This is a genomic window from Spirosoma terrae (assembly GCF_010435915.1).
Classification (GTDB): domain Bacteria; phylum Bacteroidota; class Bacteroidia; order Cytophagales; family Spirosomataceae; genus Spirosoma; species Spirosoma terrae.
This window is the reverse complement of sequence record NZ_JAAFZH010000004.1, coordinates 230,686-573,714: the sequence shown is the minus strand read 5'-3', so window position 1 is coordinate 573,714 and position 343,029 is coordinate 230,686. Positions and strand designations below refer to the sequence as shown.

The window sequence follows — 343,029 nt, the reverse complement described above, 5'->3', positions numbered from 1 at the left end:
GCCCTCTATCAACTCCCCAAACGTTACTCAAACCAGCAGAAAAAATAAAATTGCTTACTCGTAGCCCATATAAGAGACCAGCATCAGAAATTTTTAAGCCTGGTGTGGTTTGGCTTAAAAATTCACCGCTGACCGTATATCGTCCGGTAAGTACAAAATTTCTGTTACGTGGTTGAAAACTGAATCCATTATTTAAACTTAGGAATCTTGTTTTTCCTAAGCCAGATGTAAGCCAGAAACGATGCTCTCCACTTAACGCCTGGTTTGTAAACTGAGCGAATGATGGCCTGGGAATACCATTGAAAAATACAATCAATAACACTAATCGAACGCTACTACGTGAGGCTCTTGTACTCATAAATACTGATTTGAAAAGCACTGAATGAAAAGGAAAGAACAATATGAATGTGTTAATAAGGCTATGGATACGTATCTGGTTGATACCAAGTGTCATCAACATATTTAACTTAAGCTAGAGGATACGGGTCGGTATAGTGGTCCGTGAATAAATCTGTAAAAGCAAATCTTTAATAACGTTTAAACGACGTCAAAGATGATAGCTGACCTCGTCTTCACTTTTATAAACTTGTTCACGCACAAATTCTCCGTAGTGGGCTGTAAAGATGCATATATGTATACTAAATAAAAAATAAGATTTATATAATTAATAGCATCTAACTACTTAGTTGAAGTATTCGAGTTTCATTTAATTTTTTATACAATTGAGGTGCTATTTAAGGTGTGTAGTTGTGCCTTGCATAGCGCCACTGGGAAGTCAGGCCGGTTGGACATTTTCCTTAGTGTAGGAAATTATAAATTATTGTCGTATTAGAAGCGGTTCATATATTTGATGCTACAACTTTCGAACGGAATGAAATTGAAAACTTTATTTTGCTATGGCTTACTTTCACTCGTTGGTTTTAGCTGTGATTCGCTCGATGTTCTGGGGATAAACCAATACCAGAGCATTGGTACGTTTGATACGAAACTGGAAGCACAACGGGTAGCCTTAGAGCTTTTGCTCAAGCAATACGACAAACTGCCAGCCAATGACTTTCGTAAACTCGGTTATACCTTTCGGGATGTTGATCCAACAATGGGCAACCGGCATGCCATGTGGTATAGTCGTAAAGAGCAACGGTTAGGTATCGAAGTAGATCTGCATAGTGGTATGACGTGCACCTGGTATGAGGTGGATAAAACAACGCTGGAGCATATTGTCAAGGCAAATCTAAACCTTGCGGGCGTGGATTCGCTGACCAAATCAACATACAATAATTCACATTGTCTCTAAAATAAAATGCCACCAGAAATGAGCAGATTCTGGTGGCATTTTGTAGGTTAAGGCATTTATCTAAAGACTATTGCTTTATCAATTCAATCCGTTCGACTCCTCTGTTTAAACCTCGCCAGATCATCTTGGGTTGACCAATGGTCGTTTCCAGCGAATAATTATCACCTACCAACCCAATATTTTTCAGATACGTATCTTCCGGTTCTGGTATCCGCATACCATCCGGGAAACGAAAATCAAATAAGAAAAACGTTTGTGGCCCTTTTTTGCTGACAAGCCATTCTGCATTCGCCAGCATATCGAATTGGATTGGATAACTCTTTCCGGCGTACTGAATGGTTCCATCATATTCACCACGGCGCGTGTCAATAGGGGAGGTGCGGGGTTTGGCTGCCGGAACAATGGTCAAGGTGGCTAAATTTTGGATGGTCGTATCTTTTGAAATTTTAGCTTGCTCGTGGAAATAGGTATTCTTTTGATAGTTAATAGAAACCTGGCGCAAGGTCCATGTACCCACAATTTGCGGGGCCAACTCCTTCATCAACTGGCGGCTCGACTCATCATAATTAATCCTGGATGGAATCACAACACCATCGGGTGTTGCTGGAGCCGTTGAGGGGTCGGGTGAACATTGCCAGCTAACCAGACAGATCAAAGTCAAGGTGATAAGTAGGTTGTTTTTCATAACAGGGTCGAAAGTTGAAGGATTGACAATTAAATATGACTGAAGGGTTCTGAAAAAAAAACTATCGATTCAGATTTAATATTGGCTTAACAAACCCAACCATGGTCAATCAAGCGTGTCAGGTTAGTTCATTCTAATTCGACACACTTGATTGGACAGAGCCCGTAATAACGTACGGTTCTGGCTCATGGATATCGTGTATAATAAAGTTTGACCTAACCTACGAATCTTAAGCAATGTATAAGCTAAGATTCGTAGGTTAGGCAAACGGTAAACAACAACTATAAACGCAATCACATATCGGGCCCTCTTGTTAGACTAAAGAAGCCTTCAATACCTGGTCCGATTTCTTCCCCTTTCAACGTCGTTAGACCGGATGGTTTAACTGTAAAACGGCCCTTAACTAACTGACTCGGATTTCCTAACTGATCAATAATCAATTCACCACCGCTGTTCACTACATTTCCCTTTGTGTCATGGTAAGCACTGGAATACAGTAGATAGGGCGATGGATCAATGAGTGAAATGCCGTTGTTATTTTCCACATTCCAGGAATAATTGCCTTTGTCACCTTGCCACGTCAATACTATTCCTACTCCCGTGGTGGAGCTGGTGCCTTGAATTTTAAATAACCCATTAACCTTTCGTACCGTCACATTTTGAATGGCCTGCCAGCTTCCCTCCCCGATTCGATAAATAACCGCGTTACCTGGTACCAGGTTGACTGTAGCAACGAATAGTATTTTGCCCTTCGATGAGCTATTAAAAGCAACGGAAACCCCAACCTGATACGGATGTGAAATACGTAGAGGAGCTTTGTAGATGCCTTCTGATGAATTCGGCGCTGAGTCAATATGGCCTAGTTCGTTCCCCCGATCCGTACTGTTTAATTCCCAACTATCCGCTTTCACGTATTTGGGGTCAAGCGGCTGGCCTTCATAAATCACTTTCACCGTAGCTGGCACTAATGGAGTTAGTGCATCATCGTCCAGTTCATAGCCAAAATCGTCGTAGGAATTAATTCGGACGTATTGGACTAGCCGAAACCGCTGTTCTTCGTTTTCAGACAACGTCGTTTCGAAAGGCAACAATCGTACAGCTGTGGCAATACTCCAATCGCTGAAATGAGTCGTAGCAACCGTAACGGTTCGCGCTCGCTCATTGATTGCCCGGCTCTGGGCAAATCGCCAGATACCTTGTTCATCCTGATAGGCTGCACTTAAGGCATTGATGGAGGGAATCGAATCCAGTAACGAAGCGTAGGATAACTGGATCGTGATCGGCTTCTTGAATTCAATGGTGTGCGGAAGAAGGCGTACACTTTTTCCCAGTCCTGCCGGGTCGGTATTTTGGACTGGCTGCATCGTGATGGTGGTTGACTTACTAACCGCGCCAGCGGGGATTTTCACTTTAATCTGTTTATCAGGGGAGACAAACTCACCGCCTGCCGGAGTGATAGTAAAACTAGTTTGATTCCCTATTGGCTGTCCTTTTGGAAAGGGTATTGGTTCAACGGGCGGGGTAGTTGGACTTTCTGGTGCTATATTTCCATCCGTTGGTTTGCAAGCTGTAACTAGCCATAGGCTAACCCAGGCTATCCATACTAAATATCTCAATTTCATGTGTTCGTAGTATTATGTTCGAGGCAAAACTACAGCCATGATTTGGGCTTTACCTACGCAGAACGGATATGTCAGTACGCAGAACGGATTATTGTTTATAGCTGTGTAAATCGTACTTTACGGCACTTACGTAACATCCTGGAACTCGCCATAGACCCCGCCGACACCAGGATTATCGACCGGAGCGGGCTGGAGCAACTCGTTCCCAGGTTTACCAGCTCCAGGACTTTCGAGTGATTGGTAAAAATGCCAAGCTCTGAAAACCACCTCTTTCTGGAAACGGCACCAGTATTTATGTTGGCCATCCAGCGCTTTCATTAAACGCTATGGAAATGAACATAGAGTGTAGTTGACCTATCTATCCGTATTTTTTATGGAGCCCGTAATCATGCTCACGTTGGAGACCATCTATGGCTGCGAGATGCGGTTTAAGATTGGATTAATGATAATATTGATTTTATAAAAAAACAAACGCCAATTGATACGTGTCAATTGGCGTTTAAACTATAAATCAGGCTTTAAAGATGCCCGGCGTAAATGGATAGAGCTAATTCGCCAAAGGAGTGGTAGTGGTCATCATTTAGGTTTTATACCTATTCCAACCCATTTGAATGGAATTAAGAAACAAGCTTCTAACGGAGCACCAATCACTGAATAGTTATTTTTTCGTAGCGATCACCCTTCAACAAAGCGCCTGGTTCAGCTGGTCCAAGATATTGCCCTCTATCAACTCCCCAAACTTTATTCAAACCAGCAGAAAAATAAAATTGCTTACTCGTAACACTAATCGAAGGCCAATCCGTGAAGCTCTCTTATGTATGAATACCGATCTGCAAAGTACCGAACAACTTCTCAAGGGATCGCCTACAGAAGTTACACGTTTGCAGTAATTTGAGTGCTAGAGGGATAGGGGGGTAAAATGCAAAAAGCCCGCTTATTTGCGGGCTTTTAAGGCTTATTAGAATTATCCAGTGCACTCGTAGGGTCTGGCTTGTGACACTTCTTATGCGCTGATAATCAATATGTTTTCCTTACGTCTGGCTCTATGTGACTGCAAAATTAGTTATGAATTTCTCATGTCAAGTATAAAAAATGCTACTAGTGAGTAATTAAGCCGTTTTGCTGTGACTAAATAGTCAATAATGTGAGCGAGTTTGTTAGATGATTAGTCAACCTAGTCGTTCACATTAAAGTACTCCATGTATAGCTCCTCTAACTCATCATCTTCAAGTAAGCCTTCATGAATGACTGTTTCCATAACATCATGGAAAATTGAGCTTTTCATTAATTTAAAGAAAGTCTCTTTTAATTCTTCATCAGTTAGTCTAATAGAATATAAGTACGGACTCTCATAAGGCATTAAGGTTTTACCGCTATTGTACTCTTGGGCTGTTATAAGGGAGGTTTCCTTATTGCCTTTATACTTTATAACAGCTATGCCTACATTGTTTTGTAAGGCTGTGAGTTCAATCCTATCTCTAATACGTACAGCTATCGTCTTAGATACATCTTTAATTTCTTTCTCTAATACCTTGATAATCTTATTTTTATCTTTAATTCTCTCTTCGAGTTCATCTATTCTTGCATTAAGACTATCAGTGTCCTTAAAAGAAGTATCACCATTGATTGGTTTTTGGCTTTCACCCCAGGTAAGTAGCTCAATTACAGTGACTCCCAGTGCTTTTGATATGCTTTCGATATTGTCATAAGTTAACTTATTCCCTCTGTTTTCAAATCTGGGGTAGTTGGTTGCTTCAATACCTAGCTCTTTAGCCATCATTGTAGGAGTGATGCCCTTCGCTTTGCGTATTGCTTTTATCTTATCGGCAATGTTCATAATCAATATTTGATAGTACAATATTCACTATTGAATTAAATATAATCACTATCGTACTTGCATAATAAATTATTGATTATAGATATTTGCATAATCGCTTTTTGATTAACGTAATCAATATATGACTATGCAACATGGTTCTAATCCTCCCATTGCCCAAGCTGTAAAGCTCTATGAAGCCAAATTAGGCTTTAAAATTAAGACGGATAAGGAGTTCTACACTAAAATAGCAATCAACCCTAAGCGGTTTGGATTGCTAATAAAAGGCCGTTTAGTGCCTACCATTGATGAGCTAAAAAGGGTAGCTACAATCTTCAATATTCCAATTACTGAACTGCTATAAAGCAGAAAGCCCTACCACATCGAGGTTGTAGGGCTTTACTAATTCTAAATATTTCAAAACGTAAAAGTATGACTTTCAAGCAGCAGTATGCAAAAGCGGAGCGCCGTTTAAAAAGAGCTACATCCGTAAAGTTCGCCGTTTGTACCGTTAATTTCTTTGTCCGAAAGGAGAGTGGAACCATAGGGTTTAGAGTACGGTGTAATGGAAAAACAAGCTCATTCAAATCACTTGGTATTCGGGCCGATCCTTCGGAATTTGACCCGAAAACTCTCCACATAGTTAATGATTCCTATAACACTGCTCGTATCGTTGATCTAAAAGCAACGATTCTTAAAGTATTTAAGGAGAGAGAGTTAACGGGTAGGAGCATTGACCCTACAACGATTCGTGATATTGCTCTAGGGCTACGTGGGCATGACGATCATACGCCTACAATCATTGAAGCTTTGATCAGATGGACAGAGCAAAAAAGCAAGCTTTTGGGAAATGGCATTACGCTGAGCACACTCAAGCAATATCGGCGCTACACTCGTATTATCAGTGACTTTACTACCCTATACTATGGCAAAGATGCTACTCTTGAAGTGCTTAAGCCTGCGGTGCATTATGAGCTGTTAGGTTATGTGAAAGGGGAGCGTAAGAGCAGCCACAATTACGCTATAAAAGTCATTCAATTTCTGAAATCGGTATTGGATTATGCAGTAGCCTATGAATGGTGTGATCGTAACGTATTGCAAGCGGCTCGGCTAAACAAGCAACGCAAAGAGGTAAAGACATTGACGATTGAAGACCTGGAGACGATTCAGAAAACTCAATTCGTAGAATCGACTCTTAATGAAGTACGGGATGTATTTCTTTTTTGCTGCTATACAGGCTTGGCTTATGCAGACGTGGCCAGCTTGACCAAAGATTACTTAGTAACGGTCGATGATGTACAATGCATTTTAAAAGACCGTAGCAAGTCAGGCCAACAATCGTTTGTGCCGCTATTTCCTGAATCAAAAGCTATTCTTGACAAGTACCGCTACCATCCTATATGCCGTTTAAAAGGCGTTTTGCTGCCAGTGCTGAGCAATCAGAAGATGAACAAATGGCTTAAAGTGATTGGTAACGTAGCCGGTATAAGGGAGACACTACACACTCACCTGGCTAGGAAGACCTTTACCATGTTTGCCGAAGAACGTGGCTTTAAGTTGGATCAAACGGCCATAATGATGGGCCATAGTCGTACCTACATGACAGAACAGCATTATTACAAAGGGCGTAGGGAAACGGTAATCAGAGAGTTTAAGCGGATTCAGAAGCAGGACGAAAACAAACTAGCCAGTTAACTCATGCCCACTATTGACCCACTAACGGGCCTGGACGATTTGCCTAATGAGATTGAGCGACTTAAAGCACGTATTCAACGCCAAACCATCCTGCTTGGTCTACAACTGATCGAGATCGACGAGCTGCGGGATCAACTCCGGGCCGTCAAGCGACAAAACCACAAACTACGCGCTTTACTCACCCCGACCAATTAACACAAAGAAGCCCCGCCATAATTGGCGGGGCTTACTCTATATCATGTTTAATTCTCTCAAAAAGCTAACGCAAAGATAATGATTACCACCGATTTAGCTATCCATAAACGCCCTGATACGCCACCTAAAATACCGAGTGTACCGATAGCGCCATCGATCACCCCCGAACAGCCAAAACTATTAACATTTTCTGACCTTCGTAAGCACCGAATATCCCACCACACCAAGCACCCGGCACCTATGCCGGTTATTCGTATTTCTGGGGCAAACTATGGCTTACAAGGCATGATTTCAGCTCTTACCGGCCCACCTAAATCGGGCAAAACGACCGTGATTGGTTTCATGTTAGCCACGACCCTAACCAGCTTTTCAAGTCCCGAACAAACATTGAGTATCAAATCCGCTTTGGCGGATAATCGCGACGTAGTCTACCTGGATTTTGAGCAACATATCAGCAGTACCCAGGATTTGCATGACCGCGTATTGCGCTACGCTGGCCTAAGCGATTGTCCCGATAATCTACATATCCTGAGTCTACTGGAACTAACAATGGAGCAACGCTTACAAGCGGTACGAGCCACATTTGATGCCCTGGACTTGCATTTACTGATCATTGACGGCCTGGCAGACCTCTTGCCGGGTGTCAATGATGAAGAAAAGTCGAACGCCCTGATTGAAGAGCTATCGCTACTAGCCTCCCGGCATAAGACCTGTTTAATCGTGGTGATCCATGAAAATAAGGGAGGGGGTTCGGTGCGTGGTCATTTGGGGAGTCAGATCGAGCGAAAGTGCGCCGGACTAATTGCCGTTCGTAAAGATCGAGAAACCAAAACGCACAGCATTGAAAGCCGCCTGATTCGGATTGGTGACGACTTCGAGAATGTCTACTTCCGCTACTCCGAGGAGCAGAAGCAAATGATCCTGCTTGATGCCCTGGCCACGGATGAATACAATCAGCGAGTAGCCCAAAAGAAAGCCGGTAAGGACAATGATCCCGAATTCCTAAGTGGCTTACTGGCCCTCTGTTTTAAAGGGGTGGCCTCCTTGACGAAAGCGCAACTCATGGCGGCCATTTGCAAACACGATCAAAGTGCCGGTTCGGACAAAACGGCTTTACGTCGTATAAAAGGAGCCATTACCCTAAACCTGTTGGTCAATGACGGAGATATGTATGCCCGCCAGTCGCCCGCTTGATGATAGAATTTTTTTAAGACAGCTATCAGGCCGGACAAACGCCCCTGTATATAGACAGACAGACAATTATATATATAAGGCTTTTTGTCCTGTCTGTCCACTGATTGGACAACATGGACAACTTGTATTTGTCTAAGAAAATGAGCTAAAAAGCGCCAAAATGCTTGTATTAAATTTATAATATTTGGTTTTAAGGTTAAATGAGACACCTAGACAGAATAAAGTTTGGACAGACAGGACAAAACGCCCTATATAGGGAAATACGCCGATTTTGTCTGTCCACTACTTTGGCCAAATATTGTTCTGTTGGCTGTCTTCGTCCGTCTGGCAAGGCTAGCCGAATAATATTCTGAAAAGCCCACGAAGAAAAAAGTCATATGATTGCCCCCCAGACCATACAACTAGCCAAGCAGGTAGCCATTGCCGACTACCTGGCTTATCGAGGATTTCAGCCCATTACCCAACGAGGCCAGCGATTAATTTATCAATCACCTTTCCGTCAAGAAAACACGCCCTCCTTTTCGGTCAATACGACCATCAACCGCTATAAAGATTTTGGCTCTAGTGAAGCGGGTGATGATGTAATTCGGCTGGTCGAGCGATTAGAGGGCTGTAGCTTTGCTCAGGCCGTCGAACGGCTGAGCCAATTCGCCGGACTAGCCAACAAACCTCACTTTTCTTTTAGTGGGCCTTTAAAACAGGAAAGCACCAGCACCGAAATCCGGTCGGTCAAGCTCCTAGCCAACCCGCATTTAATCCGCTACGTGGAAAGCCGCCAAATCAGCTTTCCAATCGCTCGCCGGTACTGTCAGGAGGTCTACTTTCAACAGGGCGGCAAAAACCTGTTTGCGTTGGGTTTTGCCAACGACAAAGGCGGTTATGCGCTACGGAATGGCGTAGGGGCCAAACGTAATCTAGGACCAGCCGGATACACGACAATACCAGCCAGCCAAGCGGCTACCGCCGTCAATGTCTTTGAAGGATTATTTGATTTCTTGTCAGCCCTGGAATACTACCGGTGTGAAGCGCCTAGACTGCCTACCCTGGTGCTTAACTCCACGACCAATTTGGAAAGTGCGTTGCCCATTTTGCGGCAATACGATCAAATTAGCGCGTTTTTGGACAATGATCGGGCGGGAAAAGAAGCTTTAGAGCAACTCGGTAAATTGGGAAATAAGATCATCGACCGCTCACGGCTCTACGCTAACCATAAAGATTTCAACGCTTACTGGTTGGAAATTTCCACTTTCCACACAGCTCACTAAGCCCCACTTTCCCAAATTGATGCGTTTCCCCTCCATTCGAGCGCCGTAATGTAACGCGGTTGATTATCAAGCAATTACCTTTTCACAAAAAGTTGCACCCTCATTTATGGTCAATGTCTTGTTTTTGAGGTAGTTATCGCAAAACACCCCCCGTTTTAGGGGCTTTTTTTCTTTATCGACCCCGCCCTTTAGCGGTTTTGGAAATTTCCAGAAATCCATTTCCGAATATATGAATTTCCATTTTCAAGTGTTGGCTCGCCCACTTTCCAATCGGCTCGACAAACGGCGTGTGCAGTTTTGTCCTTTCGCTGAGCGGTTGATCGAGCCATCTTTGGCTTTCCAATTTTCACCTTTTAAACACAACAAAAACAAATGAAACTCTTAGTACTAAGTACGAGTACCCCGTCTAAACATTTGATCAAGGCCATTACCGACGCGGGCCATAGTTATGAGGTTCATGACCCCCGCAATCTGTATTTGTTCATCTCCGAGCAGGTCAACGGCTATGACCGCATCTTTAATGGCTCGCCCGATCTGGAAAGCCCTGTGCGCCTGTTTGCGGCCTCATTCGACGCGATCATAAGCCGGATCGGCGCTGACCTGCCGCTCTGCGTGTCGATTTTACGGCACCTCAACGAGAACCTAAAGGTGTACAGCCCCCAAACGGCCATCGGCCTACTAGTGGCTCATGATAAGCTATGGACGAGCCAGGTACTCAGTGCCAGTAGCATCCGCACACCCTTAACGGTGTTTGCGGTACGGTCTAACCACGTGGCTTTTGCCATTGACAAGGCCGGGGGTTTGCCTGTAGTAGCGAAGCAGCTCACGGGTTCACAAGGAACTGGCGTATCGATCCTGGAAACACCCTTAGCGGCTAATACGACGTTAGAGAGTTTTTACAAGGCCAATATTCCCGTTAAGCTCCAACGCTTTGTGAAAGCCCATAATAGTAGTAATGGAAATCCGACCGATATACGCGCTATCGTGGTAGGCGGTCAAGTGGTATCAGCGATGGAACGAACGGCCAGCCAAGGCGATTTTAGGGCCAATTTATCAAAGGGTGGGAATGGTCGCGCTATTGAACTAAGTGAAACCGAGATCGAGATGTGTGTGAATGCAGCCAAAGCCGTAGGTTTAGAATTTGCCGGGGTAGATTTGATTCGGGAGAAGATGGGCCAGACCTACGTGACCGAGGTAAACGGCAATCCAGGAACAGGCATTATCGAGATTACCAAGAAGAATCACTTTGTGGACTTACTGGCCTTTATCGAAAGAAAATCGAAGAAGAACGAAGCTATTCCCGTTCCGGTGCCTTTGCCCGACACAGATCAAGACGAGACAGAAGAAGGCAATGAAGAAGAAGCATCATTGGTTAATTACCGGAAACTCCTAGCGAAGCAAGAAAAGACGGATTTGACTTATAATGAAAGTGGAATGCTCGCCTTTTTTAGAAAGAAGTTTGGTAGTATAATTTAAACAATTTAAAGTAAAAGCTATAGCCACTTTGGAAAAGTGGCTATAGCTTTTACTTTAATGGGGAGAATGTCCACATATTTTTCGCCCAATTCTCAATTGAACTCTTTTCTGCAAAAGTTATATTATAATCTCTTATATCACAAACTTTCTTCCCTCCTTTACTAATAAAACCAGTTGTCGCTATAAGGCCATTTTTTGCACCTTCAAAAAGCACATCTGTGTAAAATGCCTTAACTGTCTCAATTGATATTTTATTCTCGTCTTTGTATCTTTTACATTGTATTAATAAACTAGGCTTTGTTTTGTCTTCTAAGTCAAAAACTCTTATATCTACCCCGCCATCATTAGTGCCTGGTCCAAGGACTACTTCATATCCTTCTTTTTTAAAATATTGTGCACAAAAACGTTCGAAGTTTCTCCAATGTATATTTTCAATGTCTTTCCCATTAACAGCCAGGTAATCTAAAAATTTTTGATCTAAGAAGTCATCGTCTCGGACTGGCTTAACTTCCATGTTGAATAAATTTGACAAAGAAGTTATACCATCCCAACTAATTGAGCTAGGAACAATTATGCTTTCGTCGATTCTTTCAAAAGTGATTTCAATGCAAGCATCAACTATCTCTTCTGGAGTATTCTTATCTATTATATCTTTATATAAGAATTGTTTTACTTCTTTTAAATCTAAATTGAGGTCTTTTTCAAGAGTACTGTAAAGGACTGATTGAAGGCCTGATATTTCAATTAATCGTTCTTGACTGTTGACATACTGTCCTAATAATTGATATGATTTAAATGTTCTTGGTTTATTTGGTAAGTTTCCTATTCTTATTCTTATATATTTTATTTTTCCTTCAAAATCTTCTGCTCTTATTCTAAGGCCAGTGTTAATATCGTCTATATCAAGAAAATCGTCTGTAAAATTTTCTTTTAATAGCTGATTTATTTGATATTGATTCAATAGTAGACCTGATTTAATGCCGACAAGTTCTGATGTTACATCATAAAAATATTTAATTGAAGTCCTTATTGCTCCCATAGTTTATTAAGACATTATAAAGGAATCTGCAACTGAGCTGAGTTTTTCTTAGAAGATGAATGATTATGGGTACTTATTTTTTGAATGTCGAAATTGCACACAAGAGCTTCTACAACAGTTTTTCTATTTTCTATACTAGCACCAGAATGATAAAAATGATCTTTAGTCACTATGTTGAACTCAGACCAAAACTTTTTAACCATATCATTCTCTCTCCAATCATTGTGATGCCAAGTCGATAGTATAAACTTTGCCTTAGTTTCTTTCAATAATGTAAACAATAATTCTTCGTCTTTTTCATCCCAACCATTGTAATAGTCTACATACCTTCCGTAGTAAGGAGGATCGCAATAAATTATGTCACCTTCTTTAGCTAGCGGTATTATTTCCTCAAAACCTTTATTCATAAATATCCAATCGTCACAAATTACTTTACTTATATTTGATACTTGATTGGTGATTTTTGTAACATAAGCTTGAGCAAAACGATTTGGCTTTTTACAAAAAGGAATATTCCACTTGCCTTTTTTGCTAAAACGCATCATACCATTAAATCCTGTTCGAGAAAGGAATAATAAATCTAATGGGTTAAAAGATTCATTAAAGCGATCACGGACAAATCTAAAATATTCATAGCCTTCGTCCCCTGATTTAGAAAGTTTAGTGCCCTCTTCTTCCAGGAATTTTTTTACTATCTGAGGTGTAATATCCCCTGACTGAACTAATCGATAAAATTGAATAATATGAGGGTTAATATCATTCAAAATAGCTTCCTTAAATCCTGAATTAAACCCAACTACACCTGTGCCGAAAAAGGGTTCGATCCATTTTCCTTTAGGATTTGCAATTTTGACAATATCCATTATCCAAGGGACTAGCTTAGTTTTGATACCTTGGCTTTTTATTGGAGGTACAATTATTTTATTAATCTTCATCTTCAATTATTTTATCGATTTCGCCCGAAGCTTCCTCTTCTTCATTTAGTTGCTTTATTTCTTCTTCGTGTTTAGATAAAACATCAATCCCACGTTTCTTATAAGCAAGGTAAGTTTTAAGATTTATATATGGCCTTGGAATGTCTAACGCTTTAGCCATATCATTGGTTAAATAATACATCCAATAGTCATTATATATGTCTTCACCTAATTCAGAAAACACACCTTGGCCATTAATAAGCGCCGATATATTATTGGTTGACCCAATATTTTTTGTATTGCCACTTCCAGGGCTAGCTGAAGCTATTTTATACTTAGGTTGAACGAAAAAGTAGAAATCCCTGATTACCGATTCTATCTTGTCTAGTTCGTTTATACTATAAACTGTTTTTTCATTAAGGTTAACTTTATTTTGAGAGTAAATTACACCTAAAACAAAGTGGCCAGAATAAGAACCATATGGATATAAAGTATTTTTTGTACTTTCTCTATTTCGAAAATATCCAGTGAAAGCCCCTAACGTCATACTTTTAATTCGATTATCTGAATCTTTGAAAGTACTTTTTATATCTATCGCAAATTTCTCTCCTGAATCTTTTGAGATTAAAGTTATATCTGGATAGAAATTTTGTTGTGGGGGTAATTCGAGTAATAAGTTATTTTTTTGTGCGAAGTTTTCAAACGCAGGAATTAACAAAAGCTCTAAAACTTTTGATACGACTTTAGTATCAACAGATATAGTGTATATTTTTTGGTGTATATCTATAAAGCCTTTAACGATCCAATCTCCCTTTTCAGTTGCTACGATATTATTGTATTCTTTGACTTCTTTTTGAAGGGCTACTAAAATCTGTTCTTTGTTCATGGTTATGGGTGGTTATTCTGAGTTGGTAGGTATGTGATCATAAGTCACATTTTAGTTTTTGCCGAAAAAAAAACCCTCAAAATGAGATATTTTGAGGGTTTTTTTTCTTTCTAGTGCACTCGTAGGGATTCGAACCCCAAACCTCCTGATCCGTAGTCAGGTGCTCTATCCAATTGAGCTACGAATGCTTTCGCGTTGGCCCTGTAAATCAATAGCTTATAGCCGGTTTATGTACCCTGGCGTTCGGTTTCTACCGATTACCGGGTAGCTGGTATAAACCATTTATAAACCAAAAGTAGTAAAAACCAGTCAAGCTACGCTATGGTAGGGTCAGTAAAAGTTGTTTTGTTCCGTTCCAAGACACTCAAGAACGGGGAACATCCGGTTATGCTCCGGGTCACCAAAGGCAAAAAACAGTCGTATGCCGGCCTGGGATTTTCGTGTGCCGACAGCCAGTGGGATGATAAAACCAGCCGTCCCAAGAAGTCCCATCCGTTGTATGGTCAGTTGCTCAAGATGTGCGACGAGAAGGAGACCAATGCCCGGAAGGAAATGCTCAATGCCGTCGAGGAGACCAAAACCTTCTCGATGGAAGAGGTCCTGCAGGCGGGGATTAACAAGCCGAAATCCGAGAAGGGGGTCATTGAGTTTTTCGACGAGACGATTGATCGGTTAAAACAAGCCGGTCGGGTAGGGTATGCCGCTACGTTTAAGGACACAAGGAATCACCTGGTGTCGATGATGGGTAAGAAGGAATTTGAGTTTGTCGAACTGGGTCCGAGCTTTCTCTTAAAGTGGGAGAGTGCCATGCAGGGTAAGGGTTTAAAGAAGACCAGTATTTCATTGTACTTTCGAACTCTGCGTGTTCTGGTGGGCTATGCCCGGACGGAGGGTGTCGTGAAAAAGTCCTATAATCCGTTCGAGGAATTCCCTCTGACAAAATATAGGAAAATTGAGACACCCAAGAAATCAATCACCCAGGAGGATGTTTTGAAAATTGCCCGGATCGAACTACCGGCTATGTCGGACCGGTTTCATGCCCAGCAGTTTTTCCTGTTCAGTTACTACTGCCGGGGAATCAACCTGGTGGACGTAGCCAACCTGACAACCGAGAATATGCATTACCTAGAGAGCGGGGAAGTGAGGCTCCGGTATACCCGGAAGAAAACCGGCCACTACTTCGACATCAAGATGCTGGAACCAGCCATTAAGATCTGGGAGTTTTATCAGGGTCGTCGACCTCCCCGAAATAAATACGTGTGGCCCATTCTCCATTCCCAGGTTCATGTACTACCGCAGCAGATTAATTGGAGGATTGAACGGATTTGCCGGCAGTGGAATCAAGGACTCAGACTGGTGGCCAAGGAAGCCGAAATAGGGGAGTATCTGACTCTGTACGTTGCCCGGCATAGTTTTGCCATGGCTATGAAAAACTCGGGGGCCTCTACTACGGTTATTTCAGAATTACTGGGCCATGAATCAGAAGAGACGACCCGGATATACCTACGGCAGTTCCCACAACAAACTCTCGACAACGCTTCCCAGGCCCTGATCATCCCAGGGACCAACCTGAGAAGGATCGAGCCCGAGGAGGAGGTTACATTACGTCAGACGGAAACACTCCGAAAAAGTAACGAGGTCCGGAAAGCCGGCTAAATAACAAATCCCCGGCTGGATTAACCAGTCGGGGATTTTTCATGTGAGTTATTCCAGTGTATCAACCAATTCGAGTTCCTTAACCTTAATCGGTTGACCGGCTAACGTAGCGAACCGGTTGATGTTCCAACTCGGCTCCATCATTGCCTCAATACCCATGACCCCTTGTGGGACCGGTGGATTCACGAGCTCCTCTAACCAGAGGCCTACCTGGCCATTGCTGTGCCGTTTGTGTTTCCGAATTGTGTAGAGCTTGTCCTGTTCAGGGGTAACTACTCCATGTTCACGGTACATTCGAACCTGTTCTGGTTCAAACTTCCCATTGATACAGATTACATCCATTGATATTAGTTATTGTGAGTTATATACCCTGTTTCCAATACCCGAATTAGTTCCAGAATTAATGATGGATCAATCTCTGACCAAACATAAAATTCTGGATCCGTTGTACTGGAACATACTCCCATTCCGTTTTCCGTAATTAGAAGATCAACAGGTTTCTCCCCACCGGGATTAGGTAACGTCACTTCCATTTGACGTTCTTCTGGTTTAATCCCTAATGTGTCCAAAACTTTGTTTGTAACCAGACGAGCAGATTCGTGTAATTCTTCTAAATCACCGGTGCCTGCTTCAAATTGAGGATATAATCGATCGTATATAGGGGAAGACTTGAGCATAAATGTTTACAAGTTAATCATTGGGCCAAACTTCCATATGTCGAAGTTAGTTCGCCTTTACAAAAACATTCAAACATTATATAGTTGGTTTAGGTGGGTATTCAGTTACCACACACCAGGAAACCTGTTTGGCCATCTGCCCCTTATTGGTTTCCTCATAGACTTTGATTCGAACCACATCTTCTCCAATATCTAAAATCCGGGTAAAAGGCTGCTCTGGATTTAAGGGATTAGGAGATTGTGGTGGTAATTGATCATCATCCAAGTGGGCCAGGTGGTATCCAGGGAAGTCAATTGATAGTCGGTGTTCAATACTCTGATAATTTGGCATGGTCTATCTATTTGATATAAACAGATTTAAGACACAGCATCCTTAATTTTACTGTAGAAGCGGCAGCTTAAGATTCAGTTCCGGATTGTTACTCCCCAGATAAATACCGTCTTTAGTCCAGCGGGTGCTTACCCAGGATCGATTGGGATCAAGTGGCTTTTTGAGTCTGTACATGCCTACATAGTCCCCATTTCTCCAGGTTTCTTGGCTTTTGATCTGAACTTCGTGCCCACTCCTGGTTTGCTGGTACATACTTATACTTATCATACTAAATATACCGGGGAAGTTTCGCTGGATAGGGGATGGAAACACAACCTTCGGAATCAGCTGTAAATACAACCGGATCGAACTGTCCCGTTTGGATCATATAAGCCAGCAAGTCCAGCTTATGAGTAATGACAACCCGGGTTTTGTTGAAGTAAAACCCATGAGCCAGCTTGATCCGATCATGTTTACCCCACCGGCCCAGGGCTTTCATGCACTCCACTGATCCGGTTTTGTCGATATTGGGATGGGCTGAGAATCCCAAACCTACCGACCCATTTTGAATCTGAACGATACCGTTTTCCTCGACAATCTTACACCAGTCCCCGTCAATCTTCAGAACATAGGGCCTGTCAGTTTTTTCGATTTTGAACTTTACTGGGTTAGAACTCATAATCCGGGGTGATCATATAGGTAAATGTGGGTGTGATGACACAGACCTTTTGTTGTTTGAATCGTTCCATTAACAGATGGGCCAGCGTTAGTGCCCGGTGGAGTATCATATTCTCGTCGGTTGGGAACCGAGGATACTGAATGAATTCCACAATGGCTCCTGGTTCCTGCCCATCCACATAAACATACTGGGTAGGTGTTACCGATACACAACTGGGGGTTTCTTTGACAAATTCCTGGCAGATTTGGTACACTTCTTCCAGATCATGGATCCTGTACTGATCGTATCCCTCCTGCAATCCTACATGGATGGTAGCCCGAAATGTTCTTTCGATTTTCATTTGTCATGTACAGATTTAGCAACCAGGTCTACGTAGGCCTCCGGGTTAGTCACCATGCCCTTTTGGGCTTCCTTCAGCAGGACTGAATCAGGGAATTTGTCCATGGATGCCAGATAACTCCTGGCAACAATAGGACCGAAGCCATCCCCCTGAGCACAAACGTGGAGGTTGTAGATAAACTTATTAGCCCAGGCTACCACTGTTTCGGGGAAGTCTGGATGTGACTGAATAACTTTCTGTCCGGGGAATATTTTCATTTTATTGTGAAGGAGTTGTCCGAATGGGGCCGAATCGATACGGGTTCACGCCCTTTTGTTTTGATAGCTTTTATGGATCCATCCTCCATGAGGGTGAACTGGAAATTTCCCAGCTCTATACCATCCACTGGAACCCGGGATGGATCAGATTCCACTGGAACTTCGCGTATTTTCTTACCCATTGTCCCCAATTTGGATTCTTCCTCCATTCCCTGGAAGTCGAGCATTATTTTGAGCAAGTCGGTCCATGTCCAGGATGCCATTACCAAACGGAGAATGAACTGGGTCATCAGTATCAGTTAGGTAGGAGCTGTCCACCCCAAACATACCCCCGGCCTGTTCTTTATAGATTGTTATTTCGACCGGTAGATTTGAATCAGGGTCCATTACTGTTACCTCTTGGATGAATTGTGCTTTCATTTCATTTGGATTCGTACAGCCGGATAAGATTGTATTGTATCTTGATCAGTAAGGCCTGTTGTTTGGTTTTGTTATACAGATCCTGGACCAATGTTTCCAGTGTATCCCGCTCAAGTACAGGTAATCGGTCCATTAACTGGTCCATTACCAGTCGAAATAGTAGTTCGGCCTCTTCGCTCGCCCGTTCAGCAGCTCTTCGGGTAATAATTGAGCCCTTTAAATTGATAGTAGCCTGCCTCTTTTTCTCATTTTGGAATAGTTTTGGATCCCAGCTAACATCCTTGTCGGAATAGATCAGTAGTGGCTCGTGCTCGTTGTAATCAACCCCGAGTTCCCTGGCTGTGTCAGGCGCCATACCCAGAGGGGTAGTTGGCCAGTTTAGGGGAGCTGGTGTGTGGTAATCACCTCGGCCAGGCAAAAACAACGTATCCGATTGTTTACCCCACTGAATTTTGGTTTGGGCAAATGTGGGCAGACTGAACAGAATCAGCAGGAGTGGTAATAGGAACAGTTTCATGGGATGGGGGTAATTTGGTTAGACAGTAACCGGACTCTTCCAGGGCCTGCAGAATCATGTAGGCACAGTAGGTCAGGTTTTCATTCCCGGATTTCATCCAGGTTGACATGGCCCATTCCATAGGGGCCAAGGCTTTGTTGACCTCTTCCACAAAGGTCATTTCCTGCTGGCTGGTGGGCATGGTATTCCAGCCCGGAATTGGATGAATGTTCATTGATTTTGTTTTACTCGTTCCATCCGATCAGTCAGTATTCCTACGCATGATGGACAGCAATCCTTCAGTGAGGACCGGTGTAGTGCGGTTGTCCAGGTAATAGCCCGGTGGAATCGAGCAACAAGATTAAAAAGGGGTGATTTATCCATCTTACATAAGAAGGCCCCATCCCGTTTAATATGGGTTACAATCACGACTTTATGAGGATTGATTGATCAAATCCAGGGATATATTTTTTGAAAAACTCCCGGGCAATGATGTCCAGGTTTCGATTCCTCCAATTTGACCCCATTAGATGGCTAAAGTAATCGGCAGTAGGAAACGGTAGGGCCTTATCCTGGATTAGTATCCAGTTCAGGGTTACCGTTATTACGTGCTCGTGAAGTAACTCGAAATCTGCCGGTGTTAGTTTATACATAATTAATAACCAGCAGACTGGAGATCTGAAATGAGTGTCCGAAGATCGGTCTTAAATTGCTCTGGATCCTCCCAATATTGGACCAATTCGCGGTCGAATTTTACCCCAATTTTTCGGGATAATCCCATTTTAGCGAACATTTCCTCTAGGTTTCCATCTCGGGCATCATCCAAAGTATCTTCATATACATGCAGCTCATTGTAAAACTGTTCCCTAAACCGAACATGTTCCTGAACAGTTAAACCAGTTTTTTCTAGGGCGGCCATTCCACCTAGACAGGCAAAGCAATGATTCGAATCATCTGGAGTGTAAAACCAGGTACCCATACGAGGGGTGACACAACTACCCGGTTGTTCGGCCTTAATTAAGGCATCAAGGGCAAATTGTATCCGTTCAGATGGTTTCTCGTTTGTTGTTTCCCACATAGTCATAAAGCCATTTGTTGTATTGTTCGGGCATAGTATTTACCTGATGTAAATACCGATCCTTTTCCGGGAAGGTGCACTGCCAGTTTGAAACGCGGGCTGAGTTCCACAGGATATAACCCAGCATGTGGCCACCCAGATAACGTTTCTGGTCTATCCGTTTCATGTTTTCTGGATCCTCTATACCCTGATTCAAACAGTATAGGGCATACCGAGGATTGATTTGATTCTCCTGACAATGAATCAGAAATTCCTCCAGTGTATCAAGCAGCTTTAACATCGCATAAAGTGGTTCGATCCCAGTACAAATTGGTCATCACTTCAAATACCCGGACTCCTGACGGTGCCTCATATACGTCGTAGGGCCGGCCACAGAATCGAGTGGATGTTAATGTATAGAGGTAGATAAATCCTTTCGACTCTAACCACCGTTTCCAGTACGTTCGCCCGAGGTCGACCCGGCAGATGTCGGCGTTGGGACTACGGAGATCGGATTTTGGATTGACTTGAGGAATCGTCTGTATCGCTCGATTTTGGACGACTTTTTCGACTTCAACCGGTTGATCCGGTCTAATGATTGTTGATAGGTCTTGTAGGGAGTGTATTCGCCTATCGATACGTGGCCTCTTATTCCGTTCCATGCCTGTTGAAATGAATGATTTCCTGGTAGATCCACGAGGTTAGTGGATACTAATTGAAGAGCCGTAACCCAGCGGGCATTGTTCTGCTTGACAGCAGGGCCAATCGTAAGGAGTTCAGCTTTCTGGCGGTCTAGTTCGTCTATCTCGACCAGTAACCTAGAAATCCGATTCCAGTAGAGCCAGCTCCGTACAGTTGGTGAATAATGGTTTATTGGAGATTTCATATTAGTTCGTCAAACCAGGCAACAAGGGCCTCTTTGAGAGGTTTGTAGGCCTTGATATGACCGTATGCCTCATCTATTTCCGATTCCTCCCCGGTGGATATGTCCTCCAGTACATCGTTTGTATTTAGGTCCGGGCATTCGTTGAAGAATTGAGTTAAACAGGCTTCAACCTGATCCACTTTAGGACCAGTCAAAATCTGTTTGCCTGATTCATCCCGAACAACTTCCCGGAAATGATCCTCAACAACCGAGTTCATCCCATTATCGGCCAGGATCCTATTCAGAAGGTCCTGAGTGAGAACTGGAAAGTTCAACTTTACTTGATTTTCCATTAAATCAACCGGTTTAGTATTCGACCTATTTTGTATACATGGTTGTGATTGAGACCCGAATAGGGGTCCACATGAATAAACCGATGGGACTGCCAGATCAGGAAATCTGAATCATCATCCAGGATAACGTAGTCCACTGGTTTGGTTCCGTATTCGGTGTTTTGCTTGAGCCAATCCAACACTTCAACACCTCGCACTCGGTGCCGGCTGAGGGGTGTACGGTCAATTACCCGTTCGGGGTAACTGAATCCTGAGGATGTCAGAATTTCTAAACATCTATCCGCCCCATGAGCCCGCCAAACCGAACTAATCACAATAGATAAGTGTGTGAACTGTTCACATAAGTCGTTGAGACTCTGAATAGCCCTGGGACAGAACTCTGGTTTTACCGGCTTTGGTTGATCAATTGGCCAATTTGCTAGTTTCTCGTACCACTCATTATGGAACAATTCGTGATTCAAGACGCCGTCGAAATCTAAAAATAAATAGGCCTTATTTGGTTCAGTTGTTTCCATGACTATAGCCGTTTCAATATGGATAGTTTACAAAAAACCCGTACCAGATCATGGCCAGTACGGGTTTCCTCCTTAAGTTCCTCTAAATAACCCTCTTGGGCGTAACATGCCCGTGAGATTTTAGGCGGCCAGTACGGCCTTCATTGGCAGGTTCGGCATTTCTACCACCATGGTTTTGACCAGCTGCCAATCCAGATTTTCTATCACAAACCGGTCCTTTAGGGCCGCTGGGAATGATTTAGTCTTCCCGTTATTAACATTTCGGAATAGTACTGTGTCCACTACTGACAAGCTGGAATTATCCGCCAGATAATCCTCCAGGTCGATATTGGGGACCTCAACGTATTCATTGGTCACCGAATTGCCCACCCAGGTCTTTGGCTCAACTTCTTCCATAACCACCTTGATCTTATCCAGTACGTTGATCAACGTATCCTCCTTGGCTTTAGCCTGAACCCGTTGGCGGGCTGACTCTTCCCGGAGTAGGGTGAGTGTGGCAATCTGGTTGTCGATCTCATTGATCCGGGAATCCAGTACGGTAACCTTTTCAGCCTGTTCTTCCCGCAGCCCAGCCACGAAGTTGAAGGCTTCACCGGCTGAATCCCGAGTTGTCCAGTTTGGACAGTAGGTTAACCGGGTTAAATCAATACGGCGGTTGTGAACCCAAACCGTGGTGGCCGAGATCCACCGAACTTTGATATACTTCTTAACTGTCTGAGAAGCCTTTGCGATAATGTTTGAAAAAGACATTGGATTTAATGGGTTGAACGTCTCGGTGGTGTTCATTTGACTTTAGATTATAGCGGTTTGGTTTTGAACACCCGAAACAAGTTAAAAATTTGATTAAAAACAATAAACAAACCGGAAAATCATAAAAATTACCTTAAAACTGGATAATCCAGTTTAAAAGTCGATAAAGACAGGTTATTTGATAGTTGTCCAATCGGTTTGGTATTCATCTTCTCCGGTGCTTAGGACCACGATAACTCCATTGATCGTACACATAAGGCAGAAATGGTTTTATGGGTTTGCTGTCCGTTTACAGGTAGGATAGCGGTGACCTCAATGATTACCCATCGTCTAAAAACCGGCTTACTACCACAAACACGGTAGGGATTTGGAAATAAGCCCGTTTAATCAGTTTAGGGGGATTTTTTGTATTACCAGTAGCCTATATCCACTAAAAAACCGTTACTTTACTGTCGAGACGGGAAAAGGGGGCCGGGTCTACAGGTTTTTTCAGGGTCTTATCAGGTATATAATTGTTACATACCCGGTCCTCCCCTTACTTAAAGGCTGGTTTTATTCGGATTCGCCGGTATAGAAAAACCAGCCAGTAGCCACCTACCAGGATGACTGAACAGGAAGAAATCAGGTGAAACTGGTTAAGTGGCCAAAAGACCTTAAAACAGCTCAAAATGGACAAGCCGTAATAGGTTATTCCCATACGAGCCCATGGAACGGTGACGAGTTTCATGCTAACAGTGCGTTATTGTGGTGAACTCCATTCCGGACCTTCCGAAATGGCAATAAAAAACCCCCACCTGGATGCTCCGGGCGGGGGTTTGTCTTTTTAAGTATGTTGAATCAAATGAGCGGTAGTAACTGCTCCATATACCTACTGGTCAGGGGCCTTCGAATCCAGATACAACTAATGTATCCCGCACGAAACCATCGGTATTCTTCCGAATCTCGTTCGTAAATACACCGGAAGGACTTGTTTCGCTTGGCAAGGCGGAATCCAATCTGGAACACGTTGCCCCAGAATTTATAACGTTGTGCGGTTGTCATAAGAGTGGTCCAATGGTCTTTGGTGAATGATTTTGTTTACTTCCAGAAAATGCTCCAGACGGAACCAGTGGTGTCGGGTTCGTACCTGGTTCCCAACTTGGATCACCACTCGTCGGTTGATTCCTGGTATAAATCGATTTTCAACCAGCAGAAACTCCATGGTATCCTTGATTTATGACTGTACGAACCATACACTTGCCCGAGTAATAACCACTGGCTGATGTCATCTCGATCTTCGAGATGTAGCCATTGTACATAATAGTTCCTGTAGAATGGAAATTTGATTCAAATGCAGTTTCTGGTCCGTATGTAATCTGTTGATTTTCTATTCGTTCTATCTGGTCGGGTCTGAAATTGTACCAGAAATGCAGCTCACTCAAATTGTGCAGGGTATCTATGACTCCATTCCGAAAGGTTTTTAACCGGTCAGAATAGTGGATAACAGCATTTACACCAAAGGGGTATTCCGGTTTGATGAATATCATTTCGAATTCTTTGGTGTTATCCAGTTTTATACCATCCAGGTATATGTCTGGTTGGTGTGGTATACTGAAAGTGCTCATCGTTTAAGGTAAGGTGTTAAATCCGGCATAGGTCCGGCTGGTTTGATTAATGTATCGAGTAGGCATCCCCAAAGACCGAACATCTCGTTAGGAAACAGACCACGTCCATTCTGTTCAATAGGGTAGGAGTCTCCACGAAATACAACGGAGTACCCTTTTAATCCATAGGACCGGATCTCAGCCCGGACAAAAGCAAACTGGAGGTTATTCTGAATGACTCCTACTTCGAACCCAGCTGGATCAATTAGCGTAACTGGCTCTTCTACCAGCTCGGGTATACCGTTAGCAAATGGGTTAGGTTGTAGTGATTGGTTCATCCTATATCGGGTAAGAAGTTAACTAGGTTACCATCTTCATCAAAGAACCATTCCAGCTCGATTTGAACCGGTTGGGTAAGTGTACTCCGGTTTCGGCCGAACAGTATGTCGATCTTCCAAGTAGAGTCCTTCACTAATTCTGGAGCGGTTGGTAAATTAGCTTTAAAGAGGGCATTGAATCCCCGGATGGACAGCCGGCCCAGACAGTTATTCTCCTGAACAAAGAAGAACATATTATTACTTGTGTCTGGCTTATCCCGTAACAGAATGATTTCATTTCCAGCGGGACCGTAGAACAAAACGGCCCAGCAGCTAAACGTTTTAAGGTCACCTTTGAGGGGTAGAAACATACTAAAAATCGGTTTGGGGCCAAAAATATATTTAAACTAAAACATATTTTTGGTTTGTTTGTATTGTAGTTGACATATATTTCGTATGTTAAGCCCAAAAAGAAACCGAGATGCGGCATTCAATACCAATAAAGGACTGTATACCAGTCACTTCATTCTACCGGGTGAATACGGACACCAGGATTGCCATTCCCTTATTCATGGGGCATGTGGCAGCTGGCTTCCCCAATCCGGCCGATTCTTACATCGAACAGGTAATTGACCTTAATGAGCTTGTTATTAGGGACAAGGACTTAACCTATTTTGTTTACGTAGAGTCCGACTCCATGATTGAGGAACACATCGTTCCGGGTGGATGGTTGATTGTGGATAAAGGGCTCATACCGGAAAATGGGGATATGATTGTTGCCTGGGTTAATGGTGGTTTTACTGTTAAACGGGTACAAATTGTAAGTGAATCCTTACTGATTCTCCATCCGGCTAATCCCAATTACGCACCCATCATTGTCCATGAGGGAGAGGATTACTGGCTGTTTGGCAAGGTTACATTTTTCTTCTTCGAACCTCCAAAATACCCGATATATGGTGATTGGAATCGCTGACTGTAACAATTTCTACGCAAGCTGTGAACGGGTATTTAACCCGGCTTTGGAAGGGAAACCCGTGGTTGTGCTCTCCAATAACGATGGCTGTATCGTGGCCCGCTCGAATGAAAGTAAGGCTCTGAAGATCAAAATGGGGGAGCCCATCCATCACTATAAAGAGCTGGTTAAGTCCAAAGGGGTGCACGTTTTGAGCAGTAATTATGAGTTGTATGGGGACATGTCGGCCCGGATTATGCGGTTATTGAATCGGTTTGTTCCGGTTATGGAGGTTTATTCCATCGATGAGGCTTTCCTGGATTTAACTGGTTTTGATGACGTTGTATCCCGGTGTCATTCCCTTCAACGAACACTGAAGGCCTGGACTGGTATTCCTATATCGATCGGTGTGGGTCCCAATAAAACATTGGCTAAAGTAGCCAATCGGATTGCCAAGCAGACACCCAGTATGGATGGTGTTTTGTACCTGTCCGAGCTGGCACAGATTCAGGCTGCCTTAGCTGATTTTCCTTGTGAGGATGTCTGGGGCATTGGTTACCAGTTTAACCAGCTTCTCAAACGGAACAACATCAAGACGGCACTAGAACTGACTCAGGTCCATGATGTATGGATCCAGAAACACATGACCATCGATGGGTTGAGGCTGGTCGATGAACTCCGGGGTAATTTCCGTCGGGATCTGGATCTCTCACCATCTCCCAAGAAGTCAATTGGCTCGGCGCCCAGTTTTGGGGAAGCTATTCCCGATCTACCAACGATCCAGGAGGCCCTGGCAACTCATGTAGCCCGCTGTGCCGAGAAACTACGTAGGCAGTACTCAGCCGCCAATTTGATTACCGTGTTTCTACATACCAACCGGTTCAATCCAAAAGTACCTCAGTATTTCCAGACCAGGACAGTCTCTTTACCCCATGCCAGTAGTGCTACCTCCGAGCTGATTCAGTATGCCGATTCGGTGTTACAGTCTATCTATCAGGACGGCTACCATTTTAAAAAGGTGGGTGTACTATTGTCCGGGTTTGTCCCGGATGATTTCCACCAGATGGCCCTGTATACCGAACAACCGGATCCGCGAATGAAACAGCTTAGTAATGTGATGGATCAACTCAATGGTAAATATGGGCGGGATAAGGTCAGACTTGCCATTCAGGGATTCAAACAGAACTGGAAACCTAAACGGCAGTTACTCACCAAGCGATATACCACCCGGATAGAGGATGTAATACGGGCTACTTAACCTTTTTGGAACAGGGCCACCAATGTACTGTCTGGTTCATAGTTGTAAAACCTCGCTGGGCTTTCACCTACCCGAATCACTACGTGGCCGTTTCCTTTTTCGATTACCTTACCGTCACCATCTCGATGTCGACGCAACAACCACTTTTTCAGGAGTTTATTATAATCAGCAATGTAAGCCTTTACTTTATCCTTTTCCTTTAAGTCATTGACTGTCAACAGCTGAAAATCCTCGATTTTGGATGCCAACGGGGCCGATAAATCACTGAGTCCTAGGGGATCGGATAGGCTGTGTACAGCAGCCAGCCGATTAACATCCGTTACGGATATATTCGGATTAGTACTGACTAGTTGCTGAAGATCCTGGACAAAGGCATGCGTTGCATCCATGGTATAGCTTATTTAATTAGGGGTTGAAGCTGGCAAATTTATTGAATCTGCTCAGTAATCGGCAGTATAATCAATCCAGATTTTCCCACCAAATACACCCTGACATCCTTCGGCTTCCCGGTAATGTAATAGCGTGGTTCTGTTACCGTCTGGGTAGGTTACCCGCCACAACCGATAGTTAAGATAATTGGCTCTCCACCAGGTTCTTAACCGAAATAGTCTGGCCCGTATGGTACCCGATTTTAAGAACGAATATATGTTCATTTGTGTTGTGTATATGTATACTTGTAAAACAACTTAAATATGTTAACCCAATACACTTATTATTGCCAACCATGTGATCCGAGTGGAAGTATCACAATGCCATCTAACAACCCGTTAGGCCACAAAAACCAACGGAGAAAGTATAAGAAACACACTCAGCTTCCAAACCAAGTCAACAGTCCCACTCCAGTATCTGTATTTACTGATCGATTAGCCTCCAGTTACGTGCATCAAGTTGAGGATGGTTACAAAAATGCAATTGTCGAGTATGATGATCAAAACCGAAGGAACTTGGTGTCTAAAGACCCAAACCACAACCCCATCGGTCAGACAATTATGAATGGAGTTGTAATATCAATGGATGATGGCCTAAAGATAGTCCAGCCTGATCTGGCTAATAAGTACCACGCGTTCACTACTGGCTCATTGTCCAATAAGACCTGTGCTGCTTGTGGGACAGTTCACTGGTAAGGATCCAATCTGACCATACAATTGCCCGAACTGGCCTGGGTCTTTACTACGAAGCTCCAGTGCTGGCTCTGGTATGGTTTTCTGTTTCATTTGGTAGATACATTAAAATGAGTATCCATAATTATTTACTGTCGTTTATAGTAAATGGGTTGACAACATCCGGTATCTTCTCGAATAAGAAGAAGTGAGAATCCATATCACAAATAGTATGTGGTATCCGTTTTATATCGGGTGAGATCCAGATAGACTTAGCTTCCTGTTTTACCACATAACCACTCCAGTCCGGTTTATCAACCAGCACATATTTACCGATAGCTTCTGCATAGAAACAGGCAAATGCTTTGACCGTATCCCCTCGTTTAATATGTGACATGGGACTGAGGTTGGCATCAACCCAGTGGTCCAATACCTGTGTTTTCTTGTCCCGTAAACCGAAGTTGAATACTCGAAGTATGTCGTGGGTATGGGCTAATTCCATCAATACCTTATGGTCGATGTTTACGCCCAGTTCGGACAGGTAGAATATGCCTTCTACAAAGGATTCATACTTGTTTTTAATCATACCAGGTATCTGCTATTGGTGTACACTCGATCATGTTAGTGGGGCTTAGCCAAATTTTACTGGCTTCAATCTCACGGTCTCGTCTATCAGGATCCGTATACCGATATTCTTCGGTTGGTACACCAAACGTTTGGTTGTTGGGTTCCTTTTTTATTTGGTACGAACGTCGGAGGTCCGATTTCCACACAATCCAGACAATATCTCCATCTTCCAGGTCATCAATGTATTCCTGGGTTGGATTCAGCATGATTGACTTTGTTTTGGATACACTCTTCACAGTCGGCACAGAAGGAGGAACTGAGCTGTGTCCGGTGACTGGTAAGTGTGAGGTCAGTGAGTGTCCAACAACCCATAGAACCATTTAAGGCTTCATGGTATCCACACCAGGTGGGTTGTTGGTAATTATCCATGATCTGTTGCCAGGTAGTTTTCCGGGCAATCAGATCATTTATGGTTTCTTGTGGCAGCTCGTGGAAATATGGCCGCTTATCCATTATAATTGGTATTTCCTATCCATAAACTGGGCATTGGGGTATCCACAACCCGACTACATAAATGGTTAAAAGCCTGAATGGCTTCTCCACCTATTTTATAGGGATGTGGTTGTCCAAGTTCATTCATTCCGTTATGCCATAAGGAATATATCATCCGTTTTATGCCGGAATATCTTAAATTTCCCTTCCATGTCTTTTTCGTGTAGATCGTATAGTTTGTCTGGTATTCACTGTAATCCAGTGCATTAATATGACGGAGTTCAACCAGAATTTCCCTTAATGTCATTTGTGGTTTGTTTAGGTACATGTTTCCAACCAGTTTGAATCAATAGCCCACTAACAGGATTCAACCACCATTTATAGATGGTTTGGCCATTCTCTCGTTTACCATCTACCAGCTCGTACACGTATAGGCAGGCTGGATCCCGATTTCGGTAAATCGAACTAATTTCAAATACCTGGTTGCCGCAGGTAAATTGATCACCCTCCTGAATAATGTTCCAGAAGGTTTCCATGGCTTTACTGGTTAGTACGGATCTTTCCGATTGTAACTGATCAATCTTGGTCTGTAAGATAGACCGTTCATTATAACAATCAGTTAATTGGTTGGACAGGTTATTAATCTGTTGCAATAGATCTTCCATCAGTAACCTTAATGATTTTCATACAACCGGATAATGTAGTTTCTCATATTCTTCTAGGGCAATGGACAAATCATCCAGTTCCGTTTCTTCCACCTCTGTCCGGTCTTCTTTATGAATTAGGGACTGAGTACGTACTAGCAGCTCTTCATACTGGGTTTCCGATTGAATGACGATAGGTGCTCGTTTAGGTTTACAGGCAATCGTTTCAATACCTTCCCCGGTCCAGCTGATAAAGTACTTGTCATTGAAATAGATCAGGATCACATTCAATTCGGTGGGACCGTGCCGGATAATGGCTTTCTTGGTCAATTTATCAAACTGGAGTACTTCCCAGGTTTGGCCTAGGTTATCTACAAGTTTCATTTAAGGGTAGTGTATACAGTTTCAAATTCAGGAGTATTCGGATATTAAAACCGGTAAATCCAGTTATTGGGATTTTATCCAGTTATAAAGATTTTACAAAGCTACAACATACTACCGGATATTCGGTAGGCATATAGGGAGATTTAACAGGGCCAAGGGCTTCAACTACCGAACGCGAAGCCTGACCGGACGGCCCCGAGCAAAACAAAAAGCCCGAGTAGGGCTTCCTGTTCTGGTTATTGCCTGAAGCTGACGTTAACCTTTTCAGAATCCTGAGACTCAACTGCTTTCAGGAATTTGACTGGTTGATCATAATCATCCAGCATGATCATTTCGCCATCCTCGTACAGGTGAGCATCACCCAGTCGTACAATGTCCACGGTCTTATCGGGGAATTCCACCTTGGCAAAGTTGGTAGGCTTCGGTGTAGCCAAGGCCCAGATGAATACACCAAGACATAGGCATATACCGGTGACCATAAGGGCTACTTTAACCCGGACTTGTGTTAACGGGTTTACTGAACCAACAATAGCTGGACGAGGTGTCTGAGCTGTACGGAATGTGTTTTGAGGTGCCATAGGGCTTGGTTGGTTAGAAGGTGAAAACTCTGGTTAATGGTACGTTTATCGGCTTAGCCGACCGGAAACTGTACACTCGGTATTCCCCATTGGATGGGTTCACGTACGATCTAGCTGGATATACCCGGAGATACGATCCTTTGTGGATTGTACCATCCGAGTAACCTGCCCAGTGACCCGTCGCTGTCTGGTAGGTAACCCGACGCGGTAAGGCCATAATCTGTTTGGCTGTGAGCTTATCCATATCAACTGAAGTAATAATGGGTGACAACGCTGAACATGACCAGGTCATAGGCAATCATGCCGATTATTAACCAGGTTGACTCGGGAATTTTCTGTAAACGTTTTAACATGGCTTGGCTATAAATCGGATTAGGTGTTGGTCCATTTTGGTCCATTGGTGCGATTCTAGGGATGACGGTGGGAAGCACAGGCCCCTTCTTCCATCCCTTTCTCCGAGCCATCCAACACTAAATCCCGAAAAGGTTTTCGATAGATAAAGTGTTGGATGGACCGAGTTGGGGTAGAAAGGGGTTTGGGGGTACCCCAACCTCCCTCCACCCTTATTGATTTAGCTCGGACTACCGACGGCCATATAGACCACCGAGCAGGGTTGCCACGGCCAGGGCTTTGGAATCTTCGGTAGCTTCCACCCGGCCAACCAGCCGGTCTTCGTCCTGGGCCAGAAGCATCCGTTCGAAGGCCGATTTGCTGAACCGTTTGATCGAGGCCAGGTTTGAACCGTCTGATTCGTGGGCCGTCAGGGGTGTGTTCTCGTCTCCGCCCTTGTGGTATCCGGTTACGTGGGCAATACGTTTTTCGTAGCTGACCTCTACCACGTCATCCTCCTTGAAGGCTTTACCCACACGGGTCCAGTAGCCCGGTGATGAGCTGATGGTGTGGACCTTGTTGTGTGCATCCTGCACGGTCAGCAGGACAATCTCCGTGTTGTTCTTGGCGTCAATGATCTCGGCATTCAACAGGTATCCCTGGATGGTCTTGGTTTCGGGCAGCTTGAGCTTGCCGGGGTTAACCGGTGGGTTGACATTGACCGAGCTTGCCGGTGGTGTCATGGTTTGGGTGGCTGCACCACCTCCAAGTAAATCGGCATCAGCATTGAACATTGGGGTTGCGATGTTGGTACGCATGGTTTCTTCGGCCCTTCACGGAGGCCAGGCGATTGTGGTTGATGTGTCCGGTCATCCGGTGGACACTGCCCGTATCGATTTCCCATTTACCCAAATAGCCAGCAACCGGTCCAAATCCAGATTGCCGACCCCGGGGGGTGGGGGTACAACGACGATGGTAAGGGGGGCAAGAGAACAGCCCAGGGTTGGTCTCATAAACCCATAGGACCAATTTTGACAACCACATTCATCCCAATCGCTCATACCCTAATCCGGCCTTTCATCCCACTGACGATCAGCCTTTTGACCCATTGAAAAATTTGGACAGATTCCGGTACATGGTATCTCTTCCAGAAATCCCATAGAAAGAAAGAAGAAGAGAGGAGGGGTTAATGATCAGTAAACCAGATAATTACGAGATTATCAATGCCCCAGAATAGGGCATATATATGCCCCAGTTCAGGGGTGATTCATGCCCCAGAATAGGGCATTGAGTTGGGTAAAATAAAATGAATCGGTATATTTGTTTCCAGCTGGTTAAAACGGGTATAATGGATAAACCATATTTAAAGACAGGATTAGTCGAAGAGTCTATGACCGTGGACCACGATGGAAAGGTAGTTAACCGGTCAGTAACCAAACACCAATACCTGGTCAATGCCAAAGAACCCTACAACATGGTATACGATGATTTCTGGGAGATGCTTAATAAATTAAATCCCTGTCCGGAGATAATGGTATATGGATACCTGGCCCGCCAGAATGGGGACGGCCGTACCTTTGCTATCAATAAGGGATTACGGGAGGAAATTGCCGATCATTTTGGAATCAGTCCCAAAACGGTATCCAATGTGATCTACGAGCTAAAGAGTCATAAGGCCTTGCTGTCCAGTGCCAAAGGGACCTATATTGTCAATCCTCGATTTACCTTTCGGGGGTCAACCAGCAGCCGAACCGCCCGATTAAAGGATGTACTGGAACGGGGATATGAAGGAAATAAACCGGTTAAAGAGGCTGAATGGATCTGATTAAATCATACAGCTTCTTCCTGGAATCTATAGCAAATAAATTAAACAGGTCCTCAATAAAGAGTTTGCTATAGAACTCAGAAGGGCTACGGGGAAGTAATTGTAAATCCTGTAAAACAACCCGTTGGGGGTGCTCCATTTCTTTTAACAATACTGATTTATTTAATCCTCCATTTTCAGAAAACTGTTTTAAATCTATTTCAATAGACTGCTCCCAGGATTTATTCCTGGAAAAAATATGGAAGTCTAATTTAATAGGTTCAGTAATGTCCATCACTAATTCACCCAAATATGTAGGTACAAATTTATTGGTCTCAGTAATAATGTAATTTGGTGTAATCTGAGTACTTGGCCAATTATCTTCTTTACGATAAATTGATACATTATACAAAGGATAAATCCCACATTGGAAAAAAAATAATTTTAACCGAATACGAGAGAGAGGTACCCAAATTATAGGATCGTTATCCCTAAAGCTGACCACAAACTCATTATCTGTTTCAGTTGGAGCAATAGAAAAAAGAATAACCCCGTAACTTTCACTTCCACTTAACCAGTTATTTGACTCGTTCTGACTAGCCTCCACAAAACGTAATTGATCTTGAACAGAAGTAATCTGTTGGTTTGCCTCAATTACTAGGGCCCGAGTAATGCCATTTGTTTTATTACTGAAAAAAGCGGCTCCGAATGCAGAGACAGCCCCAAGGATTATTCCAGTGTATTCCAGTAAGGCAGTATGGGTAAGTTTGCCGGACAGAGTGGATACAGCACACACGCAAACGCCTACCAAACAATACAGGTTGTAAGCCCGAAACCGGTCCAAGTTTTTGGTAATCTCATTTAACCGATCCGGGAGTACAGGTACTTGATTTATTTCCATTGAGTATCAGGTTGAAAACCAACCAAGTCTAACCAGAATTTACCAGATTTGCAATAGAGAAACCTGGTTTAATATAGGTAGATTTATACCCTTTTTTCAGAGTACTCAAAAAATATTCTACCGGAAAATGGGTATAATACCGAAAAACTGTTATACCTTTGGAGAATCATAGAAAGCTGGTATAAACTGGCTTTCAGCCCACAAGCCGGGAAAGTCTTTCTTTCACCTCAGCCGGACAGTCGTCCGCCCCCGGTTCAGCCTCCTCTGGTTCATGGTTCAAGCCGTCCGCTTCGACGCGGAAAAGCACATCTATACCAATGAGAATAACATTCGATATACCTCCGCTACTCAGCTCATTGGTCACTACAAACAGCCTTTTCTCGAACAGTACTGGTCCCTCTATAAAGCGGCCCAGCGGGTAGTCCAGGAATCCAAAAAGTCGGCTACGTGGAGCCAGGCCAGCCGGATCATCATGCAGGCCGATAAAACCGAAACCAGGCTCCGGCAGTTTCTACTGGCCGCTTACCCGGCATTCTTCAACAAGATCCTCCATACACAGGTTGTCATTCTCCAGGAATGGCAGGAAACCAAAGACCAGGCCTGTACCAAAGGTACCCTGTTTCATAATGCCCGGGAATATGAAGCCTACCAGCTGGGCTACAGTATTCTAGGTAATAATGAACTACAGGGCATTACCCAACCTAAGGACCGCTACACGTACGATCTGGCCAAACTACCGGACGGCTACTGGCCTGAGCTGCTGGTTTTTGATCACCTTGAGCAGACAGCTGGTCAGATTGACCGATGCTGGATTTCGACGGAACTCGTCAAACCCTCCACACTTAACCTGGTAAAACAGGATGGTATTTATGTGTGGGATACAACGGATGGACCCGCTATCCGGTACGTAGACCTCGACGATTGGAAGACTAATAAGGAAATAAAAAAGACCAATCGGTACGATAAGATGCAGGCTCCTGTGGCCCACCTGCACGATACCAACTACTGGCATTATGCCCTACAGATCTCCATTTACGGCCGAATGCTGGAACGGTGCGGCTATACAATCCGGTCCACCCGTTTCACTCACTGTCTCGACGACGGTACCCGAATTCCCTACCACACTCCGTACCTGCGGAAAGAAGTAACCAAGTTAATTAGCGACTACAGACAAAAACATGGCTACAATCATAGCCCCGAGTCAGCACCCAACCCGCATTGATGCCATCCGCCAGTTTCTGGAAATTTACTACCTACTCCGTCACTGGAAATATAACTACCGGGAACTAACCGTTCTAGCTTATTATGCCCTACATGGGGTGAGTGGAGAAACCGATACTCTACTGGTCAGTGATGTACTACCCAACCTGAGCGAAGAGATGGCCCGGCATACCCTGGCCAAGATCCGAGGTAACCTTCGCAAGCAGGGAGTGATTAGTCTGAAGAATACAAAGTTCCGAACCTATGTCGTAGACCCCGTCCTGGTACAGGCCGTACAGGAGGGCGATAAGATGGCCTACGTAATCAAATTCGGCTGGAATGAAGGACATTAACCAGATCAACCGGAAGGTGTCGATGGATCTGAAAATATCGGAATCGACTATTGCCCGGATCAATGATGAGTACTGGCGACACGTACGAGCTCAGCTGGCCAATCCCTATCACGTAGGTTACTATATCCGCTACCTGGGGACCTTCTATACCAACCCCTCCCTGCTGTTCAAACAACTAGGTGGGTATCTTATCCGGCACCGACGGTTGAAGCAACCCGGTCAGCCCGCCTATAATGTCCAGGCCGTCCAGCAGGAGTGCCGGGAAAATGTCACCAAACTGTGGCGATTAAAAAATATTTTGGGCTACCGCTATACGGGTAAAAATAAATAAACTATCTTTGAACTGCCAAATCCTGAAAGAGCCGGTAAAATGCCTGTAAACCGGATAATGTGCTTCCAACCGTAGTAAGGCCTTTCCTCCCGTCTGCCGTTCCTTCCTTCAAGCCACCTCCATTCCGGGTCCGACTGCGGCAGCAGGGGACCCGACCATTCTTCTCTCTTTCATAATGGACCCGACAAAACCCCGGTCTTATTTTGCCGAAATGGCTCACTACTATGCTCAGGGAGCCAAAAACATTGACAACGTACTAGAGGCCCGCTGGAACAAAGCTCTCCAGACGGCCGGTGAACTGGATCCCCAAAAAGCGGCCGAAGCCGACCGGCGAATGGCCTTATGTCAGGGATGCCCGTTTAACTCCCTAAATGCCAAGACATCACCTGAATTTGATGCTTTGTTTGGGGGGCATTATTTCACCAATCGATCCGATCAGGATCTGCATTGCAGCATCTGTTCCTGTGACATTGATTACAAAGTCCTCTCGTTCCGTACCGACAACATGTGCGGACTGAGCTACTACAACCAAAATAACCCCGGTAACAGTCAGCCCCTTAAATGGGAGGCTTTTGCCGGATGATACACCCTTCACCCCGACAGTTTTCAGATGGAAAACCTACACGATGTTCCCTTAACCACGGAGCTCCTCCAGGCCTTTGGATTTACCTATCTGGAGGATAAAGATGCCTGGATGGATGAATTCGGTCTAATGATTTACACCTCTCGACTGCCCCAGACAACAATGGGCCTTAAACGGGTCATGTGTGGGACCGCCTTTCGAAAAGGGCAGGATAAAACCCGCCGGCAAGCGGCTGATCATATTCTGGTCCAGCTATTCGGATTGCCAGGCGAATCACCACAAGTGCCCCGCCCTTCGATGGAAAAGACCTATTCCGATCTCTTCCCGGAGACGACTAACTACTAGGCTCCTCGGTTATGGCTAAGGCAAAACACACCTACACACTGCCCGAGCTGGAATACCTGGAAAAGAAAGTGGATGAATACATCCAATTTCTGGAAGCTAGACCTGTCCACGAACTGGAGGATCGAATGGCCTATAAAACCACAGCGAATGGGGGATCTATTCCAACGATCATTGCCACAATTGAGGCTCAATTTGCTGCCAACATCAAAGCTATGGAGCAATTGACCAAGCTGCTTCCCCAATTGGAAGAAATGCGGAAAGGTGCTGCTGATGTGGTTGAAATTCGTGGAGGGCAAGGACAACTCCCATCCCGTGTCGAACGGTTGCTGCTTAATTCAGATTCCTCTTCGGCCTAATGGAAAGTGACATATTTAATATTCATTCCCCCGAGCTTTATATAAACATGAAACCGGGGGATATTCCTCCGGATGGGCATCCTGACCGGCAGGCTTTCGAAGAGGCTGAAACCGAAAAATGCCTCATTGGGGTAAATATTAATGGGGTGCCACTGGTTGGTTCCCTCTATTACCATTTGTGTCACCACTTGCTCATGGTCGATACCGATGACGAGCGACGACCCCGACTAGCTATGCGTCCCAATTTGCGGGACAACGACTGGATCATACACACTGAATATGACCTGGCCCGATTAGCCAAAGAGATATTTTGTGTTGGAGGTGCCCGGCAAATCGGCAAAACAGACAACATGGTATCCATGTGCTGCCGGCAGCTCAAGCTGATTCGGAACTCGGAGATAGTAGGACTGTTTTCGATCAAAGCCGACAAAGAGACTTTTACCAAAAAGCTCAACGTAGGCATGAATTACAGCCTGACCCCGGATTCAGATGGTCGGGTATTCGAGGACATCTTTTACATGCCCTCCATTGATAAGACCTGGGCAAAGACCGAAGTGAAATTCGGCCTCAAGCAAAAGGACAATACCGAACAGATCTGGAGTCGTATATTCCTCTACCTGACCGAAGAGGGAAATAATGACCAAGTTGGGGCAGGTAAATCAACGACCTGGTATTTTTTTGATGAAATTGCCAAGGCCCCTTTTATTTCGGCACACGATGCCATCATACCGGCTCTGAAAGGAAAGTATGGGTTACGTAGTGCTCCGTTTATGGCCTTCACCGGTGGTAACGTTGAAAAGTCTCAGGATGCAAAATCCTTTTACCTTAATCCCGAAGCCAACAATATACGGACGTATACCAATGATGGTAAGAAGACTGGGCTTTTTGTGGGGGGCTGGTATCGACAGGATCTTAAACAAATTACCACACTAGGGGAATACCTGGTCAAAAAGGGGTTACTGGATTATAACCCGGGGGGTGAGCTGGGCAACTTCCCCATGGAGGAAACCGATTTTGAAAAAGCAAACCGGGTACTGGATGAAGAGTTTGCCAAAGCTGAGAAATCGGATGACAAAAAATCCAGTAACAATGCCCAGATGTTTGCACCCCGGACCATCGACCAGATGTTTCTCACCAGTTCGGCCAATCCCTTCGAAGAGTATAAAGAAGGAATGACTAAACACCGGGACTGGCTACGTGAAAACCCCCAGGGACGGGCCGTCGATCTGTTTTACATTGGAGACGAAAAGGCAGGTGATGTGGGATGGAAGTTATCCAACAAGGTACCTATTGCTAACTATCCTACCCAGAAATCGGATAAACTGGATGCGGCAATCATCATGTATGAGGAGCCTCGCCATAAGGATGCCTATTATCTGCATGCGGGAGGGCTTGACCCGTACAACACCGCTTCGACCAGTACGTCTCCCTCACTAGGTGCCTTTTATCTCTACCGCCGTCGGTATGAGGATATTAGTGATCCCTTCCAGGATACGATGGTACTTAGTTACGTTGCTCGTCCGGGAGGGTCCACTAATATTTTTTTCCACACCATCCGGAAGATTCTAATTCTGTATGGAGGGAAGATGCTCCACGAGGTCAGTAATGACATGGTCCTCAACTTTTTCGACGAGCGGCAGGAAGCTGAGAAATTCCTGGTGGAAACCTGGAGCCTCCAGCAAACTATTAATCCCAAATCGAAAGCGGCTTCTTCGTACGGATTAGCCCCTACGGAAAGAAACATTGCCTACTGGCTGGGGGCTTCAGTGGAATATGCCGGGGAGGTACTCCGGGTCGATAAGATCACGGATGCCTCGGGTAACGTTACCAGTGAGAATATCATTTACGGTTATACCCGCTGGCTGGACCCGGTACTGATCGATGAGTACCTGGCCATCGACCCCTCCAATATTAAGGGCAACTACGACCGGGCCGTTGGTAACGGTCACGCCCTGGCTTACATGAAATACCTCAACAAGTATTTCCCGATGGCCATCCTCAAACCGGAACCTAAACCGGTGACGGAACAAAAGCGAACGCCTTCCAATGCCTGGATGGGCCTCGATCCCCAGAAGAGCCTCGGACAAGCAGGATCCGGGAAAACCAGCTCCTCTCGGAAGTCTCCCTTCGGCTTCAGACGCCGGTAGGATCCTTACATACTTCTTACTCTTTTTCATCCCACCTATAGCATGGATGCCCGTACCAATTTTTCACAAGCCGATTTAGACACCCCCGAACTCAATGCTCTGGTTGACCAGATTACGGAAGAGAGCCTGAATGAAGCCCTCATCGACGAGAGTCACATTCCGGTTTACTTCAGCTCGGTTGAAGAGTTAATCAACTACGTCAACCAGATGGAGTACTTTGATTCCGAGCTACAGGCCATTCCAGCCCGGATCAACCAGATTTCACCGGAAAACCACAATAAAGGTATCCTCCGATTTAACCAGGAACTGTTTGTTGTCAACCGATTAACCACTCTTCAAAAGTGGAAGTCTTATTCCGACACGCTGACCATCAACTGGTTCCGTCGAAAACTAACCGAAAACTTTAACCCCGAGCGGGATGCCCTGCCTAATGAGGTCAAACCCCTGGGTATGAAAATGAGCCCCGAGGACTGGAATCAGTATTCGAAGGCGTTCGATGAGCTGTTCGACTTCTCTATCCTATCTAAATAAACACGTTGTAGTAACCTTAAAACCAATTTTTTACCGTGAACAACGAACAATTATTCCAGGGTGTAGCCATCTTTTACCCAACTGCCGATGAACGCAAAGCCGGCGTTAAACCAGAAGTGGTTGTACCCATCACAGAAATCCTGTCGATTAGTGAAGATGGAGCCAAAACTAAAATAGCCCGTGCCATCCCGGAGGTGTTTGAAGATCGACTCAGTCAGATAACGATTAAAATACGCCCTTTTTAGACGGGGGTTGGACCCCCAGTCCGGCTCCTACTAAACCGGACGAAACAGCAGTAGCCAGAGGATTACTCCAAAAACTGGAAAAATCCAGGGACTACCAGAAACAACCACCGGAATCATTTTGTGACTGGTTTTTAAAACAGCAATGTAATGCCTGGACCCACCCTGGTTTAAGAGATCCTACCCGAACCCTGTTACTTGAAAAGCCTAAACACAGTTACATGAGTATGCTTTACGCAGGCAGAAAGGATTCAGGCCGCTTCGATTCCCTATTTGATTATTCATACCTGTCATCGGCCGGTGTGTTTCCGATTGATCATTCTGTAATGTAGTAACCCTTATGCTCAGTTATCTTCAAAAACCCCGGTACGTAGATGCCTACCAGTACCAGGGAGAGGACACCTTACCTGAATTTCTTCAATGGGGTCACATCGACCGCAAAACCGGCAATGTATTTCGGATTGCCTACCGTCATGAATACGTACCGTTTTATGCCGAACTGGGACCCGTCGTTAAAACACCAGCCGGGTTAACGGCTTTACGGCTGGGTGACTTTGTCATCCTGGATCCCGATGGATTCTACCTGGTTAAGACGGCCGATGAATTTCACGATCAGTACGTGCCCGCCCCAACCGGCACTTTACCCGAGGCAGGTATACAGGAAACAGGCCATACAGCATCGACGTATATACCCATACCGGTAGAGACGGAGCGCCCCGCCATTGATACTGTGTTGGATCTATTCAAACAGGGGACCCCAGCCCCGGAGCCTGTTAGTACACTGGTCCCTCCAGCTGACCCGGCTGCAGTGTCTTTGCCCGACAGTCAACCCCAGACGGAATTACCAGCCGATACCAAACCGGATGATTTTTTGGTACCCGTCACAGTTGCCCCCAAGCCTTCTACTAAATCAGCCAGTAAGTCGGCTAAAAAGACAAACGCTTCGGCAGCTCCAGCTACCCCAGCCGATAGCCAGACTACCGCAGCTGAGGGCCAGCAACTGAGTCCACAAGCCGGTCCACCAGTCGATCCCACTGTCCAGTCAGCAGTAGGGGACGACGATCTCTTCGGATAACATGCCCATGTGTCACCGCCAACGGCTTTCCCCCTTACTCTACAGGTTCTGTAAATGGGGGTGGGGCCAGTTGAAGAAACTCATTCCAGCCCCTATCGTATGATCAGCCGGCTTCGTAGCTGGATATACCGCCACCCGGTGGCGCTCCAAGCCTACATCCACTTGTTGACCTTTTACATCGAAACCCTGTCATGGTTACTACTTTTCTGAAAAAGTACAAGGCTTATCTCAAGCTCCGTTTATTAATCCTGGCCAAACGGGCCATTACGCCCGGCACGACCGTCGCCTATAAACTCGACGCTCAAATCGATTCAATCCTAGAGGAGATCCTATGAATTTTGGAAAGGCCCTGGAGGCCGCAAAACAAGGTGCCCGCATTGCCCGGGCGGGTTGGAATGGGAAACGTATGTTTGTTTTCCTGGAAAAAGGATCCTCCGTCTGGGATGCCCAGAATGGCGAATTCCTCCACCAACTCGAAGACAAAATTGAAGGGGTATCTACAAGCCTCTACAACCGAGGGGCCGACGGCAGTGCCACGCGCTTACCTCACCTAAATATGTACTCGGCCACGGGTGCCACCGTCATCGGTTGGCTGGCTTCTCAAACCGACATGCTGGCTGAGGACTGGCAAATTCTGGAATAACCGGATAAATTTCTGAAAACAGTCAAGTACCCGTTAGATGGTAGATCTACTACCGTCCAACGGGTACTTTGTTTTTAAGCCGGGTCAATGGCGGTAAACTTGCCTGATCATTTTTCTATCCCGCCTAAAACCTTGCTTCAACACCCATTTATTCCGTCTGGCATTCCCACTTTGGTGGGGAATTTTCCGCCACAAATGCTACCGGCTTCGGAGAAAAATGAGGACTGGAAGCACCACAACCTGGATGCACTGGAAGCCGTCGGACGGGCTCAGTACTGGGACAACCTGCAGCTACGGGAAAACTACCGGATTGGGAACGGTGAATTTATCCGCTACCATTACGAAGACGTTGACCAGAACGAATACGTATCCCTGCTGGCAGCCGTTCAGAAAAAATTCGAGCTTCCCAGCCGGCTGCAACATTTCGATTTTACCGGCCAGATCATCAACACCCTGAGCGGTGAGTTGGAAAGCCACCCCGACACATTTCGGGCCATAGCCGAAGGAGACTGGATCAACTCCCAGCGAGAAGCCGAGAAGGCCCGTATGCTGAAGGATTATGTCCATGAGCAGGTCAATCGAAACATCGACCGGCAGCTGGCCCAGATGGGACTCGATCCCAACCGGTCTGACTTCAGCTCAGCCGAGGAAGCCCAGGCCTATGACCAGCAGCTTCAGGAGGCTCGTCAGGCCATGACACCTCCCGAGATTCAGCGGTACATGGATACCAAATGGCAGCATGTAGCCGCCAAGTGGGCCAACACCCGCATGAAGGCCAACCGGAAACGCTACCGTACGGACGAAAAATTCCAGACCGAATTCCGGGATAAAATGGCTGCCGACCGTTGCTTCCGGCATTTCTATCTGACCGGCACGGGCTACACCCAGGAGACCTGGAACCCAGTCCACACGTTTTTTCATAAGTCTCCCGAAGTCCGGGAAATTGAAAAGGGCAACTATGTTGGTCGCACCTTTATCCTCTCACTGTCCGACATCATCGACCGCTACGGCCACCTGATGAGTGGCAAGCAGCTGGAAGAGCTCCACGGCCAGCTTCCGGCTCAGTATCAGGGTGGGTGGAAACCGAAAGACTGGTTCGGTAATAACATTAGCTACCTGTCGCCCGACGGGTTGCCCTATGCCAGCCGGATCCCGACCAACAATCCCTGGATGATGACTATGTTTCCCCAGGTCAGTCAGACGACCGGACCTGGTTGGTACGATGAGCTTTTCCAGGTTAGCGATCAGATCTCCAACTACGGCGCCTACATCAATAACCTCTACCAGGTAACGGAAGGTTACTGGAAATCCCAGAAAAAGCTGGGTAAGCTCAGCTGGATCAATCCCCAGACGAGCCTCTTTGAAAAGGTCATTGTCGATGAATCGGTGGTGCTGCCTGCCGATATTCGGGAAGTATCGGGTAACCTCTACGGGGAAGAACCGGCTAGTGACTGGGACGGTCGTCCGACCATCGAGTACACCTGGATCAATGAGGTCTGGGGTGGTATCAAGATCACTCCACTCGGAACCGCTACAACCCAGAAACCCCTGTATCTGAATATCAAACCCCTGGAGTTTCAGGGTAAACCAGACGGCTTTCTCTACGAATGTGAACTGCCAGTAGTCGGTGAGGTCTTTAATAACCGCAATGCCAAGTCCCAGTCGGTAGTCGACCGCATCAAGCCCTTCCAGATTAGTCACAACCTGTTTATGAACCAGGCCGTGCTAATTGCCGAGGAAGAGGTGCTGCCCTTTATGATGCTGGATGTCAATGCCATTCCTAACATCAAGGACTGGGGTGGGGAAGATGGCTGGGAAAAATGGATGGAATCCATCCGGTCCATCCGGGTGGCTCCCGTCGATACCCGGCCTCACCAGCTCCAGGGAGCCAACGGGGGAGGCCAGCTGCCGGCTGTTATCAACCTGGAAGCCACCAGTCGCATGTTGGCCCGCTACGAGCTGGCCCGGAACATGAAACAGATGGGGCTCGAACAGCTGGGTATGGCTCCCCAGCGGATGGCCGACATCAAAGCTCACGAGACCGCTACCGGCGTTCAGACGGCTACCCAGAATTCCTACGTTCAGACATCCAGCATCTTCACCCGATTCTACCAGTACAAACAACGGGTGCTCAAGAAAGACCTCGACTTTGCCCAGTACGTCGAATGTCGTAATGAAGACATCGTTGCCGCTGCTACCAACAGTGACTTTTCCAATGCCTTTTTGCGGCTCAACCGGATGGATCTGTTGCTGGCCCAGCTATCGGTGTACGTTACCGATGCCCAGGAGGAACGCCGTATTCTGGAGACGATCCGCCAGCTGGGTATCGAAAATAATACCATGCTAACCCGGATTTCGGACCGGGTGGAGATGGTATCGACCAACTCCGTCGAACGAATCCTGGAACTACTCCGTCAGGGGGAAGACGAAGACCGACAAAACCAGCAGGCTGCCTTCGAGCAGAAGCAGGCCGAAATCGATCAGAAAGCTCAGCTCCAGAAAGACCAGCAGACCTGGGAGTCCAACGAAAACCAGCTCGACCGGGCTTCCGAAGAACGGCAGGCCTACATCCGTACGTTCGGGGGGCGCAACAATGCCACCATGGGCGATACCGACAACTCAGGGACACCCGATGCACTGGAGTACGACAAGTTCAACCAGAAGTCCCAGACCGACCAGGCCAAACTCGACCTGGAGTCCCGCAAACAGGACGACAATCGCTTAAAGCTATTGCTGGATAACCAGAATCGGGAGAAAGACCGGACCCTAAAACGGGAGACTCTCGCCCAGCAAGCCCGCCTTCAAGCCCAGAAAAATCAGAATGCCCGTGTTATGGGCGATAAATCCAAATAAGGATTTTTAGTCGGTTCGGCTATACCACCAATTCGGCTTTTGGTGATCAACTCCCCAAATGGCCTTTCACCCCCATATTTTTGCCCCAATCCTATGGACTTCCCCTTCACAGTGGCCCGCCAGGACCAGTTCATTGACGAACTGTTTGAACCTACTCCTACACCCACACCAGCTCCGCCGGCTGCTCCGCCGGTCCCTGCCGAGCCTCTTTCCACACCAGCGGCCACGCCGGATCCCATTACGGGGTCCGGTGGGGCAGCCCCTGATCTGAACAAACTCTTTAACCTAAACCCTCAACCTGTTTCAGCGGCCAATGCAGCCCTCGATGATGAGGATCTGTTTGCTCCCGTTCCACTACCAACACCGGCCCCGGCAACACCTGCTGCTACACCTCCCGCTGCTGACCCAAACACGCCACCAGCCACCCCACCGGCACCTGTCACGCCCCCTGTCGTTGAACCCCCTGCTGCCCCACCAGCTGCCGGGAATAACCTATCAGCCGATCAGCAGGCCGAAATCGATGCTTATACCCGCCAGGTGTTCAAGGCCTCAGCCAAAAAGCTGATCGATGCCGGCGTCTGGCAACCTGTACAGGGTTTCGATGAACTGGATCTGGATGAGGCCGGGTATCACGAGCTGGCCCAGCTCCAGGAGCAACACCGCCACCAGTCCAAGTGGGATAAAACCGTTAACGGCAATGAACGGGTAGGACGGGTGCTGGACTACATCCAGAATGGGGGAGACCCCGCCCAGATGGCCCATCTGCTACAGGCCGAAGAAGCGGTGGCTCAGCTTGATTTCAAATCGGACAGTGGTAAGATCGCTGCCATCCGAAAGTACTATGCCGAAGCCCAGCAGTGGCCGGCAGCCCGAATTGATCGGCACATTAAGGGCCTGGAGCTATCCAAGACCGAACTCGACGAGGAGGCTACGTTTGTCGAAGGCCAGTGGGGGGCCAAAATCCAGGCCGACCAAAAAGCCCTGGTGGATCGTCAGAAAGCCGCTCAGCAGGCCGAGCTGAATCGCAAAGCCGGTGAACGGTCGGCTGCTCAGAAAATCCTGCAAAATAAAAATGTGTCGGCCGACACCATGAACCAGCGGCTCAAGGACATCTACGATGACCGCTACAAAGCCCCTAACGGCCAGATCCTGACCGAACTTGACTACCGGATTTATCAACTTAAAAAAGATCCGGAAAAGTACCTACGGTTTGCCGAATTCGTCCTCGACGAGGACAACTTTATCAAGAACCTCACGCAACCCGTAATCAACCAGACGGTCGACAAAACCTTCCAGGGGCTTCAGTTTACCCCCAGTCGAACCGCTTCCCAAGCCATTGATCAACCCGGCCCTGGCCGGTCCGCTGGAGGGGCTAGTACCTACCAGCAGTCGATCAATACTGCCTACAAATCCCTTATCCAATAATCCTAATGATTCAACCTGGATCACCAGTGAACGGCCTGCAGCATGGCGTAGCCATGGGCCGAACCCAGCTGAATTTGGGCACTAAACACACGGAAGCCAATACGGTTACCCAGATGCTTGGTTCTCAACAGCAGTATTTGGGTCTGCTTAAACTCTGGAATCACTACCAGATTGTCAATACCCCTATCATCTCGATGACGGAGCTGAGCGGTAACGTTCAGTATACCAACACGATGGGGGAGCAGCTGACCTACACGGTTCCCTACAAAACCAGCCTGCCCAAAGTACTGGAAGACATTGCCGGCGACCAGGACCGCGTTGGTATTGGCCGGGAGAAGTTTTATACGGTACTCGACACCAACCGCTACCAGAAAGGGGACATTCTGACCTACAACCGCCGAATCGGTGTCCAGTGTTACGTGGTCTTCGACGAGGAAGTGGAGCCGTATAGTTCGGGCTGGAAGTACTGTCTGCGGGTGAAGTCCACCGATCCCAAGGCGTACGTACCTCGCAAGTTCCTGCAGCCGGACGTGGAATGGTTTAAAATCGGCCATATCAAAACCGAATGGTCAACCGAGAATTCGGCCATCAGCAATGACTCGGACGGTTACGAGACGCTCATGTTCCAGACGGGGGAGACCCTGCAGGGCCTGGAGCACGTAATGACGGGTAATGCCGATATGATCGAGCTCAAGAAAATTCCGGAAGGAATGGACAAGAGCCTGTTGAACCAGTACTGCAACCCACACCTGGCTTCTATTGTCTACATGTTTGAGACGATGGGGGATCCCTACGATCCAAACAACAAGGACCGCTACGACCGCTCCAAGCAGGTTAAAGGGTCTGGCCGCTGGATGCCAACCATCATCGAGATGCTCTACCGCGAACAGGCCCGTATGCAGGAAATGCACTGCATGTGGAATACCGGTGGGGTGATCTACGACGGCCGGGGTACGATGGCCCGCGTGGGTATGGGTCTCTATCCACAGCTGAAAACGGGGATGTACCGACAGTATTCGGATACCCGCCAGCTGCTCAACATCCTGAAAGACGTGGTGGGTACCATGTTCTACGGGCGTTCGGATCTGCCGATGCACATGCGCCGGGTGAAATTCGAGATGGGCATGGGGGCTCTCATCGAAATTCAGAAAGCCTTTGCCCAGGAGTACCGTAAGGACAACCCATTCACAGTACTAGCTGACCACCCAGCCCTGAAGGGTCTGTTGTCGGGTGATTCGATGAACCTGCGTTACGGTGGGTTCCGATTCGTGTCCTATAACTTCCCCGAAGCCGGTGAGGTAATGATCGAGCACAACCCAGCGCTTGACTTTGAGGGCACCAAATCGGAGACGACCTTCTACGGCCGTTATCCGAACAGCTCGTACTCTATTTTAGTGAAGGATCTAACCGATCCTACCTTCTCCAATGCCATTCCACAGGGTCAGGTAGATAGTTTCAACAACGGCAAGAACATCGTTATGCTCAAGCCGAAGAACTACGCAGACACCCATACGGTCTTCCAGATCGGTGACTACTGCCCGGATTTCCTCATGCAGTATGCCGGTGCCGGTAAGAACGCCCACATCAGCTCGGGTGACTTCTTTGGCTTCAAAATCAAATTGTTCTGGGCGGGTGAAGTATGGCTTAAAGACCCAAGTCGCGTAATCCTGATCGAACGCGAAGACCCACTCGACTACGATTAACCCCCTCTTCCTTTCGTCTCCGCAACCCGGGCTGGACCTTCCGGTCCGGGTTGTTTCCTTCACTGTTTTCACTTTTCCATGAAAGTTACCATCCGTCAGCGGCCCACTGAAGCCGCCAAGTACTTTGGCCTCGACCGCTTGGACCTGGCTGTCCACCCTTCCGCCCGTCAGTCTGTTTTTGCCCGCAAGGAACGCGACCAACGTACCTTCGTTACGGGTCTCAATGAAAATGCTCCATCGGTACAATCGATTGCCGATCCCAAAACCCGGGCCAAAAAAATCAAGGAGATTCAGGATCTTAAGAAGGACCTCGAAGCCAAACTCGGTGTTGACCTGGGACCTCATTCGGATTACTGGCTGGAGTTCGAGATTGATCTGGTTGAAGTGGGTGGCCACGACCTGACCTGGGATCTGGATTTGCCCCTGGATAAACTGAAGTATACGGTAGCCCTGGCGGGACGTTTTGTGGCCGATAGCTACGAACAGCTCTCCGAGCCGGAATACCTTAATACGTTCCTGTATGTCCACAATTCCGTACAGCATACCTCACGTAAGGTAGAGATTCAGGAGCTGATGGATGAGGTAGCCGGTAAGATCAGTCTGATCAAAAACAGCCGTGAGAAACTCTTCTACATCTGTTCGGGGCTGGCGCTGCCAGTTAACCAGCACATGGACCGGGAGTCGCTGTACATGCAGCTGATTAACTACCGTTCCAAGCTCAAATCCATCGAAGAGTGGAGCCATCTGAAGGACGAGATCGAAAAAGACAATACCACGTTGCAGATTCAGTACGTAGTGGACACGGCCATGCGTCGTCACAAGTTTGGCAAGGAAGCTGGTCAGTGGACCTATAAAGGGACCCCACTGGGAGGCACCAAGCTCGATGTAATTAGTGAGCTGAGTCTGACCCGTCAGCAGGAACTGCTGGCTCAGATCCTGGAGGAATTCTTGCCACACTGGTAGATGAAAACAGCCGAAGACCTCTACTATGACGCCCGGCTGCTGCTCAACGAGCTCAACCGGGGCGTCAACCTCGACTTCCCGGTAGCGGCCTTCGTTAGCCTCTGGAACCGGGAACAACGGCGGTGGATCCACCAGTCGTTGGCTAAAAAAGATGATTCCGATGAGCGGGATGATCTTTCCCGGCTGCTGGTGAGTACGATCCTGCCGGTAAAAACAATGGCCCAGGAGCTGGAAGTGGTGGCAGACACCAGCCCACTCCATTGGGCTAGACTCAAACAGGTGCGGCCCCGGGCGTTCTACCGGGAGCAGCCCCAGCTGTTAGTGTCACTCGATGCCCGGCCGACGGATATGGCTAACCTCTCTGAGCTGCTTCGGGATCCGTTAAACAATCCCAGCTGGGACTGGCGGGAAACGCTCTATACGCTGCAGGCCGATGGGCTGCATCTGTACCTGGCCCCCGACTTTATGATCGACCAGGTTAAGCTCACGTATTACCGCTACCCGGTCAATATCGATCTAAACGGCTATATCACCGATTCAGGTTCTGCCGCATCTACCATCAATCCAGAGCTGGAGGATGTAGCTTGCGATCAGATTCTCGACCGGCTGGCCAAAGAAGCGTTCCGCATCTGGCAATCGAGTGGTGGCTTCCAGCTGGCCGCTGACCGAATCGCTACCGAGGAACGCGAAACCTTCTAACCAACCCCCCTCCCTTTTCCCATAACCTGTACGGTCCAGCTGACCGATTCCTTATATGAACCAGGGAAAACTTAACCAAGGCCAGCGGATTACGCTGGTAACTAACAACCCAACCCTGTTTGCTGGGGTGGACAAAGCCAGTTTGGGCCTTCACCAAATCGGTATTTTCCAAAGCAACGGGAAGGGACAGCCCTTCAAAGGTACCACCACCCCCAAACATGCCAAAGGCGCTGAGTTCCGCATTGCCCTGGGTATGGATCAATCCTACGATCCACTGGTTGACCGGGCCTTGCTGCCCAACTGGGTTCACCAGACTATTGACTTCAAGGCCAGTGAGATCGTCGCCTGGCGGGGTATCAAAGCCAAGCCGTCCAGCAAAGAGCCGATTGTGGCCCTGGGCTACGACGGTTCGAACGATCTGAGTAAAACCATTACGGCCAATCGGGGTGAGAATCTGAAGGTGTATATCTATTTGAAAGGTACACCTGTTCAACGGTTGACCAACAAAAATATCCCGCACGTTGTCGAGTTGTATATCGATGCTAAAACCATTGGTCCCTGCGATGACCTAAGTGGCAAGGAATCTGGTGCCCGTTTGCAGCAGGCCATCTACGATGCCTATCACCGGGCTACGTTTGGATCGGTACCTATCAGCCGACTCGCCAGTTGTAAAAAAATCACCAAGTACACTACGCCACCTTCGGCTGGAGACATCACGACCCTGAACGTTTACCAGGTGACAGTAGTCGATGACGGTTCAGAAGATGCCCTGGGTTCAATTCAGGGGATGTATCCAGCCCTGGTTATCAAGCGGGTAAAGCGGGACGGCCTCAACACAACCTACCAAACAATTAAAACAGGGGCGGCTCCGGCTGATACAACGGCCAGTTCTCCCCAGATCCTGGATCAGTGTGCCTCTTGTCCAGCGGGCTGGACAGCTGTCGACGGCATCAAAGCCTTTGAATTTACGGTACCTGCCGGCACAGCTACTGGTTCATTACCAGCCCTGACAGGTCAGATCAGCCGTAAGAAAGTACGTACCTCGACCTCGGGGGATACGTATCTGGTTTATGTTGATAACGACACCAACACGGATACGGTACTTACCAGTGGCGCGTCGGCTACTACGATTGCTTACCTGGGTATCAGCCGGGACATCTGCCGGGGACCGGCCGGTGCTACCTACAGCTGGGCCGCTGCCGGCACCCGTAAGAAAATCAGCCGTGCATACCGAATCACTCTGCAGGATACAGCTTGCGGAACAGATCGACTACTCGAATTACAGGCCCGTTACCCAACGCTGACGGTTTCCTCGGTAACTACCGGTCAATGTGTCCACGTCTACGAGACGACCGTATTGTCGGACAACTCGATTGTCGATGGTTGTGCTCTGGAAGATTATACGTTTAGCCGCCCGGCCAGCTTCGACGGTATGGACTGGGAGCCAGTCCTGCCAGTACCGGGTGACGAGACGGGAGTCAATTACGGGTTGATCTTCGAGGGTGCCCGCTTCAAACAGACGGTGACCCAGGAGAACTTCCCCTATACGGGCCGTAGCATTGACGATGACTCACCGGTTTATATCGAAATCTCGACGCATAGTCACGACTACACGTCGTCTCCAGACGAGCCCCGGGACATTCCGTTTACGGTGCTGCAGACAGCGGACCGGGCTATCGGTAAAGGCTCCGATATTGTGGAGGCCGAGCTTGATAGTCTGAGTTACTTCCTCAAGGAGTATGCCTTCGATCCCCGGATCCGTGAAGTATTCGGCAACAAGTTCGTTACCGATCCGTCCCAGTTCTATGACGAGTACCAGCTGACGCTGCAGCCTAGTCTGGCAACCCCGAACATTTTCGGGGGCGGTCCCTTCCAGATCATGTATCGGTTCTTCTACCCCATGGGCAAAGGGCTGGCCTTTGCTGAAGCCATCAACGGGCTAATTGCCTCGGCTAATCCGGAACTACCGCTGGTGCATATCTAGGCATCCGTTTTCCTGAAACCCTATCTCAATAGGCCGGGCGGGGTTGACTCGTCCGGCCTTTCTTTGTTATGCAAGCCATCAAACGCCATAGCCTGGCTATCTCTGCCGTAGCGGAGGCTGACAGCCGGACACTGGTCATTCTCGACCGATCGGCCTACTTTACCGAACCCGAGCAGGCCCTACTGAATGTGATCCTGCCTGGACGGGTGACGGCTTCTACTATCGCCATGAACGTAGCGGGCCTGACAACCCTGACCGGCTGGGAGTTAGGATTGGGCGGCCGGGTTGAACTACCGGACGGTATCTACCAGATACGGTATGCAGTAGCTCCCCACGACCGGGTTTCCGTTTGTCTGAACTACCTTAAAACCTCCCAGCTCAATGCCCGAATTGACAAGTGGCTCCTGGCAGTAGGCTGTGATACGGATGATCGGCAACTCGATGAGCTGGGTCATCAACTGGCTCAACTCGATGTGTTGCTGCGGGCTGGCGCTGCTAATGCCGAAGCGGGTCACTTCACGCTGGCTACGGCCCAATACGACCGGGCCAGCCGTCTCCTGGATACATTCAGCCATGTGTAACTGCAAGAGTAATCCCCTGCCCACACTTTACCAGCCGTCCGCCCTTGTCAATGCCAACCCCCAGGCTCCTTTTGCTCAGGACTGCCTGGGATCAGCTGCTGGCCGGCTTCGTAGTCTGCATATCCTTCACTGTCTTAAACTGAGTGAGGAAAACCAGCCCGGTACCCTGGCCGCCCTCAACACCTCCCTCTCTCATATCAACCAGTACCTGGGGTTTGTCAAATCCGGCGTCGACTGTGTCTACGAAAACACGGTAGGAGCCAGCCGCCTGCGTCAGGTCGAAGACTTTCTGCTACTGCCCCTTGTTCAAGCCCATCCCTGTTACACCGCAGAACCTGCCCTGCAATAACACCCTGCGGGCGGGCAATGTCCTCTACGGCCAGCTGGCCTATGGCTACCAGGCCACACCCAACTGCCGGTTGGCACTCATCAACCGGTTAACCGACCGGCTTACCGATCCACGAGCCTTTGGGCTAACCCAAATCGAGCCGCTCCAGACGCTGTATAATCAACTCTAACATGCCACCAATCCGCCGGGCACCCTGTCCATCCCCGACAGCGGCCCACTGTGTTGCCTATGACGGCACCCCGCTCAAGCTCGTGCCGGTGCCCAGTTGTGGCTCCCTGCTGGTGGGGGACATCCTGCCAGTGCTGGATGCCGAAATCGACCACCACAAACAGCAACTGAGCTTCCCTAAAGAATTGTTGGATTCACTCGGCCTTGCTCCGGGGGCGTCACTGTCTCAGATACTCTCGGCCCTGGTCACCAAAAATCAGGCCCTCCAGCAAACCATCGACAATCAAAATAAGAAACTCACGGCTGAGGCCCTGATGAGTCTAGTTACCAGTGTCGATGCCGGGTGTCTGTCGGGAGCCTGCGGACCCGGAACCACGACACTGAAGGGGGTGCTGAGTAGTCTGGTAGGGGAGGTATGCCGGCTGCGGGACCTGGTGTCGGCTCCCTCATACAGTGCCTCGACGCTAACCTACCTACCGAATGAATAACCAATCTCCCTGCACCACTCCCCAGCCCCCTCCGGCGCCGGATTGCCGGGCCGTAGGACCCTTCGACAGTAGCCGGATTACCTACCACTGTAATACCAACATACCCTCTAAGCTCCGATGCCTGGGGATTAAGAATGGTACTAGTCTGGAGCGGATCCTGGAAAAGATCGATGATCGGCTCTGCAGTATGCAGATGGGTCAGCTGTGCTGCTTGACCAAATCCTATAAAATCAGCAGCTGGGCTGACTTTGCCCAGGCCGTCGATACCGAGCTCTGTCTGATCAAGCAGGCTCCCTTAAAGGTCAAGGATTGTCCCGACAAGCTCATCAAACTCACGATTGACAACGGGGAGATCATGGCCTGTCTGGACGTAGCGGCCCTGGTCGATCTGATTTCAAAAAACCCGGCCTACATCGACAAGATTACCAAACCTGTCGCGGAGCCGGATGTATCCACGCTTGAGGTCTACTGTTAATGACGGAAACCTACATCAAACTCACCAACCTGGTACCGAATCAGATTTCGGTCCGGATGGAAGGGGACCCCGACACCGAACGGTTTCGTCAGTACGCGGCTAATGACGACCAGCTGACGATCCAGTTCGATGCCCTCTCGGATGGTAAGCCCCATGCTTACGTAATTACCGTCACCGAGAGCAGCGGCCGTTCGGAATCCTACACGGCTCATATTACGGTCGGTACAGCCTGTCGGCCCGTCACCACGGCGCTGTTGACGGGAGAGAAAACGCCCCAGCCAGACCGGCTGCTGGCTTATACTGTTGCCAGCGATGGTACCCCCGAGTTTACTTATGAGTGGACCTGCTACGGGGGAAGTATTGAAGGCCGGGCCAATGCCCCTACCGTATCGGTACGCTGGTTTCAACCGGGTAATGCTTCGCTGACGGTAAAAATTAAAAACCCCTGTGGGGAAATTGAAACCCGGTTTCCCATCGTCGTTCTCAATGCCACACCCTGCCGGTTGCCCATCAAGCAGATCGATCGGATCGACACCCCACCCGGACAGGCCGGTAGCACCTACCGCATCACACTGGGAACAGGTGCCAACCCCGGTCCGTATCGGTGCTATATTCTTTCCAGTACGGGGGTAACCATTCAAAGTGGCAGCGCCCGGGCGGAAACCGACGGCACGGTGCTCTTCTCCCTGGGTATTCCTATTCCAGCCGGTAGCTATAGTGTCTACCTGGAGACCATCACGGATCCACCCTGTAAATCATCTGAGGTTGTCTTTACCCACGTGCTGGATGATTTTCCCTGTAATCAGGCTTGCCAGGGAGCCACCTATACGCCCACTCAGATTCAGAATTGGCCCCTGATGACGGCGGTGCTTCGGAAAAAAGGAAACCTGCCAGCGGAACCATTTCGCTCCGAGGCCAGCCTGATTAACTGGCTGCAACAGCCGTCCTTCCGAAGTGTAGTGATGAGCGGTTACCAGCTTGTCGAAGAACAGGTACCCGTCAGTACGCCAATTCCCGTACAAAATAGTAGTGTACTCTATATCAAAAACGGGGTATATCCGCCCATAGCCTGTGGTTACATTGCCACCAGCCTCCAGGAGGAAAATGGCGTCATTCGCCAGCTAGTGATCCTCACCCTGAATAACTGTGGGAAGGTGCTCCATGCTGAAACCCGGATTCTATCGACGACGGATCCAGTCAACCATCCACCCGTCGGAGCTCCTATCGACAATAAAACCCTGACGCGGGGTGTAGCCTTTAGTTATACGGCTCCCGAATCAACGGATAGTGACGGCCATAGCCTTTCCTACCAGTGGGATGGTTTGCCTCCCGGTATTTCCGGTGCGGGTCGCGTTGCATCGGGCACACCTACCCAAGTGGGTATTTACCCCGTTGCCCTGACGACAACCGACGAGTTAGGACTGACCGATACCAAGACGGCGACCTTTACCGTCGTTACCCCTCCGGTAGTACCCTGTATGATGGAAGAAGATCAACAGGTGGGTGTTCGGCTGGTCAATGGCCAGAGTATTGCCATCCGGACCAAAGAATTCAGCAGTGGCTGGGTGCTGGTATTACAGTCGGCAGCGGATCTGGCACTGGGTCGGTATTACCCCGTTGGCAATAACGTACGTACCCGATCGGATGTGACCATGTCCAAGACCATTGCCGATAACTGCCTGGCCGGTGGAACGACGGGGTTAGGAGGACTCGCTAAACCGACTGGACTAGAGCCCCCATTTGGTTTTGTTTCCGGTACCGACTCATTAGGTGCCGTGTATTTTGAGCCGGCTCCTGTGCAGCCTACGTTACCGGCCGCCCCATCACTGCTGTCGGCACTGGCCCTCTCCAGCAGTGTCATTAGTATCAGCTGGTTTGACAGTGCCACCAACGAAACGGGCTACGAGCTGGAACGGTCCCTCAGTGCAGTGAGTGGTTTTACTCTCCTGGCCCCTCTTCCGGCCAATACCACCAACTATACCGATACGGGACTAACGGCCGGTACGCAATACTGCTACCGTGTTCGGGCCAAAAACAATGTTGGGGTGTCGGCCTACGGTGGGGTGTTCTGCGTCACGACGCTGGGCGATACCCCAACCAACCCGGATCCGGGAGGCCACCAGCCCTACAATGAGATTTGGTCGGGTGGTGAAAACCGGAACGACTACGAAAGTACCCCTTTCACCCTCCAGCAAGCCCCTATCCTGGACGGTACCCAGAATACCGACATCTAACCTTTCGCTTTAGACTGGGGACCTTCGGGTCCCCACCTTTCTATGAACAAACGGATTCTCTTAGCCCTGCTGTTGCTGGTTAGCCAGCTCTCGCCGGCCCAGATAATGCGGAATTACCTGCGACCCAAGGGTAATGACTACCCATTGCCCCAGCAGGCCGCCAAAGCCGTCGTCAACTGGCGGATCTTTCCCCGCTTTGCCCTGCCTACGCATGATGTACTCTACTGGGGACCCCGCTTCCGCAAGTCTCCCGGAGCTCCGGGAGAGTGGGATGATGACGCTCTTCGCCACGGCTATAGCCAGATGGCTCCCCAGTTCTTCTACCAAACAACGGGCAATTCGGAAGATGCTCGTGATCTGGGTCTGGATGGGCAGAAGATGTTTGCTGTCTTCTATATGCCAGGAAGCCCGGCAAATATGCCGGATGCCTTTAAGAACGCCTATAACAGCCTACCCAGCTCCGATGCCCGTAAAACTGAAATCGGCAAATACATCAATAGCCTGATTCCAACGGCCAATACGGAAGCCGCCAAGCTGATGGGCCGCTGGATTGGGGGCGTTTTAAAAAACGATATATGTGGGGGTAAGATCCCAAAATATATATCCATCGATGAGGAGTCGGCTCACTACTGGGATGCGGGGGGCGAGACAGTCATGCGAACCTTTCTGGGTAATCTCTACCTGGGTGCTCTGGAAGTTTGTGAAGGCTCGAAGGTGTTTACCTACGGCCAGAAGGTTGCCCCGAACACCATGAGCTACAAGGGGCATGCCGACCAGGGACGGGTCATTGGTGGTAAACTCTGGTACGAAAACCGGGAGTTTCTCAACAACATGTACTGGAAGGGTTTTTCCGAGATTGCGGCCGTCGATGTGAACTCTCCGATTGCCCAGGCCCTACGAGCAAATGGGGGTGGTATCGCTTCGGGGGACCACTACTGGAAAAACACCATTGGCCAGGGAACCATCTACCAGAAAAATGGAGATGGGTCCTACAAGCTCGTCAATGGGCGCCGTATCCTTCGGGAGGATAATAGCCAGGTAACCCTTTACGGCAAAACCTTTACCGTATACGGCAAGGATCCCAACTTTTACAACGAGAATGAATACGATTGGTGGACCTCCTGGCTCTATGAGGACGTTCAGTTTGATGATGCCCACCGCTGGTGGTTAAACGGCGGACAGTACCCGCTCCGAAAGAATGATCGCCGGGCTGAATTTGCCAACATCAAGACAGGAGACTGGTACCGGGTTCATACCGAGGAAGCCAATGCACCCGGACAGGGAGATAGCCGGCCTCTGAATCCCGAAGGGCTGGAAGCCGGTATGCTGTTCCGGTATCTGCTCCACGATGCTGATTTGATGTGGCACTCGGAGTATTTACAACGGGGACCACTCAGTCACGAAAACAGGGTTGACTTTCCCGGCCAGCGGGGTGGCTCGATGGGTTATACCAGCAGTCTGGGCCAGTGGGAAGTGGTTACCAAAGCACTCCACCGGGCATCTGAATTTGATCACCTGCCCTGGGGTAATCACTACTGGATCCGGCCAATCCGGGCCATTAGTGCTACTCCTGATAAATGGAACGAGCCTATTATCCGGGGACGTATCTCGGAAACGGGTAACTATGTCCAGCTGGTGGCAGCCTGGCCAATATTGGATCCTGAAGATGAGGTCACTGTCAACGTCTGGTGGGATACGGGTACCTGGAAGAGTAAATCAACCTTCTTTACCCTCAAAGGGCGGGCACCTTTCATTGATACCTACAAACCCGATGATGTGCCAGCGGGGGTGCAACTACTGCCCCAGCACATGCGGGTGCGGTTCACCAATATTTACGGGGAAACGTTTACCTGGGCAGGCGATTACCGATATACGGCGTCCAACAGTGAAGCCATGCCCGAACGGGTAATTAAGGATGCTGTCACCCCCACACCTAGTTGTATGGGTACGCTGACGGCAACGGTTCTACCAGTTGGCGTTGGCTGTAATACAAACTTTTCCCTTTCGGTTGCCTGTGCAGGTTCTAACTGTGACGGGGTTAGCTATAGCTGGACGGGGGCCGGTCTTTTATCATCTACGGGCGAGACGGTTTCCGCCAAGCTCTCCACCAACGGTACCTATTTTTATACCGCCACAGCCACCAAAGCCAACTGTCCGGCAAAGACAATCACCATTGGGCAGTCAGTAACCGGATGTGGTAGTGAAACGGTACTGGCCTATGATCAGACCTTTCCGAGTTATTTAGCTGAAGGCCCTGGTTCAATTTGGGATAAACCAGATGCACCATCGGGGAAAATCAAAGATGGAGCTTTAACGTATACTATTCCCAACGTACCTGGTCCCGGGAGTTATACGCTGGTGCTCAACTACCAGAGTACGTCAACACCCGGTACGGCCAATGTATCGGTAAACGGGGGCACCCCTCAAGCCCTTTCCTTTGCCGGAACAGGGGGGCAGATAAAGTCCCTGACGGCAGTAGTGGCAGGCTTTGTTCAGAATAGTAATACCGTTACTATCACCCCCACGGCCTACTTAGCGTCCGAAAGTATCCGAATCAGCCGGCCTGGTTCAGCCACAGTCACCCCGCCCGATAATACGACCATTATTTCGGGATTGCCCAGTATCAACTACGTTTACGTTTTTGGTAACTCGTTTACCTATGCGGGTTCGTTTACGGGCTGGCCGCGTAGCAACGGGATGTCGGCCAGCAGCCTGGAGATGGACTATGTCCACCGGTTGCAGGCTATGCTTCGGACGGTTAACCCCTCGGCACAAGTCTACGGTAGTTCCCACGGGGCTCCTTTCGAGGGACAGACCTATTCCTATCTGGATGGTAATTACGACTACAATAGTCGAATCACCGGGGACCTCAATTACCAGTTTAGTAACAACCCTCCGGCATTCGGGGCTATTGTTATCAGTATTGGGGAAAATATCTATGAAGCCAGCTTCGACAAGGCAAAATACTTTGCTGGACTCGACCAGGTAATCAGCCGTATACCTAAAACCAGTGATTGTCGGATTCTGATTCGGGGGGCTTTCTGGTCGGGCCATTCCACGTCAACGGCCGCTGCTCAGGAGTATGCGACCTCGCGGGGTTATACCTTTATTAGTTTCTCGGACCGGGTTGATTACCCTGCCTACCGGGCCACGGAATTTGATCCACCAAATCCGAATGCCCATTCGGGTGTAGCTGCTCACTGGAATGATGCGGGACATTTGGAGATTGCCAAACGGATTGCTCAGGGATTGGCGAGTATTACAACCGGTACTCCCAATGTACCCACAACGGGCTATGGCGGGTTGTATGCCGATAACAGTACGTATGTTAATCTACCCGAGCTAAACCGGCCATCAGCCACGCTCCAATTCCCTCGGGCCTTTATCATCAATGGCAATACCCGGGTTGCGGTCAACACGAAGCTCGGTAGTGTCATCGATTACATGTCGTTCGATGGTGGTCTGTTTAGTGCCGTCAATTCCCCCATCTGGCCCGATAATCAAAAAGACGACGCGGGGCGCCAGCTCATGGATGCCATGTACGGCTACCCACGGGGCGATGTGGGGCCAAATAGTGAGGGGCACTATACCGAAGCAGGGCAATCAACGGGACAATTTCATCCCGCTGGTGCCGGCAGTATTGGTTACAATCCCGTGCAAGGAGGTAGTACGGGGATGAATCCTACGTACGGTAATACACTTGTCCTGCATAACAGTGGTTCGAGGTTGTTCTACGAAACAACGCCCGCCCAGTGGGACATGGCGGGTATTTTCGGGCGGATGAAAATGAAGGGCTGGATTGATTTCGATCCAAGTAACTCGAAAGTCGTTCGTCGTCATGCCCGCTGGGAGATGGACCGGAATGATTCCTATTCAACAAAATATCCTACTCCCCGCCAGCAAGAGGCCCCCTGCTGGTATACGACTACTGACTACAAGCGGGTTTTTTACATTGCCGGTCAGCCCTTTACCAACGCCCCACTCATCGAGTATTCCTACAACGAAGCCATGGGGGGCATCGCGGCCCCGCCTATACTTGGCTCCGAACCGGTAATCCTGATGAAACACCGGACGCTGGATCGCTACATTGCCATCATTAGTAATAATGCGCGGTTTGCGGTGGGTGGGTTTAACCTGGAGAATTTTACCAGCAATAAACCGACCAGCTTTAACTCGAACTATTTCGCAGCCGCTCCCTTGATGAGCATTGATAAGGATGGTGTCTACGACTTCGATGCGGCTTTCATGGAGGGTACCGAGGCCGAAATACGGGCCTATGTCAACAGTCTTACCCGGCTGAAGGCTCAGTGGAATGGTTTACCGGAATACATCTTTAACAGCAAATCCCGCCTGGGTTTCTTTCTTCATAAAGCGGAAGACCAGCTGGAAAAGAACATTACCTCGTACCTGTCCGTCAAACCTTTGGTTAACACGGAGAACGCGGGAAGGGACTACAATGTGTCGCTGCCTGAACGGTGGATCAATGGCCGCACAGTCAAAAAGATCTATGTACGGATGGCGCTGACTTCATCCGACGGGGCCATGTGGTTGCGGTGGGTAAAACCTGGACTGGTCAATTCGGGCGAATTTTTTAAAGAGTTCAATGTCGCCAATGATGGTCAGTTTCATACGGTAGAAATCGATATGACGGGTATGGCCAACTGGGACAATACCGACATCACGACGTTCGTGCTCCGTAAACGAAACAACAATACGGTGCTGACCAACGAGGAGTTGAAAATAAAATGGATCTCTTACCGGGATCTGACGGCCACGAATCCATAATAGCAAAAAATTCTTTTTATGTACACGCCCTTACCGGCGCTGACAGATCCCACTCTCCAAAGTGAGGTCCTCTACTGTAGCCTGGATACCCAGGCCGGTGGGGGCCTCCTGGAATTGGGATTGAAAGGCCAGCCCAATGTGCTCAACACCCTGACGGCCTCCCGTCGAACGGGTATCATTGTGCGGAGCGGCCCAGTACCCTACCAGGTGCTGGGCTTTCCGCTTCATACGTCCCATCAAACAGTTGGCTGGTCAGCTGCTCAGACTACGGATTTCTATGATACACCCAACCCCGTTATTTACCTGGGAGGCGATGAGACTACCCGGTATATCCGGACTAATCTGCTTATAGAAACAGCGAGTGGTATTCCGGCCGAAGCCGTACTCGACCAGTGGGTGTGGCTGGATGGACCAGCCCTACGTGTCCACGGGGAACTACAGCTCAACCGATTCGATAAAGCCGTATATGCCGCCCGGATCCATCAGCTCCCACTGGTCTATCTGACGGGGCAGTATTACCGGCCTGTCTACTACGGTGGAGATGATCCTTTTCTGGAATTACCCCTGAGTCAACCCCTACTTAGTACCGAAGAAGCAGTAGCCCTTAGTGCTACCGAAAACTGGGTAGCTCTTTCCGATTCCGGCGTGAACTGCGTAGGTTTGTGGAGCCGGGGACAGACTGATTTTAACGTTGGTTTTCTGGGTATTCCCGGCAAAGGAAGGCCCGGTGATTATCCGACGGGCTACCTGGCCATAACGCCTACCAAGGTTCTCTCCGCTACCGAGCGATTAAGTTTCGACTACGCCCTAATTCTGGGCTCTATTCCTACCATCCGCACCTGGGTTTATCAGCAACCCCGTTAATCTCACCTGTTCATGTGCCAACAAACACCATGCGGCTCTTCCGTGCCCTGCGGAAACTGCCCACCGGTTGTTGCCGACCCCTGCCGTTCGTCGGGCGTTTGTGATGCCGAAATAGACGCTGGATGCGTCAGATACCATGCCGGGCGTCCCAACAGCTTATCTCAACTTGACAATTTGGGTATGCCTTCCGACAGCCCCCTGGAGGCCATTCTGGAAGCCATCGATGAGAAAATCGGAGAGTTGGAAGAAACCTCGGGTACCTCTGAATCCGGGGGAACGGTTTCCATACCGCTGGTCAGTGACAATTCGGGCCTGTTGTCAGTGGATCTTCAGGGAACGGGCATCAATCAGAAACGGGTCATCACCCTCAACGTAGCCAACCTGTTGAGTGTCATCCGCAGCACACCCCAGCTCCGACAACTCTTCGAGCAACTGGTTGCCGGTACTAACCTACAATCCTACTAAGCATGAGCCGCGTCAAGTTTAAATACCCTGGGGCTCAAAATCCCAGTTTCCTGGTGACGCTGCCCCCTTCGACTGAAAACCGATACCTCCGCCATTCCCGGCAGGGAGATGCGTTCGATGTCGAATTTACACCCCAGGCGGATGGGTTGACCCATAACTACGCCATCCAGATTTTTGATGGCATCCGCACGGCTACCCGGCAGGTGTCGCTCACCTGTCAGCCAGCCTGTCAACCTCCCACTGGGGGATCCCTTCAGGGTTCGGACTCCATGCCCCAGGGTGGGGAAGTAGTCCTGACAGTAACGGGTATTAGTGGCCAGGCTCCTTTCTCCTATAGCTGGGAAGTTCCAGCCGGGCTCGTGGCTATCGAGGGGGGCTCGTCCACCCACAACTACATTCGGCTGCGGGGGTTCACCCAGGGCACTCACCCCGTCAAAGTTACCGTTGCCAACGGTTGCGGTAACCGACCCATTACCCTGGCCGTCAAGGTTAACCCACCGGCCGGTTGTTCTCTCTCCCTTCAAATCAGTAATTCCACCTGTGTGGACTAACCTATGGCAAGTGTAGATTTAAACATTACAGGTGGGGCGGGTCCGTTCACGATTCGTATTGCTGCCGATACCGACCCGCAGGGTACCAACCGGTATTTGAGTGGCACCACACCCGCCCAGTTTACCGCAATCCCGGATGGCCTGTCACATACCTATAACGTATCGGTTTCTAATGGCACCTGTAACGCGGCTACCAGTAGCTTTAACCAGCTCTGTCCCTGTGCCGCCATTCCAAGTTTGTTTGCCACGGCCGACTGCTCGAATGCCGCTGCCCCCAAGATCAATGTACAGGTCAATTTTTCCCAGTCCCGGCAGGTACGGGTACAGATCTTCGACGGAGCGACCGAAATCAGCAACGAGCTGCTCAATCCAGGTACCACCAAAGCCTATGCGGTCAGCTCAGGAAAAACCTACACGGTACGGGCTTCGGATTCCAGCTATGCCAGTTGCAAAGCCGCCGATCAGACGGTACCAGTTACCTGTACTACCAGCTGTACGCTGTCGGTGACGGCTGTAAACCCAACCTGTTAATATGGCCGAAGTTCAGTTAATCATTCAGGGGGGAACGCCCCCCTACAGCATTTCGATTAAGGCCGAGGGAGACAATACCGAACGTTGTACCGATTTTGACTATGCCTCCTACAAGGCGGCTTACAACCCGGTCCGCAACGGTCAGGTAGTCAACTACACGGTTGTCATCAGTAAGGCCGGCTGCGAACCTGCTTCAACAACCTTCCAGAAGAGCTGTCCCGTACCCCAGGCGCCCCAGCCTGGATTTTCCATTACGGCCGTTACTCAGCCGGCCTGCGTGGGTAATACACCCACCAATGCATCGGCCAGCATCAGTAACATCGTCAATGCCGACCGCTATAAATTACTGCGGGATGGCTCGTTTGTCTCCGGAGGTGACTGTACCAGCCCCGATGGTATTTGGTCAGGTAACTCCGGCACGGTGTTATTGCCACCTCCACCGGTAGGACAGACCTGGAATTACGTCATCCGGGCCTTTAATGGGGCCAACTGTGGAGACTGGTTTGATATGCCGGTAACCATCAGTACGCCTTCCTGTCAGACACCGGGACCTGCAACCCCTTCGTTCAATCTGGGCATTACCCAGCCCACCTGCACCAATGGAAATTTAAGCAATGCGGTACTGAACGTAACGGCCGTCAGTAACGGAGACCGTTATAATATTTCCGAGGGATCGACCTACCAAGGGTCCAATGACTGCGTTAACCCCAGAGGGACGTTTGATTCGACCTGGGTGGATATTCCGGTGCCGGCACCACCAGCCGGTGAATCCAAGACGTACACGGTCCGGATCTGGAAAGGAACCAATTGTGGCGACTGGCTCGATAAGAGCATCACCGTTACCAGTCCGGCCTGTACGGCTGAACCGGTTAACCCTTCCTTCAATTTGAGTGTTGATCAGCCCGTCTGCGTCAATAATGTCATGGGACCGGCAACCCTGAAGCTGTCCAATATTACCAACGGTAATCGCTACCGGACCTATCAGGGTAGCTCGTATCAGGGTAGCAACGACTGCTCGTCTCCGGAAGGAACATTTTCAACCAGTAACCATAGTATCTCGGTTGCGGCACCCCCGGCGGGGCAGGGACAGTACTGGACCGTACGTATCTGGAACGGGGTGGACTGCAGTAAATGGTATGATCGTACCGTCGAAGTGGTCAGCCCTCAGTGTGACACACCATCCCCTGATATTCTGGGAGTGGTAACGGTCAATTTCCACTACGATAACAAACCTTTACAAGCCTACGCCAGCCGCTGGAATCCGAATCCGCCCCAGGTCAATTACGCCTGCCGGTATATGATTGAGTCGGGTATGTATGCCGGCCAGTCGGCTATCACCAAACACGGGGATGAATCCCAACGCTTCATTGGTGGCTCGTCAGCCAACGATGCGGTGCTGGCCGCCAGCTTCGACAGTATTGGCTACCCAGAGAATCCGCCGGCCAAAGTATTTAACCGGATGATGGTGAGCTGTGCCCGACTGCGGGCCAGGGGATATACCGGAGTTGTTTCCATCGCCCTTTATGTTACGGAGCTTACCCCGCTGATCACTCAAAATCTGCCTTTTTGGGCTATGGGTTCCCAGGGAACGCAGGCCGGTGATCTTGTAGCAACCCCCCGGTCAAACGGTAGTGACTTCTATATCTCGGGGACCACTTCTACCTCAAAAGATACCGGGCAGGTTAACGTTCCCTACTATTTCGATCAGGGAGTCGAAAAGCTCACGGCCCGTTGCTTTGTCAACCTCGATACCAATAAAGTAACCCTTCAGCTTGTTTAGTATGCTTTCACTCTTATTAGATTCTGAGACCCTCGTTACCGAGGAGGTATTTATAGACCCTTCTAAACTGCTGGCCGAGGATCCCCAGTATGTGGAAACCGTCAAGCACCAGCTGGCTTCCCGCCTTCAGATCTGTTCCTGCCGTATTTCCCCCGCCGAGACCCTACACAATGACGGTCGGGGGATCTCGGTCCCAGATGGCAAACAAGCCGTAATCTACGCAGCCCTGTCCGTCACACCAGGATCTACGATTGATTTTCCTCAGACCAATCAGCTCCGGTACCTCCAGCCGGGGCTGCTGGTCGGCTGGCGATCCTGCCGAGGATCGGCCCAGCTACCCGTCACCGGCACCGGTCTGACGTATTACATCGACTAATTTCTTCCCGTGGAACCAATCCTTTTGCAGGCTACCACTGCCGCACCGACCGTCCTGGATCCGGGTATCACCCAGGTCCAGGCCCTGGCTCAGAATCTGTCAATCGCCGGAATCCTGTTGATGGTGCTTATTGTCCTCTACCGGGCTTACCAGCAAAAAGAGGCTCTGGTGGCCGAAAAGGATAAACAGATCCTGCAGCTTCTTCAGCAGATGGCCCAGATGCAGGCTGACAGCATCCGTACCACGGAACAGTTCCAGGCAACCGTTGCCCGGAATACCGAAGTGTTGAGCCAGAATACGGCCCTCATGCAAAAAATGTACGAAAAACAGCTCTAACCCATGCCCGTTCCGACCCCACCCAAACAAAGCTGGTTCTCGGCTGCAACCCATGAAATACTTTCCCGCCCCTGGCTGGTGATCTGTTTGTTTATTATGATCATCATTCTGGTCATTAGCCGGAGCTGTGAGACGGCCAAGCAGGAAAGTCAGACGGTCGAAGCCCTGGCTACCCAGACCCACAAAACCCAGCAGGTGCAGATCCAGTACCGCGACAAGGTTGTCGAGGTGGCCCAGGTGCAAGCCGGTACGGTTACCACCACTAAGGTGCTTGCCCAGTATATTGCCCTGACGGATAGTCTACAACGGGAAATAAATCGGCTCCGTAAGTTTACCCCACAGGCAACAATCATCGCCAGTCAGCAGGCCTCCATCAAGGATCTGAAGATTCCCTATCAGGGGCGGGGCATGGACTTCCAGCTCAATGCACTCCCTAAGTTTTATATTGAAGGATCAACCGATTCGTCCGGTGTAACCATCGACTCGCTGCTGCTGCCCAACCAGATCCATCTCCAGGTAGCTACCCGGAAAACCGGTTTTCTGGGACTGGGTGAACGGCAGACCGTCGTGTCAGCCTTCAATACCAACCCTTACGTGCATACCCCGACCCTGCAGTCCATTGTCGTTCAGACACCCAAGCCCCGGCTACAACTGGGTTTTCATGTGGGTTATGGCTACAGTATTCCCGAGTCGGGAACACCCAAACCAGCTCCCTACCTCGGGGTGGGACTGACGTATATCCCCTTTTAATGTAATCAATGACGCTTTTACAAGCTGCTCAATCGCAGGTTGGCGTGGAAGAAAGCCCCCGGGGTTCCAACTGGGGGTATTCCGTAGAACAGTACCTCAAATCGGTCGGGATTTATTTCCCGGCCGCCTGGTGCATGGCCTTCTGCTACTGGTGTGCTGAAAAAGCAGCCAGGGCACAAAATGACATCAACCCTCTCTTTAAAACGGGTGGTGTCCTCAAACAGTGGAATTCCTCGACGAGCCTTCGGGTGAAAGCCGATGATGTACGTCCCGGTGATATTTTTATCATGGATTATGGGAAAGGACAGGGCCACGCCGGCATTGTCGAACAGGTGATAGCTACCCGGGAAGGAACCCGTTTTCATACCATTGAAGGTAATACCAACGATGAAGGTAGCCGGGAGGGGTTCGTGGTATGCCGGAGAAGCCGGAAAGCCGCATCGATCAAAGGATTTCTCCGTACAAACTTATGAACGAAACTATTGGGGAGCAGCTCTACACCCTCCGAAATAATTTACGGTCGGTCGATAGGGATAGTCGAATTTCCAACCGATATTTGTACCGCCAGCTCCTTCGGCTGGCTTCGGTTTTTATCCGGCGTGACTCGGACTCCCGCCGGATTTTAAAGCTAACCAATCTCTACCAGGTCATTGACCACCTGGTGCTGGACCCGGCAGAAGTACCTGCCTGGATGCCAGGTCTACCCACCCACGTGCTGGTGGGGTCGGGCCGATCTCTCCGTAAAAGTCGACAACCGCTGCCCGCCCTGTTTTCGGGGCAATCCGGTGATCTGCTGCTGGTAACTTCCCTGGATGGTTCCCGCCGGTATCACCCCAAGAACCCCGCCTTATGGCCAGCTTTGCTCAACCGGCAGGAACATCCACCCGGCTGGGGCTACTACCACCGGGGGGCAGATGATCATCTCTATTTGATTGGAGACGATCTGGAAGCGGTAACTGTACGGGGCCTTTTCCAGTACCCGGTGGATCCCTACGATCCGGCAATCTCCCGGCTGGAGCAGACCAGCCCGCTGCCGGATTATCTGGTGCATGACCTGCTATCGACACTCACCCAATCGCTGAGACAATCACCCCTTGGAATTCCTCCCGACGAATTACAAAACGACAACCGACTCGAAAAAACAGCTGGCCAAGCCCAGTAAACTAGCCGGTCGGCATTCGCTTTCCAACAAAGAAACCTGGCAGGCCATTTATGCCGGTCATAAAAACCCTCCTCCCTTCAAAACCTGGCTGGCCGTTATCGAAGCCTCCAACAAATCCATTGCTGAGGCTGTCCTTTCCGATCGGGGTGGTTTCTGGCTGCCCCACCGACTAGGCTTGCTGATCATTAACAAACGTAAAGTGCGGGGCAATCAGCCCTTTATCGACCGGGTTGCTTTTTGTAAGACGGGCCAGAAGGTACCCCAGCTTAATTTACACACCTTCGGCTACACGTACTGTATCAAATGGGTCCGGCTCAAGAAAGCCCGCCTTCCGTTAAAGTACCTGTTTACCTTTCAGGCCGTTCGGGAGCTGAACCGCTCCATCAAAGACCGGCTCGATCAGGGGCACGACTATCTCGAAGGAACCTATAAATTTTCCAGCCTCCAGCCTTAACCATGCAATTTACTGACGCTGCCTCCCTGATAAGCGGGGTTGAAAGCCGACTGCGTAGCTACGTAGCGGCTAACCTGGTGGATACCGGAGAGTTTTACTCGCTGCTCAAAAAGGAGATGGGCCGAATGGGCCTGTCTCTGAAAGAAGAGACCGAGTGGGTGCTGGCCGTAAAAAATCACCGCGTACTCAAGCCCGCCGATATGGTCGATTTCTGGAGTATCCATGAGCTGGAAGATCCCGAGGCCAGTAGCGGATCCCTGCTGCGGTATATTCCCCCCAGCCGGGCCAGACAGGTCTCTCACCAGGCCGAACGAAACAGTCAGATCCACCGTCAATCGCCCTGTCGTTCCCATCACTACCACCGCCAGTTTACTGAAGACGGCCATTACTTTCGGTTCGATTTTACCGATAGTTATGTACTGGTCCAGGGGTGGGGGACTCCCCGCCATAACGGCTCAATCCTGGTGCCGGCTGAACCGATACTGACCGATTACCTGGAAAAGTTTCTTATCTACCAGACCCTCAAGGACCTCTACATCAATGCGGAGGTCAATGACCTGGAACGACGACTGGACCTGGCCAAACGGGACTATGAACTAGCCGAAGCGGTAGCCACCAACTACCTCAAAACGCCGAGTTTCAAGCAACTGCTGGCCTGGAAAGAAAGCTGGCACGGCCGCCTTTTATCCCGCTATCAACTATGACCACTCCGCAAGCCCATTCCATCCAGGCCGTTCCGGGCATGAACCGGGACGTGAGCCCGGGTGCACTTCCCGAAGGGGCTTCTCCCTACTTGCTCAATGCAGCCCTGTCGGGAACACCCACGGCCCCTTTGATTACCAATGAGCCATCGACCCTGCTGGCTCACCACCTGCCTGCCGGTTTTGGGGTAGCTGGCTACGTTGCCGTTCCAGCTCAGGAACGGCTTTTGCTGTTTTTAGCCCCCAAAGCAACCCCCCTGGTCAGTGGTAACCAACAACCGCTGTCCGGCTTTGACACGACCCCAGGCAAACTGGTGGAGCTCACGGGGGTACGCCTGGAGCGGGGGATCGACAATCTGGGCAGTGTAGCCCCCTGTGTGGAATGCCCACCATCTACCCAGGTGCATCCCCTGGAATCCGTATCGGTGGGGCCTGGTGCCCGACTGACGGTGCTGGTAGAGCATTTTCGGTTTAACTTCAATTTGCATCATCCGATTGATGCCCAGGTGCGGCTTGACGACTGCCGGCTGCGTCTCTACTGGGTGGATGGGTATAATCCCGATCGGTACCTTTACTTTACCTACAGCCAGCCGCTTAACCCTCTGTCCAACCTGGTGCTGGATCCTTACTTCCAGTTTCCGGGGCTGGCCGAGCTGGATCTGAACCGGATCCGGATGCAACCGCTACTGGGCCGTCTTCGACTGCAGCCGACAGCGGTTGTCTCGGGGGGGAACCTACCGGCCGGGACCTACCGGTTTCTGGCTGCCTATGCGGATGCACAAGGTAATGCCCTGTCTGATTACCAGGGAATGACCTACCCCGTCAGCCTGTCCACCCGGCAAACCACGGAAGAAACGGATTACGATACCGGGCAGGCAATCCGGTTGACGGTAACAGCGGACACGGCCAGCTTTCCGTTTTATAACCTGGTCATGCTCCAGAACGTCGATGGTGCCCTGCAAAGTCGGCTGGTAGGAACATTCCCTATCGACCAGGGACAGCTACTCATAACGGGTAATGAGACGATGACAACCCTACCGCTGGCCGAACTGCTGAGTCGAAGGGCCTACTACGAATCCAGCAAGGGACTGACCGAGTCGGGTAACAAACTCTTTACCTGGGGACTGACCGAGTACAGTAAGCCTAACCTCCAACGGGTCGTCAATAGCATCCGCCTGGGGTGGGCAACAACCAGTTTACCCGAAGGGTCCTACCGTAATGGGGTTACCGCCAGCCGGATGACGGGCTACCCCCGCGATGAGGTAATTGCTGTTGGATTGGTCTTTGAGTATGATACGGGGGAGGAATCCTGTGTGCTGCACCTGCCGGGCCGGATAGCGTCTACTGACGAGCTCAAGCCAGCACCCGATAATGCTGACCGGCTTAGCCAGCAGACGGACTGCAACCCAGCCGTGCCCGCCTACTGGCAGGTTTATAATACAGCCAGGACGCTAACCCAGCCCCATCAGCCTTATGACCCCTGTAAAGATACCATCTGGGAGACTGGGGAGATGGGCTATTGGGAGTCGGTGCTTCGCTACCCCAATGATCCCTTGATCTGGGGGGAGCTGGCTGGAAAGCCCATCCGGCACCACCGGCTGCCCGACTGTAGTATCAGCCCCTTTCACGATGGAACCGGGGATCTGCAGTTCGGTGCTCAGAACATGCTCTACGTACTGGGTTTACAGGTTGACCACGGCTCGGTAATCAATGCACTGGCCGACGGGGTACGTCGGGGATTTCTTTCGGAAGCCGACCGGCTGCGGATCAAAGGCTACCGGCTGGTACGGGCCGATATGACGGGTCAGGCCTCAGTCCTAGCCAAAGGATTGCTGTACGATGTCAACAAATACCAGAAGGACGATCAAACCGTTTATTATCCCAACTATCCCTATAACGACCTTCGAACGGATCCGTTCCTGTCCTCCAACACCAGTACCTACGACAATCCCGATTACGGGGGCGGTCGTACCAAACCCCGGGATTGTAATGGCCGGGCTGGGGTACAGTGTGAATACCGGTTGAAGTTTGATACCTCTGGTCGCTATACGTTTCATAGTCCCGAGCACCATTTTCTGGGCAAACAGCGGGGACTCTCGGGGGATAAACTCGTCCTAGAAACCCTGGAAACGGGGCAGAGTGAAGGCTACTTCGAAGAAGCCCGGGGTCAGGCACACTACCGATTTTTGTCGACCTTTGCCTCCATTATGGCAGCGGCAGCTGGTATTGCTCTGTTTTTTGCCAAAGACGACGATTCCCGAAAAGTGGACTCCGAATCGATACCCCCCGTGGCAGCTTCCAATACGGCATCCACCCGGATGACCTTTGGGGAACCCGTATCTACCGTAGGTTCGACGAGTCGGCCTTTAGCTCCTTCCGGCTTTAATCAACCCTCTACCGGGGTTTTAAATCCCGAAGGCCCGTCGTTTATTAGTCACACCCTGGCCGATATGAGTACGACCGTTAGCTCGACCCAGACGGGCTTTATCGATCTGATCACCGATGCTATTGCTAGTATCGTGAAGACGGCCGTCAAGATGGCTAATCCAGCCTCGATTGTCCAGTTAATGCAGTCGATTGCCCTGATGCGGGAAATCCTGACAGCCATCACACCCTACCACAATTTTGCCCTCCAGTACAACTCAGTAGGTCGGTATGTCAACAGTCTTCCCATTACCAATGGGTGGGGCCATAAGATCCGGGCACTAGGCAGTTTACAATCCCTGGAAGCTGACTGGCAGGATGTGGATGACAACCCCGTACCAACAACGGGTAAAGTGCCCTCGTTTCGACTGGGTGATTTGCTAACTGACCCCTTTGCTCCCCTGCGGGATCAACAGGAACAGCGGCCCCGCCGGATACGGTTCAATAACTGGCACCGGGAATCGGCTACCTACCTGCGGATTCGGGGTAAAGCCTTACCTATGCCCAGCGTTGAGGATAAAAGCCGGTTTGTGGCGGCCGAGGTAACCGACGAGGATAATTTATCCAAACGGATTTACGCTCCTATATCCAGTTACTACGGTTCCATCAAAGCCAACCGGCCCGATCAGTACGGCAATCTGGAAACCATCCGGTATGTGGAAACCGGTTATGGCAGCATCGCCCTAACCAGTAATCCGGGCTTAATCTTTGGTGGCGGTACCTTTATTGGTCGGATGAGCCTCAAACGTAAACACAGTTTCTTCCGGGAGACCCGGTTCAAGGCGGCTTCCGGAACCGACGTTCGGTATGAGAAGCTGGGAAACGTAGCCTACCCGAACTACTACCTCAATACGTTGGGAGGCCTGCTGGACGGCTTCGAGGCCAACAACGTGTTCTCCGCCCTGGGGGCGGTGGTAAGTGCCAATTTCGGGGCTGCCAAGAACCGACTCGATCTGGATTCAACCGATACGAAGGTGTATTTCCAGAAGGGGTATATGTACCTCTATAGCTACGGTATTCCCAGCTTTCTCTGTGAGTCCAGCATTAACCTGGATCTTCGGCACGGCCGGGAGGGTAAAGAAAATAGTTTTTACCCGGCCACCGCTAATCTCTCCCAGTGGCTGCAGGAGGAAGTCGTTTCACCCGCTATCGATAACCGGTATTTTTATAACCCTGTCTACAGCCGGGTACCCCAGGAGAATAGTCTGTGTGGGTATAGTGCCGCGTTCCGGCCCGGGCAGGCCTGTCGGCAGGTTCACCCCAACCGGATTCGTGTCTCGCTCAATGCCGCCGATCCCCTGGTAGAAACCAGCAGTTTCGACCGCTGGCTGACTTTCCGGCCCAACGACATCTACGATGCCGGTGCCAGTCGGGGCCTGCTGACGGGTGTCGACGGCATTGCCGGGGACCGACTCCTGGTTCGTCAGCAACTCAGCAGCCGATTGTTTGGCGGTATGTTGCGGCTGGATACGTCCCAGCAGCCCATTCAGTTGGGAGCCGGGGAGCTCTTTGCCCAGCAGCCCCAGGAATACATCCAGACCGATGGCGGCTATGCCGGCTCCTCTCATAAGGGCCTGCTGCGAACCGAATACGGTATTGTTACCCTGGATGTCCGGAACCGGAAGGTGTTTCTGCTATCGCCCAGCGGGGAGGGACTCCAGGATCTGACCCAGAAAGGAATGCAGGAATTTTTCGAGCGACACCTGCCATTCCGACTTCAGGAACAATTTCCTCAGATTCCAGTCGACAATACGGCGACGGGCTGTGGGATTAGTATGGGGTTTGACCGGCAGAACGGCCGGATCCTGCTTAGTAAGCGGGACTACGTCTGCCGGGATGCTTCCGTTCGCTATGATACCGTCTACAATCAGTTCTACCGCGATACCAGTCAGGGGCGCCAGGTGGTACCCCTCTCTGACAGTCGGGCGTTTACTGCTGCCCACTGGACAGTCGGGTATTACCTGAACCGGGAAAGCTGGGTGTTCTATTCCTTCCAGCCCCAGGCCTTTTTACCCATGGGACCCCTGTTAGGTGCCTGGGCCGACGATAGCTTGTGGATTCACGGGGCTACCCGTCGCAGCTTCCAGGTGTTTTACGGCCGGTTACATCCCTTCGTTATTGATGTGCCCATGCCTGCCGGGGCATCCTCCCGCTTGCAGGCCATCCAGATCCGCCAGCAAACAATTCGGTATCGGGGGGACGACAGTTATTACCTGGTCGAGAACGAACCGTTTCGACAAGCCGTTATCTGGGGTCCTGAAGGGTGTAGTGGGTATTTACAGCTGGAGCCCGACAATGGCGCCGATAAACGTAACCGGATTCAGTACCGACAGGACCGAACCGAGGTTCCTATTTGTCGCAGCCGATCGGGCTTCTGGCGGCTCAACAACTTCCGGGATATTAGCCGTGTGGGAGCTACCCAACAACCGGTATGGCTTTGGGAAACTGGAGGAAGTAGGCGAATTTTAAATCAAAACCGGCTCCAATACGGTATGCCTACCCGGGAGGCCTCGGGCCAGCACCTTATTCAGGCTGGGCAGACGCTCACCCTGATCAATACCGAAAGTCGTTACCAGTATCAGTTTATGGGCGTGATTGCTGACCAGCCTGCCCGCATCCCACAATAATTATGGATCTTTCCTGGTTGGATGAGTTGCTGGCCGTCCCCGAAGAGGGGGCGGACCCGCAGCCATCTCTTCTGCCCCCGGCTGCCGCCGAGGAGTCTTCTCCAGTACCGGATTATGCTGATGGTGCCCAAGAGGATGCCGATGATGAGCCCCTGGCGGCTGACGAATCGGAGTTCACGCTGCTGGATCAAATCCGGTCCTACTACAATCCCCAGGCCCGCCGTCGCTACGACCCCAGGCCCTCCCTGGCTACCCCCTTTAGTGGGTATGCCGGTCATGTGTCTTCTTCCACGCCCGCTCCATCCATGTCTACATCGGCACCTTCCACAACGGCCCAGCAGGCCTACCAGTATCTACAGAAAAAGCACGGACTGGCCCCACACGTAGCGGCCGGTATTGTGGGTAATCTCATGCAGGAATCCAGTCTCAACACCCGGGCTGTAGGAGACGGTGGCAAAGCCAGGGGCCTGGCTCAGTGGCATCCGGATCGGTGGGCCGGTGTCGTCAATGCCGCCCGCCAGGCCGGTGTCGACCCCTACGATACGAATTTCCAGCTGGACTATATTCTCTCCGAACCCGGCGAGTCGGCCCGGATGCTCAAGCGGGTGGGGGCTACGAAAACACCCGAAGAGGCCGCCTATGCCTTCGCCCATAGTTATGAGCGGCCCGCCCGGATCGAACAAGCCCGGATGAACAATGCCCGATCCCTGTTCCAACAAGGAGGACAGGTAGAGCTGATTCCCATTCTTTAACCTTAGCGTATGAAACTAGCCACTAAACCCATTATTGCGGAAAGGGGAGAGCATTACCAGCGGCTGGACGGTGGTCTTAGTCAAGTGGACCCCCAGGCCCCCTCGCACGATGATGGTATTCTGCTGATTGACGGAGCCGCCCAGCCCGCTCCCAAAGGCCGGGGTGGGGTCGTGGTGCCGGATGCTTTTCGGATTCTGTCCGCTTCCCAGGAACAGATCAACCGGGGTAAGCGGGCCGACAACCCGGACGATGCCGTTATCAAGATCAAGCCCGGTGAAGCCCGTCAGGTAGCACTGTCCCTAGGAATCCAGCTCGATACATCCGTGTCGATGTCCCCCAGCCGGCTATTCGAGAAAATGCGGGATGCCCGGGACGAGCGGGCCGAAAAACTCCTGAAGGCGACGGAAGGGGAGCAGGGTGGTCCCGGCCAACCCTACCGGACAGCCTCCCTGGAGGTGATTATGGCTCAGGCCGGTGCTCTGCCCACGGACGAATATTTGTTTGGGGCAGCCTTCCAGCTTCAGGAAGGAAAGAAGCAACTACAGTTTTTGGGTGATAAGATGCCAACGGCCCAACAAGGAGGGGAGTTTGTGGAATTGACTCCTGCGGACCTGCTGACCCTGCCTGTAGCCCGGACGGGTGGCCCAGCACCAACCACTCAGGGGCTCAATGGACGGCAACGGGTTAAGTATAACGACTACCTGAATCGCTGGAATCAAAATCCTGATCTACTGAACACGGAAGAGCTGAGTGACTTTGTGGCTCTTTCCCAACGTATCGCCCACGATCCGGAAACCAAACAGCTACAGGGCCGCCTGGCCGAGTTGATGGGGGATCTCAATCCCACCCGGCCACTGCCCAATAGCCTGCTCTATAATAAGACCCCACCCGCTCTACAGCAACATCTGCTGACAGGGGAACCCTTGCCCATTGATGAAATGGGCAATCCCCTGCTGGGAGGTGAAATTCCCGATCCCGTTCGAGCGGGTTCTGCCCAAAGAAAACCGGGCACTAAACCAGCCCTGAGCAACCTGATGGCTCCCTCCAGTCCGGTACAGCAACCGGATTGGACTCGCGTAGATAGTGATGGATTGGGCATTGTACCCATCAATCCGCTACCGGAACCCCTGGAACTAATCCGTCGGAATGCCTTAGATCCTAACCGGATTCCGGCTACGTTTCTGCGACAACTAGGGACCGATAATCCGCAGGCGCCGGCTTCGGTAGGAGGGGGTCAGACGGCTCAGACTTCGTCGAATCCCTACGAGTTGGATGGCATGAGTCTGCTGACGGATATGGTTATGCTGGCTGATGCTGCCCAGAAGACTCCGAATCAGCTTATGCAGGTAGATGCTCCGACAGTACGTTTACCGAGGGTGAATGAACGATTAGGAATGCAGGCCCTGGGAGAAGCAGCCTACCAGCTCAGTCGGAACAACGATGGCTCTACCCTGGGCAATGCCCGGCAGGTAGCGGCCCAGGCGGATTATTTCCGGGGAGTCAATGATTATCTGGCCCAGGTCCAACAACAAAATAATCAGTTGGAAGTCCAGGAACTGACGGCCAATGAACAAGCTCAGTATCAGGCTCAGCTACAGAACAATCAATACCTGCAGCTGTTCGATCAGCAGAACAAGCAAGCTGACGAGGCCCAGCGGCAACAGGTCTTTGGAGCCCTTAAGTCCATGGATGAAAAACGGCAGAAAGCGGCTCAGGAGGAGCGGAACTACAATGCGTTCCAGAGTGTCTTCGGCAAAAACTTCGAGGTTTTACCCGATGGCCGAATCGTGCATAAGAAAGGGGAGAAGGTTATTCTCAACGGTAGCATGCCCGGTTTGGGTGGTATGGCTTCGGCTAATGGTAAAACCAAGACCAAAACCGACGGACTGGGTAACGTAACTGGGGTAGAGTATACCCAGGACGTACTGAGCCAGCAGAAGCAGTTACTGCAAAATCTTCAACTACTACAACAGACAGGGAAATTGGCAAGACCTGGCACGTTTCAGCAGGGTGGTTCAGTGGATTTGATTCTTATCGATTAATAATTGAGGCCTGGTTTACTGGGCCTCAATTAGTTTATACACTTCGGCTAATTCCTGATTTGTCAAATCAGGCTTCCGATGATAATTACGGACCAACTCTCGTACTTGGGTTAGATAGTCCAGCCACGGCTTAATTACATCTGGATTACTATAATCTGGATCCTTTTCATTTATCCTGTCTATAAAGACCTGTAGGGTTAAATGAGATGCTTTTGCCCCATTAGGTTTGGTAATAGACAAGTCCTCAATTGCTTCTAAGATCGTGTTAATTTTCTGTTGAACCTTATTTCTACCTTCATCATATTGCGCCTGGCGAGCATAGAGACTTCCATATGTCACAACCGGACTTACTGGTGAGATGTAATGAGTTGAGGTTAGTGGTTTAGACAAATATGATGCCTGACCGTAGGTTAAAGGGACCGGCCCCAAGCATAAAAATAAAAAAGGGAGGAGGGGTAATCTCATTTTTTGTCAGATTTAAAGAAATCACTGACCCAGGAAAATAGTATAAATGCAACCGGTATTCCAACGAAAAACAAAACTATTTCGATGAGATCCGAAAGAACTCTGGGCTTTCTAATACATTCAATAATTAAAAATATGCCGGATACCAATAATAGAAAAAATCCATAGGAGGGTGCGGGTATATTTCTCATCCTCCAAACATAACAAATTACCCTACTCCGGCTGTATACCAGAGTAGGGTAATTTTATTTATCGGCGTGTCTGCCGGGCAATGCTGGTAACCAGTGCCCGACCTTTTTCTGTCCACATGATGGTATGCCGAGTCTTAGCTGATTTGGTTTGGACCGGCGGTATCTTATAGAAGGCATAACCCGCATCCTGGTAATCACCGGTTAACACCCAGCCGGCCCGAGTCATTCGGAGGACTCCAGCTTTATGTAGCATCAGATTCAGTGTTTTAGCCGCTATACCCAAATCAAGTCCAATTGTTGAGATCAGATACTCGGTGCAGTCCGCATTAAGCTTCATCCGGGCTTTCTCCATCCGGACTAGTTCTTCAAGTAGTTCAAGGTACCGACTGTTGGTTGAAGTGTTTGTATACGTAGTTGAACGATTTTGGTAAGCGTGTTGAAGTACCGTTTTCATGGATGTATTGTGAAGGAAATGAATGACATCCAGAGTATCTCTGGTAATCGGAGATCCAGTCGGTATCCAACTGGCATGGCAATAAAAAAGCCCCCTGGGGTTCAGGAGGCCTTTAAATGAAATTTAATCTATTAGTAATTGTCTTATTGAGATTATATTGAAACTTATTCGGAGTTCTATGTTAAAGTTAGGTAATCAGAATAGACTGGTATTAAGGTTTTAAGCGGTTGTGAAATAGTAATTTAAGTAGTTGAACAAGGCCTACAGATGTTTCCTCCATAAGACCTATTACTAGTTTGAGTCTTCCAAAGCTACGTTTGTTATCTGGACGGTCTTGATTTAACCATATGGCTGTATCTTTTCTAAAATCTTTTTCGTTTATTACTTGAATGTCACTTCTAACCTTGCTAAGGTTTGGTTCTATATTTCCTACCAGTATATGGTATTCTTCTTGTTTCTGGATAATGACTGGATGATCATCCGGTAACGGTTTGAGATTCGGATCAATTGAGAATACTGAATCATCCGGTGCATTATAGGTTGTATGCTTAGCCATCGTTCCGTATTTTATCGAATTGCCGTTTTGTTGGATATAAAGAATATTTCGTACTCGGGGATGTCAAAAGTTGAGGTCATAAAAGGGGTTAACTCAAAGTATTTGCCAGTTTGTTCACCCCCAATTCGAGCAATTATTTTAAGAAAATTAAATTCTTCAATGTGTCGGTAGAGGATTCTACTATAGAGGTGGTTCCTTTGATTAATATTAGTTTCCGGATCCGGGATGCCTTCGAAAACTACTATTCTATCTGGATAAGTCGTCAAGTAATACTGAATAATTCTGGTAACAGTTGCCATCACCATTATTATATCCCCATTATCCGATATACGATTTACTATATGTTTTTTATCAACGATATCCCCTAGGGTTAAGTAAAAATGATCGTTCCAAAGATCACCTTGTTTGTCCACATATTGTTTAAACTGAACATACTTGCGGATTGTCCCCCTTTTTCCAACACTATCAAATTCGAAATAGGTATGATCCGAGGACTCCTTTACATAATAAACGGGTAAATCCATAATTCAGTTTGATTGGGGAAAAATAATCAAACATTCCGGTTTCCCAAAAAACTAATTACCCATTCCAGTAACGTTCCGGAATGGGTAATTTTTTCATTGGTACTGTCACAGCCTTATAAAATTTTCCCTCGAAGCTGTTTGAGAATGGCGAGCACCTCTTCAATTTTTATCGAAATTTGAGGGGAAGGGGCCACAAATGGTGAAATAGTCTCAAACTTGTCTAAATCTGGTGCTTCTTCAAGAACAGTAGTAATAATCTTGCCGGTATGCACTGTCCGAATAATCATTGCTTTTGAATAGGCTACAAAGGCGGCTGATTTATAGTCATTTACGGCTGCCCAATTTTTAAAGAAACTTGCAGCCCATGTTGAATAGTCCCGGTTAGCCGGAACTGCGACGTAGTAAAACTCCTCAGTAAGATCGTGTGGATGGCTCTGTATACGGGCCTCTCGGCCAGGATATACTCTTCCATATGTCTTATTAGAAGGAAAGGGAAGGTGAGTTATTTGAGAGGGCATATTGGTTATAATCCGGGTAACCCTTTCCATTTTTGCAGCAATAACTGGATGATCAGCTGGAAATGGTTTTAAATCGTCCACCGTATTGATCTGCCCACCTACTACTGGTCTTTTCCCTTTTATATTATGTTTTGAGTTTGTGGCCATTTCTACTTGTTAAACGTTTTCTGAACAGTAAACATTTCACAAAAAGCGATATTGGGATCTTTTGGGTGAAGGAGAATTGGATGAAGAAGGGTGGAAGCGTCAATCAATCCGTGGAATGTATAACCTGGAAAAAAGTCCAGCATGTGTTCTCTGATAATGCGTCCATAAAGGAGTATACGCCGAGTGTCAGTCCCTTGTAAAATAACGACACGGTCTGGGTATTTTGATAAGAACTTGTCAATTATATAAGCCACTGTGGCCATTATAACTTTCATGTCCTCATTACCGCTCACTTCAAATTTCAATTGGCCTTTATCATCAACATCACCAAGTATTAAATTGTACCAGGTTTTCCAGGGATATTTTTCAAACTGTACCCGTTTTTCAATTATTCCCTTTGGCCCCTCACTATAAAATCGGAAGAGCATACGATCTTCCGACGCATCCACGGGGTAAACAGGAAAATTCATAAATCGGTTTAATTTGGGCAAAATAATTAAATATTCCGGATAAACAAAAAGCCCTCCGGTATCTCCAGAGGGCTTTTGATTATAAGGTGGTTACTCGTTAAGCTACCTCCACCAGGATGCGTCGTACATCCAGGGTTTTATCCGGGGACGTTGTCACCAGAAACGACCCGTGGTTGGTGTCCTGATAGACAAACCGGTGGTGCTCCAGCCGCCTGTTGACATAATAAAACCCTTCTATGGATTTTTGGATAAGTTCCTGCTGAGCAGCAATCTGTTTGTCCAGCTCCTGCCGTTGCTTATTGAGATCACGTAATGTTTCCTGTTGACCCAACAACCGGCGAATCTCCCCGCATAGTGGATGGCTTGGTAACGCATGTGATACCGGGGTTAACTTGGGAGTAGGGGCCACAACCGGCAGCGGGACCACAGGGACCTCGTTAGCTGCTTCCAGCATTGGATTGGAAAGCCGAATAATCGTTTCCGGTGGATTTAGTTTGATTTCGGGACGTTCTTGAGGAAGTTTTTCAAGGGCATCTTCCAGCGGTAAATTCAGATAGGCCTGTTTAAGGGCAGCTCCTGACAAACCGGTCTGCAAACTAAATCGCTGGAGAATTGCCATGTTTAACGAACCAGCCTGTCTGTGGGTGATCATCTGCTCGGGGGCCGTTGGGGTTCCTGCCGAGGTCATGTCTGTTGCCGTCGTCGTATGGTATGTCGTACCAACCTGGATTGCTTTGTCCTTAGCCCGCCGGGCCGCCATCAAGGAATGCAGCACAGTTACCTGCATCTGGGCGAGTCCCGAACGACGACGGTAGTAGAGTACATTACCTTCTTTTTTCTGTTCCAGGGCTTTTGAGTCCACCAGTACGGACAATACCCGGTGATCGGTTCCGTAGGTTTTGGCAAAATCGGCCCGGGGGATCTTATGCCACTGACCATCGCCCAGCAGGCTTCGGAGTCGGGTCAGTATATTGTCCAGCCGTTGCTGGGCATCTTTGTGTAAGCCTTTGGGGCTTTGCGAGGGAGGATTTGTATTGGTCGCTACCAAGGGTGTAAATAAATATAAAGGGTCTTTTGTCCAGCACAGGCAGTTGAGACGGGCTGTTACTGGCTATAGGTTCGAAATATTGGCTAAAAAATGAAAACAACCAAATAAACTGGAAAAAATAGTTATACCTAATATACGGTAGTAAAGATCGGTAATAGTGGGTAAACTGTTTGAGGTGCTAGAAAATGGCTGTAATTTTACCGTCATCTCCTACCTACCCGCCGGTACCTCTACTACCGGTTTCCCAGTATATGGCTGTTTCGTACGTTTCCAAGGCCCTGGAGCCTTCAGACTATATTACACCCTTAGACCCCTCAGTGGCCTTTAAGGGGCTGGCTTACTCCCAGCAACAATTCGATCGGGGTGTGATGCAGGCTGAGACCATGCTTCAGAACATGGGGAAGCGGGATATTCTCCACCCCGAACACCGGGCTTATTACCTGCAGCGAAAAGCTGATCTGGAATCACAGGTCGATAAGCTGGCTGGCGCTAACTTTGCCGACCATAATGTGCTGGCTCAGATTGGTCAGATTACCAATAGCCTCGACCAGGATGAACGGATTGTAGGGGCTATGGCCGATACAGCCGTAATCCGGGGTGTACAGAATCAATTCAAAGAGTGGCAGAAAGATCCCAAAAAATTCGGAGGGCAGTACGCCCCCCAGAACGAATGGGATTTCCAACGGCAGGTCAACTCCTATATCAATGACCGAACTCCCACGGCCTCCTACAGAGGGGATAAGTCGGCCAACCCCTATTTTAACTACGATGCCGAATTCAGTAAGGAGCTCGATGCGGTAACCAAACGTATCCTGGCCGCACCAAACGATACGACCGTCGTGAACGGCTACATCACCGAGAACCGGAAGCTGACCTACGATCAGGTTCAGCAGATCGCCCGCACCCGACTGGCTATGGATCCCCGATTCAGCCGGCAGGTTGGCGTCGATGCCCGTTATAAAGGGCAGGGTATTCTGGCCAATCCCGATGCATACCGAGCGGAATACAGCCGGCAGTTGACGGCCCAGCTATCCACCGACAACCAGGTACTGCAAGCCAACCAGGCTGAATGGGCCGCCCGGCTGGCCCGAGCTTCCTCGGCCGAAGAGAAAGCCCAGCTGACAGCCGAACGGGACAATGCCCTGACTTATCAGCGAAACCTGATCGAGGCCAAACAGCGAACCCTGACGGCCCTGCCCTCAATGGATCCTGAAACGATGGCGGTCAATTCCTTTACCGAAAACTACCTCAATCATCTGGCGGGTCGATACGTATTCGATGCCAGCAAAGTCCGATCGGATCCAACCTTCATTGCCGCTCAGGCCCATAACCTGGCTGTTCAGAAATTCGACTGGGAACGCCAGAGCTGGCAGGACGAATTCAACTCAGATGAGTTTTGGAAAAAGACTCAGTTCGGGGCCGACCGCTCGGACAAACAGCGGGAGTTTGAGTTGAAGGAACGAGAGCTGGCCACCCGGGCCGCCCAGGTTGGTCTCTCCAAAAAGAAAGACGGCTCGTATGGGGCCGGGGAAGGCAACGATTTATTTGTGGTGGATCTGCCCGTTCAACCCGGTGCTCTGACCAATCCTACCCTGGAATCAGTGCAGGCGGATCTGGATAACCAGGCCCGCACCCAGGATGCTGCCGTCCGGGATATGGCCGTGGGTATTGTCCGCTGGGCGGGTAATGCCGACCTAGCCGATAAGATGGCCCGGGAAATGAAGGTCAACTATTACGGCGATGGACAGATTCGTAATACCCAGGCTGAAGGCGTACCCCCAGCCATTGCCCGGTTGATTGTCGATTGGCAAAACGACTATAACCAGTACGTTCAGCACGGCAAAACCAACCCTGAATTCTTAAAAAGGCTCAATCCCGAATTACGTCGTCAGTACCAGGATCTAACCGAACGGGCCGCTCTATTGAAACTCCAGCGGGAGGAAATCAAACAGATCCGGGCTGACGTGGACCGCCGTAATCCGCTTTCGGCCGACGACCGGGCGTTTATGGCGATGATGGATAAACAGATAGCTGAGAACCCGGCTCTGTTCCGGGGTATGGATGAAAGTTTCAATGAACCCATGCAACGCTATAATGCCCTTAAAGCCCGCCACCTGGCCGCTCAGCAGGCGGTGGGCGAGGAGCTTTCCAAACGGGGCTATGTTCAGCACGGACTGGTTGCCGGAGGGGATTACCTCAAAACCGACAATGAAATCCACCAGGCCCTGCTCTACCGGGTTCGTAACGGCAGCATAGCCCCAGCGGGTAACACCCGCTCCGAGCAGAAAGAACTGTTGGATAAGTGGAGCTCAGGGCAGCCCGTGGAAATGGTGGGGGTTACGTTTTTGCCCGGCAGCCGGCAGGTCGATGTCCGGCTCAAGACAGGGTCGGGTAAAGAAGCCCTGGAAGAAACGGTTCGACTGGATTACGGCAACTCCTCGGAATTTGGCCGAATGGTTGATCAGCGGCTTCTGAAAGCTGCCCAGGCGGCCCCCGACCCTTTCAAAGAAAGATTGGATAGACAGGGAAATTTAATGATTGGTAATACCCGGCATCTTTATACTCCCAGTCAGGGATTAGCAATAGCTGTTTCTCCGACAAAAAATAGAGATGGCTCGTACGGCCTTACTTATCGATTTGGAGACCACGATTATCAGGTCCCAACCCAGTTTACAAGTATTGATAAGTTTCAATCTGATCCAACCGGATGGTGTCGAAACGGATTAGATGCTCTAGCTGTCCAACTCCAACAACAACTAAAGGCCCTCTATGGGGGCAAGGACCCTAACTATATTCCGACCGTAGCTGACCTACACCGCTACTTTGATCAGTTCCGACTACAAAATATTTCCCGATGAATCCCACACCGGCTAGTTCCGAGATTTTACCAACAGAGTTTACAGCCCCCCTAACGGGTATGCCTTCTCCCGGCATGGAACCACCGGGTGGACCCGACATCGCTGCCCAAGATTGGCAGGATCCCAAGCCACAACCCGCACCCAGCTGGCATGAGCCTACTCTATCAGATCCAGCGGCCCCTTCTGTACTGACCGATACCGACCGGAGTAATTTGATGACTCAGGGGTTGATGAATTGGGTTAAGGGTCAAAATGACGAATGGCAGAAAGACCCCGTTAATGCGCAGGCGATAGCCGTTCGGGCCGATCCAATGAGTGAGGCCGAGGTAGAGGAAACCAACCGGCTTCACCAGAATGGTTTTGATTTCCTACGAGGCCGGGACAATGAAGCCTATGCCAATGCACGGCAGGGTTTCTGGGGGCAGCTCTGGAACGACACTACCATGGTAGGAGTCAACACCCTGGGTACCGTCGGGGCCTGGAGTGTTAGTTTGCCTACGTTAATCAAAACTACCAAAGACCTGCTGGCTGGTAACATCCACGGGCTGGATGCCTTTACCGAATCCATGCGGGGCGATGAAGGATCCGCCCTTCGGAATATCAATGACTGGATGACCCGGATCGACGAGTCCCATCAGAACTTCCAGAGTGACTGGGCTCGTCAGCATCCCAACCTGAACCTGGTTCCCTTTATGGGAGAGGGTGGGAATGACTTTGGGTCGCTGGCCCGCAGCTTTGGTTTTCTGGCTGGTGGTCTGACAACGGGACTGATTGAGACGGCGTTGCTCTCAGCAGCGGCCCCCTTAACCGAAGGGGCCAGCCTGGGGATACTAGCTGCCAGCTGGACCAACCGGCTAGCCAAACTCACTAAAGGGCTCTCCACCGTGGAGCGGTCGTTGACCTATCTCGACGATGCCTATCAGGCAGCCAAGCAGGCCGGTCGGGGAGACAAGCTGCTACTGGGGGCATCGGCGGTATGGAATGGCATCGACACCCCCATCGGATTACGGGTAGGGGCCAAACCCCTGTTGCACAGTTTTCTGCAAGCGAATGGGGAGGCATCCCTGGAAGGCTACCAGGCCGAACGGGAACTTTACCAGCAGCTCCTGAGAGATTACCGGCAACGTACCGGCACTCAGCCGGATGCCGACCAGAAAGCCAAGTTTAGAGAAGCCGCCAAGCAGGCCGGTAATGCGACTTTTCTGCTAAACCATGCCTTATTGGGGGTAACCAATACCTTCCAGCTGGGGACGATTCTGAAAAACTTTCCCCAGGCTCAGCGTCTTTTCGGCCAGGCCGATGACCTCTACCGACTTCAACAGAAAGCGGGCAACCCGGCTCAGCTTGACGTGGTCCCCAACAAGCCTACCCTCATTACCTTCGGAGCCAATGAGAAGTGGTACGAGAAGGCCTTCGGTAAGGTGGCTACATTTGCTCGAAACGAGGGTAAAGAGCTGCTTATTGGCAACTCGTCGGAGATGCTGGAAGAACAGTTTCAAAAGGCCATCTCAGAGGGCAGCCAGCACTACTACCAGCTACAGCAGTCAGGTGTATCCAAAAAGGATACGGATCTGGCCCTGGAAGCGGCTCTGCATGGATTACAGCAGGCCTTCGGAACCCGGGAAGGGTGGACCGAAGGGTTGGGTGGTTTGATCGTAGGCCGTATTGGTGGGGGTGTTTCCAAGTACGTCGTCGACCGCCTGAACGGCCCTGAGCAGAAAGCCCGCTTCGAGGAGATTGCCCGGCAGTTCAACCTGTCGCCGGTGGCCGTACAGGAGGCTGCCCGGATGTTGCTGGAACGCCAGAGTCTGGGCAATAGCCTCGACCAGAAAGCTCAGCAGGCTCAGGCTTCTATGAACCTGACTACCTTACAAAAGGATGCCGCTCTTCTGTCGGATCAGTTCGTTTTTCAGAACCTGAAAAACTCGGCTCAGTTTCATTTCCTGCTACCATTTGTCAAACAAGGGTCTGGGGATCTGATCCGGGAACAGTTCAAAACCTGGAATGAGACGATCAACCAGCGGCCCGAAGAATTTACTCAGGCCTTTGGATTGGGAGACGCGGGCAGCTTCAGTAAGGAGCAACTCTCGGGGCTCGTACAGGGTATGGACCAGACGTTGAGGACACTGGAAAAAGCTCAGGACCGCTTAAGTGGTTTGTACAAAAATCCATACCGGCTCACGGCCGATGCCAGTGCCGAGCAGCAGACCCTCTATCGTCAGTGGGAGGATTACTACAATGAAATGCTCCACGCTGAATTTATCAGGAAAGCGTATACGGACCGCCGGCAGTCGCTGGGACAGGCTATCAGTGGTAGTGGCAGTGGGTTGACGATGGAAGACCTTACCCAGCTCATCACCCCCGAAGGCTGGCGTAGCCGCCGGGTGGAACTGGCCCGGGAAAAGAAAACCATCGAGCAAACCATCGACCAGGAACGAAAGGCCCTCGATCTCCAGCAACAGGCTTCCCGGCCGGTGGCCCCCGAAAATCCCGATGCCAGTCACGGAGTTAAAGTGAGACAACACGCCGAGGAGACCGATCGGCTAACCCGGGAACTGGAAGCCGACTTGCTGGACCGCTTTGAGGACCGGTTGAAGGAAATCGATCAGCAACAGACCTGGATCGAGGAACTGGAATCAGCAGATTTTCCCCTCGACAAAGCTGTCTCGACGGCCCGGCAGGTACTGGCCACCAGTGAGTTTAATGTCAATCTGGAGGATAACGAGCAGACCAAAGGTCTTTTACAGCAGGCCCACGATGCCCAGGCCCTGGAAGCAGCTCTGAAAACACTGGCCGACCGATCCGATAAACTCAAGAGTCAGCGGGGGTTTACCGACTTTGTGGCTCAGACCGAGGATTTCCAGCGTCAGAAGGAAGTGTTGGAAAAGGCTCAGCAAACGGCTCGTCGGGCCGCTCAGCGGCAATCCCTGCATGATCACATCAGTGGGGTATTCGCCAATGAAACCGAACGGAAGGCCGTTCTGGGGAATGACCTCTCGGATCTAATCGATACCTACCTGCCCCAATTCCAGGCAGATGAGGGAGCTACCCGGACTCAACTCACCACCGAGTTAACCCGGCAGCGGGATGAACACCGCCGGCAACAAACGGAGCGGAAGCAGTTTCTGGACGATTTACTAACGGATCTCAAAGCGGATAATGGCATCATTGCCCGTCAGAGCCTGGATCCCGGCTATGTCAAGCTGGAGCGGAAACTAAAAACCGTAGCGGCCCAGGAAAATTACCGGGATGCCTTTACCATCTTCGCTCTGGTCAAAGAGCAGTATGAGGCTGAATTACCATTACCCCAACCGGCGCCGGTTGCTGCTCCCAGTCCGGGACCGGTGACAACCATGCCCACTACGCCTACTCGTGATCCGTTGGCTGAAGAAGGGGGTATTGTCAATCAGGTTTGGGATCAGTTTGTCGATACGGGGAAATTACCCACCGCCAGTCAGGAACCGATTCTACGGGAGTTGACAGCGGCCCTTAAATCGGGCCGTCAGCTTAGCGACCGGCAGCAGGAGATCTATCAGGCCTACTCAGACCAGATCGAGGCCCAATTGCAGGCAGAGGCCATCCGGGATCAGGCCGGCTCATCCATAGATCCGTACGTTGAAGTACCCACTTCGGCACCTGTTGAGGAAAGACCGGCTACCAATAAAACCATTATGTCGGATCAGGTTGAATCGCTGGCCGATAAACTGGGACTCGATAAAGATTATCTGGCTGAACTGGCGACCGCTGCCCTGCAGGGACCGGTATCTGCCGACCGGGTAGAGGCGCTGCTGAACGATTTGGCTAACAATAAAATACGCCGTTCTGCCGAACTGGATGCAGCCCTGGCAGGAACTTCCGATACTTTTAAACGACTCCTACTGACTTTCTGGGATCAGGGTGTGCTTACCCCGTATCTGGCTGGCCTGGTCCAGGTGCAGCGGCAGGGCATCACCGCTAAACCACCCACACCTCCCAAAGCCCCAACCCCTCCCCTCGACCGTACCCTACGGGGCGATGAAGGATCGGTAGCATCCAAATACCTCGAATCGGTTCTCTGGGACGAGTGGGATGCCAATCTGGGTCGCCAGGGTGATCCCAAGTTTACTAATATTGCCGGGGCTATTCAAACTAAAAACTGGGATTTACTCGACCGTATGTCGGCCTGGCTGATGGCCAAGGCCAAGTTTGCCCGGCTCTGGCGGGTACCCGCTGATACGGTAGCCGACAAACGGGCAATCCTGTCGAATGTGTCCTGGGCAATCCAGGCACCGACGCCGGTTCGAACGGCTTCCGAGCTCAAAGGGGATCCGGGCCTGGCCCGTCGAACCCCCGGTCGGTTACTAACGGCCCGTCTGGATAATCAGCTGGTTCTCTCCATTCCACTCGATCATAGTCTGGAATTATCCGAACGGGCCAGGGGGTTTCTACAAACCCGATTACCAGCCAGCCATCCGCTACAACCACGGCTTGGGCAGTCCAACATATTAATTAATGAGCTGGTTGAGTCGGGGCTGCTCACCCAGGATGTCTATAATGCCCTCCTGGAAACGGATCCTCAGACGGGCCGGCCCTGGTTAGGATTTCGGCAAAGCCTGCAAGAGTGGCTGACTATTCACTGGCAGTACGAAAGCCTTCGATCTACCCTTGCCAATCTACTTCTCGAACAGGCCGTCAACCAACCCCTGACGGAAGGTATGCTGAACAGTCTGCTAAGTCGGCTTGAAGTCAGTGAAAATCCCCACGGGCTGATGCCCCTGGATCGTCCTGGCCCCGGCGGTCTGCAACCCATCAGCAGTCTGGTCCACACCGATCTGGTTCTTGACAGTCCCGGGGGAGCGATCCGGGGACCGGTGGTGGTGCATCTGCAGGGGGATGCCCGCAGTCCGATCGTCGATACGTACGGTTCGTTTTTATCCACACTGGTCGAAGCTCCCCTGGATCAGCAGCCCCGGACCCGGATTCGAAAAGCCGTCCAGGCCTATTTCCAGGACAACACCACCAGCAAGCCTCACCTGGGTTATCATGTACTGGTGACCACCCCTGGTGGTAAGCTGTTGTTTCTGCCCGTGGAGTCCCCCTATGCCGATGAACAGCTGACCCAGGCCCTGTCCCAAAATCCCCAGTTGATTAACCTCACCGATTACTTTGTGGCAGCCTCCGGGGCTCCCCAAACCGGTATCAGCGACTTACACCTGGTACTGGATACAGTGAAGGATAAACCGGTGCTGCGGTTGACGTATAAGCACAACGGTGAGCAGTACTATTCCGACAAATACGTATCGGCCAGCCAAGTGGGTAAACCGGGTGAACTGAACCGGTTACTGACAGCAACAGCTAATGGAACGTTTCATGCCGGGCAGGATTCCAGCCGCAAGCAGACCCTAGAGCTGGGTGAGATTAGTGTTCGGCAGGGGGGCTTAAAGCTCGACGAGACCATCTTGAGCCGGTCGGTTCGGATTGCCTCCCCGGTCGTGTTTATGTACAATAACCTGACCACTCGTCTACGGGTAAATTCCGAATTGGATACACACAATCCGTTAGGGGAAGATCGGGTCGTTGTTGCATTACCCCCTAAGCCGGAAACCAGCCAGCAAATAGCTGAAGAAGTGGCTATAGATATTCCAGTAGAAAAACTGGAAAATGAACTGGCTAATGAGCTGAAAGATCTCGGATTATCCGAAAAAATCCGTACGTTTGTCCTAGCAACGCACGGAGTCTCAGGGGGGATCAATCCCCAGACGGGCCAGCCTTATCCCAGCTTGATTTTTACAGGGGGACCAATGCTGAAAGCCGACCCGGCGGCTGTCGCGGAAATCAACGAGCTGGATCCCCAGCTGAACCCCGAACACAGAGCCCTGCTGACGGATCCGGCAAGTGGCTTGTTCTCCCGCACCGATTCTGTTCCCGTTACGCACGTAACCCTCTCTCCGGTAGAGCTGGCCCAACGGGTTGAGGCTCTTATCCGTCACTGTCATTAACCACCCACGAATGGATTGTTTAAATTTGAACCACCCGGATATTCAGTTATGGACTGCCCAGGTTGGTCTCCAGGAAACATATAACCAACTGATTCTGCACGATGGGTTACTGCCAGACTACCAAACCTGGCGGAACCATCTAACCCGTCCGGCTCTTCAGTTGGACGAGGCCAAGCAGATGATGGCCGAACTCATCGACCCGGATCAGTTCCGGGTGGGTGAGCTCTCGGAGATAGCGGCCATGGTTCCGCCCGAAACGTCGGCGGCCTTCTGGAAGAATGCCCTATACTTCGGCAAAGCTATCCGCCGGGACGAGGTCTGGGAAGAGAGCTTCCACGCGATATTCGGTAGTTTGATACCAGCCGATGAAAAATCGGAATATTTACGAGTCGGTAAAGCCCTGCTGGAAAGTCGGCTGTCAACCTGGGGAATGGGTAGTCTGGAAAACCATTACCAGACTACTCGGGCAGTCTACCCAAAAACCTACGAGGCTCTTTCCAAAGAAGCGGGATTGAACCGGCTATACGAGGAGGAACTGGCTCGTCTGTTCGTCTCTCGTATGGCCTACGGATCTTATATGGATCTAGCCGACAACAACCTACAACGGAAACTAACAGAACAACTCAAACCCTATTTAGGTGTGGGAACGGCCCGGGCTGTAGCCAGGCTGTTTACTAACCTTTACCGGTACCTGAATAAGATACTGGGTTATTACGACAAAAACCGGGAGAAGGCCGAGCTTCTTTTTGACAAGATCGCCCAGGGACAGTATGCTAAAGCGCGTATCCTGACCAGCTCCGACTACGATACCGTTCCTGCCACCCGGCTCATCGAATTGGGGGCAGACGGGCATACCATGTCCTCTACCGAATCCCAGCAATTGATCTGGAACATTGGCCTATTGGCCCTGGACACCTCGGCCTTCCCAAATCTTTCTGAAGCGGGTCGGATCGAAGCAGCCCTGTCCACCTGGGCTTCGTATTACCAGTCGAGTGATACACCCAAGGACAAGCTGATTGCCGAACAACTACGACCAACCATGAGCCGTGGGTTTGGTGCCAGTAAAACCACGGTTGCCAACGCCCAGTATCCGCTGATCGTTGCCGATGTGCAGGCCTACCTGGACCGAATGAAATCCTACCAGGAGCTGGCCGCTGAGACCGATGAAGATACCGATGGGGGAGCCTCTGAGTTCGACCGATTCGAGCAGGCAGCCAACGAGGTAGGTCCCCAGGGACTATCGAGCTGGCTCAAACAATACATTGCTACGGTGGGCCGTCCGGTACTGGACGGGCAGGGTAATCCCCGGATTCACCGTATTCAGTTGCCCACGGGCGGCTTTCAGGATATACCCGTTCGTCAGGCCGTCGATGCCGGAAAGATCTATTATGCCCTGGCCCGTAGCCTGGGCAATACCCGCTCGGACGAAAGCCGGCTGAGAGGGCTGATCCAATTTTCTCAGTTATCGGGTAATGAGGACACCCGGGCCTTTGTCGACCGATTGGTGGATGATATGGCCCAGGGGGCTACCCTTAGCCGTCAGCAACTGATTGATGCCATCCTGGCCGGACAGCTGTCGGTTCATAACCCGCAGGCCGATACGGACCTCAACCGTATTCTGGCCACCCCGGCCAAAATAAAGCTCAACCGGGTGCTGAAGGGTTTTGATCTCTGGGTTCGCCAGAACATGGTCATGCTCTTTGATCCTGAGACCCTACACGGTGAACTTTTTAATGCCAATACCAACCGGGTGGATTTAACCCAGGTGTCGGCCTGGGCATCCGCCTTCCATCAACAGGCAACCCCTGACCCAGCTCTGGTAGACCAGCTGGCTGATATGGACGTAGCCGTGTCCGCCAGTGGGCAGGTAGCCACCCGCAGCCGGCAACTGGTTCAGTTGCTCGACAAGCTGGGTATCCGGTTAAGTAGTGATTACGTTCGGTATTCGGTACTGGCTGCCTCCAAGCTCCCCGAAGCGGAACTCTCGTCGGCCGATGCCAGTCTGTTGGCCATGACGAATCTGGAGAAAAACCAACTCCTCAGCCGCCCTTTCCTCAAGGCGCTGGCCGACCAGCTGCGGCAGGGAGGTGATCCGTTTTCCCGGACCAGTGACGAAAAAGGAGGGATGGTGAGCCGGTTACGTAACCTGGCCAAAGGTAATGCCCGGTTTGATGAGTCGGCTATGGAGTCCAACTACAAGAATGCGGAAGGAAAAACCATTTACGCCCACCAGGCCAAAACGTTTCACCTTCAGTTCTTTCGCTACCTGGTGGATGCCGATGGCCTCGATTACTGGAACTCTCTATTGGAAGGCTACCGAACCGTACTCCGGCAGGACCCCGACGGGTTTACTCATTATTTGAGTGAGGACCTGGGGTTCTATCAGCAGAACTGGCTTCTGGACAAACTGGCCCGGGATCCTGCCTATCAGGCCATGCGGTCCAAGATGATCCATTTCTCTGCCGACGGTCTCCGCCAGCAATCTTACAAGGAGGATGGCAAAGAACGAATGGTCCGGGATTACAACCAGGCGGCCAGTGACGGCATCTCGTTTGGTAGTATGTCGGACCGGGAATTTGACCTCTACCGACTCAATAGCTTCTTTACCCAATCGGAAAACGGAGCGGGGCTGAGTCTGCGGCCCGTTTACCTGGGCAATCTGGAGACCAGCCGGACGGCTGACTTTGTCTTGCTGCCTTATCTAAAGAATCTCTATAGCCGAGGTCAGCTCTCGAAGCAGGCCCTGACACTATTCAAGCAAACGATCCGGCCCGAATACGAACGGATTGCCCGCGTCTACCGACAGCTGGAAGCCGTTGAGTTTGACCCCAGCCGACTTTCCGAGCAGTACGAAAGTTACAATACCGGTAAGGCAACAGACTTTAAAGCTGTCACCTTGCCAGCCCTGTCCGAAACCCAGCCTGAACAGACATTGTATTTGCCCAAGAAAGGTTTTCGGGCACTGGAGTTCTCAGATTCAGTACGGGCACTGGCGGGCAGCAGTCGAATGACGGCCCTTGGTTTCCGGGATCAGGCGCCTAGTGCTGAACAGGTTACCAACAACCTGGTACTGGCTGCCATGCGGGGTGTTCCCTTTGAGGAGCTGACCCAGCTGGAAAGCTGGCTGCAGGAAGGTGTTCAAACAGCCCTGGATGCCCAGTGGCAGATCCTGCTGGAAAATGGCGTGTTGGGCCAGGATGATCTGCTGCTTCACCGCTCCTTTCTGGAAGGAGATGCCGAGACGGGTATGGTAACGGCGGGTAGCGTCATTCGGGATCCCAAAACCAAGGAAATCACCGGCTGGAGCTGGGATGAAGCGGTCCTGAAAGAAAACCTCTACAGCAAGCTGCTGTCTGATTTTCTGAACACCCACGCCCTCAATGGCATGGTACATGGCGATCCGGCCCTGACCTATAAAAATGACGGGGGTGATATGTTCAAACGGTTCAAGGGCCGAAATGCGGCCATCGGGGCGTTTGCCTCCCAACTGACGGCTCCGGAACTAGGCATCACCCGGCCCCTTACCCATTTCCGCTATATCGTCACCGACGAGCCCGTGCTGAAATCGGACCTGACGGGTGACAACATCAAGTTTGCCGATGCCCAGAACTGGACCACTGTTGATGGCTACCGGTATGCCCTCTGGGGGCAGGCCCGGTTGTCGGTACCGCATGCCCGGATGCTGGACAAGATCCAGACGGGCCAGCCCCTGTCGACCGAGGAGATTCAGCAGATGTACGACAATGATGTCATTTTTAACTCGATCAAAACGGTAGGGGCCGATGGGCAGAAATACCTCAAAAAGTCGGATACACTGCTAAGCCGGCAGATGACTTCTTTACCGGTGGTGATTTCGGCCGATGAATTTGCCCGCCGGGGAGGACGGTTGCCGACGGGGTTCCAAACCCTGTACAGCATTCAGCCCGGTAGCCGCTCCCAGGATGGGGATGTGTCGGCCTGGCAGGATGAAGCAGGCAACTGGCAGTACCGACTCTGGGTGGAAAAGCCTAACAAAAAAGAACTGCACCAGATGCGGCTCCGTATGGAAGGCTGGACCCAAACCGACCAGGGTTGGACCTACGGTGGTCCCCAGGCTGGTATCGACCTGGTGATGCCCGTCTCTGCCTCCAAGATGCTGACGCCGAATGTAGTTCGGGCTAAAGACGGGCAGCTCGACTTCGGCCGGGCATCCAGCCACCACGTCAATTTGATCGATGCCAATTTTTACGGGCTGCAGACTGACAACCCTTCTGGTAAAACCAAGATTGTCGATCCGACCCAGATGCTGGAAATTACCCTCAACGAGCTGAAAGGGGAACTGGTGGTTCACTACCAGGGCAAACCCATTAAAGCGTTGGAAGTGGGCAAACTCTGGCAGCAGCTGCAGACGGCTCGGGATAAAAATGCCTACGAGCTGGCCTGGAAAACGCTGGTGACGGGGGAGGTGAACGGGGAGCTGGAAATCCGGCTCGACCGCTTCAAGGAAAAAGCGGTGCAGGGTCTGCTGGCTTCGGGAGGGGATAAACAACTCGTCGAATTTTTCGACCCCGCCCGGCAATTCAATCTGAATATGCCCCTGAGCCGCGATAAGTTCGTAGCCCAGTTCTTTTCTCATTTCACCAAAGAGGTACTGAGCCACAAGCGGGCAGGTGATGCCCCGGCTCACGTGAGCTCCTACGGGCACAAGCTGCTCAAGAAACTCCGCTACGTTACCGATGCCAGTGGTCAACCCGTTTTGGATAGTCAGGGCCGGCCCCATATCAGTTGGGATGTCATTCGGGAAGATGATCCGGATTACTACCGGCTGAGTATGTCGGGAATACAAACTACTGAGTTGTCCGATAAACGGTTTTTCCATACCTATACAGACGGCAAGCTGAATGCCAGCTGGGCAGGCACGGAATCTGAACAGAGCGGGGATTGGTATATTACTGCCCGGCAGGCTATCGAATCGGGTAATCCGTATATTATCGACCGGCTACGACATGTCAAGCCTCGCTGGGAGGCTGGCGCTGTTACAGGCTATTTCTCGGAAATGCTGTTGCCGCCTTGGGAAGCCCGGATGACGGGCCGGGAAGAGGCCCTTCGGGATATGGTCGGTATCCGGATTCCTTCCCAGGATAAGCACTCGGCCATGAACATGGAGTGGGTCGATGCCTTGCCTCACTACCTGGGCTCATCGATCATTCTGCCAGCTGAGGTTGTGGAACTGTCGGGGGGTGACTTTGACGTGGATAAAGAGTACACCTTAAAAACGGAAGGGTATTGGAAAGCCGGTCAATTCGTAGCCTACGGTACCCAGCCCACCGATGAGGGTAATTACGAAGACTACCGGAAGTATGTTTTTTCCCATACCAAGGTGTTGACCAGTCTACGGAAAAAAGCCCTGCTGGACACCCCCTTGTACCAGACCCTACAACAACGGGTGGCTGACTTCCGGTTTCAACTGGATCAGATCAAAGGAGCCAGTCAGGCCGGTTATCAGGAAATCCAACAGATAAAAGAGTCCATGACCCGGCTGCTGGATCTGGATGGTGAACTGGATCGGGACGATCGACAGTTTTTGTTTGCCCTCTCGGCCGACAAACGGGATGCCTACCAGACGCTGTCGATATTGAACGATGTCCGCCGGCAGCTGCTGGAGCCCACCCGGGAGTTGTCCTCCTTAATTCGCCAGCAGGAGAATATAATTATGGCCGAGTTTGGTTTGCCGACTAACGTTACCGACTGGCTGGAAAAAGGAGGGAACCTACTCAACAATGGTTGGGTCAACAACCAGTTACTGGCTCTTCAGCAGCAGGCGCTGGTTAATACCCAGACACTGGGTGGTCTGGATGGTGACGCCATCTACAATACACCAGCTAGTTTAGATGCCCTTAATGAATTGAAGGATAGTGCCTATACGGATACGGAAGGCCGTAAGCACAGTTTGTTTGGGCAGACCAGCCAGCCCATTGCCCTGCACTGGTTTGGTGCCCACAGCCGGGTTCACCGGGGTAATATGACGGGAAAAGGGTTAATCGGTATCGGGGTAAACGGGAACCTGACGCTGATCCGGGCTATGGATCTGGGTGTGGTGATCAACCCAAACTTTTTACCCCGGCTGAACGGGTTTAAAACCCAGGCGCTGGCCCGGGGTGGGGCTCTGTTTCAGCCCATGACCAAAGACGCTACGGATCCCAGCCGGATGACCCGGGTCTTCGATTTGATTTCGACGATCATCACGGCGGATACCGACGAGGCCAAGGAGCAGCTCAATGCCTTTTTCGGTCTGACTGACTCCTCTCAGGGGGTGGTTATCCAGCTCATTGCCACGGGGCAGTATTCGTTGAAAGAGGCCCTGCTGTTTGTCAACCAACCGGTGATACAACGGTATCTACAGGCTTCCCGACTTAAGGACTATGCCGTCCTGCGAGACTCTGAATCCAGTCTACGGATACAGAGCCGTCAGAAACTGTTATCCGAGCTACTGGGGGATACTCCCTTCCAGGACCATGAGCTGACCTATACGACTGATCAGCTAACCGGCCTACTGCTGGCCAACCGGGCTGGAACGTCGGTGCCCGCTACAGACTATCAACAGCTGGGCGTGAACCCACTGGGTAATCCGGGCCTGGAAGCTCAGATCCTGTTTGACTATGTCAACCTGGAAACGATGAATAATCATCTGTCGGATCTAACCCGGTTTGTCAAACTCAAGAAAGGCTTCGGCTCGGATATGGCTAGTTTTGATAACCTGGTTACCAGCCGGGCTAACCTCGGCTACAACCAGGACGGCAGCCTGCGGGAGGATTATGAGGAGTATAAAAACAGCCGTGCCGTCTGGGTAGCCGATGCCCTGGAAGCGCCGGTAAATAAGCAAAAAGCGGCCCAGCTGCACAACTACATCCGCCGGATTCTTCCCGGTCAGCAGGCCCTTCAGCAGCAGTTGTTCCTCCGCCGAACACCCGCCTTTGTCGGCTTCCAGCAACGGCTTGAGGGGCAGTTGGGCTATTTGTCAACGACCGACCGGGAACGAGTTGCCGATGACGTGGAGAGTTACCTACTGACTACCCTCTACAGTCACTGGCTGAGCCAGCAGGATTCACCGGCCCATCCATCGACGAGTTTTAAAGCCAGTCTGGTTTTCCAAACGGGAGACGAACCCACGATGGCCCGGGCCTGGTCGGATTTTTACCGAACAGAGCTGGAGCCGGGTCTGGTAGCGGAAGCCGATACCGGAATACCTTTTCAGCATCCGTTACGGGGAAACCTACTATTCCGTAAGGTCATCAGTCAGTTCGGCTCGGAGGCCGACGGGGTTGATACACTCAAGTTCGACTCGATTGCCAAACTCCGGCCCGAAGAGCAGGAGGGGTTGATGGATGCCTTCGTTGATCTATATCAGTATAAGAATACGGCCGAAGAGGGGTATGTAGGCCCCCGCCTGGCCCACCAGCTGTTCTACTATTTTATGATGAAGGATGGGGGGCAGTTTCGGATGGGTAGTATTTCCAAGATCTTTCATACGGCCATGTTCTCGGATCTGAGCCAGATGCTGAACCGGTTTATGGAAACAGGGAGCCTGGCTTCTATTACGGGCAAACCCAATGAGGTCTACGAAGATCAGTTGCTCAACCGGGTGAAACTCCACGCCGGCTACATACCCCTGCTACAGAAAACCCGGCTACCCCGTGCCGATTCGGAACTAGCCAAAAAGGTGGAAGCCTACAAGATGTTGACGGGTTACAGTATGGACGGGCAGCCCATGAATCTGCGGGGTAAAACCCGGCCCTCGATGCTGGCTTTTGACATGAACCCCCTGATAGCGGCCGAAAACGAAAACCAGAAAGTACCATTGATCAACAGCCTGGGTCTGCGGGGTGATGTGGAGGGTGTCGCTTTCCCCCGAACCATTACCTATAGAGATCGGGTATACGAGCTATTCCGCTACTACGATACGGCTGGCAGTCAGCAAAAAGCCGATGCAGCTGGTAGTGAACTAGCAAAAGGGTACCGGGCGGTTTATCTGCAGAGTGTTCCACTGGGAGTACGGGCCGTGAGTCCAGTCACTACGGATCCCCAGCCGATGGAAGAGTCCCGAAAGCTACTTCGACACTGGATTCAGTCACCAGGTGGGGAGCCCATCCGTAACTATTACCGGAGTGTGTTAGGAACAGATCTGGTGGAGGTCCCCACAACTCCGGTTCCTACTGTGGATGCGGTATTAACAGACTTTGTCAACCACAGTGGTGGGGCTCAGGGGGCTGATGAGGCCTGGGATCTGGAAGGAGAACGACTGGGTATAAAGTCGATTCACTACCGGGAGCCTGGACAGGGATCGGTCGATTCAATGACCCTACGTAACAAAGGTCGGAAGGCTACCCCACTGGATGAAGCTATCTATGCCCGGGGGAAAGAGGTAGCTGATACCATCGACAAGTTCTTTGGGGAAAATGTCGACCGGGGTTACGGTCACTACCGGTATCGAAATTATGGCCAGGTGTATTATTCGGACGCTGTCTTTGCCATCTCGAAAGGCTTTGGTACCCGGGCGGGTCGTACTAATGTCCCGCTGGACCGAGGTACGATCTATGCTATCTACGGGGCCATACTGGATAAAAAACCGGTATATGTGTTTGACCAGACGGCGGGGAACTGGAATACCTGGAACCCTGCCACCCGGACCTGGGAGCCGACAGTTACCCCCACACTGACCAAAAACTTTGCGGGTATAGGCTCACGGGATCTCAAGGAGTCGGGTCGTCAGGCCATTCGGGACGTACTGACCAAGACGGCTAACACGGTTGGGAAACCGGTTGAGCCGAAGGAAGTACCAGTAGTGGAAGCTCCTAAAATGGACGAACCTAAAACCACTACGGTCACCTACAACTACTATGGTCAGAAAGTGGACGTACTCCTCGACGAAAACAACCGGGCCTTTGATGCATTACTGAACCAGGGAGCGGGGGAGACCCATACCAAGTTTAAAGCCCGGGTTCAGAAAGTTGTAGATGCCTATAATGAAAATAATGGGCAGAATCCACAAACGGCCGGTCAGCCCGAAACCGAAACGGCTTCCGCTAAAACACCCTCGGGACCGGTGTTCACCTTTACCGATGGAACGGTAATCGAGACAGGCTTTGAACTGGGATCCCAGCAGGGAGCTGCCCTCCAGGCGGCTGTCGATGCGATCAAGGCGGGACAAACCCAGTTCGTTTTACGGGGGTATGCCGGTACAGGTAAGTCGACAATCTCCAAGTTTATTGTTCAGTACTTCCGGCAGAATAAGAAATCCGGCTTTAAACCGATCATGCTGGGAGCCCCTACCCACAAAGCCCGGTTGATTCTCAAGTTGTCCATGCTGCGGGGTGGTATTCGGGCCGAATCGTTTACGATGGCCAAGATTCTCAATAAACGCAAGGAAGACGGTCAGTGGGTATTGGGCATGAATAACAAGATGCCCCAGAATGGTATTCTGATTATGGATGAATCGTCCATGATTGCCCGTTCGGACTACGACGACCTGATGATGCTGGCCCGCCAGAAAGGCTCCAGCATTATCTTCATGGGGGATCCGGCTCAGCTCCCTCCCGTAGGGCAGACAACCCTCTCGGATGCCCTACAGTTTACGGGTCCCCAGGACGGGGTTGAGCTGACGGAGGTTAAACGGATTTCCTCAGAAAACCCTCAGCTTGGTATTTTGACGACTATCCGGCAGAACCTATTGAACCGGGCCGAGAAGTATCCGATGTACACCCAAAAGGCCAGCAATGGAGACGGGGTGTATTTTACCAAAAACCGGAATGCCTTCCAGCAGGCTCTGGAGCGGGCCTTTACCTCGACCAGCTACCAGACGGACCCTCTTTTTGCCAAAGTGCTCAGCTATACCAATTCCTCGGTAGCCGCTTATAACCGGTTGATTCGGACTGTGCAGGGTAAGACGGGTGAGTATGCAGTAGGGGACATTCTGATGGGCTACAACCAGTCTGGCGAAAACCCTGAAGTCCAGAATGGTATGGACTACCAGATTCTTGAATCGGAATACATCCAGAAAGAAATCCGGATTCCGTTTCTGATCGACGGCCAACCGGCTCCTAAAGTGTCTTTGTCAGGCTATAAGGTCAGCTTGCAGCCCCTGTTTACGCCCGAGGATCAGGCCCTGATGCGGGAGCTGGGGGAGGATGACTTGCTCAAACCCAGCCGGGTGACAATACTCAACCCGGAGGATCCCGACAACATACCTCTGTTTCGCCAGCTGGTGGCCTGGAAGTCCTTTGTCGACAACCGGTCCGTTCCCTGGAAGTTCCGGCAGGCGGCCAGTAAGGATTTCGATGATTTCTTCTCGACCTACCAGATGCCCCAGGATCTGGTTAGTTTCCGAGGGCAGATGACGACGATGGGTATGCTTCGTAAACAGCACCCTGAACTCTTCGAAAAGGATGCCACGGGCATGATGCCTTTCGAACGGGAACCCCAGAAGGCCGTTTTTGAGAAAAATATCGATTACGGTTACGCAGTTACGGTACACAAATCACAAGGGTCTACCTATAGTCATACCTTTGTGGACTACGACAACCTGGAGAATACCCAGGCCGACCGGGTTATCCAATCCAAAGGCCAGCCCTACCTCAACGAACAGAACGCTCTCAAATACGTCGCTCTGTCAAGAAACCGGCAAACCGTCACCGCCCTCAGCCAGAAAGCTGAGATGGCCCCCCAGCCACCCCTCTCGGATACTGACCAGCAGATCAATGACTGCTCAACCCCTGCCTGATGTCCTGTAAAATACCCTACTTAGACAACCACTATACGGGGCCGGAACTAAGCCGGCTCCGTCAACTCCACAACGACACAGCCCGGGAAATACGGGCTGCCGTCGATCCCCAGGATACGACCTCCCCGCTATTTCCGGTGCGAGAGGGATTCCTGCGGGTAGGCCATCCCACTTCGGGTTTGTTTACCCGCCAGCAGCCCCTCATCCAGACGATCAACCAGCGGCTGCAGGCTGAGCACGGCGTACTCGACGACATCCTGCGGATCATTCCCCGAACCGACGCTCAGGGGAATCCCATCTGGGCATTAGCCGTCGATGTCCGGCCGCTGGCTAGTCCAGCCGATCAAATTCAGGTCAACGAGCCCGCCCCTGTAGCGGACCTCTCGGACCGTGACCTGCAGACACTACTGACGGATCAGATCAATGCCGATCACCAACAGTCGATTCAGGACGAATGGACTGAATATGTCGGTGAACATGCTGACTGGTTCAAGGATAAATTCACCCGACTCAAATCTACCCTACAGACCTACGCCCAGAATATTGCCCAGCGGGCTATTGAGTCTCCTGACAAGCGGCTAACCAGCAACCGGCTCTTTGCCCAGGTGGCCCAGCTTACTGATAATACGACGGAGGCAATGGCTGAATCGCTGTCCAAGTACGTGGTGGAGACTACCAACTGGCTGGATAAGATCGACCAGAATTTCTTTGACCCTCAAAAAGGGGTACTGGCCCGATTTAAAGCCTTACAGGCTAACACGGATCTTGAGGCCTCCGAGAAAGTAGATGAGCTCAAACAACTAGCCCGTCAGATTGGCAAGTCCAAGCATTACCTGTACCTGTTTAACGGGATTGTGCAACTCCGCCAGGAGATGGCAGCAGCGGGCTACAAGCCGTCTGCCCGCTCGACACTGAATCTGGGACCAGAATTCCGGGATGCCCTAACGGATTTACTGGAAGGGAAACTCCTGTCTTCATCGGTCGCTTCCATCAATGAATTACTCTCGTCGCCGGCTGTCTCGGAAGAGGCCCTGTTCCGGTTAATTCAGGAACGATTTGGTACCGACTCTTCGGATCTAACGGTAGCTGACGGGCAGCAGTTTACCGAAGACCTCAAGAAACTCTTTGATACCTACCGGATTCGAACCATTGATACCATCCTGGATTCGGCTGTCGCTAAGTACGGAGTGCTGCGGGACCAATTGACTGACATTCACTACCAGCTGGTAGAAGACTGGTTATGGCCTACGCTGGAAAGCCGGCAAACCGACATTCGTAAGACAATCGAGGCCTGGAAGAAAGACCACCCGAATGAAACCCATCCCGACGAAGCCTTCCTGCTCGACAAGAAGAAACTGAAGGATTTGCTCAGGAATGCCGACCGGGATGAGGACTTCGTTAAAACCTGGGTCGATGCGGCCGTTAAGTCCCACGATCCGGTGCTGGCTGGTGTAGCCAGTATTGTATCCGATGCGGTCTATCAGGCTCACGGAGAAACAGTAGAAATTGCCCAAAAACTCTCGGCTGTCCGCGACGAGCTGGGCTGGGAGAGTCAGGGGCTGTCGGCCTCCGAAATCCGGGACAAGCACCAGGCCATGACTCACTCTATTCTGGTTCCTCACGTATCGGGCCAGGAGGCTGATGAGGCCTGGATCGAAGCGGGCAACCCAGTCATACCGGTTACGGTCTTTGGGGAAACCAGGCAGCTTAAAGCTCACCGCAAAAAGGCCTTTCTGACTGAGTTTGATACGGCCAAATGGGAAGCTCACCAGACGGCTTTCTATAACCAGCTGCCTGGCCGGGTATCCGCGCTATGGGACATCGTGATGCCACAGGAAGACGGGGTGCCGGATGATCGGGCCTTGTTTAACTTCCTGCTTAGTCGTCAGGGTAATCCGGCGTATGATGCCATTCGTACCCGGTTATTCGATAATTTCCGCAAGGGGCAGAAAACCACCGAACCCGTGCTGAAGGACTGGGCCTGGTCCAAAGACAAACCCTACCTGCTCCGCCGGAACATAAAAAATACACTGATTGGCCAGTTCTACGGGGAACACCAGGAGACCGTCACCGGTACCGAGCGGCTACAGAAACTCCACGAGAATGGGGTATTGGACCGGCAGGGCAGGCCTACCCAGCCCACAACCGAGCATCTGTCTAATTACCTGCGGAACAATACCAGCTACCAGCGGATTCGGGAAGACCAGGATGTGGCCAAGTTGTTTGCTTCCTGGAAGGATAAAAAGAATGCCGACTGGGTTGATAACCTCGCGGGCTATCACGATGGGGCTAACCGCTATCTGCTGGTCCAGAAACAGGTTGGGGAAAGCCGGCAATGGGAGTGGGTTAACCTTAGTAGTGCTACGGCTCATCAGAACGTAGTGGGCTATGCTTACTGGGGCGGGGACATGCAACGGCTCCGCAAAGACCAGTACCACGTGGAAGCGGGGGGCTTTGCCGGACTCAGTAAACAGGCCTGGCAAAACCTCCGCCAGGATGAGCCCATGTTGGGTTATTATCAGAAACTCTATGCGGCCTGGGACGGAGCGGGTTATAAGCTGGGGGGAGTCGGCCTCAAACACGGCATCCTACCCCAGGTGGCAGCTATCGAAACCTCCGCTACCCAACTGGCTAAATCCCGGTGGGACGGTTTTTGGGACTGGCTCCGGGGGGTATTGAAATTGGACTACTGGCAGAACCTACAGCTTAACCAACCGGATCAGGCAACCGGGCGTCCCGCCGTCGAACAGTATCTCAACAATGACCCAGTCCGGCGGATCCCGGTTCGTCACGTACAGTTCATTGACGAGGATAAACTGGAGATGGATCTGTTTCGATCGGTAATGGCCTACCGGATGGGGGCCAACCAATACCGGTCCATGCGGCAACTGGAGCCCCAGGTACAGTTACTACGAACGCTGGTTGCGGGGGATTCTCTACTGGGCATCAATGCCCGGACAGCTACCCAATACAACCCGGAAGGGCTACCAGCCCGGGGTCGGAAATTGCTGGAAGGTCTTGACAACCGACTCAAGACCCAGGGTCCCCGGCTGAATCAGAAGCTCCTGGAATTTATCGATGATGTCGTTTACGGAGAGGAAACCCACGAGGCCTTCTTGAATATGCCGGGCTTCGGCAATCTGGATCTTAACAAGGCGGCTCAGGGAATGATGGGTTATGCCTCCTTTACATCCCTGGCCTGGAACGTAACCTCCATGTTTGGCAACGTAGGGATGGGGCTGTTCTCCAACTGGAGTGAAGCGATCTCGGGTCGGTACTCGACGGCGGCCGATGCCAAGGCAGCAATGGGAGACTACTGGACGGCCATGCGGAACGGGGATTTCTTCAAGGACCTGCGGGAGCCCAGTCTGAATAAAAAGTCAAAGCTGGGTCAGCTGACGTTGTATTTTGATGCCATCCAGGGGGAGGCCATCGACGAGTTTGGGGAATTAAGCCGTATCGGTAATGCCCAGAAGATGCAGGACCGAGCCTTGTATTGGACTCAGTCGGGAGCCGAACACCTGATCCAGACCCAGTCGATGGTCCAGCTCATGCGGGGCTACAAACTCCCTTCCGGTAAATCATTGTGGGAAGCGGTCGAACACCAGCCAGGTGAGGTAGTAAGCTGGTCCAGTGAGGTCTCGGATGAGATACTGCGGGATTTCCAGAGACGGCTCCACTCGGTTAATAAGGAACTGCATGGCCACTACAACAAACTCGATAAGGGGATGCTCCAGCGAAGATGGCTGGGCAAGATGGCCATGATGTTCAAGAAGTATCTCTATTCCAGCTTCCGGAGCCGGTTTTCCCGTCGGCGGTTTGACTGGGAATCGGGGGACGTGACAGAGGGCTACTTCCGGCAGTACCTGGCTCAGCTCTACAAGGAGGTCTATGACCAGAAAGGAATTGCCCAGCTGGCTTGGTATGGGCTGAAGAACGTAGCCCTGAGACCCACAGCGGGTGCTCTGGATGCTCTGTCGGGGCGCCGGCTCAGTAAAAACCTGGAAGGCTTCGATCAGTTTGTCTACGGAGATGCTACCGGGGATCTCCGCTCGGCCATGTACCGGACAACTTTTGAGCTGGCTGTGTTTGGTATGATGGGATTGCTGGCCGCTGGTCTACATGCGCTCAACGAGGATGATGACGATGAAGACCGGTCGGTGGTCCTTTTGAACCTGGAGTTGTTTGCCCGTCGGATGGCCGATGATGTGGGTATGTACTTACCCTGGTATATCGTACCAGGCCATCTGGGACCGGTATTTACATGGGACAAGGCCCTGCAGATCGTCAAGTCCCCGCTAGCCCAGATCCGTTCGTATGATGCCACGGTAGGATTACTCGGCCAGTTGGTGGGTGTTGAATACGGGGAGGAGGGGATCAACTTTACGTTTAACGATCAGTATAACCGGTCAGGCCCTGGGTACCAACAGGGGGACTATAAACTGGAAAACAAGCTCTATAAATCCATCTTTGCTCCCTTCTGGCAGGTGATGAAACTGCTTAATCCCGAGCAGCAGCTGCAGTACCTTCAGATGGTTTTCAAGAACAGCCGGTAAGGTTGAAACGGCTATATTCCCAGTTTGGGTTTTTCTAAAATAGGGTGGATGAGAAGGTGTTTTTACCAAATTTGGTAATTGCTTTCTCTCCACCCAATCATTTTATGAATCTCCGTCGACCGTCGTTTTATGATATACCCGCCATGCACCGCGATCTGTGTCGATTAGCTGCCCGTGTAGCCGCCCTGGAATCCGGTACGGGATCAATACCATCGGGAGGTAGTCTGGAAAGTTTTGTCGATCAGAAACTCCAGGAGGCAGCCATCTACTTTAACGAGGAACACTTTGCTGGTGTCGGAACGGCAGCGAATCCCCTAAGTGTCATTGGGGGCGGAGGGGGTGGCTCGGGGCCAACCATTCCTACGTCAACTCCTTTGACGTTTGGTAATGCTTATACGGAAACAGCTACTACCATTACGTATCAGTCGGGGCCAACCTACCACACGGCGGCTCCCGCTCAACAGGTTATACCTGATGGCAAGAAAGGTCGGGTATGGATGAGAGCCGATAATACTGATTCTGATTTTATCCTGGGCTTGAGTACCACCGGCACTGGTAATCATACTGACTTTGTGGATTCCATTCAACTATCGTACTTCCAGGGTAATCAGCGGATACTTCGATGGGAAAACAACGTACAGACAACCGTCAAAAACACGGTAGTTACCTATGTGGGTATCATCCGGGAAGCTGATGGGGCAGTTAAACTCCAGGAGTCTAATGACAACATCACCTGGATCGATATACTTACCCTGACACCCATGATTGGTAACGTGTATTTGATGCTGTCGATGAACAACTCGGGGAAAGTGTATGCTCCTAAATTGACCCTTTACCCATGATAGCACTTGACTTTGAAGGTAAGATAGCCGTCTTTTTTGGAGATTCCATGACGGAGGGGTATCTGGCCGGTGGCTACGCCAATCGGTGGAGTAGCTTGTTATGTGCGGAACGAAACGGCATCGAAGATAACCAGGGTGTGGGTGGGGCATGTTTGCAGTCTACAGTTTCCACCCTGGGGTGTAATCGGGCCTGGTTTGACGTTGAACTGGTGCCTGAAAAAACTTCGGCTCATGGCCGACTCTTTTTAGCCTACGGAACCAATGACCTGTTAATCAATATTACGAACCTGCTTAACCCCACCAATTTTAAATTGACCTTAAACCGTGCTGTACTGGGCTGTATAGAAAAGGGGTGGCAGGCGGAAGACATTGTCATTCATACGGGCTACTGGTTTCCGAATTTGGGATTTTCAGTCGGGGAGTGTGGGGTTACCCAGGCACCCACCCGGGAAATAGCGGATGCCTACGTACAGGCTGCTATTGATGTTGCCAGGCAACAGCACTGTGTGCTGGCCGATGTTTACCACGCCATGCAGCTGGCCCCCAACCTCAATCAGATGTCAGCGGAAGGGCTCCATATCAATCAGGTGGGACACCGCTTTGTAGCCGATTTTCTTAAAGCTCTCGATTATACCCCCGCTAGTGATGTTATCACCCCTCCGGCGGGTTCTTTTGCCGTACGGGGCCGAATTGCCCGTTTGGGTTAACCCTTCCTTACATGACTACCACACAGCTTACCAACATGCTACGCTGTGCACAGGCCCGAATAAACCAGCTGGAACAAAACCAGTCAGGTGGATCCGGTCTGATCACGGTGACCACGCTCCAGGATGCCACTGACTTGACGGTCACCCGAGCTACCCTGGTTTATATCCTGGAAACGGATACTACCTACCAGAAAACACCAACCAGCCTTAAACCACTGGTACTCGATCTATCCAACATTTAACTATGAAAAAGTATCTTGTATTACTGGCCCTGTTGTTAACCGGTCTGCCTGGATTTAGCCAGGTAGGGTTTCGGGAAAATAACGGAAAGCTAGAATACCGTCCTAATGTAGCAACAGCCTGGAAGACACTGGTTGTAGCCGGATCGACAGGGCAGTTCAACAGCCTCACCGTTGTAGGTGGCTTGAATCTCGGAACGGCAACGACAGCCGCCATGGGGGGTAGTGCTACCCAGCTAGTCATCAATGATCAGACATCAGCTCAGGCTGGTATTACGATACAGGCTGGTGGTAACAGGAGTATTGTGTTTCGACACGGGGCCACCAATGGGATTTATCTAGCGGCTAATACGGGTAATTTCACGGTAGCTAACTCGTTGTTCCCAGGTGTTGACAATGGCTACGACTTCGGTAACTTAACTACTCGCTGGCGGGATGCTTTTTTCAGTCGGGACCTAACGGTTGATAACCAGATTTATTCCCAAATATTCCGAGGGAAAACAGGTCTAACAACAGCATTCAGAAATTTCGGCAACACGGGTTACATGGCTATCACCGATGCAGGTGTTGTTAACTTCATCAGTACGGGAGCTGTTACGTTTAATCAGCCTATTCAGGTCGGCAACGATGTTTATCCACCAACTGATGGAGGTGGGAATGTCGGTATATCAGGAAAGGCATTTGGTGGTGCAAGAATAGGCACTGTATTTACTGAGGTATTAAGTGCCAGAACTGGTAGTAGCGGCATTTTATTCAGAAACAACGCCGTTAATGCATTCTCAAAAATGCAGGAAAACGGCGGCTGGACATTCGGTTCTACTACTCAGGTATCTAGTACGAACATTGCAGAATTTACAGGCAATACGTACACCAATGGCATAATTGGCGGTCCCGGTTCACTAAGCCTAACAACTCGAAACCATTATTTCGGTAGTACGAATAATGCCGGACAAATAAATTTTGCACGTGGGAATGACGGCTCCTATCAAGGTACTATCGGCTATGCAAGTGCAGCATCAACAGGAGGTGACTTTGCAATTAATGCAAATGGAGGGAATGGATTAGTTACTATAAACGGTGCTGCATCTGGTGTTCGCTTACAACAAGCAGGAACCAATGTTTTAATTGCTACATCTTCTGGCATCGATGTAACAGGGAAATATACATTAGGAGGTGTTGATTTAGCTAAAACTCCGGGCACTAATAACTTATTTCTAGGTGGCAATGGAAATATAACATTAACCGGGGCTGGAAACACTATTGTAGGTAGTAGTGCCAGTACAGCACTAACAACAGGAGCATTTAATACAGTTATTGGAGAATCAGCACTTCAACAAGTAAGTACTGGTGCCAATAATACAGCAGTAGGTAGATCAGCAGGATTTAATTCTATCTATGCAACTTTAAGCAATAACACGTTCTTAGGGTATAATGCAGGTCGAAATGTTGCTGCTGGATTTACTGGAAGTAATAATATATTTCTTGGTGTAGATGCCGGTAATGGAGAAACGGGAACACAGAATAATACGCTGTTTTTGGGTAACAGTACTACTCCTATATTTCTGAAGAGTTACGGGGGTGGTTCATTTCTTGGTGGAGTACGTGGTTCAAACCTAACAACAACAAACACCTCTGTTGCTACTACGTACACGATCGACATGTCCCTCTCGGACAACGTGTACCACTACATTACAATCACCGGTAACACGACGATTACCCTGACGAACTACACAGCTGGTAAACACCTATACCTCCGCGTCAAGCAGGGAGGAGCCGGAGGCTATACACTCACCCTGCCGGCAGCCATCCGATTCCCTGGCGGTGCTACTGTTGATCTCAACACCGCTGTAGATGGTGTCACTGTGTTCGACATTGTGGCCAGCTCGACTACCGAACTCGACGGATTCTACTCGAAACAATAATGAAGCATTTCCTGAAAAAACTCGTCGTCTGGATGTTTATCCTGATGACGTATATAGGTACCTGTTCGGCCCAGCTGTCAGGTACAATCAGCCAGTTTACTCCGAGTCTGAATTTGTCGTTCACCAATACGGAGACATTAGATTCTCGATTGACATTTACTCGAAACAGTATCGGTACTCGAACTAATTCAACAGGGTTAATCGAAACTGTAGCGGCTAACCAGCCTCGATTTGATTACGATCCTGTTACGTTGCAGGCGAGGGGGATTTTGATTGAGGAGTCGAGGACGAATCTGTTTCTGCGCAGTGAAAACTTCGCGAATGGGACCTGGACAAAAGGGGGTGGTGTTGCAGTTGTTACGGATAATGTCGAAGTATCTCCTACAGGCACAACTAATGCCGCTTTGTTTACTACTAATACCAGTAAGCTACACTGTTTTGTTCGACAGTCTCTAACCCTAACAAATGGTGCAACCTATACCGTTTCTGCATTCGTAAAACGGTATAACTACGATTATGTCGGCCTTAGGGTTGCAAGTACAGGGACTCACGCCATGTTCAATTTGACTACCCTTACTTGGGGTGGCTCAAACCTATCTTCTTACCAGTCTTACGGTTATCAGTCTGTTGGTAACGGGTGGTATAGAATATGGGCAACCAGAACCATAACAGAAGCTACAGGCACAAATGTGACAGGAGTTTGCCTTGTGGGTACAAGTGGTGAAGAGGCACCGACAAATCTGTCAGGCGGTGAAGGGCTATATTTATTTGGTGCTCAACTCGAATCAGGCGCATTCGTAACCTCGTACATCCCCACAGCAGCGAGTTCGGTTACAAGATCAGGTGATTTATGCCTATTAAATAACCTCAATTGGTTTAATCCCTCGCAGGGTACCTGGATTGCTGAAACGGTGCTTGGCCAAAGAGTTACGGCCAGAATTATTGGCTATGATGGTGCGAACAACTTCTTAGGGATCCGATCAACAGGTCAACAGGATACTGAAAGTTACAATGGGACGGCTTCTTTTACTAAGCAAGGGGTTACGAGTACAGGCACCGTTCGGCACGGAATGAGTTATTCGTCTTCAAATCGTGTGCTTACGCGAGAAGGCTTAACACCCAATACTAGTGCAACAAGTATCGGTTCAGTTACCCAGATTTCCTTAGGGTCAAACCCGAACGGAACAAACAATCTCTGTGCCTGGATTCGAAAGGTCGTTTATTATCCCCGTCAAGTCAGTAACTCTCTTCTTCAATCACTCACTCAATAACTGCCGATCTGGTCGGTAACCTCTCCCTTTAACCAATTACCATAATGTCTCCAACCCTAGTACTGGACACGGTGGAAATGCTCCGTGCTAACTGGAAATTCCTGTCCCCTGAACAGATTCAACAATTGCTCGATGATGAAATCGTTGACATTGTCGTTGAAGCCGACACCAATCAGCGTGTTATAAGCCGAACGTATACGGGTCAGGCCGTTGTTCGATCCAACTACCGATTCCTGGCCACGGGAGAAATCATTACCCCGTTCGTGGACTGGCTCCCCAAACGAACATTGAAACCAGAAACGATGTACGCCGTAGCTGGTCTGATCATGCAGCTTGAACCGGATGTTCTAGCAGATGTCATTGTGGCTAACGGGGGCACCATGCCGGAGTTTAAGCCGCCTATTGTTGCGGTAGTCGAACCAGAATCTGAGCCTGAACCGACACCAGAGCCGCAACCCCAGCCCGAGGAGCCTGTAGAGGAACTGGCAGAAGAAACCGATCCATTGGATGAACCATTCGATGAAGATCCAGGGGACGGTGAGCCTTCGGAACCTTCTGTTCCTGAAGAAGAAACCATCCCGGAATCCGAACAAACCCCAACAACCGGTAATGAATAAGTCTTTCGGACAACTCTTCCTATAACTTATGTTGGATTGTTCGGCTTACCCACTGCGTCTATGAACACCCCTGCTTGCCTGTTGCTCCGACCCGGACAGGTCGATAAATCCCCGGATGGTTTATATCGGCTAATTATTGAACTCCTCAAAAAGGTGTTGGGCCTGGAAGAAACCAGGCCGACTGTATCCGTAACAACCACTCTGACCAGTGCCCGTACTATGGTGATTGAAGGCCAACCCGCCATTTTTATTCTGACCGAAGACGAAGACTTTGGTCAATCCCTAACCTTTTATGATGGGGAAAATTATTATGCTTCCCCTCTGGTCGCCCGGACATAATGACCCCAATCTTACCCCGTTATGTAGCCGTCCAATATCCAACGTATACTGAGGATCGTCAAGGGCAGAGTCGGCAATGTTTCTGGCTAGTAGAATCCCTAGTAATTACTTTATCAACAGGGTTAACTCTGACTATACCAGCTGGGTTTTGTACCGACTTTGCCTCAGTGCCAAAACTTCTCTGGTGGATCTTTCCTCCGGTTGGGGACCACATTTTAGCGGATGTAGTCCATGATTATCTGTACGCTTCCCATCTGCTAAGCCGGGCAGACGCGGACCGGGAATTTTTACTCCTGATGAAACACCTCCGACCCTTGCCCCGAAGCTGGGTCGATAACCACCTTCGCTACCTGGCTGTCCGCATTTTTGGCCGGGGGCCTTACGCCCGAATGGGCCAACTTAAACGATAATGGCAAACATCACTGAAGACTCACTAGCTGGACTTGTTACCCAGTTAAGTCAGCGGGTTGCCACACTGGAAGCCCGTCAACAAACTAATCAGGTAGGTTCCAGAGGCCCCCAGGGGCTTCCAGGAAAGACTGCTTATGAACAGTATGTCGAACACAACCCAGGGGCCAGCTTTTCTGATTACCTAAACAGTATACAGGGACCAGAAGGGCCTACTGGTCCACAAGGGCCGGCAGGGGAAAGCATTCCTGGTGAACCAGGTCCTGCTGGACCTCCGGCTAAATTAACTATTGGAACAGTTTCTACCCTGGCTCCGGGGGCTCAGGCAACGGCTGAAGTAACGGGTACCCCACCCAATCAGGTACTTAGCTTGGGTATTCCAAAGGGTGATGCCAGCCTGGTGCCGGGTCCAAAGGGAGATACAGGAGCTACGGGTATTGGGGCGTATTCAACCCTAGCAGCCGCCTTTACCCAGCCAGCCGTGATGGGTGCCTTGGCTACCGTTTCTTTGGCAACAAATGTTTGGGTTGCTCAGGGAATGAACCTCTACATCTTCAATGTGGCCACTGGATCCCCCGGCGGCTACTACAAGGTTGCCGGTAAACTGGGTACACAAACGGTTTATCTGCAACGAACCAGCTCTATTGGTATGGGGGCGGGTAATACCATAGCTCCAGGATCGACCGTAGTGGCTGTAGGCGAAAAAGGCGAGAGCAATTTACCAGTTGGGAACCCGGGGGACATGTTGTTTTATGTAAGCGGCAGCTGGGTGCCCGTTAGCCCCCTAGTTATAACCCAGGATCCCACGGCTACTGATATTGTCAATGGGACCTTTCGGTTAGTCAAAAACACAAGTGCCGGCTGGAGGCGATTGTATTGGAACGATGCCGGCACCTTATCGTACATTTCCTTCACATAATTATGAGCGAGTTAATCAGTATACCTGCCCCTACGCTTCCTGGATCTGCCCAGGACCGTATAGTCATCAACGACTATTTTATGATCAATCGGTATGGCGAGTTGATCCAGCGAACCGAATGCCACCCTTTACTGCAAACCGGGGAAACGTATCAGGCTGCCGCCCAAAACCTGAACTATGACTCGGCCACTCGTCAGGCCTACCTGGCCAGTTCTCAGCCCATTGTTGTATTAACCACAACTCAGGAATCGTTCGTCAATGAGGTGGGGGATCTTGTTGAAGAAGGGACTCCTGATGCCATCTCCCAGAAAGCCTGGTTCCAAAGCCTGACGCTGGGTAAACTTCGGGACATGGGAATGGTTATCTCCGATAATACGACACTGTGGGAAATCATCCGATCATTCCTGCTGCGGGAAATGAACCGGTCCGTAAGCCGAAATAAATATGGGGGTTACGTTGCCCCAACACCAGAGCCGGATGAGACTCCTGGCGAAACTGAAGCCTAATCCACACACCCATGCAGATCTACACCCAACGTAGCCAGTTAACAGCCCTGACCAAGGATCAGCTGGCTGATATTATCATCAAACAGGCTAATGTACTGGCCATTCCCGAAGTAGCCGTTTTCCTGGAAGACGGGGCTGTTCGAAACAAAATCCGTCGTCTAGCCAACTGTACTGTTTTTCCGGGATGTATTAAGGTGGAATAGGTACCGACTTTCGGGTACTGGGGTCAGCAGGTTTTTGGTGTATTTTTGGGTTCTACTTGTTACGACCGATTGTATACTAAAAACCTGCTTTATGGCCCAACAGCCCACCACCATTCATCGTACCTCTACCTGGAACAAAGAGGATCAGTTTACCATTTCGGGTAGTCAGCTCCAGACAATTATGGACCTGGCCGCCGTATTCCGTCCTGTTGTTTATCTGGCGGACTCCCTACTACTCTCTGGGCAGAAATCCGGCATTATTAAGGATACCCTGGTGGATGAAAACGGTAATACCATTGATCCATCCCAACTTGATGCTCAGCTACGAGACCTGGCTGGCTTATTTAATCCAAACGGTTAACAACCGGTAGCTCATGTTCAAATACCTTTCCCTTTGTCTGCTGCTGATCCTTCCCCTTTTGTCGAAGGGCCAGTCAAGCGGTTTTCCCACTACCTTACTGAATACCGTTCGAACCGTCAACTATACCGAAGCTGAACGGATACGTATCGAAGGACTGGACCTGGAGACGGCAGGTCTTACCTATCCCACAGGTTTTCCGGCTTCTACTACCACAACTGTCGCCAATTCATCCACCTTATCGTTCGGTACGTTTGGTAGTCCGGTTACCGTAGGTGGTTTCAATCCACCCATTACCAAAAAGTGGTATATCGACCACTACACGTTAGGAACAACCATCCCCGTATTCGCCCGGGTGAGTATGGGCCGTCCCAACTCGGGAGATCTTCAACTCTATACAGGCAGCAATAGCTACCCAGCCAATGCCGTCATTTATGGCGGAGATGGTGCCATTTCCCTTCGACTGCAGGGCAAGACGGATACAACCCGGCGAGGTGCTTTGGGTTTTGGTGTTCATGGTTATACGGCCAGTGCTGACAATGACTATGAAGCTCCCTACCATCTGTATATCTATGGCGATTCTAATACGGAGGGTACATCCGTAGCCGGCATTACCTCTCGATGGGAAGTTTGGACTTGGCGACTCAAGGCTTACTTTAAAGGTAAAAATCAACCAATCCACCTGGTCGACAAATCCGCTGCTGGACAAAGCTCTGTCTTATTTGACAAGATCAGGGGAGGAGGACGGTTACAAGGGATCAAAGATCCCTCCCTGGGCCTATGGGCATTAGGAACCAATGATTCGGATACGGCTGCCTACCGTGTAAATCTGAATAGATTTATCAATGACTGGCTAAAACAGTATGAGGCCCCCTTGATTATCCTGGGACCTGGTCCTCGTTCAGCCGGTTCATCGGGTGAAACCCTGGCAGGTTATATCCGGGCCATTGATGCCCAGGTTGTTGCTCAGTTTAATCAGCCTTCAAAAGTAATGTACCTCAATCTGGGATCAGCTTTTTCCAATGTAGGCGATACGTATTTCACCACAACAGACTCGTCGACTTCCGGTAACCGGGTTCACTGGAACGTTGCAGGCCAGCAGGCCATTGCAGAGCTACTTATCGGTTTTCTCGAAACCCGTTCGTTTCGGTTGACCGGTTCCTGAACCCAATTAAAATAAAAAAGGAAGTGGGGCTATAGCCACTTCCTGTTGTTGTCTCAAAAGGGTCCTTATACAGGACCCTTTTTCTGTTTATAGTGCACTACCTAGTCAGCCGCCAGTAACTGAATCTTGGCTTCATCTAACAATCGGCAAATTGCCTCGGGGTCCATTCTTCCCTCAACACGAACCTGGAGCTTAGTAATCTGGTTATTTCTACCCGTACTGCACTCAACCTGAATGGTATCCTCCTGTGACCTACTATCTGTTTTAGTATCGTTGCCCATTGTTTTAGTTGTCGCTTTGAACAAATTTAGCTAATTCTGCAGGAGAGTATTGCACAGATTTGAGTATTTTTTCGTCTTCTGTACGGAGTATAACTGTTTGGTTACCAGTTGTTACTGACTTGGTTTCTATGCCCTTTGAACGATATGATTCGATGGTATCGGTAACCTCCTGGTCAGTGATGCAGAATTTGCTCATATTTGACCGTTGAACTTCACGGAAAGCGGGAACAAAGACAGTCCCCATGCCGAACTCTAAAACGGTGCCTGTCAGGATATATTGCAAATCGGCCAGGGCGTCCAGGACCTTAGTTAAATTTCCTTCCCGGAGTGCTTCAATGTATTCGTCCAGCTCTTCCTGAAGCAGTCTTGCCCGTAACTCTTGCCGGGCCACCGATGGAAAAGCCGGACGGGATAGAAAGGGTGTCTGACTTGCCTGGTAAAATTCGGTAACCAGGGGTAAATAGGGGTCACTAGGTAACAGTAATGGGTAATCCATCTCGATAAATTAGGTATTAACAAGTTGATTTAACATCCGGTAAATTACTGCCAGCCGGCTCTGGGTGGTTTTGTTTCTCACTTCATATCGAAGTTTAGCCAGTAACCCGTTAATCTGATCCCGTTGCTGATTTGTGGGATAGGGTTCCAGATCGGGATGGCTTCGGTTCCGGTAGAAGGTATGAGTACGGTACGTGTCGGAACTGTTTCTTGCTTTTTCACCATCAACCAGGTATCGATTCAGTTTGACTATACCGTGGTTTATTCGAATACTCACGATATGTTTCCAGACATCGACAACCACATGTTCACTTACGCCACGCCGGGTCAACCGATATACCGTATCACCAGCATTTAGGGGTTTAACGACTGGCTTACGCATGGATTAATTGTTGGAGCTGGTCTCGAATCAAATCGGGGTTAAACCGTTCTAACAAACCATTAATGACCGTATACGATACCCGGGGCCGGTTCCAGTATTCATAAACTTCCAGTGCCTCCACCGTAGAGAAGGCCTTGTAGTTAGGATCTGTTAACCGTTTCTTGGGCTGTTCTTCTCCCGACCAGTCTTTGGTAAAACATTGCCGGGCTACCCATTTGTCCCGTTGCCAGTTATGCATGCACTGTAACCAGTATACGGGCTGTTCCGGATCCGTAATGGCTACTCCATCCTGAGTAGTTAATATCACGGTGGGTGTAGCTACATCAATTTCCTGCCAGAATTCGGGAAAGGTTATACATTCTCTAAATTCTCGCTGACTAGCCAAGTAGGGGGGTGCGTTCAGGCTTCCTGTCCAGGCATATTCCCGTATTGTATTTTCAGGAGGTGAACCCGGGTATGTTTTGGTTAGTTTAAATTGTCTTCTGTTCATAGAGTTGTATTACCCGGTCAGAAAGACCAACCGGGTATATAGTAGTTATGCCGCCTGGTTGGCTGCTTCGGAAAGCCTGCCGGCATTATCTACAATTCGTTTGTTGAATAATCCGTGTAATAAAAGGGTATAGACCTCCACGTCCCCACACTTTTCATCGATCATGGCCTGAGTCGGAGTAATCTGACGGTTTTCCAGATCCAGCACAATATCCCGAAGGGAAATGATCTGTTTGGAAACCAGTCCCCAAAGAGCCCGTTCGGGGGTCTCCATATTGAGCCCTCCAATGGATTCGAAGTTGTGCCAGCGATTGTTGTTGCGGACGTATTCCCGGGCTTTGACAATGAGGATATGCCGGATCTGATTGAGCTGTTTGTCCAGGAAGACATTGAAAGCATCATCCCCCGGTACTGAATCCACCACGGCTTCCATGGTTGCTACGGCAGAGTATAAATCAACCTGGGTGCCGGCTGAAACCGTATTGATGGATTGGGTAACGTCGGCAACTGGGGGTTGATCAATGGTGTTTAGCTGGAAGAGCGGTACTGGCCGGAAATACTCTTCCTCGAATGGCAGTTTGACGGCAATTCCGTACTGACCTCTAATATTAAATTCGAGGTCCTCTTTTCGCTGGGTTAACTTGTAGACCAGGTTATTTACTACAATAAATGTCTGAGCCCGGACCTCCGTCGAAAACAGGGTGACTTCCTGTCGTTGCCGGTTAAAATGTTTTTTATCAACGAGGCCAAAGTCGATTTCCTGGCTGACCAGGTAGGGTTGCCAGTTGGTCAGGAAATCTTCCTTGGTTGCAATCTGATTAGTCGTCATAGGAGATGCCGATTTGTTCGGCAAATTGAACAAATACGTCGGTGTCCAGGCTAATACCCTGACGTACGTATTGGAGGGGATGTGACAGTGTCCAGACGGCATGGTCCGGGTTGATTGCGCTATGCCAGCTCTGGGCATCGGATCCGAACAGAATCCATCCAAGACCTGGACGATTGTTTAAAATAGTTACGATTTGCTGGGTAAATGGTTTCCAAATACTCAGGTGGGCTAAAGGGGATTTGTTACCGGTAAGTCCCGCCTGTAACAAGAAAACACCTTGCTGGGTCAAATTTACTAAATCTCCCCGTAATTCCCAGTTAAACGAGAGATTTGCTGTTTTTCGTATACATTCCTGGATTAAACTAATTTCTACCGATTTATACAGTGAGGATTTTGTCCAAAGCCTGCCCCCGCCGTCTATAGCCCATAATCGTCCATTGGCTAAACCTGGCTGATTTAACGGACCTGGCCCCATCCAGACACCTTTGATTTTTTGCAAGGGCATCAGGAAAGCAGCAAACATCTGGTGGACATCCGGAAAAACTGTCTCCTTTTTCCGTAACTGGGAGATGTCCCGGAGAATCTGTTTGAATTCGTCGGTATGTAGGTAGTCATAGAGGGCCGTATACCAACTGCCATGAAACCGGCTGAGTAGTTCCCAGTCATAGTTAGAAATGGGAGGTAACTGGTTCATGTCCGAATCTGAATGAGCCAGGCTCATGTGCGGATATTGGCCGGCATCAGTACAGCCGCAGAGCTCTTCCAGCAAAAAAGCAGGGTAGAGGATGTTCTTGCGGACCGAGGCATCGACCAGCATTACATTCTGACCTTGCCGGGCAGCCTGCTGCAGATCTCCAACTGGCAATCCAGTCCAGCGGTCTCCAACCAGGTCGGCTCGAAGGTAGGTAACGTTTTCGGTCAGGGCTGTTTCCAGACTAAGCATGGACCAGGTCCGGACTGGAGATCCACCAGTAAAATCCGGCTACTTGTTGGCGGGTGGCCGGTAGCTTCTTGACGTACAGCAGATCTCCACTGACTAATTTGTGCTCATCGACGTTGAACCAGTCAGCGGGTTTAAATCCGTCCACTTTACGATCCTGATCCTCCCGATCCCCGTAAAACCGGCGAAGTAGGGGGTTGATCTGTCTACGTTCATTTTCCGTAAGGGGCCGGCGACGGGACACTTGTTGGGTACTTGACATAATTGGTATTATTGGTTGTTAGTTTTTTCAGGAAGATTAACCGGGTGGCATGTCCAGTCACCGTATCCGAAACCCTGGTACTGAAGAACACCTTCGGTAATATCGAGCATCCCTTCAGGTTCCAGTCCGTATAGTTTGGCTCGGTCCTCGTATCCAATGGCAAATTGGTATTTCAGATGCCCTCTATAGGTGTTTTGTGCATACGAAAGTGGTCCTATAATTGGTCCACAGGAGCCCCAGTCTTGTTTACGTTGACGGTCTAGTTCAGAAACAAAACCGTGAAATAAACCCAGATACATACCCATGGGAAGTCCTTTGACATCTTCTCCGTAAATCGGAATGCCTTCGGCAAAGACTGGGGTAGCGATTGGAATAAAGGCATTGGCCAACAGGAACAGTTCCTCTTCACAGAGATACTGGATTTCTATGTCATCCATGGCTCCAAAGAGATGGGGAGTGCTGTAACTGACTGACCATGTTTTATCCTCATTCCGAAATACACCGTGTACTGTCCACCCGTTTTCAAACACGATGGGAGAGAGGTCATAACTTCCCTGGTCTTCTTTTTCGAAATGGTTAACCAGTAGCTCAACAATCAATTCGGAAGTATGTGTCATTCTAGTTGTAAAACCACAATCCGGGATGGGGTATCATTTTCCCCAAGTAACCCCAGTTGTCGAATGGTCATGTCCAAAGCATGCTTTGGGGAAAGAGGGAGGGAGTAGCCAGCCAATTGATTGGTTTCTCCTTGGATCCATACAGATCGTAAATCTGGTTTATCCAGAGATCCGAATACGGCTTCAGCCACACCGGGCTTACCAACTTCACCAATAAGTTTGGTAACCCGTTTGGTAATCCAAACATACTGATTCTCACCAAATGGCCAGGTAAAGGAGAATATACTGATTGAAGGATCTTTTAACCCAACGTAGACATCATAGACCTCTGTATTATCAAATATGGGAATAAGAGCAAATAAGTGACTGGTTCCATCTGGATCTTTACAGTCAAGATAAAAGGCAGAGTTCATCCAGATAGAGTTTGGGTTGGTTTTTCCTGGGCATCCGAAAGGTGTGACCAATGGATCGTTCCAGCTTGGCGTATTCCAGCAATAAATCAGGTCGAAGTTTTCCAGCCCGTTTCAGATCCGAATCCTTGGCCATGATACAGAAGCTGCACGAACACCGCTCCATGCCGGCGGGATAAACCCAGTGAAAATTCCAGCCTTTGACGGCGGCTACGGGGTCATATTCCCAAATTTCCTGACGTTCAACTAGCTCCAGAACAGTATGCCCCCGGCTTGCCCAGACATCCTCAATTGTCCAGTCCAGAATTGGATGCCAGGTATAGGCTGTACGGAGTGTATTGGTCTGCCGGGTATTAAGTTTCCAGGTTGGTTGTTTGGAACGGGCTGCGGATTCCTGGGATCGAAGACCCAGACAATCCACAATGATCGGAATATTGCGTTCATTGGATAGTTTCCGGGCCAGCTTGGCAACGGGGTCACGTTTTAAATCGGACGTACACTGCCGGTTCTCAGGAGACGGCCACATGCCCCGGTTGTTAACCATATCAAACAGCGTTTTGTGGGAGCTGATGACGTGGAAATCATGTCCGGGCTGTAGATACGTTTGAATATGTTCGATGAGTCCAGGCCATTCGATGTGGCCAAGGGCGACATGGACAACGATTAATTGGGGGGCCGGGATAGTCCTGGCCAGATAATCGTACATGGCATCACTGTCCTTCCCGCCAGAATGATTTGCGATGAACAGGGCACCCGATCCGATAAGATCATCCAGATCGGTTATTTCTGCCGGTTTGAGCACAAAGGTAATTATTTATTGATTAGTTCTACCGGTTTTTCGGTATTTATCCGGTGTTAGCCAGTTCTTCCTGCTCTTTTAGGATTTGAGCAGCTTCCTGGCGGGCACTACTTTGCAGATCAACATGCCCACAGGGATTGGTCCAAATGTCAACTAGTAGGACCTGTTTTCCGTCATAGTGGTTCACTTGCCACCGGTTGAGACCCCTGGGACCCCCGCAAACCGGGCAAGTGTTCCCGATTTCAAACCGGGATACCTTGACCCCTTCCGTCACCGAGCGGTCCGGAATATTAACAATCATAAAGAGTGTTGGATTAAACGAGCACCAGGGCCAGTTGACCGTTCTGTTCAGGAGTAAGAACACTGCCGTATTGCTCGGCCAATTCCTCCTGAGGAACTGGTTTAATAGGTACCAGATTGGATGAAGGGGTTTGTTTTGAATCGGGTTTGTAACTTGGATCATACCCTAGCCAGTTTTTACCTTCTGCTGCCGTCCTGTTGAATCGTTCCCAGAGTTTATCATCTTTAAAACGGAGGTGGATCGTACCTTTCAGATAACAGCGTATCCAAAAGAATTCGGTTTCGGTCTCAGCTGTTTTGCCGAACGGAATGGTATTAATAATGTCCTCCATCCGGGTTATTTTATCCCAGTCACGGCCAGTCAGGTAACACATCACCTTTTCGATGTCTCTGAATTGATCCGAGTAATTCCAGTTGATACGAAACATTTGCGGTTGAGACCGGTATTCCCGGTTTTCTGAACTAATGTATCGTGGTAACACAATCCGTTTGTTGACTTTCCAGGCATCATTGGTTTTCCAGCCAGCTACCATCATACGATTCTCATGGTAGTACTTGGTACACTGATCAAACACTTCCACCACGGCCTTTTTCATAATTTCGTGCCGGTTGGTAATCAGCATCTGCACTAAGGCAATGATGTTTTCTCTGGTCAACGACATGCTTCCCTGGGTTTGCCGGAATTTTTCGAAATCCTGTTTTACCTTGTATGTCAAGTATTTTTCCACACTGAGTTTACGTAGGATGCTGGCCCAGGCGGCACCACCATACTCCTGAATGAATAGGTTGTATACATCATTCGTACTCCTACCATTTTTAAGGGCATTGTCGGCAATCTCAAAGATATTCTGGTCAATGAGATGATTACCGTAATAACTCAGCTGATTACGGGCTTTCAGCAGCCCAACAAACATCTCCTTGGTTTTCTCAAACAGATCCAACATGGCCCCGATTTTGTCTTCCTTAATCAAGGTCGTTTCTGCACTGTTTAGGTCGAATGATAAATCAACCGGCTTGTCCTTCGAGCGTAGATGGCTAAAGTCAAGCAGCGGATCAGATTCGGTTTTTTGGAGCCGTACCAGAGCAATATCGATGTCGGTTTTTCTCAGTACGTTTAACTCATCGAAGACGGGTCCGATATTCTCAACCGTGCCATGCTGCTCAATAAGTGCCACTAATTCCTGACGCCGTTTGGTATAGGGATTATTAATGGTTTCCCAGTTCAGAAGACAAACGATGTCACCGTTCCGCATGATCTCCCAGGCCTTGAGTAGATGGGCATCTCCGTTCGAAAAAGGTGGGTTCATTACAACCAGATCAAACCGGTAATCACCCTGATAATCCAGAAAATCCGGGCCTAAAAACCGGTAGCCCTTCCCTTGAAGGGTGAATTGCAGCTCGGGATCGGATTCCAGGCAGTACAGCTTGTTGCGAGGTACACGGTGTCTGGTACTGTTTAGATAATCCAGTATGGCCCCGCTCCCTGCTTCGGGGTCCAGAACGTGTTTGTCATCAAGTCCTTTGTAGGGTTCCAGCATGCGCCGTATAACGGCTTCTGGGGTGGGGTAAAACTCAGGGTTATTCAACATGGTCTGATCCAAATAGTTCTTTGAGTTGGTCCAGTGACAGTTTTTTAAAGGCTTCAACCTCACCTGGAAATTTTTGACTATTGTACTCGGTAATACCGGGAGTATCCAGTTTTACGTGTTCAGTAAAGTGCAGATCGGAAACGTTTCCTTTCCGGAAGCTCTCGTCTCCATTTAGGTCCTGTTGTTGGGTGACCTGTTCAACAGCCTCTTCCAACGTGTCTGCTTCCACAGCTACTTTGCCGTGAAATTCGAAATAGCAGGGAATAATGTATTGGGGCATCGTTAATAGTCAACTTCTTCCAGGTAAGCCTCCAGAAAATCTTCAAACTCTCCGGTTTTGAGTTCTTGAACTGCCTTGAAATTCATGTTCAAGCTCCACTCCGTATAAGCACTACCTAATAATTCAGCCAGTACTAGGTACATTTTACCAAATAGGTCAAACTGATATTCGGTCACTTTTAGATCCAGTTTGTTCAGATCTGTCTGGAGTTCCTGAAGGTATATCAGGTATTCTGTAAAGTCGTTACAGTCCCAGGCACTCATACATTCTCTCATCAGAATGCCGAAAGTGTCATCAAAGGTTGGCTTATTGTCACTTAACGTATACCAATAAGTCCATCCATTTTGAGAATGCCTGTCGGCAGACCGGGTTCTGAAATGTGGATTACTTTCAGGTAATTTATATTCCCGACCCCGAAAGAAAGCAGTTACCCAAACCTGTTTAATTTGATCTTCTGTGTATAGACTAGGTAGTCTTTCGGCAAGAAGAGATGTACTAAACGTATGTCTCGGATTTTCAGCCCGCCATTTCTCATACTCGTCTACCCTAAATATCCGGTACCGAAAGGGCATATACTGTAATATGAATTCAGTCGGTGTCATTTGGGCCAGTTGGTTTTGATTTCCTGAAGGGCTTCGATAAAAGCATCTATCTCCTCGATAGGAACACAGATTTCACAGGAGGCCGGTTTCCCCCGGCTGGTTAGTGGGACCATTTCTACCTGACGACTGTGGAGTACGGGTGTTAATTGAATACCCCTCGTGTTGCCGTTTCCACTTGTACCAGTATACCCGGCTGAGAGAACTCGGTTATAATTAACAGTTTGAACTTTCATAGTTAATCTGTTGTGTAGTGTTCCCGATCCTGATTGCCCGAGTACGATTTCCTGTCCTGCCCTATATTTACAGGATCTTCAGGGTGCATTATTTCAGGTTCTTGATATTTAGCATTGGACCATAGTAGGCTTGGTTCACCTCCTTGATTATCATCTGGTAAGGTTATTTCAATGCTTCCAAATGAACCGAGTTCTTGCGGTTCGGTAAGTTCTTCTGTATCCCATAGTGGAACACAGGGACCTGCCACTATACCTGGTTGACTAGCCCAATCATATCCAAGCGATCCGTCCCCTTTTAGTTTATTGACGGCTTCCTCCATATTGTCTGCTTCTACACTAACAGAATACCGGTGCCAGATCGTAACCCGTTCATCCCGGATTAATTCAAACACTTGTGCCATGCTTCCCCTTAAAAAGTTGGTTAATCTGGTCAAAGGCATCCTCTACTTCCTTGAAATACTGGGCAATAGCATCCGGTCTTTCGTAATAGGTAAGTGCCCGGCCAATGGTAGTATTGATGAAAAAATCCATTTGGGGTTGACCGTCTTGGCGATAATGCTCTGTATCAACTGTATACCAGGATACATCCCCTTTGTCTTTGGCATCCTTTTGCCATTCACGTGCCTCTTCTTCAGTTTCAGGGGACCACCAGATCGTAAAGGGGGTATCCAGTGTTAGCGGACCTTCAACAGGTTCAGTATGGGATTTTGGTTCATCCAGGTAGAGGTATCCTGAATCCAGAATTTGTAGTAAATGGTCCGTATCTATTGTATCAACGGACATCTTAAAACTTGCACCGTTTTGGCTACTTTCAGCCAGAAGAGACCCATCTGCCATTATACCCCATACCACGATGTCGTGGCTGTCTACATCTACTGGTTTTAAATTCAGTCCTGTGACGTGTGGTATATCTCGGTGGTTTAACTCAATCGGGTCATCATTGCCCATACCATCGATAAATAACACCCACTTTACACCAAATCGCCCCATCTGTATGAGCAGCTGGTGGAATAGATTGATTGCCCGAGGTTTTATATTGGCCCATTCAACTCGAAGGGCCTGTACATTTTGCCTGTTCATGGTAATAATGTTTGAGTAGCTCGTTTAATACGTTCCTCCGGTCCTGCTTTCCATCCTTCAATACTGGAACCCCAGTCTTTGTGCTCAACCACAAATCCCCGTTTATCTTGCTTAGCCTTTCCTTTAGCCAGCAGGCCCACAACAACTCCTTTTGGGTCCGTGAACCGCATATCGTTTTCCTCTCCGGAGATTACTGGATAGCCACCGTATTGGTAAGGAATGTAAGGGTGGAAGACAACCGCCACATTAAGACCGGAATCCAGTAATTTTTTACACTGATCCCAGTTGGTTTCCGATCTTGAAAAAGTCAGATGGTATTTGGTTCCGAAGTACTTATGGACCCAGTTTTCGATCTTCGTGTAGTCATAGTAGATCAGGTTTGAGAAGTCCAGAATGTTTTCCCCTGTCATGGTCTGAATCAATCGGACCCATTCCAGATCTGAGGTGCCGTTCAACCGAATAGCATATTGGGTGTTTTCCAGGATGGCCTGGATATTGAGAGCTCTGAGCTCATCCAACAATCTATTCAGGAAGAACTTCCGGTGGTGGATGAACACTTCGGTATTCAATAGCCTAGTCTGTACTACACTCGGCATCCGTCCGTGTCCCGCTGTAGACAAACAACCTGTCTGGCACCCTGGTGTTGATCCAGGGCACAGGTTAGTGCCTTTCGAATTCTGAGTAAAAGGGGATAGATTCAGGATGTAGCTTTCGACCGAGTTCTTGGCCAGCTTGGCATTATCATTCCCCGAGTGTAAGAGTTTCTTATCGCCCCGTAGCAGCTGGGCCAGCCGGTTGTCAATTGCTTCCTTGGTTATTGTCATCAACCACATTATCGAACGTATCACGTTCCAGACAACTCTCGACCCAATCCCGGTAACCGAGTTGGGTCTGGTTGTTGGCTACTTCGTATTTCCAGTCCTCCAGGGGGTATTGATCCTGGGGAGCTGGTGAGAGTGTTAGGCCTTCCATATCAGAAATAGTTTTCTATGAAATCGGCCATGTGGTCGAAGGTAGTTTGTTCCAGTGTACCATCCGGGTCGATCTTGTTTAGAAATTCTTCTGGTATACCCACTTGTTCCAGATGTCTTCTCCCGTACTGAGCCCAATCGTTTAGTTTAACAATCATATTTCGTTGTGTAGCTGTTAAGCCTAATCCTTCCAGAGTTAAACCCGGGACTTCCATGGTCATTCCGTTCTGCCTCTCATAGCGTTCAATCCACTTGTTTGGATACTTTAGATCCGCTAATACCCCCATGGTGCAGTGCCGGCAAATGGTAGCTTCTACGAATTTTAGATCCCCTTCCCACTTTATGTATTTACCTGACCGGAGGGCTGCCACCAGTTTGGTTTTTAACTCGGGATCCATTTTATCAAATTCCGCAGTCATAATTATTGTTGGATTTACCGGTTACCATAAATTAATCTGGCATTATTGAGATTTTGCCATCCAGTAGCGGCATCATATGGATACAGGTCTTTAGATGGCTTATTCATATATCCATATTTATTAACCACTAATCCAAAGGCTATTATTTGATCAGGAGTGGGTTTGATCCGCTTCATAGGGTAGACACTTTTTACAATAGGTTCCATTATCTGTCTGGACCAATTTGTCCGAATGGAATTCGTGACCGCATCCGTCACAATCATAGATGTCAGATTGTTCTTGCATGGTTGCCGTATATTTTACGAATCAGATTTCGTATCCATTTTGGCGTATTCCCCTGTAATTTCAAATGGGTCGTGTACTTTACCTGAACCGTATCGAGTGATTCCTGGAGGTCTCGATTGTGTAGCACTAATTGGCTGATTCTGGCTTCCTGTTCCGATTTTTGATTAAAGAATTCTCGTTTCTGTGTGTTTAAACTATTCCGTTCACGGTTCATATTATCCCGTTCCACCTTACACTGGTTGATAAGCCGTTCCATTTCCCGGATTAAGTCCCTAGTCTTATCTTGTAGGGCCTCTTCATTTTTGATTTCCTTAAATGAAAATCCGGAAAAAATAACCTCCACGGTTCGGGAGGCCTTAAAATCAACCAGGGCTTGGTATTCATCCAGGGGTAACGATATTGTTTTCATTCTTTGGGTGGGCTAAACAGTAATCGGATACAGCGGCCCAAACTATATCCTGTTTGGGTTTACCATCCACTATTAGGTACTCCTTGTCATCAATCCGGACAAACCGGGTATCGATAGTAACACGTGGTCGGGAACCTTCTGAATCCACATCGGCCTCAATCTTGTCAACAACAGCCATTAACTGCTGCCAGTCATACCGGAAGTTGAGTTTGTTTCGGATAATTATACCATAGCCCTGATCTGGTACCACCCAACCGGCTTGATGATGAAAAGAGGGTAGTTCATTTTCACGGACCAGTTTCCATCCAAGCCATTCGGCAATGGAAATGTCACGGGGATTTTCTTTACTTAATGACATGTGTGTTGTGTTTTAATAGTCACCTGATACCAGTCCTCCCTGAACTCGATACCGGGTGACTCATTTATTTTATTTTAACATAGCTGTCAATTCCTCAACCGATTTGCCCTTGAGGGTTTCATCCTCCTTCTCGGCAATCAGGGCAATGATCTTTTGGTTATGGGCCTTGATTTCAGCTGCTTCAGCTGCTTCCTGATTTTCAGCTACACGGGTAGTTAGTACCTCCAGGACTACATCAAATCGGAGCTTGGCCAGTTTATTTTTATCCGATGTTTTGGCCAGGAAGGATTTCTTTCCGGATTTCTCGTGCTCGGTCTCCAGTGCGACGGCCAATGCATCTAATTCTATAAGGGTAAGATCCCATAACTGTTCGGTGGTCAGGACTCCTCTTGAGGTTTGAAAACGTAACTTTAACTGACTGGCGGATTTGAAAATTTCCATGTGTTTTACTTGGTTTTGAATTGATTAAAATTGGATTTTGATAACTCGTTTGTGGCTACCCTGCAACCGGACAATCAGCTCGTCGCGGACCGTGGCATTGAACCCAAGACCGGATAGTTGGGAATCTGTGGATTCTATCAGGTTAGTTGCTCCCAAGACTTCCAGTACTTTCCGGTGCTGAGCTAATTCGGGAAGAAGGTTTTCGTTATGGAAACCTCGGATGGCTACCGGAGACTTACACCCATCCAGCATAAACAAATAGTGCTTGTTACCCACCTGGTTGGTTCCCCAGTGATTGGGAGATAAACAAACCAGGTTTACCTTATGGAACTGGTTTGTGGTAATACCATAAATCTCTTTGGAACCTGCTCCGGTTGCTGGTAGATGGTGCTTAATTGTGAATACACCCTTTGAAAGAGTAATTTCAGCCACAACTACATTACCAGATACCGGACGGTTATATTCATAGGTATATAGTTCCCCGTCAAACTCAATTTCGGCTTTGAAACCCTGGGAGTTTCGGGCTGAATATTGATGGACCCAGAATTTGTAAACACCGTCTTTCATCTTACTGAGATCTTTAAAGTAGATGTTCTCTACGGCTAGTTTACCCCCTGGGTACCTATTGTCCAGATCCAGTTGGCCTCCCAAAAGGGAATACCTATTTCCATCGTCCTTACGATACCCAGTACTGAATCCAATCCGGTCACTATCTGGTTGTTGACACCAGGCATCCAGATCGGATTCGTCTTTCCCAATTTCATTCCAGATCATGGAGAACCGAAGTACTCCATCGATCTTACCGCCGGCCGATTTTACAGCTTCCTTTATCTGGGATTTACCGGCCAGATTTCCGTTAAAGGTCCAGGAGTAATCATTATTCCACTTAAACAAGGGTTTTGTTCCTGCCTGAGCTGCGGTAGTTAGTGACACCAAGTTGCCGGACAGACGGGGGTTGAAAAATGCCTCGATACCCGAACAGTTTGGTAGAATATCCACCATAAACTTGTCGATGGGTACCGACTCGATACCATCAAACTCATTCTGTTTATGACGAGTAGCCGTGGGTTTGACACTATCAAAAATGGATACGGTTTTCAATGGGCTGGTACCCACATTACTATGCAGGATTTCGGACACCTTAATATCATCCATGGTAGCAAACCGACGGTTGAAAGAATCCGTGTATCCGTTTTCCTCCACAAAGAGACGGGCTTCCTCGATCTGTTTCCTGGTGATGGGAGCCGTAGCCTTCATGTAGTTGGCAGGATCGACCCTTTTATTCCAGGACTGGCAGGCTTTATTTAGCTCTTCCCCTTCAGCCAGGTCTGTACACAGCACTCCAATTAATTCATTGCGGAATTTAGCAAAGGGTAATTGGTATGATGTGGCCCAGCACCAATTATCCCGCTGAGCCGCCGGTAACTGGTCATATTCCCGTTTCAGAGGGATGATTTGTTCAATCTTGTACAGATGAGTTGTACCGTCCAGAAGAGAACCCTGTTGAATCAAATCCCGGACTAGTAGCAACGTATCCAGTGGAATTGTTTCCATGGCCCGCTGGAATACCTGTTTGGCATCCCGATAACCACTCATAATGGCCTCAATCGATTTACCAGTTTTGTCCACAAAAGCAGTATCGAGTTGAAGATGAAGGTGATTAAAGGTCCGGATTTCATTAGCCTTTACAACACCAAATTTGTCAGCCTCTTCCTGGGTATACCGTTTAACGTTACTAGCTACACCAAGCTGGAAGGTCGAGTTGTTTTTCGAACAGGGGGCATAAGACAGGTACTGAAGTTCTTGAAAGGTTTCAAAGAAAACATCTTCAATAACGGCACTCCGGATAGCTTCTGAAATAGCCTTGGCGGAATTGGCATATTCTGGATCAGCCTCCACATCAAACATGGTTTCCAGTTTGAAGTCGGAGGTTATGGCTACGATATTGCCATATCGCCGGATGAAGTTGTTACAGTAATTACAGTTATGAACACTACTCGCCGGATCCCGGAAAACAGGGTTGTCCTCTTTAGCGAAGGCATTAAGATACAAATCCCAAATCTGTTGACCCGTCAGGTTAGCCCGAAACAGTTTACCAGTTTGGGTCATTTGTGTAAACTTGTTCTGTATCTTTTGATTGAAATTCTTCATGGATTGGATTCTATCGTTTTCTAAACGGTATTGTTGTGCTGCATTAACCAGGCTACCCCCTTCGAGTGGTGCTCGTCAAAAAAGTGCCAAATATCTTCCCGATGAGTCCCTTTTGGCCAGTCCAAAAAGGGCTCATCGATCTCGTCATTCACATTAATGGGTGTATCACCCAACCAGGCCCACATCTCTTCCAGGAGTATATCACCCGGTTGTCCGACCGTGGATTGTTCTGAAGGGTTTAAAGCTGGAATGGACATGAGCAACAATGTCATTTAACTTACACTCATCACTTAAGGGAATTCCAAATTCCGGATCGTTTGATAAAATTTCAGCCAGCCCCCTTCCACATGGATCAACTCTTCTGACAATGAGTTCACAGTGTGGAGTTACCAAAATGTCTCCAACATTACATCCCCAAGGCAATACCATATCAAAATTTTTGATAAGGGCATCTGGAGAAATGGCTGGTAATGTTTCAGCTAATGGGGCTGCCAAATTTTCCAGAATTGGAGGCACGAATACCAGTGCCCCCAATCCTTTTAATAGGTCCCTACGATTCATTGACTGACTTTAACTGAATGGCATCGAAATCCACTCGTTTCACAATTTCCTCCCGGACAACTTCTTTGGCCAACTTGTCCACGTAGGTTGAGAATTTAATGGACTGTCTTCCGTCATATCCCCATTGGCTTGCTACGGATGGTATCTCCAGATAATCAAACACGGCCTTTTTGATCACTCTTTGCATCCAGGCCGATTCCAGTTCCCTTTCAACCAGTTGGGTCAGAATATGCCGGAGGTGTTGATAGAACAAATTCTCTACTGCAAGTCGACCAAATCCCAGTTCATTGACCAGGTAGTTTTTGAGATACTTATAAATACGACCAGACAACTGAGCAGGAGCAAGACGTTTTTGAAGTTCCTGTTCTACGGCATCCAGCTTTATCCGAAGAATCTGTGGAATGATCTCACCTTTTCGAACCAATAGATCTTTTTGGGCCAAATAAAGTGCTCCTGCTTTAACAAGTTCCCGGTTACGATCCCCAGGTTTCCACCATATCGGATCCCAAGGCCAGTCAATGGGAATTGTTGATTCTTGCATCAAAGCCCGGGAGGAAGGATGGGTAGCATAACAATCCGCTGCCTTTTCCAACTCGTGATTGACATACTGATTGTCATGATGGGGAGCGTAACCAAGTGCAGTGATTTGTCGGTTACGTTCGGCCAGGATTAACTCGTAGGCTAGATTCATTCTGATCGGCTAAGAGTATGTGAAACTTCCCGGAAAATTTGACTGCCTCTTTCAACCCCCACACGATCAATCAGCATTTGCTGATAATTACTGGAGTCCTGTTGATCCTTTTCCTGTTTCCGTTTACCCTCTTCATTGGAAGGATCCCGGTGTGTAGCCCTTTTGGCAAATAATAGGGACCAGGCTGCCAGTTCGTGGTTCGTGTATTGGTCAGCTGCCCCCGGCAGATACTTGTGCTCGTGTTCTGGAAACTCAGCCATTATTTAGTGTTGGATTGTGTTTGTCGGGAATGATCCCGTTATGGATTCCGTCGATTTCTTCGACAGCTTGAAGGTACCCTCGGTTCTCAGCAGCTCGTAACCGGTTACGTAGTTTGGTAATCCGACCCTTTTTTCGGGTTAGGGTTTCAGTTAGACCCTTTTTCTTTCCATCCGTGTAACCCTGGATATAGGCCCGGATAGTGGTCATATTGCCCACACAATGGGATTTAAGCACACCCCCAGCTGGTCCAGGGGTGTAAATTTCGTACCAGCATCTGCCTCTCCGATTTACTTCAAGGTTCAGTTTACTGGTCTCCAGTTGTTCCTGGAGTAAGGATAATTCATCCATGTATAAACAGTTTCTCGTATTCTGCCAGAATTACTGCACCATCAGGTAGAATCACCCCTGAATCAAGCAGCAACTGCCGAGTATACTGATTCCCTATTGGTAGTGGGTCCATATTTAAGGGGCACAGCGTCAAATCGGCAGCAGTCAGTTTTCGGCCGAGTTTGGTTTCCAGACAGTCCATACAAAGCATACCTTTTTTAGTGGGCATAATCTGAAACCAAACCTCATCCCGAACCATATAATAGTCCCGGTTATCGTCGAACGTGTCTTTGTTACAGCACTTGCAGAAAGGATCGACTCCATTTGAATAGGTTCGTTTGACCGGAGGAGGCTGCCGGAAAAACATATCTCCGATAGCCTCCTTGATTTGATCAATACTTGGGTTCATTATACCAGACTGGTTACCAACTGAACGGCTTTGGATTGTAGCTCCCGGCTGGTACCAAACAAATGGTTGTAGATGGTTGCATCCTGACTTTCCTTGTCCTTCACGTGGGAGGTGTAGTAAGTTACCCCGTTCATAAATCCATAAGCCGTTCCCAAGATGTCCTGTTGACTGGCTGGACCGAAGCAGGATTCCAGAATCCGGTTATAGGTGTTGAACTTCCGGGCCGATAGTACATTCTGGACATCAGCGCCGGTACCCAGGATGTTCAGTTCGGCCTGGTCACAAATCAATTGAAGGGCCAGCTGTTTGGTCTGATCATCCTTTAGTTTAATCTTCTGGAGTTGTTCAAACAGGCCCTGTTGTTCCTGGGTCACCTTTTCCGTCAGGGCCAGTACCTGCATTGCCTGGGCCATCTGGTTCTGGTAACCGGAAAGATGGCGAACCGTTAGGTAGTTGCTTTCCCCAGACTTCTTACGGCCCTTCATGTTGGCTATGGCAGCCGCAAACGTATTGGCACAGACAATCCGAACCGAGGTAATAAAGGCCCGGACTGAGCTGGACCCGTCATGGGAATTGGTGAATACCACGTACATATCGTGTGGATCCTTCCCATTGATCAACATAGGCTCCTTCATTTTGGCCGTAACGTAGATCACACGGCCATCTTTAAGTGCCCCGGCAGTTTCATACTGTACATTATCCTTGCCAATGACTGAATCAAAGAACCGGAAAGCCTCCGTATTAGGAATGACCTCGTATTTTTTACCCACAATCCCCAGGGGCTTGTGCGTATCGGTCCGTACTGTTGAGAAATGGCCCTCTATTTTCGTATAGGAGGTCTCAAACAGATCCGTGTCATCCTCCACAAAAATAGGTTTCTTGACTACCTCGAAATCCAAACCGGCTAGTTTGATAATGTCCTCGGAGGTATTGATTCCGGTGGTTACAGAACCCAGTCCATGCCAGGAGGTTAACTCATTTGACCAGGCGGCAGCTATACCGGTAGTCTCATCAATTGCATGTGCCATTAAAACAGTAATCTGAATGTTTCTGAATATCCAGGAGACCTGGTTAGAATTGCATGACATCACCCGGAATCCAGGTGTTTTCGGTATAGACCCCATTCTTATCTTGTTGGAGGTCTAATCCATTTATGTCCATAATGTCATAATCCTTTACCAGAACCTGGGTGTCTTCCGGAATACCGAGAACCTGGTGGACAATGCCACCCTGGACCTCGATGATAATCTGATTCATGCAAACTCTTTGGGTAAAATGATGTTGGGCAGGGGCCGTTCCCGGAAAACCTTGATAGATTCCCGTACTGCAGATGGCCGTAAACCAGCTAGTCCAGTACCAATCAAGGGTATATAAAAGTGAAATTGTGGGCAGAATTCGGCAAAGCACCATAAAGTGGCGGCCTGCTTTTTAATCAGGTACAACATCCGTGTCTGATAATCTGAGTCATATAGATCGGATTGTTTGAGGTCCTTGGTAATGATTCCATAAGACCGGCCCTGTAAACCCATCGGAACACCGTAAATGGCTCCAAAATGATTGTATGCCAATCGGGCCAACCCCATGCCGTGTTTCCCTTCGGTATTTGACGGAAATACCAGGATTTCCTGGTTTTCAAATAAAACGGACCTATTAATACGATCCGGGGTAAACTCAAATCGGGGTTTATTCATTTGGATACTTCATCTGTTTGTAAGACCAGTATGCCTGGTATTTTCTATCTATTCTAAGATTACCGGCATCTTGGTAAATGAATTTAGCAAACCGATAGGCTGCTGTACCGCTGAGTTGGGTTTCACAAAACTCGAAGGAATACCCTTTCTTGGGTCGGACTTTGGCCTTGGTTTGGATTCCAATACTCCTTGTACAATCTAAAAATGACTGACAAACAGCTCGGGTACCACACATGCTCAAGTAGAGGTAATTACCTGAAATGAATAAACTTCCATCTCCATCTATAACCCCTCTCCAAAAGTGACTACTACTCTGTAGCTGTGTCGGTATGGACGTAGATGTTGACTTATTAGGTGTAAAGCCTAATCCACAAAGATCAGAGTACAATTCACTATTTGTACAGTAAAGTGTTACACAGTTTGACTTAACAGGGAAATGTAATGTGTCATCTCCCCGGACCAAAAACCCAACTTGTTTCAGAACATGTATGTCCTCTTGATGGAGAGTGATACTGAATATGTTCTTATTTCGATGGAGGTTACCATCGGTAAGTATTAATCCGAGTGTGTACTGTGCCTCGGGTGCTGCTTCTCTAAAAAACTGGGTATTGTAGTTATATTTCGATGTACCAAGCAGTCGCTGGGCCTTTGCATAACAACCACAGGAGGTTGTGTTTCCTCGTTCCAGGCTATAACCGCATATGTCCTTCTGTTTTCCACATGTACAAGCACACCGGGCGAACTTTCTGACTTGGTTTCCGGAAAACTTCTGGAAAACATCAATAACCACAAGCTGGCCGAATCTTCGGCCTATTAATGAATCTTTGCTAGGAGCCTCCATATCACTTCAGATTAACCTGGTACACAGTCTTACGTTGTCTTTTTTCCCTAATTGTCTTCGGTATGCCGCTTTTGGGCCTCTATACATTCCTTCCCAAATTCGGTCAGGGCAAACAAAAACAGACCTTTCCGATACTCGGGTGAAATCCCAGGCATACGGTTTTCTAACCAGCCAGTCCATTGACTAGCCCGGTCAATTATGGTCCTAATGGTTTCATCTGGTTCGGGTACTTCGTATTTTTTGTCGTTGGCCATGGTTATTAGGCTGTTTCCGGTACCGAAATGGATTCCAGGTATTCCTGGTAGGTAAGTATCGGGGTTGGGTCCAGATGAAGAATCATGGCCCTTAACAAGTCATACCGAGCCTCCTCGACATTATCGTAACAGATAATCTGGGTTTCAAAATCATCGGATTGTAATGCTAATACCCACGAATCGTCATTCAGATTATATTCGATCTCCTTGTCCAGATCCATGATGGAATTATGGTACAAATGGCCATCATCCCCCTCAATATCCGAATTATAAATGGTGACCCCATGCCAACCACATTTCCTCATTAAAGCAAAGGCTTGGTCCCAGGTAGGAGCTGACACTTTTTCAACTTTAGCCCCTTGATACATCCGATGACTAGCATTACTCAAATGGGTATGTGGTCTTGCCTCGGGAGTAGGCCACATTAATCGGTAAGCGCCAGTTTCCTTTATCAATTCATACCAGAAGAAGGTAAGGTCCGCATACCCAGCCTGTTTCAAGGCCTTTGCCAGTGGATGGGGGACAACGATATTTTCGTACTCAAGTAGTGTGCTCATCTGCGGAGTTGGTGTCTAAAAATGGATAACCGGGCAGGTTTTCCTCTCCCCGTTCAAATTCGAAATGGTTGAGAGCGGTACGCCACATGTCTGCAAAATTCAGCTGGTTTTCTGCCATATAGTGCATTAAGTCAGATAGTAAATCCCGGCTGGCGTCTTCTGCTCCATTACCCTCTAACTGGTAATATTCCAGTAGGATGTCAAAGATTTTGGTGGTCCTGTTTGCAATGGAAGGAGTATTTCCAAAAAGGTTACCACTCATAGCGATCCAGGTCTGGATAAGGTTCTACATCCCGGTCATAGCGAATGATCCGACAACCGGCTTTATCGGCCATCAGCCAATGCTGTAATACTCGAATGGGAACATGCTCAAAGGTTCCAGAGTTAATTTCTGCTTGGTCGTTTAATTCGGCAGGAACTACTACAAAGTAACCTTCCGGATATTTAGCCACGGTCCAGTTACTAAATTCTCCCGCTATTGCCTGTAGGTCCAGCCACTGAGCATCCTGTTTTTTGAGGTGGGCCGTGGATACCTCCAGGAATACCCCAGTTTGTGTTTTAGAATATATAACGCTCATATATATACGTTATTAAAACCGGTGGCCGAAACCACCGGTTTACTGATTAGGCAATCAAGGCAACCCGGCTTTCAAGAATAGCCTGCTGGTCCTCTTCGGGTAAATGAGTTGACCAGGTTCGGATTGATTGGGTCCCTTTTAGTTCCCGAAGCTGTTTGATCAGCGGTGTTTTCTTGTCCACCCGTTTACCGGCAAACTCCTTTAGGGTTGGATCCTGACGAATGGATTTAATGAGTGTCTCCATTTCCAGCGTGGCATAATCCCCGTCGAAAACACGGAGTTGTTCCGCTTCCAGTTTGTCAATATCTTCCAGCTCGATTCGGGCAACTGGATAATACTGGCAACATCTGAATTTCCATTCACCGCTGGGAACGTTGACAATGTCCGCCGGATTAATCAGACACAGGAGCAATTCAGAACCATAACTGGAGGTCTTTACCCAGTGGCTATTGCCCATGTGTAACCCATAGGAGCAATCGGCACGGGATGCACTGGTTTTGGTTCGATCCATTTCGACAACTTCTCCCAGTTTGATTCGGAATTTACCCGTGTGGTTGTCGGTATACACGGGTTGTGCCTGTTTATCCAAACCTTTGTATAAATCCTGGACAATACCAACCACTTTACTTCCTTCCGGTTGTTTGTGGTTATAGTCCCAGGTATACGTTCCATCCTTCAGTTTAAACAGGGAGAACTCTTTGGTGGCTCTCCGTCTGGAACGAACATTGGCATACGCCCGGGTAATGGCTTCCAATAGATTTCGATCTCCTCCCTGTTCCTTTATATTCACGTACCGGTAGGCAACGACGTACCCATTGGGCGTCAGCATGAAGTGATGTTTCAGCAACCAGGGCAGGATGTCTTCCCGGACATCCGGGTTGGGGTTGGCTGCCAGCAGTAGGGTAAAATTGCGAAGTGGTGTGAGGTCTTCTCCTGCTTCGTGCCACTCTCTGAATTTCTGCAGGATAAACTTGGGAAGGGGGAAGCCAAACCCTTCTAACCGGGCGGTACCATCAGAGTGAACCTTGATTCCGGGCACATCCCGAATTAGTTCGACAACAGGCTCCACCGGGATGCTTTCCTGGGCCACGGTTTTGATCTTTTTTTCGATCTTCTTCCGTTGAATCCGGTTCGTCTGAACCTTTTTCTCCTGTTGCTGCTGTTCATCCGTTTTGATTGGCTGGGTGAACTTGTCCAGTAATTTACCGATGTCCATACGGTCTTTCGCCCGAAACCACATATTAAACTGATTGATGAGGGCTACCAGTTTGTCGAAGGCTTCAACCGGTTTGGGGAATTTGACTTTCTTTTTGTCCTCCAGGTAGACGATAACCGTGTCCCCAATCTGTTTTAAACCGATGGGCTGTTTTGCTGCTGACATTGGGCCAATTGTTGTTTTAGTGTTCTGTTTTCGGCAACCACCCGGAAGTAATCGATACCGCTGTAGTCCCGGTAAATGAGCTGTAAGTCTTCTTTAACCTCCTGAATGCTCTGTTCCAGTTCGTAAAGGGCCTCTCCCTGTTGCTGAGAAAACCGGGTAGCCATACCCAGGTAATGGATAAGTTCTGCTGGAAAAGTATTCCCAGATTGAAGGTTATAGTCACCCTGCCACTGCTTAAGAGTTTTGAACTGTTCATGCACCGACGGCGATACAATGCTCAGATGGTAACTGTTTATACCGCCGAGTTTGAGAAACTGCCGTTCCATCCAGTAAAACCGGAGTAGTCGTTCCAGCATCCGACTTTTCAGAAAGTCATCGGCCGTCATACTACCGGGGATTGCCAGCATGGCTTTTGTGTACTTGGCTGGAGACCAGATAACTGACAGTAGTCGTTTGTTTTCGACCTTAACATTTTTGCCCTTTACCTTCCGACTTTTACTGTACCGATTACCCCAATGTTGATGCACCAGTTGCCAGAGCATTTTGGCCTCCTCCTTATCAGTACAAATAATCCGGTGATGGGAAAGCTCGTGTAACCGGCGGCAGGTGGTCCAGGATTGACTATCTCCGTTGTAACTAACATTGACCTCTGTCGGATCCCGTAAAACCAAATACCGATCCTGACGGGGAATGGGCAGGCTGTCATAATCTGTCATGGTAGCCGTAATATCGGCCCGCACCAGCTCATAAAACTCCCGGATTTCTGCGGCATAATCAATACCCTTCGGATTATACAGCTCCCAGCTGGCAGGTAGTGCCAACCGGGCTTTCCGTTCGGATTCAGACATCCGTAAACTCCGAAAATCCAGTAGGTATTCATCCTCGGTTTCCTGATCCTCTTCCTCCTCCTCGTCAATTAATTCAGCCAGTTCTGCCTGCTTGGCCAGTTCTTTGGCAATGACGGTAGCTTCATGGGCGGCAGCGGATACGAAATCCTCCAGACTACCAAACCGGGTATCCACGTACCGGCATTGATTACTGGTATAAAACAGCCGTAAGGCCGCATTAACCGCATTTGGATTGTCCGTTTCCAGCACTTCCTCGGCTTCTGCCCGTTTGGCCAGTAACAGTACAGCCCATTGAATGGATTGGTTTCGACGCGGATTTGATTTGCCTATTTGACTAACAAACCCCTGGTACCAGGCCTCGTGAATGGGTTTATATTCCCCTTTCTTTCGGGTCGATCGATTTCGTTTAACCGTATAACAGTCCAAAATATCTTCCCAATGAGGAGGCATCGACAGATGAAGATGTTGGATGGGTGCCCACCCAATACTAACCGGTAAATTCCATCCCCTGAGAGATAACCGATCACTGGTACCCAGCCCTAGGTATTGAAGGTTGTCCAACTGATAGAAGTACTCCTGTAGGGTTTTAATGGCACTGTACTTTTTATGGTACATGGCCGAGAGTTCCTTCCGGGCGGCTTCTATTTTGGCCAATATTGCCTGTTTGGTGGCCTCGGTGTACCGGATCTGCTCCCGGTTGGGTGTTACCGTCAGCTCTCCGATATTGAAGTATAACCCACAGTCCGAGCTTATTTTATCTTTATCCTCTATACCCAGAGCTGCCCAGTCAATGGGATACACGTTTTTACCAAAGCAGATCTCCAGGAACCCGGAGGTGTTGGCATAATTGGGCCGAATAATGACGTGTTGTCCCTTATAAAGAGTGTATTTGTTGGTTATTTCGGGAAAGCCCACCAGGATAACCGAATCAAAATACTTCAGCTGTTTTTTGATGGCGTCCGAAAAAGAGGCCCGTTCCTGGTCATAGTAACTGTAGGTCTTGGGTTTAAGGTAAAACCAGACATCGGTTCCGTTGGGTTTGTCGGTTGGCGTACTATCGATTAATTCCATCTCTGGAATCAAGTTCACCTTAGAATACATGTACTCGTATTCAACCCCATCCACGACCGTGTTGATGTAAAAGGCCGAGGTGTAGGAGAGTGGGGATTTGGACCCGATCCCGAACGATCCGATAAAATCATCACTTTGCCGCTTGGTCGATTCTCCGAGTGACAAATAGATTTTGGTCATTACCTCGGGTGACATGCCGGTACCCTGATCAATGAAGTGAATCGACCGGTCATCCGAATCAAAGCGGATGGTCACCACCGGATTGATACCGGCGTCGACCATGGCATCGTGGCCATTGTTACAGAGTTCCCGGACGATACTCTCGATGGGGTTCTGGTAGAGGTTTTTGGTTAACGTATCAAAGACAATTCCCAGGTTCTCCTGGGCTATATAGGCCTGTTGGCCCTCTGAAGGTACCCCGATAGTCAGGGTTTCCGGTGCTTCATTGACTAGGAGCATACCGAATTATAACTTTACTTAAATGACATTACGGCCGTTAAGGCTGTGAATTCGCCGGTCTTCCTTTAGGGCCGACAGAATGGTAATCAGGGACCGGATCTGGTAGGAGCAGGCCGAACTAAGTTTATCAGCCAGTATAGCCATACACCAGATGGCATCATCCTTCTTGTTTTTTCGTTTGTGGAATTCAGCCGAAGCTACCAACCGGCTGGCGTACGTATACCAGCCATTTAATTCGGCCAGTCGTTCGGCTACCGCATTTCCATCCTCGTTGTCTACACTCAAACCCAGAAAGGCTTCCAGGTCTTTAAGACTGTCTTCAACCTTGTCGGGGCTAAGAAACATACATAGTCGTCTACTTAAGCGAATAAACCCAGTACATGGAACCTCATTTCGGGATAGTCCCGAACAGACGGTTTGGGCACTGGCTGAGGGGAAGGAGCCGGATAGATTGTATCCTTCTCCTGTTTTTGGGTCTGCACCCGGGCTGTAAAGCTGACCAGGATTTCCATGGCTCGTTCCAGGGAACGGGGTGCCCAGGCCCAGTCTCCGAAATCCGAACTACTGGGATACACTTCCCGATCGGGCCAGCTGACCATCTTTCCATGGATGGTGGTACTGCCGGCCAGCTCAGTCCGCTTTTGAAATACCTCATAGCCTAGCACATGGCTGTTATAGGAAATCTCGTAGACATAGCCATGGGCCGATTCGGCCACCTGACGAAGTGTCTGCTCATAGGCTTTCCGGGTTTTTGGTAATTTTTCCATAATCCAATACGTCAAAGAACCAAGTAACTACCCACTCTTGAGTAGTCAGGAAGCCCGAAAAAACCGGTATCTAACCGGCTATTTCAGACTGACGGCCAGGGAGTCCTTGCCGTAGGTTTTGGCGGGTGGGTAAAACGTAGTTACCTCCCCCGTTTCCGGATCCGTTTCCTGGGCGGGTCCGGTTAATTTCTTCAGGTATTTCTCCAGGTCTTTCTTGGCCTTGTCCAGTTGCACCCAGGTGGGATCTGTCGAAAAATCGTATTGGACTGCCCCATTTCGTTTTTCCAGGGTGATACCGTAAAAGGCGTCCCGTTTACCGGCCATTTCTGTCGAGGCTGCTTCCCGGACAATGGGCTCCATTACCGTGAGAATTTCCTTGAGCCGGGTCAGACTATCCAACACTTTAAAGGTGTTTTGCCAGGCTAGTAATTCGGTGACCCGCTCCATGGCCCAGCTCTGGATTTCTTCCTTTGATTTAGGTTCGATACCCTCCAGAATTGGCAACACCGGCAGGGCCGGCAGGAAATCAGACTCCGGCTTCGGCCTCGGCTCCATGTTTGTGTGGGACGAGGTCCCGCTGGAAGATACTTCCTTGAATATTGTCATTAAAATACCGAGGATCTTCCAGGGCATTGTGGGCAAAGATGTGTTTCATCTCCAGATACGTTAAGTGTTTGGGACCATGGGCCAATTCCAGAATGGTTCGCCGGAAATGAGCGGTTGGCTCCTGTTTAACGAGTTCTTTTAGGGTTTGATTAGAACCGAAATAGGTTCGCCAGTCTGATTCGGACGAAACCTTCATTTTGGTTTTTCGGCAACGCGGGCAGGTCAGCTTCTGAGCGGCCAGGTCCGCCTTGGTCATCTTTTTGGTTTTAACCGAGGTTTTGTTTTTGCGGCCGATATACCGCCGTTTACTTGGGAGGTGCTCGATCAGATACACAAAACCAAAGGCTTCCGAGGGAAGCTCCTCAATGGGTTGACGATTATAGAGCCAGGTCATGGGTGGATAGGATATAGCTAACTGAAACAAAATTAGCCAATTTATCCGGTATTTTACAATTTATCCATAAATGGACGACTCTAACCAATCCCTGGCAACCGATAACCCCTGTTCTTTGCAGAGGTCCGTATAATCCTTACCCCATTCCTTGGGTAGTTCGATGTAGGAGATCTTCTCCTGATTAGCCCATTGGGTGGCCCATTTACGGCCCGTCTCGTCGTTATCATAAAACAGAATTAGATTGCTTGAAAACCGGCGGAGGTCACTCCATTCGGCCTCGGTAAAGAGTTTGTTTTCCGACAGCACACAGCAGGCATTAAAACCGGCCAGCCGCAAATAAAAACAGTCCTTGAACGATTTGGTGATCAATAAATGATCGTCCTTCCGGAGCCAGTTAAGTCCCACAACCCGTTCGGTCGTCGAGGCCCGAAACCGGTATTGCCGGTCAGCAAAAGGCCGGTAGATCTGCCAGCCATCGGGATGAAAGAGCTTATGACCGATGACCCCGGTTTTGTTCTGGACCCAGTGTTCACCGTTCCACCAGACATCCGATAAAGCCCATAAATCGTGTTTGTTGAGTTCGTCCTGGGTAGCTTTCCAGTCGGGAAGACTGTAGAAGTCCAGCTCCCGTTTCTGGAAGAGCCGTCGTTTCACCGCAATAGTGACGTAATCGGTGAGCCGGCGGTGCTGTTTAACCTCTTCGGTATCCCGCAGGGGGGCAAACTGAACCGGAGAGGAACCCCGTAATTTAAAATCATTGGTAATCCGCCAGAGGGCATCATTGTAGTTAAGTCGAAACCGACTCTGGACGACCCCAACAGCATCGTGGGCTTTCCAGGCCCAGTCTTTAAATTCTAATTTTCCACTTGTCTCCCATTGAAAATAGCAACCCGGCCGGGTATCCTCCCGCAGGGGGGAGGTAAACCGGTGGTGGCCAAACCGTACCGGCAGGCCCAGGTAATATTGCATAACGGCTTCCTGAGAGACCCGGGCAAATACCCAGTCCCAGGTGGGTGAAAAACCCCCTTCAAACTGCTCAGCGGTCAGTTCGGTAAAGGAAAACTCGGACATAAGAGACAAAGAAACCGGCCCACCGGAATGATGGGCCGGTTTTTAAAAGAGAGTAACCGGAAATGGGACCTAGTTGAATAGGTCGTCGTCAGAAGGAGTACCCCCGGCAAACGGATTGCCCCCCTGGGCGGCCCCGGCAAAGTGCGACTCGTCATCGGGTTGAGAAGTACCCCCCGAATTAGACCGGCGATTATTGCGGTTTTCCTCAGATTCGGCAGTGTGGTCGTACGTCTTATTCCAGGGGAAGGTATGAGTCCCCAGCTTGACGCAATACTTGGTATCGATTGACATTGGACCCTTACCCTGGAAGAAAATCAGCTTCCAGGTCGACTCCTTGGTAGCAAAATCAGTCGGCAACAGGGCGAAGGCTTTCTTGGTAAACTCCTCCCAGGTAGGCACTTTACCAATCTGTTTTTTGAGGCTCTCCAGCGTTAAATCCTTGCGGTAGGCCAGAATAATCCGGCCGTACTGTTCCAGGCTGATGGCCTGCCGTTTATCTCCCCCCGATTGCAGCTGAGAAGGGTCGTTAAAGAGAATGATCGAGGTTTCCACAACTGTTTCAGTGGCCCCCTCGGGTTTGTATCGGCGCTCCAGGGTCAGCTCCAGACGGGCTAGTTTACCAGCAGGTGTGGTCCATTCCCATTTCTTGAGAAACACATTTGGGGTTCCCCCTTCGAGGGGTTTGATGGCCGTAAAGACGGGACTTTCAGTTATTTCAACGTCGTCAAAAGAAAACATGCGTGGTTCAAGTTTATACGTAAGACAATGAACCACCACTTCCGGGAAGATCCCGGAAGCGAGAGGGCATTAACACCCGGTTGATCCGGGCGTTTGGAACTATACGTCAGGGTCTTCGATGACCATAAAGGCATCATAATCCAATCCCTGTACGTCGGTTTTTTCTAACCGGAAGTACAACATATCTTCCGAACTGGTCCAGAACTCTGTTTTAGAAAAGGCTTTTTCTACCAGTAGTGTCAGGTAATCCGAAATGAAATAGTTGGCTTTGGGTTGCTTTAAAAATTTTGCCTGAATAGCCGGGTTTGGGCTTTCAGCGGGTGTTTTTAACAGGAGTAGTTTGGGTTCCCGGTCGGAGCCGTAGATAGCTGCTGTCCAACCTAATTCGTCCGGTTGGTTATAGACCGGTCTACCGTTTTCATCTTTGGCAGCCCCGATAAATTGACCACCAATCGTAAACCGTTTCTTGGTTTTTTCGTACCGAAGATCAAAGTCCCGCCTTTTTCGATTGGTGGCGTATACTAGTTTGTCCAGGGAAGGCTCCCCGGTCTTCACGTTGGACTGAGGAATAAATCTCAGCCCATCCAAATTGATCATAGACCCTGTCTGGTTTTAATTGAAATTACATCTTTCGAGTGGGTTATGCAAAGTTTATCTAAAATTTTGTATATCCAGCTGAGTATGGTAATTAATGACCACAATACAGACTGGAATTAGTAATTACGGCCTCTAGGTAGCATAATTGTAAGCCCATATCATATCCCGCACGAGTTGTAGGTCGTTTGGGATTTCTTCGGCTTCAAACATACCTTCAGGGGATTTACCGGTATTCTGTCCCGAATTTTGGGTGGTAAAACCGTACTCCATTTTCGACTCACCCCGGCGGGAAAAGGTATACAGAACGATGGCAAACAAGCCTTCCAGGGTAACGTACTTGTCGAACATTTTCCCGATGGTTTTGGCCTGGATCATCCGGTTGCCTGTTTCATCGGTGTCCACATCCGGGTGGAACATACATACAATCATCAGATCTCCCCGCAGCTCGTTCAACATCGAGATGGTATTAAACATATTCGAGGACATTTCCACAAACTTGTCAAACCCTTTCTCTTTAGACCGGCGCATGTACTCATTGGTCATTACGTACTGCATGTCGTCAATGACAATGTTTTTAATATCGGGACGAAATTCGTTGATGTGTTTGAGGGCTCCCTGGATGTTTTTGGGATTGTCCGTATTGAACAAGTTGCCGGTCGATGACTTTTTGTCTTCCCCTAGAATGAAGTCGGTGTAGAGAGTTTTAGACCCCTTAAACGGCAGCTGTTTCTTGGCGACATTGATAACAAAGGTTTCGTTGGGATTCAAAGCCCGGACCGAGGTGGATTTACCCGTTCCTGAGCGCCCAATGACTAAGAGCGATTCTGCCATAGTACAAAACAACCGGTTTTAACCGGATTTAACAAGTTTTAAGACGAATTTTGAGTTTTTAGTAAATTGTTGGATTGATTAAGCGGTAGCCGGTTAAAAGCCAAACCCGCCAGGGCGGCTTAAATAGTCAATACCAAGCAGACTGAGGGTACCGCATAGATTATCGATTTGATCGGGCCGGGGCAGTTCCACGGCCTCCAGATGGGCATTGTCAATATAAATACCCACCCCTTTGTTTTCATCGCCGTGTGAATTTTTCAATACGTTGAGATACCGGAAGTGATTACCAAGGGGACCGACTTTGTAGCCCTCACATTCACTGACACCGTACCGACTGGGGTTGTAGATGGAAATTACGGTGGTATGATCATCCGGGGTCGTTTTTACGGTCGACAAATTCTCAACTCTTGGTATAAACTTATCCTCGATCCGTTCCCCTTTACCCGTATACTGCACCGTGGTGGACTGTTTATCCGACTGCTGAATGTTGATGATCGAACATTTATAGAACATTTTCAACAGCTGTTTGCAGTAGTAATTGGACCACCTCTTGATACTGGTATACTCATCAGCATCCTCCGTGTCTTTTTGCAAGGCATTGATGGTGTCGGTGATGATGATTATCTTTTTCCTTGGGTTATGTTTGACGTACTTATTCGATGTCTCGTCAACTGTGCCCCACTCATTGTTTAATTTCCACCGGATGTACTGATACAGTTTAGAGGGCTGTTTGATGTGGTCGATGATCGTAACCTTCTTGTCCAGCTTTTTCAGCCAGGGCATGATCAACTTAAACTCCTCGTACCGATCATTCGTCAGGGGATCGTCCTGAATCTTATTTTTGAAAAACTTAATGGAATAGTTATTTCCTGTCTGCCGGTGAAGGGCATTACAAAAGATGTTGTAATAGATCTCGGTGGCCGATAGCTCCAGAGTGGCATAGATGACATGGAAGTCGTTATCCGGATTCTCCAGATATTGATTGAGCAAATCCAGCACAAATAACTTGATGGCCAGTTTGGTTTTGGATGTGCCCGTAGCCCCAAACAGCAGATACATTTCTTCGTCCGAAATGCCTCCCAGAAACTCATTGAACCGGGGTAAGGAAATAGGTAAACTGGTATCTTCAATGTCGATCCGGGCCTTGATCGACAGCATGGCATCCCTGAAATCCATTAAATAATCGAATTATTATAGGTGGACGATTCCTGAGTGGCCCGGTGAGCCCGCAGGGAAATCATCAGGGAATCGTACTGCCGGAGGAAATTGTAGATACTCATGTTGTTGTTGAACAGAGTGACGTAGTCCTCCACGTTCTCCAGCAGCAGCCCGATGTGGTATTTGGATCCATTACCACACAAGGTCCAGAATTTACTCTTGACATCCTCCATGGTGACTTCCTTGGGGGTGGTCAGCGTCGAGACGGGTTTGTTTTCCTTGGCCATCCAGAAGCTGGTTCCGTAAATGCCCAGAAAAAGATTCCACCATTTTTCCCGGTCGTCATCGATGATGGTTTCCTTGAACTTGTCGGTGGCTTCCAGCTTTCGCATGTCGAACTCCTGCCGACCATTCTTGCCCACTTTGGCGTAACCGGGGTAACCAATCAGGTATTCATCCCGGATCAGCTTTTCGATCATTTGCCCCCAGGAAATGTTGGTGGGCTGCTGGGAGCGGTCGTAGAAGTGAAACCGGTTGTAGTACCAGTTGGCCAGCTCCAGGAGTTCGGACTGGTCCGGGAACTGGTTCCGTACATACACAGTGTACAACAGGCAATGTTCTTCGAGGGTTAATTCGGTTACTTTCGCATATTTGAATAGTCTCAGTAAGTCTAACATAGTCCGGGATTTATAGGAGGCCTAAGCCGTCCATGTCCCGTAGGACAGGTCCGGCTTAGGCAGCATTCGGGTACAGGATAGGGGGTTTAAGTACCCGGTACTCATCGGGCACCACCAGGTAGGGATCGGTCATATATTGAACGAACATCTGTCCCTGCTGGGCCTTTTTTAACCAAACAGCTTCCTGGCTACGGTACTCGACGCCTTTGTAGGTGAAGTCGGGTACGTAGAGGTTTATCATGCGGGCCTGTTTATCGGGTTGATCCGGATTGTAGGCAAGTAGTCGGCCGATCTTTTGAATCAGCTCCCGGCTTTGGGACGAGATGGACAGGTTAATCCCCCATTGGACATCGTGCACGGTGAATCCCTCATTGAGAGCCTTGCAGGAGATTAAGTGTGGGAACTGGCCCCCATAAAACCGATCCAGGGCATCCTTTTTCTGCTTCTTGGTTAGCTTCGAGTGGTATCCCTGGGCTAACGGATCATGTTTAACAATTTCTTCCAGCTGGTGAATGCTGGAACAGAATACCAGTATCCGCTGGTGACCCAATCGGTTTAACAAGCCCCGGGCGAAACGTGACTTCCGCTGGGCATTGTAGAGAACCGAATTTCGGGACCGCATGGCTGCATTCCACTTGAAGGATACGCCAATGACCTGTCCGCCGGTTATTGGGTCGGGGACCAACTCGTTGAGGGAGAGGTAGTTGGCCACTTCATCGGCCCATTCATTCCCACTCATCGTCCGGTCATCAAACTTCGTAATCCGTTTACCAGCCATGCAGGTAGCGGCCAGATAGGCGGCTCCCCGCTCGGAGTACTGCTCAAAGAACTTGGTATGCTGGTTGTATTCTTCCTGGGCTTTGATGTAGTTAATCTCCTCGGAAGGGGTCAACGGAACAGCCAGGTTGATGGTCTCATACGGGGGAACAACGCCCAGCAGATAGCCCGTTTTCAGGGGCAGATCAAACCGGTGCTGAATTCCATGTTTTTCCAGGAATGTCAGCTGCTCCTCGTTGAGGGTGGCACTCAGCAGCAAACAAAAGTCATAAGTCGATTTGGAGAGGACCGTCGAATAGTACATCGAATATTCACCCGTCACCCAGTGGGCTTCATCGACAATCAATACACCCGACTGGTAGTGTTCTTCCGAGAGGATCTTACCCGAGGTACCCACATAAGTATGGATGACCCATACCTCCACGTTGGGAATACCCGCCAGCTCGGTTTCCCAATCGTCTTTGAGCTTACGGGTGGGAACGATGACGGTAATGAGCCGGTTAGGCTGGACAGCCCGGTAGCGTTCGACAAGCCGACGAGTCAGTACGGTTTTGCCACCCCGGGTGAACATGGTCACTGCCAGGTAACGAACACGGGCCGCAAAATCGACAACTAGTTTCTGGTACCCATCCTTTCGTTTATTGACATCACTGATTGCTGCCAGTTCCCGGATTTGCTCCGGGCTTAGGGATTTAACATTCATGTAAACTCACGAATGGGGTCAATCGACAGCCTAAACGGCTGGGGCGGAAGCACCGGCTTGGACGGGAGGAGTCCAGTCGGTTGGGGTAAACCGGGGCTCGACAAACTGGACCGTTGGGATGATGACCAGTTTGCGGGGGGTATTCACAGGACAGATTACGTAGCAGGGTATCGGCTTTTCGGTCGAAGCCTCACAGACCACATAAACCGTCTGTTTCTTTTCGGCATCCCAGAAGAAGGCATTCACTTTGTCGGTAGTGGTTTCAGTGGGTGCTGGGCTTGTGTTTTCTGACATATTTATAGGTATTGAAGGAGATCTTTATTCCTTCCGAGGGGAACATGAGCCGGATAGGCAACCAGAACGGAAGGGTAAGAATGGCCCATTTCACCATGAAAAAGGCCGTATAAAACGTAACCGGTACCAACAACGCCCAGTAGATCCAGGGTTGGGAGTAAACGGTTATATCGTATTCAAAACAGGCTTTCAGCAGGCCTAGGTACCAGTTGAGGAAATCCATTCCGTAAGGGTGTGTTTTTTACCACACAGAACACAGGTACCGGAATGGGTTTGACGCGTCCGGCCATTGGGTTTGAAGGCGGTAATACGATTAGTAAAACGGTAGTAATGGTGGCAGAGTAGCTGTTTCCACCAGGTAGCCAGTTCAACCTTGATCGGGGTCATAGATCCTGTAAAATATTGGTAATTCGGTCCAATACGTCGGTTGAGGTATGTCCATCAAAAATAGGAACCCGGTCCAACTCGACAAAGGGGCAGAAATCCCACAGTTTATCTGGCAGGTGGTAGGTGATCATGGTTGATGCCTGTGAGCCCCAACCCAGTACAAACCAATCCGGATAACTAGGGGTACCATCCGCATGAACCCGAGTCTTCCAAACCAGGTGTTCAGGCATATCGGTGCCCTTGTTTATCCGTTGTTTGTCTGTCCGAACAACCTGCCATTGTTGTTGAGCCAGGGTACAGGCTAGAACCCAGAGCAGGTTTCGATGTTCGTAGAGTTCATCGAACGTATGATAACCATCTGATACCTGACCGACATTCAATATACCGGCTTTTCCGGCATCCTTGATTAGGGTATTAACAAACTCTTCGCCACTAGTGGCTATGCCTAATTCGGCCAATCGTTCTGTGCTGGCCATATTACTTCGACGGGTACGTCTTCTCCGGCATAGATCAGGGCAATGCCGTCCTCGACAGGGAAAATGGTGGCTTTCCAGGCTTCTCCGATATAGGAATCGGGCGCCAGGTAAATACGTAACTGTTGGTCATTGGGTAGGGAAACCCGCATATCGTTTGACCATTCATCGCCCAGAGAGATCCGTTTTTTGGTATCGTCCTGCATCAGGATCGCTCGTTTCCGGGTTGTATCCAGCCGGATACAGGTTGAAATATCACCGACTACCATGTCAATCCTGGTGAATGGGTTCAACAAACAGGACCATTTCGGACACCAACTGATCAACTTTTGCCCAGTCTACGTAGGGACGGCCACCTGGTGTAAAGATGTCAGGTTTAGTCACGGGGCAACCCAGACTGGCATCGTCAATGTAGAGGTTGGCGTACACCTTCGGACTTGATGTCCATTTTTGCTGGGTTGGATTCTGGTTATATCCAACAAACTTAATCCCGTGGGTTTCCAGAAACCAGATGGCCTCTTCCAGGTATTTTCCACTCCGCATGGTATTGAGCACCAGTTGGATGTTTGGCTGCTGGTTCCACAGTGTCAGCGTCTCCAGGGCACCCGGAACAAATTGGGGTGTTTTACCCCAGTCGTGGTAGGCAATGGTACCATCAAAATCAACAGCAATTGTAAACATACACGTAACGGATTAATCGGTTATTTCTGGTTGAAATGGGATAATCATTAGCCGTTCACCTCGCCACTGGGTTTGGTTCAGGGACTTATACTGGTAGCGGACAGTCATGCTGGTCCAGTGAACCTTTATATTTCGAACCTCCTGGTTTTTAAGAAGGGCCTGTTTGTGGACATACCGGATGATTTCGGCTTCATTCGAAAGAAGAGGGGGTTGCATCTTACCCCAGTGCTGTAATCCGAATAAAGGGGCCAGCTGACGGGGGTGAATATCAACCAATGTACCCAGGGGTGGTTTGGCCCCTTTGAGAATATCGTTAATGGTACTAAGCAGGAACTGTTTCATGCTGTATACTCGATTATTCCTGAAGGAACGAGGCTACTTCGCCCCACCGGGCAGCTGCATCGTTCAGTAGGTCTTTATCCGAACGTTCTTTGATAACCGCATCTTTCCAGAGGTCCTCATCCCGAGCTTCCTCAATGTGCTTAACAATCAGATTGTTAATCACTGAAGGCTCCAGTGCATCCAGCTCCCAGCTTTCTTCCCCATATTCATCAATGTAGCCAGCGGCCCGGGAATCGGTAATCTTAGCTGGGTTTGGGGGTGGGTTATACAACCGGATCTGGTCCATGTTAAGGGCTATTCGCTTGACCTCCAGCCGGTCCGCATTATCGCCCATAAAGAGTCGTAATCGGTCCTCAATGTCTCGGGTCATATCCTTGCCCGATGGATCGTGATCCCCCAGATGGAGGATGATCACATCCTGGTCTTCATCGACATACTCACTCAGGCGTTGACCGGCATCCCAGAGGGCCGTTTGGGAGGCATACCCCCGGCAGGAGAAAAAGGCCACATCATTTTCCCGGCAGGGTTTGGCCACTACCCCTTCCAAGGCATCCTTTTCAACCCATACCTCGATTCGAACCGGTTGATCGGACCATTTATCGATCCCATAACTGTAAGCGGCCGATTCAATTATGGTACCTGGAGTGGTCCAGTGCGGATTATGTGTCAGCTCCCGGGTTCGGTCCTCAATAGCCGTCCAGTCAATGAGACCAGCTATTCGACCTGTATTAATCAGTTCTCCCAGGTTTTTGTAGCTACGTTGGTTATTGACCGAACCCGTCTTAGGATCGGCCCACCGCTCGGGTAACCAATCCCGGGCCACAAACTGGTAGTAAACCTGACGAAGGGTGAGCGAATACCCCTGGGCCTTATAACTGTTGACAACCTGATTGACCTTGTAATCAACTCCATCTTCCAGGGTTGAAAGGTCATATCCTGATAACAAATCCGTGGCATCTCTACTGGTGCATCCGATGAATCGGGTTTTTACAATTACCCTTATGGGTAAGGCTGTATACGCGGTCCTCAAAAGATCCGAACTGTACCTCGATGTATTCACACCTGTCAATTTCTTTTACTTTGTACACCGCACCATTCCGGTCTTTTTCGTAGGTAGAAGGAGCATCGATCTTTCCTGAATCACAGGCGGTAATCAAAAAACAGATCAGGATAAACAGGTACTTTTTCATAGGCAGGAATTATTGAACTCGTTTTAACCAGATCCCATTGCCGTGGGGGCAGGTCTGGAATTTCCGCTCAGCCATTGCCGGGAAATCCTTGATAATCCGTTGAACCCGGGTTTCACAGACGGCCCGTACTTTGTTTTGGTAATCGGGTCCCAAATCCTGTTTACGGACTAAAATGCCCTGGTTAAGCTGCAGGCCTTCGATACGGCCCCTTAGTACACGAGTATGTGGTGATAATAAAGACATTAGTGAAGCCAGTGGTCACCCACCATTAATTCTGATTCCATCCGTACCCCCTGCAGGAAACTGCTTCCTACCTCTTCCATGATAGTTTTAATCTTCTCACCCAGCTCGGGCTGAGACTTGGGAATCTGGACCAGGTATTCATCATGGACCGATAGTTTCAGTTTACAGTCCAGATTGTTGTCCTTAAAGAACCTGGCCAGTCGAATACCAGCCTCCTTCATCATGCTACTCCCCGAACTCTGGATGGGAAAGTTGCAGGCCTGACGTTCGATCTGATGATCCTCCATGGTTTTTTTGACAAACCGGTTGAAGAACTTGATCCGGTTGTACCGACTACCATCGCGCACCGTCTTGGTCTGAAGGCTCAGCTTTTTCATCCGCTCCTGAAACTTAGCTAGTTGGGGCAGGTTTCGAAGAATCTCCCGGTACACCAGTTTGGCTGTATCAAAGTCGATGTTCAACGTACCAGCAATCGAACCTGGACCCGCTCCGTAAAGCACCCCAAAGAGAACCGGCTTGTGGTTTCCCCGGTACTTCTTGTTGACATCCTTGCTTACTATAAGTGTTGGATCTCGTGTGATAATCCGGTAACTACCCTGAGCCAGGTAACTGTGCAAATCAAGCCCTTCGGTAAAACTGGCTAGTAACATTTTGTCCTGGGAGTAGGAGGCTGCCAGGCGGAGTTCCTGACCCGACATATCCACATCCACAAACAGATAGTCCTCAGAATCAGGAATAAAACAGGATCTAATTTCCTCGGTAGCGGGTAGATTCTGGAGATTGGGGGACCTGGAACTCAATCGCCCCGTGTCGGTAAAGGCCTGACTGAAATCGGTGTGAATTCGACCCGTGACGGGGTTGATCACCTCCAGAAATTTGTCGCCATATGTACCCACCAGTTTGATCAATCCGCGATATTCCAACAATAACTCAATGAACTTGGCCAGCGGTGAGGCCGGATTGTTGAGTACATATTGCTGAAGTACCTCTTCACCCGTCGAATCCAGATTAACACCACACCGTTCAAAGAGAGCCTGAATCTGAACGGTTGAGCCTACGTTGAACCGCTCGGCCACCTTCTTCTTGGAAACCACCTGGGCATCATCGAACAGGCCAAGCTGCGTCGAAACAGCCTTTGCCGCGGGCTGGGCTGAAATGGGAGCAAACGGGTGATCCTCAACCTGCTTTGGCTTTTTGGCTTTTTTGATTTCCGAGGTTAAGGCCCGGGGGAATAACTCACCCAGCTTACCCACTTCAACCAGAATCTTTTTGTGGACTGCTTCAGCCTTACGGGCATTGTTTCGCGTATTCTGTTTCCAGGCATCGACATCCAATCGGATACCTTCCAGTTCCATCTGAGCCAGAATGGGCAGAAACTCCATCTCCAGATCCAGACAGGCAGGCATTTGTAATTCGTGTCCTTTCCGGTACTGCAATTCATACAACGGAATCAAATACCCCAAGTCTCCACAGAGGTAGTTAATCTCTCCATCGGTGATTGGTTCGGATAGATCCCGGTTGATGAAGGTATTCCGGGCAGTCTTATCCAGTTTTACTCGGAAGTGGCGCTCCAGTACCGAATCCAGGCTATGCCGAAGTGCATCCATCCCGTTGTAAAGTACCTGGCTGGCCACCTGGGTACACCAGACCCGTTCCATGGTAACACCATACTGGACTTTAAAGAGCTTCCAGTCGTATTTCATGTTGTGGGCAATCCAGAGCACCTTTGAGGACAGCTTATTAATGGCTTGGCGAATGTGACTGGGCTCAAAGGTCAGCAGGTTAATGACGTATTTGGTGGTGCCATCCGTTATACCCAGCAAAATCGGATGGAGCGTGTAGGGGTCCAACCCATCCGCTTCAAAGTCCATCCCTAATTTGGTAGCCCCTGCCAGCTCGTCAAGAACCGATAAACTGTGACAAACCCGGTTTAATTCAGTTTGTCCACTAATGTATTTGATTGTCATACGACATACTCACGGTACTGTCTATACGACGGTCCCGTCGGTCCAGTAAATAGACCTTTTTGACGAACCGGAATTCGACCCCTTCATAGAAGGCCGTGGGCACTCCACCAATCATATAGATTTCAGTGGGATCAGTGTAGGACTTGGCAGTAACGGTTGTGGTTGTTTGGGGAGTCCCATCCGTGAACGTTACCGTAATCCGATACTGCTGCAGGTCTTCCTGGGCGGGCTGGCAGCTGATTAATGCACTAATCATAGCCAGTAACAGGGAGCCTGCCAATAGCACAAACAGAAAGACAGCTACCCACCTCAGATTGACTGTTAGCTTGAATTTAAGCATGTTCTGATTGATTACGAGTTTTACCTTAAACATGGGTAAATCGGATAAAAAGCCGAGAGGCCCGTTGGCGTAAGGTTCGAGAGTTGGTTGATTTGGGTACTAAGGGTCTCCATTCGTAGGGGATCTGGCGCTGGTCCATCCAGGCCTGTATAACCCCTTTATAGGTACCTCGAACGGGTTTTACCAGACATAATTTGCTGTGAAAGAAGGCGAAGCCCCCAAACTGATTCTTTACTTTCTGGTAGTCACCAGCATAGGGGATATGAAACATGGATTACCCGACTTGGGCCGAAGGAGTGGTACTCGAAAGGGTGGTAACAACCCGGCGATACTGAGTATGAGTCAGTGTGAACTCAGCCAAACCAACCTTTCGGGGTTGTATTTGCCAGAGACAACTTTGCCAGTGAGGTGTTCCTTCGGGACCTGCCAATCGGCAATTGATGGTTCCAGACTCGTTATCCGGGTTTTTGAAGAGGAGGGTTGTCCTAGGATCCAGGACAAGCATAAAGATGTGTTTCATGTAGGGGAGCCTACAGTAACACGGGGAATGGGTCAACAACTTGGTCATACCGGATGGTCTGAACCCCATAGAACCGGTTGTCCAGGATACTACCTACCCGAATAAAACAACGACCGTCTACGTGGCGGGTGAAAACCACCATATCCTTATGTAGGTACGAACGAAGGGAATGCCGGATGGACTGGTTTTCTTTACCGAAAATCTGAACGAGCTCGGAAGTCGGTTGTTGCTGCTGAGGAGCTCCCAGCCTATCCTGTATCCATCGCTTTAGTCGGTCCCAGTTGGAGGAGGGCATCACATCGAATTCTACGTACGAGAAGGGTTCTAGCTTGTCATTGGATTTGAAGAGGTAGCTTTTTCCCAGGAATCGCCCCAATTTTTCTTTTAAAGTGGTCATGGTATCCGTGGGTTCTACGACCAGGTCGATCATTTCGTGTACTGTTTTGTGGATATAAAGGTATACCGGTTTGTTGGTAGTTCAAACGGTTTTAAGAAAAAATTCTAGTTTTCCGAATATTTACCAGTTTATAGGTGGTAGGTCTGTCGGTAATTGGGTAAATGGGGTCTCCGAGAATTCCAGGGTCCAGTCGAGCAGCATCAGGGCATCACAAAACCGTTTGCTGGCATAGTCGGGCATCGTACTCGAATCAGGGTTCCACCGTTTTTCCATACCATCCAGGGCGGTATGATATAGTTTGTGCATGTCCTGAAAATTCCAGCCCTCCTGGATATGTTGACCTGACTTTTCGTTACGAATGGCATACCATATAGGTTTACCATCCCGGTTCAGTAGATAATCGGAGCGGTGCTCAATCATCTGGAGTACCTCTTTGGCCCGTGCTAATAATTTGGGGCTTTCCGATTTCCAAGTCTGGGTATTGGTTCGACACTTGATCTTGTAGACCAGGACGGAAAAGGTAACACCCAGACTGGCTAACACATTGTCAAGGGGAACTCCATGAGCTGCTCTGGGTAGACTGGAACACTGATTTCCGCAGGCACAGGTTATCCATTTCCCGGCTTTTTCGTGAAGTACGGTCCATTGATAGTTGTTATCTAAAGGGGTTTCATTGAGGGCTTTCCACCAGTTGAATGGTTCTTGGCCATTAGATTCACAGTAGGTCATCATTCGGCGTCCTTGAGGATTTTTTGTGAACGGATTTGAATATTTGTCAGGATCTGTTTGGCCTGGTTTACTTTATCAGCAAAATAGTCAGGCCGGTTTCGAACAATTTCCGTGTAGGCGTCAAAGCAGGCATTGGTAAAGTGTTGACCCAGCTCCCGTAGTTGTTTATCATCCGGTACTCCTCGGCCATAATATCCACGAGGAATTCGGTAGTCCATCGAACCGACGGCACAATAAAACCAGTTAGCAGCCAGGCATGTAATTTCTGACCAGTCATCCTGTTCCGAGAGGGGTGTTTCCAGTTTGGCAGGCCAATCTACAGGGTCAATACCCAAGGCTGATTCCGTGAAACTAATCATGTGTTGGATGGTCTAATTGGTTCAATAAAAATTCGGCCCGCTTTTCAATTTCATGTAAATAGGCTTGAGCTTGTTGGACAGCTATACCAAACTTTGTCTGATGGTGGTTAGTGGCAGCCTGGAACGCTTCACCAACAGCCCGTGAGAAATCAAATCCAAGAATTTCCAATTCAGGATCCTTTGGCCGCCCCTCAACATCTCTGGTTATAAGGTTAGATTGATAACCACAAGCATCCGTAACCCAATCAGATGATAAATCCCAAAGTGTTTTCCACATGGGTATTAGATCCATTGGGGTTTTTAAGGCTTTCCACCAATCGAATGGTTTCTGGCCTTGGGACTCAGCATAGGTTTTCATTGATAATCTTCAGGCAGGGAGGGGCCAATTACCTGAGTTCATTTGGATTCAACACGTTCTAGGTCATCCAGACTTACCCCAAATACCTGATGTTGGTCCAATATTCCCAAGCCAAGTTCTGCCATGGAGCCCCCTTCACCTGTTTTCTGCACAGTAACAGTTACAGGCCCGCCTTCCTCTTCTGGTTCTCCATAAGAAACAATGACACACTGCTTCCCACTGTTTTTGAATCTATACACATACAGAGGAGGTAGATAATCAATAGCCTCCTGAATTATGGATGGTCGGGTACGATACCATTCGGTTTGTTGTAATTCCTCCAGAGTAGTCGGAGGTAGGTATGTTTTTTGAGGGTTTTCCATAAACATAAAACCGTTTTGACGGCCGCTAAAGGGTAGAGTAAACATTTCTTCAACCAACCGACTAATCTTATCCTTCGTTAAATCTCTTACAGGTTTCGCCGGTATACTTGGTATGTGGGCTCCATCTTTAATCATAGTATTAGATGATTGTGACCGGCTCAGCTGGTTGCTTAGTCAAACGAAGTCGAAGGGCCTCTAAAGCCGTAGCAGCGTCGGTCAATTCTACCCAGGCATCGGCAAGGGTGAGAGCGATGTCCCTTGTCTGGTTATACTCGGTTGAATTGGACCGGTAAGTACTTTGTTCCTCTGTTTGATTGAGGTATAATGTACGTACCTCGGTAGCTGTTTCTTTGGTCTTGGCAATCAGGCCACTTAACTGCTCATATTGTTCAGGATTCAGCATCGGTTTTTTCGGTTTGCCTTTCTATTCTGTTTATTTATCCGACGTTTCCGTAATTGAATGTCCCGTCGCTTTGAGGAACTTCCAGAATAACCACCTCCTGTCCCAGGCCGTGAAGATTGGACTGATTCATTTAATGCTATACTGGTGGTGGCAGCTAACATGTGTGCTGCTAACATACTTTTTGTAGATGGGGAAAAATTCATCGGTTTCTTTTCCGGGCTAATTTTTGAGATTTCCGGGCTTTCTTCCGGTCTTTCTTTTGCTGGCTAGACTGGCTGAGGTACCAGGCTTTACCTTCCGGCCCAGGAACCATTTCCCGAGTCGATCCCGGGGGTTTGTAGGGTTTTTCCTGTTTTTTGTTATGGTATGATTCACCCAGATTATAACCAATTGGCCTGTACATGTAATCTTCAAGAGGCCATTCCTGCTGCCTGGGTATGTAATGGGGAGCCGGTATGAAAAGGGGTTTGGATTCAATCCTCGGTAACCGGTTGAACATGTACATCCAGTCATCCATACCCGGTTCTATTGAAGAGGGTACAAAAGGTTCTCCCAGTGTGCCCCCTATGTTCTTCATACCGAAGGTGTTCTTCGTATTAGCTGTTGGAGGGTCCATATTCCACATCAGATCTAATAGATCCAAGTCTGGCTGAAGATTGGGTAACTTGCCAACTGAATGGTCATTTCCAATAATAGCTGGACCCTGTTTTTCAAACTCTTTCTTAAATAATTCTTTGAGTTTTTTATACAGCTCAATACTACAAACCATTGGCGGTGTCCTAGGTCCTTTCTTATCACGGGGCAAATGTTCCCATTCTTCTGGATGATCCATTAGCCAGTACAATCCCTTACCCAGTGGGTTTTCTTCTGACTGTAAATCTCCCATGGTTTTAGGCTATGAAAAGTAGGATACCAAACATGACGACAACCAGACAACAGACTAACTGGTAGAAATGCCAGATTGGTCCTACAAAACAGCTGGTCGGAATCTTGAACCACTTGGTGGCCAGGATGATAAAATAGGGTCCGATAATAGGGAGCCACAATAACCAATTATGACTTTTCATAGTACAGCGGGTATAAAGATGGATTCAGTTTCCCCGGATAAATCCAATATCAGGATTCCGGCAAAGGATATGGTGGGTCCGGGTGGAGGTGGTGGACCAGGATCTGGTACAGGGATACTAGTGACGGTTATATCCCCATACTGTTCGGTAACTGGAGCCAGTAGTTCCTTACTCATCGTCTGGTTCAAAAATGAGGTCCGAATTGGGGTCGGTACCTATTTTGATGTTTCCCAACTGAATATAAAGCTCTCCCAGTAGATCACTGGCTTGTCTTACAGTTTCCAAGACTTCGAAAGGTAATGACTTGGTTTCCCTGTGATCTAGGATGAAACCATCAAATGTATGACTGACAATGGATGCTCGATCCATGAGTTCATGGACACCTAATTTGGTTAGCATGGTTTATAGGTTTCGGGGGTTAGCAATCAGGGCAATTGTGGTTAATTTGGCGTGCTCACTCATTTTACTGGTTAGAGCTGCCACTGTATTTTGGCTATGTGGTTGTCCACCGGTCATTAAGAACAATTCACCATTTTCCAATATTCTGGCAGCAAAAACAGCTTCTCGAATCTGGTATTTGTCCAGTAGAACCCAAAGTTCTTTCTGCAGATCCTCTTTTTGATCAACCGTCATAGTTTGTTATTTTCTGGATGTGGTGAACCATCGAAAGATAAATCGAACGCAATGTCGGGTCTTAACACGTTTAGGGAGTTCTTCAAGCTCGTGTAGTTCAGTGCATACCTCTTTCAGTAGTTCGTTAATGTGGCTTATCCGGTCCTGAAGGGCTGCTGGTAACTTAGAAACCAGGGGGGCATTAGCTACATCCCCCTCAAAATAAATATGATGAGAACTGACACGATCAATCAGGTTATCGAGTTCCCGTTGATTTTCTGGGCTCATAATTTATTCATTAGGGTTCATCATTAGTACCAATGTGTTTCCTATAGGTTCACCATCAATCACTTTAGGAGGGTTTTCCGTATCAGTACAAGGGCAACTAAAAACCCCATTTGGAATTTGATACTTATCCATAAGTTGACGCAATTCGATCTTGAATGCCGGTACTTGGGTATTGATCATAAATAGGGTTGGTTTATACTCTGGTTTATACCGGTAGGATTACCGAAGGAGGTAGCGGAACCCGGCAGCCAGATGCTGGAGGGATTGTTTCAGATTGACGTGGATGATCTTACCCCGGTTAGCGAGTGCTAGTTTTTCGAGAAACTCACGGCCAATCTTGTCGTCTTCGGGTCCGACGTAGAAGACACTAATGACCCCGGATAGGTTGCGGGCGGCCTTCAGACATGAACTGGCATTATCGGGCATTCCGTCCGAAATAACAAGGATCTGTTTTGGATTGGTTGGTTTAAGGGCTTCCAGGGGCCGGTGTAATTGGGTACCTCCGTTGGGATCGGGTAGGTTTTTGACTGTGGGCAGGACGTGGTAGTTGTCGGAGAAAACTAGGTAGGACCAGAGACGGGGATCAAATTCGATGATACCGAGCATTTCCCGGACGATGTCGATCTTCCGTTTACCATTGACCTGAGAGTCCATGGAGCCGGATATATCGATCAGTAGGACGTTTTCCTTGAGTTTGAGAACGGATTCTGGCTTAAAGTAGGTGTTGTGCCCTAGGTGAGCCGATAGGGAAGCAATACTGCCGGCATTACCAAGGAGAGCTACGCGTTTCTTGGTAGGGGTGGGCAGACGTAACCCAGGGACGGGTTTCGCTTCATGTGCCATAAAGAAGGAGAAGTCAGGTCCCGGGAATCCAGGACCGTAAAATAAATTCCAGGCAGAGTGCCCGGGGCAGTTGTGGTAGAAACTGGAAGGCCCCGTATCTTCAAGGCCATCAGACTACCAGGTAATCGGTACTTTATAAACTATGTAGAAACTAAAAAGGGTCCACGGTTTTTATAAACTCCGTAAACCCTTGATTTTCAGTCTGTTGACCAGTGCACTCGTAGGGATTCGAACCCCAAACCTCCTGATCCGTAGTCAGGTGCTCTATCCAATTGAGCTACGAATGCTTTCGCTATGTGCGTTTCCCGTTGTTGGGAGTGCAAAAGTAGTTAGAGGAAATAGCTTTGTCAAGTTATTTTCCAGAAAAATTTGCCTGTCGTTTCATCAGGAAGGCACTAATTCCTTCCATCGTGTCGGAAGAACGGCCTAATACGTTTTGATTATCAGCTTCTTGCTTTAATTGTTGGTCGAGGTCTGAATAGAACGATTTATTTAAAACTTTTTTCATCAGACCTATAGCAAGGGTAGGGGCTGTTACGTAGTAGGCTACCAGTTCGTCTACTACCTGATCCAATTCCGAAACTGGAACGGAACGGGATACTAAGCCCAACTGGGCTGCTTCAGGACCATATACACGTCGACCTGTACTACAGAGTTCGAACGCTCGTTGAGGTCCAATCAGGCGCGGGAGAAAAAAAGTAGAACCTGCATCGGGCATCAACCCAATGTTTACAAAGATTTGGCTGAAATAGGCGTCGTCAGCACACACGACAACGTCGCAGGCAAGAGCAAGCGAACAACCGGCACCAGCAGCCAACCCGTTAATACGTCCAATGATTGGTTTAGGCAACTGTCGCATAGCCTTGATCATAGGATTGTAGGTTTCGCGCAATGAGTCACCCAGGTTCAACTGGCCGCCCAGCGTAGAGACCTTGGTAAACCCTTCTTTCAAATCGGCTCCTGAACAAAAAGCCTTGTCACCTGCGCCGGTTATGACAACTACCCGGACCGTTGAGTCATTGCCCGCGTCGTCAATGGCACTGGTAATTTCCTGAATAAGTGCTGCGCTAAGCGCATGATAAACCTGTGGTCGATTTAGAGTGATACGACACACACCGTCCGTCACCGCATACAAAAGGTTCTCGTACATGATCAGATTAAGTTTCTGGAAAATAGTATGCAAGCATACGAATTATACAGAAACTACCCAAATAGACAACGATATAGCTCGCCATTCTATAGTAGAGAGCGTAAAATAGCCTGTGTTATACTAACCAGATAACCGAAGCTACACTAATAAGGAGGCCTACAGCAAATCCTGCACTTATCTGAGCCGGGTTGTGGGCATTGAGTTGGAGACGTGCGCTGGCAACCAATCCGGCTAATATGATCAGCAGAGCTAGTACCAGCATAAGATCGGTTTCACCGAATTTAACAATAATGGCAGCAATGGCACCAATAACACCACTAATACCGACACTATGGGCGCTGATTTGCCAATATAGACTGATTAGACCAACCGAAAGAATCGATAACGATATGCTGCCTAACAACACCCCAATTTCTGGCGCTAACGTAGAGATACCTTCCATACGAAAAGCAAATAGAAACGTTACGCCCGTGTAGACTAGAGCCGTTAGAAAATACGGAATCCGGCGGTCGGCCAGTTCTTCCATTTGCAGGCTTTTAACGTAACCGCTCCGATACAGATAATAGATGAGTAAGGAAGGAACTCCAAACGTGCCAATAAAAATAAGTGTGAGCAGACTTAAACGTAGCGTTGGGGTAAACGCTTCAACATTTAAAACAGCGGGAGCCAGAAATAACAAAATGCCGAATAGAAGTGTCGGCATTAGCAACGGATGGAATACGACTGAAAGAAAACGGGCAAACGACGTGTTCAACGAATAGTATTGTTAAGACCTGAACCAACTGTCTGTGGTTGTGGTACAATGATACAAAAGCGCTCCGCAAAAGTAGCAAATGCTATCGTACCATATACCAAAAACCCTAGAGCAGTTGACTATGGACTATAATTGTTTCCGGAGCCTGGCTACAGGAATATTGAGCTGTTCGCGGTATTTGGCTACCGTGCGACGGGCAATGTTGTAGCCACGATCGTTCAGGATTTTTTCCAGTTTATCATCGGAGAGGGGATTCAGTTTGGGTTCGTTGTCGATCAGATCTTTCAGGATGTTCTTGACTTCGCGACTACTGACGTCCTCGCCCGAATCGGTAGCGATACCTTCCGAGAAAAAGTATTTTAATGGATAAATACCAAACTCCGTCTGGACAGATTTGCTATTGGCTACCCTCGATACGGTCGATACGTCCATATCGATCAGACTGGCAATATCTTTCAGAATCATGGGTCGTAACTTCGACTCATCGCCAGTCAGAAAGAAATCGTACTGAAATCGAACAATGGCATTCATGGTCTTCAGTAGCGTTTGCTGCCGTTGCTTGATTGCATCGATAAACCATTTGGCGGCATCGAGCTTCTGTTTGACGAATGAAACCGTTTCTTTTAGTGATTTATTCTGCTTACTGCTCTTGTCATACGTATCAAGCATATCGGCAAAAGACCGACTGATCCGTAGCTCAGGAGCATTTTTTGAATTCAGCGTTAAATCGAGCTTGCTATTATTGTTGGTAAGGATAAAATCAGGAATCAGGTACTGAACCGTACCCGCTTCGCTCTCGACGGACCCTGGTTTGGGGTTCAGTTTGATAATGATATCAATTACTTTCTTGAGCGATTCGTCGCTGACATTCAGTCGCCTTTGGATTTTGTCAAAGTGCTTTTTAGAAAATTCTTCAAAGAATTCTTCCGTAATACGAATGGCTAGAATAACGTAAGGGTCGGAGAGATCTTTACGACGAAGTTGCAGGAGCAGGCATTCCTGCAGTGAACGGGCCGCGATGCCAGGAGGATCAAACGTTTGAATCTTATGAAGAACTTCTTCCAGTTCTTCAGTATCCGTAAATACGTTTTGAGAGAAAGCCAGATCGTTGGCTATCGCTTGTAAGGAGCGTCTGATATAGCCGTCGGCTTCAATACTTCCGATGAGCTGCAGGCCAATGATGCGTTGATGCTCAGTTAACTGCAGGTAGCCAAATTGTTGTAGTAACGAATCGAGAAGTGAAGAGCTGGTGGCCAGTGGCATTTCCCGATCTTCGTCGCCGTAATTACCATCACCCTGCATTTTGTAGCCATTGTAGTCTTCATTTTGAAGATACGTATCAATGTCAAGGTCGTCGTTATGGTCCTTATAGTCATCGTCGAACTCGTCGGCAAACGGGTCTTCTTCCTTCTGGTCAAACTCTTCATCCATCCCTTCTTCCAGGGCTGGATTAATTTCTAGCTCTTCCTCAATACGCGTATCTAGCTCGGCAGTTGGGATTTGCAGCAGTTTGATAAATTGAATCTGTTGAGGAGACAATTTCTGCTGAAGCGACTGAGAGAGGCTTAACTTCTGCATGGATGGTAAATGTAAGCGGTAGAATTAGTAATTCATACGGAGTAACAATTGATAAAAGTGCCCCGCACAAATATCAGACCAATTTACACTTAATTTGTTAAGCATGAATAAAAATTTTTAGGAAAGTTACAGAATGCTACTTTCGTGTTATGACAAATAAACTCTACGACACCTCACTAAGCTTACTAACAGACCTATACCAGGTTACAATGGCCTATGGGTACTGGAAATCTGGAACAGCCGAAAAAGAATCTGTTTTCAATCTTTATTTTCGAAAGCATCCTTTTGGCGGAGGATTTACGATTGCCTGCGGGCTGACGAACGTAATAGGCTACATCGAAAATTTTAAACTATCTAAAAAGGATATACGTTATCTGCGATCGCTCACCGGTAATGATGGGCAACCGTTATTTGAAGAAGCCTTTCTCGACTACTTGGCCAACCTTAAATTAACCTGTGATATAGAAGCCATTCCGGAGGGAACAGTCGTATTTCCGAATGAACCGTTGGTGCGGGTGCGCGGGCCAATTTTGCAGTGCCAGCTACTGGAAACTCCGCTGTTGAATCTGATCAATTTTGAATCGCTGATTGCAACGAAAGCGGCTCGGTTGAGGCTGGTTGTCGAAAAGGATACGTTGCTGGAATTCGGGTTGCGCCGGGCGCAGGGTGTTGATGGAGGCATGACAGCATCGCGGGCGGCTTATATTGGTGGATGCGACGCTACGTCGAACGTACTGGCAGGGAAATTATATGGCATACCGGTGCGGGGTACACACGCGCATAGCTGGGTCATGTCATTTGATAATGAGTTAGAGGCCTTTCAGACCTATGCAGACGTATTGCCCAATAATGTTACGTTGTTGGTCGATACGTATGATAGTCTCGAAGGGGTTCGAAACGCCATCAAAACTGGCTATCAATTAAAAGAAAGAGGCTATAAACTAGCGGCAATCAGGCTTGATTCGGGCGATCTGGCTTACTTAAGCATCGAAGCCCGAAAACTGTTGGATGAGGCCGGTTTTACCGATACGTCTATCGTTGCCAGTAATGATCTTGACGAAACGATCATCAATAGTTTAAAACAACAGGGGGCCAAAATCACGATCTGGGGAGTAGGAACCAAACTCGTAACGGCATTCGATCAACCTGCTTTAGGCGGTGTATACAAATTGGCTGCCCTGAAGCATGATTCGGCCGTAAGTGCTACGTTGGGTGAGTGGGATTACAAAATGAAGCTGTCAGAGCAGGCCATAAAAATCTCAACTCCAGGTATTCAGCAGGTGCGACGGTTTCGGAATGAGCAGGGCTTTCTGGCGGATATGATCTATAATGAGAATTCGTTCGCCAGTGAAAAGCAGCAGGCCACCATGATTGACCCGCTGGATTTTACCAAACGTCGCAAATTCGACGCCGATCAGCCTTACGAAGATCTGCTGGTACCCGTGTTTCGGTCCGGTAAACTGGTGTACGAAAGCCAGGATATTCACGCTATACGTGAGCGTGTACAGACTCAACTGGCTGGCTTACACCCAGGTGTGAAGCGATTTGTTAATCCACATCTTTATCCGGTGGGGCTGGAAAAGAACCTGCACGAGATGAAAACGGAGCTGATACTAAAATTACGCGAAGGTTGACGTTAGTGAGCCACTGGATAATTACCTAGCCGAATATGGGATAAACAGGGTTATCTGGCACGTGAATTCAACGAAAAAGGCTCCTGACAAAACCGATTTGCCAGGAGCCTTTTTCGTAAGAGGTAACTTTTATACGAATGGCTAACGCAGAAAACGCTTGTTAAACCATCTAATCGTTATAAAAGTTAGGATCATGAGCTGAAAATAGAAAATGGATAGTAGCAGAAAGCGGCATATGGGTTACTAATGATACAGGAACGTAGTAGCCTGTGCAGTTTCTACCCCAAACTTGCTTTATTAAAGTTTTACGGTCAATATGTTTCATACAAACACCGTATTTTTTCTTATAAACCAGGCTTTTTTTCTTCTAAGAAAATAGTTCTGCTTTTGTATTTTTGATGAATAACCGCTAGCTACAACCTTCTTCACAATGTTACCACACACTTGTTTCTTCAGATACCAGTTTGTGGTCCTGGCGCTGTTATTGAGCTTTACGGTCAATGGTCAACAGGGTATTCCTATGCGAATACAAGCCGACAGGCTGCAGAATGCCCGCACGGCGGAGCAGCTGGCTCTTCAACGAAACGACTCTCTTTTGCTGGCTGAGGCCTGGTATCTCTACGGTAAAACCTATGTGTTTGCGGGCGATTATCGCATGGCGCAGCGCTACTTTTTGAAATCGCTCAGTATTCATGAACCACGAGAAAGCTCGTTCGAATTGGGTAGATTATATGTTCGGCTGAGCGAAATAAAGCTGAAACAGGACGATGTTCGCGATGCCTTACGGTACATCAATTTATCGATCGATGTCTTCAAAAAGGCGCATTCTGATGAAGGCCTAATGCGATCATACGGTGCTTTAGGCCAATTGTATGAAGATGCGTGGCAGAACGAATGGCCTTCCAACCCAGCCAAAGCCGACAGTATTTTAGCGTGTTACCGAGAGGTTGAACGGCTGGGCTACCAGCTAAAGGATACAATGGGAATTGCAGAAGGAAAGCTGCAGGCGGGTAGTTTTCTCACAAAACTGAACGACCCGAAAGCTGTTCCTTATCTTGAAAAAGCATTGGAGTTGATGCGTATAAAACAGAAGATAGGCATCAGGGTCAATGCTATGACGCATTTGGCTGAGGCCTATCTGATGGTCAATAAGCCTGCTTTGGCCTATCAAATGCTTTGCGATGCCGAAGCTTTATACACGAGTAACGGATTAAATGAACACGACAATCGGTTAAACATTGAACAAATATTTGCGGCCTATTATGAGGCCACCGGCCAATGGGAAAAAGCCTATGCGCGATTGCGAAAATTCCACGAGCTGGAACGCCTGATTTTGCTGGAAGACCGTAAAGGAGCCATATCCCGGCTGAATGTGGAGTATGAAACCGGGAAAAAAGAAGCGCTCCTCAAAACACAGAAACGGGAGTTGTCTCTGCGAAAAGAAACCATTCAGACCCACCAGCGCTTTACCGTTGCTACGTTGGCTCTGCTGGTCATGGCAGTGTCGATGAGTGTCGTTTTTTTTCAGTTATATCGTAGGAACAAACGGATCAGTCGCCGGAACGAAGTACTACTTAAAGAACAAAATCACCGGGTTAAGAATAATCTGCAAATCGTATCAAGCTTGCTGAATCTACAATCCCGACGACTCACCGACGCGGCCGCTAAACGAGCCATTGAGGAAAGCCGCTTGCGGGTGCAGTCGATGGCCATAGTGCATCGTAGACTCTATGATGGCGATGAACTGGCTGAAGTAAAACTGGCCGATTTTCTGGAAGAAGTGGCCACAAACTCCCTGCGTGCATTTGGCTATGGTAACATAGTTACCCGATTCGCCATTGATGAGGTTAGCCTGGTTGCTGATAAAGCAATATCGCTGGGATTAATCGTGAATGAATTAGTAACGAATGCCTGTAAATACGCTTTTAGTTATGTCGACGAGCCTCTATTGATGATACGTTGTCAAAAACAGGATCATGCCGTTTTGCTTATCGTGGCCGACAATGGTCCTGGTTTAAGTGATTGGAGGGATGCTGACAATCATACTGGGCAGGTTGAGGTTGTTCCGAAAAAATCGTTCGGGATGACCTTGATTCAGTCTCAGGTAGCTCAATTAGAGGGAACATATTCTTTTCAAACTGGTCTGGATGATTCATTAACAGGAACCGTTTTCAGGCTGGAGTTTACAATGTAAATGGCATGCATGCATTAAACATTCTTATTGTTGAAGACGAGACCATCATGGCGCTGGATCTGGCCGAAACCTTGCAGGAGGCTGGGCATAACGTAACGGCAACGGCACGGAATTTTCAGGAAGCCATACACGCTTTCAAACGATTTCCGACCGATCTGGCCCTGATTGATATTCAACTGAAGAATTCGGCGGACGGTATTAGTATTGCAAAAGAACTACTCGCTCAACGACGTATTCCTATCATCTATCTGACCGCTAATTCGGAACCTAAAACGTTTCAGGAAGCCAAAGAGACCCTGCCGGCGGCTTATCTGCTGAAGCCGTTTCGTTCGGATGAATTAAAGTTGCAGATTGAGCTTGCCTATTACTACTTTCACAACAATCAGCAGGTTGATGGAAAAAGTCGACAACTCTATCTGCCGATCGATAAAGGGTATGAAAAAATAGATCCGAATGATGTCCTGTATCTGAAAGCGGATGGTGCCTACGTGAAAATTTTTCTACTCGGTAAAGAGCCGGCCTACCATATCAGTACCAATCTCAGCCACTTAGCCCAGTATTTTCCACAGCCTAATTTTTACCGGTTATCGCGGTCAATTCTGGTTAATCTGGATCATCTGGAACGCCTGGAGAATAATTACCTTTTTCTGGTTAGTCACAAAACGCCCATTCAGATTCCGGTGAGTAACCGGAAAGAGCTGATGAAGAAACTAACCGTAGTGAAAACAAAATAGTCTTAATATGTCTGGTTTGTTATCAGTAACAGGCCAAATAGTCTCTATTTCTTAACAGGGATCGGTGAATAAACAAAGGGGGATTGTGTTGATTTACAGTCTCTTTTCTCTGACCAACGATGCAACCTGTTGAACTGGTAGTTTTCGATATGGCCGGTACACCCGTATCCGACCATCATGAGGTTGAACGCTGCTTGGCGCTGGCTGCATTGGGTATTTGGGCTTATCTTGGCTTCATATTTTTTCTTTCTATAATTTATGGCTACATACGATCTTGTTGTGATCGGAGCGGGTGCTTTGGGAACGTTTCATGCTTATCATGCTGCCAAAGCCGGACAACGGGTTCTCTTGCTCGAAAAAGACCAGTATCCTATCGGGGCAACCGTCCGAAATTTTGGGCAGGTGGTACCTTCGGGCCTGGCTGGACGATGGTTTGAGTATGGCCGTCGGAGTCTGGAGATTTATCAGGACATTCAATCACAAACCGATCTGGCGGTACGTAACAACGGAACCGTTTATATTGCATCTGATGCCGACGAATGGACACTTGCTAATGAATTGTATGATCGATACCAGAAAATTGGCTATGACTGTGAGCTATTATCGAAAACGCAGTGTCTGGCTAAGTACCCTTCGTTACGTCCCGACTACGTAGTGGGCGGCCTTTTCTTTCCGCAGGAATTGAGCGTAGAACCCGAGCTGATGATTCATCGCCTGATTGCTTTCATCCAGAAAAAGTATGGCGTTGATTATAAATCGGGTTCAGCCGTGATCGATTGTCAGTCAAACTACAGCGGGGCCATCATCACACTGGCCAACCGGCAGCGTTTCCAGGCCGGGCGCGTACTGATATGCAGCGGACACGAAGTACGATTATTGTTTCCGGATGTTCTGGCCGATGCAGGCTTAGTAGTCAGTAAACTTCAGATGCTTCTGGTAGAGCCAGTTAAAGGCGTTACGTTACCCGGCAATATCCTAACGGGATTAACTATACGTCGATACGAATCCTTTCAGGAATGTCCGTCATACGCTACGTTGGCAACACCCGAGCATTTGGCTGAACTGAAAAAGTGGGGGATTCACATTTTGTTTAAGCAGGCCATCGATGGCTCATTTATCGTCGGTGATTCGCATGAATATGCCGATGCCACCAAAGCCGAAGATTTGGGCTACCACACCCAGGATTATATCAATACGTTGATGCTGAACGAGGCTCGCCGTATCGTAGACTTTCCGCTGGTCGTAAAAAAAGCCTGGGCCGGGTTTTATAGCCAGACTCAGGCCGAAATTTTCGAGTACGATGTTGATGAACACATCCGAATTGTCACCGGAATTGGCGGTAAGGGGATGAGTTCTGGCGCGGGTTACGCCGAAGACAGCATTCGGAAATGGGTGTAAGGGAGTTTGTAAGTTTATAGTTTGTGGTTTATGGTTTACGGTTTATAGTTGGCTGGCGCGCCAGCAGTTGTCTTGCGCCAGCCAACTATAAACTATAAACCATAAACCATAAACTATTTCCCCGCTACGTTCTTAGGCCATTGATACTGAAACGAGTTGTTGATCGGGGCACCGAAATAATTAACTTTCAGATAGTCGAGACGTTTGTTGTGCGTGTCCAGCCGTTTCTTAAAGTCGTCGAAGTTTTTACCATCACGGGGCGTCCAGGCTGTTTCGGCAACGGCAATCAGACGGGGGAAGGTCATATATTCGTAATATTCCGGGGTAGAAATATATTCGGTCCAGGTGTTGGCCTGTACGCCCAGAACGTGCTTGCTTTGCTCGGCGGTTAAACTGTCGGAGACAGACGGGTTGAAGCTATATACTTTGTCTAGCGTTAGAAGACCACCAATGGCCACTGGCTGCGTTTTTGGATCAGCCTGGTAATAATCGAGGTAGCAATACGTATTGGGAGTCATAATGACGTCATGATTCTCACGGGCCGCTGCAATACCTCCGTTAACGCCCCGCCAGCTCATGACCGTAGCATTGGGCGATAAACCACCCTCCAGAATTTCGTCCCAGCCGATAATTCTGCGTCCTTTCGACGTAACAAATTTATCGATTCGGCGGATGAAATAACTCTGAAGTTCATGCTCATCTTTCAAGCCCTCTTTTTTCATCAGATCCTGACAAAACTTACTTTGTTTCCATTCTATTTTTGGGCATTCATCACCGCCAATATGGATGTACTGACTCGGGAAAAGATCCATCACTTCGGTCAGTACATCCTCCAGGAACTTGAATGTTTCTTCCCGGGGAAATAAGACTTTGTCATGAACACCCCATTGGGTGGCTACGGGTAACATTCGATCTGGATTGGCACCAAATTCTGGGTAAGCGGCCAGCACAGCAACCGAATGGCCGGGCATCTCTATTTCTGGAATAACCGTAACGTATCGGGATTGGGCGTACTTAACGATGTCCCGAATGTCGTCCTGCGTATAAAAGCCACCATAAGGCTTATTATCATAGGTATTGTCCCGGTAATGACCAACCGTCGATTTAGCACGAATAGAGCCAATCTGGGTTAGTTTCGGGTACTTTTTGATTTCGATGCGCCAGCCCTGATCTTCTGTCAGATGCCAGTGAAACGTATTGAGTTTATGAAGCGCCAGCAAGTCAATGTATTTTTTGATAAACGGAACCGGCATAAAGTAGCGCCCGGCATCGAGCATCGATCCGCGGTAAGCATACCGGGGCTGATCCGCAATTTCACAGGCAGGAATGGACCAGGTTACACCATCAACTTTACTGGGACTAAACACGGCAGCCGGCATTAATTGCAGCAGCGACTGAACGCCGTAGAAGAAACCTTTTGGTTGCTCGGCCGTGATAATTACCTGTTTGGGCGATACGGTCAGTTTATAGCCTTCTTCGCCCAGCGCTGGACCTTTGGCCGTGACGAATGAAATTCCTTTTCCCGATTTACCCGTCGAAACGGTTGGGGTATAACCACTCGATTTGGCCAGCTGGTCGGCCAGCAGCTGGGCAATCTGGCGGACTTCCGGGTTGCCCGCCGTTACGCTGATCGTTACGTTGGACGGTATTTTATACATACCGCTACGTTCGTCCAGACGCGCAGGTTTCGGCAGAATGGCATAGGTTGCCTGCGCATACACCTGAACAGCGAGCAGCGTAGCGAATAAACAGGTAAGCAGATTTTTCATTGGTAAGTAGGGTTGGTTCTGTTGTCCTGAATTGACTTTCTGACTGCAAAATACAATCTGGTTCCTGGATAGGGTAGGGTCTAAGCGCTGAATAGGAGACAAAGGTTTTGCCGTGGCCGAAGATGAATCTGAGTAGCAAAGAGGCCTAATCGGCCCTGATGCTATAAAAACTGCCAAAATGGATGATTATACAGGAAAAAGAAGGAGCGCTGAGCATGGTGCGCAAACGTTTGCCCTTTTTTGAAAAAATCTGTACTGGTTCTGCGGTAAATGAACAAGCTGTTTTACCGACCAATGGGATCAATCGCCTAAAAAGTGGATACACTATGGGTTGAACCGCTGATTCAGGTACATCTGCCGATCCGTAATAATGATATTTATTAAGAAAATAGTAAAAAAAGTTAACGGAGAATTTTTTTGTTTAAAGGATTAAGCATAGATTTGATCGCCGTAAAAATCAGATGAGTACTAAAAAAACTTCGTTAAAGGATATTGCTCAAAAAGCCGGTGTTTCCACTGCTTTAGTTTCTTATGTTCTGAATGGAAAGGAGAAAGAAAGCCGGGTTGGTCAGGAAATTGCCATCAAGATCAGGCAGATTGCGGCCGAGCTAAATTACCAGCCCAACCATCTGGCCAAAAGCCTGAGAAGTGGGAAAACGCATACGATCGGCTTAATTATCGCGGATATATCCAACCCGTTCTTTGCGAACATTGCCCGGGTTGTTGAGGACGAAGCAAAACATAACGGCTACACCGTAATTATTGGTAGCTCCGACGAGAACGCCGACAAATCGCGGGATTTGCTGGATGTACTGATAAACAGGCAGGTAGACGGATTCATTATTGTCTCGTCCGAACATTCAGAGTTGCAGATTCATTACCTGAAAGATAAAAATATACCGTTTGTATTACTGGACCGCTATTTCCCGGAGATTCAGACCGACTTTGTATCGACAGACCATTATCAAGCTTCGTACGAAGCCGGTGTGCATTTGATTAAGAATGGCTATCGGCGTATTGGCATGATCGCCTACGATTCGCAGATGTTTCATATGCAGGAGCGGATCAGAGGGTATCTGGATTCATTTGAGAATAATAAGCTGGAATCGAAGAAGTCGTGGTTAAAACAGATTCGAATTACGAATATTGAGAACGGCGTAAAAGAAGCTATCGATGAGCTGATGAACGCCAACGAGCCCGTCGACTCGCTTCTGTTTGCAACCTATAGTCTGGCAATCAATGGATTGAAATATATCAATGAATTAAAGTTAAGAGTCCCCGCCGATTTGGGAATCGTCAGTTTTGGACAGGCCGAAGTGTTTGAATTATACCAGTGCCCTATTACATATCTCAAACAGCCGATTGTGCTTCTGGGGAAAACAGCCGTTGAATTATTAGTGAAGAAACTGAAAGATAACGTAAACGAACCCGCACAGATACTCATGAAAGCTGAATTGATTGAGCGTGCATCATCGGAAAGTAAACCCAATAGCTCTATATAAATTTGCTTGTCAGCTTAATCGTTTAAGCTTCCTTTTTTAATCGTTTAGTCAACTATGCAACGCAGAAATTTCCTTAAATCCGCCTTGGTTGGTTCCGCCGTAGCCTGGACTGGTCTCCCGATCCAGGTGGTAGAAGCAGCGCCTAAGCTGAAAATTACCAAAATTCGCTATTACAGTGCTCCAGGGTATAACAAACCTTTGTTTAATCAGGCGCGTGGTATTGTCGAAATTCAGACCGATGGTGGTATTGTCGGAATTGGCGAAGGCGGGTCTAAGGACATGATCGAGCAGTGCGCCCAGATGATGATCGGGGAAGACCCATTCCGTATTGAACACATCTGGCAGAATGTCTATCGCGGTATGTTTTATCCGCCAGGCCGGGAAAAACTGCATGCACTGGGTGCTCTGGAGATGGCGTTGTGGGATATAAAAGGCAAAGCGTTGGGCGTTCCGGTTTATGAATTGCTGGGAGGGGCCACGCGTGAATACGTAGAGTGTTACGCTACTGGTTTCCGGGCTTCCAAAGCGAAAACCGAAGAAGAGCGCGCCCGCGATTGTATAGAAGCTGGTTTACGGGCGTATCGAATTGGACCCACCGGCGGTAATGGCGACCAGCCCTTTGATTTTTATGAAAATGCCAAGAAAACCATTGAGTTCTGCAAACGTATCGATGCCGCTGTAGGCGGAGGAGGTAAATGGGCTATTGATCTGCATACGCGTTTTGATACAACGGAAGGGATTAAAATCTGCAGAGCCCTCGAAGAGCTGGAGCCTTATTTTGTGGAGGATATTGTCCGGTCAGAAAACCCCGATGTCTATAAAACAGTACGTCAGATGACTACCGTACCCATTGCGGTTGGCGAACAGTTTGGCGATCGTTGGGATAGCAATATGTTTATCGAGCAGCATCTGATCGATTATACCCGCTTTACGCTGCCCAATACCGGAGGGATTTCGGAGTTTAAAAAACTGGCGTCTATGTGCGAAACGCATTACGTTGGTATGATTCCGCATTTTACGGGTCCATTGGCCACCGCTACGCTGGTACACGTGCTTGGTTCAAGCAGCCCCATGCGCTGCCTGATGGAATTGGGCGGTGGTGAGCCCGAACGTCCGGCTTACTTCAATGAGGATTTCGTGAATTTTAAAAATGGTAAGCTGTATCTGAATCCAGAGCCAGGATTAGGCGTCAAGTTCGACCCTAAAAAAGCCACATTTGTGATGGAGGTAACGGCTAAAACCCAGTTCCCGCATCCAATCCTAAAGAGTCCCGACGGAGCTATACACAACTGGTAGTACGTATAGTAACGCTCATTATACAACCTGAAAAAGAAAAGTAAGTAGCTGTTAGTCTCCAAGCTGGCTTCGGAGGATAGCTATTTTTAGAGCTCTAGAAAAATTAGATTATATCAATAGTTGATGTTGATATAAATGGATGGTTTTTCCTTTTTTTTCCTTTTCCTAAATCTCTATTATGTATGAACAAAGCTCTAGTTCTTTTTTATTTGTTGCTGAGCAGTTGCCTTACGCTGGCCCAGACCAACAAAATAACGGGGAAGGTGACTGGTCCTGATAACCAGGGGCTTCCAGGTGTAAACGTCGTGATTGGTGGAACGTCGGTGGGGACGGCCACTGATGCTCAGGGTAGTTATTCTGTCAATGCGCCAGCCAATGGTTCGCTGGTTTTTTCCTACATCAGCTACGTAACGCAAACTGTACCTATCAATAACCGATCAGTTATTAACGTCCAGCTGGCGGAAGATGCAAAAGCTATTGATGAAGTGGTGGTTACAGCGTTGGGAATCAAGCGGGAAGCCAAAACATTAGGATACGCTACCGCTACCGTTAATGCCGACCAGATCAACGTAAACCGTACCAATAACTTCATGAATGGTCTTCAGGGTAAAATGGCCGGGGTTAACATTACCAGTATGGGGTCAGGACCAGCCGGTACGTCTAAAATCCGTATCCGTGGCCAGTCGTCGTTTAGCGGTCAGAATAACCCGCTGATTGTAGTCAATGGGGTTCCTATCGATAACTCGAACTACTCGCTGGGTGGCGATTTTGGCAGCCGCGCCATGAACAACTCCGATGGTGGCGATGGCTTGAGCAGTATCAACCCCGACGATATCGAAACCATGACGGTACTGAAAGGCGGAACGGCCGCTGCTTTGTATGGCTCTCGGGCCAAAGATGGCGTAGTGATGATTACGACCAAGAGCCGGGGCGTGGGAAAAGGTCTTGGCGTTACGTATAACACCAACTTCACGACCGAAACGGCGCTGGACTTTACCGATTTTCAGTACGAATATGGTCAGGGAGAAGGGGGCTTACGACCAACGTCGGCTAATCCTACCTCGGGTGTATGGAGCTTTGGTGAAAAGTTTCAGCCGGGCATGACCCAAACTTTATTTGACAACGAAACCTGGCCGTACGCTCCTGTGCGCGACCGGGTTAAACAATTCTATCGCGTTGGAACAAACTTTACGAATACAGTAACCGTAGCCAATAACGGTCAAAATGGTGGCTTTAGCCTGTCGTTGAGTAATACCGATAACAAGGGTATTATGGAGAACAACTCCTTCAACCGGAAGGTGATCAATCTAGGGTTTTCCCAGAATATTAGTAGCCGGCTCACAGCTAGCGGAAATATCAACTATTCGAAGGAAAACAACGTGAACCCGCCCCAACTGAATGCGCAGGATTTCTCAGTATCGACGGTCATTTTTACGCTGGCTAACTCGATGCCGTTCGACGCGCTACGTCAAAACCAGACCTTGCCCAATGGCGATGAATTTGTGTTTTCGCGTTTCCTGGTACGGAACAACCCGTACTATTCCATGAATTACCACTTCGAGAACATTCTGCGCGACCGTATTTTTGGGAACATAGCGCTACGGTATCAGTTCACGGATTGGCTCTATCTGCAGGGACGTATTGCGCAGGATTACTACGTTCGGAATCAGGATTATAATATCCCGAATGGCTATGCACCGATTGCCAAAGCGCCCGTCGGGTACGTTAATGGGTCGTATACGCAGGATGTTCGCCAGAATACCGAACGGAACATCGATTTCATTCTGGGCGGTAATAAAACCTTCGGCAAGATTGGCGTAGACGTAACGCTGGGTGGCAATGCACGTTACGCCCGTAATGATTACAACAGCGTAACGGTACAGGATTTTGTGCAGCCGGGCTTGTATACAGTAGCCAATGGTCGGGTCAAAAATCCCGTCTATCAGCTGGCGGAAAAGAAGATTAATTCGTTGTTCGGCTCCGCTACGGTATCGTACCGTGATTACCTGTTCCTGACCGCAACGGCCCGTAATGACTGGTTCTCCACGCTGGCTCCATCAAACCGGAGTATTTTGTATCCATCCGTTACGGGTAGCTTCGTATTCTCGCAGGCTTTTGAGCGGCTGCCTCAGTGGATTTCTTTCGGGAAAATTCGGGCGGCCTATGCGCAGGTTGGTTCTGACAACGTAAACCCCTATTCGAACGCGCTGTACTATCAGGTCGATAACAACTCGTTCCCCAATCCATCGGGTCAACTGGTGCCGGTGGGTGGTATCAACGTATCGACCGTTCCAAACAAAAATCTGCGTCCCCTTCGCATTCAGGAAGCTGAGGTTGGTGTAGAGCTGAAGTTGTTTGACAGCAAAATCGGTTTCGACTTTACGTACTATCACAAGACAACCAACGATCAGATTCTGGCGGCCCAGATTTCAGATGCGTCGTCGTACACTAACAAGCTGATTAACGTAGGACGTAGTATGAACCAGGGACTTGAAATGGCCCTGAACTTCTCGCCTGTAGTTACGCCCGCCTTCCGCTGGGATGTAAACGCCAACGTATCGTATAATACATCGAAAGTTCTCCAGCTCGGATTATCTCCGAACGATACGGTTATCACGGTCAGTGGTGGTAGCGGTCGGGTGTTGAATCAGGTAGTCGGAAAACCGATTGGCCAGTTGTACACCTTTATGTATCTGCGCGATGCTCAGGGGCGTAAAGTATTCGACGCCAATAGCGGTATGCCACTACGTAACAATACGCTCCGAAATGTTGGTAACGCACTGCCTACCTATTTTGGCGGTATTACAAACACGTTTACCTACAGAGGTATTACGTTGTCGGCCCTGATCGATTTCAAGCTTGGGCATAAAATGATTACCGGACGTAATATCAACTACCTGCGTCATGGTCTGTCGAAGCGGACGCTGCCCGGTCGGGATGTGGGTTATGTAATCGGCGATGGGGTCAATCCAAACGGAGAGATCAACAAAACCAGAGCAGCCGTTCAGCCTTTCTATGAGTCGTTGAACCCACTGGGCATCCACGAAGATTTCGTAAACAATGCCGGGTTCTGGAAACTCCGTCAGATTAGCCTGGGCTATGATTTCGGCAAACTGCTTCCGGAGAAATTCTTCATCAAAGGCATGAGACTGAGTGCGGTAGCGAACAACGTATTGATTATTAAGAAATGGACGGAGAATATGGACCCCGAAGAAGCGATGGTCTCGTCGGATAACTCGGTTGGCCTTGATTTCTGGCCTGGTTTACCACCAACCCGCACGATGGGCTTTAACCTTAATGTTCGATTCTAAGTGTAGTGTGGACCGCTGGTTCGCGTAGCCATAACATTTGACTCATGAAAAGATATATCAATCATATAATCGCTCTAACCCTTTCGCTGAGCCTGCTGACGAGCTGCGATCAGGGCTTTACTGAGGTGAATACTAACAAGGTCGATCCGACCTCGCTGGCGCCCTCGATGGTGCTGAATAAGGCCATTATCAATACCAATTACCTCGATGGCTTTGGTACATTAGGTATGCTTTGCTACAACTTTGGTATTGTACAGCAGATCATTACGCCCTATGGAAGTTCGTTATCGGGCGGCAATTATGACCAGGTCAATAACGGCAATACGCAGTTAGTCTGGCAGAATTTTTACCGTAACGTAGTGAAGCAGCTTGTGTCGGTGCTGGAGCAGACTAAATCCGATCCGCTGCAAATCAATACGTATCAGGCCGCTCGAATCTGGCGTGCCTATGTGTATATGATTCTGACCGATACCTACGGCGATATTCCTTATTTCGAGGCAGGGCAGGGGTACACAACCGAAATCATTACGCCCAAATACGACCCTCAACAGGACATCTATAAAGATATTCTGAAGGAACTCGAAGAGGCATCGGCAGCATTAACGACGGCCCAATCGCCGGTAGTGACTGATATTTTGTACGGTGGCGACGTAGCGAAATGGAAAAAATTGGGCTATACGTTTATGCTACGTGCCGCTATGCGCCTGACGAAAGTAGATCCAGCAATGGCCGAATCGTATGTGAAGAAAGCGGTAGCGGGGGGCGTATTTCAATCCAATGCCGATAACTCGATTCTCCGGCATACGTCGCTGTATAACAACTACATCGCCAATCACTTACAGGCTCGGGAGAAGACAAATTTCTATCTGGCTGCACCTTTTGTCGATTACCTCAAAGCGAACAACGACCCTCGGCTGCCCATTTTTGCGGTACGTTACGTTGGCGCTAAGGGCGGTCAGGAACAGACGTCGGCACGGGCGTCGTCAGATCCTGCTACGCAGGTTGGCATGCCAATGGGGTATAACGACGTAACGATTTCGTCTACCTTCCAGGCCAATGGCGTAGTAAGTCTCTGGGACTATTCGCAGGTCAATCTGAACACAGTGCTGAAACTGGACTCGCCTGAATTCCACATTACGTATGCGCAAACGCAATTGTTGCTGGCTGAAGCGGCAACGCGTGGGTGGGTGACTGGTTCGGCGGCTGATTATTATGCCAGAGGAATACGCGCCAATCTGGAGCAGATGGCCTCCTATGGGTCAACGATTCCAGAAGCAACCATCGCAGCGTATCTGACCGCGCATCCGTTCGATGCCGCCAAAGCGCTTGATTTGATCAATACGCAATACTGGGTAGCCACTTTCCTGGACGGGAACGAATCCTGGGCCAATTTCCGGCGGAGTGGATTTCCGGCGTTAAAGAAAAATCCATACCCAGGATCTGAGGTAAAAGGCGACTTTATTCGTCGGATGATCTATCCCGATAGCGAAATCATCGTGAATTCAGGCAAACTGAATGAAGCCATAACTCGTCAAGGTCCCAATACGCTCGACACCCGCGTGTGGTGGGACAAAAAATAACAATGTATAAACTCTTTTCTCGCAACGGAGAACAGCCGGCTACAGATTGGTCCATTGGGTGGACTCACCGTAACTAATGTGCACTAAACCAGTGGGCTGATTTGTAGCCAGTAATCCGTTGCGAGTAAACCAACTTGTCAATCCCTTACTTTTTACTCATGAATAAACCTGATCAAAATCGTCGTGACGCGTTAAAGATGTTAGGCTTAGGTTCCTCGGCCGGTATCCTGGGCTTGTTTGGCGGACCATCAACTGCCGAAGCCCGCGAGCGGCAGGGCATTCCGCGATACGCCGTCGGTGCTACACCGGTCAAAATCAAATCGGTCAAGGCTATCGCCACCGCCCCACAAGGTTCCAACCTCATCGTGGTCAAAGTCGAAACTACCGAACCCGGTCTTTACGGACTGGGTTGCGCTACGTTTACCCAACGGGCGGCTGCGGTCGTTGTGGCCATCAACACCTACCTCAATGAGTTCTGCGTAGGCAAGGATGTCGATAATATCGAGGATATGTGGCAGGCTGCTTATGTTAGCTCGTATTGGCGAAATGGACCCGTACTCAACAATGCCCTTTCGGGGCTGGATCAGGCGCTGTGGGACATCAAAGGCAAGCGGGCCGGTATGCCAGTTTATCAGTTGCTGGGCGGAAAAGTACGTTTTGCGATTCCCTGCTATACCCACGCTGGGGGAAATACGCCGGAAGCTGCTGCCGAAAGTGTGAAAAAATTCATGGAGCAGGGCTTCAAACATATTCGAATTCAGCAGGGTGGCTACGGAGCCGTGGGCGCTACGTCCGACAAGCCCGATTTTAAGGTGGCCGGATTTGGGGGTGAGACCGATAACTACATGAACGTACAACTCTACCTGAAGTCGGTGCCTAAGATGTTCGAGGTTGTGCGTAAACAGTGTGGCGATGAAGTGGAATTACTGCACGATATCCACGAGCGGGTGCAGCCGATCGAAGCCATCAACATGATCAAGCAACTGGAAGACTATCGGCCATTCTTTATCGAAGATCCCTTCTCACCCGAGAATATGAAATGGTTTGCGCAACTGCGCCAGGCTACCACCGTGCCCATTGCCATGGGTGAGTTATTCAACAACATCAATGAGTTTAAAGAACCGATGGTCAATCAGTGGTTTGATTTCATTCGGATTCACGTATCGCAGATTGGTGGGATCACTCCAGCCATGAAAGTAGCTCGTCTGGGCGAGTGGTTCAACGTTCGTACTGCCTGGCACGGTCCGGGCGACGTATCGCCGGTGGGGCATGCGGCTCATGCGCATATCGATCTGGCGGTCTGGAATTTTGGTATTCAGGAAGCGGTGCAGTTTTCGGACAAAATGAAAGAAGTGTTTAGTGGCTGCCCGACGATGAACAAAGGCTACATGTCGGTTAATGAGGTACCGGGTTTAGGGGTCGATATTAACGAGAAGGAAGCGGCCAAGTATCCCATCACTACCAAATCCAACTGGCAGGTACGTAAAATGGACGGTACGATCATCCGGCCATAATAACTATACAAGTTTGAGCGTGGTGTCAGGTTCATAAACCTGACACCAAAAAATCACTAATAACCCTTCATTTTTTTAGATTCTTGCTTAAACGATTAAGATAACCTTTAACCAAAAAACAAATGAAAAAGAAAGGCATATCCCGACGTAGTGCCATCCAGTCGGTGCTTGGCGTTGCTGGCATGAGCACGATGGTATTGCCTCAAACATCCTATGCATCCAGCCCTGGGCATTTCGCCGATTACAGTAAAGTAAAGATTACCAAGCTGGAAACGTTTCTGGTAAAGCCTCGGTGGATTTTCCTGAAAATTCATACCGATGTTGGTGTGGTTGGATTGGGTGAACCGCTTTTGGAAGGTAGAGCCCTGACCATACAGACCGCCATCAAAGAGGTGGAACCGTATCTGATTGGTAAAGACCCGCGCCAGGTTGTCCATCACTGGCAGGCGATTTATCGGCATGCATTCTATCGGGGTGGTCCTATTCTGACGAGTGCGCTGAGCGGTATCGACCACGCCTTGTGGGACATCAAAGGCAAACTACTGAACGTACCGGTTTATGAACTGTTGGGTGGCCCAACGCGTGATCGGGTTCGGGTATATGGTCGAGCCAGCAACGCTGAGGATATTAAGAAAAGAAAAGCGGAAGGTTATACCGTCATCAAAACGGGGGTTGCCAAACAGAATCCGGCTAACATTGTCGAGAATCCTAAATTCATTAAATACGCCGTCGACAATTTTGCTTCGCTACGAGAAGCGGGTGGCGATGATATGGATATTGCCATCGATTTCCACGGCAGCATACCACCGCAAACCTCAAAGCTACTGATCAAGGAGTTAGAGCCGTACAAACCTATGTTTGTGGAGGAACCCGTTCAGGCCCAAAACGTCGACGTACTGGCCGACATCGCCCGGGGGACGCATCTGCCCATTGCGGCTGGCGAACGGATTTTTACGAAATGGGGCTTCCGCGAATTACTGGAAAAACGAGCGGTCAGTATCGTACAGCCTGATCTGTGCCACGCCGGTGGGATCACCGAAGGACGTATCATTGCCGGGATGGCCGAAGCGTACTATGTTCCCATCGCTCCGCATAATCCAATGGGCCCGATCTCGCTGGCAGTGGGGCTTCATCTGGCGGCTAGCGTTCCAAATTTCCTGGTTCAGGAGCAGGTATCGCTGGGCGACGGATACATCAAAAATCCATTCAAGCTACAGAAAGACGGCACGGTCATGATTCCCAAAGGGCCTGGGCTGGGCATTGAACTGGATGATGCACTGATGAAAGATAAAATTGGCCACGACTGGAAAAATCCCGAAACCTACAATGCGCTGGATGGCTCCGTGGTCGATTGGTAACAAACGAATTTCATACTACCTAGTCAACTTTAAATACAGCTAACCTACTTTCTATTAATCAATGAATCGTTTATCATGAAAAAAAATGTAGTTTTTTTCGTTTTTCTACTGCTTCTGTGCCAGGGCTATGCCTTTGCTCAGAGTGCCAGGGTGACCGGGAAGGTGACCGGGCCAGACAACCAGGGGTTGCCAGGAGTGAACGTGCAGGTGAATGGCACAACAACGGGTACGTCGACGGATGTGGACGGAAACTTTGCCCTGAATGCCGCCAGCACGTCCTCGCTGGTATTCTCTAATATTGGCTACGTGAGCCAGACCGTTCCCGTTAATGGACGTAGCGTAATCAATGTGCAACTGGCAGAAGATCAGAAAACGCTTAATGAAGTCGTAGTGGTTGGGTATGGTACGCAGCGCAAAACCGACGTAACGGGGGCACTGACGGCCATCTCAACGAAAGAATTTGCGCAACAGCCTGTCACTCGTCTGGATCAGGTGTTGCAGGGACGAGCTGCGGGGGTGCAGGTGACCCAGACGAATGGGGCTCCAGGTGGCGATGCCCGTATTCGGATTCGCGGAGCCAACTCGGTATTAGGTAATAACAACCCACTCTACATTGTTGACGGATACGTTGGCGCTGATTTCAACTTTGTGAACCCCAGTGATATCGAAACAATTCAGGTGCTGAAAGATGCGGCCTCTACGTCCATCTACGGTAGCCGGGGCGCAAACGGGGTTGTTATCATCACCACTAAGAAAGGTGCACGGGGTCTGAAAGTAAATTACGAAGGCCAGTTCAGTATTTCGGAAAACATCAAACGGTACGACGTATTGCCAGCGGGCGAATTTGCCGAAATCGTCAATGCCCGCGCTACGGCTACCGGTTCTGGATTACCGTTTACGGCCGACCAGATTGCGCAGTATAAGCAGAATGGCGGAACCGATTGGCAGAGTTTAGTATTTCGGCAGGGTACTGGCCAGCAGCATCAGGTAACCGTATCGGGTGGTGGCGAAAAAACGACCTACCTGATCTCGGGTAACTACCTGGATCAGAATGGTATTGTTAATAACAGTGGTTTCCGCCGGTATATACTACGTACCAACATTAACACCCAGGTAAACGATAAGCTGTCGTTCCGCCTGAATCTGTGGGGAACGCAGTCGAAAAACCATAATACGCTGGATGGTGGCGCTATTGTTCAGGCGCTGGCCTGGGCACCAACCACGCCCGCCTATGGCAGTGATGGAATGCCCACCTTTACTGATCCAATCGGCTCCGTATATAGGAACCCGTTAGATTACCTGTACGATCAGTCGATCGACACAAAACGGGCTAGCCTGAACGTAAACGGTGGCCTGAATTATAAACTGCCGATCAAAGGTCTGACGCTCGATTTACAGTATGCGGTCAACTACTTGAATTCGCAGAACCTGAACTTCACCGGTAAGCGTCTATCGAATGGCGTGCCAAGTGCAACCCGTTATTCGACCGATCAGGTAACGCTGCAGAATACGAATAACCTGAATTATGATGTGAAGATCGGTAACCATTCGATCAATGCGGTTGCTGTTCTGGAAACGCAGCAGTACACCGAACAGAACTTTACGGCTACGGCTTCGGGCCTCCGTTTCCCGCAGTTAGGCTACGATAACATCGGCGGTAACGCAGCCGCTTCGGTAGCGTCGGCGTTTAATAAATGGACGCTGTTATCGCTGCTGGGCCGGGTCAATTACAGCTATAAAGACAAGTACCTGGTAACGGCGGCCGTACGGCGCGATGGGTCTTCTAAATTCAGTTCCGCGAATCGCTATAGTGTGTTCCCATCGGTTGCGCTGGGCTGGCGTTTGTCGGAAGAAGAATTTATCAAGAATCTGAACGTATTCAGCAACCTGAAACTACGGGGTAGCTGGGGGATGACGGGTAGCCAGGCGATCAATCCCTACGCTACGTTGTCGACCTACGGAACAACCTTTTCGGCCTTCAACAACTCAGCGGCCACGGCGGGCGTAATTCTGGGCAATCCGGGTAACGTAAACCTGAAGTGGGAAACGACTAAACAGACTGATGTTGGTCTGGAAATGGAATTCCTGAATGGCCGTATCCGCATCGAAGCTGACTATTTCAAGAAAAATACGACGGATCTGCTGCTGAACGTAGCGATACCTGCCTATGCGGGTGGCGGTACGCAGACACGTAACGTGGGCGAAGTGGAAAACAAAGGCATTGAACTCTCTATTGGTGGTACGCCCATCGATAAAGGAGGCTTCCGCTGGGAAACCAATCTGAACGTATCGACCCTACAGAATCAGGTAGTCAGTTTGGGTGGTTTACCTCGCCTGGGTACAGGCACGGGCGTTGGTGGCGGTATGTCGACCACGAACGAGTTTATGCTGATGCCTGGCCAGCCCTTGGGTTCATACTGGGGCCTGAAATACCTGGGCACCTGGAAACCAAACGAAGCGGATGAGGCCGCCCGATACGGTCGTGTGCCCGGTGATCCACATTATCAGGACCTCAACGGCGATAACTCCATCACCACGGACGATTTTCAGATTATTGGCCGGGCATTCCCGAAAGCAACTGGTGGCTGGAACAACACCTTTACCTACAAAGGGTTAACGCTAAACGTATTCTTCAACGGCGTATTTGGCGTTGATAAACTGAATTACACACGAGCCGCTGCTTTGTCGGGATCGGGGGATGCGCGTCAATTTATTCTGACAGAAATTCGCGATTACTACCGCCAGGGTAACGAAACGTCGGATATTCCAGCCTTCACCAGAACGTATCAGCCCTTTACGCAGTCGAGCCGGTTCCTCGAAAACGGAAGTTTCGTACGGTTGAAAAACATCAGCCTGTCCTATAACGTACCAACCGGTTTCATCAAGAATAAGGCCAATCTTCGGGTGTTTGCCAGCGCGACGAACCTGTTTACGATCACCCAGTACAAAGGACCAGATCCAGAATCGGCACGAGTCGGTTCGAACACGGATACGGCCATCGGTATCGATTACGGCTCTTATCCTAACTCGAAAACATACACACTGGGCGTTAATCTGGGCTTCTAAACGTTTATCAGTTTATGGTCCTATCGTTTATGGTTCAGGAAAACCGGCACAGGTAAACCAGAAACTATAAACCCAAAACCATAAACCAGACACTGACATAAACCATGAAAAAATTATTATTAATTGGACTTGTGGCTATGCTGGGAGCAAGCTGCAAAAGTTATCTGGAAGAAGATACAACCGGGTTATTATATGGTCCGAACGTATTGTCGACGCAGGAAGGACTCGAATCGGCACTCACGGGGGCTTATCGTGGTTTGGGTGCACAGTGGACCTACGGGTTCCTGCATCCATCGGCTAACGCGGCAACGTTGGGCAGCGACGACGTAACGACGCACCCAGCCAGTAATAAAGCCGACTGGCGTGAATTCGATCAGTTTAACGTATCGACAACCAACCAGCGTTCGGGAGCTGTTTACAACGGCTGCTACAAAGCCATCCAGGGTGCGAACAACGTCATAAACAATTACCAGAAAACGACGGGCACCAAGGCTACGATCGACATTATTGCGGGCGAAGCTTATTTCATTCGGGGGTTTTCGTACTACTGGCTGACCCGTTTTTACGGAAGCATTCCGCTGGTTATGGCTGGTGAGTATTCCGACTCGTTGCTAACGATCAAAAAGTCGACCCCAGCGCAGGTATACGATCTGATTGTGGCCGATTTGAAAAAAGCCGAAACGATGCTGCCCAACACACGCCGTGAGCCAGGTCGTCCGAATGCGGGTTCGGCAAAAGCGTTCCTGGCCGATGTGTACCTGACGATGGCAGGCTGGCCGCTCAAGCAAACCGACAAGTACGATCTGGCGGCTGCCAAAGCCAAAGAAGTAATCGATAACCGTGCTACGTATGGGTTCGCGTTGATGCCAACGTTTGCGGAGGTGTTTGCGAATGATCCGGCAGTGGCTAGTATTCCGGAGTCTGTTTTCCAGATTAGCGGTTTTACGGGGGGGAGCGGTACGGCCAACGCTACGTATGGCAATACAACCATGCCGGGTGAAGAAGGCGGCTGGGATGATATGTTTGCGGAGTTATTTTTCTTCCGCGATTTTCCGGAAGGTCCCCGCAAATCCGCTACGTTCCGCACCGAATTTGGACTGGGAACCACGAAAATACCCTGGCAGAACAGCCTGACCCGACACCCTTATTATCAGAAGTGGTACATCAAAGGCAATATCGTTACGTCGAGTATCTCGCTGCCATCGGTGATGATGCGCTATCCGCACGTATTGACCATCTATGCCGAAGCAAAAGCGCGTGGTACGGGTGGTCCTGATCAGGCAGCCTACGACGCCCTGAATGCTGTTCGGCTACGGGGCCGTGCTACGGGTACCAAGGCGCTCACGCCAGCCGATGGTCTTACGGCAACGCAATTTGCTGATGAAGTGGTGCAGGAGCGTGCCTGGGAGTTTGCCTGTGAGCGCACACGCTGGTTCGATCTGATTCGTCTGGAGCGCGTGGAGGCAGCCAACGCAGCCAAAAGCCCCGACGATTTGCAGCCAATCAAGGCAATTACCAAGGCAAATTACTGGTTCCCGTTGCCTTACTCTGATACATCAATTAACCCTGGTTTGAATTAATAATACCTGTAGCGTGGACCTCCGGTCCGCGTAGCCGTAGCCTAAAATAGCAAGCTAACCTTTAGCCTACGGCTACGCGGACCGGAGGTCCACGCTACACCAAACCCCCACGGTCTTGAAAAGTATACTTCTTTCTCTTTGTGTTGGTGCCTTTGGAGCTAGTGCGCTGCAGTCTGCCGAATGGCCGGAAGCGACGCTTTCGAACGGCGTAATTCAGACAGAACTGTATTTACCCGATCAGCAGAAAGGGTATTATCAGGGAACGCGGTTCGACTGGGCCGGGGCGTTCAAAAACCTGACCTACAAAGGACACAGCTACGTTGAACAGTGGTTTCCTCAGTATGACCCTAAACTTCACGATGCCATTAACGGACCCGCTGAAGAGTTTACGCCCCTGAACTATACGGAGGCAAAAGCGGGTGATACGTTCGTTAAGATTGGGGTAGGCGTGCTACGTAAACCCGACGATAAACCGTATGCTTTTTCCCGTTATTACGACGTAGTGGATTACGGTAAACGGAGCGTTCGCCAGTTCAAAGACCGTATTGAGTTTACCCACGAGCTTAGCGACCCGGCCGGTTATGGTTACGTATACCGGAAAACCGTAAAACTAACGAAAGGCAAGCCAGAACTAGTGCTGGAACATCGCCTGACGAACACCGGCAAATTACCCTTCGAAACAAGCACTTATAACCATAATTTCTTCATCATCGACAGCCAGCCAACCGGTCCAACCGTAAATGTCCAGTTTCCGTTTGACGTGAAAGCGGAAGGGAAAGGATTCGGAAGTATGATACTAACGCAGGGAAACCAACTGGTTTATGCCCGCAATCTGGAAACAAAAGAACAAGTGTATAGTGCCGGTTTACAGGGCTTTAGCCCCACGGCCGCCGATTACAACATCCGAATTGAGAATATGAAAACAGGCGCTGGTGTTCATATCACCAGCAACCAGCCAATGGAAAAATTAGTCTATTGGGCCTGTTCCACTACGTCGTGTCCTGAGCCATACGTGCATCTAAAAGCCGCTCCGGGGCAGGAAGTAAGCTGGAAAATAGCGTACGAATTTTACGAGAAAAAGAAATAAACATAACCTATTACTGATTTCTCCCCCTGACATGAGGGAAGCGAAATCATGCGTTTTAACCCGTACACTGAAAACGACTTCAGTCTATGAATTTTGTTCTTAAATCCTTTGTCGGCATACTGGCTCTGGGGAGTTTTATACCGCTCGATTTGCCCAAACAGCCTCAAAGCCCTAAAAAAACGGGCGATGACTGGCCAACTTATGGCGGTAACAATGCGGGAAACCGGTATTCACCGCTGACGCAGATCAATGCGCAAAACGTAAAGAAGCTGACATTGGCCTGGTCCTATGACACGGGTGATAATAAAGATCCGAATCAGCGGGGGATGGATATGCAGTGTCAGCCCATCGTCATAAAAGGGGTTATGTATGGTACGTCGCCCCGCCTGAAATTATTCGCCGTTGATGCTGCTACCGGAAAAGAAATCTGGCAGTTCAATCCGTTTGCTGATCCCGAAAAACGCCCTCGGTTCCATCCGGTTCGCGGGGTAATGTATTGGGAAGACGGTGACGACAAGCGGGTGTTGTATACTGTCGGATCTACTTTATACGCCATCAATGCCACGACCGGCAAACCAGTCGAAAGTTTTGGAAAGAACGGAGAAATCGACCTGCACGACGGCCTGGGTGACAAAGAAACGCTCGGTTACGACGTAATGAAGTACTCAATACGTGTTACGACGCCCGGCGTTATTTACAAAGACATTCTGGTTACTGGGTCGGCCGTGAACGAGGGGGGAGATGCGCTGCCGGGGTATATCCGTGGATTTAACGTTCGAACGGGTAAGCTGGCGTGGGTATTCAGAACCATTCCGCTGCCCGGCGAATATGGCTACGAAACCTGGTCGAAGGATTCTTACAAAAAACTGGGGGGTGCCAACTGCTGGGCGGGTATGGTGCTGGACGAAAAGCGTGGCGTTGTGTATGCTGGTACGGGATCGCCATCGGTCGATTTTTACGGTGGAGCGCGCGAAGGACAGAATCTATTCGCCAACTGCGTTATTGCGCTGAATGCCGAAACCGGGAAACGTATCTGGCATTTCCAGACGGTACACCACGACCTGTGGGACCGGGATTTACCTTGTCCGCCCAACCTGATTACCGTAAAACTTAATGGGAAAATGGTAGAGGCTGTTGCTCAGGCTACTAAAGACGGATACGTATTTATTTTTGATCGGGATACGGGCAAGCCGTTGTTTCCGGTAAAGGAAGTACCCGTTCCCACGTCGTCGGCATTACCCGGCGAAAAGCCCTGGCCTACGCAACCTGTGCCAACCAAACCGGCCCCGTTTAGCTATCAGGAGTTAACGGAAGCCACTATTACCAATCGTACGCCCGAAGCCCATGCTTACGTCCTGGAACGCTTCAAGAACAGCCGGAGAGGCAGCAAGTTCCTTCCCCCCAGCGAAGAAGGCCATCTGATGTATGGCATGGGCGGGGGAGCCGAATGGGGTGGTAATGCGGCTGATCCGGATGGTATTCTGTATCAGAATTCGAACAATATGCTTTGGTGGCTCAAAATGCGCGATAGCCGACAGCCAGCCAACGGGGTGGCTATGACGCGGGGTGCTACGTTGTTTAATACAAACTGTGCTGTCTGTCATGGCAACGACGGTAAAAGTGGCGCAGCTGCCAGTGCCGCGCAGGCTTATCCGGACCTGACGGATGTCGGTAAGCGACTGAATCGGGAGCAGATCAGCACTATCCTGACAACGGGCCGTGGCCGGATGCCATCGTTTGGGCACTTGTCTGCCGGGGATCGGGAAGCAATCATCAACTTTTTGCTGAAAGTAGAGACGAAACAGCCGGCTGTTGTTGATCAGCATAGCTCCGTGGTGACGAGTTCTGTACCAGAAGGAGCCGACTTTCCGTACATGCCGCCTTACCTGAACAATGGCAACACCCAGTTTCGGGATCAGGATAACTACCCCGCTATCAAACCACCCTGGGGAACGCTGAATGCCATCAACATGAATACGGGCGAGTATTTGTGGCAGGTTCCGTTGGGTGAATACCCGGAACTCAGCAAAAAAGGCATTCCGCCCACCGGTACAGAAAACCACGGTGGCCCTATCGTAACGGCGGGTGGTCTGATTTTTATTGCCGCTACGTATGACGAAAAACTGCGGGCGTTCGACAAAAAAACTGGCAAAATCGTGTGGGAATACAAGCTGCCCGCTGGTGGTTTTGCTACGCCCATTACCTACATGGTCAATGGAAAACAATACGTTGCGATTGCGGCTGGCGGCACACGCTACGGTCTGAAACCGGGTGGATCGTATGTCGCTTTTGCATTGCCATAAACCCTACCTAAACGAAGCATTTATGAGAAACTATTTATTGGGGTGTGATTGGGGTACATCCTCGTTTCGCCTGCGCTTAATAAATGTGCCGGATCTCAACCTGATCGGTGAAGTTACTTCGCAGGAGGGGGTGGCCAGTACGTTTACGGCCTGGAAAGAAACAGCGGAGAAGAAGGGCATGTCGCGGGAGGAGTTTTTTCGGCAGCAGCTAAATCGGCAGGTCGAGCTGCTGTCCCGGCAGGTATCTATTGATCTCAGCATGGTGTCAATTATTATTTCGGGTATGGCATCTTCGTCGATTGGTATGGCGGAAGTACCGTATGCTACGTTGCCCTTTCCGGTCGATGGTAGCCAGGCCAGTATCCGACGGCTAACTGTGCAGAATAACGATGCCCGCGAGATTATTTTGATTTCGGGCGTACAGACGACGCACGATGTTATGCGGGGCGAAGAAACGCAGTTGATCGGGTTGTTGGCGTTGCTCGATACGTTGCATCATACGGTCGAAAATGCGATTCTGATCTTTCCTGGAACGCATTCAAAGCATATTTATATTCGGAATCAGCAGGTTATCAACCTACAAACCTTCATGACGGGGGAGGTCTTTAACCTCATGTCGCAATACAGCATTCTGAAGGATTCAATCGAGCCAACGGGTCTGAATTCATTTCCTGACGAAGAACTGAACGGGTTCAGGCTGGGAGTCAGAGATTCGGATTCGTCCTCCATTCTCCATAGTCTGTTCAGGGTTCGAACCAATCAGTTGTTTGGGTTGCTGACCAAAAAACAGAATATGCTGTATATGAGTGGCTTATTGATTGGGGCCGAACTGAAATCGCTGATCGGACAAAACGATTGGCCGGTCATTCTGTGTAGTGGCACCAACCTGTATGAACTCTACAAACTAGCCATCGATGAACTCAGTCTATCAGACCGGACAACCACTATTTCGGCGGATTTGATTGATAAAGCCACCATTGCCGGACAAGTAAAAATTGTGCAGAATCAACTAGTATCCTTAAGTAAATGACTCAGTCAAGTTCGCATCCATTTTCCTGGGACCTATTCTCAAAAGCACCAGTCGTGGGCATTATCCGAGGGCTATCCGTCGAAGAAGTCAATCATATTCTGCCCTTATATCGGGATGCTGGTCTGACCACTATTGAAATAACCATGAACACAGTCGGTGCAGAATCGATGATTCAGCAGGCGATTGATCAGTATGGTCGTGAACTCAATATTGGAGCCGGAACGGTGTGTACAAAAGACGATCTCGACAAGGCGCTGGATGCAGGTGCTCAGTTTATTGTGACGCCAATTGTAAACAAGAAGGTAGTTAAATCGTGTGTGAAACGAGGTGTTCCCATTTTTCCGGGAGCCTATACGCCCTCTGAAATATATACGGCCTGGTCGCTGGGCGCATCGATGGTTAAGGTTTTTCCCGCTACGTCATTAGGGCCGGATTATATAAAAGAAGTAAAAGCCCCGCTAAATCAGCTTAAACTGATGCCAACGGGCGGTATCAGTCTGGATAACATGGAAGCTTATATCAGGGCTGGCGCCGATGGGTTAGGCGTTGGCAGTCAGCTGCTACATAAAGACTTTATTAAACAGAAAAATTGGGATGAGTTGAAAAGGCACTTCGAGGCCTTTATGAAGCAGGCAAACACCTATTTCCGGAAGTGAAACCTACCGTTTGTATCCGGTGGCAGTACGGTACGTTACCAGCTTTGGCCCACTGAAAACGGACTACTGCAAACTGAAAAATTTCTCTATGTATGACTGGCAAACTGAAAAATTACCGATGGCTGATTGTGGTTCTGTTGTTTACGGCCACAACTATCAACTACCTCGACCGACAGCTTATTGGGTTGTTGAAACCAATTTTAGAAAAGGAGTTTAACTGGTCTGAAACAGATTTTGCCCACATCGTAATGGCCTTTACGGCGGCCTATGCCGTTGGTTTGTTAGCGTTCGGCTGGATTATCGACAAGGTCGGTACCAAAGTAGGTTATTCAGTAACGATAATCATCTGGAGCGTAGCGGGGATGCTCCATGCTATTGCCCGAAGTGTGTTTGGTTTTAGTGTGGCCCGAATTGGTTTGGGTATTGGTGAGGCCGGGAATTATCCGGCTGCGGTCAAAACAGTGGCCGAATGGTTTCCGCAGAAAGAGCGGGCGCTGGCAACGGGTTTGTTCAATGCCGGAACCAGCATTGGTGTAGTGGTAGCAGTATTGGTCGTACCCTGGATATTAAATGCCTACGGATGGCACGAAGTGTTTTGGATAACGGGGGCTTTGGGATTTGTCTGGCTCGTTTTCTGGTGGCTGTTTTACGACGTACCGGCCAAACAATCGCGGTTAAGTACCGACGAATACCAGTACATTGTTGGCGGGCAGGAAGCGGCTGATAATGAAACCAGCGATTCGGCTCCGATCAAGTGGTTCAAACTCTTTTCGTATCCGCAGACGTGGGCTATGATTGTGGGCAAAGGTCTGATCGATCCTATCTACTGGTTTTTCCTGTTCTGGCTACCGTCCTACTTTTCGTCGACCTTTAATCTGGATCTGAAAAAACCGAGTCTGGAGTTGATGCTGATCTATACGGCTACAACGATTGGTAGTATCGGTGGTGGTTATTTATCGTCCAGCCTGATTAAAAAAGGGTGGTCGACGCTGAAAGCACGGAAAACGGTGCTGTTTGTGTTTGCTATACTTGAAATGTCGATCATGCTGGCACAGTACGTCACCGATGTATGGGTGGCTGTAGGGTTGCTGAGTCTGGCCGTGGCTGTCCACCAGGCCTGGGCTACGAATGTATTTACACTAGCCTCTGATCTGTTTCCGAAGAAAGCGGTTAGTTCGGTGGTTGGTATTGCCGGAACGGCCGGAGCGCTAGGTGGTATTGTGTTCCCGATGCTGGTCGGTAGCCTACTCGATGAGTATAAGGCGGCCGGAAATCTGTCGGGTGGATACAATGTCATCTTTACCATCTGTGCCTTCACCTATCTGGTTGCCTGGGGAATCATCCATTTACTCACCCGTAATACCAGAGCCGTTCAGGTCGATGAGCCGAACGTAAGTCAGCTCGTTTAAAAGCAATCAGTTGATTATAAAATAACAATAGGTAAGCATATGTGTTGAACTACTACGCCCGGCTGGTTTAGCCGGGTTTAGTGTGTATAAACAATCGCTTTCCAATGAGTAAGAAACTGGTTCGTCATCAGGACGTTGACTTGTGTACTGAATCCTTTGGGCAAACAGATAAACCGGCGATCCTATTACTGGCAGGAGCTACCGTATCCATGCTTTTCTGGCCGGAAGAATTTTGTCAGCGATTGGCTGATAAGGGATTTTTTGTCATTCGATACGACAACCGAGATGTTGGCCAATCAACAACCTATGAACCAGGAACAACACCTTATTCTATTGACGATTTGGTAGAGGATGCTGCGGCTATATTGAAGGCTTATTCGTTGCAAAAGGCGCATTTGGTCGGCTTGTCGCTGGGCGGCTTAATCGCGCAGATTCTGACGCTGAAATATCCTGAAAAAGTTAGTACACTAACACTTATGGCAACCGGGCCCTGGGGGGAGTCTGATCCTACTATTCCAGAAATGGACTCGCGAATTATCGATTTTCAGGCAAAAGCCAGCTCCGTTGACTGGGCAAATGAGAATGAAGTTGTTGCCTATATGCTTGAAGGAAATAAGTTGATGAGCGGTAGAAAACCATTCGACAAAGAGAGAAATGGAGAGTTGATTAGGGCTGAGTTTCTACGGGCCAATAACTACATTAGTATGTTTAACCATGCCGCGCTGCAGGGCGGAGAAGAGTTTTATGGTCGAATAAACGAAATCGAACAGCCTACATTAATTATTCATGGCACCGACGATTTGATTTGGCCTGTTAAACACGCCAACGTATTGCTTAAGACCATAAACAACTCAACGCTTATAACGCTCGACGGTACAGGCCACGAACTTCATCCGGCCGACTGGGAGACAATAATTGAGGCAATCGTAAATCATGCTTTGGCCAACTAGAAACGCTGCGTTGGAAGCAGCGAGATTATTCGTTGCTGGCTATTAGGCCTGATACGCCAAATAATACGGTTCCCAGAATTTTAGGGGCAAATTTCTTTCCAGCAAATCGACCGAATTCACCCATCCATTTTGTCTTTTCCAACACCTTGTCGCCGGTTTCTTTTATGGCTTCCGTAGCATCCTTGCCCGCTGCCCGCTTCGAGAGATACATGACAGGCGCACTCAGACCAAGTACTGAAATACCAACCAGGGTTCCGGCCACGGCCCCGATAGCGCCCGAAAGCTCTCTACTGGATTCTTCTATTCGCTTCCATTTCTCTTCGAATTCGTGCTCGTTGGCTTCCATAAACAAATTGGGTTGTGGTGAAGGAAAATCGTTCGTTAAATGTAACGAATAATGAAGATAAGCGATGAGGCAAAGTTATTTACAGGGGAATAAATTAGTCGGCGCACATAGGTCGTATTCTAATTTCGTAACTCAGTGTTTCACTGATACTTTCAGAAAGGTTAATACTTTATATTGCCCCAATTAGTGATTTTCTAACTTTTTATCCTAGTATGGAGTCCCCCACACCAAAAAAATGGTATAACAAGGTATGGCTAGTAAGTATTGGCAGTCTAGTTTCATTTCCTGTTAATCTCCTAATTCTCTGGAAAAATCAAAGTATTAAGAAAGGCTGGAAGGTTCTTCTTTTTATTCTATCACCTCTCTTTACGTTACTGGCAATTGGACTTATAACCCTGGCCTATCTGGGGACATCTAACTACATTAAGAAAAACTTCCATTCGAACATCGAAGAATCTGATTTACGAGACAAAACCAATGAACCTGTTGTCTTTTATGATGTAAATACAGCCCTTGCTGGGGTTAAAGACCCCGATGGAGTAACCATCATACCTGCTAAGTATGATTATATTGGCAAGTTCGTTAATGATAGGGCCTTGGTATGCCGGGATGGAAAATATGGCTACATTGACAAATCAGGAATACTACTCGTCCCATGTCAATTTGATGAAGCATTTGATTATCAAAAAGAAGGACTTATCGTTAAAAAGGATGGTAAATGGCTATTTATTAATGGTAATGGGGAAACCTTAAAAACGTTAGAGTATGATAGAATATACCAGCATGATACCCTTTACATGGTAAGAAAAAACGAACTATATGGATACTTAAATATAAAAGGTGATGAAATTATAAAGCCGGAGGCATCCGTCCCCTTCTTCTTTGAAAATGGTTTATCTTACTTTGGTCCATTTGGGAGCACTGTTGTATTTATGAATACAAGGCTAAAGCCTGAATTAATGGTTAAAGGAACAAAATCAGAAGATTTCAGTGAAGGTTTAGCTCCATTAGCTCTGGATGGAAAAGTAGGATTTATCAATCCGAAAGGGGAATTGGTAATACCTAATGAATATGATTTGTATGAAAAAAATGGCTATACTTTCTTGCCATCGTTTTATCAAAACTTTTCTTGTGTTCAAAAAAATGGAAAATATGGTTTTATAAATAAAAAGGGAGAAACAGTCATTCCATTTCAGTATGATTATGCCAGTAATTTTTCTGAACAAGGTTATACGGTAGTTGAAGTAAATAAAAAAAAAGGTATCATTGACAGAGAAGGTAATTACTTAATCGAACCGCTTTACGAACAGCTAGATAACTTTTATTCTGATGATGCAAGTAGAGCAATGCTTAATGGAAAATATGGGTATATCGATAAAACAGGTAAAGTATTAATTCCTTTTGAGTATGACGTTGTATATGGTTTTAATCAGGGAGCTCCTTTTGGTAAAAAAAATGGGAAATGGGCCTTATTAAATAGAGAAGGAAAACCAGTGACACCATTTCAGTTTGAAAAGGTTTACAGTGACTTTAAAGAAGGTCTAGCCTGTGTTCAATTAAACGGGAAATACGGCTATATCAATAAGGCTGGAAAAGTCATGATTGATTATCGATTTGATAGTGGTGAAAATTTTTCTGAGGGAATATTGACGAAGTATACTGATAATGAACGGGTTTTTTATGATAAAAAAGGGCGAGTAGTAAGAGTTCAGGCAGATTAGTTGTGCCTGATCAAACAACATATAGGTAAGAAAAAAGCCAGCAAAAAATTCATCTGCCTTGAACTAAAATCAAGTGTAATAACCGTTGTACCAAGCCATAATAGTTAGTGATTCTGGCAGGACTCAAACCTGCAACTTTCGGTTCCGTATACCGATGCTCTTTCAATTGAGCTACAGAGCCATTGGACCCGATAGAGTTGGTCTGGAGTCATTAGAGTGCGGTTGAAGCGTAGTTCAAAGTACCAAGTATGAAGACCTAACCGTGGCGGTTCTTGACCAAATCAACTGCCTGGAAAGCAATCCAAAGCTAGTACAGGCCTTCTTCAACAAAAAGGAAATTGCATTCATTACAGACTAATGCACGAGTCATTAACTAGGTTTACTCTTGATCTTGGTGCGTTGGTTGACTAGAGTGGGTTTCTGTAATTAAGCTAATTGCCAGAGTGTTACGTCTTTGCTCATGCCTTTGAGGTGCGTTGCGCCAACCCGGCGTGTAGTGGCTGGTACTGCCGATAACTCATCCATAACTTCCTGACTAACCAGAATCTGTGAATTATATTCTTTGTTGAGCTGCTCGATCCGCGATGCCTGAATAACCGCCGTACCGGTAATGTTGTATTGTTGCCGATTGGCCGTTCCTATATTACCAACAACAGCGTCGCCAGTCTGAATACCAATGCCCACCGACGTAGTAAAAATAGCTCCCATGTCATTCGCTTCTGCTACGGCATCCAGGATGGCTAAACCCGCTTCTACGGCGCTTTCGGAAGGGTTTTCCAGTTCGAGCGGAGCACCAAACGTAGCCATGCAGCCATCGCCCAGAAACTGGTTGACAATACCGCCGTGCTGGCGGATAACCGTGGCTACGATATCGAAAAAAGCACTCTGGTAAGCGATCACTTCGTCGGGAGAATGCGTATCCGCGAATTGAGTGAAATTCCGAATATCCAGAAAGAGTATGGCTACCTTTCGATGGCTCGCCTGAAGAATTCCTTTCTGATCGAGAATGGCTTCAACCACTTCGGGCGATACCTGCTGACCGAAAAGTGTCCGGATTTGTTCGCCGGTTTCCATGCGTTCGATGGATAATTGTACGGTTTGCCGAATTTGACGCGCTACGTAGGCGGCAGCTCCACCGGTCAGTAGCATGATAATGGCTTTCTGAACGTAAGGAAACGTTTGGGTCAGATAAAAACTGAATTCGGTAGTGGGGATGGATAGCGGTTCGAGCAGATAATAGCTCAAACCATAAAATTCAAGCCCCGCCAGAATGCCCGTCCACAATGATAACGTAGCACTTAATCGTAGGGTAGACAGGATAATAAAAATAAAGTAGAGGTAGGCTAATGGCGACAGCAGAATCATGATCGGGTGCGAAATGGATTGGCTGACCATGTATAATGCGGCTGTCAGGGCTGATAGTTCGACGGCGGCATTGCCAAACTTGGCAAAGTATGCCACTGCCGATCCGGCAAAGCGTTTGTTCAAAAAGCCGAGTACTCGCCAGATAAGAAGCTCATAGATCAGCATACCCCCCATGTACGTAGCAATCTGCTCGGATACGTATTGGATGCCCGACGTATCGGTTGTGGGCAGTCCTAAAAAAGGAACGGTAACGGCGTATAGGAAAAAGCCCGCTGTAAATAAAATAGCAAGTACAATCGCTCGCTGTCGTTCGCGCCGAGTGCTTTCCTTCTCAAACTCCTGCTGAAAATAGGTGAGGGACGGCTGGGAATGTCGGAGCGTAAACATGATAAACGTTTTTACATACGTCCTGGAGTTGGGCGTTCTGGATTAAATGAGGAATCAGATACGTATCACCTACAAAAGGTAGTAAATCAAGACCCTTTGTAGGTGTGTATCGTCTGTCTGGAATACTGTATGCTCGTGAGCCAGTTGATTATTAGGATTCAAATACCATCTCACTGGAGAGATAGTGTTTGAGCTGCCCGAAGGTCTGAAGTTTGGACCAGTCTTCATCCGGAATTCGTATACCAAACTGAGTTTCAACCTGAAGTAGTAAATCGGTAACGTCCAGAGAATCGAATCCCAGATCGCGAATAAAATGAGCCTCATCCGTAAGGGCTGTTGACCGAATCCCCAGGTTTGTCAGAATATCACTCAACTGATCAGTAATGCGGGTATGTGTCATCGGGTACGTAGTTGGTGGTTTTAGGTTTCTGGTTTATCGTTTCAGGTTTGTGGTTCATTGTTTGTGGTTCATGGTTTATCGGTATAGGACGAACCATAAACTATAAGCCACAAACAATGAACCCGAAACTAAACAGCTTCTTCGACGAGCAGTTCGGCTTCTTTTTTCTTACTGAAACGGTTACGGTATATCTCCTGAATACGGTCGACAACGTAGTACACGACAGGAACCAGGAAGATGGTCAGGACCATGGAACTGGTTAGCCCGCCAATCAGTACCCAGGCCAGCGAGTTTTTCCATTCAGCACCCGCACCGCTGGCCGTTGCAATCGGAATCATACCGATCACCATCGCAATGGTCGTCATCAGAATTGGGCGGAGACGTTCTTCACCAGCGTGGAGAATCGCTTTGCGGTAGGGAACGCCCTGCGCTTTCTGCTGATTGGCAAAGTCAACAATCAGAATGGCGTTTTTCACCACCAGGCCGATCAGCATCAGCATACCCAGCATGGCAAAAATACCGATGTTCGACGAGGTCAATGCCAGTGCCAGTAAGGCCCCAATCACCGCTACCGGTACGGAGAACAACACCACAAATGGATACACAAAGCTGTCGTAGAGCAATACCATGATGAAGTATACCAGCATCAGACCGGCCAGCATGGCAATACCCAGCGAGCCAAATCCTTCGCTCTGGTTTTTGGCATCGCCACCCCAACTGACCGTTACGCCCGCTGGTAATGGATTCTTCGCCAGATCGGCCTGAATAACCGCAATCAACGTACCGGAGCCAGTTCCTAACGTATTAGCTGTAACGGTAACCGATGAACGTCGGTTTTTACGTTCGAGCAACGATGGTCCATTGCTCAGCGATACGTTCGCAAATTCGGCCAGACGGACTGAACGGTTAGCCGTTGGACTGAAGAAGTTGATGTTTTTAACATCGTCCGGGTCTTTGCGGTCAAACGCATCCAGCATCACGCGAATGTCGTACTCTTCACCACCATCCCGGAATTTAGAGTCGTCGTTACCGGCAAACGCGTTTTGCAACGTACCGCCCACCGTTTGAATGTTCAGACCCAGTTTGGCCATTTTCTCGCGGTCGATTTCTACTTTCACTTCAGGATTTCCCGATTCGACCGATACGTTGACGTCGTTGGCACCGGGTGTTTTGCGGATACGGTTTGCCAGTTCGTGGGCGGCATCCATAATCTGGTTTACATCGTTACCACTCAGGAATATTTCGATGGGAGCCGCTCCCGTATTCACCATCCCGATAATAGACGATTTGAACTCAACAGCCGGGAAGTGTTCGGCCAGTTCTTGCCGAACATCAATCATGTATTCCTCCGTTGGTACGTGATTAGGCCGTTCTGACGCGTCGGCCAGCTGGACTGTTAGCTCTGTCCGGTTGGTTTCGCCCTGACCAGTACTTTGCATACCCGTACTTGCCCCGCCCACGTTAGCGAAAATGCTTTGTACTTCAGGCTTTTTGCGAAGGTAGTTCTCAATAGCTCTGGAAGTCAGGTTGTTTTGTTGCAGCGATGCGCTTTTGTCCAGCTTTAGCGTCAGTAAAAACTTGCCCTGATCGCCCTGCGCAACGAATTCCGATCCGATGATACCCAGGCTCATCACCCAACCGGTGAAGACAAATAACGCAATCAGCATGCCGGTAAAGGCCAGCTTATGGCTCAATACCCAGTCGAGGCTACGGTGATACCCGTTGGTCAGCGCTGTCAAACCTTTTTCAAACCAAAGCAGAAACGCCTGGAATGGGTTTTTTGGATTAAGGTGTTCGAGTCTGGCCAGCATCGACGTCATCCAGGGCGTCAGCGTGAAGCTGACCAGCAAACTCACCAACGTAGCGAAAGCCACGGTTAACGAGAATTGACGTAGCAGATCGGCGATAACCGAATTTACCAACGTAATGGGCACGAATACAACCACGATTACCAACGTAATGGCAACAGCCGCAAAGCCAATTTCACTAACGCCGTCGATAGTGGCACGCCAGCGGTTTTTACCCATTTCGAGGTGTCGCTGAATGTTTTCCAGTACCACAATAGAGTCATCGACCAGAATACCAATTACCAGCGATAACGCCAGCAAGGTCATCAGGTTGAGCGAATAGCCCATCACGAACATGAACAGGAAGGCCGAGACGAGCGAAGCAGGCACCGAAATCATGACAATGAACGCATTCCGGAAGCTGTGCAGGAACAGTAGCATAACGGCGGCAACCAGAATAACGGCCAGAACCAGATCATGCGTTACGGCTTCTACCGACGCCAGCGTAAATACGCTACTGTCGTAGGCAATGGCAAAGTTGACTTTGTCTTTCGCGTTTTCCTTTTCAATCTGAGCCAGTTTGGTCTGTACTTCTTCACTAATATCGACTGCATTGGCATCCGACTGTTTTTTGATGAACAGTCCGATACCGTCGCGTCCGTTGTACCGGCTAATGCTGCTTGGATCGCTCAGGCCGTCTGTTACCGCTGCTACGTCGCCTACCCGAATTGGGCTACCGTTGGGCGGAGTGGCAACCACCAGATTCCGGATATCGTCCAGGGAGTTGAACTTACCGGCTAAACGTAGCGTCATGTTCTCTTTCGTATTTTTAACTTTCCCCGTTGGGAAATCGAGGTTAGCCTGATTAATGGCCTGCGTGACCTGAAGCAGCGATAAACCGTAGTAATTCAGCTTGTCGTCGTTGACGTTAACCCGGATTTCGCGCTTATCGCCACCGACCATCGTAATGTCGGCCACACCTTTAATCTGCTGAAGCTGCGGTAAATACTTGTCTTCAATCTGTTCGTAGAAGACTTCGGTCGGCAAATCCGACGTAGCGAGCAACTGCATGATCGGCTGATCGCTTGGCGATATTTTGGATAGCGAGGGCTGTTCGGCATCGTCTGGCAAATCGCTGACCATCTTATCAATTTGGCGTTGGGCATCTTCCAACGCTACGTCGATGTCGGTACCGGGTTTAAACTGAACAATGATGACCGATGCGTTTTCCATCGACATCGCCTTGACGTCGTCGAGGTTATCCAGCCCCGAAATAGCATCTTCGATCCGTTTACTGACTTCGGTTTCTACCTCCGACGGTGCTGCGCCCGGATAAACCGTTGTGATTGTTACGACGGGTACCGAAAATTCCGGCATCAGCTCGTAACTGAGCATTTTGTAGGAAAACAGACCACCAATTGTCAGAATCGCGAAGAGCACGATAATGACCGAAGGGCGTTTTATGAGTGATTCAACAAATTTCATAGTCGTAGATTGTTATTGGGCCACTACTGCTGTACCATTCTGCAGGTTGATCTGTCCGCTCGTAACTACCCGGTCGCCCGCGTTCAAACCCTTCGTAATCTCATAATAATCGTTGGTGGTGGCACCAATCGCTACCGATTTCAAAACGGCCTTACCATTCTCCACTACGTATACCTGCGGTTGTTTTTGCGATCCAACAATAGCCTGGCGAGGAATAGCCAGCGTTTCGCCTTTCATATTGTTTGTATTGGCGATGGAGCCATACATACCGGCACGTAACAGATTCTTACCTGAGTTCTGTACCGTAATTTCGACGGGGTAATTATGGGCGGCATTACCTTCGGCACCGATCAACGTAACGCGACCTGGAAATTGGGTATTTGGATACACTTCGGTGGTCACGTTGATGTTCTGACCGATGTGGAAGTGGTTAATGGCCTTTTCAGGAACATCGACTACGAGTTTCAGCGACGAAATGTCTGTCACTTTCGCGAGGGGCGAACCGGCCGATACAACGGAGCCTTTTTCCACCATCTTCTGCGTTACAATACCCGAAAAAGGAGCTGATACGGTCGTTTGGGCGATTTGCTTTTGGAGCTGCTTAATCTGAGCCTGAGTTGACCGAATGCTGAGTTGTGTACGTTCCAGATTAACGGCAGGCGTAGCATCGCCCTTTACCAGGTTCTCGTACCGTTTCAGATCGTTTTGATAGCCTTCCAGGGTTACCTGCGCTGCTTCAACCTGATAGCGAAGTTGTTCGTCATCGATTTTAGCAATCAATTTGCCAGTACCCACATATTGGCCTTCTTCAATGGGGAGAGAAGTGATCTGCCCGCTGGCCATTGGACGAACTTCGATTTCGCGGTTGGGGGCAAATGAGCCCAGAAAAGAGGACTCCTGCGACATGTTACGTAGTTCCGCAACGGCGGTCCGAACCCCGACTTTCTGATCGGGATTTGGTTTGTAGACTTTAGCCTCAACTTCTTTTTTATTCGTGAGGAGGGTCCAGGCCGTAAGTCCCAGTGTGGCGACCAGAGCCAGTAATACGACGATTCGTTTCATAACTTTTGACAGAATGGAATTGAGGTTGGTTGTGTGAGTGCTACGTTGTTAGTAGCGAACAACGATTGGATTTATCGATTGATCAGGCTGCCGGTGGCTTTTTTCCAGTCCAGTTCGGCAGTCCGTAAGTTGACAAGGGTGGTGAGATAATTATTTTGGGCTTCGCGGAGGGAGTTTTCGGCCTGTACAACTTCAGTAATATCGACCGTACCTTCCTTGAACTGAAGCTGTGTTTGGGTGTATACTTTTTCGGCCAGTTCGACCTGGCTTTTTGTGGTGGCCAGATTTTGTTGTTCTACCAGGAATTTGTTCCGCGAATTCGCTACGTCCATCGAAATCGATTCCCGAACCTGACGCAGCTGAACGTCCAGTTTCTGATCGTCGATCCGGTTTTGGCTGAGTTTAGCTTTACGGGCCAATCCGTCGAAAATGCTCCAGTTTAGCTGAAGACCAACCCAATAGCCGGGAATGTTTTTAATGTAGGACTCATTGCCACCAATGGCATATACGGAACTGTTAGCAACTCCATAGGCTGAAACGCTCGGTACAAAACCAGCTTTTACGTTACGTAGCTGTAAGTCGTTGATAATCCGCTGTTGTTCAACCAGCTGAAGATCCGTCCGGTTAATGGTGTATTCGTCTCCTGGAGCGACTGGAACCGTTTCTGCAATGGCTGTACGCACCGACAACGAATCAGTTTGTGCCGTGCCCGTTAAGAATTTCAGGGCATTCAGCAGCTGATTATACGTCGATTGAAGTGACTCGATCTGTGTTTGGGACGATGTTTTGCTGAGCTGCAGCCGATCAACATCGATGCCCTGGGCGAGCTGATTCTGCCGACGTAAATCAGTAATACGGATCAGGCGTTCGGTAGCGGCCAGGTTGTTGCGGAGGAAGGCAATCTGCTGGGCTGTGGTCTGGAGATTGTAATACGTTGCCGATACGTTATATGCTACGTCCTCTTTGGTCTTCTGGGTTTGCAGCGCCGATAGGTCGCGGCTGGCTTTGGCCGCTTTGGTGGCAATCATCAGCGATTGGTTGAACAACTGCTGGTTAGCCTGAACGCTTGTCGATAGGTTGTAAGGTAACCCAAACGCCACGGCGGTATAAGTGCCCTCAGGTCCTCCGAATGCCGATGCCGGAATCACCTGTCCCGGAATTTTAATATACCGACGATAATCACCCGCCAGATTTACCTGAGGACGAGCGCTGGCTTTGACTTCGGCAATCTGAGCTTCCGTTTTTAGTTCGTCCAGCTTGGCTGATTGAACGCTGAAATTGTTGGTAAGTGCTTTATTTATCAACTGTTCGAGCGTTTGGTCCTGTGCCCTGACGAACGGACTCGCCAATAACAATGCGGCAGAAAGGTACCAGTGAACATTTTTCATTTTACAAAGAAATAGTTGTTTTAAATGGTTGTACTAAAGAGTAGTTTTAAATATTTGTTTAAAATAGGGGTAAAAAAATTTAGGTAACCTTCTCGTATTCGTACAAATACGTCAAAACCAGGTCTTTTACCAGTTCCTTATGCTTGTTGGCAAAGGCGTCGAAGCCTACTTCGTCTACCTGCCACATTTTCATATGCATGGCTTTGCCCATAAACAGGAACTGTATGTTGCAGAATATCAACGGCATCAGGTGCATCGCGGTAATTGGACGTACGGCACCACGTTCTATTTCCTGTTGAAGTTGGGCTTCAAATTGAGAGTGGTGGACTTTTTTCAGTACCTCAATGCTGGTAGCCATCCGATCTGGATTACGATGAATTTCATTCATCACAAAAATGGCCAGGCTTGGGTTTTTCTTAAGAAGTTCGAAATCGTGATCGATCAACTCCGCAATTTTCTCCCGAAAACCAATGGGTTTGTTCATGATCTCCGCAATTCCGTTAAAGAACAACTGAAACATTTCTTCGAAAATGCTCATGAACAGCTTCTCCTTGCTACGGAAGTAGTAATTCGTCAACGCAATATTGATACCTGCCGCGTCGGCTATATCGCGGGATGTAGCACCATCAAACCCCTTCTCCAGAAAAACGCGCTTAGCGGCTTCCCGGATTTTTTCTTCAGTCGATTTGAAAGGGGAACAAGTCATGCTATTTTTCATTGAACGCTCAAAAGTATGTTGTACTGTTTTAACACACAAACAACTTGAATAGTTTTTTTAAACAAATGTTTAAAATCTATAAAAAGTGATAGTTAATACTGATAACGTTTTGTAATGGATTGAGTTCAACCTAGGATCGGCTCTTTTCTTCGAGGGCCATTCGTATCAGATCGGCCGTACTTTTGACGCCTACTTTACGAAGGATGCTGGCTCATTGATTTGTCACTGTATTGGCGCTGATACTGAATTTTTTACGATCTTGATAAAGTGCAAAGAACCAGGTATTTGTCTGTAAATACTTGACGGATTTTCTGTTGTTACTGAACCTGAATAATTAACAATTAGGCTAGTGAGGCCGTTCTCCTTAAGAGGGACCCAGTATACGTCAACGTGTTGGTTAGGGGAAAGTCCCGCCTGTTTGTTTGAAGATGCCAAACAGAATAACCCGATCAGCACCGAAAATTTTTATACACATATGGATTACGCAATTGATAGTATTAAGGTTGATTTACAGACGGTTGGGTTCGATACTACGCCTGAACTGGTTGATTTGGTGGAGCGAGAGCTACGTCGGATCATGCGTTTTAGGAAGGACGTTGTCGCAGCCGATTTTTATTTCAACGAGGATGGTACTAATTCGGAGAATAACAAAGTAGCCCGCTGGCGGCTGGGCATACCGGGTAAAGATCTTTTTGCCGAAGCGCGGTCGTCGTCCTGGGGTGGGAGCCTGCGCGAAGCTGGCGAAAAGCTGCGCCGACAGTTTGTTGACTAACGACCGCCTACGTGATACTGTTGAATTGTATAGTAGTGTTTTATAAATCCTAACGTTATGACTCTTTTTGATGTTGATCAATTTAAAGAACTAGCCAATCGAGAGGCTGAACTGTGTATTTCTATTTTTACTCCTACTGAGCGAGTATCATCCAATGGGTATCAGGCTAGTAAAATTCATTTTAAGAATGCCCTAACCGAAGCCCGTAACCAGCTAATCGACCAATACGGCCTAACCCCCGAAAAGGCAGATGACTTTTTAGCGGAGGGATGGCAGTTGATCGATAACCTGGAATTCTGGAAATATTCGTCCGATATGCTGGCCTACTACCTATTCGATGGGGAAGGCGTAGCTATAAAACTACCATTGCCGATCAATGAACCCATATGTCGGGTTGGAAAGCGTCCTTACCTATTACCACTCATTCCCGAATTAACCGACGACGGCCATTTTTATTTGCTGGACCTGAATCTACAGGGCGTTACGCTCTACGAAGTATCGCGGTCGGTGGTTCAGCCGATCGATTTGCCGGATACGATCAATACCTCCTATACCGAAGAAATTGAGGATAATGAGTACCAGAAAGCGCTCCAGCATCGTAGTGGTTTTGGACAAGCGGGAGCTATGTTTCATGGGCAGGGTAGCGGCTCGGATGAAGATAAGAAGGTGGAAATCCTTAACTTTTTCCATCGCCTGAGTACAGACCTTGATGCCATACTTAACAAAAATCCGCTTCCGCTGCTGCTGGCGGGCGTTAACTACCTCATACCAATCTACAAACAAGCCAGCAACTATACGCATATTGTAGAGCCGAATCTGACGGGTAGCTATGGGCCTAATGATATGGTGTCTCTGTCGGCAGAAGCCTGGGACGTAATGGAATCCTACTTCCGTGAAGCACGTCAGGCCCGTAAAAACGAATACCAACTTTTCAGTGCCAGAGCCCAGGGCGACAGCGAAACTGATACTGTGTTGCTGACGGCAATCAGTGGCGGTGTCGATACGTTGTTTATTCAGTCGGGTGCCGAACTATGGGGAACCTTCGATCTGGAGAATTACACCGTGCAGATAGACGACAGCCCCAGCCCTGAGAATTATTCGCTGATTGATGAAGCCGCCAGAAGGACGATAGAGTCGGGTGGTAAGGTGTATATTATTGAAGCCGACAATATGCCTGCACCGGAGGCTCTGGTAGCGGGTATTTTCCGGTATCCGATTGCTGAAGTGGTTGACGATACATCGACTGCTTCAAACTAACCTAATAAACTGTCTTGGTTTTTTTTCTGTCATCCCGACCGGTCCGCCGGTGCGGCAGGAGGGATGACAGAAAAACAGATGCCCTTTATTTAACCTAGCATCGGTTACCCAACGATTTTAAGCACCCAAACGGGCTGGTTGGCCAACTGTTGACGTACTTTTTCGGGAACCGATACGGAAATGCCGTCCTGCGTTTTCGTGATTTTGAGCGTTTGCGTCGATCCCAAAATAGAGATTTTGGCTTTTGGCGATGTAGTTAAACTAGGTATTGTCAGGCTGGCAGGTAGCAGTTTTTCTGAATCGGTTGGGAGATAGGATACGTAACGAGCCTGGCTGTTAGTAGTAAACGCCCATTGACCCTGCCGATACGGAGCCAGTGGTTTCGTGTCGTAAATCGATTCACCATTGACGGCTATCCATTTGCCAATTTCCTGTAGACGCTGGTACGCTTCTTCGTGCCATTCACCATCTGGTCCCGGCGCGATATTGAGCAGCAGATTTCCATTTTTCGCTACGATGTCGACCAGTGTTTGAATAAGCTTCCGGGCCGGCTTGAAATTTTCCTTCGGTATATACGACCAGCTGTTACCCATAGTCATACAGGATTCCCAGGGGATGGGCATGTAGTGATCCGGAATCTGTTGTTCGGGTGTTACGTAGTTTTCGAACTCACCTGATACCGTACGGTCAACCACGAGCAAACCCGGCTGATGCTGACGACCCATAGCGGCAATGCGGGCCATATTGATATCCTGGCTGTACGGAATGGTACGTTGCCAGCTAATGGTCGAGTCGATCGTACTGGCAGGACGAACCCAGCCTCCGTCGAGCCAGAGAATGTCTACCTTACCGTATCCTGTCATCAATTCCTCGATCTGGTTGTAGGTAAAGTCGCTGTATTTCTTCCAGAGTTCCGGGTATTTCTTGGGGTCGTAGCTAACGTTCCGGTCTTTCGGTGGGAAATAGGGCCACCAGTAATGTTCGGTATGCCAGTCGGGTTTGGAAAAATACGTACCGACCATGAAGTCCTGCTGACGGAAAGCGTTCAGAATTTCTTTCGTTACATTACTACGTGGATTCGACGAAAACGGCGTTTTCTTATCCGTGATTTTGTAGTCGGTTTGTTTGGTATCGAACATGCAGAACCCATCGTGGTGCTTGGTCGTGAAGATCATGTACTTCATTCCGGCCTGCTTAGCCGCATTGGCCCACCGTTCGGGATTGAACTTGACTGGGTTGAAGGTGGTTTGAAGACCTTCGTAGGCTTTCTTATAGTCGTACCAGTTGGCGGAGTGTGGTCCTTTTCGTTCGCACCAGCCTTCGTCTTCGGGGCAAAGCGACCAGGATTCAACGATGCCCCATTCGCTGTAAGTACCCCAGTGCATGAGCAGGCCGAATTTGATAGTCTGCCAGCTGTTTAGTTTCTGTTTGACCGTCTCATCTTTGGGCCAGACGTACTTATCGTGATTCTGTTCGGAGTGCTGTTGAGCAACGGCAGATGTCCAGAGGAACACACCTGAAATAAAACTCAGAAAGGCGTATTTCATGAAGGATGGTGAAATGTGAGCGTACTGCTTTTGGACGTTTTAGGGATACTATGTATCGAAATAGCTGGCAATCTGCCGCTTTTTAAGCTATTATCCGAATATGAAGCCGTATTTTTTAAATTATTTTAAAAACTGATCTGTTAGCGTGTGTTTTTGAACCGAAGAGGTACCGAAATTAGCCATGAAGCTGTTAAATGGATTATCAATAAGGATGTTTTGTCATTCCGAGGAACGAGGGATCTTCGGATAATGGCAACTAATATCTATACCCGAAGATCCCTCGTTCCTCGGAATGACAAAATTTCGATTAAACTATAAAATAGCTTTATCAGTTTCTCTGTGCCTGTCTAGTCTACACTGACATTAGACTGGCTCGGTGCCGTTAGTGATGCATTTTAATCGTTCGCGGGCGAATGAGGGGAGTTATGTCTTCGCCGACACGTAGTGGTTTATATTCATTGGTAAATCCAAGTTCAGTTGGTGACTTTCCAACCCAACTACTTTGCTTGCCCCTGATCTGGACCGTCAGTGTGGCCGGATCAATCGTCATGATGGTGAACAATGGGTCTTTATATGGACAGGTTCGGGAGAGCGATGCGTGGGTCTGATGAATTTCCTTCGAGTAGCTATCATGAACGAACTTGTCGCCAATCCAGAAATAGGACGCTGAATTGATGGTTAAATACGGAATTTGCTTAACGTGGATCAGGCTGTCGACATGCGTATGGCCGTTGATTGCCAAGACGACTTTATCGGCCGCTCCGGCTAGTATGTCCTGTATGTCGGTTGCATTATCGACCGCCAGCGCTCCAACCAATGGTTGGTGAGATACAATAATGACTGGTCCGTTGATCTGCTGTAGCTGCTTTTTTAACCAGTCTACCTGCTCAGGATTGATGTAGGCCGGATAGCCGCCCTTATGAGTTGGCGACCCTGTATCATTGCAATCCAGCACAATAAACCAGAGTCCGTTGATGTTACGGGCATAGTACCGACCCGGCATTCCCCAGACATCGACGCACTGTTGACGGGTGTGTCCATTGTCCGTATCGTGGTTGCCTAATACGTGGAGATGGGTGTTGTGTGCTTTGTTAAATTGGTTGATGATGTCCCTATTTTTTTCGTCGGGGAAGGCAAAATCGCCCATCTGGATAATTCCGTGAACGTTGGCCGCTTTACTCTGATCCAGAAAAGCTTGTAATCGCTTCGGCGCATCATGTATAATATCGTGGTGCAGGTCAGAAATTAGACCGATCTGTACGGCTTTGGCAAGCTTGCTAACATTGTCTCGGGCTAGAGCCGGAATCGCAATCGGGAGACTGAGGGCTGTACCAATACGGATGAAGTCCCGGCGGTTCAGGGTGGTAGTTGTCGTTATCTGCTTTAATTTCATTCGGTTAATGCTCCGGCTTGTTTTACCTTTTTGTGAAAAGTGAGGCTTCCCGGCTTTTAGGCGGTTTCGATTTGACAAATTAGCGTTCTTTTACGTAAAAATTCATGCAGGCTACCGAACAGCGGTTGCTTGCCACGGGAACATGTTCAGTACGTACTGTTCATTTCCATAAACAAATAGAAAATATGATCAGAATGGTTGTTTTCGATATGGCTGGCACTACCGTCGATGAAAAGAACGTAGTGTATAAAACGGTACGTAGCGCCATCAACGAAAAAGGGTTTGATTTCTCGCTGGACGAAGTCTTGGCCGAAGCGGCTGGTAAGGAAAAACTTCAGGCCATCAAAAGCGTTTTGGCCAGTAAAGGTATTACTGACGAAAAGCTGGCAGGGGAGATGTTTACCAATTTTGTTGCTCAGCTCGATGAGGCTTACCGAATCCAGGAAATTACCGAGCAACCAAACGCAACCAAACTTTTCCGGGCGTTACGTAGCATGGGTATTTTTGTCGTATTGAATACGGGCTACAACAAGCAAACGGCGGAATCGCTGGTTGAGAAAATTGGCTGGCAACAGGGAGTCGACTATGATGTGCTGGTAACGGCGTCGGAAGTAGCGGAAAACAGGCCCCGGCCCGATATGATTTTGCTGGCAATGGGCGAGTTGGGTATTACTGATCCGGCACAGGTGATAAAAGTGGGCGATTCGACGATCGATGTTGAAGAAGGCCAAAATGCCGGTTGCCTGATCAACGTCGGTATTACAACAGGCGCTCATACCTATGAACAACTGCAAACGGCCAACCCTACGTTTATCATCAACAACCTGATTGAACTGTTGCCAATCGTTGATAAGGAAAACGCACCTATTTCAGCCGTTTAAAGTCTGCGTGAACAAATTGATAAGGTTGTCGCAGCCAGCATCTTGCTGTTTGAGTTGTTGGACTACTATTACAGCACAGACAGCAAGATGCTGGCTGCGAAACTTTATCACTCAATACATCTATGATCTGTATATGGATGGACCTTTGACAAAGTTTTAAACCTTTGTCAAAGGTCAAAAGGATTTTACTGCATCGTCAGCGTGTAGCTCTGCCCGGCTTTAGTCATGAAATCATATACCTGCGTTGCCGACTGGGCATTGCTGGTGGTTGGCCCCTGAAATAACGAATTTGGGTTTGCACCGCTGGCTGGTTTCAGTGCTACGTTATTCGATGCTTTCAGTGAGTTGGGAACGCGAATGCGGCAATTACCGCCAATGGTCGATCGAATGACCACTTTGTTGACTTTGCCATCGCGCCAGCCCATCTCGACAATCTCAAAACCACCTCGCGTCCGTAATCCTTTTACCTGGCCGCTTTGCCATTGACTGGGGAGAGCTGCCAGTAGATAGATGTCGTCGAGGTGACTCTGTACAAGCATTTCACTCATGCCCGCAATGCCGCCAAAATTACCATCGATCTGAAACGGTGGATGAGCGCAAAACAGGTTGGGATACGTACCGCCCGCATTGGCATAGTTTGTTCCTTCTACTCCCGATATACGTAGCAGTTCACGTAGCAGTTTATAGGCATGATCGCCATCATTTAGCCGTGCCCAGAAATTAATTTTCCAGGCTTTGCTCCAGCCCGTGCCGCCGTCGCCCCGCGTATCGAGGGTTTTGCGGGCTGCCGCTGCCAGGTCGGGCGTGGTGAGCGGGGCAATCTGACGGCCAGGATGCAGTGCAAACAGATGCGATACGTGTCGATGTTGCGGATCAACGTCGTCGAAATCCTGATACCATTCCTGCAAATTACCCTTTTTGCCAATCTTGAACGGGTAAAGCTTGCTGGTTTTATCACTAATTTGTTTCCGGAAGTCGGCATCTGTATTCAGTATCGTCGATGCTTCGATAACATTGGTGAACAGATCCCGAATGATCGACATATCCATTGTGGTAGCGACGGAGACTTCCCCTTTTTTACCATCAGGTAAAACAAATACGTTTTCTGGCGTGGTCGATGGGGCCGTTACCAGATAACCGTTTTTATCGGGAACGAGCCAGTCGGAGCAGAACTGAGCGGCTCCTTTCATGAGTGGGTAAGCGGTTTCCTGCAGAAAGTTACGGTCGCCGGTAAAACGATAGTGTTCATACAAATGCTGACTCAGCCAGGCTCCCCCCAAGGCCCAGTTTGCCCAGAGCGGACTTCCTTTTCCCAGATCGCCAACCGGGTTGGATTCAGCCCAGATGTCGGTGTTGTGGTGGGCTGTCCAGCCACCAGTGCCGTAAAAATCGCGCGACGTAGCGTAGCCTGTTTTCGATACGTTGCTGATCAGGCTGAACAGCGGCTGGTGAAATTCGGACAGGTTACTGACTTCGGCAGGCCAGTAATTCATCTGCGTATTAATGTTGATCGTGTAGTTACTACTCCAGGGTGGCCGAACGTGCGGGTTCCAGATTCCCTGCAAATTGGCGGCCGTACCGTTGGGCCGTGAGCTGGAGATGAGCAGATACCGGCCAAACTGATAATACATACTTTCCAACGCTGGATCGACAGTGCCGGAAGCATAGTTCATCAGGCGCTCGTCGGTCGGTAACGCTACGTCCTTATTATCATTCAGTGTCAGAGAAACCCGATTGAAGAAGGAATGGAAATCAGTTTCGTGGGCTTGTTTGAGTGCCGTATATGATTTTCGGGCTGCCGCGTTCAGGTAGTTATTAACCAGTTTAATTTCGTCTTTGCCATCTTTATCCGGGCATTTATCGAAACCATTAAAACTGGTTGCTGCGGAAATTAACAAAACAATGCTCGTTGCATTGGAAACCCGTAATCCCGACGTATCGGCCGTTACGGTGCCATCACTAGGGAGGGCACGCATACGCATGGCAAATCGCATACCCCGACATTGGCTGGCATCGTCATAACTAACAGGCTGCGGATTATAATCGACGTAGTTAGGGTCAGTGTGAGACGGGGCTTTGCCATTGAAACCGATTTCGCGACTGCTGATCGCGATATTTTGGTGCCGGAGTGGACTTTTCGTTGAAGCGGTAAAATTGAGCTTGCCGGGCTTATCGGCGGTGAGTCGGATAACGATAATCTGGTCGGGAGCCGACACGAAAATATCGCGCGAATACGTAACACCGTCGACCGAAAAACGCGTCGTGGCAACGGCATCGCTGATGTTCAGATCCCGATAGTAATTGGTAGGTTTACCGCTTAACGAATGGCGAATGACCAGATCGCCGAGTGGTTCGTAGGACTCGGTATAGCGCCCCTGCATTTTTTGCGTTAGCGACGTAGCCCGTTCGTAATTCTCGTCAGCCAGTGCTTTTCGTATCTGGGGCAGATAGGTTTTGGCTTCGGGGTTTGGGTTTGGCTTCACCGGCCCGCCTGACCAGAGTGTACTTTCATTAAGCTGAAGTAACTCTTCATCTTCCCGGCCAAATACCATTACGCCCAATCGGCCATTGCCAACCGGAAGGGCTTCGTTCCAGTTACGAGCGGGTTGTTTGTACCAAAGTTTAAGTGGCTGGGCGAAGAGTGAATTTGATAACAAAAAAATAAAAAGAGAAAGCAGGTATCGACTATGCATACGGTTTAGAACAATGAACTGAGGGCTGAAAGGTAATAGCAAACTTTTATTTTTTCGATACGATTTGGGTTAAGAATTAGCCTTATAGACCTATTCGTTCGTTCGTATCTGTTGCTAACCAGCGTGTCGCGGTAGAGATAAACTAAGCCGCCTGGCGCGACTAGTCACTTAAAACGAAATTACCATACAATTACTATTAAAAATGTGTTAAAAAATAGCTTATTTTGTTTATAAACCATTGATAATCAAGAGACAGTCTGGCGGTTTAGTCGGCGTATTTTTGCGGGAAATTTTGTGAACCAAAAACAACCTGCAAAACGAATGAAGTCTCTTTTACCCTCTTTTACGCCATTGTCCCGATCGTTACGATTGTGGCTGATAGCGTGTTTAATGGGCGTAGTGCCAGCCATATCGGCAGTGGCGCAAACAATTTCCGGTACCGTTATCGGGGCTGATGACCAAAAGCCATTGCCCGGCGTATCGATTCTGGTGAAAGGAACCAACACGGGTACAACCACCAATGCAAACGGTACGTATAGCCTCAACGTTAGCAATGCATCAACGGCTACACTGACGTTTTCATTCATTGGCTACGAAACGCAGGTCGTTGCGATTGGCAATCAGACCACCATCAATGTATCGTTATCGGCGGGTACGTCTACGCTGGGTGAAGTGGTGGTAACAGCGCTGGGTATTCAGCGGGAGAAAAAAGCCCTGGGTTATGCTACGCAGGAGATTCAGGGGAATGCGCTGACCATTGCCAGGGAAACCAACGTAACAAACCAGCTGGCTGGTAAAATTGCGGGTGTTACGGTGGTTGGTAGTCCTTCGGGTATTGGTGGCTCGGCGCGGGTAACCATTCGGGGCGAACGCTCGGTGGATCTGAATAAAAACCAGCCGCTCTACGTCATCGACGGCGTGCCGGTATCGAACGGGTTTACGGGCGGTTCGGGACGTAACAACACGGAAGTTGATTTCGGCAACGGAGCCAGCTTCATCAACCCCGACGATATTGAGTCGATGAACGTACTAAAAGGAGCTGCGGCATCGGCACTCTACGGAGCACGGGCGGCCAACGGCGTAATCGTGATCAAAACCAAATCGGGCCGTGGTTCGAAAGGCATTGGCGTAGAAATCAACACCAACCAGACGTTCGAAACACCGCTTGTATTGCCAAAGTATCAGAACGTTTATGGGCAGGGAAACGCCAACGGGGGCGATTTTGCCTTTGTGAACGGAGCCGGTGGTGGCCTTACCGACGGTACCGACGAAGCCTGGGGCCCCGCTTTTTCGCTCAACAAAAATTATCCGCAGTACAACTCGCCCAGAACGCTGAACGGCCAGCCCATCGATTACCGGGGTGGCGATCTGAACGCACCAGCGGGTAGCGTTATTACGGCTACGCCCTGGGTTCCTGAAACGGATAACCTCAAGAAATTCCTGCAAACGGGTAACACGCACACTACCAACGTAGCGGTTACGGGCAACAACGAATCCGGTAATTTCCGGCTGGCGCATACGTATGTGAATCAGACGGGTATCGTGCCCAATACGGACCTGAAACGCTATACCACTTCGTTTAGCGGTGGCTATCATTTTACCCCTAAGTTCTCGGCCAACTCGTTCGTGAGCTACATCAAAGGCAACAGCGGCAACCGTCCATCCATTAGCTACGGTACCGAAAGTATTATGTATCTGTTTAACTGCTGGTTACCACCGTCCGTGGCGCTCGACCCGATGAAAGATTACTGGATGCGTGGGCAGGAAGGCATTCGCCAGTTTAGCTGGAACTATAACTACCACGATAACCCGTACCTGACGGTTTACGAAAACACGAACGGCCAGCTCTACGACCGGCTTATCGGGAACGTATCGCTCAAGTATGACCTGACCCCGTGGCTTAGCGTGCAGGGACGTACCGCTATCGATTACACGAACGAAAAACGCGAATACCGCCGGGCGTTCAGTACGCAGCGGTTCCCATTCGGCCAGTATCGCGAGTCGCGTATCGTGACCGAAGAACGGAACACCGATTTCCTGTTTACGGCTAACAAAGAAGTCAATCAGAACTGGACCGTGTCGGGTACGTTGGGCGGTAATCAGCTTCAGCAAAAGTCTGATTTTCTGGAAAATAACGCCGGTCAGCTTAATATTCCCGGTATCTATAACCTGACCAACTCGCGTATTCCGCTACAAACGTCGCAGGCTATTACCACCAAACGGGTTAATTCGCTATATGGGTCGGCTCAGGTTGGTTTTCGCAACTATTTATTTCTGGAACTGACGGCCCGTAACGACTGGTCGAGTGCACTGACGCTGCCGGTTTATGCGCGCGCTCTGGGTGTTCAGGACAACTCGTACTTCTATCCGTCGGCGGCTCTGAGTGCTGTTCTGAGCGATATGTTTGTGTTGCCTCAGCAGATTTCGTTTCTGAAGGCTCGCGTCAACTACGCATCGGTTGGTAACGATACGGACCCATTTACGTTTACGCAGTCATACAACCCCAGCGACCCGTTTGGTAGCAGCCAGGTGTATGGCGAAACCGACCGGCTCGCTAATTTCAGCCTGAAACCCGAAATCAGTAATTCGTTCGAGGGTGGGGTAGAGCTGAAATTGTTCAAGCGCCGGGTTGGCCTCGACTTTTCGTATTATCTGACCAATACCCGTAACCAGATTCTGAACATTCCACTGTCGATCACGAGTGGTTATAATAGCCGTGCCATCAATGCCGGGCTGATTCGAAATCAGGGTGTTGAAGTGGCCCTGAATCTGGTGCCGGTTGAAAAGGCCAATAGCTTACGCTGGGCACTTGATCTGAACTTTTCCGCTAACCGGAGTAAGGTGATCGAACTGTCGGACAACATTCAGAATTTCGTGATGGCCAGCCGTGGTGTAAGTATCGAAGCGCGGGTTGGCGAGCGTATGGGCGATATGTATGGCATTGCCTTCGCTCGTGTGCAGAATACCGACCCAACGAAACCGTACTATGATGCATCGGGCCGCTACGTTGGTCAGATGGTGTTTGCCAATGGCCGTCCTGTACCCACGACCGAACGGGTGAAACTGGGTAACTATAATCCTGATTTTCTGCTGGGTATCAACAATAGCGTGAGCTATAAAAACGTGCGCCTGAGCTTCCTGTTCGACATTCGTGAGGGCGGCAAACTCTATTCTGAAACACAAACGGTTGGTCGCGAGGGCGGTATCATCATCGAAACGCTGGAAGGACGCGCTAATGGCTACGACCTGAGTCTTCCTGGTAACGGGGTAATCGGTCAGGGCGTTACCGTTACGTCGAATGCCGATGGTTCCAGTACGTTTGCGCCGAATGATGTGAAGCTGAATTCGCGCCAGTGGCACACCGCCTGGACGGGTGGACGTAACATTGCCGAAGGGGTGATGTTCGATGCGTCGTTCGTGAAGCTGCGTGAGGTGCAGTTAGGTTTCTCCATTCCAGATCGCATCTGGGGGAAAGTGCCGCTACGTGGCGTTACGTTGTCGCTCGTTGGTCGGAATCTGGCCGTCTGGTCGAAAGTGCCGCACGTCGATCCCGAAACGATGTCGTACTCTGGCGGAACGGCTTTACCCGGCATCGAATACATGGCAATCCCAACCACGCGGAGTTTCGGATTTAACCTGGGCCTGAAATTATAATGGATGTACACCTCACGGCAGCGGCCGACCGTCCTAACCCCTCTCCTTTTTTTAAGGGGGGGGACGGTCGGCCGCTGCCGTGGGGTCACTCAAAACGAACTTATACACGATGAAATCGATAAAAATACTGGTTACAAGCCTATCGCTGCTGGCGTTTACGTCCTGCGATAACAGCTTCGAAGAAATCAATAACAACCCGAACGTACCAACCCAGGTTTCGGCCGACTTACTGCTCTCGGGTGTACTGCGCAATACCATCAACGATCAGGTCAATATGGCCTGGGGAATTGGTAATATCGTGGTGCAACACACGGCAAAAATTCAGTTTGTAAACGAAGATCGTTACCTATGGGGTGAGCAGAATGGTGTCTGGAACAGCGTGTACGGAAATATGCGTAACGTTCAGAATATCATTGATCTGGCTACGGCGGGTAAGCAAAATAACTACCTGGGCATTGCGCTGGTGCTGAAGTCGTGGCTGTTTTCGCTGGCTACCGATGCCTACGGCGACGTTCCGTATACTGATGCTATCAAAGCCAAATCGACCGGTGTGTATGCACCAAAATACGACACGCAGGAAACCATCTATGCCGGTATTCTGGCTGATTTAACCAAAGCTAACGAACTGCTCGGAACCAGCAACGAAGTCGTAGCGGGCGACATTCTATTTGGGGGCGGAACGGGTAGTCTTGTGAAATGGAAAAAACTGGCGAATTCACTACGTCTGCGCGCGCTGATGCGGATTTCGAACAAACGTAACGTTGGGTCCGATTTACAGGCTATTCTGACCGACAATGCAAAATTTCCGATCATGGAGTCAAATGCCGACAACGCTACGTTAACCTATCTGGCGGCTGCTCCAAACCAGTGGCCGCTCTACGGGGCACGAGTAGGATCGTTTGATGAATTCCGGGCCAGTAAGTCGCTGGTCGACCGATTATCAGCAATTAACGACCCCCGATTGCCGGTGTTTGCCCGTCCGGTCGAAAAACCATCGGTAGCTGGTAAAATTGAGTATGTGGGTATTCCGAACGGTCTGGGCGATACGCCAGCCCTGAACTATAATGGTGGGCCGCAAGGTGTATCGCGGGTAGGACTGCCGTTTGCCTGTCTGGTGTGTAGCTCGCCAGCACCGGTGCCGAACGTAGCACGTGGTCCTGTGATGACGTATGCGGAGGTGCAGTTTATTCTGGCCGAAGCTCGGGAGAAAAATCTGATCACAACCGGCAGTGCCGAAACGTATTACCTGAACGGTATCAAAGCCAACATGGATTTTTATAAGGCGATTGTTCCGGCAGAATACAGCATCGACGTAACGCCAGCCGCGACGTATTACACGCAATCGGGCGTTGCTTACACCGGTACTACGCAGCAGAAACTCGAAAAAATTGGTACGCAGAAATGGGTTGCCCTGTTATTCAACGGCCTGGAAGCATGGTACGACTGGCGTCGGACCGGCATCCCGACCGTTACGCCTGGGCCTGATAATCTGAATAACAACAAAGTGCCGGTACGTTTCATTTATCCGCGCTCAGAGCAGTCGCTGAATGGTCAGAATCGGAATGAAGCCGTTGCCCGCCAGGGAGCCGACGATCTGAACACGGCCGTTTGGTGGGATAAGTAGTAAAGCTGTATTTTCACAGGTGGCATGAGGTTTGGGCCAAGCTCCAGCTTGGCCCAACTGTTTGTATTCGTCCGCTATTGTACCAGTAAAATCGACTTTTGTTTTAGTTTGGACTGTTGCTACTACGTTCAAAATCAGTCTGTATGTTACGTGTTTTCCTTTTCTTGTATCTTATTTTGAGTACGTCGGCCAATGCGCAACCGGCGCAGAATCTGATTCTGGTAACGCTCGATGGTGTGCGCTGGCAGGAAGTTTTCAACGGAGCCGATTCAACGCTTCTGTTCGACCCGGTTTATAGCCGCGATACGGCCAGTGCCCGAAAAAACTTTTGGGCTGCTACGTCCATCGAACGCCGAAAACGACTGATGCCTTTTCTGTGGAATACGATTGGTCAGCAGGGGCAGTTGTACGGCAATCGGCAGAAAGGCAGCCGTATGAACGTATCGAATCCGCACTGGTTCAGCTATCCGGGCTACAACGAAATTCTGAGCGGATACGCCGATGAACGGATCAAGTCGAACGATAAGATCGATAACCCGAACGTAACGGTGCTGGAATTTCTGAATCAACAACCGGGTTTTGCGGGGAAAGTAGCCGTTTTTTCGTCCTGGGATGTCATTGAAGCGGCTGTCAATGAGAAACGTAGCGGTATTGCGGCCAGCTCGGCCAACGAACCAACCAAGCCCGTTACGTCGGCCGACTCCCTGCTGAGTGATCTCACTACGTTGTATCCGCGTGAATTTGGCGACGGCGTTCGGGCCGATTTTCTGACTTATTTTTCGGCGCGGCAGTACGTAAAGCAAAAACAGCCGCGTGTCTTGTTTCTATCCTTCGACGAAACCGACGATCTGGCCCATGCCGGACGCTACGCCGATCACCTGACCATGGTACAATCCATTGATCGGTATTTAGCCGATTTGTGGCAGATGATGCAGAAAATGCCGCAATACGCCGGAAAAACCGCCATACTCATCACCACCGATCACGGACGTGGACATACGCCCAAGGCCCGCTGGAAAGATCATGGTACCAAAACAGCCGACTCGTACCAGATCTGGCTGGCGGCTATGGGACCGGGCGTAACGGCATCGGGTGAGCAGCAGAACGGCCCGGTTCTGTTTCAGAATCAGATTGCGGCTACGTTGTCGCGCTTGCTGGGTGTTGATTTTAAAGCCGATCATCCGATTGGACCAGCCATCGATACAGTAGTCGGAAGTAAGCCGTGATACGTATTGACTTTTATAGCTGATCTTTACAATAGAACGCGGATTGTTATGATGACTATGATTTGATCTGATTGTGTTTAAGTTTTTCTAGATCAGATAGTAGTTGGGAAAACAAATCTTATCAAAACAAACGAGTAAAAGGATCACTGTACATCATAAACAATCATAACAATCAGCGTGCTATAAACCCGTTCCCATGAACCGTAGAACTATACTCAAATCAGCAGCTTTGTTGCCGTTTGTTTCGCCGTCAACAGAGCTTGTTACGTCGGCACCGACGGCCCGGAAACGTAGCGTTCGGTTTGCTTATATGGGCGATACGCACATCACGCCCGAAACCAAGCCGATGGAAGGTGTTGCCAAATGTTTTCATCATGCCCAGAATCAGACCGATAAACCCGCCTTTTTTCTGCACGGTGGCGATGTGATTATGGATGCCCTGAAGCAGGATAGGACCGACGTGCAGAAGCAGTGGGATGCCTGGCACACCGTCGTAAAAGCCGACAACTCGCTGCCTATTGAGTACTGTATTGGCAACCACGACATCTGGGGCTACGAGCAGGCGCAAACCGACCCGATGTACGGAAAAAAATGGGCGGTCGATCTGATGAAAATCGGCAATCGCTACCGTAGTTTCGACCGGAACGGCTGGCATTTTATCATTCTCGATAGTGTGCAGATGACGCCCGAAAACAAATGGTATACAGGTTTTATCGATCCGGAGCAACTGGACTGGCTGAAAAGCGATCTCGCCAAAACTGATCCCAAAACGCCGATTCTGATTCTGTCGCATATCCCGATTTTTAGTCCTACCGGGTTCTACAGCCAGCAGAACGTGAAGAATGGAAACTGGACCATTTCAGGGGGGCTGGTTCTGTCGAATACGCCGGATCTGATCAAACTGTTTTACCAGTATCCGAACGTAAAAGCGGCTCTAAGTGGGCACATGCACCTGCTCGACCGGGTTGAGTATAACGGCGTTACGTATCTCTGCAACGGTGCCGTAAGCGGCAACTGGTGGAAAACCGAGATGCATGAACAAACCAAAGCCGGTTACGCCCTCTTCGATCTGTACGACGACGGAACCGTAGAACGTACTTATTTACAATACAGGTAGTTTTCAGTTTATGGTTTTGAGTTTATGGTTTATAGTGGCTGACGCCAGATACTTGCTGACGCGTCAGTCACTATAAACCATAAACTCAAAACCATAAACTGAAAACTATAAACTGAAATCTTTACACGATGGATACGATAGAAAAACTCTTTGCGCAGGGCGGAGAAGGCGCTTATTTTGGGGAGCCCGTTACGCAGGTCGAACATGCGCTGCAAAGTGCTTATCTGGCTGAACAGGCGGGTGCCGACGACGAAACAATCGTAGCTGCGTTACTGCACGATATTGGCCACTTATTGCCACCCGAATCGGCAGAAGGCTATATGGATGGGTATGGAACCGTCGATCACGAAAAACTAGGGGCTGATTTTTTGCGGGCACGAGGCTTTTCTGAAAAAGTGGCGCAGCTCATCGAACATCATGTTAATGCCAAGCGTTATCTGGTGTTTAAAAATCCGAAATACTTTGCCCGGCTCTCGGAAGCCAGTTTGAAAACACTTGAATTTCAGGGCGGGCCAATGTCCGAAGCCGAAGCGGCTACGTTCGAAGCGAATCCGTATTTTAAGGGAATACTGCAGATGAGAACCTGGGATGAGCAGGCAAAAATTCCCGATCTGGCTACACCATCTATGGAATATTATTTGGCAAAATGCCGTAGTGTGCAGAACATCCATTAGAGATTCTGGATTTTGAGTTGTAGTTTGTGGGTTGAAAAAACTCCTCTGAATCAAAAATCAGTCATCACAAACTAAAATTGAATGCGTTCCCCTGCTTTCCTTCGTAATCCTACCGTTTTTGTCATTTTTGGGGCCGTTGCGGCTTTTTGTACATATGCCTGTATGTACGCTTTTCGCAGAGGAATTACCGCCGTAACCTTCGAAGGGATGGCTTTTGCCGGGGTCAGTTATAAAATCTGGCTCGTTACGGCTCAGGTATTCGGTTACGCCCTATCGAAAGGAATCGGTATCAAAGTGGTGTCAGAAATGTCACCGGGCCGACGAGCTGTTAATATTCTGGGTTTCGTGGCTATCGCCCTGCTGGCCCTGCTCGGTTTTGCCCTCGTACCGGCTCCCTGGAATATTGTTTTTCTGTTCCTGAACGGATTGCCGTTAGGCTTGATTTACGGAACCATGCTGGGCTTTCTGGAAGGCAGACAGCAAACCGATACGTTGGTCGCTGGGCTGACAGCCTCGTTTATTTTTGCCTCTGGCTTTGTTAAGACGGTAGCCCTGACAATTAAAGCCGACTGGGGCGTATCGGAGTTCTGGCTGCCGTTCGTGACGGGCTTTCTGTTTGTTGTTCCCATGCTCATTTCCATTTATGCCATGACATTGTTGCCGCCCCCCACGGACGAAGACCGGGCCATGCGTACTGAACGCAAACCCATGGATGCTGATGAGCGTAAAGCGTTTGTGGGAAATTTTAGATTAGGATTGATTCTGCTGATTGCCTCCTACGTGCTGTTATCGGCCTTTCGTGACTTCCGGGATAATTTTGGCCCCGAAATTCTGAAAGATTCGGGAGTAGAGAACCCCAGTATTTTTGCCAAAACTGAAACTATTGTGGCGGTCGGTATTCTGATCGTGATGGCGTTTCTTCAACGTGTGACCAATAATTTCCGTGCGTTTGCCTTGCTCAATGGACTCATGCTGGCCGGAGGAGCGATGGTCGGGCTTAGTACGTATGCGTACACCGCGAACGTATTGTCGGCCGGAAACTGGTTTTTGTTAACGGGATTAGGACTCTATATGGCTTACGTGCCGTGTAACGGCCTCTATTTCGAACGATTGATTGCTTCTTTTCGCTACGTCAGCACGGTTGGGTTTATTGTTACGTTGGCCGATTGGTACGGGTATCTGGGTAGCGTAGGAGTGTTACTGTATAAGAACTTCGGCCACGGCAATATCAGTTACCGCGAGTTTTTCATCGACGGGGCTTATATATTATCGGTGCTCTACACAGTGTTGGTCATCGCTTCCTTCGTGTATTTCAAAATGCGTTATCAGAAAAAAGATGAACTGGTTGCCGTTGCCGACTATTAATCCCGAAACCATTTGTGTTGAAAAGCCCGACATTACTGATAAAATGTCGGGCTTTTTGTTGATACCGTATAGCTTTGGCCTGGCAAACAGAGCTGGTTGTTTGCTGGCGGCAATCGATACGTAATAAATACTTGTTGGGTACGTAGTATAATGAAAAAAGTTCTGATTCTGAGTGGGCTAAGCGGGAGTGGGAAATCGACATTTGCGAAGCGCTTTATGGCTGAGCAAGCAAACTGGTTACGTGTCAATCGGGACGATCTTCGGCGGACACTGTTGCCAGTGTCGTTGGAAGAATACTGGAAAACATGGCCCGATCAGGAAAAAAGCCGCGTTGAAACCGTTGTCAGTGAATTGCAGAAAACAGCCATTGTCGATACGCTAACCCGTGGCTGGAACGTACTGATTGATAATACCAACCTTAAAACGGCTTATTTCAGGGAGTTTCGTCAACTGCTTTCCCGGCATTTTGACGAGGTTGAAATTCGCTACGAGTTAGTAGAAGCCCCGCTCGACGAGTGCATCCGACGCGATAAGAATCGACCCGATTCAGTGGGCGAAACCGTCATTCGAAAGCAGGCTGAACAGCTGGCTGTTCTCCGGAAAAATTTCAAATTTCAGACCGAGATCGTAACGCGAAACCCGGTTTTCCAGCGTGAGCAGGATGAGTCCTTACCGCGTTGTATTCTGGTCGATATTGATGGTACAGTGGCTAAAATGGGTGATCGGTCGCCCTACGATTGGCATCGGGTAGGAATTGACCAACCCAACTGGCCCATTATTCGACTCGTAAAGTCGCTACATGCATCGGGCTACGCCGTTGTGTTTATGTCGGGCCGGGATGCCGTTTGCCGACCCGAAACGACGGCCTGGATAAACCGTTACTTTGACTGGCCGATTGATCATTATTCCCTGTTTATGCGTTCGAAGCAAGACCACCGAAAAGATTCGATTGTTAAACAGGAATTGTTTTCAGAGCATATCCTTGGTAAGTACTACGTCGAGTTAGTCGTTGATGATCGTCAGCAGGTGGTCGATATGTGGCGCCGGACGCTGGGCTTACCCTGCATTCAGGTCGATTACGGCGATTTTTAGTTTGCTCGTCACTAAATCTATTTTTGTGTCATCTTTGTTATCCCTATACACGTATCATTGGTGCTGAACAGGAGATTAAGGTGAGCCTGGTGTTCTCCAATCACTTGTTCGCTCATTCACTCAATAAGTACATGAAATTACTGAAAGTTGCTGCTGGCGTTCTGAACCAGATTCCGCTTGCCTGGGATCATAACCGAAAAAATATTATCGATGCCATTGAAGAGGCTAAACGTCAGGATGTTAGTCTGTTATGTCTGACTGAGCTTTGTATTTCGGGATATGGCTGCGAAGACGCGTTTTTTGCCCAGAATACCATCGATCAGTCTATTGCTTCGTTGCTGGAGATTGTTCCGTATACCAATGACATTGCCGTAGCCGTTGGCCTGCCGCTACGTCATAATAACCGTACGTTCGACGTAGCGTGTCTGATCGCCAACAAGCGTATTCTGGGGTTTGTGGCCAAGCAATACATGGCTAACAATGGCGTGCACTATGAGTCGCGCTGGTTCCAGCCCTGGCCACCATACATACGCGATGAAATTAAGATTGGTGATTTTACGTATCCCTTCGGCGATGTTGTTTTTGATCTGTCGGGTGTTCGGATCGGTTTTGAAATCTGTGAGGATGCCTGGGTCGCTAACCGGCCGGGCCGTATTTTGTATGAACGCGGTATCGACATTATTCTGAATCCAACGGCCAGCCACTTTGCCTTTCTGAAATCGCAGGTGCGGGAGCGTTTCGTGGTCGACGCGTCGCGGGCGTTTGGTGTAAGCTACATTTATAGCAATATGCTTGGTAATGAGGCTGGTCGGATGATTTACGACGGCGATGCCATGGTAGCCTCGAATGGTGAATTGCTGGTGTCGGGGCCCCGACTGAGCTACGAAGATTTTTTGATTGTTCCGGCCGTGGTTGACGTAGAAGCTACCCGGTTGAACCAAACCCAAAGTAAAGCTAATCTGGCGCTGGTCTACCCCAATCTGCGCGTCACGGAACGATTCGACTGGCCCGATATTGCCCCAGTTATTCAGAAAGCCGAACTGGAAGCCTGGGAGCGGGGAGGCTATCTGAAGGAAGAAGAATTTGCGCGGGCCGTAGCGCTCGGCCTGTTCGATTATCTGCGAAAAAGCCGTTCGCAGGGATACGTTTTATCGTTGAGTGGGGGAGCCGATTCGTCGGCTATTGCGGCACTGGTTTTTCTAATGGTTCGGATGGCCGTTCAGAACATCGGTATCGACGGCGTCAAAAAGAAACTCGGCTATATTAAAGCGCTTCAGAATTGTACTACGTCGGAAGAAATTGTCGGGAAACTGCTGACGGTAATGTATCAGGGCACCGAAAACTCGTCGGACGATACGTTCAATTCCGCTAAAACGCTGGCCGATGATATTGGCGCTACGTTCCTCAACATTAACATCAACGGTCTGGTCGATACGTATCGTGGGTTGATTGAAGAACAACTGGGTCGTAAACTCTCGTGGGATACCGACGATCTGGCCTTGCAGAATATTCAGGCGCGGGTTCGGGCTCCAGGTATCTGGATGATTGCGAATCTGAACAATGCGTTGCTGCTCAGTACGTCGAATCGCTCGGAAGCGGCCGTGGGTTATGCTACAATGGATGGCGATACGGCGGGTAGTATCAGCCCAATTACCGGCATCGATAAACATTTTCTACGTAGCTGGTTGCGTTGGCTGGAAACAGTTGGCCTGAACGTAAAAAATGAATGGACACCCGCCGACCGGACGGGCTCTGTCAATGACTCAACAAAATCCGATGAACTCATCAAGGTAAGCGGATTGAGCGCAGTCAATAACCTACAGCCCACTGCCGAGCTTCGTCCGCTCGACAAAAAGCAGACCGACGAAGATGATTTGATGCCATACGACGTATTGAACTCGATCGAAGAATCGGCCATTCGAGATAAACAGCCGCCGGTTGAGGTCTTGAAAATGGTGGAAGTCCGTTACGCGGGTGCCTACGATCGGGATAAGCTACTGATGTGGGTAGAACGGTTTTTCCGGCTATGGAGCCGCAACCAATGGAAGCGTGAGCGTTACGCACCGTCTTTCCACCTCGACGATCACAACCTCGACCCACGATCGTGGTGTCGTTTCCCGATTTTGTCGGGCGGTTTCGAAAAAGAACTGGCCGAGATGCGCGATTGGGCCGCTGATCAGAAGCCAAACAGTCGTAAGGGCAAGATTGGGTTTTAGATAAGTTTAGATTGTGCGACAACTTATTCCCGGTCTTCTTTTTGCCGCACTATGGGCGTCGGCATCGGCTGCAACCAAGTTTGGTGTGCAGTCGGTACATCCGCTTATTCTGGCAGAGGTACGTTTTTTTATTGCAGGTGGCGGTATGTTATTGTTTGCCTATGGCATACAGCGGGCGAAAAATGCCTGGCCAACGACTACAGAGTTTAAGCAGCTGGCCATTTTTGCCCTGCTGAACACGACCATTTATCTGGGAGCATTTGTACTGGCCCTAAAGCAGGTTTCGGCGGGTATTGGTAGCCTATCGACGGCAACCAACCCGCTGTTTATTGCTTTATTGTCGGCAGTATGGCTTCGACGCATGCCACGCTGGAATGAAATGCTCGGGTTGCTGCTGGGATTGGTTGGGGTTGGCGTGGCGACGTATCCACTCCTTCAAAACAGCTTTGCAACGGTAGAAGGGTTAATGATTCTGCTGGGTGGGATGGTAGCCGTTTCGGCGGCAACGGTGTATTACGCCAGCATTACGTGGCGCTTACCGAATCTGGTGATTAATGGCTGGCAGGTACTTTTGGGAGGTATACTGCTACTGCCCTTTACGTTCATTATGGCTTCCTTCGAGCCGACAGCCTTCAGTAATTCGCAGTTTGATGTGCGATTCTGGGCGTCGGTATTCTGGCTGATTGTACCCGTATCGGTGGCCGCGCTTCAGTTGTGGTTTTTTCTTGTCCGACAAGATCCTATTCGGGCCTCGTTGTGGCTTTTTCTGTGCCCTATTTTTGGCTTTGCCTACTCATACCTTCTCATGGGGGAGCCTATTACGCTCCTGACGGTTTTGGGTACAACTCTGGTGATTGGTGGGCTTTGGTTAGGCCGACAGGGAAAATCTGATTAATTGATTTACGTCTGTGGTATTATGCCTTGGGCGATACCGCAGACGTAAACATGCTCGAATCTCTAGAGGCAAGCTGTTTTGCCTGTTGAGGCCAGTTTGTTGGATCGTAGATTCGATAGTGGTTACCTGCTGATGCGAGAATCTCCCGTAGCCGTTCAATTGGGGTCTCTGCTAATTCCGAAAACTGCTGGATACCGGCTTCCTTGAGCAGGCTGGCGACTTTAGGGCCGATCCCTTTGATCTCCACAAAGCGATCAACGCTGTCAACACCTGGGGTTTCTGTTGGCTCTTCAATTATAGTCAGCTCTATATTTGTGCCGTCGGCTTCGTTGATGATATCGATCACTTCTGTTTTAGCACCATCCATCGAATCGACCGTATCAGTCAGTTCCGTAACGTAACCGAGTGGACTGACGATTAGATCAAGTGATGTATTGTCGTCCAGTATTTCATGGGAGGAGTCCTTATTGATTTTAGGCAATGAGGAATTCGAATCTATACGACTAGAGTCGTTTTGGGCCTGTTTTTTTGTCATAACGGAGTAAGAAACTTGATTCATTCTTAACTCCGTTTGTAATCATATTGTTGACGGGATAGAACGACTTGTTACTGTTTTAGCAAGATTAATTCAACTCGTCGATTAAGTCGTCGGGTAGCTTCCGAATTGTTGCTGGCTATTGGGCGGGTAGGGCCGTAGCCGCGCGTGGTGATCCGATTAGCGGCAATTCCATTCTGTACCAGATAGCTTTTTACAACATCGACCCGCTCTTTCGATAACTGCACGTTTTTGTCAAAATCACCCTGGTTGTCTGTGTGGCCCGACAGTTCAATCTCGGCTGTAGGATGCTGTTGCATAAACTGAAGCAGTTGCTCTAGTCCGCCCTGAGCTTCGGGTAAAAGCTCTGACTTACTCTGTACAAACTGAAGAGCCTGTAGCTGGGTTGCTTTGCCTTTCGGGGCAACAACGAGTGGGGGCGTGTAGGTAACCTTAGCGTCCAGCGTTTTAGGGGGAACTACCCGTTCCGACGATTGCGTATTGTTTCCGGCAGCCTGATTGCTGGCAACGGCAGCAGGTTGTTGAGCAGGGGGAGATGCCGTTGCAGACGTAGCAGACGTATTAGTCGAGGCAGAGCCTGGCTGCGATTTCGGAGAATCTGATGCTACGCTTGGTTGCGTAGCGGGTTTAGCTCCTATTCTATACAGCAAGGTAGGCCTTCTAGTTAAACGTTCTGCTTTAGATGACGTAAAAGCTAAAGGCTCTTCAAGGGTTTCGTAGCCTTGAGCTGAATTTACAATAATGTATGTCTGTGTTGTTGCAACGCGGAATTGATACGATCCGTTAGCCCCTAATTGTTGTTTGGCCTGTGACCGCCCATCTTGACTTTTGATAGAAACAATGGCGCCAACTATAGGCTGGCGGGTTTGGGCATCAATCACCGACCCTTCAATCATAGCTTCACCAGAGGGGAGGGCTTGTTGGGTCGCCTGACTGGTTCTATTTTGACCCCAACTTTGAATAGACAGCGATGAACTGATGAGCAGATAACTGGCAAAAAATAGTGAGTAAGTTCGCTTCATTGTTTAAAAACAACGCAAAAAGATTCGCCAAAAGTACGTCTAATGCCTCAAAAAGCAACTAACTGGTACACGTATTTTAGATAGTTTTTAAGTGGATTTTTGAGTGTGAAAAATTCTTTTTAATGCATTGAAAGTCAGTATGTTGTATAACATAAATAAGGCGGAAATAGTGAACGTAAAAAGCACTGTTTTCGTTAATAAAATATGACACAGATAACCAACGTGACGATGCATTCCCCGAACGCTCAGGCACCGCTTAACCCGAACGCATCGGGTAGTATGCCGACCGACGACAGCTGGCGGAAGCGGGTTGCCGCCCAGTCTATTCCGGCGCAGGTATTTCTGAACCATTTCTTTGCTATGGATTATCATATCCAGCATCAGCAGGACCTTTTTGACGTTGCTAAATTTCCCATCTTTCAGCAGTTTTATGGAACTGTGACTGATGCGAGTTATAAGTCGCTGGAGAAATTGCTGCTGAACAGCTGGAGTGCTGAGTATGCGCTACGTATCACGCCGGTTGTCAATGACGAACAGTATTTGCAGAGTTCATTGCACTGGACTTTTCCGCAGGCCTATTATAGTGCGTTGTTTAGTGCGCGCGCTTTTCTGGCCATTCAGGGCATCAATGTCAGCAACGAGGAGTTGATTCGCAAGCGTATCGGAAATATGGTCGTCAGAGGCTATTATCCGGCTTCTATTGGCTATTATGCGCTCGGTCCGATCAACAACTATCGCATTCAGCGATTGCCAATGGCCAAAAAATTTACGATTGCTGCCAAAACTGATCTGATTTTGCCCTCGCGAGAGGGAGCCGTACAAATTGAGCTGGCTCAATTCCTGAAAACTACGCGCGATCAGCGGGTGAAAATGTTACGTAACACGATTCAAAACAATCCGAATACGGCGTTACGGAGTCCTAAAACGGGCGAGATTCTACAGAAGTTTAGCGTTGAACAGTACAAACTATTGGCAAAGCAGATTGGCTATACAACGTATTTCGATATGCTAAGCCGTCTGCGAATTTCATCGACCAATCGGGAAATTGAACGATTTGTCGATTCCGAAATCGATGTTAAACTGTTCCATCAGAGTCTGGTAAATATAGTCGCTCATGTCAACTCGGTTCATGAGGTATACATTGCCAAGGCACTTGGAATCAATACGTATCGTCAGCTGGTAGCCAAACTGCCTTCCTATTTGCAGGAGAGTTTTGTGCGTGAACGGATGAACACAATTATTACCCCTATGTTGGAAACTGACGAGGGGAGTGGGCTGAAAATGGCTGCCTAACAAGAGTAGATTAGACAGCAGTACAGTACATATAGACGAAGTGAAAGTCCGCTGATGGGTATTCGGCGGGCTTTTTTGTATCTTGATAAATTTATACTTGGTTACTTTCTAATAAATAGTATTATTCTTTTGAGATGTGAACTAATGGGCTGGCTAAAGCATACATCTTAAGTAGTTGACAGCCTTGTTTTTATTAAAAAAAGCTTTTTTCTCTCTATAACTCATTGATAAAAACTATATCATTCGTAAACGATTAGATGCGTAATTTGCATTAGAATTAGATTTTACACGATATACAACCTGAATTCATTCTATGAAAAATCAAATTATTTCCGTTGGGTCTGAGTTCCCTGAGTTCAAGAAATTGGCAGTTGTTTCGCTCGATAAAGATCAGGAGTTCTATGAAATCTCGTCGGAAGATCACAAGAACGCTGGCAAGTGGTTGGTGATGTTCTGGTGGCCTAAAGATTTCACCTTTGTTTGCCCAACAGAAATTGCTGAATTCAACAAGAAGTTTGAGGATTTCCAGGACCGCGATACAGTGGTTATCGGTGCTTCGACCGATAGCGAGTTCGTTCACCTGGCCTGGCGTAAAAACCACGATGATCTGCGTGGTCTGAAATTCCCGATGCTGGCCGATACGTCGAAATCGCTGGCCGAAGAGCTGGGTATTCTGGAGGCTAACGAAAAAGTAGCTTATCGCGTTACGTACATCGTTGATCCACAGGGTATTGTTCGCTGGGTAAACGTAAATGATCTGTCGGTTGGCCGTAACGTAAACGAAGTCATTCGTGTGCTGGACGCCCTACAAACCGATGAGCTTTGCCCTTGTAACTGGGTTAAAGGCGAAGCTACGTTGACGGCTTAATTAATTTTGAATGCTTGACTGATAGAATGATTGATTGATTAGTAAACAACTCTTTAATCAGTCTATCAGTCTATCAGTCAAGCATTTAATCATTCAACATTAATCGCATGACAACGACACAAAACGATACGGTTGTATCACTGCTGGGCCTGGTAGGCCTCGATGCATCGGGCGAACATCCGGTGCTTGACGCCCTGGCTATTGCTGATCACCGATACTTGCGGGATCTGAAAATAAACGTTGGTAACGTACTGAACAGCAGCCAGACGCTGACCAGGAAAGAAACCACCCTTCTGGCTCTTTCGGTAGCTGTGAACGAAAAATATCAGCCACTGATTGATTCGTTGACCGCCCTGGCAAAACAGGAAGGTGCTTCAGAAGTTGAGGTGGCCGAAACAATTGCCTGCACATCGCTGCTAAGTACGAATAATGTGTTTTATCGGTTTCGGCACTTTGTTGGTAAAGACTACTACCAGCAAACTCAGCCCGGTATTCGGATGAGCATTATGATGAATCCCGTGCTTGGTAAAGAGTTTTTTGAACTAATGAGCCTGGCCGTATCGGCAGTAAATGGATGCGAACTCTGTGTTCGGTCGCACGAGGAGAGCGTACTGAAGCACGGCGCAACGGAAGCCCGTGTATTTGATGCTATTCGACTGGCTTCGGTGATTAAGGGTTTGATTACGCTTCTTTGATTCAACAAACTATAGATGAGAGCCGCTTCGATACGTTGAAGCGGCTTCTTTTGTTTTTGTGCTACCGCTTACACAGTTACGTAACGCCTTGTGGTTGTAATTCAGTAGTTTGGCTACTCTGAATTCCTCATAACCAAACGATGAAAAAAAGATTACTGAAGATCAGCTTAATTGCTGTTCTTGCCATTGTGGTACTGGCTGGTGTTGGCCTGACTTATGTTAAACTAGCACTCCCAAACGTAGGACCTGCTCCGGAAATAACTATTCAGTCAACACCTGAGCGGATTGAACACGGCCGTTATCTGGCCCTTCATGTTGCCTCCTGCATTGATTGCCACTCTGCCCGCGATTTTTCCAAATTGGCTGGCCCGATGGTACCCGGTACCGATGGAAAAGGTGGGGAGATGTTTACGCCCGAAATGGGTTTTCCCGGTACGTTTTACTCCCCCAACTTAACGCCTGACCATTTAGGGGACTGGTCGGATGGCGAACTATTCCGCGCGATTACAACTGGGGTTAGTCGCGATGGGCACGCCTTGTTTCCGGTAATGCCGTATCTCACCTTTGGCAAGATGGACCCCGAAGATATTAAGGACATAATTGCTTATTTGCGAACACTAAAGCCTATCAAAAATACGGTTGCTGTGTCGCAGCCCGAGTTCCCGATGAACTTTATTCTGAATACGATTCCAGCGAAAGGGGAAGGGAGTAAGCGGCCAGATACCACCGATCAGTTAGCGTACGGAAAATACGTTACTACGTTTGCTTCCTGTATTGAGTGCCATACGCAGGTTGATGCACAGGGTCAATTAGTGCCTGGGATGGAGTTTGCGGGTGGACGAGAGTTTCCTATGCCATCAGGAACAGTACGATCGATGAATATCACGCCGGATAAATCGGGTATTGGTTCGTGGACGAAAGAACAGTTTATTGCTCGCTTTAAGTCACATGTCGATCCGAAAACACCCGCTGTTTCAGTAGCTGAAGAAGGCTTCAACACCATCATGCCGTGGACCATGCTGGGTGGTATGAATGAAAACGATTTGGGGGCTATCTATGATTATCTGCGTACTATTAAACCAGTCGTCAATAAAGTAGAACGGTTTACCCCGAAGCCCAAACTGGTTGCCAGTCGATAGGGGTTAATGCTCGGTTTGATGATCGATACAACAAAAGATCCCGTTACTTCAGTAACGGGATCTTTTGTTGTATGATACGTATCAAATCAGGCAGTTTTAATCAGATCGACCAACGTTTCTATCCAGATCGGATTATCGTTCAGGCTCTCAACCAGTTGCCAGTGTTTGCCTCCCGCAGACTCAAATAGTTCTTTATATTCTACGCCGACCTCGATGGTTGTTTCCAGACAATCGGCTACGAACGAAGGAGAAAAGGCCAGTACGCTTTTAACACCTTTGGCACCGAGTTCACGAATCACGTCGTCGGTGTAAGGTTTAATCCAGGGCGTACGGCCCAGTCGAGACTGAAAACACGTCGTATACTTGCCTTCAGGAATGCCGAGCTGCTGAACCAGCAAACGGGTTGTGTCAAAACACTGGGCTCGGTAGCAGTGTTGATTCATCGCATGGTAGGAATCGCAGCATGTACCAAACTGACAGACTTTGTGCGTTACGTCACCCTTGGTGATCTGGCGCTCGGGAAGACCGTGGTAGCTAAAAATGAAGTGTTCGTAATCGTACGAGGCCATGTATTTCTGACCTAGCTGAACGAAGCCTTCAATAAATTTCGGATGATCATGGAAGCGATTGATGAACCGGATGGATGGAATAACCTGCCAGTCTTTGACAATATCCATTACCTTTTCGTAGACAGAGCCCGTTGAGGCCGATGCATATTGCGGGAAAAACGGAACAACAACAATTTCTGTCAGGCCAAGGCGCTGAAATTCCATCAACCCGGTTTCAATGCTTGGGCTTTGGTAACGCATGGCCAGTTTTACTACGTAGTCGTCGCCCAGCGCTTTCTGCAATTCTTTCTCAACAATGAAGCCATAGTATTTTAAGGGAGAGCCGTTTTCGGTCCAGAGTTCCTTATATACCTTGGCTGACTTAGGGGCCCGAAATGGAGCGATTATGCCGTTAATGAGAAGCGTACGCTGAACGAGTGGAATATCGATAACGCGTCCATCCATTAAAAATTCACGCAGATACTTGCGGACATCGGGAACAGAAGGGCTATCGGGAGTACCGAGGTTGACAATGAGAATGCCCGTTTTGCCCGGCGATTTTACCCGGACAACGGGAGGCTGTAAAACAGGTGATTCCATGTTTTGGAAAACCGTGATTGGATGTAGTTAGTTTGCGTCTAAAGCCAGATCACTTACTCTGGAGCGCTGAAGCCACAAAGGTAACTATTGATTAAGACAAAGTGTAGCCAGATGCCATTAGGGTGTATAACGAACTTGTGGATAACGGCTTAGATCCGTTCGGTTAAAGTCACTAAATACCTCGCCCGGTAGTCCGGAAAAGACCATAATGTCGGTGATTTTGTGAAGGTCTCGTCGGCTGGGTAGCAGCAACGTACCGTATTGCTGATAATCGGTCAGCGAGTAGGTAGCGCCTGGCTGTTTATCGGCTAACTTGCGGTAAGAAGCATACTGAGTAATCAGTCGGGTGCTTTTATCAACCCATATTTTGTATTTAGTGGCCGGGGTTTGAGCTGCCTGCGGGAACGTAACCAGCAGTGCATCAGCCAGCTTCCCTTCTTTTGTATAAGCATCGCCCAGATACCGTAAAGATACCCCCGTATCCTTCAGTTTAAAGGGCATGAAAAGCCAGTACGTATCAGCTGCCCAGTCGTGTATGCCTTTCCTGACATATTTAATAACCGTATCCGGCTGGAATACTTCGCTGCCGTTTTGTGAAACGATTCCCTGGTTATTGTTGAGGTTGAGCAGAACCGTTTGATCATTGTATAGGTTGTCGATACGAACATTGCCGACCTGTTTATCCCACACAACTTTTCGGATTTCCATAAAATTCCAGGTAACGTAACGCGTGTTTTCCCAGGCTTTGCGGCCGCCGGCGGCCTGCAGTATTTGGTCGGCAATAAGTACTGCCTTAGCATCAACAGGCAAAAATGTGTCTCCTGAACGAGCAAAAGATCCGATTTGTATTGGTTGGGTGAAACACATGCTTCCGCCAATCAATACCAGAAGTAAAAAATGGGGACGTAGCTTCATGGGTTAGCGAAAAGTTTTCTTTACTAAAAGTCATAAATGATACGTATTGTTTGACTTGATAGGAATTAGATTTGCATAAATTTTAATGATGCCCGCAACAGGTGAAGTAAATCGGACTAATTCGGTTTCGATACGCTCACTACGTTGTCTATCTACCTTACCTATCAATGACGCTTTCTCAGCTTGACTACATTGTTGCGGTCGATACGCACCGCCATTTTGCAACAGCCGCCGACCATTGTCACGTTACGCAACCGACCCTGAGTATGCAGATTCAGAAACTGGAAGATGAACTCGGTATTCTGATTTTTGACCGATCCAAGCAACCCGTAATTCCGACGGAAGCCGGGCAGGCGGTGCTGGCTCAGGCCCGCGAAGTGCTCCGGGCGGCTCGTCGTATACCTGAAATCGTTAACGAATCGAAAAACGATTTTCAGGGCGATCTTAAAATCGGGATCATTCCAACGTTGGCTCCCTATTTACTGCCGTATTTTATTGGCGAGTTTATCGGTAAATATCCGGCTATTTCAGTCCAGATACAGGAAATGGTAACTGAGCAGATCATCGAACGACTCCGAAATGGATTGATTGATGTTGGATTGGTTGTAACTCCGTTGCTGGAAAACGGAATTACCGAAATCCCGTTGTTTCAGGAGCCTTTTGTGGTGTACACGTCAGAGTCGCATCCACTTTCTAGCGTTAGCCAGGTATCGCCTGGTGATCTACATTCAGAAGGTCTTTGGTTATTGACGGAAGGCCATTGCTTCCGGAATCAGGTCATTGATATTTGTGGCGCTGACCGAAAAAACAACAGTAACACCATCCTGCGCTACGAAACGGGTTCGCTCGAAACACTGATCAAGCTGATTGAAAAACAGGAAGGTTTTACCTTGTTGCCTTATCTGGCTACGCTCGACATGGACGAGGCACGTAGCACTCGTATTAGACCATTCAATGAACCCGTTCCAGTACGCGAGGTCAGTTTAGTTATGCACCGGAGTTTTTTGAAGCGGAAGCTCATAAACGCACTCAAACACGAAATTTTAGCGCATTTGCCGCAGGAACTGATGGAAACGGAGACGATAAAAGGCCAGGTTGTGCGTGTCAGTCGTTAACAAAATACCCTAAAAAAAGGTATAGAGCTAGAGCGCTGACTAGTAAGTAGATAGCTTTACAATGCTAAAAAAGGGCGTTTCGTCTTGAAGACGGGCTTTTTGGCAGAGTTTATATTTGCTTCTCGGATCATTCTCAGATACCATAAACCCTTGCTGTATGTTTCAACGTTTGTGTTGGCTATCCTCTTTTTTACTGATATCACTCATTGCTCCAATGGTACGTGGACAAAGCATTATAACCAATCCACTGAGCGTAATATCGGCATGCCCCGGTACGAGCATAGACGTAACCTTTACAACAGATAGTCAATACAATAGCGGAAACCTGTTTACTGTCGAACTCTCCGACGGGAGCAGCTATAAAGCAGTGCCCAGCGGTGTTGCCCGAGTCATAGAAACCAACCGGATCACGGCCATTTGGCGGGTTCAGGCAACGATTCCGACCAGCACCTCTGCCGGAAGCGGCTACCAAGTACGGGTGTCGGCAAGTAGTCCGGCGGTAACGGGCCTACCGGCGTCTACATCGCTGACAGTCCGATCCATTTCACCGGCGCCGACAACGGCAGCGGTGAGTTTTTGTCAGAATACGCCCCCCGTCTCTCTGTCGGCAACGACGGTGAGCGGAGGAAGTCTTACCTGGTATACGTCTGTTTCTGCCGTCACGGGCTCATCGACAGCGCTTCAACCAAATACAGCGGCCGCCGGTGTTCAAACGTACTACGTAGCGCAAACAGTCGGGAGTAGTTGCGAGAGCCAGCGTGTACCGTTAGTGGTAACTATTAAAGAAGCACCAGCGGTACCAACGGTACCTAAAGCAACGTATGCATATTGCCAGAATGCTCCGGTTGAATCACTAACGGCGACGGGACAAAATTTAAAATGGTATTCCGCGAGCACGGGTGGCACCAGCTCGACAGTGACTCCGGCCATTAGCACGACGGCGACGGGACAAAGCAATTACTACGTTAGTCAGACGGTAGATGGGTGTGAGAGCGCACGAGCCGCTATTGCTGTGGTGGTTAATCCAGCGCCGACAGCACCAACCACCGCGACACTAAGCCCAGCCTATTGTCAGAACGTACAGGCATCGGCTTTGGTAGCGAGTGGCCAAAACCTTAAGTGGTATCGAACGGCAACGGGTGGAACGTCGCTGGGAAGTAGTTACATCCCCCGGACTGATTCGGTTGGCAGTTTTACGTATTACGTTAGCCAAACGGTTGGCGGCTGCGAGAGTTCGCGAAGTAGTGTTACGGTAAACGTATCGGCGCAGCCCGCCCGTCCGGCTATTGCTAATACGCTTACGTTGTGTCAGCGGGCTACCTCGACAACATTAACTGCTACTGGAACGGCATTGACGTGGTACGATAGTGCTGGTGGGGTTCTTAGCGCAGCTCCAATTCCTTCTACCGAGTCTACGGGTACAGTTAGTTATTCTGTTACGCAAACCGTAAATAATTGCGAAAGTCAGCGCTCAGAGATCAAAGTTATTATTAAGCCAACTCCGGCGGCTCCCGGAACGGCAGCGCTGGCCGTTTGTCAGAATACGCCGAGTCAGTCATTGTCGGCCACAGGGCAGAATCTACGGTGGTACACAACAAGTACGGGCGGAACGAGTACGACGGTAACGCCAACGATCAGTACAACCACAGTAGGGCAGGAGACGTATTATGTAAGTCAGGTGGTCGACGGATGTCCGAGTCCACGAGCTTCGTTGGTCGTAACGGTAAAACCAGTACCGACGCTTCCGACCGTAACGTCGACAACTGTCTGCCAGTTTGCGGAAGCCAGACCCGTAACGGCCACTGGTCAGAACCTGACCTGGTATAATGCCGAGGGCACGCCATTGACGTCGGCTCCAACCCCAGTCACCGATAAAGGAGGCTCCTTTACCTATCTGGTATCGCAGCGGGTTGATGGCTGTGAAAGCAATAAAGCATCGCTATCGGTTACGATTGCAACAACGCCTACTCCAACTGTCAATACGCCAATTGTTGAAATTTGTCAGGGAGCTACGCCAGTTGCACTCGAAGCCAGTGGTCAGAATCTGCGTTGGATCGACCCATACGGCAACGTAACGACAACGGCTCCTGCACCGCCGACATTGAATGGGACAATCAAGCCAGAAGGCGATATTTACTACGTAACGCAGACAGGCTCCAATGGGTGCGAAAGTCCTAGATTAGCTATTCGGGTGTTTGTGCAAACACCACCAACGATGTCTATTTCGGGAACAACAGTAGTAAATCTGGGCCAGGAAGTGCCACTTAAGCTCAGTTTTACGGGCGTTGGGCCGTACCGGTTCAAATTATCGAATGGGTTAAGCGGTACCAGTATCCAGGATACCACCATTCTGGTTTTACCAGAACGTACTACTGTTTACCAGGTGGCAGAAGTGGCCAACAAATGTGGAGTTGGCTTGCCAGGCAATGGGGCTTCGGTAACCGTAACGGTAACTGTGCCTGTTATTCAGACGCTTGGTTTAACCAGCGCCACCATTTGTGCCGGTACAAGCTTATCGGCTCGATTCATTACGGCGGGTTCGTTTAATCCGGGTAGCGTTTTTAAACTGCAAATGGCAAAGGTGGAGTCTGATACGTCGAAAGCCGTGTTTAGCGATGTGGTAAGTGGCCAGGCCGAAAATGGTCAGATAACGGGAGCGATTTCGGCAACTACAGCCGGAGGTCGTTACTGGGTACGTATAGTGGCAACGAACCCAAAAATCCCTGTCAATGGATTTATCAGCCCGACCGTACTAACCGTTCGTTCCTTAGCAACGGCTACGTTGAGCGGGAGTCAGAACTTATATGAAGGCCAGCCAGCCAGCCTGACCGTTGCTTTTACAGGGGAGGGCCCCTGGCGGTTTTCGTATCGGGATAGCTCGGCGACAACGGCAATAACCCGAACTGCAACGGCAAATACAACTCCTTTTCTGCTGGAAGCCCGGCCGAGCAGAACCACTACGTATTATTTAACCAGTGTTAGCAACGATTGCGGTGTGGGTACAAAAGTGAGTGGTTCGGCATTGGTGAGCGTCATACCGCTTCTGTCCATAGAAGATGAGTCATTGGACCGGGCCGTTGATGTGTATCCGATTCCGGCTACCACAACATTAACCGTGCAGATCAATGGATTGAAGTCGACGCAGCCCGCTATCCTGCAACTTATTGATTTGTCGGGTCGAACGGCCCTACGCCAGGAAACTCGTCAGGTGTTGTCTACTTTATCGGTAGAAAATTATCCGGCTGGTACGTATGTGTTACACATTCAGGTTGGCAATCGTACGGCTTCCAGACGTATCGTCAAACGTTAGGTGTACTGAGTAGAAATATTGTCTCAGACAGCATCTTGCTGTCTATATAAGTGAACGGCCTTGTTAGTTGCTAGTGTAATCCAGACAGCAAGATGCTGACTGGGACAACCCCATTACATACCGATACGTCTAATGAATTTGCTGGGTTTTTTTTCGGCTGCTACGTTCCAGCCGTTGATAGGCATGAGCAAACGGTTCGCCATTGGCAATTACTGTTGCCAGGGCAGGAACCCCTGGTTGGCCAACTACGCTGAGCCAGCGGGTTACTTCCTGGGCGGCCGTCTGATACGCCAGCATGACATGCGCATAGTCGCCCGAAAAAAAATCGCGGGTGGTTTCCAGATCCGTTAGTTTGATCATGGGTCTGGCCGGAAACGATAAGGGCATCTCTTCGGGAAACAGGTTGTTGTCGGTTTGTGTCGTATCTGGGTGCTCCCAGGTCGAAGGGCTGCTAAACCGGTAATCAACCATAAGGGCAAGCCCTTCGTTAAACCATTGAGGAATCTGACGCTTCACCTGCCACCAGCCCAGCCGGGCGAATAACTCATCGTGACAGAGTTCATGCGCGATTACGTCGGTGTTGTTTCCGTCCGGGCCAAGAACCAGATAGGAGTCGCCCCAGGGCGTTCCAACGCTACAGCCTGCGCCTTCGCCACCCACGCAATACTGCTGGTATTCATCCTGGGTAGGGCAGTAGATTAAAATGGCTGTTCCTTGTTTTTTACCCCAGAATTTTTTGATCCGATGGTAGGCCGCCTGTATGTGTTGCTGTAGTTGCCGTTCCTGGTTAGGTCGGGCCAAACGGCTAATGTAGATTCCGCTTGACCGATGGCCCAACAACCGGAACGAGTCCGATTGGTCGATACGTATGCAACGCACTACTTGGGGATATAACAACAAAAAGCCAATCGGAAGAGCAATTAGTAGCGATAGAACATAACGTAGTAAGACTCGTTTCCGCATGAATACTGGGGAAAACTCATGGCTTGTAAGGGTTCAGCGAAATACGTAGTAAGCCGTGAGTTTTCCTAAAACTTTCCACAGTTAACACGCCATAGAGGGCGAAGGTTGCCGACATGGTACAATGTCGTAATCGGTTACGTTAACCCGGCGGGTTGCCTTCCGATAGTCGAGCGTAAGACCCGGCCAGATAGAACGGTTTTGGTTTTTAGAATCAAGGTACCAGCTTCTACACCCCGAAGCCCATACCGTTTTAGCTGTTTTCTGCTGGATGATCGCATTGTAGTGCTTCTGAGCCTCCGGCCTGACATCCAGAAACGTGTTTTTCCCTGTTTTATCGAGCTGCTGAAGGTAGTCGATTGCGTAGTTAACCTGTGATTCAATCATGTGAATAATTGAATTATGGCCAATGCCTGTGTTTGGCCCTGTCAAAAATAACAGATTTGGGAAGCCTGAAATCGTGGTTCCATGATAGGCTTCGGCACCCTGATTGATCCATTGGTCGAAGAGATTTTGACCGTACCGGCCAATAATCTGCATGCGCCCAATCATGCCGGAAACCATAAAGCCTGTTCCAAAAATAATAGCATCGACCGGCCGCTCGATACCAGCTTTGTCGACAATACTGTGCGGTTTTATTTCGGCTATACCATTAGTTTCCAGCGCTACGTTTGAGCGGGTCAGGGCAGAATAATAGTCGTCCGAAATAAGTACTCTTTTGCAGCCAAGTTTGTAATCGGGTGTTGCCTTCTGGCGTAGAATAGGGTCTTTAATGGCTTGTTCGAGGTGTTTTTTTGCCCGTTCTCTTCCAATTCGGTTGAATAGCTCATTGCCAAGAAAAGATAGACCGTTCAGTTCATTACGCCAGTAAATCCAGGAACGATACGTTTTCTGCGCCAGCGGCAAATGCCGAAAAAGGGCCAGTTCCGTTGCTGAAATGGCTCGATCTTCACGCGACATGACGTAAGGTGCTGTTCGCTGGAAAATAGTAAGCTGATCGACAATTGGCGCAATCTGCGGGATAAATTGAATCGCACTGGCTCCTGTGCCAATAACAGCTACGCGCTTTTGCGTGAGATCGTACGAAGAATCCCACTGGGCGGAGTGAAATGTTTTACCCGCAAACGTATCCAGACCTGACAATTTGGGAATAGCCGGGCGATTAAGGGGGCCAACGGCTAAAATAACAACTCGTGCTGTTGTTGACCGACCAGCCCGGTCGGTGAGTGTCCAACGACCCGTTGCTGTTGAGAACTCCGTTCGGAGAATTTCGGTATTGAAACGAATCGAAGCCGCTAACTCATAGTGGCTGACTACCTGCTTGAGGTAATCTAGTATTTCGGGTTGAGTCGCGTAGGTGCGAGACCAGCCTGGGTTTGGCGCAAAAGAAAACGAGTAGAGATGCGACGGAATATCGCAGGCGCAACCAGGATAGATGTTCTCTCGCCAGGTTCCGCCTACCTCGCTGGCCCGCTCAATAATGACAAACGATTTCGTTCCTTGTTTTTTCAGTCGAACGGCTGCGGCCAGGCCAGCAAAACCGGCTCCAATGATAGCCACATCAACGGCTGTTTGCATAGAGTATGTCAATAGCTACTAGTAAATGGCAGAAAATACTGCCTGATTTTATTGTTTACGAATCATGTCGGCTACCATACGGCCAGTTTGCATGGCTGCATTCAGAGATGGGTAAGCCGTTTGATCGCCACACTGGTAGAGCGTATCGGATAGTTTTAATAGTTCATGAATAGCATCCGTCCCCGCCCGGTCTGGAGTATAGGAAGGTAAGGCTTGTGGAATGTGATAGGTTCGCAGGTGGCGCCAGTTCTTGACCGAATCACCAAACCATTCACCTAGTTCCTGCCGAACTTTCTGTTCCAGAGCTCCCAGGTTCACGTTTTCCAAGCCCTGAGTACTTACCGAAATTAAGGTCTGTCCTGGTGGGGCATAGTCCGGAGAAATATCGCTCAGGATTGCTACGTTATGTACGGCTGAACTTCGATTGGTGTTTAACACCAATAACTTTTGCTTCTCGATGGGTGGTAGTGCGTCGGACGTAGCAAAATACGTACAGGTTGTATGCGTAAAAGCGCTGGCCGGCATACTCGGGCGGCCGAGCAGAACAGCGGCCTGAGCAGCATCTACTGCCAGTACAATGGTTTGAGCCGTCAACGTTTCGCCATTGGTTAAATACACAGAAGAACCGTCAATACGGGAAACAGCAGCATTGAGCCGGATTTGATTGGTAGCCAGTCGGCTGGCTAACTGATCGGCTATTACTCCAATGCCCTTTGCTGGAATGGCGGCCTCGCCCGTAAAAAAAAGACGAAAGCAAAACTCAAAGAAATTACTGGATGTCAAGAGGGCATCTTCCAGGAAAACACCGCCAAAAAATGGTCTGAAAAAGCGTTCAATGATTTGGTCAGAAAAGCCAGCTTCCCGAAGGAAAGTAAGGGTGGTAGTTGGCGTTTGCTGGAACAGCTCACTCATCGATAAACTTTGCGTTCGACGTATCAATTCTACAATTCGGACTTTATCGCTGATCGTTCCCACCGAAGAGGCCAGGGTACGGAAGGTGGAGAGGGGCTCCTGAAAAGGGTTCAGAAGGGTAAGCCAATCGTTTTGATGGCGAATGAGCGCCCCTGATCGAAACGGTTTTAAATCAAGTTCCGAATAATTAAGCAGACGTTGTGCTTCGGGATAAGCCGTGAGCAGAATTTGAAAGCCCCGATCGAGCCGGAATCCGTCGACAAGGTCCGTACGGACCCGTCCGCCAATACCGTCCGTTGCTTCGAGAATCAGGGCGTTGATTCCAGCCTGTTTGAGATAGACAGCACAGGTCAGACCGGCTATCCCGGCGCCTATAATAATCACAGATGGTTCTGTTGTGGTTATATCAGTATGATTTTTCGTATGAACAGGCAAATTTGTAGACATATCGAAAGAACTTAATTTACTGAGTAAACCTCAAAATTAGCCGTTCGGCCGATTGTTCATTCGAAAATCCAATAAAATGTCTGGTATTTTTTTTATATGTATTGGATTTTTTAAGGATAATAAAAAAATAATATTCTGATAATCAATGTATAGTGAAACTGGTTTGATGCTTTTTTTTAGGAGTTGTTAATTTTGTTGCGCCAGATTGTGTTATACTTGTATGAATCTGTTGGTGGTCGATAATTTTGACTCATTTACCTACACACTGGTTGATTATTTACACCAGGCGGGTGGAAACTGCTATGTGGTGCGAAATAATGAGTCGATACGTCGATTAACCAGTTTACCGGTCGATGGGGTTGTGTTGTCGCCAGGACCAGGCCGGCCAGCGGAGGCAGGTCGGCTGATGGAGGTAATCGATTTTTATCATCGTCGGCTACCAATGCTCGGTGTTTGTCTTGGCCATCAGGCTATTGGCGAATACTTCGGGGCTACGTTAGCAGCAGCGAATCGGCCGATGCACGGTAAAGTATCGTCCATTCAGGCAGCAACTGATGAGGTATTGTTTCAGGGAATGCCCGATCGGTTCAACGTAACGCGGTATCACTCGCTAGTGCTGCGGAGCCTGCCCGATTCGTTGGTTGCAACGGCTGTTACCGATGAGCAGGAAATTATGGCGCTACGTCACCAGACATTGCCTACAAAGGGTGTTCAATTCCATCCGGAGGCCGCTTTAACAGAATTCGGAGTACAACTTTTAGTAAATTGGATTAATTTTTTAAAATTTAGTAGAGTTCAGCAGGAAAACTCAATTATGTTTGAGGCACTGCACTAATTACAGCATCGTATGGGCTATCAGATTCGAGAAGAAGCAGGGTTTCGCTACGTAGATGAGGGACAAGGAGACGTGTTGTTGTTGCTACATGGCTTGTTTGGCGCACTTAGCAACTGGGACGGTGTTATTAACGAATTTTCTGGTCGATATCGAGTGGTTATTCCGATGATGCCGATTTACGAAATGCCGATTCGTGAAGCTAGCCTGGAAGGTCTTGTTGCTTTTATTGAAAAATTCGTTCAGCAAAAGCAATTGACGGATCTGACATTGCTGGGCAACTCATTGGGTGGTCATCTTGCCTTGTTATATACCTTTAAACACCCCGACCAAGTTCAGCGATTGGTGCTGACGGGCAGTTCGGGTCTGTTTGAAAACGGCATGGGTGGGTCCTTCCCGAAGCGAGGCAGTTATGATTATATTGCTGAGCGGGTTGCTTACACGTTCTACGATCCTAAAGTTGCTTCGAAGGAATTGATTGATGAGGTGTTTGAGATCACGAGCAGTATTCCGAAATGCATGAGTATTGTGGGTATTGCCAAGTCGGCGCAACGCAACAACGTCGCTAAAGATTTGTATAAAATCAACGTACCAACGCTACTGGTGTGGGGACTTAATGATACCATTACGCCCGCCGAAGTAGGGTATGAATTTAATCGGCTTATTGCTCATTCTGAGTTGCATTTTATTGATAAATGTTGCCATGCTCCGATGATGGAACATCCGGGCCGCTTCAATGAATTGCTCAATGACTGGCTGACCCGATATCCCGTTGTTGACGAGTCTTTATCTGTCGAAAGCCTGTAGTAAAAGCAGCTGTTAGGAGTTTATCAAGAGTTATTTGTATTCTTTTAAAAGCATTTTTACTGCTTTTACGGATCGTAATGAATTGTACTCTACTGATAAACAGGTGTCTACTAAATAATGAAAACTGTTTTTCGCTAATTTTTGGAAACTATGGTAGATTTTCTGTAGTTTTCTGCCATACAGTTTCTCTTAAATATCAATTCGTATGCTGGCTGCCGAACTCATAGATCCGATGCTTCCAGCCCTGAAACCGAGCGATTCTGTCGGGCAGGCGTTGGATTGGATGCAGGAACATCGCATCGGTCAACTTGTGCTGACCGACCAGGGGGAATACCGGGGTGTGGTTAGTGAAGAGCTGCTGATGGATGTTGCTGATATAGACCAATCCGTAAGCACTGTAATGCGTTTATTTGAACAGACCTACGTATATGACGACCAGCATCTGTATGAAATTATGGCGCTGATCATTCAGCATCGTATGGAGGTTGTGGCGGTATTAAACGAAGGACGTGAATTTTCAGGAACCATTTCAGCGAACGAACTGCTGAAGCAGTTTGCTCAGGAACTAGGCGTTCAGGAAGCAGGTGCCATTCTGATCTTGAGCCTGAATGAACGCGATTACTCGATGACAGAAATCAGCCGCCTGGTTGAATCGAATAACGTTAAAATCATCAGTAGTTATTTCTCCAGTGCAGCCTACGGAATGCCCGATCGTTCACGATTGACGCTAAAACTTAACCGTCGGGATATTACACCCGTTATTTCTACATTTGAACGCTTCGGCTATCAAATCGAAGCAGCCTTTGCTAATGCCCCGGTCGAGAGTATCGATCAGGAGCGTCTCGATTCGTTGCTCCGCTACCTCAATACCTAGTTTCAACGTTTCAGTTTTCAGAGATAAAGCAGTTTTTTGCTAAAAATTGAGAACTGCGCCGACTAGTCGGTGAAAACCTTTGTTCATGAAAATCGCCATTCACGGGCGCAACTTTCCCGAGAAAGCCCGGCCATATATTCAATCTATGTTCGACGAGCTGGCCAAGCGCCAGGTCGAAGTTGTACTCTCCGAAGTTTACCGCGAATTTCTGGATAATGCAGTCGTTGCACATAACAGCAACGCTACGTACAAGACCGAAGAGGGCATTGCCGACGTCGATTTTATCTTTAGCCTGGGCGGTGACGGAACGCTTTTGGACGCTGTGACTCACGTTGGCCCTCAGCAAATTCCGATAGTAGGCGTAAATATTGGTCGTCTGGGCTTTCTGGCCACAGTTGCTCCGCCTTCCATCCGTCTCATGATTGATGCCTTGTTCAACGAGCAGTATAGCATCGATGAGCGTGCATTAGTAGGGGTTCGGTCGAACCCGGACATATTTGGAAACCTGCCATTTGGTCTGAACGATTTTACGATTACCCGGACGCAGACCTCCTCAATGATTACGGTACATACGTATCTCGACGGCGAATTTTTGAACTCATATTGGGCGGACGGAATCATCGTGTCTACACCTTCGGGTTCTACGGGTTATTCGTTGAGTTGTGGTGGGCCGGTATTGTTACCCCAAACCAATAATTTTATTATCACGCCCATCAGTCCACATAATCTTAACGTACGGCCCATGATTGTGATGGATACCTGCCAGCTGGCATTTGAGGTTGAAAGTCGAAGCGGAAATTTTCTGGCTGCACTCGATTCCCGCTCCGTCACCGTTGACGTATCGGCGCGGATAAGTGTTCAGAAAGAGGCCTTTAAAGCTCGTCTGGTGAAACTCAACGACGATAATTTTTTGAATACACTACGTAGTAAACTGAACTGGGGCTGGGATATCAGAAACTAAGTGTTGACAAGAGCTGTCGCGTCCAAACAGCCATCCTGAAGTAGTAGGGCCATATCCTGGCACTCTCTTTGCTGATCCATAATATATTTTTCGACCAGGTTTTCCAATAAAACCGGCTCCATAGCCGTTTCGGAATTGGTTGACTTAACGGGAAACCAGGTTGATTCACGAAACCTAACCACATGAAGCGATACCATTATCTGGCAGCTAGTATTCTGACAGGGATTTCTCTGCTCAGTAATACGTCAGACAGTAAGGCCCAGCGGAGGCCTAACACAAATTTTGTTCCTTATTCGTCGGTGAGTTTTGGAGTAGGTTCATCACATTACTACGGCGATCTGGCGGGTTATCGCCAGTTTATCCGCGCTACGTACATCATGCCGCGTTGGAATCTAGGACTGGGTTATACGCGCCAGTTTACCCCCCATTTTGCGGCTCGTGCCATGTTTACCTGGGCTCGTATAGCAGGAGACGATTATACATTCAATAAAAATAATATTGAAAAGAACCTCGTACAATATGCCCGTAACCTACACTTTCGCAATGATTTGAAAGAGTTCGCTGTCTCGGGAATCTACAACTTTGTCGCCGATGGTCGAAATTCTAATGTTCGGGCAAAGTTAACACCCTATCTTTTTGGTGGGGTCGCTTTGTTAGCTCATAGTCCTGAAGCGCGTACACCGGTAGCTGAAGAAGCTGCTCCTTACGAAGCACAAAAATGGGTTAAACTGCAACCGCTGCATACCGAAGGACAAGGGCAGCCCGGTTACGATAAGCCCTATTCGCTGGTTACAGTAGCTATTCCTGTAGGAATTGGTTTGCGGTACCGATTGAACGAAAACTTTAACCTTGGTTTTGAACTAGGCTATCGCTACACCTTTACGGATTACTTGGACGATGTGGGTGGGCCTTATGCCGATCCGTCAGTGTTGCAAGGGTTAGCTACAAAAATGGCTGATCGTCGGACGCAGCATTACGATTCGCGGTATAAGAACCCTGTTGAGAGATATCAGGTTCTTGTCGATTTATACAATAACCCTTCAACGAGTCCAGAGTTAAAACAGCAAATTAGCGACGCTCTTCAAACAAATGCGGTACCCCGAGGGTCTGCAAGCAATATTTTAGGCTTCCTGAATGATGGATACGTACTGACAAGCTTCCAGATTCATTATATTATTCCGACTAAGATTAAGTGTCCGCCTATTCGATAAACCGTGGGTAAAACGCAATTATATACGGCCCGACTGCTTGTAGTCGGGCTTTTTATCAGCTTCGGCGCGAGCGCCCAAAAAATGGAGGTTGGTGGAGGATTAGGCGGTATGCTCTATAAAGGAGACGTATCGACGCATCTGAATCCACGCTTCTATCGACCAGCGGGCAGTTTATTCTTTCGGTATAACGCTACGCGGTCATTTTCGATGCGGGCCGGAGCTGCCATTGGTAGCTTTCAGGCTGAGGATCGGTTTAGCAACGACCCGTTGCAACAGGCGCGCGACTTCTCGTTTCGAAGTACAACCAGCGAACTAACCGTCGATCTGGAGTATAATTTCCTCAATTATAAAGCTACACCGAAAGCAAAAAACTGGACGCCATACGTATTTGCCGGGATAGGTCTGTTTAACTACACGAATCATGTGGTTAAATCGAGAGGGCAACTTAATTTTCCATTAGGCGTCGGGTTCAAATACGAAATTAAACGTCCCTGGAGTGTAGGCGTAGAGTTTGGAACTCGATTTACAACAAATGACTATTTGGATGGTCTAGGTGAGCGTACGTTTGGTGTTACAACCAATAAACTCGCTCAGGGTAATCCGGTACTTAATGATAGTTATACGTATACGGCCATTACAGTAAGCTACACCTTCTATAAAATTTTCTGTCCCTAGTCTCCCTGGCTCCAGCTTCTGATTTGAGCAAAAAACTAAACTCATTCCAGAAAAGCGATTACCACTTCAACATGATCATAACGTAGCAGACAGGGGCCGCTGACGAAATGATTCGATGTGCATACGATCTACTTTATGTATTTTTGAGCCTGTAACTTAAAAATGAGTTAGTGAAGATCGATTTATTATTGTTCATGCGATTCGTGGGTTTAGTTGTGGCAGTGCTGGCTGGAAGTGTTAACGTAGCATCGTCGCAGATAATGGCTGATTATTCATCAGAAGATACCACCCTGTATGAGTATTGCAGCCAATACCAAATACTGTACACCAAAATTCGTGAGCAAACCATTACACCCGATTCGGCCCGGCAAGAGTTTAGCGCTATTATGCGCGGTCTTCAGAATCGCTTTCGTAGCTCCGAAACTATCCCTAGCGATAGCGCTCAACGGGATAGTTTACGCCGTTTAGGGACATACTTCTCATTTCCGATTCGGGGATACACGACCAGTGCTATCGGTGGTTCGCATGGCGAAGGCTATCGGGGAAATGGATTTGACCTGTTCGATTATGCCGTGCGAGGAAGCCATCCGGCACAGGATATTTTTGTGGTCGATCGCAATCAGGATAATATTGATGACAAGACTGGACAGCCTGTAGATATATTGGCCATGAGTAGTGGCCTGGTGCTGGCGATCGAAACGGATTGGCACCCCGGCTCAGAGTACCGGGGTGGTAACTGGATTTGGATTTATGACCCTATTTTGAACGGCCTGTTTTATTATGCTCATAATAACCAGGTTGATGTTAGACCGGGACAATGGGTTCAGGCCGGGCAGAAAATTGCGGAGATGGGCCGATCTGGCTATAATGCTTACAAAGCACGTTCCCCAACACATCTCCATTTAATGTATCTTCAGATTCAGCCTGATGGTTTGCCTCAACCGCTCAATACGTATTCCTGGCTTTTAACGGCAAAGCTGTCAAAATGATGAATGCAATAGGGCGCAGGTCGTATAAAAAACCTGTTCCCAGATTGCACAACCCAGGTCATTCACGATTCGCGTACTAAATTAACGCCGGTGACCAGGAATATCATACCAACAATGAATGGAGCTGCCGCTTCAGCTTTTGATACGGTAAGACCCAATACGGGTTTCTTGTTCGATAGAAAGGCTATAAGCGCAAATAGTATGACAACTACGCCCAGAATGGTCAGCGATGCGCCAAAAAAACGTCGGAAATTAGTTCGATTCTCCATTGTTCAGTTTATAGATTTTTCATCTTCAGGTGATAGGGAATTCAGGCTCAGTTCAGACAGTGTCTTTACGGCTGTTAATCCTTGTTTAGCTCCTTCTGCCACCAGGTAGGGAAAAGCTGCTTCCAGATTATTAGGAACAATACCGTCGAGAATAGCTTCCCGGATAACTGTTTTTAGCTCCCCAACTTCCCGAGATGGCATTAAGTTAAATGTTTCCATGATCAGCTCACCAGTAATAACCGGTTGGAAGTTACGTAGTTTGTCGCGCTCTTCCAGATCATGAAGTTTTCTTTCTACCCGGTCGAAATTGCGCAGATGTTTCTGTACTTTCTCGTAATTCTTCGACGTAATATCTGCCCGGCACAGGGCCATTAAGCCGTCAAGATCGTCACCGGCATCGACTAGTAATCGACGTAGCGCCGAATCAGTAATCTGCTCTTTCGTTAAGGCAATAGGGCGGAGGTGCAGCCGAACCAGTTTCTGTACGAAACGCATGTGCTCATTCAGGGGCAATTTCATTGTTCTGAAAATACCAGGTACCCAGCGAGACCCCATATCTTCGTGACCGTGAAACGTCCAGCCTACTTTTTGGTCGAAACGCTTGGTGGCTGGTTTCGCAATATCGTGTAATAGTGCTGACCAGCGTAACCATAGTTCATTTTTACGCAACTCTTCCGATTGGTCGGTTCGATTGGCAATATTGTCGAGAACCTGTAATGTATGATAGAAATTGTCTTTATGACCTTTCCCCTCAATTGTTTCAACGCCTTTCAGCGCAACCAGTTCCGGAAAAATCCGATCCAGCAAGCCAGCATGATAGAGCAGTTTGAAACCGTACGATGGCGTTGGCGATAAAATGATTTTATTCAATTCGTCCGTTACGCGCTCGCGTGAAACAATGTCGATACGTTCGCTCATGCGAATGATAGCATCGAACGTATCAGGTTCAATATCGAACGTTAACTGACTCGCAAAGCGGATGGCCCGCATCATACGTAACGGATCGTCCGAAAACGTAATATCCGGGTCGAGGGGGGTACGAATAATCTTTCGTTTAATGTCCTTTAGCCCATCAAATGGATCAATAAGCTCACCAAAGCCGTTTTGTGTGTTTAGGCTGATTCCCATGGCGTTGATCGTGAAATCCCGGCGATTCTGGTCGTCTTCCAGTGAGCCATCTTCAACAATCGGTTTTCGGGAATCGCTACGGTACGATTCTTTGCGGGCACCTACGAATTCAACCTCCCATTCGTCGCCATTATCCTGACTGGTACGTAGCATAGCCGTTCCGAAATTAGGGAACACAGATACTTTCGTTCGTAACGTTTTGCCTACGGCTTCTGCCAGGGTGATGCCACTTCCAATACAGACGATATCAATATCTTTTGATGGGCGCTTTAATAATAAATCCCGTACAAAGCCGCCAATCACATACGCCTGTACGCCTAGTTGTTCTGCTTCGCGGGCGATGAGCGGAAAGATTGGATTTTTAGTAAGAGTGTCGCTAAAATTCATTGTTCTGATAAATGACTATTCGTAACGGGAATAATCATTCCTATTTTCTGATAAAATGTACCTCACCGCCGGTTCCCAGCTGCATAATTCGAGATCGACGGGGCATAGCTGGTAAGAGACCAAACCGTTCTTTTACCACCCCGTCGGCGGCTGGTGGAAGCTGTAGAGATTCGAACGGTATGCTGAGTAAACCACGGCCAAAACCACCAATTAATCGCTGGATATCTGTATTTAACGATCGCCGAACGGCTATTTCTCTAGTTTTTGCTGCGGCCTCCTCCGATGCATAGAGCATTGGGGATACATTCTTGCCTTGCTCATACACAACCGTAAGCGGATTTTCGGCAAATTCGACCAGGTCATAGGCAATCTCCGGTACTTTCGCTACGTAGAGAATCAGTTGATCAGTATTTTGAATAATTACCGTTGGCCGCTGGTAGGCAGGCAAAGAAGCTGTGAATGGTAGCAGTTCTGTAACGGCAGAATCGTTAATTGGGTCGCATACAATCGACCAGCCAGTTTCGTCAGCAAGGGCTATCAGATGGCCTTGACGAAGTAGATACGTAATATCGCGGATGCTTGCGCTCATAGTCAATGAATCCGCAAAAATACGGCAAGTTTAGCAAAACCGCATTGGAACTGGCAAATGGTTTTGAGAAAGAGCGCGCTGAGAGTAGATTACTGTTTTGGACGTACTACTTTCCATTGCCAGACGGGACCTTCGTTGGGGTCGTCGAACGCATCATTAAATCGCATGCCGCATTTCTCGAGAACACGCACCGAAGGGTTCATTTCGGCCAGTGTGTGGGCTTGAACGATCTTTACGTCTGGATGCTTAAACGCGTTATCAATCAGCCCCTGTGCCGTTTCGGTTGCTAGTCCCTGATTCCGATAGCCGGGGTAAACCTCATACCCAATCTCGACCATACCCGATTGATCGGGCTTGCCCTTATAACCCCCAACTCCAACAAGTACCTTCTCGGCGCGGTGTATGAATAAGTAAAGCCACCAGGGGCCTTCGCTGGCATCATCGGCCAGTACGCCATGGGTATATCGAAATATATCCATACCAAATTCGCTCAAAATTTCCGGAACCTGTATCGATAAATGGGCCGCCAGATCGCTGGAACCGGCAAAAAGTGCTTCGTAGGTATACAGGTCAATAGGCAAGAGGGTTAACCGTGCCGTCGTGATAGGAGACATGGACAGACTGGAGGCAAATTGGTAAAAGCTGAAGTCCGTACGAGGAAGATTACGTACGGACTTCAGTTCGTTGCTACTTATTTTTTTCGGCGTTTGTAATGGATACGCTTTCAGATTGATACTTATACCAATACTCGATCAGATCGGCCACGAGGCCAGTCCAGCCGGTTTGGTGATTGGCACCCAGCCCAGCGCCGTTATCGCCGTGGAAATACTCATAGAACAGATACAATCCCTGGAAATTGGGATCTTTTTGTAGCTTTTCTTCGAATCCATACGCCGGTATACGACCATCGGACCCGCGCCGGAAAATATTGATCAGCCGTTCGGTTACGAGCATCGTTGCGTCTTTTATGCTCATAACCTGCCCTGAATTGGTTGGGTATTCGACTTCGAAATCATCGCCATAATAGTGGTAAAACTTGATGAGTGAGTCGATGAGCAGGAAGTTTACCGGAAACCAGATTGGGCCCCGCCAGTTGGAGTTACCGCCAAACATGCTCATTTCTGATTCGGCCGGAACGTAGCGTACCTGGAAAATTTCGCTGTTAAGCTCAAACTGGTATGGATTCTTCTCGTGGTATTTCGATAAGGCACGGATACCGTAGTCCGACAGAAACTCTGTTTCGTCGAACATCCGCTTCATAATCATTTTCATCCGATGGCCACGTAGCAGACTAAGCAGGTGCGTTTCGCCTTTGCCGGGTTCGTGCCAACGCGAAATGAGCGAAGCCAGGTCTGGCCGATTGGTTAACACCCATTCTACCCGACGTTTGAAATCAGGTAGTTTCGACAATAGCTCTTCGTCCAGAATTTCGACCGCGAAAAGCGGGATAAGGCCAACCATGGAGCGAATTTTGAGTAGTCGGGCGTTCTGGTCTGGCGTATGCAGTACGTCATAATAGAACTGGTCGACCTCGTCCCACAGGCTGATATTGTCCTTACCCAGGTTATTCATAGCCGCTGCTATGTGCAGGAAGTGCTCGAAAAACTTACTCGCCATGTCCTGATACGAAGGGCGGGTGAGTGAGATTTCGCAGGCAATTCGGAGCATATTGAGCGTATACATGGCCATCCATCCTGTACCGTCGGCCTGTTCAATACGTCCGCCCATCGGCAGAGGTTGCGACCGGTCGAAGACCCCAATATTATCCAGGCCAAGGAATCCTCCGCCAAAGATGTTGTTCCCAGCAACATCTTTTCGGTTGACCCACCAGGTGAAATTCAACAGCAGTTTATGGAAAACACGCTCCAGAAAGGCCACGTCACCAATACCGTTCAGGTCGCGGTCGATCTCGTAAACTTTCCAGGTTGCCCAGGCATGCACCGGAGGGTTCACGTCGCCAAAATTCCATTCGTAGGCGGGAATTTGTCCGTTTGGATGCATGTAATACTCCCGCAGAATAACCGCCAGTTGCCGTTTAGCAAAGTGTGGGTCAAGGCGGGCCAGGGTTAACGTATGGAAAGCCAGATCCCAGGCCGCAAACCAGGGATATTCCCATTTGTCGGGCATCGACAAAATGTTGGCTGTATACATATGCCGCCATCCTTCATTACGTGCATACACTCTACCCTGGAAAGGGACCGGCATTTTAGGATCACCTTTCAGCCATTCGTTGACGTTGTAATAATAAAACTGCTTATTCCAGAGCATCCCGGCGTAAGCCTGCCGCTGAATATCCAGCAATTCCGGGTCTGTTACGTTCTTTTGCAGATCACCAAAAAACGCATCGGCTTCTTTTAATCGCTTCTCCCAGATTGTATCGAAATCCTCGAATGGCTGCGTCAAATGCGTCTGTTCACTAAAACGAAGCCGGATGCTGATACTACTACCAGCCGCTACCTGACGTACGTATTGAGCCGAGGCTTTCGTACCGATCTGGTTTGGATTGATAAACGTCTTTTTACCGCCTGAAACGATATAATTATTAATCGCATCCTTCGGGTATTTGGTTGAGTTGGGCCGACCGTACAGACGCTCCGTGTTGGTTTCATTTTCGCAGAAAAGCAATGCATCGGCATCTTCACAGTAGAGCTTGTATTTGCCTAACTGTTTGTGGTTGACTTCAATTTGCCGATTACCGATACCGTTAAGCATGGGTCGGGCATTGTATTGTTCGTAGCCCCAGGACCACGTATTACGGAACCAGATAGTAGGAAGAACGGTAATTGGCGCTGGTTTGTCACCCCGATTATGAACCGTAATTTTTACTAGCCAGTCGTTCTGATCGGCCTTAGCGTACTCGATATAAATATCGAAATAGTCATCATTGTTAAAGATACCGGTGTCGAGCAATTCAAACTCCGGGTCCTGCCGACCCCGACGCGATGTTTCGATAACGAGTCGGTTATAAGGGAACTCCTGCTGTGGATATTTGTACAGCATTTTCATGTAGGAATGAGTTGGCGTACTATCCAGATAGTAATACAACTCCTTCACATCCTCGCCATGATTCCCCTCCGGCCCCGACAGGCCAAATAGCCGTTCTTTGATAATATTGTCTTTGTGGTTCCAGAAGCCCAGTGCAAAGCAAATATGGCCTTTATTATCAGAGATGCCACCAATGCCTTCTTCCCCCCAGCGATAGGCCCGTGAGCGAGCCATATCATGGTTTACATAGTTCCAGGCATCGCCATAGGGGCTATAATCCTCGCGGACTGTTCCCCAAGCTCGTTCAGAGAGATAAGGTCCCCATTTTTTCCAGCCTTTGTTATCGGCTCGTTCATAGATACGTTCGCGCTCTGCGTTTGGCATTGTGTTGTACGGTAGGTTCAGAATTTGTTTAGACAGACCAAGTTTACACCATTATAGAAGAAAATACTAAGACGTGCAATACCATCATTAAGTCATAAGAAGCCGAATTGTTTATGTATTTTTTACATTACTATTTGTCTTTCAGGAATTTATCAACTGATTTCTTTCTTTGGCCACATGGAAAAGATTTCGTCTCATTATTTTTTGACTGCTGCCAGCACGCGTTTAATCAGTTCGTTAGGACTTCCATTATGCCAGCGCCATACAATCACGATGTCGTGTTCGGGGTCGATCCAGATGGTGTTTGATCCGGCTCCAATGGCTGCAAAGCTAGTTGATGGTGCATCTGGCCAGGCTTTTTTGCCAGTCTGGCTGGTTCCCGTATTCAACCACCACAGGTAGCCGTAGTCTGGGCCGAAAGGGCTGGGAGCTGTGGCCTGTTTAACCCAGTTTGGCGAAACAAGTTGTCGGTTCTCCCAACGACCCTGACGTAGGAACAGATAACCAAAACGCGCTTCATCCCGTGTATTGATCCAGAGGCCGCCCCCCCAGCGTGTTCCACCACTAACGGATGGCATTTGTTTTCCATCGACATCCGCTACTGCGTTTGGATAAGGAATGTATTGCCAGGTGTTCGATGCACCAATCGGGTTCATAATTTCATCCCGCACTACGTCGGGGAGTGGTTTCTTCCATAACCGGAGCAAGGACAATGCCAGTCTGTTGATACGTACATCGTTATATTCATAGTACGAACCCGGTTTTTGCAGGGCTCTAGGCTTACGTTCTCCTTTTCCAAAGGCTTCTTTGCCGATAAAGTTGCTGTTTTTACCCCAGAGTGAGCCTTCCCATTCGGTTGTTTGCTGCAAATGCTGTTCCCACGTAATTGGCTTATTCTGGTCTGATTCGTAGCCGCCATCGTGGATGAGGTTACGTACCGGCCCATGAATGTCGGGAATCATGCCGCGCTCCAACGTAATGCCCGTAACGGTCGAGAGCACACTTTTGGCAACACTGTAGGTAGGATCTGGGCGTTTAGTGTCGCCCCATTCGGCTACGATGTAGCCATTCCGTAGTACAATGCCGTTAGTGGCTGCCCGGCTGGTTGGCATTGGCCCCAGCAGTTTGCCAAAGATCTCTTCCTGCGTTGAAAAATTGGGAGTCATCTGCGTCGTTTCCTGGGTTTTGGCGAAAGCTACCGCTTCCTGGAGCAACGTAGCATCCATACCTACTTTTTCCGGCGCTATATGAGCCCAATTGTCTCCTTTGGGTGGGAAGTAGGTGGTTGAGGTCGCTGCTGGCCGATGGCAGGCTGACAGCGTAACGAAAACGGAGAGAAACAGAGTGAGCTGTTTAGAAAGAGAAAGTGGCATATGTGTTGTTGAATGAGTGATTCGGGCAAAGTTACTGCCTTTGAAAACCAGGGTCGAAGTTAGACTATTTGACCTAAAAGCACCGTAATCTGATTGGATAAGTTCAGGGGTGAACTTATGCTGTTCACGCTAAAAAGGCCTTTTCTTTTTAACGAAACATTAACCTGTATTTCATTACTTTTTTAGGACTCAAACTGTTTTTTGCATAGACAATGAACCAACCCGATGTCTGCTAAATCTGGCGCCGGTTTTCGTGGCATCGGGCTAGATCGTTGTAAAACTAACAAGATCGTCCAACGAGGAGACATAAACTCCTTAGATACACTGAGCCATGAAAGCGTTCACTCAATTAATATCCCCCAAATCGCTGCTACTTGCTCTTGGACTGTTGACAGCACTCTGGCAACCCTCCGTTGCTCAGTCCATCGACAGTAATTCTCAGTCCGTTATTCGTACGGATCAAACCATCGTACCAGCCATTGCACCGTATCGCGACGATGTTCGTCGGTCAATACTAATCGTTAGTGAAAACCCGGACGTACTGAATCAATTAGCTCAGCAACGGGAATCGACCCAGCAGGCGTTTACGAGTCTGATTCAATCGTTTGGCCAAAATAAACAGGCCTGGTTTTACGATCTGGCCCGTTATCCCGACGTAATGCATGTGCTGGCTACGTTACCAGCCGGAGCCACTGAATCGTCTGTGAAAGACTTGACGAAAACTCTGCCAGCCGATTTGCAGACATCAGCCTGGAAGCTGTATCGGCACCACCACGACGATCTGGTTCAGGTCGACAATCTGAACCAACAGGCACAGCAAACATTCGATAATCTGATCGGGTCCCTTGACGTTACGTCCCAGCAGGCGTTTCGGCAGTTGCTCGATATGCCAGATGTGTTGAGTCAACTGACCGATCATCTGGATAAAACCAAACAACTGGGAGATGCCTATCGGGAAAATCCAGATCAGGTCACCAACGATCTGACTGCTTTGCACGATAGCCTGGCGGTGCAGAACCAGCAGGAATTGGCTGATTACCAAAAAGAACTGAACAGCGATCCACAGGCGCGTCAGGAATTGCAGCAGGCTAGTCAGGCGTATGCGCAGGCTAACGGCTATACGACGATAAACCCTAATCCGGCCTGGGTGAATAGCTCGTACTATTATCAGAACCCTTATTCGTTCTGGTTTGGTTATCCATACTGGTACGCATCTCCACTGTGGTATCCGTCTGCCTGGTGGTATGGTACTGGTTTCTACTACGGATTAGGTGGGAACATGGTGCTCTTCGGATTGCCATCGCTGGCCTTCTCAAACTGGTTTTTTCAGGCTGGATACCCTCGATATCCGCACTTGTACAACCGCTTCAACAATTACTACGTCCGTAACATGGGAGAACATCGTTATTGGACGGCGGGTAATGCCGGATTCATGAATGCAGCCCATCGGGCGTTTGGTCCAACGGCTGGTTTTCCCACTAACCGGGCCAACTGGCTCACCCGAGCCGGACAATATAACCGTCCCGGAAGCTGGACAAACACGTCTCGTGTGTCAACTCCTGGCCGTTATATGGATGCCAACGCTGGTGGCTATCATGCGCAGGCGTGGGGTGGTGCCCGTACCTTCAGCGGAGGTGGTTTCCGGGGAGGGAGCTTTGGGGGTGGCTTCCATGGGGGCGGAGGTTTTCATGGCGGAGGCCGACGGTAAACGTAAATAGGACTTAATAGAGTTGGGTTTATGGTTGGATTAACTCCAGGTGAGTGCCAATCATAAACCCAACTGTTTAGCTACCGTTCTAATTTAAACCCTTCGTCAACCCGAACCCGTTGCGGTCGATTGGCTACATCCCACCCTGTAAGATAAATCCAGCGGGCAATGCGCGTAACTTTATCGGTGTTAATACGTTCCGGTTCGTCTTTGGGCGTGTGATAATCTGGGTGAAGCAACGTAGTGAAAGCGATTGCCGGAATATTGGCCCGAGCGTAGGGGAGGTGATCCGAACGGAAATACCAGCCTTCGGGGTGCTCGGGTTTATCCCACAGTGTATCCAGTTTAAAATGCGCTTCAGACTGGTTAGCGCTCAGGGCTACGTTGACCAGATCAGCTGAGTTACGATGGGGGGGCTGCTGTCCCAAAATACAGGCGCTATCGGGCGCATTTCGACCAATCATTTCTGCATTCAATACGGCAACGATTGATCCTTTAGGCACGGTAGGCTTTTCTACGTAATACCGTGAGCCTAACAATCCACGTTCTTCGGCTCCGTGGAAAACAAAGAGCGCCGATCGTTTACCGGGTTGTTTAGCAAAAGCCCGCCCGATCGCCATTGTGGCCACACAGCCACTGGCATTATCGTCGGCTCCATTCCAGATCGAGTCTCCGGCTACTGCGCGACGAACTCCGTCGTGATCCTGATGCGTACTGAACAGTACGTATTCATCTTTGAGTTTTGGATCAGTACCGGGCACTTTCGCTACGATATTAACCGACGGATAATTGAAGCTTTCTACATTCACTACGTTGGTAAACTGCTGACCTGGTTGTTTTATCCAGTCGAGGGCGCTGGCTGGGAGCCATACTGTAGGCGCTTGCGAGAAAATTCGCGTATTAGGTCCGCCGGGGAGATCGTATCGACCACGTTCGAGGCTGGTGGTCCAGCGGTCAAAATAAAACTGAGCGTCGGCGTTCGATATCCAGATCACGGCCAGAGCACCCGCTTTGACCAGTTCGGCAGCCCGGCGAGCCATCGTACCGAATAAAAACCGACGATAACTCAGTTCGACCGGAGCAGTGCCCGAAAACTCCAGGGCTACTGCTTTCCCTTTTATATCTACCTTGGCCAGCTCTTCGGGCGTTCCTTTGCCAACAAAGACTAGGGGAGCATCCACCGAGGCAATGGCTGGTGCCAGCAGAAAGGCATCCTGACCGTGGGTTAGCTGATGCGTTCCAATCTGCAGGCGGCTGGTTTCAGTGATGCGGGTACGCTGAATATGAAAGAACTGGAAAAAAGTGCCGTCGTCGCCAGCGGGTTGTAAGCCCATGGCCCGCAATTGATCGGCAATCCAAACAGACGCTTTTAACTCATCCAGTGAGCCCCCTTCACGGCCTCGAAAATGGTCGCCCGCCAAAGCAAACAGATCCCGTTTAATGTCACTCTCTTTAATGGCAGATATGGCGTTGGCTGTCTTACGACTGTTTGGTTGAGCATGGCTAAACGTAGCGAATAGCAGTGCCAGTAAGGTCGCCGTACATAGCGACTGTACGAATATCCGTCTGAAATTCAGGTAAATCATTGTTTCGTTATACGTTGATTATTGGGTCAAAACAAATGTACGTAGGTCATGGCCGATATGCTGCATTATCCAGCAGGATTTACAGAGTAACTGGGCGGAAATCTGCTTCAGACCATAAATGCTGTCCACGATAAATCCGTACCTTGTCAATATAAAGCAACCTGTCATGAAACACGTATCCTTCCTTTTATTACTGGCTTTTACGGTTTTTGCCGGTGAGAAACTATCCGCCCAGTCGAAGAAAACGGCTACCGCACCAACAACTCAATTTGATACGTATGTCCAGCAGGCCGTCCAGGACTGGAACGTGCCGGGCCTAACCGTTACGGTGGTTAAAGAGGGGCGGGTTGTGTTTAAAAAGGGATATGGAGTGCGGGTGCTTGGTAAACCGGATGCCGTTAATACGCAAACACTTTTTGCGATGGCGTCGACCACCAAGGCGATGACGGCGGCTTGTTTGGGGATGCTCGTTGACGAAGGAAAACTGCGGTGGGATGATGCCGTTATTGATATTCTGCCCGATTTTCAATTCTACGATCCAGCGGTTACCCGCGAAGTGCGGGTTCGGGATTTGCTCATCCATAACACGGGCGTCGGTAATGCGGACTATCTGTGGGCAGCCATGCAGATTCCTTCCGACGAAATTCTACGCCGGGTTCGATTGGTAAAGCCTTCCTACTCGTTCCGGTCAAGTTTTATTTATCAGAACATCATGTATCTGGCTGCCGGAAAAGTGATTGAAAAGGTGAGTGGAATGCCCTGGGAGGTGTTTATTCGTAAACGTATTTTTGAACCACTCAACATGACCCGCACAAAGGCGATGTTTAAGGACGTAGCGGATGAAAACCGGGCGAAGCCACATATTGACATAAAAGACACCATCCGATTGGTTGACAGCCGGACGGAAGAAGGGCTGGTTGATGCTGTTGGGCCAGCTGGTTCGGTATGGACGTGCCCCGACGACGTAGCCGCCTGGATGCAGTGTATGCTGGATAGTGGTCGATTTGCCGGGAAAGCGCTACTCAAACCCGCCACCTGGGCCGAGTTGTTCAAACCACAAACACTCGTAACGGATAGCCAATTTTATCCGACGCAGCGACTCACTAAGCCGTCCTGGAAAACATACGGTCTGGGCTGGTTTCAACACGATTACAGAGGGCATCGTGTTAATTTTCATACGGGTAGTCTGACAGGCATGGTGGCCATTCACGGGCAATTGCCGGATCAGAAAGTAGCGGTCTATGTTCAGGGGAATCTGGATCATGTAGAAATTCGCCATGCGATCATGTACCGGGCTTTCGATGAGTTTGGCCTGGGTTCGCCCCGCGACTGGAGCAAAGAGCTCCGGCAACTGTATGGAGACTTGAGGCAGAAAACCAAGCTTGCCGAACAAAAACAGGACAGTCTGCGCGTCCTGAACACCAAACCATCACTGGCACTGACCAATTATGTTGGTAGTTACAGTAGCCCCTTGTATGGCAAGGCTGAGGTTACTATACAGGCGGGAAAGCTTCATGTTGCTCTGAACAATTTATTGACTGGAAGACTCGATCATTGGCATTTCGATACGTTTCAAATGGTTTACGACCAATTCTGGAATGGTCGCGACCCGATTAGTTTTGAGCTAAATACACAGGGTAACGTAGCGAAACTGGTGTGGAATGGGGCTGAGTTGACGAAAGTGCTACAGGGAGACGGAAAAACCGTGGCTGGGGGGCAATAGGTGTTAAAGCACAATAAAATACCCAATACGTGCTAAGTTTTCTTCAGCTTATCCATCGTTTATCGCATTCTACTCGTATCGTCGTGGAATAGTTCTGCTCATGACCTCAATTTTGTTCTGTTAAACAACAACTAACAGGACACATGATCCATTCACTACGTACGTTCACTATGGTCTGCCTGGTCGGCAGTTTATTGGCCATTACGGCCTGCAACAATCCATCTGTCGATCCTGATAAGCCTGGCTCCTCAGGGACAGACGGTTATCTGGTCGGTAAAGTAGTGGACCCGCAGGGACAACCTCTACCCAAAGCTACCGTTTATATTGACCACACTGTACTAACCGGGAATGGTCCTGAAGTGAAAACCGCAGCCGATGGTTCGTATAAAATGCAGATGATCAATCTGGCTGGGCAATGGGTGGCAAAAGGGTATATTCTCAGGCAATACAATAATCGGGTGTACAAAATTGCCCTCGATCCTGAAAACGAAGAATCATTCACAAGTACAGAAAAACCGGTCAGGAATTTCCAGTGGAAGTTAACGGGCCACATTCCTGATTTAAGTCTGGATCTGTATTACGGAGGCACCATTGAGATGTTTCGCGACCCGAACGTTACTGATTTTAACGATAACGAAAATATTGAATTCACCTTAACGCCCGTTGGGCCACTGATCGATGGGTCGACGGGTAAGGTGCTGAAACTTCGGTCGAAAAAACGCTACGATACGTTCCTGAAAGACGTACCGATGGGCCGATATGCCATCACGGCTACGTATAAACCAACCGGTGAGCAACTGCTCGTATGCGATGCGTGGGGTGACGAATTTACTTATCAGCCGTCCGTGACGCTGGACTTTCTCGGCACAGAATCGGCTTATCGCTCCAATAATATGGGCGTTGCATACACCCGACGTAATTAGCTGTCGCAAGCAAAATGACTCCCCACTTCTCAAACAAGGAGAGTGGGGAATTTTCTATTTATAAAGGAAGTGTAATAGAGTCGAGCCCTGAAAAGGACGGATGCTATCTTAGGGAAAACACTAATTCTGTTGTTCAGAAGAGGTTTCGGGATGGAATATGCCTGATTAGTTTTATTGGTTTAGTATCTTTGGTATAGTAAACTGATCATATCCTGCTGTGGAACGACGTAGTGCGCTTAAATCAATGGCAGTGGCCGCTGGTGCTCTTATAAACCTGCCAGCCTGGGCTACTAACTGGACCGCTGAAACGGTTAAGCATACCCCTAACTTTCTCTCGTCCGGCCAGGGCGATTTGCTCGGAGACATAGCCGAGACCATTATTCCTGCTACTGATACGCCTGGTGCAAAAGCCCTGAATGTGCATCAATTTATTCAGAAGGTTGTGGCCGATTGCTACGATAGCGCCACGCAGAATAACGTCCGAAATGGATTGACACTGGTGGAAGAACAGGCTCAGAAAAGCTTTGGTAAACCCTTTGCCCAGGCCGATTCAGCCCAACGTATGGCCTTGCTTACGCAGTTGTCGAAATCCGACGACGCGGCCCAGAAGGAATTCTACTCACTGGTAAAAGGGCTGACTGTTCGGGGCTACATGAATTCGGAATACGTAATGACCAACCTGACGCATTACCAGATGATTCCGGGTCATTATTATGGTTGTGTGCCGGTACCAACCAAAGCAGTTTCTCAAACGAAGTAAAACCTATCGTTCTTGGTTGATAGCTCCTGCAATTTGATACGTCTGTTGAAGAAGACGTTGGGACTTAAACCAAGAACAGTGAACCATAATTATGGCAAATTTGACTATTGACGCCAAAGCACAGAATACCTACGATGCGATTGTAATTGGATCGGGAATCAGTGGGGGATGGGCCGCGAAAGAATTAACGGGTAAAGGACTCCGGACGCTCGTTTTGGAACGTGGTCGGGATGTTCGGCACGTAACCGATTACCCAACAACTATGATGCAGCCCTGGGAGTTTGAACACCGGGGACAGCTCACCAAAGAAGTAAAGGATGCCAATCCTATTATCAGTAAATGTTACGCCTTCTATGAAGGTACGCAGCAGTTTTTCGTAAAAGATGCCGAGCATCCTTACATACAGGAGAAGCCATTCGACTGGATTCGGGGTTATCAGGTTGGTGGAAAATCATTGATGTGGGCTCGTCAGACACAGCGCTGGAGCGACTTTGACTTTCAGGGGCCCGCCCGCGATGGGTTTGCCGTTGACTGGCCAATCCGTTACGCTGATCTGGCTCCCTGGTATAGCTACGTGGAACGCTTTGCGGGAATTACCGGAAACAAGGACGGTCTGGATACACTGCCCGACGGCGAGTTTCTGCCGCCCCACGAATGGAACTGCGTTGAAAAACATTTTCAAAAATCAATTGCCGGTCGGTATAAAGATCGACACGTCATTATGGGTCGGGCGGCCCATATTACGAAGCCGCAGCCGATTCATTTGCAGCAGGGACGAGCGCAGTGCCAGCATCGTACGATTTGCGAGCGCGGATGTCCATTTGGGGGTTATTTCAGCAGTAATTCATCAACCATTCCGTGGGCGGCTAAAACCGGCAAAATGACGTTACGTCCGAATTCGGTGGTGCATTCGATCATCTATGACGAACAGAAAGGCCGGGCGACCGGGGTTCGGATCATTGATGCGAACACAAAGCAGATGCAGGAGTTTTATGCTCGTGTCATCTTCCTGAATGCAGCCGCACTGAACTCTAACCTGATTTTGCTGAACTCAACGTCGAATCGTTTTCCGAACGGATTAGGAAACGACAGTGGTGTTCTGGGTAAATACGTAGCCTTTCATAATTATCGGGCTGGTATTTCGGCCGAATACGACGGAAATCTGGAGTCAACAACGGATGGCCGCCGACCCAATGGCCCGTATATTCCCCGCTTTCGGAATGTATATAAACAGGAAACGGATTTTCTGAGAGGGTACGCAGCGGGATTCTCCGCCAATCGTATTTCGCGGTCTAATCAAAGTGGGCTTGGGGCTGATTTGAAGCATAGTCTGCTCAATCCTGAACTAGGCGGCTGGAGTGTAGGATCGCACATGATGGGCGAAACCATTCCTAAAGAAAGTAACTACGTAGCACTCGACAAGAGTCTGAAAGATCCGTTCGGTATTCCGCAACTAAAAATTTCGATCGATTATGATGATAATGACGATAAGATGGTGAAGGATTACCAGGAGCAAATGACCGAGATGTTTACGGCCGCCGGATTCAAGAACATTCGTCTTCGCGATGATCACCGGAATCCGGGTCTGGATATTCACGAAATGGGTGGCGTTCGGATGGGTAAAGACCCGAAGACATCGATGCTGAACAAATGGAACCAGATGCACGCCGTGAAGAATGTCTTCGTAACTGATGGTGCCAGTATGACATCGACATCAACGCAGAACCCATCGCTAACTTACATGGCATTCAGCGCGCGGGCTGTAGATTATGCCGTCAAAGCGATGAAGAAAGGCCTGGTATAAAAAACAAAACATAGTTAATGCAGAAAGCCGCTTGCCTCTGGTGAGCGGCTTTTATAGTGTACTAGCAGAAATATATGTATTGAAATGGCCAATGCCCTGATCGGTTTATCGCTTGCGAAGTGAACGCAAGGTTATTAGATCAGACATGGCTTTTCCGCAAGGGCTATCATCTTTCTGGTAACGTATTAGCACATTTGTACTATCCACTTTGGAATACGTATCGGGTATGTCTGAATGAGTTCGGTAGTTGGTTGAACCAACCCGGACTACCCAACCACCACAGCAAGAGCACATAGTACTAATTTCTGGGTGATAGAGAACGGCTGGTTCTTCTTTTGGTTTAATGAACTGGCAGCCAGTCGTTAAAATAAACGTTAATAAGGATAGTAAACTGCGCATAATCCATTCGGTTATGAGCAGAAGAGTCTATTTCAGGGCTTTGGGTTGTAATGCTACGTAGGTTATCAGAACTGAAAATAAATAAACTGGTTTGACGAGAAGACGCCAAACAGATACGTAACGAACGTAATGAGTACAAACAAGACAGCGAATACCTTGGTGTTACGGGTCGGTATGTACAAATAGAAGTACTCTTTCACCAGCAGGAACACGATCAGAAAGAGGCTAAACCACATTTCGGTTGTGTTCATTGGACTATCAATCGTGTCGCTGGGCGACAACGTAGCAATACGCTGGAGTATCACAAAGGCGTCGTGTACACTTCTGGCCCGGAAGAAAACCCAGGTCAGCATAATGAGCACAAACGTGATCAGTACGTTAACGACCACCCGAATAGGCGAGCGATTGGCCTGTTGTTCGCTGGCGGGCGAGGTTACCATACGCGGAGGAGTAGACGAAAACCCAAGTCGGGCCAGTAATTTATCGCGCAGAACGGCCAGAACCTGATAAAACCCATTTAATCCTCCCCAGATTACATACGTCCAGTTTGGCCCGTGCCACAGACCACTTGCCAGAAAAACGATCAGCATGTTGACGTACTGCCGGAACTCGCCCTTACGGTTACCGCCCAGTGGAATGTAGAGATAATCCCGGAACCAGGTGGACAGCGAGATATGCCAGCGTCGCCAGAACTCAGAAATAGACTGCGCAATGTAGGGCGTCCGGAAGTTTTCCATGAGCGTAAAACCCATGACACGGGCTGAACCAATGGCAATATCTGAATAGCCCGAAAAGTCGCAATAAATCTGAATCGTATAGAAAAAAGTTCCGGCCAAAAGTGTCAGGCCATTGTGCGAAGATGGGTTATCGTAGGCAAAATCAACCAGCATAGCCAGCCGGTCGGCAATGACAACTTTTTTGAAAAAACCGAACGCCATCTGCATCAGACCTGCCTTTACATTCTCGGCATCATAAGGAAATCGCTTGTGAAACTGCCACAATACGTTCTGAGGGCGCTCGATAGGACCCGCAACGAGCTGCGGATAGAACATGACATACAGGGCATAAATACCGAAATGACGCTCGGCTTTCTGATTGCCACGGTATACCTCAATGGTATAACTCATGGCCTGAAACGTGTGGAATGAAAGGCCAACGGGCAGTATGCTCATATTTTCCCGAAAAGACGTAACGCCGTATTCGCCGAAAAAATGAAGTACTTTAATGAACAGTCGATTCCCGATATTGAAAACCTGATCGGCCACACTCGGCATATTGATAGCCTCAAAAAACCAGGAAAGGTTCTCTGTAAAGAAGCCCAGATATTTGAAAAAGGCCAGTATACCTACATTCGTTACTAAGGATATAATCAGCAGCCATCGTCGAGTGGAGCCGCTCGATTTCTCAATCCAGATACCTGCTACGTAATCAATGACGATTGTTAACAGCAGGATGAGAATGTAGGCAGGCTTGAATACCATGTAGAAGTAGCAACTGGCTAGCAACAACAGTATCCAGCGCCCCCGCCATTTCAACCCGAAGTAGGCAAGGGTGACAACAATGAAGAATAGTAAAAACTGTAGAGAGTTAAACAGCATAGGGCTTAGCCATCGAAATCCGTTTGGATTTGCGGAGCGCGTTCATGGCCTGAATGGCGTAGTAGATAAAACCGATTACAATTAAAATTTCGATCAGATACTCCAGCGCAGCTTTTGGATCGCCAAACGCCGACAACCGATCGTAATAAGGCTGGCCAAGACGCCACCACAATGAAGGGTGAATGGCTGCCAGAATGTTGAAGCCTACCAGGCCAACGCTGTACCAGACGCGCCGGAAATCAGTCAGCGTGAAGATCAGCGGTAGCATAAACAGATAAGCATAGTTGCTAATCGCATTTTGCTGAACGACACTCATGATGCTGTAGGTGAGTATATAGATAAAGGGAATGTAATCTTTATACTGCCAGTTCGCATGCTTGACCCGGATGCGCCATACACCAGCCAGCATAACAAATAACGTAACAATAAGACCTCCCCATTTCCAGATGCCGGAAGCGGCTCGTAGCCCATCACTCAAGATGGGGTTCAACAAGGAGCGCCAGTTGGGAGCCTTTAGCCAATCTCCTTCGTGCGACTGCTGCTCAATAAAGAGTGGCCCCGCTTTCCAGAAAATAAAGAGTGCAACTGGCAGTCCGATAATTGCCAACCCCGCTGTAAATCGAATGGCGGCCTGTCTATTGGACAAGGTTAGTAACCAGACAGGAATCAGTAAAAGCACAAAAACGGCTTTGGTCGCCAGCATACCCAGGCCCAGTACTAAACCCGCTGCAAACGGTCTGGACGGCATAAGTGGAAGAGCCAGTAGCGCAAATAACCATAAAATAACGTCCTCCTGCCCACTAAAGACGCACATCACGAAAGGCAGCGGCAGGAAATAATAGAACACTCCCCTAAATAGCCGTTCGCCCAGTGTTTCCTGCGTCTGATAGTAGCGGAACGTTAACCGGACGGCTAGCCATTCAACAATCATCATGGCCAAAACAACCATGCGCATATCGCTCCATAAACTCAGAAACGGTGCCAGCCAGTAACCAAACAGGGGAGAATAGCAGCTGTAGACATCACGATAGGGAATGCCCCCTTCCAGCGCCGACATCCCAATCGGGTAATAGAACGTAGCGACATCGGATTGCGGCTGATAGCCCAAAATAATATACGTTACTATAAATGGAAGCAAACGTAGCACGATCCAACAGCCATCAAGAACCCAGGTTCCTGTTTGCTGCAGCAGCTTTGTTACCCTTAACCGTTGCCATAACAGTCCCAGCAGGGTGAGACCCAGGGCAACAGAAACGGCTGTTTTGATATAAACAATAAGCATAAACCAATGAAGTTTATGGTTTGTGATTTTTAGTTGTTGTGTTCAGTAAATTGATACAAAGGCGAAAATAGCTCTGCATCAGCTCACTGCTTAATATACTTTTTCAAGGCGTTCAATAAAATCCTTGAACTGACGGGCGGGTACAAACTGTGGCTGAATTCTGTAAGAAAGCACAATAAATACCAGCAGTAATGAAATAAGAAACGCCTGTAAAATGACGATCAGGAACGACGTTGTTAAATAACTGGTCCAGCCAGGAATGGATGTGTTGGTAAAGAACTTCAAATACATCAGTATACCAATACCAAAAATCGACACAACGACCATCAACACGCAAAATAACGCGAGCCGAACAGCGGTCGTATCAATCAGCACCGATACGGCACTCAGACCATGTAGAACCAATGAAACAAAGTTCATTTTTGATTCGCCAGCCAGCCGACGACCTCGTTCCAGTGGAATGGCTGTATAAGGCAAACGGGAACGAATAACACCTCCCGGATAATTATTCCAGATTTCAGAAACATGCGCCAGTTTTCGCAGCTGGGTAGCTGGGACCAGACTGAAATTCCCGAACGTAATGACTTTGCCGGTAAGTAGCCGAAAGACGGATTTGTAAACTATATAAAACGAACGGAATACCAGGCTTTCGTGGCGTTTAGAGCGATGAGCAAATACGACATGACCCGGTTGCTCGACGCTACGTTGTACGAGCTTGCCGATATCTTCCGGCCGATCTTCGCCATCCGAATCCATAACTATAGTCGGATGCTGATCGGGCTGATCGGCTAGATAAGCCAGACCGAGCGCAATCGCTTTCTGATGACCAACATTGCGGTAAAGCCTAAGAATGGACAGCGATTGACCAATGCCCGTCGGCAACGTTTCGTAATTGATAGCGGAGCAATCGTCGACAATCAAAAAAGCAAGACGACTACGTATAGGTTCGTCAACCACAGATTGAATTCGCTCTAACAGCAGGCCAACAGCCAGCCAATCATTAAAAAGTGGAATGACAACGTTTATCCGATCAGGTAGTGAATGGGGTGTATTAGCCAACGTAATGGGAGGTTTGAGCGGCAAAAATAGGGTATTATCCTAAAAAACGACCGGACGACTTAGCGTATAGCACATCGCGTTTGCTAATGAATCTCATCATGGCACATCAACCCATTGATTACCAAACTGAATATCAGTATGATCGGGGTACGTTCGGAGTAGCCCTAATCGATAACGACCAGTCTGCATGATATAAATAGGCATAGGGGTCGAAAAGCCGGGTTCTATGCGCCATGGGTTAATTGTAAGGGGACGTTTGGGCGCTGCAAACAGCAAATAAACCAGACTGTCCGATTTCATAATCAGATACGTAGCGGTATTCAAACCAACCTTATAATCTGGTTCGTTACTCGTCGCAATAATGTAGTCGCCCTGCCGTCTTATAGCTAACGTTGTGGTTGCTGTGGTCGTACTGACGGGCGCTTTTACTTTATGTTCGTCGGGCGTAATGGCTGGATCGGGTAGGTGATACCAATCCTTTTTGGCCATTAGCATGGTGAGAGAATCAATGTAATCGCCTAGGTTTGAGTTGCGGGTACCACCAAGACCGATATGGCTTTCCCGCTGGTTGAAGACTTGGCCCTGCATGTGTTTTCTTCGTTCGATAGCCTCTGGTACGTATGTATAATAGCTAATTACGTTAACCAGAACAAACAATAACCATACGGCTGGCCAGATTTTGGGCCGCAACCTGGTCGATAATTGATCGAAAAGTACCAGACTGGCAACCGCCCAGAGTGCCAGGGCATAAATTCGGTACGGTATATGAATAACCATACCGAAGTAGAAGCGTATCCGGAAAAAAGCAATGAGTCCAATGTTGACCAGCAGGAACAGAAGACAGCCAAAAACAAACGTTTCGAAAAACAATGTATTTTTTCTGGAACGAAATAGAATCTTGAAAAACCAGTAACCGAGACCGGTTACTAAAATCAACCCTGCCAGAAAAGGTAAATAGTACCGGTGTTTTTCGGGAAGAGTAGGGAACAGGTCGAAAGGGCTACCCGCAAAAATTAGAAAGCCAGCTATTGTTTGAAAAGGATGTTGAAGAATATAGCTGAAACCCTGGGCATTACCCTGCTGTACTGGATAGCCCAGGAAGTATAGATAACCCCCTAAAGCGCCTACCACAATCCATATGCCCAGAGCGCTCCATCGTCGCTGAATCAGAAGCATGGCAGCGCCTGACGGCCATAGCAGCAAGCCGTTACCCATACTAAAGGTGCTAAGTAACCCTAAGGCAAGGGCTAAGGCAAGCATAAGTGGACGGTTGGTTGCCAGCACAAAAAGAGTAAGCATCACCAGGGTGATGATTGTCAGGTACTGGAGCGAAAATATGGCCGTAAACGTCATGATGTACGTTTGCGCCGTAAACAACAGAAGGGGAGCTGCCAGCAGACCGATCCGTGCATTTTGCGAATTATTTTCCCGCTTGGATAACGCAAAATAAAGCAGGCAAATCATTAGAACCAGCCCCGCATTGCCCCACAGCATTAAGTTCCCAAAGTTGATTCCTCCTGTCAGAAAGTACTGAACAAGAACCACGAGTCTGGCGTAGACAACACGGTGTTCATTGTTGGGTCGAAACAGGGCGGCCATCTTTTCGCTGAATGATGGTGCCTGTAAAAATCGATTCAGGAAATAGGGAATATTCTCGTAGTCGTCGAACCACGGAATATTATAACGCAGGGTAAAAAAATAAATGAAGAAACCGGCAATAGGCAGCAGCAATAAAAATTTTGTCAGAGATGATGATGCCAGTAGTCGGTACAAATAAGTCATACGTGTCTATAAGTGCGTTGAATTCGATACAGTTCGTACCAAATTTTAGAAATGTAATCAGAACTGATACGGGAGTCGCTTTGCTCAATCCATTGCTTAAGGGGTTGTTCAACAACATGACTCAGCACGTTTGGACGACCTCTGTATTGAATAAGTCTTGCCAGAATTTCCACATCGAAGAGCCAGGGGCTAACAAAAGGATCCCGAAACAGGTGGCCCACGACACCAGAGCGAAATACTTTGGCGCCACATTGGGTATCATAAACCGGCAACTTGAGAATGTTGCTGATTACAGTAGCTATAATTCGACCAACATAATGTCGTAAGGGATTCCTCCGAATGTCCATACCTAGATGTTTGATTCGGGAACCCATCACCAGGTCTAGTGCTGGATTGTTGTCGAGCGTGCGCGTCAAATCCTTAATGGCGTTTAGCGGAGTAGCTAAATCGGCGTCGAAAAAACCGATATAATCAAATGATTTAGATACGGATACTAACATGCCAGACTGTACGGCGCTTGCTTTTCCTTTATTAGACGGAAGTGTCTGGACATCAATTCGATCGGGGAATTGATTGCGCATGTCCTCCAGTATAAAGTTAGTTTTGTCAGTACTTCCATCGTTGACAAAACAGAAATTTACATCAGGAATTTGTTGGATATAAGAAAGAAAAGCATCTACGGGTAATCTGCCTGCTTCGTTGTAGCAAGGCACTATAATACAAACTGAAGACATAAACTCAAAACTACTAATCGCTGATTAGGTTCATAATTAGGAGGAGGTTAGTTGTGGAGGATTAGTTAACGAAGGTAGAAAAGTTTATTGATTAAGTGGCGTTACCGTCTTTGGCTTCAACTGACCAATGCGCTAAAAAGGCGAATTTCTATTTAACTACAGAGAATCTTTCAAAACAATGGCTTTTTTATGGTAATAATCGGCCCAGCAACGGTTCCATAGATGCTGCGGATTGTTTTTTATGTCTTCGATAAACATCGATGCTGGATAGACCGGTAGGGGGGCTACCAGTACCGAAGCGTCTCCCGACTGAGCCATTAGTTTATAGCGATCCTGCATTGCCATGTCGTATTGTTTTGCACGGCCGCTTAACCAATCGCCGTACGTGAGGGAAATTTCGGGGCCGAACGCGGCCGATAAGCCTGTCAAAAACAGCGAAACAGCTACAATTGGAAGGGCATATTTAGTCCAAAATGCGGGATTTAAGCGTGTCCGGAAAGCAATGACGAGCAAGGTTAAATTGTACCCCCAACTAAGCCAGAATACCAGATTGATAATATTGATAAGCCGAAAAGCAGGTGCTACGCCGACTCCGTAGAAGTGGAGCGAGATTAACGTAAAGACTGTCGCTAAGCCGTGGGCAATTCCTAATAGCGGGTGAATACGTAAATAGGCTGGGAGCGGCCGTTTAGCCGTAAGCTGATAAGCAATTGGGATATACAATAACGACAACGGCAGCAAAGGCGTACTAAACAACTGGCGGGTGAAGTAGCCGAACGAGAAACGTAACGACGAAAGAACCGTTAGGGGAATATTGGCACTGTTAGGGTTGCCACTCATTCGAATCGCATTGCCTGGCGCTGTGACTAGATAGTAAGAGCTAATAGCTCCTACCAGTAACAGGATGAGTATGGTAAAAGAAAGTTTACGACGTAGCAGGAACTCTCCGAAGGCAATCATAGCCAGTACCGACATGGCCATCACCATACCCGTTTCACTCGACCCTATGATGCAGACCAGAAAGAAGCTCTCCAGCAACAAATAGCCCGACTGCCAGCTGAACCCACGGCGTTGGTGGATTAGTAACGTCGCGAGCAGAAATAACAGGAAGACAGTGGAAAGACTGTAACAGGCCATACCTGCGTACCAGTACATATATTCCGGCACACTGGCTAAGGTTGTAATGAAGCTAACAAATAAAGCGGCAGCCAGACCAACTTTAGTCGTACGGTCAAATGAATCATGGAGCCATTGGCTACTGAAGGCATAAAATGCCAGCATCAAAAGGACTAGTAATACAATGGGGTAAATTTTATACCCCTCATACCAGCCAAAAATGAGCGGGCTACCATGAACAAGGAAATTATGGAAGAATCGGCCACTCCATCCATTATAATAAATCTGCTGCGATTGCCAGAATCCATAGTGAATAGACGTATTGGCGAAACAGTAGTCGTCGGTAGGCGATGGGTGATTGTAAAACGATAAGGCTACCAACGGCAAGGCCGCTGCCACTGATAAGACAAGAAACAGAAACGTAACAGAACGCGCTAATGGCGAAGAAATGCTCATGAAAGTGCAATTAAAGCGGGGTTGGTAGTTGGGTTTTAGTTTTACCTGGTCGATTTTTCCAAAGCGGATAAGCAACTACCGCAGCTAAAATAACAAGTGTACCTAAATAGAACCCGATTGTCATACGCTCGGTGTTACCAAAAATCAGCACAGCAAGTAAAATTCCGTATACCGGCTCCAAATTTACGGTTAAGACAGCCATATAGGGTGAAAATTTTCGTAAAAGGCCCACTCCGATCGTATAAGCATAAACGGTGCATACCATTGACAGGATGATTAGCCAGAGCCATTGCAGGGGTGTAGTGGGTACGTATTGAATCATCGACGTAGCGTCATAGGGCGTCAGCATACGTGATGCGAACCAGAGCGCCAGTGCACCAACAGAAGCGCCTGCCATCTCGTAAAAGGAAATGACTAAAGCTTCGTAACGTTGTGTAAATCGACTGTTTATAATCGTAAAAAGAGAAGAGAGCATTGCGGCTAGCATAGCAACAATCAGACCTGCTACTTTATCGAATTCGAATTGAAAAATCAGGTACAAACCGGCCATCACGACCCCTCCCAGAATAACCTCAATCAGTTCTACTTTCCGTTTTAAAATTAATGGTTCCAACAAACTGGCCCATAATGAGCTAGTCGCCATACCGGCCAGACACACTGAAACATTCGCCAGACGGGCAGCGGCAAAAAAAAGTACCCAGTGCAGACCAATAAGTCCGCCAGTGGCTATCAGTCGCCAGCGGTCAGATGGCGATACCTGTATCGATTGTTGGCGGACTTTCAGAACAACTCCTATTCCTAAAACGGCAAGCGTCGTTCTGAATAATACGACCGCAGATGAGTCGAGGGGTTCCAGTAGTTTTCCCAGAATTGCCGTGAACCCCCAGATAAGGACGATGAAATGAAGCTGGAAATAATCCGAGTATGTGGGCTTTTGCGACATGGGCTACTGGGTGAAGATGAATGGGAAAAGCAGCTTACTCTATCTTCACAAACTTTACCTGGGAATTGTATTGTACAAAAATACACCTATGAGCGTAAAAATAAGGTTTGGTAACCATACGGCCAGAACAGGATTTAAATTTCCGGATTCGGCAATCCCTTTGGCGAGCATGAAAAACAATAGATACGTAAAAGCCAGAAAGAAGCCTAAAGCAACCTGCCAGCCTACACCCCGACGGCTTTTCCGGGCCGACATGATCACCCCAATAACAGTCAAAATTAAAATGGCAAACGGGCGTGTGTCGCGGCTGTATTTTTCCAGCAAATACGTTTCAACCCCATCAGACCCCCGGCTACGTAGTATATCAATACGCTGATTCAATTCCGGGCGGGTGAGGGTTTCGTAGAGGTTGAAGTCGGAGCTGAAGTCATCCGGTTTCAGGTTGAGCGTAGTGTCTATTCGTGTGCCTGGCGTCAGCAGCTCTTCCTGACCATTGATGGTCCGTATGGTATAATCATAAACCCCCCATTTCTTTTTCTTGGCATCCCATTCAATACGATCGGCGGTGAGTTTTTGCTTTAGTAGATTTCCTTCGATCCGTTCGAGTGTGAATTTATACCCCGTGTTACTCAGGTTATTGTAGCTTTCCAGATAGGCGTAAACATCAGGGGCAATCTTGATATGAACGTTACGGTGCGAATACGTATAGGCTTCATTAATGTACTTAATCTCAAACGCAATACGTGTTTTGTTCGCTTTGGGAATAATGTAGTTGACCATAAAATAGGTCAGAACGGCCAGTACACTGGCTCCTAATACATAGGGAAACAAAAGCCGGACAAAACTGACACCGCTACTCAGAATCGCAATAATTTCAGTACGGGCAGCCAGCCGTGATGTTAAAAAGACGGTGGCGATGAATACCATAAGAGGGCTAATGTAATTGGCCCAATAGGGTATAAAATTCAGGTAATAATTCCAGAGAATCTCGCCCGCTGGTGCATTGGTTTTGTGAAAGTTATCGACTTTTTCGGTGTAATCGATCATAACAACCACCAGCACAATAACGATTACAACGAAAAGATAGGTTTGCAGAAAACGTTTGAGAATATACCCGTCTAGTAGTTTCATGATGTTGTTTCGCGTTCACCCCGTATTGATTGGCTACATCACGTTGGGTAACCAGTCAGCTCCGGGCGAACTAATCCACTAATAAATTCTTTGCCACTTCGTGACTAACAAATACCATACGATCATCGGTGATACGTAGTAGAACCGATTTGTCGAAGGTATTGATTTCGGTTACCGCTACCGAACAGCCCAGCGTTAGCTGAAAATGATTGAGATGTTGCAGAAATTCGGTCGAATGTTCGAGTACGCCCATAAGCCGTACCAGTTCCCCCATTTTAACCTCCGATAGTTTCCGATAGCCTGTCTCCGGCATCTGCCCAGCTGAGGTTGGAATAGGATCGCCGTGGGGGTCGAACTGTGGATTGCCCAGGTAAGCATCCAGTCTGGTAACTAATTCATCGGAACGGATATGCTCCAGCTCTTCGGCAATTTCGTGAACCTCATCCCAGCCAAATCCCAGCTTCTCAACCAGAAAAACTTCCCACAAACGGTGACGCCTGATAATCTGAAGAGCGAGCCGTTCACCTTCTTCGGTGAGCCGAACGCCCTGGTATTTTTTGTAATGAATTAACTGTTTTTCTGACAGCTTACGTAGCATGTCGGTTACTGAAGCCGCTTTGGTGGCCGTCATTTCGGCTAGTGCATTCGTACTCACTTCGCCCTCCATACGAGTAGCGAGGTAATAGATTGTCTTTAGATAATTTTCTTCAGTGAACGAATGCATAAGCAATGGCTACTCCATAAAAACGATCAGATAGCCTCAAACAGTTTGCCCGCAAAGATAGTTTTTATGTTAAACTTTCTAAAAATTTAGATAAGTCTAAAAAAATATTTCAACAATCCTTATATTTGATCGTTGGATTAGGAGCAGGTGCCAGATAAACAGTGTATTGCAGCGTGTCTGGTATAAGTAGTCAAGACCTCGCGATCAAAACAGATTTCTTCCATTGCGCGTAGCAATGAAAATTATGGAAGCGACGAATACAACCATGAAAGGATGGCAGCAAGACAAAGGCGAGAACTCCCTGGCTGATGTGCATAGCTCCGTCCACGTACCTAAAGACAGCGGTTTCTTTAAAACATTAAAGGCATACCTGGGACCAGGATTAATGGTTGCCGTAGGCTATATGGACCCTGGTAACTGGGCAACCGACATTGCAGGGGGCGCTCAGTTTGGCTACCGGCTCTTATCGGTCGTGTTGATTTCTAACCTGTTTGCTATTCTACTACAGCATCTGTCGCTCAAACTGGGTATTGCAACAGGACGGGATCTGGCGCAAGCCTGCCGGGATCATTATAGCCGCCCAACGGCCATAGGGCTTTGGTTACTGGCCGAAATCGCCATTGCGGCTACCGACCTGGCCGAAGTAATTGGCTCCGCTATTGCCCTAAATTTATTATTTGGCCTGCCGCTTACCATCGGTATTCTGATTACGGCCGTCGATGTATTGTTGTTGCTGTATTTACAGAATAAGGGTTTTCAGGCTATTGAACGTATTGTTGCCAGTTTAATATTCCTGATTGTAGGATGCTTTGGTTACGAATTAATTGTGTCGCAACCTGCCATGGGCGACGTAGCAAGTGGCCTGCTTCCCCGTACCGAAATCGTGACCAATCCCGGTATGTTATATATTGCCATTGGCATTCTGGGGGCTACGGTCATGCCACATAATCTGTATCTGCATTCAAGTATTGTACAAACCCGCGATTTTGGCCGTGATGAAGCGGGCCGGGCGTCGGCGATCAAGTTTGCTACCATCGACTCAACGGTTTCACTATTTCTGGCGTTTTTCATTAATGCCGCTATTCTAATTTTATCGGCGGCAACGTTTCACTTTTCCGGCAATCAGCACGTGGCCGATATTACAGATGCGCATCGGCTTTTAGACCCTATACTGGGCGTTAAACTTGCGGGAATTCTGTTTGCGGTGGCCTTATTAGCTTCAGGACAGAACTCTACGTTGACGGGTACATTGGCTGGACAGATTGTGATGGAGGGCTTTATAAATTTACGGATCAAACCCTGGCTGCGCCGACTGATAACCCGATTGGTGGCAATTGTTCCGGCATTGATTGTGGCTATTCTCTACGGCGAACACGGTACGTCGGAACTGCTTGTTTTCAGTCAGGTAATTCTGTCGCTACAATTGAGTTTTGCCGTTGTCCCACTGGTGACATTCACCAGTGATAAGCTAAAAATGGGGCGATTTGTCAATCCAGGCTGGATAAAAGTAGTATCCTGGTCCGTGGCGGTGCTGATTATTGGCCTGAATGGTTACCTGCTTTGGGATACATTGACCTAAAGGCAAACAGAACGTGGTTAGTGAGTTCTTGGCGGATTAAAGTTAAAACTCGTCCTTGTACAAGGCCATTGCATTGTTGAGCCGCTGACTAATACGCTCTTTTAAACGGGCGGGCGCCAGTACTTTCATGCTATCGCCAAAGCTCAGAATCTCCCGTTCTAATTCAAAATTCAACTGGACCTTCAGCTCAATGGTGATACCATCGTCGCGTCGTTCGATCAACTGTTGCGAATGATGAAGTGGTTTTGTTTCCACGTAAGGAGCATGCTCGGACGTAACAAAAATACGAACAGCTTGCGGACGTAGCGTCTGACTGACCGTTACGCCAATTACGTCGTGGTAGTAATCGTTGGACGTAATGCCGGTATTAGGGCGATACGTAACATCATCGGCAACAGCGATGGATAGCGTTCGGTCCAGAGCCAGATGAATGATGTCGGCCTGGTTGCCACGTGTGCCGACCACAAACCAGCGGTTTTTAAATTCTTTCAGCCACCAGCTGTGAAAAATAAACTGGCTCGACACACGAGCCCTGAACGATTGATACGTAACAAATAACGCTCTTCGCTGCACAATGGCCTGATAGAACCCATCCAGGTGAGTCAGGCCCTTTAAATGCTCGTTTTTTTCGAAATCAATAATTGTCTGCTGTTTGGTCGTAGCTGAGTAAACGTGGGCTTCCAGCTTTTGTACAACACCACCCAGGTGTTCGAAATGAGAAAAACCCTTGAACTGTCTGAGCACATCAACAGCCTCGCTGATACGTCCCAAATCATGACCAGTTAGCGGAATTTGTGTGATTGTGTAGGTTGGATCTTCATAGGCATAGTATTTCTTGTCAGTAACGATGATCGGGGCGTTGTAGCCGAGTTTGTCGCTACGCATCATCTGCAAATCGGCCTGAATGGTTCGGCGGCTTATTCCTTTTGTCATCCCCTCATACTCATATAGTGCTTCCGATACGGCTTCAATCAGATCGTCCAGCGTCCATTGACGGTATTTATTGGTCAGACAATTGTCGATGGCACGGTAACGAATAAGTGCGTTTCGGTTGGCAGGCATGGAGTAGAAAGTCGTTTACGGAATGAAATGGGTGATTCAGGGAAAATTCTGCGAAAAAAACTGAAAAATTTTTTATCTGCGCAAAAAGACTGCGCACATGACCAAAACCTTTGTATCGTCAAGTTTATAAAACAAACACCGACGATCATGAAATTCAACTTTTTCAACCACCAGACTACGCAAACAGTCAACCATGAAGGGGCTCAAGCGTTTATGTTGCCGCCAGAAGCGGAGTTGTATTCGGCTGTAGTAACCACTATGCTGAACGACGCTCACTATCAGAAAGCGGATCAACGCATGGCCCGGATTCAGGAATTGGTTGGCAAAGTCGATCCGGTTTTTGTGGCCAAACTAGCCGTCTACGTCAGGGAACAGATGTACCTGCGTTCGGCGCCGATGATGTTACTGGGCGAATTGGCTAAAGTGCATAATGGAGATGGACTAGTGGGGCAGGCCGTGGGCCGGGCTGTGCAGCGTCCCGACGAGATTACGGAGTTACTGGCTTATTATCAGCTAACGAACCAGCGCACGGGTATCAAGAAGCTTGGACGACTATCGAAGCAATTGCAGAAAGGACTGGCAACGGCATTCAACAAGTTTGATGAATACCAGTTTGCCAAATACAATAAGGCTACTGCCGTTACGCTGCGAGATGCCTTGTTTCTGGTGCATCCAAAAGCGAAGAATGAAGATCAGCAGACTGTATTCAATAAGTTGATCAATGATTCGCTGGAAACGCCTTATACCTGGGAAACCGAGCTGAGTCTGTTAGGGCAAACAACGTTTGCAAGCGAGGCAGCAAGGAAAGAAGCTGTACGCGCCAAATGGGAAGAACTGATCGAAAGCAAACGGTTAGGGTATATGGCTACGTTACGTAACCTGCGTAATATGCTGGAAGCTGGCGTTAGTGGAAAACATATTGAAAAGGTTTGTCAATTGCTGGCTAATGAAAAAGCTGTTCGTCAGGCAAAACAATTACCGTTTCGGTTTCTGGCTGCCTACCGCGAGTTGAAAAATTTGCCGAATGGGCACGTAGCGATGCTGATCGAAGCGCTGGAAGATGCCTTGTATGCTAGTGTGGCAAACCTGCGTGGATTCACCTACCAAACAAGCGTAGTCATTGCCTGCGATGTATCGGGGTCAATGCAGCAACCAGTTTCACCGAAAAGTAAAGTCTTATTGTATGATATTGGCTTGCTATTAGGTATGCTGTTACAGGCAAAGTGCCGGAACGTATTGAGCGGGATGTTCGGCGATACGTGGAAAACCGTTACGTTGCCATCGCGAAGCATTCTGGCCAATGTCGATGAGTTTTACCGACGCGAAGGCGAAGTGGGCTACGCGACAAATGGCTATCAGGTACTTGATGATCTGATCAAGCAACGCTACAAGGCGGATCGGATTATGTTGTTTACCGATACGCAGCTGTGGGATAGTTCATCGCAGAACAAGTCGGCGCGCAATACGCTGGTATCAAAATGGAAGGCGTATAAAGCCCTATTTCCTGATGCGAAATTGTATTTGTTCGATTTAGCTGGCTATGGCCAGGTACCGCTTCGGGTTGAGCAACATGATGTGTACCTGATTGCTGGCTGGTCCGATAAAGTGTTTGACGTATTGCAGGCACTTGAAGAGGGACAGACAACACTAAGTGCCATCCATGAGATTGTACTTTGAGATACGATAAGGCTCCAGGGTTTTATCGGTTAATAAAAACAGGATGTCGTAGAGGTGAGATACTTCGACCCATTACGGAAAAGGGTAAAATCATTTTGCTAACGAAGTGAACAAAATGGATCGGATCGGGCGGTTCGCCGTTACGGTCTGGTTGGCATACCCTGAGCTTAGAGCTTACTTCGCATGTTACTCCTGTTATTGATTTTATAGGTGCCGTAAAACAGGGCTACTTCGTTCGATTGGTTGAAAGCCTGTAAAGGCAAGTCGGGGTTCGACTCCCCGGTATGTACCCTGTTTGGCTGTTGCCCTATAATAATTGTAGCAAGTGCCGTAGATAAGAGTTACTTCGATTGTGGTTTGGCAGGTTGCCGGTTCGAGTCCGGTCATCGGGACATTACCCCGGTGTAGCTCAGTTGGTTAGAGCGCCAAACGTACTCTTTTTGCTAATTGCCTTGCTATTTTTTCTTGAACCAGTCAAACGGTGCCGTAGCATAGACTTACATCGACCTATCACGTTGTTTACGTAGTCTGTGCGCTAATTGCCCGGTTTGACTGGTTTATTTTCGTTATGATTTACTGGCAAAAAACAGAGACGGCCCATCCAAAGAACGGGCCATCTGCTCAAACACACCTAATTAAACAAAACCTGATAGGAGGGTTGGTTAACGTTTTATCTACGAATTAGACTAATGTTTGGTTTTTGTACTAAAATTTAAATTTATTAACTAATGATTTAGTCCGGAAAATTGAACAATGGAACGTATCATTTGTAGCGTTCTATTCTGGCGTCAGAACAATTAAATAACACTTGTCAGCTGGGGCTAGTGCGTTGATTATAAGCGAATAATGATGAGCAGTTCGATCTTGCCCCAAACTGTTAGGCGGGCCGGGCTATGTATGAGTGTACCCAAATGGAGGCCCGGCAAAATCTATTAGTGGATTTCTTGATCGGTAGAAAACATAAGTTTCGCTAGTACCAAGTCTAACAAATATAAACATCGGTTATCTTTGCCCCGTTTTGACCCCGTCGTAAATCGACAAGGCGCAAGCCTACCTTATGGAAGATAAAAAACAGATAGACACCGTAAGTGCCGCTGGCTTACTGGTGGCAATGGGTATTATTTACGGCGATATTGGTACATCGCCTTTATACGTGTTACGTTCGATTGTTGGCAGTACCGAGCCTGTTACGGTCAGCGTTGTTCGAGGAGCTCTCTCCTGTATTTTCTGGACAGTTACCTTACAGACTACCATCAAATATGTCCTGCTCATACTAAGAGCAGATAACCGAGGGGAGGGTGGCATTTTTGCGTTATACGCTTTAGTCAGAAGACACGCGAAATGGTTAACAATTCCCGCTATTATTGGGGGAAGTGCGCTGCTGGCCGATAGTATCATAACCCCGCCAATTTCGGTTTCGTCGGCTATTGAAGGGTTGTTAATTCTCTATCCAAATCTGCCAACCGTTCCCATCGTTATTGGGATTCTGGCCGTTTTGTTTCTAATACAGACATTCGGAACAAGCGTGGTCGGTACAGCTTTTGGGCCAATCATGTTGATCTGGTTTACCATGCTGGGGGTATTAGGCATTAATTATATTGTCCATGACTGGACGATTCTATACGCAATCAATCCAAAGTACGCCTACGACTTCCTGACCCAAACGCCGGGATCGTTCTGGTTGCTGGGGGCCGTTTTCCTGTCTACCACTGGGGCCGAAGCGCTGTATTCCGATATGGGACACTGTGGTCGGGCCAATATTCGGGTTAGCTGGATTTATGTGAAAGCGTGCCTGATGCTCAACTATTTTGGACAGGGTGCTTTTGTTGAAAGTCTGGTTGGTCAGCCTCTGGGCGAGCAAAATCCGTTCTATGCGCTGATGCCCGATTGGTTCCTCATTATTGGTATCTGCGTAGCAACTGCTGCTACCGTTATTGCGAGTCAGGCGATGCTTACCGGCGCTTATACACTGATCAGTGAAGCGATCCGGCTTAACTTCTGGCCTAAAGTTCGCCTACGTTATCCATCCAATCAGAAAGGTCAGCTCTACGTTCCTAGTATCAATTGGCTGCTTTTTGCCGGTTGTATTGGCGTAGTTCTCTACTTCCGGGAGTCGTCGCGGATGGAAGCTGCTTATGGCCTTTCCATTACGCTCACGATGTTGATGAGTACTATCCTGTTTAGTTATTACATGTACTCACACAAGTATAACGCCTGGCTGGTTGTTGTCTTTCTGGTGTTCTATCTGGCTCTGGAGTCATGCTTCTTGGTTGCCAATTTGGCCAAATTTACGCATGGCGGTTGGGTGTCGGTGTTGATTGGTGGTCTGATGGCAGCGGTTATGATTATCTGGCTGAGGGCATTCCAGATCAAACTCCGCTTAACGGAGTATGTCCGTATCGACCACTACATTCAGGCTATTAAAGAGTTAAGCCGGGACATCAGTATTCCGAAGTATGCGACTCACCTGGTGTTTATGAGCAACGCAGCCCGGCAATCAGAAATAGAATCGAAAATCATTTATTCCATCTTCCAGAAACGGCCTAAACGGGCAGATATCTACTGGTTCGTACACGTTGACACAACAGATGATCCGTATACGATGGAATATAAAGTAAATACGATTGCCCCGGATGATGCTTATAAAGTGACGTTTAAGTTAGGTTTCCGCGTTGAGCAACGGATCAATCTCTTTTTCCGAAAGGTTATTGAAGACATGGTACGTAACAAAGAGGTGGATATTACCAGCCGATACGAATCGTTACGTGGGCAGAACGTTATTGGCGATTTCCGATTTGTTGTACTGGAAAAATTTCTCTCGTTCGAGAACGAACTTCCATTCTGGGAACGGTTCATCATGAATCTGTACTTCAATATCAAGAGCTTCACAACCTCAGAAGATCGCTGGTTTGGGCTGGACAGTAGCTCGGTTAAGATCGAGAAAGTGCCACTCGTTATTCGGCCAGTGGAAAATATTAAACTCAAACGTATCACTTCCTAATGATTGAACGATTGAGTGATTGAATCGATCAATGGTACGTTCCCATTTTTATTCAGTCATTCAACTAATCAATCATTCAATCAGTCACTATGAAGATCCTAATCACCGGCGGGGCCGGATTTGTTGGCTCATCGTTGGCCATTGCGCTCAAGAAAAACTATCCTGATTACCAGATTTTTGCCCTCGATAATCTGAAACGTCGCGGTTCTGAATTGAGTCTGTCTCGGCTAAAAGCTGCCGGTATTGAGTTTGTTCACGGCGATATACGTAGTAAAGAAGATTTTGATTCGTTACCGGCGGTTGATACGGTTATTGAGGCTTCGGCTGAACCGTCTGTTCTGGCGGGACTCGACGGAACCCCTGACTACCTGATCAATACCAATCTGTTCGGTACGGTCAATTGCCTGAACTACGCGTTAAAACACAAAGCCAATTTTATTTTTCTGTCGACAAGCCGCGTTTATCCGATCAAAACAATCGAAACGCTGAATTTTGAGGAGGCAGACACTCGGTTTGTGCTTACCGACGACCAGCCGGTTGCGGGCGTATCGTCGCGTGGTATTGCCGAAAACTTCCCGCTCGATGGTGCTCGGTCGCTATACGGTACAACAAAACTGGCTTCTGAGCTTCTCATCCAGGAGTACAATGAATTCTATGGTCTCAAGACCGTCATTAACCGCTGTGGTGTCATTACAGGGCCGTGGCAAATGGGAAAAGTAGATCAGGGCGTGATGGTGCTCTGGATTGCGAAACACTACTTTGAGGAGCAGTTATCTTACATCGGCTATGGTGGGACGGGCAAACAAACCCGCGATATGCTTCATATCGATGATCTGTATCGCCTGATTGATTGGGAGTTACATCATCTGGATCAGGTGAATGGTGAAATCCTGAACGCGGGTGGTGGTGTAGAAAGCAGCGCGTCGTTGCAGGAGTTGACCAAAATATGTCAGGAAGTGACCGGAAAAACCATTCCTATTAAGGAAGTGGCCGAAAATCGGGCAGCTGACATTCGGCTATATATTACCGATAATACGAACGTAACGGAACGGACGGGCTGGAAACCTGAAAAAGGTATACGTGAAATAGTCACCGATATTCACGCCTGGCTCGATGCAAATCGGGAAGCCCTGGAACCGATATTGAAGTAATAGATTTAAACTAGTAGAAAGACCCAGATTTGCTGGGTCTTTTTCATTTACTGACTGACCTGAGTGAATGACAGAGCGGTTCCATTCATGCAGAATCGAAGCCCGGTTGGTTCGGGACCATCGGTAAATACGTGGCCGAGATGTGCATCGCAGACGGAGCAACGAACTTCCGTTCGGCTTCCGTCGGGTTCAGTGTAGATAGCGTTGACTACAATCGGATCATAAAAACTGGGCCAGCCTGTACCTGAATCGAATTTGGTTCTGGATGAGAAAAGCGGGTTATGACAGCACACACAACTGTAGAGTCCTGCACGATGCTCGTGGGTTAGTTCGCTGCTGTTAGGCCACTCGGTATCCCGCTCGCGGGTAACGGCGTATTGTTTTCGCGTTAATAATCCGCGCCATTCGGCATCCGTTTTCTCAACTCGTTTCCCTTGGGGCGACGTAGCCCCAGCAGGCAAACGGTGCGCTTTCTTCGGGGTAGACAAATACGTACCATAAATCCACAATGCACCCGCCAGAATGACTGCAATGCCAACAAAAACACTGTTTTGCTTCATGGTAACAAAACAGAAAGAAGCAAGCAGAAATTCCTGAAGAAACTAACGACCAATGGCCACTTTCCGCAAAATCGAATCAATAACCTGTAAGGTTGTTACGCCGTCGGCTTCTGCCTCGTAGTTAAGCATAATCCGGTGATTAAAGACATCGGGAGCGACTTCCTTGATATCTTCGGGTAGTACGTATTCACGTCGATCGAAATAGGCAAGTGCCTTGGCCGCCAGATTTAAATTAATACTGGCGCGGGGCGAAACCCCAAACTGAATATAACGGGCTTCGTCGCGTAGGTTATATTCCATGGGGCGACGAGTGGCAAAAACAAGCTCGATAATATACCGTTCCAGCGTTTCGGATATCGTAATGCTGTTGATTTCGTCGCGAATGGCTACCAGATCTGACTTGCTAAGAACAGGTTGCACCTCGTAGTCGAAATTCATGTTTGACATTCGACGCATCACCTCCAGCTCTTCGTCTTTATTCAGATAGTCTACGAAGACTTTCATCATAAACCGGTCGACCTGCGCTTCGGGAAGTGGGTAAGTTCCTTCCTGCTCGACGGGGTTTTGGGTCGCCAATACCAGAAAAGGCCGATCAAGAACGAATGTTTCTTCACCAATCGTTACCTGACGTTCCTGCATCGCTTCGAGCAGAGCAGCCTGCACTTTGGCGGGCGAGCGGTTTACTTCGTCGGCTAGAATCAGATTCGCAAAAATGGGCCCCTGTTTAACTTCAAACTCCGCTGTTTTCTGATTAAAAATCATGGTGCCGATCAAATCGGCGGGCAGAAGGTCGGGCGTGAACTGAATTCGCTGAAAATCAAGATCCAGTACTTTGGATAACGTATTGATCGTTAAGGTTTTGGCTAGGCCGGGTACTCCTTCGAGTAAAATGTGTCCGCCCGTAAACAGGCCAATGAGCAACCGGTTGAGCAGGCGTTCCTGCCCCACGACAACCTGACTCATCTCGCTGAATACTTCGCGAATCTTTGTATGATATGTAAATGACGTTGCCTGCATTAATGTCTTCAGGCTTCAATTCTCAGTTTATAGTTTTCAGTTTTCAGTTTATAGTTGACTAACACGTAGCGATTCTCCTGCGTCAGCCAACTGAAAACTATAAACTATAAACCATAAACTGAAAACTGAAGGCATTTAACCTATAAACTTAAAAAGTGGCCCGGATACTGCGATCCTTGCCATGAATATCTTTGTAAACCTGAATTTTCGTAAAACCACGTTCGGCAAATACCTGTTGAGTCGCATTACCGAACCGTTCATTTATTTCAACGTAACAGGCCCCATCTTTAGTCAAATGGCGAACGCAGAAATCAGCTACAGCTTTGTAAAAAACGAGCGGATCACTGTCTTCCACAAATAAAGCCAGATCTGGTTCGTAATCTAATACGTTCCGGTTCATTTCGGCGGCTTCGGAACGCGTTACGTAGGGTGGATTGCTAACTACGCAGTCAAATTTTTCCGCGAAGTCAACCGGTACACTCAGGATATCCTGAATGGTGAACGTAACGTCGGCATTCAGGTTATGGGCGTTACGTTGCGCAAGAGTCAGTGCTTCATCGGAAACATCCCAGCCCGTAACAACCGACTGCGGCAGAAAACGAGATAGCGTGACAGCAATACAACCACTGCCGGTACCGATGTCTACAATGTGCACATCGTCGGTACGGTCGGCAAAGTCGTGCATGATCAGCCGGACCAGATCTTCGGTTTCGGGACGAGGAATCAATACGTCAGGAGATACTTCAAACTCCAGTCCGCAGAAAATAGTCGTTCCAATGACGTGCTGAATGGGTTCCTGCCGATTTAGTCGTTCCAGTATTTTAAACCAGTCGGGTTCTGTCCGGTTGGGGGGCAACGGTTTATCGGTCAATACGTCGGTCTTACGCAGGCCGAAATAATGATCGAGTAGCATAAATGCCATTTCACGTGCTTCTTCGGGAGGGTAGGCTGTAATATTTTTGCTTAGCCGTTGATATAGTGGTTTGGCGGTGGCCATTGACTTAAGTCGAGTAATTTTGCCAAAAATAGGGAAGTTTATGGTTTATGGCTTATAGTTTGTTGCTAGGAGCCATAAACTCTGTTTATAAAGACCCTTCACTGGCCGTTTTGTATGGAAAACTTTATGCGTCGTGCGCTAGAATTAGCAACCCTGGGTAGAGGAAATGTGAGCCCAAACCCAATGGTTGGTTGTGTTATAGAACATCAAGGGCGGATTATTGGCGAAGGCTGGCATCAGCGGTATGGCGAAGCGCATGCTGAACGTAACGCTATTTTTTCTATTCAGCCTCAGGATGAACATTTATTGCCGGAAAGTACGGCCTACGTAACGCTGGAGCCCTGCTCTCATTACGGTAAACAACCGCCCTGCGCTAATTTGCTGATCGAGAAAGGAATTAAGCGAGTAGTTTGCTGCAATAATGATCCCAATCCGCTGGTTGCCGGACAAGGGTTTACAACACTTCGTGCAGCCGGGATAGACGTAGAAACCGGTTTACTGGAAGACCAGGGGCTTCAATTGAACGCGCGTTTTTTTACATTTATTGAACAAAAACGGCCCTACATCATCCTGAAATGGGCCGAAACCACCAACGGTTTTATTGGGACCGAAAACGGGCAACCCGTCAAAATCAGTGGCGATCTGTCACATCGGTTGGTTCACCGCTGGCGCTCGGAAGAAGATGCTATTATGGTAGGAACCACGACCGCCCGGAATGATAATCCACGTCTGAATACCCGATTGTGGCCCGGAGCGAATCCAATTCGCATCGTGGTGGACAGGAATCGTTCGTTACCGTCTGATTTACATCTGTTTGATTGTTCGCAACCAACAATAGTCTATCATCAAAGCGAGCAGACACATGAGAATCAACATAATCTGACGTATGTAGTTGCTTATTCAATCCCTGAACTATTGGCTGATCTCTACGCCCGCAACGTTCAGTCTGTTCTGGTTGAGGGAGGGGCAGCGTTGTTACGTTCGTTCATGGAAATCGGGTTATGGGACGAAATGCGTGTGTTTCGTAGTGATACGATGCTCCAGGCAGGTGTCAAAGCGCCCACTGTTCAGGGGGAGTTAATCAATCGGGAGAAAGTAGGCGACGATGAATTGAGTGTCTATAAAAATAGCCCTCACAAAGAATAGGAGGGCTATGTGAGAGCCGTCTGGCCAAAACTAAACCGGTACGTTAGGCTTCTGTAGGCTGACCAGCCAGCCATACCTGTTTAACGGACAGGGATTGGTCTAACCGAACAAGATTCGCTACGTAGCCGGGTTCGATTTTACCAATCTGGTCATGCAGACCAATAATTTCGGCAGGAAGCAGTGATGCCATTCGAAGAGCGTTCAGGAGCGGAATCTGCGCCTGTTCAACCGCAATGCGAACACAATCGATAAGCGTAATGGCTGAGCCAGCCAGATTACCTTCATTATTAACGTAGCGACCGGGACCGTTCGGGTCAGCTTCAAAATGAACGATAAATTGACCCAGTTCAAACGTTGGGCGGGGCGGGTTGGCAAAAAGCGCGTCCGAAATAAGAAACAGCCGTTCGCCAAGTAGTTTGTAAGCTATTCTGATCGAAGCAGGGTTGCAATGATAGCTGTCGGCAATAATGCTGGCTCGTACGGTTGGATGATCGAACACCGCACCAACTATTCCGGGTTCGCGGCTTTCGAATCCACGCATCGCATTATAGAGGTGCGTGGCCAGGGGAATTCCTTCATCAAAAGCGGTTGTTGCCTGGTTATACGTAGCATTGCTATGTCCAAGCGATAATCGGGTATTCGGATGTTTTAATGTTTTGATTTTGTCCAGCTGCTCTGGCGTAAGAATTTCCGGTGCCAGTGTCAGTATACGTATCGCATCAGCATTCTGACTGAATAATGTTTCGAGTTCTCCTTCGGCAGGCGTACGAACGAATGCTGTGCTATGAGCGCCCCGCTTAACCGGATTAAAATAAGGTCCTTCAATATGAACACCCGGTACGCCCAGCGGATTCTCCTGGCGAACCGCCTGAACGGCTGCCACCGATTGAACCATAATGTCGAGCGACGTTGAATGAATAGTTGGCAGCAGCGTCGTGGTGCCATTACGCGAGTGACTCTCGTAGATGTGCCGAACCGTATCTGGAGTCGGTTTCTCGTTCAGAAATAAGTCAGAACCGCCATACAATTGCAAATCAACCAGACCCGGAATCAGATAATCGCCTTCAAAATCAACAACCGGTAAATCAGTATCGGTCTCTGAAATTTCCTGAATAAAACCGTTCGCAATACGTACTGATTGACCAGAAAGAAACGTATCGCCAGTGAATACAACGGCATTTTTAATGATGAATTCCTGCATAAAACGTTGATAGAGTTTCGGATAAAGACCTTATTTACCGCTCAATTTTCAGTAATTCGGGCGGACCAGCCAGCCAGTTTTTTGCCAGCTCGCCAAATTCTTTCATGTGAGGCATCTGATTATGTGCCTGTAGGCCTGCTTCGTCGGTCCAAAGCTCGTTCATGATAAATTTTTCGGGCTGTTCAGTACTATCGAACAACTCATATAACAAGCAAGCTTCTTCGGTTCGAACTTTACTAACAAGATCCTGCAAACCTGTTTTCAGGGCAGCCCCGGCGCCAGGTTTGGCTGTTATGATGGCAAAAACGTGTAGTGGCATTAGGTATTGTTTTCGTGTGTTTGACTAGATATACTACGTTCTATTAATCGGCTGACTGCCAGATTTCCCAGGCTTTTTCGGCTTGCAGGACCAGCATTTGATAGCCATTCAGTACGGCTGCCCCCTGTTTTACTCCAATTTTCATGAATTGGGTTTCGGCCGGGTTATAGACCAGATCGTATAGCAAATGTTGGCTGGTCAGTTGATCATAAGGCAAGTCGGGAGCTACGTCGGTATTCGGATACGTACCAACGGGAGAACAGTTGATGATCAATTGGTAGGATGATAACAGATCGGGCAACTCGCTATAGGTCAGATTGCCATCTGTTTTGGTTCTGGATACGGATTTGAACGGGATTTGTAAATCGGCCAGAGCCACCATGACCGCCTTTGAAGCGCCACCCGTGCCTAAGACCAGAGCTTGCAGACCATCTGTTGTGCGATTAAGTGACGATAACCAGTCCGTTAGTGATTGCCGAAAGCCATAATAATCAGAGTTGTAGCCGGTTATCGAGCCATCAGTTTCGATCTTAATAACATTGACTGCACCAATTTTTTGGGCGGATACGTCTATTCGGTCCAGGAATGGTAAAACGGCTTGTTTGTGCGGTATTGTTACGTTCAGACCACGAAGATCGGGCGTCTGCAGTAGTTCGGGAAGAGCCGTTGCTACGTCGGGCATTTCAAACAAATCGTAGCGGCTCCCCGAGATGCCTTCCCGGGAGAATTTTTCAGTAAAGTATCGTTGCGAAAACGAGTGGGTTAGGGGAAATCCGATAAGTCCGTAACGGATCATGTCTGTTAAGTGGATTGACAAAAGACTTCAATTGATTGAGCAAATGTAAGGCTATATTGGTCCATATGCTGACGAAAGTAACGGATGACAGGTCAAAATCTACGTAAAAAAAGACGTTACGTTCTAAACGAGAAAACGGGCTTCAAGCCCGTTTTCTCGTTTAGAACGTAACGTAATACGATTAGTGCTTAAGCGGCTGAATTGCTGAATCGTTTCTTCAGAGCACCAAAAATGATTGGCATTACCGATAAGCCGACGATGCCAAAGACAACCAGTTCGAAGTTCTTTTGCACGATCGGGAAGTTGCCGAAGAAATAGCCAAGCAGCGCAATGCTAACCACCCATAAAACGGCGCCAATAATGCAGAAGCGGATATAGGTACCGTAGTTCATGCTACCGGCTCCGGCCACAAACGGCGCTATGGTGCGCACTATTGGAATAAAACGAGCGATAATCACCGTTCGGCCGCCGTGTTTGGCGTAGAACTTTTCGGTTTCAGCAATGTATTCCCGCTTAAAAAACAGTATTCGTTCCTGCATTTTAATTCGGTTGCCCAGAAACTTACCGACAAAATAGTTGACATTATCACCCATCAATGCTGCCACGATAAGCAGGGGAATAATAACCCAGACACTTAACTCATTGGTTGGGCGAGCTGCTAAAGCCCCTGCCGCAAAAAGCAACGAATCGCCAGGGAGCAAAGGCATCACGATAAGGCCTGTTTCTGTGAAAACAATGAGAAACAGAATGGCATATAAGAGCACGCCATAATCGTTGGCCCATGCATCGAGATAGCGATCAAGATGGAGCAGGAAATCTAGCAATGATTTAATAAGTTCCATGGAACAGTGTTTTTCAGTTTTCAGTACCGGGTGAAGAAAAATGTGCCGATACCAGCAAAACAATAGACTATTTATCCAGAAAATGCATAAATGTATCGCCCCGTAGACCTAACCGGATGGTTTCCAGCGGAATTACCTCGTGTGGCGCAATGTTGCCCAGATTCACATTGGCACCCAGTAGTTTTACGAACCAGACCTGCTGTTCTTTCTGAGGAGCTTCCCACAGAATGCTCTCAAAAGGAACCTGAGTCAGAATTTCTTCGACCAAACCCTGGCGAACTTCCCCGCTGGAACGGAAAAGACCGACTGTTCCACCTTCGCGAGCTTCACCAATAACTTTCCAGGCCCCTGCCTGCAATTCAGCTTTCATCAGCTGAATCCATTTGTAAGGAGGGATGATTTTAGCTTCATCCTTTGATCCAACTTCTGAAAGTACAGTAACCTGCGTGGCCAGTTTGCTGATATACTCACATTTTTCGTCCTGAGCCATCTCGATTGACCCATCCGAAACTTCGGCATATTCCATACCGTACTTATCGAGCAGTTTTCGATAGTCGTCGAATTGATTTCGAACAACGAATGCTTCGAATAAAGTACCGCCGAAATAAACCGGCAAATTGGCTGAGCGATAAACCGCGAGTTTATCCTTAAGATTGGGTGTTACGAACGAAGTGGCCCAACCTAGTTTGATGATGTCAGCATGATCGGCTGAGGTAGATAAAAAATCCTCAACCTCACGGATGCTCAATCCCTTGTCCATAACCATCGTCAAGCCGCTTTGGCGTGGCTTGCTGGTCCGTTCGGGAAGTTGCGTAAGCGTATAATTCATTCCTAATGGTCAAAAAGGCATTGTAAAATTGCCCCAAAAGTAGTATAACTCCTGATAACCTCCCAAGAAAGTCCATAAATAGTAGCCTTTGGTCGGGATATAGCTGTGTTTTGTACTATTTTTGTTGGATATGGACAATTTAAATAACCCACGGCTTGATTTTTTTCGTTCGCAGATCGGTGTCGATATGCGAACAAGCATCTCACCACTTGGTCGCTGGTTGAATGGAACGCTTCGGGAAGCAGACTATGGCAGGCTGGTAGCAGAGTATATTGTTCGGGAAGACCTGACTAATCCGGCGGGCGTACTGCATGGCGGAGCAGCAGCGGCTATTCTGGACGACCTCATTGGGGCGACTGTGTTTACGCTGGGTCGGGAATATGCCTACACATCGGTGAACTTGTCGGTCGATTTTTTACACGCTGCCCGGCTGGGTGATGTGATTACCGCAACGGCCCGGATCGTTCGCGAGGGTAAAAATATTATTCACGGCGAAGGCCAGATTGTGGCGGCTGATGGCAAAATTGTCGCCAAGTGCGCTACTAATCTGATTCAAACATCACTTAAGCTCCCTTTTTAGCGCAATTTTGCTTCTAACACTTTTAAAATGAAGGCAAACGTATTGCGTCTATATAGAAAAAACCTTACTTTTGCACCTCATTTCCAATTTATACATAAACATGTACGCAATCGTAGAGATCGCAGGGCAGCAATTCAAGATCCAGAAAGGTCGTTCTATCTATACCCACCGGTTAGAAGGCGATGTGGACGCTGCGCTTGCCTCCGACAAGGTGAAAGTTCTCCTTGTTGATAACGAAGGTAGCATCACCGTAGGTGCACCCACCGTTGCAGGAGCAACAGTAACGGCCAAAATCGTTGAGCATCTGAAAGGCGAAAAAGTTATCGTCTTCAAGAAGAAGCGTCGTAAAGGCTACAAAAAGAAAAATGGTCACCGTCAGTATCTGACCAAAGTTCTGATCGAAGATATTACTCTGTAAAAAGTTTACAGTTCTTTAGTTTACAGTTTTCAGTTGTCAAACTGTCTTTTGCTGTAAACCGAAAACTTACAAACTGAAAACTCTTAAAAGAAAATGGCACACAAGAAAGGTGTAGGTAGTTCCAAAAACGGCCGCGACTCGATAAGCAAGCGCTTAGGTGTTAAATTGTTCGGCGGTCAGTCTGCTATTGCTGGGAATATCATTATTCGTCAGCGTGGCACAAAGCACCATCCCGGCAAAAACGTTGGTTTGGGCAAAGACTTTACGTTATTCGCGTTAGTCGATGGCGTAGTAAAATTCCGTCCAGGTCGTGATAATCGGTCTTACGTAGATATTATCCCTGCTGGTCCATCAGCCGTTGAAACAGCTCCTGTTGAAGTAGTAGCTTAATTGCTGATAACATACACAATGAAAGCCCGTTTGGAGAATTCCAAACGGGCTTTTTATTTAGACAAAAACTAAAACAAAAGGATGGCTGTTACCCATACCAGAAGCCACACTCGATAACTGGTAGACTGAAAACTTTTTAATAATGAATCCTACGCTGAATCGTCCCGTATCTATTTTCACAGAAGGAAGCCCCAACCCAAACTCCATGAAGTTTGTCGTAAACTTTGAGTTGGTACCTTCTGGATTATCCTTTGACTATGCAACACCGGCTGATGCACTTCTCGATGGAAAAGCATCTCCGTTGGCTGTGAACCTGTTTGGTTTTGATTTCGTGCGTCGGGTATTTATTTCCGGTAACTTCATCACCATCACGAAAGACGATGAGACCGATTGGGATGACGTGATGTTTGAGGTGAAACTGTTCCTGAAAGAGTATTTTGGTGAACAGAAGCCGGTTTTTGCCCAGCGTACAATGGATGCCAATACCACCAAACTGGATATGGATTCGGAGACGGTGCAAAAAATCAAAGCGGTTCTCGATCAGTACATCCGTCCGGCGGTTGAATCGGATGGTGGCGCCATCAATTTTTATTCCTTCGATGAGCCTAGCGGTACCGTAAAAGTGCTGTTGCAGGGATCATGCAGCGGCTGCCCATCATCGACATTAACGCTGAAAGCAGGAATAGAAAATTTACTGACTCGTCTGGTGCCGGAAGTGAAAACGGTAGAGGCAGAGGGCGTGTAAAAATACTCCGTTCGTATTGATATAATCCGTTGATTTTGTTGCGAGATAGCAGCCGAGTCAACGGATTTTTCATTCCACTAAATCAGAATTATTCGCTGAGTAGTAAACCAGCGGCACAGATTGGCGTTTACTTTGCAGGACACTCTACCATTCAAACCGTGACTGCATGAAGTATTTGCTTGCTTTTTTATTTTTTATCCTGATACGTGCGGACAGTATCGCTCAGAATCTTCTTGGTATCTCAACGAGCCGATACGGGGGCACGAATCGACTCTATATTAATCCTGCCCTTGCTGCCGATTCTCCATCCCGGTTATATCTTAACGTAGCAACGGGAGTTGCGCATGTCAATAACAATTACGTTCGGTATCAGGCGCCGTTTTCGTTGCTCCGGTTGGTAAGTGGAAACGTACCGGCTCAGTACAAAGGTCCGAATGGCGAACTTCAATTTCAGTCATCGTATACGAAAGAGATTCTCGATGGTAACCCTAAAAATGGGACCATAATGGGAGAAGTTCGTGGACCTGCGTTATTAATTAAACCTACTGATCGATCTGCTATTGCCTTTACGTCCCGGTTCCGGGCGGTTGGGCAGATTTTCGGTGCTTCGGAGGAGATTCTATCCGCGTTCAGAGCGAGTCTGGTCGATCGGGCGCTGTATAGTATTCCTACCACTAACAATAAATTTAGTGCCAATACCAATACGTTCGCTGAACTTGGATTTACCTACGCCGGTACCCTTTGGGAAGGAGATGGTGAAAAATTATTGTTAGGAGCCACAGCGAAGCTTTTATTAGGGTACAACGCGCAGCACATTATCAATAGGGGGATGGATTATCGGATCGTACAGGACCCCAACAACATCAATAGTGCGGTAATGGAGGTAACTCGGCTCGATGCTACGTTGGCCTATACCAGCTTCCTGCAGGGACGTACTATAAACCCCCGAACGTTGTTCAGTACGTCGGCCCCCGGAAAAGGAATTGGGTTTGATATTGGAATGACCTATGTGAGTCAATATGACAGCGATAGCCCGGCCTTGCAACTAGGTGTTGCCATAACGGATATCGGCGGCCTGACATATACTGGCCAGGAATATGCCTATTCAGCGATCGGGCAAAATCCGGTTCAGTTTAGTGGTAGTGACTTTAATAATATTGGCGGGGTGGAAGATATTGCGCGGGTTATTCAGGAAAAGCTGAATACAGGGCGTAGTCCCGATAAAACCAGTTTCAGAACTGGTTTGCCAACCTCGTTAAACCTAATGGCCGATTATCAGGCACCTGACGGTTTTGGAATCAACTTTACCTATTTGCAGGACATTCGATCGGTCAACGCCCTGGCTACTCACCAGCCTACCATAGTGGCGGTTATACCTCGCTACGATACCCGCTGGATAAGTCTGTCTCTTCCGATTGCGTATCTGAATCGGGGCGTAACAGCCGGGGCATCGATACGTATCGGGCCAGGTTGGTTGGGAACAGATAACTTTCTGGGATTGATCGGGAATAACTCGAATGGTATTAAACCAAGAGGGCTGGATGTTTACGCCGGCTTTGCTTTTGGTATCAGCAAGGTCAAGGATTACGAGTAGAAACCTTTCTATTTCGGCAGAAATGCTTAATTTTGGTCAATCCAGGCTGGGTCTGCTATGACCGAACGAACTACATTTTTTGATACATCCCTTCTTTATCTGAAAGGACTGGGACCGCAGCGGACAGAGTTACTCAATAAAGAGTTGAATCTGTTTACCTATGGCGACCTGATTCAGTATTATCCTTTCCGTTACGATGACCGAAGCCGCTATTACACTATTAGCGAGCTAATGGATTCCATGCCGTCGGCGCAGGTACGCGGACGCTTGCGCGATTGGTATCTGGAGGGAGAAGGACCTAAAAAACGACTGGTCGGTACGTTTACGGATGGCACTGGTACGCTGACCCTTGTCTGGTTTCAGGGGATTACGTATATCGAAAAAACGTTACGTCGCGATGGCGAATACATTGTTTACGGTAAGCCGCAGTCATTCAATGGGCAGTTTAGTATCGTGCATCCCGAAATGGACAATGTTAACACCGCTGCCGACCATGAATTAGGCTTTTTCCCCGTTTATAACCTTACCGAAAAGCTGCGTAAACGCCATCTGGATAGTAAAGCCATTGGCAAAGCAATGCGTATCCTGCTGGAGCAATCGTGGCCCCATATTCGCGAAACATTACCCGATGAGCTGATTCAGAAATACCGTCTGGCGAGCAAACGGGACGCGATGTGGAATATCCACCTACCCCAGAACCAGGGTTGGCTTAAGCAGGCGCAGCGTCGGCTAAAGTTTGAAGAATTATTCTATAATCAGTTACGGCTGATTAAAAACAAACTTATTCAGAAAGAAGAATTTCCCGGTCAGATTTTTCGCGATACGTCGCTGGTCAAGCATTTCTATAATGAGCTACTGCCTTTCGAACTGACGGGTGCTCAGCAACGGGTAATCAAGGAAATCTTCAGTGATTTTCTGACCGGCAAGCAAATGAACCGGCTTCTGCAGGGAGACGTAGGGAGCGGTAAAACCATTGTGGCTTTTATTGCTTGTTTGCTGGCGATTGGTAATGGCGCTCAGGCCTGTATCATGGCTCCGACTGAGATTCTGGCCGATCAGCATTACAACGGACTGAAAACCTTTGCCGAAGCCATGGGTCTGAATATGGGCATTCTGACTGGCTCCACCAACAAGAAGCGTCGGACGGTATTGCACGAGGAATTGCAGTCGGGTAAGATGCATATTCTGGTTGGAACGCATGCGTTGCTCGAAGATGCTGTTCAGTACAAAAACCTGGGACTTTGCATCATCGACGAACAGCATCGATTTGGGGTTGCACAGCGGGCTAAGCTTTGGCGCAAAAACGAGACTGTTCCGCCACATATACTCGTCATGACAGCTACCCCCATTCCCCGGACGCTTGCCATGACTTTGTACGGTAATCTTGACGTATCGGTTATTGACGAGTTGCCCAAAGGCCGGAAACCGATTAAAACAGTGCACAAATACGATAAGCACCGGTCGGAGGTGTTTGGGTTTATGCGTCAGCAGATCGAGCTTGGGCGGCAGGTGTACGTAGTGTATCCGCTGATTGAAGAGTCAGAAAAGCTGGACTATAAAGATCTGATGGATGGCTATGAGAGCATGCAGCGAGCCTTTCCAAGACCGAAATACGAAATCGGAATTCTGCACGGGAAAATGCTTCCCTACGAGAAAGATGATGAAATGCAGCGGTTTATCAGGCACGAAACACAGATTCTGGTAGCAACAACTGTCATTGAAGTAGGGGTTAACGTACCGAATGCCAGTGTGATGGTCATCGAAAGTGCCGAACGATTCGGACTGTCGCAGTTGCATCAGTTGCGTGGTCGCGTAGGCCGGGGGGCAGAGCAATCGTACTGTATCATGATGACAGGCTATAAGCTGAGTAGCGACACGCGAACCCGGCTCGAAACGATGGTACGTACCAACAATGGCTTCGAAATTGCAGACGTAGACCTTCAGTTGCGTGGGCCTGGCGATTTAACGGGTACTCAGCAAAGTGGGGTTATGGATCTGATGATTGCCGATCTGGCTAAAGATGGAGCCATTCTGACGGCGGCCCGCGAATCGGCGCAGGCTATTTTATCCGAAGACCCCGAACTGGTTTTACCTCAACATGCACCGATTCGTAATCATATCGATGGTATGAAACAAACCGAAAGTAACTGGGGACGTATCAGTTAATACGTTTAATGGATCAGCAAATGCGTACAGATCAGCTAATTGATCGCTTGAATTTACCCGCTTAATGAGTAGATTTCACGCATCAATCATCAACCTGACCGCTTGCATGAAATACGGTATACTCTTTCTGCTGGTGCAGCTTACGCTAGTTGCCAACGCTCAAACAACATTCTCGGTTTCTTTCCCGAGAGCTCAGTCTCAGCAGCCACTCGATGGGCGCGTATTGCTGATAATAGCCAAAACCAATTCACCCGAACCAAGACAGCAAGTAAGCGATGCCGTTGAAACCGCGCAGATTTTTGGTGTCGATGTCGATGGACTTCAGCCCGGTCAGGGAGCCATCATTGATGGCACAACGTTCGGTTATCCTAAACGTAGCACGAAAGACGTAGTACCAGGAGAATACTACGTGCAGGCCGTTTTACACAAATACGAAACCTTCAAACGTAGCGATGGGCATACGGTAAAACTGCCAATGGACAGGGGAGAGGGACAGAACTGGCGGACAGCACCCGGAAATCTGTATAGTAAACCGCAGAAAATCACGATAAAGGCGGGAGCCAAACAAACCGTTGCCGTGAGTCTGGATCAGGTAAATCCGGCTATTCCCGAGCCCAAAGACACCAGGTTTATTAAACATATCAAAATTCAGAGTAAGCGATTGACCGAGTTCTGGGGGCGGCCCATGTATCTGGGAGCGCATGTGCTAATTCCGGCTGGCTTTGATGAACATCCAGAAGCCCGTTATCCAATCTGCATTAATCACGGCCATTTTCCGGCTGATTTTGACGGTTTCAGCGAAACACCACCGCCCGCCAATATGGACACGACCGACTATGTTGAGCGATTTCATATTCATGGCTACAAAAAAATTGTGGCTCAGGAAGCATACGATTTCTATAAAAAATGGACAAGTAAAGATTTTCCGCGTATGCTGATTGTCGAGATTCAGCATGCTAATCCATATTATGACGATTCGTATGCCGTGAACTCTGAGAATCTGGGACCTTACGGTGATGCTATTATGTATGAGCTATTGCCCGAAATCGAAAAACGTTTTAGGGGGATAGGACAGGGCTGGGCTCGATTTACGTATGGAGGATCGACAGGTGGTTGGGAAGCGCTGGCAGCTCAAGTGTTTTATCCAGAAGAGTTTAATGGCTGTTTTGCAGCCTGCCCTGATCCGATAGCCTTTGACGCGTATACCGTGTTTAACCTTTATAAAGATAAAAATGCCTATTATGCCGAGGGCCCTTTTCGGCGAACACCACGTCCGGGCCAACGGAATTATCTGGGCCAGGTCAAATGTACCGTAGAAGAGACGAACCATCGAGAGCTGGTATTAGGAACCCATTCCCGTTCGGGCGACCAGTTCGATATTTGGGAAGCGGTTTATTCGCCCGTAGGGGCAGATGGGTACCCGAAACGGATCTGGAATAAAGTAACGGGCGAGATTGACACCAACGTAGCAACCCATTGGCGTGAGCGCTACGATCTGCTGCATATTTTGCGACGAGACTGGAAAACGCTCGGACCCAAAGTGACCGGTAAGATTCACATCTATTGTGGCGACATGGATAACTATTACCTGAACAACGCTGTCTATTTGATGGACGATTTTCTAAAGAGCGTGAAAAATCCGACGGCCAGCAGCGAAGTAGCCTATGGCGATCGCGCTGAACATTGCTGGAATGGCGATCCTACGCAGCCTAACTACATCAGCCGATTACGGTATAATACGATGTACATCGACAAAATACTGAAACGTATCGAGGCTAATCATCCGGCCAATGCCGATCTGAAAAGCTGGCGATATTAGGCTTTTGCAATCAACTAAAGAGGGAGACGTGTTTGACTACGTCTCCCTCTTTAGTTGATTCGCATGGGGTATTTATTGCTAAAGCTTGAGCTTACCATCGAGCAGTACGGCCAGCACGGTCATTTGCTCGTCAAGTGCCTGTGCGGGTACATCGATGAATAGCAATCCGGCGTTTTGGCTCCAATAGGGACGCATCCGCACATGAAAAGCTGGCTTTGTTCCATTACCAACCACCCAAACCCGGTTAATGCAATTTTTTACCCCCTTTAACATGACCGACCCACTCGGTTTGTAAGGTAAAAAAAGATAGACAATGGTACTGTCTGTCGATAACGTAGAAGGTCCGTAAAAGTAGCCGTTGGGTAGTCCTTCTCGGGTGCCGTATATCGCTTCCGAATGCTTATTGGTCCAACGGCCTAAGTCTTTCAGGACGTTTGTTTGTTCATCGGGAATAGTACCGTCCGCTTTGGGACCAATGCCAAGCAACATATTGCCTCCCTTGCTGATACATTCGGCAAAAATTTGAATGACTTCACTAGAGGTTTTGTAGTTCTTATCACTGGGTTGATAGCCCCAGCTTTCATTCATTGTCATACACAACTCCCAGTATTTGTCCTTGGGACGCTCCAGAGGAAGATCCTGCTCGGGAGTGCTGTAATCGCCATGCCCCATTAGCCGGGAATTGAGAATCACACCAGGATTGCTGTCTAGTAAGAGTTTACGGGTTTCTGCCGCTTTCCACTCCTCCGCTTTATGTTCCCAGTCGCCATCGAACCACCACAAATCGGGTCGATATGCGGTGGTTAATTCGCGTAACTGACCCTGATAAAACTGTACAAAACGGTTCCAGCGGGCAGGTTCTTTCGTAATATCGTAGCGCTTTTCGCTTTTTGTAAAGCCGTCGTAGCGATCGTCCGACCAATCGAGGAGCGAGTAATAAAGGCCAACTTTAAGATTTTGCTTACGTAGTGACTCCACAAGGGGAGTAGCCAGATCTCGCCGGGCGGGGGTTTTCTCTACCGTATTTAGTGTACTCAGTTTAGTTGGCCACAAGGCTACTCCATCGTGATGCTTAGTCGTCAATACAGCGTAACGTGCTCCGCTCTGCTTGATAAGTTCACCCCATCGCGCCGGATCATACCGATCGGCAGTAAAACCATCCAACTGTTTCATGTAGTTGGCATAGGGCAGATAATTATTGTGAAATGACCACGACTCATCGATACCATTCACTGAATAGATACCCCAATGGATGAAAATGCCCAGTTTGGCATTCGCAAACCAGTCCATTTTAGCATCGGGTTTAGATTGGGCAATGGTGACACTCGTGTTGACAAGGAGAGCAACTGTAAAAAAGAATCGCACGTCGGATAATGATTTTTTAACTACTGTTTCGAAGGACGTTGCTAAAATAGGCACGTTTCGAGCACCGACCATACTGGTACGTAGTATTTCGTTGCCAGTATGGAGGTTTCTGAAGTTAAAGCGTTGACAAGAAAGCCATTGTGTCGACCCCGTCAGCATAATCGCTGAGTCCGGGCTTTTGCGTTTCCCCGAATGCTACGCTGTTGGGATACCAGCCTTGAGCAGAAGCTACAACCTGAATTCGATCGGCACGTTCAACCAGCCAGTTTCGTGCTTCATCAAGCGACGCATAGGTTTGATAGTAAACCACAGAAATAGGGGAAACAAGCCCGTCGTTTGGCGTCAATAATAAATAGCCATTATCGAGATGGGGAACAGCATTGATCAGATAGACCGACTTATTGTAATCGTAATTGTTCTGATATTTATGGTTATTCAGGTAGGTAGTGGCCTGAGGTTCAAGTGCTCTTAGGAGTGGTGTAAAGTCATAATCATCGGGGACGAGCAGAGTCGATACGTTACGGCATCCTAAACCGTAGTAATCCGAGATGTCGTGACCAAGTTTCAGAAATTCTTCCTCATTTTCTTCGCCCATCAATAATCCAACGGAGGTTCGGTTTTTTCGAATGATATTCGGCTTTTTCGAAAAATAATAATCGAAGTAACGGGCTGTATTGTTGCTACCGGTGGCGATATAGGCATCGGCCTGATTCAAACGATCAGCCTCTTCGATCAACGTAGCGAAATTGGGATTGATCTCTTTTATTTTTTGTATTAAATAGTGGATAAGTACAAAATCTTGAGTACTTAATTTGGCTAGTAGTTTATGGCCGCTGATCAGTACACTTAATAAGTCATGAAAACCCACCGCCGGTATGTTTCCAGCCATAACAACGCCAACTGAACGTGGCATCTGCGGATCGGCCGGATACGAGTTCACCCATTCCAACAGATTGTCGTGCGTTAAAAACTCGTTAGCTATTGCCTGTAAGGCTTTTAACGTATTTTCGGGAGTGAACCAGTTATTTTTGTGATAAGCCCGGTGAGCAATTTCAATTAATTCGGGCTGGGCCTCAGCGGATCGTATAAAATCGCCTAAAGCCACGAACGTTTGCAGGCGTTCTGATTGAAGCATGAACTATATAAACAAATGGAATACACCATCAACTAATATAATAAGGTTTTAGTTTGCCTCAAACCTTTAAATAGTTATATTTGTTGTTCTATTACAGAAGATAAAAGTTATATAGTCTATAAATTTGTACTGCTCATGGCAATCATGATCACCGACGAGTGCATCAACTGTGGTGCCTGCGAACCCGAATGCCCCAACACAGCGATCTACGAAGGTGGTGTCGAGTGGACTTGGGGTGGTGGAACCGAACTGACTGAAGTAGATTTCGGAGATGGTACGGTGGTTAGTGGTAAGGCACCCCAGGCACCAGTTTCTAACGAGTTTTATTACATTGTCACCGATAAATGTACGGAGTGCGTTGGGTTCCATGAAGAGCCGCAATGCGCAGCTGTTTGTCCGGTTGATTGTTGTATTCCCGATCCTGAGAATGAAGAGGATGAGGAAACATTGTTAGCGAAGAAAGCGTGGCTGCACGCTGAAGCGTAACAGACCGATCTAGTTTTAATCCAAAAATGCCCAGCTGATGAATCAGCTGGGCATTTTTTGTTTACCGCCATTTTAAAAAGAGATATTTTAAAAAATTTCAAAAAAATAATATTTGGTATAAACAGACTTAAGCAGAATATATTAAAGTTCAACAAAAAATCATAAAACAGAGTATTTTAAGTGTAATTAGTAGAACATTTTAAATAAAATTAGATAATTATAAGAAAAATGCCATGAAATTGATGTGTATCTATTGTGTTAAATAAATTATATGATAAAATTTGCTCCCGGTTAAACTACAATCTGATCAATTAGCTCACCAAATAAAAAGCATGAAAAAAGTCTTTTTACTTATTAGTTCTTTGTTTGCCGGATTTGGGGCGTATGCCCAGGATTCTACTGCTACGTCTGGAAAATTTACGTTTTCCGGGTACATGGATACCTACTACCTCGCTAACTTCAATAACCCAAAAAGTCAATCTAACCTTGGGTTGAATGGATCAAACGCAGGCAATGCCCGTGCTTTCGATCAGAAGGCTGGCCAATTTGGTATCGGTCTGATTCAGGCTAAAGCAATGTATACAGCAGATAAGGTAGACGCAGTGATGGACCTGACGTTCGGAACCTTTGCCGATCTGGGTAACTACGGTAATAACATTGGTCTGCTCGGTACGCCTGGTTCAACAGCGTTGGCCATCAAACAGGCGTATATTGTTTTTAAACCTACCAGCAAACTATCCTTCACTGCTGGTCAATTTGGTACGCATATCGGCTACGAAGTGATCGATGCGCCGGTTAACTTCAACTACTCGCTGTCTAACCTCTTCAATAACGGTCCCTTCTATCATATCGGTTTAAAAGGGCAATACACCTTCAGTGATCGCGCTTATTTAATGCTTGGTGTTGTTAACAACGTCGATAATCTGGTTGATAACAATAAAAAGAAAGGCTTAATCGGTCAATTCTTCTTTTCGCCGGTTTCGGGCTGGAACGTTTATCTGAATGCGATCCACTCAAACGAAGCCTCAGCTGACGTATTAAATCCAAATAATACCGTAGCTGTTAGTGCAGACAAGGCTAGCTATACTGTTTTTGACTTAGCTACTACGTATCAGATCACATCGAAGTTCTTCCTGGGTCTGAATGCTGCCACTGGTATGCAGAAAGGTGATTTCCAGGGCGGTGGTGGTCCTACTGAGTCGAAAAGCTGGGGTGGTGTGGCTGTTTACACCAACTACTCATTCACTGACAAATTCGGTCTTGGTCTACGTTACGAAACATTCGATAATAAGAATGGCGTTCGGGCGCTTACAGATGCCGCCGGGAATGGTGCCAGTGTAAATTCAATTACCGTAACGGGTAATATCACAGCGGCTGATGGCCATGTATTGCTGAAGCCAGAATTCCGTCTTGATAGCTATTCTGCCGATAAATTCGAGAAAAACGATGGCTCCCTCTCGAAGTCTCAGGCAACGCTTGGCATGGCAGCGATCTTCAAGTTCTAACCTCTGTAACTCGTTTTCTTAACCAGATTTTTTAATCAGTACAACAAAAACCCCCTCAATTATTATTATGCAAAAGCCCAATTATGTTCCTCTGGTCGTGCTGTTGGCCATTGCCGTGCTAGGCATATTACCTGGTTTCAATGGCGTTCCGACACAAATCGTAACGGAAGGTATTAGCGCAGGCGATACCGCCTGGATGTTGGTTGCTGCCGCTCTTGTCTTGTTAATGACTCCTGGTCTAGCCTATTTCTATGGCGGTATGGTCAATAACAAAAACGTTATTTCGACCATGCTTCAGAGCTTCATCGCCATGGGTGTGATCAGTGTGTTGTGGGTTGTGATAGGTTTCAGTCTGGCCTTCGGTACGTCTATCGGCGGTTTTATTGGTAATCCAATGGATCACTTCATGTTTAAAGGTGTATTGGATGGCAAGCCATGGCCGCTGGCTTCTACGATTCCTTTAGTGGTGTTTGCTTTCTTCCAGCTGAAGTTTGCGGTAATTACGCCAGCTCTGGTAACGGGTTCGATGGCCGAACGTATTAACTTCCGTTCTTACGTGTTGTTTATGGTGCTGTTTAGCCTGTTCGTTTATGCTCCGCTGGCTCACATGACCTGGCATCCAGAAGGTTTCCTCTTCAAATTAGGTGTCCTTGATTTTGCGGGTGGTACGGTTGTTCACATGTCGGCTGGTTGGGCAGCTCTGGCGGGTGCTTTATATCTGAAGCGTCGTAAGTCGCACCTCGAAGCAAGTTTCTTTCCACCAGCTAACATTCCATTTGTTTTATTGGGTACAGGTTTACTTTGGTTCGGCTGGTTTGGCTTCAACGCTGGTTCAGCGGTAGGTGCTTCTCCATTAGCTGCTTCTGCTTTCGCTACTACCAATACGGCTGCTGCTGCTGCTGGTCTTGCCTGGGTATTGTTCGATGCGGCAAAAGGTAAAAAAGTATCCGCTTTGGGCTTCAGCATCGGTGCTGTAGTTGGTTTGGTGGCTATTACGCCTGCTGCTGGTTTCGTAACGGTTCCTTCGTCGATCTTTGTTGGAACGATCGCTGCCATTGTATCGAACTACGTAGCGCACTTACGCTCTAAATCGACGCTGGACGATACACTGGACGTATTCCCTTGCCACGGTGTAGGCGGTATGGTTGGTATGCTGATGACCGGTATTTTCGCTAGCAAAGGCGTAAACGCTGGTGTTGTTGACGAAGGACTGGCGTTTGGTCAAACCACGTTGTTTATCAACCATGTTATTGCTTTGGTTATTGTTTCATTATTTGCTTTCGGAATGTCTTTCCTAATGCTGAAAGTTACGGATCTGATCTTACCGCTTCGTGTATCTGAAGAAGATGAGAAGAGTGGTCTGGACGTAAGTCAGCACGACGAATTCCTGATCGAAGCATAAGATACGACAGCAGAGCCACAGGCATCCTGTCTGGCCTTGAAGCCCAGCAGCTTTACTGTGGTTTTGTTGTACTCATGGAGCCGTTCCCGCTTGGGGGCGGTTTCCTGCTTTTATTGGTCTGTGAAATAATCTGTAAAGTCGGCTATCATCTTTACAAACTTGTTCACTCATCAATTCTCCAAAAAATAAACCAGCCCGTTCAATTGAGCAGTTTTTGCTTGTCTGAACGGGCTGGTTTTATATATACTACGTGTGCATATCGAGAGCAATGTACGTAGCAACATCGCGCTACGTATATTGGCAGAGTAATCCGGCTACTGGCTCACCAGCGCCAGCGTTTTTCCTTTTGGATCGATAGCGAGTCGGGTTAATTGCTTGATGCCGGATGAGCTAAAATCGGCAAGCTGCATCCAGGAGGACGTAACGTTGGGCTTGTAAAAGTATAGCGCCGATCCCTGACACATCAGTAACGTACCATCGCTAGTCCATACAAAATCTTCGCTTCCTTCCAACGTTTTGACAAGAGGTGAAATCTGACGTCCTTTCCAATTCAATTGCCTTATTTGCCAGTTATTTGGGGATTCTTTATAAACGAAACTGACCGCTTCCCTACCCGGTACTTTTTGAAGGGAACGACCTATATTACCCTCGATACGTATTGTATCACCAGTGCTAACCTGAGCTAACTGAAGCGTATTGGGCTTTCCCAGTATGAAAAGAGCCAACCAGTCCTGATTGAGCCAGCAGTGATAGCCAACGGGTTTTACATTTTTTAGCATTAGCTCAGGCTCTGCGGGTCCCGATACCGGAAATTTCCATAACCGTTGTGTCTGGTCTTTCTCGACGCGAATAACCGAGAAGTAATTGCCTGTGGGAGTTATGATTGGCGAGTATTCACTTTCTGCAGTGCTAGTCAGTTGCGTTGTTTGCTGCGTTTTTAGGTCATAACGGTAAATGTCGGTTTGATTATTTTCTCGCATGGATGTATATAACAATGCCTTGCCATCGGGTGTAAACGAAGGCTGATTATCATAACCCTTGTGCTGCGTAATATTGGTTGGAACGCTGACCGATCGGTTGGGAAGGTCGAGTTCAACGAGGAAAATTTCTGTTTCTGGAGGATTCTGGCTGTAAGCGTCAGTAGTAGTCTTCAAAACAAAACATACTGCCAGGAGAAATCTGAAAACAGAAGAATTGAGTTGAATGATTCGATTTTTAGAGGAGGTCATATTCGGTTATTAGTATCTAAGTAACTTACCTATTGTAAAGTATTGATAACCTTGTTGCAGTTGGCTCTTTTTCAGTAAATTGGTAAAAAAACATCTTTTTGCCAACAAGCCGCAACTTTTAGAGTTTTGCCAGTATGCAATCTGTAGCCATGACCTCACCCCGCAATAAGGTAGATTCATTTGAATCTCCGGATTTTTATTGCCTTGACGATTTACTGATGGCCGAACATAAACTGGTACGTTCGGCTGTGCGCGATTTTGTAAAGCGCGAAATCACGCCCATTATTGAAGATTATGCGCAACGGGCCGAATTTCCGGCGCAGCTTGTACCCAAGTTCGGTAAGATCGGAGCCTTTGGGGCCACTATCCCGACCGAGTTGGGAGGAGGAGGGTTAGATCAGATTTCGTATGGTCTGATGTTGCAGGAGATTGAGCGCGGAGACTCCGGTATGCGTTCGTGCGTATCGGTCCAGAACTCGCTGGTTATGTATCCTCTCTACTCATTCGGTTCAGAGGAGCAAAAGAGGAAATACCTTCCTCGTCTGGCAAAGGGTGAGCTGTTAGGCTGCTTCGGCTTAACGGAAGCCAATCATGGCTCAGATCCGGGTGGTATGGAAACAAACTTCATCGAACGTAGCGATTACTATTTGTTGAATGGGTCTAAGCTTTGGATTACGAACGGCCCCATTGCCGGTATCGCTCTAGTCTGGGCAAAAAATGAGCAGGGTAAAATTCGTTGTTTAGTGGTAGAGCAGGGAATGGAAGGCTTCACTACTCAGGAAATTAAAAATAAATGGTCGCTGCGGGCCAGTTGTACGGGCGAGTTGATTTTTCAGGATGTTCGTGTACCCAAAGAAAATATGCTGCCAGAAGCGTTTGGGTTGAAAAGTGCCTTGAAATGCCTCGACCAGGCTCGCTATGGAATTGCCTGGGGGGCGCTGGGCGCTGCCATGGAGTGTTACGAGGTTGCCAGACGATACGCGCTGGAGCGAATACAGTTTAATAAGCCAATTGCCAGTTTTCAGCTCGTTCAGAAAAAACTAGCCGAAATGCTGACCGCTGTTACGCAGGCACAATTACTGTGTTGGCGGCTGGGAATGCTCAAAAATGAAGACAAGGCCACGAATGCTCAAATTTCGCTCGCCAAACGGAACAACATTGAGGTGGCTTTGACCGTAGCTCGCGAAGCACGACAAATGTTGGGGGCAATGGGGATCTCGGGCGAATACCCAATCATGCGTCATCTGATGAACCTCGAGTCAGTCAGTACGTACGAAGGCACACACGATATTCACCTGCTGATTCTGGGAGCCGATATAACCGGTATTCCGGCGTTTAAGTAATCGGCTCATTTACGGTTTAGTACGTTCCTTTTTCAAACGTAATGCCCACCAGATTAGTGGGCATTACGTTTGAAAGGCTCACTCGTCAGCCGGAGGTGCGTAGGTTACGATATCGATTCCGATACCATTGGGATCGACTATAGCAAAATGCCGATCTCCCCAAGGCTCGTCGCGTAGCTCAATAGCTATGGGAACGCCTAGCGCCCGAATGCGAGCGTATTCGGCATCTACGTCAGAAACCTCAATTGTCAGAAAGATTCCTTGCCCGGTAAATCCAGGTTGGAAAAGAGGTTGCTGCGATGGGTGATTGGGCAGGAGAAAACTGAGTTCGGCCTGCTGATTGGGCGTATGAAGCAATACGTAAAAGTCGTTTTCAAACGTAACGCCAAACCCTAGTACGGAGGAATAGAATTGTTTGGTTTCCTGAAGATTAGGCGTTATTACTCCGGCATTTAATTTCATCGGATTTATTGTTTACAGATTGCAGAAGGTTTAATCAAGTTGATAGTCGAACGTAACGGTGGTATATTCATTTTTAGGGGCTACAAATCGACCACTACCTCGTAATCCAATTAATTGCCCGGTGCCGCTTCCTGGTATAATAGTCAGGTCAGCCTGCGCTACATCGTCCTCATACGTACCATAACCGTGGACGACAAAACTTCCGTTCAGGCCACCTAACTTGCCGATAATACGTTCCATCAGAATAAAGGAACAGGAGTCTTCCCGTCGATACATGAATAAGTATTCTTCCCAACTTTCGCCTTCAATGTCTCCTTCGAGCGTATTGGTAACGCGTGAATGGGTTAGTTTGGGAGCGTCTGCCAGTTCATCATAAGGCTCTTCTTTCCAGGTTTTGTAGATTCGTTTTGCCGTAGCTTTCATAATTGAGTTCATTGCCCGTAGCAAGCGCCCACATAAGTCCTGTTACTTACGTAACGGGAGTAGGGTGCCTGATTGCGTATATTTTGTGATTGGTTTAGTAACACCACAAAGGAATCGCAGCAGCATGACAACGGTGTGTCAGCAGCAATAGGCAAGGCATGATTATTTAATGATTTCTTCGGCAAAAGCAGCGGAATAGTGTTCGCTAACCTCATCGGCCAGCCGGTGCATCAACGTCAGCAATGAGTCGGGTTGTTCAATCGTGACCGACGTACCAAAGGAAAGGAGCCAGCGGGCAAACCCTTCCAGATAGGGTGTGTTCAGGTGCATTCTAACGCGATCGCCTAGATCTACTTCGGCAACAAAACCCCAGGAATGTCGCTGATCCTGCACAAAACGGGCTACGGTTTTCCGAAAGATAACTGTAACGCTTACCAGAGGCATATCGATATTTCGGTGTACTTTTTCCAGGTATTCCTGCAGAGTAAGCCGGTCGCGCCGGGAGAATTGTTGACCTGTATTGGTTAGTGTGCGAATACGATCCAGCCGAAAATCACGATAATCCTGCCGGGTTCTACAGTAGGCGATCAAATGCCAGGTTGTGCTATAGTGATACAAGCCAACGGGCTCAATCTCACGCTGTGTTTCAGTATCGTTGTATAATGAATGGTAAATCAGGTGTAATACATGATGTTGCGCGATGGCCTGCTGGCTAAGCGTAAGCAGGCCATCGGCATAGCCGGGCATAGCCGATGACTTTGAAATATCAACGTTTGGGGCCAGGTCGTCCAGATGCTCTTGGTCAGTTCGCTTGAGTACTGATTTTATTTTGAATAAGGCCGACTCAAACTGCGTTTTTGTGGATTCGTCGGTCCATTTCTCAATCAATCTGGCCGCAAACAAGAGCGAACTGGCTTCTGTAGTAGTGAACATGACAGGAGGTAGGTGATAATCGGTCAGAAAGTAACCGATTCCGGCCTCTGCTCCGATGGGCACCCCCGCTTCTTCCAGCGATCGAATATCCCGATAAACCGTTCGCAGACTAATTCCAAACCGATCCGCAAGTTCCTGTGCACGTACAACCCGCTTTGTTTGCAAGTGAATGAGTATAGCCGTTAGGCGATCAAGACGGTTCATGAAGCGAACAAACGCAGATTCTGCTGAAAAACAAAGCGTATTAACAAGAATCAATCATCCGACAGGCAGAAGACGGCCTGCGTAAATTTGTCTTCCTGTTTCGTAATAACAGCCAGATATAACTGCTCTACGGGATGAGTCGATGAGCTGACTAACTTGATTTCGTGCAGGGTACCATCGTAGTCGATGACACGGCGCCATGTTTTTCCTGAATCAGTGGAGACCATTACCAAGGAACGGGTAAAACTGGAAATGCTGTTATGCAGAACAGCCCAAAGCTCATCCTGGCCATTTTTTGTTTTACGAGTCACCATATTCATGATGGGGCTCCGCCGGTAGGGATCAGGAATAATTTTCCTGCTGAAATTTAGTCCATCTTTTGTCGATACCATAAAATTCGTACCTCCCAGATAGTCTGATCCCAGGAATGTCGTTTCGCTGAGTTCGGCCATTGACAGATAACCACCCATCTGATAATGTGAGCGATTCAACCGGGTCCATCCCTGCCCCTGACAATCGGCTGCCCGGTCTAATTTAGCTAGCGATCGGTTAATCCATGCCTGTTTTTTATTATCGCCATCGGTTAAGAGCAATGCTTTCAGATTCGGGCTATATTTTACTAAATGCACGTGCTTGTTTACCCCATCGCGAACCAAAAAATCTGATTTGACCCAGGTTTTGCCCTGATCAGTAGAATAATAAATATATGCTACGTTCTGCCAGCTGTTACGTTGGCGCACGACCCCATATTCGCCCAAAACCAGCGTTTCGTCCGGTAGTTCGGTCAACCCATTGTTGTAAAGAAAGTAGCTATTTGAACTGGTGAGTGTCAGTACGTTCTGGAAACTGTAACCATAATCAATACTACGAAAAAGGATGCCTGAGCAGCAGGCGTAGAGATGTTGTTTTTCAGTAACGTAGAGGGATTGAATAGGCTGATTAAACCGGAAACACTCCCTGAAAGACTGGCCACCATCGTGGCTTACATGCAGGGCGACATCATCGGCGAAGGAAGTAGCCCAGGCTCGTTTCGATGTGCCCGACAGAACCATACGCCACAATTCGTTTACTGGCCTGATACGTAGCCGGGATGACAATAAGTTGTCCCTAACAAACAAGTCATCAATGCTAAACGGCTTATCGGCAGAAAAAGTGATATAGTTGTTTCGGGGAAACAAGCCTAGCCGATGCTTGGTCTCCCATCGAATATACGAACTAAGTTCACGCCACTTGTCGGCCTGGTAGACAGCGATGCCAAAGTGCAATAATTGCGACAACGAGGGGAGTTTGGGCTCGCTAAAAAAATAGCGTTTGGTCGATGTAATATCCATAAATACAAATCAGATGGAGAATGTGTGGTGTGCCATCTGGCAGTAAATAGGATATGGTTACGAAAGGTAAATTTTCTTGTCTATCTTGATACGAATAAACCAACACGTCAATGAATCTTACAGACTTAGCTATTCATGATAATCGTCACCAGCATCGGTTCGAACTGGAAACCGATGGAAAAATATCGTTTGTTGTTTACCAGGCAATTGATGATGACACGCTGGCCCTCGTTCATACGGAGGTTGATCCGGAGTTGAGCGGAAAAGGAATTGGGACGCGTTTAGTAGAAGGAGTATTGAACTACGTAGAGCACCACAACCTGAAAATTGTCCCGCTATGTCCTTTTGTAGCGGCCTATCTGAAACGGCACCCCGATTGGAACCGAGTTGTTTCCAGCGAATATAGTGTGGACGATTTTTAAGGCCGATCTCATTCGTAATCCTACTTTTTGCCGAATTGGGGAGGATGGATAGGGGAGATGCGGGCTTTCTTGGTAATGGCTTTCCAGAGGTCAATAAAAAGCGCCGGATATACCGTAACACCAACGCTGTAATACGTGCCGTTGAAGTTTTGCTTTATATCACTTCTGAAGATGGAATAACGGTAGCCAAGTTGAGCACTTAGCCCTACCCATCGAGTGGCTTTCCACTGGGCATACGTACCAACTTGAATGGGAATGAAAAAATCGCGTTTGGTACGGTCAATGGGGTTATCCTGCCGGAGATCATGGGGTAGCGCATACGCTACTCCACCACCAATTTCGACTGGTACACTGATAACCCAGCGTTGATTGTTGGTGATATTTCGCCAGTAAAGCAAGCTAATGAACCACAGGTCGGTACGTGTGTAGTAGCCGAGGTTAATTCGTTGGGCTGCATTTCGTCGCCAGTCGATCAGTCGCAGATACGTAGCGTAGCTCAGCCAATAATAGCCAAGCGTAAGTTCATGGCGCTTTGCCCCAAACTGGATACCCGCATTTATTCCCCAAACATTGACCGGTTGTTGTTTTAGAAACGAATTTCTAAAGTCGAGGTTGAACGCTTGTTTAATAATTGGACGAACATTTTTAGCTGAATCCACTGGTGGCAGCGAATCAGCAGAAGGCTGTATCATCAAACAAGCAAGCAGCAACGAATTTACCATAGTGCCTTAACGAAAAAACAGTCGCTCAGGTTGCGCTATCGATTGAATGGTTATGGGTGAGTGAGACAGCTTTGGTATGATTGCCTTTCTGTTCGTTCAGCAATTGGCGGGTCGTCTTCCTGGAACCGTCGTGACTCCAGCCCGGTGGCCCAAAAAGATAGCCCAAGAAATGACGAACAGACCTTGCTTGTCGGAGGTCTCTACCAATGTCGATCCATTCATGAAAAGCAATACGTAGTGGATTATGTGAGTTTACATTTTTCGTTAATCCATATGTGGGGCGTTGTTTTTCCGATTCGAACGTACCGAATAACCGATCCCAGATGATCAATACGCCAGCATGGTTTTTATCGAGGTAAGCCAGGTCGGAACCATGATGTACCCTATGATGGGATGGCGTATTAAACAAAAATTCGATAGGGGCAGGAAGTTTGTTAATGTGCTCAGTATGAATCCAAAATTGATAGAGCAGACTAATGGACTGCATCGTCATAACGGCTATTGGCGAAAATCCGATCAAGGGCAACCAGATCCAGAAGAGAAAAGCGCCACTGAGGTTGCCCGTCCAGGTTTGCCGGAGCGCCGTTCCCAGATTATATTTCATCGACGAATGATGTACTACGTGCGAGGCCCAGAAATAACGGCTACTATGGCTAATTCGATGAAACCAGTAATAGCTAAAATCGTCGGCAAAAAATAAAACCAGCCACGCCCACCACTGCGTCATATCGACCGTGAAGAGTCGGTAGGTATATACTAACGTATATGTTCCCAGAACGAGCATTTTCCCAACAGTACCTATCACTACGTTACCTATGCCCATAGCCAGGCTACTGGCCGTATCTTTGGCATCGTAATAATCTTTCTGATGAATAGCCGTAACAACGACTTCGGTAATCAGGAGAATAACAAAGCCAGGAATCGCATATTGAATTAAATCTTTCATATTTGTCCTGATTTTAGTGCAAGTTAGTGCCTTTGGAAACAGAATTCAATAGAATTAGTTTATCCAGCCTTGTTCGCGACTAATGTGTATCAATTCAACCAGGCTATTTATTCCCAACTTGAGATAAATGTTTTTCCGGTGGCTCTTTACGGTTTCGTAAGCTATAGACAAATCATTGGCGATCTGTTCAGAGGTTTTGCCTGCTAGTAATCCCTTTATTACGTCTTTTTCCCGCCTTGACAATAAAAAGCCTTTGACGAAGTCGTCATCGGTTGAATTGTTTTGTTTCTGCAATTTAGGGTCAAAGAAATAGCCACCCGACAAGACAGTCTTAATACCGTCAATCAATACATCGGAAGGGGAGTCTTTCAGTAGGTAGCCCTCCAGGCCTATTGATTTTGCTTCACTCACAAAATGAGAGTGATTATACATCGTGACCAGAATTATTTTGAGCGAAGGCGTATTTCGACGAAGTATTCGGGCTGCTTCAATGCCATTTAGATTGGGTAGATTGATATCGAGGAGGAGTAAGTCAGGCGAATGGGTTTGAATAGCATAGAGCAAATCACGGCCATCAAATGTTTGCCAGATAGATTTAAACATGGGCCGAAGCATAGTAGCCACAGCGTCGTTGAACAGTCGGTGGTCATCAGCGATCAGAATGCTGGCCAGGGACGTAGTCATACGGGATATCGACAATAGTGGTTGTTCCCTGCTCGGACGAATCGATGTGCCAATGGGCACGCAGGTAATTCACCCTTGAAGATATATTTTTTAAACCAATACCTACCGGTTTGTCCGTTTTTTTTGTTGCTCGGCTACCCAAACCATCATCGTCAATAACAATACAAACACTGTCTGTATGATACAATAGTTGAACGGAGACACGCTGGGCCTGAGCATGTTTCTGTACATTATGGATCAATTCTGATACAATCCGGTAAGCGTTTAGTTCAACTGGAGGTGCTAACCGGCGAGTGAGTCCAAATACTTCAAATGTAAAGCGATTATCATTCATTGACTGGACTAACTGCTGTACGCTACCAATTAAACCGAGACGTTCAAAATCGGGCGGCATCAGGTTATGGGCAATACTGCGAACCTTGTCGCCAGCCTGAGAAGTAGTTACTTTAATAGATTGAATTTTCTGTTTTAGTGTATCAATAGAATTGATTTGTAGACTCTGATCGAGTTGATGGCCGAGCGTTGCAATAACACCGCCTAAGTCGTCATGCAGATCGGCGGCAATTCGTTCTCGTTCAGAATCCTGGGCGAAGATTACTTCTTTCTGGGCTGCATCAAGCCGTTTTAACGTGGCTTCGCGATCGCGGATAAGTTGTTGTAAGGTACCGATACCGAGCACAATGATTTCGAATAATGGCGCATAATAACGGAAATAATAATGCCAGGTCTGGACTGGAAATAAATCGGCGCTATTCAATATTCTGATGAAAATAGATAGCAACAGGGGGCCAATACCAATCGTGTATAAGAGTGCATCCTGACTACCGCGTATAGCACAAAAGAGAAGACAGGAGAACATGAATACAACCGAAAATCCATTCATTATCAGGCTAATATTCGCAGCATGTTCTTGGAAAGGGGTAGCGAAAACAATAAATAGCCAGACTGCATGCATGCTGATAAAAATGTTGTTAGCTGATACGATCCAGGAGGGTGTTTTCGGGAAGGGTTTATAAACAAAATAATAAGCAAAGAACAGATTAGCGAGCCAACTCAGGGAAGCTCCTATTGCGTAACCCTTAATGGAATTAAAAGGAGGAGGGGTATAGTGAGCTAGAAATCCTTCAATATTCAGAATATAAAGGCTTGTACCAACGGCATGTAAGGCATAAAAAATCCATAAGGGACTAGGGTATAATACATAGAGAATCAAACTAATAATCGCCAGGAAGAAAAGCAAGGTTGCTGGCGCGAGGAAGGTTAATGTTTCGCGGGTCGCACGCTGGGTAAATGTTTTATTGTCCCAAACCGAAACAGGGAGAACCAATGTTCCTCCGCGTTCTCGCGCCGATATAAAAACTCGAACAGACTGGCTGGGTTCCAGGGCAAGAGGAAAGGCAAAATAACGGGAAGGAACTTTACGGTCCCAGATATACGTGTGCCAACTATCCCGCTCAATTTTCTGAATGAGTGTTGGACCATCGAATACATAAAAACTCATGGCGTCAGCATACACAATGTCAACTTCAACAATAAGCTTTTTCGATAGATGACTTTCATTTTTGCAGGAAAATAAAAGCCAGTGAGTGAGCCCATCCGTACCAAAATTGGGAGTTTCGGTTAGAGGCTTATGAAAGTTGTTTATATTGAGTTTCTCCGGGGGAATTGTACCCGTAGAATCGGTGAAAACAGTCAGGCAGCCCGTTAAGAATGAACTTTTGAACGATTCCCCTATCTTAAGACATTCCTGTCCCTGACTCTTGGTGGAAAGTAGACAGAATAAACACAAAACCCATTGCCAGGCAGGTTTCATTATCGTTTATGGAGTTATACACTCAAAGATGAGAATAAACATTTATTAAAAAATCCCCCAAATGGGGGATATGGACACTTACGTATGCGAATGATATTTGAAATAGCTTTTCCAAAGCTATCCATACCATTTATTGATTGACATAATCACCATCGTCGCAAAAAAAAGCCGCTTCTCTATACGGGAAGCGGTTTTTTTTTGCGACGATGGTGATTACCGATTCATCGAAATCAGGAACTCCTCGTTGCTACGGGTGCCTTTCATTCGCTCGAGCAGGAAATCCATGGTTTCCATTGGATTCATGTCGGCCATGTGTTTGCGCAGAATCCAGACACGTTGCAGTGTTTCTTTGTCAAGTAGCAAATCTTCCCGACGTGTTCCAGAAGCTAATACGTCAACGGCTGGATAAACTCGTTTATTAGCCAGTTTACGATCAAGCTGAAGTTCCATATTGCCAGTACCTTTGAATTCTTCAAAAATAACTTCGTCCATTTTCGAACCTGTGTCGATCAGGGCCGTAGCAATAATGGTGAGCGAACCGCCATTTTCGACGTTACGTGCTGCGCCAAAGAAGCGTTTGGGCCGGTGCAAGGCATTAGCGTCCACACCACCGGAAAGAATTTTTCCTGATGATGGCACAACCGTATTATACGCACGCGCCAAGCGAGTGATCGAGTCAAGCAGAATGACTACGTCATGACCACATTCCACCATCCGTTTTGCTTTCTCAAGCACCATGCTCGATACTTTAACATGTCGGTCAGCCTGCTCATCGAACGTAGAGGAAATAACTTCGGCATTGACGCTACGTGCCATATCAGTTACTTCTTCCGGACGTTCATCGATTAGCAGTACAATCAGATAAACCTCTGGGTGGTTTTTGGTAATGGCGTTGGCAATTTCTTTTAGCAGAACTGTTTTACCCGTTTTAGGCTGGGCAACAATCATTCCCCGCTGACCTTTTCCAATAGGAGCAAAGAGGTCCAGCACGCGCGACGAGTAGTTCTCAGGGCGGTTACTAAGGTGCAGTTGTTCGTCTGGAAACAGCGGTGTTAAGTATTCAAAAGGAATCCGATCCCGAATTTCTTCCGTCGTTTTTCCATTTACCGTTGAAACACGTAGCAGAGCGAAATATTTTTCGCCCTCTTTGGGGGGACGTATTGCTCCCCGAACTGTATCGCCAGTTTTGAGGCCAAAAAGTTTAATCTGTGATGGCGATACGTAAATATCATCCGGACTAGCCAGGTAATTATAATCGGCAGAACGAAGAAACCCATACCCGCCATCCTGCATAATTTCCAGGACGCCTTCATTGTCGATAATGCCGTCAAACTCGCGGATATGCTGGTTATATTGACGACGTATCCGATTCTGGTACTCCTGGGCATCCCGGTTAGGTTGCTGAGCTTGCGGCTGGTTCTGAGGGAGGCCCTGTTGCGGATCGATGGTTAATTCTGGCGTTGGTACATCCGGATCAGTAGTTGGTGCAGGCTCACTGGACGTAGCTACGTTTGCTGCATTATCTTCTGAAATCACTGTTGGGGTCAGGAATTCATCCTCCGGCGTACTGGCGAGTGTGAGCGCGGTATCATCCGTTACTGGGCGCTGAGTACGTGGACGCTGTTCCCGAAAGCTGCGCTCTGAACCACCGGCATCTTTATCTCGTGTTCCGAAGTCCCGACGGTTCGTATCCCGCTGATTTCTATCCGTTGAGTTGTTATCCCGATTGTGCTCTAAACGAGGCCGATTATTGCCATCGCGTGGACCATCGGCCCGACGCTGGCGGTTGGCATCCGGCCGATTATTGGGATTATTCGTCCGGTCGTTACGTTGACCTGACTCGTTTGACCGGAATGACGGATTTGCATTATTACGGTCGCGGTTATTTTCATTCCTGTTACGAACCGGCTGTACTGACTCACTACGTTCACTGACAGCGGCTACCGCTGGTTCTGTAACGGCTGGCTCTGAAACCGGCTCTGCTGCTGCTAAGGGTTGGGTATCGGTAGGGAAAGTCCCAGGAGTTGATTCAATAGCAGCTGTTTCCGCAGTAGCTGTCATGCCATCTTCTGGAGTCGGCGCAGGAATATCGGCTGCGTCGGCATCTCTACGAACGCGCTGACGTGTACGTGGTGATGGTGCACTTTCAGCTACTTGAGGAGCAGGCGATTCTACTTGAGCAGGAACGGCTTCTGAAGCAACTTCTTTCGACGCGGCTGTCGGTTTTGTTCTTCGACCGCGCCGGGGTACTTCTTCAATTTGTGGTTGCTCCTCGGGGCCGGGGCGCTCCGATTGTTGTTTTATAATTTCGTATATGAGTTTTTCTTTCGTGAATTTGGCAATATTACGTATACCAAATTGTTCGGCAATGGGGTGAAGCTCAGACAGAGTCTTCGTATCTAATTCTTCTTTCTTTAACATAAAGCGCAGGTTGTAATAAACCTAAAAAGACCGTTTTGACGGAGATGTGTGAGAAATGGGGCTTGGTTAACTGTAGGAGGGTAGTTGGTTCGACGGTCTGTATACGACGACTATCCGGGTCGCCTATTGCCAAACTAAACTAACCTGAGAAGTTCAGAATAAATATGCTATGGTAAATGGGTCAAATGGTAACGAAACGTATGTTTGTTTGATCCAAACACGAAATCTGGGGAGGCCAGATACAGTGATAAACAAATTGTTGGTTGGAAAATCGGAAATCCGTCGCAGCTAAGAATCGCTGTTTGGGAAGAGTATTACCTGTTGGCAGGATTAACGCGAAACAAAAGTAATGAACTAATCCGGTTTTGTCAATATAACGGTTATTTAGCGTAAAATGTTTCTCAAAGTTAAGTGCATGAAAAGCTAGTCAATTGCTTTCAATGCTTTCGAGTCCTGTAGTTGTATAGTAAACTAAAGATAACGAGTAAAAGCCTATCTATCGCAATCCGTTGCCTAAATTCCTTAAAATTCGTTAAATAGAGCCAATCAGATAGTATTTACACCTGAATCTGTCGTTACCTTTCGGGTGCGAAAGTGGAAAGGTACAAGTACCAATCCAATCTATAAATGAACGTAGTAATAGACTGGGGAAATTCGAGCCTGAAAGTTGGCTGGTTCGATGGACCTGATTTAGTAAAGATAGGGCATTATCGTTCGCCCGAATTATTCATAACTGATCTGGCTAGCTCTCAGGGAGATGATTACTGGCCTGAGCTGATGTTGGTATCGTCAACCAGTCAGGCACCTGATGAGATTAGGAATCAGTTACAGGCAATGAATAGCACGGTCTGGATTTTGGACGCGAACATGTCCGTGCCTATTCAAAAGAACTATGCTACACCGCATACGCTTGGAACGGATAGACTGGCAGCGGCAGCCGGGGCCATAACCTTGTTCCCGGAAAAGGATTGTTTAGTATTTGACTTGGGCACCTGTTTAACCGCCGATTTTGTTGATCGGAACGCTATTTTTCAGGGCGGCCTAATTTCTCCGGGCCTGCGGATGCGCTTCCGGGCTATGCACGAACAAACAGCTCGGTTGCCACTGGTTGAAACCCCGGTTGAATGGCCTGATTTAACGGCTAAAAATACAAAGCAGGCAATGCAAAGCGGGGTTGTGAATGGATTGGCCTTTGAACTAAACGGTATTATTGACAGCTACCGTCAGAAAATTGATGATCTGGTTGTAATCGTGTGTGGTGGTGACGCACCTATTTTTGAAAGTCGTCTGAAACCCCCGATATTTGCAGTGCCGGAGTTGGTGCTGGTGGGATTGAATCGAATTTTACGCTATAATGTTGAGAATTTACACGCGGATAAGCCGGGTACTAGTTTTTAGTTTGCTGGCTACAGCCGCGACGTCGTCGATAGTACGGGGGCAGGGTTTAGGTAATTCACCCTACTCTGCATTAGGAATTGGAGAGCTTTACCCATTGGGAAATGCTACTAATTTAGGAATGGGAGGTATCGGTATCAGTAATTCCAGCCCATTTTATTTGAATCTTCAGAATCCGGCCCTGTTGGGTAGCCGCCCTCCTTACACTGTGTTTGAGGTAGGCTTACTGGGGCAGTCTCGGGTTGTTAGTCAAAATACTGGTAATGCTACTCAGGTTCAACGGACGTTTGGTGGCAATCTGGGTTATTTGGCTCTGGCTTTCCCCGCTAGCTCTCGCTGGAGTATCTCGTTGAATTTAAGGCCTTATACCGGTACCAACTATTCCCTAACCCGGACTAGCGCTTTTCAGGGTGCTACGCAGGCTAATGCACTGTATAGCTATACTGGCAAAGGTGGCTTGAACAAAGCGTCTGTAGGAACGGGATACAGGGTGTACAAAAATATTTTTGTTGGTGCAGAAGCATCGTTCATGTTTGGAAATATTACGAACTCGTCGGAGGCATGGGTCGATGTTTCCAGAATTGCACAGAGTGCAACGGCTGCTAAAGTGAATCAACTAAACCGAACCAGCTACAGTGATATTGTCTGGAAATTAGGAGCCGCCTGGCGTCCTAAACTGAACGATACCTGGACGCTTAACATCGGTGCTACGTATGATCCGAGTACACGGTTAAAAGGAAGCGAAACCGAAATTTATCAGCAAACCACGCTAGCAGGCCAGGATCTGGCAAGCCCCGATACCATACGGAACAATGCGTCTGGGCGCGCTACGTTACCACAACAGCTAAGCTTTGGCGTTAGTCTGGAACGGATCAATCGGCTACTGGTTGGGGTTGATGTAAGCTTTCAGCAGTGGAGTCAATACAGAACGGTTAATGATAGACCCGGAAATTTGTCGGACGGAATGAGTGTTGCCACTGGCGTTGAATTTACGCCCAAACCAACCTCAAATAAATATACTGATCTGATTACGTACCGGGCTGGTTTTCAGTATAATCGCCTGCCCTATGTAGTTCAGGGAAATCAGTTGAACGATATAAACGTTAGCGCGGGATTGTCGCTTCCTGTTGGTGCCTACTATGTTAACCATATTACATTATCGCTGATCGGTGGTCAACGAGGTGTATTGACTGGAACCCAAATCCGGGAGCAATACGTTCGGATGGCCTTAGGATTCTCGTTAACAGACCGTTGGTTCCGTAAACCAGTTATCGATTAAGATAAACTTCCCAGTCTTCGGCTGTGTTTAACAAGACAGCAACCACACAGTAATTCAATGAATCGAAGTGATTTATTTTCTCGGTTCCTACTGCCCGTATTGTCACTAAGTATAGTACTACAATCCTGCGGTGAACCTAAATCAACGAAGAAAGTAGAACCGTATAAGGGTCCAATAGAGGAAATAAACGACGTTAAGCTGCTGTATAGCGAAGCTGCTAAAGTGAAAGTTAAATTAACCACAGCTAAGCAGTTTCGCTATCTTAACGACAACCGAAAGTACCCCAAGCCCGTCAATATTGTTTTTTATGGCCCTAATGGGGAAGAAGCCACTTCGATTGTGTCGGATTCTGGCCGCTACGACAAGGCAAAGGACCTCTATACCGTAATGGGGCACGTAGTGGTAATCAACAAACAAAAGCAGGAGAAACTGCTCACGCCTGAGCTAAACTGGAATCCGGTCACCAAGAAAGTATTTACCGAAAAGCAGGTAACCATTATCAGTCAGCTCACTGGCGAAAAATTATATGGATTAGGCCTGGATGCCAACCAGGATTTTACTCAGTATTCAATTCGCAAACCTACAGGCGTGTTTAACGTAGAAGGTAGCCCTAGTCTTTAAATTCTACTGTTTACACTGTTGCAAAACCGGCGTGACTTCTTTCACATCGGTAAGCTTTGTTTCGCCACCCCATTCGTTATAAATGTACGTAACAAGCTCGGCTACCTCCAGATCGCTAAGCTGAGGTTGTGGGGGCATTGGGCGATTATACGATTTACCGTTGACAACAATAGGGCCGTGTAAGCCGTAGCGTATCAAACAGATTACGTCTTTTTTAGACGATAAATAGTCTGATGCTGCAATAGGTGGGTAAAGCGAAGCCAGTCCCTGGCCTTTAGTCTGATGACAATTGGCGCAGTTATTTTTATAAATTAATATTCCCTCCGTAATGTATTGTTCGCGTTTAATTTCCTGTTCACTCTGGCATTGGAAAGTCAAAACGGCAAAAAGAACAAGTATCAGAAAGCCAGAAAAGCGGATCATTTTTTATAGTCAGTCAGTAGCCGATCCATATCGGCCATTAATTTATCGACACCTTCTTCCGTAGTGCCATCGTAGATGCCCCGTATATGCCGATCTTTATCGACCAGAATAAAGGCGCCACTATGGACAACGCCACCCGGAGCTGATGAATCTTCCTGGGCGGTAACCATATAGCTGTTTTGGCCAATGTCGTAAATAGCCTCCTTGTCGCCCGTCACAAAAAGCCACTGATGGCCTGTTACGCCTAAATTATCCGCAAACTCTTTCAGAACGGCTACAGAGTCGTGTTCGGGGTTGATGGTATGGGATAATAATGCTACGTTCGGATTGTTTTTGAATTTCTCGTACACCCGTTTCAACTGCATTTTCATTTTGGGGCAAATGGTGGGGCAGGTGGTGAAGAAAAAATCAGCTACGTAAATCTTACCGGTGAAATCATGAGCCGTTACGGTATCGCCGTACTGACTGGTAAATTTAAAATCAGGAATTGTATGGTCAACAGAGTCGGTAACGACTTTTCCGTCAATCGTTTTCGTCACTGCTTTTCGCTGTCCGAGGATAGGCAGGGAGTTGTCCGACGATTGGCAACTCCAGAAAAGGGTCAGCATTACCAGAAGCCACAGCCAGTTGTCAGGGCTTTTCAAGAAACTGCTTGGCATCTTTAATGCTGGTAGTAAGCTTATGTTGAACATCAGTAATTGACTCTTTTTGCTGTTCCAGATAACGTAATGCGTCATCGGAGGAAAGCTTAGCGATTGTATCGTTTTTATAGTTAGCCATCCAGTCGGACATAAGGCTATCTGCAATAGTCAGATCGCGAATTAACCGTTTGGCTTGTTCCCGTTCTTCATCAATACGTACTGTTTCGGTTGCAGATCCAGATGCCTTGGTGCTGTCCAAGGTCGCCATTCTTCCTTTTAGCTGTTTTCGTAGGCTCATTACGTCGTCCATGAACGGCATTACTTTATCATGGATGGCGAAGACGTCATTCTCAGCCTCTTGAACGGCTTCTTCACCTGATTGGCTACAAGCCCCCAATGCCCCGCACAGCAGAAGCAATCCTGCAACTTGAACAACTGATTTAATCATATAAGTGGAATTCAACGATAATACTTGGGTTTGCTGAAGTTATTTAGCTGTTGCCGTGGTTCGTTGTTTCAGGATTTCACGAGCATTTTTTAAAGCGCTGGCCGAAGGATTTTTTCCACCAATCATCTGCGCAATTTCGTTCACTCGCTCGTCAAAACTAAGCCTTTTGATCCGGCTTACTGTTTTCGACGACGAGTGGTCTTTATAAACAAAGTAATGGGCATTACCCTGACCCGCAATCTGATGGAGGTGAGTGATCGCAATAATCTGGTGGCTATGAGCCATATCACGCATCATATTGCCCATCTTAATGGCTATTTCGCCCGAAACGCCTGTATCGATTTCATCAAAAATAATCGTCGGCAAGGAGCGTTTGGTAGCCAGAATGTATTTTATAGCCATCATCAGCCGGGAAAATTCACCGCCCGACGCTACGTTCTTCAATTGCTGGGGTTTGATACCCTTGTTGGCGCTGAATAAAAAGGAAATCGTGTCGATTCCGGTTGGGCTGGGTTTGCCGGTTTCTGCCTGAATACTAAGTGATGCGTTAGGCATTCCTAAGTCATGCAATAAACTGCCAATTTCCTCTTCAATCGGTCTTAACACAGCATGGCGGGCTTTTGACAGCTCATCAGCACTGATCTGAAGCTGTGCTCTGGCGGCTTCCGTCTGCGTCTTGGCAGTAGCCAGGGCGTCATCTAAATTAAGGACGGTACTCACTTTCTGACCAAGTTCATCACGTAGTGCAATCAGAGCTGCTACGTCGCCAACCTGATGTTTAGTCTGCAGCTGGTAGAGCAGGTTGAGCCGTTCCCGAATCGTTTCCGCCCGGGCATCGTCAACCTCAACCGTGTCCTGCTCAGAACTAATCTCATCGGCCAAATCGCGGAGTTCTATCAAACTACTCTGCGCCCGTTGAAGCAATTGTTCGTACTGGTCCGAGAGCTTGCTGATATAGGTTAGATTGCCAACCGCGCTTTTCAGATAGTCGATTACCGACTGTTCATTGTTATCCAGATATTCGTACGCTAATTGCAGGCGCTCCTTAATCTCTTCTGCATTTTCGAGAATGTTTAGCTCCTGTTCCAGTGTTTCCTGCTCATCGGCCTGTAGCTGTGCTTTAGACAGTTCTTCGTACAGGAAGTTGTTGTAATCAAACTCCTTGCGCATCGCGGAGGCTTCAGCCTGTAGCTGCTCGTATGCGGTTCGTTTTGATCGATAATCCTGATAATCGAGCCGGTATTGACGGAGCAGATTGTCGTCCTGGGCATACGTATCAACAATTTCCAGTTGATACTCATTGGAGCCCAACAAAACGGAATCGTGCTGCGAATGGATGTCCATCATCTGGCTGGTTACCCGACGTAGCGTTTCCAGATTAACGGGCGTATCATTCACAAACGCTCGTGATTTACCACTCACACCGATTTCCCGACGAACGATGCAGGTGTCCGAAAAATCAAGTTCTTCTTCTTCGAATATTCGCTCGATCTGATAACCTGAGACGCCAAAGGAGCCTTCAATAACACATTTTTGTTCAGGGTTATACAATACCCTAGTATCGGCCCGGTTGCCGAGTAATAACCCGATGGCACCCAACATAATCGATTTCCCGGCTCCCGTCTCTCCCGTCACAATATTCAGTTCCCGGTCTGGATTGAGTTCGAGTTGATCGATTAAGGCGTAATTTTTTATTAGTAAATGCGCTAGCATAGAAGAAGCTCTTACGTAAAGAACACTGCCAAACGGAGGGCGGTTCAAAAGTTTTAGTCAATAAATAAACGAGTCAGGCGATCGTAAGAAGGGAAGCAGAAACTACTTCGTGCTACGTTACGCTACTGGCCGGCAGCAACTAATTTACGATAAGCTTCCGTTTTGGCAGGATCCAGGTAAGACAATAATTCGAATGCCTGCTTGCGTTCTGTGGGTGTACCTTCATACAGGATGTTTAAGATCTCCTGCGATTTGGCGTCGAAAAACGAGTTGATAAGAACGGAGTTCGGTAGTTGTAGGCCAATAGTACGTATTGTGTTGAGCAAAGCGAGAGTCTGTTTCCGAACCTGAACCGGATTACTGGCAAAGATGTCAAGTCCCTGACGATGATACGCATAAATGCCATCGCGAAGGGGCAGAAGCTGCTGATTCTGTAGGTTTTCGATTAGCCAGTATCGATTACGTCGATCTCCCCCCGTTTGCCAGGCGCCATTTGGAGAACCCTGCTGGGCCAGGTTCATGATCGTGAAAGCCCGTTGTATGAACTGGTTTCCGCCTTGTTTGCTAAAAGTATCGTAGTCAATGGCCAGAATAACATTCGCATAGAAAGCCAGCAGCGACGTAAGATCGTCGGAGTATTGATTTTCCCGGAAATAGACGGGTGTAGTAGGTAAATAAACAAAGTTGAAAGCCCGATCTACGTAACTAAACGTGGTTGTTTCATAATTCGTACCATAGACAGGCCGAGTGACCACAATTTGTGCCGTTGCTTCAAACGCTCCCTGCGTCAGCGATTTGATCAGATTTATGTTCAGCGAACAGTTGATCCGTTCAGACACTGAAAACTGATCGTTGCTCCAGCGACGGGTATTCATAAACTCGGTAATGATCCCTTTCAACTGGTTTACGTACGAAAAATCAGTTTTTTGCTGGGCAAAAAGCTGATCCGAATTGATCGTAACCTGACAATTCAGTTCCTGCGCCTGAGCTGCAGACAGAACTGTAATAAGCAGGGATAAGAGAACACTAATTCGCTTCATTCGGCTAGTTTTTGAGCGACTAAATATAACAAATCCTGCGCTACTTCGTCTTTAGTTTTAAGCGCAAATTCAGCAGTCTGCTCATTCTTGTCAATAACGGTAATTTTGTTTGTATCGTGCCCAAAACCCGCTCCTTCGTCCCGTAACGAGTTAAGCACAATCCAATCCAGGTTTTTAGCGTGTAGCTTTTTCAGTGCATTGCTCCGTTCATCATTGGTTTCTAGCGCAAACCCCATCATGTACTGACCGGCCTTTTTACGAGCGCCGAGCGTAGCGGCAATGTCGATTGTTTTGGTTAATGCCAGCGAAAACTCTCGTTCGCTTTTTTTTATTTTCTGATCGGCTACATGAACGGGCGTATAATCAGCTACTGCCGCACTCAGAACTACAACCGACGCTTTATCGAATTCGGCTTGTGTGGCCTCGAACATTTCCTGGGCCGACCGTACCTTAATACGTCGAATGGAAGGATGAGGAATTGGTAAGGCTGTGGGGCCGCTCACCAACGTAACGTTGGCGCCAGCGCTGGCAAAAGCCTTGGCGATTGCATAACCCATTTTTCCGGTTGAATGATTACTGATATAACGCACTGGATCAATAGCCTCCTGAGTTGGCCCTGCGGTAATCAGAACGTTACGTCCAGCCAGGGAAATTGGTTGCTTGTCCTTATCGAAAAAAGTAGCCAGTATCTCGACAATGTGGTCGGGTTCAGCTAGCCGACCTTCACCAATCAAACCGCTTGCCAACTCGCCATGCTCAGCCCGAATAATCTGATTACCGTAAGACTCCAACAAGCGCAAATTAGTCAGCGTGCTGGGATGTTGATACATGTCCAGATCCATGGCGGGAGCGAAAAAGACGGGGCATCGAGCTGATAGATAGACCGCTGACAGCAGGTCGTCGGCAAAGCCATGAGCACATCTGGCTAGCGTATGAGCAGTAGCCGGAGCAATGACAAGGGCATCGGCCCATAAGCCCAGTTCTACATGATTATTCCAGTTTCCCGTATCATCATTAATAAAGGTTGAAAGAACAGGGCGTTTGGAGAGGGTTGCCAGTGTAAGGGGCGTTATAAAGGTTTTTGCGGATTCGGTCATAATGACCTGCACCTCTGCCCCGGCTTTGACTAAGAGCCGGACCAGTAAGGCCGCTTTGTAGGCTGATATGCTACCCGATACACCCAGAAGAATTCGTTTCCCGTCCACCGTACTTGATTATCTTGTTATAAAATTAAGGTTATTGGTTATAACTCTAGCCCTGAATGGTTAATTCGCAGCTATCACCGGAAACCAAAAAACCGCACGGCAAACATACCGTGCGGTTTTGAAAAAAGCAGTAAGCAATAGCGTTATTGCTGAGCCTCTTCGTCGTTATAACGCCAGTATACCTTACTTTCTAAGAACTCATCCGTAGCAATCGAGGTTGGTTTTGGCATCCGCTCGTAGAATTTCGAAATTTCGATCTGTTCGCGGTTTTCAAAAACTTCTTCTAGATTATCAACTGCTGATACAAATTCTGACAGCTTATTGCTAAGCTCTTCTTTGTTTTTTGATGCTATCTGACGAGCCCGTTTAGAGATGATCGATACGGATTCGTACAGGTTTCCAGTAGGAATCGCAATTTTGTCGTTATCGCGAGTAATGAGTGATTGATTCGTTGCCATAGTTCAGTTAACACATAATAGCTAACAGTCAGTTTTAACACGTACTATTGGGAAGAAAATTCCCGGTAATGGCTAAGTGGCTGACAATTAACGGAATTAATTTGCTGCGGTTACTTTTGCCGGTTTATTGGCTGGATTCTTAAGCTTTTCGCGCTCCTGTTCCAGTTTGTCCAAACGTTCAATTTCTTTCTGGCTGGATTCATACATCCGTTCGGCCTGTTTCAGATACTTGCTGTTTGGGTATTTGTCGATAAAAGTCTGATAATAATTGATGGCTTCCTGATATCGTTCTTTTTGCTTTGTTTCCAGGCTATTATTCGCCAAGCTATATTCGGCATCAACCTTCATGAAAGCCAGTTCTTCGTTGTATTCAGAATCTGGGAAGTCGCGCTGAAAATTGTTGATCGAAATTACTGACGACTTGTAGGAAGCAATGTTAAAGCCACTGGTTTTATAATACAGCTTAGCTTTTTCGTACGCTTTACGTTCCAGTTTTCCCCGAAGCTCCAGGATGATTTTAGTACATTCATCGCGGTATTTACTGTCGGGATACGTATTGATGAAATCCTGCAGAGCCGACGCTGCTGTTAATGTATTCGACTGATCGAGATTGAATTGTGGCGTGTCTTTATACAACGAGTAGGCATACATATACATAGCTTCCTGTGCATACTCACTCCGGGCAAATGTCTCATAAAATTTCTTGAAGAGCGTTGCACTGAGCAAATACTGTTGCTGATGAAACTGAGTATAGGCGTGGTAAAAATGAGCCAGTTCAGATTCCGTACTACCTTTCAATACCGGAATCAATTCCTCGAACAAGAGACCAGCGCGATACCAGTCTTCCTTTTTATAATATTGAACGGCTGCTTTATACTTCTCGTCGTCTGTACCGCTCTTTTGTAGCTTTGAAAACGGACTGCATGACCCGAGAAAAAACACGACCAAAACACCCAGCAGACCTTTACTGATATGACGTTGTTGCATAAGAATGCAAATATACTAAAAAAAATACGGGCTATACCGCTTTAACGACAGCATGACCCGTATAGTGCGATGAATAAATCGGAATTTGACGCCTGTTTAGGAAATTTTAACAAACATGTAACCGATTACTGATGACGTACTAATAATTTCTTGGTAGCTACCTTTTTGCCTTCTAAAGACAATTGATAAAAGTAATAACCACTGGCCAGTTCACGTGTCGATAAATGAATTTTATGATCATTAGGCGACATTTCGTATTCGGCTATTGGCGATCCTAATACGTTCAACAGAATCATTTTGGCTTCTCCCACAGAACCCGTAATCTGATAATCTACCTGTGCGTATTCACTGGCGGGATTAGGATAGACGTTCGAAACCGTGATCCGTTCGTTACTGTACATTCGATCATCGAGACGTATTTCCTGCTCAACACCGCTACGGGCTTCAGCTACAGTCGGCGTATTATCTGTCGAATTGGTGCGGGCAGGATTTTTACCCGTTGGGCGTGCTACCAGCAGCGAGCGATAGTATTCGTTAATGGGAGCGTTCTTGCGAATCGTAGCCGCCCGATCCAGATTCACGGCCGTGGTTGACGGTGCTAGTGAAAACCGCTTGGATGGTAGACTAGGGGTGGTTGCCTTCCGACTTCCGGCAGACCTGCCCAACTCCAGCCGACTTCCCTTGCGGGGGTCGGTATCGCGCGGGGCGATTTGCGCCCGTAGCGGAGTGGTGGCCGTCAGAATGGCGGTCAGAAAACCAATAAGTATAAATTGCTTCATATAGTCCTGTTTCACGTACACATGTACTCACCGCAAACCTATTCATCGAAAAAGACAAAGTCAACGGGGCAATGTCTAAAAAATTGTTAAAAGAGTTATTTTATACCTTTTGGAACGAGTTTTTTAGCCAAAGGTTTAGTTGAACTCCTGATTTTTAGCGGTTTTTTACTTCCGGGCTTCGCAACCGGAGGTGTTTCCAGCCATAGTACCTGACCTTTGGTTGGTTTCTCAGCCTCCCGCCAACTAAATCCATCCAGCTCTTTATCGTCACCCGTAATTTCTTTGGGCGGTATCAACTGAGCATCTGGTCGACCGTAAAAACGAATCCGTCCAACCTTGCTATCGATAAATTCGATATTCATCCGGCTACACTCAACGTGATTTAACCCAATCATTTTATTCTGATCATCAACAGCGTAATAAATACTTTGTCCGTTCCCTTCAACAATGACTCGGTCAAGAACAGTTTGTTCCTGTTGGGTAACCGTAGTTGAGGCTACAGCCGTTGTTGTTGACTGTACGCTTTTTTGACCGGTATTCGTTGCAGAGACGGATTTATTTATAGTAGGGGAAGCTACTTTTTTACCCAACGTATCACTGGTAATTTTGGTGACAAAATGAGCCGTTATTATCCTTCCTTTTACCTGGTTGAAATTCTTGAGTGTATCGAGTGAAATTACGAACGATTTGCTACGAAGAAACATCGTATTGATTACGTTATTTTTCAATAAAGCACGCATCGAGTCGGCTTCCATCTGGTATTTGTTCTGGCTCCAGACAATTGGTTTTTTATAAAAATAAATCGTTGAATCGGCCGTATTATAAATCAGCGAATCACATTTACTCTGAAGGTCCGATTTAAAAACGAATACATTTTTATGGGCCAGAAAACGCCGGGTATTTTTTAAGGTATCATCAAAAGAAAAGAGCGTATCGGCTCGTAAAAAAAGAGTGTCTTTCGTCGTTTCGTTAGCCAGACTTTTAGCCACCGGATGGCCTGTTACCCGTGAAATGCCCGCTTTCCCGTTATAGCGTACATAATCGCCCAGAATGACGGCTTTGCGATCTTTGGCTACCATAATAACGTTCCCTTTGGCGATGCCGAGTTTGGTAATGTTGTCATAATACAGCGAATCGCCGGTTAACCGATATTTTGGTGTTTCGACAGTGGCCCTACGTTGAAAATTTGAAATACCCGTTGTCGTATTATAATTGCCCGCGACGGCGTTTAAAACCCCATCTTTATTCGTAATTCGGGTCGGTCCCTGAAACGTAGCAATGCGGGTTAAGGAATTATACAGCAGCGAATCGCCCGTCAGCGTACCTTTGGGGTTAACAAGCCGTACGTTCTGGCTAAAGGTGAATAATTTGGAGCGAGTGTCATAATAACCTTCCCGGCTGGTCAGTACATTTTCTTTGTCGACAATACGTCCGGGAGTAGGGTAATGTGCCATGCCCGTTACCATGTCGTACTCAAGCTGTTTGGTGGTGAGCGTCATTTTGCGATCACGCATGATAACTCGTCCGCGCACATTCGCCTGCCGGGTGTTCCCGTAATAAAACATGGTATCGCCACGAACACTGATTGTATCGCCCTGAATCAAACGAACATCGCCATACGCTTCAATGACGTTCGTCGTTACGTTCTGTACGGCCAGATTACAATACATCAGTACGCCTTTTTGCCGGAAGCGAACATTATTGTAAATCTTGCGGATCATCTGCCCCGGCTGATTGACACCCACTAAGCTGTCGGCGTGAAGTAATTCAACTTTGTCGGCCACGGGAGCGCCACCAATCTGAGCCAGTGCATCAGACGAAAAAAGCAGCGAGCCGAAAACAAGTAAGCAGGTAAAAAAGCAGGTACGCAGTTGAAACATAATCACAAAACTACGGCATAGGGCCGGAACCGTATGTTGGAGCAGGGATTTTTAGGATATATTAACGATAATCAATTATTCGGTCCAACCGATCAGGTTCTGCTGGCTGTAAGTGGTGGAATCGATTCAATGGCGATGGCTGAGTTGTTTTTTCGAACAAAACAACCGTTTGCTATGGCTCATGTTAATTTCAACTTACGCGGTAAGGAATCGGATGCCGATGCTGATTTTGTGAAAAACAAGGCTGATGAGTATGAGGTTCCGTTTCATCTAATCCATTTCGATACGGCACGAATTGCGGCAGAACGGGGAATATCGATCCAAATGGCCGCGCGCGATTTGCGCTATGAGTGGTTTGCCAAACTGCTCGAAGAACATACGTATTGTTGCGTAGCAACAGCCCATCATAAAAACGACGTACTGGAAACCTTGTTACTGAACGTAACACGGGGCACGGGACTTGCCGGACTGCATGGCATTGCAGCTCGCCAAGAGCGTACCTCATCGTATGTGCTCGTAAGGCCACTGCTGTTTGCAACGCGTGACGACATTGTTGACTATGTGCGGGAACGTACTGTGTTGTACCGGGAAGATCGGTCCAACGCGGATGATAAATACGCGCGAAATCGGATCAGACACCATGTTGTTCCCGTATTAGCTGACTTGAATCCGGGCCTATGGCAAACGTTGCCTCGTTCTGTTGAGCGATTTCGGGCGGCTGAAGTACTTGTTGAAGCCGAGCTGGAACGATCCTGGAACGAGGTGGCTGAACAAAAAAAAGACAAGTGGTTTCTGCCGACACTAAAACTACTTGAACAGCGTGAATTATTTTTCCGGCTCAGTGAGTGGCTAAAACCGTTTGGCTTTACGTACGATCAGGTAGGGCAGGTTATTACGTCTCTTTCGGCTGAAGTTGGGCAAGTATTTGAGTCTGCTACGTATCGAATTACGCACGATCGCTTGCCCGACAGGCAAGTCGGGCTGCTTTTAGAGCCTGTTCCTCTCCATCACTCGTACGAAACGGTCCTGACGGATTGGCCGCCCACCGACCTATCGTTACCCGGTGATGTTAACTTGGCTTTTTCGCTATTCACTAAACCGGCTGATTTCAGTTTCCCTACAGATCCGAACGTAGCGTGTCTGGATGCCGACCAATTGTGCTTCCCTGTACTGATTCGACCCTGGCAGCAGGGAGATCGATTTAGGCCACTTGGCTTATCAGGACAAAAATTGGTCAGTGATTTGCTGAATGATCAGAAAGTGAGTCGGACTGATCGGGAGAAGGTGGCCGTGCTGGTAGCTGATGGTGCTATTGCCTGGGTAATAGGTCACCGGATTGGACATCTGTTTCGAGTCACCGAAAGAACCACCCGAATAGCGCAAATCATTTGCTCAAGCAAGTGACTTATTGATACCCGGCTAGTGTGAAAATTGTACTTTTAAGGTCGGATAGTGGTTTAATGCGCTAGAATAGATGCTAAATTTATACATGTTGAAAATCTGGCACCCTATTTGATGCGATTGCAGTAAGCCCATAGTATTTTAACTTATAGATTCACATGGACCGGATTTTACGGGTTTTGCTCATTGCTGGAATGGTTTTCGGAAGCCTCACCGTCCAGGCGCAAAGCGCGCGATTGCGAGCAGCCAACAAACAGTTTGATAACCTTAGCTACGTCAGCGCGGTGCGGGCGTATGAAGAGTTTTTGCGGGCCGACAAAAAGAAAGACCCCGCCGAAACCCGGGAGGCTTTAACTAAACTCGGCTATAGCTATCGAAAGTTACAGGACACCCGTAATGCCGAACGGGTCTATTCTGAACTAGTGAAAGAGTATACTGATCTCGACAGTGAAATCTATCTGTATTACGCGCAGTCGTTAGCGGCTAACGGGAAATACCGCGAGTCGCAGAAAATGTATAGCCAGTACGGTGAAAAACAAGGGCAGGACCTTCGCGGCCGACGTTTTACGGTTTCTTACATGGATCTGAGCCGATTCTACCAGGATTCGTCTTCTTATCGCTTGAGTAGCCTGCCTATCAATTCCCGTCAGGCTGATTTTAGTCCGATGTATTACAAAGGTGGTATTGTGTTCGTATCCGCCCGCGACGAGTCGGGTGTTGTGAAGCGGGTATTCAGTTGGAACCAGACTCCATTTCTGGATATGTATTTCCACCCGGACACAAACCAACTTGGCGTTCCAATTATAGAAACAAGACGTAGCCCAAATGCGGCTGTTGTTGGTGGAGGAACAGATGCTAAACCGGTTGCCGCCGAAGATGCAACGGAACCAACGCAACCCTTAACCAAGGCGGAAATTTTTAGCCGGACGCTGAATACAAAATACCACGAAGGGCCAATGACCTTCACCCGCGATCAGAACACAATTGTTTTTACACGTAACAACACCAGTAAAGGTAAAGCGGGTAAAAGCTCCGACGGCATCAAAAAGCTGAAATTGTACTCTTCCGTGAATAAAGGCGGAAAGTGGGTCGATATTAAGGAAGTACCTTTCAATAGCAGTGAATACTCGGTAGGGCATCCGGCATTTGCGCCAGACGATTCCAAAATGTATTTCGCGTCGGATATGCCGGGTGGGTATGGAGGCACTGACTTATACGTAGTAGAGTATAACAACGGCCAGTGGGGTACGCCGGTCAATCTGGGTAAAGAGATTAATACGGAGGGTAACGAAATGTTTCCGTACGCTGACGCCAATGGAAATATATATTTCTCATCGGATGGACACGAAGGGTTAGGCGGGTTAGATGTTTTCTATGCCGAGCTAAAAGATGGCGTGGCTTATAAAGGCGTTCAGAACGTAGGAGCACCGGTTAATTCTGAGAAAGACGATTTTGGGTTTATTACGGATAAGTACCGGACGAGTGGTTATTTCAGCAGTAACCGGAAGAAAGGTATCAGCGATGATGATATTTATTCGTTCCGCCGAACCTGCAAACAGCTCAATATTTTCGTATATGACGCGAAAACGGGTACGCCGATTGAAAGCGCCGATGTTCGCATTCTGCGTAACGGCGTAAACCAGGATCTTCGGATCACGAATGTAGAAGGTCGCGCAGAACTGTGTTTAGATGCCAATACAGAGTACGAGTTCCGCGCTGTTAAAGAAGGGTTTGCATTGAATAGCGTACGTTTTTCAACACTGACCCAATCGCCGAAACCCGTGATGAGCGTTTCGATTTATCTCGAACGTACCGAAAATACACTCGTGCGTGGCGTTGTTAAAACAGAAGTCAATCAGCAACCTGCTTCCGGTGTAAAAGTGACGCTACGTAATGAAAAGGATAAATCAGAACAAACGGTAACAACGGGTCCGGACGGTGGCTATGAGTTTAACATGAAACCTGGTGCACCCTATACGTTAACGGCTCAGAAAGATCGTTATGCGACCAAGAAGACGCCAATGAATAAGACCAAGAAGAAAGAAAAGGTGGTTACCGATTCATTGGGTCTTTATGGTGTAGGTGATGTTTTCCAGCTGAAAAATATTTATTACGACCTAAACAAGTTCTTTATTCGGGCCGATGCGGCCAAGGAACTCGATCACGTACTGGCTATCTTAAAAGAATATCCGGAGATGCAGATTGAGTTACGGTCACACACCGATTCGCGGGCAACGGACAGCTACAATATTCGCCTGTCGGAAAACCGGGCTCGGGCGGCTCTGGACTATCTGGTGTCGCGTGGGATTAGCGCAAAACGGCTTGTGGCCCGTGGCTACGGCGAAAGCGAAATTGTAAATGGTTGTGTCGATGGGGTGAATTGTACTGAAGAAGAGCACCAGGCCAACCGGCGAACGGAATTTAAAATTCTGGCGGTTCAATAAGCCAGAGTACATTGTATAAACTAAAAGCGCCGGTTTTCAAACCGGCGCTTTTAGTTTATACAGACTGCTTAATGATACGTACCGTTACCGATAATTGGCCAACGTGCCGCATCGTGTGTTCAGCGGAGTGGACCAGTAAACCCAAAACAGTTGATGGTAGTTGCGCACGGCCAACTCCTCGGGCTTCTGTGAGCGTGGTTTCATCCGTTGCGCTTAACTGGGCTAGTGATTGATCGACCTGTCTATCAAACGTATTGATTAACTCCTGTACGCTTGTAGTAAATTTTGCGGGGTTGCCTTCGCTATCCAACGCGTCCAGTTGACTGGAAGAAAGAGATTCGTTACGGGCATACGTAAAGAGTCGGTCGAGGACGCCCGTTAGATGCTGAAGATGGAACCCCACCGACGCTACGTTAGCCGGACGTTCCCAAAGCAACGTATCCGGAAAACCGTCTAGCAGATTATGAACTTCCTCTCGGGCTTGCAGTAATGCGTGCGCAACAGCCTGAAGGAGAGGAGGGATATTGGGTAAAGGGCCTCGTAGCCAAACTTCCCTTGATTCTACTGGAGTCGACATGGAATACGTATTGATCGAAGTAGTTAGACTGGTTAGATTACGGTTCCGCCATCGGCGTAAAACAAACTGCCGGTACAGTACGACGACGCACTGGAGGCCAGAAAAAGAGCCATCGGACTGATTTCGTCCGTAGTTCCCATCCGGGCAATGGGTAAACGTTTCGTAAAATGGTCCAGAATTTGCTCGTTTTGCCATAAGGCCTGGCTGAATTTGGTTTTGATCAGACCGGGGCAGATCGCATTTACCCGAATGCCATCGGGGCCCCATTCCTTGGCCAGAACCTTTGTCAACATATTCAGAGACGCTTTGCTGACGCTGTAAATACCTAACCCCGGATCAGGGGTATGTCCAGCAATGCTGCTCATCATAATTACACTGCCACCACCCCGAGCTTTCATGCTTGGATAGCATAATTTACTTAACTCGAAAGGAGCTTTCACATTCGCCTGCATGATCTTATCAAAAGCCAGACCATCACAGTCCAGCGAAGGTCCAAAAACCGGGTTAGAGGCTGCGTTGTTCACCAGAATATCGATGCCACCATAAATCGCAATCGTTTTGTCGACCAATTGCCTAAGCTGGCTGTCGTCGCCGACATGGGCAGCAATACCAGTGGCTTCTCCGCCTTTGGATTTGATATCGCTGGCTAGCAGATCCAGACTGTCTTGCTTACGGCTACTGACAACCACGTTCGCACCGAATTGAGCATACAATCGAGCAATGTCTTCGCCGATGCCTTTACTGGCCCCCGTTATGATGGCAACTTTGCCGGAGAGGTCAAAAAGGCTTTTTTCTGCTGACTGAGCGGGTAGATTTTCCATCTGGTTTTGTTGTTAGATAGGTTGCAAACTAGGCGATTCAGCAGGTAATTCAAAAGTTGCAATCAGATTTGGCTTAATTTTGCCGTTATTATTCATCAACCCACCTTTTATGTCCGAAAACAGATCCGATTTGCCACCGTTTGTCCGTTCATGGCCACAACTCTACGCTGTCGTTATTGGTAGTCTGGTGATAGAAATTGTCCTGTTTTACGTTTTAATGCGCTGGCTTTCATGAGTATTATTGATTGGAGCGTACTGATTATAACGTTATTGGGAGTTACTGTCTATGGCGTAGTACGTAGCAAAAACAGTAATAGTATGGACGAATACCTGCTGGCAGGCCAATCCTTACCCTGGTATCATGTCGGATTATCAGTGATGGCTACGCAGGCCAGTGCTATTACGTTTCTGTCGGCTCCGGGGCAGGGGTTCAGCGATGGAATGCGATTTGTTCAGTTCTATTTTGGCTTACCACTGGCCATGGTTGTGCTGTCGGTTACGTTTGTTCCGATTTTTCATAAACTGAAGATTTTCACTGCTTATGAGTATCTCGAAACCCGATTCGATACGCGGGTACGTACGTTAACGGCTGGGTTATTCCTGTTACAACGCGGCTTATCGACGGGGCTGTCGATCTACGCGCCCGCCATCATCCTATCTACTATTTTAGGCTGGAACATCTACTGGACCAATCTGATTATGGGCGGTATCGTGCTGATTTATACCGTTACGGGAGGAACAAAGGCAATTTCGTACACGCACCTGCAACAGATGGCAATCGTTACGTTCGCCATGGGGCTGGCTGGTTATCTAACAGTCAAACTATTGCCTGATAGCGTTGGGTTTGTCGACGCGTTACACGTAGCAGGGAAGGCCGGGCGAATGAACCTGATTGATCTGAAATTCGATCCGAACAGTCGCTATAACCTATGGTCTGGCCTAATTGGGGGCTTTTTCCTGCAACTGTCCTATTTTGGAACCGATCAGTCGCAGGTGGGCCGTTATTTAACGGGAGAGTCGATTGGGCAGAGTCGACTGGGTTTGTTGATGAATGGTCTGCTGAAAGTGCCTATGCAGTTTCTGATCCTGTTAGTGGGCGTACTGGTTTTTGTTTTTTACCAGTACAACCCTTCGCCAACCTTCTTTAACAAGCAGGAAACGGATAAACTGAGAGAGAGTCCATATGCCCGTGATTATCAGCTGGCAGAAATAAAACATCAGAATTTAACGGCTCAGCGGCAACGTATCGTCGCGGATATGCAGGCGGCCTTACAGCGTAAAGACGAATCGGCCCAGGAGACTTCGGTCGTTAATCTTCACGAGACCGACGAAGCACTGAAAGCCGTTCGAGCCGATGTGGTGAAGCTGATTGAGAAAAATAATCCGGCTGCTGATACAAATGACGGCAACTACGTATTTCTCCGGTTTGTGCTGGACTATTTGCCGCATGGACTCATTGGTCTGCTGATTGCTGTTATTTTCAGTGCCTCGATGGGTTCCATTGCCGCAGCGTATAATTCGTTGGCATCAACCACCGTAGTGGATGTCTATAAGCGACTGATACGTAGCGAAGGCGACGATGCGCACTACCTCTCTGTATCGCGTTGGGCAACCATTGGCTGGGGCGTTTTCTGTATCGTGGTGGCCCAGTTTGCCAATCGGTTGGGAAGCATGATCGAGGCCGTTAATATTCTGGGATCACTATTCTACGGTGTTATTCTTGGCGTATTTGTGGTAGCTTTTTACGTTAAATCGGTTGGCGGGAAGGCTACTTTCTGGGCGGCTATTATCTCGGAGATTCTGGTCGTAATTAGTTGGTATCTGAACCTGACCGCTTTTCTCTGGCTCAATGTGATTGGATGCTTGCTAGTAGTCATGATTGCCTGGCTTCTGCAACGAATTGTTCGAAATTGAGTATAAAAAACGCGGGCCCTCATAGAAATGGCCCGCGTTACGTAGTGTTTTGTCGAAAATGTTACGCCTTTTTTTTGCCTTTTGCGCCTTTAATAGTTGGTAGGGCAGGAACTTTGGTCGTATACTCTGCTATGCTTTTTTCGATGCCCTCCTTGAAGAACGGAAAGCTGGCATCATTGGATGATTGCCCTAAAGTCAGCGCTTTTTGGGCCAGCGGCAAGGCGTCGGTGTATTTGCCCATTTTAGCCAGAATCTGAGATTTTACAAACAGATTGCGGAAGGTTTCTTTGGCTGCTATCGACTTGTCAATCCAGGTCAGCGCCTGGTCTAAATTGCGACCTTTCGACAGATTGTAGTTAGCAGCTGCTTGTAAAACAGCTGCATCTTCTGGTTTTTCAGCAACTGCTTTATCCACGTTGGCCGCCGAATTGGCGCTCACATCAACCCGAAGCGGAGCCGTAGCTTTTACATTAGCCCATTTGAAATTAAGATTTGCCGTACTATCGGTCAGATCGCTAAAATCGATCGTGAAGGTTTCTGCTTTCTCGCTGAGTTCGGAGGGAGTTAGCTCAACACGTAGCGCATCCTGATCCTGCTTGTAGGAAGCTTCGGTGCTGGTTTTGTCCTTGCTGAAAATCAACGTAGCGCTATTTTCGGCTGGTATCGACAAAATCGCGTAAGATCCGGCTGGCAGCGTTTTGCCATTGATCATTACGTCGGTAGTTGTTGTAAACAGGGTAGGTGTGTTGGCACCCGTACGCCATACTTTATTAAGGGGGACAAATGCATCCGTAAAGGGTTGACGGCCTTTCAGGCTTGGTCGGGAATAATTGATCGTAAAGTCAGTAGTACCTACGGTTTGCGTAACCGTAGCTCCTGGACTTGGAGAGGGCAATTTAATCTGAGCAGTAGCGAGTTGAGCTGCCAGGCAAAAGGTAGCAGCAGTAAGTGCAAGTTTGCGCATAATAGTCTATCGGGTAATGAAAAATCGGCACAAGTTGCAGCTTTTTATCCAAATAGCAACAAAAGAACCCACCTCAACTTTATGTTAAGTTGTTGACATAGTTGGTTGCGTTAACGTAACGTAGATGTAGCGACGGCTATTGAGAAAGTGCTGTCAAAGCCAAAAAGCAGGCAACGAACGTAATGGTATTACGGACGTAATTAAGGCGTATCCAGGTCGTTACTACGTTATGTCTTTTACTGGTGGGAATTGACTCGACCCGTTGAAGTTTTATGATCGTTGGAATGAAAAAAGTAAACGTTGCTACACGTTCAACAAAGGTTAACAAGGCTGCGGCAAGCCACCAGTTGTGACCAGGGTGCTGAGATTGCCAGGCCATGATCAGGTTCACGATGGTGAGTATCGTCAGTGGAATCGTTGTAACGAAGGCCCAGAATTTGCGTCCGGCATCTAACTCATGCATGGCTCTTTTGTCTATCTGATGCCAGTTTCGTTGCTTTTTTGGGAACCATTGCGGGAGAGTTATCCTGGCTTCATATAAGCCTGCGCCGAAGGCTGTGCCCAGATTAAGGATGAACAGTGATAGTATAAGGTTCGATAATTGCGTCATTTGTCTGCGATGGGTTTCTGTAAAAGACATTGCCTGAATGGCTGATTAGCAGGCGCAAACCTACACGCTTAGAAAGGGTACTGCCTGCTATTGGGAGCCAACATCGTGAAAGTCACGACGAACTGGCGTTATTTTCTGATGAAGTAAGGCTGAGAATTCGTTCCTTGCAGCCGGATTAATCAGAAATATGGAATGAAACAACGAATCGCCCATATCGCTCTGGTGGTTCACGATTATGATGAAGCCATCAGTTTTTATACACAGAAACTTCGGTTCAGGCTTATTGAGGATACAAAACTGAGCGAAACAAAACGGTGGGTTTTAGTGGCGCCGGAAGGAGCTACCGAATGCTGTCTGTTGCTGGCAAAAGCTGCTACCGACGAACAGGCTAGTCGGGTAGGAAATCAGACTGGCGGACGGGTTTTTCTTTTTCTATATACGGACAACTTCTGGCGGGATTATCATCAGATGATTGCCGACGGGATCAACTTTATCAGGCCACCCGTCCAAGAAACGTATGGAATTGTGGCTGTTTTTGAAGACTTGTACGGAAATTTGTGGGACTTGCTGGAGCCCACTTCCGGCAATACAACCACTGATCTGTCATAAGTTTACTACGTATTGTTTATGCATCGTCAACCCTTATTAGCATTACTCAACAAACACATCCCTGCCGACGCTACGGAAAGGGCAATGACCCAGGATACCATTACGTTCGTAGCCGCCAATCCAGATTGTTTTGAGCGTAGTTTATTGTCGGGCCACGTTACGGGATCGGCCTGGATTGTAAGTCCCGACCGGGAAAAAACAGTGTTGATTCACCATCGGAAACTTGATCGGTGGTTTCAGCCGGGCGGACACGCAGATGGTGATGCGGATGTGGCTGCCGTTGCGTTCAGGGAGGCAGAAGAAGAAACGGGACTAACATCGCTTAGGTTGGTTAGCCCTGCTATTTTTGATGTCGATGTGCATCCGATTCCGGCTCGTGGCGACGTACCGGCCCATTTGCATTACGACATCCGATTCTTACTGGAAGCTGACCCCGATGAGTCGTTTTTGATTCCCGAAGAAGTGAAGAACGTAAAGTGGTTCAGTCTGAAAGACGTATATACCTTAACCGATTCGGAGTCGATTCTCCGAATGGTTCGGAAAATGGTATAGGCTAACTCCTGCTTCATTCATCTCGCAAAACCCATCATTCGTTGGGTTAAGGGCTATATCATGGCCGATTAGCGGAGTGTAAAGACTGTCTGGGCCGTTAGCGGTAGAAACGTGGCTATTTCTGAAATCGATATAGATAAGGCGCTTTGTTGGCGGCACCCGTAAATTTTTTCTCCAGCCGTTCCAGTACGTTCAGATCCAGAATTTTCTTCTGGAAATTGTTGCGGGCGAATGGCTTATCGAAGATGGCTTCATAAAGCTCCTGTACCTCTTTCATGGTAAACGTCTCGGGAAGAAGATTGAATGCAATCAGCTTTTGATCGATGTTGAGCCGTAAAGTTTCCAGCGCTTTATCAACCATGTCGTTGTGATCCATAATCATGGTGGGCAGCTCTTTGTAATTATACCAGCCCATTGATTCATCGATCTCACTTTTTTGAGGGATAACCTGATTTATATCGACCAGAGCGTAGTAACCGATCGACACAAACCGCTGGGTAATCCATTCGAATTCCTGCCGGATAAAATGCTGGTTGCCTATTTTTTCTTCATTGAGTTGGATGAGCTGTTCCAGATAAGGCCGGTTTGTCCGTTCGGTTGCCCCGAAAACCCTGAACTGTTCCAGATAAATGTCTTTGATGCCGGTTCGCTCTTCCAGGATTCGGCGGGCCGCCTGATCAATGCCTTCCTGCTGCTGGATGTATCCGCTCGGCAATGCCCAGAAATCGCCTGTAAAGTCCAGTTTGGGAATTAGCACCTTTAGTTGCCTTTGCTGGTAGCCGAATATGACACAGTCAATGGAAAGTTGCTGTATATATTTTTTTTCACCTGGTACGTGCATATTATCCTGGTTGGAGGTCACGAATGTAGGTATAAGCTTTCATGCTTTTGAACAGATCAGTGCATAAAGGTCATAGCCAGATTGAAGTAGTACTGCAAATATATATTGTTGGATAAAATTTATTGTCTAAATTAAAGACAATAAGGTTCTGCCTGACTACCTTTGATCACGAAAAGAAAAACTACCGAAGTTCCATGAACGAAAATGTGCCTAAAATCAGCATCATAACCTTTGGGTTATGGCTGCTTATTCATGCTGCGTTTGCCCAAACGCCAGCAGTTAATGTGCTCGTATTTAGCAAAACGGCTGCCTTCCGACATCAGTCGATAGACGCCGGTAAGAAAGCACTGGCCAAAATGGCTGGCGAAAAAGGCTTTGGTGTGACTTTTACGGAAGATGCAGGCCAATTCAGCGAGGCTACTCTAAAGCGGTACAATACTGTTATATTTCTCAATACAACCGGTGACGTACTGAACAATGAGCAGCAGAGTGCCTTTGAACGGTATATACAGGCGGGGGGTGGATACGTCGGCATTCACGCGGCCACTGATACCGAATATGAATGGCCGTGGTATGGTAAGCTGGCCGGGGCTTATTTCTTAGACCATCCCATGCCTAATAATGTTCAGAAAGGAAAATTCATTGTCGCTCTCAAAAACCACTGGGCCACAAAAGGAATGCCCGATGAGTTTGAACGTAGTGATGAGTTTTACAGCTTTAAAGACATTTCTCCCAAAATCAATGTCTTATTAACAATTGACGAAAAGAGCTACGTTGGTGGTAAGAACCCTGATTATCATCCCATGAGCTGGTATCAGGAATACGACGGTGGACGAGCGTTTTATACCGCAATGGGGCACACGGATGAAACCTTCTCGGAACCCCTGTTCCTCAATCACCTTTGGGCCGGTATTCAGTATACCGTGGGAGGTGATTCGCCCAAAAAGCTCGATTTTTCTAAGGCAAGACCTGAAGAAAACCGCTTTACTAAAGTTGTTTTGAAGGAGAAACTCGATGAACCAATGGAGCTTAGCGTTCTGAATGATGGCCGGATTCTATTCATTCAGCGTAAGGGGGAGGTAAAGCTTTTCAATACTAAAACCAATGAGTTAAAAACGATTGCTACCATTCCGGTGAGCGTTAAATACGTCAGCAAAGAAGGCAAAGAGTCGATGGGGGAGGATGGTCTGCTCGGTTTAAGTAAAGACCCCAATTTTGCCCAGAACCACTGGATTTATCTGTATTACTCAATACCGGAGGAACCTAAAAACGTGCTGGCCCGATTTGAACTACGGGGCGACGAACTGGTGATGGATTCGAAAAAGGTACTGCTGGAAGTGCCTACCCAACGGGAAGAGTGCTGCCACACGGGTGGTTCTATTGCCTGGGACCGGGCCGGTAATCTGTACTTATCGACAGGCGACAATACGAACCCACACGGTTCGAATGGCTACAGTCCCAGTGATGAGCGTGAAGGACGTAGCGCCTGGGATGCGCAAAAGTCGTCGGCCAATACGAACGATTTGCGGGGTAAGATCATTCGGATCAAACCCCAGCCCGACGGTACGTATACCATACCTGATGGAAACTTGTTTGCTAAAGGGACCTCACAGACTCGCCCCGAAATTTACACCATGGGCCATCGGAACCCGTTCCGTATTTCGGTAGATCAAAAAACGGGCTACGTATATTGGGGAGAGGTAGGGCCAGATGCTGCCAAACCCGATTCAACTCGTGGAGCCGCTGGTCATGATGAAGTGGGGCAGGCTCGTAAGGCGGGTAATTTTGGCTGGCCTCATTTTGTCGGCGATAATAAAGCATATAACAAATATGATTTTGCCGCCAGTAAGTCTGGTGAAAAATGGGATGTCAATGCACCAACCAATACTTCTCCCAATAATACGGGATTAAAGGTATTGCCACCCGCCCAGAAAGCCTTCATCTGGTACCCGTATGATGGATCGAAAGAGTTTCCTCTGGTTGGTGCCGGAGGACGTAACGCGATGGCTGGTCCGGTCTTTTATGCCGATGAATTTAGTCGGGCACCCCGCTCTTTTCCCGCGTATTACGATGGAAAGTTGATCACCTACGATTGGATGCGCGGCTGGGTTATGGCCGTCACGATGGACAAAGAGGGCAACTACGCATCGATGGAGCGGTTTATGCCGAGCTACAAATTCAGTAATCCGATGGATATGGAGTTTGCC

General features: G+C 48.2%; 336 protein-coding genes and 3 tRNA genes (1 of these 339 only partly in view). 146 read left to right on the top strand and 193 right to left on the bottom strand.

The window, feature by feature from the left end:
- On the bottom strand, positions 1–358 hold a 358-nt coding region (locus GK108_RS31160), incomplete at its 3' end, for a hypothetical protein (RefSeq protein WP_212592788.1).
- 513 nt (positions 359–871) lie between these two features.
- Between GK108_RS31160 and GK108_RS13060 the strand changes: the two genes are divergently transcribed.
- Positions 872–1,294: a hypothetical protein gene (locus GK108_RS13060; protein WP_163948537.1), complete on the top strand. Its 423-nt coding sequence runs from the start codon at positions 872–874 to the stop codon at positions 1,292–1,294.
- A gap of 67 nt (positions 1,295–1,361) precedes the next feature.
- Here the strand turns inward: GK108_RS13060 and GK108_RS13055 are convergent, their stop codons facing one another.
- The 4 genes from GK108_RS13055 to GK108_RS13040 all read right to left on the bottom strand — a co-directional run bounded on the left by GK108_RS13055 (position 1,362) and on the right by GK108_RS13040 (position 5,438).
- The gene (locus tag GK108_RS13055) at positions 1,362–1,979 is read right to left on the bottom strand and encodes a hypothetical protein (protein ID WP_163948534.1); all 618 of its coding nucleotides are present in this window, start codon (positions 1,977–1,979) and stop codon (positions 1,362–1,364) included.
- A 293-nt stretch (positions 1,980–2,272) separates the two neighbouring features.
- Positions 2,273–3,601 (bottom strand): hypothetical protein, encoded by a 1,329-nt coding sequence (locus tag GK108_RS13050; protein ID WP_163948530.1) that lies wholly within the window; start codon positions 3,599–3,601, stop codon positions 2,273–2,275.
- A 126-nt stretch (positions 3,602–3,727) separates the two neighbouring features.
- A complete protein-coding gene (locus tag GK108_RS13045; RefSeq protein ID WP_163948527.1) occupies positions 3,728–3,919 on the bottom strand; it encodes a hypothetical protein in 192 nt (63 codons plus the stop codon).
- Positions 3,920–4,775: 856 nt separating this feature from the next.
- Positions 4,776–5,438 (bottom strand): helix-turn-helix domain-containing protein, encoded by a 663-nt coding sequence (locus GK108_RS13040; RefSeq protein ID WP_163948524.1) that lies wholly within the window; start codon positions 5,436–5,438, stop codon positions 4,776–4,778.
- A gap of 121 nt (positions 5,439–5,559) precedes the next feature.
- Here GK108_RS13040 and GK108_RS13035 point away from each other — a divergent pair, with 121 nt between their 5' ends.
- The 6 genes from GK108_RS13035 to GK108_RS13010 all read left to right on the top strand — a co-directional run bounded on the left by GK108_RS13035 (position 5,560) and on the right by GK108_RS13010 (position 11,242).
- Entirely contained in the window at positions 5,560–5,781 is a 222-nt protein-coding gene (locus GK108_RS13035) for a hypothetical protein (RefSeq protein ID WP_163948522.1), read from the top strand.
- 68 nt (positions 5,782–5,849) lie between these two features.
- Entirely contained in the window at positions 5,850–7,112 is a 1,263-nt protein-coding gene (locus GK108_RS13030) for a site-specific integrase (RefSeq protein ID WP_163948519.1), read from the top strand.
- A 3-nt stretch (positions 7,113–7,115) separates the two neighbouring features.
- Positions 7,116–7,307 carry a hypothetical protein gene (locus GK108_RS13025; RefSeq protein ID WP_163948516.1) on the top strand — a complete coding sequence of 64 codons (192 nt, stop codon included), beginning with the start codon at positions 7,116–7,118 and terminating at the stop codon, positions 7,305–7,307.
- A gap of 78 nt (positions 7,308–7,385) precedes the next feature.
- Positions 7,386–8,501, top strand: coding sequence for an AAA family ATPase (locus tag GK108_RS13020; RefSeq protein ID WP_163948512.1), 1,116 nt, complete (start codon positions 7,386–7,388; stop codon positions 8,499–8,501).
- A 377-nt stretch (positions 8,502–8,878) separates the two neighbouring features.
- On the top strand, positions 8,879–9,766 hold the full coding sequence (locus tag GK108_RS13015; RefSeq protein ID WP_163948509.1) for a toprim domain-containing protein: 888 nt from the start codon (positions 8,879–8,881) through the stop codon (positions 9,764–9,766).
- Positions 9,767–10,138: 372 nt separating this feature from the next.
- Complete coding sequence (locus GK108_RS13010) at positions 10,139–11,242, top strand: ATP-grasp domain-containing protein (RefSeq protein ID WP_163948505.1); 1,104 nt, start codon at positions 10,139–10,141, stop codon at positions 11,240–11,242.
- A 49-nt stretch (positions 11,243–11,291) separates the two neighbouring features.
- On the opposite strand, the gene GK108_RS13005 is transcribed toward GK108_RS13010, so the two are convergent.
- The 4 genes from GK108_RS13005 to GK108_RS12990 form a co-directional block, all read right to left on the bottom strand.
- The gene (locus tag GK108_RS13005) at positions 11,292–12,281 is read right to left on the bottom strand and encodes a restriction endonuclease (RefSeq protein WP_163948503.1); all 990 of its coding nucleotides are present in this window, start codon (positions 12,279–12,281) and stop codon (positions 11,292–11,294) included.
- Positions 12,282–12,295: 14 nt separating this feature from the next.
- Entirely contained in the window at positions 12,296–13,216 is a 921-nt protein-coding gene (locus GK108_RS13000; RefSeq protein WP_163948500.1) for a DNA adenine methylase, read from the bottom strand.
- On the bottom strand, positions 13,206–14,081 hold the full coding sequence (locus tag GK108_RS12995) for a type II restriction endonuclease (RefSeq protein ID WP_163948497.1): 876 nt from the start codon (positions 14,079–14,081) through the stop codon (positions 13,206–13,208). Before GK108_RS12995 ends, GK108_RS13000 begins: the two co-directional genes overlap by 11 nt.
- A gap of 114 nt (positions 14,082–14,195) precedes the next feature.
- Positions 14,196–14,269: transfer RNA gene (locus GK108_RS12990), tRNA-Arg, on the bottom strand.
- A 133-nt stretch (positions 14,270–14,402) separates the two neighbouring features.
- On the opposite strand from GK108_RS12990, the gene GK108_RS12985 reads away from it, so the two are divergent.
- The gene (locus GK108_RS12985; protein ID WP_163948494.1) at positions 14,403–15,737 is read left to right on the top strand and encodes a site-specific integrase; all 1,335 of its coding nucleotides are present in this window, start codon (positions 14,403–14,405) and stop codon (positions 15,735–15,737) included.
- Between the two features lie 48 nt (positions 15,738–15,785).
- Here the strand turns inward: GK108_RS12985 and GK108_RS12980 are convergent, their stop codons facing one another.
- The 19 genes from GK108_RS12980 to GK108_RS12895 all read right to left on the bottom strand — a co-directional run bounded on the left by GK108_RS12980 (position 15,786) and on the right by GK108_RS12895 (position 24,727).
- A complete protein-coding gene (locus tag GK108_RS12980) occupies positions 15,786–16,079 on the bottom strand; it encodes a hypothetical protein (RefSeq protein ID WP_163948492.1) in 294 nt (97 codons plus the stop codon).
- A 5-nt stretch (positions 16,080–16,084) separates the two neighbouring features.
- The gene (locus GK108_RS12975) at positions 16,085–16,414 is read right to left on the bottom strand and encodes a hypothetical protein (RefSeq protein ID WP_163948490.1); all 330 of its coding nucleotides are present in this window, start codon (positions 16,412–16,414) and stop codon (positions 16,085–16,087) included.
- Positions 16,415–16,490: 76 nt separating this feature from the next.
- A complete protein-coding gene (locus GK108_RS12970) occupies positions 16,491–16,745 on the bottom strand; it encodes a hypothetical protein (RefSeq protein ID WP_163948488.1) in 255 nt (84 codons plus the stop codon).
- 48 nt (positions 16,746–16,793) lie between these two features.
- A complete protein-coding gene (locus tag GK108_RS31380; RefSeq protein ID WP_262887408.1) occupies positions 16,794–16,919 on the bottom strand; it encodes a hypothetical protein in 126 nt (41 codons plus the stop codon).
- Positions 16,920–17,013: 94 nt separating this feature from the next.
- Positions 17,014–17,403 (bottom strand): hypothetical protein, encoded by a 390-nt coding sequence (locus tag GK108_RS12965; protein WP_163948486.1) that lies wholly within the window; start codon positions 17,401–17,403, stop codon positions 17,014–17,016.
- Positions 17,393–17,743 (bottom strand): hypothetical protein, encoded by a 351-nt coding sequence (locus tag GK108_RS12960; RefSeq protein ID WP_163948484.1) that lies wholly within the window; start codon positions 17,741–17,743, stop codon positions 17,393–17,395. The genes GK108_RS12965 and GK108_RS12960 overlap by 11 nt, the downstream gene beginning before the upstream one ends.
- Positions 17,740–18,000 (bottom strand): hypothetical protein, encoded by a 261-nt coding sequence (locus GK108_RS12955; protein WP_163948482.1) that lies wholly within the window; start codon positions 17,998–18,000, stop codon positions 17,740–17,742. Before GK108_RS12955 ends, GK108_RS12960 begins: the two co-directional genes overlap by 4 nt.
- Positions 17,997–18,290 carry a hypothetical protein gene (locus GK108_RS12950; protein WP_163948480.1) on the bottom strand — a complete coding sequence of 98 codons (294 nt, stop codon included), beginning with the start codon at positions 18,288–18,290 and terminating at the stop codon, positions 17,997–17,999. The genes GK108_RS12955 and GK108_RS12950 overlap by 4 nt, the downstream gene beginning before the upstream one ends.
- A gap of 131 nt (positions 18,291–18,421) precedes the next feature.
- Positions 18,422–18,937 carry a hypothetical protein gene (locus GK108_RS12945; RefSeq protein WP_163948478.1) on the bottom strand — a complete coding sequence of 172 codons (516 nt, stop codon included), beginning with the start codon at positions 18,935–18,937 and terminating at the stop codon, positions 18,422–18,424.
- A complete protein-coding gene (locus GK108_RS12940) occupies positions 18,858–19,151 on the bottom strand; it encodes a hypothetical protein (RefSeq protein ID WP_163948476.1) in 294 nt (97 codons plus the stop codon). Before GK108_RS12940 ends, GK108_RS12945 begins: the two co-directional genes overlap by 80 nt.
- A 420-nt stretch (positions 19,152–19,571) precedes the next feature.
- Complete coding sequence (locus GK108_RS12935) at positions 19,572–19,994, bottom strand: hypothetical protein (RefSeq protein ID WP_163948474.1); 423 nt, start codon at positions 19,992–19,994, stop codon at positions 19,572–19,574.
- Positions 19,963–20,274, bottom strand: a complete 312-nt coding sequence (locus tag GK108_RS12930; protein ID WP_163948472.1) for a hypothetical protein — start codon at positions 20,272–20,274, stop codon at positions 19,963–19,965. Before GK108_RS12930 ends, GK108_RS12935 begins: the two co-directional genes overlap by 32 nt.
- Before the next feature lie 141 nt (positions 20,275–20,415).
- On the bottom strand, positions 20,416–20,859 hold the full coding sequence (locus tag GK108_RS12925; protein WP_163948467.1) for a hypothetical protein: 444 nt from the start codon (positions 20,857–20,859) through the stop codon (positions 20,416–20,418).
- On the bottom strand, positions 20,856–21,191 hold the full coding sequence (locus GK108_RS12920) for a hypothetical protein (protein WP_163948465.1): 336 nt from the start codon (positions 21,189–21,191) through the stop codon (positions 20,856–20,858). The genes GK108_RS12925 and GK108_RS12920 overlap by 4 nt, the downstream gene beginning before the upstream one ends.
- Positions 21,191–21,706 (bottom strand): HAD domain-containing protein, encoded by a 516-nt coding sequence (locus GK108_RS12915; RefSeq protein WP_163948461.1) that lies wholly within the window; start codon positions 21,704–21,706, stop codon positions 21,191–21,193. The genes GK108_RS12920 and GK108_RS12915 overlap by 1 nt, the downstream gene beginning before the upstream one ends.
- Positions 21,707–21,826: 120 nt before the next feature.
- The gene (locus tag GK108_RS12910; RefSeq protein ID WP_163948458.1) at positions 21,827–22,456 is read right to left on the bottom strand and encodes a hypothetical protein; all 630 of its coding nucleotides are present in this window, start codon (positions 22,454–22,456) and stop codon (positions 21,827–21,829) included.
- A 1,018-nt stretch (positions 22,457–23,474) separates the two neighbouring features.
- Complete coding sequence (locus tag GK108_RS12905; RefSeq protein WP_163948455.1) at positions 23,475–23,657, bottom strand: hypothetical protein; 183 nt, start codon at positions 23,655–23,657, stop codon at positions 23,475–23,477.
- Between the two features lie 399 nt (positions 23,658–24,056).
- Positions 24,057–24,377 carry a hypothetical protein gene (locus GK108_RS12900; protein ID WP_163948452.1) on the bottom strand — a complete coding sequence of 107 codons (321 nt, stop codon included), beginning with the start codon at positions 24,375–24,377 and terminating at the stop codon, positions 24,057–24,059.
- Complete coding sequence (locus GK108_RS12895; protein WP_163948449.1) at positions 24,374–24,727, bottom strand: hypothetical protein; 354 nt, start codon at positions 24,725–24,727, stop codon at positions 24,374–24,376. The genes GK108_RS12900 and GK108_RS12895 overlap by 4 nt, the downstream gene beginning before the upstream one ends.
- A gap of 164 nt (positions 24,728–24,891) precedes the next feature.
- Here GK108_RS12895 and GK108_RS12890 point away from each other — a divergent pair, with 164 nt between their 5' ends.
- Both GK108_RS12890 and GK108_RS12885 read left to right on the top strand, forming a co-directional pair.
- Positions 24,892–25,329 carry a LexA family protein gene (locus tag GK108_RS12890; protein ID WP_163948446.1) on the top strand — a complete coding sequence of 146 codons (438 nt, stop codon included), beginning with the start codon at positions 24,892–24,894 and terminating at the stop codon, positions 25,327–25,329.
- Positions 25,310–26,566 carry a Y-family DNA polymerase gene (locus GK108_RS12885; protein WP_212592787.1) on the top strand — a complete coding sequence of 419 codons (1,257 nt, stop codon included), beginning with the start codon at positions 25,310–25,312 and terminating at the stop codon, positions 26,564–26,566. Before GK108_RS12890 ends, GK108_RS12885 begins: the two co-directional genes overlap by 20 nt.
- On the opposite strand, the gene GK108_RS12880 is transcribed toward GK108_RS12885, so the two are convergent.
- The 4 genes from GK108_RS12880 to GK108_RS12865 form a co-directional block, all read right to left on the bottom strand.
- Complete coding sequence (locus GK108_RS12880) at positions 26,563–26,955, bottom strand: hypothetical protein (protein WP_163948443.1); 393 nt, start codon at positions 26,953–26,955, stop codon at positions 26,563–26,565. The two genes, GK108_RS12885 and GK108_RS12880, sit on opposite strands and share 4 nt — an antisense overlap.
- 51 nt (positions 26,956–27,006) lie before the next feature.
- Positions 27,007–27,219: a hypothetical protein gene (locus GK108_RS12875; RefSeq protein WP_163948440.1), complete on the bottom strand. Its 213-nt coding sequence runs from the start codon at positions 27,217–27,219 to the stop codon at positions 27,007–27,009.
- 592 nt (positions 27,220–27,811) lie between these two features.
- Positions 27,812–28,252, bottom strand: coding sequence for a hypothetical protein (locus GK108_RS12870; RefSeq protein WP_163948437.1), 441 nt, complete (start codon positions 28,250–28,252; stop codon positions 27,812–27,814).
- Positions 28,245–28,499: a hypothetical protein gene (locus tag GK108_RS12865; protein ID WP_163948434.1), complete on the bottom strand. Its 255-nt coding sequence runs from the start codon at positions 28,497–28,499 to the stop codon at positions 28,245–28,247. The genes GK108_RS12870 and GK108_RS12865 overlap by 8 nt, the downstream gene beginning before the upstream one ends.
- Before the next feature lie 124 nt (positions 28,500–28,623).
- Between GK108_RS12865 and GK108_RS12860 the strand changes: the two genes are divergently transcribed.
- Positions 28,624–28,815, top strand: a complete 192-nt coding sequence (locus tag GK108_RS12860) for a hypothetical protein (protein ID WP_163948431.1) — start codon at positions 28,624–28,626, stop codon at positions 28,813–28,815.
- A 191-nt stretch (positions 28,816–29,006) separates the two neighbouring features.
- On the opposite strand, the gene GK108_RS12855 is transcribed toward GK108_RS12860, so the two are convergent.
- From GK108_RS12855 to GK108_RS12835, 5 genes are all read right to left on the bottom strand, one after another.
- Positions 29,007–29,261, bottom strand: a complete 255-nt coding sequence (locus GK108_RS12855; protein WP_163948429.1) for a hypothetical protein — start codon at positions 29,259–29,261, stop codon at positions 29,007–29,009.
- Between the two features lie 147 nt (positions 29,262–29,408).
- Positions 29,409–29,753: a hypothetical protein gene (locus GK108_RS12850; protein WP_163948426.1), complete on the bottom strand. Its 345-nt coding sequence runs from the start codon at positions 29,751–29,753 to the stop codon at positions 29,409–29,411.
- A 236-nt stretch (positions 29,754–29,989) separates the two neighbouring features.
- Positions 29,990–30,331, bottom strand: a complete 342-nt coding sequence (locus tag GK108_RS12845) for a hypothetical protein (RefSeq protein WP_163948422.1) — start codon at positions 30,329–30,331, stop codon at positions 29,990–29,992.
- Positions 30,332–30,344: 13 nt separating this feature from the next.
- Positions 30,345–30,575: a hypothetical protein gene (locus tag GK108_RS12840; protein WP_163948419.1), complete on the bottom strand. Its 231-nt coding sequence runs from the start codon at positions 30,573–30,575 to the stop codon at positions 30,345–30,347.
- 337 nt (positions 30,576–30,912) lie between these two features.
- Entirely contained in the window at positions 30,913–31,479 is a 567-nt protein-coding gene (locus GK108_RS12835; protein ID WP_163948416.1) for a hypothetical protein, read from the bottom strand.
- 488 nt (positions 31,480–31,967) lie between these two features.
- On the opposite strand from GK108_RS12835, the gene GK108_RS12830 reads away from it, so the two are divergent.
- On the top strand, positions 31,968–32,486 hold the full coding sequence (locus tag GK108_RS12830) for a replication/maintenance protein RepL (protein ID WP_163948413.1): 519 nt from the start codon (positions 31,968–31,970) through the stop codon (positions 32,484–32,486).
- Here the strand turns inward: GK108_RS12830 and GK108_RS12825 are convergent.
- Positions 32,464–33,366, bottom strand: coding sequence for a hypothetical protein (locus GK108_RS12825; protein ID WP_163948410.1), 903 nt, complete (start codon positions 33,364–33,366; stop codon positions 32,464–32,466). The genes GK108_RS12830 and GK108_RS12825 overlap by 23 nt on opposite strands.
- 271 nt (positions 33,367–33,637) lie before the next feature.
- Between GK108_RS12825 and GK108_RS12820 the strand changes: the two genes are divergently transcribed.
- The 40 genes from GK108_RS12820 to GK108_RS12625 all read left to right on the top strand — a co-directional run bounded on the left by GK108_RS12820 (position 33,638) and on the right by GK108_RS12625 (position 75,695).
- Positions 33,638–34,588 (top strand): hypothetical protein, encoded by a 951-nt coding sequence (locus GK108_RS12820; protein WP_163948407.1) that lies wholly within the window; start codon positions 33,638–33,640, stop codon positions 34,586–34,588.
- A complete protein-coding gene (locus GK108_RS12815; protein WP_163948404.1) occupies positions 34,545–34,919 on the top strand; it encodes a hypothetical protein in 375 nt (124 codons plus the stop codon). The genes GK108_RS12820 and GK108_RS12815 overlap by 44 nt, the downstream gene beginning before the upstream one ends.
- Positions 34,906–35,250, top strand: coding sequence for a hypothetical protein (locus GK108_RS12810; RefSeq protein WP_163948401.1), 345 nt, complete (start codon positions 34,906–34,908; stop codon positions 35,248–35,250). Before GK108_RS12815 ends, GK108_RS12810 begins: the two co-directional genes overlap by 14 nt.
- Positions 35,251–35,425: 175 nt before the next feature.
- Entirely contained in the window at positions 35,426–35,833 is a 408-nt protein-coding gene (locus tag GK108_RS12805) for a transketolase (RefSeq protein ID WP_163948399.1), read from the top strand.
- Positions 35,834–35,860: 27 nt separating this feature from the next.
- Positions 35,861–36,178 (top strand): aminopeptidase, encoded by a 318-nt coding sequence (locus GK108_RS12800; RefSeq protein WP_163948396.1) that lies wholly within the window; start codon positions 35,861–35,863, stop codon positions 36,176–36,178.
- 11 nt (positions 36,179–36,189) lie between these two features.
- Positions 36,190–36,534, top strand: coding sequence for a hypothetical protein (locus GK108_RS12795; RefSeq protein WP_163948393.1), 345 nt, complete (start codon positions 36,190–36,192; stop codon positions 36,532–36,534).
- Positions 36,535–36,581: 47 nt separating this feature from the next.
- Positions 36,582–38,681, top strand: a complete 2,100-nt coding sequence (locus GK108_RS12790) for a hypothetical protein (protein WP_163948390.1) — start codon at positions 36,582–36,584, stop codon at positions 38,679–38,681.
- A gap of 42 nt (positions 38,682–38,723) precedes the next feature.
- Complete coding sequence (locus tag GK108_RS12785) at positions 38,724–39,212, top strand: hypothetical protein (protein ID WP_163948387.1); 489 nt, start codon at positions 38,724–38,726, stop codon at positions 39,210–39,212.
- 35 nt (positions 39,213–39,247) lie between these two features.
- On the top strand, positions 39,248–39,457 hold the full coding sequence (locus GK108_RS12780; RefSeq protein ID WP_163948384.1) for a hypothetical protein: 210 nt from the start codon (positions 39,248–39,250) through the stop codon (positions 39,455–39,457).
- Between the two features lie 337 nt (positions 39,458–39,794).
- Complete coding sequence (locus GK108_RS12775; RefSeq protein ID WP_163948381.1) at positions 39,795–40,529, top strand: hypothetical protein; 735 nt, start codon at positions 39,795–39,797, stop codon at positions 40,527–40,529.
- A 191-nt stretch (positions 40,530–40,720) separates the two neighbouring features.
- Complete coding sequence (locus tag GK108_RS12770) at positions 40,721–40,864, top strand: hypothetical protein (RefSeq protein WP_163948377.1); 144 nt, start codon at positions 40,721–40,723, stop codon at positions 40,862–40,864.
- The gene (locus GK108_RS12765; protein ID WP_163948374.1) at positions 40,861–41,172 is read left to right on the top strand and encodes a DUF2829 domain-containing protein; all 312 of its coding nucleotides are present in this window, start codon (positions 40,861–40,863) and stop codon (positions 41,170–41,172) included. The genes GK108_RS12770 and GK108_RS12765 overlap by 4 nt, the downstream gene beginning before the upstream one ends.
- 132 nt (positions 41,173–41,304) lie before the next feature.
- Positions 41,305–44,025 (top strand): hypothetical protein, encoded by a 2,721-nt coding sequence (locus tag GK108_RS12760; RefSeq protein WP_163948371.1) that lies wholly within the window; start codon positions 41,305–41,307, stop codon positions 44,023–44,025.
- 93 nt (positions 44,026–44,118) lie between these two features.
- The gene (locus tag GK108_RS12755) at positions 44,119–45,450 is read left to right on the top strand and encodes a hypothetical protein (protein WP_163948368.1); all 1,332 of its coding nucleotides are present in this window, start codon (positions 44,119–44,121) and stop codon (positions 45,448–45,450) included.
- A 5-nt stretch (positions 45,451–45,455) separates the two neighbouring features.
- Positions 45,456–47,153 (top strand): hypothetical protein, encoded by a 1,698-nt coding sequence (locus GK108_RS12750; RefSeq protein ID WP_163948365.1) that lies wholly within the window; start codon positions 45,456–45,458, stop codon positions 47,151–47,153.
- A 78-nt stretch (positions 47,154–47,231) separates the two neighbouring features.
- Entirely contained in the window at positions 47,232–48,116 is an 885-nt protein-coding gene (locus GK108_RS12745; RefSeq protein WP_163948362.1) for a hypothetical protein, read from the top strand.
- Between the two features lie 138 nt (positions 48,117–48,254).
- Positions 48,255–48,815, top strand: a complete 561-nt coding sequence (locus GK108_RS12740; protein ID WP_163948359.1) for a hypothetical protein — start codon at positions 48,255–48,257, stop codon at positions 48,813–48,815.
- A 55-nt stretch (positions 48,816–48,870) separates the two neighbouring features.
- Entirely contained in the window at positions 48,871–50,799 is a 1,929-nt protein-coding gene (locus GK108_RS12735) for a hypothetical protein (RefSeq protein WP_163948356.1), read from the top strand.
- 68 nt (positions 50,800–50,867) lie between these two features.
- Positions 50,868–51,380 (top strand): hypothetical protein, encoded by a 513-nt coding sequence (locus GK108_RS12730; RefSeq protein WP_163948352.1) that lies wholly within the window; start codon positions 50,868–50,870, stop codon positions 51,378–51,380.
- Positions 51,373–51,729 (top strand): hypothetical protein, encoded by a 357-nt coding sequence (locus GK108_RS12725; RefSeq protein WP_163948348.1) that lies wholly within the window; start codon positions 51,373–51,375, stop codon positions 51,727–51,729. Before GK108_RS12730 ends, GK108_RS12725 begins: the two co-directional genes overlap by 8 nt.
- Positions 51,683–51,898 carry a hypothetical protein gene (locus GK108_RS12720; RefSeq protein WP_163948345.1) on the top strand — a complete coding sequence of 72 codons (216 nt, stop codon included), beginning with the start codon at positions 51,683–51,685 and terminating at the stop codon, positions 51,896–51,898. Before GK108_RS12725 ends, GK108_RS12720 begins: the two co-directional genes overlap by 47 nt.
- Positions 51,899–51,980: 82 nt before the next feature.
- Positions 51,981–52,385, top strand: a complete 405-nt coding sequence (locus tag GK108_RS12715; RefSeq protein ID WP_163948341.1) for a hypothetical protein — start codon at positions 51,981–51,983, stop codon at positions 52,383–52,385.
- Complete coding sequence (locus GK108_RS12710) at positions 52,378–52,860, top strand: hypothetical protein (protein WP_163948338.1); 483 nt, start codon at positions 52,378–52,380, stop codon at positions 52,858–52,860. Before GK108_RS12715 ends, GK108_RS12710 begins: the two co-directional genes overlap by 8 nt.
- Positions 52,860–55,094 carry a PKD domain-containing protein gene (locus GK108_RS12705; protein WP_163948335.1) on the top strand — a complete coding sequence of 745 codons (2,235 nt, stop codon included), beginning with the start codon at positions 52,860–52,862 and terminating at the stop codon, positions 55,092–55,094. Before GK108_RS12710 ends, GK108_RS12705 begins: the two co-directional genes overlap by 1 nt.
- Positions 55,095–55,136: 42 nt before the next feature.
- On the top strand, positions 55,137–59,879 hold the full coding sequence (locus tag GK108_RS12700; RefSeq protein WP_163948332.1) for a carbohydrate-binding protein: 4,743 nt from the start codon (positions 55,137–55,139) through the stop codon (positions 59,877–59,879).
- Positions 59,880–59,897: 18 nt separating this feature from the next.
- The gene (locus GK108_RS12695) at positions 59,898–60,743 is read left to right on the top strand and encodes a hypothetical protein (RefSeq protein WP_163948329.1); all 846 of its coding nucleotides are present in this window, start codon (positions 59,898–59,900) and stop codon (positions 60,741–60,743) included.
- Between the two features lie 12 nt (positions 60,744–60,755).
- Entirely contained in the window at positions 60,756–61,208 is a 453-nt protein-coding gene (locus GK108_RS12690; protein ID WP_163948326.1) for a hypothetical protein, read from the top strand.
- A gap of 2 nt (positions 61,209–61,210) precedes the next feature.
- Complete coding sequence (locus tag GK108_RS12685; protein ID WP_163948324.1) at positions 61,211–61,759, top strand: hypothetical protein; 549 nt, start codon at positions 61,211–61,213, stop codon at positions 61,757–61,759.
- Between the two features lie 3 nt (positions 61,760–61,762).
- A complete protein-coding gene (locus GK108_RS12680) occupies positions 61,763–62,290 on the top strand; it encodes a hypothetical protein (protein WP_163948321.1) in 528 nt (175 codons plus the stop codon).
- A 1-nt stretch (position 62,291) separates the two neighbouring features.
- Complete coding sequence (locus tag GK108_RS12675) at positions 62,292–64,070, top strand: hypothetical protein (protein WP_163948318.1); 1,779 nt, start codon at positions 62,292–62,294, stop codon at positions 64,068–64,070.
- A 1-nt stretch (position 64,071) separates the two neighbouring features.
- Positions 64,072–64,446, top strand: a complete 375-nt coding sequence (locus GK108_RS12670) for a hypothetical protein (RefSeq protein ID WP_163948315.1) — start codon at positions 64,072–64,074, stop codon at positions 64,444–64,446.
- A 9-nt stretch (positions 64,447–64,455) separates the two neighbouring features.
- Positions 64,456–64,782: a hypothetical protein gene (locus GK108_RS12665; RefSeq protein ID WP_163948313.1), complete on the top strand. Its 327-nt coding sequence runs from the start codon at positions 64,456–64,458 to the stop codon at positions 64,780–64,782.
- A gap of 3 nt (positions 64,783–64,785) precedes the next feature.
- A complete protein-coding gene (locus GK108_RS12660) occupies positions 64,786–65,532 on the top strand; it encodes a hypothetical protein (protein WP_163948311.1) in 747 nt (248 codons plus the stop codon).
- An 8-nt stretch (positions 65,533–65,540) separates the two neighbouring features.
- Positions 65,541–66,005: a CHAP domain-containing protein gene (locus GK108_RS12655; protein WP_163948309.1), complete on the top strand. Its 465-nt coding sequence runs from the start codon at positions 65,541–65,543 to the stop codon at positions 66,003–66,005.
- Complete coding sequence (locus tag GK108_RS12650) at positions 66,002–66,694, top strand: hypothetical protein (protein ID WP_163948307.1); 693 nt, start codon at positions 66,002–66,004, stop codon at positions 66,692–66,694. The genes GK108_RS12655 and GK108_RS12650 overlap by 4 nt, the downstream gene beginning before the upstream one ends.
- Positions 66,627–67,148: a hypothetical protein gene (locus GK108_RS12645; protein ID WP_163948305.1), complete on the top strand. Its 522-nt coding sequence runs from the start codon at positions 66,627–66,629 to the stop codon at positions 67,146–67,148. The genes GK108_RS12650 and GK108_RS12645 overlap by 68 nt, the downstream gene beginning before the upstream one ends.
- A 2-nt stretch (positions 67,149–67,150) precedes the next feature.
- Entirely contained in the window at positions 67,151–67,852 is a 702-nt protein-coding gene (locus GK108_RS12640; RefSeq protein WP_163948303.1) for a hypothetical protein, read from the top strand.
- Entirely contained in the window at positions 67,849–72,900 is a 5,052-nt protein-coding gene (locus GK108_RS12635; RefSeq protein ID WP_163948302.1) for a hypothetical protein, read from the top strand. Before GK108_RS12640 ends, GK108_RS12635 begins: the two co-directional genes overlap by 4 nt.
- Before the next feature lie 2 nt (positions 72,901–72,902).
- A complete protein-coding gene (locus GK108_RS12630; protein ID WP_163948300.1) occupies positions 72,903–73,652 on the top strand; it encodes a phage tail tip lysozyme in 750 nt (249 codons plus the stop codon).
- Between the two features lie 9 nt (positions 73,653–73,661).
- The gene (locus GK108_RS12625) at positions 73,662–75,695 is read left to right on the top strand and encodes a hypothetical protein (protein WP_163948298.1); all 2,034 of its coding nucleotides are present in this window, start codon (positions 73,662–73,664) and stop codon (positions 75,693–75,695) included.
- Positions 75,696–75,710: 15 nt separating this feature from the next.
- Here the strand turns inward: GK108_RS12625 and GK108_RS12620 are convergent, their stop codons facing one another.
- The 7 genes from GK108_RS12620 to GK108_RS12590 all read right to left on the bottom strand — a co-directional run bounded on the left by GK108_RS12620 (position 75,711) and on the right by GK108_RS12590 (position 80,068).
- The gene (locus GK108_RS12620; protein ID WP_163948297.1) at positions 75,711–76,160 is read right to left on the bottom strand and encodes a hypothetical protein; all 450 of its coding nucleotides are present in this window, start codon (positions 76,158–76,160) and stop codon (positions 75,711–75,713) included.
- 249 nt (positions 76,161–76,409) lie between these two features.
- Positions 76,410–76,805, bottom strand: coding sequence for a phage antirepressor KilAC domain-containing protein (locus tag GK108_RS12615; RefSeq protein ID WP_163948294.1), 396 nt, complete (start codon positions 76,803–76,805; stop codon positions 76,410–76,412).
- A gap of 211 nt (positions 76,806–77,016) precedes the next feature.
- The gene (locus GK108_RS12610; protein WP_163948291.1) at positions 77,017–77,361 is read right to left on the bottom strand and encodes a hypothetical protein; all 345 of its coding nucleotides are present in this window, start codon (positions 77,359–77,361) and stop codon (positions 77,017–77,019) included.
- 11 nt (positions 77,362–77,372) lie between these two features.
- Complete coding sequence (locus GK108_RS12605) at positions 77,373–77,885, bottom strand: DUF6934 family protein (protein ID WP_163948288.1); 513 nt, start codon at positions 77,883–77,885, stop codon at positions 77,373–77,375.
- 113 nt (positions 77,886–77,998) lie between these two features.
- Positions 77,999–78,550 carry a hypothetical protein gene (locus GK108_RS12600; RefSeq protein WP_163948284.1) on the bottom strand — a complete coding sequence of 184 codons (552 nt, stop codon included), beginning with the start codon at positions 78,548–78,550 and terminating at the stop codon, positions 77,999–78,001.
- Between the two features lie 2 nt (positions 78,551–78,552).
- Positions 78,553–79,020 (bottom strand): DUF6934 family protein, encoded by a 468-nt coding sequence (locus GK108_RS12595; protein WP_163948281.1) that lies wholly within the window; start codon positions 79,018–79,020, stop codon positions 78,553–78,555.
- Between the two features lie 97 nt (positions 79,021–79,117).
- A complete protein-coding gene (locus GK108_RS12590; protein ID WP_163948279.1) occupies positions 79,118–80,068 on the bottom strand; it encodes a hypothetical protein in 951 nt (316 codons plus the stop codon).
- A gap of 251 nt (positions 80,069–80,319) precedes the next feature.
- Between GK108_RS12590 and GK108_RS12585 the strand changes: the two genes are divergently transcribed.
- The 17 genes from GK108_RS12585 (at position 80,320) to GK108_RS12505 (ending at position 113,712) form a co-directional block, all read left to right on the top strand.
- The gene (locus tag GK108_RS12585) at positions 80,320–82,926 is read left to right on the top strand and encodes a hypothetical protein (RefSeq protein WP_163948276.1); all 2,607 of its coding nucleotides are present in this window, start codon (positions 80,320–80,322) and stop codon (positions 82,924–82,926) included.
- Entirely contained in the window at positions 82,923–88,904 is a 5,982-nt protein-coding gene (locus GK108_RS12580) for a coiled-coil domain-containing protein (protein ID WP_163948273.1), read from the top strand. The genes GK108_RS12585 and GK108_RS12580 overlap by 4 nt, the downstream gene beginning before the upstream one ends.
- 10 nt (positions 88,905–88,914) lie before the next feature.
- Positions 88,915–99,660, top strand: a complete 10,746-nt coding sequence (locus tag GK108_RS12575; RefSeq protein ID WP_163948270.1) for an AAA family ATPase — start codon at positions 88,915–88,917, stop codon at positions 99,658–99,660.
- Positions 99,660–104,216, top strand: a complete 4,557-nt coding sequence (locus GK108_RS12570) for a hypothetical protein (RefSeq protein ID WP_163948267.1) — start codon at positions 99,660–99,662, stop codon at positions 104,214–104,216. The genes GK108_RS12575 and GK108_RS12570 overlap by 1 nt, the downstream gene beginning before the upstream one ends.
- A 104-nt stretch (positions 104,217–104,320) precedes the next feature.
- Positions 104,321–105,058, top strand: a complete 738-nt coding sequence (locus GK108_RS12565; protein ID WP_163948264.1) for a hypothetical protein — start codon at positions 104,321–104,323, stop codon at positions 105,056–105,058.
- Positions 105,055–105,765 carry an SGNH/GDSL hydrolase family protein gene (locus GK108_RS12560; protein ID WP_163948261.1) on the top strand — a complete coding sequence of 237 codons (711 nt, stop codon included), beginning with the start codon at positions 105,055–105,057 and terminating at the stop codon, positions 105,763–105,765. The genes GK108_RS12565 and GK108_RS12560 overlap by 4 nt, the downstream gene beginning before the upstream one ends.
- Before the next feature lie 11 nt (positions 105,766–105,776).
- On the top strand, positions 105,777–106,007 hold the full coding sequence (locus tag GK108_RS12555; RefSeq protein ID WP_163948259.1) for a hypothetical protein: 231 nt from the start codon (positions 105,777–105,779) through the stop codon (positions 106,005–106,007).
- Between the two features lie 2 nt (positions 106,008–106,009).
- Positions 106,010–107,926 (top strand): beta strand repeat-containing protein, encoded by a 1,917-nt coding sequence (locus GK108_RS12550; protein WP_163948256.1) that lies wholly within the window; start codon positions 106,010–106,012, stop codon positions 107,924–107,926.
- Positions 107,926–109,197, top strand: coding sequence for a phage head spike fiber domain-containing protein (locus GK108_RS12545; protein WP_163948250.1), 1,272 nt, complete (start codon positions 107,926–107,928; stop codon positions 109,195–109,197). Before GK108_RS12550 ends, GK108_RS12545 begins: the two co-directional genes overlap by 1 nt.
- A 44-nt stretch (positions 109,198–109,241) precedes the next feature.
- Positions 109,242–109,814 (top strand): hypothetical protein, encoded by a 573-nt coding sequence (locus GK108_RS12540; protein WP_163948247.1) that lies wholly within the window; start codon positions 109,242–109,244, stop codon positions 109,812–109,814.
- A gap of 60 nt (positions 109,815–109,874) precedes the next feature.
- Complete coding sequence (locus GK108_RS12535) at positions 109,875–110,153, top strand: hypothetical protein (RefSeq protein ID WP_163948244.1); 279 nt, start codon at positions 109,875–109,877, stop codon at positions 110,151–110,153.
- Entirely contained in the window at positions 110,153–110,563 is a 411-nt protein-coding gene (locus GK108_RS12530; protein ID WP_163948241.1) for a DUF1353 domain-containing protein, read from the top strand. The genes GK108_RS12535 and GK108_RS12530 overlap by 1 nt, the downstream gene beginning before the upstream one ends.
- Positions 110,563–111,480 carry a hypothetical protein gene (locus GK108_RS12525; RefSeq protein ID WP_163948238.1) on the top strand — a complete coding sequence of 306 codons (918 nt, stop codon included), beginning with the start codon at positions 110,563–110,565 and terminating at the stop codon, positions 111,478–111,480. Before GK108_RS12530 ends, GK108_RS12525 begins: the two co-directional genes overlap by 1 nt.
- Before the next feature lie 2 nt (positions 111,481–111,482).
- Entirely contained in the window at positions 111,483–111,986 is a 504-nt protein-coding gene (locus GK108_RS12520; RefSeq protein ID WP_163948235.1) for a hypothetical protein, read from the top strand.
- A gap of 11 nt (positions 111,987–111,997) precedes the next feature.
- Positions 111,998–112,189: a hypothetical protein gene (locus tag GK108_RS12515; RefSeq protein WP_163948232.1), complete on the top strand. Its 192-nt coding sequence runs from the start codon at positions 111,998–112,000 to the stop codon at positions 112,187–112,189.
- A 91-nt stretch (positions 112,190–112,280) separates the two neighbouring features.
- Positions 112,281–112,550 carry a hypothetical protein gene (locus GK108_RS12510; protein ID WP_163948228.1) on the top strand — a complete coding sequence of 90 codons (270 nt, stop codon included), beginning with the start codon at positions 112,281–112,283 and terminating at the stop codon, positions 112,548–112,550.
- A 13-nt stretch (positions 112,551–112,563) separates the two neighbouring features.
- Complete coding sequence (locus GK108_RS12505; protein ID WP_163948225.1) at positions 112,564–113,712, top strand: SGNH/GDSL hydrolase family protein; 1,149 nt, start codon at positions 112,564–112,566, stop codon at positions 113,710–113,712.
- 285 nt (positions 113,713–113,997) lie between these two features.
- Here GK108_RS12505 and GK108_RS12500 read toward each other — a convergent pair whose 3' ends face one another.
- The 77 genes from GK108_RS12500 to rpoN form a co-directional block, all read right to left on the bottom strand.
- Entirely contained in the window at positions 113,998–114,489 is a 492-nt protein-coding gene (locus tag GK108_RS12500; RefSeq protein WP_246224858.1) for a pyrophosphohydrolase domain-containing protein, read from the bottom strand.
- 9 nt (positions 114,490–114,498) lie between these two features.
- Positions 114,499–114,870 (bottom strand): hypothetical protein, encoded by a 372-nt coding sequence (locus GK108_RS12495; RefSeq protein WP_163948222.1) that lies wholly within the window; start codon positions 114,868–114,870, stop codon positions 114,499–114,501.
- Positions 114,863–115,360 carry a hypothetical protein gene (locus GK108_RS12490; protein ID WP_163948219.1) on the bottom strand — a complete coding sequence of 166 codons (498 nt, stop codon included), beginning with the start codon at positions 115,358–115,360 and terminating at the stop codon, positions 114,863–114,865. The genes GK108_RS12495 and GK108_RS12490 overlap by 8 nt, the downstream gene beginning before the upstream one ends.
- A 45-nt stretch (positions 115,361–115,405) precedes the next feature.
- Complete coding sequence (locus GK108_RS12485; RefSeq protein WP_163948216.1) at positions 115,406–116,188, bottom strand: hypothetical protein; 783 nt, start codon at positions 116,186–116,188, stop codon at positions 115,406–115,408.
- The gene (locus GK108_RS12480) at positions 116,178–117,131 is read right to left on the bottom strand and encodes a uracil-DNA glycosylase family protein (RefSeq protein WP_163948213.1); all 954 of its coding nucleotides are present in this window, start codon (positions 117,129–117,131) and stop codon (positions 116,178–116,180) included. Before GK108_RS12480 ends, GK108_RS12485 begins: the two co-directional genes overlap by 11 nt.
- The gene (locus tag GK108_RS12475; RefSeq protein ID WP_163948209.1) at positions 117,124–117,390 is read right to left on the bottom strand and encodes a hypothetical protein; all 267 of its coding nucleotides are present in this window, start codon (positions 117,388–117,390) and stop codon (positions 117,124–117,126) included. Before GK108_RS12475 ends, GK108_RS12480 begins: the two co-directional genes overlap by 8 nt.
- An 8-nt stretch (positions 117,391–117,398) precedes the next feature.
- Entirely contained in the window at positions 117,399–118,007 is a 609-nt protein-coding gene (locus GK108_RS12470) for a hypothetical protein (RefSeq protein WP_163948205.1), read from the bottom strand.
- On the bottom strand, positions 118,004–118,420 hold the full coding sequence (locus GK108_RS12465) for a hypothetical protein (protein WP_163948202.1): 417 nt from the start codon (positions 118,418–118,420) through the stop codon (positions 118,004–118,006). Before GK108_RS12465 ends, GK108_RS12470 begins: the two co-directional genes overlap by 4 nt.
- The gene (locus GK108_RS12460) at positions 118,398–119,219 is read right to left on the bottom strand and encodes a phosphoadenosine phosphosulfate reductase domain-containing protein (protein WP_163948199.1); all 822 of its coding nucleotides are present in this window, start codon (positions 119,217–119,219) and stop codon (positions 118,398–118,400) included. The genes GK108_RS12465 and GK108_RS12460 overlap by 23 nt, the downstream gene beginning before the upstream one ends.
- Positions 119,220–119,262: 43 nt before the next feature.
- The gene (locus GK108_RS12455; RefSeq protein WP_163948197.1) at positions 119,263–119,403 is read right to left on the bottom strand and encodes a hypothetical protein; all 141 of its coding nucleotides are present in this window, start codon (positions 119,401–119,403) and stop codon (positions 119,263–119,265) included.
- Between the two features lie 127 nt (positions 119,404–119,530).
- Positions 119,531–121,105: a DUF4942 domain-containing protein gene (locus tag GK108_RS12450; RefSeq protein ID WP_163948194.1), complete on the bottom strand. Its 1,575-nt coding sequence runs from the start codon at positions 121,103–121,105 to the stop codon at positions 119,531–119,533.
- Complete coding sequence (locus tag GK108_RS12445) at positions 121,095–121,385, bottom strand: hypothetical protein (RefSeq protein WP_163948191.1); 291 nt, start codon at positions 121,383–121,385, stop codon at positions 121,095–121,097. Before GK108_RS12445 ends, GK108_RS12450 begins: the two co-directional genes overlap by 11 nt.
- A 2-nt stretch (positions 121,386–121,387) precedes the next feature.
- Entirely contained in the window at positions 121,388–121,987 is a 600-nt protein-coding gene (locus GK108_RS12440; protein ID WP_163948190.1) for a hypothetical protein, read from the bottom strand.
- Positions 121,984–122,220, bottom strand: a complete 237-nt coding sequence (locus tag GK108_RS12435; protein WP_163948187.1) for a hypothetical protein — start codon at positions 122,218–122,220, stop codon at positions 121,984–121,986. The genes GK108_RS12440 and GK108_RS12435 overlap by 4 nt, the downstream gene beginning before the upstream one ends.
- A 2-nt stretch (positions 122,221–122,222) precedes the next feature.
- Complete coding sequence (locus tag GK108_RS12430) at positions 122,223–122,621, bottom strand: hypothetical protein (protein ID WP_163948184.1); 399 nt, start codon at positions 122,619–122,621, stop codon at positions 122,223–122,225.
- A complete protein-coding gene (locus GK108_RS12425) occupies positions 122,605–123,300 on the bottom strand; it encodes a hypothetical protein (protein WP_163948181.1) in 696 nt (231 codons plus the stop codon). Before GK108_RS12425 ends, GK108_RS12430 begins: the two co-directional genes overlap by 17 nt.
- Positions 123,297–124,124 (bottom strand): GP88 family protein, encoded by an 828-nt coding sequence (locus tag GK108_RS12420; RefSeq protein ID WP_163948178.1) that lies wholly within the window; start codon positions 124,122–124,124, stop codon positions 123,297–123,299. The genes GK108_RS12425 and GK108_RS12420 overlap by 4 nt, the downstream gene beginning before the upstream one ends.
- A complete protein-coding gene (locus GK108_RS12415; RefSeq protein WP_163948174.1) occupies positions 124,099–124,272 on the bottom strand; it encodes a hypothetical protein in 174 nt (57 codons plus the stop codon). The genes GK108_RS12420 and GK108_RS12415 overlap by 26 nt, the downstream gene beginning before the upstream one ends.
- A gap of 1 nt (position 124,273) precedes the next feature.
- Complete coding sequence (locus tag GK108_RS12410; RefSeq protein WP_163948170.1) at positions 124,274–124,690, bottom strand: hypothetical protein; 417 nt, start codon at positions 124,688–124,690, stop codon at positions 124,274–124,276.
- Positions 124,691–124,958: 268 nt separating this feature from the next.
- Positions 124,959–125,384, bottom strand: a complete 426-nt coding sequence (locus GK108_RS12405) for a hypothetical protein (RefSeq protein ID WP_163948167.1) — start codon at positions 125,382–125,384, stop codon at positions 124,959–124,961.
- Positions 125,356–125,742 carry a hypothetical protein gene (locus GK108_RS12400; RefSeq protein WP_163948165.1) on the bottom strand — a complete coding sequence of 129 codons (387 nt, stop codon included), beginning with the start codon at positions 125,740–125,742 and terminating at the stop codon, positions 125,356–125,358. Before GK108_RS12400 ends, GK108_RS12405 begins: the two co-directional genes overlap by 29 nt.
- A gap of 69 nt (positions 125,743–125,811) precedes the next feature.
- The gene (locus tag GK108_RS12395; RefSeq protein ID WP_163948161.1) at positions 125,812–126,183 is read right to left on the bottom strand and encodes a hypothetical protein; all 372 of its coding nucleotides are present in this window, start codon (positions 126,181–126,183) and stop codon (positions 125,812–125,814) included.
- A 24-nt stretch (positions 126,184–126,207) separates the two neighbouring features.
- The gene (locus GK108_RS12390) at positions 126,208–128,334 is read right to left on the bottom strand and encodes a hypothetical protein (RefSeq protein ID WP_163948158.1); all 2,127 of its coding nucleotides are present in this window, start codon (positions 128,332–128,334) and stop codon (positions 126,208–126,210) included.
- A 20-nt stretch (positions 128,335–128,354) separates the two neighbouring features.
- Positions 128,355–128,591, bottom strand: coding sequence for a hypothetical protein (locus GK108_RS12385; protein ID WP_163948156.1), 237 nt, complete (start codon positions 128,589–128,591; stop codon positions 128,355–128,357).
- 293 nt (positions 128,592–128,884) lie between these two features.
- Positions 128,885–129,586 carry a hypothetical protein gene (locus tag GK108_RS31155; RefSeq protein ID WP_212592786.1) on the bottom strand — a complete coding sequence of 234 codons (702 nt, stop codon included), beginning with the start codon at positions 129,584–129,586 and terminating at the stop codon, positions 128,885–128,887.
- On the bottom strand, positions 129,583–129,846 hold the full coding sequence (locus GK108_RS12375; RefSeq protein ID WP_163948153.1) for a hypothetical protein: 264 nt from the start codon (positions 129,844–129,846) through the stop codon (positions 129,583–129,585). Before GK108_RS12375 ends, GK108_RS31155 begins: the two co-directional genes overlap by 4 nt.
- Complete coding sequence (locus GK108_RS12370) at positions 129,839–130,195, bottom strand: hypothetical protein (protein ID WP_163948151.1); 357 nt, start codon at positions 130,193–130,195, stop codon at positions 129,839–129,841. The genes GK108_RS12375 and GK108_RS12370 overlap by 8 nt, the downstream gene beginning before the upstream one ends.
- On the bottom strand, positions 130,188–130,583 hold the full coding sequence (locus tag GK108_RS12365) for a hypothetical protein (RefSeq protein WP_163948149.1): 396 nt from the start codon (positions 130,581–130,583) through the stop codon (positions 130,188–130,190). The genes GK108_RS12370 and GK108_RS12365 overlap by 8 nt, the downstream gene beginning before the upstream one ends.
- Positions 130,583–131,611: a DUF932 domain-containing protein gene (locus tag GK108_RS12360; RefSeq protein WP_163948146.1), complete on the bottom strand. Its 1,029-nt coding sequence runs from the start codon at positions 131,609–131,611 to the stop codon at positions 130,583–130,585. Before GK108_RS12360 ends, GK108_RS12365 begins: the two co-directional genes overlap by 1 nt.
- A gap of 43 nt (positions 131,612–131,654) precedes the next feature.
- Complete coding sequence (locus tag GK108_RS12355) at positions 131,655–131,840, bottom strand: hypothetical protein (protein ID WP_163948144.1); 186 nt, start codon at positions 131,838–131,840, stop codon at positions 131,655–131,657.
- Positions 131,837–132,274, bottom strand: a complete 438-nt coding sequence (locus GK108_RS12350; protein ID WP_163948142.1) for an A1S_2505 family phage non-structural protein — start codon at positions 132,272–132,274, stop codon at positions 131,837–131,839. The genes GK108_RS12355 and GK108_RS12350 overlap by 4 nt, the downstream gene beginning before the upstream one ends.
- Positions 132,275–133,162: 888 nt before the next feature.
- Entirely contained in the window at positions 133,163–133,369 is a 207-nt protein-coding gene (locus GK108_RS12345) for a hypothetical protein (RefSeq protein ID WP_163948141.1), read from the bottom strand.
- Between the two features lie 5 nt (positions 133,370–133,374).
- Positions 133,375–133,926 (bottom strand): hypothetical protein, encoded by a 552-nt coding sequence (locus GK108_RS12340; protein ID WP_163948138.1) that lies wholly within the window; start codon positions 133,924–133,926, stop codon positions 133,375–133,377.
- Entirely contained in the window at positions 133,910–134,188 is a 279-nt protein-coding gene (locus GK108_RS12335; protein WP_163948136.1) for a hypothetical protein, read from the bottom strand. Before GK108_RS12335 ends, GK108_RS12340 begins: the two co-directional genes overlap by 17 nt.
- A complete protein-coding gene (locus GK108_RS12330) occupies positions 134,178–134,504 on the bottom strand; it encodes a DUF5983 family protein (protein ID WP_163948134.1) in 327 nt (108 codons plus the stop codon). Before GK108_RS12330 ends, GK108_RS12335 begins: the two co-directional genes overlap by 11 nt.
- Before the next feature lie 46 nt (positions 134,505–134,550).
- On the bottom strand, positions 134,551–135,885 hold the full coding sequence (locus tag GK108_RS12325) for a hypothetical protein (protein ID WP_163948132.1): 1,335 nt from the start codon (positions 135,883–135,885) through the stop codon (positions 134,551–134,553).
- Positions 135,855–138,263: an ATP-binding protein gene (locus tag GK108_RS12320; RefSeq protein ID WP_163948130.1), complete on the bottom strand. Its 2,409-nt coding sequence runs from the start codon at positions 138,261–138,263 to the stop codon at positions 135,855–135,857. The genes GK108_RS12325 and GK108_RS12320 overlap by 31 nt, the downstream gene beginning before the upstream one ends.
- An 18-nt stretch (positions 138,264–138,281) precedes the next feature.
- A complete protein-coding gene (locus tag GK108_RS12315; protein ID WP_163948128.1) occupies positions 138,282–138,608 on the bottom strand; it encodes a hypothetical protein in 327 nt (108 codons plus the stop codon).
- Positions 138,609–138,622: 14 nt separating this feature from the next.
- Entirely contained in the window at positions 138,623–139,030 is a 408-nt protein-coding gene (locus tag GK108_RS12310) for a hypothetical protein (RefSeq protein ID WP_163948125.1), read from the bottom strand.
- 78 nt (positions 139,031–139,108) lie between these two features.
- Entirely contained in the window at positions 139,109–139,585 is a 477-nt protein-coding gene (locus GK108_RS12305; RefSeq protein ID WP_163948122.1) for a hypothetical protein, read from the bottom strand.
- A complete protein-coding gene (locus tag GK108_RS12300) occupies positions 139,557–140,030 on the bottom strand; it encodes a hypothetical protein (RefSeq protein ID WP_163948119.1) in 474 nt (157 codons plus the stop codon). The genes GK108_RS12305 and GK108_RS12300 overlap by 29 nt, the downstream gene beginning before the upstream one ends.
- 60 nt (positions 140,031–140,090) lie before the next feature.
- Complete coding sequence (locus tag GK108_RS12295) at positions 140,091–141,101, bottom strand: toprim domain-containing protein (protein WP_163948116.1); 1,011 nt, start codon at positions 141,099–141,101, stop codon at positions 140,091–140,093.
- A 69-nt stretch (positions 141,102–141,170) separates the two neighbouring features.
- Positions 141,171–141,839, bottom strand: coding sequence for a hypothetical protein (locus tag GK108_RS12290; RefSeq protein WP_163948113.1), 669 nt, complete (start codon positions 141,837–141,839; stop codon positions 141,171–141,173).
- A 99-nt stretch (positions 141,840–141,938) separates the two neighbouring features.
- A complete protein-coding gene (locus GK108_RS12285; RefSeq protein ID WP_163948110.1) occupies positions 141,939–142,436 on the bottom strand; it encodes a hypothetical protein in 498 nt (165 codons plus the stop codon).
- A 132-nt stretch (positions 142,437–142,568) separates the two neighbouring features.
- The gene (locus tag GK108_RS12280; RefSeq protein ID WP_163948107.1) at positions 142,569–143,267 is read right to left on the bottom strand and encodes an AAA family ATPase; all 699 of its coding nucleotides are present in this window, start codon (positions 143,265–143,267) and stop codon (positions 142,569–142,571) included.
- 93 nt (positions 143,268–143,360) lie between these two features.
- Entirely contained in the window at positions 143,361–144,443 is a 1,083-nt protein-coding gene (locus tag GK108_RS12275) for a hypothetical protein (protein ID WP_163948102.1), read from the bottom strand.
- Positions 144,443–145,102, bottom strand: a complete 660-nt coding sequence (locus GK108_RS12270) for a hypothetical protein (protein ID WP_163948100.1) — start codon at positions 145,100–145,102, stop codon at positions 144,443–144,445. The genes GK108_RS12275 and GK108_RS12270 overlap by 1 nt, the downstream gene beginning before the upstream one ends.
- Positions 145,103–145,157: 55 nt before the next feature.
- Entirely contained in the window at positions 145,158–146,582 is a 1,425-nt protein-coding gene (locus GK108_RS12265) for a DEAD/DEAH box helicase (protein WP_163948097.1), read from the bottom strand.
- Positions 146,583–146,612: 30 nt separating this feature from the next.
- Entirely contained in the window at positions 146,613–146,876 is a 264-nt protein-coding gene (locus GK108_RS12260; protein ID WP_163948094.1) for a hypothetical protein, read from the bottom strand.
- Complete coding sequence (locus GK108_RS12255) at positions 146,845–147,099, bottom strand: hypothetical protein (protein WP_163948091.1); 255 nt, start codon at positions 147,097–147,099, stop codon at positions 146,845–146,847. Before GK108_RS12255 ends, GK108_RS12260 begins: the two co-directional genes overlap by 32 nt.
- Positions 147,100–147,259: 160 nt before the next feature.
- A complete protein-coding gene (locus tag GK108_RS12250) occupies positions 147,260–147,739 on the bottom strand; it encodes a WDGH domain-containing protein (protein ID WP_163948088.1) in 480 nt (159 codons plus the stop codon).
- Entirely contained in the window at positions 147,709–148,005 is a 297-nt protein-coding gene (locus tag GK108_RS12245) for a hypothetical protein (protein WP_163948085.1), read from the bottom strand. Before GK108_RS12245 ends, GK108_RS12250 begins: the two co-directional genes overlap by 31 nt.
- Before the next feature lies 1 nt (position 148,006).
- Positions 148,007–148,417: a hypothetical protein gene (locus GK108_RS12240; protein ID WP_163948082.1), complete on the bottom strand. Its 411-nt coding sequence runs from the start codon at positions 148,415–148,417 to the stop codon at positions 148,007–148,009.
- 12 nt (positions 148,418–148,429) lie between these two features.
- Positions 148,430–148,759 carry a hypothetical protein gene (locus tag GK108_RS12235; RefSeq protein WP_163948080.1) on the bottom strand — a complete coding sequence of 110 codons (330 nt, stop codon included), beginning with the start codon at positions 148,757–148,759 and terminating at the stop codon, positions 148,430–148,432.
- A gap of 13 nt (positions 148,760–148,772) precedes the next feature.
- A complete protein-coding gene (locus tag GK108_RS12230; RefSeq protein WP_212592785.1) occupies positions 148,773–149,705 on the bottom strand; it encodes a hypothetical protein in 933 nt (310 codons plus the stop codon).
- 13 nt (positions 149,706–149,718) lie between these two features.
- Positions 149,719–149,949 carry a hypothetical protein gene (locus GK108_RS12225; protein WP_163948077.1) on the bottom strand — a complete coding sequence of 77 codons (231 nt, stop codon included), beginning with the start codon at positions 149,947–149,949 and terminating at the stop codon, positions 149,719–149,721.
- Positions 149,950–149,958: 9 nt separating this feature from the next.
- A complete protein-coding gene (locus GK108_RS12220; protein ID WP_163948073.1) occupies positions 149,959–150,192 on the bottom strand; it encodes a hypothetical protein in 234 nt (77 codons plus the stop codon).
- On the bottom strand, positions 150,192–152,159 hold the full coding sequence (locus tag GK108_RS12215; RefSeq protein WP_163948068.1) for a DNA polymerase: 1,968 nt from the start codon (positions 152,157–152,159) through the stop codon (positions 150,192–150,194). The genes GK108_RS12220 and GK108_RS12215 overlap by 1 nt, the downstream gene beginning before the upstream one ends.
- Positions 152,140–152,532, bottom strand: a complete 393-nt coding sequence (locus GK108_RS12210) for a hypothetical protein (RefSeq protein WP_163948065.1) — start codon at positions 152,530–152,532, stop codon at positions 152,140–152,142. Before GK108_RS12210 ends, GK108_RS12215 begins: the two co-directional genes overlap by 20 nt.
- Positions 152,525–152,770 (bottom strand): hypothetical protein, encoded by a 246-nt coding sequence (locus GK108_RS12205; RefSeq protein WP_163948062.1) that lies wholly within the window; start codon positions 152,768–152,770, stop codon positions 152,525–152,527. The genes GK108_RS12210 and GK108_RS12205 overlap by 8 nt, the downstream gene beginning before the upstream one ends.
- A 3-nt stretch (positions 152,771–152,773) precedes the next feature.
- A complete protein-coding gene (locus GK108_RS12200; RefSeq protein WP_163948059.1) occupies positions 152,774–153,019 on the bottom strand; it encodes a hypothetical protein in 246 nt (81 codons plus the stop codon).
- A gap of 10 nt (positions 153,020–153,029) precedes the next feature.
- Positions 153,030–153,449: a hypothetical protein gene (locus tag GK108_RS12195; protein WP_163948056.1), complete on the bottom strand. Its 420-nt coding sequence runs from the start codon at positions 153,447–153,449 to the stop codon at positions 153,030–153,032.
- Positions 153,450–153,536: 87 nt separating this feature from the next.
- Positions 153,537–154,148 carry a hypothetical protein gene (locus GK108_RS12190; protein ID WP_163948054.1) on the bottom strand — a complete coding sequence of 204 codons (612 nt, stop codon included), beginning with the start codon at positions 154,146–154,148 and terminating at the stop codon, positions 153,537–153,539.
- Complete coding sequence (locus tag GK108_RS12185; protein WP_163948052.1) at positions 154,145–154,504, bottom strand: hypothetical protein; 360 nt, start codon at positions 154,502–154,504, stop codon at positions 154,145–154,147. Before GK108_RS12185 ends, GK108_RS12190 begins: the two co-directional genes overlap by 4 nt.
- Positions 154,497–154,862: a hypothetical protein gene (locus GK108_RS12180; RefSeq protein ID WP_163948049.1), complete on the bottom strand. Its 366-nt coding sequence runs from the start codon at positions 154,860–154,862 to the stop codon at positions 154,497–154,499. Before GK108_RS12180 ends, GK108_RS12185 begins: the two co-directional genes overlap by 8 nt.
- A gap of 38 nt (positions 154,863–154,900) precedes the next feature.
- Positions 154,901–155,359 (bottom strand): hypothetical protein, encoded by a 459-nt coding sequence (locus GK108_RS12175; RefSeq protein ID WP_163948046.1) that lies wholly within the window; start codon positions 155,357–155,359, stop codon positions 154,901–154,903.
- Positions 155,360–155,363: 4 nt separating this feature from the next.
- Positions 155,364–155,627, bottom strand: a complete 264-nt coding sequence (locus GK108_RS12170) for a hypothetical protein (protein ID WP_163948043.1) — start codon at positions 155,625–155,627, stop codon at positions 155,364–155,366.
- A 199-nt stretch (positions 155,628–155,826) separates the two neighbouring features.
- Entirely contained in the window at positions 155,827–156,513 is a 687-nt protein-coding gene (locus tag GK108_RS12165) for a hypothetical protein (RefSeq protein WP_163948040.1), read from the bottom strand.
- Positions 156,514–156,862: 349 nt separating this feature from the next.
- Entirely contained in the window at positions 156,863–157,093 is a 231-nt protein-coding gene (locus GK108_RS12160; protein ID WP_163948037.1) for a hypothetical protein, read from the bottom strand.
- Between the two features lie 3 nt (positions 157,094–157,096).
- Positions 157,097–157,327 (bottom strand): hypothetical protein, encoded by a 231-nt coding sequence (locus GK108_RS12155; RefSeq protein WP_163948035.1) that lies wholly within the window; start codon positions 157,325–157,327, stop codon positions 157,097–157,099.
- A 6-nt stretch (positions 157,328–157,333) separates the two neighbouring features.
- Positions 157,334–157,594: a hypothetical protein gene (locus GK108_RS12150; protein ID WP_163948032.1), complete on the bottom strand. Its 261-nt coding sequence runs from the start codon at positions 157,592–157,594 to the stop codon at positions 157,334–157,336.
- Positions 157,595–157,597: 3 nt separating this feature from the next.
- Positions 157,598–157,774, bottom strand: coding sequence for a hypothetical protein (locus tag GK108_RS12145; protein ID WP_163948029.1), 177 nt, complete (start codon positions 157,772–157,774; stop codon positions 157,598–157,600).
- A 39-nt stretch (positions 157,775–157,813) separates the two neighbouring features.
- On the bottom strand, positions 157,814–158,437 hold the full coding sequence (locus GK108_RS12140) for a vWA domain-containing protein (RefSeq protein WP_163948025.1): 624 nt from the start codon (positions 158,435–158,437) through the stop codon (positions 157,814–157,816).
- A gap of 213 nt (positions 158,438–158,650) precedes the next feature.
- A tRNA-Arg gene (locus tag GK108_RS12135) sits at positions 158,651–158,724 on the bottom strand.
- Positions 158,725–158,789: 65 nt separating this feature from the next.
- A complete protein-coding gene (locus GK108_RS12130; protein WP_163948023.1) occupies positions 158,790–159,587 on the bottom strand; it encodes an enoyl-CoA hydratase/isomerase family protein in 798 nt (265 codons plus the stop codon).
- A 115-nt stretch (positions 159,588–159,702) separates the two neighbouring features.
- Positions 159,703–160,290 (bottom strand): hypothetical protein, encoded by a 588-nt coding sequence (locus GK108_RS12125; RefSeq protein WP_163948020.1) that lies wholly within the window; start codon positions 160,288–160,290, stop codon positions 159,703–159,705.
- Between the two features lie 177 nt (positions 160,291–160,467).
- Positions 160,468–161,919, bottom strand: a complete 1,452-nt coding sequence (rpoN, locus tag GK108_RS12120; RefSeq protein WP_163948017.1) for an RNA polymerase factor sigma-54 — start codon at positions 161,917–161,919, stop codon at positions 160,468–160,470.
- A gap of 149 nt (positions 161,920–162,068) precedes the next feature.
- Between rpoN and GK108_RS12115 the strand changes: the two genes are divergently transcribed.
- The 4 genes from GK108_RS12115 (at position 162,069) to GK108_RS12100 (ending at position 167,879) form a co-directional block, all read left to right on the top strand.
- Entirely contained in the window at positions 162,069–163,553 is a 1,485-nt protein-coding gene (locus tag GK108_RS12115) for a nicotinate phosphoribosyltransferase (protein WP_163948013.1), read from the top strand.
- 430 nt (positions 163,554–163,983) lie between these two features.
- Positions 163,984–165,747, top strand: a complete 1,764-nt coding sequence (locus GK108_RS12110) for a sensor histidine kinase (RefSeq protein ID WP_163948009.1) — start codon at positions 163,984–163,986, stop codon at positions 165,745–165,747.
- 5 nt (positions 165,748–165,752) lie between these two features.
- Positions 165,753–166,481 carry a response regulator gene (locus GK108_RS12105; RefSeq protein WP_163948006.1) on the top strand — a complete coding sequence of 243 codons (729 nt, stop codon included), beginning with the start codon at positions 165,753–165,755 and terminating at the stop codon, positions 166,479–166,481.
- A 258-nt stretch (positions 166,482–166,739) separates the two neighbouring features.
- Positions 166,740–167,879, top strand: a complete 1,140-nt coding sequence (locus tag GK108_RS12100) for a TIGR03364 family FAD-dependent oxidoreductase (protein ID WP_163948003.1) — start codon at positions 166,740–166,742, stop codon at positions 167,877–167,879.
- 113 nt (positions 167,880–167,992) lie between these two features.
- Here GK108_RS12100 and GK108_RS12095 read toward each other — a convergent pair whose 3' ends face one another.
- Entirely contained in the window at positions 167,993–169,648 is a 1,656-nt protein-coding gene (locus tag GK108_RS12095) for a beta-N-acetylhexosaminidase (RefSeq protein ID WP_163948000.1), read from the bottom strand.
- 182 nt (positions 169,649–169,830) lie between these two features.
- Between GK108_RS12095 and GK108_RS12090 the strand changes: the two genes are divergently transcribed.
- The 15 genes from GK108_RS12090 to estT all read left to right on the top strand — a co-directional run bounded on the left by GK108_RS12090 (position 169,831) and on the right by estT (position 192,290).
- Positions 169,831–169,983 (top strand): hypothetical protein, encoded by a 153-nt coding sequence (locus GK108_RS12090; protein WP_163947997.1) that lies wholly within the window; start codon positions 169,831–169,833, stop codon positions 169,981–169,983.
- 126 nt (positions 169,984–170,109) lie between these two features.
- Complete coding sequence (locus tag GK108_RS12085) at positions 170,110–171,150, top strand: LacI family DNA-binding transcriptional regulator (protein WP_163947994.1); 1,041 nt, start codon at positions 170,110–170,112, stop codon at positions 171,148–171,150.
- Between the two features lie 54 nt (positions 171,151–171,204).
- Positions 171,205–172,446, top strand: coding sequence for a mandelate racemase/muconate lactonizing enzyme family protein (locus GK108_RS12080; protein ID WP_163947991.1), 1,242 nt, complete (start codon positions 171,205–171,207; stop codon positions 172,444–172,446).
- Between the two features lie 182 nt (positions 172,447–172,628).
- Positions 172,629–175,757, top strand: a complete 3,129-nt coding sequence (locus GK108_RS12075; protein WP_163947988.1) for a SusC/RagA family TonB-linked outer membrane protein — start codon at positions 172,629–172,631, stop codon at positions 175,755–175,757.
- Positions 175,758–175,801: 44 nt separating this feature from the next.
- Positions 175,802–177,337, top strand: coding sequence for a SusD/RagB family nutrient-binding outer membrane lipoprotein (locus GK108_RS12070; RefSeq protein ID WP_163947985.1), 1,536 nt, complete (start codon positions 175,802–175,804; stop codon positions 177,335–177,337).
- A gap of 158 nt (positions 177,338–177,495) precedes the next feature.
- On the top strand, positions 177,496–178,851 hold the full coding sequence (locus GK108_RS12065) for an enolase C-terminal domain-like protein (protein ID WP_163947981.1): 1,356 nt from the start codon (positions 177,496–177,498) through the stop codon (positions 178,849–178,851).
- A 122-nt stretch (positions 178,852–178,973) separates the two neighbouring features.
- The gene (dgoD, locus tag GK108_RS12060; RefSeq protein ID WP_163947978.1) at positions 178,974–180,209 is read left to right on the top strand and encodes a galactonate dehydratase; all 1,236 of its coding nucleotides are present in this window, start codon (positions 178,974–178,976) and stop codon (positions 180,207–180,209) included.
- 75 nt (positions 180,210–180,284) lie between these two features.
- A complete protein-coding gene (locus GK108_RS12055) occupies positions 180,285–183,275 on the top strand; it encodes a SusC/RagA family TonB-linked outer membrane protein (RefSeq protein WP_163947975.1) in 2,991 nt (996 codons plus the stop codon).
- A gap of 104 nt (positions 183,276–183,379) precedes the next feature.
- Positions 183,380–184,855, top strand: a complete 1,476-nt coding sequence (locus GK108_RS12050; RefSeq protein WP_163947972.1) for a RagB/SusD family nutrient uptake outer membrane protein — start codon at positions 183,380–183,382, stop codon at positions 184,853–184,855.
- Positions 184,856–184,970: 115 nt separating this feature from the next.
- Positions 184,971–185,942, top strand: coding sequence for a hypothetical protein (locus GK108_RS12045; RefSeq protein ID WP_163947969.1), 972 nt, complete (start codon positions 184,971–184,973; stop codon positions 185,940–185,942).
- An 86-nt stretch (positions 185,943–186,028) separates the two neighbouring features.
- On the top strand, positions 186,029–188,245 hold the full coding sequence (locus GK108_RS12040) for an outer membrane protein assembly factor BamB family protein (protein ID WP_163947966.1): 2,217 nt from the start codon (positions 186,029–186,031) through the stop codon (positions 188,243–188,245).
- Between the two features lie 22 nt (positions 188,246–188,267).
- Positions 188,268–189,275 carry a 2-dehydro-3-deoxygalactonokinase gene (locus GK108_RS12035; protein ID WP_163947963.1) on the top strand — a complete coding sequence of 336 codons (1,008 nt, stop codon included), beginning with the start codon at positions 188,268–188,270 and terminating at the stop codon, positions 189,273–189,275.
- A complete protein-coding gene (locus GK108_RS12030; RefSeq protein WP_163947960.1) occupies positions 189,272–189,931 on the top strand; it encodes a bifunctional 4-hydroxy-2-oxoglutarate aldolase/2-dehydro-3-deoxy-phosphogluconate aldolase in 660 nt (219 codons plus the stop codon). The genes GK108_RS12035 and GK108_RS12030 overlap by 4 nt, the downstream gene beginning before the upstream one ends.
- 92 nt (positions 189,932–190,023) lie before the next feature.
- The gene (locus tag GK108_RS12025) at positions 190,024–191,340 is read left to right on the top strand and encodes an MFS transporter (RefSeq protein WP_163947957.1); all 1,317 of its coding nucleotides are present in this window, start codon (positions 190,024–190,026) and stop codon (positions 191,338–191,340) included.
- A 104-nt stretch (positions 191,341–191,444) separates the two neighbouring features.
- Positions 191,445–192,290, top strand: coding sequence for a macrolide hydrolase EstT (estT, locus tag GK108_RS12020; RefSeq protein WP_163947954.1), 846 nt, complete (start codon positions 191,445–191,447; stop codon positions 192,288–192,290).
- Between the two features lie 25 nt (positions 192,291–192,315).
- Here the strand turns inward: estT and GK108_RS12015 are convergent, their stop codons facing one another.
- Entirely contained in the window at positions 192,316–192,636 is a 321-nt protein-coding gene (locus GK108_RS12015; RefSeq protein WP_163947951.1) for a hypothetical protein, read from the bottom strand.
- Between the two features lie 212 nt (positions 192,637–192,848).
- On the opposite strand from GK108_RS12015, the gene GK108_RS12010 reads away from it, so the two are divergent.
- The gene (locus GK108_RS12010; RefSeq protein ID WP_163947947.1) at positions 192,849–194,357 is read left to right on the top strand and encodes a WG repeat-containing protein; all 1,509 of its coding nucleotides are present in this window, start codon (positions 192,849–192,851) and stop codon (positions 194,355–194,357) included.
- A gap of 108 nt (positions 194,358–194,465) precedes the next feature.
- On the opposite strand, the gene GK108_RS12005 is transcribed toward GK108_RS12010, so the two are convergent.
- The 7 genes from GK108_RS12005 to GK108_RS11975 form a co-directional block, all read right to left on the bottom strand.
- Positions 194,466–194,538: transfer RNA gene (locus GK108_RS12005), tRNA-Arg, on the bottom strand.
- 245 nt (positions 194,539–194,783) lie between these two features.
- Complete coding sequence (locus tag GK108_RS12000; RefSeq protein WP_163947944.1) at positions 194,784–196,109, bottom strand: adenylate/guanylate cyclase domain-containing protein; 1,326 nt, start codon at positions 196,107–196,109, stop codon at positions 194,784–194,786.
- A 151-nt stretch (positions 196,110–196,260) separates the two neighbouring features.
- Positions 196,261–196,509 carry an acyl carrier protein gene (locus GK108_RS11995; protein ID WP_163947941.1) on the bottom strand — a complete coding sequence of 83 codons (249 nt, stop codon included), beginning with the start codon at positions 196,507–196,509 and terminating at the stop codon, positions 196,261–196,263.
- Between the two features lie 128 nt (positions 196,510–196,637).
- Complete coding sequence (locus tag GK108_RS11990) at positions 196,638–199,781, bottom strand: efflux RND transporter permease subunit (protein ID WP_163947938.1); 3,144 nt, start codon at positions 199,779–199,781, stop codon at positions 196,638–196,640.
- 12 nt (positions 199,782–199,793) lie between these two features.
- The gene (locus GK108_RS11985; protein WP_163947936.1) at positions 199,794–200,843 is read right to left on the bottom strand and encodes an efflux RND transporter periplasmic adaptor subunit; all 1,050 of its coding nucleotides are present in this window, start codon (positions 200,841–200,843) and stop codon (positions 199,794–199,796) included.
- Between the two features lie 71 nt (positions 200,844–200,914).
- A complete protein-coding gene (locus tag GK108_RS11980; RefSeq protein WP_163947933.1) occupies positions 200,915–202,231 on the bottom strand; it encodes a TolC family protein in 1,317 nt (438 codons plus the stop codon).
- A gap of 79 nt (positions 202,232–202,310) precedes the next feature.
- The gene (locus GK108_RS11975; protein WP_163947929.1) at positions 202,311–202,937 is read right to left on the bottom strand and encodes a TetR/AcrR family transcriptional regulator; all 627 of its coding nucleotides are present in this window, start codon (positions 202,935–202,937) and stop codon (positions 202,311–202,313) included.
- Positions 202,938–203,424: 487 nt separating this feature from the next.
- Between GK108_RS11975 and GK108_RS11970 the strand changes: the two genes are divergently transcribed.
- Positions 203,425–203,721, top strand: a complete 297-nt coding sequence (locus tag GK108_RS11970) for an HPF/RaiA family ribosome-associated protein (RefSeq protein WP_163947926.1) — start codon at positions 203,425–203,427, stop codon at positions 203,719–203,721.
- 57 nt (positions 203,722–203,778) lie between these two features.
- Complete coding sequence (locus GK108_RS11965; RefSeq protein WP_163947923.1) at positions 203,779–204,978, top strand: baeRF7 domain-containing protein; 1,200 nt, start codon at positions 203,779–203,781, stop codon at positions 204,976–204,978.
- Between the two features lie 104 nt (positions 204,979–205,082).
- On the opposite strand, the gene GK108_RS11960 is transcribed toward GK108_RS11965, so the two are convergent.
- Together GK108_RS11960 and GK108_RS11955 are read right to left on the bottom strand one after the other, a co-directional pair.
- Complete coding sequence (locus GK108_RS11960; protein WP_163947921.1) at positions 205,083–206,525, bottom strand: alpha-L-fucosidase; 1,443 nt, start codon at positions 206,523–206,525, stop codon at positions 205,083–205,085.
- 382 nt (positions 206,526–206,907) lie between these two features.
- A complete protein-coding gene (locus GK108_RS11955) occupies positions 206,908–207,918 on the bottom strand; it encodes a metallophosphoesterase family protein (RefSeq protein ID WP_163947918.1) in 1,011 nt (336 codons plus the stop codon).
- A 104-nt stretch (positions 207,919–208,022) separates the two neighbouring features.
- Between GK108_RS11955 and GK108_RS11950 the strand changes: the two genes are divergently transcribed.
- Complete coding sequence (locus tag GK108_RS11950) at positions 208,023–208,799, top strand: phosphonatase-like hydrolase (protein ID WP_246224854.1); 777 nt, start codon at positions 208,023–208,025, stop codon at positions 208,797–208,799.
- Positions 208,800–208,984: 185 nt separating this feature from the next.
- On the opposite strand, the gene GK108_RS11945 is transcribed toward GK108_RS11950, so the two are convergent.
- Positions 208,985–211,492, bottom strand: coding sequence for a glycoside hydrolase family 95 protein (locus GK108_RS11945; protein WP_163947915.1), 2,508 nt, complete (start codon positions 211,490–211,492; stop codon positions 208,985–208,987).
- Positions 211,493–211,813: 321 nt separating this feature from the next.
- Between GK108_RS11945 and GK108_RS11940 the strand changes: the two genes are divergently transcribed.
- The 10 genes from GK108_RS11940 (at position 211,814) to GK108_RS11895 (ending at position 225,355) form a co-directional block, all read left to right on the top strand.
- Positions 211,814–215,146, top strand: a complete 3,333-nt coding sequence (locus GK108_RS11940) for a SusC/RagA family TonB-linked outer membrane protein (protein WP_163947912.1) — start codon at positions 211,814–211,816, stop codon at positions 215,144–215,146.
- A gap of 109 nt (positions 215,147–215,255) precedes the next feature.
- Positions 215,256–216,770, top strand: a complete 1,515-nt coding sequence (locus tag GK108_RS11935; protein ID WP_163947909.1) for a SusD/RagB family nutrient-binding outer membrane lipoprotein — start codon at positions 215,256–215,258, stop codon at positions 216,768–216,770.
- Between the two features lie 143 nt (positions 216,771–216,913).
- Positions 216,914–217,996 (top strand): alkaline phosphatase family protein, encoded by a 1,083-nt coding sequence (locus GK108_RS11930; RefSeq protein ID WP_163947905.1) that lies wholly within the window; start codon positions 216,914–216,916, stop codon positions 217,994–217,996.
- A 196-nt stretch (positions 217,997–218,192) separates the two neighbouring features.
- Positions 218,193–219,113 (top strand): metallophosphoesterase family protein, encoded by a 921-nt coding sequence (locus tag GK108_RS11925; protein WP_163947902.1) that lies wholly within the window; start codon positions 218,193–218,195, stop codon positions 219,111–219,113.
- Positions 219,114–219,241: 128 nt separating this feature from the next.
- Positions 219,242–219,787: an HD domain-containing protein gene (locus GK108_RS11920; protein WP_163947899.1), complete on the top strand. Its 546-nt coding sequence runs from the start codon at positions 219,242–219,244 to the stop codon at positions 219,785–219,787.
- Between the two features lie 81 nt (positions 219,788–219,868).
- A complete protein-coding gene (locus tag GK108_RS11915) occupies positions 219,869–221,152 on the top strand; it encodes a DUF5690 family protein (RefSeq protein ID WP_163947896.1) in 1,284 nt (427 codons plus the stop codon).
- Positions 221,124–221,276 carry a hypothetical protein gene (locus GK108_RS11910; protein ID WP_163947893.1) on the top strand — a complete coding sequence of 51 codons (153 nt, stop codon included), beginning with the start codon at positions 221,124–221,126 and terminating at the stop codon, positions 221,274–221,276. Before GK108_RS11915 ends, GK108_RS11910 begins: the two co-directional genes overlap by 29 nt.
- A 26-nt stretch (positions 221,277–221,302) precedes the next feature.
- Complete coding sequence (locus GK108_RS11905; RefSeq protein ID WP_163947890.1) at positions 221,303–222,244, top strand: phosphatase domain-containing protein; 942 nt, start codon at positions 221,303–221,305, stop codon at positions 222,242–222,244.
- A 131-nt stretch (positions 222,245–222,375) separates the two neighbouring features.
- Positions 222,376–224,460: an NAD(+) synthase gene (gene nadE / locus GK108_RS11900; RefSeq protein ID WP_163947887.1), complete on the top strand. Its 2,085-nt coding sequence runs from the start codon at positions 222,376–222,378 to the stop codon at positions 224,458–224,460.
- 13 nt (positions 224,461–224,473) lie between these two features.
- On the top strand, positions 224,474–225,355 hold the full coding sequence (locus GK108_RS11895; RefSeq protein ID WP_163947884.1) for a DMT family transporter: 882 nt from the start codon (positions 224,474–224,476) through the stop codon (positions 225,353–225,355).
- A 19-nt stretch (positions 225,356–225,374) separates the two neighbouring features.
- Here GK108_RS11895 and GK108_RS11890 read toward each other — a convergent pair whose 3' ends face one another.
- Both GK108_RS11890 and GK108_RS11885 read right to left on the bottom strand, forming a co-directional pair.
- On the bottom strand, positions 225,375–225,890 hold the full coding sequence (locus GK108_RS11890) for a helix-hairpin-helix domain-containing protein (protein ID WP_212592784.1): 516 nt from the start codon (positions 225,888–225,890) through the stop codon (positions 225,375–225,377).
- A gap of 71 nt (positions 225,891–225,961) precedes the next feature.
- Complete coding sequence (locus GK108_RS11885; RefSeq protein ID WP_163947881.1) at positions 225,962–226,933, bottom strand: OmpA family protein; 972 nt, start codon at positions 226,931–226,933, stop codon at positions 225,962–225,964.
- 228 nt (positions 226,934–227,161) lie between these two features.
- Here GK108_RS11885 and GK108_RS11880 point away from each other — a divergent pair, with 228 nt between their 5' ends.
- The 4 genes from GK108_RS11880 (at position 227,162) to GK108_RS11865 (ending at position 230,928) form a co-directional block, all read left to right on the top strand.
- Positions 227,162–228,226, top strand: coding sequence for a hypothetical protein (locus tag GK108_RS11880; protein WP_163947878.1), 1,065 nt, complete (start codon positions 227,162–227,164; stop codon positions 228,224–228,226).
- A 313-nt stretch (positions 228,227–228,539) separates the two neighbouring features.
- On the top strand, positions 228,540–229,094 hold the full coding sequence (locus GK108_RS11875) for a peroxiredoxin (protein ID WP_163947875.1): 555 nt from the start codon (positions 228,540–228,542) through the stop codon (positions 229,092–229,094).
- 107 nt (positions 229,095–229,201) lie between these two features.
- A complete protein-coding gene (locus GK108_RS11870; protein ID WP_163947872.1) occupies positions 229,202–229,789 on the top strand; it encodes a carboxymuconolactone decarboxylase family protein in 588 nt (195 codons plus the stop codon).
- Positions 229,790–229,929: 140 nt separating this feature from the next.
- Entirely contained in the window at positions 229,930–230,928 is a 999-nt protein-coding gene (locus tag GK108_RS11865) for a c-type cytochrome (protein ID WP_163947869.1), read from the top strand.
- An 86-nt stretch (positions 230,929–231,014) separates the two neighbouring features.
- On the opposite strand, the gene hemH is transcribed toward GK108_RS11865, so the two are convergent.
- Both hemH and GK108_RS11855 read right to left on the bottom strand, forming a co-directional pair.
- Complete coding sequence (hemH, locus tag GK108_RS11860) at positions 231,015–232,076, bottom strand: ferrochelatase (protein ID WP_163947866.1); 1,062 nt, start codon at positions 232,074–232,076, stop codon at positions 231,015–231,017.
- A 117-nt stretch (positions 232,077–232,193) separates the two neighbouring features.
- The gene (locus GK108_RS11855) at positions 232,194–232,991 is read right to left on the bottom strand and encodes a hypothetical protein (protein ID WP_163947865.1); all 798 of its coding nucleotides are present in this window, start codon (positions 232,989–232,991) and stop codon (positions 232,194–232,196) included.
- A gap of 167 nt (positions 232,992–233,158) precedes the next feature.
- On the opposite strand from GK108_RS11855, the gene GK108_RS11850 reads away from it, so the two are divergent.
- Positions 233,159–234,106 (top strand): hydrogen peroxide-inducible genes activator, encoded by a 948-nt coding sequence (locus tag GK108_RS11850; RefSeq protein WP_163947862.1) that lies wholly within the window; start codon positions 233,159–233,161, stop codon positions 234,104–234,106.
- 214 nt (positions 234,107–234,320) lie between these two features.
- Entirely contained in the window at positions 234,321–237,416 is a 3,096-nt protein-coding gene (locus GK108_RS11845; protein WP_163947859.1) for a T9SS type A sorting domain-containing protein, read from the top strand.
- A gap of 129 nt (positions 237,417–237,545) precedes the next feature.
- Here GK108_RS11845 and GK108_RS11840 read toward each other — a convergent pair whose 3' ends face one another.
- The 3 genes from GK108_RS11840 to GK108_RS11830 form a co-directional block, all read right to left on the bottom strand.
- Complete coding sequence (locus GK108_RS11840) at positions 237,546–238,379, bottom strand: hypothetical protein (protein WP_163947856.1); 834 nt, start codon at positions 238,377–238,379, stop codon at positions 237,546–237,548.
- Between the two features lie 81 nt (positions 238,380–238,460).
- On the bottom strand, positions 238,461–239,954 hold the full coding sequence (locus tag GK108_RS11835) for a flavin-containing monooxygenase (protein ID WP_163947852.1): 1,494 nt from the start codon (positions 239,952–239,954) through the stop codon (positions 238,461–238,463).
- Between the two features lie 48 nt (positions 239,955–240,002).
- On the bottom strand, positions 240,003–241,313 hold the full coding sequence (locus tag GK108_RS11830; RefSeq protein ID WP_163947849.1) for an NAD(P)/FAD-dependent oxidoreductase: 1,311 nt from the start codon (positions 241,311–241,313) through the stop codon (positions 240,003–240,005).
- 220 nt (positions 241,314–241,533) lie between these two features.
- On the opposite strand from GK108_RS11830, the gene GK108_RS11825 reads away from it, so the two are divergent.
- From GK108_RS11825 to GK108_RS11795, 7 genes are all read left to right on the top strand, one after another.
- The gene (locus GK108_RS11825) at positions 241,534–242,148 is read left to right on the top strand and encodes an anthranilate synthase component II (RefSeq protein ID WP_163947847.1); all 615 of its coding nucleotides are present in this window, start codon (positions 241,534–241,536) and stop codon (positions 242,146–242,148) included.
- Between the two features lie 12 nt (positions 242,149–242,160).
- Positions 242,161–242,952, top strand: coding sequence for an alpha/beta fold hydrolase (locus tag GK108_RS11820; protein ID WP_163947844.1), 792 nt, complete (start codon positions 242,161–242,163; stop codon positions 242,950–242,952).
- Positions 242,953–243,157: 205 nt separating this feature from the next.
- Entirely contained in the window at positions 243,158–243,826 is a 669-nt protein-coding gene (locus GK108_RS11815; RefSeq protein WP_163947841.1) for a CBS domain-containing protein, read from the top strand.
- 85 nt (positions 243,827–243,911) lie between these two features.
- The gene (locus GK108_RS11810) at positions 243,912–244,787 is read left to right on the top strand and encodes an NAD kinase (protein ID WP_163947838.1); all 876 of its coding nucleotides are present in this window, start codon (positions 243,912–243,914) and stop codon (positions 244,785–244,787) included.
- A gap of 182 nt (positions 244,788–244,969) precedes the next feature.
- A complete protein-coding gene (locus tag GK108_RS11805; protein WP_163947835.1) occupies positions 244,970–245,998 on the top strand; it encodes a DUF6089 family protein in 1,029 nt (342 codons plus the stop codon).
- A gap of 3 nt (positions 245,999–246,001) precedes the next feature.
- Positions 246,002–246,673, top strand: coding sequence for a type IX secretion system protein PorG (gene porG / locus GK108_RS11800; protein WP_163947832.1), 672 nt, complete (start codon positions 246,002–246,004; stop codon positions 246,671–246,673).
- Between the two features lie 194 nt (positions 246,674–246,867).
- The gene (locus GK108_RS11795) at positions 246,868–247,662 is read left to right on the top strand and encodes a M23 family metallopeptidase (RefSeq protein WP_212592782.1); all 795 of its coding nucleotides are present in this window, start codon (positions 246,868–246,870) and stop codon (positions 247,660–247,662) included.
- Positions 247,663–247,724: 62 nt separating this feature from the next.
- Here GK108_RS11795 and GK108_RS11790 read toward each other — a convergent pair whose 3' ends face one another.
- From GK108_RS11790 to GK108_RS11765, 6 genes are all read right to left on the bottom strand, one after another.
- Complete coding sequence (locus GK108_RS11790) at positions 247,725–247,931, bottom strand: hypothetical protein (protein WP_163947826.1); 207 nt, start codon at positions 247,929–247,931, stop codon at positions 247,725–247,727.
- Between the two features lie 3 nt (positions 247,932–247,934).
- Positions 247,935–249,446, bottom strand: a complete 1,512-nt coding sequence (locus tag GK108_RS11785; protein WP_163947823.1) for a CCA tRNA nucleotidyltransferase — start codon at positions 249,444–249,446, stop codon at positions 247,935–247,937.
- A gap of 40 nt (positions 249,447–249,486) precedes the next feature.
- Positions 249,487–250,035, bottom strand: a complete 549-nt coding sequence (locus GK108_RS11780; RefSeq protein ID WP_163947820.1) for an L-threonylcarbamoyladenylate synthase — start codon at positions 250,033–250,035, stop codon at positions 249,487–249,489.
- Positions 250,036–250,124: 89 nt separating this feature from the next.
- Entirely contained in the window at positions 250,125–250,649 is a 525-nt protein-coding gene (locus GK108_RS11775) for a GNAT family N-acetyltransferase (RefSeq protein ID WP_163947817.1), read from the bottom strand.
- A 73-nt stretch (positions 250,650–250,722) separates the two neighbouring features.
- Positions 250,723–253,404 (bottom strand): MGH1-like glycoside hydrolase domain-containing protein, encoded by a 2,682-nt coding sequence (locus GK108_RS11770; RefSeq protein ID WP_163947814.1) that lies wholly within the window; start codon positions 253,402–253,404, stop codon positions 250,723–250,725.
- A 197-nt stretch (positions 253,405–253,601) separates the two neighbouring features.
- Positions 253,602–254,777 carry a serine hydrolase domain-containing protein gene (locus GK108_RS11765; protein ID WP_163947811.1) on the bottom strand — a complete coding sequence of 392 codons (1,176 nt, stop codon included), beginning with the start codon at positions 254,775–254,777 and terminating at the stop codon, positions 253,602–253,604.
- A gap of 331 nt (positions 254,778–255,108) precedes the next feature.
- Here GK108_RS11765 and GK108_RS11760 point away from each other — a divergent pair, with 331 nt between their 5' ends.
- The gene (locus GK108_RS11760; protein ID WP_163947806.1) at positions 255,109–256,485 is read left to right on the top strand and encodes a DUF3300 domain-containing protein; all 1,377 of its coding nucleotides are present in this window, start codon (positions 255,109–255,111) and stop codon (positions 256,483–256,485) included.
- 80 nt (positions 256,486–256,565) lie between these two features.
- On the opposite strand, the gene GK108_RS11755 is transcribed toward GK108_RS11760, so the two are convergent.
- The gene (locus GK108_RS11755; RefSeq protein ID WP_163947803.1) at positions 256,566–258,071 is read right to left on the bottom strand and encodes a M28 family peptidase; all 1,506 of its coding nucleotides are present in this window, start codon (positions 258,069–258,071) and stop codon (positions 256,566–256,568) included.
- Between the two features lie 166 nt (positions 258,072–258,237).
- Between GK108_RS11755 and GK108_RS11750 the strand changes: the two genes are divergently transcribed.
- The 4 genes from GK108_RS11750 (at position 258,238) to GK108_RS11735 (ending at position 263,281) form a co-directional block, all read left to right on the top strand.
- Positions 258,238–259,794, top strand: a complete 1,557-nt coding sequence (locus GK108_RS11750) for a serine hydrolase (protein ID WP_163947800.1) — start codon at positions 258,238–258,240, stop codon at positions 259,792–259,794.
- A gap of 143 nt (positions 259,795–259,937) precedes the next feature.
- Complete coding sequence (locus GK108_RS11745) at positions 259,938–260,717, top strand: carboxypeptidase-like regulatory domain-containing protein (RefSeq protein ID WP_163947796.1); 780 nt, start codon at positions 259,938–259,940, stop codon at positions 260,715–260,717.
- Positions 260,718–260,961: 244 nt separating this feature from the next.
- Complete coding sequence (locus GK108_RS11740; RefSeq protein ID WP_163948595.1) at positions 260,962–261,477, top strand: gluconate 2-dehydrogenase subunit 3 family protein; 516 nt, start codon at positions 260,962–260,964, stop codon at positions 261,475–261,477.
- A gap of 91 nt (positions 261,478–261,568) precedes the next feature.
- Positions 261,569–263,281, top strand: coding sequence for a GMC oxidoreductase (locus tag GK108_RS11735; RefSeq protein ID WP_163947793.1), 1,713 nt, complete (start codon positions 261,569–261,571; stop codon positions 263,279–263,281).
- Positions 263,282–263,745: 464 nt separating this feature from the next.
- Here the strand turns inward: GK108_RS11735 and GK108_RS11730 are convergent, their stop codons facing one another.
- The 9 genes from GK108_RS11730 to GK108_RS11690 all read right to left on the bottom strand — a co-directional run bounded on the left by GK108_RS11730 (position 263,746) and on the right by GK108_RS11690 (position 274,505).
- Positions 263,746–265,278, bottom strand: a complete 1,533-nt coding sequence (locus GK108_RS11730; protein ID WP_163947790.1) for an MBOAT family O-acyltransferase — start codon at positions 265,276–265,278, stop codon at positions 263,746–263,748.
- Positions 265,268–266,560 carry a DUF2029 domain-containing protein gene (locus GK108_RS11725; protein ID WP_163947787.1) on the bottom strand — a complete coding sequence of 431 codons (1,293 nt, stop codon included), beginning with the start codon at positions 266,558–266,560 and terminating at the stop codon, positions 265,268–265,270. The genes GK108_RS11730 and GK108_RS11725 overlap by 11 nt, the downstream gene beginning before the upstream one ends.
- 90 nt (positions 266,561–266,650) lie before the next feature.
- The gene (locus tag GK108_RS11720) at positions 266,651–267,643 is read right to left on the bottom strand and encodes a glycosyltransferase (protein WP_246224844.1); all 993 of its coding nucleotides are present in this window, start codon (positions 267,641–267,643) and stop codon (positions 266,651–266,653) included.
- A gap of 72 nt (positions 267,644–267,715) precedes the next feature.
- Entirely contained in the window at positions 267,716–269,401 is a 1,686-nt protein-coding gene (locus GK108_RS11715) for a hypothetical protein (RefSeq protein ID WP_163947784.1), read from the bottom strand.
- On the bottom strand, positions 269,398–270,135 hold the full coding sequence (locus GK108_RS11710) for a glycosyltransferase (protein ID WP_163947779.1): 738 nt from the start codon (positions 270,133–270,135) through the stop codon (positions 269,398–269,400). Before GK108_RS11710 ends, GK108_RS11715 begins: the two co-directional genes overlap by 4 nt.
- Before the next feature lie 156 nt (positions 270,136–270,291).
- A complete protein-coding gene (locus GK108_RS11705; protein ID WP_163947776.1) occupies positions 270,292–271,707 on the bottom strand; it encodes a DUF6056 family protein in 1,416 nt (471 codons plus the stop codon).
- A 10-nt stretch (positions 271,708–271,717) separates the two neighbouring features.
- Complete coding sequence (locus tag GK108_RS11700; RefSeq protein WP_163947773.1) at positions 271,718–272,650, bottom strand: DMT family transporter; 933 nt, start codon at positions 272,648–272,650, stop codon at positions 271,718–271,720.
- Positions 272,651–272,704: 54 nt separating this feature from the next.
- Positions 272,705–273,781, bottom strand: a complete 1,077-nt coding sequence (locus GK108_RS11695) for an LptF/LptG family permease (RefSeq protein ID WP_163947768.1) — start codon at positions 273,779–273,781, stop codon at positions 272,705–272,707.
- Between the two features lie 70 nt (positions 273,782–273,851).
- Complete coding sequence (locus GK108_RS11690) at positions 273,852–274,505, bottom strand: metal-dependent transcriptional regulator (RefSeq protein WP_163947765.1); 654 nt, start codon at positions 274,503–274,505, stop codon at positions 273,852–273,854.
- A 244-nt stretch (positions 274,506–274,749) separates the two neighbouring features.
- Between GK108_RS11690 and GK108_RS11685 the strand changes: the two genes are divergently transcribed.
- Positions 274,750–276,084, top strand: a complete 1,335-nt coding sequence (locus tag GK108_RS11685; protein ID WP_163947761.1) for an Nramp family divalent metal transporter — start codon at positions 274,750–274,752, stop codon at positions 276,082–276,084.
- Between the two features lie 42 nt (positions 276,085–276,126).
- Here GK108_RS11685 and GK108_RS11680 read toward each other — a convergent pair whose 3' ends face one another.
- Entirely contained in the window at positions 276,127–277,146 is a 1,020-nt protein-coding gene (locus GK108_RS11680; protein ID WP_163947758.1) for a helix-turn-helix transcriptional regulator, read from the bottom strand.
- A gap of 147 nt (positions 277,147–277,293) precedes the next feature.
- Here GK108_RS11680 and GK108_RS11675 point away from each other — a divergent pair, with 147 nt between their 5' ends.
- The 3 genes from GK108_RS11675 to GK108_RS11665 all read left to right on the top strand — a co-directional run bounded on the left by GK108_RS11675 (position 277,294) and on the right by GK108_RS11665 (position 282,975).
- On the top strand, positions 277,294–278,823 hold the full coding sequence (locus GK108_RS11675; RefSeq protein ID WP_163947754.1) for a TROVE domain-containing protein: 1,530 nt from the start codon (positions 277,294–277,296) through the stop codon (positions 278,821–278,823).
- Positions 278,824–279,880: 1,057 nt separating this feature from the next.
- On the top strand, positions 279,881–281,824 hold the full coding sequence (locus GK108_RS11670; RefSeq protein WP_163947751.1) for a KUP/HAK/KT family potassium transporter: 1,944 nt from the start codon (positions 279,881–279,883) through the stop codon (positions 281,822–281,824).
- A gap of 89 nt (positions 281,825–281,913) precedes the next feature.
- On the top strand, positions 281,914–282,975 hold the full coding sequence (locus tag GK108_RS11665) for an NAD-dependent epimerase/dehydratase family protein (protein ID WP_163947748.1): 1,062 nt from the start codon (positions 281,914–281,916) through the stop codon (positions 282,973–282,975).
- 47 nt (positions 282,976–283,022) lie between these two features.
- Here the strand turns inward: GK108_RS11665 and msrB are convergent, their stop codons facing one another.
- From msrB to prmC, 3 genes are all read right to left on the bottom strand, one after another.
- Positions 283,023–283,535, bottom strand: a complete 513-nt coding sequence (gene msrB / locus GK108_RS11660; RefSeq protein ID WP_163947745.1) for a peptide-methionine (R)-S-oxide reductase MsrB — start codon at positions 283,533–283,535, stop codon at positions 283,023–283,025.
- A 42-nt stretch (positions 283,536–283,577) separates the two neighbouring features.
- Positions 283,578–284,552 carry an AAA family ATPase gene (locus GK108_RS11655; RefSeq protein ID WP_163947742.1) on the bottom strand — a complete coding sequence of 325 codons (975 nt, stop codon included), beginning with the start codon at positions 284,550–284,552 and terminating at the stop codon, positions 283,578–283,580.
- A 148-nt stretch (positions 284,553–284,700) separates the two neighbouring features.
- A complete protein-coding gene (gene prmC / locus GK108_RS11650; protein WP_163947739.1) occupies positions 284,701–285,549 on the bottom strand; it encodes a peptide chain release factor N(5)-glutamine methyltransferase in 849 nt (282 codons plus the stop codon).
- Between the two features lie 114 nt (positions 285,550–285,663).
- Here prmC and ribD point away from each other — a divergent pair, with 114 nt between their 5' ends.
- Positions 285,664–286,695, top strand: coding sequence for a bifunctional diaminohydroxyphosphoribosylaminopyrimidine deaminase/5-amino-6-(5-phosphoribosylamino)uracil reductase RibD (gene ribD / locus GK108_RS11645; RefSeq protein WP_163947736.1), 1,032 nt, complete (start codon positions 285,664–285,666; stop codon positions 286,693–286,695).
- Between the two features lie 43 nt (positions 286,696–286,738).
- Here ribD and nagA read toward each other — a convergent pair whose 3' ends face one another.
- The 5 genes from nagA to GK108_RS11620 all read right to left on the bottom strand — a co-directional run bounded on the left by nagA (position 286,739) and on the right by GK108_RS11620 (position 290,682).
- Positions 286,739–287,896, bottom strand: a complete 1,158-nt coding sequence (gene nagA / locus GK108_RS11640; protein WP_163947733.1) for an N-acetylglucosamine-6-phosphate deacetylase — start codon at positions 287,894–287,896, stop codon at positions 286,739–286,741.
- A gap of 34 nt (positions 287,897–287,930) precedes the next feature.
- Positions 287,931–288,215 carry a putative quinol monooxygenase gene (locus GK108_RS11635; RefSeq protein ID WP_163947729.1) on the bottom strand — a complete coding sequence of 95 codons (285 nt, stop codon included), beginning with the start codon at positions 288,213–288,215 and terminating at the stop codon, positions 287,931–287,933.
- A gap of 43 nt (positions 288,216–288,258) precedes the next feature.
- Positions 288,259–289,011, bottom strand: coding sequence for a shikimate dehydrogenase family protein (locus GK108_RS11630; protein WP_163947726.1), 753 nt, complete (start codon positions 289,009–289,011; stop codon positions 288,259–288,261).
- 188 nt (positions 289,012–289,199) lie between these two features.
- Positions 289,200–289,853: a DedA family protein gene (locus GK108_RS11625; RefSeq protein WP_163947722.1), complete on the bottom strand. Its 654-nt coding sequence runs from the start codon at positions 289,851–289,853 to the stop codon at positions 289,200–289,202.
- A gap of 67 nt (positions 289,854–289,920) precedes the next feature.
- A complete protein-coding gene (locus GK108_RS11620) occupies positions 289,921–290,682 on the bottom strand; it encodes a phosphosulfolactate synthase (RefSeq protein WP_163947720.1) in 762 nt (253 codons plus the stop codon).
- Between the two features lie 130 nt (positions 290,683–290,812).
- Between GK108_RS11620 and GK108_RS11615 the strand changes: the two genes are divergently transcribed.
- The 7 genes from GK108_RS11615 (at position 290,813) to GK108_RS11585 (ending at position 298,394) form a co-directional block, all read left to right on the top strand.
- Positions 290,813–291,262 (top strand): PaaI family thioesterase, encoded by a 450-nt coding sequence (locus GK108_RS11615; RefSeq protein ID WP_163947717.1) that lies wholly within the window; start codon positions 290,813–290,815, stop codon positions 291,260–291,262.
- Between the two features lie 100 nt (positions 291,263–291,362).
- Entirely contained in the window at positions 291,363–291,680 is a 318-nt protein-coding gene (gene rplU / locus GK108_RS11610; protein ID WP_163947714.1) for a 50S ribosomal protein L21, read from the top strand.
- A 93-nt stretch (positions 291,681–291,773) separates the two neighbouring features.
- The gene (gene rpmA, locus GK108_RS11605; RefSeq protein WP_163947711.1) at positions 291,774–292,070 is read left to right on the top strand and encodes a 50S ribosomal protein L27; all 297 of its coding nucleotides are present in this window, start codon (positions 291,774–291,776) and stop codon (positions 292,068–292,070) included.
- A gap of 142 nt (positions 292,071–292,212) precedes the next feature.
- Complete coding sequence (locus GK108_RS11600) at positions 292,213–292,815, top strand: NifU family protein (RefSeq protein ID WP_163947708.1); 603 nt, start codon at positions 292,213–292,215, stop codon at positions 292,813–292,815.
- Positions 292,816–292,981: 166 nt separating this feature from the next.
- Positions 292,982–294,409 carry a DUF5723 family protein gene (locus tag GK108_RS11595; RefSeq protein WP_163947705.1) on the top strand — a complete coding sequence of 476 codons (1,428 nt, stop codon included), beginning with the start codon at positions 292,982–292,984 and terminating at the stop codon, positions 294,407–294,409.
- A gap of 57 nt (positions 294,410–294,466) precedes the next feature.
- Complete coding sequence (gene recG, locus GK108_RS11590; protein WP_163947702.1) at positions 294,467–296,575, top strand: ATP-dependent DNA helicase RecG; 2,109 nt, start codon at positions 294,467–294,469, stop codon at positions 296,573–296,575.
- A 106-nt stretch (positions 296,576–296,681) separates the two neighbouring features.
- Positions 296,682–298,394 carry a hypothetical protein gene (locus tag GK108_RS11585; RefSeq protein WP_163947699.1) on the top strand — a complete coding sequence of 571 codons (1,713 nt, stop codon included), beginning with the start codon at positions 296,682–296,684 and terminating at the stop codon, positions 298,392–298,394.
- Positions 298,395–298,472: 78 nt separating this feature from the next.
- On the opposite strand, the gene GK108_RS11580 is transcribed toward GK108_RS11585, so the two are convergent.
- Positions 298,473–299,759, bottom strand: coding sequence for an alpha-L-fucosidase (locus GK108_RS11580; RefSeq protein WP_212592781.1), 1,287 nt, complete (start codon positions 299,757–299,759; stop codon positions 298,473–298,475).
- Between the two features lie 115 nt (positions 299,760–299,874).
- Positions 299,875–300,894 carry an aldehyde dehydrogenase family protein gene (locus GK108_RS11575; RefSeq protein WP_163947693.1) on the bottom strand — a complete coding sequence of 340 codons (1,020 nt, stop codon included), beginning with the start codon at positions 300,892–300,894 and terminating at the stop codon, positions 299,875–299,877.
- A gap of 135 nt (positions 300,895–301,029) precedes the next feature.
- On the opposite strand from GK108_RS11575, the gene GK108_RS11570 reads away from it, so the two are divergent.
- The 3 genes from GK108_RS11570 to GK108_RS11560 all read left to right on the top strand — a co-directional run bounded on the left by GK108_RS11570 (position 301,030) and on the right by GK108_RS11560 (position 304,287).
- Positions 301,030–301,380: a 4Fe-4S binding protein gene (locus GK108_RS11570; protein WP_163947690.1), complete on the top strand. Its 351-nt coding sequence runs from the start codon at positions 301,030–301,032 to the stop codon at positions 301,378–301,380.
- A 332-nt stretch (positions 301,381–301,712) separates the two neighbouring features.
- The gene (locus GK108_RS11565) at positions 301,713–302,885 is read left to right on the top strand and encodes an outer membrane beta-barrel protein (protein ID WP_163947688.1); all 1,173 of its coding nucleotides are present in this window, start codon (positions 301,713–301,715) and stop codon (positions 302,883–302,885) included.
- A 67-nt stretch (positions 302,886–302,952) separates the two neighbouring features.
- Positions 302,953–304,287 carry an ammonium transporter gene (locus GK108_RS11560; protein ID WP_163947685.1) on the top strand — a complete coding sequence of 445 codons (1,335 nt, stop codon included), beginning with the start codon at positions 302,953–302,955 and terminating at the stop codon, positions 304,285–304,287.
- Between the two features lie 314 nt (positions 304,288–304,601).
- Here GK108_RS11560 and GK108_RS11555 read toward each other — a convergent pair whose 3' ends face one another.
- Entirely contained in the window at positions 304,602–305,441 is an 840-nt protein-coding gene (locus GK108_RS11555) for a TolB family protein (RefSeq protein WP_246224841.1), read from the bottom strand.
- A gap of 209 nt (positions 305,442–305,650) precedes the next feature.
- Between GK108_RS11555 and GK108_RS11550 the strand changes: the two genes are divergently transcribed.
- Positions 305,651–306,859, top strand: a complete 1,209-nt coding sequence (locus GK108_RS11550) for an acyl-CoA dehydrogenase family protein (RefSeq protein ID WP_163947678.1) — start codon at positions 305,651–305,653, stop codon at positions 306,857–306,859.
- Between the two features lie 78 nt (positions 306,860–306,937).
- On the opposite strand, the gene GK108_RS11545 is transcribed toward GK108_RS11550, so the two are convergent.
- The 4 genes from GK108_RS11545 to GK108_RS11530 all read right to left on the bottom strand — a co-directional run bounded on the left by GK108_RS11545 (position 306,938) and on the right by GK108_RS11530 (position 310,212).
- Complete coding sequence (locus tag GK108_RS11545; RefSeq protein ID WP_163947675.1) at positions 306,938–307,321, bottom strand: VOC family protein; 384 nt, start codon at positions 307,319–307,321, stop codon at positions 306,938–306,940.
- 30 nt (positions 307,322–307,351) lie between these two features.
- Positions 307,352–307,744 carry a DUF3224 domain-containing protein gene (locus GK108_RS11540; RefSeq protein ID WP_163947672.1) on the bottom strand — a complete coding sequence of 131 codons (393 nt, stop codon included), beginning with the start codon at positions 307,742–307,744 and terminating at the stop codon, positions 307,352–307,354.
- Positions 307,745–307,906: 162 nt separating this feature from the next.
- Positions 307,907–308,881, bottom strand: a complete 975-nt coding sequence (locus tag GK108_RS11535; protein ID WP_163947669.1) for a helix-turn-helix transcriptional regulator — start codon at positions 308,879–308,881, stop codon at positions 307,907–307,909.
- 50 nt (positions 308,882–308,931) lie between these two features.
- Positions 308,932–310,212 carry a WD40/YVTN/BNR-like repeat-containing protein gene (locus GK108_RS11530; protein WP_163947666.1) on the bottom strand — a complete coding sequence of 427 codons (1,281 nt, stop codon included), beginning with the start codon at positions 310,210–310,212 and terminating at the stop codon, positions 308,932–308,934.
- 110 nt (positions 310,213–310,322) lie between these two features.
- On the opposite strand from GK108_RS11530, the gene GK108_RS11525 reads away from it, so the two are divergent.
- Entirely contained in the window at positions 310,323–310,634 is a 312-nt protein-coding gene (locus GK108_RS11525; protein WP_163947662.1) for a GNAT family N-acetyltransferase, read from the top strand.
- A gap of 20 nt (positions 310,635–310,654) precedes the next feature.
- On the opposite strand, the gene GK108_RS11520 is transcribed toward GK108_RS11525, so the two are convergent.
- The 5 genes from GK108_RS11520 to rho all read right to left on the bottom strand — a co-directional run bounded on the left by GK108_RS11520 (position 310,655) and on the right by rho (position 317,220).
- On the bottom strand, positions 310,655–311,326 hold the full coding sequence (locus GK108_RS11520) for a hypothetical protein (RefSeq protein WP_246224832.1): 672 nt from the start codon (positions 311,324–311,326) through the stop codon (positions 310,655–310,657).
- 55 nt (positions 311,327–311,381) lie between these two features.
- Entirely contained in the window at positions 311,382–312,302 is a 921-nt protein-coding gene (locus GK108_RS11515) for a sterol desaturase family protein (protein ID WP_163947656.1), read from the bottom strand.
- 54 nt (positions 312,303–312,356) lie between these two features.
- Positions 312,357–312,986 carry a response regulator gene (locus GK108_RS11510; RefSeq protein WP_163947653.1) on the bottom strand — a complete coding sequence of 210 codons (630 nt, stop codon included), beginning with the start codon at positions 312,984–312,986 and terminating at the stop codon, positions 312,357–312,359.
- Positions 312,952–314,799 (bottom strand): sensor histidine kinase, encoded by a 1,848-nt coding sequence (locus tag GK108_RS11505; RefSeq protein ID WP_163947650.1) that lies wholly within the window; start codon positions 314,797–314,799, stop codon positions 312,952–312,954. Before GK108_RS11505 ends, GK108_RS11510 begins: the two co-directional genes overlap by 35 nt.
- Before the next feature lie 213 nt (positions 314,800–315,012).
- The gene (gene rho / locus GK108_RS11500; protein ID WP_163947647.1) at positions 315,013–317,220 is read right to left on the bottom strand and encodes a transcription termination factor Rho; all 2,208 of its coding nucleotides are present in this window, start codon (positions 317,218–317,220) and stop codon (positions 315,013–315,015) included.
- A 627-nt stretch (positions 317,221–317,847) separates the two neighbouring features.
- Between rho and GK108_RS11495 the strand changes: the two genes are divergently transcribed.
- The 3 genes from GK108_RS11495 to lptC are packed head-to-tail and all read left to right on the top strand — an operon-like array spanning position 317,848 to position 320,515.
- On the top strand, positions 317,848–318,618 hold the full coding sequence (locus GK108_RS11495; RefSeq protein WP_163947643.1) for a type III pantothenate kinase: 771 nt from the start codon (positions 317,848–317,850) through the stop codon (positions 318,616–318,618).
- Positions 318,575–319,894, top strand: coding sequence for an outer membrane protein transport protein (locus GK108_RS11490; RefSeq protein WP_212592780.1), 1,320 nt, complete (start codon positions 318,575–318,577; stop codon positions 319,892–319,894). Before GK108_RS11495 ends, GK108_RS11490 begins: the two co-directional genes overlap by 44 nt.
- Positions 319,895–319,951: 57 nt before the next feature.
- Positions 319,952–320,515 carry an LPS export ABC transporter periplasmic protein LptC gene (gene lptC, locus GK108_RS11485; protein WP_163947639.1) on the top strand — a complete coding sequence of 188 codons (564 nt, stop codon included), beginning with the start codon at positions 319,952–319,954 and terminating at the stop codon, positions 320,513–320,515.
- A gap of 3 nt (positions 320,516–320,518) precedes the next feature.
- Here lptC and GK108_RS11480 read toward each other — a convergent pair whose 3' ends face one another.
- The 10 genes from GK108_RS11480 to GK108_RS11435 all read right to left on the bottom strand — a co-directional run bounded on the left by GK108_RS11480 (position 320,519) and on the right by GK108_RS11435 (position 330,089).
- The gene (locus tag GK108_RS11480) at positions 320,519–320,938 is read right to left on the bottom strand and encodes a c-type cytochrome (protein ID WP_163947636.1); all 420 of its coding nucleotides are present in this window, start codon (positions 320,936–320,938) and stop codon (positions 320,519–320,521) included.
- Entirely contained in the window at positions 320,935–321,546 is a 612-nt protein-coding gene (locus tag GK108_RS11475) for an SCO family protein (protein ID WP_246224874.1), read from the bottom strand. The genes GK108_RS11480 and GK108_RS11475 overlap by 4 nt, the downstream gene beginning before the upstream one ends.
- A gap of 22 nt (positions 321,547–321,568) precedes the next feature.
- Positions 321,569–322,027 carry a viral A-type inclusion protein gene (locus GK108_RS11470; protein ID WP_163947629.1) on the bottom strand — a complete coding sequence of 153 codons (459 nt, stop codon included), beginning with the start codon at positions 322,025–322,027 and terminating at the stop codon, positions 321,569–321,571.
- Between the two features lie 39 nt (positions 322,028–322,066).
- A complete protein-coding gene (gene recN / locus GK108_RS11465; RefSeq protein WP_163947626.1) occupies positions 322,067–323,740 on the bottom strand; it encodes a DNA repair protein RecN in 1,674 nt (557 codons plus the stop codon).
- 122 nt (positions 323,741–323,862) lie between these two features.
- Positions 323,863–324,780 (bottom strand): type IX secretion system protein PorD, encoded by a 918-nt coding sequence (porD, locus tag GK108_RS11460; RefSeq protein ID WP_163947623.1) that lies wholly within the window; start codon positions 324,778–324,780, stop codon positions 323,863–323,865.
- Positions 324,777–325,985, bottom strand: coding sequence for a bifunctional phosphopantothenoylcysteine decarboxylase/phosphopantothenate--cysteine ligase CoaBC (coaBC, locus tag GK108_RS11455; RefSeq protein ID WP_163947620.1), 1,209 nt, complete (start codon positions 325,983–325,985; stop codon positions 324,777–324,779). Before coaBC ends, porD begins: the two co-directional genes overlap by 4 nt.
- Positions 325,986–326,128: 143 nt before the next feature.
- Positions 326,129–326,443: a DNA-directed RNA polymerase subunit omega gene (locus tag GK108_RS11450; protein ID WP_163947617.1), complete on the bottom strand. Its 315-nt coding sequence runs from the start codon at positions 326,441–326,443 to the stop codon at positions 326,129–326,131.
- Between the two features lie 96 nt (positions 326,444–326,539).
- The gene (locus tag GK108_RS11445; RefSeq protein ID WP_163947613.1) at positions 326,540–327,430 is read right to left on the bottom strand and encodes an outer membrane protein assembly factor BamD; all 891 of its coding nucleotides are present in this window, start codon (positions 327,428–327,430) and stop codon (positions 326,540–326,542) included.
- Between the two features lie 125 nt (positions 327,431–327,555).
- Positions 327,556–328,209, bottom strand: a complete 654-nt coding sequence (locus tag GK108_RS11440; RefSeq protein ID WP_163947611.1) for a T9SS type A sorting domain-containing protein — start codon at positions 328,207–328,209, stop codon at positions 327,556–327,558.
- Between the two features lie 95 nt (positions 328,210–328,304).
- Positions 328,305–330,089, bottom strand: a complete 1,785-nt coding sequence (locus tag GK108_RS11435; protein WP_163947607.1) for an OstA-like protein — start codon at positions 330,087–330,089, stop codon at positions 328,305–328,307.
- 33 nt (positions 330,090–330,122) lie between these two features.
- On the opposite strand from GK108_RS11435, the gene tilS reads away from it, so the two are divergent.
- Positions 330,123–331,493, top strand: a complete 1,371-nt coding sequence (gene tilS / locus GK108_RS11430) for a tRNA lysidine(34) synthetase TilS (protein WP_163947604.1) — start codon at positions 330,123–330,125, stop codon at positions 331,491–331,493.
- Between the two features lie 155 nt (positions 331,494–331,648).
- Positions 331,649–333,934, top strand: a complete 2,286-nt coding sequence (locus GK108_RS11425; RefSeq protein WP_163947601.1) for an OmpA family protein — start codon at positions 331,649–331,651, stop codon at positions 333,932–333,934.
- Between the two features lie 55 nt (positions 333,935–333,989).
- Here the strand turns inward: GK108_RS11425 and GK108_RS11420 are convergent, their stop codons facing one another.
- Positions 333,990–334,511 carry a DinB family protein gene (locus tag GK108_RS11420; RefSeq protein WP_163947598.1) on the bottom strand — a complete coding sequence of 174 codons (522 nt, stop codon included), beginning with the start codon at positions 334,509–334,511 and terminating at the stop codon, positions 333,990–333,992.
- Between the two features lie 32 nt (positions 334,512–334,543).
- Positions 334,544–335,332: an SDR family NAD(P)-dependent oxidoreductase gene (locus GK108_RS11415; RefSeq protein ID WP_163947595.1), complete on the bottom strand. Its 789-nt coding sequence runs from the start codon at positions 335,330–335,332 to the stop codon at positions 334,544–334,546.
- 231 nt (positions 335,333–335,563) lie between these two features.
- On the opposite strand from GK108_RS11415, the gene GK108_RS11410 reads away from it, so the two are divergent.
- On the top strand, positions 335,564–337,246 hold the full coding sequence (locus tag GK108_RS11410; protein ID WP_163947591.1) for a sodium:solute symporter: 1,683 nt from the start codon (positions 335,564–335,566) through the stop codon (positions 337,244–337,246).
- Positions 337,247–337,307: 61 nt separating this feature from the next.
- Here GK108_RS11410 and GK108_RS11405 read toward each other — a convergent pair whose 3' ends face one another.
- Positions 337,308–338,210, bottom strand: coding sequence for a DUF2911 domain-containing protein (locus GK108_RS11405; protein WP_163947588.1), 903 nt, complete (start codon positions 338,208–338,210; stop codon positions 337,308–337,310).
- A 136-nt stretch (positions 338,211–338,346) separates the two neighbouring features.
- Complete coding sequence (locus GK108_RS11400; protein WP_163947585.1) at positions 338,347–338,820, bottom strand: anthrone oxygenase family protein; 474 nt, start codon at positions 338,818–338,820, stop codon at positions 338,347–338,349.
- A gap of 192 nt (positions 338,821–339,012) precedes the next feature.
- Between GK108_RS11400 and GK108_RS11395 the strand changes: the two genes are divergently transcribed.
- Positions 339,013–339,429: a VOC family protein gene (locus tag GK108_RS11395; RefSeq protein ID WP_163947582.1), complete on the top strand. Its 417-nt coding sequence runs from the start codon at positions 339,013–339,015 to the stop codon at positions 339,427–339,429.
- 18 nt (positions 339,430–339,447) lie between these two features.
- On the top strand, positions 339,448–339,981 hold the full coding sequence (locus tag GK108_RS11390) for an NUDIX hydrolase (protein WP_163947579.1): 534 nt from the start codon (positions 339,448–339,450) through the stop codon (positions 339,979–339,981).
- Between the two features lie 115 nt (positions 339,982–340,096).
- Here GK108_RS11390 and GK108_RS11385 read toward each other — a convergent pair whose 3' ends face one another.
- The gene (locus GK108_RS11385) at positions 340,097–340,822 is read right to left on the bottom strand and encodes an NUDIX hydrolase (protein WP_163948586.1); all 726 of its coding nucleotides are present in this window, start codon (positions 340,820–340,822) and stop codon (positions 340,097–340,099) included.
- Between the two features lie 194 nt (positions 340,823–341,016).
- Here GK108_RS11385 and GK108_RS11380 point away from each other — a divergent pair, with 194 nt between their 5' ends.
- Positions 341,017–343,029 carry the 5' portion of a ThuA domain-containing protein gene (locus tag GK108_RS11380; protein WP_163947574.1) on the top strand. Its footprint extends 1,425 nt past the window's final position, so the window shows 2,013 of its 3,438 coding nt (coding positions 1–2,013); its start codon is at positions 341,017–341,019; the stop codon falls past the right edge of the window.

Bases quoted from the DNA above. Each gene is read 5' to 3' on its own strand.
- GK108_RS11835 (WP_163947852.1), bottom strand. From the start codon at position 239,954: ATGCAAACAGCCGTTGATGTGGCTATCATTGGAGCCGGTTTTGCTGGC.
- GK108_RS12420 (WP_163948178.1), bottom strand. From the start codon at position 124,124: ATGACAATAACCAAGGAAGCAATTGACAACCGGCTGGCCCAGCTGCTA.
- GK108_RS12820 (WP_163948407.1), top strand. From the start codon at position 33,638: ATGGTTCAAGCCGTCCGCTTCGACGCGGAAAAGCACATCTATACCAAT.
- GK108_RS12960 (WP_163948484.1), bottom strand. From the start codon at position 17,743: ATGAAAATCGAAAGAACATTTCGGGCTACCATCCATGTAGGATTGCAG.
- dgoD (WP_163947978.1), top strand. From the start codon at position 178,974: ATGAAAAAGAAAGGCATATCCCGACGTAGTGCCATCCAGTCGGTGCTT.
- GK108_RS12160 (WP_163948037.1), bottom strand. From the start codon at position 157,093: ATGCTAACCAAATTAGGTGTCCATGAACTCATGGATCGAGCATCCATT.
- GK108_RS11825 (WP_163947847.1), top strand. From the start codon at position 241,534: ATGAATCTGTTGGTGGTCGATAATTTTGACTCATTTACCTACACACTG.
- GK108_RS11985 (WP_163947936.1), bottom strand. From the start codon at position 200,843: ATGAAACGAATCGTCGTATTACTGGCTCTGGTCGCCACACTGGGACTT.
- GK108_RS12205 (WP_163948062.1), bottom strand. From the start codon at position 152,770: ATGTTTCATATCCCCTATGCTGGTGACTACCAGAAAGTAAAGAATCAG.
- GK108_RS12880 (WP_163948443.1), bottom strand. From the start codon at position 26,955: ATGGATGCAACGCATGCCTTTGTCCAGGATCTTCAGCAACTAGTCAGT.
- hemH (WP_163947866.1), bottom strand. From the start codon at position 232,076: ATGGAATCACCTGTTTTACAGCCTCCCGTTGTCCGGGTAAAATCGCCG.
- GK108_RS12345 (WP_163948141.1), bottom strand. From the start codon at position 133,369: ATGGCCAACGACAAAAAATACGAAGTACCCGAACCAGATGAAACCATT.
- GK108_RS11670 (WP_163947751.1), top strand. From the start codon at position 279,881: ATGGAAGATAAAAAACAGATAGACACCGTAAGTGCCGCTGGCTTACTG.
- GK108_RS12495 (WP_163948222.1), bottom strand. From the start codon at position 114,870: ATGCGTAAGCCAGTCGTTAAACCCCTAAATGCTGGTGATACGGTATAT.
- GK108_RS11505 (WP_163947650.1), bottom strand. From the start codon at position 314,799: ATGAAACCTGCCTGGCAATGGGTTTTGTGTTTATTCTGTCTACTTTCC.
- tilS (WP_163947604.1), top strand. From the start codon at position 330,123: ATGTTGGAGCAGGGATTTTTAGGATATATTAACGATAATCAATTATTC.
- GK108_RS13035 (WP_163948522.1), top strand. From the start codon at position 5,560: ATGACTATGCAACATGGTTCTAATCCTCCCATTGCCCAAGCTGTAAAG.
- GK108_RS12745 (WP_163948362.1), top strand. From the start codon at position 47,232: ATGAAAGTTACCATCCGTCAGCGGCCCACTGAAGCCGCCAAGTACTTT.
- GK108_RS13055 (WP_163948534.1), bottom strand. From the start codon at position 1,979: ATGAAAAACAACCTACTTATCACCTTGACTTTGATCTGTCTGGTTAGC.
- GK108_RS12040 (WP_163947966.1), top strand. From the start codon at position 186,029: ATGAATTTTGTTCTTAAATCCTTTGTCGGCATACTGGCTCTGGGGAGT.
- GK108_RS12725 (WP_163948348.1), top strand. From the start codon at position 51,373: ATGTGTAACTGCAAGAGTAATCCCCTGCCCACACTTTACCAGCCGTCC.
- GK108_RS11615 (WP_163947717.1), top strand. From the start codon at position 290,813: ATGGACAATTTAAATAACCCACGGCTTGATTTTTTTCGTTCGCAGATC.
- GK108_RS12480 (WP_163948213.1), bottom strand. From the start codon at position 117,131: ATGCTTAGTCTGGAAACAGCCCTGACCGAAAACGTTACCTACCTTCGA.
- GK108_RS12465 (WP_163948202.1), bottom strand. From the start codon at position 118,420: ATGAACTCTGCCTTTTATCTTGACTGTAAAGATCCAGATGGAACCAGT.
- GK108_RS12940 (WP_163948476.1), bottom strand. From the start codon at position 19,151: ATGAACATTCATCCAATTCCGGGCTGGAATACCATGCCCACCAGCCAG.
- GK108_RS12800 (WP_163948396.1), top strand. From the start codon at position 35,861: ATGGAAAACCTACACGATGTTCCCTTAACCACGGAGCTCCTCCAGGCC.
- GK108_RS11865 (WP_163947869.1), top strand. From the start codon at position 229,930: ATGAAAAAAAGATTACTGAAGATCAGCTTAATTGCTGTTCTTGCCATT.
- GK108_RS12775 (WP_163948381.1), top strand. From the start codon at position 39,795: ATGCTCAGTTATCTTCAAAAACCCCGGTACGTAGATGCCTACCAGTAC.
- GK108_RS11385 (WP_163948586.1), bottom strand. From the start codon at position 340,822: ATGCACGTACCAGGTGAAAAAAAATATATACAGCAACTTTCCATTGAC.
- GK108_RS12285 (WP_163948110.1), bottom strand. From the start codon at position 142,436: ATGATCAATTTGGATGGGCTGAGATTTATTCCTCAGTCCAACGTGAAG.
- GK108_RS11925 (WP_163947902.1), top strand. From the start codon at position 218,193: ATGAACCGTAGAACTATACTCAAATCAGCAGCTTTGTTGCCGTTTGTT.
- GK108_RS12315 (WP_163948128.1), bottom strand. From the start codon at position 138,608: ATGTTTCTTAGCCCCGACAAGGTTGAAGACAGTCTTAAAGACCTGGAA.
- GK108_RS12095 (WP_163948000.1), bottom strand. From the start codon at position 169,648: ATGAAAAATCTGCTTACCTGTTTATTCGCTACGCTGCTCGCTGTTCAG.
- GK108_RS12750 (WP_163948365.1), top strand. From the start codon at position 45,456: ATGATTCAACCTGGATCACCAGTGAACGGCCTGCAGCATGGCGTAGCC.
- GK108_RS11755 (WP_163947803.1), bottom strand. From the start codon at position 258,071: ATGATTTACCTGAATTTCAGACGGATATTCGTACAGTCGCTATGTACG.
- GK108_RS12435 (WP_163948187.1), bottom strand. From the start codon at position 122,220: ATGAAAGTTCAAACTGTTAATTATAACCGAGTTCTCTCAGCCGGGTAT.
- GK108_RS12030 (WP_163947960.1), top strand. From the start codon at position 189,272: ATGACTCAGTCAAGTTCGCATCCATTTTCCTGGGACCTATTCTCAAAA.
- GK108_RS12355 (WP_163948144.1), bottom strand. From the start codon at position 131,840: ATGAATCAGATTATCATCGAGGTCCAGGGTGGCATTGTCCACCAGGTT.
- GK108_RS12565 (WP_163948264.1), top strand. From the start codon at position 104,321: ATGAATCTCCGTCGACCGTCGTTTTATGATATACCCGCCATGCACCGC.
- GK108_RS12540 (WP_163948247.1), top strand. From the start codon at position 109,242: ATGTCTCCAACCCTAGTACTGGACACGGTGGAAATGCTCCGTGCTAAC.
- GK108_RS11870 (WP_163947872.1), top strand. From the start codon at position 229,202: ATGACAACGACACAAAACGATACGGTTGTATCACTGCTGGGCCTGGTA.
- GK108_RS11665 (WP_163947748.1), top strand. From the start codon at position 281,914: ATGAAGATCCTAATCACCGGCGGGGCCGGATTTGTTGGCTCATCGTTG.
- rpmA (WP_163947711.1), top strand. From the start codon at position 291,774: ATGGCACACAAGAAAGGTGTAGGTAGTTCCAAAAACGGCCGCGACTCG.
- GK108_RS11450 (WP_163947617.1), bottom strand. From the start codon at position 326,443: ATGGCAACGAATCAATCACTCATTACTCGCGATAACGACAAAATTGCG.
- GK108_RS11520 (WP_246224832.1), bottom strand. From the start codon at position 311,326: ATGATACAGCCTTCTGCTGATTCGCTGCCACCAGTGGATTCAGCTAAA.
- GK108_RS11690 (WP_163947765.1), bottom strand. From the start codon at position 274,505: ATGCATTCGTTCACTGAAGAAAATTATCTAAAGACAATCTATTACCTC.
- GK108_RS12280 (WP_163948107.1), bottom strand. From the start codon at position 143,267: ATGGCAGAATCGCTCTTAGTCATTGGGCGCTCAGGAACGGGTAAATCC.
- GK108_RS12375 (WP_163948153.1), bottom strand. From the start codon at position 129,846: ATGGCTGAGTTTCCAGAACACGAGCACAAGTATCTGCCGGGGGCAGCT.
- estT (WP_163947954.1), top strand. From the start codon at position 191,445: ATGAGTAAGAAACTGGTTCGTCATCAGGACGTTGACTTGTGTACTGAA.
- GK108_RS12385 (WP_163948156.1), bottom strand. From the start codon at position 128,591: ATGTCCATTCCAGCTTTAAACCCTTCAGAACAATCCACGGTCGGACAA.
- GK108_RS12530 (WP_163948241.1), top strand. From the start codon at position 110,153: ATGACCCCAATCTTACCCCGTTATGTAGCCGTCCAATATCCAACGTAT.
- GK108_RS11440 (WP_163947611.1), bottom strand. From the start codon at position 328,209: ATGAAGCAATTTATACTTATTGGTTTTCTGACCGCCATTCTGACGGCC.
- GK108_RS11880 (WP_163947878.1), top strand. From the start codon at position 227,162: ATGCATTCCCCGAACGCTCAGGCACCGCTTAACCCGAACGCATCGGGT.
- GK108_RS12255 (WP_163948091.1), bottom strand. From the start codon at position 147,099: ATGGATTTCCTCAACTGGTACCTAGGCCTGCTGAAAGCCTGTTTTGAA.
- GK108_RS12035 (WP_163947963.1), top strand. From the start codon at position 188,268: ATGAGAAACTATTTATTGGGGTGTGATTGGGGTACATCCTCGTTTCGC.
- GK108_RS12965 (WP_163948486.1), bottom strand. From the start codon at position 17,403: ATGAGTTCTAACCCAGTAAAGTTCAAAATCGAAAAAACTGACAGGCCC.
- GK108_RS12050 (WP_163947972.1), top strand. From the start codon at position 183,380: ATGAAAAAATTATTATTAATTGGACTTGTGGCTATGCTGGGAGCAAGC.
- GK108_RS11445 (WP_163947613.1), bottom strand. From the start codon at position 327,430: ATGCAACAACGTCATATCAGTAAAGGTCTGCTGGGTGTTTTGGTCGTG.
- GK108_RS12785 (WP_163948387.1), top strand. From the start codon at position 38,724: ATGGATGCCCGTACCAATTTTTCACAAGCCGATTTAGACACCCCCGAA.
- GK108_RS12700 (WP_163948332.1), top strand. From the start codon at position 55,137: ATGAACAAACGGATTCTCTTAGCCCTGCTGTTGCTGGTTAGCCAGCTC.
- GK108_RS11515 (WP_163947656.1), bottom strand. From the start codon at position 312,302: ATGAAAGATTTAATTCAATATGCGATTCCTGGCTTTGTTATTCTCCTG.
- GK108_RS12090 (WP_163947997.1), top strand. From the start codon at position 169,831: ATGATTATACAGGAAAAAGAAGGAGCGCTGAGCATGGTGCGCAAACGT.
- GK108_RS12245 (WP_163948085.1), bottom strand. From the start codon at position 148,005: ATGGTAGTCGGTGATATTTCAACCTGTATCCGGCTGGATACAACCCGG.
- GK108_RS11945 (WP_163947915.1), bottom strand. From the start codon at position 211,492: ATGCATAGTCGATACCTGCTTTCTCTTTTTATTTTTTTGTTATCAAAT.
- GK108_RS12735 (WP_163948356.1), top strand. From the start codon at position 48,871: ATGAACCAGGGAAAACTTAACCAAGGCCAGCGGATTACGCTGGTAACT.
- GK108_RS11415 (WP_163947595.1), bottom strand. From the start codon at position 335,332: ATGGAAAATCTACCCGCTCAGTCAGCAGAAAAAAGCCTTTTTGACCTC.
- GK108_RS12585 (WP_163948276.1), top strand. From the start codon at position 80,320: ATGGCTGTTTCGTACGTTTCCAAGGCCCTGGAGCCTTCAGACTATATT.
- GK108_RS12125 (WP_163948020.1), bottom strand. From the start codon at position 160,290: ATGCCGACACTTCTATTCGGCATTTTGTTATTTCTGGCTCCCGCTGTT.
- GK108_RS13010 (WP_163948505.1), top strand. From the start codon at position 10,139: ATGAAACTCTTAGTACTAAGTACGAGTACCCCGTCTAAACATTTGATC.
- GK108_RS12995 (WP_163948497.1), bottom strand. From the start codon at position 14,081: ATGAACAAAGAACAGATTTTAGTAGCCCTTCAAAAAGAAGTCAAAGAA.
- GK108_RS11790 (WP_163947826.1), bottom strand. From the start codon at position 247,931: ATGGAGAATCGAACTAATTTCCGACGTTTTTTTGGCGCATCGCTGACC.
- GK108_RS12900 (WP_163948452.1), bottom strand. From the start codon at position 24,377: ATGAACCAATCACTACAACCTAACCCATTTGCTAACGGTATACCCGAG.
- nagA (WP_163947733.1), bottom strand. From the start codon at position 287,896: ATGCAGGAATTCATCATTAAAAATGCCGTTGTATTCACTGGCGATACG.
- GK108_RS11730 (WP_163947790.1), bottom strand. From the start codon at position 265,278: ATGCTGTTTAACTCTCTACAGTTTTTACTATTCTTCATTGTTGTCACC.
- GK108_RS11585 (WP_163947699.1), top strand. From the start codon at position 296,682: ATGAAATACGGTATACTCTTTCTGCTGGTGCAGCTTACGCTAGTTGCC.
- GK108_RS13040 (WP_163948524.1), bottom strand. From the start codon at position 5,438: ATGAACATTGCCGATAAGATAAAAGCAATACGCAAAGCGAAGGGCATC.
- GK108_RS12440 (WP_163948190.1), bottom strand. From the start codon at position 121,987: ATGACACCGACTGAATTCATATTACAGTATATGCCCTTTCGGTACCGG.
- GK108_RS12185 (WP_163948052.1), bottom strand. From the start codon at position 154,504: ATGATTAGTTTCACGGAATCAGCCTTGGGTATTGACCCTGTAGATTGG.
- GK108_RS11715 (WP_163947784.1), bottom strand. From the start codon at position 269,401: ATGACTTATTTGTACCGACTACTGGCATCATCATCTCTGACAAAATTT.
- GK108_RS12985 (WP_163948494.1), top strand. From the start codon at position 14,403: ATGGTAGGGTCAGTAAAAGTTGTTTTGTTCCGTTCCAAGACACTCAAG.
- GK108_RS31380 (WP_262887408.1), bottom strand. From the start codon at position 16,919: ATGTACAGACTCAAAAAGCCACTTGATCCCAATCGATCCTGGGTAAGC.
- GK108_RS12600 (WP_163948284.1), bottom strand. From the start codon at position 78,550: ATGGCCACAAACTCAAAACATAATATAAAAGGGAAAAGACCAGTAGTA.
- GK108_RS11950 (WP_246224854.1), top strand. From the start codon at position 208,023: ATGCAGGCTACCGAACAGCGGTTGCTTGCCACGGGAACATGTTCAGTA.
- GK108_RS12515 (WP_163948232.1), top strand. From the start codon at position 111,998: ATGCAGATCTACACCCAACGTAGCCAGTTAACAGCCCTGACCAAGGAT.
- GK108_RS12710 (WP_163948338.1), top strand. From the start codon at position 52,378: ATGAATAACCAATCTCCCTGCACCACTCCCCAGCCCCCTCCGGCGCCG.
- GK108_RS12340 (WP_163948138.1), bottom strand. From the start codon at position 133,926: ATGAGCACACTACTTGAGTACGAAAATATCGTTGTCCCCCATCCACTG.
- GK108_RS11535 (WP_163947669.1), bottom strand. From the start codon at position 308,881: ATGAACCGTCTTGATCGCCTAACGGCTATACTCATTCACTTGCAAACA.
- GK108_RS12770 (WP_163948377.1), top strand. From the start codon at position 40,721: ATGGTTACTACTTTTCTGAAAAAGTACAAGGCTTATCTCAAGCTCCGT.
- GK108_RS11490 (WP_212592780.1), top strand. From the start codon at position 318,575: ATGTTGAGAATTTACACGCGGATAAGCCGGGTACTAGTTTTTAGTTTG.
- GK108_RS11770 (WP_163947814.1), bottom strand. From the start codon at position 253,404: ATGCCAAACGCAGAGCGCGAACGTATCTATGAACGAGCCGATAACAAA.
- GK108_RS12520 (WP_163948235.1), top strand. From the start codon at position 111,483: ATGAGCGAGTTAATCAGTATACCTGCCCCTACGCTTCCTGGATCTGCC.
- GK108_RS11840 (WP_163947856.1), bottom strand. From the start codon at position 238,379: ATGCGGAAACGAGTCTTACTACGTTATGTTCTATCGCTACTAATTGCT.
- porD (WP_163947623.1), bottom strand. From the start codon at position 324,780: ATGAAGCGAATTAGTGTTCTCTTATCCCTGCTTATTACAGTTCTGTCT.
- GK108_RS11595 (WP_163947705.1), top strand. From the start codon at position 292,982: ATGAAGTATTTGCTTGCTTTTTTATTTTTTATCCTGATACGTGCGGAC.
- GK108_RS12885 (WP_212592787.1), top strand. From the start codon at position 25,310: ATGGTGATTGGAATCGCTGACTGTAACAATTTCTACGCAAGCTGTGAA.
- GK108_RS12290 (WP_163948113.1), bottom strand. From the start codon at position 141,839: ATGTTTTCTTTTGACGACGTTGAAATAACTGAAAGTCCCGTCTTTACG.
- GK108_RS12335 (WP_163948136.1), bottom strand. From the start codon at position 134,188: ATGAGTGGTAACCTTTTTGGAAATACTCCTTCCATTGCAAACAGGACC.
- GK108_RS11850 (WP_163947862.1), top strand. From the start codon at position 233,159: ATGACGCTTTCTCAGCTTGACTACATTGTTGCGGTCGATACGCACCGC.
- GK108_RS13005 (WP_163948503.1), bottom strand. From the start codon at position 12,281: ATGGGAGCAATAAGGACTTCAATTAAATATTTTTATGATGTAACATCA.
- GK108_RS12220 (WP_163948073.1), bottom strand. From the start codon at position 150,192: ATGTCTTTATTATCACCACATACTCGTGTACTAAGGGGCCGTATCGAA.
- GK108_RS11550 (WP_163947678.1), top strand. From the start codon at position 305,651: ATGCAATCTGTAGCCATGACCTCACCCCGCAATAAGGTAGATTCATTT.
- GK108_RS13030 (WP_163948519.1), top strand. From the start codon at position 5,850: ATGACTTTCAAGCAGCAGTATGCAAAAGCGGAGCGCCGTTTAAAAAGA.
- GK108_RS12200 (WP_163948059.1), bottom strand. From the start codon at position 153,019: ATGAAACACATCTTTATGCTTGTCCTGGATCCTAGGACAACCCTCCTC.
- GK108_RS11530 (WP_163947666.1), bottom strand. From the start codon at position 310,212: ATGGATATTACATCGACCAAACGCTATTTTTTTAGCGAGCCCAAACTC.
- GK108_RS12835 (WP_163948416.1), bottom strand. From the start codon at position 31,479: ATGCGTACCAACATCGCAACCCCAATGTTCAATGCTGATGCCGATTTA.
- GK108_RS12550 (WP_163948256.1), top strand. From the start codon at position 106,010: ATGAAAAAGTATCTTGTATTACTGGCCCTGTTGTTAACCGGTCTGCCT.
- GK108_RS11930 (WP_163947905.1), top strand. From the start codon at position 216,914: ATGTTACGTGTTTTCCTTTTCTTGTATCTTATTTTGAGTACGTCGGCC.
- GK108_RS11475 (WP_246224874.1), bottom strand. From the start codon at position 321,546: ATGCTGACCCTTTTCTGGAGTTGCCAATCGTCGGACAACTCCCTGCCT.
- GK108_RS12755 (WP_163948368.1), top strand. From the start codon at position 44,119: ATGGACTTCCCCTTCACAGTGGCCCGCCAGGACCAGTTCATTGACGAA.
- GK108_RS12210 (WP_163948065.1), bottom strand. From the start codon at position 152,532: ATGTTTAAGGTAAAACTCGTAATCAATCAGAACATGCTTAAATTCAAG.
- GK108_RS12920 (WP_163948465.1), bottom strand. From the start codon at position 21,191: ATGGAAAATCAAGTAAAGTTGAACTTTCCAGTTCTCACTCAGGACCTT.
- GK108_RS12295 (WP_163948116.1), bottom strand. From the start codon at position 141,101: ATGTCCGAGTTTTCCTTTACCGAACTGACCGCTGAGCAGTTTGAAGGG.
- GK108_RS12870 (WP_163948437.1), bottom strand. From the start codon at position 28,252: ATGATTAAAAACAAGTATGAATCCTTTGTAGAAGGCATATTCTACCTG.
- GK108_RS12695 (WP_163948329.1), top strand. From the start codon at position 59,898: ATGTACACGCCCTTACCGGCGCTGACAGATCCCACTCTCCAAAGTGAG.
- GK108_RS11655 (WP_163947742.1), bottom strand. From the start codon at position 284,552: ATGCAGGCAACGTCATTTACATATCATACAAAGATTCGCGAAGTATTC.
- GK108_RS12110 (WP_163948009.1), top strand. From the start codon at position 163,984: ATGTTACCACACACTTGTTTCTTCAGATACCAGTTTGTGGTCCTGGCG.
- GK108_RS11875 (WP_163947875.1), top strand. From the start codon at position 228,540: ATGAAAAATCAAATTATTTCCGTTGGGTCTGAGTTCCCTGAGTTCAAG.
- GK108_RS11425 (WP_163947601.1), top strand. From the start codon at position 331,649: ATGGACCGGATTTTACGGGTTTTGCTCATTGCTGGAATGGTTTTCGGA.
- GK108_RS12845 (WP_163948422.1), bottom strand. From the start codon at position 30,331: ATGGCACCTCAAAACACATTCCGTACAGCTCAGACACCTCGTCCAGCT.
- GK108_RS11705 (WP_163947776.1), bottom strand. From the start codon at position 271,707: ATGAGCATTTCTTCGCCATTAGCGCGTTCTGTTACGTTTCTGTTTCTT.
- GK108_RS12625 (WP_163948298.1), top strand. From the start codon at position 73,662: ATGAAACTAGCCACTAAACCCATTATTGCGGAAAGGGGAGAGCATTAC.
- GK108_RS11855 (WP_163947865.1), bottom strand. From the start codon at position 232,991: ATGAAGCTACGTCCCCATTTTTTACTTCTGGTATTGATTGGCGGAAGC.
- GK108_RS12065 (WP_163947981.1), top strand. From the start codon at position 177,496: ATGAATAAACCTGATCAAAATCGTCGTGACGCGTTAAAGATGTTAGGC.
- GK108_RS11775 (WP_163947817.1), bottom strand. From the start codon at position 250,649: ATGTCTCCTATCACGACGGCACGGTTAACCCTCTTGCCTATTGACCTG.
- GK108_RS11920 (WP_163947899.1), top strand. From the start codon at position 219,242: ATGGATACGATAGAAAAACTCTTTGCGCAGGGCGGAGAAGGCGCTTAT.
- GK108_RS12300 (WP_163948119.1), bottom strand. From the start codon at position 140,030: ATGACCTGGCTCTATAATCGTCAACCCATTGAGGAGCTTCCCTCGGAA.
- GK108_RS12570 (WP_163948267.1), top strand. From the start codon at position 99,660: ATGTCCTGTAAAATACCCTACTTAGACAACCACTATACGGGGCCGGAA.
- GK108_RS12655 (WP_163948309.1), top strand. From the start codon at position 65,541: ATGACGCTTTTACAAGCTGCTCAATCGCAGGTTGGCGTGGAAGAAAGC.
- GK108_RS12840 (WP_163948419.1), bottom strand. From the start codon at position 30,575: ATGGATAAGCTCACAGCCAAACAGATTATGGCCTTACCGCGTCGGGTT.
- GK108_RS11735 (WP_163947793.1), top strand. From the start codon at position 261,569: ATGGCAAATTTGACTATTGACGCCAAAGCACAGAATACCTACGATGCG.
- GK108_RS12450 (WP_163948194.1), bottom strand. From the start codon at position 121,105: ATGTTGAATAACCCTGAGTTTTACCCCACCCCAGAAGCCGTTATACGG.
- GK108_RS12915 (WP_163948461.1), bottom strand. From the start codon at position 21,706: ATGGAAACAACTGAACCAAATAAGGCCTATTTATTTTTAGATTTCGAC.
- GK108_RS12610 (WP_163948291.1), bottom strand. From the start codon at position 77,361: ATGGCTAAGCATACAACCTATAATGCACCGGATGATTCAGTATTCTCA.
- GK108_RS12925 (WP_163948467.1), bottom strand. From the start codon at position 20,859: ATGAAATCTCCAATAAACCATTATTCACCAACTGTACGGAGCTGGCTC.
- GK108_RS12405 (WP_163948167.1), bottom strand. From the start codon at position 125,384: ATGAAAACAATATCGTTACCCCTGGATGAATACCAAGCCCTGGTTGAT.
- GK108_RS12640 (WP_163948303.1), top strand. From the start codon at position 67,151: ATGCAATTTACTGACGCTGCCTCCCTGATAAGCGGGGTTGAAAGCCGA.
- GK108_RS13000 (WP_163948500.1), bottom strand. From the start codon at position 13,216: ATGAAGATTAATAAAATAATTGTACCTCCAATAAAAAGCCAAGGTATC.
- GK108_RS12575 (WP_163948270.1), top strand. From the start codon at position 88,915: ATGGATTGTTTAAATTTGAACCACCCGGATATTCAGTTATGGACTGCC.
- GK108_RS12325 (WP_163948132.1), bottom strand. From the start codon at position 135,885: ATGTCAGCAGCAAAACAGCCCATCGGTTTAAAACAGATTGGGGACACG.
- GK108_RS12905 (WP_163948455.1), bottom strand. From the start codon at position 23,657: ATGGAGTTTCTGCTGGTTGAAAATCGATTTATACCAGGAATCAACCGA.
- GK108_RS11400 (WP_163947585.1), bottom strand. From the start codon at position 338,820: ATGACGCAATTATCGAACCTTATACTATCACTGTTCATCCTTAATCTG.
- rpoN (WP_163948017.1), bottom strand. From the start codon at position 161,919: ATGCAGAAGTTAAGCCTCTCTCAGTCGCTTCAGCAGAAATTGTCTCCT.
- GK108_RS13045 (WP_163948527.1), bottom strand. From the start codon at position 3,919: ATGAAAGCGCTGGATGGCCAACATAAATACTGGTGCCGTTTCCAGAAA.
- GK108_RS12195 (WP_163948056.1), bottom strand. From the start codon at position 153,449: ATGATCGACCTGGTCGTAGAACCCACGGATACCATGACCACTTTAAAA.
- GK108_RS12580 (WP_163948273.1), top strand. From the start codon at position 82,923: ATGAATCCCACACCGGCTAGTTCCGAGATTTTACCAACAGAGTTTACA.
- GK108_RS11965 (WP_163947923.1), top strand. From the start codon at position 203,779: ATGACTCTTTTTGATGTTGATCAATTTAAAGAACTAGCCAATCGAGAG.
- GK108_RS11960 (WP_163947921.1), bottom strand. From the start codon at position 206,525: ATGAAATACGCCTTTCTGAGTTTTATTTCAGGTGTGTTCCTCTGGACA.
- GK108_RS12945 (WP_163948478.1), bottom strand. From the start codon at position 18,937: ATGAAACTGTTCCTATTACCACTCCTGCTGATTCTGTTCAGTCTGCCC.
- GK108_RS11845 (WP_163947859.1), top strand. From the start codon at position 234,321: ATGGTACGTGGACAAAGCATTATAACCAATCCACTGAGCGTAATATCG.
- GK108_RS11785 (WP_163947823.1), bottom strand. From the start codon at position 249,446: ATGAATTTTAGCGACACTCTTACTAAAAATCCAATCTTTCCGCTCATC.
- msrB (WP_163947745.1), bottom strand. From the start codon at position 283,535: ATGAAGCAAAACAGTGTTTTTGTTGGCATTGCAGTCATTCTGGCGGGT.
- GK108_RS11480 (WP_163947636.1), bottom strand. From the start codon at position 320,938: ATGATCCGCTTTTCTGGCTTTCTGATACTTGTTCTTTTTGCCGTTTTG.
- GK108_RS12105 (WP_163948006.1), top strand. From the start codon at position 165,753: ATGCATGCATTAAACATTCTTATTGTTGAAGACGAGACCATCATGGCG.
- GK108_RS11750 (WP_163947800.1), top strand. From the start codon at position 258,238: ATGAAACACGTATCCTTCCTTTTATTACTGGCTTTTACGGTTTTTGCC.
- GK108_RS11625 (WP_163947722.1), bottom strand. From the start codon at position 289,853: ATGGAACTTATTAAATCATTGCTAGATTTCCTGCTCCATCTTGATCGC.
- GK108_RS12615 (WP_163948294.1), bottom strand. From the start codon at position 76,805: ATGAAAACGGTACTTCAACACGCTTACCAAAATCGTTCAACTACGTAT.
- GK108_RS11890 (WP_212592784.1), bottom strand. From the start codon at position 225,890: ATGACAAAAAAACAGGCCCAAAACGACTCTAGTCGTATAGATTCGAAT.
- GK108_RS11915 (WP_163947896.1), top strand. From the start codon at position 219,869: ATGCGTTCCCCTGCTTTCCTTCGTAATCCTACCGTTTTTGTCATTTTT.
- GK108_RS12855 (WP_163948429.1), bottom strand. From the start codon at position 29,261: ATGGAAACCTTCTGGAACATTATTCAGGAGGGTGATCAATTTACCTGC.
- GK108_RS11695 (WP_163947768.1), bottom strand. From the start codon at position 273,781: ATGAAACTACTAGACGGGTATATTCTCAAACGTTTTCTGCAAACCTAT.
- GK108_RS11830 (WP_163947849.1), bottom strand. From the start codon at position 241,313: ATGTCTACAAATTTGCCTGTTCATACGAAAAATCATACTGATATAACC.
- GK108_RS12500 (WP_246224858.1), bottom strand. From the start codon at position 114,489: ATGGATTACCCATTACTGTTACCTAGTGACCCCTATTTACCCCTGGTT.
- GK108_RS12935 (WP_163948474.1), bottom strand. From the start codon at position 19,994: ATGTGGGAAACAACAAACGAGAAACCATCTGAACGGATACAATTTGCC.
- GK108_RS12190 (WP_163948054.1), bottom strand. From the start codon at position 154,148: ATGATGACCTACTGTGAATCTAATGGCCAAGAACCATTCAACTGGTGG.
- GK108_RS12805 (WP_163948399.1), top strand. From the start codon at position 35,426: ATGGACCCGACAAAACCCCGGTCTTATTTTGCCGAAATGGCTCACTAC.
- GK108_RS12390 (WP_163948158.1), bottom strand. From the start codon at position 128,334: ATGAAGAATTTCAATCAAAAGATACAGAACAAGTTTACACAAATGACC.
- GK108_RS11815 (WP_163947841.1), top strand. From the start codon at position 243,158: ATGCTGGCTGCCGAACTCATAGATCCGATGCTTCCAGCCCTGAAACCG.
- GK108_RS12000 (WP_163947944.1), bottom strand. From the start codon at position 196,109: ATGTTTACGCTCCGACATTCCCAGCCGTCCCTCACCTATTTTCAGCAG.
- GK108_RS12360 (WP_163948146.1), bottom strand. From the start codon at position 131,611: ATGGCACATGCAATTGATGAGACTACCGGTATAGCTGCCGCCTGGTCA.
- GK108_RS12635 (WP_163948302.1), top strand. From the start codon at position 67,849: ATGACCACTCCGCAAGCCCATTCCATCCAGGCCGTTCCGGGCATGAAC.
- GK108_RS11760 (WP_163947806.1), top strand. From the start codon at position 255,109: ATGAAAGCGTTCACTCAATTAATATCCCCCAAATCGCTGCTACTTGCT.
- GK108_RS11495 (WP_163947643.1), top strand. From the start codon at position 317,848: ATGAACGTAGTAATAGACTGGGGAAATTCGAGCCTGAAAGTTGGCTGG.
- GK108_RS12560 (WP_163948261.1), top strand. From the start codon at position 105,055: ATGATAGCACTTGACTTTGAAGGTAAGATAGCCGTCTTTTTTGGAGAT.
- GK108_RS11975 (WP_163947929.1), bottom strand. From the start codon at position 202,937: ATGACTTGTTCCCCTTTCAAATCGACTGAAGAAAAAATCCGGGAAGCC.
- GK108_RS11765 (WP_163947811.1), bottom strand. From the start codon at position 254,777: ATGCCACTTTCTCTTTCTAAACAGCTCACTCTGTTTCTCTCCGTTTTC.
- GK108_RS11600 (WP_163947708.1), top strand. From the start codon at position 292,213: ATGAATCCTACGCTGAATCGTCCCGTATCTATTTTCACAGAAGGAAGC.
- GK108_RS12930 (WP_163948472.1), bottom strand. From the start codon at position 20,274: ATGTTAAAGCTGCTTGATACACTGGAGGAATTTCTGATTCATTGTCAG.
- GK108_RS12555 (WP_163948259.1), top strand. From the start codon at position 105,777: ATGACTACCACACAGCTTACCAACATGCTACGCTGTGCACAGGCCCGA.
- GK108_RS12070 (WP_163947985.1), top strand. From the start codon at position 175,802: ATGAAAAGATATATCAATCATATAATCGCTCTAACCCTTTCGCTGAGC.
- GK108_RS11955 (WP_163947918.1), bottom strand. From the start codon at position 207,918: ATGAAATTAAAGCAGATAACGACAACTACCACCCTGAACCGCCGGGAC.
- GK108_RS11405 (WP_163947588.1), bottom strand. From the start codon at position 338,210: ATGCGCAAACTTGCACTTACTGCTGCTACCTTTTGCCTGGCAGCTCAA.
- GK108_RS11795 (WP_212592782.1), top strand. From the start codon at position 246,868: ATGCGATTCGTGGGTTTAGTTGTGGCAGTGCTGGCTGGAAGTGTTAAC.
- GK108_RS12270 (WP_163948100.1), bottom strand. From the start codon at position 145,102: ATGTTAGACTTACTGAGACTATTCAAATATGCGAAAGTAACCGAATTA.
- GK108_RS12365 (WP_163948149.1), bottom strand. From the start codon at position 130,583: ATGAACCCAAGTATTGATCAAATCAAGGAGGCTATCGGAGATATGTTT.
- lptC (WP_163947639.1), top strand. From the start codon at position 319,952: ATGAATCGAAGTGATTTATTTTCTCGGTTCCTACTGCCCGTATTGTCA.
- GK108_RS12395 (WP_163948161.1), bottom strand. From the start codon at position 126,183: ATGGAAATTTTCAAATCCGCCAGTCAGTTAAAGTTACGTTTTCAAACC.
- GK108_RS12830 (WP_163948413.1), top strand. From the start codon at position 31,968: ATGAATCGGTATATTTGTTTCCAGCTGGTTAAAACGGGTATAATGGAT.
- GK108_RS12140 (WP_163948025.1), bottom strand. From the start codon at position 158,437: ATGGCACATGAAGCGAAACCCGTCCCTGGGTTACGTCTGCCCACCCCT.
- GK108_RS11435 (WP_163947607.1), bottom strand. From the start codon at position 330,089: ATGTTTCAACTGCGTACCTGCTTTTTTACCTGCTTACTTGTTTTCGGC.
- GK108_RS12170 (WP_163948043.1), bottom strand. From the start codon at position 155,627: ATGCTGAATCCTGAACAATATGAGCAGTTAAGTGGCCTGATTGCCAAG.
- GK108_RS11910 (WP_163947893.1), top strand. From the start codon at position 221,124: ATGAACTGGTTGCCGTTGCCGACTATTAATCCCGAAACCATTTGTGTT.
- GK108_RS12015 (WP_163947951.1), bottom strand. From the start codon at position 192,636: ATGGAAGCCAACGAGCACGAATTCGAAGAGAAATGGAAGCGAATAGAA.
- GK108_RS12235 (WP_163948080.1), bottom strand. From the start codon at position 148,759: ATGAAACAGTTCCTGCTTAGTACCATTAACGATATTCTCAAAGGGGCC.
- GK108_RS12650 (WP_163948307.1), top strand. From the start codon at position 66,002: ATGAACGAAACTATTGGGGAGCAGCTCTACACCCTCCGAAATAATTTA.
- rho (WP_163947647.1), bottom strand. From the start codon at position 317,220: ATGTTAAAGAAAGAAGAATTAGATACGAAGACTCTGTCTGAGCTTCAC.
- nadE (WP_163947887.1), top strand. From the start codon at position 222,376: ATGAAATTACTGAAAGTTGCTGCTGGCGTTCTGAACCAGATTCCGCTT.
- GK108_RS12790 (WP_163948390.1), top strand. From the start codon at position 36,582: ATGAAACCGGGGGATATTCCTCCGGATGGGCATCCTGACCGGCAGGCT.
- GK108_RS12705 (WP_163948335.1), top strand. From the start codon at position 52,860: ATGACGGAAACCTACATCAAACTCACCAACCTGGTACCGAATCAGATT.
- GK108_RS11510 (WP_163947653.1), bottom strand. From the start codon at position 312,986: ATGACTACGTCCCTGGCCAGCATTCTGATCGCTGATGACCACCGACTG.
- GK108_RS12485 (WP_163948216.1), bottom strand. From the start codon at position 116,188: ATGACGACTAATCAGATTGCAACCAAGGAAGATTTCCTGACCAACTGG.
- GK108_RS12955 (WP_163948482.1), bottom strand. From the start codon at position 18,000: ATGAAAATATTCCCCGGACAGAAAGTTATTCAGTCACATCCAGACTTC.
- GK108_RS12535 (WP_163948244.1), top strand. From the start codon at position 109,875: ATGAACACCCCTGCTTGCCTGTTGCTCCGACCCGGACAGGTCGATAAA.
- GK108_RS12910 (WP_163948458.1), bottom strand. From the start codon at position 22,456: ATGTCTTTTTCAAACATTATCGCAAAGGCTTCTCAGACAGTTAAGAAG.
- GK108_RS12310 (WP_163948125.1), bottom strand. From the start codon at position 139,030: ATGGAAAAATTACCAAAAACCCGGAAAGCCTATGAGCAGACACTTCGT.
- GK108_RS11885 (WP_163947881.1), bottom strand. From the start codon at position 226,933: ATGAAGCGAACTTACTCACTATTTTTTGCCAGTTATCTGCTCATCAGT.
- GK108_RS12265 (WP_163948097.1), bottom strand. From the start codon at position 146,582: ATGAATGTTAAATCCCTAAGCCCGGAGCAAATCCGGGAACTGGCAGCA.
- GK108_RS12975 (WP_163948490.1), bottom strand. From the start codon at position 16,414: ATGCTCAAGTCTTCCCCTATATACGATCGATTATATCCTCAATTTGAA.
- GK108_RS13060 (WP_163948537.1), top strand. From the start codon at position 872: ATGAAATTGAAAACTTTATTTTGCTATGGCTTACTTTCACTCGTTGGT.
- GK108_RS12075 (WP_163947988.1), top strand. From the start codon at position 172,629: ATGAACAAAGCTCTAGTTCTTTTTTATTTGTTGCTGAGCAGTTGCCTT.
- GK108_RS11820 (WP_163947844.1), top strand. From the start codon at position 242,161: ATGGGCTATCAGATTCGAGAAGAAGCAGGGTTTCGCTACGTAGATGAG.
- GK108_RS11420 (WP_163947598.1), bottom strand. From the start codon at position 334,511: ATGTCGACTCCAGTAGAATCAAGGGAAGTTTGGCTACGAGGCCCTTTA.
- GK108_RS11685 (WP_163947761.1), top strand. From the start codon at position 274,750: ATGGAAGCGACGAATACAACCATGAAAGGATGGCAGCAAGACAAAGGC.
- GK108_RS12260 (WP_163948094.1), bottom strand. From the start codon at position 146,876: ATGTCAGAAAACACAAGCCCAGCACCCACTGAAACCACTACCGACAAA.
- GK108_RS11545 (WP_163947675.1), bottom strand. From the start codon at position 307,321: ATGAAATTAAATGCCGGAGTAATAACGCCTAATCTTCAGGAAACCAAA.
- GK108_RS12980 (WP_163948492.1), bottom strand. From the start codon at position 16,079: ATGGATGTAATCTGTATCAATGGGAAGTTTGAACCAGAACAGGTTCGA.
- GK108_RS12605 (WP_163948288.1), bottom strand. From the start codon at position 77,885: ATGGATTTACCCGTTTATTATGTAAAGGAGTCCTCGGATCATACCTAT.
- GK108_RS12215 (WP_163948068.1), bottom strand. From the start codon at position 152,159: ATGACAATCAAATACATTAGTGGACAAACTGAATTAAACCGGGTTTGT.
- GK108_RS12305 (WP_163948122.1), bottom strand. From the start codon at position 139,585: ATGGAGCCGAGGCCGAAGCCGGAGTCTGATTTCCTGCCGGCCCTGCCG.
- GK108_RS12025 (WP_163947957.1), top strand. From the start codon at position 190,024: ATGACTGGCAAACTGAAAAATTACCGATGGCTGATTGTGGTTCTGTTG.
- GK108_RS12545 (WP_163948250.1), top strand. From the start codon at position 107,926: ATGAAGCATTTCCTGAAAAAACTCGTCGTCTGGATGTTTATCCTGATG.
- GK108_RS12470 (WP_163948205.1), bottom strand. From the start codon at position 118,007: ATGACACATACTTCCGAATTGATTGTTGAGCTACTGGTTAACCATTTC.
- GK108_RS11525 (WP_163947662.1), top strand. From the start codon at position 310,323: ATGAATCTTACAGACTTAGCTATTCATGATAATCGTCACCAGCATCGG.
- GK108_RS12670 (WP_163948315.1), top strand. From the start codon at position 64,072: ATGCTTTCACTCTTATTAGATTCTGAGACCCTCGTTACCGAGGAGGTA.
- GK108_RS12970 (WP_163948488.1), bottom strand. From the start codon at position 16,745: ATGCCAAATTATCAGAGTATTGAACACCGACTATCAATTGACTTCCCT.
- GK108_RS12620 (WP_163948297.1), bottom strand. From the start codon at position 76,160: ATGAGATTACCCCTCCTCCCTTTTTTATTTTTATGCTTGGGGCCGGTC.
- GK108_RS12130 (WP_163948023.1), bottom strand. From the start codon at position 159,587: ATGTACGAGAACCTTTTGTATGCGGTGACGGACGGTGTGTGTCGTATC.
- GK108_RS12850 (WP_163948426.1), bottom strand. From the start codon at position 29,753: ATGAAACTTGTAGATAACCTAGGCCAAACCTGGGAAGTACTCCAGTTT.
- rplU (WP_163947714.1), top strand. From the start codon at position 291,363: ATGTACGCAATCGTAGAGATCGCAGGGCAGCAATTCAAGATCCAGAAA.
- GK108_RS13020 (WP_163948512.1), top strand. From the start codon at position 7,386: ATGATTACCACCGATTTAGCTATCCATAAACGCCCTGATACGCCACCT.
- GK108_RS12425 (WP_163948181.1), bottom strand. From the start codon at position 123,300: ATGAACAGGCAAAATGTACAGGCCCTTCGAGTTGAATGGGCCAATATA.
- GK108_RS13025 (WP_163948516.1), top strand. From the start codon at position 7,116: ATGCCCACTATTGACCCACTAACGGGCCTGGACGATTTGCCTAATGAG.
- GK108_RS11410 (WP_163947591.1), top strand. From the start codon at position 335,564: ATGAGTATTATTGATTGGAGCGTACTGATTATAACGTTATTGGGAGTT.
- GK108_RS12505 (WP_163948225.1), top strand. From the start codon at position 112,564: ATGTTCAAATACCTTTCCCTTTGTCTGCTGCTGATCCTTCCCCTTTTG.
- GK108_RS12415 (WP_163948174.1), bottom strand. From the start codon at position 124,272: ATGGAAGGCCTAACACTCTCACCAGCTCCCCAGGATCAATACCCCCTG.
- GK108_RS12690 (WP_163948326.1), top strand. From the start codon at position 60,756: ATGTGCCAACAAACACCATGCGGCTCTTCCGTGCCCTGCGGAAACTGC.
- GK108_RS12865 (WP_163948434.1), bottom strand. From the start codon at position 28,499: ATGCTGAATCCAACCCAGGAATACATTGATGACCTGGAAGATGGAGAT.
- GK108_RS12010 (WP_163947947.1), top strand. From the start codon at position 192,849: ATGGAGTCCCCCACACCAAAAAAATGGTATAACAAGGTATGGCTAGTA.
- GK108_RS12630 (WP_163948300.1), top strand. From the start codon at position 72,903: ATGGATCTTTCCTGGTTGGATGAGTTGCTGGCCGTCCCCGAAGAGGGG.
- GK108_RS12675 (WP_163948318.1), top strand. From the start codon at position 62,292: ATGGCCGAAGTTCAGTTAATCATTCAGGGGGGAACGCCCCCCTACAGC.
- GK108_RS12810 (WP_163948401.1), top strand. From the start codon at position 34,906: ATGAAGGACATTAACCAGATCAACCGGAAGGTGTCGATGGATCTGAAA.
- GK108_RS12085 (WP_163947994.1), top strand. From the start codon at position 170,110: ATGAGTACTAAAAAAACTTCGTTAAAGGATATTGCTCAAAAAGCCGGT.
- GK108_RS12155 (WP_163948035.1), bottom strand. From the start codon at position 157,327: ATGACGGTTGATCAAAAAGAGGATCTGCAGAAAGAACTTTGGGTTCTA.
- GK108_RS12475 (WP_163948209.1), bottom strand. From the start codon at position 117,390: ATGTCAAGTACCCAACAAGTGTCCCGTCGCCGGCCCCTTACGGAAAAT.
- GK108_RS12660 (WP_163948311.1), top strand. From the start codon at position 64,786: ATGCCCGTTCCGACCCCACCCAAACAAAGCTGGTTCTCGGCTGCAACC.
- GK108_RS31155 (WP_212592786.1), bottom strand. From the start codon at position 129,586: ATGAATCTAGCCTACGAGTTAATCCTGGCCGAACGTAACCGACAAATC.
- GK108_RS12240 (WP_163948082.1), bottom strand. From the start codon at position 148,417: ATGTTTACAATTGCTGTTGATTTTGATGGTACCATTGCCTACCACGAC.
- GK108_RS12430 (WP_163948184.1), bottom strand. From the start codon at position 122,621: ATGGCACAAGTGTTTGAATTAATCCGGGATGAACGGGTTACGATCTGG.
- GK108_RS12685 (WP_163948324.1), top strand. From the start codon at position 61,211: ATGAGCCGCGTCAAGTTTAAATACCCTGGGGCTCAAAATCCCAGTTTC.
- recN (WP_163947626.1), bottom strand. From the start codon at position 323,740: ATGCTAGCGCATTTACTAATAAAAAATTACGCCTTAATCGATCAACTC.
- GK108_RS12250 (WP_163948088.1), bottom strand. From the start codon at position 147,739: ATGGCCAGCACAGAACGATTGGCCGAATTAGGCATAGCCACTAGTGGC.
- GK108_RS11700 (WP_163947773.1), bottom strand. From the start codon at position 272,650: ATGTCGCAAAAGCCCACATACTCGGATTATTTCCAGCTTCATTTCATC.
- GK108_RS12165 (WP_163948040.1), bottom strand. From the start codon at position 156,513: ATGGGAGATTTACAGTCAGAAGAAAACCCACTGGGTAAGGGATTGTAC.
- GK108_RS12080 (WP_163947991.1), top strand. From the start codon at position 171,205: ATGCAACGCAGAAATTTCCTTAAATCCGCCTTGGTTGGTTCCGCCGTA.
- GK108_RS12490 (WP_163948219.1), bottom strand. From the start codon at position 115,360: ATGAACAGAAGACAATTTAAACTAACCAAAACATACCCGGGTTCACCT.
- GK108_RS12510 (WP_163948228.1), top strand. From the start codon at position 112,281: ATGGCCCAACAGCCCACCACCATTCATCGTACCTCTACCTGGAACAAA.
- GK108_RS11575 (WP_163947693.1), bottom strand. From the start codon at position 300,894: ATGCTTCAATCAGAACGCCTGCAAACGTTCGTGGCTTTAGGCGATTTT.
- GK108_RS11540 (WP_163947672.1), bottom strand. From the start codon at position 307,744: ATGAAAGCTACGGCAAAACGAATCTACAAAACCTGGAAAGAAGAGCCT.
- GK108_RS12055 (WP_163947975.1), top strand. From the start codon at position 180,285: ATGAAAAAAAATGTAGTTTTTTTCGTTTTTCTACTGCTTCTGTGCCAG.
- GK108_RS12150 (WP_163948032.1), bottom strand. From the start codon at position 157,594: ATGAGCCCAGAAAATCAACGGGAACTCGATAACCTGATTGATCGTGTC.
- GK108_RS12330 (WP_163948134.1), bottom strand. From the start codon at position 134,504: ATGAGCGTTATATATTCTAAAACACAAACTGGGGTATTCCTGGAGGTA.
- GK108_RS12595 (WP_163948281.1), bottom strand. From the start codon at position 79,020: ATGAATTTTCCTGTTTACCCCGTGGATGCGTCGGAAGATCGTATGCTC.
- GK108_RS11995 (WP_163947941.1), bottom strand. From the start codon at position 196,509: ATGACACATACCCGCATTACTGATCAGTTGAGTGATATTCTGACAAAC.
- GK108_RS12320 (WP_163948130.1), bottom strand. From the start codon at position 138,263: ATGCTCCTAGTCAATGAAGCACCGGAAACCCTGACTATCGGGGTACCT.
- prmC (WP_163947739.1), bottom strand. From the start codon at position 285,549: ATGGCCACCGCCAAACCACTATATCAACGGCTAAGCAAAAATATTACA.
- GK108_RS12730 (WP_163948352.1), top strand. From the start codon at position 50,868: ATGCAAGCCATCAAACGCCATAGCCTGGCTATCTCTGCCGTAGCGGAG.
- GK108_RS12815 (WP_163948404.1), top strand. From the start codon at position 34,545: ATGGCTACAATCATAGCCCCGAGTCAGCACCCAACCCGCATTGATGCC.
- GK108_RS11940 (WP_163947912.1), top strand. From the start codon at position 211,814: ATGAAGTCTCTTTTACCCTCTTTTACGCCATTGTCCCGATCGTTACGA.
- GK108_RS12795 (WP_163948393.1), top strand. From the start codon at position 36,190: ATGGCTAAGGCAAAACACACCTACACACTGCCCGAGCTGGAATACCTG.
- GK108_RS12825 (WP_163948410.1), bottom strand. From the start codon at position 33,366: ATGGAAATAAATCAAGTACCTGTACTCCCGGATCGGTTAAATGAGATT.
- GK108_RS11630 (WP_163947726.1), bottom strand. From the start codon at position 289,011: ATGATCCGTTACGGACTTATCGGATTTCCCCTAACCCACTCGTTTTCG.
- GK108_RS12680 (WP_163948321.1), top strand. From the start codon at position 61,763: ATGGCAAGTGTAGATTTAAACATTACAGGTGGGGCGGGTCCGTTCACG.
- GK108_RS11560 (WP_163947685.1), top strand. From the start codon at position 302,953: ATGCAAAAGCCCAATTATGTTCCTCTGGTCGTGCTGTTGGCCATTGCC.
- GK108_RS12275 (WP_163948102.1), bottom strand. From the start codon at position 144,443: ATGGATTTCAGGGATGCCATGCTGTCGATCAAGGCCCGGATCGACATT.
- GK108_RS11805 (WP_163947835.1), top strand. From the start codon at position 244,970: ATGAAGCGATACCATTATCTGGCAGCTAGTATTCTGACAGGGATTTCT.
- GK108_RS12875 (WP_163948440.1), bottom strand. From the start codon at position 27,219: ATGAACATATATTCGTTCTTAAAATCGGGTACCATACGGGCCAGACTA.
- GK108_RS11570 (WP_163947690.1), top strand. From the start codon at position 301,030: ATGGCAATCATGATCACCGACGAGTGCATCAACTGTGGTGCCTGCGAA.
- GK108_RS11990 (WP_163947938.1), bottom strand. From the start codon at position 199,781: ATGAAATTTGTTGAATCACTCATAAAACGCCCTTCGGTCATTATCGTG.
- GK108_RS11680 (WP_163947758.1), bottom strand. From the start codon at position 277,146: ATGCCTGCCAACCGAAACGCACTTATTCGTTACCGTGCCATCGACAAT.
- GK108_RS11780 (WP_163947820.1), bottom strand. From the start codon at position 250,035: ATGAGCGCAAGCATCCGCGATATTACGTATCTACTTCGTCAAGGCCAT.
- GK108_RS12175 (WP_163948046.1), bottom strand. From the start codon at position 155,359: ATGATTAAAGATGGAGCCCACATACCAAGTATACCGGCGAAACCTGTA.
- GK108_RS12860 (WP_163948431.1), top strand. From the start codon at position 28,624: ATGGTATCCACACCAGGTGGGTTGTTGGTAATTATCCATGATCTGTTG.
- GK108_RS11740 (WP_163948595.1), top strand. From the start codon at position 260,962: ATGGCAGTGGCCGCTGGTGCTCTTATAAACCTGCCAGCCTGGGCTACT.
- GK108_RS12100 (WP_163948003.1), top strand. From the start codon at position 166,740: ATGGCTACATACGATCTTGTTGTGATCGGAGCGGGTGCTTTGGGAACG.
- GK108_RS12950 (WP_163948480.1), bottom strand. From the start codon at position 18,290: ATGACCCAGTTCATTCTCCGTTTGGTAATGGCATCCTGGACATGGACC.
- GK108_RS11905 (WP_163947890.1), top strand. From the start codon at position 221,303: ATGAAAAAAGTTCTGATTCTGAGTGGGCTAAGCGGGAGTGGGAAATCG.
- GK108_RS13015 (WP_163948509.1), top strand. From the start codon at position 8,879: ATGATTGCCCCCCAGACCATACAACTAGCCAAGCAGGTAGCCATTGCC.
- GK108_RS11725 (WP_163947787.1), bottom strand. From the start codon at position 266,560: ATGCTTATTGTTTATATCAAAACAGCCGTTTCTGTTGCCCTGGGTCTC.
- GK108_RS11970 (WP_163947926.1), top strand. From the start codon at position 203,425: ATGGATTACGCAATTGATAGTATTAAGGTTGATTTACAGACGGTTGGG.
- GK108_RS12370 (WP_163948151.1), bottom strand. From the start codon at position 130,195: ATGGATGAATTATCCTTACTCCAGGAACAACTGGAGACCAGTAAACTG.
- GK108_RS12145 (WP_163948029.1), bottom strand. From the start codon at position 157,774: ATGATCAATACCCAAGTACCGGCATTCAAGATCGAATTGCGTCAACTT.
- GK108_RS11675 (WP_163947754.1), top strand. From the start codon at position 277,294: ATGAAATTCAACTTTTTCAACCACCAGACTACGCAAACAGTCAACCAT.
- GK108_RS12180 (WP_163948049.1), bottom strand. From the start codon at position 154,862: ATGAAAACCTATGCTGAGTCCCAAGGCCAGAAACCATTCGATTGGTGG.
- GK108_RS12225 (WP_163948077.1), bottom strand. From the start codon at position 149,949: ATGAAAAAGTACCTGTTTATCCTGATCTGTTTTTTGATTACCGCCTGT.
- GK108_RS11395 (WP_163947582.1), top strand. From the start codon at position 339,013: ATGAAACAACGAATCGCCCATATCGCTCTGGTGGTTCACGATTATGAT.
- GK108_RS11710 (WP_163947779.1), bottom strand. From the start codon at position 270,135: ATGTCTTCAGTTTGTATTATAGTGCCTTGCTACAACGAAGCAGGCAGA.
- GK108_RS11745 (WP_163947796.1), top strand. From the start codon at position 259,938: ATGATCCATTCACTACGTACGTTCACTATGGTCTGCCTGGTCGGCAGT.
- GK108_RS12350 (WP_163948142.1), bottom strand. From the start codon at position 132,274: ATGAATAAACCCCGATTTGAGTTTACCCCGGATCGTATTAATAGGTCC.
- GK108_RS11935 (WP_163947909.1), top strand. From the start codon at position 215,256: ATGAAATCGATAAAAATACTGGTTACAAGCCTATCGCTGCTGGCGTTT.
- GK108_RS11620 (WP_163947720.1), bottom strand. From the start codon at position 290,682: ATGAATTATACGCTTACGCAACTTCCCGAACGGACCAGCAAGCCACGC.
- GK108_RS12445 (WP_163948191.1), bottom strand. From the start codon at position 121,385: ATGCCCCAATACATTATTCCCTGCTATTTCGAATTTCACGGCAAAGTA.
- GK108_RS11810 (WP_163947838.1), top strand. From the start codon at position 243,912: ATGAAAATCGCCATTCACGGGCGCAACTTTCCCGAGAAAGCCCGGCCA.
- ribD (WP_163947736.1), top strand. From the start codon at position 285,664: ATGGAAAACTTTATGCGTCGTGCGCTAGAATTAGCAACCCTGGGTAGA.
- GK108_RS12410 (WP_163948170.1), bottom strand. From the start codon at position 124,690: ATGACTGCGGAATTTGATAAAATGGATCCCGAGTTAAAAACCAAACTG.
- GK108_RS11390 (WP_163947579.1), top strand. From the start codon at position 339,448: ATGCATCGTCAACCCTTATTAGCATTACTCAACAAACACATCCCTGCC.
- GK108_RS12895 (WP_163948449.1), bottom strand. From the start codon at position 24,727: ATGTTTCTACCCCTCAAAGGTGACCTTAAAACGTTTAGCTGCTGGGCC.
- GK108_RS13050 (WP_163948530.1), bottom strand. From the start codon at position 3,601: ATGAAATTGAGATATTTAGTATGGATAGCCTGGGTTAGCCTATGGCTA.
- GK108_RS12400 (WP_163948165.1), bottom strand. From the start codon at position 125,742: ATGTCATTAAGTAAAGAAAATCCCCGTGACATTTCCATTGCCGAATGG.
- GK108_RS12525 (WP_163948238.1), top strand. From the start codon at position 110,563: ATGGCAAACATCACTGAAGACTCACTAGCTGGACTTGTTACCCAGTTA.
- GK108_RS11470 (WP_163947629.1), bottom strand. From the start codon at position 322,027: ATGATTAAATCAGTTGTTCAAGTTGCAGGATTGCTTCTGCTGTGCGGG.
- GK108_RS11635 (WP_163947729.1), bottom strand. From the start codon at position 288,215: ATGCCACTACACGTTTTTGCCATCATAACAGCCAAACCTGGCGCCGGG.
- GK108_RS12765 (WP_163948374.1), top strand. From the start codon at position 40,861: ATGAATTTTGGAAAGGCCCTGGAGGCCGCAAAACAAGGTGCCCGCATT.
- GK108_RS11980 (WP_163947933.1), bottom strand. From the start codon at position 202,231: ATGAAAAATGTTCACTGGTACCTTTCTGCCGCATTGTTATTGGCGAGT.
- GK108_RS11565 (WP_163947688.1), top strand. From the start codon at position 301,713: ATGAAAAAAGTCTTTTTACTTATTAGTTCTTTGTTTGCCGGATTTGGG.
- recG (WP_163947702.1), top strand. From the start codon at position 294,467: ATGACCGAACGAACTACATTTTTTGATACATCCCTTCTTTATCTGAAA.
- GK108_RS12115 (WP_163948013.1), top strand. From the start codon at position 162,069: ATGACAAATAAACTCTACGACACCTCACTAAGCTTACTAACAGACCTA.